399 protein-coding genes, 7 tRNA genes, 1 other RNA gene and 1 pseudogene (2 of these 408 only partly in view) are annotated in these 456,021 nt (G+C 64.5%); 214 read left to right on the plus strand and 194 right to left on the minus strand.

Annotation, left to right across the window (positions count from 1 at the left end; translation table 11 throughout):
* The 3 genes from AC3EC3_RS01710 to rnpB all read left to right on the plus strand — a co-directional run.
* Nucleotides 1-61 carry the 3' portion of a histidine phosphotransferase family protein gene (locus AC3EC3_RS01710; protein WP_488487976.1) on the plus strand. 581 nt of this gene lie to the left of the window's left edge, so the window shows 61 of its 642 coding nt (coding positions 582-642); the start codon falls outside the window, past its left edge; the stop codon is at nt 59-61.
* 49 nt (nt 62-110) lie between these two features.
* Nucleotides 111-815 (plus strand): N-acetylmuramoyl-L-alanine amidase, encoded by a 705-nt coding sequence (locus AC3EC3_RS01715; RefSeq protein ID WP_488489168.1) that lies wholly within the window; start codon nt 111-113, stop codon nt 813-815.
* A 9-nt stretch (nt 816-824) separates the two neighbouring features.
* Nucleotides 825-1,268: RNase P RNA component class A (rnpB, locus tag AC3EC3_RS01720), an RNA gene on the plus strand.
* Nucleotides 1,269-1,316: 48 nt separating this feature from the next.
* On the opposite strand, the gene AC3EC3_RS01725 is transcribed toward rnpB, so the two are convergent.
* The gene (locus AC3EC3_RS01725) at nt 1,317-2,072 is read right to left on the minus strand and encodes a metallophosphoesterase (RefSeq protein WP_488489169.1); all 756 of its coding nucleotides are present in this window, start codon (nt 2,070-2,072) and stop codon (nt 1,317-1,319) included.
* 287 nt (nt 2,073-2,359) lie between these two features.
* Between AC3EC3_RS01725 and AC3EC3_RS01730 the strand changes: the two genes are divergently transcribed.
* Complete coding sequence (locus tag AC3EC3_RS01730; protein WP_488487977.1) at nt 2,360-3,124, plus strand: TorF family putative porin; 765 nt, start codon at nt 2,360-2,362, stop codon at nt 3,122-3,124.
* A 220-nt stretch (nt 3,125-3,344) separates the two neighbouring features.
* Entirely contained in the window at nt 3,345-3,773 is a 429-nt protein-coding gene (locus tag AC3EC3_RS01735; protein WP_260927489.1) for a VOC family protein, read from the plus strand.
* A gap of 48 nt (nt 3,774-3,821) precedes the next feature.
* Here AC3EC3_RS01735 and nhaA read toward each other — a convergent pair whose 3' ends face one another.
* Nucleotides 3,822-5,054 (minus strand): Na+/H+ antiporter NhaA, encoded by a 1,233-nt coding sequence (gene nhaA, locus AC3EC3_RS01740; protein ID WP_488487978.1) that lies wholly within the window; start codon nt 5,052-5,054, stop codon nt 3,822-3,824.
* A gap of 112 nt (nt 5,055-5,166) precedes the next feature.
* Here nhaA and AC3EC3_RS01745 point away from each other — a divergent pair, with 112 nt between their 5' ends.
* From AC3EC3_RS01745 to AC3EC3_RS01765, 5 genes are all read left to right on the plus strand, one after another.
* A complete protein-coding gene (locus tag AC3EC3_RS01745; RefSeq protein WP_488487979.1) occupies nt 5,167-6,642 on the plus strand; it encodes a glycosyl transferase family protein in 1,476 nt (491 codons plus the stop codon).
* Nucleotides 6,642-7,901, plus strand: coding sequence for a hypothetical protein (locus AC3EC3_RS01750; protein WP_488487980.1), 1,260 nt, complete (start codon nt 6,642-6,644; stop codon nt 7,899-7,901). Before AC3EC3_RS01745 ends, AC3EC3_RS01750 begins: the two co-directional genes overlap by 1 nt.
* Before the next feature lie 137 nt (nt 7,902-8,038).
* On the plus strand, nt 8,039-8,953 hold the full coding sequence (locus AC3EC3_RS01755; protein WP_488487981.1) for a sulfite exporter TauE/SafE family protein: 915 nt from the start codon (nt 8,039-8,041) through the stop codon (nt 8,951-8,953).
* Nucleotides 8,950-9,720 (plus strand): TIGR02186 family protein, encoded by a 771-nt coding sequence (locus AC3EC3_RS01760; protein WP_488487982.1) that lies wholly within the window; start codon nt 8,950-8,952, stop codon nt 9,718-9,720. Before AC3EC3_RS01755 ends, AC3EC3_RS01760 begins: the two co-directional genes overlap by 4 nt.
* A gap of 92 nt (nt 9,721-9,812) precedes the next feature.
* Nucleotides 9,813-11,492 carry an ATP-binding protein gene (locus AC3EC3_RS01765; RefSeq protein WP_488487983.1) on the plus strand — a complete coding sequence of 560 codons (1,680 nt, stop codon included), beginning with the start codon at nt 9,813-9,815 and terminating at the stop codon, nt 11,490-11,492.
* A gap of 157 nt (nt 11,493-11,649) precedes the next feature.
* On the opposite strand, the gene AC3EC3_RS01770 is transcribed toward AC3EC3_RS01765, so the two are convergent.
* From AC3EC3_RS01770 to AC3EC3_RS01780, 3 genes are all read right to left on the minus strand, one after another.
* Nucleotides 11,650-13,137 (minus strand): MATE family efflux transporter, encoded by a 1,488-nt coding sequence (locus tag AC3EC3_RS01770; RefSeq protein ID WP_488487984.1) that lies wholly within the window; start codon nt 13,135-13,137, stop codon nt 11,650-11,652.
* Nucleotides 13,134-13,880 (minus strand): 7-carboxy-7-deazaguanine synthase QueE, encoded by a 747-nt coding sequence (locus AC3EC3_RS01775; RefSeq protein WP_488487985.1) that lies wholly within the window; start codon nt 13,878-13,880, stop codon nt 13,134-13,136. The genes AC3EC3_RS01770 and AC3EC3_RS01775 overlap by 4 nt, the downstream gene beginning before the upstream one ends.
* 166 nt (nt 13,881-14,046) lie before the next feature.
* Nucleotides 14,047-14,715, minus strand: coding sequence for a VC0807 family protein (locus AC3EC3_RS01780; protein ID WP_488487986.1), 669 nt, complete (start codon nt 14,713-14,715; stop codon nt 14,047-14,049).
* A gap of 56 nt (nt 14,716-14,771) precedes the next feature.
* On the opposite strand from AC3EC3_RS01780, the gene AC3EC3_RS01785 reads away from it, so the two are divergent.
* Nucleotides 14,772-15,374, plus strand: a complete 603-nt coding sequence (locus AC3EC3_RS01785; RefSeq protein WP_488487987.1) for a TetR/AcrR family transcriptional regulator — start codon at nt 14,772-14,774, stop codon at nt 15,372-15,374.
* 501 nt (nt 15,375-15,875) lie between these two features.
* Complete coding sequence (locus AC3EC3_RS01790) at nt 15,876-18,353, plus strand: TonB-dependent receptor (protein ID WP_488487988.1); 2,478 nt, start codon at nt 15,876-15,878, stop codon at nt 18,351-18,353.
* A gap of 92 nt (nt 18,354-18,445) precedes the next feature.
* Here AC3EC3_RS01790 and AC3EC3_RS01795 read toward each other — a convergent pair whose 3' ends face one another.
* The 5 genes from AC3EC3_RS01795 to AC3EC3_RS01815 form a co-directional block, all read right to left on the minus strand.
* Nucleotides 18,446-19,993, minus strand: coding sequence for an esterase-like activity of phytase family protein (locus tag AC3EC3_RS01795; RefSeq protein WP_488487989.1), 1,548 nt, complete (start codon nt 19,991-19,993; stop codon nt 18,446-18,448).
* Nucleotides 19,994-20,089: 96 nt separating this feature from the next.
* Entirely contained in the window at nt 20,090-22,702 is a 2,613-nt protein-coding gene (locus AC3EC3_RS01800) for a TonB-dependent receptor (protein WP_488487990.1), read from the minus strand.
* Nucleotides 22,703-23,127: 425 nt separating this feature from the next.
* Nucleotides 23,128-24,105, minus strand: a complete 978-nt coding sequence (locus AC3EC3_RS01805; RefSeq protein WP_488487991.1) for a FecR family protein — start codon at nt 24,103-24,105, stop codon at nt 23,128-23,130.
* Nucleotides 24,077-24,676, minus strand: coding sequence for an RNA polymerase sigma factor (locus AC3EC3_RS01810; RefSeq protein WP_488487992.1), 600 nt, complete (start codon nt 24,674-24,676; stop codon nt 24,077-24,079). Before AC3EC3_RS01810 ends, AC3EC3_RS01805 begins: the two co-directional genes overlap by 29 nt.
* A gap of 45 nt (nt 24,677-24,721) precedes the next feature.
* A complete protein-coding gene (locus tag AC3EC3_RS01815) occupies nt 24,722-25,585 on the minus strand; it encodes a hypothetical protein (protein WP_488487993.1) in 864 nt (287 codons plus the stop codon).
* 626 nt (nt 25,586-26,211) lie between these two features.
* Between AC3EC3_RS01815 and AC3EC3_RS01820 the strand changes: the two genes are divergently transcribed.
* Nucleotides 26,212-28,662, plus strand: a complete 2,451-nt coding sequence (locus tag AC3EC3_RS01820; RefSeq protein WP_488487994.1) for a TonB-dependent siderophore receptor — start codon at nt 26,212-26,214, stop codon at nt 28,660-28,662.
* A 63-nt stretch (nt 28,663-28,725) separates the two neighbouring features.
* Here the strand turns inward: AC3EC3_RS01820 and AC3EC3_RS01825 are convergent, their stop codons facing one another.
* Both AC3EC3_RS01825 and AC3EC3_RS01830 read right to left on the minus strand, forming a co-directional pair.
* On the minus strand, nt 28,726-29,028 hold the full coding sequence (locus AC3EC3_RS01825) for a hypothetical protein (protein ID WP_488487995.1): 303 nt from the start codon (nt 29,026-29,028) through the stop codon (nt 28,726-28,728).
* Nucleotides 29,029-29,150: 122 nt separating this feature from the next.
* On the minus strand, nt 29,151-30,038 hold the full coding sequence (locus tag AC3EC3_RS01830; RefSeq protein ID WP_488487996.1) for an AraC family transcriptional regulator: 888 nt from the start codon (nt 30,036-30,038) through the stop codon (nt 29,151-29,153).
* 152 nt (nt 30,039-30,190) lie between these two features.
* On the opposite strand from AC3EC3_RS01830, the gene AC3EC3_RS01835 reads away from it, so the two are divergent.
* On the plus strand, nt 30,191-31,156 hold the full coding sequence (locus AC3EC3_RS01835; RefSeq protein WP_488487997.1) for an SDR family NAD(P)-dependent oxidoreductase: 966 nt from the start codon (nt 30,191-30,193) through the stop codon (nt 31,154-31,156).
* Between the two features lie 84 nt (nt 31,157-31,240).
* On the opposite strand, the gene AC3EC3_RS01840 is transcribed toward AC3EC3_RS01835, so the two are convergent.
* Entirely contained in the window at nt 31,241-32,260 is a 1,020-nt protein-coding gene (locus AC3EC3_RS01840) for a class 1 fructose-bisphosphatase (RefSeq protein WP_488487998.1), read from the minus strand.
* A gap of 302 nt (nt 32,261-32,562) precedes the next feature.
* On the opposite strand from AC3EC3_RS01840, the gene AC3EC3_RS01845 reads away from it, so the two are divergent.
* Complete coding sequence (locus AC3EC3_RS01845; RefSeq protein WP_488487999.1) at nt 32,563-33,378, plus strand: 2OG-Fe(II) oxygenase; 816 nt, start codon at nt 32,563-32,565, stop codon at nt 33,376-33,378.
* Nucleotides 33,379-33,431: 53 nt separating this feature from the next.
* Here AC3EC3_RS01845 and AC3EC3_RS01850 read toward each other — a convergent pair.
* The 4 genes from AC3EC3_RS01850 to AC3EC3_RS01865 form a co-directional block, all read right to left on the minus strand.
* Nucleotides 33,432-33,507, minus strand: a tRNA-Thr gene (locus AC3EC3_RS01850).
* A gap of 78 nt (nt 33,508-33,585) precedes the next feature.
* Nucleotides 33,586-34,206 (minus strand): flavin reductase family protein, encoded by a 621-nt coding sequence (locus AC3EC3_RS01855; protein WP_488488000.1) that lies wholly within the window; start codon nt 34,204-34,206, stop codon nt 33,586-33,588.
* 58 nt (nt 34,207-34,264) lie between these two features.
* Nucleotides 34,265-35,155, minus strand: a complete 891-nt coding sequence (locus AC3EC3_RS01860; protein ID WP_488489170.1) for a hypothetical protein — start codon at nt 35,153-35,155, stop codon at nt 34,265-34,267.
* Nucleotides 35,156-35,171: 16 nt separating this feature from the next.
* Nucleotides 35,172-36,497, minus strand: a complete 1,326-nt coding sequence (locus AC3EC3_RS01865; protein WP_488488001.1) for a replication-associated recombination protein A — start codon at nt 36,495-36,497, stop codon at nt 35,172-35,174.
* Between the two features lie 126 nt (nt 36,498-36,623).
* On the opposite strand from AC3EC3_RS01865, the gene AC3EC3_RS01870 reads away from it, so the two are divergent.
* On the plus strand, nt 36,624-37,061 hold the full coding sequence (locus AC3EC3_RS01870) for a hypothetical protein (protein WP_488488002.1): 438 nt from the start codon (nt 36,624-36,626) through the stop codon (nt 37,059-37,061).
* Between the two features lie 106 nt (nt 37,062-37,167).
* On the opposite strand, the gene AC3EC3_RS01875 is transcribed toward AC3EC3_RS01870, so the two are convergent.
* The 3 genes from AC3EC3_RS01875 to AC3EC3_RS01885 all read right to left on the minus strand — a co-directional run bounded on the left by AC3EC3_RS01875 (nt 37,168) and on the right by AC3EC3_RS01885 (nt 39,830).
* Entirely contained in the window at nt 37,168-38,325 is a 1,158-nt protein-coding gene (locus AC3EC3_RS01875; RefSeq protein WP_488488003.1) for a glycosyltransferase family 4 protein, read from the minus strand.
* A gap of 263 nt (nt 38,326-38,588) precedes the next feature.
* Nucleotides 38,589-39,104 (minus strand): hypothetical protein, encoded by a 516-nt coding sequence (locus AC3EC3_RS01880; protein WP_488488004.1) that lies wholly within the window; start codon nt 39,102-39,104, stop codon nt 38,589-38,591.
* A gap of 333 nt (nt 39,105-39,437) precedes the next feature.
* Entirely contained in the window at nt 39,438-39,830 is a 393-nt protein-coding gene (locus tag AC3EC3_RS01885) for a hypothetical protein (protein WP_488488005.1), read from the minus strand.
* A 269-nt stretch (nt 39,831-40,099) separates the two neighbouring features.
* Between AC3EC3_RS01885 and budC the strand changes: the two genes are divergently transcribed.
* Nucleotides 40,100-40,891: a meso-2,3-butanediol dehydrogenase gene (budC, locus tag AC3EC3_RS01890; protein WP_488488006.1), complete on the plus strand. Its 792-nt coding sequence runs from the start codon at nt 40,100-40,102 to the stop codon at nt 40,889-40,891.
* 131 nt (nt 40,892-41,022) lie between these two features.
* On the opposite strand, the gene typA is transcribed toward budC, so the two are convergent.
* Nucleotides 41,023-42,852, minus strand: a complete 1,830-nt coding sequence (gene typA, locus AC3EC3_RS01895; protein WP_260927547.1) for a translational GTPase TypA — start codon at nt 42,850-42,852, stop codon at nt 41,023-41,025.
* 279 nt (nt 42,853-43,131) lie between these two features.
* Here typA and AC3EC3_RS01900 point away from each other — a divergent pair, with 279 nt between their 5' ends.
* The 4 genes from AC3EC3_RS01900 to AC3EC3_RS01915 all read left to right on the plus strand — a co-directional run bounded on the left by AC3EC3_RS01900 (nt 43,132) and on the right by AC3EC3_RS01915 (nt 46,068).
* Complete coding sequence (locus tag AC3EC3_RS01900) at nt 43,132-43,644, plus strand: RDD family protein (protein ID WP_488488007.1); 513 nt, start codon at nt 43,132-43,134, stop codon at nt 43,642-43,644.
* A gap of 30 nt (nt 43,645-43,674) precedes the next feature.
* The gene (locus AC3EC3_RS01905; RefSeq protein ID WP_488488008.1) at nt 43,675-44,139 is read left to right on the plus strand and encodes a DUF805 domain-containing protein; all 465 of its coding nucleotides are present in this window, start codon (nt 43,675-43,677) and stop codon (nt 44,137-44,139) included.
* 122 nt (nt 44,140-44,261) lie between these two features.
* Complete coding sequence (locus AC3EC3_RS01910; protein ID WP_488488009.1) at nt 44,262-45,569, plus strand: dicarboxylate/amino acid:cation symporter; 1,308 nt, start codon at nt 44,262-44,264, stop codon at nt 45,567-45,569.
* Between the two features lie 202 nt (nt 45,570-45,771).
* Complete coding sequence (locus AC3EC3_RS01915) at nt 45,772-46,068, plus strand: hypothetical protein (protein ID WP_488488010.1); 297 nt, start codon at nt 45,772-45,774, stop codon at nt 46,066-46,068.
* A gap of 51 nt (nt 46,069-46,119) precedes the next feature.
* Here AC3EC3_RS01915 and AC3EC3_RS01920 read toward each other — a convergent pair whose 3' ends face one another.
* The 6 genes from AC3EC3_RS01920 to AC3EC3_RS01945 all read right to left on the minus strand — a co-directional run bounded on the left by AC3EC3_RS01920 (nt 46,120) and on the right by AC3EC3_RS01945 (nt 53,611).
* Nucleotides 46,120-47,133, minus strand: coding sequence for a copper resistance protein B (locus AC3EC3_RS01920; protein WP_488488011.1), 1,014 nt, complete (start codon nt 47,131-47,133; stop codon nt 46,120-46,122).
* Nucleotides 47,130-48,914 (minus strand): copper resistance system multicopper oxidase, encoded by a 1,785-nt coding sequence (locus tag AC3EC3_RS01925; protein ID WP_488488012.1) that lies wholly within the window; start codon nt 48,912-48,914, stop codon nt 47,130-47,132. Before AC3EC3_RS01925 ends, AC3EC3_RS01920 begins: the two co-directional genes overlap by 4 nt.
* 88 nt (nt 48,915-49,002) lie before the next feature.
* Nucleotides 49,003-49,428, minus strand: a complete 426-nt coding sequence (locus tag AC3EC3_RS01930) for a hypothetical protein (protein WP_488488013.1) — start codon at nt 49,426-49,428, stop codon at nt 49,003-49,005.
* 169 nt (nt 49,429-49,597) lie between these two features.
* Entirely contained in the window at nt 49,598-51,763 is a 2,166-nt protein-coding gene (locus AC3EC3_RS01935; RefSeq protein WP_488488014.1) for a malate synthase G, read from the minus strand.
* Nucleotides 51,764-51,807: 44 nt separating this feature from the next.
* The gene (locus AC3EC3_RS01940) at nt 51,808-51,960 is read right to left on the minus strand and encodes a hypothetical protein (protein WP_260927564.1); all 153 of its coding nucleotides are present in this window, start codon (nt 51,958-51,960) and stop codon (nt 51,808-51,810) included.
* A gap of 55 nt (nt 51,961-52,015) precedes the next feature.
* Nucleotides 52,016-53,611, minus strand: coding sequence for an isocitrate lyase (locus AC3EC3_RS01945; protein ID WP_488488015.1), 1,596 nt, complete (start codon nt 53,609-53,611; stop codon nt 52,016-52,018).
* 147 nt (nt 53,612-53,758) lie between these two features.
* On the opposite strand from AC3EC3_RS01945, the gene AC3EC3_RS01950 reads away from it, so the two are divergent.
* The gene (locus AC3EC3_RS01950; RefSeq protein WP_488488016.1) at nt 53,759-55,159 is read left to right on the plus strand and encodes a helix-turn-helix domain-containing protein; all 1,401 of its coding nucleotides are present in this window, start codon (nt 53,759-53,761) and stop codon (nt 55,157-55,159) included.
* 6 nt (nt 55,160-55,165) lie between these two features.
* Here AC3EC3_RS01950 and AC3EC3_RS01955 read toward each other — a convergent pair whose 3' ends face one another.
* Both AC3EC3_RS01955 and AC3EC3_RS01960 read right to left on the minus strand, forming a co-directional pair.
* Nucleotides 55,166-56,563, minus strand: coding sequence for a sensor histidine kinase (locus AC3EC3_RS01955; RefSeq protein ID WP_488488017.1), 1,398 nt, complete (start codon nt 56,561-56,563; stop codon nt 55,166-55,168).
* Nucleotides 56,560-57,228 (minus strand): response regulator transcription factor, encoded by a 669-nt coding sequence (locus AC3EC3_RS01960; protein ID WP_488488018.1) that lies wholly within the window; start codon nt 57,226-57,228, stop codon nt 56,560-56,562. The genes AC3EC3_RS01955 and AC3EC3_RS01960 overlap by 4 nt, the downstream gene beginning before the upstream one ends.
* A gap of 276 nt (nt 57,229-57,504) precedes the next feature.
* On the opposite strand from AC3EC3_RS01960, the gene AC3EC3_RS01965 reads away from it, so the two are divergent.
* The 4 genes from AC3EC3_RS01965 to AC3EC3_RS01980 all read left to right on the plus strand — a co-directional run bounded on the left by AC3EC3_RS01965 (nt 57,505) and on the right by AC3EC3_RS01980 (nt 61,225).
* Nucleotides 57,505-58,278, plus strand: a complete 774-nt coding sequence (locus AC3EC3_RS01965; protein ID WP_488488019.1) for a nucleoside/nucleotide kinase family protein — start codon at nt 57,505-57,507, stop codon at nt 58,276-58,278.
* A 72-nt stretch (nt 58,279-58,350) separates the two neighbouring features.
* A complete protein-coding gene (locus AC3EC3_RS01970) occupies nt 58,351-59,052 on the plus strand; it encodes a nucleoside/nucleotide kinase family protein (protein WP_488488020.1) in 702 nt (233 codons plus the stop codon).
* Nucleotides 59,049-60,404 (plus strand): lipopolysaccharide biosynthesis protein, encoded by a 1,356-nt coding sequence (locus AC3EC3_RS01975; protein WP_488488021.1) that lies wholly within the window; start codon nt 59,049-59,051, stop codon nt 60,402-60,404. The genes AC3EC3_RS01970 and AC3EC3_RS01975 overlap by 4 nt, the downstream gene beginning before the upstream one ends.
* Complete coding sequence (locus tag AC3EC3_RS01980) at nt 60,401-61,225, plus strand: hypothetical protein (RefSeq protein WP_488488022.1); 825 nt, start codon at nt 60,401-60,403, stop codon at nt 61,223-61,225. The genes AC3EC3_RS01975 and AC3EC3_RS01980 overlap by 4 nt, the downstream gene beginning before the upstream one ends.
* A gap of 12 nt (nt 61,226-61,237) precedes the next feature.
* Here the strand turns inward: AC3EC3_RS01980 and AC3EC3_RS01985 are convergent, their stop codons facing one another.
* Nucleotides 61,238-61,933: a glutamine amidotransferase gene (locus AC3EC3_RS01985; protein WP_488488023.1), complete on the minus strand. Its 696-nt coding sequence runs from the start codon at nt 61,931-61,933 to the stop codon at nt 61,238-61,240.
* 131 nt (nt 61,934-62,064) lie between these two features.
* On the opposite strand from AC3EC3_RS01985, the gene AC3EC3_RS01990 reads away from it, so the two are divergent.
* On the plus strand, nt 62,065-63,306 hold the full coding sequence (locus AC3EC3_RS01990) for a dicarboxylate/amino acid:cation symporter (RefSeq protein ID WP_488488024.1): 1,242 nt from the start codon (nt 62,065-62,067) through the stop codon (nt 63,304-63,306).
* A gap of 132 nt (nt 63,307-63,438) precedes the next feature.
* Nucleotides 63,439-63,723, plus strand: coding sequence for a GIY-YIG nuclease family protein (locus AC3EC3_RS01995; protein ID WP_488488025.1), 285 nt, complete (start codon nt 63,439-63,441; stop codon nt 63,721-63,723).
* A gap of 241 nt (nt 63,724-63,964) precedes the next feature.
* Here AC3EC3_RS01995 and adhP read toward each other — a convergent pair whose 3' ends face one another.
* From adhP to AC3EC3_RS02035, 8 genes are all read right to left on the minus strand, one after another.
* Nucleotides 63,965-64,996, minus strand: coding sequence for an alcohol dehydrogenase AdhP (gene adhP / locus AC3EC3_RS02000; RefSeq protein ID WP_488488026.1), 1,032 nt, complete (start codon nt 64,994-64,996; stop codon nt 63,965-63,967).
* A gap of 162 nt (nt 64,997-65,158) precedes the next feature.
* Nucleotides 65,159-66,487, minus strand: a complete 1,329-nt coding sequence (locus AC3EC3_RS02005; protein WP_488488027.1) for an NAD(P)/FAD-dependent oxidoreductase — start codon at nt 66,485-66,487, stop codon at nt 65,159-65,161.
* Nucleotides 66,488-66,665: 178 nt separating this feature from the next.
* Nucleotides 66,666-67,535: an HpcH/HpaI aldolase/citrate lyase family protein gene (locus AC3EC3_RS02010; RefSeq protein WP_488488028.1), complete on the minus strand. Its 870-nt coding sequence runs from the start codon at nt 67,533-67,535 to the stop codon at nt 66,666-66,668.
* Nucleotides 67,528-68,661, minus strand: coding sequence for a CaiB/BaiF CoA transferase family protein (locus AC3EC3_RS02015; protein ID WP_488488029.1), 1,134 nt, complete (start codon nt 68,659-68,661; stop codon nt 67,528-67,530). The genes AC3EC3_RS02010 and AC3EC3_RS02015 overlap by 8 nt, the downstream gene beginning before the upstream one ends.
* A 120-nt stretch (nt 68,662-68,781) precedes the next feature.
* Nucleotides 68,782-70,236 (minus strand): aldehyde dehydrogenase family protein, encoded by a 1,455-nt coding sequence (locus AC3EC3_RS02020; RefSeq protein ID WP_488488030.1) that lies wholly within the window; start codon nt 70,234-70,236, stop codon nt 68,782-68,784.
* Between the two features lie 37 nt (nt 70,237-70,273).
* Nucleotides 70,274-71,377 (minus strand): NAD(P)-dependent alcohol dehydrogenase, encoded by a 1,104-nt coding sequence (locus AC3EC3_RS02025; protein WP_488488031.1) that lies wholly within the window; start codon nt 71,375-71,377, stop codon nt 70,274-70,276.
* Between the two features lie 61 nt (nt 71,378-71,438).
* Nucleotides 71,439-72,197: a glucose 1-dehydrogenase gene (locus AC3EC3_RS02030; protein ID WP_488488032.1), complete on the minus strand. Its 759-nt coding sequence runs from the start codon at nt 72,195-72,197 to the stop codon at nt 71,439-71,441.
* A gap of 83 nt (nt 72,198-72,280) precedes the next feature.
* Complete coding sequence (locus AC3EC3_RS02035; RefSeq protein WP_488488033.1) at nt 72,281-73,729, minus strand: aldehyde dehydrogenase family protein; 1,449 nt, start codon at nt 73,727-73,729, stop codon at nt 72,281-72,283.
* A gap of 106 nt (nt 73,730-73,835) precedes the next feature.
* Between AC3EC3_RS02035 and AC3EC3_RS02040 the strand changes: the two genes are divergently transcribed.
* On the plus strand, nt 73,836-74,723 hold the full coding sequence (locus AC3EC3_RS02040; protein WP_488488034.1) for a LysR family transcriptional regulator: 888 nt from the start codon (nt 73,836-73,838) through the stop codon (nt 74,721-74,723).
* Between the two features lie 116 nt (nt 74,724-74,839).
* The gene (locus AC3EC3_RS02045) at nt 74,840-75,403 is read left to right on the plus strand and encodes a hypothetical protein (protein WP_488488035.1); all 564 of its coding nucleotides are present in this window, start codon (nt 74,840-74,842) and stop codon (nt 75,401-75,403) included.
* A 284-nt stretch (nt 75,404-75,687) separates the two neighbouring features.
* Here AC3EC3_RS02045 and AC3EC3_RS02050 read toward each other — a convergent pair whose 3' ends face one another.
* The gene (locus AC3EC3_RS02050; RefSeq protein ID WP_488488036.1) at nt 75,688-77,394 is read right to left on the minus strand and encodes a GMC family oxidoreductase; all 1,707 of its coding nucleotides are present in this window, start codon (nt 77,392-77,394) and stop codon (nt 75,688-75,690) included.
* A 177-nt stretch (nt 77,395-77,571) separates the two neighbouring features.
* Nucleotides 77,572-78,540, minus strand: coding sequence for a transporter (locus AC3EC3_RS02055; protein WP_488488037.1), 969 nt, complete (start codon nt 78,538-78,540; stop codon nt 77,572-77,574).
* Between the two features lie 135 nt (nt 78,541-78,675).
* Between AC3EC3_RS02055 and AC3EC3_RS02060 the strand changes: the two genes are divergently transcribed.
* The 8 genes from AC3EC3_RS02060 to AC3EC3_RS02095 all read left to right on the plus strand — a co-directional run bounded on the left by AC3EC3_RS02060 (nt 78,676) and on the right by AC3EC3_RS02095 (nt 88,492).
* Entirely contained in the window at nt 78,676-79,590 is a 915-nt protein-coding gene (locus AC3EC3_RS02060) for a LysR family transcriptional regulator (RefSeq protein ID WP_488488038.1), read from the plus strand.
* Nucleotides 79,591-79,745: 155 nt separating this feature from the next.
* The gene (locus AC3EC3_RS02065; protein ID WP_488488039.1) at nt 79,746-80,591 is read left to right on the plus strand and encodes a sulfite exporter TauE/SafE family protein; all 846 of its coding nucleotides are present in this window, start codon (nt 79,746-79,748) and stop codon (nt 80,589-80,591) included.
* Between the two features lie 76 nt (nt 80,592-80,667).
* On the plus strand, nt 80,668-82,296 hold the full coding sequence (locus AC3EC3_RS02070) for a Na+/H+ antiporter (RefSeq protein WP_488488040.1): 1,629 nt from the start codon (nt 80,668-80,670) through the stop codon (nt 82,294-82,296).
* 15 nt (nt 82,297-82,311) lie between these two features.
* Nucleotides 82,312-82,557, plus strand: coding sequence for a hypothetical protein (locus tag AC3EC3_RS02075; RefSeq protein ID WP_488488041.1), 246 nt, complete (start codon nt 82,312-82,314; stop codon nt 82,555-82,557).
* A 160-nt stretch (nt 82,558-82,717) separates the two neighbouring features.
* The gene (locus tag AC3EC3_RS02080; protein ID WP_488488042.1) at nt 82,718-83,533 is read left to right on the plus strand and encodes an alpha/beta fold hydrolase; all 816 of its coding nucleotides are present in this window, start codon (nt 82,718-82,720) and stop codon (nt 83,531-83,533) included.
* Nucleotides 83,534-83,558: 25 nt separating this feature from the next.
* A complete protein-coding gene (locus AC3EC3_RS02085) occupies nt 83,559-83,783 on the plus strand; it encodes a nuclear transport factor 2 family protein (RefSeq protein ID WP_488488043.1) in 225 nt (74 codons plus the stop codon).
* 844 nt (nt 83,784-84,627) lie between these two features.
* Nucleotides 84,628-87,558 carry a DUF4982 domain-containing protein gene (locus tag AC3EC3_RS02090; RefSeq protein ID WP_488488044.1) on the plus strand — a complete coding sequence of 977 codons (2,931 nt, stop codon included), beginning with the start codon at nt 84,628-84,630 and terminating at the stop codon, nt 87,556-87,558.
* Nucleotides 87,559-87,571: 13 nt separating this feature from the next.
* A complete protein-coding gene (locus tag AC3EC3_RS02095; protein ID WP_488488045.1) occupies nt 87,572-88,492 on the plus strand; it encodes a polysaccharide deacetylase family protein in 921 nt (306 codons plus the stop codon).
* Between the two features lie 212 nt (nt 88,493-88,704).
* Here the strand turns inward: AC3EC3_RS02095 and AC3EC3_RS02100 are convergent, their stop codons facing one another.
* The 7 genes from AC3EC3_RS02100 to AC3EC3_RS02130 all read right to left on the minus strand — a co-directional run bounded on the left by AC3EC3_RS02100 (nt 88,705) and on the right by AC3EC3_RS02130 (nt 99,554).
* Complete coding sequence (locus tag AC3EC3_RS02100) at nt 88,705-90,513, minus strand: diguanylate cyclase (protein WP_488488046.1); 1,809 nt, start codon at nt 90,511-90,513, stop codon at nt 88,705-88,707.
* A gap of 77 nt (nt 90,514-90,590) precedes the next feature.
* Nucleotides 90,591-91,439 carry a TauD/TfdA dioxygenase family protein gene (locus AC3EC3_RS02105; RefSeq protein ID WP_488488047.1) on the minus strand — a complete coding sequence of 283 codons (849 nt, stop codon included), beginning with the start codon at nt 91,437-91,439 and terminating at the stop codon, nt 90,591-90,593.
* A 151-nt stretch (nt 91,440-91,590) separates the two neighbouring features.
* The gene (locus AC3EC3_RS02110; protein ID WP_488488048.1) at nt 91,591-92,553 is read right to left on the minus strand and encodes a TauD/TfdA dioxygenase family protein; all 963 of its coding nucleotides are present in this window, start codon (nt 92,551-92,553) and stop codon (nt 91,591-91,593) included.
* Nucleotides 92,554-93,015: 462 nt separating this feature from the next.
* Nucleotides 93,016-94,413 (minus strand): sulfatase family protein, encoded by a 1,398-nt coding sequence (locus tag AC3EC3_RS02115; protein ID WP_488488049.1) that lies wholly within the window; start codon nt 94,411-94,413, stop codon nt 93,016-93,018.
* A 28-nt stretch (nt 94,414-94,441) separates the two neighbouring features.
* Nucleotides 94,442-95,896 (minus strand): MFS transporter, encoded by a 1,455-nt coding sequence (locus AC3EC3_RS02120; protein ID WP_488488050.1) that lies wholly within the window; start codon nt 95,894-95,896, stop codon nt 94,442-94,444.
* A gap of 28 nt (nt 95,897-95,924) precedes the next feature.
* A complete protein-coding gene (locus AC3EC3_RS02125) occupies nt 95,925-98,351 on the minus strand; it encodes a TonB-dependent receptor (protein ID WP_488488051.1) in 2,427 nt (808 codons plus the stop codon).
* Nucleotides 98,352-99,011: 660 nt separating this feature from the next.
* Nucleotides 99,012-99,554, minus strand: coding sequence for an RcnB family protein (locus AC3EC3_RS02130; RefSeq protein WP_488488052.1), 543 nt, complete (start codon nt 99,552-99,554; stop codon nt 99,012-99,014).
* A gap of 146 nt (nt 99,555-99,700) precedes the next feature.
* On the opposite strand from AC3EC3_RS02130, the gene AC3EC3_RS02135 reads away from it, so the two are divergent.
* The 8 genes from AC3EC3_RS02135 (at nt 99,701) to AC3EC3_RS02170 (ending at nt 107,785) form a co-directional block, all read left to right on the plus strand.
* Nucleotides 99,701-101,440, plus strand: a complete 1,740-nt coding sequence (locus AC3EC3_RS02135) for an SLC13 family permease (RefSeq protein ID WP_488488053.1) — start codon at nt 99,701-99,703, stop codon at nt 101,438-101,440.
* A 55-nt stretch (nt 101,441-101,495) separates the two neighbouring features.
* Entirely contained in the window at nt 101,496-101,972 is a 477-nt protein-coding gene (locus AC3EC3_RS02140; protein ID WP_488488054.1) for an RrF2 family transcriptional regulator, read from the plus strand.
* 68 nt (nt 101,973-102,040) lie between these two features.
* Nucleotides 102,041-103,123: a sulfate ABC transporter substrate-binding protein gene (locus AC3EC3_RS02145; protein WP_488488055.1), complete on the plus strand. Its 1,083-nt coding sequence runs from the start codon at nt 102,041-102,043 to the stop codon at nt 103,121-103,123.
* An 11-nt stretch (nt 103,124-103,134) separates the two neighbouring features.
* Entirely contained in the window at nt 103,135-104,046 is a 912-nt protein-coding gene (gene cysT / locus AC3EC3_RS02150) for a sulfate ABC transporter permease subunit CysT (protein WP_488488056.1), read from the plus strand.
* The gene (gene cysW, locus AC3EC3_RS02155) at nt 104,043-104,882 is read left to right on the plus strand and encodes a sulfate ABC transporter permease subunit CysW (protein ID WP_488488057.1); all 840 of its coding nucleotides are present in this window, start codon (nt 104,043-104,045) and stop codon (nt 104,880-104,882) included. The genes cysT and cysW overlap by 4 nt, the downstream gene beginning before the upstream one ends.
* Nucleotides 104,879-105,943, plus strand: a complete 1,065-nt coding sequence (locus AC3EC3_RS02160) for a sulfate/molybdate ABC transporter ATP-binding protein (protein WP_488488058.1) — start codon at nt 104,879-104,881, stop codon at nt 105,941-105,943. The genes cysW and AC3EC3_RS02160 overlap by 4 nt, the downstream gene beginning before the upstream one ends.
* The gene (locus AC3EC3_RS02165) at nt 105,933-106,112 is read left to right on the plus strand and encodes a YezD family protein (protein WP_260927644.1); all 180 of its coding nucleotides are present in this window, start codon (nt 105,933-105,935) and stop codon (nt 106,110-106,112) included. The genes AC3EC3_RS02160 and AC3EC3_RS02165 overlap by 11 nt, the downstream gene beginning before the upstream one ends.
* A gap of 128 nt (nt 106,113-106,240) precedes the next feature.
* Nucleotides 106,241-107,785, plus strand: a complete 1,545-nt coding sequence (locus AC3EC3_RS02170; protein WP_488488059.1) for an alginate export family protein — start codon at nt 106,241-106,243, stop codon at nt 107,783-107,785.
* Nucleotides 107,786-107,854: 69 nt separating this feature from the next.
* On the opposite strand, the gene AC3EC3_RS02175 is transcribed toward AC3EC3_RS02170, so the two are convergent.
* Nucleotides 107,855-108,751: a LysR family transcriptional regulator gene (locus tag AC3EC3_RS02175; RefSeq protein WP_488488060.1), complete on the minus strand. Its 897-nt coding sequence runs from the start codon at nt 108,749-108,751 to the stop codon at nt 107,855-107,857.
* Between the two features lie 129 nt (nt 108,752-108,880).
* Here AC3EC3_RS02175 and AC3EC3_RS02180 point away from each other — a divergent pair, with 129 nt between their 5' ends.
* Nucleotides 108,881-110,779: a potassium transporter Kup gene (locus AC3EC3_RS02180; RefSeq protein ID WP_488488061.1), complete on the plus strand. Its 1,899-nt coding sequence runs from the start codon at nt 108,881-108,883 to the stop codon at nt 110,777-110,779.
* A gap of 257 nt (nt 110,780-111,036) precedes the next feature.
* Here AC3EC3_RS02180 and AC3EC3_RS02185 read toward each other — a convergent pair whose 3' ends face one another.
* Both AC3EC3_RS02185 and AC3EC3_RS02190 read right to left on the minus strand, forming a co-directional pair.
* Nucleotides 111,037-112,329 carry a sugar isomerase gene (locus AC3EC3_RS02185; RefSeq protein ID WP_488488062.1) on the minus strand — a complete coding sequence of 431 codons (1,293 nt, stop codon included), beginning with the start codon at nt 112,327-112,329 and terminating at the stop codon, nt 111,037-111,039.
* Nucleotides 112,330-112,420: 91 nt separating this feature from the next.
* On the minus strand, nt 112,421-114,562 hold the full coding sequence (locus AC3EC3_RS02190; RefSeq protein WP_488488063.1) for a bifunctional rhamnulose-1-phosphate aldolase/short-chain dehydrogenase: 2,142 nt from the start codon (nt 114,560-114,562) through the stop codon (nt 112,421-112,423).
* Nucleotides 114,563-114,741: 179 nt separating this feature from the next.
* Between AC3EC3_RS02190 and AC3EC3_RS02195 the strand changes: the two genes are divergently transcribed.
* Genes AC3EC3_RS02195 through AC3EC3_RS02210 form a run of 4 tightly spaced genes read left to right on the plus strand, consistent with a single transcriptional unit; the run spans nt 114,742 to nt 119,418 of the window.
* A complete protein-coding gene (locus AC3EC3_RS02195; RefSeq protein ID WP_488488064.1) occupies nt 114,742-116,178 on the plus strand; it encodes an FGGY-family carbohydrate kinase in 1,437 nt (478 codons plus the stop codon).
* On the plus strand, nt 116,175-117,326 hold the full coding sequence (gene lldD, locus AC3EC3_RS02200; protein ID WP_488488065.1) for an FMN-dependent L-lactate dehydrogenase LldD: 1,152 nt from the start codon (nt 116,175-116,177) through the stop codon (nt 117,324-117,326). The genes AC3EC3_RS02195 and lldD overlap by 4 nt, the downstream gene beginning before the upstream one ends.
* Complete coding sequence (locus AC3EC3_RS02205) at nt 117,323-118,627, plus strand: MFS transporter (RefSeq protein WP_488488066.1); 1,305 nt, start codon at nt 117,323-117,325, stop codon at nt 118,625-118,627. The genes lldD and AC3EC3_RS02205 overlap by 4 nt, the downstream gene beginning before the upstream one ends.
* A gap of 8 nt (nt 118,628-118,635) precedes the next feature.
* Nucleotides 118,636-119,418 carry a DeoR/GlpR family DNA-binding transcription regulator gene (locus AC3EC3_RS02210; RefSeq protein ID WP_488489171.1) on the plus strand — a complete coding sequence of 261 codons (783 nt, stop codon included), beginning with the start codon at nt 118,636-118,638 and terminating at the stop codon, nt 119,416-119,418.
* Nucleotides 119,419-119,548: 130 nt separating this feature from the next.
* On the opposite strand, the gene AC3EC3_RS02215 is transcribed toward AC3EC3_RS02210, so the two are convergent.
* Both AC3EC3_RS02215 and AC3EC3_RS02220 read right to left on the minus strand, forming a co-directional pair.
* A complete protein-coding gene (locus AC3EC3_RS02215; RefSeq protein WP_488488067.1) occupies nt 119,549-121,771 on the minus strand; it encodes a glycoside hydrolase family 3 C-terminal domain-containing protein in 2,223 nt (740 codons plus the stop codon).
* A 101-nt stretch (nt 121,772-121,872) separates the two neighbouring features.
* On the minus strand, nt 121,873-123,423 hold the full coding sequence (locus tag AC3EC3_RS02220) for a carboxylesterase/lipase family protein (RefSeq protein ID WP_488488068.1): 1,551 nt from the start codon (nt 123,421-123,423) through the stop codon (nt 121,873-121,875).
* A 224-nt stretch (nt 123,424-123,647) separates the two neighbouring features.
* Between AC3EC3_RS02220 and AC3EC3_RS02225 the strand changes: the two genes are divergently transcribed.
* A complete protein-coding gene (locus AC3EC3_RS02225) occupies nt 123,648-124,493 on the plus strand; it encodes a TauD/TfdA dioxygenase family protein (RefSeq protein WP_260927674.1) in 846 nt (281 codons plus the stop codon).
* Nucleotides 124,494-124,496: 3 nt separating this feature from the next.
* Here the strand turns inward: AC3EC3_RS02225 and AC3EC3_RS02230 are convergent, their stop codons facing one another.
* The 3 genes from AC3EC3_RS02230 to AC3EC3_RS02240 all read right to left on the minus strand — a co-directional run bounded on the left by AC3EC3_RS02230 (nt 124,497) and on the right by AC3EC3_RS02240 (nt 127,741).
* A complete protein-coding gene (locus AC3EC3_RS02230; protein WP_488488069.1) occupies nt 124,497-125,321 on the minus strand; it encodes a prephenate dehydrogenase/arogenate dehydrogenase family protein in 825 nt (274 codons plus the stop codon).
* Between the two features lie 186 nt (nt 125,322-125,507).
* On the minus strand, nt 125,508-126,506 hold the full coding sequence (locus AC3EC3_RS02235) for a helix-turn-helix domain-containing protein (protein WP_488488070.1): 999 nt from the start codon (nt 126,504-126,506) through the stop codon (nt 125,508-125,510).
* Nucleotides 126,503-127,741 carry an aromatic ring-hydroxylating oxygenase subunit alpha gene (locus tag AC3EC3_RS02240; protein WP_488488071.1) on the minus strand — a complete coding sequence of 413 codons (1,239 nt, stop codon included), beginning with the start codon at nt 127,739-127,741 and terminating at the stop codon, nt 126,503-126,505. Before AC3EC3_RS02240 ends, AC3EC3_RS02235 begins: the two co-directional genes overlap by 4 nt.
* A gap of 217 nt (nt 127,742-127,958) precedes the next feature.
* Between AC3EC3_RS02240 and AC3EC3_RS02245 the strand changes: the two genes are divergently transcribed.
* Complete coding sequence (locus AC3EC3_RS02245; protein ID WP_488488072.1) at nt 127,959-128,867, plus strand: ribokinase; 909 nt, start codon at nt 127,959-127,961, stop codon at nt 128,865-128,867.
* A 49-nt stretch (nt 128,868-128,916) separates the two neighbouring features.
* On the opposite strand, the gene AC3EC3_RS02250 is transcribed toward AC3EC3_RS02245, so the two are convergent.
* Nucleotides 128,917-130,233: an MFS transporter gene (locus AC3EC3_RS02250; protein WP_488488073.1), complete on the minus strand. Its 1,317-nt coding sequence runs from the start codon at nt 130,231-130,233 to the stop codon at nt 128,917-128,919.
* Nucleotides 130,234-130,445: 212 nt separating this feature from the next.
* On the opposite strand from AC3EC3_RS02250, the gene AC3EC3_RS02255 reads away from it, so the two are divergent.
* Nucleotides 130,446-131,294 carry a DODA-type extradiol aromatic ring-opening family dioxygenase gene (locus tag AC3EC3_RS02255; RefSeq protein WP_488488074.1) on the plus strand — a complete coding sequence of 283 codons (849 nt, stop codon included), beginning with the start codon at nt 130,446-130,448 and terminating at the stop codon, nt 131,292-131,294.
* Nucleotides 131,295-131,471: 177 nt separating this feature from the next.
* On the opposite strand, the gene AC3EC3_RS02260 is transcribed toward AC3EC3_RS02255, so the two are convergent.
* A complete protein-coding gene (locus AC3EC3_RS02260) occupies nt 131,472-132,302 on the minus strand; it encodes an oxidoreductase (protein ID WP_488488075.1) in 831 nt (276 codons plus the stop codon).
* A 214-nt stretch (nt 132,303-132,516) separates the two neighbouring features.
* On the opposite strand from AC3EC3_RS02260, the gene AC3EC3_RS02265 reads away from it, so the two are divergent.
* The 4 genes from AC3EC3_RS02265 (at nt 132,517) to AC3EC3_RS02280 (ending at nt 138,345) form a co-directional block, all read left to right on the plus strand.
* The gene (locus tag AC3EC3_RS02265; RefSeq protein WP_488488076.1) at nt 132,517-133,641 is read left to right on the plus strand and encodes an LLM class flavin-dependent oxidoreductase; all 1,125 of its coding nucleotides are present in this window, start codon (nt 132,517-132,519) and stop codon (nt 133,639-133,641) included.
* A gap of 11 nt (nt 133,642-133,652) precedes the next feature.
* Nucleotides 133,653-134,318 (plus strand): cysteine hydrolase family protein, encoded by a 666-nt coding sequence (locus AC3EC3_RS02270; protein ID WP_488488077.1) that lies wholly within the window; start codon nt 133,653-133,655, stop codon nt 134,316-134,318.
* 119 nt (nt 134,319-134,437) lie between these two features.
* Nucleotides 134,438-135,832 (plus strand): zinc-binding metallopeptidase family protein, encoded by a 1,395-nt coding sequence (locus AC3EC3_RS02275; RefSeq protein ID WP_488488078.1) that lies wholly within the window; start codon nt 134,438-134,440, stop codon nt 135,830-135,832.
* A gap of 152 nt (nt 135,833-135,984) precedes the next feature.
* Nucleotides 135,985-138,345 (plus strand): acetamidase/formamidase family protein, encoded by a 2,361-nt coding sequence (locus tag AC3EC3_RS02280; protein WP_488488079.1) that lies wholly within the window; start codon nt 135,985-135,987, stop codon nt 138,343-138,345.
* Nucleotides 138,346-138,533: 188 nt separating this feature from the next.
* Here the strand turns inward: AC3EC3_RS02280 and AC3EC3_RS02285 are convergent, their stop codons facing one another.
* The 4 genes from AC3EC3_RS02285 to AC3EC3_RS02300 all read right to left on the minus strand — a co-directional run bounded on the left by AC3EC3_RS02285 (nt 138,534) and on the right by AC3EC3_RS02300 (nt 142,638).
* Entirely contained in the window at nt 138,534-139,346 is an 813-nt protein-coding gene (locus AC3EC3_RS02285; protein WP_260921462.1) for a TauD/TfdA dioxygenase family protein, read from the minus strand.
* A 70-nt stretch (nt 139,347-139,416) separates the two neighbouring features.
* Nucleotides 139,417-140,523, minus strand: a complete 1,107-nt coding sequence (locus AC3EC3_RS02290) for an acetamidase/formamidase family protein (protein ID WP_488488080.1) — start codon at nt 140,521-140,523, stop codon at nt 139,417-139,419.
* A gap of 197 nt (nt 140,524-140,720) precedes the next feature.
* Complete coding sequence (locus tag AC3EC3_RS02295) at nt 140,721-141,206, minus strand: VOC family protein (RefSeq protein WP_488488081.1); 486 nt, start codon at nt 141,204-141,206, stop codon at nt 140,721-140,723.
* A gap of 172 nt (nt 141,207-141,378) precedes the next feature.
* Nucleotides 141,379-142,638 (minus strand): MFS transporter, encoded by a 1,260-nt coding sequence (locus AC3EC3_RS02300; RefSeq protein ID WP_488488082.1) that lies wholly within the window; start codon nt 142,636-142,638, stop codon nt 141,379-141,381.
* Nucleotides 142,639-142,900: 262 nt separating this feature from the next.
* Between AC3EC3_RS02300 and AC3EC3_RS02305 the strand changes: the two genes are divergently transcribed.
* The 5 genes from AC3EC3_RS02305 to pstB all read left to right on the plus strand — a co-directional run bounded on the left by AC3EC3_RS02305 (nt 142,901) and on the right by pstB (nt 148,976).
* Nucleotides 142,901-144,736 (plus strand): aspartyl protease family protein, encoded by a 1,836-nt coding sequence (locus tag AC3EC3_RS02305; RefSeq protein ID WP_488488083.1) that lies wholly within the window; start codon nt 142,901-142,903, stop codon nt 144,734-144,736.
* A gap of 460 nt (nt 144,737-145,196) precedes the next feature.
* The gene (gene pstS, locus AC3EC3_RS02310) at nt 145,197-146,264 is read left to right on the plus strand and encodes a phosphate ABC transporter substrate-binding protein PstS (RefSeq protein WP_488488084.1); all 1,068 of its coding nucleotides are present in this window, start codon (nt 145,197-145,199) and stop codon (nt 146,262-146,264) included.
* Between the two features lie 83 nt (nt 146,265-146,347).
* On the plus strand, nt 146,348-147,289 hold the full coding sequence (gene pstC, locus AC3EC3_RS02315; protein ID WP_488488085.1) for a phosphate ABC transporter permease subunit PstC: 942 nt from the start codon (nt 146,348-146,350) through the stop codon (nt 147,287-147,289).
* Nucleotides 147,286-148,146 carry a phosphate ABC transporter permease PstA gene (gene pstA / locus AC3EC3_RS02320; RefSeq protein WP_488488086.1) on the plus strand — a complete coding sequence of 287 codons (861 nt, stop codon included), beginning with the start codon at nt 147,286-147,288 and terminating at the stop codon, nt 148,144-148,146. Before pstC ends, pstA begins: the two co-directional genes overlap by 4 nt.
* Nucleotides 148,146-148,976: a phosphate ABC transporter ATP-binding protein PstB gene (gene pstB, locus AC3EC3_RS02325; RefSeq protein ID WP_488489172.1), complete on the plus strand. Its 831-nt coding sequence runs from the start codon at nt 148,146-148,148 to the stop codon at nt 148,974-148,976. Before pstA ends, pstB begins: the two co-directional genes overlap by 1 nt.
* Before the next feature lie 34 nt (nt 148,977-149,010).
* Here the strand turns inward: pstB and pncB are convergent, their stop codons facing one another.
* Nucleotides 149,011-150,315 carry a nicotinate phosphoribosyltransferase gene (gene pncB, locus AC3EC3_RS02330; protein WP_488488087.1) on the minus strand — a complete coding sequence of 435 codons (1,305 nt, stop codon included), beginning with the start codon at nt 150,313-150,315 and terminating at the stop codon, nt 149,011-149,013.
* Between the two features lie 104 nt (nt 150,316-150,419).
* Between pncB and AC3EC3_RS02335 the strand changes: the two genes are divergently transcribed.
* Nucleotides 150,420-151,043: an isochorismatase family protein gene (locus AC3EC3_RS02335; protein ID WP_488488088.1), complete on the plus strand. Its 624-nt coding sequence runs from the start codon at nt 150,420-150,422 to the stop codon at nt 151,041-151,043.
* A 9-nt stretch (nt 151,044-151,052) separates the two neighbouring features.
* Here the strand turns inward: AC3EC3_RS02335 and AC3EC3_RS02340 are convergent, their stop codons facing one another.
* The 9 genes from AC3EC3_RS02340 to AC3EC3_RS02380 form a co-directional block, all read right to left on the minus strand.
* Complete coding sequence (locus tag AC3EC3_RS02340) at nt 151,053-151,355, minus strand: alkylphosphonate utilization protein (RefSeq protein WP_488488089.1); 303 nt, start codon at nt 151,353-151,355, stop codon at nt 151,053-151,055.
* 136 nt (nt 151,356-151,491) lie between these two features.
* Nucleotides 151,492-152,439 carry an acetyl-CoA carboxylase carboxyltransferase subunit alpha gene (locus AC3EC3_RS02345; protein ID WP_488488090.1) on the minus strand — a complete coding sequence of 316 codons (948 nt, stop codon included), beginning with the start codon at nt 152,437-152,439 and terminating at the stop codon, nt 151,492-151,494.
* Nucleotides 152,440-152,481: 42 nt separating this feature from the next.
* On the minus strand, nt 152,482-153,831 hold the full coding sequence (gene accC, locus AC3EC3_RS02350; protein ID WP_488488091.1) for an acetyl-CoA carboxylase biotin carboxylase subunit: 1,350 nt from the start codon (nt 153,829-153,831) through the stop codon (nt 152,482-152,484).
* 13 nt (nt 153,832-153,844) lie between these two features.
* The gene (accB, locus tag AC3EC3_RS02355) at nt 153,845-154,294 is read right to left on the minus strand and encodes an acetyl-CoA carboxylase biotin carboxyl carrier protein (RefSeq protein ID WP_488488092.1); all 450 of its coding nucleotides are present in this window, start codon (nt 154,292-154,294) and stop codon (nt 153,845-153,847) included.
* Nucleotides 154,291-155,139 (minus strand): acetyl-CoA carboxylase, carboxyltransferase subunit beta, encoded by an 849-nt coding sequence (gene accD, locus AC3EC3_RS02360; protein ID WP_260921490.1) that lies wholly within the window; start codon nt 155,137-155,139, stop codon nt 154,291-154,293. Before accD ends, accB begins: the two co-directional genes overlap by 4 nt.
* 382 nt (nt 155,140-155,521) lie before the next feature.
* On the minus strand, nt 155,522-156,574 hold the full coding sequence (locus tag AC3EC3_RS02365) for a Glu/Leu/Phe/Val family dehydrogenase (RefSeq protein ID WP_488488093.1): 1,053 nt from the start codon (nt 156,572-156,574) through the stop codon (nt 155,522-155,524).
* A 216-nt stretch (nt 156,575-156,790) separates the two neighbouring features.
* On the minus strand, nt 156,791-158,269 hold the full coding sequence (locus AC3EC3_RS02370; RefSeq protein WP_488488094.1) for an efflux transporter outer membrane subunit: 1,479 nt from the start codon (nt 158,267-158,269) through the stop codon (nt 156,791-156,793).
* Complete coding sequence (locus AC3EC3_RS02375; protein ID WP_488488095.1) at nt 158,269-161,523, minus strand: efflux RND transporter permease subunit; 3,255 nt, start codon at nt 161,521-161,523, stop codon at nt 158,269-158,271. Before AC3EC3_RS02375 ends, AC3EC3_RS02370 begins: the two co-directional genes overlap by 1 nt.
* A gap of 4 nt (nt 161,524-161,527) precedes the next feature.
* Nucleotides 161,528-162,667 (minus strand): efflux RND transporter periplasmic adaptor subunit, encoded by a 1,140-nt coding sequence (locus AC3EC3_RS02380; RefSeq protein WP_488488096.1) that lies wholly within the window; start codon nt 162,665-162,667, stop codon nt 161,528-161,530.
* A 184-nt stretch (nt 162,668-162,851) separates the two neighbouring features.
* On the opposite strand from AC3EC3_RS02380, the gene AC3EC3_RS02385 reads away from it, so the two are divergent.
* The gene (locus AC3EC3_RS02385; RefSeq protein WP_488488097.1) at nt 162,852-163,580 is read left to right on the plus strand and encodes a response regulator transcription factor; all 729 of its coding nucleotides are present in this window, start codon (nt 162,852-162,854) and stop codon (nt 163,578-163,580) included.
* 11 nt (nt 163,581-163,591) lie between these two features.
* On the plus strand, nt 163,592-164,995 hold the full coding sequence (locus AC3EC3_RS02390) for an ATP-binding protein (RefSeq protein ID WP_488488098.1): 1,404 nt from the start codon (nt 163,592-163,594) through the stop codon (nt 164,993-164,995).
* Nucleotides 164,996-165,053: 58 nt separating this feature from the next.
* Here the strand turns inward: AC3EC3_RS02390 and AC3EC3_RS02395 are convergent, their stop codons facing one another.
* Nucleotides 165,054-165,683 carry a ferritin-like domain-containing protein gene (locus AC3EC3_RS02395; protein WP_488488099.1) on the minus strand — a complete coding sequence of 210 codons (630 nt, stop codon included), beginning with the start codon at nt 165,681-165,683 and terminating at the stop codon, nt 165,054-165,056.
* A 134-nt stretch (nt 165,684-165,817) separates the two neighbouring features.
* Here AC3EC3_RS02395 and AC3EC3_RS02400 point away from each other — a divergent pair, with 134 nt between their 5' ends.
* Both AC3EC3_RS02400 and AC3EC3_RS02405 read left to right on the plus strand, forming a co-directional pair.
* Nucleotides 165,818-166,426 carry a TetR/AcrR family transcriptional regulator gene (locus AC3EC3_RS02400; protein WP_488488100.1) on the plus strand — a complete coding sequence of 203 codons (609 nt, stop codon included), beginning with the start codon at nt 165,818-165,820 and terminating at the stop codon, nt 166,424-166,426.
* A gap of 486 nt (nt 166,427-166,912) precedes the next feature.
* A complete protein-coding gene (locus tag AC3EC3_RS02405; RefSeq protein ID WP_488488101.1) occupies nt 166,913-167,809 on the plus strand; it encodes a pirin family protein in 897 nt (298 codons plus the stop codon).
* Between the two features lie 82 nt (nt 167,810-167,891).
* Here the strand turns inward: AC3EC3_RS02405 and AC3EC3_RS02410 are convergent, their stop codons facing one another.
* Genes AC3EC3_RS02410 through AC3EC3_RS02420 form a run of 3 tightly spaced genes read right to left on the minus strand, consistent with a single transcriptional unit; the run spans nt 167,892 to nt 173,746 of the window.
* Nucleotides 167,892-169,346: an efflux transporter outer membrane subunit gene (locus tag AC3EC3_RS02410; protein ID WP_488488102.1), complete on the minus strand. Its 1,455-nt coding sequence runs from the start codon at nt 169,344-169,346 to the stop codon at nt 167,892-167,894.
* A 4-nt stretch (nt 169,347-169,350) separates the two neighbouring features.
* Nucleotides 169,351-170,553: an efflux RND transporter periplasmic adaptor subunit gene (locus AC3EC3_RS02415; RefSeq protein WP_488488103.1), complete on the minus strand. Its 1,203-nt coding sequence runs from the start codon at nt 170,551-170,553 to the stop codon at nt 169,351-169,353.
* Nucleotides 170,546-173,746, minus strand: coding sequence for an efflux RND transporter permease subunit (locus AC3EC3_RS02420; RefSeq protein WP_488488104.1), 3,201 nt, complete (start codon nt 173,744-173,746; stop codon nt 170,546-170,548). Before AC3EC3_RS02420 ends, AC3EC3_RS02415 begins: the two co-directional genes overlap by 8 nt.
* Nucleotides 173,747-174,060: 314 nt before the next feature.
* On the opposite strand from AC3EC3_RS02420, the gene AC3EC3_RS02425 reads away from it, so the two are divergent.
* From AC3EC3_RS02425 to AC3EC3_RS02445, 5 genes are all read left to right on the plus strand, one after another.
* Complete coding sequence (locus AC3EC3_RS02425) at nt 174,061-174,939, plus strand: LysR substrate-binding domain-containing protein (RefSeq protein ID WP_488488105.1); 879 nt, start codon at nt 174,061-174,063, stop codon at nt 174,937-174,939.
* A gap of 79 nt (nt 174,940-175,018) precedes the next feature.
* Nucleotides 175,019-175,729 carry a GDSL-type esterase/lipase family protein gene (locus AC3EC3_RS02430; RefSeq protein WP_488488106.1) on the plus strand — a complete coding sequence of 237 codons (711 nt, stop codon included), beginning with the start codon at nt 175,019-175,021 and terminating at the stop codon, nt 175,727-175,729.
* Nucleotides 175,730-175,737: 8 nt separating this feature from the next.
* Nucleotides 175,738-176,538, plus strand: coding sequence for a formate dehydrogenase accessory sulfurtransferase FdhD (gene fdhD, locus AC3EC3_RS02435; RefSeq protein ID WP_488488107.1), 801 nt, complete (start codon nt 175,738-175,740; stop codon nt 176,536-176,538).
* Nucleotides 176,539-176,692: 154 nt separating this feature from the next.
* Nucleotides 176,693-177,088, plus strand: a complete 396-nt coding sequence (locus AC3EC3_RS02440) for a protocatechuate 4,5-dioxygenase subunit alpha (protein ID WP_488488108.1) — start codon at nt 176,693-176,695, stop codon at nt 177,086-177,088.
* 4 nt (nt 177,089-177,092) lie between these two features.
* Nucleotides 177,093-177,932 (plus strand): class III extradiol dioxygenase family protein, encoded by an 840-nt coding sequence (locus AC3EC3_RS02445; RefSeq protein WP_488488109.1) that lies wholly within the window; start codon nt 177,093-177,095, stop codon nt 177,930-177,932.
* Between the two features lie 60 nt (nt 177,933-177,992).
* Here AC3EC3_RS02445 and AC3EC3_RS02450 read toward each other — a convergent pair whose 3' ends face one another.
* From AC3EC3_RS02450 to ligK, 3 genes are all read right to left on the minus strand, one after another.
* A complete protein-coding gene (locus AC3EC3_RS02450; protein WP_488488110.1) occupies nt 177,993-178,868 on the minus strand; it encodes an amidohydrolase family protein in 876 nt (291 codons plus the stop codon).
* The gene (locus AC3EC3_RS02455; protein WP_488488111.1) at nt 178,861-179,895 is read right to left on the minus strand and encodes a 4-oxalomesaconate tautomerase; all 1,035 of its coding nucleotides are present in this window, start codon (nt 179,893-179,895) and stop codon (nt 178,861-178,863) included. Before AC3EC3_RS02455 ends, AC3EC3_RS02450 begins: the two co-directional genes overlap by 8 nt.
* Before the next feature lie 73 nt (nt 179,896-179,968).
* On the minus strand, nt 179,969-180,643 hold the full coding sequence (gene ligK / locus AC3EC3_RS02460; RefSeq protein ID WP_260921545.1) for a 4-carboxy-4-hydroxy-2-oxoadipate aldolase/oxaloacetate decarboxylase: 675 nt from the start codon (nt 180,641-180,643) through the stop codon (nt 179,969-179,971).
* 100 nt (nt 180,644-180,743) lie between these two features.
* Here ligK and AC3EC3_RS02465 point away from each other — a divergent pair, with 100 nt between their 5' ends.
* From AC3EC3_RS02465 to AC3EC3_RS02495, 7 genes are all read left to right on the plus strand, one after another.
* The gene (locus AC3EC3_RS02465) at nt 180,744-181,895 is read left to right on the plus strand and encodes a LysR substrate-binding domain-containing protein (RefSeq protein WP_488488112.1); all 1,152 of its coding nucleotides are present in this window, start codon (nt 180,744-180,746) and stop codon (nt 181,893-181,895) included.
* Nucleotides 181,896-181,994: 99 nt separating this feature from the next.
* Nucleotides 181,995-182,876 (plus strand): NAD(P)-dependent oxidoreductase, encoded by an 882-nt coding sequence (locus AC3EC3_RS02470; protein WP_488488113.1) that lies wholly within the window; start codon nt 181,995-181,997, stop codon nt 182,874-182,876.
* The gene (locus AC3EC3_RS02475) at nt 182,873-183,913 is read left to right on the plus strand and encodes an amidohydrolase family protein (RefSeq protein ID WP_488488114.1); all 1,041 of its coding nucleotides are present in this window, start codon (nt 182,873-182,875) and stop codon (nt 183,911-183,913) included. The genes AC3EC3_RS02470 and AC3EC3_RS02475 overlap by 4 nt, the downstream gene beginning before the upstream one ends.
* The gene (gene ligA / locus AC3EC3_RS02480) at nt 183,910-184,374 is read left to right on the plus strand and encodes a protocatechuate 4,5-dioxygenase subunit alpha (protein WP_488488115.1); all 465 of its coding nucleotides are present in this window, start codon (nt 183,910-183,912) and stop codon (nt 184,372-184,374) included. Before AC3EC3_RS02475 ends, ligA begins: the two co-directional genes overlap by 4 nt.
* 1 nt (nt 184,375) lies before the next feature.
* On the plus strand, nt 184,376-185,287 hold the full coding sequence (locus tag AC3EC3_RS02485) for a class III extradiol dioxygenase subunit beta (protein ID WP_488488116.1): 912 nt from the start codon (nt 184,376-184,378) through the stop codon (nt 185,285-185,287).
* Between the two features lie 84 nt (nt 185,288-185,371).
* A complete protein-coding gene (locus AC3EC3_RS02490) occupies nt 185,372-186,331 on the plus strand; it encodes a Gfo/Idh/MocA family oxidoreductase (RefSeq protein WP_488488117.1) in 960 nt (319 codons plus the stop codon).
* Entirely contained in the window at nt 186,331-187,323 is a 993-nt protein-coding gene (locus AC3EC3_RS02495; RefSeq protein WP_488488118.1) for an aldo/keto reductase, read from the plus strand. Before AC3EC3_RS02490 ends, AC3EC3_RS02495 begins: the two co-directional genes overlap by 1 nt.
* A gap of 212 nt (nt 187,324-187,535) precedes the next feature.
* Here the strand turns inward: AC3EC3_RS02495 and radC are convergent, their stop codons facing one another.
* On the minus strand, nt 187,536-188,327 hold the full coding sequence (gene radC / locus AC3EC3_RS02500; protein ID WP_488488119.1) for a RadC family protein: 792 nt from the start codon (nt 188,325-188,327) through the stop codon (nt 187,536-187,538).
* 51 nt (nt 188,328-188,378) lie between these two features.
* On the opposite strand from radC, the gene AC3EC3_RS02505 reads away from it, so the two are divergent.
* The 8 genes from AC3EC3_RS02505 to AC3EC3_RS02540 all read left to right on the plus strand — a co-directional run bounded on the left by AC3EC3_RS02505 (nt 188,379) and on the right by AC3EC3_RS02540 (nt 195,270).
* A complete protein-coding gene (locus AC3EC3_RS02505) occupies nt 188,379-191,627 on the plus strand; it encodes an intermembrane phospholipid transport YdbH family protein (protein ID WP_488488120.1) in 3,249 nt (1,082 codons plus the stop codon).
* A 56-nt stretch (nt 191,628-191,683) separates the two neighbouring features.
* Entirely contained in the window at nt 191,684-191,917 is a 234-nt protein-coding gene (locus AC3EC3_RS02510; RefSeq protein WP_488488121.1) for a YnbE family lipoprotein, read from the plus strand.
* Nucleotides 191,917-192,318, plus strand: a complete 402-nt coding sequence (locus AC3EC3_RS02515) for a YdbL family probable chaperone protein (protein WP_488488122.1) — start codon at nt 191,917-191,919, stop codon at nt 192,316-192,318. The genes AC3EC3_RS02510 and AC3EC3_RS02515 overlap by 1 nt, the downstream gene beginning before the upstream one ends.
* A gap of 374 nt (nt 192,319-192,692) precedes the next feature.
* Complete coding sequence (locus AC3EC3_RS02520) at nt 192,693-193,013, plus strand: AtpZ/AtpI family protein (RefSeq protein WP_488488123.1); 321 nt, start codon at nt 192,693-192,695, stop codon at nt 193,011-193,013.
* An 84-nt stretch (nt 193,014-193,097) separates the two neighbouring features.
* Complete coding sequence (locus AC3EC3_RS02525) at nt 193,098-193,856, plus strand: F0F1 ATP synthase subunit A (protein ID WP_488489173.1); 759 nt, start codon at nt 193,098-193,100, stop codon at nt 193,854-193,856.
* Nucleotides 193,857-193,896: 40 nt separating this feature from the next.
* A complete protein-coding gene (locus AC3EC3_RS02530; protein WP_260921574.1) occupies nt 193,897-194,121 on the plus strand; it encodes a F0F1 ATP synthase subunit C in 225 nt (74 codons plus the stop codon).
* Nucleotides 194,122-194,228: 107 nt separating this feature from the next.
* Nucleotides 194,229-194,723 (plus strand): F0F1 ATP synthase subunit B, encoded by a 495-nt coding sequence (locus tag AC3EC3_RS02535; protein ID WP_260921575.1) that lies wholly within the window; start codon nt 194,229-194,231, stop codon nt 194,721-194,723.
* Nucleotides 194,716-195,270 carry a F0F1 ATP synthase subunit B family protein gene (locus AC3EC3_RS02540; protein WP_488488124.1) on the plus strand — a complete coding sequence of 185 codons (555 nt, stop codon included), beginning with the start codon at nt 194,716-194,718 and terminating at the stop codon, nt 195,268-195,270. The genes AC3EC3_RS02535 and AC3EC3_RS02540 overlap by 8 nt, the downstream gene beginning before the upstream one ends.
* Nucleotides 195,271-195,350: 80 nt before the next feature.
* On the opposite strand, the gene AC3EC3_RS02545 is transcribed toward AC3EC3_RS02540, so the two are convergent.
* From AC3EC3_RS02545 to aroA, 6 genes are all read right to left on the minus strand, one after another.
* Entirely contained in the window at nt 195,351-195,896 is a 546-nt protein-coding gene (locus tag AC3EC3_RS02545) for a nucleoside 2-deoxyribosyltransferase domain-containing protein (RefSeq protein WP_488488125.1), read from the minus strand.
* Between the two features lie 5 nt (nt 195,897-195,901).
* A complete protein-coding gene (gene gloB, locus AC3EC3_RS02550; protein WP_488488126.1) occupies nt 195,902-196,681 on the minus strand; it encodes a hydroxyacylglutathione hydrolase in 780 nt (259 codons plus the stop codon).
* A gap of 32 nt (nt 196,682-196,713) precedes the next feature.
* The gene (locus AC3EC3_RS02555) at nt 196,714-197,136 is read right to left on the minus strand and encodes a hypothetical protein (RefSeq protein ID WP_488488127.1); all 423 of its coding nucleotides are present in this window, start codon (nt 197,134-197,136) and stop codon (nt 196,714-196,716) included.
* Between the two features lie 97 nt (nt 197,137-197,233).
* Nucleotides 197,234-198,940, minus strand: coding sequence for a 30S ribosomal protein S1 (gene rpsA / locus AC3EC3_RS02560; RefSeq protein ID WP_488488128.1), 1,707 nt, complete (start codon nt 198,938-198,940; stop codon nt 197,234-197,236).
* A gap of 253 nt (nt 198,941-199,193) precedes the next feature.
* The gene (locus tag AC3EC3_RS02565) at nt 199,194-199,826 is read right to left on the minus strand and encodes a (d)CMP kinase (RefSeq protein WP_488489174.1); all 633 of its coding nucleotides are present in this window, start codon (nt 199,824-199,826) and stop codon (nt 199,194-199,196) included.
* A 5-nt stretch (nt 199,827-199,831) separates the two neighbouring features.
* Entirely contained in the window at nt 199,832-201,163 is a 1,332-nt protein-coding gene (gene aroA, locus AC3EC3_RS02570; RefSeq protein ID WP_488489175.1) for a 3-phosphoshikimate 1-carboxyvinyltransferase, read from the minus strand.
* A gap of 237 nt (nt 201,164-201,400) precedes the next feature.
* On the opposite strand from aroA, the gene AC3EC3_RS02575 reads away from it, so the two are divergent.
* The 8 genes from AC3EC3_RS02575 to AC3EC3_RS02610 all read left to right on the plus strand — a co-directional run bounded on the left by AC3EC3_RS02575 (nt 201,401) and on the right by AC3EC3_RS02610 (nt 206,492).
* Entirely contained in the window at nt 201,401-201,721 is a 321-nt protein-coding gene (locus AC3EC3_RS02575) for an FYDLN acid domain-containing protein (protein WP_260921591.1), read from the plus strand.
* A gap of 244 nt (nt 201,722-201,965) precedes the next feature.
* Nucleotides 201,966-202,041, plus strand: a tRNA-Ala gene (locus tag AC3EC3_RS02580).
* 193 nt (nt 202,042-202,234) lie between these two features.
* Nucleotides 202,235-203,707 carry a signal recognition particle protein gene (gene ffh, locus AC3EC3_RS02585; protein WP_488488129.1) on the plus strand — a complete coding sequence of 491 codons (1,473 nt, stop codon included), beginning with the start codon at nt 202,235-202,237 and terminating at the stop codon, nt 203,705-203,707.
* 38 nt (nt 203,708-203,745) lie between these two features.
* Nucleotides 203,746-204,171, plus strand: a complete 426-nt coding sequence (rpsP, locus tag AC3EC3_RS02590) for a 30S ribosomal protein S16 (RefSeq protein WP_260921601.1) — start codon at nt 203,746-203,748, stop codon at nt 204,169-204,171.
* Nucleotides 204,172-204,174: 3 nt separating this feature from the next.
* Entirely contained in the window at nt 204,175-204,690 is a 516-nt protein-coding gene (gene rimM, locus AC3EC3_RS02595) for a ribosome maturation factor RimM (protein WP_488488130.1), read from the plus strand.
* Nucleotides 204,691-204,703: 13 nt separating this feature from the next.
* Nucleotides 204,704-205,447 carry a tRNA (guanosine(37)-N1)-methyltransferase TrmD gene (gene trmD / locus AC3EC3_RS02600; protein WP_488488131.1) on the plus strand — a complete coding sequence of 248 codons (744 nt, stop codon included), beginning with the start codon at nt 204,704-204,706 and terminating at the stop codon, nt 205,445-205,447.
* Entirely contained in the window at nt 205,447-205,815 is a 369-nt protein-coding gene (gene rplS, locus AC3EC3_RS02605) for a 50S ribosomal protein L19 (RefSeq protein ID WP_260921607.1), read from the plus strand. Before trmD ends, rplS begins: the two co-directional genes overlap by 1 nt.
* 404 nt (nt 205,816-206,219) lie before the next feature.
* On the plus strand, nt 206,220-206,492 hold the full coding sequence (locus AC3EC3_RS02610; RefSeq protein WP_260921609.1) for an HU family DNA-binding protein: 273 nt from the start codon (nt 206,220-206,222) through the stop codon (nt 206,490-206,492).
* Between the two features lie 154 nt (nt 206,493-206,646).
* On the opposite strand, the gene AC3EC3_RS02615 is transcribed toward AC3EC3_RS02610, so the two are convergent.
* Nucleotides 206,647-207,411 carry a TrmH family RNA methyltransferase gene (locus tag AC3EC3_RS02615; protein ID WP_488489176.1) on the minus strand — a complete coding sequence of 255 codons (765 nt, stop codon included), beginning with the start codon at nt 207,409-207,411 and terminating at the stop codon, nt 206,647-206,649.
* A gap of 291 nt (nt 207,412-207,702) precedes the next feature.
* Here AC3EC3_RS02615 and AC3EC3_RS02620 point away from each other — a divergent pair.
* From AC3EC3_RS02620 to AC3EC3_RS02630, 3 genes are all read left to right on the plus strand, one after another.
* A tRNA-Tyr gene (locus AC3EC3_RS02620) sits at nt 207,703-207,788 on the plus strand.
* A gap of 164 nt (nt 207,789-207,952) precedes the next feature.
* Nucleotides 207,953-208,702: a phosphatidylserine decarboxylase gene (locus tag AC3EC3_RS02625; protein ID WP_488488132.1), complete on the plus strand. Its 750-nt coding sequence runs from the start codon at nt 207,953-207,955 to the stop codon at nt 208,700-208,702.
* A gap of 68 nt (nt 208,703-208,770) precedes the next feature.
* Entirely contained in the window at nt 208,771-209,598 is an 828-nt protein-coding gene (locus AC3EC3_RS02630) for a CDP-alcohol phosphatidyltransferase family protein (RefSeq protein WP_488489177.1), read from the plus strand.
* Here the strand turns inward: AC3EC3_RS02630 and AC3EC3_RS02635 are convergent.
* Both AC3EC3_RS02635 and AC3EC3_RS02640 read right to left on the minus strand, forming a co-directional pair.
* A complete protein-coding gene (locus AC3EC3_RS02635) occupies nt 209,522-209,803 on the minus strand; it encodes a hypothetical protein (RefSeq protein ID WP_488488133.1) in 282 nt (93 codons plus the stop codon). The two genes, AC3EC3_RS02630 and AC3EC3_RS02635, sit on opposite strands and share 77 nt — an antisense overlap.
* Nucleotides 209,804-210,002: 199 nt before the next feature.
* Nucleotides 210,003-210,329, minus strand: coding sequence for a hypothetical protein (locus AC3EC3_RS02640; RefSeq protein ID WP_488488134.1), 327 nt, complete (start codon nt 210,327-210,329; stop codon nt 210,003-210,005).
* A gap of 413 nt (nt 210,330-210,742) precedes the next feature.
* Here AC3EC3_RS02640 and rpsB point away from each other — a divergent pair, with 413 nt between their 5' ends.
* Both rpsB and tsf read left to right on the plus strand, forming a co-directional pair.
* On the plus strand, nt 210,743-211,495 hold the full coding sequence (gene rpsB, locus AC3EC3_RS02645) for a 30S ribosomal protein S2 (protein WP_488488135.1): 753 nt from the start codon (nt 210,743-210,745) through the stop codon (nt 211,493-211,495).
* 158 nt (nt 211,496-211,653) lie between these two features.
* Nucleotides 211,654-212,577 carry a translation elongation factor Ts gene (gene tsf / locus AC3EC3_RS02650; RefSeq protein WP_488488136.1) on the plus strand — a complete coding sequence of 308 codons (924 nt, stop codon included), beginning with the start codon at nt 211,654-211,656 and terminating at the stop codon, nt 212,575-212,577.
* Between the two features lie 401 nt (nt 212,578-212,978).
* On the opposite strand, the gene AC3EC3_RS02655 is transcribed toward tsf, so the two are convergent.
* The gene (locus AC3EC3_RS02655; RefSeq protein ID WP_488488137.1) at nt 212,979-213,587 is read right to left on the minus strand and encodes an NAD(P)-dependent oxidoreductase; all 609 of its coding nucleotides are present in this window, start codon (nt 213,585-213,587) and stop codon (nt 212,979-212,981) included.
* A gap of 55 nt (nt 213,588-213,642) precedes the next feature.
* On the opposite strand from AC3EC3_RS02655, the gene AC3EC3_RS02660 reads away from it, so the two are divergent.
* The 11 genes from AC3EC3_RS02660 to rpmE all read left to right on the plus strand — a co-directional run bounded on the left by AC3EC3_RS02660 (nt 213,643) and on the right by rpmE (nt 223,793).
* Entirely contained in the window at nt 213,643-214,083 is a 441-nt protein-coding gene (locus AC3EC3_RS02660) for a winged helix-turn-helix transcriptional regulator (RefSeq protein ID WP_488488138.1), read from the plus strand.
* A 112-nt stretch (nt 214,084-214,195) separates the two neighbouring features.
* Nucleotides 214,196-214,918, plus strand: coding sequence for a UMP kinase (pyrH, locus tag AC3EC3_RS02665; protein WP_260921622.1), 723 nt, complete (start codon nt 214,196-214,198; stop codon nt 214,916-214,918).
* Nucleotides 214,919-214,921: 3 nt separating this feature from the next.
* Entirely contained in the window at nt 214,922-215,479 is a 558-nt protein-coding gene (gene frr / locus AC3EC3_RS02670; RefSeq protein WP_260921623.1) for a ribosome recycling factor, read from the plus strand.
* A gap of 31 nt (nt 215,480-215,510) precedes the next feature.
* A complete protein-coding gene (gene uppS / locus AC3EC3_RS02675) occupies nt 215,511-216,200 on the plus strand; it encodes a polyprenyl diphosphate synthase (RefSeq protein ID WP_488488139.1) in 690 nt (229 codons plus the stop codon).
* Nucleotides 216,187-216,906, plus strand: a complete 720-nt coding sequence (locus AC3EC3_RS02680; protein ID WP_488488140.1) for a phosphatidate cytidylyltransferase — start codon at nt 216,187-216,189, stop codon at nt 216,904-216,906. Before uppS ends, AC3EC3_RS02680 begins: the two co-directional genes overlap by 14 nt.
* Nucleotides 216,903-218,060, plus strand: coding sequence for a 1-deoxy-D-xylulose-5-phosphate reductoisomerase (locus AC3EC3_RS02685; protein WP_488488141.1), 1,158 nt, complete (start codon nt 216,903-216,905; stop codon nt 218,058-218,060). Before AC3EC3_RS02680 ends, AC3EC3_RS02685 begins: the two co-directional genes overlap by 4 nt.
* 1 nt (nt 218,061) lies before the next feature.
* Nucleotides 218,062-219,447: an RIP metalloprotease RseP gene (rseP, locus tag AC3EC3_RS02690; protein WP_488488142.1), complete on the plus strand. Its 1,386-nt coding sequence runs from the start codon at nt 218,062-218,064 to the stop codon at nt 219,445-219,447.
* A 174-nt stretch (nt 219,448-219,621) separates the two neighbouring features.
* The gene (gene bamA / locus AC3EC3_RS02695; protein ID WP_488488143.1) at nt 219,622-222,246 is read left to right on the plus strand and encodes an outer membrane protein assembly factor BamA; all 2,625 of its coding nucleotides are present in this window, start codon (nt 219,622-219,624) and stop codon (nt 222,244-222,246) included.
* Complete coding sequence (locus AC3EC3_RS02700) at nt 222,246-222,974, plus strand: OmpH family outer membrane protein (protein ID WP_488488144.1); 729 nt, start codon at nt 222,246-222,248, stop codon at nt 222,972-222,974. Before bamA ends, AC3EC3_RS02700 begins: the two co-directional genes overlap by 1 nt.
* 19 nt (nt 222,975-222,993) lie before the next feature.
* The gene (gene fabZ, locus AC3EC3_RS02705) at nt 222,994-223,446 is read left to right on the plus strand and encodes a 3-hydroxyacyl-ACP dehydratase FabZ (RefSeq protein WP_260921642.1); all 453 of its coding nucleotides are present in this window, start codon (nt 222,994-222,996) and stop codon (nt 223,444-223,446) included.
* A gap of 119 nt (nt 223,447-223,565) precedes the next feature.
* Nucleotides 223,566-223,793 carry a 50S ribosomal protein L31 gene (gene rpmE, locus AC3EC3_RS02710; protein WP_103730111.1) on the plus strand — a complete coding sequence of 76 codons (228 nt, stop codon included), beginning with the start codon at nt 223,566-223,568 and terminating at the stop codon, nt 223,791-223,793.
* A 134-nt stretch (nt 223,794-223,927) separates the two neighbouring features.
* Here rpmE and AC3EC3_RS02715 read toward each other — a convergent pair whose 3' ends face one another.
* Entirely contained in the window at nt 223,928-224,560 is a 633-nt protein-coding gene (locus AC3EC3_RS02715) for a prolyl hydroxylase family protein (protein WP_488488145.1), read from the minus strand.
* A gap of 146 nt (nt 224,561-224,706) precedes the next feature.
* Here AC3EC3_RS02715 and AC3EC3_RS02720 point away from each other — a divergent pair.
* Both AC3EC3_RS02720 and AC3EC3_RS02725 read left to right on the plus strand, forming a co-directional pair.
* Nucleotides 224,707-224,783, plus strand: a tRNA-His gene (locus AC3EC3_RS02720).
* A gap of 254 nt (nt 224,784-225,037) precedes the next feature.
* Nucleotides 225,038-226,999 carry a potassium transporter Kup gene (locus AC3EC3_RS02725; protein ID WP_488488146.1) on the plus strand — a complete coding sequence of 654 codons (1,962 nt, stop codon included), beginning with the start codon at nt 225,038-225,040 and terminating at the stop codon, nt 226,997-226,999.
* A 261-nt stretch (nt 227,000-227,260) separates the two neighbouring features.
* On the opposite strand, the gene AC3EC3_RS02730 is transcribed toward AC3EC3_RS02725, so the two are convergent.
* The 7 genes from AC3EC3_RS02730 to AC3EC3_RS02760 all read right to left on the minus strand — a co-directional run bounded on the left by AC3EC3_RS02730 (nt 227,261) and on the right by AC3EC3_RS02760 (nt 234,582).
* Nucleotides 227,261-227,965 (minus strand): alpha/beta family hydrolase, encoded by a 705-nt coding sequence (locus tag AC3EC3_RS02730; RefSeq protein ID WP_488488147.1) that lies wholly within the window; start codon nt 227,963-227,965, stop codon nt 227,261-227,263.
* Between the two features lie 84 nt (nt 227,966-228,049).
* The gene (locus AC3EC3_RS02735) at nt 228,050-228,706 is read right to left on the minus strand and encodes an inner membrane-spanning protein YciB (RefSeq protein WP_488488148.1); all 657 of its coding nucleotides are present in this window, start codon (nt 228,704-228,706) and stop codon (nt 228,050-228,052) included.
* A gap of 8 nt (nt 228,707-228,714) precedes the next feature.
* Nucleotides 228,715-229,677 carry a signal recognition particle-docking protein FtsY gene (ftsY, locus tag AC3EC3_RS02740; protein ID WP_488488149.1) on the minus strand — a complete coding sequence of 321 codons (963 nt, stop codon included), beginning with the start codon at nt 229,675-229,677 and terminating at the stop codon, nt 228,715-228,717.
* Nucleotides 229,674-230,855, minus strand: a complete 1,182-nt coding sequence (locus AC3EC3_RS02745) for a MiaB/RimO family radical SAM methylthiotransferase (protein ID WP_488488150.1) — start codon at nt 230,853-230,855, stop codon at nt 229,674-229,676. Before AC3EC3_RS02745 ends, ftsY begins: the two co-directional genes overlap by 4 nt.
* Complete coding sequence (gene dapF / locus AC3EC3_RS02750) at nt 230,852-231,676, minus strand: diaminopimelate epimerase (RefSeq protein ID WP_488488151.1); 825 nt, start codon at nt 231,674-231,676, stop codon at nt 230,852-230,854. The genes AC3EC3_RS02745 and dapF overlap by 4 nt, the downstream gene beginning before the upstream one ends.
* Before the next feature lie 51 nt (nt 231,677-231,727).
* On the minus strand, nt 231,728-233,437 hold the full coding sequence (locus AC3EC3_RS02755) for a putative bifunctional diguanylate cyclase/phosphodiesterase (protein WP_488488152.1): 1,710 nt from the start codon (nt 233,435-233,437) through the stop codon (nt 231,728-231,730).
* 206 nt (nt 233,438-233,643) lie between these two features.
* On the minus strand, nt 233,644-234,582 hold the full coding sequence (locus tag AC3EC3_RS02760) for an isopenicillin N synthase family dioxygenase (RefSeq protein ID WP_488488153.1): 939 nt from the start codon (nt 234,580-234,582) through the stop codon (nt 233,644-233,646).
* A 216-nt stretch (nt 234,583-234,798) separates the two neighbouring features.
* Here AC3EC3_RS02760 and AC3EC3_RS02765 point away from each other — a divergent pair, with 216 nt between their 5' ends.
* The 3 genes from AC3EC3_RS02765 to AC3EC3_RS02775 all read left to right on the plus strand — a co-directional run bounded on the left by AC3EC3_RS02765 (nt 234,799) and on the right by AC3EC3_RS02775 (nt 235,937).
* Nucleotides 234,799-235,206 carry an EVE domain-containing protein gene (locus AC3EC3_RS02765; protein WP_488488154.1) on the plus strand — a complete coding sequence of 136 codons (408 nt, stop codon included), beginning with the start codon at nt 234,799-234,801 and terminating at the stop codon, nt 235,204-235,206.
* A 98-nt stretch (nt 235,207-235,304) separates the two neighbouring features.
* The gene (locus tag AC3EC3_RS02770) at nt 235,305-235,487 is read left to right on the plus strand and encodes a CsbD family protein (protein WP_488488155.1); all 183 of its coding nucleotides are present in this window, start codon (nt 235,305-235,307) and stop codon (nt 235,485-235,487) included.
* A 213-nt stretch (nt 235,488-235,700) separates the two neighbouring features.
* Nucleotides 235,701-235,937: a hypothetical protein gene (locus tag AC3EC3_RS02775; RefSeq protein ID WP_488488156.1), complete on the plus strand. Its 237-nt coding sequence runs from the start codon at nt 235,701-235,703 to the stop codon at nt 235,935-235,937.
* A gap of 48 nt (nt 235,938-235,985) precedes the next feature.
* On the opposite strand, the gene AC3EC3_RS02780 is transcribed toward AC3EC3_RS02775, so the two are convergent.
* Nucleotides 235,986-237,299 carry an MFS transporter gene (locus AC3EC3_RS02780; protein ID WP_488488157.1) on the minus strand — a complete coding sequence of 438 codons (1,314 nt, stop codon included), beginning with the start codon at nt 237,297-237,299 and terminating at the stop codon, nt 235,986-235,988.
* Between the two features lie 206 nt (nt 237,300-237,505).
* Here AC3EC3_RS02780 and pgsA point away from each other — a divergent pair, with 206 nt between their 5' ends.
* Nucleotides 237,506-238,096, plus strand: a complete 591-nt coding sequence (gene pgsA / locus AC3EC3_RS02785; protein WP_488488158.1) for a CDP-diacylglycerol--glycerol-3-phosphate 3-phosphatidyltransferase — start codon at nt 237,506-237,508, stop codon at nt 238,094-238,096.
* A 163-nt stretch (nt 238,097-238,259) separates the two neighbouring features.
* On the plus strand, nt 238,260-239,429 hold the full coding sequence (locus AC3EC3_RS02790; protein WP_488488159.1) for an MFS transporter: 1,170 nt from the start codon (nt 238,260-238,262) through the stop codon (nt 239,427-239,429).
* Here AC3EC3_RS02790 and AC3EC3_RS02795 read toward each other — a convergent pair whose 3' ends face one another.
* From AC3EC3_RS02795 to AC3EC3_RS02805, 3 genes are all read right to left on the minus strand, one after another.
* Entirely contained in the window at nt 239,430-240,326 is an 897-nt protein-coding gene (locus tag AC3EC3_RS02795; protein WP_488488160.1) for a hydrogen peroxide-inducible genes activator, read from the minus strand.
* Nucleotides 240,327-240,346: 20 nt separating this feature from the next.
* The gene (gene rnd, locus AC3EC3_RS02800; RefSeq protein ID WP_488488161.1) at nt 240,347-241,591 is read right to left on the minus strand and encodes a ribonuclease D; all 1,245 of its coding nucleotides are present in this window, start codon (nt 241,589-241,591) and stop codon (nt 240,347-240,349) included.
* A gap of 64 nt (nt 241,592-241,655) precedes the next feature.
* Nucleotides 241,656-241,898, minus strand: coding sequence for a hypothetical protein (locus AC3EC3_RS02805; protein ID WP_488488162.1), 243 nt, complete (start codon nt 241,896-241,898; stop codon nt 241,656-241,658).
* A gap of 242 nt (nt 241,899-242,140) precedes the next feature.
* On the opposite strand from AC3EC3_RS02805, the gene aspS reads away from it, so the two are divergent.
* The 8 genes from aspS to AC3EC3_RS02845 all read left to right on the plus strand — a co-directional run bounded on the left by aspS (nt 242,141) and on the right by AC3EC3_RS02845 (nt 248,789).
* Entirely contained in the window at nt 242,141-243,961 is a 1,821-nt protein-coding gene (aspS, locus tag AC3EC3_RS02810) for an aspartate--tRNA ligase (protein WP_488488163.1), read from the plus strand.
* A gap of 142 nt (nt 243,962-244,103) precedes the next feature.
* Nucleotides 244,104-244,520: a VOC family protein gene (locus tag AC3EC3_RS02815; RefSeq protein WP_488488164.1), complete on the plus strand. Its 417-nt coding sequence runs from the start codon at nt 244,104-244,106 to the stop codon at nt 244,518-244,520.
* A gap of 141 nt (nt 244,521-244,661) precedes the next feature.
* Nucleotides 244,662-244,898 (plus strand): acyl carrier protein, encoded by a 237-nt coding sequence (locus AC3EC3_RS02820; protein ID WP_028657713.1) that lies wholly within the window; start codon nt 244,662-244,664, stop codon nt 244,896-244,898.
* Nucleotides 244,899-245,128: 230 nt separating this feature from the next.
* Nucleotides 245,129-246,388 carry a beta-ketoacyl-ACP synthase II gene (gene fabF / locus AC3EC3_RS02825; RefSeq protein ID WP_488488165.1) on the plus strand — a complete coding sequence of 420 codons (1,260 nt, stop codon included), beginning with the start codon at nt 245,129-245,131 and terminating at the stop codon, nt 246,386-246,388.
* Nucleotides 246,388-247,362, plus strand: a complete 975-nt coding sequence (gene mltG / locus AC3EC3_RS02830; protein ID WP_488488166.1) for an endolytic transglycosylase MltG — start codon at nt 246,388-246,390, stop codon at nt 247,360-247,362. Before fabF ends, mltG begins: the two co-directional genes overlap by 1 nt.
* A gap of 122 nt (nt 247,363-247,484) precedes the next feature.
* Nucleotides 247,485-247,916: a hypothetical protein gene (locus AC3EC3_RS02835; protein ID WP_488488167.1), complete on the plus strand. Its 432-nt coding sequence runs from the start codon at nt 247,485-247,487 to the stop codon at nt 247,914-247,916.
* A 130-nt stretch (nt 247,917-248,046) separates the two neighbouring features.
* Nucleotides 248,047-248,604, plus strand: a complete 558-nt coding sequence (locus AC3EC3_RS02840) for a 2'-5' RNA ligase family protein (RefSeq protein WP_488488168.1) — start codon at nt 248,047-248,049, stop codon at nt 248,602-248,604.
* 108 nt (nt 248,605-248,712) lie between these two features.
* A tRNA-Met gene (locus AC3EC3_RS02845) sits at nt 248,713-248,789 on the plus strand.
* A gap of 416 nt (nt 248,790-249,205) precedes the next feature.
* On the opposite strand, the gene AC3EC3_RS02850 is transcribed toward AC3EC3_RS02845, so the two are convergent.
* The 8 genes from AC3EC3_RS02850 to AC3EC3_RS02885 form a co-directional block, all read right to left on the minus strand.
* Complete coding sequence (locus tag AC3EC3_RS02850) at nt 249,206-250,633, minus strand: efflux transporter outer membrane subunit (RefSeq protein ID WP_488488169.1); 1,428 nt, start codon at nt 250,631-250,633, stop codon at nt 249,206-249,208.
* Complete coding sequence (locus tag AC3EC3_RS02855) at nt 250,626-251,789, minus strand: efflux RND transporter periplasmic adaptor subunit (protein WP_488488170.1); 1,164 nt, start codon at nt 251,787-251,789, stop codon at nt 250,626-250,628. The genes AC3EC3_RS02850 and AC3EC3_RS02855 overlap by 8 nt, the downstream gene beginning before the upstream one ends.
* Nucleotides 251,782-255,027, minus strand: a complete 3,246-nt coding sequence (locus AC3EC3_RS02860; protein WP_488489178.1) for an efflux RND transporter permease subunit — start codon at nt 255,025-255,027, stop codon at nt 251,782-251,784. The genes AC3EC3_RS02855 and AC3EC3_RS02860 overlap by 8 nt, the downstream gene beginning before the upstream one ends.
* Nucleotides 255,028-255,137: 110 nt before the next feature.
* A complete protein-coding gene (locus AC3EC3_RS02865) occupies nt 255,138-256,529 on the minus strand; it encodes a sensor histidine kinase (protein ID WP_488488171.1) in 1,392 nt (463 codons plus the stop codon).
* Nucleotides 256,530-256,605: 76 nt separating this feature from the next.
* Nucleotides 256,606-257,289, minus strand: a complete 684-nt coding sequence (locus AC3EC3_RS02870; protein ID WP_488488172.1) for a response regulator transcription factor — start codon at nt 257,287-257,289, stop codon at nt 256,606-256,608.
* Nucleotides 257,290-257,408: 119 nt separating this feature from the next.
* The gene (gene ribH, locus AC3EC3_RS02875; protein ID WP_488488173.1) at nt 257,409-257,831 is read right to left on the minus strand and encodes a 6,7-dimethyl-8-ribityllumazine synthase; all 423 of its coding nucleotides are present in this window, start codon (nt 257,829-257,831) and stop codon (nt 257,409-257,411) included.
* A gap of 5 nt (nt 257,832-257,836) precedes the next feature.
* Nucleotides 257,837-259,144 (minus strand): 3,4-dihydroxy-2-butanone-4-phosphate synthase, encoded by a 1,308-nt coding sequence (ribB, locus tag AC3EC3_RS02880; RefSeq protein WP_488488174.1) that lies wholly within the window; start codon nt 259,142-259,144, stop codon nt 257,837-257,839.
* A 70-nt stretch (nt 259,145-259,214) separates the two neighbouring features.
* Nucleotides 259,215-260,264, minus strand: a complete 1,050-nt coding sequence (locus AC3EC3_RS02885) for a YihY/virulence factor BrkB family protein (RefSeq protein ID WP_488489179.1) — start codon at nt 260,262-260,264, stop codon at nt 259,215-259,217.
* A 126-nt stretch (nt 260,265-260,390) separates the two neighbouring features.
* On the opposite strand from AC3EC3_RS02885, the gene AC3EC3_RS02890 reads away from it, so the two are divergent.
* The 4 genes from AC3EC3_RS02890 to AC3EC3_RS02905 all read left to right on the plus strand — a co-directional run bounded on the left by AC3EC3_RS02890 (nt 260,391) and on the right by AC3EC3_RS02905 (nt 267,740).
* Nucleotides 260,391-262,799 carry a BamA/TamA family outer membrane protein gene (locus AC3EC3_RS02890; protein ID WP_488488175.1) on the plus strand — a complete coding sequence of 803 codons (2,409 nt, stop codon included), beginning with the start codon at nt 260,391-260,393 and terminating at the stop codon, nt 262,797-262,799.
* Nucleotides 262,799-267,130 carry a translocation/assembly module TamB domain-containing protein gene (locus AC3EC3_RS02895; RefSeq protein ID WP_488488176.1) on the plus strand — a complete coding sequence of 1,444 codons (4,332 nt, stop codon included), beginning with the start codon at nt 262,799-262,801 and terminating at the stop codon, nt 267,128-267,130. Before AC3EC3_RS02890 ends, AC3EC3_RS02895 begins: the two co-directional genes overlap by 1 nt.
* Complete coding sequence (locus AC3EC3_RS02900; RefSeq protein WP_488488177.1) at nt 267,130-267,351, plus strand: hypothetical protein; 222 nt, start codon at nt 267,130-267,132, stop codon at nt 267,349-267,351. The genes AC3EC3_RS02895 and AC3EC3_RS02900 overlap by 1 nt, the downstream gene beginning before the upstream one ends.
* A 71-nt stretch (nt 267,352-267,422) precedes the next feature.
* A complete protein-coding gene (locus AC3EC3_RS02905; protein ID WP_488488178.1) occupies nt 267,423-267,740 on the plus strand; it encodes a PilZ domain-containing protein in 318 nt (105 codons plus the stop codon).
* 67 nt (nt 267,741-267,807) lie between these two features.
* On the opposite strand, the gene AC3EC3_RS02910 is transcribed toward AC3EC3_RS02905, so the two are convergent.
* The 7 genes from AC3EC3_RS02910 to AC3EC3_RS02940 form a co-directional block, all read right to left on the minus strand.
* Nucleotides 267,808-267,883: transfer RNA gene (locus AC3EC3_RS02910), tRNA-Lys, on the minus strand.
* A gap of 47 nt (nt 267,884-267,930) precedes the next feature.
* A tRNA-Lys gene (locus AC3EC3_RS02915) sits at nt 267,931-268,006 on the minus strand.
* Nucleotides 268,007-268,132: 126 nt separating this feature from the next.
* Entirely contained in the window at nt 268,133-269,245 is a 1,113-nt protein-coding gene (rodA, locus tag AC3EC3_RS02920) for a rod shape-determining protein RodA (RefSeq protein WP_488489180.1), read from the minus strand.
* Nucleotides 269,245-271,341 (minus strand): penicillin-binding protein 2, encoded by a 2,097-nt coding sequence (gene mrdA, locus AC3EC3_RS02925; RefSeq protein ID WP_488488179.1) that lies wholly within the window; start codon nt 271,339-271,341, stop codon nt 269,245-269,247. The genes rodA and mrdA overlap by 1 nt, the downstream gene beginning before the upstream one ends.
* Nucleotides 271,338-271,892 (minus strand): rod shape-determining protein MreD, encoded by a 555-nt coding sequence (locus tag AC3EC3_RS02930; protein WP_488488180.1) that lies wholly within the window; start codon nt 271,890-271,892, stop codon nt 271,338-271,340. The genes mrdA and AC3EC3_RS02930 overlap by 4 nt, the downstream gene beginning before the upstream one ends.
* Nucleotides 271,892-272,851: a rod shape-determining protein MreC gene (locus tag AC3EC3_RS02935; RefSeq protein WP_488488181.1), complete on the minus strand. Its 960-nt coding sequence runs from the start codon at nt 272,849-272,851 to the stop codon at nt 271,892-271,894. Before AC3EC3_RS02935 ends, AC3EC3_RS02930 begins: the two co-directional genes overlap by 1 nt.
* A gap of 135 nt (nt 272,852-272,986) precedes the next feature.
* A complete protein-coding gene (locus tag AC3EC3_RS02940; RefSeq protein ID WP_260921734.1) occupies nt 272,987-274,033 on the minus strand; it encodes a rod shape-determining protein in 1,047 nt (348 codons plus the stop codon).
* Between the two features lie 307 nt (nt 274,034-274,340).
* On the opposite strand from AC3EC3_RS02940, the gene mutL reads away from it, so the two are divergent.
* Both mutL and AC3EC3_RS02950 read left to right on the plus strand, forming a co-directional pair.
* A complete protein-coding gene (mutL, locus tag AC3EC3_RS02945; protein ID WP_488488182.1) occupies nt 274,341-276,197 on the plus strand; it encodes a DNA mismatch repair endonuclease MutL in 1,857 nt (618 codons plus the stop codon).
* Nucleotides 276,194-276,703: a hypothetical protein gene (locus AC3EC3_RS02950; RefSeq protein ID WP_488488183.1), complete on the plus strand. Its 510-nt coding sequence runs from the start codon at nt 276,194-276,196 to the stop codon at nt 276,701-276,703. The genes mutL and AC3EC3_RS02950 overlap by 4 nt, the downstream gene beginning before the upstream one ends.
* Nucleotides 276,704-276,717: 14 nt before the next feature.
* Here the strand turns inward: AC3EC3_RS02950 and AC3EC3_RS02955 are convergent, their stop codons facing one another.
* Nucleotides 276,718-277,983, minus strand: a complete 1,266-nt coding sequence (locus AC3EC3_RS02955; protein ID WP_488488184.1) for an alkaline phosphatase family protein — start codon at nt 277,981-277,983, stop codon at nt 276,718-276,720.
* 131 nt (nt 277,984-278,114) lie between these two features.
* The gene (gene ychF, locus AC3EC3_RS02960; protein ID WP_488489181.1) at nt 278,115-279,215 is read right to left on the minus strand and encodes a redox-regulated ATPase YchF; all 1,101 of its coding nucleotides are present in this window, start codon (nt 279,213-279,215) and stop codon (nt 278,115-278,117) included.
* A gap of 219 nt (nt 279,216-279,434) precedes the next feature.
* Between ychF and AC3EC3_RS02965 the strand changes: the two genes are divergently transcribed.
* Nucleotides 279,435-280,976, plus strand: a complete 1,542-nt coding sequence (locus tag AC3EC3_RS02965) for a tetratricopeptide repeat protein (protein ID WP_488488185.1) — start codon at nt 279,435-279,437, stop codon at nt 280,974-280,976.
* Between the two features lie 66 nt (nt 280,977-281,042).
* Here AC3EC3_RS02965 and AC3EC3_RS02970 read toward each other — a convergent pair whose 3' ends face one another.
* From AC3EC3_RS02970 to AC3EC3_RS02990, 5 genes are all read right to left on the minus strand, one after another.
* On the minus strand, nt 281,043-281,537 hold the full coding sequence (locus AC3EC3_RS02970) for a PEP-CTERM sorting domain-containing protein (RefSeq protein WP_488488186.1): 495 nt from the start codon (nt 281,535-281,537) through the stop codon (nt 281,043-281,045).
* A gap of 206 nt (nt 281,538-281,743) precedes the next feature.
* Entirely contained in the window at nt 281,744-282,313 is a 570-nt protein-coding gene (gene pth / locus AC3EC3_RS02975; RefSeq protein ID WP_488489182.1) for an aminoacyl-tRNA hydrolase, read from the minus strand.
* A 170-nt stretch (nt 282,314-282,483) separates the two neighbouring features.
* Nucleotides 282,484-283,092 carry a 50S ribosomal protein L25/general stress protein Ctc gene (locus AC3EC3_RS02980; protein WP_488488187.1) on the minus strand — a complete coding sequence of 203 codons (609 nt, stop codon included), beginning with the start codon at nt 283,090-283,092 and terminating at the stop codon, nt 282,484-282,486.
* A gap of 153 nt (nt 283,093-283,245) precedes the next feature.
* Nucleotides 283,246-284,115 (minus strand): TraB/GumN family protein, encoded by an 870-nt coding sequence (locus AC3EC3_RS02985; RefSeq protein WP_488488188.1) that lies wholly within the window; start codon nt 284,113-284,115, stop codon nt 283,246-283,248.
* A gap of 17 nt (nt 284,116-284,132) precedes the next feature.
* Entirely contained in the window at nt 284,133-285,149 is a 1,017-nt protein-coding gene (locus AC3EC3_RS02990; RefSeq protein ID WP_488488189.1) for a TraB/GumN family protein, read from the minus strand.
* 146 nt (nt 285,150-285,295) lie between these two features.
* Between AC3EC3_RS02990 and AC3EC3_RS02995 the strand changes: the two genes are divergently transcribed.
* From AC3EC3_RS02995 to ppdK, 3 genes are all read left to right on the plus strand, one after another.
* Nucleotides 285,296-286,216: a glycine--tRNA ligase subunit alpha gene (locus AC3EC3_RS02995; protein ID WP_488488190.1), complete on the plus strand. Its 921-nt coding sequence runs from the start codon at nt 285,296-285,298 to the stop codon at nt 286,214-286,216.
* 93 nt (nt 286,217-286,309) lie between these two features.
* Nucleotides 286,310-288,706 carry a glycine--tRNA ligase subunit beta gene (glyS, locus tag AC3EC3_RS03000; protein ID WP_488488191.1) on the plus strand — a complete coding sequence of 799 codons (2,397 nt, stop codon included), beginning with the start codon at nt 286,310-286,312 and terminating at the stop codon, nt 288,704-288,706.
* A gap of 57 nt (nt 288,707-288,763) precedes the next feature.
* Nucleotides 288,764-291,430 (plus strand): pyruvate, phosphate dikinase, encoded by a 2,667-nt coding sequence (gene ppdK, locus AC3EC3_RS03005; protein WP_488488192.1) that lies wholly within the window; start codon nt 288,764-288,766, stop codon nt 291,428-291,430.
* Nucleotides 291,431-291,492: 62 nt separating this feature from the next.
* On the opposite strand, the gene AC3EC3_RS03010 is transcribed toward ppdK, so the two are convergent.
* Nucleotides 291,493-292,266 (minus strand): methyltransferase domain-containing protein, encoded by a 774-nt coding sequence (locus AC3EC3_RS03010; RefSeq protein ID WP_488488193.1) that lies wholly within the window; start codon nt 292,264-292,266, stop codon nt 291,493-291,495.
* Nucleotides 292,267-292,410: 144 nt separating this feature from the next.
* Between AC3EC3_RS03010 and AC3EC3_RS03015 the strand changes: the two genes are divergently transcribed.
* Nucleotides 292,411-293,220: a ComF family protein gene (locus tag AC3EC3_RS03015; RefSeq protein ID WP_488488194.1), complete on the plus strand. Its 810-nt coding sequence runs from the start codon at nt 292,411-292,413 to the stop codon at nt 293,218-293,220.
* 30 nt (nt 293,221-293,250) lie between these two features.
* On the opposite strand, the gene AC3EC3_RS03020 is transcribed toward AC3EC3_RS03015, so the two are convergent.
* Entirely contained in the window at nt 293,251-293,844 is a 594-nt protein-coding gene (locus AC3EC3_RS03020; RefSeq protein WP_488488195.1) for a TetR/AcrR family transcriptional regulator, read from the minus strand.
* 51 nt (nt 293,845-293,895) lie between these two features.
* Here AC3EC3_RS03020 and AC3EC3_RS03025 point away from each other — a divergent pair, with 51 nt between their 5' ends.
* Nucleotides 293,896-294,738 carry an oxidoreductase gene (locus AC3EC3_RS03025; RefSeq protein WP_488488196.1) on the plus strand — a complete coding sequence of 281 codons (843 nt, stop codon included), beginning with the start codon at nt 293,896-293,898 and terminating at the stop codon, nt 294,736-294,738.
* 7 nt (nt 294,739-294,745) lie between these two features.
* Here the strand turns inward: AC3EC3_RS03025 and AC3EC3_RS03030 are convergent, their stop codons facing one another.
* Nucleotides 294,746-295,189 carry a hypothetical protein gene (locus tag AC3EC3_RS03030; protein WP_488488197.1) on the minus strand — a complete coding sequence of 148 codons (444 nt, stop codon included), beginning with the start codon at nt 295,187-295,189 and terminating at the stop codon, nt 294,746-294,748.
* A gap of 355 nt (nt 295,190-295,544) precedes the next feature.
* Between AC3EC3_RS03030 and hisI the strand changes: the two genes are divergently transcribed.
* Nucleotides 295,545-295,922: a phosphoribosyl-AMP cyclohydrolase gene (gene hisI / locus AC3EC3_RS03035; RefSeq protein ID WP_488488198.1), complete on the plus strand. Its 378-nt coding sequence runs from the start codon at nt 295,545-295,547 to the stop codon at nt 295,920-295,922.
* Between the two features lie 108 nt (nt 295,923-296,030).
* Here hisI and AC3EC3_RS03040 read toward each other — a convergent pair whose 3' ends face one another.
* The 5 genes from AC3EC3_RS03040 to tyrS all read right to left on the minus strand — a co-directional run bounded on the left by AC3EC3_RS03040 (nt 296,031) and on the right by tyrS (nt 300,925).
* Nucleotides 296,031-296,732 (minus strand): dienelactone hydrolase family protein, encoded by a 702-nt coding sequence (locus AC3EC3_RS03040; protein WP_488488199.1) that lies wholly within the window; start codon nt 296,730-296,732, stop codon nt 296,031-296,033.
* Between the two features lie 90 nt (nt 296,733-296,822).
* On the minus strand, nt 296,823-297,740 hold the full coding sequence (gene cysK, locus AC3EC3_RS03045) for a cysteine synthase A (protein WP_488488200.1): 918 nt from the start codon (nt 297,738-297,740) through the stop codon (nt 296,823-296,825).
* A gap of 18 nt (nt 297,741-297,758) precedes the next feature.
* The gene (locus AC3EC3_RS03050) at nt 297,759-299,066 is read right to left on the minus strand and encodes an MFS transporter (protein ID WP_488488201.1); all 1,308 of its coding nucleotides are present in this window, start codon (nt 299,064-299,066) and stop codon (nt 297,759-297,761) included.
* Nucleotides 299,067-299,231: 165 nt separating this feature from the next.
* Entirely contained in the window at nt 299,232-299,570 is a 339-nt protein-coding gene (locus AC3EC3_RS03055) for a PilZ domain-containing protein (RefSeq protein WP_488488202.1), read from the minus strand.
* 122 nt (nt 299,571-299,692) lie between these two features.
* Complete coding sequence (tyrS, locus tag AC3EC3_RS03060; RefSeq protein ID WP_488488203.1) at nt 299,693-300,925, minus strand: tyrosine--tRNA ligase; 1,233 nt, start codon at nt 300,923-300,925, stop codon at nt 299,693-299,695.
* A 128-nt stretch (nt 300,926-301,053) separates the two neighbouring features.
* On the opposite strand from tyrS, the gene AC3EC3_RS03065 reads away from it, so the two are divergent.
* Complete coding sequence (locus AC3EC3_RS03065; protein WP_488488204.1) at nt 301,054-301,602, plus strand: DOMON-like domain-containing protein; 549 nt, start codon at nt 301,054-301,056, stop codon at nt 301,600-301,602.
* A complete protein-coding gene (locus AC3EC3_RS03070) occupies nt 301,599-302,801 on the plus strand; it encodes an exo-beta-N-acetylmuramidase NamZ family protein (RefSeq protein WP_488488205.1) in 1,203 nt (400 codons plus the stop codon). The genes AC3EC3_RS03065 and AC3EC3_RS03070 overlap by 4 nt, the downstream gene beginning before the upstream one ends.
* Here AC3EC3_RS03070 and AC3EC3_RS03075 read toward each other — a convergent pair.
* Both AC3EC3_RS03075 and AC3EC3_RS03080 read right to left on the minus strand, forming a co-directional pair.
* Nucleotides 302,798-303,667, minus strand: a complete 870-nt coding sequence (locus AC3EC3_RS03075; protein WP_488489183.1) for a DUF817 domain-containing protein — start codon at nt 303,665-303,667, stop codon at nt 302,798-302,800. The two genes, AC3EC3_RS03070 and AC3EC3_RS03075, sit on opposite strands and share 4 nt — an antisense overlap.
* A complete protein-coding gene (locus AC3EC3_RS03080; protein ID WP_488488206.1) occupies nt 303,667-304,086 on the minus strand; it encodes a GFA family protein in 420 nt (139 codons plus the stop codon). The genes AC3EC3_RS03075 and AC3EC3_RS03080 overlap by 1 nt, the downstream gene beginning before the upstream one ends.
* A gap of 245 nt (nt 304,087-304,331) precedes the next feature.
* Here AC3EC3_RS03080 and AC3EC3_RS03085 point away from each other — a divergent pair, with 245 nt between their 5' ends.
* Nucleotides 304,332-304,961: a hypothetical protein gene (locus tag AC3EC3_RS03085; protein WP_488488207.1), complete on the plus strand. Its 630-nt coding sequence runs from the start codon at nt 304,332-304,334 to the stop codon at nt 304,959-304,961.
* A 7-nt stretch (nt 304,962-304,968) separates the two neighbouring features.
* Here the strand turns inward: AC3EC3_RS03085 and AC3EC3_RS03090 are convergent, their stop codons facing one another.
* The 3 genes from AC3EC3_RS03090 to AC3EC3_RS03100 all read right to left on the minus strand — a co-directional run bounded on the left by AC3EC3_RS03090 (nt 304,969) and on the right by AC3EC3_RS03100 (nt 309,641).
* A complete protein-coding gene (locus tag AC3EC3_RS03090) occupies nt 304,969-306,294 on the minus strand; it encodes a serine hydrolase (RefSeq protein WP_488488208.1) in 1,326 nt (441 codons plus the stop codon).
* Between the two features lie 46 nt (nt 306,295-306,340).
* Nucleotides 306,341-308,350 (minus strand): DNA topoisomerase IV subunit B, encoded by a 2,010-nt coding sequence (parE, locus tag AC3EC3_RS03095; protein ID WP_488488209.1) that lies wholly within the window; start codon nt 308,348-308,350, stop codon nt 306,341-306,343.
* A gap of 61 nt (nt 308,351-308,411) precedes the next feature.
* On the minus strand, nt 308,412-309,641 hold the full coding sequence (locus AC3EC3_RS03100) for a penicillin-binding protein activator (RefSeq protein WP_488488210.1): 1,230 nt from the start codon (nt 309,639-309,641) through the stop codon (nt 308,412-308,414).
* Between AC3EC3_RS03100 and rsmI the strand changes: the two genes are divergently transcribed.
* On the plus strand, nt 309,633-310,460 hold the full coding sequence (gene rsmI, locus AC3EC3_RS03105) for a 16S rRNA (cytidine(1402)-2'-O)-methyltransferase (RefSeq protein ID WP_488488211.1): 828 nt from the start codon (nt 309,633-309,635) through the stop codon (nt 310,458-310,460). The genes AC3EC3_RS03100 and rsmI overlap by 9 nt on opposite strands.
* Nucleotides 310,457-310,819 (plus strand): YraN family protein, encoded by a 363-nt coding sequence (locus AC3EC3_RS03110; RefSeq protein ID WP_488488212.1) that lies wholly within the window; start codon nt 310,457-310,459, stop codon nt 310,817-310,819. Before rsmI ends, AC3EC3_RS03110 begins: the two co-directional genes overlap by 4 nt.
* Nucleotides 310,820-310,951: 132 nt before the next feature.
* On the opposite strand, the gene AC3EC3_RS03115 is transcribed toward AC3EC3_RS03110, so the two are convergent.
* Nucleotides 310,952-311,365: a hypothetical protein gene (locus tag AC3EC3_RS03115; protein ID WP_488488213.1), complete on the minus strand. Its 414-nt coding sequence runs from the start codon at nt 311,363-311,365 to the stop codon at nt 310,952-310,954.
* 309 nt (nt 311,366-311,674) lie between these two features.
* Between AC3EC3_RS03115 and gshB the strand changes: the two genes are divergently transcribed.
* A complete protein-coding gene (gshB, locus tag AC3EC3_RS03120) occupies nt 311,675-312,661 on the plus strand; it encodes a glutathione synthase (RefSeq protein ID WP_488488214.1) in 987 nt (328 codons plus the stop codon).
* Between the two features lie 28 nt (nt 312,662-312,689).
* On the plus strand, nt 312,690-313,313 hold the full coding sequence (locus AC3EC3_RS03125; RefSeq protein WP_488488215.1) for a DedA family protein: 624 nt from the start codon (nt 312,690-312,692) through the stop codon (nt 313,311-313,313).
* Nucleotides 313,314-313,317: 4 nt separating this feature from the next.
* On the opposite strand, the gene AC3EC3_RS03130 is transcribed toward AC3EC3_RS03125, so the two are convergent.
* Together AC3EC3_RS03130 and hemW are read right to left on the minus strand one after the other, a co-directional pair.
* The gene (locus AC3EC3_RS03130) at nt 313,318-314,214 is read right to left on the minus strand and encodes a tyrosine recombinase XerC (RefSeq protein ID WP_488488216.1); all 897 of its coding nucleotides are present in this window, start codon (nt 314,212-314,214) and stop codon (nt 313,318-313,320) included.
* Nucleotides 314,215-314,228: 14 nt separating this feature from the next.
* Complete coding sequence (gene hemW / locus AC3EC3_RS03135) at nt 314,229-315,410, minus strand: radical SAM family heme chaperone HemW (protein WP_488488217.1); 1,182 nt, start codon at nt 315,408-315,410, stop codon at nt 314,229-314,231.
* Between the two features lie 86 nt (nt 315,411-315,496).
* Here hemW and AC3EC3_RS03140 point away from each other — a divergent pair, with 86 nt between their 5' ends.
* Nucleotides 315,497-316,048, plus strand: coding sequence for a CAP domain-containing protein (locus tag AC3EC3_RS03140; RefSeq protein WP_488488218.1), 552 nt, complete (start codon nt 315,497-315,499; stop codon nt 316,046-316,048).
* A 53-nt stretch (nt 316,049-316,101) separates the two neighbouring features.
* Here AC3EC3_RS03140 and rdgB read toward each other — a convergent pair whose 3' ends face one another.
* A complete protein-coding gene (gene rdgB, locus AC3EC3_RS03145; protein WP_488488219.1) occupies nt 316,102-316,737 on the minus strand; it encodes an RdgB/HAM1 family non-canonical purine NTP pyrophosphatase in 636 nt (211 codons plus the stop codon).
* Nucleotides 316,734-317,450, minus strand: coding sequence for a ribonuclease PH (gene rph / locus AC3EC3_RS03150; RefSeq protein WP_260921802.1), 717 nt, complete (start codon nt 317,448-317,450; stop codon nt 316,734-316,736). Before rph ends, rdgB begins: the two co-directional genes overlap by 4 nt.
* Nucleotides 317,451-317,567: 117 nt before the next feature.
* Between rph and hrcA the strand changes: the two genes are divergently transcribed.
* The 3 genes from hrcA to AC3EC3_RS03165 all read left to right on the plus strand — a co-directional run bounded on the left by hrcA (nt 317,568) and on the right by AC3EC3_RS03165 (nt 319,643).
* A complete protein-coding gene (hrcA, locus tag AC3EC3_RS03155) occupies nt 317,568-318,611 on the plus strand; it encodes a heat-inducible transcriptional repressor HrcA (RefSeq protein WP_488488220.1) in 1,044 nt (347 codons plus the stop codon).
* Nucleotides 318,612-318,629: 18 nt separating this feature from the next.
* A complete protein-coding gene (gene grpE, locus AC3EC3_RS03160) occupies nt 318,630-319,208 on the plus strand; it encodes a nucleotide exchange factor GrpE (RefSeq protein ID WP_488488221.1) in 579 nt (192 codons plus the stop codon).
* Between the two features lie 159 nt (nt 319,209-319,367).
* Complete coding sequence (locus AC3EC3_RS03165; RefSeq protein WP_488488222.1) at nt 319,368-319,643, plus strand: YMGG-like glycine zipper-containing protein; 276 nt, start codon at nt 319,368-319,370, stop codon at nt 319,641-319,643.
* 294 nt (nt 319,644-319,937) lie between these two features.
* Here the strand turns inward: AC3EC3_RS03165 and AC3EC3_RS03170 are convergent, their stop codons facing one another.
* Both AC3EC3_RS03170 and AC3EC3_RS03175 read right to left on the minus strand, forming a co-directional pair.
* A complete protein-coding gene (locus tag AC3EC3_RS03170) occupies nt 319,938-320,222 on the minus strand; it encodes a GIY-YIG nuclease family protein (protein ID WP_488488223.1) in 285 nt (94 codons plus the stop codon).
* Nucleotides 320,223-320,335: 113 nt separating this feature from the next.
* A complete protein-coding gene (locus AC3EC3_RS03175; RefSeq protein ID WP_488488224.1) occupies nt 320,336-320,824 on the minus strand; it encodes a vgr related protein in 489 nt (162 codons plus the stop codon).
* Nucleotides 320,825-321,118: 294 nt separating this feature from the next.
* On the opposite strand from AC3EC3_RS03175, the gene AC3EC3_RS03180 reads away from it, so the two are divergent.
* The gene (locus AC3EC3_RS03180; protein ID WP_488488225.1) at nt 321,119-322,243 is read left to right on the plus strand and encodes a histidine-type phosphatase; all 1,125 of its coding nucleotides are present in this window, start codon (nt 321,119-321,121) and stop codon (nt 322,241-322,243) included.
* An 80-nt stretch (nt 322,244-322,323) separates the two neighbouring features.
* Here AC3EC3_RS03180 and AC3EC3_RS03185 read toward each other — a convergent pair whose 3' ends face one another.
* A complete protein-coding gene (locus AC3EC3_RS03185) occupies nt 322,324-322,938 on the minus strand; it encodes a copper chaperone PCu(A)C (protein ID WP_488488226.1) in 615 nt (204 codons plus the stop codon).
* A 193-nt stretch (nt 322,939-323,131) separates the two neighbouring features.
* Here AC3EC3_RS03185 and dnaK point away from each other — a divergent pair, with 193 nt between their 5' ends.
* Complete coding sequence (gene dnaK / locus AC3EC3_RS03190; protein ID WP_488488227.1) at nt 323,132-325,042, plus strand: molecular chaperone DnaK; 1,911 nt, start codon at nt 323,132-323,134, stop codon at nt 325,040-325,042.
* A gap of 84 nt (nt 325,043-325,126) precedes the next feature.
* Nucleotides 325,127-326,272, plus strand: a complete 1,146-nt coding sequence (dnaJ, locus tag AC3EC3_RS03195) for a molecular chaperone DnaJ (RefSeq protein WP_488488228.1) — start codon at nt 325,127-325,129, stop codon at nt 326,270-326,272.
* Between the two features lie 3 nt (nt 326,273-326,275).
* On the opposite strand, the gene AC3EC3_RS03200 is transcribed toward dnaJ, so the two are convergent.
* Nucleotides 326,276-328,603: a patatin-like protein gene (locus tag AC3EC3_RS03200; RefSeq protein WP_488488229.1), complete on the minus strand. Its 2,328-nt coding sequence runs from the start codon at nt 328,601-328,603 to the stop codon at nt 326,276-326,278.
* A 70-nt stretch (nt 328,604-328,673) separates the two neighbouring features.
* On the opposite strand from AC3EC3_RS03200, the gene radA reads away from it, so the two are divergent.
* The 7 genes from radA (at nt 328,674) to AC3EC3_RS03235 (ending at nt 336,474) form a co-directional block, all read left to right on the plus strand.
* Nucleotides 328,674-330,059, plus strand: coding sequence for a DNA repair protein RadA (gene radA / locus AC3EC3_RS03205; protein WP_488488230.1), 1,386 nt, complete (start codon nt 328,674-328,676; stop codon nt 330,057-330,059).
* A gap of 12 nt (nt 330,060-330,071) precedes the next feature.
* Nucleotides 330,072-330,617 (plus strand): CvpA family protein, encoded by a 546-nt coding sequence (locus AC3EC3_RS03210; RefSeq protein ID WP_488488231.1) that lies wholly within the window; start codon nt 330,072-330,074, stop codon nt 330,615-330,617.
* 1 nt (nt 330,618) lies between these two features.
* The gene (locus tag AC3EC3_RS03215) at nt 330,619-331,029 is read left to right on the plus strand and encodes an iron-sulfur cluster assembly scaffold protein (RefSeq protein WP_488488232.1); all 411 of its coding nucleotides are present in this window, start codon (nt 330,619-330,621) and stop codon (nt 331,027-331,029) included.
* A gap of 153 nt (nt 331,030-331,182) precedes the next feature.
* Nucleotides 331,183-331,746 (plus strand): polyhydroxyalkanoate synthesis repressor PhaR, encoded by a 564-nt coding sequence (gene phaR / locus AC3EC3_RS03220; RefSeq protein WP_488488233.1) that lies wholly within the window; start codon nt 331,183-331,185, stop codon nt 331,744-331,746.
* Nucleotides 331,747-331,836: 90 nt separating this feature from the next.
* On the plus strand, nt 331,837-333,375 hold the full coding sequence (proS, locus tag AC3EC3_RS03225) for a proline--tRNA ligase (protein WP_488488234.1): 1,539 nt from the start codon (nt 331,837-331,839) through the stop codon (nt 333,373-333,375).
* 43 nt (nt 333,376-333,418) lie between these two features.
* Complete coding sequence (locus tag AC3EC3_RS03230) at nt 333,419-334,015, plus strand: DUF805 domain-containing protein (RefSeq protein WP_488488235.1); 597 nt, start codon at nt 333,419-333,421, stop codon at nt 334,013-334,015.
* 185 nt (nt 334,016-334,200) lie between these two features.
* Nucleotides 334,201-336,474, plus strand: coding sequence for a ribonuclease R family protein (locus tag AC3EC3_RS03235; RefSeq protein WP_488489184.1), 2,274 nt, complete (start codon nt 334,201-334,203; stop codon nt 336,472-336,474).
* A 45-nt stretch (nt 336,475-336,519) separates the two neighbouring features.
* Here AC3EC3_RS03235 and AC3EC3_RS03240 read toward each other — a convergent pair whose 3' ends face one another.
* Entirely contained in the window at nt 336,520-336,975 is a 456-nt protein-coding gene (locus AC3EC3_RS03240; protein WP_488488236.1) for a universal stress protein, read from the minus strand.
* Nucleotides 336,976-337,132: 157 nt separating this feature from the next.
* On the opposite strand from AC3EC3_RS03240, the gene AC3EC3_RS03245 reads away from it, so the two are divergent.
* From AC3EC3_RS03245 to lpdA, 3 genes are read left to right on the plus strand one after another with little or no spacing between them, the layout of a single operon-like run.
* Entirely contained in the window at nt 337,133-338,437 is a 1,305-nt protein-coding gene (locus AC3EC3_RS03245) for a pyruvate dehydrogenase complex dihydrolipoamide acetyltransferase (protein ID WP_488488237.1), read from the plus strand.
* On the plus strand, nt 338,438-338,836 hold the full coding sequence (locus tag AC3EC3_RS03250; RefSeq protein WP_260921869.1) for an acyl-CoA thioesterase: 399 nt from the start codon (nt 338,438-338,440) through the stop codon (nt 338,834-338,836).
* A gap of 4 nt (nt 338,837-338,840) precedes the next feature.
* Nucleotides 338,841-340,253: a dihydrolipoyl dehydrogenase gene (lpdA, locus tag AC3EC3_RS03255; RefSeq protein ID WP_488488238.1), complete on the plus strand. Its 1,413-nt coding sequence runs from the start codon at nt 338,841-338,843 to the stop codon at nt 340,251-340,253.
* Between the two features lie 82 nt (nt 340,254-340,335).
* Here the strand turns inward: lpdA and AC3EC3_RS03260 are convergent, their stop codons facing one another.
* The 3 genes from AC3EC3_RS03260 to AC3EC3_RS03270 all read right to left on the minus strand — a co-directional run bounded on the left by AC3EC3_RS03260 (nt 340,336) and on the right by AC3EC3_RS03270 (nt 342,130).
* Complete coding sequence (locus AC3EC3_RS03260) at nt 340,336-341,094, minus strand: SIMPL domain-containing protein (protein WP_488488239.1); 759 nt, start codon at nt 341,092-341,094, stop codon at nt 340,336-340,338.
* An 81-nt stretch (nt 341,095-341,175) separates the two neighbouring features.
* A complete protein-coding gene (locus AC3EC3_RS03265) occupies nt 341,176-341,496 on the minus strand; it encodes a PilZ domain-containing protein (protein ID WP_488488240.1) in 321 nt (106 codons plus the stop codon).
* Nucleotides 341,497-341,596: 100 nt separating this feature from the next.
* Nucleotides 341,597-342,130, minus strand: a complete 534-nt coding sequence (locus AC3EC3_RS03270; RefSeq protein WP_488488241.1) for a GNAT family N-acetyltransferase — start codon at nt 342,128-342,130, stop codon at nt 341,597-341,599.
* Between the two features lie 238 nt (nt 342,131-342,368).
* Between AC3EC3_RS03270 and acs the strand changes: the two genes are divergently transcribed.
* Nucleotides 342,369-344,318: an acetate--CoA ligase gene (gene acs / locus AC3EC3_RS03275; protein ID WP_488488242.1), complete on the plus strand. Its 1,950-nt coding sequence runs from the start codon at nt 342,369-342,371 to the stop codon at nt 344,316-344,318.
* 18 nt (nt 344,319-344,336) lie between these two features.
* On the opposite strand, the gene AC3EC3_RS03280 is transcribed toward acs, so the two are convergent.
* The 3 genes from AC3EC3_RS03280 to AC3EC3_RS03290 form a co-directional block, all read right to left on the minus strand.
* Complete coding sequence (locus AC3EC3_RS03280) at nt 344,337-345,482, minus strand: pyridoxal phosphate-dependent aminotransferase (RefSeq protein WP_488488243.1); 1,146 nt, start codon at nt 345,480-345,482, stop codon at nt 344,337-344,339.
* Nucleotides 345,483-345,495: 13 nt separating this feature from the next.
* On the minus strand, nt 345,496-346,539 hold the full coding sequence (locus AC3EC3_RS03285; protein ID WP_488488244.1) for a LacI family DNA-binding transcriptional regulator: 1,044 nt from the start codon (nt 346,537-346,539) through the stop codon (nt 345,496-345,498).
* A gap of 115 nt (nt 346,540-346,654) precedes the next feature.
* Entirely contained in the window at nt 346,655-347,707 is a 1,053-nt protein-coding gene (locus AC3EC3_RS03290; protein ID WP_488488245.1) for an NAD(P)-dependent alcohol dehydrogenase, read from the minus strand.
* A 155-nt stretch (nt 347,708-347,862) separates the two neighbouring features.
* Here AC3EC3_RS03290 and AC3EC3_RS03295 point away from each other — a divergent pair, with 155 nt between their 5' ends.
* Nucleotides 347,863-348,762 carry a LysR family transcriptional regulator gene (locus AC3EC3_RS03295; RefSeq protein WP_488488246.1) on the plus strand — a complete coding sequence of 300 codons (900 nt, stop codon included), beginning with the start codon at nt 347,863-347,865 and terminating at the stop codon, nt 348,760-348,762.
* A gap of 28 nt (nt 348,763-348,790) precedes the next feature.
* Here AC3EC3_RS03295 and AC3EC3_RS03300 read toward each other — a convergent pair whose 3' ends face one another.
* From AC3EC3_RS03300 to AC3EC3_RS03340, 9 genes are all read right to left on the minus strand, one after another.
* Nucleotides 348,791-349,942, minus strand: a complete 1,152-nt coding sequence (locus tag AC3EC3_RS03300; RefSeq protein WP_488488247.1) for a glycosyltransferase — start codon at nt 349,940-349,942, stop codon at nt 348,791-348,793.
* A 13-nt stretch (nt 349,943-349,955) separates the two neighbouring features.
* On the minus strand, nt 349,956-350,486 hold the full coding sequence (locus tag AC3EC3_RS03305) for a DUF2141 domain-containing protein (protein ID WP_488488248.1): 531 nt from the start codon (nt 350,484-350,486) through the stop codon (nt 349,956-349,958).
* The gene (locus tag AC3EC3_RS03310) at nt 350,483-351,433 is read right to left on the minus strand and encodes a hypothetical protein (RefSeq protein ID WP_488488249.1); all 951 of its coding nucleotides are present in this window, start codon (nt 351,431-351,433) and stop codon (nt 350,483-350,485) included. The genes AC3EC3_RS03305 and AC3EC3_RS03310 overlap by 4 nt, the downstream gene beginning before the upstream one ends.
* A gap of 20 nt (nt 351,434-351,453) precedes the next feature.
* Nucleotides 351,454-352,698, minus strand: coding sequence for a glycosyltransferase (locus AC3EC3_RS03315; protein ID WP_488488250.1), 1,245 nt, complete (start codon nt 352,696-352,698; stop codon nt 351,454-351,456).
* Between the two features lie 170 nt (nt 352,699-352,868).
* Entirely contained in the window at nt 352,869-353,627 is a 759-nt protein-coding gene (locus AC3EC3_RS03320) for a DUF2334 domain-containing protein (RefSeq protein WP_488488251.1), read from the minus strand.
* A 132-nt stretch (nt 353,628-353,759) separates the two neighbouring features.
* Nucleotides 353,760-355,595, minus strand: a complete 1,836-nt coding sequence (gene mdoH, locus AC3EC3_RS03325) for a glucans biosynthesis glucosyltransferase MdoH (RefSeq protein WP_488488252.1) — start codon at nt 355,593-355,595, stop codon at nt 353,760-353,762.
* 2 nt (nt 355,596-355,597) lie between these two features.
* Nucleotides 355,598-357,067, minus strand: coding sequence for an OpgD/OpgG family glucan biosynthesis protein (locus tag AC3EC3_RS03330; protein WP_488488253.1), 1,470 nt, complete (start codon nt 357,065-357,067; stop codon nt 355,598-355,600).
* Nucleotides 357,068-357,225: 158 nt separating this feature from the next.
* The gene (locus tag AC3EC3_RS03335) at nt 357,226-358,473 is read right to left on the minus strand and encodes an efflux RND transporter periplasmic adaptor subunit (RefSeq protein WP_488488254.1); all 1,248 of its coding nucleotides are present in this window, start codon (nt 358,471-358,473) and stop codon (nt 357,226-357,228) included.
* Nucleotides 358,466-359,656 carry a TolC family protein gene (locus AC3EC3_RS03340; protein WP_488488255.1) on the minus strand — a complete coding sequence of 397 codons (1,191 nt, stop codon included), beginning with the start codon at nt 359,654-359,656 and terminating at the stop codon, nt 358,466-358,468. Before AC3EC3_RS03340 ends, AC3EC3_RS03335 begins: the two co-directional genes overlap by 8 nt.
* A gap of 300 nt (nt 359,657-359,956) precedes the next feature.
* Between AC3EC3_RS03340 and AC3EC3_RS03345 the strand changes: the two genes are divergently transcribed.
* Nucleotides 359,957-361,759, plus strand: a complete 1,803-nt coding sequence (locus AC3EC3_RS03345) for a DEAD/DEAH box helicase (RefSeq protein ID WP_488488256.1) — start codon at nt 359,957-359,959, stop codon at nt 361,757-361,759.
* Nucleotides 361,760-361,877: 118 nt separating this feature from the next.
* On the opposite strand, the gene AC3EC3_RS03350 is transcribed toward AC3EC3_RS03345, so the two are convergent.
* Entirely contained in the window at nt 361,878-364,688 is a 2,811-nt protein-coding gene (locus AC3EC3_RS03350; protein ID WP_488488257.1) for a TonB-dependent receptor domain-containing protein, read from the minus strand.
* Between the two features lie 556 nt (nt 364,689-365,244).
* Nucleotides 365,245-367,152: an ABC-F family ATP-binding cassette domain-containing protein gene (locus AC3EC3_RS03355; protein ID WP_488488258.1), complete on the minus strand. Its 1,908-nt coding sequence runs from the start codon at nt 367,150-367,152 to the stop codon at nt 365,245-365,247.
* Between the two features lie 288 nt (nt 367,153-367,440).
* Here AC3EC3_RS03355 and AC3EC3_RS03360 point away from each other — a divergent pair, with 288 nt between their 5' ends.
* The 7 genes from AC3EC3_RS03360 to AC3EC3_RS03390 all read left to right on the plus strand — a co-directional run bounded on the left by AC3EC3_RS03360 (nt 367,441) and on the right by AC3EC3_RS03390 (nt 374,385).
* Nucleotides 367,441-367,713, plus strand: a complete 273-nt coding sequence (locus AC3EC3_RS03360) for a hypothetical protein (RefSeq protein ID WP_488488259.1) — start codon at nt 367,441-367,443, stop codon at nt 367,711-367,713.
* 408 nt (nt 367,714-368,121) lie between these two features.
* The gene (locus tag AC3EC3_RS03365; protein ID WP_488488260.1) at nt 368,122-368,436 is read left to right on the plus strand and encodes an FtsB family cell division protein; all 315 of its coding nucleotides are present in this window, start codon (nt 368,122-368,124) and stop codon (nt 368,434-368,436) included.
* Between the two features lie 283 nt (nt 368,437-368,719).
* Nucleotides 368,720-369,805, plus strand: a complete 1,086-nt coding sequence (gene pdhA, locus AC3EC3_RS03370) for a pyruvate dehydrogenase (acetyl-transferring) E1 component subunit alpha (RefSeq protein WP_488488261.1) — start codon at nt 368,720-368,722, stop codon at nt 369,803-369,805.
* A 1-nt stretch (nt 369,806) separates the two neighbouring features.
* On the plus strand, nt 369,807-371,186 hold the full coding sequence (locus tag AC3EC3_RS03375) for a pyruvate dehydrogenase complex E1 component subunit beta (protein WP_488488262.1): 1,380 nt from the start codon (nt 369,807-369,809) through the stop codon (nt 371,184-371,186).
* A gap of 226 nt (nt 371,187-371,412) precedes the next feature.
* Complete coding sequence (locus AC3EC3_RS03380) at nt 371,413-372,111, plus strand: hypothetical protein (RefSeq protein WP_488488263.1); 699 nt, start codon at nt 371,413-371,415, stop codon at nt 372,109-372,111.
* A gap of 113 nt (nt 372,112-372,224) precedes the next feature.
* Nucleotides 372,225-372,701 carry an EF-hand domain-containing protein gene (locus AC3EC3_RS03385; RefSeq protein WP_488488264.1) on the plus strand — a complete coding sequence of 159 codons (477 nt, stop codon included), beginning with the start codon at nt 372,225-372,227 and terminating at the stop codon, nt 372,699-372,701.
* 103 nt (nt 372,702-372,804) lie between these two features.
* Entirely contained in the window at nt 372,805-374,385 is a 1,581-nt protein-coding gene (locus AC3EC3_RS03390; protein ID WP_488488265.1) for an EAL domain-containing protein, read from the plus strand.
* Between the two features lie 56 nt (nt 374,386-374,441).
* Here the strand turns inward: AC3EC3_RS03390 and trmFO are convergent, their stop codons facing one another.
* The 3 genes from trmFO to gyrA all read right to left on the minus strand — a co-directional run bounded on the left by trmFO (nt 374,442) and on the right by gyrA (nt 379,057).
* Nucleotides 374,442-375,833 (minus strand): methylenetetrahydrofolate--tRNA-(uracil(54)-C(5))-methyltransferase (FADH(2)-oxidizing) TrmFO, encoded by a 1,392-nt coding sequence (trmFO, locus tag AC3EC3_RS03395; protein ID WP_488488266.1) that lies wholly within the window; start codon nt 375,831-375,833, stop codon nt 374,442-374,444.
* 132 nt (nt 375,834-375,965) lie between these two features.
* Nucleotides 375,966-376,313 (minus strand): DUF952 domain-containing protein, encoded by a 348-nt coding sequence (locus tag AC3EC3_RS03400; RefSeq protein WP_488488267.1) that lies wholly within the window; start codon nt 376,311-376,313, stop codon nt 375,966-375,968.
* The gene (gene gyrA, locus AC3EC3_RS03405) at nt 376,310-379,057 is read right to left on the minus strand and encodes a DNA gyrase subunit A (protein ID WP_488488268.1); all 2,748 of its coding nucleotides are present in this window, start codon (nt 379,055-379,057) and stop codon (nt 376,310-376,312) included. The genes AC3EC3_RS03400 and gyrA overlap by 4 nt, the downstream gene beginning before the upstream one ends.
* A 333-nt stretch (nt 379,058-379,390) precedes the next feature.
* Between gyrA and AC3EC3_RS03410 the strand changes: the two genes are divergently transcribed.
* Nucleotides 379,391-380,740, plus strand: coding sequence for a hypothetical protein (locus AC3EC3_RS03410; protein WP_488488269.1), 1,350 nt, complete (start codon nt 379,391-379,393; stop codon nt 380,738-380,740).
* 103 nt (nt 380,741-380,843) lie between these two features.
* Here AC3EC3_RS03410 and AC3EC3_RS03415 read toward each other — a convergent pair whose 3' ends face one another.
* Nucleotides 380,844-381,512 (minus strand): carbonic anhydrase, encoded by a 669-nt coding sequence (locus AC3EC3_RS03415; protein ID WP_488488270.1) that lies wholly within the window; start codon nt 381,510-381,512, stop codon nt 380,844-380,846.
* An 84-nt stretch (nt 381,513-381,596) separates the two neighbouring features.
* Here AC3EC3_RS03415 and lipA point away from each other — a divergent pair, with 84 nt between their 5' ends.
* Nucleotides 381,597-382,568 (plus strand): lipoyl synthase, encoded by a 972-nt coding sequence (lipA, locus tag AC3EC3_RS03420; RefSeq protein WP_488488271.1) that lies wholly within the window; start codon nt 381,597-381,599, stop codon nt 382,566-382,568.
* Nucleotides 382,568-383,014, plus strand: coding sequence for a type II toxin-antitoxin system RatA family toxin (locus tag AC3EC3_RS03425; RefSeq protein WP_488488272.1), 447 nt, complete (start codon nt 382,568-382,570; stop codon nt 383,012-383,014). The genes lipA and AC3EC3_RS03425 overlap by 1 nt, the downstream gene beginning before the upstream one ends.
* A 48-nt stretch (nt 383,015-383,062) precedes the next feature.
* Here the strand turns inward: AC3EC3_RS03425 and AC3EC3_RS03430 are convergent, their stop codons facing one another.
* The 3 genes from AC3EC3_RS03430 to AC3EC3_RS03440 are packed head-to-tail and all read right to left on the minus strand — an operon-like array spanning nt 383,063 to nt 385,393.
* The gene (locus AC3EC3_RS03430) at nt 383,063-383,587 is read right to left on the minus strand and encodes a CinA family protein (protein WP_488488273.1); all 525 of its coding nucleotides are present in this window, start codon (nt 383,585-383,587) and stop codon (nt 383,063-383,065) included.
* Nucleotides 383,588-383,627: 40 nt separating this feature from the next.
* Nucleotides 383,628-384,155, minus strand: coding sequence for a hypothetical protein (locus AC3EC3_RS03435; RefSeq protein WP_488488274.1), 528 nt, complete (start codon nt 384,153-384,155; stop codon nt 383,628-383,630).
* A gap of 41 nt (nt 384,156-384,196) precedes the next feature.
* A complete protein-coding gene (locus AC3EC3_RS03440) occupies nt 384,197-385,393 on the minus strand; it encodes a bifunctional 2-C-methyl-D-erythritol 4-phosphate cytidylyltransferase/2-C-methyl-D-erythritol 2,4-cyclodiphosphate synthase (protein WP_488488275.1) in 1,197 nt (398 codons plus the stop codon).
* Between the two features lie 79 nt (nt 385,394-385,472).
* Here AC3EC3_RS03440 and dusB point away from each other — a divergent pair, with 79 nt between their 5' ends.
* The 7 genes from dusB (at nt 385,473) to hflX (ending at nt 394,907) form a co-directional block, all read left to right on the plus strand.
* A complete protein-coding gene (gene dusB / locus AC3EC3_RS03445) occupies nt 385,473-386,519 on the plus strand; it encodes a tRNA dihydrouridine synthase DusB (RefSeq protein ID WP_488488276.1) in 1,047 nt (348 codons plus the stop codon).
* Nucleotides 386,516-387,661 (plus strand): two-component system sensor histidine kinase NtrB, encoded by a 1,146-nt coding sequence (locus AC3EC3_RS03450; protein ID WP_488488277.1) that lies wholly within the window; start codon nt 386,516-386,518, stop codon nt 387,659-387,661. The genes dusB and AC3EC3_RS03450 overlap by 4 nt, the downstream gene beginning before the upstream one ends.
* A complete protein-coding gene (locus AC3EC3_RS03455) occupies nt 387,658-389,073 on the plus strand; it encodes a sigma-54-dependent transcriptional regulator (protein ID WP_488488278.1) in 1,416 nt (471 codons plus the stop codon). Before AC3EC3_RS03450 ends, AC3EC3_RS03455 begins: the two co-directional genes overlap by 4 nt.
* A gap of 111 nt (nt 389,074-389,184) precedes the next feature.
* Nucleotides 389,185-391,362 carry a sensor histidine kinase gene (locus AC3EC3_RS03460; RefSeq protein ID WP_488489185.1) on the plus strand — a complete coding sequence of 726 codons (2,178 nt, stop codon included), beginning with the start codon at nt 389,185-389,187 and terminating at the stop codon, nt 391,360-391,362.
* A 48-nt stretch (nt 391,363-391,410) separates the two neighbouring features.
* Nucleotides 391,411-392,820, plus strand: a complete 1,410-nt coding sequence (ntrX, locus tag AC3EC3_RS03465; RefSeq protein ID WP_488488279.1) for a nitrogen assimilation response regulator NtrX — start codon at nt 391,411-391,413, stop codon at nt 392,818-392,820.
* 134 nt (nt 392,821-392,954) lie between these two features.
* Nucleotides 392,955-393,539: an RNA chaperone Hfq gene (gene hfq / locus AC3EC3_RS03470; protein WP_488488280.1), complete on the plus strand. Its 585-nt coding sequence runs from the start codon at nt 392,955-392,957 to the stop codon at nt 393,537-393,539.
* A 30-nt stretch (nt 393,540-393,569) separates the two neighbouring features.
* Complete coding sequence (hflX, locus tag AC3EC3_RS03475; protein WP_488488281.1) at nt 393,570-394,907, plus strand: GTPase HflX; 1,338 nt, start codon at nt 393,570-393,572, stop codon at nt 394,905-394,907.
* On the opposite strand, the gene mazG is transcribed toward hflX, so the two are convergent.
* A complete protein-coding gene (gene mazG / locus AC3EC3_RS03480) occupies nt 394,884-395,690 on the minus strand; it encodes a nucleoside triphosphate pyrophosphohydrolase (RefSeq protein WP_488488282.1) in 807 nt (268 codons plus the stop codon). The two genes, hflX and mazG, sit on opposite strands and share 24 nt — an antisense overlap.
* A 184-nt stretch (nt 395,691-395,874) precedes the next feature.
* Here mazG and AC3EC3_RS03485 point away from each other — a divergent pair, with 184 nt between their 5' ends.
* Complete coding sequence (locus tag AC3EC3_RS03485) at nt 395,875-396,651, plus strand: IclR family transcriptional regulator (protein WP_488488283.1); 777 nt, start codon at nt 395,875-395,877, stop codon at nt 396,649-396,651.
* 11 nt (nt 396,652-396,662) lie between these two features.
* Here AC3EC3_RS03485 and AC3EC3_RS03490 read toward each other — a convergent pair whose 3' ends face one another.
* The 12 genes from AC3EC3_RS03490 to AC3EC3_RS03545 all read right to left on the minus strand — a co-directional run bounded on the left by AC3EC3_RS03490 (nt 396,663) and on the right by AC3EC3_RS03545 (nt 415,110).
* Nucleotides 396,663-397,673, minus strand: coding sequence for a sugar kinase (locus AC3EC3_RS03490; RefSeq protein ID WP_488488284.1), 1,011 nt, complete (start codon nt 397,671-397,673; stop codon nt 396,663-396,665).
* A 37-nt stretch (nt 397,674-397,710) separates the two neighbouring features.
* Complete coding sequence (gene kduD / locus AC3EC3_RS03495) at nt 397,711-398,466, minus strand: 2-dehydro-3-deoxy-D-gluconate 5-dehydrogenase KduD (protein ID WP_488488285.1); 756 nt, start codon at nt 398,464-398,466, stop codon at nt 397,711-397,713.
* Between the two features lie 23 nt (nt 398,467-398,489).
* Complete coding sequence (gene kduI / locus AC3EC3_RS03500; protein ID WP_488488286.1) at nt 398,490-399,323, minus strand: 5-dehydro-4-deoxy-D-glucuronate isomerase; 834 nt, start codon at nt 399,321-399,323, stop codon at nt 398,490-398,492.
* A gap of 64 nt (nt 399,324-399,387) precedes the next feature.
* Entirely contained in the window at nt 399,388-400,962 is a 1,575-nt protein-coding gene (locus AC3EC3_RS03505) for an MFS transporter (RefSeq protein WP_488488287.1), read from the minus strand.
* Between the two features lie 121 nt (nt 400,963-401,083).
* The gene (gene bglB, locus AC3EC3_RS03510; RefSeq protein WP_488488288.1) at nt 401,084-402,199 is read right to left on the minus strand and encodes a beta-galactosidase BglB; all 1,116 of its coding nucleotides are present in this window, start codon (nt 402,197-402,199) and stop codon (nt 401,084-401,086) included.
* A 65-nt stretch (nt 402,200-402,264) separates the two neighbouring features.
* A complete protein-coding gene (locus AC3EC3_RS03515) occupies nt 402,265-405,297 on the minus strand; it encodes a glycoside hydrolase family 35 protein (RefSeq protein ID WP_488489186.1) in 3,033 nt (1,010 codons plus the stop codon).
* A gap of 7 nt (nt 405,298-405,304) precedes the next feature.
* Entirely contained in the window at nt 405,305-405,619 is a 315-nt protein-coding gene (gene rhaM / locus AC3EC3_RS03520) for an L-rhamnose mutarotase (protein WP_488488289.1), read from the minus strand.
* Nucleotides 405,620-405,717: 98 nt separating this feature from the next.
* The gene (locus AC3EC3_RS03525; protein ID WP_488488290.1) at nt 405,718-407,010 is read right to left on the minus strand and encodes a rhamnogalacturonan acetylesterase; all 1,293 of its coding nucleotides are present in this window, start codon (nt 407,008-407,010) and stop codon (nt 405,718-405,720) included.
* Nucleotides 407,011-407,665: 655 nt separating this feature from the next.
* Nucleotides 407,666-408,658 (minus strand): glycoside hydrolase family 43 protein, encoded by a 993-nt coding sequence (locus AC3EC3_RS03530; RefSeq protein ID WP_488488291.1) that lies wholly within the window; start codon nt 408,656-408,658, stop codon nt 407,666-407,668.
* Nucleotides 408,655-410,277 carry a DUF6250 domain-containing protein gene (locus tag AC3EC3_RS03535; protein WP_488488292.1) on the minus strand — a complete coding sequence of 541 codons (1,623 nt, stop codon included), beginning with the start codon at nt 410,275-410,277 and terminating at the stop codon, nt 408,655-408,657. The genes AC3EC3_RS03530 and AC3EC3_RS03535 overlap by 4 nt, the downstream gene beginning before the upstream one ends.
* Nucleotides 410,274-413,093, minus strand: a complete 2,820-nt coding sequence (locus AC3EC3_RS03540) for an exo-rhamnogalacturonan lyase family protein (RefSeq protein WP_488488293.1) — start codon at nt 413,091-413,093, stop codon at nt 410,274-410,276. Before AC3EC3_RS03540 ends, AC3EC3_RS03535 begins: the two co-directional genes overlap by 4 nt.
* Before the next feature lie 244 nt (nt 413,094-413,337).
* Complete coding sequence (locus AC3EC3_RS03545; RefSeq protein ID WP_488489187.1) at nt 413,338-415,110, minus strand: rhamnogalacturonan lyase; 1,773 nt, start codon at nt 415,108-415,110, stop codon at nt 413,338-413,340.
* A 312-nt stretch (nt 415,111-415,422) separates the two neighbouring features.
* Here AC3EC3_RS03545 and AC3EC3_RS03550 point away from each other — a divergent pair, with 312 nt between their 5' ends.
* Both AC3EC3_RS03550 and cysS read left to right on the plus strand, forming a co-directional pair.
* On the plus strand, nt 415,423-418,614 hold the full coding sequence (locus AC3EC3_RS03550; protein ID WP_488488294.1) for a TonB-dependent receptor: 3,192 nt from the start codon (nt 415,423-415,425) through the stop codon (nt 418,612-418,614).
* A gap of 104 nt (nt 418,615-418,718) precedes the next feature.
* On the plus strand, nt 418,719-420,185 hold the full coding sequence (gene cysS, locus AC3EC3_RS03555; protein ID WP_488488295.1) for a cysteine--tRNA ligase: 1,467 nt from the start codon (nt 418,719-418,721) through the stop codon (nt 420,183-420,185).
* A gap of 322 nt (nt 420,186-420,507) precedes the next feature.
* On the opposite strand, the gene AC3EC3_RS03560 is transcribed toward cysS, so the two are convergent.
* Both AC3EC3_RS03560 and AC3EC3_RS03565 read right to left on the minus strand, forming a co-directional pair.
* Entirely contained in the window at nt 420,508-420,696 is a 189-nt protein-coding gene (locus AC3EC3_RS03560) for a hypothetical protein (protein ID WP_488488296.1), read from the minus strand.
* A 210-nt stretch (nt 420,697-420,906) separates the two neighbouring features.
* On the minus strand, nt 420,907-421,095 hold the full coding sequence (locus AC3EC3_RS03565; protein WP_488488297.1) for a hypothetical protein: 189 nt from the start codon (nt 421,093-421,095) through the stop codon (nt 420,907-420,909).
* A gap of 95 nt (nt 421,096-421,190) precedes the next feature.
* On the opposite strand from AC3EC3_RS03565, the gene AC3EC3_RS03570 reads away from it, so the two are divergent.
* Nucleotides 421,191-421,823, plus strand: a complete 633-nt coding sequence (locus tag AC3EC3_RS03570) for a S24 family peptidase (RefSeq protein WP_488488298.1) — start codon at nt 421,191-421,193, stop codon at nt 421,821-421,823.
* 39 nt (nt 421,824-421,862) lie between these two features.
* The gene (locus tag AC3EC3_RS03575; RefSeq protein ID WP_488488299.1) at nt 421,863-422,528 is read left to right on the plus strand and encodes an MBL fold metallo-hydrolase; all 666 of its coding nucleotides are present in this window, start codon (nt 421,863-421,865) and stop codon (nt 422,526-422,528) included.
* Between the two features lie 186 nt (nt 422,529-422,714).
* On the opposite strand, the gene AC3EC3_RS03580 is transcribed toward AC3EC3_RS03575, so the two are convergent.
* Nucleotides 422,715-423,107: an MAPEG family protein gene (locus AC3EC3_RS03580; RefSeq protein WP_488488300.1), complete on the minus strand. Its 393-nt coding sequence runs from the start codon at nt 423,105-423,107 to the stop codon at nt 422,715-422,717.
* A gap of 214 nt (nt 423,108-423,321) precedes the next feature.
* On the opposite strand from AC3EC3_RS03580, the gene rpmF reads away from it, so the two are divergent.
* The 5 genes and pseudogenes from rpmF to AC3EC3_RS03605 all read left to right on the plus strand — a co-directional run bounded on the left by rpmF (nt 423,322) and on the right by AC3EC3_RS03605 (nt 426,462).
* Nucleotides 423,322-423,501 carry a 50S ribosomal protein L32 gene (gene rpmF / locus AC3EC3_RS03585; protein WP_260922200.1) on the plus strand — a complete coding sequence of 60 codons (180 nt, stop codon included), beginning with the start codon at nt 423,322-423,324 and terminating at the stop codon, nt 423,499-423,501.
* Nucleotides 423,502-423,528: 27 nt separating this feature from the next.
* Nucleotides 423,529-424,590: a phosphate acyltransferase PlsX gene (gene plsX / locus AC3EC3_RS03590; RefSeq protein ID WP_260922202.1), complete on the plus strand. Its 1,062-nt coding sequence runs from the start codon at nt 423,529-423,531 to the stop codon at nt 424,588-424,590.
* Complete coding sequence (locus AC3EC3_RS03595) at nt 424,590-425,564, plus strand: beta-ketoacyl-ACP synthase III (protein WP_488488301.1); 975 nt, start codon at nt 424,590-424,592, stop codon at nt 425,562-425,564. Before plsX ends, AC3EC3_RS03595 begins: the two co-directional genes overlap by 1 nt.
* 112 nt (nt 425,565-425,676) lie before the next feature.
* Nucleotides 425,677-425,982, plus strand: a pseudogene (locus tag AC3EC3_RS03600) (integration host factor subunit alpha); the annotation flags it as partial.
* 75 nt (nt 425,983-426,057) lie between these two features.
* Nucleotides 426,058-426,462, plus strand: coding sequence for a MerR family transcriptional regulator (locus AC3EC3_RS03605; protein ID WP_488488302.1), 405 nt, complete (start codon nt 426,058-426,060; stop codon nt 426,460-426,462).
* A 49-nt stretch (nt 426,463-426,511) separates the two neighbouring features.
* Here the strand turns inward: AC3EC3_RS03605 and AC3EC3_RS03610 are convergent, their stop codons facing one another.
* Both AC3EC3_RS03610 and AC3EC3_RS03615 read right to left on the minus strand, forming a co-directional pair.
* Nucleotides 426,512-427,069 carry a SixA phosphatase family protein gene (locus AC3EC3_RS03610; protein ID WP_488488303.1) on the minus strand — a complete coding sequence of 186 codons (558 nt, stop codon included), beginning with the start codon at nt 427,067-427,069 and terminating at the stop codon, nt 426,512-426,514.
* Between the two features lie 36 nt (nt 427,070-427,105).
* Nucleotides 427,106-429,892 carry an ATP-dependent DNA helicase gene (locus AC3EC3_RS03615; protein ID WP_488488304.1) on the minus strand — a complete coding sequence of 929 codons (2,787 nt, stop codon included), beginning with the start codon at nt 429,890-429,892 and terminating at the stop codon, nt 427,106-427,108.
* Nucleotides 429,893-430,017: 125 nt separating this feature from the next.
* Between AC3EC3_RS03615 and AC3EC3_RS03620 the strand changes: the two genes are divergently transcribed.
* The 3 genes from AC3EC3_RS03620 (at nt 430,018) to AC3EC3_RS03630 (ending at nt 433,209) form a co-directional block, all read left to right on the plus strand.
* Nucleotides 430,018-430,899, plus strand: a complete 882-nt coding sequence (locus AC3EC3_RS03620; protein WP_488488305.1) for a PadR family transcriptional regulator — start codon at nt 430,018-430,020, stop codon at nt 430,897-430,899.
* A 107-nt stretch (nt 430,900-431,006) separates the two neighbouring features.
* Nucleotides 431,007-432,662 carry a lysine--tRNA ligase gene (locus AC3EC3_RS03625; protein WP_488488306.1) on the plus strand — a complete coding sequence of 552 codons (1,656 nt, stop codon included), beginning with the start codon at nt 431,007-431,009 and terminating at the stop codon, nt 432,660-432,662.
* Between the two features lie 25 nt (nt 432,663-432,687).
* Nucleotides 432,688-433,209 carry a DUF1003 domain-containing protein gene (locus tag AC3EC3_RS03630; RefSeq protein ID WP_488488307.1) on the plus strand — a complete coding sequence of 174 codons (522 nt, stop codon included), beginning with the start codon at nt 432,688-432,690 and terminating at the stop codon, nt 433,207-433,209.
* 105 nt (nt 433,210-433,314) lie between these two features.
* On the opposite strand, the gene AC3EC3_RS03635 is transcribed toward AC3EC3_RS03630, so the two are convergent.
* The 3 genes from AC3EC3_RS03635 to ettA form a co-directional block, all read right to left on the minus strand.
* Nucleotides 433,315-433,998 carry a prolyl hydroxylase family protein gene (locus AC3EC3_RS03635; protein ID WP_488488308.1) on the minus strand — a complete coding sequence of 228 codons (684 nt, stop codon included), beginning with the start codon at nt 433,996-433,998 and terminating at the stop codon, nt 433,315-433,317.
* 148 nt (nt 433,999-434,146) lie between these two features.
* Nucleotides 434,147-435,028, minus strand: coding sequence for an RcnB family protein (locus tag AC3EC3_RS03640; RefSeq protein WP_488488309.1), 882 nt, complete (start codon nt 435,026-435,028; stop codon nt 434,147-434,149).
* Nucleotides 435,029-435,306: 278 nt separating this feature from the next.
* Entirely contained in the window at nt 435,307-436,980 is a 1,674-nt protein-coding gene (gene ettA / locus AC3EC3_RS03645; protein ID WP_488488310.1) for an energy-dependent translational throttle protein EttA, read from the minus strand.
* A gap of 138 nt (nt 436,981-437,118) precedes the next feature.
* On the opposite strand from ettA, the gene AC3EC3_RS03650 reads away from it, so the two are divergent.
* Nucleotides 437,119-437,604 (plus strand): GNAT family N-acetyltransferase, encoded by a 486-nt coding sequence (locus tag AC3EC3_RS03650; protein ID WP_488488311.1) that lies wholly within the window; start codon nt 437,119-437,121, stop codon nt 437,602-437,604.
* Nucleotides 437,605-437,661: 57 nt separating this feature from the next.
* Nucleotides 437,662-439,041 (plus strand): M20/M25/M40 family metallo-hydrolase, encoded by a 1,380-nt coding sequence (locus AC3EC3_RS03655; protein ID WP_488488312.1) that lies wholly within the window; start codon nt 437,662-437,664, stop codon nt 439,039-439,041.
* A 23-nt stretch (nt 439,042-439,064) separates the two neighbouring features.
* Here the strand turns inward: AC3EC3_RS03655 and AC3EC3_RS03660 are convergent, their stop codons facing one another.
* The gene (locus AC3EC3_RS03660) at nt 439,065-439,937 is read right to left on the minus strand and encodes an HpcH/HpaI aldolase/citrate lyase family protein (protein WP_488488313.1); all 873 of its coding nucleotides are present in this window, start codon (nt 439,935-439,937) and stop codon (nt 439,065-439,067) included.
* A 247-nt stretch (nt 439,938-440,184) separates the two neighbouring features.
* On the opposite strand from AC3EC3_RS03660, the gene prfB reads away from it, so the two are divergent.
* The 3 genes from prfB to AC3EC3_RS03675 all read left to right on the plus strand — a co-directional run bounded on the left by prfB (nt 440,185) and on the right by AC3EC3_RS03675 (nt 443,662).
* A complete protein-coding gene (prfB, locus tag AC3EC3_RS03665) occupies nt 440,185-441,312 on the plus strand; it encodes a peptide chain release factor 2 (protein ID WP_488488314.1) in 1,128 nt (375 codons plus the stop codon).
* A gap of 151 nt (nt 441,313-441,463) precedes the next feature.
* Entirely contained in the window at nt 441,464-442,225 is a 762-nt protein-coding gene (locus AC3EC3_RS03670) for a class I SAM-dependent methyltransferase (RefSeq protein ID WP_488488315.1), read from the plus strand.
* 30 nt (nt 442,226-442,255) lie between these two features.
* A complete protein-coding gene (locus AC3EC3_RS03675; RefSeq protein ID WP_488488316.1) occupies nt 442,256-443,662 on the plus strand; it encodes an NAD(P)H-dependent flavin oxidoreductase in 1,407 nt (468 codons plus the stop codon).
* A 98-nt stretch (nt 443,663-443,760) separates the two neighbouring features.
* Here AC3EC3_RS03675 and AC3EC3_RS03680 read toward each other — a convergent pair whose 3' ends face one another.
* On the minus strand, nt 443,761-445,035 hold the full coding sequence (locus AC3EC3_RS03680) for an ammonium transporter (RefSeq protein ID WP_488488317.1): 1,275 nt from the start codon (nt 445,033-445,035) through the stop codon (nt 443,761-443,763).
* Nucleotides 445,036-445,304: 269 nt separating this feature from the next.
* Between AC3EC3_RS03680 and AC3EC3_RS03685 the strand changes: the two genes are divergently transcribed.
* Nucleotides 445,305-445,787 (plus strand): SH3 domain-containing protein, encoded by a 483-nt coding sequence (locus AC3EC3_RS03685; RefSeq protein WP_488488318.1) that lies wholly within the window; start codon nt 445,305-445,307, stop codon nt 445,785-445,787.
* A 76-nt stretch (nt 445,788-445,863) separates the two neighbouring features.
* Here AC3EC3_RS03685 and AC3EC3_RS03690 read toward each other — a convergent pair whose 3' ends face one another.
* On the minus strand, nt 445,864-447,057 hold the full coding sequence (locus tag AC3EC3_RS03690) for an acetyl-CoA C-acyltransferase (RefSeq protein WP_488488319.1): 1,194 nt from the start codon (nt 447,055-447,057) through the stop codon (nt 445,864-445,866).
* Nucleotides 447,058-447,530: 473 nt separating this feature from the next.
* On the opposite strand from AC3EC3_RS03690, the gene ndhC reads away from it, so the two are divergent.
* The 11 genes in view from ndhC to nuoH are tightly spaced (at most 8 nt apart) and all read left to right on the plus strand, a layout consistent with a single transcriptional unit that may run on beyond the window.
* Entirely contained in the window at nt 447,531-447,905 is a 375-nt protein-coding gene (ndhC, locus tag AC3EC3_RS03695; RefSeq protein ID WP_260922281.1) for an NADH-quinone oxidoreductase subunit A, read from the plus strand.
* Nucleotides 447,902-448,468 (plus strand): NuoB/complex I 20 kDa subunit family protein, encoded by a 567-nt coding sequence (locus tag AC3EC3_RS03700; RefSeq protein WP_488488320.1) that lies wholly within the window; start codon nt 447,902-447,904, stop codon nt 448,466-448,468. The genes ndhC and AC3EC3_RS03700 overlap by 4 nt, the downstream gene beginning before the upstream one ends.
* A gap of 8 nt (nt 448,469-448,476) precedes the next feature.
* The gene (locus AC3EC3_RS03705) at nt 448,477-449,214 is read left to right on the plus strand and encodes an NADH-quinone oxidoreductase subunit C (RefSeq protein ID WP_488488321.1); all 738 of its coding nucleotides are present in this window, start codon (nt 448,477-448,479) and stop codon (nt 449,212-449,214) included.
* Nucleotides 449,211-450,422, plus strand: a complete 1,212-nt coding sequence (locus AC3EC3_RS03710; protein WP_488488322.1) for an NADH-quinone oxidoreductase subunit D — start codon at nt 449,211-449,213, stop codon at nt 450,420-450,422. Before AC3EC3_RS03705 ends, AC3EC3_RS03710 begins: the two co-directional genes overlap by 4 nt.
* Entirely contained in the window at nt 450,419-450,769 is a 351-nt protein-coding gene (locus AC3EC3_RS03715) for a nuclear transport factor 2 family protein (protein ID WP_488488323.1), read from the plus strand. The genes AC3EC3_RS03710 and AC3EC3_RS03715 overlap by 4 nt, the downstream gene beginning before the upstream one ends.
* Complete coding sequence (locus AC3EC3_RS03720) at nt 450,766-450,966, plus strand: hypothetical protein (protein ID WP_260922286.1); 201 nt, start codon at nt 450,766-450,768, stop codon at nt 450,964-450,966. The genes AC3EC3_RS03715 and AC3EC3_RS03720 overlap by 4 nt, the downstream gene beginning before the upstream one ends.
* Nucleotides 450,959-451,627, plus strand: coding sequence for an NADH-quinone oxidoreductase subunit NuoE (nuoE, locus tag AC3EC3_RS03725; RefSeq protein ID WP_488488324.1), 669 nt, complete (start codon nt 450,959-450,961; stop codon nt 451,625-451,627). The genes AC3EC3_RS03720 and nuoE overlap by 8 nt, the downstream gene beginning before the upstream one ends.
* Entirely contained in the window at nt 451,627-452,934 is a 1,308-nt protein-coding gene (gene nuoF, locus AC3EC3_RS03730) for an NADH-quinone oxidoreductase subunit NuoF (protein WP_488488325.1), read from the plus strand. The genes nuoE and nuoF overlap by 1 nt, the downstream gene beginning before the upstream one ends.
* On the plus strand, nt 452,931-453,635 hold the full coding sequence (locus AC3EC3_RS03735; protein ID WP_488488326.1) for a hypothetical protein: 705 nt from the start codon (nt 452,931-452,933) through the stop codon (nt 453,633-453,635). The genes nuoF and AC3EC3_RS03735 overlap by 4 nt, the downstream gene beginning before the upstream one ends.
* A 4-nt stretch (nt 453,636-453,639) precedes the next feature.
* Nucleotides 453,640-455,658 carry an NADH-quinone oxidoreductase subunit NuoG gene (gene nuoG, locus AC3EC3_RS03740; protein WP_488488327.1) on the plus strand — a complete coding sequence of 673 codons (2,019 nt, stop codon included), beginning with the start codon at nt 453,640-453,642 and terminating at the stop codon, nt 455,656-455,658.
* A protein-coding gene (nuoH, locus tag AC3EC3_RS03745) for an NADH-quinone oxidoreductase subunit NuoH (RefSeq protein ID WP_488488328.1) crosses the window boundary here: on the plus strand, nt 455,655-456,021 show its 5' end (the start). The gene runs 680 nt beyond the window's last position; the window shows 367 of its 1,047 coding nt (coding positions 1-367); the start codon lies at nt 455,655-455,657; its stop codon lies beyond the right edge, outside the window. Before nuoG ends, nuoH begins: the two co-directional genes overlap by 4 nt.

A 456,021-nucleotide genomic window follows, 5' to 3' on the forward strand; every position in this document is an offset into this window, starting at 1 on the left:
GGTCCAGTCGATGCTGACGGATGACGCGCTGGTGCTCGGCGCAGTGCTTCCTTCGGTCTGAGGCGGGGGAGGGCGGCAGGATGAACAGCGGCCCGGTCAATCAGTGGCCAATCAATCGCTGGCTGGTCAACCGGATCGTGGCCTCGCCCAACCACAATGTCCGCAAGCGCCCGATCTCGATGGTCGTGCTGCACTATACCGGCATGAAAGGCGCCGACGAGGCGCTGGAGCGGATGTGCGATCCCGAGGCGGAAGTCTCCGCGCACTACATGATCGACGAGGAAGGCATCGTCACTTCGCTGGTGCCCGAGGAGCGCCGGGCGTGGCACGCGGGGCGCTCGTCTTGGCGTGGCGAGACCGATGTGAACTCGGCCAGCATCGGCATTGAGCTGGTCAATCCGGGGCACGAGTGGGGGTATCGCCCGTTCCCCGAGCCGCAGATGGATGCGCTGCTGCCGTTGCTGGCCGACATCATCGATCGCCACGACATTCCGCGCGCCAACGTGGTCGGCCATTCGGATGTGGCCCCGGCGCGCAAGACCGATCCGGGCGAATACTTCGACTGGGCGCGTCTCGGCGAACTCGGCCTCGCGCTGGATATTCCGGCGGCGAAGATGAACCTGTTCTACGATAATCCGGGTGCCTTCTTCCTCGCGCTGGAGCGGTTCGGCTACGATATCTCTGATCAACCGGCTGCCGTCACCGCGTTCCAGCGCCGCTGGAGGCCGGAAATCATTGACGGCGAGGTCGATGGACAGATCGGCGGAATTCTCTTCGAACTGCTGTTGGAGCGCGACACGGGTCGTGCTAGGTGACCGCTCGTGCCGGGGAGCCGGGCAGCCGCGTCATCCTTCGGGATGCCGAGGAAAGTCCGGGCTCCACGAAACAAGGGTGGCGGGTAACGCCCGCCGGGCGAGCAGGGCTTTCAGGCCCTCGCGAAGCTTAGGGAAAGTGCCACAGAGAGCAGACCGCCCAAGGATTTAGGTCCCAGGGTAAGGGTGAAAGGGTGCGGTAAGAGCGCACCGCGTCTCCGGTAACGGAAGGCGGCAAGGCAAACCCCACCCGGAGCAAGACCGAATAGGGGCTGCTGGCCATGCTTGCATGGCGGGTTCGTTTCGTACCCAGGCAGCCCGGGTTGGTCGCTGGAGCGGCGTGGCAACGCGTCGCCAAGAGGAATGGCTGCCATCGGGCGTAAGGTCCCCCGTGCAAGGAAACTTGGGGGGAGACCACGCCCGTTACAGAACCCGGCTTACAGGCTCCCCGGCACTCTGGGCTTTGTTTGGCCCCCTTTTTCCGACATCGGTGCAAGCCGTGAATCAGGCAGGCAGCAGTGCAGCTGCTACGGGCCCCTCGGCTGTCTCGCTCGCCTGGATCAGCCAGCGTTCGGAGCCTTGTAGTCCAAGTGCGGTCAAGCGGCCGTGGACGTAGGATCCGGTGTCTATGCCGATGCGATTGGAGCGAAAATCAGGCTCTTCGAAGATCGTGTGGCCATGGACAACCACGGCCCCGAAATCACCCCGATGGCTGAGAAATGGCTCGCGAATCCAGCGGCAGTCCTGCGCCATCTGGCGTTCCAGCGGCACGCCGGGCCGGATTCCGGCATGCACGAAAAGGTAACCGCCGATAGCGTTCGAGTTTCTGAACCCGTCGATGAACGCGAAATCCTCTTCCGGGATGGCAGTACACATCGCGCGCTGGATGTCTTCGAGATCGCCGCCGTCGAGCAGGGCTTGCGGCACACCGTAGGAGCGCAAGGTCTCGAAACCGCCGAATTTCAGGAACATGCGCAAGGCGTCCAGATCGTCACGCGCGCGGATCATCTGTTCTTCATGATTGCCCTTGATCAGCACCAGCGAACGTTGCGTGGACCATTCGCGGACCCTGCGCAGGACGCCGGCACTGTCGGGACCGCGATCCACCAGATCGCCAAGCATGACGATGCTGACATGCGCAGATGGGCGACTGGCGTCATCGCTTTCTATTGCGGAGATGAGCGTGTCGAGCAAATCCAGGCGACCATGCACGTCGCCGATCGCGTAAACGCGTTCACCGGGCGGGACTGTTGCGGTGATCGACCCTGCACGGGCAGGTTTGAAGCGGTTGAAAAAGCCTAGCATGCGTTCCAGAGACTATAGTCTTCGGTTGGCGACATGACAACATGCAAGCAAATCCTGCGCCTAGTGGCGTAAAATCAACACATTGTTGCACGAATGTAAGGCGAAAGAAGATTTTTCTTGTGCGGTGCACTGGTGCGGTGCAGCATATGACCTGTCGACGGCAGGTGACGCCCAGCAAGAGGTGCAGTCCGGCGGCGCAGGTGGGACGAAGAACCCATAAAGAACATGTGAGGGAATACACAATGCAGACGTCTGTCCGCGGCCTTCTGGCCGCCTGCCTTCTCGCGGGTACTGCACTCGCGGCAACTCCGGCGCTGGCCGATGACGCGGATGCTCCCAAGGCGATCACCATTACCGGCAACGTGGCGCTGACCACCGACTACCGCTTCCGCGGCGTGTCGCTGTCGGGCGGCGATCCGGCGATCCAGGGCGGTATCACGATTACCCATGAAAGCGGCTTCTATGTCAGCACCTGGTCCTCTTCGCTTCAGCAGACAGATGTCTATGGTAGCCAGGAACTCGATCTGATCGGTGGCTGGAGCGGCAACATCGGTGGCGGGCTCAAGCTCGACGCGGGTCTGCTGTACTACGTCTATCCAAGCGGCCATGTCGGTAACGGCAACTATTGGGAGCCGTACGCTTCGGTTTCGGGAACGGTCGGCCCGGCTTCGCTCAAGCTCGGGGTGGCTTATGACTGGAAGCAGAAGGGTGTAACCACCTATGCCGGTAACAAGGCCGACAACCTTTACCTTTACGGCAATGTCGATGTCGCCATTCCCAAGACCCCGCTGACGGTTTCCGGGCATCTCGGTTACACCGATGGTACTCTGGCCCCGGGCTATCTGACGGGCAATGGCGACAAGACCGGCTGGGATTATTCGATCGGTGCTTCGGCAACCGTCTACGGTCCGCTGTCGATCGGCGTGTCCTACATCGGCGTGAGCGGCCCTTCGGTGGACGGCTATACCGACGATACCGTGGTCGGGACGCTTACCGCATCGTTCTGATCTTAGCGATTTCCATGTGCGAAGCCCGTCCGGAGCGATCCGGGCGGGCTTTTGCTTATGGGTGTCATAACGCTGCGGGGGTGGAGTGAAGCGGTGGTTTGGGTTTAGATGGCCTGTCGATGGTGAACGGCACCGTGCCTTTCAGGCAATCCCATGGCCGGTTGCACCGCGTCACTGCCAGACGGGCCAGAACGGCCTGTCGAATCAGGGAAATATCGCTTTGACCAAATATCTGCATAGCATGATCCGGGTGACTGACCCGGACGCTACGATTGCCTTCTTCGACTTGATTGGCGTGAAGGAAACGCGCCGTTTCTCATCAGAGCAGGGGCGCTTCACGCTGATCTATCTGGCCGCGCCGGGGCAGGATGCAGAGGTCGAACTGACCTATAACTGGCCGGCGGAAGGCGGCGCTGGCGAAACCTATACCGGTGGGCGCAATTTCGGTCATCTCGCCTTCGAGGTCGAGGACATCTATGCAACCTGCCAGACGCTGCTGGATGCAGGGGTGACGATCAACCGTCCGCCGCGCGATGGCCATATGGCTTTTGTCCGTACGCCTGACGGCATCTCCATCGAACTGCTTCAGGACGGTCGCCTGCCGCCGCAGGAGCCTTGGGCGAGCATGGAAAACACCGGAACCTGGTAAGCCGAGTGCAGGGCAACGAGGTGCACGGCCTCGTCGCCCTGCGTTCGATCAGGTTGAAGGTGCAATTGGAATCACTGTCGTCGTGATGGCTTGGTTTGCCGTGTGTGATGGCGTCAGTCGCAGGATCACATAACCCAGAAGGGCCGAAAGAACCGAACCGGTCAGTACGCCGAGCTTGGCTTCCTCTACCAGATGAGGGTGATCGGGAAACGCCAGTGCAGCGATGAAAAGGCTCATCGTGAAGCCGATCCCGCATAATACCGACAGGCCCCATAGCTGGGCCCATGTCGTTCCGGCAGGGCGTGGGGCGATCCCCAGCCGGTCCACTACGACGATTGCAGTGAAGATGCCGGCCTGCTTGCCGAGAAACAGGCCTGCTGCCACGCCCAGCGGAACCGGGTCGAGCAGACCAGCCAGCCCGATTCCGGCCAAAGCAACTCCAGCATTGGCAAATCCGAACAGCGGTACGATCACATAGCTGTTCCAGGGCACCAGGGCATGTTCCAGTCTGAGCAGCATCGAATCGCCCTTGAGTGGGCGGAGCGGAATGCAGAAAGCGGCGAGAACTCCGGCGATGGTCGCATGGATTCCGGAATTGAGCACGCACAGCCACAGCCCCAAAGCGAGTGCCAGATAAGGCGGAACGCTGGCCACCCCGCGTCGGTTGAGCAGGATCAGGACGCCCAGGCACAGGATCGCTCCCAAGGCCCAGGCCATGGCGATTTGCGCCGTGTAGAACAGTGCAATGATGAGTACCGCGCCCAGATCATCGACGATGGCGACTGTGAGCAGGAACAGCCGCAGCGAAGGTGGAATACGCTTGCCCAGCATGGCAAGCACGCCGACCGCGAATGCAATGTCGGTTGCTGCGGGTATCGCCCAGCCGCGCGGGATAGGCGCAGCGGATCCCGCGAAGACTAGATAGAGCAGCGCCGGCCCGGCCATCCCGGCCATTGCGGCTATAACCGGCAGACGCCGCCGAGCCGGGTTGGAAAGGTCGCCATCGAGCACCTCGCGCTTGATCTCGAGGCCGACGACAAAGAAGAATATCGCCATAAGGCCGTCGTTGATCCAGGCATGCAGCGTATTCAGCGCGGCAAGTGGCATCCATGCAAATTCGTGATGGAAGATGTCATGGTAAATGCCGGAGGCGGCGCTGTTGGCCATGATCATCGCCAATACCGCAACGGCGATCAGCATCAGTCCTGCTGATGCTTCGCCTCTCATTAACTTTGTGAAACCGCACGCTAGCGTGTTGGCCAAGTGGCGGCGCGCAGTCATACAGTTGTCCTCGGGTAAATACTGAGTTCGAGATTCTGGTTCATTGGCCGCAGCCTACCGTGTGCTTCGGGAAAGGACCAGTATTGCGGGTTCTGAATCGTCGGGGGGCGGCTTGGATACAGCGAACATCATTGGCGCGGCGCTGGCGGCCTTGCAGACGCTTGAGCGCGAACTGCTGCTGTTTTCCGCGTTCTGGGTGCTGGTCGGTGCCTGCGACGATCTGGTGGTGGACGGAATCTGGCTTTGGCTCAAGGTCCGCGGTCGCACCCTTGAGCACACACTGCACGCAGGTGAAGCGCAAGCGGAACTGCAAGGTCATGCTGCGGTGTTGATCGCTGCCTGGCAGGAGGCGCAGGTGATCGGGCACACGATAGCTCATGCGCGTTTGGCCTGGGCCCAATCGAATATGCGCCTTTATATCGGCTGTTATCCCAACGATGCGGACACCATTCTGGCGGCGATGGCCGGTGCGGGGGGCGATGCACGGATACGAATCGTGGTTCACGATCAACCGGGCCCCACCACCAAGGCGGATTGCCTCAACCGTCTTTATGTAGCGCTTTGTGCGGATGAGCGGGCGCAAGGCATGCGATATCGCGCTGTGCTGCTGCATGATTCCGAAGATATGGTACACCCGGCCGAACTGGCGGTGATCGATGCTGCACTTGACCGGCTGGATTTTGTCCAACTCCCGGTCCGCCCCGAGCCGCAGGTCGGTTCGCGCTGGGTGGCCGGGCATTATATCGACGAATTTGCAGAAGCGCACGGTAAGGCCATGGCGGTACGCGATGCCGTTGGTGCGGGAATTCCCGCAGCAGGCGTGGGGTGCGGGTTCTCTCGCCGTATGCTCGCGCGGATTGCCGAGCGGCGGCTACGCGACGGCGAATGCGGGCCGTTTGCTGCGGATTGCCTGACCGAGGATTATGAACTGGGCCTGCTGGTCGGGCGCGAGGGAGGGGCGGCAGGGTTTCTGCGGATTCGGGACGAGACAGGCCAGCTTGTCGCCACCCGGGCCTATTTTCCGGCCTCGCTCGATGCCGCTATCCGTCAGAAGGCGCGCTGGGTTCATGGGATCGCGTTCCAGAGTTGGGAGCGGCTCGGCTGGGATCGCAGTATCGTCGATCGCTGGATGGCGTTGCGCGACCGGAAGGGGCCGATGACAGCTCTCGTCTTCGCCTGCGGTTACATGCTGGTGATTGTGGAAGCGTTGTTGGCCTATCCTCGCTCGCAGGGGCTGGCGGCCATTTCGTCCCGGCCTCTGGTCATCGAGACAATACTCTGGGCCTGCATGATGGCACTGGTCTGGCGCGTGCTGTTTCGTATCTGGTTCACCGCGCGCGAATACGGACTGCGCGAGGGCATGATGGCGATAGCGCGTATTCCGGTGGGCAATGCCATCGCCATTCTCGCGGCGCGCCGTGCGTTGCTGGCTTATGCACGCACGCTTTATGGCGAAGCGGTGCGCTGGGACAAAACCGTCCATGATCGTCATCCCGTGCAGGCGCTTGCAGCGGACAGGAGCCTTCCCAGGTGGCCTGTGCATCCAGGGCAGTCGCATCTGGCGTTCGTGCCGGGCGTCGCTGCGTGATGGGTAGCAAGGGGCAGCCGATCCTGGTGATGGCGGCGCTGCTGTCCGGCTGGGTTGGGGGACGTGCAATGAACTGGGAGAGCATTTCCGCTTCGGCAACGACGGATGGTGGGCTTTCCGGGCTGCATCCGGAAAACGCGGCGCCTGCGAGAGCGGAGCGAGTGGCCTATGCCATGGTCAGCGGCCCGCAATCCTATCAGGCAGGAAGCGACGGTGCGGCTTTCTCGGCAGCTGGCGATGATCTGCTGGTGCAACCCGACCTCATCCCAATTCCGGCGGGTGTTCCGCGTTATTATTATGCGGGCTCTAGTTGCAGGACGTGTAGTGACGGCCCTGCAGGAGCGCCGGTTCGTGTTCTGACACGCGGGTATTCCTCTATGCCTGCGGTAGAAGAATGGGGGCCGAGCGCTGCGATGTTCGCGCCGGCGGGGTATCGCGTAGAACGCCATTCTTTGGCCTCGGTGCGAGAAGTCGAACCTTCCGTAGCGGTCCGGCACGATTATCCTTCGATGCCGTCGCTGCTGGGGCTGGATTCGCAGCCGAACGGCGCGGGGCAGGCAAGCCGCGATGCAGCGGGGGCGACGCCGGAAGCAGCAAAGCCGCGTCGCTGGTCGATGGATGCCTGGGCGTTCATGCGACGCGATGGCGATCTTCAGCTGGCCAATGGCTTGCTTCCGGCGACTTATGGCGCGAACCAGATAGGCAGTGTACTGCGTTTTCGACTGATGCCGCGCAACCGGCTGGCACCGGCGCTCTACCTGCGCACCGATTCAACAACGGGCGCCGGGCGTTATGCTACGGTGGCGGCAGGCGTTTCGTTGCGGCCGCTGAAGCGCCTGCCGGTCACGATTGCGCTCGAAGGGCGTATGCTCGACGATCCGGCGGGACGGCATTATCAGCCTGCCGTGCTCGCAGTCACGCAATTGCCGCGTTTCCGCCTGCCACATGGTCTGGCAGGCGATGTCTATGCGCAGGGCGGTTGGGTCGGTGGGCGCTATGCCACGCCGTTTGCCGACGGACAGGTGCGGATCGACCATGGTTTGCTTACGCTGGGCAAGCTGGAGACGCGCATCGGCGCAGGGAGTTGGGGGGGCGTACAGCGGGGCGCTTCGCGCCTTGACGTGGGGCCAACGATGTCGATCTCCTTCCCGTTGACGCGCCGCGTGTTCGGGCGCGCGGCAATCGACTGGCGGGTGAGGGCACTGGGTAATGCGCAGCCGGGCTCGGGGCCGGCACTGACGCTGTCGGCAGGGTTCTGATCAGACGCTTGCTTCCTCGGCCGAAACATGACGATGCGATAAAAATGACAGCCGTTGCACAAGATCGGCGGCAAACCGATGGAAACCTCTTCAAGCCGCTTTCCTCGCCTCGCGCGCTGCGGTAGCGAAGAGGGTGCATGGACGTCTACCTTCCCATCGCCAATCTTTCCGTCAACGGGCTGATCATCGTCGGTCTGGGCGTAATCACCGGGCTGCTCTCGGGGATGTTCGGCGTGGGTGGGGGGTTCCTGACCACACCGCTGATGATCTTCTACGGCATTCCGCCAACGGTCGCTGCCGCCTCTGCTGCCAGTCAGGTTACGGGGGCTAGTGTTTCAGGCGTCTTCGCCCACTCGCGGCGGGGCAACGTGGACTATCATATGGGCGCGGTGATGGTGGTCGGCGGGATCATCGGCACCGGGATCGGTGCGGTGCTGTTCCGCCTGCTGCAGCAGCTTGGCCAGATCGATACCGTCATCAGCCTTCTTTACGTGGTGATGCTGGGGTCCATCGGTTTTCTGATGGCGCGCGAGAGCATCCAGTCGATCCGGGCCGAGCGTAGCGGCGTGCCGATCGCTGCGAAGAAGCGCCGCCATCACCCGATCGTGGCGACCTTGCCACTACGCTGGCGGTTCTATCGTTCCGGGCTCTACATTTCGCCGCTGGCGCCGCTCCTGCTGGGGATGGGAACGGGTATCCTCACAATGCTGATGGGCATCGGTGGCGGCTTCATCCTGGTGCCGGCGATGCTCTACATTTTGGGTATGAGCGCGAATGTGGTGGTCGGCACCTCGCTGTTCCAGATCCTGTTCGTCACCATTGCCACCACGATGATGCATGCGATGACCACCAAGGCGGTGGACATCGTGCTGGCCTCGCTTTTGCTGTTCGGTTCGGTGACGGGCGCGCAACTGGGCGCGCAGTTCGCGCAGAAGGCAAGCCCGGTGAAGCTGCGCCTGATCCTTGCCGTGATCGTGCTGCTGGTTGCGGCTCGTATGGCCATGGGGCTCGGTTATCGGCCTGACGACATCTACACGGTGGCCCCGCTATGAGGCGCAGCCGCGCCTGCCAGCTTGCCCTTGCCGCGTTTGCCGTAGTCCTTCTGGGAGGCGCGCGGGATCCCATTCTCGTGCCAGAAATCTCACAACACGAAGTCGATCTGCAGCAGGGGTTCACCGGCACGGAACTGCTGCTGTTTGGTGCGATCCTGTCACCCGACGGGCAGCGCGCGGCACAGGACTACGATATCGTCGTCGTGCTGAAAGGGCCGACCAGTTCCATCGTCGTGCGCGAAAAGCAGAAGGTCGCAGGCATCTGGATCAACGCGGCAAGCACCGAACTGCGCTCAGCCCCGTCCTACTATGCGGTCGCCTCCAATCGCCCGATAGACCAGATCGTCGATGACAAGACGGCCGCGATCTACGAGCTGGGTCTGAAATGGCTGCAACTCTCGCCGATCGGCGCGATTGATCCGGAAGAGCAGGTGCGCTTCGCCAAGGGGCTGGTCGAACTCAATCGCAGCAATGGCCTGTATCGTGAGGAGGAAGGCGCGGTGAAGGTCAGCGAAGGCGTGCTCTATCAGGCACGTATCGGATTACCCTCGCGCGTGCCGACGGGTGTCTATACCGCCGAGACCTTCGCCATTGCGCACGGCGTCGTGGTGGCGTCTGCCAGCAGCACTGTAGAAGTTCGCAAGCAGGGAATGGAGCGGGTCATCGCCGATTTCTCGCAGAAGGACGGTTTTCTCTACGGCTTGCTGGCGGTCACGGTTTCGGTGGCGATGGGCTGGATCGCGGGTCGCCTGTTCTCCAGACGATGATGCATTCTGCTCTGTCCAGATGGTGGAATTAGGACGATCTTAACCGTGTGTGCGTAGCCCTTTGTCATAAAGATCAGGGGCGCGGTCACTTCATGAATCAAATGCTTGGCGATGCCATTTCCAAACAGGCGCCTGCAGCGCAGGGCGACCCTGTACGCCGTCCGGTAGCGACTGCGCTCGGGCCGATCGGTATCGTGCTGGGCATCGGCGGTGCAGGCAGCCGGGTCGCGCTGGACCTTGCCGCCATTCACCGCTGCCAGAGCGATCTCGATCCCACGGTCGCGCTGGCCGGACAGGTCGGCAGCCAGATCAAGGTTCGCGTCGGTGGCGGGTGGCTGCTGGCCAGCGTGCGCAACCAGTCGCTCGATGCCAATGACAACGCCATGATCATCGCGGAAGTCGACTTTCTGGGTGAGGGCGAGGAAGAGCGCCTGACCGGACGGATGCATGCTTTCCGTCGCGGTGTAACATGGTATCCCGTGCCCGGCGCCGAGGTCTATCCCGCCACCACCGCCGATCTTCGCCAGATCTACGCCAGCGAGCATCACGCGGCGATCCAGATCGGCAATGTCTATCCCACCCGCGATATTCGCGCTGCGCTGAACGTCGATGCGCTGCTGGGCAAGCACTTTGCGCTGTTGGGATCGACCGGCACCGGCAAGTCGACCAGTGCCGCGCTGATCCTGCACCGCATCTGCGACAGCGCGCCACAGGGCCATGTCATCATGATCGATCCGCACGGCGAATATGCGGCGGCGTTCAGGAACGACGGCCAGATCCTCGACGTATCGAACCTGCAGATGCCCTACTGGCTGATGAACTTCGAGGAACACTGCGAAGTGCTGCTGACCTCTCGCGGGGACCAGCGCCAGATCGATGCCGAGATCCTTGCCAAGTGCCTTCAGGAAGCGCGGGCGAAGAACCGGCTGGCCGAGCAGTTCGGCAAGGTCAGCGTCGATTCGCCGATCCCCTATCTGCTCTCCGACCTTGGGGCGATCCTCAACAACGAGATGGGCAAGCTCGACAAGGGGCACAACAGCGCGCCGTACCTGCGGATCAAGAACCGGTTGGACGAATTGCGCGGAGATCCGCGCTACCAGTTCCTGTTCTCCGGTATGCTGGTGGGCGATACCATGGCCGAGTTCATCTCGCGCGTGTTCCGCCTGCCGTCGATGAGCCGCCCGATCTCGATCATCGACGTGTCCGGGGTGCCGTCCGAAATCACTGCCACCGTTGTCGCGGTGCTGAGCCGTCTGGTATTCGACTATGCGATCTGGGCGCGTGAGGAGCGGACTCAGCCGATCCTGCTGGTTTGCGAAGAAGCCCATCGCTACGTCCCCAACGAGCGCAATGCCGATGGCTCCTCGGTCGGGCGCATCCTCTCGCGCATCGCCAAGGAAGGGCGCAAGTACGGTGTCGCGCTTGGCCTTATCACCCAGCGACCGTCCGACCTTGCCGAGGGCGTGCTTTCGCAGTGCGGCACGATCATCGCCATGCGCCTCAACAACGAGCGCGATCAGGCTTTCGTTCGCGCCGCGATGCCCGAAGGCGCACGCGGGTTTCTCGATGCGATCCCGGCCCTGCGCAACCGCGAATGCATCATCTGCGGCGAGGGTGTCTCGATCCCGATGCGCGTGACGTTCGACGATCTGGAAGCGCATCGTCGCCCGGCTTCCGCCGATCCCTCGTTCGCGGCCTCGTGGCGCGAGAGCGGCGGCGAGGAAGAGGCCGTGCGCCGTACCGTCCAGCGCTGGCGCGCGCAGGGGCGTTAAGTGTTTGTCTGAAAATGCTGGAGCGGCATTTTCAGGATGCGGCACCGGCCCTCTCCCCCACCCTGCCACCCGCAGGATACTACCGTTGGGTGGCAGGGTGGGGGAGAGGGTCGGTGCCGCGAAAAATTCGTATCACGCGAATTTTCAAACAGTCGCGTTAAGCGCCCGGCCTTGCCATCTTCGCGACATCGGCATGGCGGCGCCATGACCCGAAGCGGTAGTAGAGCCATGTCAGCACAACCGAAGTGACCGAGCCCACCGGGAACGCCCACCAGATCGCCTCGCCGCCAAGGTGCGGATAGGCGAGGGCGTAGAAGCCGAGGCGGGCCGGGAACAGCGCAATGGCCATGATCACCATCGGCGCCACTACCGCGCCGTAGGAGCGCATCGTGCCCGAGAGGATCATCGTCACGCTCATGATCACGAACGAGACGGTGCAGATGAACTGGATGTGCCGCCCGATGGCGATGGCCGGGCTGCCATGGCCGAGGAACAGCGCCAGCAGCGGGCGATCGCAGGCGACGATCAGCAGGCCGAGCACAGCCGACATCGCAAGGTTGGCGAGGATACCGACCCGCGTCACCTTGCCGATCCGCTCGTAAACTCCGGCGCCAAGGCACTGCGCGACCATGGCGCTGACCGCCGATCCGACCGCGAAGGCGGGCATCTGGAGATAGTTCCACAATTGCAGCGAGGCGCCGTAAGCGGCGGTCGTGTCCAGCCCCTCGCGATTGACGAGGCGGATCATGATCAGGCCTGCGGAACTGAACAGCAGCATCTGCGCGCCCATTGGAAGCCCCTTGGTGACAAGGAAGCGCAGTTCGGCGGCGCGCGGGATCAGATAGCCCAGTTCGTTGCCCTTGAGGCGCAGCGGCAGGTCGCGGCGATAGACCATGGCGATGGTCCAGATCGCGGCGATCAGGCTGGCGGTGCCGGTGGCGATGGCCGAACCGGCGATACCAAGGCCGGGGATCGGACCTGCGCCCCGGATCAGCAGTGGGTTGAGCACGGCGTCCAGCGCGACGGTGATGATCATCGTGTAGAGTGGCGTCTTCGAATCGCCCACGCCGCGCAGGCCCATCGACAGTACGAGGCTGAGCGTGCTGAACGGCAGGGTGATGAAGATCACGCGCAAGTAGGCCAGCGCATCGGCGCGGCTGGCCTCGGGCGTCGCCAGTGCGGTCAGCAGATCGGCGGAGAACCACGCGCCGATAGCTGAACTGATCACGGCCACGATCACGCAGAAGCCGATGCCGGTGCCGAAGGTCACACGCGCGCCGTCCAGATCGCGGCCGCCGAAGTGCTGGCCGACGCGCACGGTCGTTGCCATGCCGAAGCCGAAGACGGCGGCGAACAGCATGAACATCACCACGTTGGCATTCGCGGTGGCCGCCAGCGCGCCTTCGCCGATCAGCCGTCCGACCCAGATCGAGTTGATCGAGCCGCTCAGCGTCTGGAGCACGTTGCCGATCAGCATCGGGATCGAAAAGGCCAGCAGGGTGGGCAGGATCGGGCCTTGCGTCAGGTCGCCCTTGCGCACCTGCGGCGCATTCGTGGGCGGCACCTGCAACGGCGCGGCGCCCGCCGGCACGTCCGCGCGGCGCTCCACCTGATTGTCATCCACAAGGCCAGAGGTTTCGCTCATGTCCCGCGGGTGTCGCCCCACAGGTGGATGTGCAGCCGGTCGGTGAAACGCAGGGCGTGAGCGACGCAGGCATCGGCCAGCCATTTCGAGCGCTCACGCAGGATCGCGGCGTTGCGTCCTTCGGGCATCACGAAGATCTTCTCGCCCGGAATGGCGTATTTCGCCTGAAGCGCGAGCACCTCGTCGAAGTCGGCAGGCGTTGCCACCACGAACTTGAACAGCGCGCGCGGGTCGGCGGTCCAGGCGGCGAGCCGTTCGGGCAGCAGCGCGAGTTCCGCCGGGTTGCCGCTGTGCGACAGCTTGGGGCTGACGTTGAACTGGTGGACCAGCGGATCGAGCGCGGGGTGCGGCGCGACCGTGCCGTTGGTCTCGATCTCGACATGCATCCCGGCGCGCTTTTCGCCCAGCGCCGTCACCATGCGGGCGAGCGCGGCGCCTTGCAGCAGCGGCTCGCCGCCGGTCAGCACAAGCCGGTCGGGCGGCAGATCGGCGACGGCCTGCGCCACCGCGTCCTCGTCCATCGCGAACTGGTTGGCGCGGCGTTCATAAGTCTCGCCGTCGCGGTGCGGGCGATTGTCGCCCTCGAAGTGCCAGGTATAGGCGGTGTCGCACCATTCGCAGGCGAGGTTGCAGCGCGAGAGGCGAACGAACGTGCTCGGGCGGCCCATCGAGGCGCCTTCGCCCTGCAACGAGGCGAAGATCTCCGGCTCACCGGGATTGGTGGTGGCGAGCGTGAGTGTCACCCTGCCGCTCCCTGAAGTTGACACGGCCGAAGTTGACACGGTTGACACGGTTCAGAAGACACAAACGAAAGGGCCGCCATCGGCGACCCGCTAGGCATCAAGCAAGAGAAAAAGCGCGAAGTCATGTCGTGTCCTGTGACAGACATGGGCGTCGTAGGAAAGCGCTCTATTCCGGGCGCTGTTCTCCGAGCGGGGCCATCACGATGCCCTGACGGCGGCGGCGATAGAGCAGTGTCCACAGCGCCAGCGCGCCGATGCTGCCATAACCCACCAGCGGCCCGACGCCGAGATAGGCGCCCAGCGGCAGTATGCGGTACAGCAGCACCGAAAGCGCGACTTCGCCGACAAGGCCGAGGCCCCAGACCCAGGTCATCGTCATGACCGTGCGGTGCAACTCGTCCGAGCCGCGCATGGCCTCGAACCGGGCGAGCGATTCGGCGGATTCGCGTGCCATCGTCGCCCGCGCGATGGGGTAGAGCAGGGGCTTGCCGATCAGCGCGGAGATCAGGAAGGCAAGGCCGATGGTGCCCGTCACCGCCTTGTCGCGGAGTGCCACGAAGGCGGGCGATCCGCCCAGCATCGTCGCGATCAGGGCGAGAGCTATGCCCGCCAGCGATACGCCGGCGATGGCATCGAGGCGCCGGTTGCGGATCAGGCCGCCGATCCCCCAGACCAGCGGCGGCACCGTCGAGGCGACGAGCGCGCGGGTCATGCCCCAGTGCGGCAGCGCCCAGTGATAGATCACCACCGGCGCGCCGATATTGACGGCAAGGTCCAGCGCGAAGGCGGCGAGCTTGGGCAGGGGCGAGCGATTGGCGGTCATGTCGGCGGGCATCGGGTGACTCCAATGTTTACACCGTTATCATGGCGTGCCATGCTGACAGCGTCAACATGAAAGTGAACGGTGTAAACATGGCGGTCGGCACGGCTGAAGACGCGGGCACGCGGCCCTATCATCACGGCGATCTGCGCGGCGCTTTGCTGGCCGAAGGCATGCGCCTGCTGACGACCCGCGATGCAGATGCCCTGTCGCTGCGCGAAGTCGCGCGCGCTGTGGGGGTGAGCGCGACGTCGGTCTATCGCCACTTCCCCGACAAGCAGGCGCTGATGACCGCGCTGGCCCGTGAAGGCATCGCCCGGCTCGGCGCCGAGCAGCAGGCGGCAGCCATGGCAGCAGGCGGCGGCAGCGCGGGCTTCGCCGCGACGGGACGCGTCTATATCCGTTTTGCGCTGGAGAACCCGGCGCTGTTCCGTCTGATCTTCGCCTCGCCCGTGCTGGGCAAACCCGGTGATCCGAACCGCAAGGACAGCGAGGCCGGATTGCTTCTACAAGCCCATGCCGCCGCGCTGGGCAGGGAGCAGGGGCGCGATGCCCATGTGCAGGCGATCCGCAGCTGGTCGCTGGTTCATGGCCTGGCGATGCTGATGCTCGACGGCCAGATTCCGGCAGACCTGGATTTTGCCGACAGCCTGCTGGGGCAGGCCCCGATTTAGGCCCCTGGTTGGGCTCCGGGGTGCGGACCTGCCGGTTGCTTTCCCGTGTAGACGCTCCGCCAGGGCGGGGGTTCCACCGCATCGATGTATCTTTTCGGACACGATTCTCCGTGACCCCGGATGTCGGTGTCTTTGTCCCGCCTGACCAATGGATACAAAAGAGCAACATATCGTCAATTGATATGACATATGATTTCGCGACACACCTGCGGCTTCAGAGCAACACGCGAGGATATTAGCCGGATTGCGGCGGGTAACGGCTGCAATTTTATGGCAACAAAATGAAAAGTGCGATTGCAACAAAAAACCGAGCAGTTTTCAGTCGTCGAATTGTCACAATCGAACGGGTAAAGCGGGGGCAGCAGAGGGACGTAACCAGCTTGCCGCAACGGGGACACGATACCGGTAACGGGTCGGGCGGGACGGACGATCTGTCAGAAAATGCACAAGGCCAGCGCGCGGGAGACCTTGCGGGCGGCCGGATTTTTTGAGGTTTTTGCAATGCTGAACAAACGTACTCTCGCCGCCGGCGCGGCGGGCGTCGCCATGGCCTGCGCCATGCTTGCGACCCCCGCGTTCGCCCAGTCCACCGGTTCGCTCGACTTCGACAACTCGATCGTCGTCACCGGCAAGACCGACAAGGGTATCGGCGGGATCCAGATCCCGGATTCGCCCAAGGCCAAGCAGGTCCTGACCCAGACCGTGATCGCGCGCGGCACGCCGGGCCAGTCGATCGACGACACCATCAACCTGATTCCGGGCGTCAGCTTCCAGAACTATGACGGCTACGGCTCGTCGGGCGGCAACCTGATGATCCGCGGCTTCGACAGCACGCGCATCTCGCAGACTTTCGACGGCATTCCGCTGAACGACACCGGCAACTATGCGCTCTATTCGGGCGAGCAGCTGGACCCGGAACTGATCGAGCAGGTCAACGTCAACCTCGGCACCACCGACGTCGACAGCCCGACCGCCTCGGCCTCGGGCTCGACGGTGAACTACCGCTCGGTCGATCCCACGCATGAGTTCGGCGTGCGCATGGTCGGCACGATGGGCAGCTACAACAAGCTGCGTCTGTTCGGCATGGTCAACACCGGCGACCTGAACGCCACCGGCACCCGCGCGTGGTTCTCGGCGTCCAAGGACACCTACGATGCCGTCTACGGCGGTATCGGCAAGATGAACAAGGAACAGTTCAACGGCAAGATCTACCAGCCGCTGGGCGACAACGGCGACTTCATCTCGCTCGCCGGCCACCTGGACATCAACCACAACAACTTCACGTCCGACTTCCTGATGTCGAACGCGGCCTCGGCTGGCCTGCCGACCAGCGCCAAGGAAGCCAAGGACTACACCGTTGCGCGCTGCACCGCGGCAGAGGGCGTTGACGGCGTAGCCGACGCCGCGACCTCGTGCGGCACGGCGTGGGAATACCGCTGGAACCCCTCGAAGTCGGCCAACATCCGCATGAACTCGAAGTTCACGCTGAACGACAAGATGGTGCTGACGGTCGACCCGTACTACACCTATACCACGGCCAACGGCGGCGGCACGGTGGCGGCCAAGGAAGGCAGCTACAGCTCGACCGTTTCGAGCGGTTACATCGGTGGCACGCCCTATCTCGGCGGTGTCGACCTGAATGGCGACGGGGACACGCTGGACAGCGTACTGGTCGCAGCGCCCAGCCAGACCGTCACCAACCGCATCGGCGTGATCGCCTCGCTGCGCTATGACATCAGCAACAACCAGCACGTCCGCGTGGCCTACACCTACGACCGTGGCCGCGTTCGCCAGACCGGCGAAATCTGCGCGATGAACTCGAACGGTTTCGCTTCGGACTACTACTGCAACAACTCCGGCGCGATCACCGATGCCAGCGGCAACACGCTGGAGAAGCGTGACCGCACCACCTACTCGATCCTGCACCAGATTTCGGGTGAATACTCGGGCGATTTCGCGGACAACCGCCTGCATGTCGTCGCCGGTGTGCGCGTGCCGTTCTTCCGCCGCAACCTGCAGCAGAACTGCCTGACCACCAACGTCGGCGGTTCGGTGACGTGCTTCTCGTCGGACGCGACCGATGAGGCTGCCTACGAAGCGCAGCTGACCGCTGCCGGCACCGCATATGTCGCGCCGGGCCACAAGGAATACACCTATAGCCGGGTGCTTCCGAACGTCGGCTTCACTTTCGACATCACGCAGGCGCTGCAGCTGAACGCCAACTACTCGAAGGGCATGCAGGTGCCGAGCTCGGACAACCTGTACACCAACGGCTACTGGACGACCAACAACTACAACTCGCCCACGCCCGAGACGACCAACAACTTCGACCTCGGCTTGCGTTACACCACGGGGATCATCCAGGCGTCGGTCGATGGCTGGTACACGATCTTCAACAACCGCCTGTCCTCGGCCTATGACCCGGCGACTGACACCTCGGTCTACACCAACCTGGGCCGCGTAGACCGCTACGGCATCGACGGCACTCTGGCAGTGAAGCCCGACAGCCACATCATGGCCTATGTCTTCGGTTCGTACCTGTGGTCGAAGATCCAGGACGACGTGCAGACCGGTGCCGACACTTACGCCGACACCAAGGGCAAGATGGAAGGCGCCGTGCCGAGCTATACCTTCGGTGGTCGCGTCGAGGGGAACCTTGGCCCGGTCTCGCTGGGCGTGCAGGCCAAGCGCACCGGTTCGCGGTACTACAACGATCTGAACAGTGCTGTGTACAGTGGCAGCACCGAGATCTTCGCTGCCAAGGTGCCGGGCTACACGACGGTCGATCTCGACGCCCGTCTGAACCTGGGCTTCACCGGCATGGGCGACAAGACCTACCTGCAGTTCAACGTCACGAACCTGTTCAACAAGTTCTACTACGGCGCGTACTCGGATGCAGGCGTGTCGAACACGGCGACGAGCTACACCTACCTCGGTGCTCCGCGCACCATCTCGGGCTCGATCAACTTCCAGTTCTGATCGTTATCCGAACCCGATACGAAAAGGGGGGAGGGGCCATCCGGCTCCTCCCCCTTTTTTTGTGCCCGGTTGCCGGAGGCCGGGTGCCGCGCCTAGCGCGCGAGCGGCGGCAGCGTCAGGCGGTAGACCAGCACCACGTTGTCGTTCACGCCGCTGCCGTGATCGCCCTTCAGCGAGGCGTCGAAGGCCATGCCATCGACCATGCCGTTCTTCGCCTCGAAGTCGTTGTCGTTGCCGATCAGCAGGAAGTAGTCGTTGGGCGCGGCGGGATCGAGCACCGGCAGCAACCCCATCGCTTCCTGCTTTTCCGACAGCGTGGTTGGCGTCGAGGGCAGGGTATCGAGGTTCATGCCGAGGCGCTTGAGCTGCGCGGGGTTGAGCAGGTTGACCAGCTCGGCCTGCTGAACCGGCACGAGGCCCGAGACGACATGGCCGCCGTGCGCGATCGCCTTCGTGCCGGTTTCGTACTGTGTGCCGGCAAGGTTGGTGGCGCCTCTGGTGTCGATCACCAGCACGCTCTTGAACACCGGCGTCTTCGAGGAGGAGCCTGTGGCGCCCCGGCCAATGCCGTCGCGGGCAAGGACGAGGAACTGGTGATCGCTGAGCGCCACCATCTCGGACTGCGCGGCGGTATTGTTCGCCGCGCCGCCATCGCCCTCATCGTTGTAGACCGGCAGTTCGACAAGGTAATGCCCGATCGGCTTTTGCGGAGTGGCCGACTTGCCGATATCGTAGACCAGCATGCGGGTGACGTTGCGCGTCTGCTTCTCCTTGGGCGTGCTGTCCTGCACCGTGGCCGATTGCAGCATGGCGACGAGATGTTTGCCATCCGGCGTGATCGTCAGCGCTTCGAGGCCCTGGTTGTTGCGGCGCCCGGTGTCGGGGGCCTTCACGCTGTTGAAGTCGATCCGCCCATCGGTGCGCGGCATCAGCGCGGGGACGGCGGGGATCACCCCGGTCAGCTTTCCTGCGGCGCTGAAGTGATAGATCGCGGCGGCATATTCGTCGGAAATGTAGAAGCTGCCGTCGGGCGCATAGGCGAGGCCCTCGGGATCGAGGCTGACGCGTCCCGCCGCCTCGCCGCTGGCAACGATGGGCATGGGAATGCCGTTCTGCACGACAACATTGTGCGCCGGGTCCATGCCGGTCATCGGCGTGCCGTTGGCATCGCGCAGGAACAGGCCACCTGCCGGGGTGAGCATGATCTGGCTTTGCGAGGCGGTCGCCTGCGGCAGATCGTCGCTCCCGGTATAGGGTGTGAAGCGGATCGTGAAGCGGTTCAGCCTGTCGCGGTAGTTCACCGTGCCCTTGACGTTACCCACGTCGTTCGGTCCGCGATCGGGAAGGGTGGTGATTGCGCCGGTATAGCTGCCATCGGGAAGGCGCTTCCAGCTCGCCCGGTCGACCGCCATCGACGAGAACGAGCCCAGCGTCTCGTCCGCGAAGTCGCGGCTGTCACCGCTGAGCCGTCCGACGCCGACGAGGCCGTGGTTGATGAACTGCACGCCGTCCAGCGTCACCGTCTCCTCGCCTGCATGCGTGTCGAGGTGCGGGCTCTGGTAGCTTGACGAATCCGCCAGCGCGGGAACGGCGGCCAGCAGCGAGAGGCAGGAGACGGCGGCGAGTGTTTTGGAGCGCATGCTTGGGTCCTAACGGCATGAAACGGAAAAAGGCCTCTCTCCCGCCAGAGAAGGTGGGAGAGAGGCCTGACAGGTCAATCGGTCAGTATAAAGACATCAGAACCCGGCGCTGAAGGTGCCGAAGAACTGGCGCGGGGCCGACGAGTGCGCAACGAGCACGGTGCCGGTGGCATCGCTGGGTGCGAACACGCTGTTGTCGAAGTTGGAGACATAGCGCTTGTCGGTCAGGTTGGTGACGTTGAAGCTCAGCTTGGCGTGTTTGACCACGCCGACGTCGCCAAAGTCGTAGCTGACCCCCATGTCCAGCGTGGTGTAGCCGCCGAAGCTCTGGTCGTTGGTATAGGTGTAGTACCGGCGTCCGGTGTACTTGCCCTGCAACGAGGCCGCAAAGCCGCCGCCTTGCAGCGTCAGGACGCTGGAAACCATCGTCTTGGGTGTATCGACCTGCTGCTTGCCCTTGGTGTCATAGATGGTGCAGGTGGTGGTGCACCAGTTGAGATCCTGATCGTAAGTGGTCTTGTTCAGCGAGGCCGAGTTGTACCAGCTCACCCAGCTGCGCGGCTTCCACAGCACGCCCAGCTCCACGCCGCGGCTGGTGACGCTGCCGGCGTTGTGGAACGAGTTGCCGCAGCCCGGATTCTGCTGCTGGTTGGTGGGGCAGGGGTTGTACTGGAGCAGGCGGTTGTCGAACTTCACCCAGTAGCCCGCCAGCGAGACCTGCAGCGAACGGCTGACGTAGCGATAGCCGCCCTCGACGCTCTTGGAGGTTTCGGGCTTCAGCGTGCTGCCCTGCGCATCCCACACGCTCTGCGTGACGGACTGCGGGCCCAGCTTGAAGCCGCCCTGATACATCGCCATGTTCTCGGAATAGCTGGCGTAAAGCTCATGCCCCTGCGCCACCTTCCAGTGGACACCGACCTGCGGCAGGAAATTGTCCTTGGCGATCAGTGTACCGCTGGCGAACTGGGTCGAGGCGGGCGGCGGGGTGGCGGCGATGCCGTCCTCGGCGTGCGCGGAGGAGCGCGAATAGCTGCTCTTGAAGCCGAAATCGATGTTCAGCGCATCGTCGAACAGCGAGACGGTATCCTGCGCATAGAACTGGCGGGTACGCCAGGTCGTGCCCTGTACCCACTGTGCCGAGGAGGGCGTGCCGTCGAGGAACTGGCCGATGTCGAAGGGCCCGGTGACGTTGGCCCAGATGTAGCGCGCGGCGCTGCTCTTGTTGTTCTCCACCCAGAACCCGGCCTCGAAGTGGTTGAAGGCCACGTCCCAGTCGATGTGGCCCAGCACGCCCGAGCGGTTGATGGTGTAGCGCGTGTCGCGGATCTGCACCGGCACGTCGTCCGCCGTGGTGGTTGTACCTTGCGTCGAAAGCCCGGCGATCCAGTTGTTGCCGTCGCCCTTGTCCTCGTGGTGATAGACCTGCAGGTGCGCCGAAAGCGCCTTGGTGAAGGCGTAGTCGCCCGAGACGTAGAACAGTTCGTCGTTACGCAGGATCTGGCCATTGGTATAAGTGACGTCGGCGTTCTTCTGCGGCGAGGGTGCGTTGACGCAGGCGGTCGGCGTGGTCTTCACCGTACAGGCCGCAACGCCAAGGTAGGAATTCCAGTCCGGCGCATAGCCGCCCCAGTCCCAGCCAAGGCGCGAGATCATATCCTTCGAAAGATAGGGATCGTCGGCCTGATTGGTGCGCGAAATATCGCCGAAGGCGGTGATCGAGCCGCCATCGAACTCGTACTTTGCCTTGGCGTTCAACTGCTTTTCGGTCGAAGTGCTCCAGTCTGCCTGATCGACGAACAGGTTCTGGCGGGCATACTGGCCCGAGATATAGGCCGAAAAGCCGCCGTGTTCGCCGGTGTCGAAGCGGATATAGGTGCGCGCAGCCTTCTCGCTGCCCACGGTCTGGCTGAAGTCCAGCCCCAGATCCTTTTTCGGATCGCTGCTGACATAAGTGATCGCGCCGCCCAGGTTGCTGGTCGAGGCGATGCCGAGCCCTGCGATACCGGTGGCAAGGTCGGCGCTGCCAAGGTTCTCGGAAATCAGCGCGCGGCTGATGCTGAGGCCGTTGTAGTTGTTGTACGACCCGTCGCCCAGCGGCATCCCGTCGAGCGTATAGCCAAGGTGCGTGGTGCTGAACCCGCGCACCTGCAGGCTCATTGACTGTTCGTTGAGGCCCAGCGCGTCGATCGACTGCGCCATCACGCCCGGCAGGAAGTTCAGCGACTTCTGGAGGCTGCTGCCCGGCGGCAGAATGGCGAGGTTGGACGGCAGCAGGGTCGACACCGAGCGCGCCTGACCGCTGCCCAGCACGACGATTTCGGCGGGCGCTGCGGGCGTGGAGGCATCCTCTTCGGCAGGCGCATCGGCACTGGATACATGCGCGGGGCGTGCATCCGTGCCCTTGCTGTCGGCGACGACGACATAGGTGCCTGCCCCTGTCAGACGGGCGGACAGGCCGGTGTTCGCCAGCATCCGGCGCAGCGCCTGATCGACGTTCATCGCGCCCGAGATCGCCTGCGTTCGGCGCCCTTGCGCGGCCTGGCCTGAGACCATGATCTGGACGTTCGCCTGCCGTGCGAACACGCGCACGGCGCTGGCCACATCCTGCGAAGGTACATTGAACGTCGCCGCATGGGCGAGGGCGGGCGTTGCCATCGCGATGACGGACATGGCCGAGCCGATGGCGAGCCGACGAAACAGAGCTTGCATGAAATCCCCCGGAACTGATCGAGTTTGCAGTTTCGCTTCCTCGACGCGGGGGGCGGACGTTTCCTTATCGCACCCGCGAAATTTTTTGCGGGTTCATGTCGGGGGGGGGATCCTAAGGCCGCGTGAGCAAATGCGGATGGTCGGTAACGTCCCCGAGCGGACATTAAAATCCTGTCGTCATCCCAGCGAAAGCTGGGATCGCTTCCGGCATTATGTAACGATAGCGGGATGGGAGGCTGGACCTGCATTCTTGCGTCGCGGATGATGCAGCACCGCGCCGGAAGTCGAAAAGCACAATCCCGGATGGTGCGATCTGTTCGACCGTCTCATTTGACCGAGAGCGATCCCAGCTTTCGCTGGGATGACGGCATTATGAGAACGACCGCTCTCCACCCTTCTCCGCCATCCAGCAGACGTGCGCCACCTCACGGCGTGATGACGATCCCATCAGGCCCCTTGTGCGCCTGTGCGCCAAGGCTCATCGCGGCGGCGCTGGCGAAGCCTTCGGCATCGTCCATGCGGAACGAGCCGTAGAGGCTCTGGCGGCCGAGCGCCGGGCGGGCGACGTGGACCTGCAAGCGGCTGTGGCGATTGATGTCGGCGACTGCACTGTCCAGCGTCTCGCCGTCGAGTTCGAGGCGGCCGTCGCGCCAGGCCAGCATCCGGTCGATTTCGGCAGAGGCGACGGGCAAGGGTCTGGGCACCGGGCCATCGCCGGCGACTTTGGCAAAGCGCGCCCGCTGGCCGGTGACGAGCTTCAACTGCCCCATCGGCGAATCCACCCGGACCGAGCCTTGCGTGACGAGCACGTCGACCATGCCGCCTGCGGCATCGTCGCTCACCTCGAACACGGTGCCAAGGTCGGTGACGGTCACATTGCCGACGATCACCCGGAAGGGCCGCGCGGCATTGTGCGTGGCATGGAACAGCGCCTTGCCCGCCAGCAGGCGCACGTCGCGATGCCCGGCATCGAAGGCCACGTCGATCCGGCTCTTGGCATCGATGGATACCGAGGAGCCATCGCTCAGCGCGACCGAGCGCAACTCGCCGATCTGGGTTTCGTACTTTTCGTCCGGCACGTGAAGCGTAACCACCGCGACGGCACAGGCGGCGAGTGCGGCGAGGGTGCCGCCCGCCAGCGCCAGTCGCTTGCGCAGCGAAAAGCGTGCGGGCGCGTCCATCTGCTCTTCGGCAGGTTCTTGTGCCTGCTCCGGCTCGACTGCCGGCTCGAACAGGGTGAGCGTCGCCTGCGCGCGCAGCAGCGCCCCGGCATGGCGGGCATCGCTGGCGCACCATTCCTGCAGACCCGGCGGCGTTTCATCCGGCGCGGCGTCGAGCTTTACGGCCCAGGCTGTCGCCTCGGCTTCCAGTACCTCAACCGATTTTCCGCTTCCGGTCGTCAATCTTCCAGTCTTCCTGCCAGTTTTCGCGGGCGTCCGCTCGGCCATCGTCGGTTTCGCAGGCCCTCAGCGTGCGCTGTATCGCGCGAAGGGCCTTCTGAACATCGTTCTCGACGACATTTTCACTCACGCCAAGCCGTCTGGCGATGTCCTTCTGCGACAGGCCCTCCACCCGTTTCCAGGTGAAGATCGTCCGGCACCGTTCGGGCAGCGTGGCCAGCAGCGCTTCGACCAGCCCAAGCTGTTCGCGCGCGATGACCGCTGCCTCGACACCCGTCGTCCGATCCTCGACGAGCGAGGCGCCGCTTTCCGTAAAATCTTCGAGACGGACCACCCGTGCGCGGCGCAGGCTGTCGCGCCAGGCGTTCTTGACGATCTGCATGAAGTAGGCGCCGGGCCGGTCGATATGCTCGACGCAGCGCAGCGTCGCGAGGCGGCAGTAGGCGTCCTGGATCAGGTCGTCGATGTCGCTTTCGCTGACGCCAAGGCGCCGCAGCGTCGCGCGGACCTTCGGTTCCTGCGGGATCACATGAAGCGATACCCAGCGAACGATATGAGGCGGACAGATGGACAAGGCGCGGGCGTCTCCTGCCCGCGTATCTGGCCCCCGATTGCGAAACTATCGTGACAGGTGGGGGCGTGACAGCAGCGCGGCAGGCACCGGAGGTATCCGGCTGGCGACCATCTGTTCGGTTCCGCGCTCGATCGACCACAGGATACGCTTCTGTGCCGGATCCCAGGCGATGGCCTGTCCGTCGGTGACGGAGGCAATGGTCGTCACATGCTCCAGCGTGTCGCCGGATTTCGGCACGCGCAGCACGTAGATCTCGGGACGGTCGTGTCCGGTTACGTAGAGCAGGCCGTCCTTGCCCCACGCCCCGCCCGAGGCGCTCTTGGGGGCCATGCGGGCCAGCAGGTCGGCGGGGAAGTGCCACTGACCGGTCTCGTGGAACTGGCGGTCGTAGCGGACCAGCAGCGTTGCGGTGTGATCGTGGCCCGGTTCACCGCCGCGCCCGTCATAGTTGGCATAGGCGGCCCACCAGCTGCCCTCATGGGGGAGGAACCACGTCAGCGATCCGTGGCCGTGGCCCAGATCGTGTATGCGTTTTAACGTGAGCGTTCTGGCGTCGAGCCAGAGCACTTGGCTGTGCATGGGCGTCGCCGGATAGTTGGAGAAGGCGCAGACCAGATCGCGACCATCGACCACGCAGCTGTTGAGGTGCGGGAAGCGGGTGGGGTCGCCGTTCCAGATCGCGAGCCGCTTGTGCGTTGCCTTGTCGTAGCGCGCCACGGTGCTGTTCGCGACCGCGTAGATCGAATCGCGGCTGGCGGCGACGCCCTGATGTGCTTCGGGCGCGCCGATGCGTTGCGTTTCGACAGCGGCCAGCGGGGCGCCGATACTCGCCTGTGCATCGGCAAGGGGAACCCGCATGGCGACCAGAGCGACCGTCATCAGGGCGATGCGACGTGAAATCAGGCGCAAGTCTTTGTCCTTTCACGGTCTTGCCGGGCCTTGCGGAATTTGGGCTGCGGTGGCGTTTATCTGGGAGCGTGATTGCGCAGGCGCAAGGCGCCAGCATGACAGCGCGGATGTGACAGATTCGCATGAGGAGGAGGTGGCAGGGATGCGGCGCAACGTGCGTGCAATTTTGACGCAATGTGCAGGGCCCTGCGCGGCATTGCCTAAAAGCCCGGCAGACAGTTCCTCAATGCCCTGAATCCGTCGATGCCGGTCGCTTGCGGGACGTTCTGATCGCAGGCGACGAAATAGTTGTCAGGCACCGGGATGAGCGGCGGACAGCGCGTCGCGATCGGTTGTTTCAGTCAAGTCCCGGCGCAGTCGCATCGCGGGCGAGGTGCAAGCATAGCGGCCTCCGCGCGCATCAAAGTTACAAATGTTCCGGAGTCTGGCGATTTGTGCACAAGACAGCGTGCGTATTGCGGCAAGATGCTTGCTGCAAATTTGACCACCTTTTTGCAAGGCCGGGCACGCATCCGAAAAGAACCCGAAACGCGAGAGCGGGGCGCGATGACGCCTCGCCCGTGAAAGCACGAAGACATGCCGAGGGGAGGCCGCTGGATCAGGGCGCAGCAAAACATGGGGTGGACATGCAAAACCGACTTCTGACCACGACTTTCCTGTCGAGCCTGGGCCTTGCGGCTCTTTCCCTGTCCGCCAGCGCGCACGCGGCGGATGCTCCTGCGGCGGCAGTCGCTCCGACGACGGATACCGATGCCGATGGCGACGGGAAGACACCTTCGGCGCCGATCGTCGTCACCGGTGCGCGCGACATCGCTGGGATCGTCGTCAAGACGGACAGCGCGACGGTGTTCGGCCTCGACACGCCGCTGGTGGATACGCCGCGCTCGATCACCGAGATCTCGGACAAGCTGTTGTCGCGCTACAACATCAAGACCGTGTACGATTTCACCGCGGTGGCGGCAGGCACCTATACCGGCAGCTACTTCGGCGTGCCGGGTGCCATCGCCATTCGTGGCTCGGTGGCCGACAACTACTTCAACGGCTTCCAGGGCATCACCAACTTCGCCAACTTTCCGACGCCGGTGGATGCCAGTTCGAACATCGAGATCGTGCGCGGTCCGCCCTCGCCGATCTACGGTGCAGGGCAGGTCGGCGGTTTCCTGAACTTCGTGCCCAAGAGCGCGCAGGGCGACAAGACCAAGTACGTCGAGCAGCTGACCGGTGACGTCACGGCCACTTACGGCAGCTACCAGCAGCGCGAGGCGACCGCGAATGTCTCTATCCCGGTCAAGCTGGGCGGCAACGATGGCGGTCTGGCACTCTACGGAAAGATCGAGGATTCGCACAGCTTCTACCGGGGCATGCACCCCAGGTCGCAGATCGGGCAGGCGACGTACTCGACCGATCTCGGCAGCAAGCTCTCGCTCTCCGTCACCTACCAGTATCTGCATTCCGACGGCTATCTGAAGAACATCGGCTGGAATCGCGTTACACAGGATCTGATCGACAATCAGGAATACATCTCGGGCAAGCCGATTGCCCAGATCGTTGCACCGGGCGCCGATTTCATCACCAAGGATCAGTTCTACGCCAAGACCGGCGGCAGCACGATCGGCTTCTATGCGCCGTCGATCGGGGTGAACTATACGCCCAACGACTATACCGAGCTTGATCCCGCGACTGTGAAGACGGTCAAGCTATCGCCGCGCGACACGATGCTCGATCCCGAATACGATATCAACGAAGCGCATACGCACACTGCCTATGCCGGGCTGAACTATACCTTCGACGATGACAGCGTTCTGAAGTTCGAGAGTTTCTTCAACACCCTGAACAGTCGCAACTACCAGAGCTACGGCTTTGCCACCGTGTTCGACGCCTGGGTGGCCGAGCAGCGCATGAGCTACAAGTTCAATGTCGATGCCGGGCAGTTCCATCTCCAGACCATCGTTGGCGGCAGCTATCGCCACTCGCACTCGCACGATCTGGGGAGCCTGGACGATTTCGTGATCTCCGAGGATCGCCGCGACATCTCGGCAGGGGCGACGGCGGACGACCGCTTCAACGATCCGTTCCTGACGCCGGGCTATCAGTGGGCCACCTCGATCACCAGCAAGATCGACGATTTCGCCGCCTTCATGGTCAGCAATGCGACATGGGGGCACCTCGGCCTGACGGTGGGCGCGCGCTTCGACAACTACGATGTCCACGCGATCAACACCGGCACCGAGGTCGATGGCGTCTACACGCCCTATCACGCCACCAAGGCGCCGTTCACCTACAACGGCAGCCTCAGCTACTCGCTGCCGTGGTTCACGGTCTATGCGACTTACGCCAAGGCCTATTCGCTGAACCTGTCGCAGGGCGGCGCGGTGAACCCGGATCTGGTGGAGGACAACTCGTTCCTCGGCGGCTCGAAGCTGAAGGAGGCGGGGATCAAGACCTCGCAGTTCGGCGGGCGGCTGTTTGCCTCGCTCGACGTCTACGAGCAGCGCCGCAGCTATCTTTCGACCCCGGCCACGGGCGATCCGACCGTCTCGGAACTGCGCAGCCGCGGTGTGGAAGGCGAATTGCGCTGGCTGGTCACGCCGCGCTTCGGCCTGACCGCGACGGGCGCCTATCAGAAGACCAAGCAGATGCCGACCGATGGCGCCGGCACGTTCATCACGATGCCTTCGTGCCTCACCAATGCGGGCTGCACGGCGGGCTATGGCGGCTATACCTATACGCTGACCAACTATGTCGGGCTGACCAACGGGTACTATCTGCACTCGACGCCCAAATATACCGGCAGCCTGTTCGCGACTTACGATGCGAAGGGCCACTGGGGCCTGACGGCGGGCGTGCAATATGCAGGCAAGACCGGGGGCTTCCTGCCCGATGCCATCGTGCTGCCGTCCTATGCGCTGGTGAAGGTCGGCGCCTATGCGGCGGCGGGGCCGTTCCGGCTCGACCTCAATGTCGATAATCTGACCGACAAACTCTACTTCATCGCCAACAGCGATACCGATGCGAACGCCAACGTGCTGCCGGGGGTCGGCCGTACCGTCCACGCCAAGCTGACGTATTCGTTCTGACGATCTACTTCGGTGTGAACGAGGCGGCGCCGGAATCCTGCGGGGGTTTCGGCGCCGTCGCGCTTATGCTGCGGGCTTGCTCGCGATGCGCATCGCCAGCAGCGAGATCAGCAGGCTGGCGGGCAGGGCCAGCGTGGCATAGGCGCACAGCACCGCAAGGCCGGTGACGCCGGTATAGCCCGCCGCACCGCCGACGGTGGCGAACAGGTAGGACACCGCGATCACCGGCACGGCCAGCGTGCCCAGAACGATTGCCAGCGCGCGCCACTTCGATGCCAGCAGGCGGATCATCGCATAGACGAGCGCGAATGTCGGCAGCACCAGCGCCAGCGCCATCGCGAGCAGGTTCAGAGTGGCGTCGAGCATCGGTAAGGCCTCCTTGGTGCGAGCGGTTCGCAGAAGCGAGGCTCAAGCGGCGCTTCTGGCGAGGCTGGCGCACCAACGCAACGGGTAAATTGCCCCAGCCGGTCCGCGAGCTTTGCCCGCGGCTATCTGGCCCGCACAAAATCGCGTGAAGGCGGGGCGCCGAACTGGCGTGCATATTCGCGGCTGAACTGCGAGGCGCTTTCGTAGCCGACCGCGAATGCGGCGCGCGCGGCATCATGACTGTTCGACAGCAATTGTCGCGCCGCCTGAAGCCGCAGGGTCTTCTGGTATTGCAGCGGGCTGAGGCCGGTTGCCGCCTTGAAGTGGCGGTGGAAGGTCGGCACGCTCATCCCGGCGATCCGGGCCAGCGTCTCGATCCGCAGCGTCTGGTCGAAGCGGTCGCGCACGGTGGCGACGGCGCGGCGCACGCGCGAGAGGCGGCTGTCCTCGCGCCCGATCTGGCGTAGCAGCGGGCCGTGGCCGCTGCACAGCAGGCGATAGAGCACCTCGCGCTCACGCCCCGCGCCCAGTACGCCGATGTCCTCGGGCCGGTCGAGCAGCGCGAGCAGGGCGTCCCAGGCGATCAGCAGTTCCCGCGTCACCGGCGCGACGCCGAACCCGGCGAGCGGCGTGGCGGGGGGCTCCGGCGGCATCTGCGCCAGCACCGAGCCGAGCATGTCGAAGTCGATACGCAGCGCGGTGACGACATAGGGCTCGTCCGGTGTCGCCTCCATGATGCAGCCCATCGCGGGGACTTCCATCGAGGCGAGGAAGCAGCTGGCGCTGTCATAGCGCAGCACGTGGCTGCCGACCGTCACCTGCTTGGCGCCTTGCAGGACGAGGCAGATCATCGGCTGGTAGACGCCCGGCATCTGTTCGCCCGGCGTGCGGGAGGCGGCGATGGATAGGCGGGGAACGGCGGTTTCCAATTGCGTTTCGCTGGCGCCGTCGAGGGTATGGCGCAGCACGCGTTCGCGCATCGGTTCGAGCAGTTCGGCAAGATCGGTCATGAGCCGGAACATCGGCATTCGCACCCGCGCGCGCAAGGCGTTTGAGAGGATTGGGCAAGGGCTTGAGACGATCGGGCACCGGGCTCGCGCTGCCCTCATCCATATCCGGGGCAAGGCTGCCGGCAGGCGGCCGCAATGGAAAGGATATGACGATGAGCACACAGTTCGGCGCAACTTCCACCACCGATGATGTCCTGGCAGGCGTGGACCTCAAGGGTCGCCGCGTGCTGGTGACAGGCGCATCGGCGGGCCTGGGTGTCGAGACCTGCCGGGCGCTGGCCGCCCATGGCGCCGATGTGGTCGGCGCGGTGCGCAATCTGGCCAAGGGCGAGGCGGCAACCGCTGCCGTGCGCGCTGCTGCCGAAGCCTCGGAGGGTAGTTTCGCGCTGATCGAGTTGGATCTCGCCTCGCTGGCCAGCGTGCGCGCGGCGGCCGATGCGCTGGTGGCGGCAGGGACGCCGTTCGATCTGGTGATCGCCAATGCAGGCGTCATGGCCGCGCCGTTCGGGCGCACGGTCGATGGCTTCGAGACGCAGTTCGGCACCAACCATCTCGGGCACTTCGTGTTTGTCAACCGCATCGCCGGGTTGATCCGCGAGGGCGGGCGTCTGGTGAACCTGTCCTCGGCAGGGCACCGCTTCAGCGATGTCGATCTGGTCGATCCGAACTACGAGACGACGCCTTACGATCCGTGGCAGGCTTATGGCCGCTCGAAGACCGCCAACGTGCTGTTCGCGCTGGAGTTCGACCGTCGCCATGCCTCGCGCGGCGTCCGGGCGACGGCGGTGCATCCGGGCGGCATCCTCGAAACCGAACTGGCGCGGCATCTGGGCGAAGGCGAGGTCGAGGCGCTGGTGACGTCGCTGGACGAGCGCAACGCCGCCGCAGGGCTGCCCAAGTTCCAGCTCAAGACGATCCCGCAGGGCGCGGCGACTTCGGTGTGGGCAGGCGTGGTCGCCTCGGCGGACGAAGTCGGCGGCCACTATTGCGAGGATTGCCATGTGGCCGAAGTCCACGAGGGCGAGAGCATGGACGGCGTGCGCGCCTATGCGCTCGATCCAGAGAATGCGAAGGCGCTGTGGGCGCGCAGCGAGGAACTGGTGGGCGAGACGTTCTGATCGCCGCGCTAGCGACAGCGGACAAACGAAAGGCGCGGACCGAAATCCGCGCCTTTCCTGTCTTGCGGTGATCGAGGGTAAGCGTCAGGCCCCGGCGAGCGCGCCTTCGGCTTCGGCCAGCACCTTCACATGCTCGCTGTCGCCCAGCATCAGGCCGACGCGCTGATGCAGGCCGGTGGGCTTCACATCGAGGATGCGGGTGGTGCCGTCGATCGAGGTGCCGCCCGCCTGTTCGATCAGGAAGCTCATCGGGTTGGCTTCGTAGAGCAGGCGCAGACGTGCCTTGCCCGGCGTGCGGTGGTCGGCGGGGTAGAGGAACACGCCGCCGCGCTTCAGGATGCGGTGGACGTCGGCCACCATCGAGCCGGTCCAGCGCATGTTGAACTCGCGACCGCACGGGCCGGTGCCATCGGTCAGGCGCTCGTCGACGTAGCGGGTGACGGCGGGCGACCACTGCGGGCGGCGGGCCATGTTGATGGCGATCTCGCAGTTGCCCGAGGGAATCCTGATCGGCCCGTCGGTCATGATCCAGGCGCCAAGCTCACGGTCGAGCGTGAACTCGAAAACACCGGTGCCGATGGTCAGCACCAGCTGCGTCTGCGGTCCGTAGATCGCATAGCCGGCGGCGACCTGCGATGTGCCGGGCTGGAGGAAATCCTCCTCGCGCACTTCGCGCCCGGCGCATTCCTCGGGCGCGCGCAGCACCGAGAAGATCGTGCCGACCGACAGGTTCACATCGACATTGCTCGACCCGTCGATCGGATCGTAGACCAGCAGGTATTCGCCGCGAGGGAAGCGGTTGGGGATGGGGTGGATGGTGTCCATTTCCTCGGACGCCATGCCGCCCAGATGGCCGCCCCACTCGTTGGCCTCCACCAGCAGTTCGTTGGCCAGCACGTCCAGCTTCTTCTGGACCTCGCCCTGCACGTTCTCGGTGCCCAGGCTCCCCAGCACGCCGCCGAGTGCGCCCTTGCCGATGGCGTGGTTGATCGTCTTGCAGGCGCGCGCGACGGTCTCGATCAGCAGGCGCAGTTCGGGCGGGCAGGTGGAATCGGGGCGGCGCTGCTCTTCCAGCAGGAAGCGGGTGAGAGTGGTCGGTTTCATGAAGACTTCCCTTGCCTTTTGCCGATCATGCGTCGGCCGATGTGCCGTGTTTCAGGACGTCGATCATGCGGCTCAGGCCGATCATGCTGCATCGCATTCACATGCCTATGCAGCGTTTCCATCGGCTGGACGTCGCACGAAAACGGTGTTCAGAGCGTGTGCGGCGGGAACGTGACCGCTGTAAAGCCCAAATCGCCCCGCTGCCATGGAAACGCGTTTTTCCGTGGTTTCCCCTTCGAGCGCATATGTGAAAAAGCCCGTAGTTCAGCGTTTGCCTATTCGATCATGATGTTCCGCACCGAATGGTTGCACGAGTAGACCTGACCAACCTTGGTCGTCATGATGTCGAGGCACTGGCGCAGGCATACAAGTCGGCGCAGCCGTTCCCGAATATGTATATCGACAATTTCTTCGAGACGGAAATCCTGGATCAGATTCTCGACGAATTCGTCACTCATCCCGGTGAAATGGAAGCCAGCACCTACAATACGCTTCTCAAACGGCGCCAGTCCAACCTGAATGTCATGGGGCCGGTGACGCGCGCGCTGATAGAGGACATGCATTCTCCGGCGTTCATCCGGTTTCTGGAGAAAGTTACGGGCATCAAGGGGCTTATCCCCGATCCCTTCCTGTTCGGCGGCGGCACCCATGAGATCGGTACAGGCGGTTTTCTCAAGCTGCATACCGACTTCAACTGGCACAAGCGACTGAACCTGCATCGCCGTGTCAACCTGCTGCTCTATCTGAACAAGGACTGGCAGCCGGAGTGGAATGGCGCGCTGGAACTGTGGGACGCCAAGGTCCAGACAAAGGGCGCGGAGATCAGCCCGATCTTCAATCGTCTCGCCCTGTTCTCGACCACCGACGAATCCTATCATGGCCATCCCGAACCGCTGGCCTGTCCCGAGGGGGAGAGCCGCAAGTCGATCGCGCTGTATTACTATACGGCCGAGCGCCCCAAGAACGATACGCAGTTCGGCAAGTCCACCCAGACCAACTGGCGCGCCAAGCCGGGTGAGCAGTTCGACGTCAATCCCGTGCGCTACGCCGTCGCGCAGACGCTGCTGCGCTTCCCGATCGGGCGCAAGGTCGCGCGCATGCTGGGCAAGAACCTCTAGCCGCGGTCCGCTGACAAGAACACCGGGAGAAGCGGAAGGTCGGGGAGGGGAAATGGTGCCGGCTACAGGATTCGAACCCGTGGCCCCCTGATTACAAATCAGGTGCTCTACCAACTGAGCTAAGCCGGCGCTTGGTTCGCTGCCCTTATCAAGCCTTTCGCCTGTGGGCCAGAGCGATAATGCGGAAAATGGATCGGTGCGAGCCCGTCACGATGGCGGAAGTTCGTGCCGGGCCTGCCAATCGGCGAAACTGGGGCGATCCATGCTGAACAGGTCGGTCTGGCGCGAGTACCAGCCGCCGCCGTGCATGCGGGCGACAAGGTTCAGACCGAGCGTATCGACATAGAGCTTCTCGGCGTCGATCAGGTGGTCCTTGATATGGAAACGCTGCACTTCGCCCAGCGCAATCGTGACCGTGCCCGCCTCGACCGTCCGGAACAGGCGGCACTCCATCGCCACCGGCGCATCGATCAGGCGTGGTGGGGCGACGACGCTGGAAGGCGCGGTGGCAAGGCCCGCCATGTCGATCTCGTCGTATTCGGGCGGCGCGTCGATGCAGGTGAGGTTCATCGCCCCGGCCATCGCCTCGCTGACGAGGTGGACGACGAACTCACCGGTCTCGAGGATGTTGGCGGGGGTGTCCTTGTGGGTGCCGTCGGGGCGGCGCATCATGCCCACCACCAGCAGCGGCGGATTGCCGCCCATCGCGTTGAAGAAGCTGAACGGTGCGCAGTTGCGCCTGCCGTCCGCCGTCTGCGTGGTGATCCACGCGATCGGGCGCGGGGTGACGCTGGAGGCGAGCAGCTTGTAGCGGTCTGGTCCGGCCATCTGCGTGAAGTCGAATTCCAAGGCGCTCTCCTGCAAGGTGTTTCTGAGTTGATGTGGGTCAGGCGGCACCGAAGGTCCAGCCCTCGGTCCGGGCGATTTCGTCGGTCATCCCGCCAGGCTGCCAGAGGCCTGCGTCTTGCGAGGCCTTGCGCAGCCACGCGGCGGTGATCAGCGCGTCGGCGCTGTGATCGTCGATCGGCCCGGTGCTGCCAAGGCCTCGCGAGCCGAGCGCCTCCAGCGCGGCGTCGAGCAGCGCCCGGTCGGTCACTTTCGCGCGCGAGGCGGTGCGCCCTGCGGCGACGGCGGCTAGTGTCGTGTAGATTTCCGTCACCACCGAGCCTTCGCGCGGCAGCGGGTCGATGGGCCAGACCGGCAGCGCGTCGCCCAGCCGGTGCAGCATCCGCATCCCCGAAAGGCTCGACTTGCCGACTTGCGCTGCGCCCACGAGGTTGAAGTTCGAGTAGGGCTTGCACCCGGCGAGGGCCTGCGCCGCTTCGGTCACGCGCAGGCGGCCGCGCCGATGCGCAGCGCCGGGAAGATGGAAACGTTCGCCCTCGCGCCCGCCGTGACGGCGGAAGTAGGCGCTCAGCACGGGGTGATCGACGAAGCTGGAGACCGAGAGGTGAGGATCGCCCGCGCATGTCGCTTCCACCAGCGCCCAGAGCGCGCGGGCATCGGCGGGGCTCTCCTCCCAGCTCGGAAAGAACGCGTCCGCGTCAGCGAAGGGCAGCGAGATGCCGAGGTCGAGCCCGACCAGCGTATCGCGCGGAAGCCGGTGCAATAGCAGGTCGAGCACGCCCTCGCGCGACCAGTACCGGTGATCGGCGGGTGTCAGCAGGCGGGGAGGGGCATTGCTGCCGCTTTCGCAGATCGCAACGGCGATGCCTTTCTGGCGGGCCCCGAGCGCGCCCGACCAGTCGATCGCCATGAAGTGTGAAAACCGCGCCATGCCGGAGTGCGGACGCTTATCCACCGCGCCGTTCGGAGCGCAGCTTGGTCCAGTAGTCGAGGCGCTTCTTCAGGTCGCGTTCGAACCCGCGCTCGTTGGGCTGGTAGAAGTCCTGAGGTGGCACATCGTCGGGCCAGTAGTTGTCGCCGGAGAAGGCATCGGGCTGGTCGTGGTCGTAGTGATAGGCCGCGCCGTAGCCCAGATCCTTCATCATCTTGGTCGGCGCATTGAGGATGTTCATCGGCGGCGGCACCGATCCGGTCTGCCGGGCAAGGTCCATCGCCGCGGCCTTGGCGAGATAGGATGCGTTGGATTTGGGCGCGCTGGCGCAATAGACCACCGCCTGTGCCAGCGGCAGTTCGCCTTCGGGAAGACCCAGGAACTCGAACGACTGCTTGGCCGCCATCACCTGCACCATCGCCTGCGGATCGGCGAGGCCGATGTCTTCGCTGGCAATCGCGGCGAGGCGGCGCAGGATGTAGAGGGGCTCCTCGCCTGCCACCAGCATGCGCGCCATGTAATAAAGCGCGGCCTGCGGATCGGACCCGCGCACCGATTTGTGGAAGGCGGAAATCAGGTTGTAGTGCCCGTCGCGGTCCTTGTCATACACCGCCATGCGGCGTTGCAGGAACTTTCCGAGCGCAGCGGGGGTAAGCGGCTCTTCGATCCCGGCAGCATAGAGCGTCTCGGCCTGGTTGAGCAGGAAGCGCCCGTCGCCGTCCGCCGTCGAGATCAGCGCGTCGCGCGCTTCGGGATCGAGCGGCAGCGGGCCTGCCAGCGCTTCGGCCTTGTCGAGCAGGGTGCCCAGCGCCTCGGGCGTCAGGCGGTGGAGCACCAGCACCTGCGCGCGGCTGAGCAGCGCAGCGTTGAGCGCGAAGCTGGGGTTCTCGGTCGTCGCGCCCACCAGCGTCACCGTGCCGCGCTCGACGAAGGGCAGGAAACCGTCCTGCTGGGCGCGGTTGAAGCGGTGGATCTCGTCCACGAACAGCAAGGTGCGCTGTCCGGCCTTCGCCGCAACGTCGGCCTCGGCAAAGGCTTTCTTGAGATCGGCGACGCCCGAGAATACGGCGGAAACAGCCGCAAAGCGCATGCCCACGGCGGCGGCAAGCAGGCGCGCGGTGCTGGTCTTGCCGGTGCCGGGCGGCCCCCACAGGATCATCGAGGAGAGACGTCCCGCCGCGACCATCCGCCCGATCGCGCCTTCGGGGCCGGTCAGATGCTCCTGCCCGACAACATCATCCAGCGTGCGCGGACGCAGCCGGTCGGCCAGCGGCGCATCCTCGCGCGGGGTGTCGTCGGTGCTGCCGGAAGAGGGCAGGGCATCGGGGAACAGGTCGGACATGACCGCTATCTAGCGATGCTAGGCAAAGATTGCACCGGCTTGCGGGCCGGCGTAATCAGGCAGGCGTCATCAGGGCAGTGGAAAACCGCTGCCGATGGATGCAGGCAACGGGGAAGAGGATAGGCCATGGGGCTGCAGACGCGTGTGCGTGCGGGTTGGGGGTACTGGCTGGTGGCCGTGCTGGCGCTCTTGTGGAACGCCTTCGGCTGCCTGGACTTCTGGATGACGGTGACGCGCGATCCCGCCTATATGGCGCAGATGCCGCCCGACATGATCGACTGGCTCGATGCGGCGCCCGCGTGGATCTATGCCACATGGGCGGCGGGCGTGGGCGGCGGTTTGCTTGGCGCACTGCTGCTGCTGGCCCGCTCGCGCTGGGCGATCGGGGCTTTCGCGATCTCACTGGTGGGGCTGGCGGTCAATCAGGCGTGGCAACTGACCGGCGACATGCCCGCCTCGATGCACAGCCCCGGCAATCTGGCGATGACCGCGACGATCTGGGTCGTCGCGGTGGCATTGCTGTGGTTTTCGGTGCGGATGCGCTCGCGCGGTGTGCTGCGCTGACGATTAGAGGGGTTTCCGATCAGGCTGCGCCAGATCGACCACTCTAGCTTTTTGGTTTGTCGCCTTTTCCGAGTCATCAGGTGATCCCACCTGATTGGAAAATGCTCTAGCGCGGGGCGCGGGCCTTCTGACGCAGCAGGCGGACGTAAGTATCGGCCACGGCCTGATTGATGCGGTCCCAACTGAATTCGAGGCTGCGCGCCTCGCCTGCGGCACCGTGGGCGGCGCGCAGGGCAGGGTCTTCGATATAGGCGCGGATCGCTTCGGCCATCTGGTGGATCGCGCCCGGCGGCAGCAGACGGCCCGAAACGCGATCGTCGACGAGGCTCTGGCTGCCGGTCGCGGCGGCGGCGACCACGGGCAGCCCGCAGGCCATGGCTTCCAGCGTGACGTTGCCGAAGGTTTCCGTCACCGAAGGGTTGAACAGCATGTCCATCGAGGCGACCGCGCGGCCAAGGTCGGCGCCCTGCTGGAAGCCCACGAAAGCGGCGCCGGGAACGCGTTCCTCGAACCAGTCGCGCGCGGGGCCTTCGCCGATCACCAGCACGCGATAGGGAATGCCGCGCTCGCGCAGTTCGTCGAGCGTGTCGGCGAAGACGTCGAGACCCTTTTCCATGACGAGGCGGCCGAGGAAGCCGATGGCGATCTCGTGGTCGGCGATGCCGTGGCTGCGGCGCCATGCCAGATCGCGGCGACCGGAATGGAAGATCTCGCGGTCCACCCCGCGCGACCAGATCGACACGTCATAGTTCATGCGCTGTTCGCGCAGCACTTGCGCCATGGATTCCGATGGGGCGACCAGCGCATCGCAGCGGCGGTAGAAGCGGCGCAGGGCCGCTTCCATCACCGGCTCCAGCCAGGCCATGTTGTAATAGCGAAGGTACGTCTCGAAACGGGTATGGACCGAGGCGAGTACCGGAAGGTCGCGATCACGCGCCCAGGTCAGCGCCTGATGGGCGACCGGATCGGGCGAGGAGACATGAACCACGTTGGGCGCGAAGGCGGCGAGGTCGCGCCGAGCCTTGCCCGAGATCGAGAGCGGAAAGCGATATTCCGAACGGGTCGGGATCGGTACGGCGCGGATGCCGACGAGATCGCCGGTCGGCTCGAATGCGGGCTCGGCGACGGTCGGGGCATAGACACGCACTTGCGCACCCTGACGCAGCAGATAGCCGACAAGGCGGTTGAGCGCCTGATTGGCGCCGTCGCGAACGTAATTGTAGTTGCCCGAGAACAGGGCGATGCGAAGGTCGGCGGTATTCATACGCGCGTCCCATAGCCGTCCCTCGCGCGCTTGGCGAGGCGGCACGGTGTCCACAATGGTATGCAGGGCGACACGATTGTGGATCGTTGCAAATTCGTCACGTACTGGGAGACCGGGCCGGAGTGTCCCGGCATGATCGATATGAATAAGGCCCCCGCATCGCACCGATACGGGGGCCTGAGTATTCTTGAGGTTACGCACTTGGGGATTCGCCGGGTTGATTTCCCGGTCGGTCTGATCCTGTGTGTTCCCGCTACCGGCGCTTAGCGGCGCCAGTGGCCACGGTCGTCATGACCACGATCGTCATGGCCGTGGTTCCAGGCACCGCGGTCGTGACCACGGTCCCAGTCGCGGCGGTCATGGCCGCGATCCCAGCCGGGGCCGCGTCCACGATCCCAGCCCGGACCGCGCTGCCAGCCACGCGGCTCACCATACCAGCGGCCGCTGTAGTAGTGATCGCGATAGTACGGCGCGTAATAGCGGTCGTAGTAGCGATCCTGATAATAGCGGCCGGGGGCACCGTCATAATAGTAGTAATAGCCGGGACGGCCATCGACGCGCACGTAATGGCGGCGCGCATAGTAGTCGCGATCGTAGTAATAGCGATCGCCCCGGTCGGCGATGGCGGCGCCTACGGCAAGGCCGAGGATGCCGGCGCCAATGGCAATGCCGGTGTTATCGCGATGGCGATAGGGTTGCGCCATGGCAGGCGTCACGGCAGTCAGCGCGGTTGCAGCCAGTACCGTCGAAAGACCGATCTTGGTGAGTAGCGTTTTCATAATCTGTGCTCCCTTCCGGTGCCAGTCCGAGTACGGCGCGTCGGCGGGCAAACCTTGTGTAGGTGTGATGTCCAAATGGGGTTCGTCCAGTGAACCCCAACTTAACCTTGCGACAATCTGCGACAAATCGAGGGGCGTGCTGCGCCAGTCTGTTGCCGGCCATCGTTTCGATGGTGCTGTCGTCATCTTGGCGAGGCGCGAAAGCTCATGGTTTCAGCGCCTTCGCGAGGCAGCGCCCGGTTCCCGCAGTAGGGGGAGAACGGGAACCGGGCGCCTCGTGAGCCGGGGGAAGTCGGGTTAACCCCTGTCTTCCTCCCGGCTCCTCAGGAGGGGTCAGTAGCCGCGACGGTAGTTGTCGTAGTTGCGGCCATAGCCGTCGCGGTGGAAGCGGGCGTAGTCGTCGCGCGAGTGACGGCCACCGTCACGGTCCCAGTAGTAACCGTCGCGATAGTACCAGCCGTCGGTATAGACGGGTTCGGCATAGACCGGCTCGGCATAGCCGCTGTCGTAATAGCGATCATCGCGGTAGTGGTCACGGTTCGAGGACGAGGCGGCGATGGCGCCGACCGCGAGGCCAAGAATGCCCGCGCCGATGGCGACGGCGGCAGTGTTGCCGCCACGGCCGTGATATCCGCCGTAAGGGCGTGCCATCGCGGGGGTTGCGGTGGCAACGACAGCGGTGACGGCGAGAGCGGTGGCGAGGGTCGCCTTCCGGAAAATGGTCATGGTCGAAACTCCTTCCTATTGCGAGCCCGGTGATAAGGCCGGGGAGCGGACGGGCCGGTCCGGATGACCGGGGGTTTCGTCCGTTGTCGAAGATGCTTCTAGGCGAGCCTCGCTGAACGGGATTGGAGCAAGTCTGGCAGTTTCCGTTCAGGTTTGTATATCTGTGTATGAACAGAAACGCACATTTGCGCGATGGGATCGCGGGCGGGAGCTATCCCGGCAGGCCTGCGTTGCAAAAGGCAAACCCTTCAGGAACAGGAGAAATCACCATGGAGAGCCTTTCGCGCTTTCAGGGCAGGACCGTCATCGTCACCGGATCGTCCAGCGGGATCGGAGCGGCCAGCGCGCGACGTTTCGCTGACGAGGGCGCGAATGTGGTCGTTAACGGACGCGATGCATCGGCGTGTGAGCAGGTTGCAGGAAGCCTCGATCCCGAACGCACGCTCGTCGTCACCGGAGACGTGTCGGACCCGGCTTTCAGTGCCGAACTCGTGCGCCGGACGGTCGAGCGCTTCGGTGGGCTGGATGTCGTCCATGCCAATGCCGGTGTCGCCGTGGCGGGGCCATTCGCCCAGACGAGCGACGAGGACATCGGCAAGGTGATCGACATCAATGTGAAAGGCGCGCTGTACACGGCCAGAGCGGCCTACCCGGAACTGAAGAAGAGCCGGGGCTCGCTGGTGATGACGTCGAGCGTATCGGGCATCGGCGGCGATTACGAGATGGTGATCTATACTGCCTCCAAGGGCGCGGTGACGCAGATGGTGCGCTCGCTCGCGCTGGAATGGGGCAAGGACGGCATTCGGGTGAATGCCGTGAACCCTTCGATGACGCGCACGCCGATGGGCGAGGATCTCATCAACGACCCGGCCATCCAGAAAGCCTTCCTGCAGCGCGTGGCGATCAAGCGTTTCGGAGAGCCCGAAGACGTTGCCGCCGTGGTCGCGTTTCTCGCCTCGAAGGATGCCGGGTTCGTCACCGGCGTGAACCTGCCGGTCGATGGCGGCATCAGCGCTTCGAACGGCCAGCCGAACTTCGCGACGCTGCAGGCGGGGCAATGACACTGGCGATCCGGCTCACGCGCCCGGTCTGCACGCAAGCCTGCTGAAATGCGAAAGAGGGCGCGAAGCCGAAGCCTCGCGCCCTCTTTTCTGTCATCGCCGCACAAGCGCCGATATCGGAACGGCTGGGATCAGTCGTTCTTCTTGCGGCTCTGCTTCTTGCGCTCGTTCGGATCGAGGATCGCCTTGCGCAGACGGACCGACTGCGGGGTGACTTCGACCATCTCGTCGTCGTCGATGTAGGCGATCGCCTGCTCCAGCGTCATCACGCGCGGCGGGGTGAGGCGGATGGCGTCGTCCTTGCCGGTCGAACGGAAGTTCGTCAGCTGCTTCGACTTCATCGGGTTGACTTCGAGATCGTCGGTCTTGGCGTTCTCGCCGATCAGCATGCCCTCGTAGATCTTCTCCTGGGGCTTGATGAACAGCACGCCGCGATCTTCGAGCGAGTTCAGCGCGTAGCCGACGGCTTCACCGGTGCAGTTCGAGATCAGCACACCGTTCTGGCGGCCTTCGATCGGCCCCTTGTGGCTGTCGTACTTCTCGAACAGGCGGTTCATGATGCCGGTGCCGCGGGTGTCCGAAAGGAACTCGCCGTGGTAGCCGATCAGACCGCGCGAGGGGGCCGAGAAGGTGATGCGGGTCTTGCCCGAGCCCGAAGGACGCATGTCGGTCAGCTCGGCCTTGCGGCGCTGCATCTTCTCGACGACCGTGCCCGAGTGCTCGTCGTCCACGTCGATCACGACGGTTTCGTAAGGCTCGGTGCGGCCACCGTTCTCGTCGGTGCCGAACAGCACGCGGGGACGGCTGATGCCCAGCTCGAAACCTTCGCGGCGCATCGTCTCGATGACGACGCCCAGCTGAAGTTCGCCGCGACCGGCGACTTCGAAGCTGTCCTTGTCGGCCGATTCGGTCACGCGGATGGCGACGTTGGTTTCCGCTTCGCGCATCAGGCGGTCGCGGATCATGCGGCTCGTCACCTTGTCGCCTTCACGGCCCGCGAGCGGCGAGTCGTTGACGGCAAAGCGCATGGCGAGGGTCGGCGGATCGATCGGCTGGGCCTTGATCGGCACAGTGACCTGCGGGTCGGCGATGGTGTTGGCGACGGTCGCCTTCTCAAGGCCGGCCAGCGCGATGATGTCACCGGCGCGGGCTTCGTCCACGGGAACGCGGTCGAGGCCACGGAACGAGAGCACCTTGGTGGCGCGGCCCACTTCGATGACCTTGCCGTCCATGTCGAGGGCACGGATCGGGTCGTTGACCTTCAGCGTGCCCGACTGGACGCGGCCGGTCAGCACGCGGCCCATGAAGTTGTCGCGGTCCAGCAGGGTGGCGAGGAACGAGAACGGCGCATCGACGTCAAGGTCGGGCGCGGGAACGTGCTCGACGATCTTCTCGAACAGCGGCGTCAGGGTGCCTTCGCGCAGGTCCGGATCGTAGCTGGCATAGCCGTTGCGGCCCGAGGCGTAGAGCACCGGGAAGTCGAGCTGCTCGTCGTTGGCGTCGAGGCTGACGAAGAGGTCGAACACTTCGTCGAGCACTTCGGCGTGACGGCCATCGGGACGGTCGATCTTGTTGACGACGACGATCGGCTTGAGGCCGAGGCCCAGCGCCTTGCCGGTCACGAACTTGGTCTGCGGCATCGCGCCTTCCGACGAGTCGACCAGCAGAACGACGCCGTCGACCATCGAGAGGATGCGCTCGACTTCGGCGCCGAAGTCGGCGTGGCCGGGGGTGTCGACGATGTTGATGCGATAGCCGTTCCACTCGATCGAGGTCGGCTTCGCGAGAATGGTGATCCCGCGCTCCTTTTCGAGGTCGTTGGAGTCCATGGCGCGCTCTTCGACGCGCTGGTTGTCGCGGAAGGTGCCGGACTGGCGGAACAGCTGGTCGACGAGCGTGGTCTTGCCATGGTCGACGTGCGCAATAATCGCGATATTGCGCAAGGGAAGCGGGGCGGACATGCGTTTTGCCTTCGGTATGGAGGGGCAGGACGGTGCGTCGCTGCACCGCAAAATCCGCGCGCCCTTAGCGCAAGAGTGCCTGCGCGGCAAGTCCGGGGCGGTGTGGCGCTCCCGACAGAGGTGGGCCCAAAAGGCTGCGGTCGGGCGCAGGCGGCGGCATCGCGGCGCTGTCCTTCGCCCACTCCGCGATGTTGCGCTTGCGTGATACGATTCGGAAATGCTTTGAAATTTCGGGTGCCTTGTGGAACAACTTGGCGCTGAGAAAGGCCATCGCCGAAGATGGCCTGTCGCACAAACGGGGGAAAGATCATGGTGCCTTACGGCGGTTTCTGGTGGCGGGTACTCGCCTATTTCATCGACGCGATCGTGATGCAGGTGGTGATGAGTGTCCTGGGCGCCGTCATGGGCGTTGGAATCGGGCTGGGCTCGGTGATGAGCGGCATGGACCAGACCGGTGCGAACTTCGCCATCATTGCACTGACAACCAGTATCAGTCTGGTACTCAGCTGGCTCTACTTCGCGATCATGGAAAGTTCGCCCACTCAGGGCACGCTGGGCAAGATGGCGGTGGGTCTGGTCGTGACAGACGAGTTCGGCCAGCGCATCGGCTTCGGCAGGGCGACGGGGCGCTATTTCGCCAAGATCCTCTCCAGTCTGATCCTGTGCATCGGCTACATCATGGTCGCCTTCACCGAGCGCAAGCAGGGCCTTCACGACATCGTGGCGCGCACGCTCGTCTACAAGACGCGCGATCCCAAGCTGGTTGTCATGGATGAACGGGTGTTCGCGTAAGGTACGCGTGACGTTTCGGGGCTTTTTCAGATGATCGATTACATGCTGATGCCGTTCCGCCGCTATGCGCAGACGTCGGGGCGTTCGCGGCGCAAAGAATACTGGGCCTACATCCTGCTCAACCTGCTGGTCTATGGTGGGCTGGTAGTGATCGCGATGGCGATGGGCATGTCGGCGGATGCGCTGGACCGGCTTTCTGACATGGGATCGAACGCCGAGCGGTTGGGGCCGGGTTTTGCACTGCTGGCGGGGTTGGGCCTGCTGTTCTTCTTCGCGACGTTCGTGCCGAACATCGCAGTAGCGATCCGGCGCCTGCACGACCGCGACATGAGTGGCTGGTGGTATCTGGGTTTCGTGTTTCTGGGCGCTGTTCCGTTTGTGGGATGGATCGTCAGCATCGCGTTTCTGGTGGTGCTGGCCTTGCCGGGAACGCCGGGGCCGAACCGCTTCGGGGAGGATCCGAAAGATCCCGCAGGCGCAGAGGTGTTTGCCTGATGGAGCGATGAAGCCCCGGAAAAGCGTGCATTTCGCCGCGCTTTGCGGTTGCAAACAATTGCTTTGCTGCATGCGGGCGGCCCTATGCCCTATCTGGAAGGATTGAAGACGGGACGTTCCAGATGACTATCAATTACCGCAGCTTCGGGTTTCAGGTGCTTGTCGGCATGGTTGCAGGGCTTGCGCTCGGCGTGGCCGCGCGGGCGATCGGGCCTGCGGCTGGCGGTGATCTGAACTGGCTGGCGGTGACGTTGAAGACGCTGGGCAGCGTTTTCGTCACGCTGCTGAAGGCTGTGGTGCCGCCGCTGGTGTTCACCGCCATCGTTGCCTCGATCGCCAACTTGCGCGCGCTCGACAATGCCGCGCGGCTGGCGGGACAGACGCTGCTGTGGTTCGCGATCACCGCGCTGATCGCGGTGTCCATCGGCATCGCCATCGGCCTCGTATTCCAGCCGGGCGTGGGCATCGGCCCTGCCGCCACGCCGCCGACACGCCCCGATTCGGTGGGCGGCTGGCTCGACTTCCTGACCGGCCTCGTCCCCGGCAACAGCCTCGCGCTGACCGGCTCCAGCAAGCTGACGGCGGACGGCGGCGTGTCCACCAGCCTCTCGTTCAACGTGCTGCAACTGCTGGTGATCTCCATCGCGGTGGGCCTTGCGACGCTGAAAGTGGGCGAAAAGGCCGAGCCGTTCCTCGTCTTCGTGCGCTCTTTCCTGGCGGTAGTCCGCGCGATCCTGGGCTGGATCATCCGCCTGACGCCGATCGGCTCGGCCGCGCTGATCGGCACGGCGGTCGCGACCTATGGCTGGGAAGCACTGGCGCGTCTGGGCACCTTTACCGCAACGATCTACCTCGGCCTCGCGCTGGTGCTGCTGGTGGTCTATCCGCTGCTTCTGCTGGCCCACGGCCTCAGCCCACGCGCGTTCTTCGCCAAGGCCTGGCCGGCGATCCAGCTGGGCTTCGTCTCGCGCTCGTCGGTCGGGACGATGCCCGTCACCGAGACCGTCACCGAGCGCCTCGGCGTGGAGAAGGGCTATGCCGCCTTCGCGATCCCGCTGGCCTCGACCACCAAGATGGACGGCTGCGCCTCGATCTATCCGGCGCTTTCGGCGATCTTCGTGGCGGGTTTCTATGGCATCCATCTGGCGCCGATCGACTACCTGCTGATCATTTTCGTCTCGGTCGTCGGTTCGGCGGCGACGGCGGGGCTGACCGGCGCGGTGGTGATGCTGACGCTCACGCTCTCGACGCTGGGCCTGCCGCTGGAGGGCGCGGGACTGCTGCTCGCCATCGACCCGATCCTCGACATGGGCCGCACGGCGGTCAATGTCGCAGGGCAGGTGCTGGTCGCCACGCTCGTCGCCAAGCGCGAGGGCATTCTGGACGAGAGTGCCTACAACGCTGCTGCCGGAGAGCTGGCGGCGGCCTAGAGCATTTTCTAGTCAGGTTGAATTACCTGATGACTCGGAAAATGCGGCAAACCGCTTTAACCTTCGGCGCCTGATTATTCAGGACTTTGTGACAGCGCCGGGAACTGAAATTCCGTCTATGCCGTTCCCCCTGCATATGGCGCGCAAGCCTCGCGCGCCGCATCGTCTGCGGGCTTTTTGCTGCAGCGCTGGCGGGAGACGGATGATGTACGAATTCCAGTCGGAAACGGTCGCGAGCGAAGTGACCGTGCGCGTCGATCACGGCGTTTCCCCCGGCGATGCTGCACCTGTCTCCAGCAAGCAGTCGCGCGCGATCCCGGACGCGTTCGTGCAGGACACGCTTCATGCCTCCAGCCTGCTGCAACGCTCGGCGCTGGGCCTGCTCGGCAATGCCGACTGGACGCGCCGCTTTGCCAGCGATGCACAGAACATGGCCGACCTGTTGCGTGCGATGGGCTTCGTCGGTGTGCCGGGTGCGGTGACGCTTCCGCGCGGTTGACGCGCGGCTAATCGTTCGGCCCGCAACTCTCGCCGCGGGCCGAACGCATCTTCAGAACCAGGCGCGGATGCCGATCACGGCGACCGGCCGGTCGGGATCGTCGCCATCGGCCCGCATATATCGGGCCGTCCGCCCGAAGCTCTTCTGCCATTCGACACCCACGTAAGGCGCGAATTCGCGAGCGATCTCGTAGCGAAGCCGCAGGCCCGCTTCGAGCGAGGTGAGCCCCGCACCGGTGCGCAGGCTCGGCATGTCCTGCGCCGAGAAATTCGCCTCGATGCGCGGTTGCAGGATCAGTCGCTGGGTTACGCGCATGTCGTGATCGGCCTCGATGCGTCCGGTCAGTTCGCCGTGGGTGGAGAGGAACGCGCGGGCCTCCACATCGAACATGTAGGGTGCAAGGCCCTCGATCCCGACCGTGCCCTGTGTGCGGTCCGGGCCGGGGGAGATCACTTCGCGCACGCCGGCCTGCGCGTCGAACCACGGGCCGATGGCATGGCTCCAGAGGGCCTGCACCTCGGCGCTGTCGAGCCCGCCGTGGAAGGCCGCCTCGCCTTCGCTCTTGATCCACAGGCGGTCGGTATCGCCGCCGGTGCGGGCATCGGCTTCCCATGCCCAGCCATCTGCCCCTTTGCCTGACTGTGCTTCCAGCCGGTCGAGCAGGACCATGGTGGAGGGCATCGAGCCCATTTCGTGTGCCATCGCCATGCGCGCGGCGGCCATCTCGCCCGCCGGATAGAACGCATCGGCGGCGTGCGTCGGGCCGGAGAACGCACCGGGCGGGGGCGGGCCTTGTTTCGGTTCGGCAGCGGGTGAGGCAGGCATGGCCATGCCCTCCATCCCCGACATGTCATGCGAAGGGGCTGGTTTCGGAGCCGGTGTTGCAGGCGGTGTCGGCGTGGCGTGCCCGGCATGTTTGTGGTCGGCCATATCCATTCCGGACATGTCCATCCCTGCCATGTCGTCCATCGACGATTGATCGGCCGATGTCTGGGCCATCGCGGAGACAGGCATGGATACGGGCAGGGCCCAGCAGGCCCCGGCGAGCAGAAGTGCGCGGATCATGCGGCGCCTCCATCCATCGGGCGGACCGAGACGACGTTGAACATCCCCGCCATCATGTGCAGCAGCAGATGGCAGTGGAACGCCCAGTCGCCCGGCGCATCGGCGGTGAGGTCGAACGTGACATAGCCGCCCGGCAGCACGTTGACGGTGTGCTTGCGCGGGGCCCGGTCGCCCTTGCCGTTGGCGAGGTCGAACAGGAAGCCGTGGAGGTGGATCGGGTGGGTCATCATCGTCACGTTGACCAGCTTGAAGCGCACCCGTTCACCGCGTTCGAGGCGGATTGGTTCGACCATATGCGAGAATTTGCGCCCGTCGAACGACCACATGTATCGCTCCATGTTGCCGGTCAGGTAGACGACGATCTCTCGCGTGGGCAGGGTGATGTCGTCCCGCGCTTCGGGCGCTTCGAGGTCGGTGTAGACCAGCACGCGGTGATCGACCTGTTCGAGGCCGAGGCCCCGGTCGCCCATGCGATTGGCGGGCATCGGCGCGATCATGTCGACACCTGCGTTCAGATCGACACCCGGCGCATTGGCGGGGTCGCGCATTTTCATCGAGCCGTGGTCCATCGCCATGTTCGACATCCCGCTCATGCCCTGCATGTCCCCCATATCGCCCATGCCCATGTCGCGCATGGTGAGGCGGGGGGGCTTGCGCAGCGCAGGGACGGGCGCGACCATGCCGGGGCGCGGCGCGAGTGTGGCGCGGGCCATGCCCGAACGGTCGATGCTTTCCGCCACGAGGGTATAGGCGCGGTCTTGCGGCGTCACGATCACATCGTAGGTCTCGGCGACGCCGATCTGGATCTCGTCGGTCTCGACCGGCTTCACGTCGCTGCCGTCCGCCGCGATCACGGTCAGCGGCAGGTCGGGGATGCGCAGGTTGAAGATCGTCATTGCCGAGGCGTTGATGATGCGCAGCCGCACGCGTTCGCCCGCATGAAAGAGCGCGGTCCAGTTGGCGTGCGGATCGTGCCCGTTGACGAGGTAGGTATAGGGGGCCCCGGTCACGTCGGCGATGTCGGTGGGCGACATGCGCGTGCGGCTCCAGCGCAGCCGCTCGGACAGCGGCATCGGCTTGCCCGAGGGGCTTTGCGTCAGCGTCTGCTGCTGGAAGTTGAAGACATCGGGATCGACCTTGAGCTTGTGCAGCATGGCCATGGGCGACAGCGCGCTCCAGTCCGAGAGGACGAGGATCATTTCGCGATCGCTCGCCACGCGCTCTGGCCCGGCGGGATCGATCACCAGCGGGCCGATCAGCCCGGTGCTTTCCTGTCCGCCCGAATGGCTGTGATACCAGTAGGTGCCCGACTGGCGCACCGGGAAGCGATAGCGGAAGGTCTCGCCGGGGCGGATGCCGGGGAACGAGAGGCCCGGAACGCCGTCCATCCGGAACGGCAACAGCAGTCCGTGCCAGTGGATCGAGCTGTCCTCGTCCAGATGGTTGGTGACGTCGATGGCGGCGTCCTGCCCTTCGCGCAGGCGGATCAGCGGGCCGGGGACGGTGCCGTTGACGCAGGTTGCCTGCATGGTGCGGCGGCCCACCGTGAAGGGCGCGCGGGCGATGGTGAGGGCGATGTGCTCGCCCGAGAGCGTGCCGTCGGCGGTGCTCATAGGCATCTGCCCGTTCGTCGTCGGCCTGCCTGTCATGGGCATCGTGTGGTGGGAATGGTCGGTCTGGGCCATGGCCCAGCGCGGCAGCAGCAGCGAGGCGCCCAGCGCTCCGCCCATGGCTCCGGCGCGGGTCAGCAGCGCGCGCCGGTCGAATGCGGTATCGGTCATCTGTCTGTCCTCTCCGGCCGCACAAGGTGTGCCGGGATGAGCGTATTCGTGTCCGGCGCGCCTCACGGGCGGGCCGGGGTGTCGAGGCTCAGGACAGTCGCGGCGGGGGCGGATCGAGCGCGGCGGCGCGGCGCAGGGCTAGGGCGGGAAGCTCGCGAGGCGCTGGGGCGAGCGGGTCGAGCCATGCCGGGACTGCGCCTGGCAGGTCGGGCACGGTGACGCCCGCCGCCATCAGGCACGAGGCGAGGCAGTGCAGCGTTGCCGCCGCATCGTGGTGCATGTTGCCGGGAGAGGTATCGTCACAGCAGGGGGCGCGGGGCTGTTCGGACGCCATCGCATGATGGCCGTGGGCCGCCATATCCATCTGGCTCATCTGCATCGGAACCACGCCCGCGAAGGCAGGGGCCAGCACCAGCAGGAGCGCACACAACGCCATGACCAGCGCAACCGTCGTCCGGACCTCGGGCAGTCGCGCGGGCGCGCTGCGGATCGGGGAAGGGCGGGCGATGCTCACGCGAGGGACGATCCTGAAACGAAAAACCGGGAGCCCCGACCGAAAGACGAGGGGCGGCAACTGCCCTCGGCCCGATCAGGCGCTCCCAGTGTAGCGCCGGTGTTCCGTTGCTCGCAAGGGGCTTGGCGCAAGCGGTCCGGCATCCCCGGTTTGTTATCGGGGGCCCCGGTTATTGCCCGGTGGTATTGTTCTCCTTCAGATCCCGCCGGAACGCGTGGAGCAGCGGTTCTGTATAGCCGTTGGGCTGGCGGGTGCCCTCGAAGATCAGCGCGTGGGCCGCCCGGAAGGCAAGGCTCGTACATTCGTGCCCCGACATCGCGCGGTAGGCCGGATCGCCTCCATTTTGGCCATCGACCTTGCGCGCCATGCGCCGCAGCGAATCCTCGACCTGACTGGCGGACATCACCCCGTGGAGCAGCCAGTTGGCGATATGCTGCGAGGATATGCGCAGCGTCGCGCGGTCCTCCATCAGACCCACATCGTGGATGTCGGGCACCTTGGAGCAGCCGACGCCCTGATCGATCCAGCGCACGACATAGCCGAGGATGCCCTGGACGTTGTTGTCCAGCTCCTCCCAGATTTCCTCGGCCTGCCAGCAACGGTCCATCGCCAGCGGCGCCTCCAGCAGCGCATCGAGTGGCGCGACCGGCTCGGCGGCGCGGGCCTGCTGGCGCGCGGCCACGTCGCAGCGGTGGTAGTGCGTCGCGTGCAGAGTGGCGGCGGTGGGCGAGGGCACCCAGGCGGTGCTGGCCCCGCTCATCGGGTGGGCCTGCTTCTCGGCCAGCATCGCGTGCATCCGGTCGGGCGCGGCCCACATGCCCTTGCCGATCTGCGCACGGCCCGCAAAGCCGCTGACAAGGCCGATCTGGACGTTGCGATCCTCGTACGCCCTGATCCATTCCGCCTGCCGGATGCCGCTCTTGCGGCGCATCGGCCCTGCCAGCATCGATGTGTGGATCTCGTCGCCGGTGCGGTCGAGAAAGCCGGTGTTGATGAAGAACACCCGGTCCTTCACGGCATGGATGCAGGCGGCAAGGTTGGCGCTGGTGCGCCGTTCCTCGTCCATCACGCCGATGCGGATGGTGTGGCGCGGCAGGCCGAGCATGTCCTCGACCGCATCGAACACCGCATCGGCAAAGGCGCACTCTGCAGGTCCGTGCATCTTGGGCTTGACGATATAGATCGCGCCCTTGCGGCTGTTGCGGATGGACCCGCTGCCGCGGATATCGTGAAGCGCGATCAGGCTGGTGATCGCGGCATCGAGCAGGCCCTCGAACGCTTCGCTCCCGTCCGGCAGGCGGATCGCGGGCGTCGTCATCAGGTGGCCGACGTTGCGTACCAGCAGCAGGCTGCGCCCCGGCAGGACGAACGTCTCGCCCGCCGCCGTCGCATAAGTACGATCCCCGGAAAGCTTGCGCTCGATCAGGGTGTCGCCCTTGACGAAGTGGGCGGTCAGATCGCCGCGCATCAGCCCCAGCCAGCCGCGATAGGCGGCAACCTTGTCCTCGGCATCGACCGCCGCGACCGAGTCCTCCAGATCGACGATGGTGGAAAGCGCGCTTTCGAGCAGCACGTCGGCGATGCCTGCCGGGTCGATCCTGCCGACCGGGTGCGCCGGATCGATCACCAGTTCGATATGCAGGCCGTGGCGGCGCAGCAGCAGGTTGCTGCCGCTGCGCCCGGCCAGTTGCGACGGATCGGCGAGTTGGGGTTCGCCGCCGGTCCAACCGGCCCACGAGCCCTCGCGAAGCGGGGCGGCTTCGTCGAGGAAGGCTTTCGCCCAGGCGATCACCCGCTGGCCGCGCGCCCGGTCGAAGTCGCCGTGCGGTGGTGGCGCGCCATCCAGCGCATCGGTGCCGTAGAGCGCATCGTAGAGGCTTCCCCACCGCGCATTGGCGGCGTTGAGGACGAAGCGCGCGTTGAGCACCGGCACGACCAGCTGCGGCCCGGCCAGCGAGGCGATCTCGGGGTCGAGATCTGCGGTGCCAATCGTGAAAGGCGCAGGCTCCGGCGCCAGATAGCCGATTTCCTCCAGAAAGGCGCGGGGGGCACCGGTTCCCGCGCCGGGATGTGCGCGGTGCCACTGGTCGATCTGGCGCTGAAGGCTGTCGCGCGTTTCCAGCAGGGCGCGGTTTTCCGGCGTGAAGCGCGCGATCAGATCGGCCAGCCCCTGCCAGAACGCCTCCGCTGCGATCCCGGTGCCGGGCAGCGCTTCTTCCTCCACGAAGCGGGCGAGTTCGTCCGCTACGTGAAGCCCCGCGCGCGAGACGAGATGCTCGATCCCGGAAGGGGCATCGGGGCGTGCGCCGGATGCAAGAGTTGCGCTGGTGGCCATGGGTTTCATCCTCTCTTGGTCGGTTTTTGCTCTTTTACAGGGCTTTATCGGACCCGGCCCAGCCGGTGCAGCAGGTGCGCGTACTTCGAGGATTCCGGCAACTCGCCGATCTCGCGCGCATAGTGCGCGACAGCGGTGCGCAGCAGCTGGAAATCCTCGGTCGAGAAGACCGCGCGGGCACGTTGGGGTTCAGTCATGTCTAGTCTCCTTCTTCTTCGGTGGGGTTGTCAATCGGTAGTGGTCTTGGAGGTTTTACGCCGCGAACTGGTTCATCGTGTTGTCGGCACCGCCCGCCTTGAGCGCGGCATCGCCGGCGAAGTATTCCTTGTGGTCGTCGCCGATGTCGGAGCCGGCCATGTTCTGATGCTTCACGCAGGCGATGCCCTGGCGGATCTCCTGGCGCTGCACGCCCTTGACGTAGCCGAGCATGCCCGCCTCGCCGAAGTATTCGCGCGCCAGATTGTCGGTCGAAAGCGCGGCGGTGTGGTACGTCGGCAGGGTGATGAGGTGGTGGAAAATCCCCGCCTCGCGCGCCGCGTCCTTCTGGAAGGTGCGGATGCGCTCGTCGGCTTCCTGTCCCAGTTCGGTGCCGTCGTAGTCCACGCTCATCAGCTTCGCCCGGTCGTAGCCCGACAGGTCGCGGCCTTCCTGCGCCCAGCGGTCATAGACCTGCTGGCGGAAGTTCAGCGTCCAGTTGAAGCTGGGCGAGTTGTTGTAGACCAGCTTGGCATTGGGGATCACCTCGCGGATGCGGCTGACCATCCCGCCGATCTGGCCGATGTGCGGCTTTTCGGTCTCGATCCACAGCAGGTCGGCGCCGTTCTGGAGCGCGGTGATGCAGTCCAGCACGCAGCGGTCCTCGCCGGTTCCGGGGCGGAACTGGAAGAGGTTCGAGGCGAGGCGCTTGGGGCGCATCAACTGCCCGTCGCGGGTGATCAGCACGTCGCCGTTACCGATCTGCGCTGGGTCCACCGTCTCGCAATCGAGGAAGCGGTTGTAGGCATCGCCAAGGTCGCCCGCCTCCCGCGTGAAGGCGATCTGCTTGGTCAGCCCCGCGCCCAGCGAGTCCGTGCGCGCCACGATCACGCCGTCGTCGACGCCGAGTTCGAGAAAGGCATAGCGGACCGCGCGGATCTTCGCGAGGAAGTCCTCGTGCGGGACCGTGACCTTGCCGTCCTGATGGCCGCACTGCTTCTCGTCCGAGACCTGGTTCTCGATCTGGATCGCGCAGGCCCCGGCCTCAATCATGCGGCGGGCGAGCAGATAGGTCGCCTCGGCATTGCCGAAGCCCGCATCGATATCGGCGATGATCGGCACGACATGGGTTTCATGCGTGTCGATCGCGTGTTCGAGACGCTTGGCCTCCATCTCGTCACCCGCCTCGCGCGCCTTGTCGAGATCGCGAAACAGCAGGCCCAGCTCGCGCGCATCGGCTTGACGCAGGAAGGTGTAGAGTTCCTCGATCAGCGCCGGAACGCTCGTCTTCTCGTGCATCGACTGGTCGGGCAGGGGGCCGAACTGGCTGCGCAGCGCCGCGATCATCCACCCCGAAAGATAGAGGTAGCGGCCCTTGGTGGTGCCGAAGTGCTTCTTGATCGCGATCAGCTTCTGCTGACCGATGAAGCCGTGCCAGCAGCCCAGCGACTGGGTGTAGGCCGCCGGGTCCGCATCGTAGGCGGCCATGTCGCGGCGCATGATTGCGGCGGTGTGGCGCGCGATGTCGAGTCCGGTGCGAAAGCGGTTCTGCGCCCGCATGCGGGTGGCCGCCTCCGCGTCGATCGCCTGCCACGGGGCGCCGTTCCCGGCGATCAGCGAGGCAAGGCTGGTGATGTCGGTCTGGTAGGTCATCGGGCACTCTCTTGTTGCGAGAAACTGTGCCTCGGGAGGTGCCACGGGTTTGTGCGACGCGACATGCGTTGCGGTGTTGAGATGTCAAACTTTACAAAACTGGATTGTAATGTTGTAATGTAATGCACAGGAGGGGGCTGCTGACCAATGGCGCGCAAGTCGATCTACATGGGACCGCGACTGAAGCGGGTACGGCGCGATCTGGGGCTGACGCAGGCGGACATGGCCGAAGGGCTGGAGATTTCCGCCTCCTACGTCGCGCTGATGGAGCGCAACCAGCGCCCGGTGACGGCGGAACTGCTGCTGAAGCTGGCGGCGAACTATCGCATCGACATTGCCGATCTGGCCGATGGCGGCACCGACGAAGCCTCGGCGCGGCTGCAGGCGGTGCTCAAGGAGCCGATGTTCGCGGACATCGACCTGCCCGCGCTCGACGTGGAGGACATCGCCACCAGCTATCCGGGCTTCGCCGAGGCGCTGCTGCGGCTGCATACCTCCTATCGCGAGGAGCAGCTGGCGTTGGCTGCCCGGCGCGAAGGCGACGGGGAAGGCGGCGCGGCGCCCGCCAGCGATCCGGTGGCCGAATCGCGCGCCTTCCTCGCCTCGCGCCGCAACTGCTTCCCGGCAATTGACGACCACGCGGCAGAGGTGGCGCAGGCGGCACCGGGTATCGAGGCAATCGTCACGCGGCTGGAGCAGCGCCATCGTCTGACCGTGCGCTTCGTCGATCCCGCCACGATCATGGGCGCGCGGCGCTGGCACGATGCCCATCGCGGGCAGCTGTTCGTCAGCCACCTGCTGGACGTGTCCGCGCGGCGCTTCCAGCTGGCGATCCAGCTGGCGCTGCTGGAAGCGACACCGGTCATCACGGCGGCCTTGCGCGAAGGCGCGTTCTCCAGCGTCAATGCGCGGGTGATGACGCGCCGGGCGCTCGTCAACTACTGGGCCGGGGCTTTCGCGATGCCTTACCGCGCGTTCCTGCGGGCTGCACGGCGCACCCGCTGCGATCTGGAGGCGTTGGGGCGCGAGTTCGGCGCCAGCTTCGAGCAGGTCGCCCATCGTCTGACCACGCTCCAGAAGCCGGGAGAGGAAGGTGTGCCGTTCTTCTTCGTGCGCGTGGATGCGGCGGGCAATGTCACCAAGCGGCTGGACGGCGCGGGCTTCCCGTTCGCGCACCATGGCGGCGGCTGTCCTTTGTGGAATGTTCACGAAAGCTTTGCCGAGCCGGGGCGCGTCCGCGCGCAGCGGATCGAACTGCCTGACGGGCAGCGCTTTGTCTCCATCGCGCGCACGGTTGAGGCGGGCGGCGGCAGTTACGAAGCGCCGCGCCTGCGCCGCGCGGTGGCGCTGGCCTGCGCCGAGGAGCATCTGGAGCGGCTGGTCTATGCAGATGCGCTGACAGGCGCAGCGCCGACGCCGATCGGCGTCGCTTGCCGCCTGTGCCATCGCCCGCACTGCATCGCGCGTTCGGCCCCGCCGATCGGGCGCGAACTGCGTTCCGACAAGTATCGCGAGAGCGGTGTGCCGTTCGCCTTTGCGGCGGACTGAGCCGGGCTATTCGTCCTCGATACCTTCCTCGGAAACGAGTTCGGGAATCGCCAGCACCACCAGCAGGCCCTTGCCCTCGGGCAGGTTCTCCAGCCGGATCGTGCCGTCGCTGAGTGCCATGGCCTTGGCGGCGATGGACAGGCCAAGACCGCTGCCGCTGGTGCTGCCTTCGCCGCGCTCGAACCGGTGCATCAGTCGCTCGCGGTCGGCCTCGGGCACGCCGGGACCGCGATCGGCGATACCAATGGTCAGGCGATCGAGGTTGCGGGTGATGGCAATGTCGATCCGCCCGCCCTCACGCGCATGTTTGGCAGCATTGTCGATCACGGCAGCGACGGCGATCTGGAGCGCTGCCGGATCGCAGCGCCACCGCACGATGCGATCTGGCGCGACGGTGAATTCCATCGCATCGGGCGGCAGTTCGATCAGCTTTTCGGCGACCACTTCGGCGATCAGCTGATGTACGTCCACCGAGCGGCTGGAAACCACCGTCGAATCGAGCCGCGCCAAGGTGAGCAGGCCGTCGATCAGGTGATTTGCGCGGTCGACGGTGGCGATCAGGCGCGTCGTCTCCTCGGTCGTGGCGAGCGGGGCGGTGCGGCGCAGCAGCTGCGCCTGCGCGCGGATCGCGGCGAGCGGCGTGCGCAGTTCGTGGGCCACATCGTCGGTAAAGGCCTGCTCGCGCTCGTAGGCCTTGTCCAGCCGCACGAACAGCTTGTTGAGCGCGACGATCAACGTGCCCAGATCGCGCGACCATTCGCGCGGGCGCAGCGGTTGCAGGTCGGCCAGCGAGCGCGCGCCCAGCGTCGTGGCAAGGCGCTGCACTTCGTAGAGGCTGCGTCGCAGCGTCCACCACAGAACGACCATGCTCAGCGCGATCAGGGCAATCAGCGGTACGGCCAGTTCGCGCAGCATGTGCGAGGGAGAAATCTCGCGGATTTCCTGTCGCTCGGCAACGACCACCAGCAGCCGGGGGTCATGGCCGACAAGACCATAGCTGCGCCAGTGATCCCCCACGGCCTTGAAATCGTGCAAGCCGGGTTTGTGCGGTACTTTCGTGATCGGGGCCCCCCAGCCCGACTGGGCGACCGGCTGATCCTCCCAGAACACCGCGAACATGCACCAGTCGTAGGAGGCATGGAACGCCTGACGCTCGGAGGGTGACAGCAGGGGGTCGCCGCCGCCCTTCAGCCCGTGGCCATTGGCAACGATTTCGCCCGCTACATCGTCCTGCATCAGCATGTAGAGCAGGCGGGAGGCGTTCACGAGTTGCGCATCCGAAGCGCGACCGATTTCGTGGTCGGCGACGACATAGAGGATCGCACCCATGCCAAGGCCCGTCAGCGCCAGCAGGATCAGTACGCGGCGATAGAGCCGGATGGTGAGCGAGGAACGCAGCTTCATGTCTGGCTGCCGCCGACCATGTAGCCAAGCCCGCGCGCGGTGCGGATGAAGTCGCGCCCGAACTTGCGGCGCAGGGCCGAGATTGCGACTTCGACGGTGTTCGATTCGACCCAGTGATCCTGATCGTACAGCTCGCCTTCGAGATCCGCCTTCGAGACGAAGCGGCGCGCGCGGCGCATCAGCAGGGCCAGCACACGGTATTCCTTGGCGGTGATCGCCACCGGCTCGCCCGCAAGCAGCGCCACGTGTCCGGTAAAGTCGAGCGTGACGTCGCCCACGCTCAGACTGTCGGCCTGTCGCCGGTCGGTACGGCGCAGCTGCGAGCGGATGCGCGCGGCCAGCTCCTCCAGATCGACGGGTTTCACCACATAGTCGTCGGCGCCCGCATCGAGCCCGGCGACGCGGTGCTGCGTGCGGTCGAAGGCAGTGATGATGATCACCGGCACGGCATTGCCTTCGCCGCGCAGGGTTTTCAGCACGTCGATCCCGGACAGGCGCGGCAGGCCGATGTCCAGCAGCAGGACATCGTAAGGATTGACGCTGGCGGCCTCCAGCACATCGTCGCCGCGCGTAAAGAGATCCACGACGTACCCGTCCAGCTCCAGCGCGCGTTTCATGGCGCTGCCGAGGTCGGGATCGTCTTCGGCTACGAGCAGGCGGGGCACGGCACGGTCTCCGATGGGAAAGGTCTGCGATTGTCGCGGGTTGTGCCGGGTATGCCAGCTTCGCGGGGGATCGCCAATCCCCGGCCCCAATCACCGGATGACGCGCTGCGCGCAAACGAGAGTCGGCTGGAAAAGTTGCATCTGAAACTGTCTTTTTTCTGTCATCAGCTTCGCATCAGCTTGGCGGCGTAGAGCGCCTCAACGGCCCCGATGAAGGGCCGCGCGCCGATGCCTGCGAAAGTCGCCGGGCCAGCGCCAGTAACGGCATAGAAGAACATGACAGTACAGCAGTCGCCCAGCGAGATCGCCCTTCGCACTCCGCTCGATACCGGCCTCACCTTCACGCCCGCCCGCGCCGAGACGGGCCTTGCCCCATGTGTCGCGCTGATCGGCTGCGATGGTTCGGGCAAGTCCACGCTGGCGCGCGATCTGGTGACGCTGCTCGATCGCCGGGCGCCGACCCGCTCGGTCTACCTCGGTCTGGGGACGGGCGACCTTGGTCGCCGCATCGGCGAGATGCCGGTGATCGGCGCGTTCGCCGAACGCTTCCTGACCGGCAAGGCGAAGAAGGCGCACGATAATCCCGAAAAGCGCCTGCCGGGCCTCGGCACGGCGCTGGCGATGTTCGGTCTCTCGCTGGTGCGCCGCCGCCGCTTCCAGCAGGCTCTCGCCCTGCGCCGCCAGGGCGTGACCGTCATCACCGACCGTTATCCGCAGGCCGAAGTTCCCGGCAGCTTCGACGGGCCGGGCCTGTCGTGGCTGCGTCGCGGCACCCCGGCGGTGGAGCGCCTCGCCCGGCGCGAACGCCAGCTCTATCGCGACATGGCCGCCTATCGCCCGAGCGTGGTGATCCGCCTGAACGTCGATGTCGATACCGCCATCGCCCGCAAGGCCGATCACGAGCGCGCGCTTCTGGAAAAGAAGATCGCGGTGGTGCCCACGCTGCGCTTTGCAGGGGCGCAGATCGTCGATGTCGATGCGACGCGTCCTTATGGCGAAGTGCTGGAATCGGTGCTTGCGGTGCTGCGCCGCCACGGGATCGAGGCCTGAACACACACAACCTGACGACAGGCATGGCATCGGCAGGTGACGACTGCGCCGGTTTGAGATAACGGGCGCAACATGAAGGCAACTCCTCTCCCGCCGCTGATCGCGGTCGTCGGGTGCGATGGCTCCGGCAAGTCCACTGTGACCGAGGTTCTGCGCGACTGGCTGGCCGAGACCCGCCCCGCGCAGATCTGTCACCTTGGCAAGCAGTCCGGCAATATCGGGCGCCAGATCGCGCGCCTGCCGATGTTCGGGCGCAAGCTGGACAAGTCGATCCACTCGCGCGCGCAGAAGGCGCAGACGGACAAGGGACCGGGGCTGGCGACGGCGCTGGTGATCTATGGCTTCTCGATGCGCCGGGTGCGCCGCTTCGCGCGGATGATGCGCCTGCGCCGTGCGGGCAACACGATCATCGCGGACCGGTTTCCGCAGCTCAAGGTGCCTGGGCCGATGGATGGTCTGGGCCTCGCCGGCGCGTCCGACAGCGGTCCGGTCGGCGTGCTCAAGCGCATGGAATACCGCCGTTATGCAGAGATGGTGGCGAACCGGCCCGATCTGGTGATCCGCCTCAACGTTTCGCTGGAGGTGGCTCTGGCGCGCAAGCCCGATCATCGCCCGTCCTCGCTGGCCCGCAAGGTGGCCGACGTGCCGCGCCTGACGTTCGAGGGCGCGCCGATCGTCGACATCAGCGCAGATCAGCCGCTGGAGCAGGTCTTGGCGCAGGCCAAGGCGGCGATCACCGCGAAGCTCATCGAACTCGGGAGCCCGGCTGCGTGAGCAGAAGCCTCAATCCCAAGCACTGGTTTTCCGATGGCGTGTTCCGCGCCATCGTGCGCAATGCCTCCTATCTCGGCTCGGGCAAGCTCATGGGCGCGCTGCTCGGCCTGATTGCGCTGGCCTGCGCCGGACGCGGGCTGACCCCGGCGCTGTTCGGTACGCTGGTGATCGTCCACAGCTATGCCAACGGCGTGGGGGCGCTGGTCAAGTTCCAGACCTGGCAGTTCATCGTGCGCTACGGCACCCCGGCCTTCGGGCGCGGCGCCATCGACGAGTTGAAGGACGTCACCGGTTTCGCCTTCGGGCTGGACCTTGCCAGCGGGTTGATCGGCATGGCGGGCGGCATGATCCTGCTGCCGTTCCTGGGCGAATGGCTGAGCATTCCTGCCGCTGACATGAACCTGGCGCTGTTTTACTGCACCCTGATCCCGACGATGACGGCGGCAACGCCCACCGGCATCCTGCGCGTGCTCGACCGGTTCGACCAGATCGCGCTGCAGCAGCTTGTCACCCCGATCCTGCGCGCAATGGGCGGCCTGATCTCGTATTTCGGGCATCTGGGGTTCCCCGGCTTCGTCCTTACCTGGTATGTCGGCGACCTTGCCGGAGACCTGTGCCTGTGGGCGATGTCGGTGGTCGAACTGCGCCGTCGGGGAATCCGCGGCGCGCTGCGTCCCGGCCTGATGGGGCCGGGCAAGCGCATCGCAGGTGCCTGGGACTTCGTGTGGACCACCAATTTCGCCCATTCGATCTGGGCCGCATGGGGCCCGGTCAGCAACCTGATCGTCGGCGCGCTGCTGGGGCCTGCCAGCGCGGGCCTGTTCAAGATCGCCGCGACCTTCTTCGATTCGGCCAGCAAGCCTGCCGATCTGCTGTCGCGCAGCTTCTATCCCGAGATCATGCGCCTCGATCCCTCCAGCCGTCATCCCTGGCAGCTGGCGATCCGCAGCGCGCTGATGTCCGGCGCGATGGGCTTCGTGATCCTGCTGGTGGTGATTCTGGGCGGTGAGCCGGTGATCGCGGCGGTGTTCGGCAAGCGCTATCTTGCCGCCTACGACCTGCTGCAGCTGATGACCGCCTCGCTGATCGTGACGATGGCGAGCTTCCCGCTCGAATCGCTGCTCTACATGGCCGGGCGCCAGCGTGCGGCGCTGTTCGCGCAAGGCGCGGCGGCGGCGGGCTATGCGGTGCTGCTGTTCGTGCTGATCCACCTGTTCGGCGTCACCGGGGCGGGCCTTGCCTATGTCGGCGGGGTCATGCTCAACGCGCTGTTCATGCTGATCCCGACCTGGGATGCCTACCGCAAGCGGGCGAGCCTCAGCCACGAACCGGTGCAGGAAGCGCCTGCATGACCGCGCGCGCCTATCCGCAGCAGGTCATGGCCGCGATGTTCGAGGCGGTGGAAATGAACGACGTGGTCGATCCCGTCGTCAGCCTTCCCGATCCGCTTCCCATCGCCTGTACCGAGGCGGATATCCGGGGCTGCTTCGCGCTGTGCCGCCAGTTCTGGGAAGAGGGCGCACCGCGCACCGAGATCGCGCAACTGCTCGGCACGCTGATGGCCAGCGGCGATCTGCCGCGCGAATCGCGGGTGCGCTACAAGCATATCCGCGCCAGCTACAAGCAGTTGCGCTTCGCCTCGGTGCTCTATGGCAAGCGGCACAAGGCGCCGCTGCTGTTTCGCTGGACGGTGGCGCTGATGGGGCATTTGCAGGACGCCTTCCGCAATGGGCGGCGCATGACGGTGCTGGGCCATGTCCTGCTGCTGCGCCTGCTGGTGACATGGCCGGTCTGGGCGCTGGTGCGGCGCGAGATCGACCGGATAGAACTGGACGATGCCGCCGGTTTCCTCGCCTTCCGCCGCGCCGAGTTTGCCAAGCTGCGCCGCTGGACCGAGGGTAGGCATCCCACGGGGCACGTCTTCCACATGATGCGCAAGGTGGTGAGCCGGCAGGTCTCGTTCTACGATTCCTGGCGCACCATTGCGCCGGACGAGGATCGCTATCGCATGTCGCGCTTTCTGAGTGCGATCAACGGCTTGATGGGCAGTCTTCATGACGATCTGGTGGAGCAGACCTGCAAGGGACTGCGCAACTATCACCGTGACGACGTGGCCTTGCCCGAGGATATCGACCAGCGCCTGCGCACGCTCGTTAGCGCGCTGCCAGCCTGAAGTAACAGGGGCTTAGAGCGCCTCCAGCCATTCCGCGATCATCGCGCGGCCGGCCTCGACCGCGCCGGGGCCGTGTCTGGCGTAAGCGTTGCGCAGGCAGCAGGCGGTCTGCCCGGTCTTGGCGAAATCGTCGGGCCAGGCATCGACCCAGGTATCGAAGCGCGGGTCGAGGCCCATCTCCGCGTGGAACTGCAGGGCCAGCAGATGGTCGCCGCGCCGGAAAGCCTGATGCGCGTAAAGGTCGCTGCTCGCCAGATGCTCGACGTTCGGGGGCGGGGTGAAGGTATCGCCGTGCCAGTGCAGCACCGGCACGTCCCTGATATGGCGCAGCGGACCGCTCGCCCCGGCATCGGACAGCGCGACGGGGTGAAAGCCCACTTCCTTGGCCGGGCCACGATAGACCTCGGCGCCCAGCGCTGCCGCCACGATCTGCGCGCCGAAGCACACGCCCAGCGTCGCGCGGCCGCTTTCGATGCGGGCGCTGACCTGCCGGATCTGCGGGGCGATCCACGCGTGATGGTCCTGCTCGTAGACGCTCATCGGCGCGCCCATCATGATCAGCAGGTCGGGCGCGGACAGGTCCATCGCCGCGAAGGCCGGGTCGGTCACATCCACGCGATCGAGCACATAGCCCGCCGCCTCGATCGGCGCGCGGTAGCCGGCGATGCCCTCGTGCGGGACATGGCGGACGACCAGCGCAGACTTCATCGGCAAACTCCGGAGGGCAGGGTTCTTAACTCTATCACATGAGTTGAGATATTGCAGGCTTGCCGGTATGTCCACCCTGCTTCTATCGGAGCGGATTGCCTGTAGGCCGGGTGGTTGGGGATTTTCGACGAATGACGCGTGCACAACTGGTCCTTGCCTCGCTGGTGGCGGGCGTGATTGCGGGCGTGGCCCTGCGCTGGAGCGACGTGCCCGCGCTGGTGAGCGTGGCCCGCACGCTGCTGCCGCTGGGGCAGATGTGGGTCCATGCGCTGCAGATGACGCTGATCCCACTGGTCTTCGCGATGATCGTCCACGGCGTTGCCAGCGCGGTGCAGCAGGGGCGCGGCGGGCGACTGATCGGGCTGACGCTGATCGTCTTCCTCGTGGCGATGGCGGTTGCCGCTGCCATCGGCACGGTGATGACCGAGGCCGCGCTGCATATCTGGCCGCTGCCTGCCCATGCGCTCGACAGTCTGCTGGCGGGGCAGAAGCCTGATGCGGTGCCCTCGCTCGCCGATCAGTTGCTGGCCATCGTCCCGATCAATCCGGTGGCCGCCGCTGCCGGAGGGCAGATCTTCCCGCTGGTGGTGTTCGGTCTCGCTTTCGGCGCCGCCATCGCGACGCTCCCGCGTGAGGCGGACGGCGGCGAGCCGGTGGTGATGCGCGTGCTCTCGCAGATCGCGCAGGCGATGATGAAGATCGTCGACTGGGTGCTGATGGCAGCGCCGCTCGGCATTTTCCTGCTGGCGATCGGGCTGGGGCTGGACTCCGGCTTCGGCGTCGCGCGGGTGCTGGGTGTGTTCATCGCGCTGTGCTTTGCGACGACCATCGTGATGACCGCGCTGTGCTATGTCGTGGTGCGCGTGGCGGGGCTGGGCAGCCTGAAGCGCTTTGCCAGCGCCATTGCGCCCGCACAGGCGCTGGCGGCGGGCAGTTCCTCGTCGATGGCGGCAACGCCGGCGATGATCGAGGCGGCGGTCGACCGGCTCGGCATTTCGGAGGACGTCGCGGGGCTGGTGATTCCGCTGGCAGTCTCGATCTTCCGCCTCGGCACCGCCGCGCACGCCGTCGCCGCCGTGCTGGTCGCCGCGCATGCCGTGGGGATCGAGCCGGGGCCACTGCAACTGGTGCTGGCTGGCGTGGCGGTGGTGCTGGGGACGATTTCGGGCGCGGGACTTCCCGGCGCGGCGGTGATCTATGCGATCTACGGCCCCGGCATCCAGTTCCTCGGCGCGCCGATGGCGATCCTGCCGCTCTACGTGGCGGTGATCGCGCTGCCCGACCCGATCATCACCTTGTGCAGCGTGACCGGAGACCTCACCGCCGCTGCGCTGGTGGATCGCCTGATCCGGGGCAGGGCGGCAGAGGTGTGATCCTTCGGGAGCTGTTCTATGCCGCGTGGAAAAATTCGGATCGTCTGCAAGCGCCCCGTAGCCGCCGTTAAAATCCTGTCGTCATCCCAGTGAAAGCTGGGATCGCTTTCGGCATTATGTAACGATAGCGGGATGGGAGGCTGGACCTACATTCTTGCGAACAAGCCGCACGGCGTTCTGTACATCGGAGTGACCAGCAATTTAGCGTTGCGGATGATGCAGCACCGTGCCGGAAGCGGATCGGCATTTTGCCGGAAGTATGGCGTTACACGCTTGGTGTTGGTGGAGGAACACGCCGAGATAATTGCCGCCATTGCCCGAGAGAAGGCAATGAAGGCATGGAAGCGTGAGTGGAAAATCGAACTCATCGAAAAGCACAATCCCGGATGGTGCGATCTGTTCGACCGTCTCATTTGACCGAGAGCGATCCCAGCTTTCGCTGGGATGACGGCATTATGAGAACGGCAACTTCCCACCCATCCCCGACATTCAGCGGGCGGCAAATTTGCCTACGCTACCGTCCAAGCGCCTTTCGGAAGTTTGCGACCCGATAAGGCTGCGTTCTCGGGCAAGGCATCGGCGTCGCTCCATCCGTTCCTGACGACAACCCCGTGAGGGGGGCCAGGATGGAGCAGGCGCCGATGCCCGTTCCCTGAGGTCAGGCGGTGAGGTCCATCACCACGCGGCCTTCGATCTGGCCCTTGTGCATGCGGTCGAAGATCGTGTTGATGTCCTCGATCTTGGCGGTCTCGATGGTCGCCTTGACCTTGCCGTCGGCGGCGAAGTCGAGCGATTCCTGAAGGTCGTTGCGGGTGCCGACGATCGAGCCGCGCACGGTGATGCCGTTCAGCACCATGCCGAAGATGTTGAGCGGGAAGTCGCCCGGTGGCAGGCCGTTCAGCGCCACGGTGCCGCCGCGCGCCACCACGTTCACCGCCTGCGCAAAGGCCTTCTCGCTCACCGCCGTTACCAGCACGCCGTTGACGCCGCCGCCGGTCTCCTTCTTGATGACCGTCTCGGGGTCTTCGTGCAGCGCATTGACGGTGATCGTCGCGCCCAGTTTCTTGGCCAGTTCCAGCTTCTTGTCGTCGATGTCGATGGCCGCGACGTTCAGGCCCATCGCCTTGGCATATTGCACCGCCATGTGGCCAAGCCCGCCGATGCCGCTGATCGCCACATAGTCACCCGGCTTGGTGTCGGTCATCTTCAGGCCCTTGTAGACCGTGACGCCCGCGCAGAGCACCGGGGCGATCTCGTTGAAGCCGATATTGTCAGGCAGGTGGCCGACATAGTTCGGATCGGCGACGACATAGTCGGCAAAGCCGCCGTTCACTGAATAGCCAGTGTTGAGCTGTTCGACGCACAGGGTTTCCCAGCCGCCCATGCAGTGGACGCAGTGGCCGCAGGCGGAATAGAGCCACGGCACGCCCACGCGGTCGCCTTCCTTGACGTGCTTCACGCCCGCGCCGACCTGGCTGACGTAGCCTACGCCTTCGTGGCCGGGAATGAACGGGGGATTGGGCTTGACCGGCCAGTCGCCCTCGGCGGCGTGAAGATCGGTGTGGCACACGCCCGAGGCCTGGATGGCCACCTGGATCTGGCCGGGGCCGACTTCGGGAACGGGAACCTCGTCAATGGTGAGCGGCTTGCCGAACTCGCGGACGACGGCAGCTTTCATTGTCTTGGCCATATCATCTCTCTCCTATTGCGTGCCTCTGGCGGGGGCATCGTGGAGAGGAGGTTAGGCGCTGGCGCGGGAGAGGGAATAGGACCGGGGCGGCGATGCTCCCCAAGCTGTCCCGGTGGTGAGACAGCTTGGGGGCGATGTATTGGGCAGGCCGCGCGCTCTTCCTCAGTGCAGCTTCAGGCGCGGGCGCACGATGCGATTGACGTGGCCCACTGCGATCAGCGCCGAGCCCTTGATCCAGCCGTGGATCGCCAGAAGATGCATGCGATAGAGTGAGGCATAGACAAAGCGGGCGATCCGCCCCTCCACCGCCATCGCGCCGCCAACAAGCGAGCCCATCAGGTTGCCGACCGTCGAATAGCGGCTGAGCGAGACCAGCGAGCCCTTGTCGCGATAGACGAAGTTCACCGGCGTTCGGCTGGACATCAGGCGGGCGAGGTTTTCGAAGACGGTCGCCGCCATCTGGTGCGCGGCCTGCGCGCGCGGGGGCACCGGGCGCTCGCTGCCGGGCAGGATGCACAAGGCGCAGTCGCCCATCGCGAAGACGCGGTCGTCCACCGTGCTTTGCAGCGTGGGGCGCACGACGATCTGGCCGCCGCGTGCGGTTTCCAGCTCGCCCAACTGGCCCGCGATAGGCGCCGCTTTCACGCCCGCCGCCCAGACTTCGAGGTCGGACGCGATCTGTTCGCCATTGGCCAGCACCATGGCATCGCGCGTAACCTCGGTTACGGCGGTGCCGGTGAGGATGCGCACGCCCAGCTTTTCCAGTTCGGCGTGGGCATCGGCGGCGAGGCGTTCGGGCAGCGCGGGCAGGATGCGCGGGCCTGCCTCGATCAGCGTCACCTGCAGGCGGCTGGCATCGAAGACTTCGAGACCGTAATAGGCCAGCGCCTCGGCGGCGTTGAACAGTTCGGCGGACAGTTCCACGCCGGTCGCGCCCGCACCGACAATGGAGATGCGCACGTGCGCGTCGGCACCCGGATTGTCGGTCAGCGCGCGAGAGACGCGCAGGCAATGGTCGAGCAGCTTGTCGCGAAACCGGTCCGCCTGCTTGCGGCTGTCGAGAAAGATGCAGTTCTCCTGCACGCCCGGCGTGCCGAAGTCATTGGTGACGGAGCCATAGGCGAGCACGAGATAATCGTAGCGGATGCGGTGGCGGGCGATGATCTCGCGACCGTCTTCGTCGATCAGCGGGGCGATCACGATTTCGCGCGCGGCGCTGTCCACGCCTTCGAGCGTGCCGTTGAAGAAGCGATAGCCGAAGCGGTGGCAGTGGGCGCGATAGCCCACCTCGTCGATATTGGCATCGAGTGCGCCGGTGGCGACTTCGTGCAGCAGCGGCTTCCAGATATGGGTGCGGTTGCGCTCGACAAGGATGATGTCGTGATGCTTGCGGCCGAAGCGCTTGCCGAGCTTCGCGGCCAGTTCCAGCCCGGCGGCGCCACCGCCGACGATCACGATCTGGGTTTTGCGGGGGGCGGTATCGTCGGCCATCGGCAAGCTCGTCTGCAAGAGGGCATGGGACTAGGGGGCAGTTACCGGCGCCACGAGAACGCCGGACACAAGGGGCTCTAGCTCAATGCTTCGCAGATCGTAACGTTCCGAACGGTCCATCCGTGTGCAAACTGACCCTTTGCAGTTGCAGCATTCGCGAGCGCCGATGTGGGATATTTCAGCATCGTGCCTGTTGCAGCAGACGACGGGCGCGTTCGACCACCGGGCGATCCACCATCGCCCCGTCAAGCGCGACGGCGCTGCCGCCCGAGGCCGTATCGGCCGCGACGATCCGGCGGGCGCGGTCCAGCTCGGCCTCGGATGGTGCGAGGGCCGTCGCGACCGGGGCCAGCTGCGCGGGGTGAATGCACATCTTGGCAGTGAAGCCGAGCGCGCGGGCGGCGCGCATCGCCGCCTCGTTGAGCGCGGCGTTGCGGAAATCGGGTGTCACGCTGTCGACCGGGGCGGCGATCCCGGCGGCGCGGCTGGCGATGGCCAGGCGCAGGCGCAGCGGGTCGAAGGTGCGGTCGGTTGCGTTCGCATCGCCCGAGGGCAGGTCGAGGTCGAGCGCCAAGTCGATGGTGCCGATGGCGAGGCGCACCACGCCGGGCACGCGGGCGAGCGCCTCGGAGTCGGCAGCGCCCGCTGCGCTCTCGACCAGCGCCAGCACCGGCACGCGCGCGGCGAGGTCGAACAACGCCGGATCGTCGGCGCGGGCCTTGGGCATCATCACGCCTGCGAGGTTCGGATGCCCGGCCAGCACGGCATCGGCGGCGAACCATGGCGTGTCCGAGGCATTGAGGCGCACCATCGCGCGGCCGCCCGCGTCGAGCCAGCTGAGCACGGCCTCGCGCGCGGCGTCCTTCTCGGCAGGGGGCACCGCGTCTTCGAGATCGAGGATCGCAAGGTCGGCGCCGCTGTCCACCGCCTTGTCGAAGCGGTCTGCACGGTTGCCCGGCACGAACAGGAAGTGGCGCGCGGCGCTGATCGTCTCGATGACCTGTGCAGTGTCCGACATGCCGGGGTTATGCAGGAGCATATCAGACATCGACAAGCCCGATCTCGGCGAGGATCGCGGCGGTGTGTTCGCCGGGTGCGGGGATCGGGTCCATGCGGGCATCGCACTGGCCTGGGGGGAGCAGGGCAGGAACGGGGCCGGCCTCGGTCATCACCTCGCGCCAGCGGTTGCGCGCCTCCAGCTGGCGGTGCGACCACAGCCCGGCCATGTCGTTGACGTGGGCATTGGCGATCTGCGCCTTGTCGAGCGCGGCCAGAACGTCCTCGGCGGCCATGGCACCCAGCACTTGCCCGATGATCGCGCCCAGCTCCGCGCGGTTGGCCGAGCGGGCCGAGTTGGGGGAAAAGCGCGGATCGGTCGCAAGGTCCGGCTGGCCCAGCACATGCGCGCAGAACGAGGCCCATTCGCGCTCGTTCTGGATGCCGAACATCACTTCGCCATCGGCGGCGGGGAAAGGGCCGTATGGATAGATCGTCGCGTGGTACGCGCCGTTGCGCGGCGGCTGCGCGGCGCCCTCGAAGGCGTAGTACAACGGAAAGCCCATCCATTCGGCCATCGCCTCCAGCATCGAGACGTCGATGTGGCGGCCCTTGCCGGTGCGCCCGCGCTCGATCAGCGCGGCAAGGATGTTGGTATAGGCGTACATGCCCGCCGCGATATCGGCGATCGAGCAGCCTGCCTTCACCACCTCGTCGGGCGTGCCGGTGACGGAGAGGAAGCCCGATTCGGCCTGGATCAGCAGGTCATAGGCCTTGCGATCGCGGTCCGGGCCATCCTGCCCGTAGCCCGAGATGTCGCAGACGATCAGGCCGGGGTGCGCGTCCTTCAGGCTCGCGAAGTCGAAGCCCATGCGGCCCGAGGCGCCGGGTGCAAGGTTCTGCACCAGCACGTCGGCCTTGGCGACCAGGCGCCGCAGCGCTTCGAGGCCGCCTTCCGATTTCAGATCCAGCGCGACGCTTTCCTTCGAGCGGTTGGTCCACACGAAGTGCGAGGCCATGCCGTTGACGCGCTCGTCATAGGCGCGGGCGAAGTCGCCGGCGCCGGGGCGCTCCACCTTGATGACGCGGGCGCCGAGATCGGCCAGCTGGCGCGTCGCGAAAGGCGCGGCGATGGCGTGTTCGAGGCTGACAACAGTGATGCCTTCGAGCGGGCGCATGATCGGGTCGGTCTCCGTGGGATAAGGAACAGGCAGGTCAGGAATACAAAGCGCGCCGCCGTCCCGTGATAGGTGCTGCCGGGAGGAGAGAGGCTGCACACGGGACGGCGGCGTGTTCCATCACTTGTGGAACATGTAGGTCTTGGTGTTGGTGAATTCGGCGAGGCCCTCGGCGCCGTTCTCCACGCCCATGCCGGACTGCTTGTGGCCGCCGAAGGGAATGTCGATGCCGTGGATGTGGATCTCGTTGACCCATACGGTGCCGGTTTCGAGGCGGCGGGCCACGGCGATGGCGGCCTCGCGATCGCGGCCCCAGACCGAGCCTGCCAGGCCGAACGGACTGGCATTGGCCTTGGCGATCACTTCCTCCACATCGTCGAAGACGACGATCGGCAGGATCGGGCCAAACGGCTCTTCCTGCACGATGCGGCTGTCCTCGGGCGGATTGTCGACGATGGTGATCGGCACGAAGTTGCCCGCGAGGCTCTCGTCGATGGTCCCGCCCAGCGGCACCTTGTAGCCCTTGGCCTTCACGTCGGCGAACAGGTCACGCAGCTTGTCGTACTGCATGCGGTTCTGGATGGGGCCGAGGTCGGTGCCCTCGTCCATGCCGTTGCCCACCGTCTTGTCCTTGGCGAAGGCGACGAAGGCCTCCACGAACGCCGCGTGGATCGAGCGGTGGACGTAGATGCGCTTGGAGGCGATGCACCACTGGCCCGAATTGCCGAAGGCGGCCCAGAACAGCGTCGGCACGATGGTTTCCCAGTCGGCATCGGCCAGCACGATGGCGGCATCGTTGCCGCCCAGTTCCAGCGTGATGCGCTTGAGGTTGGTCGAGCCTGAGGCCATCACCTTCTTGCCGGTGGCGGTGGAGCCGGTGAAGCTGATCTTGGCGATGTCCGGGTGCTCGGTCATCTGCTGCCCCAGCGCGTTGCCGCCGGAGACGATGTTGAGCACGCCTGCTGGGAATACCTGTTGCGCGATCTCGCCGAAGCGCAGCGTGCACAGCGGGGTGTAGGGCGAGGGCTTCATCACCATGGTGTTGCCGGTGACGAGGCAGGGTGCGACCTTCCACAGGCCCAGCAGGACGGGGAAGTTCCACGGGGTGATCGCGCCGACGACGCCGAGCGGGGTGTGATCGACCTCTACCACATGGTCGGGCGTGTCTTCGAGGATTTCGCGCTCAAGGCGGCGCTTGGCGACTTCGCGGACCCAGAAGATCGCGGCCTCGACTTCGCCCTTGGCCATCGAGTGGCGCGGCTTGCCCTGTTCGAGCGTCAGCAGCGTGATCAGTTCGTCCTTGTGGGCTTCGAGCGCATCGGCATAGGCCTCGATCATCGCTCCGCGCTCGTTCCAGCTGAGCGCGGCCCAGGCGGGGAAGGCGGCCTTGGCGGCGGCGATGGCCTCTTCCAGCTGCTCGGGCGAGCTTTCGGGCGCCTGCGCGAAGACTTCGTTGGTGGCCGGGTTCAGCACGTCGAACGTGCGGTTCGCCTCGATCAGCTTTCCGGCGATCGAGAGCTTGTAGGGAGCGGCGAAGTCCACGCTGACGGGCGCGATCTTGGTTTCGGCGTTCATGACGGTTTCCTTCAGATCGGGTTTCAGGGGAGGAGGATCAGGGACGAACGATAGGCTTCAGAACTACGCCGCTTTCGCTGTCGGCGATGGCCTGGTTGATCTCTTCGAGCGGGTAGAACTTCACCAGCTTGTCGAAGGGGAACTTGCCCTGGCTCCACAGGTCGATCAGCTGCGGAATGAACACCTGCGGCACGCTGTCGCCCTCGATGATGCCGCGCACGGTGCGGCCGAACAGCAGCGTGTTCATGTCGAGGCTGGCGCATACGCCCATGTCGGCGGCACCGATCAGCCCGCAGGTGCCCGGAATGCTCAGCGCATCGACCGCCTGCTCCAGCACCTTGGACACGCCGGTGCATTCCAGCGTGAAGTTCACGCCTGCCCCATCGGTCAGCGCGCGGATCGCCTCGACGGTGTTCTCGCGCCCGCCGTTGACGACGTGCGTCGCGCCCAGTTCCTTCGCCAGTTCCAGGCGCGAATCGTGCAGGTCGACGACGATGATCCTGGTGCAGCCCACGGCTGCTGCGGCCATCACGGCGGAGAGGCCTACCGAGCCTGCGCCGAACACCGCGATGGACGAGCCCGCGTGGGGCTTCAGCGCATTGAGCACCGCGCCCGCGCCGGTGGAGATGCCGCAGCCCAGCGGGCCCATCAGTTCCAGCGGCACGTCCTGCCGGATCTTCACGGCATTGCGCTCGGTGGCGATGGCATACGTACCGAAGCTGGACTGCGCGAAGAACGCGGTGCCGAGGTCGTGGCCGTGGCAGTCGCAGGTGGACTGGCTGCCGTCCATGCGCGCGCCCTTGAAGTTGCGGTCGTAGAACTCGGCGCAGTAACCGGGAAGGCCCGAGCGGCAGTTGCCGCACACACCGCACGATCCGAACGCCAGCACGACGTGATCGCCTGCTTTCAGCGTGGTGACGCCCGCGCCGACCTTCTCGACGACGCCTGCGCCCTCGTGGCCCAGCACCAGCGGCAGCGGCACCGGATAGCCCTGATCGCGCACGACCATGTCGGTGTGGCACACGCCGGTCCCGACGATGCGCACCAGAACCTCGTCGGCGCGCGGCTCGCCGAAGACCACGTCCTCGACCGAGAGCGGTTGCGCCTTGTCGCGCGCGATGGCGGCCTTACCTTCCAGCATCCTTGTTCACTCCGTTTTATGTTCTTCTCGGCACCGGCCCTCTCCGCCTCAGCGGATGGACTTAAACCGACCTTCCGCCGTCGACGGGAAGTTCGACGCCGGTGATGTAGTCCGCCTGCGCAAGGTAGAGCGCGGCTTCGGCCACGTCGTTCGGCTGGCACAGGCGGCCCAGCGGGATCGAGGCCATGAACTTGTCGCGGTTCTCGGGGGTGTCGGGCACGCCCATGAAGTCGGCCAGCATGCCGGTCACGCCCATCACCGGAGCAATCGCGTTGACGCGGATGTTCAGCGGCGCGAACTCGACGGCGAGGGCCTTGGACAGCACGTTGGTCGCGCCCTTCGAGCCTGCGTACCACGAAAGGCCGGGGCGCGGGCGGATGCCCGAGACCGAACCGACATTCAGGATCACGCCGCCGCCGTTGTCGCGCATCGCCGGGACCACCGACTGCACCATCAGGTAGACGCTCTTGATGTTGACGGCGAGCACGCGGTCGAAGGTCTCTTCGTCCACTTCCAGCGCGGGCTGGTTCTTGTGCGTGTAGCCGGCGTTGTTGATGACGATCTGGGGCACGCCCAGCTTCTCGACCGTGGTGGCGACCACCGCCTCGATATCGGCGCGCTTGCTGACGTCGGCGCGCAGGGCGATCGCGGTGCCTTCTCCTGCCTCAGCGGTAATGGCATCGGCGACGGCCTGTGCCTTCTCCAGATTGAGATCGACGATCGCGACCCTGGTGCCCAGCGCGGCGAAGCGATGCGCCATCGCCTCGCCGAAGCCGCTTGCCGCGCCGGTAATCAGCGCGACCTTGCCTTGCAGTTCCATCCTCTACTCCTTGGGTATGTCTTGAATTCTGATTGTGCCGAGCGGTTCTGCGACCCGTCGGGCGTATTCGTGTGATCAATCAATCAGCCGTGGTTCAGCACCATCGTCTTGGTCTTGCTGAAGTCATGCAGGGCGGCGAAGCCCTTTTCGCGTCCGTGGCCGCTCTTGCCCGCGCCGCCGAAGGGCAGTTCGATGCCTGCGCCCGCGCCGTAGCAGTTCACGAAGACCTGCCCCGCCCGCACGCGCTTGACCATGCGCATCTGCCGCCCGCCGTCGCGCGTCCACACCGCCGCGACAAGGCCGTAGTCGGTGGCGTTGGCAAGGGCCACGGCATCCGCCTCGTCGTCGAAGGGCAGCACGGTCAGCACCGGGCCGAACACTTCCTCGTTGGCGATCACGTTGTCGCGCGGCACCGGGCCGAGCAGGGTGGGGGCGACGTAGAAGCCGTCCTTGGCCGCACCCGCATCCAGCTTGCCCTGCGCCAGCACCGGAATGCCGTCCGCCGCCGCCTGATCGAGGAAGCTCTGGACGCGGGCCTGCTGCTTGGCGGTGATGATCGGTCCGCAGTCGAGGTCCATCTCCGGCGCGCCGACGCGCACCTTCTCGAACTCGGCGGCAAGCCGCGCGACGAACTGGTCGTGGATCGAGCGCTCGACCAGCAGGCGGCTGCCTGCCGAGCAGGTCTGGCCGCTGTTCTGGACGATGGCCTTGACGATCACCGGAATCGCGGCGTCGAAATCGGCATCGGCGAAGACGATCTGCGGGCTCTTGCCGCCCAGCTCCAGCGTGCAGGTGATGTAGTGATCGGCGCAGAGCTTCTGGATGATCTGGCCGACCTGCGGCGATCCGGTGAACGACATGAAGTCCACCCCGTGATGCGCCGCCAGCGCCGCGCCTGCCGTGGCGCCGCGCCCGGTCACGATGTTGAGTGCGCCTTCGGGGAAGCCCGCTTCGGCGGCCAGTTCCACCAGTCGCAGCGCGCTGGCAGAGGCATCCTCGGCAGGCTTGAGCACCGTCGCATTGCCCACCGCCAGCGCAGGAGCCAGCGTGCGGCCGAACATCTGCGCGGGATAGTTCCACGGCAGGATATGCCCGGTGACGCCGTGCGGCTCGTGGATCACGCCGACGTGATAGCCCGAAAGATAGGGGATGGTCTCGCCGTGCAGCTTGTCCGCTGCGCCGCCGTAGAACTCGAAGTAGCGGGCGAGCGCGACGATATCGGCATCGGCCACGCTCTTGGGCTTGCCGGTGTCGCGCGCCTCGATGGCGGAAAGCTCGGCGGCGTTGGACAGGATCAGGTCGCCCAGACGCGTCAGCATCCGGCCGCGCTCGGTGGCGGTGGTGCGGCCCCAGGCGCCCTCGTCGAAAGCCTTGCGCGCGGCGCGCACGGCCAGATCGACATCGGCCTCGGTGCTGTCGGGAATTTCGCCATAGCTCTTGCCGGTGGCAGGCTCGATCACCGGCAGGCTCGCGTCGGTCTGCGGATCGACCCAGGCGCCGCCAATGAAATTGCGGCTGAAATCGGCTTTCATGTTCATCCTCCGGGTGGGCGTCGTCTCGCCTCGTCTGAGGTCGGGATAGCCAGTCCTCGCCATATGGTCTAATAGCGGTTTCAGTAGATTTCGATTAGATCTGGATATGGAACTAAGGCACCTTCGCTATGCCCTCGCCGTGGCCGAGGATCTGCACTTCACCCGCGCCGCGCAGCGCCTGGGCATCGCGCAGCCGCCGCTCAGCCAGCAGATCAAGGCGCTGGAGGGGGAGCTGGGCACCCAGTTGTTCCACCGCCTGACGCGCGGGGTGGAGCTGACCGAGGCGGGCCGCGCCTTCATGCCCTATGCGCAGGCCGCGCTCGCCGCTGCCGATCAGGCGATCCACGCCGCCAGACGCGCCGCGCGGGGCGAGATCGGCGGGCTGTCGATCGGCTTCACCAGCTCGGCCTCGTTCAACCCGATGGTCCCGCGCATCATCGGGCGGTTGCGCGAACGTCACCCGGACCTTGCGATCACGCTGGTCGAGCAGACCACCGTGCGGCTGCTGGAAGCGCTTGAGGACGGCAGCCTCGATGTCGCCTTCCTGCGCCCGACGCTGGGCGAGACCGATGGCCTTGTCACTCGCCGTCTGCCCGACGAGGCGCTGTGGGTGGCGATGCCCGCGCGGCACCGGCTGGCAGGGCGGGCGGAGGTAGACCTCGTTGATCTGGCAGGCGATCCCTTTATCCTCTACCCGCGCAGCAACGGGCGCCTGCTCTACGACAGCATCATCGCCGCCTGCCGCAACGCCGGGTTCTCGCCCCGCATCGCGCAAGAGGCGCCGCAGATGGCCTCGACCGTGAACCTCGTCGCGGCAGGCGTGGGCGTGGCGCTGGTGCCCGAATCGATGTGCCAGCTGCACACGCAGGGCGTGACTTACGCGCGCATCGCCGGAGACGGCCCGCGCGCCCAGATGGTCGTCGCTCACCGCCGCGTCGGCGCGCTCAGCCCCGCCGTGCGTAATTTCATCGCCTGCGTGACGGCAGAGGGGTAGGGCGTATTAAATACTTGAAACAACGGGCTGTCGTCCTCGTATCCGGCATCGGCTTGCTTGACCGGCCCGTTTAGTCCGCACACATTCCCACGACATGTGAAATTTGGGGGGAAGTCATGGGTCTTGTCGTGCGGGTCGGCGTAGCGGTTGCGATTTGTCTGGCATTACCAGAGAGCGCCGAGGCCAAGGGTATCGTTTATGACTGTGATACCGCATCCGATCATTTTTCCGAGCTGGCGCTGCCCGTCGGGCCAACGCCGTTCCGCGTGAGCGGCAATGTGCAGGTCAATCAACTGGCGCCGGCCCTCAAGTATGTGCCGCTTGCGAAAGTGTGGATTTCGAATGCCGCCGTGCCCGGTGCGTCGCCCACTGCCTTCGCCGGATTCAGCCTGTCTGCGCTGGCGACCAATTCGAAAAAGGCGGCATCCGGACAGGCAGCAGTGCAGATGCTGAGTTTCGAATCGTCGGGCGGCAAGGAAGAGACCTTGCCGGGCTCGCTGCTGACACAGGTCGGCACTGTCGAACCGTTCAGCCTGACTTACGATGGCAAGAGTGTTCGCGTCGAACTGGGCAGCGAAAGCAGGACCTTCCCGCTGACCGTCGAGGCGTCTGCGGTGCGGGTCATCTGTTCCACCGGCGAATTCCTCTTCACCGATCTGGAAGTGACACCCGCCGGTTAGGTGCGGGAGGAGCGGGGAGGTAAGCCCATCCTGTCGTGCTCGCCCCAAACCTTCGTCATTCCCGCGCAGGCGGGAATCCAACTGGCGTAAATCGGCAGCGTTCGCTCCTGTCGAGAGCGTGGGGCTGGATCCCCGCCTGTGCGGGGATGACGAAGGTTTGGGGCAATCGTAATCGAGAGAAATCACTCTCTCCCCTTCAGGGGAGAGATACGAAGGCTTGTAAGTGAAGCGACCTGGCCGCAGTTGCGAGGGGGTGGTCCTTACAGCACCATCCTTAGCCCCCATCACCCCGCGATCATCCGCGCGCCGCGCCAACCGATCAGGATCGAGGGCGCATTGGTGTTGCCGGTGGTGATCGTGGGCATCACCGAGGCGTCGGCGACGCGCAGGCCTTCGATGCCGTAGACGCGCAGTTGCGGATCGACGACGGACTCGGCGTCGGTGCCCATCTTTGCGGTGCCGACCGGGTGGAAATAGGTCGAGACAGACTTCTGCAGGAAGTCGCGATAGGCCTCGGGGCTGTCGACGGCGGTGGCGGGCATCAGTTCGGCCTTGCGAATATCCTTGTAGGCATCCGAATTGCCGATCTCGCGCGCGAGGTTGGTCGCCGCCTTCAGCGCGATCAAGTCCTGCCCGGATTGCAGATAGTTCGGATCGATCACCGGGTTGGCGCGCGGGTCGGCCGAAGTGATCGTCACCGCGCCGCGCGACTTGGGGCGCATCACGCCGCACAGGATCGCATAGCCGTGGGTCTGCTGGAGCTTCAGTTCCTTGGTGGCGAAAGGCACGCTGACGTAAAGCGCGTTGATGTCAGGCGCGGGCTGGTCTGGCGTGGATTTCCACCACATGTAGACTTCGGAGTGGTTGTAATTCGTGGGCGGCACCGGGCGCTTGGCCTCGAAGTTGACGCCTGCGCCCAGTACGTGGTCCTGCAGGTTGCGCCCGACGCCGGGTAGATCGACGAGCGGGGTGATACCCAGGCGCTTGAGGTGCGCGGCCTCGCCGATGCCCGACAGCGTCAGCAGCTTGGGCGTGATCACCGCGCCTGCCGAGAGGATTACTTCCTTGTTCGCGCGCACCGTTACCGGGCGTCCGGCATGGAGATACTGCACGCCCACACAGCGTCCGTTCTCGATCACCAGCTTGAGCACCGGGGCCTCGGTCAGCACCGTCAGCTTGCGCCCGGCATCGATGGCGGGGCGCAGGAAGGCGACGGCGGTGTTCTGGCGCTTGCCGGCATAGACGGTGAAGTTGACCCAGGCCGGGCCTTCCAGCGTGCCGTCGTTGAAGTCCTTGGTCTCCGGGTAGCCGAGCGATTTCGCGCCTTCCATGAACGCGCGGGCGCCCTCGTGGCCCCTGGCGGGATTGGGCTGGGTGACGTGGAGCGGGCCGCCTGCACCGCGCAGCGCGCTGGCCCCGCCCTGCCAGTCTTCCAGCGCCTTGTATTCCGGCAGCACCGCGTCCCAGCTCCAGCCGGTGGCGCCGTTGTAGTCCCAGTCGTCATAGTCCTTGGCCGAGCCGCGGCAGTAGATCATGCAGTTGACGCTGGAGCAGCCGCCAAGGCCTTCGCCGCGCGGATAGGGCACGACGCGGTTCTGGGCGTGGACCTGCGGTGCGGTCTCGTAGGTCTTGGTGAACGGCGAGGCGAGCGCGGCGGGCCACTGCGAGGGATCGGTGATCAGCGGATTGAGATCGGACAGGCCGCCTTCCAGCACCAGCACCGAGGCGTCGGTGCGCTTGGCCAGTTCGCCCGCCAGCGTCGCGCCCGACGAGCCCGCGCCGATCACGATATAGTCGGCGGCGGCAATGGGCGAGGTCTCGCGGGTCGATTGCGCGAAGGCCTTGCCGCCCGAAAGCCACAGCGCATCGGCGAGGGCAAACGCTGCACCTGCGGCCATGGCGCGGCCGATGAAGCTGCGGCGATCGATGGCGCCGGCGGCATGGTCCTTGAGCACGCGCGCAAGGCGTACCGTATCGAGTACGTTATCCATTCGATCCTCTTTCCCAATGTTCGCTTCAGTGTTCACGCCAAAGTTCGCGGCACGTTTCGCGAACCGCCTTCGGGCGTTCCGTGTCGTTCTGTGTATGCTCTGGGGGCGTTTCTGCCCCGTCCCTGTCGGTTTCTGCCCGGCGCGGGCTCGGGTCGGGGAGCGGCGCGCCGGAACGGGTCAGAAGACCCTCAGGATGCGCAGCTGGCCGCGGATTCCCTCGCGAAATCCGTTCTCTACCGAAAGGTCGGTGCCGACCTGCGTCATCAGCTGCCACTTGGGCGAGAGTGTGCGGCGCCAGGTGCCGAGGACCGAGGTGGTGCCGGTGCGATTGTCCTGCGCGATGCCGTCAATCTTGGTCTCGCCACCGCCGACGTACATCAGGCGGGCGTTGATTTCGTTCTTGTCGTCAATGAGATAGCGGGCAAATCCCTGCACGCGCCAAGTGGTCTTCTGGGTCAGCGTGGAAGAGGATGCGCCGTAATCGGTGTTCTTGCCGTAGACCATGACGTCACCGGCCACTTCGGCGACGAAATGCTTGCCGAAGCCTTGCGAATAGACCGCCTGGAACGAGCCTTTCCAGCGGTTTTCACCCATGTTCAGGCCTCGCTCGGCCTTGTAGTCGCCGGTCGGGATATAGAGGTAGGGGGTGACGCCGAAGTAGGACTGGCTGTCCTTGTTCTCATAGAGCCACAGGGTGCTGACAAGGATGGTGTCGCCAAAGCCGGTGGTCTTGCCGAGGCTTTTGGTGGAACCGCCGCCTTCCAGATGGCCGAAGGGCTGAAGGACCTGATAATCCAGCGTCATTCCGGCGATCTTGGTGAAGCCGACATAGCGCGCGATGGCAACGGCAGTGTCGAGCTTGGCGTCGTCGTCCACCTTTTTGCCGTCGGCATAGAGAGAGTCCGAGTGGGCATACTGCATGTAGACGAGCGCAAGCTGGGTGCCGGGAGGGGCGGGCACATAGTCGCCCGCGTCGATCGCCTGCGCCATCGCGGGCGCGGCAAAGCTCGCGGCGCCGAAGCTCAGCGCGGTAGAGGCCAGCAAGCGCATGAAAAGCGGGCCGACTGCAAAAGGGCGCGGCATGATCGGGCGTGTCTTCGATATGCGCGTCATAGAGGCGCGCGGGGCGACAGCGCGAAAGGGCATCGTATTCCTCTCCTGTTTTCTCTTTTTCGAAAGGCGCCTGAAAAATCGCCTTGTTGGAAACCTTATTGCGCCCGGAAACCCGCGCGTATATCGCCGATTGGGCAAATATGGTTTCGCGTTTTGCGAAACATGGAGATGGAGGTTGGTGCTCTGATCCGTGATCTTGTAACGCTGCGACTGTTCGTTCGCGCAGCCGAAACCGGTACGCTGAGCGAAGCGGCGGAGCAGTCGAACCTCGCGCTGGCGGCGGCCTCACGGCGTATCGCCACGATGGAGGAGCGCTTCGGCGTTCAGCTGTTTCGCCGGTCTCGCCATGGGCTTAGCGTCACACCGGCAGGAGCGGCCTTGCTTGAGAGTGCGCGAAACCTGCTGGAGCAGGCACGTGTCATCGACAGCGAGATGGCGGACTTCGCAGGCGGCATGCGTGGCACGATCCGTATCCATACGAACCCCTCGGCGATCACCCAGTTTCTGCCCGCCGATCTCGCAGCTTTCGCTGCCCAGCGGCCCGATCTGCGCCTCGATCTGGAGGAAAACCTTAGCTGCGATGTGGTCAGTGCGGTAAGCGAAGGCCGGGCGGACCTTGGCATCGTTATCGGCGGCACGGCGACAGGCTCGCTGGAAACGATCCCCTACCGCTCCGACCACCTGGCATTGCTGGCGCCGCGCGGCATGTTTGAAGGGCGCGACAGTATCGCCTTCGCCGAAGTGCAGGAGCGGGACTTCGTGGGCCTCGTCAACTCCACCGCGCTGACCACGCTGCTGCTGGAGCAGGCCTCGCGTGCGGAGCGGGTCTTGCGCCTGCACATGCAGGTCCGCAGTTTCGATGGTGTGTGCCGCATGGTCGAGGCAGGGTTCGGCCTTGGTGTGCTGCCGCTGATGGCTGCGCGCGGGTTTGCGGCATCCATGGATCTCGATGTGATCGCGCTGACGGATGCCTGGGCGACGCGGCGCATGCTGCTGTGCCTGCCATCGGGTACGGCGCCGGGATCGGCAGGCCATGCGCTTGCCCGCCACTTGGCGGCGTTTGCAGAAAAAGATATGATTTGAAAAGGATAGTTCTATCCAAAAGCCCCACTACCCAGGGCACAAGCAAATCGCCTATTGCGCTGTTCGCCGCTGGACATATCGTGGCTTGCGATGAATGTCCGGGCCCCGACAGGTTGCGGCAGGTCGGCATCTGACAGGGCTACAAGACGAACACCATGCCACATCTCGATCTTCTGCATGCAGCCGCAGGGTTGCTGGTCGGCCTGCTTGTCGGGCTGACGGGCGTTGGTGGTGGCTCGCTGATGACCCCGCTGCTGGTGCTGATGTTCGGGGTTAGCCCCAAGACCGCCATCGGTACGGATCTGCTGTTCGCCGCTGCCACCAAGATCACGGGATCGGCCGTTCACGGCCTGCGCGATTCGGTGGACTGGGACATCGTGCGCCGTCTGGCGATCGGCAGTGTTCCGGCGGCATTGGCGACGCTGGGGCTGCTGGCGTGGTTCGGCGATGTCGGCCCGGCCAGCGAGCGTGGCATCATGATCGCGCTTTCGGTGCTGCTCGCGATCACGGCGGTAACGGTGCTGTTTCGCAACCAGCTGATCGGTTTTGCCCATGGCCTCGACCCGATGGGGCCGCCCAGGCGCGTGACGCTGGGCACTATCGTGCTGGGCGCGGCGATCGGCGCGGCGGTCTCGATCTCCTCGGTTGGCGCCGGGGCAATCGGCATGAGCGTGCTGCTGATGCTGTACCCGCGTCTGCCGATCACGCGCATCGTGGGTTCGGATATCGCCCATGCCGTGCCGCTGGCGCTGATCGCCGGGTTCGGCCACTGGATCATTGGCGACGTCAATCTGGTGCTGCTGCTCAGCCTGCTGCTGGGCTCCGTGCCCGGCGTGATCGTGGGGAGCATGCTGTCGAGCCGGGCTTCGGACACTCTGCTGAGGCCGCTGCTGGCGCTGGTGCTGGCGGTTTCGGCCTATCAGCTTTACGCCAAGGCCTCGGCCCCGGTCGTGCCGGTGGCCCATGCGGAGAGCGTCGGGGCGGCTGCTTCTCATCCCTGATGCCTGAAAAGTCCGGTTCGGGTTGACCCGTCGCGGCCGGTCCGCGACAACGGGTTTCAACCTGCTGGAGACATTCTTGGAAACCGTCACGATAGTCCTGATCCTGCTGCTGGCCGTCATTGTCAGCGGCACCATCTCGCGGATCGTGCCTTTGCCGTTTCCACGCCCGCTGTTTCAGATCGCTCTGGGCGCGGTGATCGGCCTGACGGGCGAATGGCGGGTCATGCTCGACCCCGAACTGTTCTTTCTGCTGTTCCTGCCGCCGCTGCTGTTCATCGATGGCTGGCGCATCCCGCGCGAGGAACTGTTCCGCGATGGCAAGACCGTGCTCGAACTCGCGCTCGGCCTTGTGGTCTTCACGGTTCTGGGCGTTGGTTTCCTGATCCACTGGCTGATCCCGGCGATGCCGCTGGCGGTCTGCTTTGCACTGGCCGCAGTCGTATCGCCGACCGACCCGATCGCGGTGTCCGCCATCGCCCAGCGCGTGCCGATCCCCAAGCGGATGATGCATATCCTCGAAGGGGAATCGCTGCTGAACGACGCCTCCGGCCTTGTCTGCCTGCGCTTTGCGATTGCGGCGGCGCTGACCGGAGCCTTCTCGATCAAGGCCGCGGCCCTGAGCTTCCTGTGGATGTCGCTGGGGGGGCTCGCCTCCGGCGTGCTGGTCGCCTGGGGTATCTCGCGCCTCAAGAGCTGGATCACCAAGCGCTACGGCAATGACGATGGCGCGCAGGTTCTCGTCAGTGTGCTGATCCCCTTCGCCGCCTATCTGCTGGCCGAGCATCTGCACTGTTCGGGCATTCTGGCCGCTGTCGCTGCCGGTCTGACGATGGGCTTCGTCGAGGTGCCGGGCGAGATCGAGGCGAATACGCGCCTGCGTCGCACGGGGCTGTGGGACATGCTCCAGTTCACCCTCAACGGCATCATCTTCGTGCTGCTGGGCGAACAGTTGCCCGTGGTGTTCGAGGGCGCGCGCCAGATCGTGCAGGTGACAGGCCATCTCCACGTGGGCTGGCTGGCGGTCTATGTGCTGGCGATCAATGTGGGGCTGGCACTGTTGCGCTTCGTGTGGGTGTGGGTCTCGCTGCGCCTGACGTTCTTCCGCGCAGGAGAGCGGCATCGTTCGCCCAACTGGCGCATCGTCGCGGCGATGTCCGTCGCAGGCGTGCGCGGTGCGATCACGCTGGCGGGTGTGCTGACGCTGCCGCTGGCCATGCCCGACGGCTCGGCCTTTCCGGCGCGCAGTCTGGCCATCCTGCTGGCGATGGGCGTCATCATCTTCTCGCTGGTGGTGGCGAGCGTGGCGCTGCCGTGGTTGCTGAACGGACTGACCCTGCCGCCCGAGCCTTCGCACGCGGCGGAAGAGGATGCGGCGCGGGTGGCGGCGGCACAGGCGGCGATTGCCGCTGTCGAGCTTGCCGAGCACACGATGGCCCATGGCAAGGACGATGCCGATATGTACGTCACCGTCGCCGCCCGGATCATGGATGCCTACCGCCAGCGTATCGACAGTCGCAGCCTTGAAGGAGAGGAGCGTCTCTCGCTGGGCCTGCGCGAACAGGTCGAGCGTCACTTGCGGTTGGCAGGGCTGCGCGCCGAACGCCGGGCGATTTCGGATCTGGCGCGCCGTCAGGAGATCGGTACCGAGATTACCCGCAAGCTGTTGCGAGAGATCGACCTGATGGAAGCGCGCATTCTTGCTTGAGCGAATACCGGAACCGTGATCGGTGATTTCAGGATCGAGGCCGTGTGCGTGACGGATCGGGCCATTTTCGGTTCCGTATTTCGCGGCATTCCCGATCAGGTTGACGACGAAGCAGTGAAGGCGCCCGGCCTCACGGCGTGCGGTGGCGACCGGTGCCTGTTGTTGCCGTTCGTCGGGGCGGATGGCGGTCAGCGTCCCCGCGATCGTTGTCAGCGATGTGTGCAGATCGTGACTGACCGAGGAGAGCAGGGCATGGCGTAGCCGTTCGCGCCGCAGGCTTGGGAAAGCTGTGCTATCTCTTCCTCCTGCACGATACGTTCGAGCGCGAGTATGGAATTGACCGCAGACATGCCGGAACGGCATAACGCGGACGGTGTATTCAATACGACGTGGCGCGCGGCATGGACGTAAGCGAAAAAGCATGACCGACGAGACAGCCTCCTCTTCCGATCCCCAAACCGTGATCCTGTTGCCGGGCCTGCTGTGCGATGCCGCGATCTGGACTGATCAGGTCGCGGCACTCGCCCCTTGCTACAGGGTGATGGTGCTGGATCCGGGGGAACGGGCGTCGATCACGCAGATGGCAGAGCGCGTTCTGGCCGAAGGGCCGCTGCGTTTCTCGCTGGTGGGGCATTCGATGGGCGCGCGCGTGGCGATGGAAGTCGCTCGCCTTGCGCCGCATCGCATCGCGCGGCTGGCACTGCTCGATACCGGGGCGCATCCGGTCCGGTCGGGCGAAGCAGAGAAGCGCCAGGTCATGCTGGATATTTCCGCGGGTCAGGGCATGCGTGCGCTGGCCGATGCCTGGCTGCCGCCGATGGTGGGAGAAGCGCGGTTCGCCGAAGACGAGGCTTTGCGCGAGACGCTTTACGCCATGGTCGAGCGAATGACACCGGCGATCCACCGGGCGCAGATCGCGGCGCTGCTGGGCCGGCCCGATGCGATGGCGGGCCTTGCCGCCTTGCGTGATATGGGCTCCTGCCCGGCGCTGGTCGGGGTTGGGCGCGACGATCGCTGGAGTCCGCCCGAGCAGCATGAGGCTATCGTTGCGGCATTGCCGGGGGCGCAGTTCGTGATTTTCGAAGGTGCGGGCCATATGGCTCCGCTGGAAGCGCCCGACGCGGTCAGCGCGGCGCTGCTGGCGTGGATGGCGATGCCGGTAAAGAGGGGGCCGATAAAAGAGGTGCCGGTGCCAGCGGCGGCGGTGTCGCAGGCGGACGGAGCAACCGTACGATGACCGAAACGATAGACGCCTGGAGCGTATGCTCACTGAGCATGCCATAGCGCGGCGGATCGTCGCTTTCGCTGTGGCCAATGACGCGCATGACGCACAAGGTGTCGCGGCGATGTTCGTGCTGGAAGGGCGTTTCGCAAGACCGACCGATCCCGACCGTCCGGTCATCGGGCGCGAGGCCATCCTCGCCTTCTTTCGGGATCGTCCGGTGCGTGTCACGCGCCATGTCATGACCATATCCTCGTCGAGATAGGCAGCCCGGACCATGCCCGCGCGCAAAGCGTGGTGACACTCCATACCGGGTAGCGAGGGGAGACAGTGATGGTGGGCGGCTTCGCAGACGAACTGGTGCGGGAGGCCGATGGCGAATGGTATTTTCCGTCGCGATGCGGCTTGCTGGCCTTTATGTGGTGGCATGTATTGAAAAATAGGTAGGCATTTTGAGCGCCTATTCGCTTCTCAGTGACCCGAAGCTATCCGAACATCTTCCGCTTTCAGAAATTTTCTGTCGCCTGAATTGTGCCAGGGGCATTCCCGCTCCTCAGGGGTTCTCGCAAAGGGTTGTAGAACATCTCAATGTCATCGACTTGTTCTGGCGCTTGCCCACGTGTTTTGTGGATATGGCACCGGTGGCGCTGGCGTTTGACCGAGCCGCCTTCAACTCTCGATCCGTTCCCTTCTTGGAGGCCGTGTTTGGCTTTGAGGTAAGCCGCAGTTTCCTGATCAGGCCCCAGGGTCAGGCCCCATTACTCACACCGTCGAGGCGCCCGAATGGCGAACATATCGGGCGCCTCGACGGTGTGAGTAATGGGGCCTGACCCTAGATGCTCCCGATTTTGGGTACTGGCCTTACCTTTATCTTGAATAGGGCTATGCGTGAAAGATGTTTCATATTATGGTCTTGCGTAACATATAATGGGAATTTCGGGCTAATTGCGCGGAATCGTTTGGAGAGGGATGCCATGCTGCGATCATGGGCATTTTTGGCAAGTGCGCTGACGATAGGCATTGGCCTGACCACAAATGCCGTGGCGCAGCGCGCTTCTGTCGCGACTGCATCACCGCGACAGAGCTACAACTTTGATCGCGATTGGCGCATGGTAGTGGGAGACGATGCCGGCTTCGCGACGCCTGCTTTCGACGACAGCGCCTGGAAGCCGGTGAGCCTGCCGCATGCCTTCAACGAGGATCAGGCCTTCGCCATCGACGGGCACGACCACGCCGAAGGGATCATCTGGTATCGCAAGCACTTCACGCTGCCTGCCGATGCACCGAAGGGGGAAGCGCTGCTGGAATTCCAGGGCGTTCGGCAGGCGGCCGAGGTCTGGGTCAACGGGCAAAAGATGGGCTTCAGCGAGAACGGAGTGATGGCCTTCGGGGTCGATATCACGGCTGCGCTGAAGCCCGGCGACAACGTCGTCGCCGTTCGGGTGGACAACCACTGGGACTATCGCGAGCGTGCGACGAACACCAAGTTCCAGTGGGAAGACAAGAACTTCTACGCCAACTTCGGCGGGATCAACAAGTCGGTGCGGTTGCATCTGACCGGCCCGGTCTATCAGACATTGCCGCTGTACAGTTCGCTGGGGACGAGCGGCAGCTATATCTGGGCAGACGGCTATGACGTGCCGCATGGCACCGCGACAGTTCATGCCGAAGCGCAAGTGCGCAATGCCTCGGCCAAGCCGATGGACGTGCGCTATTCGGTGCTGGTGCGCGATCTTCAGGGGCGGCAGGTTGCCCGCTTCGAGGGGGAGCGAGGCACGCTGGCTGCAGGCGCGACGGCGACGCTTCATGCGCAGCAGCGCCTGTCGGGGCTTCACTTCTGGAGCTGGGGCTACGGCTATCTCTACACCGTTACCGGCATCCTCTCCGACGCCAGCGGCAAGGTGATCGACGCGGTCGATACCCGGACCGGCTTTCGGGACACCGGCTTCGATCACGGCGAGGTGCGGTTGAACGGCCGGGTACTCCAGCTCAAGGGCTATGCGCAGCGCTCGACCAGTGAATGGGCAGCGGTCGGCCCCGATGTACCGCCCTGGGTCAGCGATCTGTCCAACGGCATGATCACCGGCAGCAACGGCAATCTGGTGCGCTGGATGCACGTGACGCCTGCCAAGCAGGATATCGAGAGCGCGGACAGGCTTGGCCTGATCGAGGCGATGCCTGCCGGAGATTCCGAAGGCGACCCCATCGGACGGCGCTGGGACCAGCGGGTCGAGGTCATGCGCGACGCGATCATCTACAACCGCAACAACCCTTCGATCCTGTTCTACGAGAGCGGCAATCACGGCATTACCGATGCGCATATGGCGCAAATGCGTGCTTTGAAGGTGCAATGGGATCCCCACGGCGGCCGCGCCATCGGCGCGCGCGAGATGCTGGGCAGCGATCCTGCGAATAACGGCGCCGAGTACGGCGGCGAGATGCTCTATATCAACAAGAGCGCGGGCAAGCCGCTCTGGGCGATGGAATATTCGCGAGACGAGGCCGCACGCGCCTATCAGGACGACTGGACACCGCCGTTCCACAAGGATGCGCCGGACTACAACCGCAATGTCGAGAGCATGGCGGTGGAGGACGTGCGCCGCTGGTGGGACTATTACCAGCAACGCCCCGGCGGCGGCGATCGCGTGAGTGCGGGCGGGGTCAAGATCGGCTTCACCGATTCCAATTCGCATTTCCGGGGCGACAACAACTATCGCCGCTCGGGCGTGGTCGATGCGGTGCGGCTGCCCAAGGACCCGTGGTTCGTCCATCAGGCGATGTGGGACGGCTGGGTCGAATCCGGGGGGCATCACCTTCATATCCTCGGGCACTGGACGTACCCGGAGGGTACAGTGAAGCCGGTCTACGTCGTGGCCAATGCCGAACGGGTGGAACTGTTTCTCAACGGTCAATCACTCGGGCTGGGGCAGCGTGAGAGCGGTTTCCTGTTCACGTTCCCCGATGTGCATTTCAGCCCTGGCTCGCTGAAGGCCGTGGCCACGTTCGCCGATGGCACGACTTCAGAGGAGAACCTGACTACGGCAGGGGCACCGGTCGCCATCCGGCTGACGCCGCGCACCGGCCCGCGCGGCTTCGTGGCCGATGGCGCCGATCTTGCGCTGGTCGATGTCGAGGTGGTGGACGGCAAGGGGCAGCGCGTGCCGACCGCGTTCAATCCGGTCGACTTCACGCTGACCGGCGCCGCCGAATGGCGTGGCGGCATCGCGCAAGGTGACAGTTCGGGCAAGCCCCGCCCGACGCAGGCGGTCATGGCGCCGACTTATGCGGGCACGACCAGTTTCGCCGGCACCGCGCGGGGCGAAGACAACTATATTCTCTCGAAGCATCTGCCGGTCGAACTGGGCGTCAACCGCGTGCTGGTGCGCTCGACCACGCAGGCAGGCTCGGTCCATCTTGAGGCGAGTTCTCCGGGGCTCAAGAGTGCCTCGATCGATCTGAAGACGGTGGCCGCACCGCTGAAGGGCGGCCTCTCGACGCAGTTTGCCGAGGATGCGCAGCCTTCCGATCTTTCGCGCGGGCCTACGCCGCCGGGCGATTCCGTGGTGCCCCGGTTCGTCACTCTGCATCCGGTCGCCATCACCGCCGGATCGAACCAGGCCGACGCGGCAAAGAGCCACGACGACAACGAGGCGACGACCTGGAGCAGCGACGGCCAGCCCGATACGGCGTGGATCGAGTATCGTTTCGCAAAGCCGCAGTCCGTGGCCGAACTCTCGCTGCGCCTCACCGGCTGGCGCATCCGCAGCTATCCGGTCCGGGTCACGCTGGACGGCAAGGTCATCTACGAAGGCGAAACGCCCAAGTCGCTCGGATATGTGAACCTGCCGATGAGCACGGGCGCTGCGGGCACAAGGCTGCGCATCGCGCTGACCGGCCCGACGGCGGATCGGGACGCCTTCGGCAAGATCGTCGAGGTGAAGAACGACAAGGTCGCCGCCAGCGTGGGGGCGGATGCCGTTCCCGCGGGCTGGCATCTCAGCATCGTCGAGGCCGATCTGCTCGGCCCGGTGGCGAAATAGAAAGGTTGTTGGCATGGTTTGGAAATATGGCCTCGCTTTGGTTGCCCTGCTTGCAATCGGCGTAACCCCTGCGAACGCAAAGGACGGCTTCGACATCGCGATCACGGTGGACGATCTTCCGGCACATGGACCATTGCCTGCCGGCGAGACGCGAGAGAAGATCGCACGGGCCTATCTGGAAGCGCTTGAGAAGCACCATGTTCCGGAAGCCTTCGGTTTCGTGAACGCGACGAAACTCTCGGACAACAAGGATGCGCAGGCGGTGCTCGCACTGTGGCGCAAGGCGGGCTATCCGCTCGGCAACCACAGTTTCAGCCATATGAACCTGGGACGAGCCGCATCGTTGCAGGCCTGGGAGGACGATGTCATCGCGGGCGAACCGGCCGTCGCGGCGGCTATGCCGGGGGCGGACTGGCACTGGTTTCGCTATCCCAATCTCTCGGCCGGAAAGGACGCCGCGCAGCACGCAGCGGCGCTGTCGTTCCTGACGGATCGCGGATACCATATCGCCGAAGTCAGCGTTGCCTTCAGCGATTGGGCTTATACCGATGCCTATGTCCGCTGCCGGGCCAGAGGGGATAATGCCGCGATTGCCCGAATGAAGGTGCAATACCTGCAAGGCGTGGATGACGGTATTGCGTGGATGAAAGCGACGTCGCACCGCGTCTACGGGCGCATGGTGCCGCAAGTGCTGCTGACGCACATCGGGGCATGGTCCGCCCTGATGCTGCCGCAGGTTCTGGCGCGTCTGGATGCAGCGGGCGCCCATTACGTGACGCTCGCAGGCGCCGAGCATGATCCGGCCTATGCACAGGCCGCAGCCTATCCGGGCGGTGGCGGGATCATGGAGCGCACCGCGCGGGTCGAGGGAATCGACCTGTCTGGCGTGCCTTCGCCCAAGCCCATCGAAAGTCTGGCAGAGGTGTGCAAATGATCTGTGCGTCTGCCTGAAGGACCAGATGCCGCACCGGCTTCTGCAGCGGGTAGATGCGCCGAATGCGGAAATATGCTGTCCGGGGCAGGGCGTGTGAGACAGGTCTGTGGCGATCGTCGGTCAGACAGCGCACGCGTGTCCTGCCACCGGGCGAACCTGCGAAATAGAATTTGTATATATAACAATATCATACAGATGGCGCGTTTATCGACTTAGGCCACCGAAAGCCCCTTGCGACGTGCCGCTACCGAAACCCGGTCGCGCCCGGCTGCCTTGGCGCGGTAGAGGGCGGCATCGGCGGTTTGCAGCAGGCGGTCGGCGGGGCAGTGCAGCGGCGTGCTCGCGACGCCCGCCGATACCGTGACCGGGCCGATGGCGGTGCCCCCGACTTCGAAGTGCAGCTCGGCGATGCGGGCGCGGATTTCCTCGGCGCGTGCGGCCGCCTGCTCGGCGTCGAGGCCGGGTAGCAGCAGCAGGAATTCCTCGCCGCCATGGCGGAAGGCAAGTCCGTCCTCGCGCGTGGCGTGGGTGAGAACGGCGCCGATCTCGCGCAGCACGCGGTCGCCGGTTTCGTGGCCGTGCGTATCGTTGATGCGCTTGAAATGATCGACGTCCACCATCACGCAGGAGAGCGGCTGCCCGAGCTTTTCCGCCTCGACCGCGCGCACTTCGAGCACTTCGTCTAGGCGGCGGCGGTTGGCGAGGCCGGTCAGCGGATCGGCCATCGCCATGGCGCGCAAGGTATCGCGCAGCCGCAGGTTGCCCAGCGCGAGGCCGATGGTTTCGGCCAGCATGCGAAGGTAGGTTTCCGCCGTGATCGCACCGATCTCGGTGCCGTCGCGGGGCTCGAAATAGAGCAGGCCCAGCACTTCTCGGTGCGCGGTCAGCGGCAGGCAGAGCGTGTCCGGAACCTCGGCGTCACCGATCTGGATATGGCCGCAGGGCACGTCGATCTGCGCACCTGCCGGGCGATGCGGCAGGCCGCGCCGCAAGGCCCAGCAGGCCAGCGGCGCGAATTCGGTGCGCGAGCGCTGCGGCTCCAGCCATGCGCAGCCTTCGGTGACGACCCCGCGCGCCTCGTCGAGAAGGTAGAGGGCTCCTGCGAGGCCGGGGGCGATTTCGGGAACGAAGCGGCGGACCACCTCTTTCAGATCGGGCAGGGTGTCGCAGCCCTGCATGCGCTGCGTCATCCGGGCCAGAAGATCGCGGATGGCGCGGTCGTTTTCGCGTTCAATCTCAAGCTTCTGGCGTTCAAGCCCATTCTCGCGGAAGATGCGGATCGCCTGCGCCATGTCGCCGATCTCGTCGATCTGGCCGAGCGCCGGCGGTTCGACGGCATAATCCTGCGCCGCCAGTCGGTTAACGACATCGGAGAGCTTCACCACCGGGTGCAGCACGCGGCGCTTGAAGACGAAATACAGGACGCAAAGGAACAGCAGTCCGGTCAGCACCAGCACCGCCTCGGAAACGGATTTCCATTTCCGTGCAACGTCTTGCGCGGCGACAACCTGCGTTTCGGTACGCTGGTCCAGACGGGACTGAAACGCTCCCAGAAGGGACTGAACGCGGTCCAGTTCGCGCTCGTACTCCGCACCGAACAGCATCCGGCGGGCATCGACCTGATTGCCCTTGTCGTGCAGCGCGATTGCCTCGGCCTGCTCGTCGTGCAGGGCATCGGCGAAGTGCATCGCGTCCTTGAGCGCGGCGAGTTCGTCGGGGCGGGCCCCGGCATCGCCGATATGGCGGATGCGCACTTCGACCGGGCCGAGCGCGGCCAGTTCGCTGCCATAGAGCACGCGATACGTGGGATCGCCGGAATCGAGATACTGGCGCGCGCGGTCGGTCAGCCCGAACACTTCCTCGTCCAGCTTTTCGGTCGCCTCGTCGAGCGCCTGGCGCTGCTCGACGGCGACGCGTTCGCGCTCCTGTGCGCTGGAAGCCAGCAGCATCGTGGTGCCGGACACGAAGGTGAACAGCACGGTGGCCCCATAGGCCCAGTTGGTGATCGTCGCGAGGCGCATGGCCTGTATCTAGCGGGCAATGGCAAGCGATCCGTTAATATCCGTTCCGGGTAGATCGCGCGAAACGGATATTTATCTCATCGCAGCGCCTCGCCCTCGATGGTGATGCGGTGCATCTCGCGGCGATGCCCGGCATAGTCGTTGTAGGCATAGTGCCAGGTCGCGCGGTTGTCCCAGAAGGCGATCGAGCCGTCGCGCCAGTGGAAGTCCTCGATGAAATCCTCGCTGGTCACATGTTCGTAGACTTCGGCGAGCAGTTCCTTCGAGCGTTCGGCATCGATCCCCTGAATGTGCAACGTGAAACCGGGGTTGACGTAGATCGCCTTCTTGCCGCTGAGCGGGTGCGTCAGGATGACGGGATGGACCACATCGTCGAGCACGTCGGCGGCGGCCGAATTGCCGATCCGTTCGCCGCGCGTGTCCTGCCCGGACTCTGCGGGGTAGGCCTTGCTGCCGAAGACATGCCGCGCCGAATGCACGGCGTTGCGGCCTTCGAGCTGATCGCGCAGGCGTTGCGGCAACCCGTCATAGGCCTTGTACATCGAGGCGAAGGCGGTGGCGCCCCCTGTGGGCGGCAGTTCGCGCGCGACGAGGATCGAGCCGAGCGCGGGCTCTGCGTCATAGGAATGATCGGTGTGCCAGCCACCGCCGATATTGTCGCGGTGGTGCTTCTCCTTCACCACCATGGCGATCTCCGGGTACGCGGCATGGGGTGTGAAAAAGCGGTTGATGTTGATCTGCCCCCAGCGGCGCGCGAAGGCGATGTGATCCTGCTCGGAGATCGACTGGTCGCGGAAGAAGATCACGCCATGCTCGGCAAAGGCGCTGCGGATTTCGGCGAACTGGGTTTCGTCGAGCGGCTTGGCGAGATCGACGCCGAGCACTTCGGCACCGACGCGGCCATGGGGCTGAATGGTCAGGGACATTGGAATGGGCTCCGGTTCGGCAGGGGAAATGGAAAAGAACCGGAGCGCCGGTCCCATAAAAGCATGGGATGGGGGACACCGACGCTCCGGCGAGGTGCCCCCCAGGGTTCAAGGGGCCTCAGGACTCGCAGAAGATGGCTTTGGCTTCAGATCATTCCGCCGCTTCGTAGGCCGCGCGCTCCTTGCGCACGGTACGGCTGCGCTGGCCGTCGATGCCGACCGGAACGTCGCCCTTCACCGTGGCACGGCGCAAGGTGCGGCGCTGGAGGCCGAAGTCCGCGACGGCACGGTGCTGGGTGGCGCGGTTGTCCCAGAAGGCGACGTCGCCGGGGCGCCACTGCCAGCGCACGGTGTTCTCGGGCCGGGTGATGTGATCCTGCAGTACGCCGAACAGTCGTGAGGAATCGGCACCGTTCAGGCCGACGAAGCGCTTGGCGAAATGGCCGAGCAGCAGGCTGCGCTGGCCCGAAACCGGGTGGACGCGGACCACCGGATGCTCGGTTTCATAGATGGTCGAGGCGAAGACCTGTTTCTGGTATTTCTCGCGCTCGGCCAGCGCCGCATTGTCCTTGCCGTCGACACCGGCGGTGAGGAAGGCGGCGTAGTCGTAATCGTTGGTGTGGACCGCCCGCAGCGTGTTCACCAGCTGGCGGAGTGGCTCGGGCAGTTCGTCGTAGGCCGTCTCGCCATTGGCCCACAGGGTATCGCCCCCCGCTTCGGGGATGGTGATACCGCGCAGGATCGACAGCTTGGGGTACGCATCGGTGAAGGTCACGTCTGTGTGCCAGCTCGATGCGGCGTAGCCTTCGCGGCTGTCGAGATCGAGGAGGTATTTCGAGCCTTCGGCGACCGGCACTGTCGGGTGCGCCACCGGATCGCCGAACAGCGCGGCGAGCGCCTCGTGTTCGGCATTGTCGAGGTGCTGCTGATCGCGGAAGAAGATCACCTTGTGGCGCACGAGCGCTTCCTCGATCGCCTGTACGGTGGGGGTATCGAGCGAGCCCGACAGGTCTATCCCGCGAATTTCGGCGCCGATGCGTCCGGCCACCGGGCGGATGTCGAGCGGCGAAGTCGGGTCCTTGGCGTTCGGATAAGTCGCAACGAAATCGGTCATGAAACTCTCCTGGTCTTGTCTCTTCAGGGCGCACGCCGCCGGGCCGCATCGGGCCGTTGGGATGGGCGGGTGCAGGCAGATGTGTTCGAGAGGATTGCCGGGCTTCGGGTGGAAGGTCCGGCGCCGGACGCAAGGTCCGGGTTTCGTGCCCGATCAGGGCGTCAGGGAAAGTTTGCGCATCGCATCACCTCTTGCCGTTCGAGAGGGACCGCGAGGCTTGGCGTCGTCGCCTCAGCATCGCGCGCTTTAGCCGTTGGTATCGCGGAGCAAGCTGCTGTCCGATCAAAAGCCGCGGATCGGGATTGATACTGAAACCGGCCCGATCACTCCGATTTCTGAAACTCAAGTTACTCAGTTGAGTATAATGTGCAAGCCTGCTTTTTTCGCTTCGTCGCAGGAAAAAGCAGGCCTGCCGCTGTCAGGAATGGCGGATTTCCGCCACTCTGTTCCGGTTGAAAAGTATCAGTATCGGTCGGGATACCATTTCTTGACGTCCTCGGAGAAGCTGCCGAGCGGGTAGGGAATCATTTGCGCATTCCATGTGTCCCACAACGCCTTGAGTTCCTTCACCTTGTCCTTGTTCACCTCGAAGAAGTCGGCGCGTTCGCGTTCGTCGTTGACGACGTTGAACAGGTGCTCCTTGTCGCCCAGCTTCAGGTACTTCCAGTCTCCCTGACGCACGGCGGCCTGACCGTTCGCCTTGTAGCGCCAGTAGATCGTACGCGCGACCGGCGGGGCCTTTCCGGTCAATTGCGGCGAGAGGTCGAGCCCGTCGAAGGTGCCGTCCGCCGACTTGCCGGTGGCGAGCGCGAAGAGGGTGGGCAGCCAGTCCATGCCGACGATCGGCTGGTCTATGCTCGCGCCCGGTGTGATCTTCCCCGGCGCGCGGACAAGGCCGGGCACGCGGATACCGCCTTCGAGCAGTTCGCCCTTCTGGCCGACGAAAGGCCAGGTCTCGGAAAAGCGCTCACCGCCGTTGTCGCTGGTGAAGACGACGATGGCATCCTCGCGTCCGGCATGCTTGAGCGCGGCGAGCACCTTGCCGACGTTCTCGTCCATGATCTGGGTCATCTCGGCATATTTGGCGAGATTGCCGCCCGAAGTGTCGCGACTGTCCTTCAGCGTCTTGGCGATGGCCTCGTCCTCGCGCCCTTCCCAGGGCCAGTGCGGCGCGTTGAAATGCAGGCTGAGGAACAGCGGCTTGTCGCCTGCCGCCTCGATTTCCTTCACGGCCTGTGCGCCGAACAGATCGGTGAGATAGCCGGTTGCCTCCAGCGGCTTGTCGCCCTGTGCAAGGCCGATGCCCACGGGCTTCCCGTCATGCACGGTGTGATGGATGAAGTAATCCGCCGCGCCTTCGACGATCCCGTAGAAGCTGTCGTAGCCGTGTTCCAGCGGGCCGTTGAGTGGCGGCGTGCCGAGGTGCCACTTGCCAACCAGCGCGGTGCGGTAGCCTGCCTTGCGGAACAGGCCGGGCAGGGTGGGGCGGTCGGCGGGCAGGCCGAGCCCCGGCGGCAGTTCGGCAAGCGGTTCGTCCAGACCCACCCGGAACCGACCCTGATAGCATCCGGTGATGATCGCGGTGCGGCTGGCCGAGCAGACCGGGCTGCTCGAATAGGACTGGTGCAGCACGGTGCCGCCCGTGCCGATGCTGTCGATCGCTGGCGTGCGGATATGGTGCGATCCGGTGATCGACAGGTCGGCATAGCCCATGTCGTCGGCCATGATGAAGATCACGTCGGGGTAAGGGCGGGTTCCGGTGGCGGCACGCGCGGCACCGCCGGAGGCGGCCATGGCGACGGCACCTGCCGCAGCGCCGGCCAGCAGCGAGCGGCGGTCGAGGGAAGACTTGTCGATCATCGGGGGGATGGACCTCTCTTGTCGGGAATTATGTTGTGGGCGCGGCGCCGGGAGCACCCGATTCGCGCGCGGCGAGGCTATCGCGGATTTCGGCGTGGCGCTTCTCATCGAGCGGGAAACCATGGATGATGCTCGCAGAAATGATATGTCCGATCACCGGGCCGAGCGCGAAGACGTACTTCAGGTGCTCCAGAACCTCGGGCGGATTGACCTCGCGCGGGTCGAACCCCAGCCAGCCGATCAGCGGAAGTGCGATGCCCACGGCGACGGCGAGCGCGGCCTTGTCCGACAGCGAGAACACCGAATAGAACAGCCCGGTCCGCTCGTGCCCGGTCTTGAGGCGGTGCGAATCCGCGACGTCCGCGACGATCGCGCGCAGCATCAGGTTGCCCGACCCTTGCGCAAGGCCCTGCGATACGGTGAGCAGCAGTAGCAGCGGCCAGGCGCCCGGCGTCACCAGCAGGAGCGCGAAGTTGATCGCCACCTGCGTCAGTTCCCCGGCCACGGCCGCGCGGCCTTTGCCGATGCGGCGGCCGATGGCGAGCCAGATCGGGCAGGCGATGATGCCGAAGACGTATTGCAGCAGGAATAGCGCCGGCGCCCAGGCCGGGCTGCCCATGTAGTGCGCGACGAAGAACACGAACAGCGCGGTGCGCGTTCCCTGTGCCAGCCGGATGCCGAAGTTCGAGGCGAGCACGCGGATCAGCAGCTTCTCGCCCAGCACCAGCGAGGTCGTGCGCCAGAACCCGGTGCGCTCGCCACGCGGCGGTGCGGTGCTGGCAGGTTCGGGCAGCGCGCGCAGCGAGAAGGGCAGCGCGACCGCCAGCAGCACGAAGACCATGGTTCCCATCGAGGCGAGCTGATAGCGCGGCTCATGCGCGAAGCGCTGCGCCAGCAGGCTGGGCACCACCAGCGCCAGCAGCAGCGCGACCGACATCAGCCCCTGCCCATAGCTCGCGACGCGGGTGCGCTCGTGATAGGCGGCGGACAGTTCGCCGCTCCACGCCGAATAGGGCGTCGCCATCATCGAGTAGCCGAGATAGAGCGTGAACAGCGCGGCGCTGAACTCCAGCGGGCCGAACCATGCAGGCGGCAGGAACACGCCCACCGCGCCGAAGGCGAAGATCCCCGCGCCTGCGAAGATCCACGGGCGTCGCCTGCCGAAGCGGCTGCGGGTGCGGTCGGACAGGATGCCGATGCCGGGATCGATCACGGCATCCCATAGCCGCGCGAACAGGAAGATCAGACCGACCGTCCCCAGCGAGAGCCCGAAGGCGCCCGCGTAGAGCGGCGGCACATATGTGCTCAGCGGCACTTCCACCGCCGCCAGCGGCATCCACAGCGTGGAGAAGGCCAGCAGCCGGCGGGTCGGCAGAGGTTGCGCGGACGGGTCGGGCTTGGTCTGCCTGGTCTGCAGGCCGTCCTGCACCAGATCGTCGTTGGCTGGTGCAGCGGCATCGAAGGATGCGGTGATCGAGTTCATCGTCGGTCTCCTGCGAGGGGGCGGCGGGTCAGAAGCGGTGGCTGAAGGTCACGCCGTAAGTGCGCGGATTGCCGAGCACTTCGGTGACGGGCGCGGCGGCGCTGGCCGAGGCGTAGGACACCGCGTAATGCGTGTTGGTGAGGTTGCGGGCCCAGCCTTGCAGGCTCCACGAACCGTCGGGCGCCTTCACGCCGATCCCGGCGTCGAGCACGGCGTAATTGTCCTGCCAGCCGTAGATCGAGCGCGGATTGATCATCGCCGTGCGGCTGCGCCAGCTGGTGTTGGCGTAGGCCGTCAGCGAGAGATGGTCGCTCAGCGGCTGGTCGAGATCGAGCCCGCCCTGAACCGTCCACTTCGGGGCGCCGATCACCTGATAGCCGGTGAGGCTGAGCGTCGCGCTCGATCCGCCAAGCGCGGCCTGATACTCCAGCGGCGCCGGGGCATCGTCGTACGAGAGGTACTTGGCATCGTTGTACGAGGTGTTGACGTTGATCGAGAGCACCGGGATCGGCCGCGCGCTTGCCTCGAACTCGAAGCCGCGCATCCGCACCTTGCCGACGTTCGCAAGGTAAGTGCCGAACGAGGGGTTCGAAGTGTCGATGCGGTTGCCCTGATAATCGGTGATGGTGTCGTTGTAGAAATTGAGGTTCGCGGTGACGCGCCCGTTGGCCCAGGTGGTCTTGATGCCGCCTTCGAAGTCGGTCGACTTTTCGGGCTTGGTCAGGATCACGTTGGCCTGCGCATAGGTGGCAGAGGTGTTCGCTGCGCCGGACTTTTCGCCATGGCTGGCCGAGGCATAGAGCAGCACGTTCTCGTTCACCTGCCAGGCCGGGTTCACCAGCCACGAGAACGAGCCGCGATCGCTTTCTGCCGAAAGGTCGTAGGCGCCTGCCTGCGCGGCCGTGGTTCCGCCCAGCGAGGCGAGGAAGGCGTTGCGGCTGGTCAGGCTCGCGCCTGTCACATCGGCCCCGGCGGCCTGATAGCCTGCCACGTTCACGCTCTTCTTCTCGTAGCTGTAGCGCAAGCCACCGGTCAGCGAGAGTTTCGAGGTGACGTGCCACGTCAGCTGGCCGAATCCGGCAATGGAATCGATGTGCAGATGCCCGTCGCGGTCGTATTCCACGTCGTTCAGGATCGCACTGTCGGTGCCGGAGCCCAGGAAGAACGTGCTGGCATCCGAGCCGTAGATCGTGCGCAGGTTGCTGCGCAGATCCTCGTGCAGATAGTAGGTGCCCACCTGCCAGTCGATCGCGTGGGTGCCGTTCGAGGCGAGCCGGAATTCCTGCGAATACTGGTTCACATCGACGTCGTAGCCGCCGCGATAGATGTCGTAGGGGCTGTTGTCGCTGTCGTTGTAGGGGCGGAAATAGAGCCGCCGCCAGGCACTGACCGAGGTCAGCTTCACGCCGCCCAGATCCCAGTTCACCTCGTTGGACAGGCCATCGACCTTGGAGACGAGCCGCCCCTGATTGTCGAGGTTGGCGTTGTTGGGCGCATCGAAGCTGGGGGTATAGCCGAAGCGGCTCTCCAGCTTGTTGGTCCAGCTGGCCGTGCGCTGCGAGAGGACCGAACCGTCGAGATTGAGGTTCTGGTTCACATCGGCGGTGACGGGGTAGTAGTTGTTGTACTCCCGGCTCTCGTAATGCTCGGCGATCAGGCGTGAGGAGAGGTTCGGCGTCGGCGTGAACAGCAGTTGCCCGCGCAGCGACCAGCGGTTGTTGTCGAGGTACTTGTTGCCGTCGTACGCATTGCGGATCCAGCCGCCGCCCTGGCTGGTCGCGAAAGTGAGGCGATAGGCCAGCTTGTCGTCGATGATCGGGCCGGTGGCGTTCACGCGAAGCTGTTTCGCGCCATAGTTGCCATACGTGCCGGTGAGCGTCAGCGAGGGATCGAAGCTGGGCTTCTGCGTCTGGACGATCACCGCGCCGATGGTGGTGTTCTTGCCCAGCAGCGTGCCCTGCGGACCACGCACCACCTGAATGCTTTCCAGATCCACGAAGTCCAGCCAGCTGAAGCCCACATGGGTGAAGAACACGCCATCGACGATCAGGCCGACGCCGCCCTCGGCGCCGTCGTTGCTGGCGTTGCCGCCAAGACCGCGGATCGAGAGCGCGGAGACGCGGGTGTTCTGTTGCAGCGCGTTGAAGTTGGGAATGCGGATCGCATAGTCGGACACGCGATCGAGGCGCTTGGCGGCGAGTTCGGCACCGCTGACGGCGGAAATCGCCAGCGGCACGCTTTGCAGGCTTTCGTCGCGATGGCGCGCGGTGACGACGATGGCGGGACCGGAGGCACCGTCCGCGCCCTCTGCGCTGTCGGTTGCCGGTGCCGCCGCTGCAGCGGCTTCCTTGTCATCGGCATTGCCATCGGCAGCGAAAGCCGGGGCGGTAAGCGCGGTGGAAAGCAAAAGGGCACAGAGGGCGCTGGCCCTGCGGCGCGTCGAGGCAGTAAGCATGGATTTTCCTGAACCTTATGAAGGAGCCGGAGGCGCTGTGTTGCTGGTTTGAAGGCGCATCGCGGCAGGTCCGGGCAGGCGTGAGCCGGGCGCGCAACGATAGGCGCGGCAGATCACAGGCAGGCCGGACGGAGGATTTTATGGGGCGCGCAGGGCACGCTCGCACGGCATCGATGCCTGCATGGCAGGCAGCAGAAAGCCGACGAGGAGCGCGCGTCATCGCGCCGGATGTTTGGCGGGCGTTGCGGCCCTTAAATGTGCGTGGTCTGGTCGTGCATCGTCGTATCACCCCGTTGAGAGGGAACACGACGCCTGGCGTGGTCGCCCTGGCATCGCGCGCTTTAGCCGTTGGTATCGCGGAGCAAGCTGCTTCCCGGTCAAAAGCCGCGGGCCGGGTCTGAATATCCCGACAAGAGGTGTCGGGGCGCGAGGGAGGGACCGGCCACCCGCTCGCTTCAATCTCTACCTACGTGGTCGAGTTTTGGTGTCAATTGGAATTTCGACGCACCGTTCGTCGCAGATGACGCATCGCGGGGATGGGCGAAGCGGTCCGATGCTGCAAAAACCCCGCATATCTGCGCGGCGGCGGACCGGCGCAGCTATGCGGGGCATGGGCGAAACGCGCTCGCCAAAGGAAATGTTGGGCGTGTGAAAGCGGCGTTACCAGCCGCCCGCCACCACCCGCACGATCGTTCCGTGGGCGGTCGAGGCCATGACGAAGCTGCTGCCTGCGAAATACCAGCCGTAGCCCATCGGTGCGGGCGCAAGGCCGTAGGCGGCCGGCTCGACCACCACGTAGCTGCGCATCGGCATGGGCAGAACCACGCCGACGGCAAAGGCGCGCCCTGCGTAACCGACCGGCACGGGGTAATAGCCGTAGCCCGGCGCGTAGTAGAATCCGGGGCGCGGGCCGTAGAAGGCGGCAAAGGCCGGGTTGCCGCGCCACCAGCCGGGATGGCCGCGATCGATCACCACGACGCCGCGAGGCCCTATGCCATGTGGGTAGCCGCCGTGTGGGTAGCCTCCATGGGGCTGGCCATGGCCAGCGCCCGGTGGTGTGCCGTGGCCCTGATCATAGCCGCCTCCATGGCCGTCGTCATGGTGGTGCGGATCGGACTGGGCGAGAGCAGGGGGCGTCAGCAGGGCGATGGCCAGCGCGGCGCAGGCGGCCCTGGTGAAGCGGGAGGAAGGAAAACGAGGCATGGGGAAACTCCTTGAGGGCACCCCTTGTGCCGTGCCGTTGCAACCGGTGTTCCGGCCCGATGTGTCGAATTGTAAATGCGAAAACCTCCGGGTGCCGTGCGACGCGGCGTTTGCATCGGGCCGATCTCGGGCTATCGCAAAGGCCCATGACATTCGACCAGATCGCCATCGTGCTGCTGCTCTCGGCCATGTTCATCGCCTTCGCGCTGGACAGGTTCCCGGTCGAGCACGTTGCCGTCGCCGGATTGACCGGCGCGCTCGTGCTGGGGCTCGTGCCGTTTCACGATGCCTTTGCAGGCTTTGCCAATCCTGCGGTCATCACGGTGGTCGAGGTGTTGCTGTTCGTTTCGGTGCTCGCCCGCAGCCATGCGGTGGAGCGACTGGCGGAATGGACGGTCTCCCGCTTCGGAACCGAGCGCGGTGTCCTTGCGGTGATCTGCGGACTGGGCGCTTTCGTGTCGATCTTCATGAACAACATCGGCGCGCTGGCGCTGGTGTTCCCGGTGGCGCTTTCCGTTTGCGCGCGGATGCAGATCCCGGTGGCGCGCATGCTCATGCCGCTGTCCTTCGCGACGCTGCTGGGGGGGATGGGATCGCTGACGGGGACGCCCGCGAACCTTATCGTCAATGATTGGGTGATCCGCGAGACCGGTGGTGGCATGGGTTATTTCACCATCGGCTATGTCGGCATTCCGGTGACGATCATCGGTGTCGCCTGGCTGGTGCTGATCGGGCCACACTCTTTCCGCCGTCTGCGCCGTGTGCCCAGCACGGTGATGCCGACCCCGGCTCGTTTCCTGTTCGAGATGCGTGTGCGCCCCGGCGCTCTGGAGGGCCTGTCCCTGCCCGAGGCAGAGCGGCGCCATGACCTGACGATCTACGATGTGCTGCGCGAGGGGGCGCATGTCTTTGCGCGGCGCGAGGCGATTACCGTCGCTGCGGGTGACATGCTGCTGGTCGAAGGCGCGATGGAGACGGTCGAGGTGCTGCAGGATCGTGGGCTGGTTGAAGCCGGGCTGGGCACGGGCAAGCCGGGGGGCGAGGACCGGCTGGAGGCGGTGGTCATGCCCGATTCGATGCTGATGGGCTCGCGGCTCGGCGCGCTCGATCTGCTGAGCGACCACGACGTGTCGGTCGTGGCGCTGGCCAGTCGCCGTCATCGGGTGGAGGGAAGCTTCGGCGATCTCCAGATCGGCCTGGGTGACGTCATCGTGCTGACCGGTGAGCGGACCTCGCTCGAAGAGGCTGCTGCAGAGGCGGGACTGCTGCCGCTTTCGGCGCGCCCCGCCAAGCGGATGCAGCCCGATGCCTATCGCAGCGCGGTGATCTTCGCGATCGGTGTCGCCACGACCGCGCTGGGCTGGCTGCCGCCCGAGATCGCCTTTGGCGGCGTGGTGGTGGCAATGGCGCTGCTGGGCTCGTTGCGATTGCGCCACGCCATGCAGGACGTGAACTGGACAATCGTGATCCTGCTCGCCTGCATGATCCCGCTGGGGCAGGCCGTGCAGGATACAGGCGCCGCGCATGTGATCGCCAATGCCCTTATCGATGCCATGCCGGTGGGCGGTCCGCTGACGGTAACGGCAGTGATCCTGCTGATGGCGGCGGCGTTGACGACATTCGTTGACAATGTATCGACGGCAGCGGTGCTCAGTCCGGTCGCATCGGGGCTGGCGACACGGGCCGGTTTGCCGGTCGAACCGCTGTTGATCGCTGTGGGCATCGGCACCTCGCTCGATTTCCTGACGCCGTTCGGGCACCATAACAACACCGTGGTGATGGGCGCAGCGGGCTATCGCTTCCGCGACTTTCCCAAGCTGGGACTGCCGCTGATTTTCCTGTGCCTGCTGACTGCGCTGCTGGTCGAACGGGTGCTGTTCTTCTGACGGATTGGCTTTTTATGCCAATTCGTATATCCTACCCGCATAATAGGGAAATGGCATGATTTCGAACAAGGCCCGTTACGCCTTTCGCGCTCTTCTGGCGCTGGCCTGCGCACCCGAGGGTGAGGCGACGGCGAGTGCGGACATCGCCGCGCGATATGCGATCCCGCACAAGTTCCTCGAACAGATCCTGATCGACCTCAAGAAGGCCGGTGTCCTCGACAGCAAGCGCGGGAAATACGGCGGCTATGTCATGCTGCGCCCTGCGGACACCGTGACTTTTGGCGAGATTCTCCGCCTTTTCGAAGGGCCGCTGGCGCCGCTGTCGTGCCTGTCGCGCCAGTCCTATCGCCGGTGCGACGATTGTCCGAGCGAGGCGCAGTGTGCGCTGCGGCGGGAATTCGGCGCCGCTTACGATGCCTATCGCAGTGTGCTCGATTCGCGCACGCTGGCGGATGCGCTGCGGGGTGGCACGATCGAGGACGATTTCGCAAACGGCGAAGAAAGTGACGGATTCGTGCGTAGAATGGCCTGAAACAAGGCCCTTGCTATTCCCTATCAACTCGATAGAGTTTATCGAGTTTAAAGATAGGGGAGTATGCCATGTCGAAGTCCGCCAAGGCGCAGGGTAAGTCCCGTGCCGGTTTTCGCTTTGCTCGCGCTGTGGCGCTGGCTGGGCTGCTTGCGGGCACATCGCTGTTGAGTGCATGCGGTTCCGGCCACGATGCCAAGGGTGGCGGATCGGCCTCGATCGAACTGCTGAACGTCTCCTACGATCCGACGCGCGAGCTGTACCGCGATCTCAACGATGCCTTCGCCGATCAGTGGAAGGCGCAGCACGGCGGGCAGAGCCTGAAGATCAACATGAGCCATGGCGGCTCGGGCAAGCAGTCACGCGCGGTGATCGACGGGCTGGGGGCCGATGTCGTCACGCTGGCGCTGGCCTACGATATCGACGCGATTGCCCAGAAGACCAAGCTGCTGGACCCCAAGTGGGAAAGCAAGCTGCCCGACAACAGTGCGCCGTACACCTCGACCATCGTGTTCCTCGTGCGCAAGGGCAATCCCAAGAACATCCATGACTGGGCGGACCTGACGAAGCCCGGCGTCGAGGTGATCACCCCCAATCCCAAGACCAGCGGCGGCGCGCGTTGGAACTTCCTTGCCGCCTGGGCCTATGGTCGCAAGGCAGGGGGCTCCGATGCCGCGGCGCAGGCCTATGTGACCGATCTGTTCCGCCATGTGCCGGTGCTCGATTCCGGCGCGCGCGGGGCGACGACGACGTTTGTTGAGCGTGGTATGGGCGATGTCCTGCTGGCCTGGGAGAACGAGGCGTTCCTCTCGCAGAAGGAACTGGGTGCGGGCAAGTTCGACATCGTCGTGCCCTCGATCTCGATCCTCGCCGAACCGCCGGTCGCGGTGGTGGACGGCAATGCGAAGAAGCACGGCACGACGGCCGTCGCCGACGCCTATCTCAAATTCCTGTACACGCCCGCTGCGCAGGAGATCATCGCGCGCCATTATTACCGTCCGCGCGACCCGCAGGTGGCGGCGAAATACGCCTCGACCTTCCCCAAGCTCGATCTGGTGACGATTAAGGACTTCGGCGGCTGGCAGGCTGCACAGACCAGGTTCTTTGCCGACGGCGGCGTGTTCGACAAGATCTTCGCGCAGGCCAAGCAATAAGGCTTTCTTCCATGGATATTGCATTGAGCAGGCAACTGCAGATGCCGGATGAGACCGTTTCGCAGCCGCCGCCAACTTCTCCTCCCAGAGTGAAGCGGCGATGGCTGCGGCAGTCCGCGATCCCCGGCTTCGCTCCGACGCTGGGTTTCACGCTGGCCTGGCTGACGATCATCGTGCTGATCCCGCTGGCCGTGCTGTTCCTGCGCGCGGCGGGGATGACATGGCACGATTTCGTGGCGGTAGGCCTCTCCGAACGCGCGCTCGATGCCTACAAGCTCAGCTTCGGGGCATCGCTGGCGGCGGCCGGGATCAATACCGTGTTCGGCCTTGCCATCGCCTGGGTGCTGGTGCGCTACGAGTTTCCGGGGCGCCAGCTGATGGGCGCGCTGGTCGATCTGCCGTTCGCGCTGCCCACGGCTGTCGCCGGTATCGCGCTGACCTCGCTGTGGGCGACCAACGGCTGGCTGGGCGCGCTGGTGGCGCCGCTGGGGATCAAGGTGGCCTTCACGCCGATCGGGGTGATCGTGGCGCTGATCTTCATCGGGTTGCCGTTCGTGGTGCGCTCGGTCGAACCGATGCTGGCCGATCTGGGCGTGGATGTGGAGGAAGCCGCGATGACGCTGGGGGCCTCGCCGTTCCAGACCTTCCGCAGGGTGATCCTGCCCGCGCTCGGGCCTTCGTTGCTGACCGGCTTTGCGATGGCCTTCGCGCGCGGGGTGGGAGAATACGGCTCGGTGATCTTCATCGCCGGCAACATGCCCTACAAGTCGGAGATCGCGCCCTTGCTGATCGTCACGCAACTTGAGCAGTTCGACTATGCGGGGGCGACCGCGATCGCCAGCGTGATGCTGGTAGCCTCGTTCATCCTGCTGCTGCTGGTCAACCTGCTGCAGTACTGGACCCGCAGGCGAGGTGCGGCATGAGCCGGGCTTCGTCCTCCGCCGGCACCCGGTTTGGCCGTGGGGCGCTGATCGCCCTCGCCATGGGCTTCCTGCTGCTGTTCCTGCTGGCGCCGCTGATGGTGGTGTTCGTCGAGGCGCTGTCCAAGGGCCTTGGCGCCTATTTCGAGGCGCTGGTCGATCCCGACGCGGTTTCGGCGATCCAGTTGACGCTGCTGGTTGCAGTGATCAGCGTGCCGCTCAACGTGGTGTTCGGCCTTGCCGCCAGCTGGGCGATCACCCGCTTCGACTTTCGCGGCAAAAGCATCCTGATTACCCTGATCGACCTGCCGATCTCGGTATCGCCGGTGGTCTCGGGCCTGATCTTCGTGCTGCTGTTCGGCGCGCAGGGACTGCTTGGCCCATGGCTGGCCGATCAGGGCGTGCAGATCATCTTCGCAGTGCCTGGCATCGTGCTGGCGACGGTGTTCATCACGTTCCCCTATGTGGCGCGCGAACTGATCCCGCTGATGAGCGAGCAGGGCCGTGACGACGAACTGGCCGCGCTCTCGCTCGGCGCCAGCGGCTGGCAGACCTTCCGCCAGGTGACACTGCCCAATGTGCGCTGGGGGCTGCTCTATGGCGTGCTGCTGTGCAACGCGCGTGCCATGGGCGAGTTCGGCGCGGTCTCGGTGGTCTCCGGCCATATCCGGGGCGAGACCAACACGATGCCGCTGCATGTCGAGATCCTCTACAACGAATACAACTTCGTGGCCGCCTTCGCCGTCGCCTCGCTGCTGGCGATGCTGGCGCTCGTGACGCTGGCTCTCAAGAGCCTGCTGGAGTGGCGCTTCGATATCCATGAAAGGGCCAGACATTGATCCGCCTGGAAAACATCTCGAAAAGCTTCGGCACCTTCGCGGCGCTGAACGACGTCAGCCTGACCGTCAACGACGGCGAGTTCCTGGCCCTGCTGGGACCGTCCGGTTCGGGGAAGACGACCTTGCTGCGCATCATCGCAGGGCTTGAATTCGCCGAAAGCGGCCGCGTGCTGTTCGAGGACGAGGACGTCACCCATCGCAAGGTGGCGGACCGCAAGGTCGGCTTCGTGTTCCAGAACTACGCGCTGTTCCAGCACATGTCGGTGCGCGACAACGTGGGTTTTGGGCTGTCCGTGCGCAAGCGCAGCGAACGGCCCAAGGCGCGGGCGATCCGCGAGCGGGCGCAGGAACTGCTCGAACTGGTGCAGCTTGGCCATCTGGGAGACCGCGTGCCCGCGCAGCTCTCCGGCGGCCAGCGCCAGCGTGTGGCACTGGCCCGCGCGCTGGCGGTCGAGCCGCGCCTGCTGCTGCTGGACGAGCCGTTCGGCGCGCTGGATGCCAAGGTCCGCAAGGACCTGCGCCGTTGGTTGCGGACCTTGCACGAGCAGATGGGGCTGACCTCGATCTTCGTGACGCACGATCAGGAGGAGGCGCTCGAGCTGGCCGATCGCATCGTGGTCATGGACCATGGCGTGATCGAGCAGGTGGGCGCGCCCGAAGACATCTACACCGCACCCGGCAGTGCCTTCGTGTCCGACTTCGTGGGCGAGACCAACCGCATCGGTGTGAGTGTTCGGGGCGGGCAGGCCTTCTTCGCGGGACAGGCGATCAGGGTGCCGCTCGATGGCCTCGCCGAAGGCCCGGCCGATCTGCATTTCCGGCCGCACGATGCCCGGCTTTGCGAAACGGGTTCTCCCGGTTCCCTGCCGCTGCTCGTTCACCAGACCTACCGCAAGGGTGGGCACTGGCGGGTCGAGGGGCGCATCGAGGGGCTGGACCGCCCGATCGAGGTCGATGTTCCCGCAGATGCTCCGGCGCCGGCCGCCGGACTTCGCATTGGCGTGCAACTCGCGCGCGCCATGGTATTTCCCAGCAAGGAAGGATCCGCTCATGCAGGATGATCCCGCTGCCACCGGTTCGGGGCAGAAATCGCAACACGTCGAGGAAAGCCTCGCCACGATCCGCGAGGCGCTGCTGTCGCTGCGCTACGGCACGATCTCGCTGACCGTGCATGAAGACCGTGTGGTGCAGATCGATGTGACCGAGAAGCGTCGCCTGCGCAGCGGCTGAGCCCGCGTCCGGACGACCCTAGATCTATCTGCCCCGCGACCGCCGCAGAAGACGGCAGCCGGGGTGTCGGACGCGGACCGGACCACCGGATGCGGCTGAACCCAATATCGTTGTGAGGAGCGATTCGCATGTTCAGGCGTCTACCTTTTGTGATGGGCGGCTTTCTGGCCACCGCCGCTGCCGTTCAGGCCTTGCCTGCTTTTGCGCAGGATGGGAGCGCCCGGAGTGCCGATGGACCGGTTCCCGCGTCCGCAGCGGTCAACTCCGATAAGAGCGTCGATCAGGACGCTGACCAGGATTCTGCTTCGTCCATGGCCGATACGACGATGTCGCTGGCATCGAACACGCCTGCCCAGGCTGCCGCCCCGCAACCGCCAACGCTTCAGCAGGCGATCGGCAACCCGGACGATTTCACGCTTTCGGCCAGCATACGTGCACGCATGGAATCGCTGGGCAACGACTTTCGCAGCACCGCCAATCCGAGCGACACCATCCTTTCGCTGCGAACGACGCTGGCGGCGGAATACCACCCCGGCATCTTTCGCATCGGCGGCGAACTGATGGATTCGCGAATCTACTTCGACAACACGAAGACGCCGGTTACCGTCAACGATGTCAACGCGATGGAGTTGATCCAGGCATACGTTGGACTGGATCTAGGCCATGTGCTGGGCAAGGGGTCTGACACCAGTGTGCAGGCGGGACGCTTTACCATGGAGTTCGGCGCACGCCGCCTGATCGCGCGCAACAATTTCCGCAACGACACCAATGCCTATACCGGCATTCGCTTCGATGTGACGACGGCGGACAAGACGAAGATCACCGCTTTCTACACGTTGCCGCTGACCCGGTTGCCCAGCACGATCGACCAGCTTGTCGACAATTCGGTTCATTGGGATCGCGAGAGCTTCGACCTGCAGTTCTGGGGGGCCTATCTCGCCAAGCCGCAGCTTGCCGGACGCACCAATCTGGATCTGTATTTTCTGGGATTGAACGAACGGGATTCGCCCAGCCTCGCGACGAAGAACCGGCAGCTTTACACACCGGGCCTGCGTCTGTTCATGAACCCGGAAGCGGGCAAACCCGATTTCGAGGTTGAGGCGGACTATCAGTTCGGCTCTGTGCGGGCGAGCACGGTAGCCAATGCGGCGCTGCTCGATGTGTCGGCATACTATGTTCACGCCGAGGTCGGTTATCAGTTCGCAGGGCCATGGAAGCCTCATGTGAAGCTCGTCTACGACCGTGCCAGCGGCGACAACGGCAAGGGATCGTACAATCGCTTCGACAGCCTGTTCGGTGCGCGCAATCCGGACTGGGGGCCGACCAGCATTTATGGCGCGCTGTCGCGCAGCAACATCTCCTCGCCCGGTGTCCGGCTGGACTTCGCACACGGCAAGCGGACGGATGGGAACCTCACCTATCGTGCCATGTGGCTGGACAGTGCCACCGACAGTTTCGCCAATACCGGTGTGAAGGACGCCACCGGCAAGGCGGGCACGTTCGCCGGGCAGCAGGTGGAGTGGCGCGTGCGCTACTGGATCGTCCCTCAATTCCTGCGACTGGAGACAGGGGCGGCCTGGCTGATCAACGGCAGGTTCCTGAAGGATGCACCCAATGCCAGCGGGCGCGGCAACCCGATCTACGGCTTCTTCGGGGTTACGGCGACGTTCTGACGAAGTGCCGTGTCTGCTCCCTCATCACCGGGGCCTCATGATCAAGGCCGAGTAATCAAGGCCGAGTAATCAAGGTAGGGCGGTGGGGGCAACGCCGCCGCGCAAGCCTTCGCGCAGGCGTTCGATCACGACCTGTACCTTGGGCAGCAGGTGACGGCGCTCGGGATAGACGGCCCAGATCGGCTCGTCTTCTGCCTGCGCGTCGTCGAGCAGGCGCACCAGCCTGCCGCTGCGCAGGGCATCGTCGACATAGAACTCTGGCAGGTGGCAGATGCCGAGCCCGGCAATCGCGGCGTCCGCCACGACCTGTCCGTTGTCGCACCGTACTCGTCCTCGGGGGCGGAAACTGCGCATCTCGCTCCCTACCCGCAGATGCCAGGCGCGGGTGCTGCCGGTCAGGCAATCGTGGCGGGAGAGGTCTTTGACATCCACCGGCGTTCCGCGACGGGCGAGATAGGCAGGGGCCGCACAAGTCAGGAACCGGCGTGAGCCGACGGGTATGCGGATCAGACGGCTGTCGCTGAGCGTACCGGTACGGATCGCCAGATCGAAGCCTTCGCCGACGATGTCGATAACCCGGTTGGACAGATCGAGATCGACCTGAAGGCGTGGGAACTCGACCGCACAGGCCGTGAGTACGGGGGCGACGAAATGCACCCCCAGCGCAGTCGAACAGGTGACGCGGATCAGCCCCTGCGGCTCGCTCTGGCGTTCGAGCACGGCATAGGCATCGTTGCGATCCTCGATCAGGCGGCGGAACCGCTCGACCATCGAGCGCCCGGTATCGGTGAGCGCGACCGCGCGCGTGGTGCGGCTGAACAACTGCACGCCAAGGCGCTGCTCAAGCGCTGCCAGAGCCCGGCTGACGCGCGAGGTGGACGTGCCGAGGCGCTCTGCCGCGCGAACGAAGCTGCCGCAATCGGCAATTGCCACGGCCTCCTCGATGCCTTCCCAGCGGTCCGTCATTGTTGCTCCTGATGCAAGGGATGCTCTCTTCATCGGTCTTTTGTTGCCTTGGCGCAACAGCCATCACGCCGACACAAAGTTTTGGCAAAGGCAATGGCGCAACGCATTGCAGAGCGGTATTTCAGGGCCATGCACGATACAGCCGGGGCGCAGCCTGCCGAACATGGAACCCATCGCGAAAGCCTCGCGGCCCTGGCCCTTGGCGCGATCGGTGTCGTTTTCGGCGATATCGGCACCTCGCCGCTCTATGCGCTGAAAGAGAGCTTCATCGGGCACCACCCGATGGCGACGGATGTGCAGCACCTGTTCGGCGTGATCTCGCTGATGTTCTGGACGATGACGCTGATCGTCACGATCAAGTATGTGCTGATCGTCCTGCGCGCCGATAATCAGGGGGAGGGCGGCAGTCTGGCGCTGCTCGCCCTGATCCAGCGCAGTCTGGGCCGCACGAAATGGATGCCCGTGGTGATCATGCTGGGCGTCGCGGCAACCGCGCTGTTCTATGGCGATGCGATCATTACCCCGGCGATTTCGGTGCTCTCGGCGGTTGAGGGGCTGACGATCGTCAGCCCGGCGTTCGGGGCATGGGTGATCCCCATCGCCATCGTTATCCTGATTGCACTGTTCTCGATCCAGTCGCACGGTACGGCAGCGGTGGGGCGTCTGTTCGGTCCGGTGATCCTTGTCTACTTCGCCATTCTGGCGGTGATGGGCGCGGTTTCCATCGCCCAGACGCCGCAAGTGCTGGCGGCGCTGAGCCCGACCCATGCCGTGACGTTCTTCCTCGCCGATCCGGTACTGGCATTCCTGGCGCTCGGCTCGGTCATCCTTGCCGTGACCGGCGCCGAGGCGCTCTATGCCGACATGGGACATTTCGGGCGCCGGGCCATCATGGTCTCATGGCTCTATGTCGCGTTTCCGTGCCTGATCCTCAATTACCTCGGGCAGGCGGCGCTGGTGATGCGCGAGCCGCAGGCGATCTCGAATCCGTTCTTCCTGCTGGCGCCCGACTGGGCGCGTCTGCCGCTGGTAGTGCTGGCGACGGCGGCGACGGTCATCGCCAGTCAGGCGACGATCTCGGGCGCCTATTCGGTTTCGCAGCAGGCGGTGCAACTGGGTTATCTGCCGCGCCTCAAGATCCTGCACACCAGCGCGAAAGCCGCCGGGCAGATCTACGTGCCGCTGCTCAACTGGGGCATGCTGGCGATGGTGATCCTGCTCGTCATGGGCTTCCACAGTTCGACCAACCTTGCGGCGGCCTATGGCATCGCGGTGACGGGCACGATGGTCATCACCGCCTGCATGCTGGGCGTGCTGATGTTCGGTGTATGGAAGTGGCACCCCGCGATTGCAGGCGCGATCACCGGCCTGTTCGTGCTGGTCGACGGCGCCTACTTCGCCTCGAACGTCACGAAGATTCCCGATGGCGGCTGGTTCCCGATCCTCATTGCCGCCATCGTCTTCACGCTGCTCACCACCTGGGCGACCGGACGGCGGATCGTGCGCGCCCGCCTTGCCGAGGATAGCCTGCCGATCGGGGTGTTCCTCGCCTCCACACGCGGCAAGGTGCCGCGTATTCCGGGCACCTCGGTATTCCTCGCCTCGACCGTGGAGGGCATTCCGCCCGCGCTGCTGCACAACCTCAAGCACAATCACATCCTGCATGAGCGGGTGGTGATCCTGACCGTGGTGATCGAAGGTGTGCCGCATGTCCCGCAGGCCGGGTGCAGCGAGGTGGAGGACATGGGCGATGGCTTCTACCGCATGGTGCTGCACTACGGCTTCATGGACGAGGCCGACATTCCCGCAGCGCTCGCCAGCGAGAATCGCGCAGGGGCGCCGTTCCGTCCGGCACAGACCAGCTATTTCCTCTCGCGCCAGACCCTGATCGCCTCCAGCCGTCCCGGCATGGCGATCTGGCGCGAGAAGCTGTTCTCGTGGATGGTCCGCAATGCCCAGACCGCGATGGAGTTCTTCAAGCTGCCCACCAATCGCGTGATCGAACTGGGCAGTCAGCTGGAGATCTGAGGGTACCTTTTTGATAAATGCCCGGCCGGGCATTTATGAGGCGGCACCGGCCCACGCCCCCACCCTGCCACCCGACGATAGTACCCTATGGGTGGCAGGGTGGGGGCGTGGGCCGGTGCCGCTAAAAATTCGCGATTCACGCGAATTTTCAAACAGACTTTGAACGCTTGCCCTCAAAAAACATGACCCCGGCACCGCGAGTCAGCGGGGCCGGGGCCATGCCATGGGAAGACCGGTGATCGCGGACCTTGCAGTCCTCAGACGATGCCCGCGCCAAGGCCGACCGCACGGCGTTCCTGCGCCTTGCGTTCGCGCCAGCGGCTCTCGCGGTAGGTGCCCAGCACGTCGATGGCGCCGCCCGCTTCCAGACGCGCCTTGGCGAGGATCGGCGAGACATCGACGTTGTAGGCCCGGCGCAGCGCCTGGAAGGCCATCATCGTGTCATTGGCCTCCTGCGAGAGATGCAGCGCCTCGCGGTCGACCAGCAGGGCCTTGGCAAAGCACTGGCCGATCGCTTCGGCGGAAGACAGCATGGACTCGATCGGGTCGGTGACGTTGTGCGACTGGTCGATCATGTAGGCGGGCTTGAAGCCGTCACGCGGGTTCAGTTCGGCCTCGACCAGTTCGTTGAACACCAGGAACAGCTGGTGCGGGTTGATTGAGCCGGAATCGAGATCGTCGTCGCCATACTTGCTGTCGTTGAAGTGGAAGCCGCCCAGCTTGCCGAAGCGGTGGAGGCGCGCCACGATCTGTTCGATGTTCACGTTCGGCGCATGGTGGCCCAGATCGACGAGACACTTGGCCTTGGGGCCAAGCTCCTGCGCGGCGAGGATCGAGGAGCCCCAGTCGTTGATGACGGTGGAGTAGAATGCGGGCTCGAACATCTTGTGCTCCAGCAGCATCCGCCAGTCATCGGGAAGCGCGGCATAGACTTGCGACGCAGCTTCCAGATAGCGGTCGAGGCTGCGGCCAAGGTCCTGCTGGCCGGGGAAGTTGGTGCCGTCGCCCACCCACACGGTGAGATCGGTTGAACCGAGCTGCTGGCCGATTTCGATGCATTCGATATTGTGTTCCACCGCCTGCTGGCGCGTTGCCTCGATGGTCGAGGACAGCGAGCCGGTGGCGTACGTCTGCGCCTGATCCTGCTGGTCCTGGAAGGTGTTCGAGTTCACCGCATCGAAGCCGAGGCCGAGGCTGGCAGCCTCTTCGCGCAGGCCCTTGTAGTCGCTCACCTTGTCCCACGGGAAGTGCGGTGAGACTCGCGGGGTCAGGCGGCCCAGCTGGTTGATGACCGCACAGTCCTCCAGCTTCTCGTGGATATTGGTCGGCTCGCCCGCCATCGGGAACTTGGCAAAGCGGGTGCCGCCGCGCCCGGCACCCCAAGAGGGGACCGCGACGGAGAAGTTGGCGACGCGGGTCTTGATCGCGTCGATGCCGATACCGGCGCGCTCCAGCTTGCGGCCAAGCGCGGCGTATTCGTCCTCCAGCGCGTCGATCTGGCGCGCGTTCGCCTCGTCGATCAGCTCGCGCGAGATGGGCAGGTTGGTCATGGGTCTATCCTCTTCCGTATTCTTTTGTGCCGTGGAGCGGGGCGGCCTTGCGGCCATGCCCCGCCCGTCAGGTATCAGCGCGTAAGCGTCCTCAGCGGGTGAAAGCCTGAGCGTTGCCCGCATCGACGTTGATCATGTTGCCGGTGGACTTTGCCGACATGTCGCTCGCAAGGAAATAGACGGCTTCGGCGATATCCTCGGGCAGCACGTCGCGCTTGAGCATCGAGCGCTGGCGATAGTGCTCTTCCAGTTCCTTGCCGGAATCGATGCCGTGGGCACCCGCGCGCTCCTTGCGCCAGTCGCCATCCCAGATGCGGCTGCCACGGATGACGGCATCGGGATTGACCACGTTGACGCGGATACCGGCAGGCGCGCCTTCCAGCGCGAGGCAGCGGGCGAGGTGGTTCGCCGCCGCCTTGGCCGAGGCATAGGCGCTGGCGTTGGTGGCCGCCGCCACGCCGTTCTTCGAGCCGATGAACACGACGGACGAACCGCCCTGTTCCTTCATGCCCTTCAGCAGCGGCCATGCCGCGCGGCTGGTGAGGAAATAGCCCTCGGCCAGCACGTTGTAATTGCGGTTCCACAGCTCGATGGTGGTCTCTTCCAGCGGTGCGGAAGAGGCGATCCCGGCATTGGCGACAAGGATGTCGAGCCCGCCGAACTCGCGCGCGGCAGCGGCGAAGGCATTGGCCACCTGCGCCTCGTCGGTCACGTCGCAGGTGACGGCGCGCACGACATCGCGGCCATACTGCTTGGCGAACCCGGCACGCACTTCCTCGACCGCGTTGGCGTCGCGGTCGGCCAGCATCACGCAGGCACCGTCGGTAAGCAGGCGGGCCGCAGTCGCTGCGCCGATCCCGCCCGCACCGCCGGTGACGAGGGCAATGCGCCCGACCAGCGGCTTGGGCTTGGGCATGCGCTGGAGCTTGGCTTCTTCGAGCAGCCAGTATTCGATATCGAAGGCTTCCTGCTCGTCGAGCGCGATGTAGTCACCGATGGCCTCGGCGCCGCGCATCACGTTGATGGCATTGCCGTAGAACTCCCCCGCAAGGCGCGCAGTGGTCTTGTCGGTGGCGAACGTCATGCGGCCGATGCCGGGAACGAGCACGACGATCGGGTTGGGATCGCGCATCGCGGGCGAATTGGCACGCTTGCAGCGCTCGTAATAGGCCGCGTACATCGCGCGGTAGTCGGCTACCTTCTGCGCCAGATAGGCATCGTCCTGAAGCCGCTCGGGATCGAGGGTGAGCGGCGCGATCTTGGTGCGCAGGAAGTGATCGGGGCACGATGTGCCAAGGTCCGCCAGCTTCAGGAACTCGGCTGAATTGACGAACTCCAGCGCCTCGGCATCGTCCGAAAAATGGCCGACCTTACGCCGCGCGCCGGTCATCTGGGACCGGAGGCGCGGCATAAGGTCGGCAGCAAGGGCTGCGCGATCCGGAGAGGTCTGGTGGATCGCACCGCCGAATGCGGGTGCGGTTTCGAGACGGGCATTGAGGTACTTCGCGGCATCCGCGATCAGCTCGACGGTGTGCTCGTAGCAGGCCTTGGCGCTGTCGGCCCAGCAGATGATGCCGTGCCCTGCCAGCATCACGCCTTCGAGATGCGGGTTGGCGGCGACGTAATCGCGCAGCATCACGCCCAGCGTGTAGCCGGGGCGCTTCCACGGCAGCCAGCCGATCTTGCCGCCCCAGATTGCCTGCGTCGCCGCTTCGCCGCCGGAACTCGCCGCCAGCGCGATGATCGCGTCGGGGTGAACGTGGTCGACATGGGCGAAGGGCAGCAGCGAGTGCAGCGGGGTGTCGATGGAGGCGGCGCGGCCGTTCAGGTTGAACGTGCAGTGCGGGAGGAAGCCGACCATCTTGTCGTCATCGTCCGGCCCGGAATAGTGCGCTTCGAGGCCGAGCAGCTTGTCCTGATAGAGCGTGGCGAAACCATCGAGCTTCATCGAGCCGATATCGCCGCCCGAACCCTTCACCCACAGCACTTCAACCGGGCCGCCGGTGAGCGGATCGATCTCGCTCAGCTTGGCCGACGTATTGCCGCCGCCGAAGTTGGTGACGGTGAGATCCGAGCCCAGCAGGTTCGAACGGTAGAGCAGCAGCGCTTCGGGCGAGAGCGTTGCCGCAACCGATTCGTCCCAGCGGCTGGTCGGCACGGCAAAGGGAATCGCGGCCGCTGGATTTCCGGGGTTTCCGGCCGGACTTGGGCGGGTTTCGGTGATGGTGTTCATGGGCTCCTCTCTAACATTTGTGCTTTGCTTGAGCAATCGTATCCGATAGAAAGCAATCAATAGCAATCACGAATTGCAATCATAAGTCATCATGTGCAGGTTGGCCCGCACAAGACATAAGTCAGCCCGTCAGGCCGAAATGCGGCCGATGGATCATACGGAGAGGTTTGCGAATCGCCATGAGCAGGTCAGGCACCACCATCGTCGTCGACATCGGCAAGACGCTCAGCAAGGTCACGTGCTGGACGCGCGAAGGGCACATGACCGAGCGCATGGTGCGGCCCAACGAAGTGCGCGAGGAGGGCGGCATCCGCCGCCTCGACATCGACGGGATCGGCGCGTGGCTGCGCGAATGTCTGGCGGCGCTGCGCGGCAATCCGATCGAGGCGATCGTGCCGGTGGCGCATGGCGCAGGCGTAGTGGCGCTGGGAACCGATGCTTCCGGCATGCAGGGTGCGCTGTTTGCGCCGTTCGATTACGAACAGCCGATCCCGCCCGAAGTGATGTCCGCCTATCGCGAGGAGCGAGACGCCTTCGCCGTGACCGGCTCGCCTGCCTTGCCGGACGGGCTCAATCTTGGCGCGCAGGTCTACTGGATGGATCGGACCTATCCCGAAGCGATGGCCGAGGCGACGCTGGTGCCCTGGGCGCAATACTGGGCCTGGTTCCTGTCGGGCACGGCGGTCAGCGAAGTGACCAGTCTTGGCTGTCACACCGATCTGTGGTCCCCCGGCGAGGCGCGCTTTTCGCCGATGGCGCAGCGGCTTGGCTATGCACGCCGGTTCGCGCCGGTGGTCAAGGCCAGCGAGGTCGTGGGCACGCTGCGTCCCGAACTCGCGCTGATGACCGGGCTGGGTGGCGAGGTCAGCGTGCTGGCGGGCCTGCACGATTCCAACGCAGCGCTGCTGGCAGCGCGCGGTTTCCAGCATATCGCCCGCAAGGAGGCGACGATCCTGTCCACCGGCACCTGGTTCATCGGCATGCGCCTGCCGAACGAGAATTTCTCGATGGCCTCGCTGCCCGCCGGGCGCGACACGCTGGTCAATGTCGATGCCTATGGCTGGCCGGTGCCCTCGGCGCGCTTCATGGGCGGGCGCGAGATCGAATCGGTGATCCAGATCGATACCCGCCGGGTCGACATCAAGCCCGACCAGCCGCTGCTGATGGAGGCGGTCCCCGGCCTGCTGGCACGCGGCACGATGATGCTGCCCACGCTCGCTCCCGGTTTCGGACCGTTTCCGAACGGCAAGGGCACATGGCTTGACCGTCCGGCGGAGTGGGCCGGAACATGGTATGCCCGCCGCGCCGCGATCTGCCTCTACGCCGCGCTGGTGGCCGATACGATGCTCGACCTCATCGGCTCGAAGGAGCGCCTGCTGGTGGAGGGGCGCTTTGCCGAGGCGCAGGTCTTCGTGCGGGCGCTGGCGGCGCTGCGGCCCAGCACCGACGTCTATGTCGCCAACGCCCATAACGACGTCTCGTTCGGCGCGCTGCGGCTGATCAATCCGCTGCTCAAACCCAGCGGCGGATTGACGCTGGTCGAGCCGCTGGAAGGCGATCTGGAAGGCTACCGCCGGAAGTGGCGCACGCATGTGGCGCAGGAGGCGGCCGCGTGATCACCGCCTCGATTGCCGATTTTCGTGAGGCCGCGCGTCGTCGCCTGCCGCGCTTCCTGTTCGAATATATCGATGGCGGTTCCTACGCCGAGGAGACGCTGCGCCGGAACGTCTCGGACCTTGCCGGGCTCGCGCTGCGCCAGCGGGTGCTGCGCGACGTGTCGAACATCGACCTGTCGACCAACCTGTTCGGGCAGGACTGGCGCCTGCCGCTGGCGCTGGCCCCCATCGGGTTGGCGGGTCTCAACGCCCGGCGCGGCGAGAAGCAGGCCGTGCGCGCGGCGGACAAGGCTGGCGTGCCGTTCACGCTGTCCACCGTGGGCGCCTGCGACATCGGCGAAGTGGCCGAAGCCGCCAGTCGCCCGTTCTGGTTCCAGCTCTACATGATCCGCGATCGCGTGTTCATGAAGGAGCTGATGGCCAAAGCGGTCGAGGCGGGATGTTCGACGCTGGTGTTCACCGTCGACATGCCGGTGCCGGGCAGCCGCTATCGCGATTATCACACCGGGCTTGCCGGATCGGGTGGCCTCAAGGGCGCGGCGTGGCGCGTGGCGCAGGCCATGGCCCGGCCGGGCTGGGCGTGGGACGTCGGCATTCACGGGCGACCGCACACGCTGGGCAACGTCGCTCCGGTCCTGAAGGGCAACACCGGAATCGAGGACTTCTTCAAGTGGATGCGCGAGAATTTCGACCCCTCGATCAACTGGCGCGATCTCGATTTCATCCGTTCCGAATGGAAAGGCCCGCTGGTCATCAAGGGCATTCTCGACCCTGAGGATGCGAAGGAAGCCGCAGAGCTTGGCGCGGACGGCATCGTCGTCTCGAACCATGGCGGGCGCCAGCTGGACGGCGTGCTGTCGAGCGCACGGGCGCTGCCGCCCATTGCGGATGCGGTGGGAGACCGGCTGACAGTGCTGGCCGACGGCGGCATCCGCTCCGGCCTCGACGTGGTGCGGATGCTGGCGCTGGGCGCGAAGGGCGTACTGCTGGGCCGCGCGTGGGTCTATGCACTGGGCGCAGGGGGCGAGGCGGGCGTGACCAAGGCGCTCTCGATCATCGAGGCCGAAATGCGCGTCGCCATGGCGCTGACCGGCTGCACGCGCATCGAAGATATAAACAGAACGATACTTGCGGGAGAGAACCAATGAGTTCGGGAGAGCACAACAGCTGGCGGGACACGATCCTGGCCGGGCTGGCCAACTATATCGACGCCGGGTCCATTGTCTCGGGTTCGGTCGCGCTGGCGCTGTGGAAGGAACAGTACCACCTGACCGACAGCTTCATCGGCCTGATCGGCGCCTTCTCCGCCAATGCCATCTCGGCGGGCGTCGGCGCGCTGATCGGTGGGCGGTTGTGCGATCTGTTCGGCCGCAAGAAGATCTACCAGTACGATATGCTGTTCTATGCGTTCGGCATGCTGTTCCTGGTCTTCGCCTCGGCGGCATGGATGATCATCGTCGGCTTCCTGCTGGTCGGGCTGGCGGTGGGCGCGGACATTCCCGCCAGCTGGTCGCTGATCGCCGAGCGCGCTCCCGATGACAGACGCGGGGCGCATTCGGGTGTCGCGCAGATCTTGTGGTATCTGGGCCCCGTTGCGGTCCTGCTGGCGGCCTATTTCCTCAAGCCCTTCGGCATCGACGGCGTGCGCTGGCTGTTCATCCATCTGCTGGTGCTGGCGGTGGCGCTTACCTTCCTGCGCTCGCAGATGAAGGAATCCGAGCGCTGGACCGAGCAGGCGAGCAGCGCCGCGCAGACCGGCGCGAAGATGCCGGGCTGGAGCGCGGTGCTGACGCCCAAGCACCTGTCCGCCGTGATGTACCTCGTCGTGATGTACGGCATGTGGAACCTGTGGGCGGGCTACAACGGCTTTTTCACGCCCTACCTGATCGAGCAGAATCACCTGCCGGCGTGGGCCGCGACGGTGCTGCCCGCCAGCTACTTCTTCATCGGCATGCTCTCGATCCTGTTCGTGTTCATGCCGCTGGCCGACAAGGTGGACCAGCGCAAGCTGTTCGGCATTTCGGCGGTGATGCATGTGATCGGCATGGCGCTGCTGGCGGTGTTCGGCTTCAAGCTGGAAGTCGTGATCGCGCATATCGTCATCATGGGCATCGCCGGAGGCTTCGGCGCGCAGAGCTTCTTCCAGTTGTGGAGCGCCGAGCTGTTCCCCACTGCCATCCGCTCGACCGCGCAAGGGCTGTCCTTCGCGATCGTGCGCATCGGCCTTGGCCTGTGGAGCCTTGCGGTTCCTGCGCTGGCGGCAAACGACTTTACCGAGCTGGCGTGGATCCTTACGGGCTTCCTTGCGGTCAGCGGGATCGTCGGCATGTTGTGGGCGCCGCGCAACGAGGGCAAGTCGCTCGAACAGCTGGAGGCCGAGCGTGCTGCCAGCGGTGAAGGCGCCGCCACGGTGCATCGTCCCGCCGTCTACGGAACCGGAGTGGAGTGAGCTACGCAATGCATGCCGAGGAACGCGAGAGGCTGATCCTGGAGGCCATGGCCGCCACCGGCTTCGTCAGCTATCGCGACCTCGAAGCGCGGCTGGCAGCCTCTCCGGCGACGATCCGGCGCGATCTTTCGCGGTTGGAGAGCGATGGCCGCATCCTGCGCGTCCACGGCGGGGCCAAGCTGCCCGAAGACGAGCAGGGCGAGGGGAAGGGCGATGCCCTGCGCGGTACGCCTTTCATCCAGTCGATCACCCAGCACCTGCCCGCCAAGCAGGCGATTGGCCGCGCGGCGGCAGCGCTGTGCTCGCCTGGCGAGGGGGTAATGATCGACGGCGGCACCACCACGCTGCAGATGTGCCCGCATCTGGCAGGGCTTGGCCTTCAGGTGCTGACCAACTCGCTGCATATCGTCGATGCGCTGCTGCCGCAGATCGATACGCGGGTGCTGCTGCCGTCGGGCACGGTGTTTCGCGAGCAGAACATCGTGCTGGCGCCTGCGGGTGAGGATTTGATGCCGCGCTTCCATGCCCCGCGCCTGTTTATGGGCGCGGCGGCGGTCGGCCCGCAGGGCGTGATGCAGCACGACGTGATCCTCGTGGCCGCCGAACGCCGCTTCATGGACCGCGCCGAGGAAGTGATCCTGCTGGTCGACAGCTCGAAATTCCGCAATTCCTCGGGCGCGATCGTGTGCGGACTGGACGAGGTGGATCTGGTCATCACCGACGCCGGGATCGAACCGGAAACGCTGGCGCGCCTGCGCGGGGACGGCGTGCGGGTGATCGTCGCGCCGTAAGGGGAAAGGGGAAGCGCACGGCGCGCTCCCCCCAAATCCTCAGAGTCCGTTTGAAAATTCGCGAAAGGCAAATTTTGCGGCGCTGGTGCCGAACCAAAAATGCCCATCAGGGCATTTTCCAAACGGGGCCTCAGTCCTTCCAGCTGCGGGCCGAGAGGTGCACCTTTACCGGCTGGCCAAGATGCTGGGCGTCCGAACCCAGCGCGAAAGTGTAGTCTCCCGCTGCGATCGACCAGCCGCCGTCCTTCCATTCGGCCAGCAGGCGCGGGTCGATGGTCACGCTGACCTTCTGCGAGGCGCCGGGCGCAAGGTCCACCCGCTGGAACCCGACGAGGCGCTGGCGCGGCGTGCCTGCCTGCGAGATCATGTAGAGCTGGCCCACGGTCGCGCCCTGAACCTTGCCGGTGTTGGACAGCGTGAAGCTGGCCGTCTTGCCGTCCGTCTTCAGACCCGCCGAGGCAAAGGTGGTGTAGGACAGGCCGAAGCCGAACGGGAACAGCGGGGCTTCGCCCTTGCGCGCGAACCAGCGATAGCCGACGTCCGAGCCTTCGATGTTGTAATCCGCTGTGATCTTGGCGTCGGGAGTCGGCGGATCGCCCGCGAAGTTGGGCTCGAACTCGTTGTAGCCGTCCAGCACCGGGCGGGGCAGCTGATCGACGTTCCTGGGGAAAGTGATCGGCAGGTGGCCCGAAGGATTGACCTTGCCGAACAGCACATCGGCAATCGCCTCGCCGCCGCGCGCGCCGGGGAACCAGGCTTCCATCACCGCAGCAGTCCTGTCGAGCCAGGGCATCGCCACCGGGTTGCCGGTTTCGAGCACGACGATGGTGTGCGGGTTGGCCGCGGTGACGGCAGCGATCAGTTCGTCCTGACCGTAAGGCAGCGAAAGGTCGGCCTGATCGAAGCCCTCCGACGAAGGCTTTACGGCGAAGACGATCGCCACGTCGGCCTTCTTCGCCTGCTCCACCGCATCGGCGATCACGTCACCGCTGCGGTAGGTGATGGTGGCGTCGGGCGCGAGCGCCTTGATCGCCTTCATCGGCGAGGAGGGCTGCCAGGTCGGCGCAATCAAGGCGTCGAAGCCGGTATGCTCGCCGCTCTGGATCGTGACGACTGGGCCGTCCTTGCCGTGGACCTGGCTGGAACCGCCGCCGGTCAGCACCCCGGCATTGGCATAGCCGCCGATCACCGCGATGCGCTTGGCCGAGGCCGCCAGCGGCAGCGCACCGCCTTCGTTGCGCAGCAGGACGATACCCTGCCGGGCGATGTCGCCCGAGATCTGCGCATCGGCATCGAAGTCGATGGTGCCGCCGGGCTTGGCCGGATTGGCGTCGAGCCCTGCCGCATAGATCGAGGTGAGCACGCGGCGGTTCATGTCATCGAGGCGCGCGGCCCATGCGGGGTCTTTTGCGGCGGCAGCGGCCAGCGGCTTGTCCAGCCACACCTGCTTGTCGAGCTGCTCGCCCGATTGCTGGTCGAGCCCGTGGATGGCGGTTTCCAGCGAGGGCACTGCACCCCAGTCCGACATGACGAAGCCCTTGAAGCCCCAGTCCTTCTTCAGCACGGTGTTCAGCAGATAGTCGTTATCGCACGCGCTGGCGCCGTTCACCTTGTTATAGGCGCACATGACGGCAAGCGGCTGGCCCTTCTCAATCCCGATCTGGAAGGCCAGCAGGTCGCTTTCGCGCGCGGCGGGATCGCTGATGTCGGAACTGACGAACTTGCGGCCCGTCTCCTGCCCGTTGAGCGCGAAGTGCTTGATCGTCGAGATGATGTGGTTCGACTGGATACCGGTGATCGCCGCGCCGACGAGATCGCCGGTCAGCAGCGGATCTTCCGAGAAATATTCGAAAGTACGGCCCGCGCGCGGATCGCGCATCAGGTTGGCGCCGCCTGCCAGCAGCACGTTGAAGCCTTTGGCGCGGGCCTCCGAACCGATCATCGCGCCGCCCTTGCGCAGCGCTTCGGGGTTCCAGCTCGATGCCATCGACAGGCTCGATGGCAGGCCGGTGGCGCCGTCCTTGCGCATGCCCATGACGTAGGCGACGCCGAGGCTGGCGTCGGTCTCGGTCAGCGCAGGCACGCCCAGGCGGGGAATGCCGTGAATGAAGCCTGCGCCCCAGATTGCGCCTTCGGGCAGCGTCGGCAGAGTGGGGCCGAGCGGAAGCGCCATGATGCCGTGGGTCAGCACCGTCTTTTCGGCAGGCGTCATCTGCGCGAGCGTCTTGTCGGCCTCTGCCTCAGCGGCGGCAAGCGGGGCATCGCTGCCTTTGGCCTGAGCAGCGGAAGCGGTTAGGACAAGCGCGATGGCGCCCAGCGAAACGGACAACGTAGATGCAAGACGGCGGTGCATGACGAACCTCTCAATCGATTGTTGTAGCGCGCCTTTATGGGCACGCGGTTGTTGCACCGCGATGCATAACGGACTCTGCGCGAAAGGGAATTGCCGGTCGGCTATTTTTGCGTTGCGTAGGGATCACCGCTGGCGGCGTGCGCTTCGAGGAAATCGAGGCGCTGCTTCTCAAAGTCCTTGAGAATGTTCGGACCGGCATTGGTGAACGCGATCTGTGCAGAATCGGAAACAGTGTAGCGCGGCCATTGCGGTGCCCCGGTGTGGTTGGGATTGCCGTTGCGCGCGAAAGCGACCCAATAAGCCGAGGTGAGCTTGGCCGTGGCCTCGTCCCCGGTGGTCCAGCCGGGTTTCGAGACGTCGGTCGGCGTATCGAACACGAACTCGATCTCGTCGCTGTGACCGACGCCGGGGCGGACGCTGCGCTGCGCTTGTGGCACATAGGCGAAGCGGTAGAGGTAGGTGGGATTGCCTGCCGCGACGGAAAGGCGAGCAGTGGCGCGGGCGGGCTCGACCATCGCGGCATCGCCCCACATCCGCGTTATGGCCTTGTCCTGGCCGACAGTCGCCACATTGTAGAGCGCCAGCGCCTTGTCGGCATCGGACCCAAGGCTCTTGAGCTTGGCTTCGGCAACGCCGGGCATCCAGCGCAGAAGGCTTTCCTCCCAGTCATTGGCGCCGATCAGCAGGGGCACTTTCGCGGAACGACCCTGTGCGAAGGCGACGGCTGGCGCCTCGGTGATGAGCTTGCCGTCGATCATCGGTTCGCGGACTTGCGTGACCGGTGCATCGAGCACCGTTTCGGCGGGAAGCGCGCGCAAGGCGGCAGGATTGTCGGAGGTCACGCCCTTGCTCTTGGCCCAGGCAAGATCCTGCTTTTCTGCCACCGCTAGCGGGGGCAGCCAGCGCCGGGGCGAGCCGGACTCGGCGATCGCGCGCTGGAACAGGCCGTGTGCAGGCGGCACCGCCATCAGCGTGGAGACGGCGACGGCGCCAGCGGACTCGCCGAAGATCGTGACCTTGCCGGGATCGCCGCCGAAGGCTGCGATATTATTCTTCACCCATTTGAGCGCGGCGATCTGGTCCATCAGCCAGTAGTTGCCGCAGGCCTCGCCCGGATGTTGCGCGCAGAGCGCTGGCGTTGCGAACACGCCGAAGCGGGCGAGGCGATAGTTCAGCGTCACCACGATCACGCCCTGCCGCGCCAATGCCGAGCCGTCGTAGACCGGCATCGAGCCTGATCCCATGATAAAGGCGCCGCCGTAGATCCACACCATCACCGGCAGCGGTTTTGCGCTCTTGCGGGCGCCGTCTGGCCGCCAGACGTTGAGGTAGAGGCAGTCTTCGCTGGCCTTGTAGTCATGGCCTGCGGGCAGGTGGTTGTGGGCCAGATCCTGCATGCAGTCGTTGCCGAAATGCGTGGCGTCGCGCACACCGCTCCAGCCCGCAGCTGGCTGCGGTGCGCGCCAGCGCAGGTCGCCCACTGGCGGCGCGGCATAGGGAATGCCGCGAAAGCTCTCGACACCCTTGCCGGAAAGTCCGGTGAGCGTGCCCTGCGCAATCTTCACCTCCGGCGCGCCTGGCGCAGCATGGCACGGAAGCGCGGAGAAGCCGAGCGCGGCGAACAGGGCAAGGCGAAGCGGGCGGAAGGGCAAGGCGGCACCTTTCGGGAAGGGATTGTGACGGGGTAACAATGGCGGTGCGCCGTCGCGTTCGTCTTGATCGCTCGCGCCGCCAGTCTTGCATTGCGTGTCATGGAGCGGGGCATGGGGCAGGATCGGGACGCGAACGGTCAAGACCTCGGGCCGATGGAAACAAGACGGGCAGGGGTGCTCTGGCTTAGACCAAGGGGCATAGATGCTGTAAGGAATGGACCGCCATGACCGATACCCTCCCGCGCCTTCGCACAACGCCTTTCCGTGACGATATCAATTTCGGCGCGGTGATCCATGACGTCGATCTCGCCAGCGCCGACGAGGATACGCTGAAAGCCGTGGTCGACGAGTTCCATCATTCGGGCGCGATCCTGCTGCGCGGCCAGTCGATGGAACCAGGCGATCTGGTGCGCTTCGTCTCGATGTTCGGTGAGGCCGAGGATCACACGAACAAGGCTTTCGTGATGGACGGGTTCGAGAAGATCTACATTCTGTCCAACCGCATCGGCAGCCACCGCGACGGCGTGGGCTGGCACACCGACTATTCCTACAAGGAAGAGCCGGTGATGTGCACCATGCTCTACAGCGTGGAAGTGCCCGAGGAAGGCGGCCAGACGATGCTGGCGGACATGGTCGCGGCCTATGACGCGCTTCCGGCGGAGCGTCAGGAAGAACTCCAGAAGCTGACCCTGCATCACAGCTGGGAGCACTTCATGGTGCATCGCCTCGAAGCCAAGATGGAGCTGACGCCCGAACTGCTGGCCGAGAACCCCGATGTGATCCACCCGCTGATCCGCACGCATCCGGCCGATGGCCGCAAGGCACTGTGGGTCTCGACCGGCACCGTCAAGAAGATCATCGGTCAGGACGATCCCGAAGATCTGGCCCTGCTCGACGAACTGGTCGAGTTCGGCACGCAGGACAAGTTCGTCTACACGCACGACTGGCAGGTCGGCGACGTGCTGATGTGGGACAACCGCTGCACGCTGCACACCGGCACCGGCTTCGACGACACCAAGTATTACCGCACCATGCACCGCCTGTGGGTGAAGGGTGACAAGCCCTACTGAGCCTTACGGACTGAGGACGAGAAGCCCTTCGGGATCGCCTGAAAACGAAGGCCGGGCGACGATAGTCGGCCCGGTCTTCGTATGTCTGGGGTCGGCGAGATCGTCGGCATGTTCGACAAGCGCGGCCATAAAGGCTGCGCGGGCGCTTTCGGCGAAGGGATTGTCGCAGGCGATGGCGCGAGCGACGTCGGGTGCATCGCCGGAGACCATCGCGCTCGCTTGCGCCAGCAGGTCGAAGCTGCGGGTCGAGAAGCGTCCCGGCGCCAGATCGAGCCGCGCGAAAGCGCCTGCGATCAGGTGGACGAGACCTTGCGTCAGCGCCATCTCGCGGTCGTGTGCCTCCGGTGTCGAGAACAGCGTGCGCAGCCCCAGCACCCGGCGCAGGAACGCGGCGATGCGCACATGTCGGCGGCCTCGCAGCGGGCACAGCACGAGGCGATGACCGGCAAGGCCGTCGCGCGCGCTCTGTGGGCCGAACAGGGGATGCGTGGCGAGCACGTCGATATCCTGCGGCAGTTCGCGCAGCATCGCCTCGGCGGGAAGCACTTTCACCGAGCCGACATCGATCACCAGCGTACCGGGGCGCAAGTGCGGTGCAATCGTGCGGCATACTTCCCCGATGGCAGGGACCGGCACGGCGAGCACCACGATGTCGCTGGCAGCAGCCTCTTGCGGAGAGGCTTGCGGATGGACCGGATCGACGATCCGCAGATCGCAGTGATCGCGCAGGTGGGCGGCGATCAGGCGACCGAAGGCACCATAGCCGAACAGCCCCAGCGTGATCCGGGAATGGGGGCGGGCGCGTGAGGGAGAAGGCGAACTCGGCATGATGCTATGACCTCTGGAAAAGAGCGTCGCGCGGGCCGGAAGATCGTCTTGGTAAAGGTCAACCGCCGGTCACGCAGCGGTTGAAGGATGACAAGGAACCCACCGCCGATCAGCGGCGGTAATAGGACTTCACGAAGGGAAGGGTGCTTGCCATGCCGTGGTGGGTAATCTGCCGCGCAGGCGCTGTCAATCCGCGCTCCGTCCACCGCCGCGCCGGTGCTCGCGCGGGCTCAGACCATAGCGGGAGCGGAACGCGCGCGAGAAGTGTGCGGCATCGTTGAAGCCCCAGCGAAAGGCGATCTCGGAGACCGAGAGCTGGGCGTGCAGCGGGCTGATAAGATCGGCATGGCAGCGCGCCAGTCGCCGTTCGCGCAGCACTTGCGCAAAGTTCAGATCCTGCGCGGAGAGCAACCTCCGCAGATAGCGCGGCGAGATCCCGGCGTCCTGCGCCAGCGTGCTCATCGTCAGGTCGCTCTGGCCGAGCAGCGTTTCGAGGCGTTGCAGGATGCGCTGGAGCAGCGCCGCGCGGGCACCGTCCGCGCCGCCGCGCGCCTGCTGCCCGCCCTGTGCGGCCAGGGTGGCGACAAGGAACTCGATTGCGGCAAGCTCGATCGGGCGCAGCGCCTCGGTGTCGAGATCGTCGAGTCGCTCGCCCACGGCGGCCAGCATCGCGCGGAACACCGCCGCGCTGCCGAGCCTCGCATCGATCCCCAGCAGCGGCGCACCGGGCGCGGCGAGCAGGCGCGGGGCCACGGCAATGGCGGGAAACTGCACGAGGAGCAGGCGGTAACGGTCTGAAAACGAAAGGCTGGAGGCCACGCGGTTGACGCCGAGCACCAGTTGCGTGCAACCGATCTCCAGCGCGATACCCGGACCGGAGAGTTGCGCCTCGCCTTCCAGCACGACCGCCAGCCACAGCCCCTCGGCCTGCTGCTCGGACCGCCCCTCGATGGTCAGGGCGCCGGATTCCAGCCGGGCGAAATGCAGGCCGATGGGGGACTGGAGCACGGTGACCGTCCCCGCCATCGGCGCATCGTGCAGCGGGCGCACCAGCGGCAGGCGCAACCGTGCCATCGCATCGACCCATGCGGCGGTGCGTTCGCGTTCAGGCAGTTGCGTCGTGTCCAGCCGCCAAGCCGGGCTTTCGCCCGTCACCCGGCGGCTGTCGTCTCCGGACCGGCTCAACCTGCGAGCACGCCGACCTTTGGTTCGACGGGCAGTGGGGCGGGCACTGCCGGGCCGCCGTCCCGCGCTTCGAGGTAGCGCTTGACCAGCCACTTGTTGAACTGGACCTGTGCGCCTTCCTGCCAGGAATAGCGGCCGCGCGGGGCGAAGCGCGAACGCAGGCCGACCTGCACCAGTTCGTCGACGTGGAAATCCTGCGCGATGATATGCGAGGTGGCGCGCATGTTCATGTCGAGCTTGTGCTCGAAGGTCGGGTCTTCCATCGCGCCGGGGGCGAACAGCAGGCCGGTATCCATCTCCAGCGATTCCGGGCCGTTGGGGCGCAGGATCAGGTAGATCACCATGTCGCTGGTCATCACCAGGCTGAGCGAGGGCGGCACGTTGGCGAAGGTGAAGCGGTTGCGCGCTTCTTCCGACAGGCCGGGGAACACGGGCAGCACCGCACGCTGGGTGGCGTTGAAGCTGGCATCCTTATGGAGCGTGCCGTTGTACCGCAGGAAGCCGGCATCGGCGGGATCGCTTTCGGGGAACTCGGCCTTGCCCGAGGGCACGAAGTCATGCAGCGGCCCGGCGTGCAGGCGGCTGGCGTGATAGCCGTCGTTGTTGTTCTCGAACATCACCTTCCAGTTCCACGGATGGACATCCGCAGGACCGGGGCGCGGGCCTTCGGCATTGGCAAGGTCGTAACCGGCGATGGCCTTTTCCACCTCGGCAAGGCGCGGGGCGAGCGGTGCGGCGTTCTGGTCGAAGTTGATGAAGATGAAGCCCAGCCACAGCTCCACCTTGAAGCGCGGCAGGCTGTTGGCGGTCTTGTCGAAATTGCAGGTCTTGCTCATCGCGGGCGCCGCGACGAGGCGCCCGTCGAGCGCGTAGCTCCAGTGGTGGTAAGGGCACAGGAAGCCGCGTGCATTGCCGCTGCCTTCCGCCACCAGCATCGCGCGGTGCTGGCACACGGCGGACATGGCCGCGATCTCTCCGGCCTGCGTGCGCGAGACGATTACCGGCTCGCCCACCATGGTGGTGGTGAAGAAGTCGCCCGGATTGGGGATGAACGATTCGCGGCCCACGCACAGCCATTCGCGCATGTAGAGCGCGTCTTTCTCGAACTCGTAGAAATCGGCGCCCGTGTAGCATTCCGGGGGCAGGGTGCAGGCAGTATCGATCTCCTGCGCCGAAGCGGCGAGCGAATCGAAGAAACTGTCTGGCATGCGGCCGCCGTTGGTTGCTCTGGTCATGGCGAAAGTCCCTTGTGGTGCCGTTGCGGCTTGATCGTATGACCCGGATGCTATCGTGAAGCAGACCTGCGGTCTTGATCGGCTGGACCCCCAAACTTGCCCGCGTGCGCCTCCCGCCCCGGCGAGCGGTGCCAAGCAAAACGGCACTGGAGATCAAGCCTTGCAGGGCGCGCCGATGGCAGGGATGAACCATCGTTTCCAATGGGAGAGTGCCTGCATGAGTGTCGTCGTCTTCGGATCGCTCAACCACGATACGGCACTGCGCCTGCCTGCGCGGATGGCCTGGGGCCAGACGCTGCTGACGACCGGGGTCGACATGGCGGTAGGCGGCAAAGGGCTTAACCAGGCCGTTGCCGCCGCGCGCTTCGGGGCCGGGACGCGCATGGCAGGAGCCATCGGTAACGATGCCGAAGGCGCGATGCTGCGCGGCGCGCTGATGGACGAAGGTGTCGATGTCTCCGCGCTCGATGTGCTTGCCGACGTGCCGAGCGGGCGGGCAACGATCCTGATCGAACCGGCGGGCGAGAACATGATCGCGGTCGTGCCCGGCGCCAATCTGCGCGCTCGTCCTGAAGCGGCATGGCAGGCGATCGACACCGAAACGCGTGTGCTGCTGGTCCAGAACGAAGTGGACATCGCCGAGATCGAGCGGCTGTTCGCCAGCGAGCGGGCGGCGGGCCTCACGCGGATTCTCAATGCCGCGCCTGCGGTGCCCGAGGCGGTGCGACTGTTCCCGCTGGTCGATGTGCTGATCGTCAACCAGAGCGAGTGCGCGGACTTCCTCGGCCTCGACAGCGAGCCGCAGGGTGTCGAGGATCTGGGTGTGGTGCGGCAGCTGCTCACTCGCGCCGATCAGTCGGTGGTGGTGACGCTGGGGGCAGGCGGCAGCGCTCTGGTGACGTCCGAGGATATCGTGTTCGCACCGGCCTTCGCGGCGCCCGAAGTGGTCGATACCAGCGGCGCGGGAGACTGCTTCTGCGGCGTACTGGCCGCGTGCATCGATCTGGGGATCGGGATGGAAGCGGGGCTGCGTTATGCCAACGCGGCGGCATCGCTTTCAGTAGGTCGCAAGGGCGCGGCGCCCTCGATGCCGATGCGGGCAGAAGTGGACGCGCTGGTGGGATGAGGTGAGCCCTTGCGCGGGGAGCTATCCTCTCGCGCAAGGGGTGTTCTTTTCAGGCGCTGGCGGCGAGCGCGAGGCCGGAGCCCATTTCGGGTTCATGCGAAATCGCCGTACCTTCCCCGGCTTCCGCCTTGCCAAGGCTCGGGAGGAAGAACAGCAACAGCATCGCCCCGCCCAGCACGCCGCAGATGGCGATGGCCGAATGGGCGTAGGAGCCGCTGGCATCGAAGCTCATGTCCATCAGCGCGGGGGTGGCACCCTGTGCGATGATGACGGCGGAATACATCGCGCCGATGATGCTGCCGTAGCTGCGCAGTCCGAAGTAACGCGAGGCGAAGTAGGGCAGGGCGGCATATTCGGCACCCATGCCGATGCCCAGCATCACGCCCGCGGCGCTGGTTTCCATCATGCCCTTGCCGAATTCGAGCAGCAGCAGTCCGGCGATGGCCGAGGCGAACATCGGTACGATCAGCAGCGGGCTGCGTACCTTGTCGAGCATGGCACCGGTGACGATCTGCCAACTGGCGGTGACAAGCGCGAAGATCGCGATCACGCCGGTCGCTTCGGTAAGGCCAAAGCCGCGATCGGTCATCATCGGCACGACGTGGGTGAACACGGCGGTCATGCCGCCTGCACCTGCCGCCACTGCGATCAGCATGATCCAGAAGCGGGCCGTGCCAGCGGCCTCTCGCAAGGACATGCCGGTGGTCGGAGCCGCGGGGCTTTCGCTGTCGATGCTGCATTCGGGGGCATCGCGCAGGAAGGCGATCAGGACGGGTGCGCCCAGCGCCAGCACGATCAGGCCGAGCACCGCATAAGTATCGCGCCAGCCGATCATAGGCAGCAGGATACCCGCGACGATCGGCAGCAGCGTAGCGCCGAGGCCATTGCCAAGGCCTGCGGTGAGGCCGAGCATCAGGCCGCGGCGGCCATCGAACCAGTTGGACACGACCTTGGAGATCATCGGCGTCGCACAGGTCGCACCGGCCAGACCCATCAGCGCGAACTGGAGATAGAACAGCGTGGTGTTCGCCGGTACGCGCGAGAGCAGCAGGATCAGCACGCCCAGCGCAAGGTTGCCGCCGATCAGCAGGGGCCTCGCGCCGATGCGGTCGATCGCCCGGCCGATCAGCGGATAGGCGACGGCGGAGACCAGCGCGATCAGGCCAAGCGTGCCCGACACTTGCGCGCGCGGCCAGCCGAAGTCCTGCGCGATGGGCACGAGGAACGTGCCGAAGGTCGCGCTGATGGCGGCGGTCAGGCATACGGTATTGCCGACAGTGGCAGCGATCGCGACCTTGGTGGCGCTGGCCAAAGTGGGGGCCGAAGCGGAGGCTGAAGAGGCGCGGCTGATGGGGCGTGATGTCATGGCAGGTCTCCTGCGTGTCCTTGACCATGATTAAATGTCGGGAAGGGCCGTTATCCCAAGCGATTCCTCGGTTTTCCAAGTTTTCGAGCGCGCACGATCAAGTCATGGGACTTGCGCCGGAGCGCCTGTTTGCCGAAAATCCGCAGGTCAACAGAACGGGTCGGCGCGACATGTCTCGCGCCTTTCAATCCAAGCGACAGGACGACATTGCCATGACCGTCGATACGGTGAGCCAGACCAGTGAAGCCCGGACGGGCACCCGGATGCCCAGCTTCTTCATCCCGCACGGTGGCGGCCCCTGCTTCTTCATGGACTGGTCGGTCATGGGCGGTCCCGCCGACACCTGGGACAAGACGGCCGCGTGGCTGCGCGGTTTGCTCGACACGCTTCCGGAGCGACCCAAGGCGTTCCTGATCATCTCGGGGCACTGGGAAGAGCAGGCGTTCACCGTCTCTACCGCCGAGACGCCGGGGATGATCTACGATTACTACGGCTTTCCGCCGCATACCTATGAGTTGAAGTATCCGGCACCGGGCGCCCCGGCGCTGGCGAACCGTGTTGCCGGGCTGCTGGCGGACGCCGGGCTGCCGGTGAAGATCGACCCGGCGCGCGGCTATGACCACGGCGTCTTCGTGCCGTTCCTGCTGATCGAGCCGGACGCCTCAATCCCGGTCGTGACCCTCTCGCTCAAGTCCGACCTCGATCCGGCAGAGCATATCGCGGCAGGCAAGGCGCTGGCCGCCCTGCGCGAAGAAGGCGTGATGATCGTCGGCTCGGGCATGAGCTTCCACAACATGCGCGCGTTCCGCACCCCTGCGGCCAAGCAGCCCTCGGCGATCTTCGATGCCTGGCTGACGGACACGCTGACCTCTTCGCCCGAGCAGCGCGAGGCCATGCTGGCGCGCTGGGCCGAGGCACCTGCCGGTCGCGCCTCGCACCCGCGCGAGGAACACCTGCTGCCGCTGATGGTGGCGGTGGGCGCCGGTGCCGGAGAGGCGGGCGCGCGCGTCTTCACCGATAACGTCATGATGGCGGACGTGTCCGCCTATCGCTTCGGCTGAACCGCCGGTCACGTGCGCTTCGCAGGTGGAAGCGCGCGTGACCGGCACGCTGAAAGGCCCGCCGCCGTCCGGTACTCCTCCCGGTCGGCGGCGGGCCTTCTTTTTGGGATTATATCCTGACAGTCGTCATCCCCGCCTTTGCGGGAATGACGACATGGGGAGGCAAGGGAAGAGCGTTCAGGCGTCCTCGAACGCGATCGAGAGCGACACGTCCTTCCAGTCGGCCATCTGCTGGCCCACGAAGGCGTGCTGATCCTCGGCGTAGTGCAGCGCGTCTGCACCCAGGAACAGGTGCAGCGGTGGCTCGGGCGCATCGAGGGCTTTGAGGATCGCGGCGGCAGCGCGGGCCGGATCGCCCTTTTCCTGACCGGCACCTGCCGTGAGCATCCGGCGCGCGACATGGGCGGTTGCGTCGTAATCGGGGATCACCGTTTCTGACAGGGCAAGCCCGCCTGCCGCGAAGTCGGTACGCAGGCCGCCGGGCGCGACGTTCATCACCTTGATGCCGAGCGGGCCGACCTCTTGCGCCAAAGTCTGGCCGATGCATTCGAAGGCGTACTTGCTGGCGCCGTAGATGCCGGTGCCCGCCCAGGGCGCATGGCCGCTGACCGAGGTGACATTGATGATATGTCCCGCCTTGCGGGCACGCATCGCGGGAAGTGCCGCGCGGATCACTCGCAGGGGCGCGAAGACGTTGACGTCGAACAGCGCCTGCGCCTCGTCCAGCGAGACTTCCTCGATCGCGCCGAGCATGCCGTAGCCTGCGTTGTTGACCAGCACGTCGATGCCGCCGGTCAGCGCTTCGGCCTCGGCGAGGGCAGCGGTGACGGCGGCCTCTTCCTTGAGATCCAGCGCGATCAGGTGCGCGCGGCCGGGGGCGAGGGCGAGGAATTCGGCATCCTCGCTGCGGCGGCTGGTGCCGACGACGGTATCGCCGCGCGCGAGCGCTGCCTTGGCGAGTTCGCGGCCGAGGCCGTTGCCGATGCCGGTGATGAGCCAGGTGGTCATGAAACGTGTCTCCCGTGACGAGCTTGTCGTGCAAAAGGCTAGGCGAGCGAACCGGTGCGATCTTGCCTCATCCGCCTGCATTTGTTGTAGACGGGCGCATGGTGCAACAAGGCCTTGCGCAACAGAACGGGCGTTTCGAGTCAAGAAGCGTGCCTGTGAAGGCTTATGCTGCCAGATCAGAGAGCCGGATGCCGTTTTTCCGAGGGAGACCAAAATGACCCAGTTTGAACAGACCCCCTTCGGAATGCCGTCCGACCATGGCGGCAAGGATCTTGGCATCTTCCTGCCGGTCGCCAACGGGGGCTGGATTCTCTCGAAGAACAAGCCCGAACTGGACGGCTCCTATGCCTACAACCGCCAGTGCGCGGTGCTCGCCGAAGAAGCGGGGCTGGACTTCGTGATGTCGATGTCGAAGTTTCGCGGCTACGGCGGCGAAACCCAGCACTGGGAGCATTCGCTGGACCCGGTGGTGCTGATGGCGGCGCTGGCCGAAGTGACCAGCAAGGTGAAGGTGTGGACCACGATCCATACCATCCTTCAGAACCCTGCCGTCGTCGCCAAGATGATGGCGACGCTCGATCAGGTGTCGAAAGGGCGCGCGGGCCTCAATGTCGTGACGGGTTCGTACAAGGGCGAATTCTCGCAGATGGGCGCCTGGCCCGATGATGTCGACCACGATGGCCGCTATGATCTGGCGCAGGAATGGATCAGCGCGATCAAGCGGTTGTGGACCGAGGATTCGGTGACGATGAACGGCAAGTACTTCCAGCTGGAAGACTGCCATTCCTGGCCCAAGCCCGAAAAGCGTCCGTTCCTCGTGTGCGCCGGCTCCTCGAAGAAGGGCATGCGCTTCACGTCAAAGGAAATGGACGCGATCTTCCTGTCCGGCGCCGATGCCAAGTCGCTGGGCGAGGCAAGCCGGGCCGCCAAGGCCGATGCCGCCGAACTGGGCCGTGCGGTCCGTACTTATTCGATGATGACCGTGGTCTTCGGCGAAACCGACGAAGCCGCGCAGGCACAGGCCGCGCACTTCCGCGAGGGGCTCGACGAAGAGGCGCTGCACGGCATGATGCGCGCCTACGGCTTCCTCGATGCCGAAATCGGCAAGGAGAACGACTTCACCCGCAAGGCGCGCTCCACCTTCATGACCTCTGCCGCGCTCGGTACGCCCGAGAGCGTGATCGAGCAACTGACCGAACTGTTCGAGCAGGCCGAGACCGATGGGCTGATGCTGATCTTCCCCGACTATCACACCGGGATCCCGATCTTCGGTGAAAAGGTGCTCCCGGTGCTGCGTGAGCGGTTCCCCGGACGCATCAACGTGCCGAGCCACGGTTGAGGTCCGGCGCCATGACCGACCTTACCATCGCCTCGGTCGAGAGCCTGCCGCATGTCGCGGGCGTGGACCTGCCACCGATGCTCGATCCGGCGCGCACCGCGCTCGTCATTGTCGACATTCAGGTGGACTTTGCCGCGCCCGAAGGCCTGATCGGCTCGTTCGGCGTCGATCTGGCGCCTGCGCATGCCGCCATCGAGCGGATCGAGCCGATGATCGCGGCGGCGCGCAAGGCCGGGGCGAGCATCGCCTTCCTGCGGGTCGTCACCCGTCCGGACAGTGACAGTCGGGCGCTCAAGCTGCTGATGGAACGGCGCGGTGAGGCGGGCGGCGAGGCGATCTGTCGCGCAGGTTCCGGCGGTGAGGACTACTGGCGCCTGTTCCCCGAGCCCGGCGACATCGAGATCGAAAAGCTGCTGTTCGATGCCTTCTCCGGCACCGATTTCGATGCACAGCTGAAAGCGCGCGGGATCGACACCGTGGTGATGACCGGCATCACGACAGAGTGCTGTGTCGACTGCACGGCGCGCACCGCGTTCCACCTCGGTTACAACGTGTTCCTCGCCAGCGATGCCTGCGCCGCCTACGAACCGGCACTGCATGCAGGTACGCTCGATGTGCTGCGCAAGAACATCGGGCTGCTGACCACCAGCGCCGATGTGATCGCGGCGTGGCGTTAGTTTGAGATGCGGCACCGGCCCGCGCCCCTACCCACCACCCGACGTCAGTAGTCTAAAGGTGGTGGGTGGGGGCGCGGGCCGGTGCCGCCTATCCGCGAGAGCGGATCAAAGGAGTAATCATGACCCAGCCTTTCGCCGATCCCACTCTTGCGCCCTACACGGTCAGCGAGGAGGAGCGCGCCGCCATCGCGGCGGCTATCGATACCGACGAACTGGTCGAACTGGCATTGACGCTGGGCAACATCCCCAGCCGCTCGCGCGAGGAACTGGCCGCGGCGATGCATGTGCATGACTGGATGAAGGCGGAAGGCTTCCGACCGCGACTGGTCGGCGCGACACCTGAGCGGCCCAATGTGATCGGAGAATACGGCGGGCAGGGCATTCCGGTACACGGCGGCGGCGCGAACCTGCTGTTCACCGCGCATCTCGATACCGAAAGCCCCAGCGGCATGGCTGAGCATGACAGGTTCCGCTACCGCGAGAGCACGCTGGCGGACCCGGAATGGTCGAAGTGCTGGCTCGACGAGGAAGGGCGTTTGCGCGGCTACCCGGTCAGCAACGATCGCGGGCCGATGTCGTGCTTCCTGATCGCCACCAAGGCGCTGAAGAAGGCCGGAATCGCGCTCGCGGGCAAGACCTGGATCACCGCCTGTCCCGGCGAGATCGGTCCCGAGCCGATCGAGGAATTCTCCGGTATCGCCTACAATGGCAAGGATATCGGTGCGCATTACCTGTTCCACCATGGCGGTGTCGCGCCCGACTATGCGATCGCGGCGGAAGGCACCGACTTCGGCCTGACCTGGCAGGGTTGCGGCTATGCGCTCTTCAAGGTTTCGATTTTCGGGCAGGGCATGTTCACCCCTATCCTCGAAGCGCCCGAGTTCGCCGCCGAGCATCCCAACCCGATCTATCGTCTGGGTGCGGTGATCGACGCGCTCCACGCCTGGGGCCAGGACTGGGAACGCGAGAGCGTGATGGAGACGGCCAGCGGCGCGATCCATCCCAAGGTCCAGATCGCCTCGGTGCGCGGCGGCATGCCGATCGACTTCGGCGCGGGCACCGAGGTCTGCGCGCTCTATATCGAGGTCTCGCTCAGCCCCCGTCGCAAGGCAGCCGAGGCGATGCACGGGATCACCGATGCCATGCGCGGGCTCGACCTTGCGGGCTTCGAGGTGGAGCCGGTGGTCGTGCGCCACGGCTTCGAGGCGAACCCTGCCGAAGTCGCGCCGCTGGTCGGTGCGGTCGCCGCCGCAACGCAGCTGGCGCGGGGCGAGGAACTGCAGCCCGCGCACCCGGTCTATTCCAGCATGTGGCGCGATCACAACGTGTTCAACATGCACCGGATTCCCGCCGTCACCACCGGCATGCCGCGCTGGCGCCCGACCGGTGCCGACCTTGCTTCCAGCGCGCTCGTCTATGCGCTGACGATGCTGGCGATCTGCGGCCGTGCCGAGGGCGGTCCGGTCGGCAATGGGCCGACCAGCGTCTATGGCGACAACGAGTCCCCGTTCTGAATCGGGGGGCTTCGGTTTTACGAACCGGGCGGTACCGAAAGAGGTCTTGTCGGCGTCATGAGCGCTCGATAGACCCTGCGCCAAGGCCGCCGCGTCGATCCGAGCGGCCATATCGGGTGCAGGGTGCGCAGACATACCGGGATGATAAGCGCTTGCGCATAACGACGAACGTCTACCCCAAGGAGCAGCGCCGCGATGCCTGGCGTTTCGCGCTCAAACGCCTGTCGATCACGCTCGACGAGGTGGACGAGACGACGCTCTATGGCGAGCTGATCCAGTTCCGTTCGGGCACCGACATCGCCTTTACCCGCGTGACCGGCACCGCGCAGAGCTGGTCGGTCGATTTCCGCGACCAGCCCGCCACCTACTGGCTGGTCATGGTGCTCGATGGACAGGCCAGCGTGCGCGATGGCACACAGGCCCTGACGATGGGCGATGGCGACATCATCTGCGGAAAGGGGGACACGCCGGTTCATTTCGCCTTCTCGGGAGATAACCGCAGTCTTGTCGTGCAGGTGCCGCACAGCGAGATCAGCCAGCGCCTGAAAGGGCCGATCGGCAGTGCCCCGCGCAAGATCGCGACCGATGGCGGCGCAGCGCGCGTGTTCGGCGGCATGCTGCGCTCTCTGACCGACGCGATCAGCGATATCACGCCCGATCAGGCCCGCCCGGTCGAACTGGCGTTCCCCGAATTCCTCGTCACGGCACTGTTGGACAATGCCCCGCCCAAGGCGATGGGCGGCGCGGCAGGCATGCGCGCGGCGCTGCTGGAGCGCATTTTCCAGACCATCGAGATCCGCCTGTCCGACCCCAATCTCAACTACCAGATGGTCGCCGCCGAGCATGGCATCTCGCCGCGTTATCTCCAGAAGCTGTTCGAATCGATCAACGACAGCTTCGGACACTACGTGAAGGTGCGCCGCCTTGAACGCTGCCGTCTGGACCTGCGCAGCCCACTCCACGTCCAGAAGTCGATTTCGGACATCCTGTTCGAATGGGGCTTCAACGACAGCGCCTCGTTCAGCCGCGCCTTTCGCGAGCAGTACGGCATTTCCCCGCGCGAATACCGCAAGGCGCCTGCCGAAGCGCTTGAAGAGACCAAGACCCTGCGCCGTGGAAGGCCCGCCCGCCGCGCCAGCGCTGCGCGGGAGGACGATGGTCTGCCGGCCGACGATGGCCTCCTTGATGCAGTGGAGGATATCGCCGACGAAGCGACGGTTCCGGCGCCCGATGCCGTGCCTACGCGCCTGCCGGTCCATCCGGCGGCCAGCCGCCACCATGTGCTGCCCGCGACGCCCGAGAACGTCCACTGGGGCTACTTCAGCCGCAACCTGAAGCCAGCGCTGACCGTGTGCTCGGGCGATTTCGTCACTATCGAGACGCTGACCCACCACGCCAACGACGATCCCGAGCGCATGGTCGAGGGCGATCCCGGCGTCGAGAGCGTCTATCACTGGGACGAGCACGGCAAGACCATCGAGCGGCGCGGCGCGGGGCCGATGGACGCTTCCGCTTTCGGACGCGGCGCGGGCGAGGGCTTCGGCGTGCATATCTGCACCGGGCCCATCGCCATTGACGGCGCAATGCCGGGCGATCTCGTCGAAGTGCGCGTGCTCGATCTGAAACCCCGGCCCAGCGGCAACTCGCGCTATGCGGGCAAGTCGTTCGGCTCGAACGCGGCAACCTACTGGGGCTTCCATTTTCAGGATCTGCTCACCGAGCCGCGTATGCGCGAGGTTGTGACGATCTACGAGGTCGAGGCCGCAGGCGGGCGCATCCCTACCGCCCACGCCGTCTATTCCTATCGCTGGACGCCGCAGACCGATCCCTCGGGCGTGGTCCACGAACGCTACGATTACCCCGGCGTGCCGGTCGATCCCGACACCATCGAGCGCAACTACGACATCCTGCGCGATGTCGAGATCCCGATCCGCCCGCACTTCGGCGTGATCGCGGTGGCGCCCGCGCATAGCGGCCTTGTCGACTCGGTGCCGCCTGCCTCGTTCGGCGGCAATCTCGACAACTGGCGCACCGGCCCCGGCTCACGCATCTTCCTGCCGGTGCAGGTGGCAGGCGCGCTGTTGTCGCTCGGCGATCCCCATGCCTCGCAAGGGGATAGCGAGTTGTGCGGCACGGCCATCGAGTGTTCGATGACCGGGCTGATCCAGATCGTCCATCACCGCGCGGCGGACCTGACCGGGCCGTTGCGCGATGTCGATTATCCTCTGATCGAGACCGACACCGAATGGGTGGTGATGGGCTTCAGCCATCCCGATTACCTCAAGGAACTGGGCGAGGACGCGCAGAGCGAGGTCTACAAGCAAAGTTCGCTGGACGCCGCGATGCGGGACGCCTTCCGCAAGGCCCGCCGCTTCCTGATGACCACCAAGCAACTGACCGAGGACGAGGCGATCTCGCTCCTCTCGGTCGGCGTGGACTTCGGGGTAAGCCAGGTGGTGAACGGCAACTACGGCGTCCACGCGGTGATCCGCAAGGCGCTGTTCACGGGGTGATGGAGGCGGCTGGCGGAGAGGCTCGCGCATCTGGATTCCCGCCTTCGCGGGAATGACGAAACGCGGAGGTATGATCTGGCGTCGTCTTTCCCAGCCACTACCTCGTCATTCCCGCGAAGGCGGGAATCCGGTCAACGCAACTTCCAGAAGCCCCGCGATGCGACCCGAAGGGCTTTGTCTCTAACGCGTCAGAACGGACGGTCTCCCGCCACCGTTACGCGGTAGCCTGAACGGACGTCGGGGAAATAGTCCCAGGTGGCGAAGTGCTGGGTGCAGCGGTTGTCCCAGAAGGCGATGGAGTGCTTCTGCCAGCGGAAGCGGACCTGAAAGTTCGGGTTCTTCACATGCTGGAACAGATATTCGAGCACGGCCTTGCTCTCGCCCGGCTCCAGCTCGGCGATCTTCGTGGTGTACGAGGAATTGACGAAGAGCAGCTTGCGCCCGGTCTCGGGATGGGTGCGGATCACCGGGTGAGTGTTGCACGGATAGGTGCGCGGATCGTCGGGAAACAGCGCCTTGTAGACCGGATTGGCGTCATGCACTGCCGTCAGCGGATCGAGGAAGGCCTTCATCGCCGGGGACAGCGCTTCATAAGCATCGTACATGCTGGCGAACAGCGTATCGCCGCCATCGGACGGCAGGGTGTGCATGTAGAGGATCGATCCGAGCGGCGGTTCCTCGTTGCATGACAGGTCCGAGTGCCAGTCCTCGCCCGCCACGAACTTGCTGTTTTCGTCGGCATGGATGGCGACGATTTCCGGGTAGCCGTCGATGCCTTTTACTGCCGAGTGGATCGCCAGCGGGCCGAAGGCGGCGCCGAAGGCCTTGTGCGCGTCGTGGTCGATCTGCTGATCGCGGAAGAAGATCACCTGATGACGCAGCAGCGCCTCGCGCACTTCGGCGTAGGTCTGGTTGCCGAGCGGGCGGGTCAGGTCGACGCCGAAGATTTCCGCGCCGATGCGGCGGGTCATGGGGCGGACTTCGATGGTCTCGTATTCCACGCTTTCCTCGTCCTCTTCAGAGGTTTTCCCGCGACGGGGGCTGGGGGCCCGTCGCGGGAAATCTTGTAGCTTATGCAGGATCCTTGAACACGCCCTTCTCGGGGAAGATGCGGCGTTCGATCTTGCAGTGAATGCCCTGTGTGCCATCGACGACCTGCGTCACGCCGAAGTCGGCGGCGACGCTCATCAGCGAATAGCCGTCATGGCGCGAAAGACCCTGATGCTCGGTCAGCAGGTGGAGCATGTCCACCGAGGCGCACTTCATCGCCTGATCCAGATCCTCGCCGAAGCCGTGGACGATCCAGTAGTCGGGCGTTTCCAGCAGTGGCGAGGGGAACTGGAAGTCCTTGCGCACGATGATCTGGAACAGCACGTCGAGCGAGGCCTCGATGGCGGTGCCGCTGATCTCGCCGTCACCCTGGCTGATGTGCGGATCGCCGATCGAGAACAGGCCGCCCTTGACCTGCACCGGGTAGAACATCGTCGCACCCGCGCCGATGCGCCAGTTGTCGATGTTGCCGCCGTGCAGGCCGGGGGGAATCGTGCTGACCGGCTCGTTGACGGCAGGCGCCACGCCTGCGGTGCCAAGGTGCGGCCGTGCGGGCACGGTGATGCCGGGAAGCGCGGGCGAACGGTCGCAGGTCGGGCACTGGGTGATGCGGCCCGGTGTGCCGTATTTGCCTTCGATATCGTAGGCATAGAGCGCGCTGGCGGTATTGGCGACAGGATCGAGCTTGTAGATTGTGACGCGCTCGGTCTCGCCGAATTCCTTGTACAGATGCCCCCATTCGGCCTGCAGGTTCGAGCCATAGTTGAAGCGCGGCGTCATCTGGAAATAGCGCACTTCCAGCATGTCGCCGGGTTCCGCACCCTCGACATAGATCGGCCCGGTCATGATGTGGCAGCCCGGTGCGCGGGTGGCGGGATCGACCTCGGTGAAGATGCGGCGGATGTCGTCGTCGAACATCAGGTCCGGATCGTCGCCTGCATGGTGGGTGACGGCCTGCGCCATCACCAGGTCGCCGCTCTTGACCTTGAGCGCGGGCGGAACTTCCGGCGAGAAGTAGCCCCAGTGGATGGTCTCGGGCGTGGCCCGCAGGTGATGCAGCGCGCTCGGCTTGACGGCTTCGCGAAGCGGAGCGCCGGTGGGGGCGGGGGAAAGGCTGGACGTGGCCATCTGAACTCCTGTGGGCGGACACCGGGGCGGCCTGTGCAGGATCTGCAGGCCGCTCTACCCCCGTTAGGTGCCGTTCTGTGTCGCGTGTGCTTGTGGCGGTTTCAGGCTATGCGAAGCGCGTTTCCGGTCTTGCGGGGGCGCGCACAACAAGTTGTCGTGCGTGCTCCATCGGGCGGGTTTCGCGCCGGCTTGACACCTTATTCGCGCGTGAAATCGGCGGGGATCTGCGGGTTCTCGCCAGCCTTGATCCACAGCAGGATCTCGTTGCCCCACGGATCTGCGAAGGCGGCGTTGTAGCCGTTGAACTCGGCCCAGTAATGGTTGCGCCACAGGACCTTGCCGCCCAGCTTCTCGGCGGTGGACAGGATGCGCTCGGGATCGTCGTCGTCGCTCACCAGCACCCAGATGCGCGCCTTGCGGCCATCGGTGGAGAGCGTGCGCGGTTCTACGCCTTCGGGATTGGGGTGGGGCCTTGCATTCTTCGCGTCGAACACGCCGAAGTGCAGGTTGCCGATCTGGCTGTCGGTGCCGTCCTTGTGCTGGAAGAAACCGCCGGGGACCATGCGGTGATAGATGCCGTGCGGGCGTGCGTCGTTCTCCCAGCCGAAGACTTCGGCATAGAATTCCCCTGCGGCGGCGGGATCGTCGGTGGCGAAATCGACGAAGATCAGGGTGTTGGTCATCGCGAGCGGTGTCCCTTTGCTGGCGTTGCGGTGCTGCTTCGGCCTAGCTCAGCCGGGCGGAGCGCTCGCGCCCGGTCGCGCATGAACTGTTGATCGCCAGCGCGTGGGGGATGCAAAAAAGCCCGGCACAAGCGGCCGGGCTGTCGGGGATTCGCTGCAGGTTCTTGGAAGGTTATTCGGCCGCGATCATCGTTGAGGACAGCGCTTCGCCAAGGCTTTCGCCGTCCGCCGGAACATCGGCGTTTACCCGCTTTGGCGCGCGCAGAAACAGCAGCGCAGCGATCATGGTGATGCCGAGCAGGATGGCGAAGACCAGCAGCGCCGGAGCATAGCTGCCGGTCACGTCGGCAACGCGCCCTGCACCCACCGGGCCGAGCACGGCGACAGTGGTCGCGGTGGTGGCCATGGCAACCATGTCACCTGCGATGCGTGGTCCGAAGTAACGCAGGATCAGGATGTGCGCCGAGAGCCATGCCAGGCCCCAGCCAAGGCCGAAAACCATGGCCGCGCCCGTCGCCACAAGGTCTGACCCGGTGGCCCAGAGCGCCAGCATCGCGCAGGTCTGCACGCCAAGTCCGGTCACCAGGATGGCCTTGGGATCGACCTTCTCGCAGATCGAGCCGGTAACGCCCTTGGCACCGGCACCGGCCAGCGCGATCAGGCTCATCGCCAGTGCGCCGCGGCTGCCGCTGCCGTCAAGGTGTGCGATGTGCGTCACCAGCAGCGAATGCAGCGAGGTTACGGCCATCTGCACGACCGTGATGATCGCTGCGATCAGCAGGAATGCCGGGCTGCGCAGCGCCATGCGGACCGTCCAGGCCGAGGTCTTGTGGACAGGAGCGTCAGAGGCGGCAGCGGTTTCGTCTTCAGCGCGGCGGTCGCGCACGCACAGCAGGCAGACAAGCGCCAGCAGCAGAGAGCCGACGCCCATGATCGACCAGTTCAGGCGCCAGTCCCCGGTTGCGGTGAAGATCGCATTGACGATCTGCGGACCGGCGATACCGCCGGCAGCGCCGAACATGAAGTAGAAGCCGATCATCCGGTCGGATTTGCTGCCGTACCAGTTTGCCAGCAGATCGACCGCAGGGGCGGGTGCCACCAGAGAGAAACCCACGCCCATCAGGGTCGTTGCGACATAGAACAGCGCAAGGCTGTGGACCGAGGCGGCGATGAAGAAGCCCGCTGACAGGACGAGACTTCCCGCCACCATTGTCAGGCGCGAACCGATCGTCTTCATCAGTACCGGCACAAGCGGACTGCCAAGGCCGCAGGCAAGGCCCAGCAGCGAGAAGCTGAAGCCGGCCGCCGCCTGCGACCAGCCCAGCTGCGGTGCCATGGTGTACAGCTCATACCCCAGCGAGGTGAAGGTTGTCGCGGTCACGAAGAAGAAGCCCAGTGAGGCCGCGAACATCACGAGTGTCGAACGGGGCATGGAAACTCCTGAAAGGGCCGCTGGCGGGGCATGGGTATTACGTGGCGTGAATCGCCTCATGTTGCAATTGCACAATCTCATGCAAGGCGCGCGTGCTCTTGATGGCGCGCGCCGCAAGACTTGACGGCCCGCGCGACAGGGGGCGGCAAAGAAACTGCTACACAACTGATAGAATACCAAATTTTCACTAGCATGCGGGAAGTTGTAAGCGCATGTAAATGACGCGCCGTATCAGAACGCTGGCGGCGGGTGGGGGTGTTTCATGACGTTGAAGAAGTACCGCATGCTGGGCGCAGTTTCGGCAGGATCGCTGGCGTTGCTGACAGGAATGACAGCACTGCTTCCGGCGCAGGCTCAGGCAGCGGAACCGGGCCAGCCGAAAGCCTGCCAGATTGGCATTATCGCCGACCTTCCCGTGACGATGGAGGGCTTGCGTGCTTCGGTGCCGGTCAAGATCAACGGCAGCGATTATCGCTTCTGGCTGGATAGCGGTGCCTTCTTCAGCTTCATGCCTCTGGCCAAGGCGAAGGAACTCAGTTTACCGCTGTCCGATCTTCCGGACTGGTTCCGGATGGTCGGTGTGGGAGGATCGACGAGTGCGCAAGTGGCCACGGCGAAATCCTTCACGATCGCCGCGAACGATGTGAAGAACGTACAGTTCATCGTCGGTGGCAGCGATACCGGCAACGCCCTGCTGGGACGCAACCTTCTGGCGATTGCCGATACCGAATTCGATCTGGCGCATGGATCGGTCAAGCTCATCTATCCCAAGGGCTGCGATCACACGCTCATGACCTACTGGGAGAAGAGCGGCTCCTATTTCGCGGTGTCGCTCCTGCCGGGGGACGATCCGCACGACCACGAGTTCGGTCTGCCGGTCACGATCAACGGCGCCAAGCTGAAGGCGGAATACGATTCCGGCTCGCCGACCTCGATCATCAGCAAGGATGCCGCGATCAAGGCAGGAATCGACCTGAACGGTCCCAACGTGCGCCCGGTGAGGGACATCGGCGGTATCGGCCGGCATCTGAACGGCGGGTGGATGGTGACGGTCGACAACGTCTCGGTCGGTAACGAGCAGATCCTGCGATCGCGCATCATGGTGATTGACGGTCCGATCGTGGCGGGAGGCGATGGTCCGGACATGTTGCTGGGGGCGGATTACATGCTGGCCCATCACATCTACGTCGCTCGGCGACAGAAGCAGATATACTTCACCTATACCGGCGGGAAGCCGTTTCAGGGAGACGGTGTCGCAGCGAGCGACAAGCCGCTGGCGCTGCCGACCGGCACACACCGGGTCGATGCGCTCGACAATGCTACCGCGCCGACCACGGCGGACGGTTTTGCGCGGCGCGGGGCGGCGAGACTTTCCCAGCGCGATCTGGACGGCGGGATCGCCGATCTCTCCGATGCGATCCGTCTCGCGCCTGCGAATGCGACCTACTACAAAGCGCGCGCCGATGCCTATTCCGATCAGGACAAGAGCGATCTCGCCGAAAAGGATTATGCCAAGGCGCTGGAGCTTGACCCGTCCGATGCCGATCTTCTGGTGCGCAGGGGCTTCTCGCGGATGGCCGAGGGCGATCATGCCGGTGCGCTCGCGGATGCGGAGGCGGCCGCGAAAGTAACACATTCGGCTTCGCTGGATGCGGCCACGCTTGCCACGCTGTTTCAGGAACTGGGGCAGCCGCTTCGGGCAATCACCATGTTGAACGATGTGATCCAGTACCATCGCAACGACTCGCGCCTGCAGGGACTGCTCAACAATCGCTGCTGGGCGCGGGCTCTGGCCAATGTCGAACTCGACAAGGCGCTGGACGATTGCAACACGGCGGTGAAACGGAGCGGGGGCGCGCCTTCGATTCTGGATAGTCGCGCGCTGGTCTATTTCCGCATGGGGCAATACGCCAAGGCCGAGGCCGATTATGACGCAGTGCTGGACAAGCAGCCCAAGGAGGCCTGGTCGCTTTACATGCGCGGGCTGACGCGTGAGCGGGAGGGCCGCAAGGCGGAGGGCGAGGCAGACGTGAAGGCGGCGATCGCGCTCGAACCCAAGGTGGCCAATCGTGCGAAGAAGTTTGCGATCACAGGCTGATGCGTGTTGATAATCGCTGATGGAAAAAAGAGGGGCATGACGGCAACAGTCGTCATGCCCCTCAGACACCGTCAAGAACGGTGAGGGTTCTTCAAGGGGTGTCTCGCTGACCGCTCCGGGCGCCGGGACGATGCCGGGGCCGATCATCTGTTCGAGGCTCAGCGCATTCCGGTGGCGCTGTGATTCTTCAGATGCGTACTTTGCCGCGAAAATGCGTTTTAGGTCTTGCTGTCCAGCGAATAAGTCCTTGAGTTCGCCTGCGCCGCAGCCGTTGCTCGGGAAAGTCCGCAAGGCGCGGCAATGGCGTTAATTCGTGACGTTGGCATGGCGCACTTCAGTTTGATGACGGCCTGTCACAAATCAGTCGTAAAACACGTGTAACCGCTCGGAGGACTCGCCGGGAAGGGGGCCGCAAGGGCCGCAGAATCGCGATCGGCAGGGTGTATTTCATGAAGGACGCATGATGAACCGTCGTATGATTCTCGCGCTTGGCGCCGTGGCAATGGTCAGCGGTCTGTCCGGCTGTGGCGGCAAGTCCGGCGCTGCGAATGCGCTCAACGGCGCGGGCGCTACTTTCCCGGCTCCGGTCTATGCCAAGTGGGCCGAGACCTATCGATCGGCCAAGAGTGTCGCTGTGAACTATCAGGCGATCGGTTCGGGCGGCGGCATCAAGCAGATCGAGGCCAAGACGGTCGACTTCGGTGCTTCCGACAAGCCGCTCAAGCCCGAAGAGCTTGAGAAGAACGGGCTCTACCAGTTCCCGACCGTGATCGGCGGGGTGGTGCCGGTGATCAACCTGCCGGGCATCAAGCCGGGGCAGGTCAGGCTGACCGGGCAGGCGCTGGCGGATATCTTCCAGGGCAAGGTCAAGACCTGGAACGATCCCGAGATCGCCTCGCTCAATGCCGGTGTCGCGCTGCCCAAGCTGCCGATCACCGTCGTCCACCGCTCGGACGGTTCGGGCACCTCGTTCATGTTCACCTCCTACCTCGCTTCGCAGAGCGCGGGCTGGAAGTCGGCGGTGGGCGCGAGCGACACCGTGAACTGGCCGACCGGCCTTGGCGGCAAGGGTAACGACGGCGTTTCGGCCTTCGTGCAGCAGACCGTGGGCGCCATCGGCTATGTCGAATATGCCTATGCCAAGCAGAACGGCGCGACCTATGCGCTGCTGCGCAACCAGGCGGGCAACTATCCGGCGCCGACCGCCGATGCCTTCGCTGCCGCTGCCGCAGGTGCGGACTGGAGCAAGGCACCCGGCAACTACATCATGCTGATCGACCAGCCGGGGCAGGACACCTGGCCGATCAGTGGCGCAACCTTCATCCTGATGCACAAGCAGCCCAGGGATGCCGCGCGCGCCAAGGCCGTGCTGGCCTTCTTCGACTGGGCTTATACCTCGGGTGACGATACCGCGAAGAAGCTGGACTACGTGCCGCTGCCGGATTCGGTGAAGGCCATGGTGCGTCAGCAGTGGCAGACCAGCATTGTCGCCAATGGCAAGCCGGTCTACACCCCGGCGGCCAAGTAAGCCTTGAAGGAAGATCCCGGTCATCGCACCGGGCTTTTCCTTTCCCGACAAGTTCCCAGACGTTGCCGAACAGGGCCATCGCGATGACTGCCACGACACAAGCCCGGGTGGCCCCCGGCAATCTTGCCGAGACGGTATTCCGTATCGCCTGCGCCAGCGCGGCAACGCTGCTGCTGGCCGCGCTGGCGGGCGTGATCGTCAGCCTTGCCATCGGTGGTTGGCCGGTGCTCTCCACCTTCGGCTTCGGATTCCTCACCTCCAGCGAATGGAATCCCGTTACCGACGTCTATGGCGCGGCGGGGCCGATCGTCGGTACGCTGATCACGGCGTTTCTGGCGCTGATCCTTGCGCTGCCGCTGGCACTGGGTGTCTCGCTCTTCCTCGTCGAATTCTGCCCGCCCGCACTGGCACGGCCGGTGGCGGTGGCGGTGGAGCTGCTCGCAGGCATTCCCTCGATCGTTTACGGCATGTGGGGCCTGTTCGTCTTCGCGCCGTGGTTTGCCGCGCATGTGCAGGTGCCGCTGCTGCTGGCGGCGGGCGATGACACATGGTGGGGCAAGCTGGTGCAGGGCGTGCCCAATGGCGCGAACATCTTCACCGCCAGCGTGATCCTGGCGATCATGATCCTGCCTTACATGTCCTCGGTCTTCCGTGAGCTGTTCCTGACCGTCCCGGCAACCCTGCGCGAGGCGGCCTACGGCCTTGGCTGCACCCCGTTCGAGACTGCTCGCTCGGTGCTGATCCCCTACGTGCGCCGCTCGATGATCGGTGTCGTCATGCTGGGGCTGGGCCGCGCGCTGGGCGAGACGATGGCGGTGACGTTCATCATCGGCAACGCGCACGGTTTCCCGCATTCGATGTTCGACAGCGGCTCGACGCTCGCCTCCACCATCGCCAACGAATTCGCCGAGGCTACCGGCGCGCTGCATGGTGCCGCGCTGATGGCGCTGGGTCTCGTGCTGTTCTGCATCACGTTCGGCGTCCTCGCGATTGCCCGCCTGCTGATCGGGGAGAAGGCGGCGTGAGCAAGACTTTAGCCCAATCGCCCCGTGCGCGCCGCCGCCGTATCGTCAGCGGGGTCTTCGCAGGCGCCTGCGTGCTGGCAACGCTCGTCGCGCTGGCCGCACTGGCGCTGATCCTGTGGGAACTGGTGGCCAGAGGCGTCCCGGCGCTCTCTCTCGACCTGTTCACGGTGGACCAGCCTGCACCCGGCTCGCTCGGCGGCCTGCGCAATGCCATCGTCGGTTCGATCGAGATGTGCGCGCTGGGCATGGTCATCGCGCTGGTTGTCGGCGTACTGGCGGGCACCTGGCTGGCCGAGTATGGTCGTAAGGGCCGCCTCGCCACGGTGGTTCGCTTCTTCAACGACGTGCTGCTTGCGGCGCCCTCGATCCTTGTCGGCCTGTTCGTCTACGAGATCATGGTCGCGCCGTTCGGCGGTTTCTCGGGCTATGCGGGCGCCGTTGCCCTTGCATTCCTGGCGACGCCCATCGTCGTGCGCACGACCGAGGATATGCTCTCGCTCCAGCCCGATGCGCTGCGTGAGGCCGGCATGGCGCTGGGCGCCGGGCGGGGCTTCGTGATCCGCACCGTGATCTGGCGCGCCGCCGGGCCCGGCATCCTCACCGGCGGCCTGCTGGCGCTGGCCCGTATCTCGGGCGAGACCGCGCCGCTGCTGTTCACCTCGCTGGGCAACCAGTTCCTCGCCGCCAACCCGTCCGATCCGATGGCGAGCCTGCCCACCACCATCTTCCAGTTTGCCCTGTCGGCCTTTCCCGACTGGCAGCAACTTGCCTGGGCAGGCGCCCTGCTGATCGCGCTCGCCGTGCTGCTCGCCAATATTGCGGGCCGCCTGATCGGCAGCCGGAGACACAGACCATGATGATCCCCACCGTGACCCAGTCGCCCATTCCCGGCCTTGAGGAGGACGAAGGCGTCTCGATCGTCCCGCCGTCCGCAGAGCAATTGCATCTCGAAGTGCGCGACCTCGATTTCTACTACGGCCAGGCCAAGGCGCTGCACGGCGTCGGCCTGCCGGTCGCGCGCAACAGGATCACCGCGCTGATCGGGCCTTCGGGCTGCGGCAAGTCCACACTGCTGCGCACGATCAACCGCATGCACGAACTGTATCCCGGCCAGCGCGCCGAAGGGCAGATCCTGCTGGAAGGCGAGGACCTGCTGCACGACATGCGCGCCGCCGATGTGCGTGCCCGCGTCGGCATGGTGTTCCAGAAGCCGACGCCGTTCCCGATGTCGATCTACGACAACATCGCTTTCGGTGTGCGCCTCTACCGCAAGGTGGGCCGGGCCGAGATGGACGAGGTGGTCGAGCGTGCCTTGACCCGTGCAGCGCTGTGGAACGAGGTGAAGGACAAGCTGCACAGCTCCGGCCTTGGCCTGTCCGGCGGCCAGCAGCAGCGCCTGTGCGTGGCGCGTGCCATTGCGGTGGAGCCCGAAGTCCTGCTGCTCGACGAGCCCGCCTCGGCGCTGGATCCTGTTTCTACCGCGCGTCTCGAAGAGACGCTGGAGGAACTGTCCGCCAGCCTGACCGTGGTGATCGTCACCCACAACCTGCAGCAGGCCGCGCGCCTCTCGCATCACACCGGGTTCATGTACCTTGGCCGGATGATCGAGTTCGCGCCCACCGAGACGCTGTTCGCCAAGCCCAAGCTCAAGCGGACCAGCAACTATATCACCGGCCGCTTCGGCTGACGGGGATGGGGAGCGCGACGGCTCCCCGCCTCACTCAGACCTCGACGGCGCGGCGCTGGTGGCCCGCTTCGCCAAAGACCCGCAGATAGCGCGCGATCTCCGCGGGCTTGCCGGTTGCTTTCGCCGGGTTGTCCGACAGCTTGACGGCGGGGCGCCCGTTGGCGCTCGTCACCTTGCAGACCAGCGAGATCGGCTCCAGATCGTGCGCGCCGTCCGGGTCGCAATCGCGGAAGTCGTTGGTGAGGTTGGTGCCCCAGCCAAAGCTCATGCGCACCCGGCCGTGAAAGTGGCGATAGACCTGCTCGATCGAGCCTACATCCATCCCGTCCGAGAAGATCAGCAGCTTGTTCGCCGGATCGCGGCCCTGTGACTGCCACCAGCGGATGATCTGCTCGCCCGCCTCGATCGGCGGGGCGCTGTCGGGCCGGAAGCCGGTCCAGTCCGCGACCCATTCGGGCGCATCGCGCAGGAATGCGGCGCTACCGAAGGCATCGGGCAGGGCGATCAGCAGGTTGCCACCGTAATGCTGCTGCCACTCGCGCAACACCTTGTAGGGCGCAGCGGCCAGTTCCTCGTCGGTTTCGGCAAGCGCGGCGGCCACCATCGGCAGTTCGTGGGCATTGGTGCCGATGGCTTCCAGATCGGCATCCATGGCGAGCAGCACGTTCGAGGTGCCGATGAAGCGGTCGCCCAGGCCCTCCTTCAGCGCCTCCACGCACCAGCGTTGCCACAGGAAGCCGTGGCGACGGCGGGTGCCGAAGTCGGAGAGGCGCAGGTCCGGCAGTTCGCGCAGACGCTCCACCTTCTCCCACAGTTTGGCCTTGGCGCGGGCATAGAGGACGTCGAGCGCGAAGCGTCCCTTGTCGCGCATCGCCGCGCGTGAACGCAGTTCGTTGATGATGGCAAGCGCCGGGATTTCCCACATCGAGGTGTGGGTCCAGGGGCCGTCGAAGTGCAGTTCGAACTGGCCATCGACCTTGCGCAATTCGTAGTCGGGCAGGCGGAAGTCGGCGAGCCACTCGATGAAATCGGGCGCGAACATCTGCTTCTTGCCGTAGAAGCTGTTGCCCGCCAGCCAGATCAGCTCCTTCTTGGTAAACCGCAGCGAACGCGCGAAATCGAGCTGGGCGCGCAGTTCGCTCTCGTCGATCACGTCGGCAAGGCGCACCTCGGTCGAGCGGTTGATGACCGAGAATGTCGCTTGCGTATCGGGGTGCAGATGGCGGATCATCTGCAACATCAGCAGCTTGTAGAAGTCGGTATCGAGCAGGCTGCGGACGATGGGATCGAGGCGGAAATTGTGATTGTGCGTGCGCGTCGCGATATCGGTGACTGCCATGATCGGCCCGGCCTGCTCCCTTTTGAACCTGAACGGTTTACTTGTGAGGCGCGCGTGGCCATGTCAATTCACCGTCAGGCACGCGCACTTGCAGGAGATGCCACTTGGCTACCGCGACCCCAGAGCCCCGCTTCCCAGAGCCCCGCTTCATTATCGTCATCGACACGCAGCACGATTTCATGGACGCCGATGGCGCGCTGAGCGTCGCGGGGGCGGACGAACTGGCGGGGCCGATGCGCGATTGGCTGGCAGGGCTCGATCCCGAGGCGACGGCAGGCGTGCTGTTCACCTTCGATACCCATGTGCCCGAGGTCTATGCCGGATCGCCCGAGGCCGAGGCGTTCCCGATCCACTGCGTGAAGTATACGCATGGTTGGGAGAACGTCGTGCCGGTCAGCGCCGTGCCTGCCGCAATCCCGGTCTGGCGGCTGGAGAAGGGCGTGTTCGACATGTGGGAGGAGGACGTCGTGACGCTCCACGATGCCCATACGTCGGAGGGAACGGGCATCGAGCGCGAGAATTTCTTTGCCGCACTGGCGGAAGAGGGCGTGCAGGAGGTGACCGTGATCGGTGTCGCTGCCGATTATTGCGTGAAGTGGGCCATCGACGGGCTGCTGGCACGAGGTTTCCGCGTCACCGTCCCGGCTGGCCTGACGAAAGGCATCGTCCGGTCTATCGAGACGGTGGCGGAGGAAGACTTCACAGGCGCAGCGCTGGAGATCGCTTGAGGATCGCCCTTAACGCTTGCGGACGAACTCGGCGCGCAGAACGAGGCCCTTGATGCCATCGAAACGGCAGTCGATTTCCTGCGTGTCGCCGGTCAGTCGGATCGACTTGATGAGCATGCCGCGCTTCAGCGTCTGGCCTGCGCCCTTGACGTCGAGATCCTTGATCAGCGTGACCTGATCTCCGTCAGCCAGCAGGTTGCCCACCGCATCGCGCACTTCAACCTGCGAGGCGGCGTGCTGCTTGGCGGCGAAGTCCGAGGCGGACATCCACTCGCCGCTTTCCTCGTCGTACACATATTCTTCGTCGGACATGGTGCCCCTTTCAAAAGAGTGGCCGCTAGAGTGTGGCGGGGCCAGCGCATTGATCTAAAACAAAATGGGGATCTGAATCAAAACGGGCGCCCGGTGAAAACCGCGCGCCCGCTTGTAATTGGTCTGAACCGCTGGCTCAGAGCCGACCGATGGCCAGGAAGCGCTGTTCGCGCGCTTCCATGCGGGCCTCGCCGCTGCTCTTGGCGAGCACGGCCAGCTCGGCTTCGATGGCTTCTGCCAGCGCCCTGGCGGTCGCTTCCGGATCGCGGTGCGCGCCGCCCATCGGTTCGGGCACGATACGCTCGATGACGTTCAGCGCCTGGAGATCTTGCGCGGTCACCTTCATCGCCTCGGCCGCGTCCGCAGCCTTTTCGGGCGTGCGCCACAGGATCGAGGAGGCACCCTCGGGCGAGATCACCGAGTAGATCGAGTGCTCCAGCATCAGCACGCGGTCCGATGCCGCCAGCGCGACCGCACCGCCCGAGCCACCTTCGCCGACGATCGCGGCGACCATCGGCACCTTGAGCGCAAGGCAAGCCTCGATCGAGCGGGCGATGGCTTCGGCCTGACCGCGCTCTTCGGCCTCGATGCCGGGGAAGGCGCCCATGGTATCGACGAGCGAGACCACCGGCAGGCCGAACTTGTCGGCCAGTTCCATCAGGCGGATCGCCTTGCGATAGCCTTCGGGCTTGGCCATGCCGAAGTTGTGCTTGATGCGGGTCGCGGTGTCGTGGCCCTTTTCGTGGCCGATCACCACGACGCGACGCTCACCCAGCTTGGCGAAGCCGCCGATGATCGCAGCATCCTCGCCAAAGTTGCGGTCGCCGCCCAGCGGGATGAAATCGGTGAAGATCATCCGCAGGTAATCGACGAAGTGCGGGCGCTGCGGGTGGCGGGCGACCTGCGTCTTCTGCCACGGCGTCAGCTTGGCATAGGTCGTCTCGAGCAGAGCGGCGCTCTTCTTCTCGAGACGGCCGATTTCGCTGGTGATGTCGATATCGCCGTTCTCTGCGGTGGCGCGCAGCTCGGCGATGCGCGCTTCCAGTTCGGCGATCGGCTTTTCGAATTCAAGGAACGAGATCATCGGTCTTTATCCGTGTCGTGACTGTCTGTCCGCTCGCAACGCTTACGCGTCGCGCTCGGCCAGCCAGGTCTCCAGCCACTTGATGGTGTAATCGCCGCTGTTGAATTCGGGATCTTCCATCAGCGCCTGATGCAGCGGGATCGAGGTCTTCACACCGTCGATCACCATTTCCTCGAGCGCGCGCTTGAGGCGCATGATGCAGCCCTCGCGCGTGCGTCCCGAGACGATCAGCTTGCCGATCATCGAATCGTAGTACGGCGGGATGCGGTAGCCCGAATAGAGCCCCGAATCGACGCGCACGTTCATGCCGCCTGCCGCGTGGTAGTTCGTCACCTGACCCGGCGAGGGGGTGAAGTTCCACGGGTCTTCCGCGTTGATGCGGCATTCGATGGCGTGGCCCTTGAACTCGACCGCATCCTGCGTGACCGACAGCGGCTTGCCCTCGGCAACGCGGATCTGCTCGCGCACGAGGTCGAGGCCGGTGATGGCCTCCGTCACCGGGTGCTCGACCTGCAGGCGGGTGTTCATCTCGATGAAGTAGAACTCACCGTTTTCCCACAGGAACTCGATGGTGCCGGCGCCGCGATAGCCCATGTCGGCCATCGCCTTGGAAACGACACCGCCCATGCGATCGCGTTCTTCGGGCGTGATCACGGGCGAGGGGGCTTCCTCCAGCACCTTCTGGTGGCGGCGCTGCAGCGAGCAGTCGCGCTCGCCCAGATGGATCGCCTGGCCCTTGCCGTCGCCGAACACCTGGAACTCGATGTGGCGCGGGTTGCCGAGGTACTTTTCCATGTAGACGGTGTCGTCACCGAAGGCGGCCTTCGCCTCGGAACGCGCCTGCGACATCTGGCTTTCCAGCTCGTCGGCGTTCTGCACCACCTTCATGCCGCGACCGCCGCCGCCCGAAGCCGCCTTCATCAGCACCGGATAACCGATTTCCTCGGCCAGCGCCTTGGCTTCGGCCACGTCCTCGATCGCGCCGGGCGAGCCGGGGACCAGCGGCAGGCCAAGGGCGCCTGCGGTGCGCTTGGCTTCCACCTTGTCGCCCATCGTGCGGATGTGCTCGGGCTTGGGACCGACCCAGATCAGCCCGTGGGCTTCGACGATCTCGGCGAAGTTGGCGTTCTCGGACAGGAAGCCGTAGCCGGGGTGGATCGCGTCCGCCTCGGTGATCTCGGCAGCCGAGATGATCGCGGCGACGTTCAGGTACGAATCGCGCGCGGCGGGCGGGCCGATGCACACCGCGTGGTCTGCCAGACGCACATGCATGGCGTCGGCATCGGCGGTGGAGTGAACGGCGACGGTTTCGATGCCCATCTCGCGCGCGGCGCGGTGGATGCGCAGCGCGATTTCGCCGCGGTTGGCAATCAGGAGGCGCTTGATGGCCATGGAGCTACCGCCCTCAGCCGATCACGACGAGCGGCTGGTCGAACTCGACCGGCTGCTGGTTGTCGACGAGGATCGACGTGATGGTGCCCGACTTGGGCGCGGTGATCTGGTTCATGACCTTCATCGCCTCGACGATCAGCAGAACGTCGCCCGCCTTGACCTGCTGGCCAACGCTGATGAAGTTCGCAGCCGAAGGCTCGGGCGCGAGGTAGACGGTGCCGACCATGGGCGACTTGACGGCATCGACCGGCGCTGCGGCAGCGGCAGGTGCGACGTCGAGCGCGGCAGGCGCTGCGGCGACGGCAGCGGCCATCGGCAGGGCAGGGGCGGCTGCGACCACGGTCTGTGCCAGCTGGCGCACGACCTTGATCTTGCGTTCGCCGTCCTCGACCTCGATTTCGGTCAGTCCGGTTTCGGCCAGCAGTTCGGCCAGCTCGCGTACAAGCGCGCTATCGATGTTCACGCAACGTCCTTTCGTTCAAGATAACCGAGCAGCCCGGCGAGAGTGGTCTTCATGTCCTTGCGCGGCACGACCATGTCGACCATGCCGTGGTCATAGAGATACTCCGCGCGCTGGAAGCCGTCGGGCAGTTTCTCGCGGATGGTGTCCTGGATGACGCGCTGTCCGGCAAAGCCGATGAGCGCGCCGGGTTCTGCCAGGTGAATGTCGCCCAGCATGGCGTAGCTTGCCGTGACGCCGCCGGTGGTCGGATCGGTCAGCACGACGATATAGGGAAGCCCCGCGCGCGACAGGCGGCGCAGTGCCACGGTGGTCTTGGGCATCTGCATGAGCGAGAGGATACCCTCCTGCATGCGGGCGCCACCGGCGGCCGTGACCATCACGAAGCCGCACTTGTCGGCGATCGCGCGCTCGACGGCGGTGACGAAGCCTTCGCCCACGGCCATGCCCATCGAGCCGCCCATGAACTTGAAGTCCTGCACGGCGAGCACGGCGCGGTGGCCGTCGATGCTGCCCGCAGCGGCGGTCAGCGCATCGGGGAACGGATTGCTGGCGCGGGCGGCCTTGAGGCGGTCGGAATACTTCTTGCTGTCGCGGAAGTTCAGCGGGTTCTCGGGAACCTTGACGGCGGGGAGCAGGTCGTAGCCTGCGTCCATCAGCTGGTCGATGCGCGCCTGCGCGCCGATGCGGCCGTGATGATCGCAGCGCGGGCAGACCGAGAGGTTCTCCTCGTATTCGCGCGCGAAGAGCATCTCGCCGCAACCGGGACACTTGATCCACAGGTTATCGGGCGTGTCCCGCTTCTTCAGTCCCTCAAGGGATGTGCGTACCTTGTTAAACCAGCTCATATGCGACCTTCATGCAGACGCGCCAGGACCGGACGGAATGCCCGGGGCGGCGTGCCGACCGACGCAATCCGGGAGCTGTCATGCTTCGATCCCGCTTTGGCTGCAACCCGAAAGGCATGCAAATCAAAGCGAGGCCGAAGCGCGCCGCCCGGCGCCGGCCTATTACGTGCTTCTACCCTAGTTATGCGACCGTCCCGCCTCTCCGGGTGTTCCTGAGAAGCGGTACGGTCCGTATTCGAACGGCCCCCATAGACGCGTGAAACGGCGCTGTCGATGTTAGAGGTGCGACGAAGCGTGTTTCCCACGGGCCGGATGGCCCGTGGGATGTGGAAAATCGCGCGTTTCGCCGCGCGCGAAGCGTTTCTTTGGCGGCGAGGCGCCTTTACGCGGGGATCAGGCGAGCCTTGTCGATCACGTCCTGCGCCATGCGGTCGGCGACCACGTTCACCGCTTCGCCGGTTTCCTGCGCGCGGCGAACCACCGAAACCACGCGCGGCGCGATCAGGCCGACACGCTCGGCAACCTGCGCGGGCGTCTCGCCCAGGAACTCGGCCGAGACGTTGATGATCCCGCCCGCGTTGACGATGTAGTCGGGCGCGAACAGGATGCCCCGGGCCTTGAGCGCCTCGCCATCCTGGGCAGTGGCAAGCTGGTTGTTGGCGCCGCCGCAGACCAGGCGGGCCTGAAGCTTCGGGATCGAGGTCTCGTCGAGGATCGCGCCGAGCGCGCAGGGCGCCAGCACGTCGGCATCGGCGAAGAGGATTTCGTCGGGCGCGCAGGTGATCGCGCCGATCTCGGCGGCGAGCCGTGCGGCGCGCGCCTCGTCGATGTCGGTGACGATCACTTCGGCGCCTGCCTCGCGCAGCATCCGGCACAGATAGCCGCCGACATTGCCGGTGCCCTGCACGGCAACGCGCGCGTTGGAAAGGTCGAGCGAGAGGAAGGTCTGCGAAAGGTCGCGCAGCGATTCGAACACGCCGCGCGCCGTGAACGGCGAAGGATCGCCGCCTGCACTGCCCGGCTCCGCGTGAAGTCCTGCGACATTGCGGGTGCGCTCGCGGATGGCGACCATGTCGGGGATCGTGGTGCCCACGTCCTCGGCGGTGACATAGCGGCCATCGAGCGCCTCGACGGCTTCACCGAAGGCGTGAAATACGGCGGTGCGGTCGAAATCGCCCGACGGACGCGCCAGCACGGCCTTGCCGCCGCCGAAGGGCAGCCCCGCCATGGCGTTCTTGAAGCTCATGCCACGCGCCAGACGCATCGCATCCTCGACCATCGCTTCATGCGAGGCGTAGGTCCAGAAGCGGCAGCCGCCCGCAGCAGGCCCAAGCGAGGTGCTGTGAAGCGCAATCACGCCCTTGAGCCCGAGTTCCGGGCGATCAATCAGATGCAGTTCCTCGGGGACCTGGGTGGGGCGTGACGTCAGTACCATCGGCAATCTCCTTGCAGGAGACGATAACAAAAGTGCGCCGGGATGAAATTTCGAACTTGGCCTGCGATGCGTCACTTAGTGCGCGCGGGCAGGGTGCCAGCGATGGTTTCCTTGCTTTGGGGCACCCGGATGCCCTTGCCGTAAACGGAAAGGCCCCGCCGCTCAGGTGGAGCAGCGGGGCCTTCGTGATTCGCGCAAGGCGGCTGAAGCAGTGCGTCAGGGCGCCGTCTTGCCGTCGCCTGCCTCGTAAGTGAGATCGGGCAGCTTGCCGAGGCTGTCGTCCGAACCGATCGCGCTGTAGACGGTGATCCGGTTCGTCAGGTCTGCCAGCACCGTGGAAATCCGCGTCTGCTGGGCCGAATAGAGCGTGCGCTGGGCGCTGAGCGCGTCGATCAGCGTGCCGGTGCCGGCGCGGTACTGATCGTACAAGGCCTTGTACGAGCGGTTCGAAGCATCGACCAGACGATCCTGCGCCTGACGCTGATCGGTGATCGTGCCGCGCCGGGCGAGGGCATCGGCCACGTCCTTGAACGCGGACTGCACGGCATAGCGGTACTGCGAGAGATAATATTCACGCTGTGCCTTGGCGTATTCCAGATTGCCCTTGTTGGTGCCGCCCCAGATCGTCTGGCTGACGCTGCTGGAGGCGGACCAGATCAGGTTGCCCTTGTCGAACAGGCTGCTGAGCGCGGTGCTGGCGGCACCGAGCGCACCGGTCAGCGAGATTGTCGGGAAGAACGCCGCACGGGCGGCGCCGATCTGGGCGTAGGTGGCCTTGAGCGAATGCTCGGCCTCCACCACGTCCGGGCGACGGAGGAGGATATCGGAAGAGAGGCCCGCAGGCACCTGTCCGATGGTGGTGTCGAGTTCGGACAGTGAGGCGGGGAGCAGGTCGTCGCTGACATGTTCACCGACGAGCAGGTCCAGCGCGTTGCGGTCCTGTGCAACCAGCGTCGCCTGCGAAGCGACATCGGACTTGGCCTGTTCCAGCACCGTTTGCGCCGTGGCGACATCCGATCCGGCGGTAAGGCCGGACTTGAACAGCGTCTGGTTGAGATCGACCGTGCGCTGTGCGCTGGTCGCCGTGTCCTGCGCCAGCCTGAGCAGATCGCGATCGCTGGCGAGCGTGGCGTATGCCGTGGCCACGTTGGCAACCAGCGTCAGCCGGGCCGAGCGATAGCCCGACTCGCTCGACAGGTAGGTTTCGAACTGCTCGCGGCTCTGGTTCTTCAGGCGGCCGAACAGGTCCAGCTCGAACGAACTGAAGCCCACGCTGCCGCTGAAGGTCTGATAGCCGCCGCCGACAGTCGAACTGCCGGCCTGCGTGCCCGAACCGGCGTTCCCGCCATGGTCGATCTGGCGCTGGATGCTGCCCGAGCCCGACGCGGCGAGCGTCGGTAGCTGGTACGAACGCTCGACATGGTATTCCGCACGGGCCGAAGCCACGTTGGCCAGCGTCGCGCGCAGATCCTGGTTCTTTTCCAGCGCTGTCGCGATGATCTGCTGCAGGTGCGGATCGGCGAACAGCTGCTTCCAGGGCATCCCGGCCTCGCCCGCCTGCGCCGGAGCATAGGCCGCGCCTTGCGGCCATTCGGGCGGGGTGGGATTGGCCGGAGCCTTGTAGTGCGGCGCCAGATTACAGCCGGCAAGGGCGGTGGTCAGCGCGAGCAGCGGAAGAAATGCGGCGCGGCGCATCAGGCGTTGTCCTCGTAAGATGGGGTCGGGTTGCCCTCGGTGGCGGGGGATGTGGCAACCCGGTTGTCGTCCTGACTGTCCGCCTTGCGGTGGAACAGGCGAGCGACGACGATGAAGAACATGGGAACGTAGAAGATCGCCAGCACGGTGGCCGTGATCATGCCGCCCAGAACCGCCGTGCCGATGGCGATACGGCTCTGCGCACCGGCGCCGGAGGCGACCGCAAGCGGGAACACGCCGGCGATGAAGGCGATCGAGGTCATCAGGATCGGGCGCAGGCGAACCCGCGCTGCCTCGATGGCGGCATCGAGGAAGTCCTTGCCTTCACGGCGAGCTGCTTCGGCGAACTCGACGATCAGGATCGCGTTCTTGGCAGCAAGACCGATGGTGGTGAGCAGGCCGACCTGGAAGTAGATGTTGTTTTCCAGACCGCGCGCCCAAACCGCCAGCACCGCGCCGATCACGCCCAGCGGGATCACCAGCATGACGGCGAGCGGCACCGACCAGCTCTCGTAAAGAGCGGCAAGGCACAGGAACACCACGAAGACGGAGAGGGCGTAGAGCTTGCCCTGCTGGCCGGTAGACTGGTTTTCCTGATAGGACAGCTCGCTCCAGGCGTAGCTCGTGCCCGGTGCATACTGCTGCTGCAGCTTCACCATTTCGGCCATGGCCGCGCCCGAGCTGTAGCCGCTCGAAGCCTGACCGTTGAGTTCGTAGGACTCAAAACCGTTGAAGCGGCTCACGCTGCTGGCACCAACGTCCCAGTTCGCCGTGGCGAACGAGGAGAAGGGAACCATTGTCGAGGTGCCGTCGGTGTTGGTGGCGCTGGTGGAGCGTACGTACCACTTGTCGAGATCGCTGGGCAGCATGCGCGATTCCGCATCGCCCTGGATGTAGACGCGCTTCACGCGGCCACGGTCGACGAAGTCGTTGACGTAAGTACCGCCCCAGGCCGAGCTGAGCGTCGCGGTGACATTGGCTTCCGAAAGGCCCAGCACGGCAAGCTTTGCATCGTCGAAGTTGATGCGCAGCTGCGGCGTATCGGGCAGCGCGTTCATGCGCACCTGTGCCAGCATCGGATCCTTGGCGGCGGCAGCGATGAGCTTGTCGCGCACGGCCTTGAAGTCATCCGAGGACATGTGTGTGGTGTTGAGCAGTTCGAACGTGAAACCGTTCGACTGGCCCAGACCGTTGATCGCGGGCGGAGTCAGCGCGAAGACCTGCGCATCGCGGATCTTGGCGAACTGGCCCATGGCCCGCATGGATACGGCGGTGGCCGAATCCTTGAAGGCGGTGCGCTGGTCGAAGTCCTTCAGGATGCCGAAGCCCATGCCTGCGTTCTGGCCGGAGCCCGAGAAGCTGAAGCCGGCGATCGTGAACAGGCCCGAGACGTCTTCCTTCTCGTTCTGGAGGAAGACCTTTTCCACCTCGTCGCGCACCTTTTCGGTACGCTCGTTGGTGGCACCGGCAGGCAGCTGGTACATCACCATCACGGCGCCCTGATCCTCGGTGGGCAGGAAGCCGGAGGGCAGGCGCATGAACAGCAGGACCATCACGCCGACAATGGCCGCGTAGACGATCAGGTGCAGGCCCCGGCGATGGATGACCGAACGCGTCGCCGAAATGTAGCGTTCCGACATGCGGTCGAACCGGCGGTTGAAGCCGCCGAAGAAGCGACCGCGCCAATAGCCGAGCTTGCCCCGGATGCCGGGCTGAACCGGCTCATGGGCATCGTCGCCGGCCTTGTGCGTGTGGCGAAGGACAGTGGCGCAAAGAGCAGGCGAGAGCACCAGCGCAGTGATAACCGACAGCGCCATGGCCGAGACGATGGTGACGGAGAACTGGCGGTAGATGACGCCCACGGAGCCTGAAAAGAACGCCATCGGCAGCAGCACCGCCGAAAGCACCATGGCGATGCCCACCAGCGCCGAGCCGATCTCGCTCATCGACTTGATCGTCGCCTCGCGCGGGGAGAGGCCTTCCTCTTCCATGATGCGCTCGACGTTCTCGACCACGACGATGGCATCGTCGACCAGCAGGCCGATGGCGAGCACCATGGCGAACATCGTCAGCGTGTTGATGGAATATCCGAACAGCGCAAGGATGCCGAACGTGCCCAGCAGCACGATAGGCACGGCGATCGCCGGAACGAGCGTGGCGCGCCAGCTCTGCAGGAAGATGTACATCACCAGCACGACCAGGATGATCGCGATGATGAGCGTTTCGACCACCTCGTGGATCGACAGTTTCACGAAGGTGCTGGTGTCGCGCGGGAAGGCGATCTTGTAGCCGGTCGGCAGGTTCTTGGCGAGCGAGGCCACTTCCGCCTTGACGGCAGCGGTGGTCTTCAGCGCGTCGGCACCCGAAGCCAGCGAAATGGCGATACCCGATGCGGGATGGCCGTTGAACTTGGCGACCGAGGTATAGCTTTCCTGCCCGAGTTCGACGGTCGCGACATCGCTCAGCTTGACCACCGAGCCTTCGGTCGTCGACTTGATGACGATATTGCGGAACTGGTCAGGCGTCTGCAGGCGCGACTTGGCGCGCACGACCGCGTTGAGCATCTGGCCTTTGACAGCGGGCATGTCGCCAAGCTGACCGGCCGCCAGATCCACGTTCTGCGATTCCAGTGCGGTCTCGACATCGGACGGCATCAGCTGGGCAGCAGCCATCTTGGCCGGGTCCATCCAGATGCGCATCGCATATTCGGAACCGAACACCTGAACGGTGCCGACGCCGCTGACGCGCGCGATCGAATCCTGGAAGTTCGAGACGAGATAGTCGGCCACGTCGCTCGACGTGGTCCGGTTCGTCTCGTCATAAAGGCCGACCACCAGCAGGATGTCGGAGTTCGACTTGGTGACGGTGAGGCCGGTCTGCTGGACGGTGGTGGGCAGGCGCGAGTTGGCCTGCTGCACCTTGTTCTGGACCTGAACCTGCGCGACGTCAGGATCGGTGCCCTTGGCGAAGGTCACGGTGATCCGCGCCGAGCCCGAACTGTCGGAGGTCGACGAGAAGTACAGCATGTTGTCGATGCCGGTGAGCTGCTGCTCGATGACCTGCGTGACGCTGGTCTCCAGAGTCTGGGCCGAAGCACCGGTATAGGTGGCGCTGATCGAGACTGACGGCGGGGCGACATCGGGATACTGGGCGATGGGCAGGCTCATGATCGCGCCGACGCCTGCCATCATCACGACGATGGCAAGGACGTAGGCGAAGATCGGCCTGTCTACGAAGAAGCGGCTGAATCCCATGGTGTCAGTTGTCCAGCTTGGTTTCGACCGGCTTTACCGAAGCGCCGGGCTGGACCTTGCTGGTCCCCTCGACGATGAGCTTGTCGCCAGCCTTCAGGCCAGCCGTGACGAGCCACTTGCTGCCGATCGCCTGACCCAGCGTGACCTGACGCTGGACGACCTTGTTGTTGGCGTCGACCACCAGGGCGGTCGCATCGCCCTTGGCGTCACGGCTGATGCCCTGTTGCGGGGCAAGGATCGCATTGGGCACGACGCCCTGCGGTGTTTCCACACGCGCGAACATGCCCGGCAGCAGTGTGCCATCCGGATTGGGGAAGCGGGCACGGATCGTCACGGTCCCGGCATCGGGATCGACATCGACCTCGCTGAATTCGACCTTACCCTTGATCGGGTAATCGGTGCCGTCGTCCAGCTTCAGCGTCACCGCAGCGTCTGCGGGGAGTATGCTGCCCTTGGCCAGCGCCTTGCGCAGCTTGAGCAGATCGACCGAGGACTGGGTGATGTCGACGTAGATCGGATCGAGCTGGGTGATCGTGGCCAGCGCGTCGGTCTGGCTCGCCGTCACCAGTGCGCCCTTGGTATAGGCGGAGCGACCGATCCGGCCGGTGATCGGGGCGTAGACCTTGGTGTAGCCCAGGCTCACCTTGGCGCTGTTCACCGAGGCCTCGTACTGATGCACGCTGGCTTGTGCCTCGCGCGCGGCGGCGACGGTATCGTCGATGTCCTGCGCGCTGACCGCCTGATTGTCGCTCAACGACTTGTAGCGGCGGGCCTTGGCCTGCGCGGTGTAGAGCGTGGCGCGAGCATTTTCGAGCTGGGCCTGCGAGGTCTGCAGGGTGGCCGTATAGAGACGCGGGTCGATCTGGTAGAGCGCCTGACCCTGCTTGACGACCGAGCCTTCCGTGAAGAGCCGCTGCAGGATCACGCCATCGACCTGCGGGCGTACTTCCGCCGTTGCCGTGGCCGAAACGCGTCCGGTCATTTCCTGCGAGATCGTGACCGGCTGGGCCTGAAGCGTGACGACACCGACTTCGGTGGGGCCTTGCTGGGGCATCTGGTGGCCGCTCTGCGAACAGGCGGAAACGGTCAGCGTGGCGGCGCCGAGCGCGGCGGCGAGAGCGATGTGGCTGATAGGGCTACGCACCCGGAAAACTCCCTGGCTCATGCGGAGAAGAAGATGGCTCATGAAATGATTTGGGCCCTATTGTGCGATGCGGCAGTTCGAGGCAATCACCGGCTGGTATCGTCAAGTTGCCTGCCGTAGCGCATTGTTTCATTGTGTATCAGGTAAGGAGACGCGTGCGAATGAGGCGTTTATGCCGGTTTTCATGACCCCGCAGACAGACATTGGCGGCGGACGTATCCTCGTGGTCGAGGACGATCCGGATATCCGCGAACTGATTACGGCCCAGCTTGCCAGAGAACCGCAGGCAGTGGAAGCCGTAGGCAGTATCGCGGATCTGCGCGTGGCTCTGGCAGGCGAGGCTGCGGACGTGCTGATCCTTGACCTCAACCTGCCCGATGGCGACGGTATCGACGTTTGCCGCCAGTTGCGTTCGGAAGGGTATCAGGGCGCGATCATGATGGTGACGGCGCGCGATGCGCCGATCGACCGCGTGCTGGGTCTCGAACTCGGCGCCGACGATTACCTCACCAAGCCGTTCGAGCCGCGTGAATTGCTGGCACGCGTCCGCAATCTTTTGCGCCGTTCGCGCGTGATCGATGAGGCCCGCCCGCGCGCCGCGCGGCTGGCACGTTTCGGGCCGTGGCGGCTCGATCTCAACCAGCGGCGGCTGATCGGCGCGAAGGATCGGCTGGTGATGCTGTCCTCGGCGGAATACCGCCTGCTCAGCCGCTTCATCGAAGCGCCCAACCGGGTGCTGAGCCGCGAGGAACTGCTGCCCGAACGCAGCGCGACCGTGGCGTTCGACCGCTCGATCGATATCCAGATCAGCCGCCTGCGCACCAAGCTGGCGAGCGAGGCGGGCGGCAGCGATCTGATCCTGACGGTACGCAGCGAAGGGTACGTGCTGCCGGGGCCGGTCCACTTCGAGTAAGGCAAGCCAGCATGACCCCCTCCACACTGTCGTCTCCGGTCGCGCGCTGGCGGATTTTCTCCCATGTCTCCGCATTCTTCGCCTCGCTGGCCGGACGGCTGGCGATGGTGCTGGCGATCGGCATGGCGGCCTCGGCGATGGCGGCGATGTTCGTCTCGATCAAGCTGCGCGAGCATCACTTTCACGAATACCAGATCGAGCAGTCGCTGTTGAGCGCTGCCGATATCGCCCAGCGCTGGGAGCGGGATCCGGTGCTCACCCGCAAGGCGCTCGATGCCGGGTATGTGCTGGGCGCCGGTGCCGCCAGCACGCGCTGGCACATGACGCGCCCCAATGCGGATTATTCGAAGCGTTTGCAGGATCGCCTCGGGGCCGGATCGCAGGCAAAGGTCATGGTCATCGCCGGGCCGGTCTGTTTCGGCCGCTTCAACCAGCAGGTGCGCGCCGCAGGCATGCGCTACGTGCAGATGCCTGATTGCTGGTTCGTGACTTTTCGGGACACCAAGGGGCAGGTGCGCGCCTTTACGGTCGTACAACCGCCCGCGCGGGACGATCATCAGCCCGTACTCGGCTTTCCCTATCTGGAACTGATGGTGATCGCGAGCGTGTCGCTTGGGGTGCTGGCGGCCCGCTTCGCCACGGCGCCCCTGCGCCGCATGACACGCGCGGCCAAGGCGTTCTCGCTGATCGAGGATGCCGAGCCGATCCCGGAAAAGGGGCCAAGCGAGGTGCTCACGGCCTTGCGCACGTTCAATCTCATGCAGGAGCGCGTGCGGGAAGGGTTGCGGGAACGCACCCAGATTCTCGCCTCGGTGACGCACGATCTCCAGACTCCGCTCACCCGCCTGCGGTTGCGGCTGGAGCAGGTCGAGGACGAGGCATTGCGCGCACGCCTGATCGCCGATCTTGCGGCCACGCGCGAACTGGTGCGTGACGGTCTCGACCTTGCGCGCAGCAGCGAGGCGCGCGAGCCGTGGTCGACCGTCGATCTCGATTCCTTCCTGTCCAGCCTGTCCGAAGATGCGGCGGAGTTCGGGCACGATGTGAAGTTCACCGCAGGGTGCGGCGCCAATGTCCGGGTCAAGCCCAATGCGCTGCAACGCTGTGTCGACAATCTGGTCGAGAATGCCGTGAAGTACGGCGGCGGGGCGCAAGTCGAATGTGCGCTCGAAGGGCGCGATGTGCTGATCCGGGTGCTCGATCGCGGGCCGGGGTTGCCGGAGGAGGAACTGGCCAGGGCTTTCGATCCGTTCTGGCGGCTGGGCGGCGCGTCCAGCCTCAATACCAACGGCACCGGCATCGGTCTGACCATCGCGCAGGCGCAGGCGGGAACTTTCGGCGCGATCGTGACGCTGGAGAACCGTACCGGCGGCGGCATGGCTGCTACTGTGCGATTGCCTGCCGCACGAGGCTGACCAAGGGTTGAAACCGGCGCCGTGGACCGGTGAGGGCAGCGGCGCCGGTTTCCGAACGTCAGTCCTTGAGGAACGGCTTGCCCTGATGTGCGACGAGCAGATCGTGCAGGTCGGCGGCGTGCTCTTCCTCATCGGCCAGCAGGTGCTCCAGCATGATCCGGGTGGTCGGGTCCTTGTCGCCGAAATAGCGGATCAGCTCGCGGTAGTGGTCGATCACGACACGCTCGGCGATGAGGTCTTCCTTCATCATCTCGACCAGATTGCCTGCCTTGCCGTATTCGGTGGCGGAGCGGCTGGCGAGGCCTTCGGGATCGAAGTTCGGAACGCCGCCCAGTTGATCGATGCGTTCGGCCAGCAGCCGGGCGTGCTCGGCTTCCGAACGGGCATGTTCCTCGAATTCGCTCGCGACGGTCTTGGAATCGATGCCTGAGGCGGAAATGGCGTGCATCTGGTAGCGCAGAACGCAGACGATCTCGGTCGCCAGAGCGCCCTGCAGCAGGTCGATCGCCTGTTCCACGCCGCCTTCGTACGTGGGTGTGACCGGGCCTTCGCCCAGCGACTTGCGCGCGCGTTCGCGCAGGGTGGTGACGTCGGTGAAGAACGCGGTATCGGCTTCGGCCATGGTGATGTCTCCGGTTGTCCTGTGGGTGCTCTCTTGTGGAGCCTGAATGTCCGCGGGTCTGGTCATGGGCGGATCGCTTCTGCCCTGGACAACCCGGCGCGGGGGCGGATGGTTCCGGATGAGCCGAGGGGCGGGGCCGAGGAGCAGGAAGGGGGAGTCCACTGGACGATGCCCTGCCGTGCGCCTATATACCGGCTGGTATGGAATGCTCCGCAACCACGACACGCGGCCGTCCGCGTGAATTCGATCCCGACACCGCGCTTTCCGCGGCCCTGCGCGTCTTCTGGCAGCGCGGCTACGAAGGCGCGTCGCTGGCGGAGCTGACCGAGGCAATGGGGATCACCAAGCCCAGCCTCTATGCCTGCTTCGGCAACAAGGAAGCGCTGTTTCGCAAGGCTCTCGACCTCTACGAGCAGGAAAAGCTGGCCTACATCGGTCGTGCTCTGGCCGAGCCTACCGCGCGCGGCGTCGCCGAAGTGCTACTGAGCGGTGCGCTCGAAACGCACTGCGGCAAGCGCGATCCGCAAGGGTGCCTTGGCGTCATCAGTTCGGTGGCCTGCGGGGCTGAGGCCGAAGCGATTCGCGAGGAAGTGATCGCCCGGCGCAAGTCGTCCGAGACCGCGCTGATCCGCCGCATGGAGCAGGCGCGCGAGGAGGGTGATCTGCCCGCGCATGTCGAACCTGCCGCCATCGCCGCCTATCTGACCACGGTTCTGCAGGGGCTGTCGGTACGCGCGGGCTCCGGCGCCGAGCCCGAGACGCTCAAGCAGATCGTCGCGACGACGCTGGCCTGCTGGCCCGGCGCGTAAAGGCGCACAAGGAGGCAAGACGTCACCGGACGTTGCGGCGGATTGCAAAATAATTGCATCCGGTGATTTTTGACCTCTTGAATTTTCTCTATCCGTCTTAAATTACCGAGTGGTACAGAAGTTTGCCCCAAACTTCCTGTATCGCTCGAAGTCTCGTGGCTTCGTGCGTGACAAAACGGGCGGCGGGTCTGTCATGCGAGGATACCGTCCGCCTTGTGGAATGCGGCCCTGGTGGTTCGTATTCCGCCGGTGAATGCAGTTTCCCCGAGTGCCGCCCGCACCGGGGAATATAGGCCCGGCGCGCTTCTTCCCATCCCCCGTCCCCGGAAGCGCGGCCGGGCCACTTCTTCTCAGCGGTGTGCTCGAACGTTCGAGAGTTTCGAACATGATCGTCGCTTTTATCCCACTTATTCGGCACCACTGGCGCGGGTAGAGCGTTGGTCAAGCGGACGGCTGCGTCCGCACCGACGACCGGAGATACAAGCCATGACCCTTCGCCCCACCGATATCGATGGCGTCGATGCCATCATCCTGCCGCCCGTCCGCGATCTGGGCGATGGCTTCAAGGTGCGCCGCGCGTTGCCTTCGCACCATCGCCGGATGGTGGGGCCGTTCATCTTCCTCGACCAGATGGGCCCTGCCGCATTCGATGCGGGCACCGGTCTTGACGTGCGTCCGCATCCGCACATCGGCCTTTCGACGCTGAGCTTTCTGGTCGAGGGCGAGATCATGCACCGCGATTCGCTCGGCTCGCTCCAGCGCATCCGGCCCGGAGAGGTGAACTGGATGACGGCAGGGCGCGGCATCGTCCATTCCGAGCGCAGCCCCGACGATGCCCGCGACGGTAGCGCGAAGCTGCTGGGCTTGCAGACCTGGGTGGCGCTGCCGACCCATGCCGAGGAAATCGCGCCGGACTTCTCGCACCACAAGGCCGATGATATTCCTTTCGCCGAGGATGCTGGCCTGCGCCTGACGGTGATCGCCGGAACGCTGGATGGCATGACCTCGCCGGTGAAGACCTACTCCGACCTGATCGAGGCCGAACTGCTGCTGGCACCCGGCGGTCGCTATCGCCTGACTGCCGAGCATGTCGAGCGTGCGATCTATGTCGTATCGGGATCGGTCGCGGTCGAAGGGCAGACCGGGGCCTTCGCAGAGGGCGAACTGGTGGTGTTCAAGCCTGGCGCCGAGATCGTGCTGCGCGGTGAGAGCGCGGCGCGGGTGATGCTGGTGGGCGGCGAGCCGTTTCCCGAACAGCGCCACATCTTCTGGAACTTTGTCTCCTCCTCGCCCGAGCGGCTGGAGCAGGCCAAGGTCGACTGGAAAGCCGACCGCTTCGATCATGTCCCCGGCGAGCACGAATTCATTCCGCTGCCCGAATGACCGGTCTGTAATGTAAAACGAATGAGCCCCCGGCACGCGATGTGCCGGGGGCTCATTCTGTTTCGGTAATCGGCCCGGAGCGTCAGCCGCCGTTTGCGGGTGCAGCCGCTGGCACCGGAACCGGCGCCGCGTCGGGCGAGCCGCCGATGGCCTTCACATAGGCGATGGCCGCCTGCATCTGCTCGGTCTGCACCGCGATGTAGGTGCGCTCGGCATTGAGCGCGTCGGTCTGTGCCGTCACCACATCGAGATAGTCCGAGGCGCCGTCGCGATAGCGGATCATCGCGATGTCGCTGGTCTTCTGCGCGGCCGTGGCGGCGGTGTGCTGCGATGCGCTGGCATCGGCCAGATGGTGCATCGCCGCGATCGCATCCTCGGTCTCCTGGAAGGCCGAGAGCACGGCGCCGCGATAGGTGGCGGTCGCCTCCTCGTATTCGGCGCGCGACATGCGCACCTTGGCCTTGCGCGCCCCGCCGTCGAAGATCGACAGGACCGCGCTGATCGGGCCAAGCCCCCAGAAGCTGGTCGGTGCGCCGAGGAAGTCCGGACCGGTGGTGTCGTAGCCACCGCTGCCACCCAGCGAGATCTGCGGGAAGTAGGCGGCCTTGGCGACGCCGATCTCGGCATTCGCGGCGAACACGCGGCGTTCTGCTGCCGAGATGTCCGGGCGACGCTGGAGCAGCACGGCAGGCGTTGCCACCGGCATGACCGGCGGGGTCAGCGTCTCGACCCGCACCGGAACCGAGAAGGTCGAAGCGACGGCGCCGGTCAGCGCGGCCAGTTCGTGCTCTGTCGCGGCGCGCTGGTTGGCGGTGGTCGAAACCAGCGCCTTGGCATTGGCCAGCACGGTCAGCGAGCGGTTGGTGTCAATGCCCGAGGCGTCACCACCCTGATGGCGCGCTTCGGTCAGTTTGTAGGCCTTGGTATAGGCATCGACCGACCGCACCAGCAGGTCCGCTTGCGCATCCAACCCGCGCAGGCGGAAGTAGGCGTCGGCCACCTGAGCCTGCAGGCTGAGGCGGGCCGAGGCGAGGTCCGCACCGCTGGCGGCGGCTTCGGCGCGTCCGGCCTTCACCGTGTTGCGAACCCGGCCCCACAGGTCGAGTTCGTAATCGAGGCTGCCGCCCAGGATATAGTCGTTCTGGGTCGAGGATGTGCCCGTCGAGCGCACGCGGTACTTCGAGACGCGCGCGCGTTCGGCACTGCCGCTGGCGCCGATCTGCGGATAGAGCGCCGAAGCGTCGATCCGGGCAGAGGCGGTGGCGGCATCGTAGCGGGCCAGCGCGGCTGCCAGCGTCGGGCTGGCGGCGGCGGCCTTGGCTTCGAGATCGTTCAGGACCGGGTCGTTGAACACGGTCCACCAGGCGCCGCGATCGTTGGCGTCGGCAGGGGTCGCCGAGGTCCACCCGGCGACTTCCTTGAACTGGGCAGGGGCGGCGGTCTGGGGTGCGTGGTAGGCCGGTGCCATCGAGCAACCGGCCACCGCGAACAGCACCAGTGGGGACAATACGCCCCGAGACAGAGCTGAGAGCCGCATGGTCTTACTTGCTGCCCGCAGGTGTGCTTCCACCGCTCTTGCCGGCATCCGCAGCGGTCTGCACGCGGACCTTGTCGCCGTTGGCGATCGAGTCCGGCGGCGAATCCACGATCGCATCGCCGGGCTTCACGCCGACCGAGACGAGCACCGACTTGCCCATGTCCTGCGCGATGGTGATCGGGTGCAGCGTAACCTGATCGTTGCTGCCCAGCACAACCACGTTCGGACCGCTGGATGTGTAGAGCACCGCGCTGCCTGGCAGGGTCAGGGCGGAGGTGTCACCCTGCACGTTGAAGTGGACCTGCGCATAGGCGCCGGGCTTCAGCGCGCCATCGGGGTTGGCGGCCTGCAACTGGACGAGCACCGCGCCCGACTGCTGGTCCACCGATCCGGCACTGCGCTTGACGATCGCGGGGAACTCGCGGCCCGGATATTCCGGCAGCGTCAGCGTGGCGGTGTCGCCATCCTTGAGGCGGGCGGAATCGACCTGCGGCACCTTCACGTAGATGCGCATCTGGTGGATGTCGGACACGGTGAACAGCGGCTGCGAGGCGGCATTGCCCGCCACCACCAGCGCGCCGATCTGGGCCGAGCGGCTGGTCACGACACCGGGGAACGGCGCCGAGAGGCGGGTGAAGCCGTAAGTCGCCTGAAGCTCGCGCACCTTGGCAAGCGCGGCATTGGCGAGCGCGGTCTTGGCGGCATAGTCACCGGCCTTCTCGTCGGTTTCCTGCTGCGAGACGGCATCCTGCGCGAGCAGGCTCTTCCAGCGCTTGGCGGTGCTGGCGGCGAGCTTCTGGTTGGCCAGTGCGGTCTGGTAGTCCGCCTTGGCCGAAGCCAGCTGCTGGTCGAGGTCGGGCGCGTCGAGCACCGCGAGGGTCTGGCCTGCGCCCACCTTGTCGCCGATGTCGGCGTTCCACGAGCGGACATAACCGTTGGTGCGCGCGAAGATCGCCGCGCTGTTCCACGCCTGGACATTGCCTGGCAGGACCAGCGAGCCGTCGCCCGTCACCTTGGCCGGATGGACCAGCGCGATCGTGGGGACCGAGGCGTCTGCGGCCACGGTCTTGAGATCACCGGTCGCTCGCAGGCGGCTCATGGTGCCGAAGCCGACCACGGCGACGGCGATCACCGCCACGCCCAGGCCGAGCATCTTCAGGGTGCGGGCGCTGGGGCCCTCGGTTTCGTGAAGGGGAGTTTCAGACATGGCTGGGCTGCATTTCCGTCTGGGGGGTCTTTTCGTCGCGGGTGACGCGGCGATGGACGAAGCTGAACACGGTGGGAACGAAGAAGAGGGTGGCGATGGTGGCGCACATCAGGCCGCCGATCACCGCACGGCCGAGCGGAGCGTTCTGCTCGCCGCCGTCACCCATGCCGAGCGCCATCGGCAGCATGCCGATGATCATGGCCAGCGCGGTCATCAGCACCGGGCGGAAGCGGACCATGCCGGCCTGCATCGCCGCCTCGATGGCATCGCCGGTTTCGGCCAGCTTCTCGCGGGCGAAGGAGACGACGAGGATCGAGTTGGCCGTGGCGACGCCCATGCACATGATCGCGCCGGTCAGCGCCGGGACCGATAGCGTGGTCCCAGTGGTGAACAGCATCCACACGATACCGGCGAGAGCCGCAGGCAGCGCGGTGATGATGACGAACGGGTCGAGCCAGCTCTGGAAGTTCACCACGATCAGCAGGTAGATCAGCACGATGGCGCCGACCAGGCCCCAGCCCAGACCCGAGAACGCGGTGTTCATGGTCTGGTACTGGCCGCGCAGCGTCACCGTCGAACCCTTGGGAACGGCGCTGTCGAGCGACTTGATGGCCTTGTTGATGTCGGTGGCGATCGCGCCGAGGTCACGGCCCGAAGGCGTGGCATAGACGTCGAGCACCGGGGCGATGTTGTAGTGCGAGACCACGGCGGCCGTGCCGGTGCGCTTGATCGTCGCGACGGCGCCGAGCAGCTGCGTGGGCGTACCTGCCGAACCGGAGACCGGCACGTTGTTGAGGTCGCTCATGGTGTTGACCATGTAGTCCGGCGTCTGGGCGACGACGGCGTAGGACACGCCATTGTCGGGGTTCACGTAGTAGACCGGAGCGGTCTGCGAGGAACCGGCAAGCGTATTGCCCAGGCTGGTCGTCACGTCCTTTTCGCTGAGGCCGTACTGCCCGGCGCGGCTGCGATCGACATCGACCGAAAGCTGCGGGCTGGTCTCGGGCTGCTGGAGACGCAGGTCGGCAATGCCGGGGATCGTCTTCAGCTTGGCCATCAGCTTGTGCGCATATTCACGCGAGGCCTCGGGATCCTTACCCGCGATCTGGATGTCGATCGGGGCGGGCGAACCGAAGTTCAGGATCTGGCTGGTGATGTCTGCGGGCAGGAACGAGAAGGTCGTTCCGGGGAAGCGGCGCGGCAGTTCGCGGCGCAGGGTGTTGACCCAGCCGTCGGTCGGCGCGTGGCCTTCCTTCAGGGTGATCATCATGTCGCCGTCCTGCGGACCGATGGTGCCGCTGGCGTTGTAGACGGTGTTGATCGAGCTGACCGGCAGGCCGATGTTGTCGGTGATCGATTCCAGCTGGTCGGCCGGGATCGTTTCGCGAACCTGCTGGGCGATCTTCTCGAAGTCCGACGCCGCAGTCTCGATGCGGGTGCCCACGGGAACGCGGACGTGCATCATGATCTGGCCGGAATCGACGTTGGGGAAGAAGTTGCTGCCCAGCAAGGTGACAAGACCCATGGACAGCACGACGATCGCCAGGAAGCAGATCATGAACGGCTTGCGGGCGCCCAGCGCGCGGCGCAGCAGCGCCACGTAGTTGCCGCGAACGACCTCGAAGCGCTTCTCGAACCCGCGCTGGAAACGCACAAGCGGATTGCGCGAGGTGGGCGAGCCCGAGTTGTGCACGTCCTCGCCATGGGTGGCGTGGGGCTTGAGGAGGTACATCGCCATCGTCGGCACCAGGGTACGCGACAGGATGAACGAGGCGACCATCGCGAAGACCACCGAAAGCGCCATCGGCACGAACAGGTAGCCCGCAACGCCCGGCAGGAAGAACATCGGCACGAACACGATGCAGATACACAGCAGCGAGACGAAGGCCGGGGTCACGATCTGGGCGGCGCCGTCGAGAATGGACTCGATCACGCCCTTGCCCTGTTCGAGGTGCCAGTTGATGTTCTCGATGGTCACGGTCGCGTCATCGACAAGGATGCCTACCGCGAGGGCAAGGCCGCCCAGCGTCATCACGTTCAGCGTCTGGCCGAACACTGCCAGCGCCGCGATCGCCGCCAGAATAGCCAGCGGGATCGAGAGCGCGATGATGACGGTCGAACGCCATGAGCCGAGGAACAGAAGGATCATCAGCGAGGTGAGCGCGGCGGCGATCGCGCCTTCGCGGACCACGCCTTCGACCGCGCCCTTCACGAACATCGACTGGTCGCCCACCGGCAGGATCTTCAGCGTGTCGGGAAGGACCTGCTGGATCACGGGGAGGGCGGCCTTGACGCCGTTGACGACCGCGAGAGTGGACGCCGAACCGTTCTTGAAGACGGTCAGCAGGACCGAGCGGGTGCCTTCGACGTGGACGACGTTCTGCTGCTGCGCGCTGCCGTCGCGAACGTGGGCGACATCGTGCATGTAGATCGTCGCGCCGTTGACCACCTTCACCGGAAGGTCGTTCAGACCGTCGATGGTGTCCGGCGCGTTGTTGAGCTGGACCGAGTACTGCGTCGGGCCGATCTTGATGAAGCCGGCCGGATTGATTTGGTTCTGGTTGGCGATGGCGTTGCCGACGTCCTGCGCCGAGAGGCCCTTCGATTGCAGTGCCTGCGGATCGAGGTCGATCTGGATCTGGCGGGTCTTGCCGCCCGAGGGGTAGGGCATGGCAAGGCCGGGGATCGTGACCAGTCGCGTGCGGATCTGGTTCTGGCCGATATCGAACAGCTGGCCTTCCGACAGGCCCTTGCCCGACAGCGCCAGCTGCAGGATCGGCACCGTTGAGGCGGAGTAGTTGAGGATCAGCGGCGGGGTCGCACCTGCGGGAAGCTGCTTGAGGATCGTCTGCGAGACCGACGTGACCTGCGCCGTTGCCGTGCGGATGTCGACACCGGGCTGGAAGTAGATCTTCACGATGCCCATACCCTGGAGCGACTGGCTCTCGGTATGTTCGATGTCGTTGACGGTGGTGGTCAGCACGCGCTCGAAAGGCGTGACCATGCGGTCCGACATATCCTGAGGGGAAAGGCCCGAGTACTGCCAGGCGACAGCGATCACGGGGATCTTGATATCGGGGAAAATATCGACCGGCGTGCGCAAAGCGGCGATCGTGCCGCCGATGGCGATCAGGATCGCCATGACGATGAACGTCAATGGGCGGTGCAGGGCGGTCTTGACGATTCCAATCATCGACTACTCCAAGAGCCGTCCGGCACAGGTGGAGGGGCCACCGGACGACAGCAAATCCTCAACCCGAAATTTCGATGGACCGGAGTCGCTCGCCCAAAAACGACAGCGCGGCAGGCGAAGCCTGTCGCTGAAGCCCTGACGTTCAGGGGGCGAAGGTTCCGGGCTTTGCCGGGCATTCCCGGTCGCTTCGGCTGAAATTGAGCACGCATGGTTGCGCTTTCACGCTTCGGATGGCCTCTGGTCAGGCATGTGTCCAATATATATTACGGCTGGATCGATAGGCTGGACGAATTGATGCCATGGATCTGAGACACTTGCGATATTTTCTCTGCGTTGCCGAGGAACTGCACTTCGGGCGGGCCGCGGCGCGGCTGGGTATTTCGCAGCCGCCGCTCAGCCAGCAGGTGCGCGCGCTGGAAGAGGAACTGGGTGTGCAACTGTTCGAGCGTACCAGCCGCCGGGTGCAGCTGACCGTCGCCGGGCGCCAGTTCGTGCCCGAAGCGCAGGCGACACTCGATCAGGCCGAGCATGCCATGCTTACCGCCCGCCGGGCGCAGCGCGGCGAGATCGGGCGGCTGTCGCTGTCGTTCTCCACTTCGGTTCCTTTCATGCCGGGCATCGTCAAGGCGCTATCAGGGTTTCGTCAGGAGAACGAACTGGTCCGGCTCGACCTCCACGAACTGGCGCGCGATCTGCAGATCGACGGTGTAGTTCGGGACGAGATCGACATCGCGCTCGTGCGTTCATTGGTCGATCCGCCGCTGCCGCCGGGTCTCGTCTCGCAATGCCTGCTGCGGGAGGGGCTGGTGGTGGCGATGCGCGACGATCACCGGTTCGTCACGCTGGATCGCCGCCCGCGGGTCTCCGACCTGCGTGGGGAGCCGCTGGTGTTCTATGGGGGCAGTCGTGCGGCAGGCTTTGCCGATCACCTTGTTGCGCTGTGCCGTGCGGAAGGATTCGAGGCTGACGTGGTGCTCGAAGCCTCCAGCCTGGCCACGCTGCTCGGCCTGACGGCGGCAGGCTTCGGACTGACCGTGGTGTCGAACTCGCTGGCCCGGATCAGTGTGGAAAGGCTTGTGTTCAGGGATCTCGACGTGCCGTTCACCAGTGATCTCTGGATGGTTCACAAGGAAACGCTGACACCGGCGGCGGCACGCTTCCGGTCTATTCTTCTGGATGAGCCGGTGGATTGATACGACGACAGGTGTGGTTCAGGAAAGCGGCGACAGGAAAGCATGGGGGGCATGCTGGCCGTCGACGACTGGAGAAACGATGCGCAAATGGATAGCCGTGCCGCTGTTCGCTCTGGTACTGGGCGCTTTGCCTGTGGGTATGGCGGCGCGGGCTCAGATGCCGTCAGGCGATTTCGGCAACCTTGCCCGCTACCGGGCCGAGAACGAAGCGCTTGGCGGTCATGACGATCCCGCCCGCGTGGTGTTCATGGGCGATTCGATCACCCAGAACTGGGCGCGCGAGCCCTATCTGCGCGATCGCGCCGACCATATCGGGCGCGGGATTTCCGGGCAGACGGCACCGCAGATGTTGCTGCGCTTCCGCTCCGATGTGATCGCGCTGCATCCGGCTGTCGTCCATATCATGGCGGCCACGAACGATGTGGCGGGCAATACCGGGCCGGAAACGCCGGACGAGATTTACGGCTATATCGTCTCGATGGTCGAACTCGCACGGGCCAACGGCATCCGTGTGGTGCTCGCAGGGATACCGCCGACGCGCTATTTCAACTGGCGGCCCGAGGTCGGCGATCCGGGGGCGGAGATCGTGGCGATCAACGCGCGTCTGGCTGCCTATGCGAAAGCGCACCGGATCGTCTTTGTCGACTACGCGCGCGTGCTGGCCGATCCATCGGGGGCGCTGAAGCCCGAACTCGGGCTCGACAGCGTGCATCCCAATCCCGCAGGCTACGCCGCGATGCAGCCTCTGGCAGAGGCGGCGATCCGGCAGGCGATGGCGCAGAAGCCGTGAGCGGGGCCATGACCGGAAGCGCGATATTCCCGGCCAGCCGCCGTGCCTATGACGGGTCGGCTGGTGATCCGGTCGAAATCGCGCTGCCGGTCGAGGCGCCGGTCGCCATCGAGATCAACGGCATGGCCTATGCCGTGATGATGGCGACGCCCATCGACCTTGAGGATTTCGTCACCGGCTTCCTGCTCGGCGAAGGGCTGGCGGAAGCCTCCGAAATCGGCGAAATCGCGCTGCACGCCGTGGAGGATGCGCTCTGGGGCACGGGGCACGTCGCGCGCGTGACCCTGCCTGCGCATCGCCTCGAACCGGTGATGCGCCGCGCGCGCGGACGGGTGGGCGACAGCGCCTGCGGGATCTGCGGGATCGAGAGCGTCGAGGCTGCGCTGCGCCCGCTGCCGCCTTTGGGGCGGCGCACCGGCGCAACGCCCGAAGCCATCGCCCGCGCGCTCCACGCCCTGCGCGAACGCCAGCCCTTGGGGCGCGAGACCCGCGCCAGCCATGCCGCGGGCTTTGCCGATGAGCAGGGCATGCTGCATCTCGTGCGCGAGGATGTCGGGCGTCACAATGCGCTCGACAAACTGCTGGGGGCGTTGGCGCGCGAAGGGCGCGATCCATCCGAGGGCTTCGTGGTGATGACCTCGCGCTGCTCCTACGAACTGGTCGAGAAGACGGTGCGCGCAGGGGTGCCCTTGCTGGTGGCGATCTCGGCGCCGACCGACCTTGCCGTGCGTCGTGCTCATGCCGCCGGGCTGTCGATCGCGGCGGTGGCGCGCGACGATACGATGCTGTGGATGCCTGCGCCGGAGTGAGGACCGAGCAGAGGCGTTTCTATGCGTGATAATATCTCGCTAATTCTGATCGTTCGGAAGGCTGTGCGAGCCGCAGTTTGATCGAGGTCAAGGATTGCCGTCAGGCGGCGCGGCATCCGGGGCCATCGAGACCGGGAGAAGGAGCCGCGCAACGATGAACCAGAGTACAGCTGTCGAGGCGGAAATTCCGTCGCTCGAAAGGCATGAAATCCACTCACCGGTGCCGGGCACACCGTTCTTCGACGGGGCGGCGGCGGCGAAGGGCTACCAGCTCAACGCCATGTGCTTTTCCTTCAACGATGCCCGTAATCGCGTGGCTTTCCGTAATGACGAGGACGCCTACTGTGCGCAGTTCCACCTGACACCGCAGCAGCGCGAGGCGGTCCGATCGCGCAACGTGCTGGCGATGATCGAGGCTGGCGGCAACATCTACTATCTCGCCAAGCTGGCGGGGATTTTCGGGCTCAACGTGCAGGACATCGGTGCGCAGCAGACGGGCATGAGCGTCGAGGCATTTCGCCAGCATCTCATCGATCAGGGAAAGGCATAAGATCATGGCAAAAGTCGTCGGTGCATACTTCACCAGCCACGTCCCCTCGATCGGCGGGGCGATCTTTGGCGGCAAGCAGCAGGACCCGTACTGGAAACCGTTCTTCGACGGCTATCCCCCGGTCCGCGAATGGCTCGCCGAAACCCGCCCGGATGTTGCCGTGTGCTTCTACAACGACCACGGGCTGAACTTCTTCCTCGACAAGATGCCGACTTTCGCGGTCGGGGCGGCGGCGGAATACTTCAACAAGGACGAGGGCTGGGGGCTGCCTGTTTTCAAACCCTTTTCCGGTCATCCTGCACTCAGCTGGCATGTTATCGAGCAGCTTGTCGGTGATGATTTCGACATCACGACATGCCAGTCGATGCTGGTGGATCACGCGCTGTCGATCCCGTTCGAGCTGGCCTATCCCGATTGCGATGCCTGGCCGGTCAAGCTGGTGCCGATCGCGATCAACACCGTACAGTTCCCGCTGCCCAGCGCTCGCCGCTGCCTCGAACTCGGCCGTAGCGTCGGTCGGGCGCTCTCCAGCTGGAAGGGTGACGAGCGCATCGTGGTGATCGGCACCGGCGGCCTCTCGCACCAGCTGGATGGCGAGCGGGCGGGCTTCCTCAACCCCGAATACGACCGCCTGTGCATGGACCGGCTGGCCAGCGACCCGGACCGGATCGCGGCGGACAGCATCGAGGAGATCATCCGGCTGTCAGGTGCGCAGGGCGTCGAACTGGTCAACTGGATCGCCGCGCGCGGGGCGCTGGGAGCAAGCGCCGTGGAGACGCACCGCAATTACCACGCGCCGATCTCGAACACGGCAGGGGCTACGATGGTGCTTGAACCGGCTTGAGCAACCGTATGCGATAAAAAGAAAAGCCCCGGTGGAGCGATCCGCCGGGGCTTGTGCGTGTCAGAGTTCCTCGGGCCAGTAGAGCCGCATCGGATTGGTCACCAGCAGCTTCTCCTGAAGTTCTGCCGTCGGCGCGATCCGGGGGATCATGTCGACAAGGTGGCCATCGTCGGGGATGTTGTCCTGCATGTTCGGGTGCGGCCAGTCGGTGCCCCAGATCACGCGGTCCTGATAGTCGGCCACCAGCGGCGCAACCGCCTTGGCGAAGTCGTCCCACGGATCGCCCAAGGCATCGAGGCGATCCGGGCAGGTGGCCTTGAACCAGATGTCCTCGCGGCTTTCCAGAAGGCTGCGGAACGCCTTCATGTCGGCGCCATCGGGCCCCTGGCTGACGTCCGGGCGGCCCATGTGGTCGATCACCACCGGCACCGGGATCGCATCGATGAACGGGCGCAGTTCCTCAAGGATATCGGCCTCGAAGTAGATCACCACGTGCCAGCCTTCCGGCAGGCGGCTGGCGACTTCGAGGAACTTGTCCTTGGGCGCATTGTCGACAAGGCGCTTGAGGAAATTGAAGCGGATGCCGCGCATTCCGCCTTCGTGCAGCGCAAGGAGATCGGCTTCCGAAATGTCCGGATCGACCACCGCGACACCGCGTGCTTTCCCGCCGCTCTTGGCGATGGCGTCGAGCGTTGCGGCGTTGTCGGTGCCGTGGCAGCTCGCCTGAACGATCACGTTGCGGGCAAAGCCCAGGTGATCGCGCAAGGCAAAGAGCATATCCGGCCCGGCGTCCTGCGGCAGGTATTTCGCCTTGGCGCTGAACGGGAACTCGGCCATCGGCCCGAAGACGTGGCAGTGCGCGTCGATGGCCCCCGCCGGCGGCGTGAAAGCGGGCTTGCTCGGCGAGCTGTGCCAGGAGAGGATACGATCAGGCATAGACAATTCCATCCATCAGCTTGCGCGCCGTGCGCAGCAGCGCGGCGCTGGTGACATCGCCCGCTTCGTTGACTTCGAGCACGCAGCTCATCTCGCCGGTGGGATGCTCGACCGAGAGGGTCTTGCGCGCGCCATCCGGGATATGCGCCACTTCCGCAGCAGGCGAGCCTTCGAGCAGCGCTGCCGTGGCCACCGTGACTGCAGCGAGCACGCCGACCGTCGCATGGGCGCGGTGCGGAATGAAGCTGCGGGTGTTGATCGCGCCGCCGTTCTTCGGGGGTGAGACGAGGAACATCTTGGGGACCGACTTGTCCTTGACGTCGCCAAGGTTCATCCGCTCGCCCACGGCCAGGCGGATCGCTTCCAGCTTTTCCTTGAGGGCGCTGTCGGCATCGAGCGTCTCGCGGTCCTCATAGCCGGTGACGCCCAGATCCTCGGCTTTCATCACCACGCATGGCATGCCGTTGTCGATCAGCGTGACCTTCACGCCGCAGACCTCGTCCACCACGTTGCCGGTGGGCAGCAGCGCGCCGGTCATCGACCCGGCCGTGTCGCGAAATTCCAGCGGGACCGGGGCATGGCTGCCCGGAACGCCGTCGATCTTCGCATCGCCCTTATAGGTGACTTCACCACCCGGCGTCTGCACGGTGGCGACGGCGACCTGATCGGTGTTGACCATGTAGATCGTTACCTTGGTCTCGTCGCCGGTGGCAGCAACAAGGCCGCGCTCGATGGCGAAGGGGCCGATCCCGGCAAGGATGTTGCCGCAGTTCTGCGCGTCCGAGACGATCGCCTGATCCACGAAGACCTGGAAGAAGTGATACTCGACGTCGATGCCCTCGCGGTCCGACTTCGAAACCACGCCCACCTTGCTGGTCAGCGGATCGGCGCCGCCCATGCCGTCGATCTGGCGCGGATCGGGGGAGCCCATGACGCCGAGCAGGAACGCGTCCCGCTCGGCCGGGTCTGCGGGCAGGTCATCCTTCAGGAAGTACCCGCCCTTGGACGTCCCGCCCCGCATCCACATGCAGGGAGCGCTGGACTCTTTGGCGGCCCTTCCGGGCGCAGAACCGGTTCCCACTTCTGCTGAAGGGGCCGGGTCAGACATACTTCAGGCCTTCCTTTTCAAGACGCTCGCGCATCTTGTACATGTCGAGGCCGAGCACGCCGTTTGCCAGCTTCTCGCGCTTTTCGCCTTCGTTGGCTTCGCGGGCCTGTGCGGCTTTGAGCACTTCTGCGGCCTTTTCGCGCGGCACCACGACCACGCCGTCATCGTCGGCCACGATCACGTCGCCCGGCTGGACGGCGGCATTGGCGCAGACGACCGGCACGTTGACCGAGCCGAGCGTGTTCTTCACCGTGCCCTGCGCATGGATCGCCTTGGACCACACGGGGAATTCCATCTCGGTCAGATCGCGCACGTCGCGCACGCCTGCGTCGATGATCAGGCCACGGCAGCCGCGGGCGATGGCGCTGGTGGCGAGCAGGTCGCCGAAGTAGCCGTCCTCGCAAGGGCTGGTCGGGGCGAGCAGCAGCACGTCACCGGCCTTCAGCTGTTCGATGGCGACGTGCACCATCCAGTTGTCGCCCGGAGGGGCGCTGATCGTCACGGCCGATCCGGCAATGCGTGCGCCGCGATAGATCGGGGTCATGTAGCTGGCGAGCAGGCCGGTGCGGCCCTGCGCTTCATGAACGGTCGCCACGCCGCAGGCGGCGAGGCCGTCGATCACGTCCTGGTCCGCGCGTTCGATGTTCTGGACGACAATACCACTCATCAGGTCACTCCTTCTCTACCTTGCGCTAGATGGGAGCGAACGCGTCAAGGGTGAAAGAGAAACTTTGGCTTGGCGATAGGTTTTGGCTAAGTGATGAGTCATGGAGATCTGGAACCTGAACCTCAGGCACTTGCGTGCCGTGGGGAAAATCGCGGAATTGGGCACAGTGAATGCCGCCGCGATCGCCGTGAATCTGTCCCAACCCGCAATAACACAGGCGTTGGGACGACTCGAGTCGCAGCTCGGCATGCCGCTGTTCGAGCGACGACACGACGGCATGATCCCGACGCAGGCGGGCGAGGCCTTCGCGCCGCGTATCCATGCCGCGCTGGAGCATGTGCAGAGCCCGCATGTCACCATGAGTCGCCTGCGCGCGCTGCTCGCACTGGCGGAGACGGGCAGCTATGCAGGGGCAGGGCAGGCGACGGGGCTGTCGCTTCCTTCGATCCACCGCGCGGTGAACGACCTGTCGCTGGCGCTGCGCCGCCCGTTGGTGGTGCGCCGGGGCAAGGTGGTCATCACCACCGAGGCGGGCACGCAACTGGCGCGCGAGTTCCGGCTGGCGAAAGTGGAGCTGGAAACCGGGCTTTCCGAAATCGACGCACTGCGCGGCCACGAGACCCGGCGCATCACCATCGGTGCCATGCCGCTCTCGCGTGCTCGTGTGCTGCCGCGTGCGGTGGCGCGGTTCATGCGGCGGCGCCCCAAGGTGAAACTCACCATTGTCGAGGGCTCACGCGTGGAACTGGTCGAGCCGCTGCGCAGCGGCACGCTCGACGTGATGGTCGGGGCCTTGCGCGATCCGCTGATCGAGACGGACCTTGCCCAGCATCCGCTGTTCGATGACATGCCGGCATTCTTCGGGCGCGTCGGGCATCCACTGGCAGGCTCGGATGCGGGGCCGGAGCAACTGGCGGCCTATCCCATCGTGCTGCCGCCGCAGGGCGCGCCGCTGCGCGACAGCTGCGAGCGCTTCTTCGCGGCGGCGGGCGTGCCGCTGCCCGAAGTCCCGATCGAATCCGGTTCGGTGATGATGATGCGCCAGATCATGCTGGAGAGCGATATCATCGCGCTGCTCTCGCCCGATCAGGTGACGGTGGAAGTGCAGGCCGGGTGGCTCTGCGAACTGGGGCGCCCGCCCAAGGGCTTCCATCGCACCATCGGGATGACCACGCGCGGCTCGCTGCGCCCGACCGAAGTCCAGCGCGAATTCTTCGAGGATCTGGCGGCTGCGGCGATCGAGGAAGGATAGTTTGCAGGCGGTATCCGAGTGCGGGTGATTAGGCGCAGGTTATACCGCCCGGCCACTTCCGATTGGCGGCTTTCCGCCTCGCAGGGCACATGAGGTGCCATGAGCAAAACCATTGCCCTTATAGGCTTCGGAGAGGCTGGATCGACGTTTGCGCGTGCCGCAGGCTGGGAATCCGAGGCTTGCGCCTTCGATATTGCAGCGGGTCGCCGTGACGAGATGACTTCGCTCGGCGTTATCGCCTGCGACAGTCTGGCCGAGGCGCTCGACGGGGCGAGTGTGGTGCTCTCGCTGGTGACCGCCGATGCGGCCCGCGATGTGGCTGAAGCCGCCGCGCCGCTGCTGGGTGAAGGCGCGCTGTTCTGCGACATGAACTCGATTGCGCCGCAGACCAAGCGGGCGAATGCCGAACTGGTGAATGCCGGGAAGGGGCGTTATGTCGACGTTGCGGTGATGGCGCCGGTCGATCCCGCACGTCTCAATGTGCCGCTGCTGGTCGCCGGTCCCGATGCGGACGAGGCCGTGCAGGTGCTCGGCGCTGCGGGCTTTGCCAAGATTCGCGCGGTCGGTGCCGACGTTGGGCGAGCGTCCGCGATCAAGCTGGTCCGCTCGGTCATGGTCAAGGGCTTGGAAGCGCTCACTGCCGAAATGATGATGGCGGCCGAGGCCGAGGGCGTGGCGGACGAAGTGCTTGCCTCGCTCGATGCCAGCGAGAAGGCTGGCGGGAAAACTGGCAACTGGCAGCAGCGTGCCGACTACAATCTCGACCGCATGATCGTGCACGGCACGCGTCGCTCGGCGGAAATGGCCGAGGCCGCGCTGATGCTGGACGCGCTGGGGATCGCCCCGCGCATGACCGCAGGCACGGTCTCGTGGCAGGGCTCGCTCGGCGGGCTCGGGATCCGGCCGGTGCCGGAAGGTTTCAACGAAAAGCTCGCGGCGATCACCGCGACGAATGGCTGGAAGGAACACAGCGAACAATGACCCGCGTCATCGACTGTCACGGACACTACACCGTCCTCCCCAAGGCGCACGACGCCTGGCGCGAGGCACAGATCGCCGCTTTCAAGGCAGGCGAGGAAGCGCCGCCGTACCCCGAGATCTCGGATGCCGAGATCATCGAGACGATCGAGCAGAACCAGCTCAAGCTCATCAAGGAGCGCGGCGCGGACCTGACGATCTTCTCGCCGCGCGCCAGCGCCATGGCCCACCACATCGGCGATCAGGCGATGAGCGAGGCCTGGGCGGTTCACTGCAACAACCTGATCGCGCGCGTCGTCCACCTCTTCCCCGAGACTTTTGTGGGCGTGTGCATGCTGCCGCAGAGCCCGAAGGCGGACCTTACCGCATCGATCAGGGAACTGCGCCGCTGCGTCGAGGAACTGGGCTTCATCGGCTGCAACCTCAATCCCGATCCGGGCGGCGGCCACTTCGAGCACCCGCCGCTGACCGACGAGTACTGGTTCCCGATCTACGAGGTCATGTCCGAGCTGGACGTGCCCGCGATGATCCACGTCTCGGGTTCGTGCAACCCGGCGATGCACGCGACCGGCGGCTTCTATCTGGCGGCTGACACGGTTGCGTTCATGCAGCTGATGCAGGGCGATCTCTTCGCGAAGTTCCCCAAGCTGCGCTTCATCATCCCGCACGGCGGCGGCGCGGTGCCCTATCACTGGGGCCGTTATCGCGGTCTGGCGGACATGCTCAAGAAGCCTTCGCTCGACGAATACATCATGAAGAACGTGTTCTTCGATACCTGCGTCTATCACCAGCCGGGCATCAACCTGCTGGCCGACGTGATCGAGAACAAGAACATCCTGTTCGGTTCGGAAATGGTCGGCGCGGTCCGCGGGATCGATCCGCAGACCGGGCACTACTTCGACGATACCAAGCGCTATGTCGATGCTCTGGATATCTCGGACCACGAACGCCACATGATCTTCGAGGGCAACGTGCGCACGGTGTTCCCGCGCCTCGATGCCCGGTTGAACGAAAAGGGTCTGAAGGAGGAGCGGCCGTGAGCGGCTACGTCGACATTCACGAGTATCTCGCTGACTTCGAGGATATTCCGGGCACCCGCGTGTTCACCGCAGCACGCGCGCGCCGGGGCTATCACCTCAACCAGTTCGCGATGACGCTGATGAAGCCCGAGGGGCGTGCGGAGTGGCTGGCCGACGAGCCCGCCTATCTCGATCGCTTCCCGATGACCCCGGAGCAGAAGCAGGCGGTGCTTGACCGCGATTACAACCGGCTTCTCGATCTTGGCGGCAACATCTACTTCATGGCCAAGGTCTTTTCGACCGATGGCCAGTCGTTCCTGCAGGCCGTCTCGACGATGACCGGCATGACCGTGCCCGATTATGCCGCGATGATGAACGCCGGTGGCCGCTCGCCCGAGGGGCAGCGCTCGATCCGCGAGAACGAGGCGAAGGCGCACGATGCCGTCCTGACGCCTGATGACAAGACGACGGAGACCCACTGAGATGGCTCGCATTACCGCTGGCGTCGCCTCCAGCCACGTTCCCCTGCTTGGCGTCGCTGCCGATCAGGGCAAGGAGCGCGACGATTACTTCACGCCAATCTTCTCCGGCTACGACTGGACCCGCGATTGGCTGAAGAAGCCCGAGGTCAAGCCCGACGTCGTGATCCTGGTCTACAACGATCACGCCTCGGCGTTCGACATGAAGATCATCCCGACTTTCGCGATCGGCTGCGGCGAGCGCTACAAGCCCGCCGACGAAGGCTGGGGCCCGCGCCCTGTGCCCGACGTCGAAGGTCATCCCGACCTTGCCTGGCACATCGCCCAGAGCCTCGTGCTCGACGAGTTCGACATGACCGTCATCAACGAGATGGATGTGGATCATGGCCTGACCGTGCCGCTCTCGATGATGTTCGGCGAAGTGCCCGAATGGCCGTGCAAGGTCATTCCGCTCGCGGTGAACGTCGTCACCTATCCGCCGCCGTCGGGCAACCGCTGCTGGCTGCTGGGCGAGGCGATCGCGCGTGCGGTGCAGTCGTTCCCCGAAGACCTCAACGTCCAGATCTGGGGCACCGGTGGCATGAGCCACCAGCTTCAGGGCCCCCGCGCCGGCCTGATCAATGCCGAGTGGGACAATGCCTTCATGGACAAGCTGGTCGGCACCACGCAGGAAGCGCGCAAGATCCCGCATATCGAGTATCTGCGCGAGACCGGCTCGGAAGGTATCGAGATGGTCATGTGGCTGATCATGCGCGGCGCCATGGGTCGCGAGACCAGGCTGCTCCACCGCCATTACCACGTGCCGTGCTCGAATACCGCGATCGGGCACCTCGTGCTCGAACCGGTCGATGGCGAAGTGCCGCCCAGCCACACGCTGGAAGCCGCGGCGTCCGCGCACGACGTGACGCTCGGCTGATCCAAACCCTGCCTGCCCGGTTGCTCTTTCCCGAGCAGCCGGGCATTCCCCTTTTCAAGACGCATTCCCACAAAGGAGAAATCCATGCGTATCGCCCTTATCGGCGCCGGTGCCTTCGGCGAAAAGCACCTCGACGGCCTCAAGAATATCGACGGCGTTGAAATCGCCTCGGTCATCTCGCGCTCGGCAGAGCAGGCAGCGGAAGTCGCCGCCAAGTATGGCGCGCCGCACTCGGGCACCGATCTTGCAGAAGCGCTGGCGCTGCCCGACGTCGATGCCGTGATCCTGTGCACGCCTACCCAGATGCATGCCGAGCAGGCCATCGCCTGCATGAACGCGGGCAAGCACGTACAGGTGGAAATCCCCGCCGCCGATACCTGGGCCGATGCCCAGGCGGTTGCCGCCAAGGCCGAGGAAACCGGCCTTGTCTGCATGGTCGGCCACACCCGCCGCTTCAACCCCTCGCACCAGTGGGTGAAGAACAAGATCGACGCCGGTGAATTCAACATCCAGGCGATGGACATCGAAACGTTCTTCTTCCGTCGCAAGAACATGAACGCCAAGGGCGAGGCCCGTTCGTGGACCGACCACCTGCTGTGGCACCACTCGGCCCACTCGATCGACATCTTCCAGTACATGACCGGCTCGAAGGTGATCGCGGCCAACGTGCTGCAGGGGCCCAAGCACCCTGAACTGGGCATCGCCATGGACATGTCGATCCAGCTCAAGACCGAGGCAGGCCAGATCCTGACCCTTGCGCTCTCGTTCAACAACGACGGCCCGCTCGGCACCTTCTTCCGCTACATCGGCGACACCGGCACCTATATCGCGCGCTACGACGATCTCGTCACCGGCCGCGAAGAGCCGATCGACGTTTCGAAGGTGGACATCTCGATGAACGGCATCGAGCTTCAGGACCGCGAATTCATCGCCGCGATCAAGGAAGGGCGCCAGCCCAACAGCTCGATTGCCTCGGTGCTCGATTGCTACCGCGTGATCGGCGAACTGGCCGCCAGCCTCGAAGCGCAGGACGGCTGGGCCTGATGACCCGCACCCGCGTCCTCGCCGGAAAGCAGCTCAACCCGATGGGGCTGGGCTGCATGAACGTGGCCTGGGCCTATGGCACGCCGCCCTCGCGCGAGGATGCCGTGGCCCTGTTCCGCCACGCGCTCGATAACGGCTGCGATCACTTCGACACCGCCAATATCTACGGAATGGGCGTGTCGGAGGAGATCCTGTCCGAAGCGATCATGGATCGCCGCGACGAGTTCTTCCTGGCTACCAAGACCGGGATTATCGTCGACGGCGTGCGTCGCGGGATCGATTGCAGCCCCGATGCGATCACTGCCTCGCTCGATGCCAGCCTGAAGCGGCTGGGCACCGATCATGTCGACCTGTTCTACATGCACCGCTTCGATCCCAAGGTGCCGATCGCGGACTCGGTGGGCGCCATGGTGCGCGCCATCGAGGCCGGGAAGATCGGCGCTTACGGCGTTTCGGAGTGGTCTTCGGCGCATATTCGCGAAGCCCATGCCGTCCATCCGGTGGCAGCGGTGCAGACCGAATATTCACTGTGGACGCGCAATGTCGAACTGGGCGTGCTGGAGACCACCCGTGCGCTGGGCATCGCGCTCGTCGCCTTCTCGTCGGTGGCGCGCGGGGCGCTGGGCGGTGAACTCAAGGATATCGAGACGCTGGTCGAGAAGGATCTGCGTCGTGGTATGCCGCGCTTCCAGGGCACCAACTGGACCCGCAACCGCGAACTGATCGACGCGTTCGATGCGCTCGCGGCAGAAGCCGGGATCACCCCGGCGCAACTGGCGAACGGCTGGGTTCTGGCGCAGGCCGGGCACATCCACGCGATCCCCGGCACCCGCTCGATCGCACACTGGGAACAGAACCACGCGGTCGCCGCGCTGGACATCCCGGCGGCGATCCTGACCCGCGCGGGCGATCTGATCAACCAGCAGACCGTCTCGGGCCACCGCTATCCCGAGGTCATCCGCAAGACGATCGACACCGAAGACTACGTCTGATGTATTGATCACAGGTCATTGCCAAACAAAGAAAAGGCCGGTCCCATCTGGGGCCGGCCTTTCGCTTTTGGGCTAAATGACTGTCGCGCGAGGGGCTGTCTGATCCCCGTCTGGAGCATTTTCCAATCAGGTGGAAACACCTGATGACTCGGAAAATGCGACGAACAAAAGAGCTAGGTCGGTCGATCTGCGCAGCCAGATCGGAAACCGCTCTAGATCAGCCCCTGCGCGCGCAGACTGATGTGGCCTTCGCGACCGATCACCACGTGGTCATGGACGGTGACGCCCAGCAGGCGGCCGGCTTCGGCGATGCGGTTGGTGATCTCGATATCGGCGCGGCTGGGCTGGGGGGAGCCGGAGGGGTGGTTGTGGACGAGGATCACCGCCGTCGCGCCAAGGTCGAGCGCGCGGCGGATCACTTCGCGCGGATGGATCGCGGCCTCGTCGATCGAGCCTTCGCCCACCATGTCGTCGAGGATCAGCATATTGCGCGCATTGAGATAGAGCACGCGTACGCGCTCGACCGTCAGGTGCGCCATGTCGATGGTGAGATAGTCGATCAGCGCCTGCCACGATCCGATCACCGGCGCCTCGCGCACTTTCTGGCGGGCAAGACGCGTGGCGGCGACGGTCACGATCTTGAGCGCGGCGACCGTCGCCTCGCCCATGCCGGGGTGCCCGGCCAGCGTGCGCGCATCGGCCTGCAGCACGGCGGCGAGCGAACCGAAGCGCTGGAGGAGCGTGCGTGCCAGCGGTTTCATGTCGCGCCGGGGCACCGCCTGCATCAGCAGCAGTTCGATCACCTCGTGGTCGGCCAGCGCCTCTGCACCGCCGTCGAGCAGCCTTGCACGCAGGCGCTGGCGGTGGCCGGACGGATCGTGACCCGGTTTTGCAACATGGCTTGGGGAAACCTCGGTCGCAACCTGAGGGCGCGAATCGCGTTGGTCGCGCGGGGCGGGGTGCGCTGCGGGCATGTCGGCGAAGAGAGGTGTATCGTCCGGCATCGGCAGTGAGACATTGCCTTTCGTCGCGGCCCGGCGCAAGTGATGGAACGAATGGCGGATAAGGATAATCCCGGCGACGACTGGACCCGCGTGGCGGATGGCGAGAGCCTGCCTGCGGGAGAGCGCGACGATGCGGTGCATCGCGGCGGGAAAGCGCGCGTCTGGCGCCGGGCCGTGGTCGCCGTGCTGCTGGTCGGCGTGGCGGCGGGCGGCACAGCCTGGGTGCTGCGCAAGCGCATCGCCGACGATCTGATCGCCTCCGAACTGAAGGCCATGGGTCTGCCCGCGCAGTATAAAGTGCGCACGATCAGCCCGTCCGAGCAGGTCATCACCGACCTTGTGATCGGCGATCCGGCAAAGCCTGATCTGACGGTGAAGGAAGTTCATGTCGCCACCCGGTTGTGGTGGGGGCTGCCGGGCATCGGACGGATCACGCTCGTCGCGCCGCGCCTCTATGGCACGGTGCATCACGGCAAGCCCAGCTTCGGCGCGCTCGACAAGGTGCTGTTCACCGGTAGCAAGGAACCGTTCCGCCTGCCCGATCTCGACATCGCGGTGCGCGATGGGCGCGCGCTGGTGGATGCGGATCAGGGGCGGGTGGCGCTCAAGCTTGACGGGCAGGGCGAACTGCGCGGCGGTTTCACCGGCACGCTGGCGGCGTTGACGCCGGGGCTGAAGGTTGACGGTTGCCAGACCGGCAGGTTGACCGCCTATGGCAAGTTGTGGGTCCGGGCGGAGCGCCCCTCGTTCGAGGGACCGATCCGGCTGGCTTCGGCCTCGTGCCCCGCGAAAGGCTTCGTGGCGGCGCAAAGCGCGGTGCAGGCGAAGCTGACGCTCGACCAACATCTCGATGGCGGCGATGCGGTGCTGGGGATTGCAGGCGGGGCTTTCTCGCTGGATCGCCAGCGCGCCGCCAGCCTCATGGGCAGCGTGCGCGCCAGCCTGCGGGGTGGCAACGTGACGGCGCGCTATACTTTGACCGGGGGCGGGATCGTCACCGACTTCGCCCGGCTCTCGACCCTGACGTTCGACGGGCAGGGGCGGGGGAGCGCGAACCTTGCGCACTTCGATGCTGAAGGGACGGTCTCGGGCACGGGTCTTGTGCCGGGCGATGCGCCGGACCGGGCGCTTGCGAAGGTACAGGCGGCGGGCGAGGGCACGCTGCTGGTGCCGCTGCTCCAGAAGATGCGCGGGGCGCTCGTTCGCGAAGGGCGCGGCAGTCGCTTCCAGGCCGAGATGGTCGCCCGGCGCAGTGCCGATGGCGACAGTCTGGTGGTGCCGATGGGCACGCTGACCGGGCGCAGCGGCCAGACGGTGCTCGCGCTCTCAAGGCTGCAACTGCTGACCTCGGGCCACGGCATGCCGCGTATGAGCGGCAACTTCTTCACCGGCGGTGTCGATCTGCCGAAGATCACCGGGCGCATGGAGGCCGGGCGCGACGGGCATCTGGGCCTGCAGGTTTCCATGGAGGAATACCGCGCCGGTAACGCACTGGCCGCGCTGCCGCGCCTCAGTGTCCATCAGGCCCCCGGCGGCGCGCTGACCTTCGGCGGTGCCGCAAGGTTGAGCGGTGCGCTGCCGGGCGGCGAGGCGCGCAATCTGGTGATCCCGCTCGACGGGCATGTCTCGGCAGGCGCCGATCTGGCGCTGTGGGAGCGGTGCACGGACATTTCCTTCGATGGCCTGACGCTGGCCAACCTGACACTCGATGCGCGCAAGCTCTCGGTCTGCCCGACGCCAGGCAAGCCCATTCTCACCCGCCAGGGCGAGGCATGGCATGTCGCGGCGGGTGTCTCCGCGCTCGACCTTACCGGCAAGCTGGGCGCAACGCCGGTGCATATCGCCAGCGGCCCGGTCGGCTTCGCGTGGCCGGGCATGGTCAAGGCGCAGAACCTGCGTATCGCGCTGGGACCGCAGGAGAGCGCCTCGCTGTTCCACGTCGCCGATCTGGAAGCGAAGCTGGGGCGCGATATCGCGGGTACTTTCGGCGGTGCGGACGTCTCGCTTGCCGCCGTGCCGCTCGACCTGCACGATACGGCGGGCAAGTGGGCCTATGCGCAAGGGGCGCTCACGCTCAGCGATGCCGGCTTCCGCCTGCAGGATCGCGAAAAGGTCAGCCGGTTCGAGCCGATGGTGGCCCAAGGCGGCACGCTGCGCCTGTTCGACAACCGCATCACCGCCGAAGCGCGCCTGCTGGAGCCGGGCACGCGACGGCTGGTCACGCAGGTCTCGATCCTGCACGATCTGCGCGATGCCTCGGGCCATGCCGATCTGGCCGTGCCGGGGATCACTTTCGATAAACAGCTGCAGGCCGCGCAGCTTTCCTCGCTGGCGCTGGGCATCGTCTCCGACCTCAAGGGCACGGTCACGGGCTCGGGACGGATCGACTGGAATGCGAAGGGCGTGACCAGCCACGGCCAGTTCGCCTCGAAGGGGCTGGACTTTGCCGCCGCCTTTGGTCCGGTGACGGGGCTTTCGGGTACGATCCACTTCGCCGACCTGCTGGGGTTGGTGACGGCGCCGAACCAGAGCGTCGCGATCAAGGGCATCAACCCCGGCATCGCGGTGTCGGACGGGGTGCTCTCGTACCAGATTAAACCGGGGCACGAATTGCAGGTGAACGGCGCGAAGTGGCCGTTCATGGATGGCACGCTGGAGCTGCTGCCGACCACCATGCGCCTCGGCATTGCCGAGACCCGGCACTATACGTTGAAGGTTACTGGGCTGAACGCAGCGACCTTCGTGCAAAACCTGCAGGTCGGCAATATCAATGCCACCGGCGTGTTCGATGGCGAAGTGCCGCTGGTGTTCGACCAGAACGGTGGCCGGATCGAGGAGGGCGTGCTGCGCTCGCGCGATCCGGGCGGATCGGTGGCCTATCTGGGCGCGCTGACCTACAAGGATCTGGGCACGATGGGCAATTTCGCCTTCCAGGCGCTGCGCTCGGTCAAGTACAAGGCGATGGAGATCGACCTTGGCGGCTCGCTCTCGGGCGATATCCTGACGCGCATCCGCTTCGACGGGCTCAGTCAGGGTGACGGCGCGACACAGAACTTCCTGACCAAGCGCATCGCGAAGCTGCCCATTCGCTTCATCGTCAACATCAAGGCGCCGTTCTTCTCGCTGTTCGGCTCGGTCCGCTCGCTCTATGATCCGACTTTCGTGACCGATCCGCGCACGCTCGGCCTGATCGGGACCGACGGCAAGCCGGTGAAAACGCCGGTACTTGTGGCGCCTCCACCGCCGGTCCCTTCCACCTCCTCCAACATTCAGCCTTCAGACAGCGAGAAAAGACCATGACGTCGTATGTATCGACCGCTTCATCGACAGGTGAGTCTCTCAGGACGCGCACGGCGATGGGGCAGTTCGGAAGGCAGTGGCTCGGAAGGCATCTGGCCTCACGCGGGCTTCGTGCCGGGACGGTGCTGGTGGCGGCCGGCTCGTCTGCCTTGCTGGGCGGGTGCATCAATGTCACCGCGCCGGACAAGCCGATCGTGATCGAGCTGAACGTGAATATCCGCCAGGAAGTGATTTACAAGCTGGCTGCCGATGCGGCCAAGACGATCGACGACAACAAGGATATCTTCTGATGACTATGCTTCGTTCCGGCAGTTTCGCGATGACCGGCCTCGCTGCCGCCGCACTGGTGGTGACGGGCTTCGCCGCCGCACCCGCCATGGCTCAGAGCCGCAGCCCCGCCTACGCCGCCGCGCGCGCGGCCGGGCAGGTGGGAGAGCAGAGCGATGGCTATCTCGGTGTCGTCGGCAACCAGAGCGCCGATGTGAAGGCCATGGTGCGCGACATCAACAACCAGCGCCGCGCCGTCTACACACAGGGCGCCGCTGGCAAGGGCACGATCGAGGAGTTCGCCTTCGTCTCGGCCTGCCGCCTGATCTCGGAGACCAAGCCGGGTGAGAAGTATCAGGCGCCGGACGGCAGCTGGAAGACGCGCGGGGCAGGTGCGCCCGATCGCGATCCGCGCTGCCCCTGATCACATCTCTGACCATACCGGTGCCGATCGGTTGCGCTGAATGCACCTGCGCAGCCGGTCCGGCCCTGTCCCTGATCCGGGACGAATTGTCCTACCCTGTTCATTGCCCCCAGATTTGGTCACGCAGCAGACACGTTCCAGCCAATCCCGCGAAATTCTGCGGGATTTTTCTGTTTTCCGTCAGAAATATGATTGCATCTTGCCGCGTCGGCTGAATTTGCATCGGGCGTCACGGCCCGGATAGCTCGCAAGTGGGCGCAAACGCGCCGGGAGGTGCGGTTGACTCAACTGGGGGGGCACCCTAAGGGGTCGGCGCCTTCGGCAGGCAGCCGTTGGGCGTGTCCAAGCGTTCCCTTTATTGTGAGGAGCCTGACATGAACGACGAGCCGTCTGCCCAGGACCCTGTTGGCGAGGATGCCCGTGTCGAAGCGCTGGATGAGAAGCTCAAGGCTCTCAGGCAGCGGGAAGATGCGCGCAACCGGCCGGTAGGGGGTGCGGAAGCCGACGAGAACTATCGTATCGGCAACCGCGTCCTCGCCGAACTGCTGGGGGGGCTTGCGGGCGGACTGTTTCTTGGCTGGGTGATTGATCGCTTCGCCGGAACGTCGCCCTGGGGTCTGTTGTCGATGATGTTCTTCGGGATATTCGTCGGCTTCAGGAACATTCTTAGGATTACGAGCAAGCGTCCTGAATGACCCTGTGGTAAGGGCCAGGAGGGGCGCTTATGCTCGCAGGCGACGGGATTTTTTCAGGTGGCAGCCGAAGGCAAGGTCGATCCGATGCACCAGTTCACCATCCAGCCGTTGTTCGGCTCGGATGGATGGAACATTGCGGGCTATAATGTCGCCTTCACCAACAGCGCGTTGTGGATGGCGCTGGCGACGGTTGTGCTGGTCATCTTCGTGGCCGGTGGCCTCAAGCGCCAGGTCGTGCCCGGTCGCTGGCAGATGGCGGTGGAGACCTTCACCGGTTTCGTCGCCGGAATGCTGGCCGCCAATGTCGGTCCCAACGGCAAGAAGTATGTGCCTTACATCTTCTCGCTGTTCATGTTCATCCTGTTCGCGAACTTCCTGGGCCTGATGCCGCTCGGCGTGCTCGGCGTGCATCCGTTCACGTTCACCAGCCACTTCACGGTGACCGGCGTTCTGGCGCTGCTGTCGTTCGCGATCGTGCTGGTCGTCGGCTTCGCCAAGCACAAGCTGCACTTCTTCTCGCTGTTCGTGCCGCACGGTACGCCCGTGGCGATGATCGTTCCGATCTTCTTCGTCGAACTGGTCTCGTTCCTGGTGCGTCCGTTCAGCCTCGGCCTTCGTCTTTTCGTGGCCATGATGGCCGGACACGTCCTGCTTGAAGTGCTTTCGAGCTTCGTGATCAGCTCGGGCAACGCCAACATCGGCCTGTTCGCGGTCGCCGGTATTCCCAGCTTCGTGCTGATGGTCGGCATCTGCGCGCTGGAGCTGCTGGTTGCCGGCATCCAGGCCTACGTCTTCGCTCTTCTCACCTGCGTCTATCTCAACGACGCCGAGAACCTTCACTGAGTTTATCTCGCTCGATTTTCTACCAAAGGGAGTTTTTGTAATGGAAGCAGATGCTGCAAAGCTGCTCGGCGCCGGTTTCGCTGCGATCGGTTGCGGCCTCGCCTCGATCGGCGTGGGCAACGTGTTCGCCAAGTTCCTTGAAGGCGCGCTGCGCAACCCCGGTGCTGCCGACGCGCAGCAGGGCCGTCTCTTCATCGGTTTCGCCGGTGCCGAGCTTCTCGGTCTTCTCTCGTTCGTCATCGCCGCGCTGCTGATCTTCGCCTGATCGCACCAGCGACGAACGTTTCGTCCGTCCGCTCCCTCTCGGCCTTTGGCGAGATGCGGGGCGGGCGGACCGGATTTTTCACGGCCACTTCGAGACAGGGCTGACCAATGCCTCAGATCGACCAGCTAGCCGCGACCTATTCCAGCCAGATCTTCTGGTTGCTGATCTTCTTCGGGCTGACCTTTTTCGTGGTCGGCCGGGGCATGGTGCCCAAGGTCATGGATACGGTTGCGCAGCGCGACAAGCAGATTGCCGACGACCTGCGCGCCGCCGAGCAGGCGCGCGACCAGGCCGATGCCGAAGAGGCCGCATGGCGCCAGCGTGAAAACGCGAACCGTGCGCAGGCCCAGGGCCTGATCGCCGAGGCGCGTGCCAAGGCTTCGGCCGCCACCGCCGACCGCCTTGCCGCCGCGCAGGGCACCATCGACGCCCGCATCGCGCAGGCCGAGGCCCGTATCGAGGAAGCCCGCCGTTCGGCGGCTGCCGAGATCGAGGACGTGGCCGCCGATGCCGCTCGCGACATCGTTGCGCGCGTGGCCGGCCTCTCCGTCGAGGACGCCGCTGTCCGCGCCGCCGTCAAGGAGAGCCTCGTCCATGGCTAATACGATGCTGCTGGCGCTTGCCGCCGCCGCTGCCGGCTCGCCCTACGACGCCGTGCACGCCGAACCCCGTCTGCTGGGCATTGCCCCGCCGATGGCCATCGTCAGTGCCTCGATGCTGGTGCTGCTGATCATTCTGGTCTGGAAGGGCGTCCCTGCGATGCTCGGCCGCGGGCTCGACGGCAAGATCGCCGAGATCAAGGCCCAGCTCGAAGAAGCCCGCACCCTGCGCGCAGAGGCCGAGGCGCTTCGTCATGAATATGCCGAGCGTATCGCCAACGCCGAAAAGGAAGCGGCGGCCATGCTCGAACATGCCCGTCACGAAGCAGGCGCCATCGTCGCCAAGGCCGAGGCAGACACGGCAGAGACGATCGCCCGTCGCGAGAAGATGGCCGAAGACAAGATTTCGGCTGCCGAACGCGCCGCCGTGATCGGTCTGCAGAACCAGGCCGCCAAGGCTGCCGCCGAAGCCTCGCGCATCGTCATCGCCGCCAACCATGGCGCCGATGCGGACAAGGGCCTCGTCGATCAGGCGATCGCCGGGATCTGATTTCCCGCAAGGTTCGCGAACGAACACGAAAGCCTCCGCCCTTCGGGTCGGGGGCTTTTTTGTTGGAGCGTTGAGGTGGTCTACTTCCGCCCCTTCTTCCATGCCGCGATCCGCGCTTTCGTAGCTGCGATCAATTCGTCCATCGTGGCCACCTGTTGTACGCCGTAGCGGGCGGCGGTGATATCGACATTGCCCTTGCGCCAGTAGCCTTGCGGGCACAGCACGATCAGCTTGCCGTCGTGGGCATGGAGGCCCAGTTCCATCAGGCTGACCGGGCTCTGCGTTCCGGGTGCGAGATACATTACGATCACGTCGGCGCTGTCGAGCGCGGCGAGTTCCCACTCCACCTGCTGACGAAAGTTCGGGTCCGAGGCTTCGGGCTTCCACGCCGGGTTCCAGTCCGCCCGGCGCGGGTTGAGCACGGTGACGTCCTGATCCTTGAGTGCGGCGATCAGCTCTGCCTGCCAGTCGGTGGCACGGCCCATGTCGATACTGCCGCCCAGGAACACGCGTGGGTGCGCGTGGTCTGCGGGCAGGGCCTGGGGCGAGGTCACGACGACCGGCGCAGCCCACACCGGGGCTGAAACCGCGCCGAGCGAGGCAGCGAGGAGAAGAGGGCGCAGCATCGTCGTCAGAACGTGTTCTTGGCGTCGCGCAGGGCCGCGAAGGTGGCGACGGCATCTCCCGTATGCCCGGCAGGCGCCCAGCGGCTCTGGAGGTCCGGTTCGTCGGCGCGCAGGAAGGGGTTGGTCGCCAGTTCGCGCTCCAGAACGGTCGGCACCGTGGCACGACCTTGCGCGCGGGCCTGCGTCACGTCGTCCGCATAGGCGGCGAGGGCTGCGTTCTCCGGATCGGCATGCAGCGCGAAGCGCGCGTTGCTCTGGGTATATTCGTGCGCGCAGTAGAGCAGCGTTTCCGGCGGCAGCGCCTTGATCCGCTCGATGCTCGCCCAGAACTGCTCCGCGGTCCCCTCGAACATGCGCCCGCAACCCAGCGCAAACACCGAATCGCCGACGAAGGCGATACCCGCCTCAGGCAGATGGTAGGCGACATGGCCGAGTGTGTGGCCGCCCACGTCGATCACGTCTGCCGTATAGGCACCGATGCGCAGCGTGTCGCCCTGCGAAACCGGCCGGTCGACACCTTCGATCTTCCCGGCATCGCCCGCGGGAGCGCTGATCGTGCAGCCGGTCGCAGCCTTGATAGCAAGGTTCCCGCCCGCATGGTCGCGATGCCAGTGGGTGTTCCAGATCTGCGTGATCGTCCAGCCCATGAGTCCGGCCTGTGCGAGGTATTCGTCCGCGTCAGGGGTGTCGATACACACCGTCTCGCCGCTGGCGGGATCGTGAAGCAGGAAGCCGTAGTTGTCGGACAGGCACGGGAACTGATGGACTTGGAGCGCGGTGGTCATGGGGGATCTCCTTGGAGGGGAGATCTAGGGGCTCAGTCCGTAATGGGGAAGGCGTCTTCTTTGTGTGAAGGCTTGGCAGCCTGCTCCATGCCTGCAAAGTCGAGGAGCGTCGTCGATATGAGGAGAAGATACCAGGCGGCATCGGTGACTCCGACGCCGGGGCTCGTCTGCGTCCACCATGCGTAGGCCCATGCGATCCAGCTCAAGAGTGCCAGTACGGTAATGGCGCGTCTGGATTTTGGAATCTTGCGCATAGTCTTGTGCTGCGAGGCAGTGTTTCGGAGTCTGCCTGCCAGAAGCAGCACAAAGGTCAGGACTGCGAAGGGAAGAACGGGAAGATGGATTGCCGCAAACCGACGCAGGCCAACGTCCGCCCATGCGAGAAGCAGGCAAGCACCTGCAATGGCGACCGCATGGCGACTGAGGAATGTCCCAAGAAGATTGCGCAATGCCATGGTGCAAAGCCTATCACATCTGCGCCAAAGCAAAAGCCCGCCCGGATTTCTCCGGACGGGCTTTTGTGTTCACCTGACGGTGAGGCTGGGTCCGATCTTACGAACGGCCCTTCAGAGCCTCGCCCAGGATATCGCCGAGCGAAGCGCCCGAGTCCGACGAACCGTACTGCTCCACGGCTTCCTTCTCTTCGGCCAGCTGGCGGGCCTTGACCGAGAAGTTCGGCTTCTTCGAACGATCGAAGCCGGTGACCATGGCGTCGAGCTTCTGGCCAACCTGGAAGCGGTCGGGGCGCTGCTCGTCGCGGTCGCGACCGAGGTCCGAACGCTTGATGAAGCCGGTGGCGCCATCTTCGCCAGCCTGGACTTCCAGGCCGCCGTCGCGGACTTCGAGGATGGTCACGGTCACGGTCTCGCCACGACGCAGGGTGCCACCAGCAGCGGCGATGCCGGCTGCCGGAGCGCCACGCTCAAGCTGCTTCATGCCGAGCGAGATGCGCTCCTTCTCGACATCGACATCGAGAACCACGGCCGAGACTTCCTCGCCCTTGCGGTGCAGGGCCAGAGCGTCCTCGCCCGAGATGCCCCATGCGATGTCCGACATGTGGACCATGCCGTCCACGTCGCCGTCGAGGCCGATGAACAGACCGAACTCGGTCGCGTTCTTGACTTCGCCTTCGACCTGCGAACCAACGGGGTGCTTCTCGGCGAAGGCTTCCCAGGGGTTCTGCTGAGCCTGCTTGAGGCCAAGCGAGATGCGGCGCTTTTCCGAATCGACCTCGAGCACGACCACTTCGACTTCCTGCGAGGTCGAGACGATCTTGCCGGGGTGGACGTTCTTCTTGGTCCAGGACATTTCCGACACGTGGACGAGGCCCTCGATGCCGGCTTCCAGTTCCACGAAGGCGCCGTATTCGGTAATGTTGGTGACAGTGCCCTGCAGCTTGGCGCCGACCGGGTACTTGACCGATGCACCTTCCCAGGGATCGCTCTCCAGCTGCTTCATGCCGAGGCTGATGCGCTGGGTGTCCTGGTTGATGCGGATGATCTGGACCTTCACGGTGTCGCCGATGGCGATCACTTCGCTCGGGTGGTTGACGCGCTTGTAGCTCATGTCGGTGACATGGAGCAGGCCGTCGATGCCGCCGAGATCAACGAACGCACCGTAGTCGGTGATGTTCTTGACCACGCCCTCGATGACCTGGCCTTCGCTCAGCTTGTCGATCAGCTCGCTGCGCTGCTCGGCGCGGGTCTCTTCGAGAACGGCGCGACGCGACACGACGATGTTGCCGCGGCGACGGTCCATCTTGAGGATCTGGAAGGGCTGCGGCACATCCATGAGCGGGGCGACGTCGCGGACCGGACGGATGTCGACCTGCGAGCCGGGCAGGAACGCGACGGCGCCGTCGAGGTCGACGGTGAAGCCGCCCTTGACGCGGCCGAAGATCACGCCTTCGACGCGCTTGCCTTCGCCGAACTCGTTCTCGAGCTTGTCCCACGCAGCTTCGCGGCGTGCGCGGTCGCGCGACAGCATCGCTTCGCCGTCGGCGTTCTCGACGCGGTCGACGTAAACTTCGACTTCGTCACCGACCTTGAGGCCGTGCTCGTCCTCGCCACGGGCGAATTCGCGAAGCGGCACGCGGCCTTCGCTCTTCAGGCCCACGTCGATGACGGCCTTGTCGTTCTCGATGGCGGTGATGGTGCCCTTGACGACGCGACCCTCGAAGCCGTCGTCGGCAGCGCCGCCGAGCTGCTCGTCGAGCATCGCCGCGAAATCGTCGCGGGTCGGATTGGCAGAAGTAGCCATTGGGTATCAGGTTCCTGTTTCGTACGATTTTACCGGCCAGGCGGTTTTCTCCGCCGGTCTTTCTCCGCAAGCCGCCCCATGCGACGTGCGGGCCAAAAGGGCCGAACTGCCGTGGCGACCGGATGCCGGACACGGCGCCCGTTCAGGCGCGAGGCCCGACCGGACCGGCGGCGCTTACGCCTGAGGCAGGCAAAATGCAAGGGATTTGGGGTGTGTTGGCGCCCCGGAATAGCGCGCGATATGGAAGGCGGGGTCAGTCCCGCGTCGTCGCCCTTGCCGACTCGACGATGGCAATGGCGCGGGCGATCGCTTCGTCGCGGCCAAGCTCGGAGGTGTCGAGCACCACGGCATCGTTTGCGGCGACGAGCGGGGCGTCCTTGCGGTTGCGGTCGCGCTCGTCGCGCGCGGCAAGGTCGGCGGCGATGTCCGCCAGCGCAACCTTGCGGCCCTGTCCCTGCATTTCGAGGAAGCGGCGCTGGGCGCGGGCTTCGACCGAGGCGATGACGAACAGCTTCGCGGCGGCCTCGGGGGCGATTACCGTGCCGATGTCGCGCCCGTCGAGCACGGCACCGCCGGGCTGGGTGGCGAAGCTGCGCTGACGTTCGTAGAGCGCCTGCCGGACTGCAGGATGCACCGACACTCGACTGGCAAGCCCGCCGCTGGCCTCGGAGCGCAGTTCGGGTTCGGCGAGCAGGGCATCGGGGAACGAACAGGCGGCAAGAGCTGCGGCGCTGTCGTCCGGATCGCCGCCGTCGAGAAAGCACTGATAGCCGACCGCACGATAGAGCAGGCCGGTATCGAGATGCGGCAGGCCGAAATGCGCCGAGAGCGCGCGGGCGATGGTGCCCTTGCCTGAGGCGGTCGGCCCGTCGACGGCGACGATCAGGTCGTTCATGCTGCCGCCAGCCCTTCGAGCATCGATTCGAATACCGGAAAGCTGGTGGCGATAGGGCGCACGTCGTCCACTTCCACGCCCTCGCGGCTGACGAGACCGGCGACGGCCATCGACATGGCGATGCGATGGTCGAGATGCGTGGCGATCTCGTGCCCCGAACCGCTGGCTGTGCCGGGCAGGCGCTCGCCACCGGTGCCGGTGATGACCATGCCGTCCTCGGTCTCGCGCACGGTGGCGCCTGCGGCTGTCAGGGCCGCCGCCATCACCGCGATGCGGTCCGATTCCTTGACGCGCAGTTCCTCAAGACCGGTGGTGGTGGTCACGCCGTCTGCCATCGCGGCGGCGACGAACAGCACCGGGAACTCGTCGACCATGGCGGGCACGATCGCGGGATCGACCGCGATGCCCTTGAGTGCCGAGTGCTTCACCAGCAGGTCGGCCACCGGCTCGCCGCCGACTTCGCGCTGGTTCACTTCCTCGATATGGCCGCCCATCTGGCGCAGCACCTCGATGATCCCGGCGCGCGTCGGGTTGAGGCCGACGTTCTCGATCAGAATTTCGCTGCCCGGCACGATCAGTGCCGCGACGATAAAGAAGGCTGCCGACGAAGGGTCGCCCGGAACCTCGATGGTCTGGGGCTTCAATTCCGCCTCGCCCCGGATCGAGATGACGCGCGCGCCGTCGCTGTCGGTCTCGACCGTAAGCTCGGCGCCGAAGCCGCGCAGCATTCGCTCGGAGTGGTCGCGGGTGGGGACGGGTTCAACGACAGTGGTGATCCCCGGCGTGTTGAGGCCCGCCAGCAGGATCGCGCTCTTCACCTGCGCCGAGGCCATCGGCAGGCGGTAGCGGATCGGCACGGCGGGCGAGGCGCCCTTGAGGATAAGGGGAAGGCGGCCGCCCTCTGTCGCCTCGAAGCTGGCGCCCATCGTTGAGAGTGGATCGATCACCCGGCCCATCGGGCGCTTGGAAAGCGAGGCGTCTCCCACGAAGGTCGCGGTGATCGGGTGGGTGGCGACAAGGCCCATCAGCAGGCGCGTCGAAGTGCCCGAATTGCCCATGTCGAGCGGGGCCTGCGGCTGCAGCAGCGAGCCTACGCCTACGCCATGGACCGACCAGGCGCCTTCGCCCGTGCGTTCCACCTGTGCGCCCATGGCGCGCATCGCAGCGGCAGTGGAGAGGACGTCCTCGCCTTCGAGCAGGCCCGTGACTTTCGTCTCGCCCACGGCCAGCGCGCCCAGCATGATCGAGCGGTGGCTGATCGATTTGTCGCCCGGAACCCGGATTCGGCCCTTCAGCGGACCGGAGGGCAGGAAGCGGCGAGGGCGCATCTGGGCGGGATCGGCGTGACTCACGAGGGCAGGTCTTTCCTAAGGGCGAATGTTAAGAGGCGAACGATGCCGCAAAACGGCGAAAATCGGGGCGGCTTTTGACAGCGGGGGCCGCCTATGGCAAGGCGCGCGCCCTGATGTGAGCGGAACGCTTGATTTTGCGCGCCGCTCTTTCCATCAAGTACAAAGATTTTCACGCCCGGGCCTGCATGCCCGCGCCATCTTCGAGGACTATTCATGGCAAAGCCTGAGTGGGGCGCCAAGCACGGCTGCCCGAAATGCGGCACCCGCTTCTACGATCTGGGCAAGGACGATCCGGTAACCTGCATCGAATGCGGCAATACCTGGAACCCCGAGCCGGTGCTCAAGTCCAAGCAGCCGATTCCTTTCGAGGAAATCCAGAAGAAGGAATCGGTCGAGCAGGAAGACACCGATCTGGCCGATGACGATCTGGACATCGACGAGGACGGCGATTCGCCCGACAACGATGTCGATCTCGGCGGCGACGACGATCTGGGCATCGGCGGCGGTGACGACGACGAGGATCACGACAACTGATCGGTTGATCCCCTGATCCAGCAAAAAGGGCGGTGCCGGTTCGGTGCCGCCCTTTTTTGTTTTGGAGGAGGTTGGTGGCGCCGTTCGCGGCTCTGGCGAAAAAAATTGCACCTTCGAATTTTTTCTCTTGCCAACTTTTTCCAGCCCGCTTAGAGGGCGGCCTCCCAAGCGGCGGTGCTTCTCCGGAACGCTCCAAAACGAGGGAAACAGGTTGCTCCCCCAGGGGTAACTGGTTGAAATGATTGGGGCCTTAGCTCAGCTGGGAGAGCGCCTGCATGGCATGCAGGAGGTCAGCGGTTCGATCCCGCTAGGCTCCACCATTTCAAATACATTGCAGTTTCGCATGATGCGATACGCTGGTTGACGAGGTTTCGTCCACCGGCGTTTTTCGCTATAACGCTCATGCATCAGCCGGTCAGCGAGGTTTCGCCCACCGGCTTTTTTGGCGTATTCACGCCGCTGGAAAGGTCCGGGCAAGTGACTCGGGCCGAACGAAGTTGAGGAACGGGTTTCATGTTCGACTCTCTTTCGGATCGTCTCGGCGGCGTCTTCGACAAGCTGCGCGGTCGCGGCGCGCTCAAGGAGCAGGACGTCCGTGACGCCATGCGCGAAGTGCGCATCGCGCTGCTGGAAGCCGATGTCGCGCTGCCGGTGGTCCGTCGCTTCGTCGATCAGGTGACGGAACAGGCCATCGGCCAGTCGGTGCTGCGTTCGGTCACGCCGGGCCAGCAGGTCGTCAAGATCGTCAACGATGCGCTGGTCGAGATGCTGGGCGGCGACAAGCCTGCCGATCTCGATCTGGAAGCCGTGCCGCCGGTCGTCATCATGATGGTCGGCCTTCAGGGTTCGGGCAAGACCACCAGCACCGCCAAGATCGCGCGTCTTCTCCGCGAGAAGCACGGCAAGAAGGTGATGATGGCCTCGCTGGACGTGAACCGTCCGGCGGCGCAGGAGCAGCTTCGCGTGCTGGGCGAGCAGGTCTCGGTCGCCACGCTGCCGATCATCGCCGGACAGCAGCCCACCGAGATCGCCACGCGCGCCATGCAGGCCGCACGCCTTCAGGCGGTGGACGTGCTGCTGCTCGACACCGCCGGCCGTCTCCACGTCGACACGCAGTTGATGGACGAGATGAAGGCGGTCGCGGCGATTGCCACCCCGCGCGAGACCCTGCTGGTCGTCGATTCGCTGACAGGTCAGGACGCGGTGAACGTCGCGCAGTCGTTCTCGGGCGAGGTCGATCTGACCGGCGTCGTGCTGACCCGTATGGACGGCGATGCACGCGGCGGTGCGGCACTGTCGATGCGCGCCGTCACCGGCAAGCCGATCAAGTTCGCCGGCACCGGCGAGAAGATGGACGCGCTCGAAGTGTTCCATCCGGGCCGCGTCGCGAGCCGCATCCTGGGCATGGGCGATGTCGTCAGCCTGGTCGAGAAGGCGGCCGAAGCAGTCAAGGTCGAGGAAGCCGAAGCCCTTGCCAAGCGCATGGAGCAGGGCAAGTTCGACATGAACGACCTGCGCACGCAGCTCAATCAGATGCAGAAGATGGGTGGCCTCGGCGCGCTGGCAGGCATGATGCCGGGCCTCAAGAAGGCCAAGGCGGCGATGCAGCAGTCGGGTATGGACGACAAGGTCCTGCTGCGCATGGATGCGATCATCGGTTCGATGACGCCCAAGGAGCGCGCGAACCCGGCACTGCTCAACGCCAAGCGCAAGATCCGCGTCGCCAACGGCTCGGGTACGCAGGTGCAGGACGTCAACAAGCTGCTCAAGATGCATCTCGAAATGGCCAAGGCCATGAAGCAGATCAAGAAGATGGGCGGCCTCAAGGGGCTCGCGGCGATGTTCGGCAAGGGTGGCCTTGGCGGTGCGATGCCGGGGCTCGATGGTCTCGCCGGAGGTGCAGGCGGGCTTGCTGGCGGTCTCGGCGGAATGCCGGGGCTCGGCGGTGGCGGCGCTCCCGATCTCAGCAAGTTTCTGAAGAAATAATCACACGTTTTCGAAAATTCACAGGAAGGTAGAATCACATGTCCGTTTCCATTCGTCTTTCGCGCGGCGGTGCCAAGAAGCGTCCGTACTACAAGATCGTCGTTGCCAACTCGACCGCGCCGCGTGACGGCAAGTACCTGGAGCAGGTCGGCACCTACAACCCGCTGCTCGCCAAGGACGACGAGAACCGCGTGCGTCTGGTCGAAGACCGCGTTCGCCACTGGCTGAGCGTTGGCGGCCAGCCGACCGACCGCGTTGCCCGCCTGCTCGACAAGGCCGGCATCAAGGAGCGCAAGGCTACCGTGAACCCGAAGCAGGCTGAGCCGGGCAAGAAGGCCAAGGAGCGTGCAGAAGAGCGCGCCGAGAAGATCCGTGAGGCCGAAGAGGCCGCTGCTGCTGCAGCTGCCGCTCCCGCCGAGGAAGCTCCGGCTGCCGAGGGCGCTGAGGAATCGACCGAGGCGTAAGTCTTGGCTTCCAGCTCGAAGGATCGCCCTGTCACGCTTGCCGCCGTCTCCGGCGCGCACGGCGTGACAGGCGAAGTTCGCCTCAAGCTGTTCGGTGAAGGCGTGGTGACGCTCAAGCGCTACCGCGCCTTCAACGATTCACAGCTCACGCTTTCCAAGCTGCGCGACGACGGCAAGGGCGGCGCCATTGCCCGCTTCGACGAGGTGAAGGATCGCACCGCTGCGGAGAAACTGCGCGGCACCGTGCTGACCGTTCCGCGTTCGGCCATGCCGGATCTTGCAGATGGCGAGTATTATCACGCCGATCTGCTGGGGCTTCCAGCGGTCTCGGACGAGGGACAGGCGCTCGGCGTGGTGATCGCGGTCGAGAACTTCGGTGCCGGCGACGTGCTCGAAATCGAGCGCGCCGAACCGGACGAGAAGGGGCGTCGCCAGCGCTTCATGGTGCCGATGATTGCTGCCGCCGTTCCCGAATGGAACGACGAGAAGCTGGTGATCGTCGCGGCCTTCGCCGAATAATGCGAGCTTCCCGATGACCTTCAGCGCCATTGTCCTCACGCTCTATCCCGAGATGTTCCCCGGTCCGCTGGGCGTCAGCCTTGCCGGGCGTGCGCTGGAGCGCGGGGACTGGGCGATGAACGCGGTGCAGATCCGCGACTTCGCGACGGACAAGCATCGTACTGTCGACGATACGCCTGCGGGCGGTGGCGCAGGGATGGTGCTCAAGGTCGACGTGCTCGCCTCGGTGATCGACCATGCGCGCACGATCAGCCCCGAGGCGCCGGTGCTGGCGATGACGCCGCGCGGGAAGCCGATCACGCAGGCGCGGGTCCGCGAACTCGCGGCAGGGCCGGGCGTGACCATCCTGTGCGGTCGGTTCGAAGGCTTCGACGAGCGCATCTTCGAAGGCCGTGAGGTCGAGGAGGTCTGCATGGGCGACATCGTCCTGTCAGGCGGAGAATGCGGCGCGCTGCTGCTGCTCGACGCTTGCATTCGCCTGCTTCCCGGCGTAATGGGCGCGGCTTCCAGCGGGACCGAGGAATCGTTCGAGGACGGTCTTCTTGAATACCCGCACTATACCCGACCCGTCGAATGGGAAGGGCGCACGATCCCTGAAGTGCTGCGATCGGGGGATCATGCGAAGATTGCTTCGTGGAGGAAACTCCAGGCGGAGCAGGATACTCGGTCACGCAGGCCGGACCTTTGGGAACGTCGTGGTGACGTTCGGGGCCGATCTGCCTCTGGCGCGCGGCAAAAGCATGAGGATACCAGGTGATGAACCTGATTCAGCAGATCGAAGCCGAAGAAATCGCCAAGGCCGGCAAGACCATTCCCGAATTCCGCCCGGGCGACACCGTCCGCGTCGGCGTGAAGGTCGTTGAAGGCACCCGTACCCGCGTTCAGGCTTTCGAAGGCGTGTGCATCGCGCGTTCGAACCGTGGCATGGGTTCGAACTTCACCGTGCGCAAGATGAGCTTCGGTGAAGGCGTTGAGCGCGTATTCCCGCTCTACTCGCCGAACATCGATTCGATCGAAGTCGTTCGTCGCGGTGTCGTGCGTCGTGCCAAGCTGTACTACCTGCGTGGTCGTACCGGCAAGCGCGCCCGTATCGCCGAGCGTCGCGACACCCGCGCGGAAGGCTGATCGTTCGGTCACGAACGACGCAGCCCTGCAAAGGCTCGTTTCAGGAAGGGGTGATCCGGTTTGCCGGGTCACCCCTTTCTTCTTGTGGTTTATCCGCAGTAAACCACGCATTTTACAGGCTTCGGGGCTGTGGATAACCGCGCAGGTGGTCAATTCGACCGCTTGAAGTTGGCGCTTGCTGTTTCCTAATGGGCAGGCGAGTCGGAGCGACGGGCGGGTCGCTCGTCCCTTTTGTCCTCCATTCGATGCTGCGAACGACGGAGAAACACGATAAACTGCGAGTTTCGGCCAGTTTAGGCTTTGACACCGTCGTCAAAATTGGCTCAATTCCGTGCCGTTCGAGAGGCAGCTGAAGTTTTTTCCCACCAACCATAGTTCCACTGAAAGGCTAGGGGGTTCCCATAATGAACAAGAACGATCTGATCAGCGCGGTCGCTGAAACCAGTGGTCTGACCCGCAGCGACGCCACCAAGGCTGTCGAAGGCGTGTTTGACGCGATCACCGGCGCACTGAAGGCTGGCGATGAAGTTCGTCTGGTCGGTTTCGGCACGTTCTCGGTCGCCAAGCGCAAGGCTTCGACTGGTCGTAACCCGCGCACCGGCGAGCCGATGGAAATCAAGGCTTCGGCACAGCCGAAGTTCAAGGCCGGCAAGGGCCTGAAGGACGCGGTCAACTAAGACCGATTGTTCCGGCGACCCGGCACTGCCTCCCGGGTCGCAAAAAAAAACGCCGCGCGAACTTCGGTTCACGCGGCGTTTTTTGTTGTTCGGGATATTCACCCTTCCAGGCTGGAGGGGAGGCGCCGTTACAGCGCCTCCGGGCGATTATCTCCTATTCGCCCTCGCTGGCGTCGATAACACGCGTGGCGACCGCGTAGAGCGAGATCGCGGCGGCATTGCTGACATTGAGGCTTTCCATCGCCTCGCTGATCGGCAGCTTGGCGATCGCGTCGCAGTGCTGGACGATGTTATGGCGCATGCCATCGCCTTCAGCGCCGAGCACGAGAGCTACCGGCCCGGCGGGCAGGGCGCCTTGCAGGGTCGATTTGGCCGCCCCGTCCAGACCGATGCGCCAGTAACCGGCCTCGGCGATGTCCTCCAGCGCACGGGCAAGGTTTACCACCCGCACCCAGGGCACCACTTCAAGCGCGCCCGAAGCCGATTTGGCCAACGTGCCTGATTCGGGCGGGGCATGGCGATCCTGCGTCACGATCGCGCAGGCGTTGAACGCCGCAGCCGAGCGCAGGATGGCGCCGACGTTGTGAGGGTCGGTCACCTGATCCAGCACCAGCACCGGGCGCGAGGCATCGCCATCGAGAACGTCTTCAAGGAAGATGTCTTCCAGCGGGTCGCAGTCGAGCACGAGGCCCTGATGCGGCGCATCGCGGGCAACGAGTCGTGCCAGATCGGCAGGCTGCGCCCATTCGACGGGGAAGTCGTCAGGCAGTTCGCCATCCAGTGACGCGACGCCTTCGCGTGTCGCCCAGAGCTTGCGGTGCTTGCGCTCCGGGTTTTTCAGCGCCGCTTCCACGGCGTGACGGCCCCAAAGGCGCACCGATCCGCTGCTTCCGCGACCGCTGCCGCGGCCGCCCTGCATGCGTCCGGCGCGGCCCCGCAGCGCGCCGCGCTTGCGCGTGCCGCCTTCGCCGGTGCCATTGTCGCGGGTGTCATCGCCGGATCCTCCATAGGTCCCGGCGCGACCACGGCCACGATTGCTCATCAGAACGTCCTTTCAGCAAAAAAATCGTAATTTCTCGCCCGCTCTGCCAGCGAGGGCATTGACAGGCAAGAGAAGCTTCGGCAAAGGCGCGTCTCCTCGGCACGGGGCGCTCTTCGGAACGCTCCAAATCGCGGATCCGAAAGGATTTGCAAGCCAGCAAGCTGGTGTGGACAGATGGCCGAGTGGTTAAAGGCAGCAGACTGTAAATCTGCCCGCGCAAGCGTACGTTGGTTCGAATCCAGCTCTGTCCACCACCAGCTTTTCTCGCTCTGAGAGCCGCCCCGCAAGGGGAAGCCCAGAGCGACAGCCTTTTTCCCAGAGCGCTTTTTTCCGGTTTGTACCCGGTCTCGTCGGCTCACATCTGCTCTTCGTGCCCGCGCCCATTGCGGTCCTTTCGCGGAGCCCGTAGATGCACACGATGTCCAACGATATTCTCGATAATCAGGGGCGCGGCGAAGCGTCCTGGCGCTGGCCGACGGTTCACCCCGAAGGCCGCAAGTTCGGTGCGATCGCCGGTGCGGTAGCGCTGGTGGTATGGATTCTGTGGGGGCCGTGGTTCGGCTGGCCGCTGGCCGTGCTCACTTACTGTGTTCTGGCGTTCTTCCGAGATCCGGTGCGTGTTACGCCGCAGGATGATTCGGCAATTGTTGCGCCTGCCGATGGCCTCGTTACGCTGATTCAGAAGGTTGCGCCGCCGCGCGAGATGACCATGGACGATGGCAGCGGCACGCGTCCGCTCGATGCCACGCCGGTCACGCGCGTCTCGATCTTCATGAGCGTGTTCGATGTTCACATCAACCGCACGCCGATCGGCGGCACCGTGCGCCGCGTCGTCTACATTCCCGGCAAGTTCGTGAATGCCGACCTCGACAAGGCGAGCGAGGAGAACGAGCGTCAGCATATCCTCGTCGAGCGCAGCGATGGCGTGCGGATCTGCTTTACGCAGATTGCAGGTCTGGTCGCGCGCCGCATCGTGCCGTTCGTCAAGCCGGGCGATATTGTCGCTGCCGGTCAGCGCGTAGGTCTGATCCGCTTCGGCAGCCGCGTCGATGTCTATCTGCCGGCAGGCACCGAGCCGCTGGTGCTGATGGGGCAGAAGATCGTTGCGGGCGAAACCGTGCTGGGCCGTATCGGCACGGACAATGTGATTGAAGGCATCGCGCAGTGATCGATCGCGGGGAGAGCGGTCAGGCGGCGGATGGCTTCGAGGACGATATGCTCGACGATGCCGCTGACATGTACGATGCCCGAGGTCGCTGGCCGCGTCGGCGTCTTGCTGCGGGACTGTCGGTTCGGGCCATCGTACCCAACGCGATCACGGCAGCGGCGCTCTGCTCCGGCTTGACCGGTATCCGCTTTGCGATTGCCGGAGATTTCGAAAAGTCGGTGCAGGCGGTGATCGTTGCGGCGCTACTCGACGGGATCGACGGGCGCGCCGCGCGCCTGCTCAAGGCCGAGACCCGCTTCGGTGCGGAACTTGACAGCCTTGCCGATGCGATCTCGTTCGGTGTGGCGCCGGCGCTGATCGTTTACCTGTGGACGCTCAATGCTCTGCCGGGGCTGGGCTGGATTGCGGCGCTCGCTTTTGCCATTTGCTGTGTTCTGCGTCTGGCGCGCTTCAATGCGCGGCTCGACATGCTGGACCAGCCGCACAAGTCGGCGGGGTTCTTGACCGGCGTTCCGGCACCGCTGGGCGCTGGCCTGGCGTTCCTGCCGATGTACCTGTGGATCGGCACCAGCCGTCCCGAGTTCGCCAACCCTGTGGTGGTGAGCCTGTGGATGCTGATCAACGCTTTCCTGATGATTTCGAACCTGCCGACGCTCAGCTGGTCGCGTCTCAGTCCGCCGCGCGGTGTGCGTATCGGACTGATCGCGCTGGTCGGCCTGACCGTCTCGGCGCTGCTGATCGAGCCCTGGCTGACGCTGGTCGGCCTGACGGTTTTCTACCTCGCGCTGCTGCCCTTGGGCCTGATCACCTATCTGCGCGTCAAGCGGCAAGGTTTTCCGGCGAAAGCCACTCCAGCCGAGGCGAGCGTACCGTTGCCGGGCGACGGCGCCCACTGATCCCGCGCGGGCGTGGGGCCTGTGCCGAGGTCGGCAGGGCCACGCGCTCGACGCGCTTCCAGGTGACGACCAGCTCTTCGGAGCAATGCGCGATGCGGCTGCCGAGGCCGAGCGCCCTGCGGCCATGGGTCAACCATGCCAGAGCGATGACGAGCCCCGAGAAGAGGGCTGCGAGCGTGAAGAGGCTGGCGGCGAACGCAGTCATGACCTGATCCTTTGCCTTCGGGCTCCATCGCATTGTCCAATGCGGTCTGCCACTGGGTGATTGGTACTTGGTTCTCTGAATGTTCCGATGTGCCGTTGTTCGGTTTTTGTTCCATCCTTGTCAAGCAAAATGCGGAACAAGGGTGGAACAAGCTTTATGTCTCAAGAAAGAACAACGCGATTTTAGGGCGTTATCCGGTTTACGCGGCATCGTCCTGACGGTGGCGGGTCTGATGCAGGCGATGCGTGACGGGCTTGGGAATCGCCTTGTGATGGCGCCCCGAGGGGTTCGTGCCAGCCGGTTTGTCTGCTTGCCCGGATGCACGGACCCTCTGACGTCGCGTATTGGCCTGACGGCCACGCGCGGTATCGAGCCAGTGCGCTTCGAGGTGCAGCGGTTCCTGCCGCCTGAGCCATTCGCGGTAGAGGGTGTGGATGGCCGACCCGTTGGCAAGCACTGTCCGGCGGACCAAGACGATGCAGATCACGGCAGCGGTGGCGAACAGGATCAGGGCGAGGGCGGTCATCGAGGTTCCTTTCCTGCAATCGCAGTCATGATGCCCCCGAATGGCCACCTCGGGCGACCATTCCCCCTTTCCATCTCGTCCGACCCGGAGGGCGGACTGTCTTTGCGATCCGTTAACTATTGCGTGTTTTCCACAGGTGAAAGCCGCAGCAATGGCCGCGTTCCCGGCTTGTCGCGATTTACCGGGCATCTCGCGGCGGCAGGTGTGGTGGCTGCGGTGAATTGGTGCTGGCGTTGGCGGGCATTTGCGCGTAAGGGGCCCGCGTTCGATCCCTTGGCGCCGAATTGTCGGTACGCGAATCGGGTCGGCACTCCACATGGGATGCACACATACCGGTGCCGCAGCGGATCAGGGCCTTCGGGCTACCGCACGGTTCCAGCATCCCAGAGGTTGAACCGGAAAAGGAAGTATTTATGGCGGCTCCCGTCGTTACCATGTCGCAGCTGATCGAAGCTGGCGCACACTTTGGTCACCAGACCCACCGTTGGAACCCGCGCATGAAGCCGTACATCTTCGGCGCGCGCAACGGCATCCACATCATCGACCTGTCGCAGACCGTGCCCCTAATGGCCCGCGCGCTCGACTTCGTTTCGGCCACCGTGCAGGCTGGCGGCAAGGTTCTGTTCGTCGGCACCAAGCGCCAGGCGCAGGAGCCGATCGCTCAGGCTGCCAAGGCTTGCGGCCAGCACTACGTCAACCACCGCTGGCTGGGCGGCATGCTCACCAACTGGAAGACGATCTCGCAGTCGATCAAGCGCTTCAAGGCGCTGGAAGAGCAGCTTTCGGGTGACACCGCCGGTCTCACCAAGAAGGAAGTCCTTCAGCTGACGCGCGAGCGCGACAAGCTCGAGCTGTCGCTCGGCGGCATCCGCGACATGGGCGGCATCCCGGACGTGATGTTCGTGATCGACGCCAACAAGGAAGACCTGGCGATCAAGGAAGCCAACACCCTGGGTATCCCGGTTGTGGCGATCCTCGACTCGAACGTCTCGCCCGAGGGCATCGCGTTCCCGGTTCCGGGCAACGACGACGCCAGCCGCGCCGTTCGCCTCTACTGCGAGGCCATTGCGCAGGCTGCGACCAAGGGCCACCGTGACGGCGTGATCGACAGCGGTATCGACCTCGGCGCCATGGACGCCCCGGTCGAGGAAACCGCCGAAGCCTGATAGGCTCCCGGCGACGACAACTTCGTCGTGGAATTGTCGCGCGCCGGGTCCACGAGGGCCCGGCGCGCAACCCATATTCAGGGTCCCGTACTTTTACGGGAATGAACCTAACGGGCCTCCTTTGTGCGGGGCCTGACCAGACAAGAGGATTTTGAGCGATGGCTTACACCGCAGCAGACGTGAAGAACCTGCGTGAGCGCACCGGCGCCGGCATGATGGACTGCAAGAAGGCCCTCGACGAAACCGGTGGCGATCTCGAAGCCGCCGTGGACGCGCTGCGCGCCCGCGGTCTGGCCGCTGCCGCCAAGAAGTCGAGCCGCACCGCCGCTGAAGGCCTGGTCGGCGTGGCCGTCACCGGCACCCGCGGCGTTGCCGTCGAGGTGAACTCGGAGACGGACTTCGTTGCCAAGAACGACCAGTTCCAGGACTTCGTGCGCAAGACCACCGAAGTCGCGCTGGGTGTGGACGGCGATGACGTCGAAGTGCTCAAGGCTGCTGCCTATCCGACCGGCGGCACCGTCAGCGACGCGCTGACCAACAACGTCGCGACCATCGGCGAGAACCAGCAGGTTCGCCGCATGAAGACGGTTTCGGTCTCGGAAGGCCTGATCGTTCCCTACATGCACAACGCCGCCGCACCGAACCTCGGCAAGATCGGCGTGCTCGTCGCGCTCGAATCGTCGGCGCCCGCCGACGTGCTCGACACGCTGGGCAAGCAGATCGCCATGCACATCGCTGCAGCTTTCCCGCTCGCACTGAACGCTGACGACCTCGACGCCGATCTGATCGCTCGCGAGCGCAAGATCGCCGAAGAGAAGGCTGCCGAATCGGGCAAGCCGGAAGCCGTGCAGGCCAAGATGGTCGACGGTGCGATCGCCAAGTACGCCAAGGAAAACGCACTGCTCTCGCAGCTGTTCGTGATGGACAACAAGACCCCGATCGACCAGGTCGTGGCGGCTGCCGGCAAGGAAGCCGGTGCCAAGATCGTCCTCAAGGACTTCGTGCGCTTCCAGCTCGGCGAAGGCATCGAGAAGGAAGTCACGGACTTCGCCGCCGAGGTCGCCGCTGCTGTTGCAGGCTGATCGTCGGGGCTGATCCTTCGGGATCACCGAAATCGAAAAGGGCCGGGGAGCGATGGCTTCCCGGCCCTTTTTCTGTGCCCTCGGGCCTCGTGGTCTACGCCGCGTCCGTTTTCCTACAGGGCATCGTTCGCGGTAGGATGCCGGGCGATGGACCTTGCCGCCCGCCTCTTGCCGAACGATGCCGACTTTCACCCTGCGGGGGCAGGTGTGCTTGTGCGCAACGCTGCGTGCGAAGTGTCACCTTGCGGGGATGGCAAGGCGACACTTCCGGCGGGCAAGGTGACAGCTAAAGGGCTGAAATCCGCCGGTTCAGGCCAAGGTGACATTTCGGCCCTGAACCGTGTCAACTGTGTCAACCAGAGTGTCACCTTGCGATGTGGCCTGCTGTAGCGGCGGGGGCTTCAGTAGGCGGCGGTGAAGCGTGCCCGGCCGTGCTTGTGGGCCTCCAGTTCGTCGACCATGGCGATGGCGTAGTCGGCGAAGCTGATGCGGCTCTCGCCCTGCGCATCGGTGACGAGGTGATCGGTATCGGTGCGATAGTGGCCGGTGCGTTCGCCCTCGAAGATCAGCGCGGCGGGCGAGAAGAAGGTCCAGTCGATGTCGGTCGTCGTTTTGAGGACATCGAGAAAGGCGATGCCGCCCATCGCCATGGGCTTCCACTCTGCCGGGAACTCCGGCGAATCGATCAGGCGCTGGCCATCGGGGCCGAGCAGGCTGGCCGCGCCGCCCGTCACCAGCAGGCGGGGAACCCCGGCGCTGCGGATGGCGGAGAGCAGTGTTTCGGCGGTCACGTCGAAATGCAGCGCGCTGATAACGGCATCGCACCTGGCGATCAACGGGGCGAGGGCTTCGGGATCGCTGGCATCGGCCGCAAGCGGTGTGATTCCCGAGGCAGTCGGGATCTTCTCCGGGTGACGGGCGAGGGCGAGCACCTCGTGACCGCGCACTGCGGCTTCGAGGGCGATCTGCGATCCGGCGCGGCCACTGGCGCCGAGGACGGCAATCTTCATGAAGTGTCTCCTTGGTGGTTACTGATAGTGACCAGGTGTGATAGAGAGTGCGCCCATGCAAGAAGGCACTTTGCTCGCACCGGGTCACCCGGAAGTAACCACGCTGGACCGCGTGGCCCCTTTGCGGGCGCCCGATGTCTACGCTGCCGACTGCCCGACGCGGCAGTTGCTCGACCGGGTGGCCGATAAATGGAGCGTGCTGATCCTGACCACGCTGGGCGGAGGGGAGATGCGCTTCAACGCACTGCGGCGGCGGATAGAGGGGATTTCGCAGAAGATGCTCAGCCAGACATTGCGCTCGCTGGAGCGGGACGGGCTGGTGCTGCGTCAGGTGGTGCCCACGGTGCCGGTTTCGGTCAGCTACGCCATCGCGCCGCTGGGTGCCGAACTGCTCGATTCGCTGCGCGCGATGATCGACTGGGCCGAGCGGCGGATGGGGCAGGTGGCGCTGGCGAGGGTGGCCTACGATGTCGAGATGGAGCGTCTGAACGGCTGAGCGGAGAGGCCTCCATGGTCCAGAGGAGCGCCTTCCACAGGGCAACCCCTTGGCAAGGGCGCCGCACGCTCCTACAGCCGGGGCCGTCTGTCCCCCAGGAGAACCTGAAACCATGAGTGCCCCCCGCTACAAACGCGTCCTGCTGAAGCTGTCGGGTGAGGTTCTGATGGGCAGCCAGCCCTTTGGTATCGACCCGGACTTCGTGTCCGAGATGGCCAAGGAAGTGAAGGCGGCCAAGGAGACCGGTCTCGAGGTCTGCCTCGTCATCGGCGGCGGCAATATCTTCCGGGGTATGGCCGGTGCTGCCAAGGGCATGGACCGCGCGCAGGCCGATTACATGGGCATGCTGGCGACGGTAATGAATGCGCTGGCGATGCAGAATGCGCTGGAGCAGCTCGGCGTGGAAACGCGCGTGCAGTCTGCGGTGCAGATGGATCAGGTCTGCGAGCCGGTGATCCGCCGCCGTGCCGAGCGTCACCTCGAAAAGGGGCGAGTGGTGATTTTCGCGGCAGGCGTCGGCGCACCGTACTTCACCACCGATTCGGGCGCGGCCCTGCGCGCCGCCGAGATGAAGTGCGACGCGTTGCTCAAGGGCACCAGCGTCGATGGCGTCTATGACTGTGATCCCAAGACGAACCCGGCTGCGACCCGTTACGATACAGTCGATTATGACCGTGTCCTCGCCGACAATCTGAAGGTGATGGATGCCTCCGCCGTGGCCCTGTGCCGCGACAACGATATTCCGATCGTCGTGTTCTCGATCCGCGAGAAGGGCAATCTGGCCCGCGTTCTCGCCGGTGAAGGCACCCAGACGCTCGTCCAAAAAGGAGCCTGAACCATGGCAAAGTACGACAAGGCCGATCTCGAGCGTCGCATGAGCGGCGCGATCGAAGCGCTCAAGCATGACCTCTCGGGTCTGCGCACGGGCCGCGCGAACACCGCGCTGCTCGAACCGATCATGGTGACGGTCTATGGCAGCGCCATGCCGATCACGTCGGTCGCCACACTCTCGGCCCCTGAGCCGCGCATGCTTTCGGTGCAGGTGTGGGACAAGTCGAACATCGGCCCGGTCGAAAAGGCGATCCGCTCGGCAGGGCTGGGGCTCAACCCGATCAACGACGGCAACACGTTGCGCCTGCCGATCCCCGACCTGACCGAGGAGCGCCGCAAGGAGCTGGCCAAGCTCGCCAGCTCCTATGCCGAGAAGGCCCGCGTTGCCGTGCGCAACGTTCGCCGCGACGGTATCGAGAACCTCAAGGCGGACGAGAAGAAGAAGGAAATCTCGGAAGACGAGCGCAAGCGCGGCGAAACCGAGGTCCAGAAGCTGACCGACGACATCATCAAGTCGCTGGACGAAGTCTTCGGCGCGAAGGAAAAGGAAATCCTCGGCAAGTGATGTCGGGTTTCTGCGGGGTGAGGGAGGCCTGATGGCCAAGAAGGACGTCGTGGGCGCCCGGCATGTCGCCATTATCATGGACGGCAACGGGCGCTGGGCGAAGAAGCGCCATCTTCCGCGCGCGCTGGGCCACCAACGCGGCGTGGAGGCGGTGCGCCGGATCGTGCGCGGCGCCCGCGAACTGGGGCTGGAAGCGCTGACGCTCTATGCCTTCTCCACCGAGAACTGGCGTCGTCCTGAGGACGAGGTTTCGGACCTGATGGGCCTGATGAAGCGCTTCATCATGTCCGACCTCGACGAGTTCGCAGCCGCCGGCGTGCGTCTCAAGATCATCGGCGATTACCGTGCTTTCCGCCCCGATCTGGTCGAACTGATCGACGGTGCGGTGGCCAAGACCGCCGCGAATACCGGTACGACGCTGGCCGTCGCGCTGAACTATGGCGCGCAGGACGAAATCGCCCGTGCTGCGACCAAGGCGGCTGCACTCGGGCCGATCACGCCGGAAAGCATCTCCGCGCAACTCGATACGGCGGATATGCCGCCGCTTGACTTGCTGATCCGCACTTCGGGTGAAGTGCGCCTGTCGAACTTCCTGTTGTGGCAGGCTGCCTATGCCGAAATGATGTTCACCGAAGTGCTATGGCCGGACTTTACGGTCGAGCATCTGCGTGAGGCGCTCGACGATTTCCGAAATCGGGAGCGCCGTTATGGCGGACGCTGAGCGAATTTCGGCCAAGGTCGAAGGGCGCAAGTCCGACCTCAAGGTTCGCACCCTTTCCGCGATCGTGATGCTGGCGGTCGCCGGTAGCGCCCTATGGCTGGGCGGTTTGTTCTGGCGTGGTTTCGTGATCGCGGTAGCAGCGGGTGTGTTCTGGGAATGGGTGCGGCTCGTTCACGCGATTACGCCAAGTCCGGTGAAGCGCGGCCTGTGGAACGCAGCGGGCGTCGTCTACGTGGTCGTCGCTGCGGCAGCGTTGGCGTTGCTGCGTGATGCGCCGATGGGGGGCATGGCGGTGCTCGTGCTACTCGGGCTCGTCATTGCGACCGATGTCGGCGCCTATTTCAGCGGGCGCACCTTTGGTGGACCCAAGATCGCGCCGCGTATCAGTCCGTCCAAGACCTGGGCGGGGCTGATCGGAGGAATGATTCTGGCAGGCGCGGTCATGGTCGCCAGCTTCTGGTGGGCTGGGTATCCTTTGACCACTGCCATAGTCGGCGCAGCAGTGCTGGAGGGCGCGCTGGCCGCCGTGGTCGCGCAGACCGGCGATTTCTTCGAAAGCTGGATGAAGCGCCGCGCCGGCGTAAAGGATTCCAGCGGCCTGATACCGGGGCATGGTGGCCTGTTTGATCGTGTCGACGGTCTGCTGGCGCTGTGCTTTGTGCTCGGGCTCTATTTCGCGGCGCTGCGTGCAGGTGGATATCTATGAGCCTCCGGTCCATCACCGTGCTTGGCGCGACCGGGTCGATCGGTGCCTCGACGCTTGATCTGATTCGCCGTGATCGCCCGAACTGGCGGGTTGTCGCGTTGACTGCCAATGGCAATGCTGTTGAACTGGCAAAGCTGGCGCGGGAGTTCGCTGCGGAATTGGCGGTTGTCGCAGATGAATCCTGCCTGCCTGCTCTGCGCGAAGCCCTGTCCGGCAGTCGCATCGAAGCGGCTGGCGGTCCTGCCGCTCTGGTCGAGGCTGCCGCGCGTGATGCCGAGGTGACGGTGGCGGCCATCGTCGGCTGCGCGGGGCTTGAGCCCACCATGGCGGCGATCGAGCGCGGCAGGGTGATCGCACTGGCCAACAAGGAGGCACTTGTCTCTGCGGGCGAAGTCATGACGGCGGCGGTGGCGCGGCACGGGGCAACACTGCTGCCGGTCGATTCCGAACACAACGCGATTTTCCAGTGTCTGCAGGGCAACGATCTTGAGGATGTGCGCTGGATCACGCTGACAGCCAGCGGCGGCCCGTTCCGGGACTGGACGGCCGAGCAACTGGCAAGGGCGGCGCCGGCAGAAGCGGTCCGCCATCCCAACTGGTCGATGGGCGCCAAGATCAGCGTCGATTCGGCGACGATGTTCAACAAGGGGCTCGAACTGATCGAGGCGCATCATCTGTTCCCCGTCGGCCTCGACAAGCTTCGGATCATCGTTCACCCGCAGTCGGTCGTGCATTCGATGGTCGAGTACCGCGATGGATCGACGCTGGCACAACTGGGGCCGTCCGACATGCGGGTGCCGATCGCCTCATCCCTGGCTTACCCCGCGCGTATGGAAACCCCGTGCGCGCCCCTGGATCTTGCGGCGATTGGTGAGCTTACCTTTCGGGCGCCAGATGAAGTGCGCTTTCCGGCGACGCGTCTGGCGCGTGAGGCAGCTTTGGCCGGTGGGGCGATTCCAGCCGTTTTGAACGCTGCAAACGAGATTGCGGTGGCCGCGTTCCTCGATGGTCACATTTCATTCACGCGTATTGCGGCACAAGTGGAGGATGTCCTCTCCCGCTATGCGCCGCCTCCGCCGCAGTCCCTTGCCGACGTACTCGCTGTGGATGCCGAGGCGCGTTTCCGTTCGCGCGAATTGACCGAGGCGACCTGATATGACGAGCGCACCCGGATTGCTGACCACCGTCTTTGCCTTTGCTCTGGTGCTCGGCCCGTTGGTGCTGTTCCACGAACTGGGGCACTATCTGGTCGGTCGCCTGTTCGGAGTGAAGGCTGATGCCTTCTCCATCGGATTCGGTCGCGAGATCGTTGGATGGACTGACCGGCGCGGGACGCGGTGGAAACTGTCGATGCTGCCGCTGGGCGGCTATGTTCAGTTCGCAGGCGACATGAATCCGTCGAGTGCTCCCTCGCCACGCGAGGATGGGCTGACCCCTGCCGAGCGGGCACGGACATTTCATGCCAAGCCACTGTGGCAGCGCTCGCTGATCGTGCTCGCGGGACCGTTGACGAATCTGATGCTGGCCATCGCGGTCTTTGCGGCCTTCAATTATGGCTATGGCAGAGTTGAGGCGGACCCGGTGGTATTGGGTTTCGCGCAGCATTCGGACGCCCGCGACGCAGGGCTGCGTGTCGGGGATCGCGTTCTTGCGGTGGACGGGCAGAAGGTCGCCAGTTTTACCGACATTGCGCCTCTGGTGGCGCCGTACCCTGGCCGAACACTGCCGCTGGCGATTGAGCGGGATGGGCGTGACTTTGTGCTGCCGGTACATTTGTCTGCGCAGGAAGTTTCCGACCAATTCGGTAATGTCGCGCGTGTTGCTGACCTTGGCGTGGATTACATGCCTGCGGTGATTGGTCGTTTCTCGAAGGATTCGCCAGCCGAGTATGCCGGCATGCAGATCGGAGATCGGATCGTGGCAGTCGATGGCAGTCCGGTGCGAAGTTTCATGGATCTGATCGCCGCGGTGTCTCCCAATCCGGGGCGTACGGTCAATGTCGTGATTGACCGAAGTGGGCAGTCGATGTCGATGGAGGTGCATCTCGAAACTGCATCTGCTCTTGATGAGCAAGGGCGCAAGATCGCCATCGGACGACTGGGGATTGCCAACAGTCCCGGACGGATAGTGCCTGTCGGAGCGTTCGAAGCGGTTGGGCTCGCCTCGTCGCAGAGCGTGTCGCTGATGCGCACGATGCTGGATGGAATTGGTCAGATCGTTACCGGCGAGCGTTCGGTCAAGGAATTGGGCGGCCCGATCAAGATCGCGAAATATTCTGGTGAGCAGTTCAGTCTAGGCTGGCCGGAGTTCGTCAACTTCGTGGCGCTGATTTCGATTAATTTGGCATTCATCAACCTGCTGCCAATCCCAGGGCTGGACGGCGGACATCTGGCTTTCTACGTGGCCGAATTCGTTCGTCGCAGGCCGCTGGGGGCTCGCAGTCAGGAATGGGCTATCCGTACCGGTGTGATGCTGGTACTCGCGCTCATGCTGTTCGTGACCGTCAATGATCTGGCTTCGCTGCCGATATTCGGTGGATAGCCTGGAGAAATTTCACCAGCGACATACTCTTGCCGACTTTGCTTGCTTGATTGCCTTCGCGCCATCAGGCAGATGGCTTCGATTGCTTGCCGGGCGGGCAGGCAGCCTGTCAGGGCGGTGATGGGTCCTCGCGTTAGTGCTTACGGGATTTTGCGTAGAATGATGGGATGGGAAATGGGTCGCAGTACTGAAGCCCGACGCTCGCCGCATCTTGCGGCCGTGCTGCTCGGCACCACGATCCTTGCCGGCACGCCAGTTGCCGCCATGGCCCAGGACGCTGCGCCGGTCCCGGCCGCCGCGCCTGCTGCCGCAACGACGCCTGCCGCCGCGCCCGAACCGGCGGTGACGATCAAGTCGCTGCAGGTCACGGGGGCTGAACGCCTCGAGCCGCAGACGGTGCTCAGCTACATCAAGCTGCGCGTTGGCCAGCAATACACCAAATCGGCAGCTGACCAGGCGCTGAAGGACCTTTACGAGACCGAACTCTTTGCTGACGTACAGGTCAGCAATGACGATGGTAACGTCACGGTTCAGGTAAAGGAAAATCCGGTGATCAACCGGATCATTCTGGAGGGCAACAAGCGCATCAAGGACGACAAGATTCGTCCGGAGATCAAGCTCGCGCCGCGCCAGATCTTCACCCGCTCCAAGGTTCGTGCCGACGTCGCCCGCATTATCGAGCTGTACAAGCGCCAGGGACGCTACGCAGCAACGGTCGAGCCGAAGATGGTCACGCTTGACCAGAATCGCGTGGATATCGTTTTCGAGATCACCGAGGGCGATAAGTCCAAGGTGCGGCAGATCAATATCATCGGCAATGATCACTTCTCGGACGCGGAACTGCGTGCGCAGATGATGACCAAGCAGTCGCGCTTCTTCCGCGTATTCAGCTCCGGCACCACGTACGATCCCGATCGTATGGCCTTCGACCAGCAGAAGCTTCGCCAGTTCTATCTGACGCAGGGCTATGCCGACTTCCGCGTGGTCTCGGCTGTTGCCGAGCTGACGCCGGACAAGAAGGACTTCATCATGACCTACGTGGTGGAGGAAGGTAAGCGCTACAAGTTCGGCGATGTGAAGGTCGATAGCCAGATCCGTGACTTCGACGGTGAACGTCTCGCCAAGACGCTGCCCATGCACAAGGGCGATTGGTACAACGCCAAGGAAGTCGAAGACACGATCGACAACCTGAATGAGACCGCAGGCGCATTCGGCTATGCCTTCGCCGATGTGCAGCCGCAGTACCATCGCGACAAGGACAACCTGACGATGGGGATTACCTTCCTCATCCAGGAAGCGCCGCGCGTGTATATCGAGAAGATCGATATCAACGGTAACACGCTGACGCAGGACAAGGTCATCCGTCGCGAGTTTCGTCTGTCGGAAGGCGATGCCTTCAACTCGCTGCAGGTCAAGCGCTCGACCAACCGCATCAAATCGCTCGGCTACTTCCAGGAGAAGTTCGAGGTCGAGCAGAAGCCCGGAAGTGCTCCTGATCGCGCTATTCTCGAAGCCAACGTGGAAGAGAAGCCGACCGGTCAGCTCCAGCTGTCGGCAGGCTTCTCGAGCATCGAGAGCTTCATCTTCCAGGCCTCGATCCAGCAGCGTAACTTCCGTGGTCGCGGCCAGACGGTCGGCCTGTCGGGCAGCTATTCGTACTATTCTAAGTCGGTGCAGGCGAGCTTCGTCGAGCCGTACCTGTTCGACAAGAACATCTCGCTGGGCGTCGATATCTATCGCCGCGACTACAACAGCTGGAACACGCTCGATTCGGACCGTAATACGACCTACGAGCAATCAACCACTGGTTTCCAGGTTCGCGCAGGCGTGCCGCTGACAGAATTCCTGACGGCGATTGCTCGTTATACCCTGAACTACGATGACGTTTCCCTGGATAAGAGCACGTACTATTCGTATCGTCTCGATCCCAGCCAGCTGACGTGTGACCCGCTTTATGCAGGTCAGTATCTTTGCGACGCAGTGGGCAAGCGCCTCAGCTCGATTGTCGGTGGCTCGCTGATCTATGATACCCTCGATAACCGCATGCGGCCTACGAAGGGTATTTCGGCGTCGATCAACCTCGACGTTTCGGGGCTCGGTGGCGACGTTCATTACGTTAAGGCACGCGCGCAGGCCGCGAAGTACTGGAACGTGGGTAGCGGCTTTATCTTCTCGATGTCTGCCGAGGGCGGTGCGATCGTTGGATACGATGGTGATGACGTTCGTCTGACGGATCGCTTTTTCCTCGGCTCGCCGCAGATGAGCGGCTTCGACATTCGCGGTGTCGGTCCGCGAGTGTTGCGCAAGCCGATCACCGATGGCGTTGAATCGACCAAGCGCAGTGACTGGACGGATGACGCGCTGGGCGGCAAATATTACTACCTTGCTCGTGCCGAAATGGAGATCCCGCTCGGCGCCGGTGCGCGCGACATGGGGCTGCGTCCATCTGTCTTCGTGAATGCAGGTGCAGTCTGGGGTGTGAAGGCGCCCAAGACGTCGAACTGTACAACGGGTTGTATTGCAACTTACACGCAGACGAATACCGACGGTACGACTTCGACCGTTACGAGTGCGACCAACTCCGAGACGGGCGGTGCGAACGTACCAACTGGTGAATATCTGTACAATTTCAACGAGTATTATGTCGGTGATAGCTGGAGGCCGCGTCTTGCGGTCGGCATCGGCGTGAACTGGAATTCGCCTTTCGGACCGCTGCGCATCGACCTTGCCAAGGCGCTGCTCAAGGAAGACGGCGACGATACCAAGACCATCACTTTCAACGTGGGAACCCAATTCTGATGAAGACCATCTCGAAGGCAACCCTGCTGGTTGCAACTGTCGCTCTGGGCGCCGTCTCGGCTCAGCCCGCGTTTGCCGCGAAGAAGGCCGCTGCTGCGCCGGCAGCAGCGACTGCTGCTCCGGCTGCCGGCGGCACGATTGTGCAGGGTCTGGGTATCGCCAATTTCGATGCCATCGTCGCTAACTCGACCGCCTATCAGACGGCCGAGACGCAGCGCCAGACCACGTACAAGACTCAGTTCGACCAGGCGAAGACCCGCAGCGATGCGATCAATGCCCAGCTCAAGCCGCTGATCGACAAGTTCAATGCCGATCGTTCGGGCGGCAAGGCAACCGATGCCCAGTTGCAACAGGAAGCGCAGCAGATTCAGGGTATCCAGGAAAACGGCAAGCGCGAACTGCAGCAGATTCTGGCACCTGTTGGTCTTTCGCAGCAGTATGTGCAGGAGCAGATCGAGGACAAGCTCAACGATGCCGTGAAGTCGGCGATGAGCAAGAAGGGCGTCTCGATCCTGCTGTCGCCGGACGCGATTCTTGCCCTGAATGGCGGTGCGTACAACCTGAACCAAGACATCCTGAACGACCTGAACGCTGCTATTCCTTCGGCTCAGCTGGTTCCGCCGGCTGGCTGGGAGCCGCGTCAGGTTCGTGAACAGCGCGCACAGCAGCAGGCTGCAGCACAGCAGGCTCCTGCCGCTTCGGGCGCCGCAGCGCCGACCGGCCGCTGATCGCAGGAACGTATCCGGCATGAGCGACGGTAACGAGACGGTGTACGATACCGCGAAGATCCTGGCGGCGCTTCCGCACCGCTATCCGATGCTGCTGGTCGACCGTGTGGTCTCCTTCGATGAGGAGGAGATCCATGCGGTGAAAGCAGTTAGCTTCAATGAGGATTTCTTCCAGGGGCACTTTCCGGGCCGGCCGATCATGCCGGGTGTTTTGCAGATCGAGGCGCTGGCGCAGGCGGCTGGTATCCTTGCTATCGAAAGCCTCGGGCTCGCCGGAACCGGTAAGCTCGTGTATTTCATGGCAATCGAAGAGGCCAAATTCCGCAATCCGGTAACGCCCGGCAACTTGTTGGACTTGCGTGCTGGCTTCGTCCAGAAGCGTTCGCGGGTTTGCAAGTTCTGGGGAAAAGCTTCGATCGGTGACAAGGTGACTTGCGAGGTCAACTTCACGGCGATGATCGCCGACGCCTGATCCCGCTATATTCCGGTGCTCTTACAGAGCTGCTCTTGCCTTTTTTGAGCGGGCAATGTAAGGGCGCCGCTTTCCAAGCCAGGCCGGTCGGAACCGGCCAGATGCGAAAGAGACACGACATGAAGGCCGATACTCACCCCGACTACCACATGATCACGGTGCAGATGACCGACGGCACCACCTTCCAGACCCGCTCGACGTGGGGTAGCGAAGGCGACACGCTGGTGCTCGACATCGACCCGACGTCGCACCCGGCATGGACCGGTGGCACCAAGCAGTTGCAGGAAGGCGGCCGTGTTGCGCAGTTCAACAAGCGCTTCGGTGGTCTCTCGCTCAAGAAGAACTGAGTTCGAGACGTCCTTTGTGGGCATGAAGAAGGCGGTCCTTGCGGGCCGCCTTTTTTGTGCATCAATGCAGCAGGGCTGGCAGTGCGGTTCGCTTCGCTTCGCCTTATCGCGACGCCTCGGCGCGGATATGGGGATCACACCCAGGGCTTTTCACGATACCAGCGGGTAATCACATATTTGTTGCCTTTGCGAACCTTCATCGCGTGATGGAGTGTGGCAGCATTGAGTGAGCCGTCGGGCCGCCGGTTGTTCCAGGCGACAAGCTTCCCCGCTTCAGGCTGGATGACTTTGTCGATCGTCTTGAAGCGGGTTGCCCCACCGGCCTCGACATTGTTTAAATAGACCATGAACGTCCAGGTGCGCTGGCCAGCGATGGCGCAATAGCGCTGAAAGTCCGGATTGGCGGGCTCGAAATAGTCTGTGTGGGCCTTGAACTCTTGCCCTGGCTCATAACGTTGCCCCTGAAGTGGCTCCCCAAAAGTCGGATCGATGCCGGAAAGTTCAGTCAGTTTGTTGGCCAAGCGTGCAACGGCGGGCTCGCTTGAAGCCAGATCGCAAGTCGAGCTCGTACGAAATTTGCAATCACCATTATGATCGGCGAGCGTGGAGGGGCGGTGTTGTTCTTCAATCAGCGTAATAAGATCGCGACAGTGATCGGCGTCCAGGAAACCGCGCTGGAGGAACATCTCGATCCTGGGGGAGGGCACGCGCTGGAGAGCTCGTGCGGCAAGGCCTTCCCCAATTGTCGATTCGCGAGGCATTTTCATCACTTGCTTGGTATAGCGGTGGCCTGCTCAAGAAAATCGACCTTTGTTTGTCTCGGGTGCGTTTTTCGCTTGGCAAGCAGGCCGCTCTGGTGCAAAGGCGCCGCTCCCGCGAAGCTCACCGCAACGGTGACTTTCGCAGAAGTGTGGCGATCGTAGCTCAGTTGGTTAGAGCGCCGGTTTGTGGTACCGGAGGTCGTGGGTTCGAACCCCATCGATCGCCCCATTTCTTCCTTTTCCGTTCCGCCGAAGAGAGACCTGCGACCGCAGGGAGCACAAGCAAGTGCATATGGCTTTGCACCTGCGCACCGGTCGGCTGTGATGGATTTGCATGCATCATATCCGTTTTGCTCTGTCCCGCTCGCAACCTCCAAGCTGACAATCGGTTAAGTGACGTTGCTTGGCCCGTCGCATGCTGCTAACGGCCACCCCTTGCCCGGGGCGCGAAGGCGCTTCCGGATCCCATGACGGGGCGCATGAATGAGTGATGCTACTTCGCAGGGAGCCGATACTCCGCTGGCCGTGACCACCGTCACGTCGGCACCGGCTGCCGCTACTGGCCACGGACACGGTTCGGGCAACCTCACGAAGCTGGCCTTCGGAGCTATCGGTGTCGTCTTCGGCGACATCGGCACAAGCCCGATCTACGCTTTCCGCGAGACGTTTGTTGGTCCGCACCCGTTGGCGATTGACGAACTGCACATCCTCGGCGTCGTCAGCCTGATCTTCTGGTCGATGACACTGGTGGTGGCGCTGCAGTACGTTACCGTGCTGATGCGGGCTGACAACAAGGGGCAGGGCGGCAGCCTTGCTCTTGTCGCGCTGATTTCCGGACACATCCGCAAGTCGCGCTATTCCGGTCTCGTCGTGCTGCTGGGCGTTTTCGCGACTTCGCTGTTTTACGGCGATTCGATGATTACCCCCGCGGTTTCGGTGCTTTCGGCGGTCGAAGGTCTGACCGTAGTCCAGACCAGCCTTGCGCCGTTTGTAATGCCGATCGCGCTGGTACTGCTGGTCTGCCTGTTCGTTATCCAGAAGAGCGGCACCGCAAAGGTCGGCGCATTCTTCGCGCCGGTGATGGTGCTCTATTTCTCGGTCCTCGCGATTCTCGGGATCTATCATCTGGTGCAGCTTCCGCATGTGCTGGTGGCACTCAATCCGTGGTATGCGATCCAGTTCTTTTTGACTGACAAGGTTCTGGGCTTTCTGGCGCTCGGCTCGGTCGTGCTGGCCGTGACTGGCGCCGAGGCGCTCTATGCCGACATGGGCCATTTCGGCCGCAGTCCATTGCGCATTTCGTGGTTCGCCTTCGTGATGCCCTGCCTGCTCATCAACTATTTCGGACAGGCCGCGATGATTCTCGGTCTCGATGACGACATGGCCGCGCAAGCGATGCGCAACCCGTTCTTCAACCTCGCGCCCGACCATTTGCGCTTGCCGCTGGTGATCCTTGCGACCTGCGCGACCTTCATCGCCAGCCAGGCGGTGATCTCCGGTGCTTTCTCGATCACCCATCAGGCGATGCAACTGGGTTTCATCCCGCGCCTATCGACCCGGCACACCAGCGAGCACGAAGTGGGGCAGATCTACATCCCGTTCGTCAACTGGGCGTTGATGATCGGCGTGATCGTACTGGTTCTGGTGTTCCAGAACTCTTCGAATCTTGCGTCTGCCTACGGTATCGCGGTGACAGGGGCGATGCTGATCGACACCTGTTTGATGAGTGTGCTGGTGCTGGTGCTGTGGCGCTGGAAGTGGTGGCTGGCAGCGCCCGTCATTCTGACCTTTTTTGTGGTGGACGGCGGCTATTTCGCGGCCAACGCCACCAAGATTCCGGACGGTGGCTGGTTCCCGCTGATGATTGGCGGCATCGCTTTCACGTTGCTGACGACCTGGAACAAGGGCCGTCGGCTGATGCGCCAGCGCATGACCGAGGCGGCGCTGCCGCTCAACGTCTTCGCCAAGAGTGCGCACGGTTCGGCGACTCGCGTTCCCGGCACGGCGATCTTCATGGCGTCCAGTTCTGCGGGTGTACCCTCGGCGCTGCTCCACAACATCAAGCACAACAAGGTTCTGCATGAGCGTGTGGTGGTGCTGACCGTGGAGGTTCAGGATGTGCCCTATGTAGAGCCGACCGAGCGCTATGAGGTGCAGGAACTGGGGCAGGGCTTCTTCCGCATGTCGCTGCGCTATGGCTTCATGGAAGAGACCGACGTGCCGGCGGCACTCGCACACAACCAGTTGTGTGGTGGCCCGTTCGAGATGATGAAGACCAGCTTCTTCCTCTCCCGCCAGACCCTGGTCCCTTCGGACAAGCCCGGTATGGCGATCTGGCGCGAAAAGCTGTTTGCGTGGATGATGCGCAATGCCGCCAGCGCAATGGTGTTCTTCCGTCTGCCCACCAACCGCGTGGTCGAACTGGGTAGCCAACTCGAGATTTGAACGGTCTTTTGTGCTGTCCTGATCTGCCGCGCAAAATGGCTGTTTGGGCTTTGCCCGTAAGGTGACACCCAGGTTGACACGGTTTACACTGTCCTGAGACTCTGTCGCCCTCTGCCATCAACGCTACATCTGCGGCGTTCGCAGTCGTGCATGAACGCTGCGTTATCGCCTTAACCGACAATGCCAAAGATCGGATGCCATGTAGTCTCCCTAAAGGTGTCTTCATGGCACGATCGCAGGCTGTAGGAAAACTGGGTAGGCTCAGGCTTGCGCAGGGTTGTCCAGAAACTGCGACAGAACATGCAGCGCGCGGGCGAACTCGGGGGCGGGAAGCGCATCGCAGTCATGGTCGCAGGCAAGTGTTACGATCTGGGCATGGGCGGGCAGATGGCATCCGAACTCGGCAGGATTGGCGCCATAGGGATCGTGCTCACCCTGGAGGATGAGTAGCGGTGTCGTCACGCTGGCGAGGTGCCGTATGCGGTAAGGCTCCTGAACGCGTTCGGGATGCCGGAACGGGTAGCCGAAACAGGCGACCCGTCCGAGTTTGCGATGCCCCGCAAGCATGGTGACGGATACGCCGCCTGACGAATGGGTGACGAAATCGGCTGGGCCTTCTGGCAGCTGGGCCAGTATGCCCCTGAGCTGTCGGGCATCATTGGCCGCGACGCCGAAAACCCGTGTGTAGAGATGGTCGTAGCGCCGGTAGTCGGAGAGGATGCAGATCAGTCGCAGCAAACGGCGTTGCCAGCGCTTTACGTAGGAAAAAGAGTGTTCGCCAGATGCTGTGACCAGCGAGGGAGCCAGCCGCCCAAGTCTGATCGCGATTTCCGCCTCGGACCTGAAGTAGGCTGAATCGAACCAGATCAGTGGACGGCCACAGGCTTCCAGCGTCGCGAGCATTTGCCGGATGGAGTCGGATTCGCGGGCCTTGTTCGTACGGCCGACGACAATGATGGGGCGCATGGACGTGAAACCCGGGAAAGGGAGGCGAACGAGCGGGGGGTCGTAGTATTGGCGCCTAGTGGCAGGGTCAGTCGCGCGGCAGGGTCAGTCGTGCGGCGGGTTCTCGATGACCTGGTCCTTCGCGTCCTCACCCATACCGTGCCTCATCACTAGCGGGATCTGCGAGAACGTGAAGAGGAACGAGACGGTCGTGAAGCCCCAGACCTTTGCCTTCAGCCAGACGTCGAAGCTGACGGTGTAGACCAGCACTGTATTGGCGATGGCCAGAACCAGGAAGAACCATGCCCAGTTGCGCGAGAGCTTCAGCCAGCCTTCCTCGGTCAGCCCTTCGAAGGCCGCTTCCAGCAGGTAGCGCAGCATCGGCTTGCCCCGGAAAAGCCCTGCGAACAGCACGATGGAGAACATCAGGTACACAGCGGTAGGCTTGATCTCGATCCAGATCGGGTCACGCAGCAGGATGGTGAGCGTACCGAAGCCCATAATCAGCACCGTCGTGAGCCATAGCATCGGCGAAATTCGCCCGAGCCGCCACTTCGAGACGATCAGCGCGACCACTGCCGCAATCATGAAGCCGATGGTGCTGCGGGTGATCGCCAGCATCGTGCCCACAGCATCAGTGTCCTGCTTGGGCGCATAGTGGCGATAGACCAGGAAGAAGGCGAGCAGCGGCCCGTAATCGACGACAAGGTTGAGCCAGGAGCTTTTCGGCTTGGTGTTTTCGGCAGGCGTTTGAGTAGTCATGGAATGGGTCACGCAATTCCGGCGATCACCCGCGCAAGCAGGTCGGGATTGAAGGGGCGCAAGTCGTCGATCTTTTCGCCGACGCCGATGGCATGGATAGGCAGGCCGTATTGTTCCGCCGCTGCGACCAGCACGCCGCCGCGCGCGGTGCCGTCCAGCTTGGTCATGATGAGGCCGGAAACGCCTGCCACTTCCTTGAAGATCTCGATCTGCGAAAGCGCGTTCTGGCCGTTGGTGGCATCGAGCACAAGGACCACGTCGTGCGGCGCCTCGGGATTGAGGCGGCCGAGCACGCGGCGGATCTTGGCCAGCTCGTCCATCAGCTCGCGCTTGTTCTGCAGGCGTCCTGCGGTGTCGACGATCAGCGCGTCGATGCCGGTGTCGGTGGCGGCCTTGACGGCATCGAAGACCACCGAGGCGGGATCGCCGCCCTCAGGGCCGGTGACGATCGGAATCGACAGGCGATCTGCCCAGACTTTCAGCTGGCCGATGGCCGCCGCGCGGAAGGTGTCGCCCGCCGCCAGCATCACCGAGTAGTCCTGTTCCTGGAACAGGTGCGCCAGCTTGGCGATGGTGGTGGTCTTGCCCGAGCCGTTGACGCCGATGACGAGGATCACCTGCGGGCGCGGGAAGGCGATGATGTCCAGCGGCTTGGCGACCGGACGCAGGATCTCGGCGATTTCGCGGGCGACCACTTCCATGATCGCGCGCTCGTCGGCATCGCGTTCGAAGCGCTCTTCGGCAAGCCGCGCGCGGATGCGGGCTGCGGCGCGGGGGCCGAGATCGGACATGATGAGCGCGTCTTCCAGATCGTCGAGCTGCCTGTCGTCGAGGCGGGTCTTGCCGACGATTCCGGCCAGGTTGCCGGAAAGGCGCTCGGACGTGCGGCGGAAACCGCCCAGCAGGCGACCGGACCAGTCATCCTGCACGGCGCCCGAGGCGGGATCTGCCGGAGGGGTCTCGCTGCTCATTCCAGTATTCCTTCAAAAACTCTTTTCGGCGCCAGCTGGAGCAAGGTGCCGGGCGGTCCTTCGGTTCCGGGTGACAGGCGCACGGGGGCGAAGTTCTCCGCATGGCCGGTGCCGCCGCGTTCGGCCAGCACGGTTAGCGTCTTGCCCACTTGGCTGGCAAGCCAGCTTTCGCGGATTTGCGCGACTCTCTGCCGCAATTCGGCGGCCCGTTCGCGTACTGTGGCCGGGTGGATCTGAGGCATACGCGCAGCGGGGGTGCCGGGGCGCGGGGAGAACGGGAAGACGTGGCCGTGGACGATCTCCAGCGCCGAGACGATCGAGAGGTTGTCGGCATGGGCGGCCTCGTCCTCGGTCGGGAAGCCGGCGATAAGGTCGGCGCCGATGGCGATTTCGGGGCGTCGGGCCTTCAGCCCCTCGACCAGCGAGAGCGCCTGAGTGCGAGAATGGCGCCGCTTCATGCGCTTGAGGATCAGGTTGTTGCCATGCTGGAGCGAGAGGTGCAGGTGCGGCATCAGCCTTGCCTCGCTCGCCAGCAGTTCGAACAGAGTAGGATCGACTTCGGCACCGTCAACAGAAGAGAGACGCAGGCGTGCAAGCAAGGGGAAGCGGATGAGGATCGCCTCGCACAACATGCCGAGTGCCGGAGACCCCGGCAGGTCGGCCCCCCATGAGGTGAGGTCGACTCCGGTCAGCACCACTTCGTGAACGCCCGCTTCGACATGGACCGACACGTCGGCCAGCACGTCGGCCACCGGGCGCGAGCGGCTGGGGCCGCGGCCTTGTGGAATTACGCAGAACGTGCAGGCGTGGTCACAGCCGTTCTGCACCTGCACGAAACCGCGCGTGTAGCCGCGCCTGGGTTGCGCCGCAGGAGCAGGCGCTGCGTTCCAGACACGCGGATCGAGCTTGGCGGTATTGGCAACAAGGCCATCGACCTCGGGCATGGCCGCCAGCATCTCGCGTTCGACCTCGGCGGCACAGCCGGTGACGATCAGGCGGGCGTCGGGACGGGCACGGCGGGCGCGGCGGATCGCCTGCCGGGTCTGGCGCACGGCTTCGGCGGTGACGGCGCAGGAGTTGACCACGACGAGGTTGTCTTCCGCCGCCAGCAGCGCACGCATCTCTTCGCTTTCGGCAAGGTTTAGCCGACAGCCTAGTGAATGGACTTCAAGGCTCAAATGCGCAGTCCGAATGCGGCGGGATCGAAGCTGCCGCGATAGGCTTCGACCGCAGGCCCTGTCATCACGATCTCGTCATCCTCACGCCACTCGATCACAAGTGGGCCACCCGGCAAAGTCACGCTCACCTGCCGGTCGACCAACCCGCGCCGCATGGCGCCGATGGCGGTTGCGCAGGCGCCGGTCCCGCAGGCGAGGGTGAGGCCAGCGCCGCGCTCCCATACGCGCAGGGTGATCGCATCGCGCGCGGTGACGGCAGCGACGTTCACATTGATGCGCTCGGGAAACAGCGGGTCGGTCTCGACCAGTGGGCCGAGCCGGGCCATGTCGATGGCGTAGGGATCGGCGACGAAGAAGATGACGTGCGGATTGCCGACATTGACGGCGATCGGGTTGACCAGTTCCTCCCAGGCGACCGGCATCGCGTGGGTGTCCATCGGATAGCCAAGCGGGATCGCGTCCCAGTCGAACCGGGGCTTGCCCATCTCGACCGAGATGCCCGCGACATCGGGGCGGGTGCTGACCACGCCGCCACGCGTCTCTATGCGCGCAGGTTCACCATGAAGTAGGCCAACTGCACGGGTGGCATTGCCGCAGGCTTCCACCTCGCTGCCATCGGCATTGAAGATGCGCATCGTGAAGTCGCAGGTCTCGGACGGCTGGAGCACGATCAGCTGGTCGCAACCGATGCCGGTGTGGCGATGGGCGATGGCGGCCGCGAATGCCGCGTCGATCGGCGGGAGAGGGGCACGGCCTTCGCGCGCGTCCAGCACGACGAAATCGTTGCCCAGCCCGTGCATCTTGGTGAAGTCGATCCGCATGGGCGCGATGTATGCGCTCGGGCGCCTCAGGTCCAGTGGCGCCAAGCCGGTCTATCGGTTTCCGATCTGGCGCTTTCCTGTCTGGGTCGGCTTGTCCGGTTCGGGTTTCTCGACCAGGGTCAGTTGCGGACGGATGGCGGCGACTGTGGCGGCAGGCAGGCTTGAGCCGTGCTTGACCAGCCATTCCTGCAAGTCCTTGGCCGGGCGGGGGCGACCATAAAGGTATCCCTGGCCCTTGATGGCGCGATATTGACGCAGACGTTCGAGGATGGCGCCGGTTTCGATGCCCTCTACTGTAACCGGCAGGTTGAGCCCCTCGCCGAGCAGCGCGATTGCGTGGACAATCGCGGCGTTGTCCTCGTTCTCGGTAAGGTTGGTGACGAAGCTGCGGTCGATCTTGATGCGGTCGAACGGCAGGTTGCGCAGCTGCGCCAGCGAGCTGTAGCCGGTGCCGAAATCGTCGAGACTAACGCGCACGCCCTGATTCTTGAGGCTGGCGATCAGGGTGCGAACCTGCGCGATGTTCTCGTGCAGACATGATTCGGTGATTTCGATTTCAAGCCGCTGCGGCGGGAAGTTCGCCTCCGCCAGCATCTTCATCAGCTTCTGCGCGAACCAGGGATCTCGCAACTGGAGCGGGGAGATGTTTACCGAAAGCGAAAGCGAGGCGTCCCAGCCCATCGCATCTTCCAGGGCCTGCTGGATCACGCTTTCCGAAAGGCTGCCGATAGCACCGATCTCTTCGGCAATAGGAATGAACAAGTCGGGCGAGACCAGGCCGAAGCTGGGCGAATCCCAGCGTGCGAGCATTTCGAAGCCGGTCAGCGTGCCGGTTTCAAGATCGATCTGCTGTTCGTAGAACGGCACGAATTCGCCGCGCGCGATTCCATCGCGGATGCCCGCTTCCAGCTGTCCGCGCATGCGCATCTCGTCGGCCATCGAGGCCTCGAACCAGTAGTGGCCGTTTCGACCGTTACGTTTGGCATGGTACATGGCAATGTCGGCCATATCGAGCATCGAGCGCGGATCGATAGGCTCGCTCGGGTTGTTGCGGCGAGCCCGGCTGGCAACATCGCTACGGGCAATGCCGACCGAGGCGCTGACGCCCAGACTGAGCTTGCGGATCATCGTGCCCGAACCGACCGCACGCACGATCTGGTCTGCAACATGATCGGCGGTTTCCAGACGACTTTCCGGCAGGGACATGGAGAGCGCGAACTCATCTCCGCCGACTCGCGCAACAACGGCGCCCGCCGGAACGATCGAGGCTATGCGGGCGGCGATTTCCTGCAGAAGGAGGTCGCCGGTCTGATGGCCGTGGTAGTCGTTAACCTGCTTGAAGTTGTCCAGATCGATCATCATGACAACCACGATACGCTCGTCGCGTCCTGCGTTCTCGAGCAGAGAAGCTGTCACTTCCGCGAAAGTCCGCCGGTTCAGAAAACCGGTAAGGGCATCGGTCCGCGCGATCTGGCGTGCATCGTTTTCCGCAGCCCGGTGCGTTTCGACTTCCTTGAGCAGATCGCGATAGCGGCTCCATCCGAACAGCAGAATCGCGATGTTGAGGAGGAAGGCGTCGACCATGAAGTTTTGCGGGCCCTCGCCCCGGCCAGCAAGGGCATCGATCACGTGAGGGCCAACGGAAACGCCCGTGGCGATGAACAGCATGATCGAGGCCGAAACGATCCCCAGCGCCACGACATCGACTTTTGCAGCCTCGGTCCCGATACCGGCCGTGTTACCGACGAGGTGTTTCTTCAAGAACGAAAAGACGGCCACTGCGATCCCCTGATTTCCAGCGCATAGGGATAGGCCGATTGATCTGAAATTTCGGTTAAATCATCATAATGCGTGAATATGCGTAATACGCTGGAGATTTCGCGCGCTGGAAACGCGTCCGGAAGAGGGAGGGCATGAGAAGCAGCCGTGCTCCCCATGCCCTGAACATGTTGCTCCCCGAGGGGTAATCAGGCCTTTATCAGGCCGATTTCGCGCAGGCGCTCCTGTAGATAGTCGTCCGCAGTGATCGAGACCGGATAGCGGTCGGGGTTTTCGGCGGAGACGCAGCCGGGCAGCGTGTGGAACGGGAAATCGCTGCGTAGATGCAGGAAGTACGGCATGGAATAGCGGCTATGCGAAGCGCGTTCGCCATCCGGATTACGCACGCGGTGCGTGGTGGAGGGCAGAACATGGTTGGTGAGGCGCTGCAGCATGTCGCCGATATTGATGACCATCGCGCCTTCGGGCGGCGCGACCGAGAGCCAGCGCCCGTCCTTGCTCAACAGTTCCAGGCCAGCCTCCTGTGCGCCCAGCAGCAGGGTGATGAGGTTGATATCCTCGTGCGCTCCGGCCCTGATCGCGCCGCCTGCGCCTTCGCCGACTGGCGGGTAGTGCAGCAGGCGCAGCACCGAATTGCCGTCCTCGATGGCTGGATCGAACCAGTCGGCCCCGATGCCGAGGTCGATAGCGATGGCGGAAAGGATGCGGGCTCCGGCCTTGTCGAACTGCGCGTAAAGCTTGGTGAAGGTGTCCTCGAAACCGTCGATCTCAGCGGGCCAGATGTTCGGCGCCATGGTGGCAGCGAGCGGCGAACCTTCGGGCAGATCGCGGCCGACGTGCCAGAATTCCTTGAGATCCTTTTCCTTCGCGCCCTTGGCCACTTCGGTGCGGAACGGGGTATAGCCGCGCGCGCCGCCCTGGCCGGTCTTGAAGTACTGCATCTTGGTCTCGACCGGAAGGGCGAAGAACTGCGCGGTGAGATCCCAGGCACGCTCGATCAGCGCCTGGTCGATGCCGTGATCGCGCACCATGGCAAAGCCGAAGGTGCGAAAGCTCTCGCCGATGCGGGCGGGAAATTCGGCGGTATCGTTCTCAAGGCTGAGAACGGGAATCTGTGCAAGGTCCATCTGTCAGTCCGTGTCCAGTGTCGCGTCCGCCGCGAGGATATGGGCTTGGTCCGTGACCGGGACGAAAGCGCCAGGTGCGGCGGGAGTTGTCATGTGCGACGCATATCGCATTTGGGTGAGCGGTTGAATCGCGTTGTCTCGCGCGAGTGAATCGCTATGCGTCTTCCATAAGGCATCGCGCCGCAGGGCGAAACGGAAAGGCGAGGGCTTTACGCAATGCGCTACTGGCTGATGAAATCGGAACCCGACGCCTATGGCTGGCGCGATCTCGTGCGCGAGGGGGAGGGAACCTGGGACGGCGTGCGCAACCATCGTGCGGCGAATAACCTGCGCGCGATGGAAGTGGGGGACCGGGCGTTCTTCTACCACTCCAATATCGGCAAGGAGATCGTCGGGATAGCCGAGATCAGTGCGGCTGGCCTGATCGACCCGACCGACGAGACCGGCAAATGGGCGGCGGTGAAAGTGAAGCCGCTCGAAAAGCTGCCGCGCGCGGTGACGCTGGCCGAGATCAAGGCCGACCCGAATCTGGCCGAGATGGAACTGGTGCGTCTCTCGCGTCTCTCGGTTGCGCAAGTCACGGCCTCGGAGTGGGATTACATTCTGGGGCTGGCGAAGAAGTAGATTCTCGCCGGAACAATCCGTCCGCTTGCATGTTTTCCTTGTGACAGCGGCCGATGGCTCGGTCGCGCTGGAAACAACCAACCACAAGGAGCAGCACCATGGGTGAACTCAAGGACAAGGCCAAGGGTATCGGCAACGAAATCGCCGGCAACGTCAAGCAGATGGTCGGCAATGCCAAGGACGATCCGGCGCTGAAGGCCGAAGGCAAGGCGCAGGAAACCAAGGGTGAGGCGCAGAACCTCGTCGGTAAGGTCAAGGGCGCGTTCGGCGACAAGATCTGACGAATCGGATGACGGTCGGGCGCCAATAATTCGCTATTTGCGAAGTTTGGTCGACAGCCTCCCGGAAGGGCCGCCCTAGAGGCGGCCCTTTTGCCATGCGCAAAAGGTTCCTCGTTCAACGACTTGTCCAGATACGCGTCCCGTTTCGGGAAAGGTGCATTTGCGCGCTTGGCATAAAGGTAAACAAATCCTTAACTGCGCGTCATGCAGACGATGAAAAGACGCGCACTTGTTCTGACCGACGATGCGGCACGGCACTGGTTCCGTCGCTCGTTGCCCCCGCATGTGCGCAGGCGCTCGGTCGAGGCCGAAGGCTGGGCGGCTCCGGATGGTGTCGCGGCTGAAAATGCACAGGCGAAGCTGCGCTGGAGCGGGGCGGGGCGGGACTGGCACCGATTCGCGCAGGCCTACTGCGCATGCTTCGTGGCGATGACGATTTATCTGACCTGAGGGCTATGCCCTGAATACTGGCGGGCCGGGAGCGACGATGCCGCTTGCTCAGTCTTCGTGCGCGGCGCGTTCGGCGCGGTACAGAAGGAGGCCGAGCCATGCTGCGGCAAGGCAACTGGCAGCGACCACCAGGAACTGGTCGATCACCCTGAGACCGATCAGGGTCATCACCCCGGTCATCGCCGCCCCGAGGACCATTGCCCCCGAATTGACGACATTGTTCGCAGCAACCGTGCGTGCGGTCTGCGACTTGTCGACGAAGGTGGTGAGGAAGGCATAGAGCGGCACCACGAACATGCCGCCGCTGACGGCAATGCCCAGCAGCGTGCCGAGCAGCGGGATTGCCAGCGGCTGGACGAGGAAAGTGGAGACATCCATCAGGTGCCCCTTGGGGGCATGCGGCACCCAGGCGTTGCACACGACCTCGAAGCCGACGAGGAACACTCCCATCGCGACCACCGAAACGGGAGACCAGCGCGCTGAAACCTTGCCCTTGAGCAGGGCGTTGATGATGACCGAGCCGATGGCGACGCCGACCGAGAAGATCACCAGGAACAGGCTGGCCACTTCCTTGCTGGCCTGAAGGATGTTTTTGGTCAGTGGCGGAAAATGGACGAACAGCACGGTGCCGATCGCCCAGAAGAAGCTGATCGCGCAGATCGCCAGAAACACCCGGCGATCGTGCATGGTCGTGCGCACCAGCCGGATCGATGCGCGGATGAAGTGATAGTCCAGCGGCTCGCATTCGCCCATCGGCGGGGCGGGGGGAACTCGCCAGCTCACAAGATAGCCGATCACCGCCGTTATCATGACCATGATCGCTGCGGTATCGACGCTGATCCAGCCTGCGACGATGGTGCCTGCCAACACAGCCAGATACGTGCCCGCCTCGACCAGTCCGGTGCCGGCGAGCACTTCGTTTGCATGCAGGTGCTGGGGTAGGATCGCGTATTTGATCGGACCGAAAAAGGTCGAATGAACCCCCATCGCGAACAGTGCGAGCAGCATCAGCGGGATCGCGACCGTCTCCAGCGCGATATGCTGCCAAGCGAGTGCGAGGCCCGTCCCGCCGGCGGCCATGATGAAGATCTCGCACAGCTTGATGAGGCGGATGATCCTCGCCTTGTCGCGCATGTCGGCAAGCTGCCCGGCGATGGCCGAGAGCACGAAGAAGGGAATGATGAAGATCGCCGCGGCAATGGCGCTGAAGCGCGCCTCCTGCGCTTCGGAGTGGTATACGCTGTATACCACGAACAGCACCATGGCGTTCTTGAACAGGTTGTCGTTGAACGCGTTGAGAAGCTGCGTGAGGAACAGGGGCAGGAACCGGCGCGCGCGGATCAGTTGGGTCGTGGTGGTCATAACGACTTTTGCTTGAACGCGCCTTTTTCAACTCGCCGCTGTGGCTTGCCCGGGACACTTAATGGCCTGAGGCGAGGGCACAAGCCCTGATCGCCACTTTATTGCCACACTGTCGCGGTGCCTGGTGTCCTTTTTCAGGATCTCGCCCTTTTTCGGGAAGCGGGGCCTTTTTTGGGGGGGAGTCCGGCGCTATGGCCTTTCATAGAATGCTGACCGTCCCGAATCTCCTGACGCTTTCGCGCATCTTCGCTGTTCCGCTTCTGGCCTTCTGGCTGTGGTGGCCGACCTGGCATCTGGGCTATGGCCTGGCCTTCGCGCTGTATTGCCTGATGGGGCTGACGGACTATTTCGACGGCTATCTGGCGCGCGCCAGCGGCGCGGTATCGCGGCTCGGCATCTTTCTCGATCCGATCGCCGACAAGATTATGGTAGCAGCAGTGATTCTGGTGCTGACGGCGCAGGGTATCCTGACCGGCCCCTATGTCAGCGACATGCATGTGATCGCGGGCCTGATCATCCTTATTCGCGAGATTGCGGTCTCGGGCCTGCGCGAATTTCTGGGTGGCCTGCAGGTCTCTGTGCCGGTCAGTCGGCTGGCCAAGTGGAAGACCACCTTCCAGCTGGTCTCGCTGGGCGCGTTGATTCTGGGCGGTGCGATGCCGTGGTGGAATGTGACCATCGGCATCGAGATGAACATCCCCCACACGATTGGTCTTGTGACGCTGTGGGCTGCTGCCGCACTCACGTTGATCACTGGCTGGGACTATCTGCGCGTCGGTCTCAAGCACATGGACTGACAGCATTGGTTGCGTTAATTGCAATTCAGGTTGTCCCGCTTGCGCTTGGCATGATGCTGCCCGCTCCTCAGGTGGAGCCTGACCGGGGGAGGTCAGCAACAGGAGCCATGACATCGCCACGACCCCCTCTCGCCGCCCCGATGCGCATCGCGCTGCTGCAGGCATGAAGATCCCCCCTGTCCTGACCGGCGCGGTCGTCTATGCGCTCGCCGTTGCGGCGGGGCTGACGGTGGCCAACATCTACTACAACCAGCCGATGATCGGGCAGATCGAGCGAGAGATCGGTGGCAGTCTGGTGACGTATGTCCCCACGGCAACCCAGCTTGGTTATGCTTTCGGTCTTTTCGTGCTGGTGCCGCTGGGCGATCTGGTCGAGCGCAAGCGTTTGATCGTTGCACAGTGTCTGGCCTTGACGCTGGCGCTTGCGTTGACAGCATGGGCGCCGACGAGCGGTATCCTGCTGGTAGGCTCGCTGGCTGTGGGTGTGGTCGCCTCGGTCGCACAGCAGATCATTCCCTTCGCGGCCAATCATGCCCCGCCGGAAAAGCGCGGTGCGGTGGTCGGCGTGACCATGGCAGGGCTGCTTTGCGGTATCCTGCTCAGCCGCACTCTTGCAGGTGTCGTTGCCCAGCATTGGGGCTGGCGCGAGATGTTCTGGCTGGCGGTGCCGCTGGCGCTGGGTGCTGCAGGGCTGATGGCGGCGATGTTGCCGCGCTCACAGCCGAACCGGGCGGGGATGAGTTACGGCGGGCTCATGGCCTCGATGTGGCATCTGTGGCGTGAACTTCCCGCGCTGCGATTGGCGACATATACTCAGTGTACGCAGTTTGGCGTGTTCAGCGTGTTCTGGACCATTCTGGCGTTGCACCTTCAGGAGCCACGCTTCGCGATGGGGCCGCAGGCGGCAGGCCTATTCGGCATTCTAGGCGCAGCAGGTGTGCTGGCGGCCCCGCTGGCCGGTCGCTTTGCCGACAGGCGCGGCCCGGATGGTGTGGTCGTGACGGCAACGGTGCTGACGTTCGCCTCATGGCTGGTGTTCGCGTTCTGGCAGTCGATCGCCGGGCTTATCGTTGGCGTGGTGCTGCTCGATTTCGCGATCCAGTCCTGCCAGGTGTCGAACCAGAGCATTATCTATGCCCTGCGTCCCGAGGCGCGGTCACGGATCAACACCGTCTATATGGGCAGCATGTTCCTGTCAGGCGCGGCGGCTTCTGGCGCGGCGACGACGGTGTGGCATACGTATGGCTGGACCGGCGTTTCGGCGCTGGGGCTGGGTATTGCGGCTATCGGCGTGGCCTTGCAGGTGCTCCGCCGCAAGGCCAGGTCCACGTAATTACCCGGCGCGAAGCTCGTCGGCGAGCAGGCGGAATTCGTCAGCACGGGGCGAGTTCTTGCGCCACACCAGCGCGATCTCGCGATTGGCGTTGGGCGAGATCAGCGGGCGAGCGACCACGTCCGTTCCGTTGAGAATGCCCGCATCGATTGCCATTTCGGGGAGCATCGTCAACCCGAGGCCGTTATCGACCATCTGCACCAGCGTATGCAGCGAGGTGCCGATCATCGTCGCCGAGGCGCGCAGTTCAGGGCGGTTGCAGGCTGCCAGCGCGTGATCCTTCAGGCAATGCCCATCTTCGAGCAGGAGCAGGCGATTCTCGTCGATGATCTCGGGGCGGACTTCCGCCGGGGGATCGCGCGGATCGTCGGCGGGGAAGGCGACGAAGAAGGCATCGAGTTCGATCGTCTCCTTCTCCACCTCGCCCGTTGCGAAGGGCAGGGCGAGTAGCACGCAGTCGGCGCGGCCGTGGTGGAGCGATTCGATGGCCTGCTGGCTGGGCTCTTCGCGCAGGAACAGCTTGAGGCTTGGCCGCTCGCGGCGCAGGCGGGGCAGCATGCGGGGCAGCAGGAACGGGGCGATCGTGGGGATCACGCTCATACGCACTTCGCCTGAGAGCGGCTTGCCGCTGGACTGTACGAGTTCGGAGAGTTCCTCGGTCTCGCGCAGGATACGGTGGGCCTTCTCGACCACGGCATTGCCCAGCGGGGTGAAGCGGACGGCGCGCTTGGTGCGCTCGACCAGCACGACACCCAGCAGCGCTTCCAGATCGCGCAGGCCGGCCGAAAGCGTGGACTGCGAAACGAAGCAGGCTTCGGCAGCGCGGCCGAAATGGCCATGCTCATGCAGCGCAACCAGATATTGCAGCTGCTTGAGCGTGGGCTGGTAGACCGTCATGCGTTCCGAGCCTTCCCGGCTCAGTCGCTTGTCGTCGGGGAGGCGTCGGTCGTCGGCGCGGCGTCCTTTGCCGGGGCAGGGGGCGCGGCATCAACAACATCGTCGACGTGAGTCATCTTGAGACGACCGTTCTCAACCGCAAAGGCGAGCTTGCCCTCGACCAGATCGACCGCATCGTGGCCGAATACCTCGTAGCGCCAGCCGGTGAGCACCGGCAGGTTCTTGCGCACGCCCGAGGCCAGCATTTCCAGCTCGTCGCTGCGGGCAAGCAGGCGGGCAGCGACGTCGATCTCGCGCGCGCGGATCTTGAGAAGCAGCTTGAGCAGGTCCGCGACCAGCACGCCTTCCTTGCCGAGCGGCGCGCCGCGCGGGGTGCGCGGGGGCATGTCGTCCTCGGTCATCGGCTGGGCCTTGGCGATGGCATTCATCAGCCGCTTGCCGATTTCGTTGTCCTTCCACCCCTGCGAAAGACCACGCACCTTGGCGAGGTCGGCCTGGGTCTTGGGCGGGTGGCTGGCGAGGTCGGCCAGCGTCTCGTCGCGGGCGATGCGGCCGCGCGGCAGGTTCTTGCCCTGCGCCTCGATCTCGCGCCATTCGGCAATGGCTCTCAGGCGGCCGAGCACTTGCGGATTGCGGCCCGGTGCCTTGATGCGCTTCCAGGCTTGTGCAGGATCGCTGCGATAGTGCTCGGGATCGGCGAGCTTTTCCATTTCCTCGTCCAGCCACTGGCCACGCCCGGTCTTGATCAGGCGCTTGAGCATCTTGGGAAAAATCTTGGAGAGGTGCGTCACGTCGCCGATGGCATATTCGATCTGCCGTTCGGTCAGCGGGCGGCGCGACCAGTCGGTGAACCGCGCGCCCTTGTCGATGGTGAGGCCCTGCCACGATTCGACGAGATTGGAGTAACCGATCTGCTCGGACTGGCTGATCGCCATCATGGCGATCTGCGTGTCGAAGATCGGGTGCGGGGTACGGCCGGTGGCGTTGAAGATGATCTCCACGTCCTGACCGCCGGCATGGAAAACCTTGAGGACATCCTCGTTGCGCGTCAGCAGATCGTAGAGCGGGGTCATGTCGAGACCTTCCGCCATCGGGTCGATGGCGGCCGCTTCCTCGGTATTGGCGATCTGCACGAGGCAGAGTTCGGGCCAATAGGTGTTTTCGCGCATGAATTCGGTATCGACCGTCACGAATTCGGATTTCGCGAGGCGTTCACACAGTTCGGCGAGCGTGTCGGAGGTCGTGATGAGCGGATGTATCTTCATGTGTCGGTGGCGTTACGACGAAGATGAACGGCGATCAACCGGCGCTGGAGGGCACTGTCACGATTCAGCGCTGTCTGCGACCGAAAATCCTCTGCAACAGTCCGATCAGGCCCTTGGGGCGGTCCGGTTCGAGCGCTTCGGCGATCTGCTCGGGGGTGATCAGGCGGCGACGCAACTGGCTGCCGGTCACGTGCGAGCCGGGCAGGGGCAAATGCCACGCGAAATCGTCGGAGCTTTCGGTGCCGGTGTATTCATCGCCCGTCGTATCGTCCTGACGGAGGCGGTTTTCGGCGGATTCGCCGGTCATTTCGGATATATCTCCGGTCTTCTTCGTTGGTGGCGCCCGTAAAGAGGCTGTAACCTTATGTGGTTTCAAGCATATTGCAGATCAAGGTTTCCGCGGATGCAAGGATGATGAGGCGAGCTGTCGCGCATTGCGTTCGCAGCCACTTTACATGCGAAAACACGCGGCATCTGGAAATCGCGGCGGCTCTGGACTAGAGGGCGCGGCTTGCAACACGCTTCACCCGACAACCACGCGGACACGCCATGACCCATCCCTATCGTTCCCACACCTGCGGCGCCCTGACCTCTGCCGAGGTCGGCCAGACCGTCCGCCTCTCGGGCTGGGTCCATCGCAAGCGCGATCACGGCGGCGTCCTGTTCGTCGATCTGCGCGATCACTACGGCATGACCCAGGTCGTGACGGACAGCGACAGCCCGGCGCTGGCCGTGCTCGATTCGCTGCGCGCGGAATCGGTCGTGACGATTGAGGGCGTAGTGAAGGCACGCAGCGAAGGCACGGTGAACCCGAACCTCGCAACCGGCCAGATCGAGGTCTATGCCCGCGCCGCCACGGTGCTGGGCAAGGCCGAGGAACTGCCGATGCCGGTGGCGGGTGAGCAGGAATATCCGGAAGACATCCGCCTGCGCTATCGCTTCCTCGACCTGCGCCGCGAGACGCTGCACGCCAATATCGTCAAGCGCACGAAGATCATCTCGGACATGCGTCGCAAGATGGAAGGCATCGGCTTCACCGAATACGCGACGCCGATCCTCACCGCCTCGTCGCCCGAGGGCGCGCGCGACTTCCTGGTGCCCAGCCGCATTCACGCAGGCAAGTTCTATGCATTGCCGCAGGCGCCGCAGCAGTACAAGCAGCTGCTGATGGTGGCGGGATTCGACCGCTACTTCCAGATCGCTCCCTGCTTCCGCGACGAAGACCCGCGCGCCGACCGCCTGCCGGGTGAGTTCTACCAGCTCGACCTCGAAATGAGCTTCGTCACGCAGGAAGAAATCTGGGAGACCATGGAGCCGGTGCTCCAGAGTGTGTTCGCCGATTTCGCCGAAGGCAAGCCGGTGACGCCTGCAGGCAGCTTCCGCCGCATTCCGCATGCCCAGTCGATGCTGGACTACGGTTCCGACAAGCCGGACCTGCGCAACCCGCTGATCATCAAGGATGTGACCGAACATTTCGTCGATTCGGGCTTCGGCATCTTCGCCGGGATCGTCGCCAATGGCGGCAAGATCCGCGCGATCCCGGCACCGGGTGCAGGCGCGGGCAGCCGCAAGTTCTTCGACGAGATGAACGTGTGGGCGCGCGGCGAAGGCTATTCGGGCCTTGGCTATATCAACATCAAGGACGGCGTCCCCGGCGGCCCGATCGCCAAGAACCACGGCGAGGAAAAGACCGCCGCGCTCATCGAGGCGCTTGGTCTCGGCCCCAACGACGGCGTGTTCTTCGCGGCAGGCAAGGAAGAGCAGGCGGCGAAGCTGGCAGGGCTCGCCCGTATCCGCACCGGCGAGCAACTGGACCTGATCGACAAGGACCGCTTCGAGCTGTGCTGGATCGTCGACTTCCCGTTCTACGAATGGGACGAGGACAACAAGAAGGTCGATTTCGCGCACAACCCGTTCTCGATGCCGCAGGGCGGGATGGACGCGCTGGAGAATCAGGATCCGCTGACGATCAAGGCCTACCAGTACGATCTGGTCTGCAACGGCTTCGAGATCGCCTCGGGCTCGATCCGTAACCAGAGCCCCGAACTGATGGTCAAGGCCTTCGAGATGGTGGGCCTGACCAAAGTCGACGTCGAGGAGCGCTTTGGCGGACTCTACCGCGCGTTCCAGTACGGCGCCCCGCCGCACGGCGGTATGGCCGCTGGCGTCGACCGCATCGTGATGCTGCTGTGCGGCGCGCAGAACCTGCGCGAAGTGGCGCTGTTCCCGATGAACCAGCGCGCCGAAGACCTGCTGATGGGCGCGCCGACTCCGGCAGAGCCCCGTCAGCTTCGCGAACTGCACATGCGCGTGGTCGAACCGCAGAAGCCTGCGGTGGCTGGCAACGTGGTGACGCCCAGCGCGGGCTGATCTGTACTCTCATGATCCGGGCTGGGTGAATGCCCGGTTGTCGATAGCAGCGCCCGTGCTACTCCCTTGCCTTGTAAGGAGAGCGGCACGGGCGCCTGTCGTTTCGGGCCGTCATTTGCAATGTCGGGAAAGGGAGGCAGGTATGATCGGCATATCGTTCGTGACACTGGGCTGTGACGACGTGGCGCGGGCCAAGGCGTTCTATCGCGAAGGGTTCGGCTGGGAGCCGGATTTCCAGATGGACGATCTGGCGTTCTACAAGATGGGTTCGCTTACTTTCGCGCTGTGGGAAAAGGCGCAGCTGGAAGGTGACATGAAGCGTCCTTGCGCGCCTGCTGGCAGCTTTTCACTGGCGCATAACGTCGAAAGTCAGGCGGCGGTCGAGGCGCTGATGGCGCGGCTGGTCGCGGCGGGCGGCACGTTGCTGCGCGCGGCGGATGCACCGGAATATGGTGGATGGCGCGGCTATGTCGCTGATCCCGAAGGCAATGCATGGGAAATCGCGTGGAACGAGCAATGGTCCGTTGACGCGAGTGGCACGGTGACATTCGACGTTTGAGCGAGTTTGCGGCAACGCTCGTCGATCAGGTGCGTTTGCGCCGGGGAACACCTGTGTCGGCCCCTCTTGCCAGCGCGCCGGGTTCTGACTAGGGCGAACTCTGAATTTATTGATCCTCCGGATGTGTGAAGGGATTTTAGAATGAGCGATACTGCGGATCGGGTTAAGAAGATCGTCGTCGAGCACCTGGGCGTCGAAGCCGACAAGGTCACCGAAGATGCAAGCTTCATCGACGATCTGGGCGCAGACTCGCTCGACATCGTCGAGCTGGTCATGGCCTTCGAGGAAGAGTTCGGCGTCGAGATCCCCGATGATGCTGCTGAGAAGATCAGCACCGTCTCGGATGCGATCAAGTACATCGACGAGAACAAGGGTTAATCCCTGGGGCTGATCTTTCAGCCTTTGCTCCGGGTGGGGTCGTCTTGCAAAAGGCGGTCTTTTGCCGGAACCCGGATTGAAATCGACAGGCTCGCCCTCTAAGGGGGCGGGCCTGTTGCCGTCTCGGCTGGTGATGGCTACATCGTGCCTTCGCCGAGTGAAGCCGCTTCGGCCCTGTGTTGTTTTTTGGCCTGCCGCCACAATTGGAGGCCGCCAATTGGAGAGCGTGAATGCGTCGCGTCGTCGTAACCGGACTTGGTCTTGTCACCCCGCTGGGAGCTGACGTCGAGACCACCTGGGCCAACATCCTTGCCAGCAAGTCTGGCGCAGGCACGATCACCAAGTTCGATACGACCGGGCAGAAGTGCACGATCGCCTGCGAAGTGAAGCCTGCCGATCACGAGTACGGCTTTGACGCGAACAAGCGCGTCGATCACAAGATCCAGCGTCAGGTCGATCCGTTCATCGTCTTCGGCATCGATGCCGCGGGCCAGGCGCTTGAAGACGCCGGTCTCACCGACATGAGCGAGGAAGACAAGCTCATGGCCGGTTGCTCGATCGGGTCGGGCATCGGCGGTCTGCCGGGTATCGAGAGCGAATCGCTCGTGCTCGACCAGAAGGGCCCCGGCCGCGTCTCGCCGCACTTCGTGCACGGGCGCCTCATCAACCTGATCTCGGGTCAGGTCTCGATCAAGTACGGCCTCAAGGGTCCGAACCACGCGGTCGTCACCGCGTGCTCGACCGGCGCGCACTCGATCGGTGATGCGGCCCGCATGATCAAGGACGGCGATGCCGACATCATGCTGGCAGGCGGCGCCGAATCGACCGTGTGCCCGATCGGCATTGCCGGTTTCGCACAGGCCCGCGCGCTCAACACCAGCTTCAACGACCGCCCTGAAGCGGCGAGCCGCCCCTACGACAAGGACCGCGACGGCTTTGTCATGGGTGAGGGCGCTGGTGTTCTGGTGCTGGAAGAATACGAGCACGCCAAGGCGCGCGGCGCGAAGATCTACTGCGAAGTGATCGGCTATGGCCTCTCGGGCGATGCCTACCACGTCACTGCCCCGCATCCCGATGGCGACGGCGCGTTCCGCTCGATGGCGATGGCGCTGAAGAAGGCCGGCATGACGCCTGCCGACATCGACTACATCAACGCGCATGGCACTTCGACCATGGCCGACACCATCGAACTGGGCGCGGTGCGCCGTCTGTTCGGCGATGATATCGGCAAGGTTTCGATGAGTTCGACCAAGTCGGCCATCGGCCACCTGTTGGGCGGCGCCGGCGCCGTCGAATCGATCTTCTGCATTCTGGCGCTGCGCGACCAGATCGTGCCGCCCACGCTCAACCTCGACACGCCTGACGAGGGCTGCGAGGGCGTCGATCTGGTGCCGCACGTTGCCAAGAAGCGCGAAGTGCGCGCCGTGCTCAACAACAGCTTCGGGTTTGGCGGGACCAACGCCAGCCTGGTGATGCGCAAGATCGACTGATGCTGTCGCGTCGCGGCTGCGTCGGAACTGCGGCGCTCGCCGTTGGCGTTCTGGCAGGAATAGTCTGGCTGCTGGGTGGCTGGTACGGCTCGGGTCCTTTGAAGAAGGATGCGACCTTCCTGGTGCCCAGCGGCGCAACGCTGCCAACTGTCGCTGCACGGTTGCAGGAGAAGGGCCTGATCGGCTCGGCGACCGGCTTTACCCTGCGTGCCCGCGTGTTCGGCGGTGGTGGGGCGATCAAGGCGGGCGAGTTTGCGATCCCCGCCCACGCCAGCGCCGCACGGGTGCTGGCGATTATCACCAGCGACGACATGGTTCAGCGCTTCGTGACCATCCCCGAGGGTATGCCCTCGATCATGGTCTACGACCGGCTGGAAGCGAACAAGCAGCTGAACGGCGATCTTGCCGTGCCCGAAGAGGGCTCGGTGCTTCCCGATACCTATCTGATCGACAAGGGTGAAACTCGCGAATCGGTGCTGCGCCGCATGCAGGCGGGCATGGCTCGTACGGTCGAGGAACTCTGGGCCAAGCGCGCGCCTAACCTCGTCGTCAAGACACCCGAACAGGCCGTGATCCTGGCTTCCATCGTCGAGAAGGAAACCGGCAAGCCGTCCGAGCGAGCGATGGTTGCCGGGCTCTATTCCAACCGCCTGCGCACCGGCATGCTGCTTCAGGCGGACCCGACGATCATCTACCCGATCACCAAGGGCAAGCCTCTCGGGCGCCGGATCAAGCAGTCGGAAATTCAGGCGGTCAACGACTACAACACTTATACACGTGTCGGCCTGCCACTGCATCCGATCACCAATCCGGGGCGCGCCTCGATCGAGGCCGTGTTGCATCCGGCGGATACCAAGGCGCTCTATATGGTGGCAGACGGCACCGGCGGGCACGTCTTCGCCGATACGCTGGCCGAGCATAACCGCAACGTCGCCAAGTGGTTCGCCATTCGCCGCGCTCGGGGCGATATGTAAGCGGCAGGGCGCGAGCGCGTTGCGCCGGGCGTGAGCAGGGGAGTCATCCACCGTTCAGCCCGGCGTTCCTAGTCGCTTGCTTGGCCCATGAGGGCGGCACGGACAGTCTTTCTGGAGAGGTCATGCGATACGTTCTGGCGCCGGTTCTGGCTCCACTGATGGTTCTGACGACGCTCGCTGCGGCGTCGGCGGAAACGCCGCAGCAGGCGCAGCAATTGCCGCAGCAAGCTGCGCCCTCCTCGTCGCTCGGCACCCCCATGCCCGATGCCGACGTGACGCCGGATCACAGCTTCAAGGCGGAATGCGGCTATCGTTATCGCTTCACCACGCGTGGCTCGGTGGATTCCATTGTCGATTTCTATGCGCGGCAGGCGCGGGAAAACAGGCTTGTGCTTGCGAAGGATACGCGTGACCAGTTCCCCTATACCCGAATGCTCGGTTTCGATGAAAAGGGCGGTGTCAGGCTGCTGTTCGTGCAGATCGAGCGCAAGGTCGGCGTCAACACGGCCACGGTGACGTTTCGAACGCGCAAGGCAGCTGCCAGCTGCAATTGATCGAGAGGCGTCGGTAGCTGATCGGCAGCACCGCGGGAAAGCTTGCCTTGTGGCAACGGCGGTTGCAATGCGCGTGCGCCTCATGGCACGATCCGCTGCATGATCCTTGTGCGTGTGTCCGGTGCCTTCGATGCGTAATCCCAATCTTCCACACCCGGACGAAGGGCTTGCCTCTTCGCGTAGGCGCGGGGCGCCGCTGCTGGTTACTGCCGAACTGCCGCCTGATGTCCAGGGCTGGGCAGACCAGTTGCGTCAGCAGCATTATCCGCCCGAGCGAAACCGGTTGCGCGCCCATGTGACGCTCTTCCACGCGCTGCCGCCCTCGGTCGAGGCGGAAGTGGTGCAGGTGCTGGCAGACATCGCTGCAAGGCCGGCACCATCCGCTGAGATATGCGGGTTGATGAAGCTCGACAACGGCACGGCCCTTGCTGTCGATTCGCCGGAGATGGTGGATATTCACGCTGAGATTGCCGAGCGGATGCATGGCCTGCTTTCGCGTCAGGACGCTCAACCTCTCCGGTTGCATATTACCATCCAGAACAAGGTCGAATCTCGTCTTGCGCGCGCCTTGCAGGGCGAACTCGCTGCGAATTTCCGGCCACGTATGTTCCGCTTTCAGGGCTTTGGGCTCTATGCCTGGGAGGAGGGATTGTGGCGTCCGTTGCGTACGATTGTTTTTCGTCGCTGAAGGTCATTTTCCCTGTTGACCAATTTGCGACCCACCCCTAGAGGACGCGGCCTGCACCGCAGCAACGGTGTACCAGATCGCATCTTCATTGACTGAAGATCACGATGTGGCGGAGTAGCTCAGCTGGTTAGAGCAGCGGAATCATAATCCGCGTGTCGGGGGTTCGAGTCCCTCCTCCGCTACCACTGTTTCATCGATTTCATGAAATTTGCGGGCAAGCGTTTGGCGTATTTTGGCGCTCAGTTGGGAAGAGTTTTTCTCTTCCAGCTTGCGGGTTTCTGCCTTGTCGAAAGTGCATCACTCTGCCCGCATGCAGTGCAAAGCGACTGGTAGTGGTAGCCTACGGAGGCGATCTGCCGGGATCGGCTCTCGCGTCTTATGCTGGGCATACCTTACCTCCTCTCCACGACAGCTACTGCCCAGCACCAATGCACGAAGACGCCCAGCGACTGGTGAATAGTGGCTGGGCGGTAGCGTTGGAAATGCGGGGAAACTGATCTGCATTCTCTTCGAGATGCTGGGGAACGGTTGCGGACATCCAACGATGCTACCGCCAGCAGCCAGCCTCTCCGGCCAGTTGGGCGACAGTGGCAGGGGTGTTTCAGGCGGCCGGTTTCCAGCCGCCGCCGAGTGCGCGGATAAGGTCGATGCTGGCCTCGACACGGCGCGTGTCGAGCGCGATCACTGCGCGCCGGACCCGCAATGCGGTCGTTTGCGTGGTGACGACGGTAAGGTAGTCCTCGGCACCTTTGCGATAGCGATTGAGACTGAGCTGTTCTGTCTGTCCGGCCTGCTGCTGTGCCGCAGCTTCGGCCCTGGTCTCATCGCCCAGATGATGCAGGCGCGAGAGACTGTCCTCCACCTGCTGAAAGGCACCGAGAACGCAAGCACGATAGTCTGCCGTTGCTTCTGTCCACTGCGCGCGTGCCTGTTCGACCTTGGCGTGACGCTTGCCGCCATCGAAGACTGAAAGCACGGCGCGTGGTCCCAGCGACCAGAAGATGTTGGATGCGCTCAGCAGTCCGGCGATGCCGGTGTTCTCCAGCCCACCTTCGCCGCCGAGCATCAGTTGGGGGAAGAATGCGGCCTTGGCGACGCCGATACGCCGGTTGGCTGCGAACATGCGCCGCTCGGCCGCGGCAACGTCGGGGCGACGCTCCAGGAGCGTGGACGGCACCCCAACGGGCGTGTCCGGTATGGTGGGCATCTGGGGTGACGCGGCCAGCGAGAACGAACTCGCAGGCGTACCGATCAGGCTGGCTATAGCATGCTCCAGCAGGGCGCGGGAATTGTTGAGGTCTGCAAGCTGTGCCCGGGCCTCTTCCAGCTGGGTGCCGGATTGACCGGTCTCGATGCCGCTGGCGATGCCATCTGCGAAACGGCGGCGGGTCATGGCATCGGCACGGCTGTAATCATCGACCGTTTCGCGCAGCAGTCCGATCTGCCGGTCATCGCCACGCAGGGCTACATAAGTGCGCGCCAGTTCGGCCTCTAGACTGAGGTGGATTGCCGCAAGGTCGTCCGCACTGGCCTGAGCGTCGGCGCGCCCGGCAGTCACGGAATTGCGTACACGGCCCCACAGATCGACCTCGTAGCTTACCGTGCCGCCCAAGGCATCGTCAGAGTAGGTGTCCGGCTGGGTGCTGCCTCTCAGAGGGCGATTGTCGGACTGGCGATTGTACGTGGGATCGGCGCCCAGTCCGAGATGCGGCAACGCAGCCGAGTGTGCTTCGGCGAGATCGGCACGCGCTTCCTGATAGCGCCCCAGGGCGGCCTGTAACGTGGGATTGCCACTGTCGATCTTCGTCTCCAGCGCATCCAGTGTCGGGTCACCGTAGACTGTCCACCATGCGCCGGAGATAGCTGGCGAGGCGGGGGAGGCAGGCTGCCATGGGCCTGCCTCCTTGTAGGCGACCGGCGCTGTGATTGTTGGCGGGCGATAGGCGGGAGCTTGCGAACAGGCTGCCAGCGCAGTGGAGGTCAGGACTGTCAGCGTGAGAGCACGCCATCCCGCAAAACGGTCAGCCATGGGTGTTCTCCACCTGAACCTGCTGGCCCTGCGCGATTGAATCTGCCGGGTTATCGACAATCTCCATGCCCTGCGAAACGCCGGAAATGACTTCCACGGTGCTGCCCATGTCGCGGCCAAGCGTGATATTGTGCAGGGCAATGCGATGATCGGGCGTAACCGTTGCCACTTGTGTTCCGGCAGAGCGGAAGACCAGTGCGCTTGAGGGGATGGTCACGGTGTGGGCGTCACCGGGCAGGTCGAAATTGACTTCGGCATAGCCGCCGGGCTTCAGTTTGCCATCGGGGTTATCGACCAGAAGCTGGACGTTGAGCGTGCCGTTGCCAGTATTGATCACGCCAGCCGAGCCCACGACATGTGCGGCGAACGTCCGACCGGGATAGCTCGGCGTTGTCAGTGTCGCGCTGAGGCCGTCATGGATAGCGGCAGAGAAGTCCTGAGGAACGCCGACGTAAAGGCGGATCTTGTGCAGGTCTGCCACTTCGAACATCGGTTGCGGGTTGCTGGCTCCGGGGCCGACCAGATCGCCGATGTCCGCGTTGCGGGCCGAGACCACGCCTGGGAACGGCGCGCGCACGACGGTATAGCTCTTGAGCGCGAGCAGGCGGTCGAGGTCGGCTTTGGCTGCGGCAACCCCGGCGCTTTTTGCCGCTGAATCACTGTTCTTCTCGTCAGCTTCCTGACGTGAGACCGAGTTGGAAGACAGCAGGTCGTTCCAGCGCGCTGCGGTCGTTTTGGCCAGACCTGCATCGGCATTGGCCTGTGCCAGCTGGGCGCGGGCCTGGGCGATCTGCTGATCCAGTTCAGGTGTGTCGATCGTGCCCAGTGCGGTTCCGGTAGCGACGTTCGCGCCGATGTCCTTCGACCAGCTGCCGACATAGCCGTTTACGCGGGCATACAGCTTGGCCTCGTTCCAGGCTGCCATCGTGCCCGGCAGAGACAGCGAATGGGTTTTGGTGTTGGCGCCGACCGGTACGAGGTGGACGCTTTGTACTGTGCGGGCATCGGCCCAGTGCTGGGCGGCATGGTGCTGGTCCATGCGGCTGACGGCACCGGTTGCGACGACGCCGGTGGCGATGAGAACGGCGACGATGCCGGCGGTCTTGAGGCCGCGCGGCGCGCGCGTGGTGTCCTGCCGGGGGGTGGTTTCATGCATGGGCGATGTCTCCCTGGGGAAGATCGGAGGAGGGGGAATGGTCAGGTGCAGTGTCGGGCGAGGGCGCCGGGCGGTACTTGCGATGGACGATCGAGAACACCACCGGCACGAAGACGAGTGTTGCCATCGTCGCGCAGATCAGGCCGCCGATTACGGCACGTCCAAGGGGCGCGTTCTGTTCGCCGCCATCGCCAAGGCCGAGCGCCATGGGGCCCATGCCGATGATCATGGCAAGCGCGGTCATCAGCACCGGGCGGAAGCGGGTGCCGCCGGCCGCGAGTGCAGCCTTGGTGGCGTCGCCCAGCTCGACCAGCTTTTCACGAGCGAAGCTGACCACCAGTACGGCGTTGGCCGTAGCCACGCCCATGCACATGATCGCGCCGGTGAGGGCAGGCACCGAAAGCGGGGTGTGCGTCGCGAAGAGCATCCACACGATCCCGGCAAGCGCGGCGGGGAGCGCAGAGACGATCACCGCAGGGTCTACCCAGCTTTGGAAGTTCACGACGATCAGCAGGTAAATCAGCACGATTGCGCCAGCCAGGCCAAGCAGCAGGCCCGAAAAGGCCGTGTTCATGGTCTCGACCTGGCCGCGCAGATGAACGCTGGAGCCTGCCGGAAGGTCGGCACGGGTATTCTTAAGGACAGTGTCGATGTCTGCCGCCACAGCGCCCAGATCGCGGCCTTGCGGTGCAGCATAGACGTCGAACGCGGGCTGCACGGCATAGTGCGAAACCACTGCCGGCGAAGGTTCGCGCACGATGTTGCCGATCCCACCCAGTGTCTGGAAGGCGCCTTGGCTGCCCGTGACAGGGATCGTTTCCATGTCGGACATTGTATCTGTGCGATATTGCGGCATTTGCACGACGATGGGGTAAGATACGCCGTTCTTGGGGTTGAGCCAGAACGTCGGGGCGACCTGGAACGACCCGGCGAGATCGACCGAAAGGCTCTTGGTTACGTCAGCTTCGGTGATGCCTATGCGATCGGCTTCCGCGCGGTTCACGTTCACCTTGAGTTCGGGGTAGTTCTCGGCCTGTTGCAGGCGGACGTCGGCGATGCCGGCGATATGGCTCATCTTGCCGAGGAGCTCCTGCGCATAGGCTTCGTTGGCTTTGTTGTTCGGCCCGGTGACCATGACGTCGATCGGAGCAGGCGAGCCGAAATTCAGGATCTGGCTGATGATGTCGGCAGGCAGGAACGAGAAGGTTGATCCGGGGAACGCATCCGGCAGAACCTTGCGCAGTTCCTTGACGTAGTCAGCGGTCGGGCCGTGATCCTTTGCCAGCGTTATCAGGATGTCGCCGTCCTGCGGGCCAACGCCGCCGTCGTTGGAGTAGGCAAGGTTGATGCCCGAGACCGGCAGCCCGATATTGTCTACGATTGATGATATCTGGCCCGGCGGCAACGTGTTGCGGATGCGGGCCTCTACGTGATCGAACAGCGCTGAGGTTTCTTCAAGGCGGGTGCCGACCGGGGCGCGGACGTGCAGGTTGATCTGGCCTGCATCAATCGAGGGAAAAAAGTCGCGTCCCAGCATCGGAATGAGGGCGAAGGAGACAAGCACCACCGCGAGGAACCCCGGGACAAAGATCCGGCGACAGCCGAGTGCGAACGTGAGAAGCTCGATATACCAGCTGCGCACGGCTTCGAAGCGCTTCTCGAACCCCTGCTGGAAGCGGCGCAGCGGATTGTGGCTTTTGGGACGCCCGGCCATCGCGCTGTGGCTGGCCATTTCCTCCACCGTATGCGGGCCGGCATGCGCACGCAGGAGGAAGTTGCCCATCGTCGGCACCAATGTGCGGGACAGCACGAAGGATGCGATCATCGCGAAGACCACCGCCTTGGCCATGGGCGCAAACAGATAGCCGGCAATCCCGGGAAGGAAGAACATGGGCACGAACGCGATGCAGATGCACAGCAGCGACACGAAGGCTGGCCCGACGATCTGGCGTGCGCCGTCAAGGATCGACTCCTGTACGCCCTTGCCCTGTTCCAGATGCCAGTTGATATTCTCGATCGTCACGGTCGCGTCGTCGACAAGAATGCCGACCGCGAGTGCAAGACCGCCCAGCGTCATTACATTGAGGGTTTCACCGGAGATCGACAGGCCGGCGACCGCCGCGAGGATCGCAAGCGGGATTGAGGCCGCGATAATGACGGTGGAGCGCCACGATCCAAGAAACAGCAGGATCATCAGGCTGGTCAGCGCCGCGGCGATCACACCTTCGCGCACCACGCCAGACACTGCCGCTTTCACGAAAAGCGATTGGTCGGAGAGGGTGACGATGTCGAGATCCTTGGGCAGCGTTTCACGAATCTTGGGCAGCAGATCCTGCACGCCCCCGACGATCGCCAGGGTTGAGGCGGAACCCGCTTTCAGCACCGTCATCAGAACCGAGCGATGACCATCGACCCGGACTTCGTTCTGCTGGGGCGGAGAGCCGTCGCGTACGTGGGCGACATCGCTCATGAGCACGGTCACGCCGTCTACGGTTTTAATCGGCAGCGAGTTGAGCGTGTCGACCGCCGAAGGGCTGTTGTTCAGGCTGACATCGTATTCATAACGGCCGATTTTGGCCGTACCTGCTGGGGTGATCTGGTTTTGCGCAGCCAGGGCCGTGCCAACGTCCGTCGCCGAGAGGTGATGGGCGGCGAGCAGTTGCGGGTCGAGATCGATCTGGATCTGGCGTGTCCGTCCGCCATACGGTGATGGGATCGCAGCCCCCTGAACCGTGGCAAGGTTGGGGCGAATGAAGTTCTGTCCGCTGTCGAAAAGCTGCTTTTCCGAAAGATGTTTGGAAGAGAGGGCCAGTTGCAGGATCGGCACGGTGGAGGCGCTGTAGTTCAGGATCAGCGGCGGGGTGATGCCTTGCGGCATCTGCTTGAGCACCGTCTGGCTTATCGAGGTGACCTGAGCCGTCGCTGTGCGGATGTCGACGCCGGGTCGGAAGAAGATCTTCACGACGCCGATGCCGTCCAGCGACTGACTTTCGATGTGGTCGATATCGTTGACCGTCGAGGATAGCGTGCGCTCGTAATAATAGACGACGCGACCGGACATGTCCTGCGGGGGCAGGCCGTTATAGGTCCAAACCGCCGCGATGACCGGGATCTTGATGTCGGGGAAGATATCCGTCGGAGTCTTCATCCAGGCTACCGTCCCACCGATCAGGATCAGAATAGCTAGGACGACGAACGTCAGCGGTTTGCTGAGCGCGATTTTGACGATTTGGAGCATGGCCATCTCGGATCAAAGCAGAACAGGTAGAGTGCGGTGCGCCATGTTGTGCCGCACTGCACCATCGAACTGTCGCGAGATCGGCCTCTGTGCGAGTTTGCGCTAGTGAATTAAAATTCACCTGGAAGCGGGGCGATTACGGCATCCGGTGGTGTCACCAGTGCGATCGCAAGGCCGGGTTCGTTATCACGAAGCTCCAGCTCGAACTGGTGCAAGTGAGCAATCGCAGCAACTATGCTGAGGCCCAGCCCGTATCCCGAGATGCCGCTGCCGACGATGCCTCGCTCGAAGCGATGGAGGGCTGTTGCCCGCTCTCCGGGCGCGATGCCGGGCCCGTCGTCGGCCACCGTGATGCGCACGGCGCCGCGAATGTCCCGCGAGGCCGAGATCGCGATATGCCCGGATGTCGGCGCATACTTGATCGCATTGTCGAGCAGGTTGCTGAGCGCCTCGAACAGCAGGCTGCCATCGGCAAACAGACATAGGGCGTTGGCAGAATGGCAGGTAAGGTTCTGGGCACGCTCTTCGGCTAACGGACGATAAAGGTCGATCAGCGTCGCCAGCAAGTCGCCCACATCTACGGGGGCGAAGCCCGCTCGTCGGGTACGGGCCTCGATTTCGGAGATGCGCAGCAGGCCTGCGAAGCGCCCAAGGGCGTGATCCAGATCGCCGATCGCCGCATCAAGCGCGCTGATGAGCGTGGGGTTCCCTTCGTTTTTTGTGCGGATCTGTGAAAGACGTCCGCGTACGCGTGTAAAGGGGGTGCGCAGGTCATGGGCGATCGCGTCAGTCACTGATTTGGTCTGGTTGACCACCTGTGCCACTTCCTCGACCATGGCGTTCACAGTGCGGGCGAACTGGTCGAACTCATCGTCTCGGCCGGTCAGCGGCATGCGCTCGTCAAAGCGGCCGGCGGCGATCCGGCGGGCGACGTTCTGCAAGTGACTCACCCGTCGAAGCGGCGCCAGGCTGAGTGCGGTTCCCAGTGTCAGCATCAGCAACAGGATCACGAGGCCGCTCGCCACGAAAATAACGGTCATACGCTGGCGCAGATCGACCACGAGCGTGATATCCCTTCCGATCAGAAGCATGTCCCCTTTGCCGACAGGCACGGCAAGCAGCCTTATCGCGGTGCGGATTCCGGGCTGGGCTGCCAGGTCGTGCGGATGACGGTTCAGGGCGCTGACCCGCGCGGTCAGGTTTCCGGCAATTCGGTGCCCGGATGAATCCAGCAAGGCGTAATAGTTCAGTCCGCTGATATCGCGGGCGAGTGAGGAGTCGATTTCGTGTGGCACGTCTTCGGACGGGATGGACTGCATGCGTGCCGCCTCGCGCTTGAGGATGCGGTCGGTGCGCGCGTTTATCTGGTCGGCGCTGAACAGGTAGATGACGAGAATCAGCAGCGCCACGCCGGCTATCGCGACGGCGCCCAGTACCACGGTCAGGCGAAAGGTGCTGGTGTTGCGGATATCGGCGAAGCGCAGACGCCAGGGGCGTGCCATGTCGCTCAGTCCAAAGCCGGGCGTTCGGGTTTCGGCGGTGTGCGGGCCGATATCCGAGGGCATATCCGGAATGCCGCTATCCGGCATCGAAACGGTATCCTTCGCCTTTCACCGTCACGATCGGGGAGGGGGTGCCGGGTTGGTCCAGCTTGCGGCGCAGGCGAGCGATATGGACATTGATGAGGTTTGCGCCGGGATCGAAGAAATACCCCCAGACCTTTTCGAAGATGATGCGGCGGCTGACGACCTCTCCGGCATTGCGCATAAGGAATTCGAGAAGGCGCAATTCCATGTGCAGCAGCTTTACCGGTTCACCGTTGATGGCAACGCTGCGGCGTACCAGATCGAAGACGATCCCACCGCCCTGCAGCATTACAGGCTCGTCGACACCGCCGGCGCCTGCGCGCCGTAGCAGGACTTCCACCCGGACGGCCATTTCGCCCGGTGCAAAGGGCTTGACCAGATAATCGTCGCCACCGGCGCGCAGACCGGCGATCCGGTCGTCGACATCGCTGAGCGCACTGATCATCAACACGGGGGCGGTAACACCAAGGCGGCGCAATTCGCCCAGAACCTCAAGCCCGTCCATGTCGGGCAGCATGCGGTCGAGGGTCAGGCAATCGAACGAAGCCTCCCGGGCGCAGGCGATAGCCTCGGCGCCGGTCGCGCGGTGTTCGGCTTCCTGGCCGTGGGATTGCAATTCCTCGACGATGACACGGGCCGTAACCTCGTCATCCTCGATCACCAGTATCCTTGCCATGTCGCTGCCCTAGCAAGCCGGGGGCGACTGTCCAAGCGATTGCGTTCCTGTGCATATCCAGGGGGAAGAAGCCGGGTGCGTTCTGGCTCTTCCCCTGTTTTCCTGTGGTCGTCAGGCCATCAGGCTCCGAATTTCTCGCGCAGGTCGTAGAGTGCGATCGCGGCCTTGGCGGCCTCTCCGCCCTTGTCCTTCTGGGCAGGGTCGGCGCGGACAATGGCCTGCGCTTCGTTCTCGACGGTCAGGATGCCGTTGCCGATGGCAAGACCATCCATGGTCATTGCCATGATGCCGCGCGCGGATTCTCCGGCGACGATCTCGAAATGGTAAGTCTCGCCACGGATGACGACGCCGATCGCGACGTAGCCGTCATAGTCGCCGGTCGCATCCGCCAGCGAGATCGCGGCGGGAATTTCCAGCGCGCCCGGTACGGTGATGACGTCTGCCTTGTGACCGGCAGCCTTGAGTGCGGCGCGGGCACCGTTCACCAGCATGTCGTTGAGGGCGGCGTAGAAGCGGGCTTCGACGATGAGGAAGCGGGCCATGAATCTTATGCTCCGTAAGCGACGTCGGCGAGCGACGCGGTAGGGGTGGGGTTCAGCGGAATGGGGCGTTCACCGGCGATGGTAAGGCCGTAGCCCTCCAGTGCGATCAGCGAATGGCGCGAATTGCTGAGCAGGATCATGTCGTGGATTCCCAGTTCGGCCAGGATCTGGGCGCCGATCCCGTAGTCGCGCAGTTCATCGGCTTCGGGCGCAGGCGCCGCCGTCGATGCGGTCTGCCCCATCCGGTTGATGAGGACGATCACCCCTTGGCCTTCCTCGGCGATGATGTCCATCGCGCGATGCAGCAGGCCGGTGCGGTTGGGGGTATTTTCGCCCAGAACGTCGGCATACATGGAAAGCGCATGCATGCGTACCAGCGTGGGCTTGTTGGGATCGAGGCGCCCCTTGATGAGGGTCAGCGTTTCATCGCCCGTTGCACGGTTGTGATAGGTGCGCGCCACCCATTCGCCGCCATGACGGCTGCGGAACGTGCGCTCGCCCCGCGCTTCGACCAGTCGGTCGTGGCGACGGCGATAGGCGATGAGATCGCGGATCGTGCCGATCTTGAGATCGTGCAGGCGAGCGAAGGCCATCAGGTCGTCCATGCGCGCCATCGTGCCGTCGTCCTTCATGATCTCGCAGATCACGCCGGACGGATTGAGTCCGGCGAGGCGCGAGATATCGACGGCGGCCTCGGTATGGCCGGTACGCACCAGCACGCCGCCCTCGCGGGCGCGCAGCGGGAAGACGTGGCCCGGCGTCACGATATCCTCGCGCGACTTGGTGCCGTCGATGGCGACCGAGACGGTGCGGGCGCGGTCGGCGGCAGAGATTCCGGTGGTCACGCCTTCGCGCGCCTCGATGGAGACGGTGAAGGCGGTTTCATGACGGGTGCCGTTGTTGCGGCTCATCAGGTCGAGGCCGAGTTCGTCGATCCGGCGGCCGGTGAGGGCAAGGCAGATCAGGCCGCGACCGTGCGTGGCCATGAAGTTGATCGCAGCGGGCGTCGCCATCTGCGCGGGGATGATGAGATCGCCCTCGTTCTCGCGGTCTTCGTCGTCGACGAGGATGAACATGCGGCCATTGCGTGCCTCGTCGATGATCTCCTCGATGGGGACGAGCACCGGGCGGTCGTCGTTCGAGGTGAGGAAGCGCTCAAGCTTGCCGAGCGTATCGGCGGTGGGATTCCAGCTTTCCTCGGCGCAATCGCGCAAGGTGTTGGCGTGAAGACCTGCGGCGCGCGCAAGGCCCGCCTTGCTCATACCGCCTTCGCTGACGAGGCGACGGACCTGATCGATGATGTTGCCGGACATTGAAATCTCATTCGCACATTGTGATGTGATTCTCATGTGGCGAATGTCACATCATGATGCAAGGGGATTGTCAGAGGCCGTCATCCGCCTCGTGGCGAATCTCGTCCGCGCGGCGGCGTTTGCGGGCCTGAAGATCGCGCAGGCGCGGGATGCGGTCGTCGATCACATCGGCCAGTACGGCACCGCGCTGCCCGGCGGGGCGGTCGGGGCCGGCGGTCGAATCGCAGAAGGTCTGGCGCTCGATCTCGGCATTGAGCAGGGCGCCGAGCAGGACGCCGTAAGCACTGAGGAACAGCCACATGAGGAACACGACGATGGCCGAAAGCGAGCCGTACGTGGCGTTGTAATTGCTGATATAGGCGACGTAGAGCGAGAACCCGAACGAGACGAGGATCCACAGCAAGGTCGCCAGCAGCGAGCCGGGGGCGAGCCAGCGCCACTTGGCGGGGCGTCGATCCGGTCCGTAGCGCATGATCAGGGCGAAGCCGCAGGAGCCCAGCGTCACCGCCAGCGCCCAGGTGAGCCATTTGAAGAACAGCGCGGTGGAATCGCCGAGGTAATAGGTCGCCTGCGTTTGCAGCCACGCAAAGACGCCGCCCGAAAGAACGCCCGTCAGCGCAAGGCCGATGGCGGCGACCGTCAGCGAGGCTGCGCGCATCCACAGGGCGATGAAGCTGCGGGTCTCGCGCTCTTCGTTAATGATGTTGAGCGCGCTGATCATCCCGTTGGCGGCGCGCATGCCGCCATAGATTGCGAAGAGCAGCGCGATGATCAGGGCGAAGCCGGTCACGCCGTGGCTGGTGCTGACGATCTGCATGAGCTGCGCCTCGATCAGGCGGGCGACGTCGCCGGGCACGACCTTGACGATCGCCTCCATCTGTCCGCGCACCGTCTGCACATCGCCGATGAGGCCATAGGTCATGACCGTCGCGGCGATCAGCGGGGTGATGGCGAGGAAAGTATAAAAGGCCAGGCCTGCCGAAAGCAGCGCCAGTTCGTGAAAGCCGATCATCACCCATACGCGCTTGAGTACGCGGCGCCAGGCCGAGAGCGGCATCTGCCAGGGCGCCTGCGCAAAGGCACCGGGGGGATGTTGTTGTGGATCGGTTGCCGGATTCATCACGCGCGGGCTGGCCTTTCGGGAACTTTCGGTGTTGCAATGCGATAGGCGTATTCAGGAAGATTCGGACTATCCGTTATGGACAGGTGGCCGGTCTTATGAGGGGGATGACTCGTCACATATCGCATGTCTTGGCTAATGGACCATCAGGCGGCTGGTTCCCGGCGTAGTGTGCGCAAGGTTTTCGCGCAGGCCCGCAGTGTGCAGGCGGGATCGTTGACACTCGTCGCGGTTCTGGCGCTGGCGAGCGCCCCTGCCTTTGCACAGGATACGGCAAAGGACGATGCGGCGAAGGCCGATGCCGCGCAGCAGCCTTCGGCACCGAGCGCCGCGCCTGACGCTGTGCCGAGCGGGGCACAGACGCAGGATGCCGATGCCTCGCTGGAGGCGGGCAAGGTTCCGGTTCCGGCCGCACCCGCCGACGTGCCGCTGCCCAAGGTCGATCCCGTCATCACCGATCAGGAGTTTAACGGAGCCGTTCCCGCGCTTTCGCCGCAAGATGATCCGGAGATGGACAAGCCTCTGGAATCGATCGGCGATTTCGAGTCCCGCATGGCGCGGGAGCAGGCGGCTCCGGCGACGGATGGACAGGCGGGCAAGGGGCAGTCCGCTGCCGCAACTTCTCCTGCGACCGCAGCGGCGGATGCTTCCGCATCGCAGAGCGCCTCTGCGGATGTTGCTGCCAATCCCTCCAGCGATCCCGAACTGTCGCAGCCGCTCCCGGCCCTGAACAGCTTCGAGGTGACGCCGGTGCAGTTCACGGCAAAGGACGAGAGCGCCAAGCAGCCGGAAGTGCGTTATGTCACAGTGCTCAAAGGCCTCGAAAATGCCGATGAGGAGACCGACACGAACATGGCCAGCCAGTTCAAGTCGCTCTCGGCGCTCGACAAGGGGCATGGCAAGGCGGCGAACCTCGCGATGCTGTCAGCGCGGCTGACCGAGGACAGCAAGCTGATGGAGACCATCCTTGCCTCGCAGGGATGGTATTCGCCGGTGGTGCGGACCCGCATCGCCCCGGCGGATGAGGCGGGCGGGCCGCTGAAGGCGAGCGTCACGGTGACGCCTGGTACGCGATACACCTTTGCCTCGATCGACGTTCAGGCCGGTACGACGATCCCTGCCGATCTCGTTTCGAAGAACGTCGCGCTCAAGGTCGGGCAACCGATCGTGGCGGACCGGGTGCAGGGCGCCGAGGCGCAGATCGCCGTGGTGCTGCCCGAGAACGGCTATCCTTTCGCCAAGATCGGCCAGCGCGACATTCTGCTCGATGAGGATACCGGCAAGGGCGATTACACGCTGCCGGTCGATGTCGGCGCGCGGGGCAGCTTCGGCGGCTTCACCACCGAGGGTGATCTGGCCTTCGATGCCAAGCACGTCGCGGTGCTTTCGCGCTTCAAGCGCGGCGAACTGTACGACAGCCGCAAGGTGGACGACTTGCGCAAGGCACTCGTGGCGACCAGCCTGTTCTCGACCGTCACCGTCGAACCCAAGGACAGCGGCGAGAAGGCGCCCGATGGCACCGAGTTGGTGACACTGGACGTGAAGCAGGATGCTGGCCCGTCGCATACCATCGCCGCGCAGCTTGGCTATGCGACGGGTGAGGGCGCGACGGCGGAGGCAACCTGGACCCATCGCAACATGTTTCCGCCCGAAGGCGCACTGATCGCGCATGTGCTGGCCGGTACGTTGCAGCAGGGGGCAGGGCTGACCTTCCGCCGCTCGAACGCAGGCAAGCGGGATCGCACCTTCGAATTGGTCGCGGAAGCCTTCCACAACGATTACGACGCCTACAGCGCCTATACCGGGCGCATCGCCGCCAAGATCAGCCGGGATTCGACCAATATCTGGCAGAAGAAGATCACCTATGCCTATGGCGTGGAGGTTCTGGGCACGGCGGAAACCGATTACGAGCCCTCGACGCAGACGCGTGACCGGCACACCTTCTATGTCGCTGGGGTCAGCGGCCAGATCGGCTATGACACCAGCGACAACCTGATGAACCCGACCAAGGGTTATCGCGTCACCCTGTTCGCGGAGCCCGAGACGACGCTGCGCTCCGGCTTCAATCCCTATGTGCGCAGCCAGCTCGACGTATCGGGATACCAGCCTTTCGGTGACAGCTTCGTGCTGGCGGGACGCCTGCGACTGGCGACGATTCAGGGCTCCGGGCTCTATGATATCGCGCCTTCGCGCAGGCTTTATGCGGGCGGTGGTGGCTCTGTGCGCGGCTATGCCTACCAATCGCTGGGCGAGCAGGCACCGGACGGCAAGCCGGTCGGCGGGCGCAGCCTCAACGAGGCCTCGGTCGAGGCGCGTTATCGCTTCGGCAATTACGGCGTGGTCGCCTTTGTCGATGCCGGACAGGCCTATGCCCAGACGATGCCGCAGTTCAACGATTTGCGCTACGGCGTGGGTATCGGCGGGCGTTTCTATACCAATTTCGGTCCGTTCCGCCTCGATGTGGCGACGCCGATTGATCGGCGTCCGGGTGAGGGACGACTCAACATCTATGTCTCGATCGGGCAGGCATTCTGATGGCGGGCACGGACGATACGAACGACACGGGATCGATGAACGGGGACAACACGCGTGAGACCGGGGATCACGGGCCTGAAGATCAGGTCGCTGCGCCCGGATCTGAAACGATGGGTGAAGACGAACTGACATCGCCCCGCCGCACCGTGTGGCAGCGCGTTCGCATGCGCCTGCTCAAGACGGTGATCGCGGCGATCCTGGGCGTGATCGCGCTGGCGGCGCTGATCGTCTTCGGGATCAATACCGGGCCGGGGCGGCGCTTTGTCGCGGACCAGATTGGCGCGCTGAAGTTCGCCAACGGCATGCGGATCACCGTGGGTCGGATCGACGGCTCGCTCTATTCGAAGATGACGCTGCGCGATCTGTCGGTGCGCGATCCGCAGGGTGAGTTCCTGTTCGCGCCCGAGATTAATATCGACTGGCGCCCGTTCGAGTACCTCGACAATCATGTGAACGTGCGCAGCGCCACGGCCCAACGCGTTGTTCTGCGCCGCACGCCGCATTTCAAGCAGACGCCGACCGATCCCAACGCGCCGTTGCTGCCCGATCTCGATATCGACGTGGGACGCCTGAAAGTGGACCGCTTCGTCGCCGAGGCGCCAGTCGCCGGCAAGCTGCGCATCGTCACGGTGGATGGCCGCGCGCATATCTCGGATGGCCGGGCGCAGGTCTATGCCAACGGAGGCACGATTGCCGTCGACGGCAAGGAGGGGGGCGATCGCTTCCGCCTGAACCTCGATGCCGTGCCGGACAAGAACCGCCTCGCCATCGGCCTTGACGTCGAGGCGCCCACGGGCGGCCTGATCGCGACGATGGGCGGGCTCAAGCAGCCGATGACGCTGCGGGTCGACGGCAAGGGTGACTGGGCCACCTGGAACGGTCATCTGATCGGGCAGCTGGGCGGCGGCAAGCTGGCCGACCTCGCGCTCGAAGCGCGTAACGGCACCTTCCACATCAAGGGACCGACGCAGATCGCAAAGCTCGTCACGGGGCCAAGTGCGGCGCTGCTGGGGCCGACTACCGACGTCGACCTCACCGCCGCCTTCGAGAAGCGCCGCGCGACGGTCTCCGGCCTGATTTCCAGCGATGCCTTTTCGCTGACGCCCAATGGCGTCGTCGATCTGGGGCAGAACACCTTCGGAGACCTCAAGCTGGCCTTCGTGCTGCGCAAGGCGACAGCCATCGCCCCGAACCTGAGTGGTGCGGGCATGCGCGCGAACCTGACGCTGGACGGCGCGTTCGCCACCCCCAAGGTGGCCTATGTGATCGATGCGCAGCGGCTGGTGATGAACGACATGGGGCTGGAAGGGCTCCATGCCTCCGGCGCCGCAACGGTCGATGCTGATCGCATCCTGATCCCGGTTTCGGCCAGTGTTCGCCGGATTACCGGGCTTGACAGCGTGGCGGGCGGATCGCTCGCCAACGTGCGGCTGAACGGCGATCTGGCGGTCAAGGGCGGCCGGGTTCTGTCCGACAACCTGCGCCTTAAATCCGACCGGATCGATGCCAAGGTGATCGTCGTCGCCGATACCGCGAAGGGGCTCTATACCGGCGCCATCGACGGGCGGATCGACAATTACCGGCTCGACAGTGTCGGCATTTTCAACATCACCACCGACATGAAGCTCAAGAGCGAGGGCAGCGCCTTCGCCTTGCAGGGGACTGTGCGGGCGCGCTCGACCAAGCTGCTGAACGATAGTCTGCAGACCTATCTCGGCGGTAATTTCGCGGCCTCGTCCAATGTGAAGTATGGCACCGACGGCGTCGCTCATTTCTCGGACCTGCGCCTTGCCGCGCCGGATCTGGCAGTGCGCGGCGGCTATGGCAGCTGGTCGCCGAGCGGACGCATCGCGCTCGTCGCCAGTGGCACGTCGGACCGCTACGGCGCCATCGGCGTCAACGTGAAAGGCACTATCCAGAACCCCGATGCCCATGTCACGGCGGAGCATCCCGGCTTCGGCGTAGGCCTTGCCAATGTCGATGCGCGGGTCACGGGCGTTCGCGAGGGGTATCGACTGGCGATGACCAGCGACACCGATTACGGCCCGCTCAAGGCCGATGTGACGCTGGGCATGGGGAAAGCGCTGGCCGTACAGATCAACAGCGCGAACCTGTCGGGCGTCGATTTTGCAGGCCGTATCCAGCAGGTGCCGAGCGGGCCGTTCGCAGGCCAGTTGACCGCGGAAGGCAACGGCATTGGTGGCGCCTTGAAACTTTCGGCCGAGGGCAAGTATCAGGCGGTGGACTTCAACCTGCGCGCCAAGGATGCGGTGTTCAAGGGACCGGCGCAGCTGACTATCGGCTCGGCGATCATCGACGGGCGCGCGGTGCTGACCGATCAGCCGCAGGTCGTGGCCGACGCACAGGTTTCGGGCACGACGCTGGGCGCGGTCGAACTCGCTGCCGCGCGCGTGATCGTCGACTATCGCAATGGAACGGGCCGCGCGAAGGCACTGGTCGAGGGCGTCAGCGGCGTGCCGTTCCGGCTGGCCGCCAATGCCGAGCTGCAACCCAAGCTGTGGCGGGTCGCACTCGACGGGCGCGTGCGTGGGGTGGATGTGAAGACGGCATCGCCTGCCCGCATCGTCCCGACTGAGGCGGGATATGAACTCCAGCCCACCACGCTGACATTCGGCAATCAGGGCACGGCGCGCCTTAGCGGTTCCTACGGCCCCGGCATCAAGATGCAGGCGCGGCTCGAAAAGGTCGACATGGCGCTGGCCAACGGCTTCGTGGCCGACATGGGCATCGGCGGCACGGCCAGCGGCAGTGTCGACTACGAGCAGGCGACCACCGGCGCGATGCCGCAGGTGGATGCGCAGCTCTCGATCAACAATTTCACCCGTACGACTTCGGCAACGATCAGCACGCCGGTCGACATGAACTTCGTCGGCAAGCTGTCCACCGCAGGTGCGGACGTGCGCGCGGTGATCCGCCAGCGCGGTGCGGTGATCGGACGGCTGGTGACGACGCTGAGCGCCATCCCAGGCGGCAGTGACTGGGTGGCCGAGATGAAGCAGGCGCAGCTTGGCGGCGGCATCCGCTACAACGGACCCGGCGACACTCTGTTCTCGTTCGCGGGGGCTACCGGCCAGCGCTTCACGGGGCCGGTTGGCCTTGCAGCAGACTTCTCGTGCAAGCTGGCGGCGCCTTGCGTCAACGGCGTAGTGAAGGCGCGCGGCGTCAACTACGAGAACCAGACCTACGGCACCCGTCTGAGCAATATCTCGATGGACGGCCATTTCGACGGCAGCCAGTTCGTGCTCGACACCCTGACCGGCAAGGCGGGCGATGGCAGCGTCAGCGCCAGCGGTCGTGTGGGCCTCTCGGCTGAAGATGGCTATCCGATGGATGTCTCCGTCGATCTGAAGAACGCACAGCTGGCCAAGAGCGAGAACATCTCGGCGGCGGCCAACGGTACGCTGCACCTGACCAAGCAGGTTGGCCAGCCCGCGCTGCTCTCGGGCACGATCACGCTGCCTGAAACGCGCTATACCATCGTTCGGGAAGGCGCCGCGCAGGTTCCGGCGTTGACGGGTGTCCGTTTCAAGCCGCACAACATGCCCAAGCGCATCACCGGCGATGAGCCTGCACCATCGGGCACCAGTGCCTTCTCGCTGATCCGCCTCGACCTGAAGCTGCGCGCCCCCGAAAAGCTCTATGTCTCGGGCATGGGCCTCGAATCGGAATGGAGCGCGAAGCTGGCGATCCAGGGCACCAGCGCCGATCCGCGCCTATCGGGAGAGATCAACCTGATCCGTGGCACGCTCGGCTTTGCCAGCCGCTCGTTCGAGCTTTCCGAAGGGCGTGTCTCGTTCACTGGCGAGACGCCGATCAACCCGAGCGTGGCGATCACCGCGACCGATTCGATCGACGATGTGGACGTGACGGTCAGCGTTTCGGGCCGTGCCTACGACCCGCAGATCACCTTCTCGTCCTCGCCCAGCCTGCCCAATGACGAGATCGTCTCGCGCATCCTGTTCGGCAGTTCGGTGTCCAACCTCTCGGCCCTGCAGGCGGTGCAGTTGGCCGCCTCGCTCAATTCGCTGAGCGGCTCGGGCGGCGGGCTCAACCCGCTGGGCAAGCTGCGTTCGGCGACCGGGATCGACCGCCTGCGTATCCTCGGCCCTGACGAGACCACCGGGCGTGGCACGGCGCTGGCGGCAGGGCAGTACATCACCGATGACATCTACGTCGAACTGATTACCGACGCGCGCGGCTTTACCGCGACGCAGCTGGAAATCAGCCTGACGAAGTGGCTCTCGGTCATCAGTCAGGCGGGTGGCTCGAACACCACCAGCTTCAGCGTGAAGATCAAGAAGGACTACTGATGCGTCGGCTGAGGCGGGAGAGGATCGCTTTGCTTGCAGTGGTCGCCGGGGCAGCTTGCCTCGGCGGCTGCCACCGCGAGCCGACATTCGATGAGCGCTATTCGGAGGCGCAGCAGTCGATCGGCAAGACCGCGAAGGAGATCGATACGCAGATCGATGCCGGAATGCGGGCGGTGCCGACAGATGGCCCGTCATCTGCGCCCTCCGAAGAGGCGCTCTGAACGTGTTGTCCTAAACCTTTGTTTTACCCGCCGATGGCAAAGAGATTGGCGATATCAGGTGGGGCAAGTGAATGACGGGTAACGACGACAACAGGCGTGCCAAGCGACACGAAGTGCTGTTGTCGGGTCGCTTTCGCCAGTCTTCGTGGCATGTCGCCAGCGTCGAGATCGGCAACCTGTCCAGCGGTGGCTGTTGCATCGTCAGCGGTGCGCGCGCGCCGACCGAAGGGCAGGCGGTGTCTCTGCGAATCGCCGATCTCAAGGCCGTTTCCGCAAAGGTGTGCTGGGTGGCGGACGACCGCTGCGGGCTGATCTTCGACACGCCGCTGACGCCGGAAGTGCTGTCACGCTTGACGTCGCACTACGGGATCGAGATTTCATCCGCATGAGCCACGCGCTCACCATGAACGGATTACGCCGCCTGCGTGGCGTTTCAGATATGTAGGAAGAAGGGGGTGGTGGACGCACTTGGGCTCGAACCAAGGACCCGCTGATTAAGAGTCAGCTGCTCTACCAACTGAGCTATGCGTCCCCACGGATATCCGCAGGCCTACGGAAGAACCGCAGGATGGTAAGGTTTGGTGGACGCACTTGGGCTCGAACCAAGGACCCGCTGATTAAGAGTCAGCTGCTCTACCAACTGAGCTATGCGTCCACGCTACCTTGCCGTTTGAGGTAAAAACCCTTTTGGTGGAAGGGTTTCTGTCCTCGCCGATTCGGCGGCGGAGAGGCTCCTATAGCGATTGTTCCGAGTATGAAAAGCGGAAAAATGCCCTCGGCCTCAATTTAATGTCTTCGGCCCCCGGTTCCACGTGTTCACGGCCATGACGGTGCCAAGACAGATCATGTTGGTCATCATCGAAGTGCCGCCATGGCTCATGAAGGGGAGCGGAATTCCGACCACCGGAGCAAGGCCCATGACCATCATCAGGTTGATTGCGACGTAGAAGAATACCGTCGCCGTCATGCCCATCGCCAGCAAGGACGAGAAACGGTCCTGCGAGCGGCGGGCGACGCCAAGGCCCCACGAGATGATGATGCTGAACACGCCGATCACGAAGAGGCCGCCCAGCATGCCCCATTCCTCGGCCATGGTGGCGAAGACGAAGTCGGTGTGGGCCTCGGGCAGGTATTGCAGGTGGCTCTGCGTGCCGTTGCCGAAGCCCTTGCCGAACAGGCCGCCAGAGCCGATGGCGATCTTCGACTGGGTGATGTGGTAGCCGGTGCCGAGCGGATCGCTTTCCGGGTTGAGGAAGATCAGCACGCGGTTGCGCTGATAATCGTGCAGCGCGAAGAAGAAGGCAAGGGGCGCTGCGATCATCCCGGCGAGCCCTGCGCTGACGAACCACCACATCGGCAGGCCCGCGAGGAACATGACGACTGCGCCGCCAAAGCAGATGGCAAGGGCAGTGCCGAGATCGGGCTGGAGCATCACGAAGGCGGCCGGAATGCCGATCAGCACGCCTGCGGGTACAAGACCGCGCCAACTGGCGGTCATTGGCGGAGGCAAGGTCTCGTAGAACTTGGCCAGCACCAGCACGATGGCGGGTTTCATCAGCTCCGAGGGCTGAAGCGTCATGAAGCCCAGGTTCAGCCAGCGCCGACTGCCACCGCCGACCGCGCCGAACACTTCCACCATCACCAGCAGCACGACGATGGCGCCGTAGATCGGGTAGGCCCAATTGCGGAAGAAATCGCGGTTGAAGCGCGAGATTACCATCGCCATGCCCAGGAACACGACGAAGCGCATCAGGTGGTTGATGGCATAGGGCTCCCAGTGCCCACCGGCCGCGGAATAGAGCACCGCGCCGCCCAGCGAGACGAGGCCCATCAGCGGCAGGATCATGCGCCAGGGCTGGCGCGCGATCATGTCGGGAACGATCGAGCGGCTGATCACTGTCCGCCTCCGTTGGTCGGCCGCGCCGGCGGAGCCTGAATGACAGGCGCAGCCGGTTTGGGCGCATTGGGCGTCACGTTCACCGGTTCGGGCGCGGGTGACTGCGCATCGTTGACGATCGGCTGCGGGGCGTTCTGGGTATTGTCCACCTGCTGGACTTCCTCCGCCTCTTCTGCGTTCGAGACCTTGGGGGCGCCTGTGCCATATTCGGCAACATACTGGCGGAAGCGTGCATCGAGACGCTGCTTGGGCGTGCCGCCCCAGCCCGCCTCGAGCTTCTCCAGCGTCTGCATGCCAAGGTCCTTGTCGAACAGGTACGTCATGACATCCCGCGCGATGGGGTAGGCGGAGCCGGAACCGCCCCCGTGCTCGATGGCGACCGCCATGGAGTAGCGTGGATTTTCGGCAGGCGCGAAGCAGATGAAGTGGCCGTGGTCACGGTTCTTCCACAGCCCACCCTTGCCGTTACCGTGCTGCAGGCCGACGACCTGCGCAGTCCCGGTCTTGCCCGCCATCTGGATGTCGATCGGTAGTTTTGCATGGGGTGCGCTACCGTCAGGGCCATTCACCACGCGGCGCATGCCTTCGCGGACCAGAGCGAGATGCTCCTCGGGAATACCGAGTGAAGGTGCATCGGCATCGTGCGCGCCGTGGAACATGCGTGGCATCATCTTCTTGCCGGTGGCAATGCGGTTGGCGACGACCGACTGCTGCAACGGATTGACGAGGAAGTAGCCCTGACCGATCGTCGCGTTGACGGTATCGTAGGTCTGCCATTCCTTGCCGTACTTGCGCAGCTTCCACGCCGGATCGGGTACGGTGCCGTACGACTGGCCGAGCACCGGCAGATCGAAGCTCTGGCCAAGGCCCATGCGGCGGGCCATGTTCGAGATGACGTCCATCCCCATCTTCTGGGCGAAGTAGTAGAAATAGACGTCGCAGCTCTGGCGGATGGCGTGGGCCATGTTGACCGAGCCGTGGCCGCGGTGGTTCCAGCAGTGGAACACGCGGTTGCCGACGCGCAGGCCGCCGTTGCAGACCACGCTTTCTTCGGGATCGAGCCCGGCTTCGAGAAAGCCGAGCGCAGCCGACGGCTTGATCGTCGAGCCGGGGGGATAGAGCCCGCGCAGGACCTTGTTGCGCAGCGGAACATGGTCGTCATCCGACAGCATCTTCCATTCCAGACGGCCGATGCCGTCGGAAAAGCTGTTGGGATCGAAGCTGGGCATCGAGACCATCGCCAGCATGTCGCCGGTCGCGCAGTCGGTGACGACGACCGAGCCCGATTCAAGGCCGATGCGGCGCGCCGCGTAGTCCTGAAGATCGGCGTCGATGCTGAGGCGAAGGGTCTTGCCGGGAATATCCTCGCGCGTCTGGAGATCGCGCACGATGCGCCCCGAGGCGGTCACTTCGACGCGGCGGGCGCCGGGCGTGCCGCGCAAGTCCTTCTCGTAGACCTTTTCCAGCGCATCCTTGCCCACCTTGTAGCCGGGCGTGATGAGCAGCGGATCGTGATCCTTCTCGTACTCTTCGGCAGAGGCGGGGCCGACGTAGCCGACGAGATGGCCGACGGCAGGACCGGAGGGATAGAAGCGCGAGTAGCCGCGCTGGGTGATGACGCCGGGCAGATCGGGCAGGCGCACCGAGACGGCGGCGAACTTGTCCCAGTCGAGCCCGGTGGCGACTTCGACGGGCGTGAAGCGGTGCGACTTGTCGAGCTTGTCCTGCAAGTCCTGCAAGTCAACCGGCGTCAGGTCGAGCAGCTTGCCCAGCGTCTCGAGGGTATGTGCGGGATCGGTCAGGCGTTCGGGGATCAGGTCGACGCGGAAGTCGGCGCGGTTCGAGGCGAGCGGGATGCCCTTGCGGTCGAGAATCCAGCCCCGGCGCGGCGGGATCAGCGTCAGGTTGACGCGATTGCTCTCGGCCTGAAGCTCGTACTTGGCGTTCTCGGCAATGGCGAGGTAACCGAGGCGGGTCGCCAGCAGCACCCCGACACCGCCCTGAATGCCGCCGACCAGCAGGCTGCGGCGGTCAAAGCTGTTGCGCAGGATTGCCGGGCTGACGTGACGCTGGAAACGGAACCGGAACTTCATCGTGCGGATCTGATAGGCCTGAGACGGAAACGGTCGGCAGCGGCAATGACGCGGCCGACGAGGGGGTAGAACAGCAGCGAGATCACCAGTTGCGGCACGATCACCTGCACCATGGCATGGGCGCCGTCGATATCGGCAACGCCAAGGCCCAGCAGAATATAGGTGATCACCAGCGAGACCGCCACCAGCCATTCGGTGATGAAATTGCGCCACGGCAGGCGGGTTTCGACGAGATCGAGCGCGATGGCCGCAAGCGACCAGCTAAGCACCGCAAAGCCGATGGGCTGTCCGCTGAACAGGTCATCCACGAAGCCGAGCGGAAGGCCCGCCCAGATCGGCAGCAGGCCGGGGCGCAATTGCCGCCAGGCCAGATAGGTCAGGAAACCGAAGGGCGGCAGTACGGGGGCCGAAGCGATCAGCAGCCAGCCCGGCACCATCGAGCACAGTACGATGGTAAGCCACGGAACGATGTGGGCCAGAAGCGGCGAAGGCACCCGGTTGATCCGCGGCCGCCCGCCAAGCCGGTCGCGGGCGGAAGGGAGCAGGCTCATCAGTCTGCGGCCTGATCGTGGGTCTGCGCGGCGGCGTCGCTGGCGGCAGCTGCGCTCGATTCGTCGGCAGTCTCGACCGTGCCGGTCGCCTCGGTATCCTGATGTGCGGGCGGTGTCGGTGGTGCCCAGGTTTTCTGGACCAGCACGAATTCGCTATCGGACGGGTTGGTCAGCACTTGCGCAATACCGCCGTCGCGCAGCAGCTTGGTGATGACCACCATCGGCGTGCCGGGGCGATAGAGGCCACCCGAGCCCGACGTGACCATGACATCACCGACCTTGAGCGGATTGAGACCCAGATTGATCAGGCGGATGCGGATCGTGCCATCGCCGTTGCCCTGCGCGAAGGCGGGGACACCATCGGTCACGCGGCGGACCGGCACGACGCTTTCGGTATCGGTGATGAGCAGCACGCGCGAGCTGCGCGCGCCGACTTCCAGCACGCGGCCGATGAGGCCAAGGCGCGAGCGCACCGGCATGCCCTTGACCACGCCCTTGTCGGCCCCGGCGCCGAGCGTGGCATAACGGCGCACGCTGGAGGAGGTCGAGCTGGTCAGGCGGCCATAGGCGACAACGGTATCGTCGTCCTGTCCAAGCTGGAGCAGGGCCTTGAGGCGATGGTTCTCGTTAACCGTCGCCTGCGCCTCGACCAGACGGACCTTGGCGACAGCCAGTTCACGGCGCAGGCGCGCGTTCTCGCCGCCGGTCTGGAAGAAACCGGAAACGGTACGGATCCAGTCGAGGCCACCGGCACGCGTGTTCGCGATGGTCCTCGCGGCAGGCTCCCCGGCGTCGGCGGCAAGGGTGCGGAGCGGGGCGAAGCTTTCGGGGCTGGTCAGCGAGACCACCAGCAGGATGACGCCCACCGCCACACCCACGAACCACGCGATGTAGCTGGCAAAGGTCGAGTACTGCGCCCTGCGCGAAAAGCCGGTGCGCCGGTTGGCTGGCGGCGCCATGCGCTCTCAACTCCCTCGATCGAAGCCGGGCGGCCACATGCGACCCGGCATTAAGCATGATGCGGTTACGGGGCGCCGGCATCAAGCGCCTGCACCCCGTAACCCGCGATTTCTCAAACGGTTCGTCGTGTCGGCTCAGGCCGACATGAGCACGCCGCGATAGACCGGGTCTTCCATCGCACGGCCGGTGCCGAGCGCAACGCACGACAGCGGATCTTCGGCGACGCTGACCGGCAGGCCGGTTTCTTCGCGCAGATAATCGTCCAGACCCTGGATCAGCGCGCCGCCGCCGGTGAGCACGATGCCCTGATCGACGATATCGGCGGCGAGTTCCGGCGCGGTGTTCTCCAGCGCGATGCGCACGCCTTCGACGATGGCACCGATGGGCTCGGCCAGCGCTTCGGCGACGTTCGCCTGGGTGATGGTGATTTCCTTGGGCACGCCGTTGACGAGATCGCGGCCCTTGATGTGGATCGTCGCGCCCACGCCGTCGGCGGGGATCGTGGCGATGCCGTAGTCCTTCTTGATGCGCTCTGCCGTGGCATCACCGATCAGCAGGTTGTGGTGACGGCGAACGTGCGAGACGATCGCCTCGTCCATCTTGTCACCGCCGACGCGGACCGAGGTGGTGTAGGCAAGACCGCGCAGCGAGAGCACGGCGACTTCCGTGGTGCCGCCGCCGATGTCGACCACCATCGAGCCGACCGGCTCGGTCACGGGCATGTCGGCGCCGATCGCGGCAGCCATCGGCTCTAGGATCAGGTAGACCTGGCTGGCACCGGCGTTGCTGGCCGCATCGCGGATCGCACGGCGCTCGACCGAGGTCGAGCCCGAGGGAACGCAGATCACGATCTCGGGGTAGCGGAACAGGTTCTTCTTGCCATGCACCTTGCGGATGAAGTGCTTGATCATCTCTTCGGCGATCTCGATGTCGGCGATCACGCCGTCGCGCATCGGGCGGATCGCCTCGATGTTGTCGGGCGTCTTGCCCATCATCATCTTGGCATCGTCACCGACGGCCTTGACCTTCTTGATGCCGTTGAGCGTCTCGATCGCGACCACGGAAGGTTCGTTCAGGACGATGCCGCGATCCTGGACGTAGACCAGCGTGTTGGCAGTACCCAGGTCGATCGCCATGTTCTGGGAACCGAGTTTGAAAAATCGCGACATGAGCGAGGACATCAACAAATCCGTTTCTTGCCCCGATCCGATCCCGAACCATCGGGAATCCGCCAAGGGCAGGTTGGCATGGAAGGTGCCTCCCTTAGACGATGGCGGGATCAAACGCCAAAATTTTGTGACAAAAAGCAGGGGGAATCTGTGCCCGTCCGTCTCGAATTGGCGCCAGTTCGCCGATAGTGTGCCCCAACGGCGCATTTGCCGGTGAAGCCTGTGGCGTAATGGTGCGAATCGGCTCTGCCGGACGTTCGTTTTCGCCTTTGTTTCAGCCTGCGAATCACTTCCGAACCAAGGACCGATTCTTTTCATCATGCCCACGATCCGTCGCCTGATCCGCCGTCTGCCCGAACATCTCGTCAACCGCATCGCGGCGGGCGAAGTGGTGGAGCGCCCCGCCGCCGCGCTCAAGGAACTGGTCGAGAACGCGATCGATGCCGGGAGCACCGAGATCGCCGTGCGTCTGGTCTCGGGCGGGCTCGACCTGATCGAAGTCACCGACGATGGCTGCGGCATGGAGCCTGACCAGATCGCGCTGGCGCTGGAACGGCATGCGACGTCCAAGTTGCCCGACGAGGCGATCGAACTGGTCGCCACGCTGGGCTTTCGCGGCGAGGCGCTGCCCTCGATCGGGTCGGTGGCGAAGCTGACTATCGAAAGCCGCCCGCATGACGCCGATGAGGGCTGGCGCCGCGTGGTCGATCACGGGCAGGTGACGGTGGACGAACCCGCTGCGCTGCCGCCGGGCACGCGCATCCGGGTGGAAGATCTGTTCGGCAAGGTGCCCGCACGGCGCAAGTTCCTGCGCTCTGCGCGCTCGGAATATGCGGCCTGTCAGGACGTGGTGCGGCGTTTGGCGATGGCGCGGCCCGATGTCGGCTTCACGCTGGAGCACGACGGGCGCCGGGTGATTGCGGTGCAGCCGCGCGAGGAACTGGCGGCCCGCGTCGCCCGCCTGATCGCGCGCGAACTGGCCGAGGACGGCGTGCTGATCGATGCCGAACGCGGCCCTTGCAGGCTGACCGGCGTCGCAGGCCTGCCGACCTACAATCGCGGCGTCGCCGATCACCAGTACCTGTTCGTCAATGGACGCCCGGTGAAGGATCGCCTTCTGGTGGGAGCGGTGCGCGGTGCCTATTCGGACATGCTGGCGCGCGATCGCCATGCGGTGCTGGCGCTGTTCCTTGAACTTCCGCCCGAGGAAGTGGACGTCAACGTCCATCCGGCCAAGACGGAGGTACGCTTTCGCGACCCTGCTTTCATCCGTGGTTTTCTGGTTGGTGCGCTGCGTCATGCGCTGGAAGGCGCAGGCCAGCGTAGCGCGCAGCCGCCTTCGGCAGGGGCGATGGGCAACTGGCAGGTCGAGCCGGTGGCGCCGCGTGCCGAACCTGCACCGAGCCTCGGATCGCTTTTTGCCCGTGAATATGCCCCGACTTCGGGACGCTTTTCGGAAACGCGTTACGAGCCCTCGCGCGTTTCCGAGGCCGGAGAGGTCTGGCGCAGCTATGAGCAGTCGGTCATGGCCGAGCCTTCGGGCCGTGCCGAAATACTGCCCGAAGAGGCCGCCGGGGAGGAGGAAGCCTTGCGCTACCCGCTGGGCGTGGCGCGCGGGCAGGTGTCCGACACCTATATCATCGCCGAGGCGGAGGATGGGCTTGTCATCGTCGACCAGCATGCCGCGCACGAGCGTCTGACGCTCGAACGCCTGAAAGCGGCAGGTGCCGAAGATGCGATGAAGCGCACGCAGGCACTGTTGCTGCCCGAAGTCGTCGAACTGGAGGAAGTCGCCTGCGATGCGCTGGAGGACAAGCTGGAGGATCTGGCGCGCTTCGGGCTGGTGCTGGAGCGCTTCGGGCCCGCCGCGATGCTGGTGCGCGGCGTGCCGTCGGTGCTGGGCAAGGCGAATATTGAATCGCTGGTGCGCGACGTGTCGGACGACCTTGCGAAGAACGGCGACGCGCTGCTTCTGGGCGAGAAGCTCGACCTCGTGCTGGCGACGATGGCCTGCCATGGATCGGTGCGGGCAGGGCGCTCTTTATCGGTGGCCGAAATGAACGCGCTGCTGCGCGAAATGGAGCGAACGCCGCGCTCGGGCCAGTGCAACCATGGACGCCCTACGTGGGTTAAACTTGCACACAACGACATCGAAAAGCTGTTTGGACGAAAATGACAAGAAAAGGTCTTCTCGGTTTTTGTACCCCCATTGCACTGGCAGCCTCGCTGACAGCCTGCCACCACCAGCCCACCCCTGAAGATCGCGCTTCCGATGCCAGGGATATCGCGATGGTGGAGCGGATGAACGAGACGCCGCTGCGGCCGATCCAGCCCAAGGCGCTGGACGGCGCTGCGATCGCGCGTTTCGGCCTCGATCGACCGGGCTGCATGTTCACCAAGCATGGGCAGGCGGCGATGATCTTCTTCGCAGGGGCCCAGGACGGCTACATGCTGGTCGATGGCGATCTCCAGCGTTTCGCCGCGCAGGAGGATACCGCCCAGATCACCGACAATGCGCGAACCGGCTATGTGGGCCTGCGCTATACCGTCGATTTCCTGCGCCAGCCCTCCGACATGGACTCAGGTGACGGGATGGACGGCCTTGCCACGCGCATGATCGTCCATGACCCGCATCATCGCGTGGTCTTCACCGCCGACGGGGCGATGGCCTGCCATAATTGAGGGCAAACCAGCGCTTATTTGCGCAAGGCGGCCTTGAACGGAACGTCGTTTCCATCGGCCTCGGGTTTGGGCGCGAGCCCGAGGAGGTCGCGCACCAGCGGTTCCACGTCCACGTTGTCGAATGAGGCAAGCGCGCCTTTACGCTCGATGTCGGGCCCTGCGGCGATGAACAGCGCGGCCATTTCGGGCGCGGCATTGTCCCAGCCATGGCTGCCGCCGGTCTTTTCCTCGGTGGGCGCCGTCGCAGCGATCTGCCAGCCGGTATCGGCAAGGCAGAAGTAGGGCGCGATACGCGGATTGGTGCCGTAGTGCAGCCGCGCTGGAATCTCGCCCTTGCGCCAGCACTGCATGTGGTCGTGCGGCACGAGCAGGGCGGCTTCCAGTTTCCCGGTGTTGCCTTCGGTCGGCTGAAGCGCCGCGAAAGGCCCGGAATCGACGATCCGATAGAGTGCAGGATCGGCCACCTTGTCGAGCGCGACCACCCGCTGACTGGAAATGGCTGCCATGCCATGATCGGCGACGACGATTACGTCGGCCTTGATGCCTTGCGCCTTGAGCCCCGCGACCAGATCGCCGATGTGCCTGTCGACTTCATGGATCGCATCGTTGGTGCGGGCATCGTCGGGGCCGTACATGTGGCCTGCGGTATCCACCGTGTCGAAATAGAGTGTGACGAGGCGCGGACGGATGGCTGCAGGGCGCCGCATCCAGTCGAGCACGGCATTCACGCGCTGGGTGGCATCGACGGCGCCGTTGTATTGCTGCCAGTCCTCGGGCCGCGTGCCGCCCGTGACCACAGGATAACCGTGCTGTGCCATGGCGCCGCCCCAGCCGATGTTCGATCCGGGCCAGAACATCGTCGCGGTGCGGATGCCGGCCTTTTCGGCGGCGACCCAGATCGGCTCGCCCTCATCCCACCAGAACGGATCATCGCTTTTCATCGTGAACGTCTCGCCGGGGCGACGAGGATCTTCAAACGTGTTGCCGACGATGCCGTTATGGTCCGGGTATTCGCCGGTCACGAGGGCCCAGTGATTGGGGAAGGTCTTGGACGGGAACGAAGGGCGCATCGCTGCCGAGATGCCTTTGCCCGCCAGTGCCGAGAGATTGGGTGTGATACCCCGCTGGAGGTAGTCCGCCCGGAACCCGTCGATGGAGACCAGAATGACTGCGGGCCGCTTGCTCGAAGACGCCTCTTCCTGAGCAGTTCCCTGATGGGCGAGAGCGGGAACGGGCGAGAGCGCCAGCAGGGCGCCGAGCAGGGGAGCGAATCGTGACATGGGCCAATGCTTAGCCGCTCGATCATGACAGTTCAGCATCCGGATCGCGTGAACATGCAAGAAATCGCGGTGCATGCGAAAAAGGCGCCGCAACCGCGACGCCTCTTCGTGTTCCCGAATGGGAAGGCGGATCAGACGTTGAACTTGAAGTGCATCACGTCGCCGTCGGCCACGAGATACTCCTTGCCTTCCTGACGCAGCTTGCCCGCTTCCTTGGCCGCGCTCTCGCCGCCCAGCGTCACGAAGTCCTCGTAGGCGATGGTTTCGGCGCGGATGAAGCCACGCTGCATGTCGGAGTGGATGGTGCCCGCGGCCTCAGGCGCCTTGGCGCCCTTGTGGACGGTCCAGGCGCGGGCTTCCTTGGGGCCGACGGTGAAGAAGGTGAGCAGTTCGAGCAGCTCGTACCCGGCGCGGATAATGCGGGTGAGGCCGGTTTCGTGCAGGCCCATTTCCTCCAGGAAGACGAGGCGCTCTTCCATGTCCATGCCGACCAGATCGGCCTCGATCGCGGCGGAGACGATCACGGCAGTGGCGTTCTCGGCCTTGGCCTTCTCGAACACGCGCCTGGAAAAGTCGTTGCCCTCGGCAGCGCAGTCTTCCTCGACGTTGCAGACGTAGAGCACCGGCTTGGCGGTGAGCAGCTGCGCCTGTGCGAAGACGCGGGCTTCGTCCTCGTCCTTGGGCTGGGTCAGGCGCGCGGGCTTGCCGTCGCGCAGCAGGTCCAGCGCCTGCCCGAGCACGGATGCGGTGATCTTGGCTTCCTTGTCGCCCTGCGTCGCCTTCTTCTGGGCGGCGGGGACGCGCTTTTCGAGGCTTTCGAGGTCGGAGAGCAGCAGCTCGGTTTCGACCGTCTCGGCATCGGCGATGGGATCCACCTTGTTGTCGACGTGCTGGATATCGTCGTTCTCGAAGCAGCGCAGCACGTGGACGACGGCATCGACCTCGCGGATGTTGCCGAGGAACTGGTTACCCAGGCCTTCACCCTTCGAGGCGCCGCGCACGAGGCCGGCGATGTCGACGAACGAAAGCTGCGTCGGGATGATCTTGGCCGAACCGGCAATCGCGGCCAGCTTGTCCAGCCGCACGTCGGGCACGCCGACCTGGCCGACGTTCGGCTCGATCGTGCAGAACGGATAGTTCGCCGCCTGTGCGGCCTGCGTCTCGGTCAGCGCATTGAACAAGGTCGACTTGCCGACATTCGGCAGGCCCACGATCCCGCAACGGAAACCCATCTCGTCATTCTCCTCTGGCGCGGCTGCGAAGGTACGCGAAGGCTCCGGCTGGGCGGTGTGGCCAGTGATGGCGACCATCCGCGCCGGGCGCGCGCCCGCAGCCTGTCGCGCGAACATGCGCCGCCCATAGCGCCGGTATCGCGGCTTGACCAGTTGTCAGCGTGCGACCAAGCCTTGTCCTTCACGGAAATTTCAGGGCTGGGGCCCTAGCAGGATGCCATGAGGACTCTTGTTCGCCTTCTCGCACCGCTTCCTGCGCTGGCTCTGCTGGCGGGATGCGGAGACAGTCCCGAAACGCTCTATGCCAAGGCGCAGGCCGATTTCGCCTCGGAGAACTACGTGGCGGCGCGCGTCCTGCTCTCGAAGGCACTCGACAAGAGGCCCGGTAATGTTGCGATGTTGGTGTTGCTGATGCGCGCGCAATTGCGGCTGGACGATCCCGATGGCGCGGAGACGACGCTGCGGCGATTGCAGAAGGCAGGAGCAGGCGAGGCGCAGCTTCGCACCTTGCGTGCCGAACTGGCCTTGCTGGAGGGCGATCCCAAGGCGGCGCTGTCGCTGATCGGGGCCGACGCCACGCTCGAAGGCTGGAAAGTGCGGGCGCAGGCGCAACTGGCGTTGGGGGACGAAAGAGGCGCGGTGTTCGCATTCGAAAAGGGGCTCGCGCTCGGCGACGATATCGAACTGGAAACCGCCTATGCCCGCTACTGCCTGCAATCGGGCGATGTGGATGGCGCGGCGCGCATTTATGACCGGATGAAGGCGAGCGCTCCCAAGGCTTACGAGACGCTGGTGCTGGCGGGAGATATCGCCGCCGCGCGCGGGCAGGGCGAGGCGGCCATCGCGGCCTATCGCGCCGCCACTGCGGCGTTCCCGCAAGAGATCGCGCCGGTCATTGCGCTGGCCAACCAGTACGACGCGAAAGGCGCGTTTGACGACGAGGCGCAGGCCGTGGCGCAGGCGGGCAAGCTCGCGCCCGACAATCCCGATGTGCAGGTACTCCAGATCCGCGAACTCTACCGGCAGGGCGCATGGGAGAAGATTCGCCTGACCCTGCAGGATCAGGACAGCGATCTCGATCCGGCCTCTCCCACCGGGCTCTCCTATGCCGAGGCGCTGCTGCATACCGGCCATTCCGAGCAGGCGCGGGTGATGCTTAACCGGGCGACATTGCGAGTGCCGGACAATCCCTATTCGCAGATGCTGCTGGGCATCGCGCAGTTGCAGTCGGGCGATCCGCAAAGCGCGTGGAACACGCTGTTCCCGCTGACGAAATCCGCGCTGGTGAATCCCGAGGCGCTGCGTACTGCGGAGAAGGCGGGGCGGATGATCCATGCGCCGGAGGCTGCGTTGCTGGCAGTGAGGCTCCAGCCCGACCGGCTCAAGGTGCACACGGCGCTGGTCGATCAGGGCGCGGCAGCGATGGCCGCGCACGATTGGAGCCGGGCGATGGCGGTCTATGGCAAGCTGTCGGCGGAAGGTCCGCCCGATCCCGAAGTGTTCAAGCGGCTGGCGCTGGCCAGCGACGGACTGGGCCAGCATGCCGCGGCGATCGGCTATGCCGACAAGTCGCTGGCGCTCGCGCCGGACGATACCGATGTGCTCTATGTCGGCGGGCTGGTTCGCTCGAATGCAGGGATCGATCTGGCGGCAGCGGAGAGGATGCTGTCCCAGGCATCGAGCGCTGCGCCGCAGAACAGGGTGCTGGCAACCGCTTTGGCCAAAGTGAAGCGGATGCGCGGGTCGGCGGCAACGAGCTGAAACGGAAAAGGCCCGCCCTACCGTACAGGTAGAGCGGGCCTTTCGGTAGGCTTCCGTCTGGAGCGCTTACTTCTTGGTAGCAGTGCGACGGCGGCGGGCAACGGCCAGACCGACGAGGCCAAGGCCCATCATGCCGAGCATGCCCGGCTCGGGAACGGCCGTGCTGCCGCCCGACGAGCCGCCCGAGGTCGAACCGCCCGAGGTCGAGGTCGTGCCACCCGAGGTGGTGGTGCCGCCCGAGGTCGAGGTCGTACCACCCGAAGTGGTGGTGCCGCCGGAGGTCGAAGTCGTACCGCCCGAAGTGGTGGTGCCACCCGAAGTCGACGTGGTGCCGCCCGAGGTCGACGAGCTCCAGCCGCCCGAGCTGGACGACGAGGACGAGCTGCTCGAACCACCCGAGCTGCTGCCGCCCGACGACGAGCCGCCCGATGAGCTGGGGGTGCAGAAGATCAGCAGGAAGCAGCCGCCCGAAGAGCCGCCGCCATGGGCCAGCGCCGGAGTGGCGGCAGTGATCGAAGAACCAGCGACGAGCGCGGCGGCGAGGAGCGTCTTGCGGATCATATCGAGTGTTCCCTGTTTGCGAAATGGATTGCCAATATCCTTCGCAAACCCCGTGCCAAATACGGAAAAGCGTGCAGTATAAAGGTTAACACGTTTCGGCCGGTTGGTAACTTGTAAGCGGTTCCGACACTTTAGGGGGCTGAATTACCGTGTTTCTGAAAGGTTAACGGATATCGCGGCGCAGCTGCCGATCCTTGCAGTTGCGCTCAATCCCGCATCCGCAGGGCAACGTCATTCATGAAGCGGGTATCTTCGCCATCCACCAGCCGGTCTGCCTCGGCGGCCACAGCACCCAGCATGTCGGCCAGCGGGTCCATCTCGGCCTTGGTGTAGTTGCCCAGCACATAGCCGGTCACGCGATCCTTGTGGCCGGGGTGGCCGATGCCGAGGCGGATGCGGCGATAGTCCGGGCCGATATGCTGGGCGATCGAGCGCAGGCCGTTGTGCCCGGCATGGCCGCCGCCCACCTTCACCTTGACGCGGAAGGGCTCGATATCGAGTTCGTCGTGGAACACGGTGAGGGCATCGGGCTCCAGCTTGTAGAAGCGCATCGCCTCGCTCACCGCGCGGCCGCTTTCGTTCATGAAAGTGGCGGGCTTGAGCAGCAGCACCTTGTCGCGACCGATGCGGCCTTCCTGCAACCAGCCCTGAAACTTCTTCTGCACCGGACCGAAGTTGTGGATCTCGGCCAGCGCATCGATCGCCATGAAGCCCACGTTGTGACGGTTGAGCGCATATTGCGCGCCCGGATTGCCGAGGCCGACCCACAGCTGCATGGCGATATTCCCGATAGTCAGATGGTTGAGCGGCGCGGATAGCGCGCGAGGGGCATTCCGCATAGGCCGGGAGGGTGTAAACTGTCCCGCATACGAGAAAGGCCCCGCCTGCATGCCGGATCGAACCGGGGCAGGCGGGGCCTTTCGAAAGCGGCAAAAGCGCGGCGCGATTACTCGGCTGCGGCTTCTTCCTGACCTTCTTCGCTCTTCAGCGCCGACGGAGCAGCGATGGTGGCGATCGTGAAGTCACGGTCGGTGATGGCGCTCTCGGCGCCAGCCGGCAGCTTCACGTGGCTGAAGTGGATCGATTCGCCCACGTCGAAGCCGGTCACGTCGACGACGATCTCATGCGGGATCTTGTCGGCATCGCAGACCAGTTCGAGGTCGTGACGAACGATGTTCAGCACGCCGCCGCGCTTCAGGCCCGGCGAGGCTTCTTCGTTCTGGAACACCACCGGCACGTTGACGTGCACGGTCGCGCCCTTGACGAGACGCAGGAAGTCGGCGTGGAGCGGACGCTCGTTGACGGGGTGGAAGGCAACGTCCTTGGGCTGCGTACGCACGGTCTTGCCGTCCACTTCGATCTCGATGATCGAGTTGAAGAAGTGACCGGTGCCCAGCTGGCGGGCCAGTTCCTTGGCTTCGACGTGGATCGAGAGAGGTGCTTCGTTACCACCATAGATCACGGCGGGGACGCGGCCTTCGAGGCGCAGAGCACGGGAGGCTCCCTTGCCTGCCCGTTCGCGCGTCTCGGCCGGCAGGTTAAGCGTATCGCTCATAGGACTTGCCTTTCAAAACTGGATAAGTTCACGGCGCCGCAGCGACCATCGCTGTGCACCGTCCCGCCACGCCTCCAGGGATGACCATGACGGGAAGCGCGCGCCGTTACGCGAAAATCGGGCGATTTGCAAGCTGGCCCGTGTTTTCGGACCTCACTCGACGCGGGTGACGGTGTACCCGCGTGCGGCCAGCATGGCGGGCAGGCCTTCCGGTCCTGCCATATGGGCAGCGCCCACCGCCACGAACGGGCGTTTGCCGGTCGCGATGGCCGCGGCGATCCGGCCTGACCAGTCGCGATTGCGCCCGGTGAACAGCACGGCGCGAAGGTCCGGCACGGCGAGCAGGCCGCGACGGGTTTCGGCGGTGAGGGCGGTCATGTCGCCCTTCGCCCAGTCCTGTGAAATGTCGGTGTCGGGCGTATTCGCCTCGCGGACGACTTCGCTGAGGAACTGTCGCTGGTCCGCTTCGGGCAGCGAATCGAAAAGGCTCAGCTGTTTTTCCGCGCCTTCGAGTTCGACGACAGGGCGTGGCGGGGCTGCGGCGATCACCGCGCGGTCCACGCCGTTCTTCCCGTCGTCCGCGCCTTGGCCGATCCGCGCGAGCATCAGCGCCGCCGCCCAGGTGTCGGTCGCGGCGAAATCGCCGTCGTGATAGCCCCCCTTGGCAAGTAGCGCGGCCAGTGCCTTGCGATCGGCAGCAGGCACGCGCTGCGATAGCGGCGGTTCGCCTGCGCCGTGGGCAAGGCGTGCGAAGGTCGCGGCCACGGCCTTCTCGTCGGCAAGATTGGCGACTTCGACCATCACCGTGTCCGAAGCGTCGAGCGCCTTGCCGACCGCCGGTGTACGCCAGTCGAGCGGCTGCGGGGCGGTGTGAATGGTGCCGAAGAGATAGCCGGCCTTGCCGTCCGCGCTTTCGACCTTCCACAGCGCCGGGTTCGCGGGCTGCGGCGCTTTCGTGCAGGCGGCCAGCGCCAGCGGCAGGGCAAGCAGCAGCGCGACGCGGCGGAACGTTAGCAAAGCCAATTTCACTGGCCCCAACTTCACTGAACCCGAACCGCTGTCACACCGTCCTTCGCCAGCATCGCCTGCACGCTGTCGGTGCCTGCGAGGTGTCCGGCGCCCACCGCGATGAACACCGTGCCGGGCTTTTTCAGACGTTGTTCGATCCACTGGCTCCAGTTGCGGTTGCGGTTGGTGAGGAGGACTTGCCCGATCACCGGGTCGGTCATGTCGTCGTTCATCATCTTCGCCAGCGCATCGGCATCGCCCGCTTCCCAGGCCTTGACCATCTTGCCCAGCTCCGTGCCCACTTCGGGCAGCTTGTCGAGCGTGTCGTCGAGGTAGCGGAGCTGGACGTCGGCAGGCAGGGCGTCGAACAGGCCGAGCTGGTATTCCGCCGTTTCCAGCGCACTGTGCGGCACATGGCGGACATCGGCCTTGGCGCCCAGCTGGTTGTCGACGCCGCTTTCGGTGGAGTAGCCATCCCTGACCAGCGGCAGCACGGTCAGCGTGACGGCGGCGAACCAGGTATCGACGTTGTCGAACGCGCCCGCCGGAATGCCCAGACCCGCCAGAGCGGTCTCGTACTTCGCCTTTTCTTCCGGCGAGAGCGTGGCGCGCAGGGTCTTGCCGTCATTGCGGCGGGCGGCAGCCAGCGTGATCTTCTGCATCGTCGGCGCATCGGGCTGGACGATCTCGGTGACGAGTTCCTGCGAGCCGTCGAAGGCCTTGGCGACCGGCCCCTCGAGCCAGTCGACATTGGGCGGCAGCAGGTGGATCGTGCCGAACAGGTATATCGTAGTGTCTCCGTCCGACACCTTCCACAGCGCCGGATGCGCCTCGATCTGCGGGGCGGCCAGCGCCGCTGCGGGCGGGATCGCGGCAGGGGTGTCCTGCTCTGCCGCCGCAACGACAGGAGCAAGCGCGAGGCCAAGCGCATAGAGAATCGCCATCGGGCGGCGGGTAAGGTCGATCATGTCCGCTCCCATGCGACGGCGCAGCGCCGCTGTCGAACCGGAAATGCTGCCGCACAGGCCGGAAATCTCTTCGCGCAGCATTTCAACCTGCCCGAGCGAAGTGACGTTTTACGCCGCGCTGTGCTAACCGGTGGACATATGGTTGCGTCATGGTGGCGCAGCGCAGTTGATTTGGTCGCGCCGATCCGCCAAAGGCCGCCCAATCACACAAGACCGACGGGATTTCGATGTCGACCGCCGAAACTCAGCCGCTCAGCTTCCAGGACATGATCCTGACGCTCCACAATTTCTGGAGCGCGCAAGGCTGCCTTATTCTCCAGCCCTATGACATGCGCATGGGTGCGGGCACGTTCCATACCGCCACCACGCTGCGCGCCCTTGGCCCCGAGCCTTGGAATGCGGCCTTCGTGCAGCCCTGCCGCCGCCCGACCGATGGGCGCTATGGCGAGAATCCGAACCGGCTTCAGCACTATTACCAGTATCAGGTGATCCTGAAGCCGAGCCCGGAAAACCTTCAGGAGCTGTATCTCCAGAGCCTTGCCGCGATCGGCATCGATCCGCTCAAGCACGATATCCGCTTCGTCGAGGACGATTGGGAGAGCCCCACGCTGGGTGCCTGGGGACTGGGCTGGGAAGTGTGGTGCGACGGCATGGAAGTGACGCAGTTCACCTACTTCCAGCAGATGGGCGGCTTCGACTGCAAGCCGGTCGCGGGCGAGCTGACATACGGCCTCGAACGCCTTGCTCTGTATATTCAGGGCAAGGATTCGATCTACGATCTGGCGTTCAACACCCCCAAGGATGGCCAGCCGGCCTTCACCTATGGCGATGTGTTCCACGATAACGAGGTGGAGATGTCCACCTGGAACTTCGAGGTCGCCGATACCGATACGCTGTTCGACAGCTTCCGCAAGGCTGCGGCCGAATGCGAGAACTGTCTCAACGCCGGGCTTCCCATTCCGGCCTACGAGCAGGCGATCGAGGCCAGCCACCTGTTCAATCTGTTGCAGGCGCGCGGCGTGATCTCGGTGCAGGAGCGCGCCAGCTACATGGGCCGCGTTCGCGATCTGGCAAAGGGATCGTGTCAGGCATGGATCGACAAGAACAAGGCCGAATGGGAAGCGAAATTCCCGGGGTGGACGGTATGATCAACGTTTCCGATTTCGTCGTCCCAGCGAAGGCTGGGACCGCTGTGAGCGGGGCGAACGGCCCCCGCTTTCGCGAGGGCTGCGGAGGAAATCATGACTGATTTCCTCCTTGAACTGCGCTCGCAGGAAATTCCGGCGCGCATGCAGGCCGGCGCGCGCGCCGATCTGGAAAAGCTGTTCCGCAAGGAAATGGAAGCGGGCGGCGTCGCTGTCGGTTCCATCACCGTGTGGTCTACGCCCCGCCGCCTTGCGCTGATCGCAACCGGGTTGCCGCTGGAAACGGTGGCGGTGAGCGAGGAGACCAAGGGGCCTGCCATATCGGCGCCCGAGCAGGCGCTCGAAGGCTTCCTGCGCAAGACGGGTCTGACCAGGGACCAGCTCGAAGTTCGTGATCTCAAGGGCAAGCCGACCTACTTCGCGGTGGTCGAGAAGCCGGGCCGTGCCGTCAAGGATGTGCTGGCCGAGGTGATCCCCGCCATCGTGCGCGCGTTCCCCTGGCCCAAGTCGCAGCGCTGGGGCGCCGCTTCGATCAGCACCGAAAGCCTGCGCTGGGTGCGTCCGCTTTCGGGCATCGTCGCCATTCTGGGCGAAGACCTTGTCGAGTGCGAAGTCGGCGGTATCCGCTCGGGCTACGTCACGCTCGGCCATCGCTTCCACGCGCCGGGCGAGATCACCATCGGCGGCGCGCATGACTATGCCCGCAAGCTGTCGGCCTGCCATGTCATCGTCGATCATGTCGAGCGTCAGGACCTGATCCGCGACGAGGCGCGCAACGCCGCCGCCGCTGCCGGTCTCACGCTCGTCGAGGACGAGGGGCTGGTGATCGAGAACGCCGGGCTCACCGAATGGCCGGTGCCGCTGCTCGGCCGCTTCGACGAGGACTTCCTCGAAGTTCCGCCCGAGACGATCCAGCTCACCGCGCGCGTGAACCAGAAGTATTTCGTCTGCGAAAAGGACGGCAAGCTCGCTGACGCCTTCGTCTGCACCGCCAATATCGAGGCGGCGGACCGTGGCGAGGCGATTGTTGCGGGCAACCGCAAGGTGCTCGCCGCGCGCCTGTCCGACGCGCGCTTCTTCTGGGAGCAGGACCGCAAGACCCCGCTCTCCGAACACGCGAAGAAGCTGGAGCGCATCACCTTCCACGAGAAGCTGGGCACCGTTGCCGACAAGGTCGAGCGCGTGGCGAAGCTGGCACGCTGGCTGGTGGAAGAAGGCATCGTGGGTTCGAGTCCCTCCAGCGCTACCAGCCCCACTGCGATCAACCTTCGTCATCCCCGCGAAGGCGGGGATCCAGGTTCTCCTGCTACGCTTGTAACGAAGGAAGAACTGGCCGATCAGGCAGAACTTGCCGCGTGGCTCTGCAAGGCTGATCTCGTCACCGAGATGGTCGGCGAATTCCCCGAACTTCAGGGACTTATGGGCGGCTATTACGCCCGCGCCGAAGGTCTGCCCGATGCCGTGGCGGATGCTATCCGCGACCACTACAAGCCGGTCGGTCAGGGCGATGACGTCCCCACCGCGCCGGTCAGCGTGGCGGTGTCGCTGGCGGATAAGTTGGATACTATCGCTGTATTCTTTATAGCTGACATACTTCCGACTGGTTCAAAAGATCCATTTGCTCTCAGGCGTGCGGCGATCTCTATCATTGAATTGATCACGCAGAACAACATCAGGATCGAGCTAATTGAGCCTGCGCAGCTGTCTATGGCACGTGTTGGCGGTAGGGTCCGAGGGGTTGAGGGCAGCGAGCACCTTGAAGCTTTGAGGGTGGCTCGGATCGCAGCGGATGATCCTATGTCTGAGCAGGAGTATGCTGAGACCAAGCAACGTTTAATCGAACGGGCTACTTCCGTAGAGGCTTTAGAAGCGTTTGGGCATAGAGCTAGCCAAGCTGCTGCGAGGTTGATCGACTTCTTCGCTGACCGCCTCAAGGTCCAGCAGAAGGAAGCGGGCGTCCGTCATGACCTGATCGACGCGGTGTTCGCGCTCGGTGGCGAGGACGATCTCGTTCGCCTGCTCGCGCGCGTTCATGCTTTGCAGGACTTCGTCGGCACCGAGGATGGCGTGAACCTGCTCGCAGGCTACAAGCGCGCGGCCAATATCCTCAAGAAGGAAGACTGGACGGGTTCGAATGCGGCGCAGCATAATGCGTTGCAGCATACCGGTGACGAGGATCCGCTCGAAAACGTCGAGGATGCCGACATGCGCCATGTGTACGCTTCGGCCGCCTACGAACCCGAACCGGCGGAGCGTTCCTTGCGCGACGCGCTCGACAAGGCGGAACCTCTGGCCTTGCAGGCCGTTGAAACCGAAGACTTTGCCAGTGCCATGAGCGCGCTGGCAACGTTGCGCGGACCTATCGACGCCTTCTTCCAAGATGTGATCGTCAATGATTCAGATCCGTTGAAACGCAATGCAAGACTGGACCTGCTCGATAGGTTCCGTATTGCGGTGCACAACGTCGCTGATTTCTCGAAGATCGAGGGTTAGCGATTTTTCGTTCGCGCCCGAACGCGAACAATTACTAAAAGGGAAGTCCGGGGATTCATGGTCAGTCAGGTCTATACGTTCGGTGGCGGCGTCCAACACGACGATCCGCGTGCGAAGGACAAGGTGATTGTCGGCGGGAAGGGCGGCAATCTGGCAGAAATGGCGGGGATCGGCCTGCCGGTTCCTCCGGGCTTCACCATCACCACCGAAGAGTGCGTGAAGTACCTTGCCGAGGGCAGTGACTTCTCGGACCAGCTTCGCGCCGATGCGGCCGCTGCGCTGGCCCACATCGAGAAGAGCGTGGGCAAGTCGTTCGGCGATGCTGCCGATCCGCTGCTGGTGTCGGTCCGCTCGGGGGCGCGGGTGTCGATGCCGGGCATGATGGACACGGTGCTGAACCTCGGTCTCAACGACGAGACCGTGGAAGGCCTCGCCAAGACCTCGGGCGACGATCGCTTCGCCTGGGACAGCTATCGCCGTTTCGTGCAGATGTATTCGGACGTCGTTCTCGGCCTTGAGCACCACCTCTTCGAGGAAGCGCTCGAAGTCGCCAAGGAAGACAACGGCTACATGAACGACGTCGAGATGACGGCGGACGACTGGCGCAAGATTGTCAGCGAATACAAGGCAATCGTCGTCAAGGCGCAGGACGGCAAGCCGTTCCCGCAGGACGTTCACGAACAGCTCTGGGGCGCGATTGCCGCCGTGTTCGATTCGTGGGATTCCGACCGCGCCAAGGTCTATCGCCGCCTGAACGACATTCCTGCCGGCTGGGGCACCGCCGTCAACGTGCAGGCGATGGTCTTCGGCAACATGGGCGATACCTCGGCCACGGGCGTTGCGTTCACGCGTGATCCTGCCACCGGCACCAAGGCCTATTACGGCGAGTGGCTGGTCAATGCGCAGGGTGAGGACGTCGTCGCCGGTATCCGCACCCCGCAGTACCTGACCAGGGCCGCGCGCGAGGAAGCGGGCGCCAAGCCGCTGTCGATGGAAGAGGCGATGCCTGCCGCCTACGGCGAACTCGCTGCCGTGTTCGAACTGCTCGAAAAGCACTACAAGGACATGCAGGACATCGAGTTCACCGTCGAGCGCGGCAAGCTGTGGATGCTGCAGACCCGCTCGGGCAAGCGCACCGCGAAGGCCGCGCTCAAGATGGCGGTCGACATGGTGGGCGAAGGCCTGATCGACGAGAAGACTGCGATCCTGCGCGTCGATCCGATGGCGCTCGATCAGCTGCTGCACCCCACGCTCGATCCCGATGCCCCGCGCGATGTGCTGGGCAAGGGGCTTCCGGCCTCGCCGGGCGCGGCTTCGGGCAAGATCGTGCTCGATGCCGACACCGCCGAAAAGCTCGCCGAGCGTGGCGAAGCCGTCGTGCTGGTGCGCGTGGAAACCTCGCCCGAGGACATTCACGGCATGCACGCGGCCAAGGGCATCCTGACGGCGCGCGGCGGCATGACCAGCCACGCGGCGGTCGTCGCCCGCGGCATGGGCCGTCCGTGCGTCTCGGGTGCTTCGGGCCTGTCGATCAGCATGAAGGATCGCACCCTTCGCATCGGCTCGCGAGAGCTGAAGGAAGGCGACATCATCACGCTGGACGGCGCCAACGGCGAGATCATGGCCGGCGAAGTGCCGACCATCGAGCCCGAGCTGGCCGGTGACTTCGGCACGCTGATGGTCTGGGCCGACAAGATCCGCCGCATGAAGGTGCGCACCAATGCCGAAACCCCGGCGGACTGCCGCATGGCGCGCCAGTTCGGGGCCGAGGGCATCGGCCTTTGCCGTACCGAGCACATGTTCTTCGATGCAGGCCGCATCTCGGCGGTGCGCCAGATGATCCTGGCCGAGGACGAGGCTGGTCGCCGTGCCGCGCTCGAAAAGCTGCTGCCCGAACAGCGTGCGGACTTCCGCGCGATCTTCGAGGTGATGGCGGGCCTCCCCGTCACCATCCGTCTGCTCGATCCGCCGCTCCATGAGTTCCTGCCGCACGGCGATGCCGAATTCGCCGAGCTTTCGGAGACCATCGGCATCGGTATCGACACGCTCAAGCGTCGGGCCGACGAACTCCACGAGTTCAACCCGATGCTGGGCCATCGCGGCTGCCGTCTGGGCATCACCTTCCCGGAAATCTACGAAATGCAGGCCCGCGCGATTTTCGAGGCGGCGTGCGACGTCGCTGCGGCATCGGGTGAAGCCATCGTGCCGGAAGTGATGATCCCGCTGGTCGCCACCAAGCGCGAGCTGGCGATCCTCAAGAAGGTGGTGGACGAGACCGCCGCCAAGGTCTTCGCCGAAAAGGGCAAGACGCTCGAATACATGGTCGGCACCATGATCGAGCTGCCGCGTGCGGCGCTGATGGCGGGCGAGATCGCCGAGGAGGCCAAGTTCTTCTCGTTCGGCACCAATGACCTCACGCAGACCACGCTGGGCGTCTCGCGCGACGATGCCGCGCGCTTCCTCAGCCCCTATGTCGAGAAGGGCATCTACCCGCGCGATCCGTTCGTCAGCCTCGATATCGAGGGCGTGGGTCAGCTCGTCCAGCTTGGTGCCGAGCGCGGTCGTGCGACCTATCCCGCTTTGAAGCTTGGCATTTGTGGTGAGCATGGCGGCGATCCGGCGTCGATCGCATTCTGCGAGAAGGTCGGCCTCGATTACGTCAGCGCTTCGCCCTACCGCGTGCCGATCGCACGTCTGGCCGCCGCGCAGGCCGCGCTCAAGTAAGCGGACACAAGGTACAGAATGACAGGGAGGCGGCCGGAGCGATCCGGCCGCCTCTTTTCGTATCAGAATTCCGGGATTTTCGGCTTCCAGCCCGAAAGCGTCAGGATTTCGAAGGTCTCTGTCGTGCGCCCGTCCGCACCAGCGGCTGCGAAGACCTCGGCGGCGCGGGCATAGGGCGCCTTGCCGAGCACCGGTCCGCGATCGGCGAGCACGCTGGTTGCACCCAGCGCGCGCAGGTCCTGCACCAGCCGTGGCAGCGAGCGGTACGAAACGTTGATCGCGCGGTGATCTACCACCGGATCGGCATAGAGCGTGCGCTGGAGCAGTTGCCCGCCCGAGCGCACGTCCACGGTCGGGTGGAGCCGTGCGGCGGGACGCTCGCCATCGGCAGCGAGCATTGCCTCGCGCAGCACCGGCACGCTGCCTGCCGAAAGGAAGCTCGCCATCATCAGGCCGCCCGGTGCCAGCGCGCGGCGCATGTGGACGAGCGCGCCGGGTAGGTCGTTCAGCGTATCGAGCGTGCCGAGGCTGGCGATCAGGTCGAAGCCTTCGAACGGGTAGGGCTGTTCCTCGTCGAAGCCTTGCGTTGGCTCGGCCTCGATCACCTCGGCGCCGCGTGCGCGCAACTGGTGGGCGAGATCGCCGGTGAAATCGCCGATCACCAGCACCCGCTTCGGTTCCAGCCGCAGGAAGGCGAGACGGTCGAGCACATCCTCGATCATGTCCTCGATCAGGAAACGCGGCGCGTCGGGCGCCTGCTGAAGCCGCAGCGCGCGGGTGCGCAGGGCGAGGCGGCGCGTGGGCGAGAAGATGCGGGGGGGAGCTTTGCTGGCCATGGGTCTCGCCCTGCCGCGTTGCGGCGCCGCGCGCAACCGTGTCGCGTCGATCGCGGGATGCACGATTGGCGTGGGTGGATGACATTTATGTAAGGATGCCTGGTCCCGCTTGGGCGCATTCACCGGGTACGATAGGCTTCGGGCATGGAGACTTCCGCTCCCTTGCTGTCGTCCACACTGTCGCAGCGTCGACCCTCCCGCGCTGCGCGGGCGGGGGCTGTGTTGTGGCAGTCGATTGCGCCGGTGGTCGATCTGGTGTTTCCGCCGCGCTGCCCGATCTGCGGCGATGCCATCGCCGTGCAGAACGGCCTGTGTCCCGCATGCTGGAGCGGGATGGTGGTGCCCGGAGAGCCTGCCTGTGCGCTGTGCCGTCGGCCTTTCGCCAGCGATATCGAGCACGGCGCGATCTGTGCTCCGTGTCTCGCTGAGCCGCCACGCCACGACGGGATTTTCGCCGCGACGTTGTACAACGATCCCTCGCGAAAGCTGGTGCTGGCATTGAAGCACGGCGGCAAGATCGTGATGGCGGGCATGCTGGCGGGACAGATGGCCGCGCGCCTGCCGCATGTCGGGCCCGGCTGGCTGGTGGTGCCGGTGCCGCTGCATCGCTGGCGACTGTGGCAGCGCGGCTATAACCAGGCAGTGGAACTGGGGCGCTGCGTGGCGCGCGAGCGCGATGCGCGGCTGATCGTCGATGCGCTGGAGCGCCACAAGCGCACGCCATCGCTGGGCGGTCTGGGGCGAAAGGCGCGCGAGCGGGCGCTGTCCGGCGCGATCACCGTGAATCCGCGCCGCAAGGATCTGTTGCGCGGCGCGCAGGTGCTGCTGGTTGACGATGTGCTGACCAGCGGCGCGACCAGCAACGCCTGCGTCTCGGCGCTCAAGCGCGCAGGGGCTAAGACGGTTGCGATCTCGTGTTACGCCCGCGTGCTGGATGAAGGCCTGCCGGGTTAGGAGGCCGGGTTAGGAGGCCGCGTCAGGTAATCATCGAAGTGAAGCGCCTGCCATGATGGCGCGTGCGACATCCTGTGCATGCTCGACCAGCGCATCGTCGGCAAGTTCCCCTGCCGTCCAGAACGAGAGCACGCCGCGGAACCCGAACGCGAGCAGTCCGGGCAGGTTGTCTTCGCTCGCCGAGGCAGGCTGTTCGCCAGTCTCCCGCGCTATCGCAAGGCGCCAGAGTTCGGACGAGCGTTCGAGGACATTGCCGGGAGACGGCGCGGCGGTGCCGATCCATTCCATCACCGCGCGATTGACCTGCGGCTCCTCCAGCATGACCTGCGCCGCCGTGGCGGTGGCGAGCAGCACGCGATCCAGTGCTTCGGGGAGGCGTTTCGCCTGACCGAACCGCTCGGCCATCGCGTCGATCCGCCGGGCTGACAGGGCATGCATGATCGCCGCCTTGTTGCCGAACTGGTTGAACGGTGTCGCGAAGCTCACGCCCGCTTCGGCGGCGAGATCGCGCATCGAGAAATCCGCCTTGCCGCTGCGCAGGAGGGCTTCGGCGGCATCGAGCACGCGCTGGCGCAGTGGTTCTCCTCGGGGAGAAGGGGCGGGGTTGTCCTTGAAATGGGGCATAGGCTTTATTATATCATGATATAGTTATCGTGTTCATGACGGAGTTGTACCATGGCAGCAGCCTCTCCCAAGACTTTCCTTATTACCGGCGTCAGTTCGGGGCTGGGCAAGGCCTTCGCCACGGCGGCGCTTGAGGCCGGGCACCGGGTGGCAGGCACCGTGCGCCGCGCCGGAGATGCCCAAGCCTTCGAGGCACTGGCACCGCAGCGCGCCCATGCGCTGGTGCTGGATGTCACCGATTTCGAGGCGATCGCGGGCGCGGTGGCAGAGGCCGAACGGCGCGCAGGACCGATCGATGTGCTGGTGAACAATGCCGGATATGGCCACGAAGGGGTGATGGAGGAATCCTCGATGGAGGAACTCCAGGGCCAGTTCGCCGCCAATGTGTTTGGACCGGTGGCGATGATGAAGGCCGTGCTTCCCGGCATGCGCGCGCGGCGCTGTGGCGATATCGTGAATGTCACCTCGATGGGCGGGTTCATCACGATGCCGGGGATCAGTTATTACTGCGGCAGCAAGTTCGCGCTGGAAGGCATTTCCGAATCGCTGGGTAAGGAAGTCGCTGGGCTCGGCATTCGCGTCACCGCGCTGGCACCGGGGCAGTTTCGGACCGAGTGGGCGGGCCGCTCGATGCAGCGCACGGCGCGCAGCATTGCGGATTACGATGCGGTGATGGACCCCATCCGCGAAGCCCGTCAGGCCAAGAGCGGAAACCAGCCGGGCGATCCGGCCAAGGCGGCGCAGGCCTTGCTGACGCTGGTTGAGTCGGAAAATCCGCCGCAGCGCCTGTTTCTGGGCGAGGACGCCCTCGGACTCGTCGAACAGAAGCTCTCGGCGATGGCCGAAGAGATGCAGGCATGGGATGCTCTGTCGCGCTCGACAGCCTTCGTGTGAGCGCGCTTCAGAAGGCGTGCTTCACCGTTTCGGGGTCGTAGGCGTGGCACAGGCCATTGAAAGAGCCGTCCCGGCCTTCGATGGCGACGCTGCCCGTGATCCGGTTGATATGCAGGCGCGGGGCGTTGGTGAAATTGATCGGGACCTTGCCGTCGATGGCATCCGGCGTGACGTTGAGGTCCTTCACGTCGAACCATCCGTCCTTGCCGCCATGGATCGGGGGTATGATAGACCTTGGAAGGCGCACGCTGGCGGTGTTGTCGGTCAGGGTGATCTCGATTTCATCGTCGAAGGCATTGGCCTTGCGCTGATAGACGTTTGCCGTGGCGGTGGTTCCGTTGCTGGCAAAAGCCTGCCCGCTGGTGACGCCGACCTTGGTGTCCAGACCTTGTCCGGGGCAAAGAAGATGCAATGTCAGCGCCTGGGCTGCGAGCAAGATGGTAAGAGCCATTGGCAACACCCCACAAAGTAAACGCCCGGGGTGATTAGCCCCGGGCGTCCACGTGACGAAACTGCTGGACCCCGCATTTCTGCGATTAGACGACCCCCTGCGCGTCGTCTGGTCCGATCCCTCAATCCTTGCGGCCGGTCCGACCCCCCTGGGTCGATCACGGCCATCCCTGAACCATTGGCGCTTGTGTGTCAGCGGCCTTTCCGTCAGTGCAGCCCCCCGACTGCCTCTCCTGTTTCTTCCGAATCTCAGGGCTTGGAAAGGAGAATCGCGAGGGGCTGTGGATATTGGCGAATGCCTGTGGTTATCGTGCAACATTACAAAACCATGGCAGTCTATCGGGATAATATACGAAATGAGCGACGTGACGAAAGCAGAGCGCGAACTGGGCCGTGATTTCCTGCCGCGCTTCGATGCGCAGGGGCTGCTGATCGCCATCGCCCAGCACGCCGAGACCCGCGAGATCCTGATGGTCGCCTACATGGATGCCGAAGCCCTGGCCAAGACGCGTGCGAGCGGCCTTGCGCACTTCCATTCGCGTTCGCGCGGGAAGCTGTGGCTGAAGGGCGAGACTTCGGGGCATTTCCTGCGTGTGCAGTCGATCATGGTCGATTGCGATCAGGATGCGCTGGTGATGCTGGTCCTGCCCGAAGGTCCGGCGTGCCACACGGGTGCGCCTTCGTGCTTCTACCGCGTGCTCGACGGCGATGTGCTGGAGCGGGTAGCGGAATAAAAAATTAGAGCGGGTAGCGGAATAAAAAAATCGGAGCGGATCGCGGCTTAAATCGGGAAATCCCGTCGCCACCGCTCAGGCGGCGACGGGGTATTCATCGAGCTGCGATCAGCCCAGTGTCTCGTCGAAGAACGCGACCATCGAGGCCCAGCTCTGGCGGTCGGCGCTCTGGCTGTAGGCGAGGAAGTCCTTGCCCATGGTGTCGCTCTTGGTTGCGGTGAAGCCGTGCTTGACCTTGCCGTACGAGTGGAAGTGCCAGTCGGCATCGGCAGCGTTCATCTCGTCCCAGAAGGCGATGACCTGATCGTGCGGGACCAGCGGGTCGGCATCGCCGTGGCACACCAGAATGCGCGGCTTGATGCCGCCGGGGGCTGCGGGCGCCTCGGTGCTCAGCGTGGCGTGGAAGGTGGCGAGGGCGAGAATGTCCTCACCGTCGCGCGCGGCTTCCAGAATCGCGCCGCCGCCCATGCAGTAGCCGGTGGCGAGCATCGGCAGGCCCGGTGCGATCTCGCACAGCTTGGCAAAGGCGGCGCGGATGCGTGCGCGGTAGAAGGCGTTGTCTTCGCGAAGCGCACCGGCCATCGGGAACGAGGCTTCGAAGCTCTCCACCGGATCGCCGTAGAAATCCGCGATCATCGCGATGTAGCCGAGGTCGGCGAGCATTTGCGCGCGGCGCTCGATATGCGGATCGACGTTGGCGATGGTCGGGAAGACGACCACGGCGGCGCGCGGCGTGCTTGCGGGGCGCGCGAGATAGCCGGTCAGGTCCTTGCCGGCGTGCGAATAGGCAACGGTTTCAAGAGTGCTCATGATGATCCCGGTTCGTTTGGGGGGAGGGGGAACGGTGAAAGCAGTTGAGGCCCGGAGTCTGTCCGGGCCTCAGGAGGTATCTGCAAGATTTTATTCCGGAAGGAAATCCGGCACCGAGAGATAGCGCTCGCCAGTGTCGTAGTTGAAGCCGAGCACGCGCGATCCGGCGGGCAGTTCTTCCAGCTTCTTGGCGATGGCAGCCAGCGTCGCGCCCGAACTGATGCCCACCAGCATGCCCTCGGTCGTGGCGCAGCGTCGCGCCCAGTCCTTGGCATCGGCAGCCTCGACCTGGATCGCGCCGTCGATGGCCTGGGTATGCAGGTTGCCGGGAATGAAGCCTGCGCCGATGCCCTGGATCGGGTGCGGGCCGGGCTGGCCGCCCGAGATCACCGGCGAGAGCGTGGGCTCCACCGCATAGGCCTTCAGCGAGGGCCAGCTTTTCTTGAGCGTTTCGGCGCAGCCGGTCAGGTGCCCGCCGGTGCCGACGCCCGAGATCAGCACGTCGATCGGCTCCTGCGCGAAGTCGGCGAGGATTTCCTGCGCGGTGGTCTTTACATGGACGGCAACGTTGGCGGGGTTGTCGAACTGCTGTGGCATCCACGCGCCGGGGGTCTGCTCGACGAGTTCCTTGGCACGCTCGATGGCGCCCTTCATGCCCTTTTCGCGCGGGGTGAGGTCGAAGCTCGCGCCATAGGCGAGCATCAGGCGGCGGCGCTCGATCGACATCGATTCGGGCATCACGAGCACCAGTTTGTAGCCCTTTACCGCCGCGACCATGGCAAGGCCGATGCCGGTATTGCCCGAGGTCGGCTCGACGATGGTGCCGCCGGGCTTGAGGCTGCCGTCGGCCTCTGCCGCCTCGATCATGGCGAGGCCGATGCGGTCCTTCACCGAACCGCCGGGGTTGGCGCGCTCGGCCTTGATCCAGACCTCATGGTCCGGGAACAGGCGCGAGAGGCGGATATGCGGGGTATTGCCGATGGTGGCGAGAATGCTGTCGGCCTTCATGGCGGAAAAATCCCTCTCTTAGGCTTCGTACGTCTGGGAAAACGACCGGGCCCGGCGAAGTTCCGGGAAGCCCCAGGCCCAGATGCCTGTGACCACTATCGCACCCACGCCCCCGAACACAACAGCCCCGACAGGGCCGAGCAGCGAGGCGGCAAGGCCGGACTGCATTTCGCCCAGTTCGTTCGAGGCAGAAATGGCGACGCCCGAAATCGCCGAAACGCGGCCACGCATCTCGTCGGGCGTCTTCAACTGGGTCAGCGTGGTGCGGATGAACACCGAATACATGTCCGCTGCGCCCACGCCCGCAAGGCACACCAGCGAGAGCCAGTAGTTCCACGATAGACCGAAGGCGACCGTCGCGGCGCCGTAGACCGCGACCGCGACCAGCATCTTGACACCGACGTTATGGGCCAGCGGGCGAACCGAGAACAGGATCGCCACGACCGCCGCGCCGATTGCCGGGGCCGAGCGCATGGGCCCGAGACCCTCGGCGCCAACGTGCAGGATATCGCGCGCATAGATCGGCAGCAGCGCGGTCGCGCCGCCCAGCAGCACCGCGAACAGGTCCAGCGTGATGCAGCCGAGCAGGAAACGCTCCTTCCACACGAACACGAACCCGTCGACGATCTGGCGCACCGGGTGCGTGCGGCGTGCTTCTTCGGGCGGCGGCGGCATCTGGCGGATCGCCATCGTCGCCACCGAACCGCCGACAAGGATCGCCACCGTCGCCCAGTAGGGCAGCGAGGGGTGCGTCGCGAACAGGAAGCCGTAGGTCGCTGGCCCGATCATCGTGCCGATCTGCATTGCCATCGATCCCATCGCGATGGCGCGCGGCATGACCTTCACGGGCACGACATTGGGCGCAATCGCTGCCATTGCCGGTCGCACGAAGACGCGCGCGGCGCCGTGCAGCGCGGCAAAGGCGTAGATCGCGCCAAGGTTGTGGATCTGGAACGTGGTGATCAGCGCCATACCCAGAGCCACGACCATGTCGATCATCATCGCCATCGTGGCGACTCGGCGACGGTCGAACCGGTCGGCGACGACGCCGGCCACTGGCGTCAGCACGAAGAGCGGGAGGAACTGCACGAGGCCCAGCACGCCCAGCGCGAAGGCGGCCCGCGAGATGCTCATCCCGTATTCGCCGCGCGCCACATCATAAAGCTGGTAGCCGATCACCACGACCATGCCGTTGGTGGAGATCACCGAGGCGAAGCGGGCCAGCCAGTAGAGCCGGAAATCGCGGAAGATCAGCGGAGATGTGCGTTCGTCGTACTGATCGCCGAACGGCTCTGGAGGGGCGGGCGGGGTGCTGGTCGTACTCACGTCATCCCGCATGGCAGCGCCCGATCAGGTTGCCAAGCCGCTGCGTGCGCCTGCATCAAATATTAATCGCCTGCGGAATGGAGCGAATAGCCGTTTGATCGGCGTAGTGCGGGCGGGCCTGTACCGGTGCCGGGGTGCGCCGTCAGGCGCATTCTCTAGGGGTCTTCAGCGCTTCGGGCGCAGCCTTGGGTTGGGCTGCATCGTGTCGACCATCTTCTGGAAATCGTCGATCCGCACGATACGCTCGAACTGGAAACCGGCGCGGCCTTCGTGGGCCCAGATCATGTGCGCCTCGATCCGGCCGATCACCGGCAGGCGCATGACGAGGCGCTCGCCGCGCTCAAGGCCGAGATCGCCCGCGATCATGAATCCCTGCGGCGAGACGTTAACGATGTTGAGGGGAACCTCACCCAATGACCGGTGCTCTGCCGTCACCGCGTGCTCGACCGGATGGCGCGCCGCGCGACGCATGTCCGTGACGGTGAGCTGCGCTCCTGCGCTCATTTTGCCGTTGTCCTCGCATGTCCGTTTGGGGAGCGGGTACTATGCCGGCAAAAGGCAAAGATTTTGTAAATTGCACACTGGATCGTCGCTGAAAAACGACGATCCGGCGCATGTCTATTAAGTTAGATACCCTTGATAATCCCGTGCTTCTTTTTTCCGAGGCTAAGCTTGGAAGTATTGCCCGGTGTAATCGTTATCAGGAAATTAGGATCGCTCATCACGTCGTCGTCGAGCTTGACCGCACCTTCGCCGATCTTGCGCTTGGCCTCGCCGTTGGAAGCGGTGAAGCCCAGTTCGGTGCAGGCTGCGCCAAGGCGGATCCCGTCGGGGCCGACCTCGATGGTCGGCAGGTCTTCGCCAAGGCCGCCGCCTGCGAAGGTGTCGCGCGCGGTCTGGGCTGCGGCGATGGCGGCGTCCTCGCCACGGCACAGCCTGGTCGCCTCGTTGGCGAGCACTTCCTTGGCGTGGTTGATTTCGGCGCCTTCCAGCGCTTCGAGGCGGGCGATCTCATCCATCGGCAGATCGGTGAACAGGCGCAGGAACTTGCCGACATCGCGGTCGTCGCAGTTGCGCCAGAACTGCCAGTAGTCGTAGCTCGGCAGCGAGGCCTCGTTCAGCCACACCGCGCCCGAGACCGACTTGCCCATCTTGGTGCCGTCGGCCTTGGTGATGAGCGGGGTGGTCAGGCCGTAGACCTCGGTGCCGTCCATCCGGCGGGCGAGTTCCACGCCGTTGACGATATTGCCCCACTGGTCCGACCCGCCCATCTGCAACCGCACGCCGTGCGCGCCGCTGAGGTGCCGGAAGTCGTAACCCTGCAGGATCATGTAGTTGAATTCGAGGAAGGTCATCGGCTGTTCGCGCTCAAGCCGCAGCTTCACCGAATCGAAAGAGAGCATGCGGTTGACCGTGAAGTGCGTACCCACGCGCTGCAGCATCTCGATGTAGCCGATCTGGCCGAGCCAGTCGTGGTTGTTGACCATCACCGCGTCGGTCGGCCCGTCGCCGAAAGTCAGGAAGCGTTCGAAGGCGGTGCGGATCGAGGCGATGTTGCCCTCGATCGCATCGTCGGTCAGCATCTTGCGGACCTCGTCCTTGCCGGTCGGATCGCCGATGCGCGTGGTGCCGCCGCCCATCAGCACGACCGGCTTGTGTCCTGCCTGCTGGAGGCGGCGCAGCAGCATGATCGAGACCAGATTGCCGACATGCAGCGAGGGCGCGGTGGCATCGAAGCCCACGTAACCCGGCACGACCTGCTTGGCCGCAAGCGCGTCGAGACCCTCGGCGTCGGTGGTCTGGTGGATGTAGCCACGCTCTTCGAGCAGGCGGAGCAGATCGGACTGATACTGTGTCATGATGCGCGCGCGTTTAGCACAGGAAGGGCGGGGCGGGGCAAGAGCGATTCGCAAAACAGGGTTGCTCTCGACGCGATACGGCGCGTGCGTTAGCCAGCGGGCTATCCTCGTTTCGGAAAGCACCCACTTTGAACCTGACTGCCCATCCTGCCCGCCCGCCGCTGAATGTCAGCGCCATCACCGTTGGCGCCGGGATCGAGGGCAACTGGCTGCTGCTGCGCTGGCGAGTCGAGGGTGCGGGCGCGCTGGTGGTGCCGCCCTTCGCCGGGCGCGGGCGGGCGGACAACCTGTGGCAGGCGACCTGCTTCGAGGCGTTTCTCCAGTCCGAGGATGGCAGCGATAGTTATGTCGAGCTGAACCTCGCGCCCTCCGAGCAATGGGCGGCCTACAGCTTCACCGGTCGGCGCGAGGGCATGGCCGAGCTTCCCATGCCGCGCGATGCCGACTGCGCCCTGCGCGGCAGCGGCAACCTGATGATCTTCGATGCCGCCGTGCCGCTCTCCACGCTGCCGCCGCGTCCGTGGCGCCTTGGCATGACCGCGGTGATTGAGGAGCGTGCCGGAGATATGTCCGAAGCCGTGAAGAGCTATTGGGCGCTGGCCCATGGCGGCGCGGCGCCGGACTTCCACGACCCGGCTTGCTTCGTCGCACGCCTTGGGGCAGGCGAGGGCGCATGAAATTCGGCATCGACCGCCTGCTGGCGGACCCTTCGCTCCGCGCGCCGCTTGACGGCAAGCGCGTCTCGCTCGTCGCGCATCCGGCCTCGGTGACGCAAGAGCTGGTCCATTCGCTCGACGCGCTGATCGCGGCGGGCGTCAACGTGACCAGCGCCTTCGGCCCGCAGCACGGACTCAAGGGCGACAAGCAGGACAACATGGTCGAAACGGCGGACGAGACCGATCCGCAGTACGGCATCCCGATCTTCAGCCTTTACGGCGAAGTGCGCCGCCCCAGTGCGGCGATGATGGCAACGGCGGACGTGTTCCTGTTCGACCTGCAGGATCTGGGCTGCCGTATCTACACGTTCGTCACCACGCTGCTCTACATGCTGGAAGCGGCGGCGGAGAGCGGCAAGAGCGTGTGGGTGCTCGATCGTCCAAACCCTGCCGGGCGCCCTGTGGAAGGCACGACGCTGCTGGCCGGGCAGGAGAGCTTCGTCGGCGCCGGGCCGATGCCGATGCGCCATGGCCTGACGCTGGGCGAGATGGGCCACTGGTTCGTGCGCCACTACAATCTCGATGTCGATTACCGGGTAATCGCCATGGAGGGCTGGGAGCCCGAGGCGGCGCCGGGATACGGCTGGCCGCAGGATCGCCTCTGGATCAACCCGAGCCCGAACGCGGCGAACCTCAACATGGCGCGCGCCTATGCGGGCACGGTGATGATCGAGGGCGCAACGCTGTCCGAAGGGCGCGGCACAACGCGCCCGCTCGAAGTGCTGTTCGGCGCGCCCGACGTGGATGCCGGGGCCGTACTCGCCGAGATGCGCCGTTTCGCGCCCGAGTGGCTGGCAGGCTGCGCGATCCGCGAATGCTGGTTCGAGCCGACCTTCCACAAGCACCACGGCCAGCTGTGCAACGCCCTGATGATCCACGCGGAGAGCGCGTTCTACGACCACGCCGCATTCCGTCCGTGGCGCTTGCAGGCGCTGGCCTTCAAGGCGATCCGCACCCTCTATCCCGACTATCCGCTCTGGCGCGATTTTCCCTACGAATACGAGTTCGAGCGGCTGGCGATCGACGTCATCAACGGTGGGCCTGCCTTGCGCGAATGGGTGGACAATCCCGCCTCCACGCCTGCCGATCTCGATGCCATCGCGGCGCGTGACGAGGCCGCGTGGCGTGCCGAAATCGCGGATCTGCTGCTGTACCGTTAAGCTGGAACACCTGTCGCCGTCGCCTCCCGCTCACGCGGGCGGTGAACGGCGGCGACCAGCACGAACGAGACGTACATCAAGAGATACCACGCGCCTATCTTGGTGGGCTGCACCATCGTCCAGCCATGGCTCTGGCTGGGATAGATCCATGCGTTGGAGAACGTCGCGAGGTTCTCGGCAAACCAGATGAACAGCGCGACGAGGAACCAGCCGAGCAGCAGCGGCATCCAGCGGTCCTCGCGCCAGACCCGGAACCAGATGCGCGTGCGCGCGAACAGCAGCGCCATGCCTGCGAACAGGCCGAGCCGCACGTCCGGCAACCAGTAGTGCGCGAAGAAATTGACGTAGACCGCCACGGCCAGCAGCCCGCTCGCCCACAGTGGCGGATAGCGCGTGAAGCGGAAGTCGAAGATGCGCCACACCCGCGCGATATAGCTGCCGACGGCGGCATACATGAAGCCCGAGAACAGCGGCACGCCGCCGATATGCAGCACCGATCCTTCGGGATAAGTCCACGAGCCGTGCGCGGTCTTGAACAGTTCCATCACCGTGCCGACCACGTGGAAGGCGAGGATTACCTTCGCCTCGTCCCAGGTCTCCAGCCGCAGCGCCAGCATGCCGATCTGGATGGCGAGCGCGCACAGCGTCAGGAAATCGTACCGCGCTAGCGCGGCATGCTCGGGATAGAACAGGTGCGTGCCCAGCAGCAGCGCCAGCATCAGCGCGCCGAACAGGCAGGCCCAGCCCTGCTTGAAGCCGAACAGTATGAACTCATAGAGCCACGAGGCTGGCCCCGGCGGCGGTGCGAATTGCTCCAGCCGCGCACGGATCGCGGCGAAGCGGGTATGGCGGGCAGGGGCGTGCATCACGGCTGGCGCGGGAAGCCTTCCATGCCTTCGGGCACGCGCACCCATTCGGGCGCCTCTTCCAGCCAGATCGCCGAATCCGGCACCAGCGCGTCGCTCTGGTCGAGAAAACCCACGCGCATCGTGCGCGCCTGAAGCCGCCCGGAGTTGCGGCTCATCACCTGCGTTCCGCACTTCGCGCAGAACCCGTGCTCGACCACATTGCCGCTCGCCGCCGTGTTGGGAGACCACGAAAGTTCGCCTTCAAGATGGATATGCTCGACCGGGAACGAGGCGTTCACCGTGGCATTCCCGCAGGCGATCCGCTGACACTGCGCACACCAGCACTGGCGCACCCACAGCGGCGCCGCGTCGATCGTGGCGGAAACAGCGCCGCAGTTGCAGTGTCCTGTGAAGAGGTGAGGCGTGAGATCGGTCATGGGGGCAACTCCAAAAATTCGCGGCAACCTTGGCCGCAGTACGCTCCAGCAACAAGGCTATCCGTGAGCGTGTGAGACATGTTTTGGCTCCAGCGGCTGGCCTCTGCCAATGTGTAATGCCGCGCTGTCGTTGAATGCAGGTCCGTCGAGGTTCGATGTGAACATAATTTAACCATCACCCCCTTTGACTGGAATGGGAGCAGAAGACATCAGGTAATTAGGGGAATTAACCGGGGGAATCTTACGTGAACTGGAAACTGCTTACAGGCATTAGCCTGGCATTGCTCGTGCCCGCCGTCAGCGCACATGCTTCGGATGCAGCGTCCTTGGCGCCGCCGCCCGTCACGGCAGCCATTGCACCAGCTGTATCGGACAATATCTTGCGTGCCGGGGCAGAAGTTCCTCTTATTTTGCGAGAGGAACTGACAACCAAAAAGAAGAAATTGCGGGTTGGACAACGTTTTCAGTTGGAAGTGGCGGCCAATGTCGAACAGAACGGTGTGGTCGTGATTCCAGCCGGAACGCCAGCCGTTGGCGAAGTAACCGAAGTTCGAAACAAAGGCATGTGGGGCAAGTCCGGCTATATCGGCGCACGTGTGATTTCACTGCGTGTAGGCGACAGGACTATCCGGTTGTCCGGGACTTTCGATGACAAGGGTGTTACCGGCACGGGCGGCGTAGTCGCGGCGGTCGCCTTTGTTCCTATCGCAGGCTTTCTGACGACGGGCACAAGTGCTTTCATTGCCTCGGGGTCTCCCGTAAAGGCATTTCTGGACGAGGACGTTGCGTTTACAGTGCCGAAGTCGGCAGGAACCAGTGCTCCGCTTCAGGCGAATACCAGCGCTCCGGTCATGGCATCGGCGTCGGTGCATTGAACGGAGGCTAACCCGCACCTGCCAGCTTCACCGCGCGCAGCATCAGTGACTGGAAGCGGCCCTCATCCACGCTCGCTTTCGGGTCATTCCACGATCCGGTGACGATGCGCCATTCGCCGGAGGGTGCGCGCAGTAGCCAGGTCATGCTGATCACGCCGTCTTCCGAGCCGCCCTTGTAGCCGACATAGGCCCAGTTCCGGCGTGTCGGGGCATCGAGCGCGGGGTTGATCGTGAGGATCGCGCTGGCCTCGGGGCTGTCCAGATCGCGCAGGTCTTCCATCACCCGGGCGAGGTCGGTGGGCGAGGCGAACCACTCCACCTCGTCGATGGCGACCGGGCCGCGTCCGAAGACCGCGCCGGGATCGGCATCTGCGATCCCGCTCATGTCGAGCGCGGACAACTGCGCGGCGCGTTCGGCGGGCGATCCTTTGGCGTAGCGCGCGGTGGCGTCCGTCCCCGCACGCTTGAGCGCGAAGAACTGCGCGGTCGTCAGGAACGGGCGCAGCGCGTCGGGATGGGCGTGGTGGGCGAGCGCGACTTCACGGGCCAGGGCGTCCTGCCCGACAAGGCGCACCAGCATGTCGGTGGCACTGTTGTCGCTGATCGAGATCATCAGGCTGGCAAGCGTGTGCAGCGTCACCGGCGCGCCATCGGGAAAGCCGTGCAGCGTGCCGCCGGGGAAGGATTTGCCCGAGACCGGTACAACGTCGCTCCAGCGGCGCTGGCTCTCCTTAACCTGCCGGGCGAGGGCGGCGAGCACATAGAGCTTGAAGGTCGAGCCGATGGCGAAGGGCTGGCGCGGATCCAGACCGTGGACCAGCTTCGGCGCGCTGTCGGCAGCGGCGTCGAGCGCGAAGACGCCGTAGCCGCTCTTGCCGGGAAGCGCGGCGAAATCGGTGTCGAGTCTGGCGAAACTGTCGTCGTTCAGGGTGAGCGCGAAGATGCGGTATCCGGCGACGAGATGCGCAGGGCCGCCACCGACCACCAGATGCGCAGGCGCCGAGCCTTTGGCGAAATGCAGCATGACACTGGCGGCAAAGGGGCCTTCTACCTTGAACTGGTCGTAGCTTTCGAGCGGACCTGCCCGCTCGCTCAGTTGCGCGGTGAGCGCTTTTAACTGATCGGGCGATACGGCAGCGAGAAACGTCGCGTCGAACACCTCGGCGGCGGGCTTGTGGCCTTCCAGCACCGCTAGCACATCGTCGCTGCGCTGGCGCAGCAGCGCTTCGTCGACCGACTGCGCATAGACCGGCGCACTCACCGCGAGTGCGACCATGGCGGCGAGAGCGGTGACCCAGAGGCTTGCGAACTTGCGAAACCGTCCATGCGCCATTCCATCCTCCAGTTTCCCTCGGGGCGGGAGCGTGGCGCGAACGGCGTCAGGCGTCAATCAGGTCGCGATCAAGGTCACCGGCGCGGTTCTGGATGAAGTGGAAACGGTGTTCGGGGTTGCGGCCCATCAGCCGGTCGACCAGATCCTTCACCGCCGCGCGGTTCTCGTATTCGGGCGGCAGGGTAATGCGGATCAGCGAGCGGCTGGCGGGTGCCATCGTCGTTTCGCGCAACTGTCCGGGGTTCATCTCGCCAAGGCCCTTGAAGCGGCCCACTTCCACCTTCTTGCCCTTGAACACCGTCGCTTCCAGCTCGGCGCGGTGGGCATCGTCGCGCGCATAGGCGGACTTCGAGCCATGCGTGAGGCGATAGAGCGGTGGCTGGGCCAGATAGAGATGCCCGCGCCGCACGATATCCGGCATCTCCTGGAAGAAGAACGTCATCAAGAGCGTTGCGATATGTGCGCCGTCGACGTCAGCGTCGGTCATGATGACGATGCGATCATAGCGCAGGTTGTCGGCGTTGCAGTCCTTGCGGGTGCCGCAACCGAGCGCGAGGCCGAGGTCGGCGATTTCCGCATTGGCGCGGATCTTGTCTGCCGTGGCCGAGGCGACGTTCAGGATCTTGCCGCGGATCGGCAGGATCGCCTGCGTCTTGCGGTCGCGCGCCTGCTTGGCCGAACCGCCTGCCGAATCGCCCTCGACGATGAACAGTTCGGTCTCGCCATCGCCTTCGCCCGAACAGTCGGTTAGCTTGCCGGGCAGGCGGACCTTCTTGGCGTTGGTGGCGGTCTTGCGCTTGATGTCGCGCTCCGCCTTGCGGCGCAGGCGTTCGTCCATGCGCTCCATCACCGCGCCGAGCAGCGCCTTGCCGCGCTCCAGATTGTCGGTGAGGAAGTGGTCGAAGTGATCGCGCACGGCAGCCTCGACCATGCGCGCGGCCTCGGGCGAGGTCAGACGGTCCTTGGTCTGGCTCTGGAACTGGGGATCGCGGATGAACACCGAGAGCATCACTTCGCTGCCGGTGATCATGTCGTCCGGGGTGATGTCCTTGGCTTTCTTGCCCTGACCCACAAGGTCGGCGAAGGCGCGGATGCCCTTGGTCAGTGCGCCGCGCAGGCCCTGTTCATGGGTGCCGCCGTCGGGCGTGGGGATGGTGTTGCAGTACCACGAGAACGAGCCGTCGGAGTAGAGCGGCCAGGCGATCGCCCATTCGACGCGGCCCTGCTCGGAACCGTCCTCGCCCTTGGGGAAGTCCTGACGGCCCGAGAAGAACTGCGTGGTCACGCATTCGCGCTTGCCGATCTGTTCGGCAAGGTGATCGGCCAGACCGCCGGGGAACTGGAACGTCGCTTCGGTGGGCACGTCCTCGGAAGCGAGCGAGGGCGCGCATTTCCAGCGGATCTCGACACCTGCGAACAGGTAGGCCTTGGAACGCACCAGCTTGAACAGGCGTGAGGGCTTGAATTTCTGGTCGCCGAAGATCTCGGTGTCGGGCGTGAAGGTGACGGCGGTGCCGCGCCGGTTGGGGGCCGCGCCGACCTTCTGGATCGGGCCGAGCGTGACCCCGCGCGAGAACTCCTGCGCGTAGAGTTCCTTGTTGCGCGCCACTTCCACGCGGGTCTTCACCGACAGGGCATTGACCACCGAGATGCCGACGCCGTGCAGGCCGCCCGACGTGGCGTAAGCCTTGCCGGAAAACTTGCCGCCCGAGTGCAGCGTGGAAAGGATCACTTCCAGCGCCGACTTGCCGGGATACTTGGGGTGCTCATCGACCGGGATGCCGCGCCCGTTGTCGGTGATGGTCACGCGGCCCGCCGTGCCCGGTTCTTCCTCCAGCGTCACCTCGATGCGGTTGGCGTGACCGGCGACGGCCTCGTCCATCGCGTTGTCGAGCACTTCGGCGACGAGGTGGTGCAACGCACGCTCGTCGGTGCCACCGATATACATGCCGGGGCGGCGGCGGACGGGCTCAAGCCCCTCCAGCACCTCGATCGCGGAACCGTCATAGGTTTCGCCGGCTGCGGTCGGAAGCTGCTCGAAGAGGTCGTCGGACATGGCCACGACTATAAGCAGTGCGTGAAACCGCGATCAAGCGCGGCTTCACGCTTATCCTACCTTACTTCGCGAAGCTGGTCGGTGCCGGGCTGATCACCGTGGCGCCGCCGGGGCGGATTTCGCGCACTTCGAGCGCTCGCTCGATCACGCCGTCGCGTCCGAAGCGGAACGCGCCGTCGAGGCCGAGGAAGCCGTCCGGGTTGATCAGGCTGGAGACCGGGAAGGGGCGCCCGGCCTGCCAGTCCCGCGCGGCGCGCAGGGTCAGCAGTACGCCGTCGTAGCCCAGCGTCGCGATGCGATAGGGCGTCTTGCCGTAGCGCGTGCGATAGCTGGCGGCGAAGCGCGGGAAGCGCGCGTCGGACACGCTGGCGAACCACGCGCCGCCGAGCGCAGGATTGGCGGTGATCGCCTTGTCGCCGCTCCACAGCTCGGTGCCTAGCAGACGCGGCGATCCGGCGGGCATGCCCTTGCTCTTGAGCGCAGTCGCCGCGCTGGACGACAGCGAACCGCCGTCCGCGATCAGCACCGCCTGATAACCACCCTGCGCGCGCAGACGCTGCGCTGCCGCCGTGATCGACGCGGCAGAGCGGTCATAGGTTTGCATGTTCAGCACCTTGCTGCCCTTGGCGCGCGCGGTCTGGAGCAGTGCGGCGGAGGCACGGTCGCCATATTCGCCGCGCGGAACGAGCGCGGAGAACACGTTTACGCCCTGGCTCTGGGCATAGGCGATCGTGCGCGCCATCGAGGCGCCGGGCAGGTTGCCCATCACGAAGACGTCCTTGGCGGCGACCGTCTCGTCGTTCGAGAACGTCACCAGCGGGACATGCGCAGGCCGCGCCACGGCGATCACGGCGGATACGTCGTCCGACAGCAGCGGGCCGAGGATCAGGCCGTTGCCATCGGCCAGCGCGTGCTGCGCGGCGGCGGTGGCGCCGGTCGCGGTGTCATAGGTGGTGACACGCAGATCCTTGGCGCCGGTATCGAGCAGCGCCATCGTCGCGGCATTGGCGATGGACTGCCCGGCAGAACCATTCGGCCCGGTGGTCGGCACCAGCAGCGCGACGCGGTGCTGCCCGCCGTCCATCGGCAGGGTGCTCGAACTGGGCGCCTTGGTGGGCGGCGGTGGCGGGGGCGTGTAGCGCGGCCCCTTGGGAATGACCGAACAGGCGGCCAGAGTCATCAGTGCGCCGGCGGCCAGAAGGGTCCGTCGGTTGAGGGCGCCGTTCAATCGGCTGTGGAACATCGCTTGCCGCTCCCGCGTGGCCTCGCCATGAATGGCGACATGGAACATTCTCTTTTGCCGGGCCTCTATATCGTGGCCACTCCGATTGGCAACCTGGGCGACATCACCCTGCGCGCGGTGGAGGTGCTGCGAGGCGTCTCTGCGGTGGCCTGCGAGGATACGCGCGTTACCGGTAAGTTATTGCACCACCTGGAAATCAAGCAGAAACTGATTCGCTATGACGACCATGCGGGCGAGGGCGACCGCGAACGCCTGCTGGCGCTGATGCAGAGCGAACCCGTCGCGCTGGTGAGCGATGCGGGAACGCCGCTGATCTCCGATCCCGGCTATCGGCTGGTGCGCGATGCCAAGGCGCGCGGCATTGCCGTCACCAGCCTGCCGGGCGCCAATGCGGCGGTGATGGCGATGACGCTCTCGGGACTGCCGAACGACCGTTTCCTGTTCGCAGGCTTCCTGCCCAACAAGGCCAAGGCGCGCGAGGACGTGCTGCGCGAACTGGCCAAGGTGCCCGCAACGCTGGTGTTCTACGAAACCTCGCCGCGTCTGGAGGCTGCGCTCACCGCGATTGCAGAAGTCCTGCCGGGCCGGGAGGTGGCGGTGGCGCGCGAACTCACCAAGAAGTTCGAGGAATGCCGCACCGCGCAGCCCGCAGAGCTGATCGCGCACTATGCGCAGCATCCGCCCAAGGGTGAGATCGCGCTGGTGATCGCGCCGCCCGGTGACGAGCCGGTGGGCGAGATCGACGTCGATGCGCTGCTGCTGACCGAGCTGCAATTCGCCAAGGCCTCGCAGGCCGCTGCCGCCGTCGCCAAGGCGACCGGGCTCGACCGCAAGACGCTCTATGCGCGGGCCTTGGAACTGAAATGACCGAAAGGCGCATCCGGGCAGAGCGGCAGGGCCGTCGTGGCGAGAGTATCGCGGCGTGGTATCTGCGGCTCACCGGATGGCGCGTGCTCGCGCGTCGGGTGAAGACCCCGCGCGGCGAGATCGATCTGGTGGTGCGGCGCGGCACGGTGGTCGTGGCGGTCGAGGTGAAGTGGCGTGCCCGCGCCGAATCGCTGGACACCGCGATCGATGCCTGGCGCCTGCGCCGGGTGGCCGCCGCCGCCGAAGCGATGCTGCCGCGTTATGTGCGTCCCGGCGACAGCCAGCGCATCGACGTGGTGCTGGTCGCCCCCGGCACATGGCCGCGCCGGATCGTCAATGTGTGGCAGCCGGGGATTTAGGTGGGTGAGGTGTGTTTTGGAGCGGACGGGCGCTGTTTCATGGGAGCTTTTTGAAACCAGTCTTCGGGTCGCGCTCCAAAGCGGAATAAATGGAGACGCTGACATTAAAGACGAGGATGGTCAGAGCGATGATTAGATTTTTGCCTTGCTATGCCAACCAGTGATTCGATCTACAGTTATCATTCCAATAGGAAGAGCTATTGCCAACGAGCAAACTGTCAAAGGAATGGGCCAGCCAAATCGAAAGGCGGCCAAAGCTGCAAGGGTGAGAACAGCGATATAACACCACCTGCGCATGTCCCGTCTCAGGTTCATGTAATCGTCCGACCGCATAGCTTTTGCCTTATCAAAACCGAGAGCCTCAAAGCGTTGTCGGACTTCCTTACCTGCAACAGAAATAGGTGTGATGCACAGGCAGAACACTAAGCCTTCCCAAGGATCAATCAGGCCAGAGCTGGCTGTCAAAACCAGATGTGATTGGGCCGCGAGGAGAAGCAGCATTGAGAGTGCGGCAACAATAATTTGCGTCTTGGACAAACCACTCATTCCAAAAACATAAAGTAGTAATGATCCGATTGCTATCCATAACGGACGTTGCAGTTGGACCGCCCCGTCCGGCTTGGGAACCTGATTGCAGCGGGGTGGGCCGGTGCTACCGGAACTAACTTCCCAAATCCGGCACAATCGCCATCTTCCGTTATCCAGCGCCCAGCCGCCACGACTTGCGTTTTTGGATACCGTGGATCGAACGATTGCGCGTCTCGGCGTGTCGAATAGTGGTCGCAACCGTACACAATTCCGACTAAGCCGCACGAGAATCTGCAAAGCTAATCCCTGCCCGGAACGGACTTTTTCATGACCCTTCGCATCGCCGTCCAGATGGACCCGCTCGAGACCGTGAACATTGCCGGGGATTCGTCCTTCGCGCTGATGCTCTCGGCGCAGGCGCGCGGGCATCAGCTGTTCCACTATGACGTCAAGACGCTGGCCTACGACGCCTCGTTCGGCGCCAACGGGCGGCTGACCTGCTGGGGCGCGCCGGTGACGGTGCAGCGCGTGGCGGGCGCGCACTTCACGCGCGGCGACTATCGCCTGATCGATCTGGTCGCCGATATCGACGTGGTGCTGATGCGGCAGGATCCGCCGTTCGACCTTGGCTACATCACCGCTACGCACCTGCTGGAGCGCCTCGAAGGCCGCACGCTGGTGGTCAACGACCCCGCCTCGGTGCGCAATGCGCCCGAGAAGGTGATGGTGCTCGACTATGCGCGCTTCATGCCGCCGACCTTCGTCGCGCGCCGGATCGAGGATGTGCGCGAATTCCAGCAGCGCAATGTCGATGCGGGCTTCGGCGGCGATCTGGTGATCAAGCCGCTGCACGGCAACGGCGGCAAGGCGGTGTTCCGCGTGCCCGCCGACGGCAGCAATCTGGGCGCGCTGATCGAGATGTTCCAGAACGCCTGGATCGAGCCGTTCATGGTCCAGCCCTTCCTTCCGGGCGTGGCCGAGGGCGACAAGCGCATCGTGCTGGTCGACGGTGAGTTCGCAGGCGCGATCAACCGGAAGCCGGGCGAGGGCGAGTTCCGCTCGAACCTTGCCGTCGGCGGCTCGGCGGAAGCGGCGACACTCACTTCGACCGAAGAAGAGATCTGCGCGGCGATGGGGCCGGAACTCAAGGCGCGGGGGCTGGTTTTCGTGGGTATCGACGTGATCGGCGGAAAATGGCTCACCGAAATCAACGTGACATCGCCTACGGGCATCGTGGCTATCGACCGGTTCAACGGAACGGACACGGCTGCGCGCATCTGGGATGCTATCGAGGTCCGGCACGCAGCGATGTAAGGGCTGCGTGCCCGCAGGAGGGTGTTGAGTGAACGACTGGGTGGTGCATTTCGTTCAGGCCGGAGGGTACTGGGGCATCGCCTTTCTGATGATGCTGGAGAACCTGTTCCCGCCGATCCCCTCCGAGCTGATCATGGGCATCGGCGGGCTGGCACTGGCGCGCGGGACGATGAGCTTCACGCCGCTGCTGTTCGCAGGCACCGTGGGCGCCACGATCGGCAACTACATCCTGTTCCTGATCGCCGACCGCCTCGGCTTCGAGCGCCTGAAACCGCTGATCGTGCGCTGGGAGCGCTGGGTCACGCTGGAGTGGGAGGACATCGAGAAGGCCGGCCACTTCATGCGCGCGCATGGTCAGTGGGTGGTCTTCATCATGCGCTTCATGCCGATGTTCCGCACCACGATCTCGCTTCCGGCGGGGCTGGCGCACATGAGCCACTGGAAGTTCATCGTCTATACCTTCGTCGGCGCGGGCATCTGGAACACGCTGCTGATCCTGGGCGGGCAGTGGCTGGGGCACAGCTTCGCGCAGGCCGACAAGTGGATCACCTGGGGCGCGATCGCGGGCGGCGTTGCGGGCGTGGTGTGGTATCTGTGGCGCGTGCTGCGCTGGCGTCCGCGTCGGGCCCGCGTGGCGCGCGAGCCGGGATAAGATCTCAGGTATTGCCTTCGCGCGGATGCGCGTTGCGGTAGACGTCGAGCAACGTGGCGGCGTCCACTTTCGTATAGATCTGGGTCGAGCCGAGGCTCGCATGGCCCAGCAGTTCCTGCAACGAGCGCAAGTCTGCGCCTGCACCCAGCAGATGCGTGGCGAAGCTGTGGCGCAGCGCATGCGGTGTCGCACTGGCGGGCAGGCCAAGGACGACCCGTGCCCGCGCCACCGCGCGCTGCACCATTCCCTGCGCCAGAGCGCCGCCGCGCGCCCCGCGAAACAGCGGGGCGTCGCGGTCCAGCGGCCAGGGGCATCTGGCGCGATAGTCCTCGACCCCGGCGCGCGCGATGGGCAGGATCGGGACCATGCGCTGCTTGCCGCCCTTACCGGTGACGACAAGCGTCTCGCCCAGCGGCGCATCGCCGCCTTTGAGGGAAAGCGCCTCGGCGATACGCAGACCCGCGCCGTAGAGTAGCAGCAGAACGGCGCGGTCGCGTGCGCCGATCCACGGGGCGCTCGCGTCCTCGTCCACCGTGGCGGCAAGGTTCACCGCCTCGTCGGGCGTGACCGGGCGAGGCAGGCCCTTCTTGACGCGCGGCGCACGCAGGCGCGGCGGGGCGGCGTGCGATGCCCCCGCCTGTTCGCGCGCGAAACCGAGGAAAGCCTTGAGTGCCGAAAGCTCGCGCGCGGCGGAAACGTTGCCGATCCCGGCCTGTCGCCGTGCGGCCAGTTGCTCGCGCAGCGCGCCGCTTTCGAGCGTTGCAAGACGCGCCCAGTCGGTCTCGCCCAGATGATCGAGCAGCCGCGCGGCCGTGGCGAGATAGGCGCGCACAGTATGCGGACTGCGCCGCCGGGCATGGGTGAGATGGCTGTGCCACGCCTCCAGCATGTCGGTACGCATGGGAGAGGGGGCGTTCAGGGCAGTCTGCTTTCGACCGGATCGGCGCTTTCAACGAGGTCGGCTGGCACGATCTCGCCCAGCAGCCCATCGAGCAGAGCCATGCCCGCCTCGGTGACGCCGAGCACATCACCCTGTCGCCAGAGCAATCCTTGCGCCTCGTAGAACGCCACCTTGCGCGGATCGTGCAGCGCTTCGCGCGGCAGGCCGAAGCGGGTGGAGAGCGCCGCGAGGTTCACGCCCTCGGCCAGCCGCAGGCCCATCAGGATCGCCTCGCTCGCCTGTTCACGAAGGCCGAGGTCGCGCGTCTCGTTGATACCGTCGCCGCGCGCGGCCACAGCGTCCAGCCAGTTCTCGGGCTTGCGATGGCGGGTGGTCGCCACGCCGCCGCGACGGCCATGCGCACCGGGGCCGATCCCGCAATAGTCCTGATAGCGCCAGTAGGTCAGGTTGTGGCGGCTTTCCTCACCGGGGCGGGCGTGGTTGCTGATCTCGTAGGCGGGAAGCCTCGCGTTCGTCGTCATCTCGCGGGTGAGGGCGAACATGTCGGCACAGGCGTCCTCGTCGAGCGGGGCGAACTGGCCTTTGCGCACCATCGTCTCGAAACGGGTGCCGGGCTCGATCGTCAGCTGGTAGAGCGAGAGGTGGCCGGTGCCATAGGCCAGCGCCTGCTCCAGTTCGGCGCGCCAGCCGTCGAGCGTCTGGCCGGGACGGGCGTAGATGAGGTCGAAGCTGACACGCGAGAACAGGCCCTGCGCCACTTCCAGCGCGTTCAGCGCCTCGCGGGCGTTGTGCAGGCGGCCGAGGAAACGCAGCGTCTCGTCGTCGAGTGCCTGCACGCCCAGCGACACGCGGTTGATCCCGGCGCTGGCGAGCGCTGTGTAGTTCGCCGCCTCGATCGAAGAGGGATTGCCCTCCAGCGTGATCTCGATATCGGGCGCGAAGCCCCACAGGTCCTGCGCGGTGTCGATCAGGTGCGAGACCAGCGCGGGCGGCATCAGCGAAGGCGTGCCGCCGCCGAAGAAGATCGAAGACAGCGTGCCGTCATGCCCCGAGATTTCGCGCTCGCGCCGCATCTCGGAAACCAAAGCGGTTTTCCAGTGTTCATGCTCCACCTTGTCCCGCACATGACTGTTGAAGTCGCAGTACGGGCACTTGGCGAGACAGAAGGGCCAATGGATATAGAGCGCGCGCGCCATGGCATCCCAAGGCCTGCAATGCCGCTTGAAGTCAAGAGCTGTTGCCCAGGGTCGCACCGGCAAGAGCACACGTAGAAGAAGAAAAGATGCGTACCAAGCACCGAGTAGCCGCGCTGATTTCCCTCCTCGCCGCCGCCTGCGCGGGGCCGGGCGCGCGGCGCGAGATCGAGCCCTGGTACGGCGCGCCTACCGACAACCGCACCGATTTTGCCGCAAGGCTGCTGCGCGCGCACAATACCGAACGCGCGCGACAGGGCCTTGCGCCGTTGGTGTGGAACCCGGTGCTGGCCGATCACGCACAGCGCTATGCGCTGCAGTTGGCAGGCACGAACCGCTTCGAGCATTCCTCGAACGCCGCGCGTCCGGGCGAAGGCGAGAACCTGTGGAAGGGCACGGCGGGCGCCTATACGCTGGAAGAGATGATGGGCCACTTCATCGACGAGAAGCGCGATTTCCGCCCCGGCGTGTTCCCCCGCGTCGCGCGGGACGGACAGTGGGAAGAGGTCGCGCATTACACGCAGATGATCTGGCCGGATACCACCGAGGTCGGCTGCGCGCTGGTCAGCCGCGGCGGAACCGACTGGCTGGTGTGCCGCTATGCCCCGCTCGGGAATATTGTGGGCGAGCGGGTCGGGTAAAGAAAACGGGCCGCTCCCCGACAAGGAAAGCGGCCCGCTGTCGTAAATTCAGATCAGCCGGGGAACTGTTCGGCCACCAGCTTGCGGAAAGCGTCGGCGCGGTGGCTGATCGCCTGCTTTTCCGACAGCTCCAGTTCGGCAAAGGTGCGGTCGTAGCCTGCGGGAATGAAGGCCGGATCGTAGCCGAAGCCCATCTTTCCGCGCGGCGGCCAGGTGAACGATCCCATCGCACGGCCTTCGTAGACCGCTTCCGAACCGTCCGGCCAGGCGATGGCGAGCACGCTGGTGAACCAGCACGAACGGTCGACATCGGCGCCCTGTTCGCACAGCAGCCCTTCGACCTTGCCCATCGCCATGTACCAGTCGCGACCCTTGTCACCTTCGAACCACTGCCGTTCGGCCCAGTCGGCGGTGTAGACGCCGGGCCGTCCGCCCAGCGCCACGACCGATAGGCCGCTGTCATCGGCGAGCGCGGGCAGGTTTGCGGCCTTGGCGGCGGCGTGGGCTTTCAGCAGCGCGTTCTCGATGAACGTGGTGCCGGTCTCCTCGGGTTCGGGCAGGCCGAGGTCGCCTGCGGAAACGCAGTCCACGCCGTGCGGGGCCAGCAGCGCCGACATCTCGCGCAGCTTGCCCGCATTGTGCGTGGCGATGACGAGGCGTTCGGTGCCGAGGCGGGGAACCGTGCTCAACGCCCGACAGCCTTTGCCTGCGCGGCGAAGATGCCGTCGCAGCCCATGCGCGCCAGACGCAGCAGGCGCAGCAGGCCTTCCTCGTCATAGGTCGCGCCCTCGGCGGTGGCCTGAACCTCGGCGATCTGGCCGCCCTCGATCAGCACAAAGTTCGCGTCGGCATCGGCGGCGCTGTCCTCGATGTAGTCGAGGTCGAGAACCGGCGTACCCTTGCAGATGCCGCAGGAGACGGCAGCGACGCGGCCCAGGATCGGGTCTTCCTTGATCTTGCCCTCGGCCATCAGCTTGTCGACCGCGAGGCGCAGCGCGACCCACGCGCCCGAGATCGAGGCGGTGCGGGTGCCGCCGTCGGCCTGGATTACGTCGCAGTCGAGCACGATCTGGCGCTCGCCCAGCTTCTTCATGTCGACCACGGCGCGAAGCGAGCGGCCGATCAGGCGCTGGATTTCCTGCGTGCGGCCAGACTGCTTGCCCTTGGCGGCTTCGCGGCTGCCACGGGTATGCGTGGCGCGCGGCAGCATCGAGTATTCGGCCGTTACCCAGCCTTCGCCCTTGCCGCGCAGGAACGGGGGCACCTTCTCTTCGACCGAGGCGGTCACGAGCACGCGCGTGTCGCCGAAGGAGATCAGGACCGAGCCTTCCGCATGCTTGGTAAAGCCGGTCTGGATCTCGATGGTACGCATTTCGTCGGGCGAACGGCCGGAAGGACGCATGGGAATTCCTCGATTAGATGTCGTTGCACAGGAATGTGTCACGCTGGACAGGATTCGACAGCGCCCTTCGCGCATCGGGCTTGGCTATGCAAGGCGCTTGGCGCCATAGTGGCGCACATGGCCACACCGACGATCACCGAACTGACCGACCGCGCGCGCGAGATTTTCCGTCTCGTCGTGGAAGGCTACATAGATACCGGCGCACCGGTGGGCTCCAAGGCGCTGTCGGGGGCCAGTGGCGTCAACCTGTCCTCGGCCTCGATCCGCTCGGTCCTGGCGGAACTCGAATCGGTGGGCTTGCTGGCCGCGCCGCACACCAGCGCGGGGCGCCTGCCGACCGAGGCGGGCCTCAGGCTGTTCGTCGACGGCATCATGCAGGTGGCCGAGCCTACGCCGGAGGAACGCGCCGCGATCGAGCGGCGGCTGTCCTCGCCGGGGCCGATCGAGCAGGCGCTGGAAGCGGCAAGCTCGATGCTGTCGAACCTTTCTTCGGGGGCAGGCGTGGTCATGGTGCCGCGCCGCGAGCCACGCCTGCGCCAGTTGCAGTTGGTGCCGCTGGCACCCGACCGCGCGCTGGCGGTGCTGGTGGGCGAGGACGGCTCGGTCGAAAACCGGCTGGTCGATCTGCCGGAAAGCCTGTCGCCGGGAGCGCTGACCGAGGTCTCGAACTTCGTCACCGCGCGGCTGGCCGGGCGCACGCTCGCCGAAGCGGGCCGGGCGATGCTTGCGGAGATCGCGGCGGGGCGCTCCGAACTCGATGCTGCCAGCCGCGATCTGGTCGAACGGGGTCTCGCCGTGTGGAGTCAGGACACGCTCGAACGCCCGGTGCTGATCGTGCGCGGGCAGGCGAACCTGCTCGACGAAAGCGCGCTGCACGATCTGGAGCGTGTGCGCTCCCTGCTGGACGATCTGGAGAACAAGCAGTCGGTCGCCGATCTGCTGGCGGTGGCGCGCGAGGCGCGTTCGACGCGTATTTTCATCGGCTCGGAGAACCGGCTTTTCGCGCTTTCCGGCTCTTCGGTGATCGCCTCGCCCTATCGCGACCGCGAGGGCAGGGTGGTCGGCGTTGTGGGGGTAATCGGCCCGACTCGGTTGAATTACGCGCGCGTCGTCCCCATGGTGGATTTCACTGCCCAGAGCCTGGGCAAGCTCATCGGATAGCTTGGAACAAGAGAACACATGACCGACGATAAGACCCCGTCGCCCGAAGATACTGCCGTGGCCGAAGAGCTGAAGGGCGTGCCCGAGGATATGATCGACAAAGCCTCACTCTCGGCCTCGCTTTCGGAAGGCGAACTGACCGCGCTGCGCGAACAGCTCGATGCCGCCAAGCAGGACGTGCTTTATGCCCGCGCGGAAACGCAGAACGTGCGCCGCCGTCTGGAAAAGGACATCGCCGATGCCCGCGCTTATGCCGCGACCGGCTTTGCCCGCGATATCCTTTCGGTGTCGGACAACCTTTCGCGCGCGCTGAGCGCGATCCCCGCCGACAAGCGTGACGACGAATCGCTCAAGGTCATCGTTTCGGGTATCGAGGCGACCTCGCGCGAGATCGACAAGGTCTTCGCCTCGCACGGCATCACCCGCATCGCCGCGATGGGCATGCCGCTCGATCCCAACCAGCATCAGGCGATGATCGAGATGCCCAGCGCCGATGCCGAGCCGGGCACGATCATTCAGGAACTGCAGGCCGGCTACATGATCAAGGATCGCCTGCTGCGCCCAGCCATGGTCGCGGTGGCCAAGAAGCCGGACTGACGCACTTTATCGGTTCGCCGAATTTCGATGCCGGGCGTCTGGCGGGAAGCTCCCGTCCGACGTCCGGCATTTTGCGTTTCGGGAACTGCATCGTCTTCGTGGCCGTTGATTCGGCATCGAGCCCTGGCACGACGACCGGGGCATATGCGGAGAGCGACAATGAAAAAGACGATCCTTTTGCCGTTGCTGGCGGCAGGTGCGCTGTGCGTTTCGGGCGGCCTGACGGGCTGCGCGCATAACTATGCAGGCGAGGGTGCGGTGGCAGGCGGCGCGGTCGGAGCCGGTGTCGGCGCGCTGACCGGCGGTAATGTCGGCACGGGCGCGGCGATCGGCGCGGCGGCGGGCGCCTTGGCGGGCTCGACCAAGCAGAAGGACGATCACGGCTGCTACCGCTACGATAACGACGGGCGCCGCTACTGGGACCGCAACTGCTGATCCGGCAAGCTCACAAGTGACGTGAAGAAGGTTTGTTAAGATCCTTTTTTGAAAGGATAGAATGCTCACACCTTCGTCATTCCCGCGAAGGCGGGAATCCAGTCAGCGCAGCGCTTCGAACCGGAGATCGTTGCTGAGGGCGCGCCGCTGCGGGAAAATTAGGCGACAGCCGCAAAAGTGTCCTTCATTGCGAGGTTGCGACTGGATTCCCGCCTTCGCGGGAATGACGAGAAGGGTGGTCAGCGGTCGTTCTCATAATACCGTCATCCCAGCGAAAGCTGGGATCGCTCTCGGTCAAACGAGACGGTCGAACAGATCGCACCATCCGGGATTGTGCTTTTCGATGAGTTCGATTTTCCACTCACGCTTCCATGCCTTCATTGCCTTCTCTCGGGCAATGGCGGCAATTATCTCGGCGTGTTCCTCCACCAACACCAAGCGTGTAACGCCATACTTCCGGCAAAATGCTGATCCGCTTCCGGCACGGTGCTGCATCATCCGCAACGCTAGATTGCTGGTCACTCCGATGTACAGAACGCCGTGCGGCTTGTTTGCAAGAATGTAGGTCCAGCCTCCCATCCCGCTATCGTTACATAATGCCGAAAGCGATCCCAGCTTTCGCTGGGATGACGACAGGATTTTAACGGCGGCTACGGGGCGCTTGCAGATCACCCGCCTCCGCCCACGTAGCCCTAGAATGGCAGGATGCTTTCCAACGTCTCCAGTGATGGCGCGCCGGGAATGCGGCCGCCGTGGCGCAGGGTGAAGACGTGCTCGACGATCATCGCCTGCTGCTCGATGCCGTAGCGCTCCAGTGTCCAGCCGGGCTTGATCGCATAGTCGTAGCGGCTCCACGGCATGCGGCGCAGCAGGAGGTTGACGCCCTGCTGGTGTTGCCAGACGTGGACCAGTTCGTGGATCAGCAAGGCCTGCAGCGATAGTCGCTGCGAGGCGAAGCAGTCGCACGTGAAGGGCGCGTTCGGGGCGATGTGGATGCAGCCGCGCGGGGTCATCACCACGTTGCGCGGCTGGAGCGGCCACCAGCGCCTGCGCACGATCCGCGCCGCGTCGAGGTCCAGTGCGCCGCGAAACACCGGCGCGGCGAGGGCGCGCTCGGCCTCGGTCAGCGAGCGGGGTGTGGAGGCGGGATCGGGGGATGACATGCCTAGGATCGCTACCATGCCGATCGGCAAAGGGCCTGTTAAAATTGTAACCATCCTCGCTATCGGCAGCGAGTATCACAAAACTGTCATGATACGTTGCCACGGGAACCTGTCGCTCCCTTGCGGGCCGCGTGACAGCGCAATGGTCCTGTGCTTGCTGTCACCTGGTCCGAATAGAAAAGGCCCCGTCGTTTGAAACCTCGCCTGAAACGATTTCCGCTTCGCTCGCTTCCGCTGCTCGCTCTCGGGCTGCTGGGAACGGTTTCGTCGCCTTCGACAGCTGCGCCTGCAAAGGTGAATGCGGCGCCTGCGTTGACCGTCGATCATGTCGTGCTGGTCCAGCGCCACGGCGTGCGCCCGCCGACGAAGAACCCGGCGCTGCCCGAAGGCATGGCTGCGCAGGACTGGCCCTCGTGGCCGGTCGCGTTCGGCTGGCTGACGCCTCACGGCACCGATGCCATCGCGCGGCTGGGCGCCAGCGACGGCAAGGCGTTCCGTGCTGTCGGTCTGCTGCCTGCCTCGGGCTGCCCGAAGGCGGGCACCGTCCGCACGGTGGCCGACAGCGACCAGCGCACCATCGCCACGGCGGCGGCGTGGCTGGGAGCCGTGGCGCCGGGCTGCAAGCTGCCGAGCGATCACAAGCCGCAGGACGTCACCGATCCGCGCTTCTCGCCCATCGGCAATGGCGCGACTTTCGACGTGGCGCGCAGCGACGCGGCGCTGAAGGCGGCTCTGGGCTCCGGCGGCGTGGCGGCTCTGGAGGCGCGCTATGCTCCGCTGCTGGCGCGCGTCGACGCGATCCTGTGCGGACCCGATGGCGGTGACGCTTGTGGGGTGCGCCAGAAGCCGACCGGCGTGAAGTGGACCACGCCCGCCTCCAAGCCCAAGCTGACCGGCGCGCTCGACTATGCCTCGACCATGGGGCAGGCGCTGCTGCTGGAATATGCGGATGGCAAGCCGATGGCCGATGTGGGCTGGGGGCGCGCGACGGCGCAGGACGTGACCGACCTCTCGGCGTTCCATGCGCTGGAATATTCGCTGATGGCGCGGCTGCGGCCGGTCGCTCTGGCCGGTTTCTCGGGGCTCGCGCCGATCGTGATGGAAGGGCTCACCGGCCCTGCGAAGATCACGTTCATTTCCGGTCACGATGGCAACGTGGGCAATCTCGGCGGGCTGCTGGATGTGCACTGGAAAGTGCCGGGCGTCGCCACCGACGATCCGGTTCCGGGCGGGGCGATCGTGATCGAGAGCCTGCACGATGCCAGCGGGGCCCAGTTCATCCGTCTGTCCTACCGCGCGCAGTCGCTGGAGCAGATCCGCAACCCGCGCGCGCCGGGGCGGCTTTATCACCCCGCGCTAGTGCCTGCCCCGTGCAAGGTGCCCGGCCATCCGGGGCTGTGTACGCCCGAACAGTTCGCGGCGCTGCTGAAAAGCTGACGACTGGGGGCCTGACCCCAAGGAACGAGAAAGGCCGGAAGCGTTGTGCTTCCGGCCTTTCGCTTGCCAGTGATTGCTTTTCAGTGATGCATTCCGTTCATGTCGCCGGGGCCGCCCATGCCGGTTGCCTCGGCCATGCCTGCATCCATGCCGGACCCCATCGCCTGAATGCGCAGCGGCATCGAGAGCTTGTCGCCGTCCGAGAAGGTTAGCGTCATCTCGACGCTGGTGCCCGCCTTGGTGTCTTTCGGCAGGCCGAAGACCATGACGTGCATCTTGCCCGGCGCAAAGCTGACTTCGGCGCCGGGATCGAGCTTCACCTCGTTTAGCATCTTCATCGAGCCGCCGTCGGTCGTGTGCATCATCGCCTGGCTGGCGCCATCGATGTGGACGCTCACCAGTTCCGCCGTCTTCGTCCCGCCGTTGCGCACGGTGAAGTAGGCAGCGGCCGGATTGCCTGCGACCGGTGCCAGCACCAGCCTGCCGTTGCGGGCGGAAATGCCGGGCTTGGCGTCCGGGCCCGGCACGGCGACCGGCCCCGGCACAGCGACCGGATTGCCCGAGGCGCTGTCATGCGCGGCTGCGCTGTCTTCCACCGTGGGTGTATTGGCCTTTTCGCAGCCCGAGAGCGCGAGGCAGGCGAACGCGGTGCCCGCAACCAGCGCGGCAGCGCGAATGTGATGGCGCATGTTCATGGGTTTGGGCTCCTCCCGCCAGGGTGTTTCAAATAGAGCGCGGTAATGCCAGCGCATCGGGCTTGTTCCAACAAAAACCGCACCTATATGCCGGTTCGACGACTTGAACGTCACCGAGCCGCGCAACGCGTCTTGCCGCTTTTGCGGGAGGCGATCCGGGCGGTGTCACCCACTGACGTGAGGAATGGGGATAATGGCAAAAGTAATTGGTATCGACCTTGGCACCACCAACAGCTGCATCGCCGTCATGGACGGCGGCAAGCCCAAGGTTATCGAAAATGCAGAAGGCGCCCGCACGACGCCCTCGATCGTCGCTTTCACCAAGGATGGTGAGCGCCTGATCGGGCAGCCGGCAAAGCGCCAGGCCGTGACCAACGGCGACAACACGATTTTCGCGGTGAAGCGCCTGATCGGCCGCCGCTTCGACGACCCGGTGACCAAGAAGGACACCGAGCTGGTTCCCTACACCATCACCCGTGGCAAGAACGGCGATGCGTGGGTGCAGGCCGGCGGCGAAGACTACAGCCCGTCGCAGGTTTCGGCCTTCATCCTTCAGAAGATGAAGGAAACCGCCGAATCGTACCTCGGTGAAACGGTCACGCAGGCGGTCATCACCGTTCCGGCGTACTTCAACGACGCCCAGCGTCAGGCGACCAAGGACGCTGGCCAGATCGCAGGCCTCGAAGTCCTGCGCATCATCAACGAGCCGACCGCGGCTGCGCTGGCCTATGGCCTCGACAAGCAGGACGGCAAGACCATCGCGGTCTACGACCTTGGCGGCGGCACCTTCGACGTCTCGATCCTCGAGATCGGCGACGGCGTGTTCGAGGTGAAGTCGACCAACGGCGACACGTTCCTGGGCGGTGAAGACTTCGACACCAAGCTGGTCGAGTGGCTGGCCGACAAGTTCAAGGCCAAGGAAGGTCTGGACCTGAAGACCGACAAGCTCGCGCTGCAGCGTCTGAAGGAAGCCGCCGAGAAGGCCAAGATCGAGCTGTCGAGCACCGCCTCGACCGAGATCAACCTGCCCTTCATCACCGCACGCATGGAAGGCGGCGCTACTACCCCGCTGCACCTCGTCGAGACGGTGACGCGTTCGGACCTCGAAAAGATGGTTGCGGACCTCATCAAGCGCACCATCGATCCGTGCAAGAAGGCGCTGGCCGATGCCGGTATCTCGGCTTCGGAGATCGACGAAGTCGTGCTCGTGGGCGGCATGACCCGCATGCCCAAGGTGCGCGAAGTCGTGAAGGAGTTCTTCGGCAAGGAACCGCACACCGGCGTGAACCCGGACGAAGTCGTCGCCATGGGCGCGGCGATCCAGGCCGGCGTGCTGCAGGGTGACGTCAAGGACGTGCTGCTGCTCGACGTGACCCCGCTGTCGCTGGGCATCGAGACCCTCGGTGGCATCATGACCAAGATGATCGACCGCAACACGACGATCCCGACCAAGAAGAGCCAGGTCTACTCGACCGCCGAGGACAACCAGCAGGCGGTGACGATCCGCGTGTTCCAGGGCGAGCGCGAGATGGCGCAGGATAACAAGCTGCTCGGCCAGTTCGACCTCGTCGGCATTCCGTCGGCCCGTCGCGGCGTGCCGCAGATCGAAGTGACCTTCGACATCGACGCCAACGGCCTCGTGAACGTGTCCGCCAAGGACAAAGGCACCGGCAAGGAACAGCAGATCCGCATCCAGGCCTCGGGCGGTCTTTCGGACTCCGACATCGACCAGATGGTCAAGGATGCCGAGAAGTTCGCCGAAGAGGACAAGAAGCGTCGCGAATCGGCAGAAGCCCGCAACCAGGCCGACAGCCTCGTCCACGCGACCGAGCAGCAGCTGGCCGAGAACGGCGACAAGGTCGACGCCTCGCTCAAGGGTGAAGTCGAGGCCGCGATCGCCGCGACCAAGACCGCGCTCGAAGGCGACGATGCTGCCGAGATCAATGCCAAGGCTCAGGCGCTCACCGAAGTCGCCATGAAGATGGGGCAGGCGATCTACGAGAAGGAGCAGGCTTCGGCTGCGGCTCCGGGTGCCGACGCGCCCAAGGCCGACGACGACGTGGTCGATGCCGAGTTCTCGGAAGTCGACGAAACCAAGGGCTGATCCAGAGTCCTGATGAAAACCACGGGCGCTGCCGATGCATTTGGCGTCGGCAGCGCTTAGGTTATTCCCCAGGGGATAAACGACGTGTCAGCAACCGAAATAGATTATTACGAACTGCTCGAGGTGGAGCGGACCGCCGACGACAAGATCATCAAGTCGTCGTACCGCAAGCTCGCCATGCGCTGGCACCCGGACAAGAATCCGGGCGATGCCGCTGCCGAGGCGAAGTTCAAGCAGATTTCCGAGGCTTACGATTGCCTCAAGGACCCGCAGAAGCGCGCGGCTTATGATCGTTACGGCCATGCCGCGTTCCAGCAGGGCATGGGTGGCGGTGGTCCCGGCGGCATGGGCGGCGGCGACTTCGGCGATATCGGCGATATCTTCGAATCGATCTTCGGCAGCGCCTTTGGCGGCGGTGGCGGAGGCGGACGCCAGCAGGCGCGTCGCGGTGCGGATCTGCGCTACGATATGGAAGTCAGCCTGGAAGAAGCCTTCCACGGCAAGGACACCCAGATCGAGATCGAGGTCTCGCAATCGTGCGAGCCCTGCCACGGTTCGGGCGCCGAGCCCGGCACCGGCAAGCGCACCTGCAACATGTGCGGCGGCCACGGCAAGGTCCGTGCGCAGCAGGGCTTCTTCGTGGTGGAGCGGGCCTGCCCGACCTGCCATGGCCGGGGCGAGGTGATCGAGAAGCCGTGCCGTGCCTGCGGTGGCGAAGGCCGGGTCGATCGTCCGCAGAAGCTGGACGTGACGATCCCGCCGGGTGTCGATTCGGGCACCCGCATCCGCCTTTCGGGCAAGGGTGAGGCCGGACCGTTCGGCGCGCCTCCGGGCGATCTCTATATCTTCCTGCATGTGAAGCGCCACAAGGTGTTCGAGCGCGAGAGCACCACGCTGTCGACGCGCGTGCCGATCACCTTCACCACGGCGGCTTTGGGCGGTTCGATCGAGATTCCCGGCATCGATGGCGAGCGTATCACGCTCGACATTCCGGCGGGCATCCAGTCGGGCAAGCAGCTGCGCAAGCGCGGTGCGGGTATGCCCGTGCTGCAGGGCCGTGGCCGCGGCGACATGGTGATCGAGATCGCGGTGGAAACCCCCACGCGTCTTTCTGCGCGCCAGAAGGAACTGATCCGCGAACTCCAGTCGACCGAAACCGGCGACGAATGCCCCCAGTCCAAGGGCTTCTTCGACCGGATCAAGGACGCCTGGAACGACCTGACCGAGTAACGGTCAGGGCTTACTGTCGGACAGGCGTGCGCGGATGCCCTCGATCAGCGAGGGGTCCGCGCACAGCCGTCCATCTTCCTCCTCCAGAATCGCCGCGAAGGCCTCGCGCTTGAACTTTGCCAGATCGGCGGGGGGCAGGGCGCTGTCGTCCTCCAGTGTCGAGGCGATCAGGTCGATGGTGCGTTCGGCGCCGTGGAGGCGGCCCCAGAGGTAATCGTTCTCGCGGTAGGCGCGGCTGAAGAAGGCGCCGAAGCGATAGAACTCCGCGCCGCGCAGCGGGCTTTCCCCGCCTTCGGAAATCAGGCTGCGGCAGTCTTCGGGCGAGATGCGATCGACCTTGATCGGATCGAACTCGGTCAGCCCTTCGCCGCGCAGCAGCGGCAGCGTCACCGTGTCGTAGAACGGGAAGCCGAGGTAGGTGAGCAGCAGCTTGCGGCGCAGCGGTTGCGGCATGTCGGCCATCGCTTCGGCCAGCATCGTATCGACGCGCTCGTCGGTGGCGATCAGTTCGCGGGCGGCGGCGATGGCATCGAGCACCGCGCCGGGTTCCGCGAAAACGTGGCCAGCCGTCTCGCACAGGTCTTCACCCAGAACCGAGAGGCGCTCCTTCTCCTGATAGATCGCCAGTGCCCGATAGATCAGCGTGCGCGCGGCTTCGCGCTCGGCGTCGCTCACCGTCTCGTCGAAGTCCCAGTCCTGCGCCAGTCGCCGGGCGAGCAGACGCAGGCGGCGGATGCGATAGGGCAGGTCATGCGCCCGCAAGAAGGCGGCCATTTCCGGCGTCCCCTTGCCGCGCAGCGCTTCGCTGTGATCGAGACCGCTGGCTTTCAGATGCACCATCAGATGATCGGCGATCACGGTCGCGCCGGGGTTGTTCTCGCGCGGGAGCAGTCGTTCGATCAACTGGCCCAGCTGCGCGACGACCGAGGCGAACTTGAGCTGGGCATAGCCGTGCCAGGCATAGCCCGCCTGCTCCATCGCCCGGCCGTGCGCCTTCTCGCGCCAGGCGGCGATGCGGCGCGGCGTTGGCCTGTCGAGGAACAGCGTGCTGCCGAACAGCCGCGCGACAGTGTCCTCCACTTCGGGGCGCAATGCCTGGACGATGCGCTGCAACTGCGCCTGCTCGCGCGAGGTGCGCTCGATGGCATCAAGGTTGTCGCGGATCGGCTGTTCGCGCGGGATTGAGGAGAGCGCGCCGAAGATTACCTGAAAGAAGCCGGGCAGTTCGTCGCTATCCTCGATCAGCGCGCTGTGCCGTTCGGGCAGGGGATCGATATAGACGACGCGGCGGTCCACCTCGCGCGCGGCGGGTCGGTTGCGCAACGCCTTCAGCGCCTCGGCAAAGGGGGCGTTGACCAGCACCGAGCCGTCGATCAGCGCCACCCGGTCGAGATCGCCCGCGCGCGCATGTTCGGGCAGGATGCGCCGCAGAAAGGCCTCGCGCTCGGGCCAGTCAAGCTCGTGCTCTTTCGCAAAGCCGTCCATCTCGGCCAGCGAAAGCGGGGGGAAGGCCCCGGGAAACGCCGATGTGGCGCGCGCGGCAAAGACCAGTTCGACGATCGGGGCGAGGCTTGCCGTCTCGCCTGCCGCCGCGCCGCGCCTGCCGACATGGAACTCGATGCCGACGCGGTGCTCGCTCTCGCGCACGAGGCGCGGCGAGTTGAGGCGCAGCGTTTCGAGATGGCCGTTGAAATCGGTGGCGGTCACGAACAGGTCGAGCGGATGGCGCTCGGGCAGCAGCGGCGGGCCGACCGGCCCTTCGGCCATGCCCCGCAGTGCGCGCAGCATGAGGCCGGAAAAGCGCGTCCCCCCGAAAGGCGGCTCGAACCAGCGCGAGCGCACGAGGCGGGAAAGCTTCTGGCGCACTTCGGTGCGGGTTTCGGGGGCGACCGTCTCGCTCACCGCATTGCCGGGGCGGCGCAGAAGATATTCGATCAACGGGCGCGCCCAGAACTTGGCAAGGTCCGAGCCCGGCTTGGCCGCAGGGTCCAGCAGTTCGTCGACGTCGGCCCCTTCCAGCCACAGCGCGGTCAGCGGGTCGAGCGACTGGCCGGTGTGGATCGCCTGCGCCAGCAGCACCGAGTTGACCCCGCCCGCGCTGGCGCCGGTCACGATATCGGCCATCACCTTGAGGCGCAGGCCACGCTCGCTCACGGCAGCCAGCAGGCGGTGGTAGACCCCGGCGACACCGGCCTCCGGTTCCTCGCCCGACCAGTGCGTCTGGCTGGCGCGCAGGGCGTGCCACAGTTCCTTGGTGACGCCGTGCATGTAGACGGCCAGGCTGACGCCGCCGTAGCAAACCAGAGCTATTCGCAGTTCTTTCTGCCGCATAATCCAAGCATGGGGATCATGCGGGGAAAAGGCAATTGCGTTCCGCATCTGTTCCGGTTACGCCCGCCGCATGGCCAAACCCAAGCGTCGATATGTCTGCACCGCCTGCGGCGGCGTCTCCACCCGCTGGCAGGGGCAGTGCCCGGACTGTGGCGAGTGGAACACGCTGGCCGAAGAGGCACCGCAGACGGTGTTCTCCTCCAAGCACGATCTGTCTTCGGGCGGGCGGCCGATCCTGTTCACCCCGCTCGACCAGCCGGGCGAGATGCCGGTGCGTCGCGCCAGTGGCCTTGCCGAATTCGACCGGGCGCTGGGCGGTGGCCTCGTTCCCGGCTCGGCGATCCTGATGGGCGGCGATCCGGGCATCGGCAAGTCCACGCTGCTGTTGCAGGTGTCCGCGCACATGGCGCGCGAAGGCGCGGCGAAGGGCAGCCCGCGACAGGCGGTGTACGTCAGCGGCGAGGAAGCCTCCGGGCAGGTGCGCCTGCGTGCGGCACGGCTTGGATTGTCCGACGCGCCGATCCAGATGGCGGCGGCGACCTCCGTGCGCGATATCCTGACGACGCTGGGAATGATGGAGCCGCCCTCGATCCTCGTGATCGATTCGATCCAGACGATGCATTCGGACCAGATCGAGGGTGCCCCCGGCACGGTCAGTCAGGTGCGCGGCTGCGCCTTTGAACTGATCCGCTATGCCAAGGAGAACGGGGTCACGCTGCTGCTGGTCGGCCACGTCACCAAGGACGGCAATATCGCCGGGCCGCGCGTGCTGGAGCACATGGTTGACGTGGTGATGAGCTTCGAGGGCGAGCGCAGCCACCAGTACCGCATCCTGCGTTCGCTCAAGAACCGCTTCGGTCCGGTGGACGAGATCGGCGTCTTCGCGATGGAAGGCGATGGGCTTGCCGAAGTGGGTAATCCCTCGCTGCTGTTCCTGTCCGGGCGGGACGAGCCGCTGGCGGGCAGTGCGGTGTTCCCGGCGATGGAAGGCACGCGGCCCGTGCTGGTCGAGATCCAGGCGCTGATCGTGCGGTTGCAGAGCGGCGCGACGCCGCGCCGTGCGGTCGTCGGCTGGGACTCAGGCCGTATGGCGATGCTGCTGGCGGTGCTGGAGGCGCGCTGCGGGCTGAATTTCTCTAGCGCGGAAGTCTATCTCAACGTCTCGGGCGGCTATCGACTGGCCGATCCGGCGGCGGACCTTGCGGTGGCCGCTGCGCTGATCTCGGCGCTGTCCGAAAGGCCGCTGCCGCGCGATGCAGTGTGGTTCGGCGAAGTCTCGCTGGCGGGCGAGGTGCGCCCGGTCGCGCATTCCTCCATTCGCCAGCGCGAATCGGCGAAACTCGGTTTCGGGCGGGCGGTCGGTCCGGCAGGCGGGCCGGAGCCGGATGGCAAGCTCACCTACCGCGCTGTGACGATGCTGCCCAATCTCGTTGACCGGATCATCGGCGAGGCCTAGTTTCGCCTGCAAATGACTGGCTTTGATATTGTCGTCCTGCTTGTCGTCGGGATCGGCGCAATAATCGGATTCCTGCGCGGTTTCGTGCAGGAAATACTTGCTCTTGCAGCCTGGATCTTTGCGATTCTGGCGATCAGGGGGCTCCACACGCCGCTGACGCGGATGCTCGAATCGCATGTTTCGAGTTCCTCGGCGGCAGCGGTGCTGGCTTTCGCGATCCTGCTGCTGGTGCCCTACCTGATCGTCCGCCTCGTTGCGCGCTGGGCGGGCAAGCGAAGCCGCGCCTCCGTGCTCGGCCCCATCGACCGTGTGCTCGGCTTCGGCTTCGGCGCGCTCAAGGGCATGATCGTGGTCGTGCTCGGCTTCTCGGTCGTGGTGTTGGGCTACGACACGATATGGGGCGTGAAGGGCCGTCCGGACTGGATGGTCGATGCGCGGACCTATTCCTTCGTCGATGCCAGCAGCCGTGCGGTGGTGAAGATGATCTCGGACCGCCACCAGGCGATGACCTCGGGCGAGGACAGCGACACCGAAGCGGGTACGGCCAGCGCCGACTGACATGGCGACGGTGCTCTACACCCCCGAAGTGCTCGGCCTGGCGATGGTGCTGTTCCAGCATCCGCTCGATGATGCCGTGCCGCTGCGCGCCAGCGCCCGCTCGAAGAGTTGCGGCAGCGTGCTGGAACTGGGGATGGCGCTGGACGATGAAGGGCGGATCGCGCGGGTGGGCCTGCGCTGTCAGGCCTGCGCGATCGGGCAGGCGTCTGCCGCGATCTTCGCGCAGCATGCGGTGGGTATGGATGCTGAAATGATCCGGCAGACAGCGCAGGCGATGCGGTCTTGGCTGGCGGGAGAGGGCACGCTTCCCGGGTGGCCCGGGCTCGATGCGATTGCGGCGGCCCGTGATTATCCCGCGCGCCACGGGGCCGTCATGCTGGTGTGGGACGCAGCGCTCGACATTCTCGCCTAGGTCGATTTCTGTCCGTCTCTATCCTGGTTGTGTCCGTTTCAGTCGCTCTCACCGAAACGGTGCGGTTTCGTGGTGTTGCTGCGCAGCAAAAGCGGTTGCGCCGCGATAACGTGGAATGATAGCGTGCGATCTCTAGAGGATAGAGGATCAGCCATGACCAAGGCGGACAAAAGCGAAGACGGTACGGTCATCATCAAGAAGTACGCCAACAGGCGGCTCTACAATACCCGGACATCCAGCTACATCACGCTGGAACACCTCGCGAAAATGACGCGCGAGGGGATCGACTACAAGGTGCTCGATGCCAAGTCCGGCGTGGACATCACCCACACGATCCTGACCCAGATCATCATGGAGGAAGAGGCCCATGGCGAGCAGATGCTCCCGGTCAACTTCCTGCGCGAACTCATTGCAATGTATGGAAATTCCATGCAATCTCTGGTGCCGCACTACCTTGAGGCGTCGATGGACAACTTCCGCGCCAACCAGGCCAAGCTGAGCAAGGCCTTCGGCGACAGCATGGGCAACAACCCGCTGGCCAAGCTGGCCGAACAGAACATGGCGATGTTCAAGGCAGCGGCCTCGGCCTTCATGCCCGGTGCTGAAACACCGGAAGCGAAACCGGCTCCGGCGGCTGAGGAATCGCCTTCCGACCTTTCCGCACTGCGAGATCAGATGGCTGAAATCCAGAAGAGGCTTGACGCGCTGGGTAAATAAGGGCCAGCGCAGGCGTTCCCGCATGTTCGCGCATCGCGGGATGAAGCGCGTCGGACGGTCCGGCGCGCGCCCAAGCAGGAAGAGCCGCAAGTGCCCGCCATCCGACACGCCCTCACGATCAAGCGCGAGGACGATTTCGCCCAGTGGTTCCAGGAAGTCATCTCCGAGGCCGAAATGGCCGAGGAATCGGGCGTTCGCGGTTGCATGGTCATCAAGCCGTGGGGCTACGGCATCTGGGAGCGCATGCAGCGCCTGATGGATGACCGGATCAAGGCCGCCGGTGTCGATAACTGCTACTTCCCGCTGTTCATCCCGCTGTCCTATTTCGCCAAGGAAGCCGAGCACGTCGACGGTTTTGCCAAGGAAATGGCGGTCGTCACGCATCACCGCCTGATCGGCGATGGCAAGGGCGGGCTGGTGCCCGATCCCGAAGCGAAGCTGGAAGAGCCGCTGATCGTGCGTCCCACCTCGGAGACGGTGATCGGTCAGGCGATGGCGCGCTGGGTGCAGTCGTGGCGCGACCTGCCGCTGATGGTGAACCAGTGGGCCAACGTGGTGCGCTGGGAAATGCGCACGCGCATGTTCCTGCGCACCAGCGAGTTCCTCTGGCAGGAAGGTCACACCGCCCATGTCGACCGCGAGGATGCGTTGAAAGAAACCCTGCGCGCGCTTGAAATGTACCGTGAATTTGCCGAGAACGTACTGGCGATGCCGGTCACGACGGGTGAGAAGCCCGAGAACGAGCGTTTCCCCGGCGCCGTCGCGACCTACTCTATCGAGGCGATGATGCAGGACGGCAAGGCGCTGCAGGCCGGCACCTCGCACTATCTCGGCACCGGTTTCGCCAAGGCGGCGGGCATCCAGTATCAGGACAAGGAAGGCCAGCAGCAGTTCGCGCATACGACGAGCTGGGGCACCTCCACCCGCATGGTCGGCGGCGTCATCATGGTTCATGGCGACGACGACGGGCTGCGCGTGCCGCCCGCGATTGCGCCGCAGCAGATCATCATCCTGCCGATGCTGCGCGACAATGATGAGGACGCCGCGCTGCTCGATTACTGCGAGGATCTGCGCAAGTCGCTGGTGTCGCAGTTCGCGCTGGGCGAGCCGGTGCGCGTGCTGCTCGACAAGCGTCCGGGCAAGGCCACGCAGAAGCGCTGGGCCTGGGTGAAGAAGGGCGTGCCGCTGATTCTGGAGATCGGCGGTCGCGATGCCGCAGGCGGTCAGGTCTCGATGCTGCGCCGCGACAGGCTGTGGAACGAGGCCGCGAAGGCCAATTTCGAGGCGCTGGCCAAGGACGATTTCGTGGCGCGTGCCGCTGCGGAGCTGGAAGACATTCAGGCCTCGCTCCATGCCGAGGCGCTGGCGCGCCGCGATGCGAACATCACCAGGGTTTCGACCTTCGACGAGCTGGCCGCGTTCTTCTCCGAAGACAAGCGCTACCCCGGCTGGGCCGAAGTGGTCTGGGCGCGCCCGACCGGTGCGGATCTGGAAGGCGTGGTCAAGCGCCTGAAGGAGCTGAAACTGACCATCCGTAACACCCCGCTGGTGGGCGAACCCGTTGCCGGTGAATGCATTTTCACGGGACGCGAGGCGGTCGAGCGGATATATGTTGCACGGTCCTATTAAGGTCTGTGCTTATTGGGGACTGACAGCTTGAGGGGGAGCGCGCGTGTTCGAGGCTATTCGCTATAATCTGACCAACCTGACCCGGTTTTCGGGGCGGGATTCGCGCTCCACCTTCTGGTTCTACATCCTGTTTCTGGTGATCGTTCAGGTCGTCATTTCTATGGCCCTGTCGATGGTGGCTGGCGGCATGATGGCGGTCGATGCCTTCCATGCCGCCAGCAAGGGCACCGATCAGGTGGCTATTCAGCACGCGATGTTCGGCCGGATGGCGGGCATGATGCGCGTCTCCATGTGGGGCTCTGCCGTGCTGTCGCTGGTGATGATGTTCCTCGTCTCGGCGTCGTTCACGCGGCGGCTTCACGATTCGGGCAAGCCGGGCTGGATCACCGCGATTGTCGTGCTGCTGCAGATCGCAACCGCAATCCTGACCATCGGCATGATCGGCGAGATGGTCAGCTACATGTCGCACCTGACGCCGGAAGATCCGGTGGCGATGCAGGCGTCGATGAAAGCGCATCAGGCCAAGTTCGCGGTGCAGGGCGCGCTGGGCTGGCTGCCGCTGCTGATCGTCGTGGTGTTCGGAGTCTGGCCGTCGAGCGATGGCGATAACCGCTATGGGCCGGAGCCCGATCATCTCTGACCGGCCCGATCATCCCTGACTGGGGCGGTGTGCCGTCCGGGGGCTGAATTTGCGGGCCCATTGTAATTGCGCGGTGCAGGGGGCATGGCAGGATCATGGCTCCCAAAAACCGTCCCGGCTCCGATCGTCTCTCGCTCAACCGTCCTGCATCCAAGCGCACGTCGCCCGCGCGTCCTGCGCCGGGCATGCCATCGCGCGAGCAGATCCTGGAGTTCATCCAGAACTCGGCGGAACCGGCGGGCAAGCGCGAGATTTCAAAGCATTTCGGGCTTCAGGGGGCGGAGAAGATCCAGCTCAAGGCGCTGCTCAAGGACATGGCCGAGGAAGGCCTGATCGACGGCAGGCGTACCGCCTATCACCGCATGGGCGGGGTGCCGCGCGTCACTGTGCTGCGTGTCGTCGATATCGACGAGGGCGAGGCCATCGCCATTCCCGATACCTGGACGCCCGAGGACGCGACACCGCCGCCGCGCATCCGTCTCGTCGAGAAGGGGCCGAAGAGCGGCCCGCGCGGCTCGGCGCTGCGCAAGGGCGACCGGGTGCTGTCGCGCACCGAGGAGAGTGAAACCGGCTGGCGCGCCTGGCCGATGAAGAAGCTGGAACTGCGCGCCGAGCAGATGCTGGGCGTCATTGAGATCGACAGTCAGGGCAAGGCGTGGCTGGCCCCGGTCGACAAGCGCATCCGCAATTCCTCGCTGATCTCCGACATGGGCGGGGCCGAGGCGGGCGAACTGGTGCTGGCCGAGCCGGTCGGGCGTTCGGTGCGTGCCTCGGTGAAAGTCACCGAGCGTCTGGGCGAGCCGCTGGCGGCCAAGGCGTTCAGCCTGATCGCGATCCACAAGCACGGCATTCCCAACCACTTCTCCGAAGAGACGCTGGCCGAGGCCGAGCGCGCGGCAAAGCTGCCTCTCAGCCACGAGAAGCGCGAAGACCTGCGTCACCTGCCGATCGTCGCCATCGACCCTTCGGATGCGCGCGATCACGACGATGCGATCTGGGCCAGGCCCGATGGCCATGGCGGTTTCGAGGCGCTGGTCGCCATTGCCGACGTGTCGTTCTTCGTGCGTCCCGGCGGCGAGGTGGACGGCGAGGCGCGGCGGCGCGGCAACTCGGTCTACTTCCCGGATCGCGTGGTGCCGATGCTACCCGAAGTGCTCAGCGCCGATGTCTGCTCGTTGCGCAGCGGCGAGGATCGCGCGGCGATGGCCTGCCACATGAAGGTCGATACACAGGGCCGGGTTACCGAGTGGCGCTTCACCCGCGCCATCGTGCGGATCGACGAGGTTATCGCCTACGAAGAAGCCCAGCGCCGCATCGATGCGGGCGAGGCGCCTGCGCACCTCAACGACCTTTGGGCCTGCTGGAAGCTGCTGGCCAAGGCTCGCGAGGCGCGTGATCCGCTGGAGTTGGAACTGCCCGAACGCCGGGTGAAGCTGGACGAGCAGGGCCGCATCACCGAGATCGCGCTGCGCGAGCGGCTCGATGCGCATCGCGTGGTCGAGGATTTCATGATCGCGGCCAACGTGGCGGCAGCCAAGGCGTTGGAGGCCAAGGTCGCGCCGGTGGTCTACCGCATCCATGAGACGCCGAGCCGCGAAAAGCTGATGGCGCTGAAGGATTATCTCGCCACCTTCGACAAGAAGCTGGCGATGGGGCAGGTCATCACGCCGGGTCTGTTCAACCGCATGTTGAAGGACATCGCCGACGAAACCGAGAAGGCGCTGATCATGGAAGCGGTGCTGCGCAGCCAGACGCAGGCCTATTACGGTCCGCGCAACGAAGGGCACTTCGGTCTGGCGCTGGGCTCCTATGCGCACTTCACTTCGCCGATCCGCCGCTATGCCGACCTTCTGGTCCACCGCGCGCTGGTCGATGCCTATGGGCTGGAGCAGCCTGCGCCCAAAAGCGATCTGCCTGCGCTGTCAGGCCTTGCCGAGCGGGACCGGACCGATCTTACGCGGATCACCGATGCGATCAGCCAGGCCGAGCGCCGGGCGATGATGGCCGAGCGCGAGACGATCGACCGCTATGTCGCGGCATGGCTGGCAGGCCGCGTGGGCGAGGTGTTCGACACGCGCATCACCGGCGTCCAGAAATTCGGCTTCTTCGCGACCATCGTCGGCCTTGGCGGCGACGGCCTCGTGCCGGTCTCGACGCTGGGCGACGAGCGCTTTTCCTATGACGAGAAGGCGCAGGTGCTGGAAGGCGAGCAGACCGGCACGACCTATGCCGTCGGTCAGATCCTGCGGCTGCGACTGGCTGAGGCCAATCCGCTGACCGGCTCGCTCAAGTATGAGTTGGAGGAAGGCGGCGGCCGGATCGAGCCGCGCGGTCGTCCACAGGCCGGCAAGCCGATCAAGCACAAGGGCACCTTCAGAAAGCAGGGCGGCGGTCATACCGTCGGCCAGCGCGGTCGTCCGGCGAACATCCGCCATCAGGGGCGCAAGAAGAAGAAATAAAGCTCGGTTCTGCGTCCGCGCAGAAGCGGGCGCCGCCGGTCTGGTTTAACTAAGGCTCTCGATCTGCTCCGGCGTCAGGCCGCCGGGCACGACGAATACCGGGCAGGTCATATGCGCCATACCCGAGCCGGTGAAGTGCGAGACCAGCGGGCCGGGGGAGCCTTCGCTGGCGGCGCCGAGCACCAGTGCGGAAACCTCGGGGTGCTCTTCGAGGTACTTGCGCACGACTTTCACGTCCTCGCCCATCTTCACCGAGATTACCGGCATCTTGCCGCCTTGCGAAAGCAGGTTGCCTGCTGCTGCCGTCACCAGCGTTTCGGCGCGGGCGCGGGCCTCTTCCTCGATGGTCGCCTGTACGCCGGCGAAGGCGTTGAAGGGCTGGGGTGGGACGAGCGCGAGGAGATGCAGCACGCCTTCGGTGCTCGCAGCACGGCGCGCGGCATACTGCAGCGCGACCAGCGCTTCGTCGGATTCGTCGATGATGACCAGATAGACGCGCATGAAGTTCCTCTCGGGCGCCGCTTATCCGGCCATTGGGCTTTGCGTGCAAGCCATCAGGAATGCGTAATAGGGATGCAAAGCCGCTTGTGTGGAGGCGACAGATTGTCCAAGGAGGGTGCAACCCCAGCCAACCCAAGCAAGGGACATAAAAGAATCCATGCCCATCGAGATCAAGATGCCCGCGCTTTCGCCCACCATGGAGGAAGGCAAGCTGGCCAAATGGCTCGTCAAGGAGGGTGATACCGTCTCCTCCGGCGACATCATGGCGGAGATCGAGACGGACAAGGCGACCATGGAGTTCGAAGCCGTTGACGAAGGCGTCATCGGCAAGATCCTGGTGGCCGAGGGGACCGAAGGCGTAAAGGTCGGAGCCGTGATCGCGGTGCTGGCCGGCGAAGGTGAGGATGTGTCTTCGATCGAAGCCGCTCCCGCCGCAGCACCCGCACCGGCCCCCGCCGTTTCCGAAGCCGCTCCCGCTCCTGCCGCCGCCAAGGCTGCTCCGGCGCCTGCCGCCAGCGCGCCTGCTGCCAAGACCGAAGGCCGTTCGATCGCCTCGCCGCTTGCGCGCCGGATCGCTGCCGACAAGGGGATCGACCTGTCGACCCTGACCGGCACCGGCCCCAACGGTCGCATCGTCAAGGCTGACGTCGAGAACGCCAAGCCCGGTGCCGCTGCACCCAAGGCTGCGCCCGCTGCCGCTGCGGCCCCTGCCGCCGCGACGTCGAGCGTCGAAATGGCCGACAGCACCCGCGCGCTGCTCGATGCCCGTGTCCCGCACACGGTCGAGAAGCTTTCGGGCATGCGCAAGACCATCGCCAAGCGTCTGACCCAGTCGAAGCAGGAAGCACCGCACATCTATCTGACGGTGGACGTGGTGCTCGACAAGCTGATGGCGCTGCGTTCGCAGGTCAACGCCCAGCTCGAAAAGCGCGGCATCAAGGTGTCGGTCAACGACATGCTGGTCAAGGCGCTCGGCATGGCTCTGGCCGAAGTGCCCGAGTGCAACGTGACCTTCGCCGGTGACGAGATCATCAAGTACGAACGCGCCGACGTGTCGGTCGCGGTGTCGATCCCCAATGGTCTGATCACTCCGATCGTGCCGGATGCGGGCGGCAAGTCGTTCTCGCAGATCGCGACGATGACCAAGGATCTCGGCAAGCGCGCCAAGGAAGGCAAGCTCAAGCCCGAAGAGTATCAGGGCGGCACTGCCTCGATCTCGAACATGGGCATGATGGGCATCACGCAGTTCTCTGCCGTGATCAACCCGCCGCAGTCGGTGATCCTGGCGATCGGCGCGGGCGTGAAGCGCCCCTGGGTGATGGAAGACGGCTCGATCGGCGTCGCCACCATCCTGACCGCGACCGGCAGCTTCGACCACCGCGGTGTGGACGGGGCCGACGGCGCGCGCCTGATGGCCGCGTTCAAGGACTTCGTCGAGAACCCGCTCGGGATGATCGCGTAAATGGACGCGCCCGCGCGTGCCGTGAACAATGGCCGCGATCCGGTGATCCGGGTCACGGCCATGCCCGCCGATGCCAACGCCTATGGCGATATCTTCGGCGGCTGGTTGATGAGCCTTATGGACTCGGGCGCAGGGCTGATCGCCGCGCGTCATTCGCACGGTCGCGCCGTTACGGTGGCGATGGACGGGATGCAGTTCCACTCGCCCGTCCGCATCGGTGACGAGGTTTCGGTCTACGGCACGCTGGAGCGTGTCGGCCGGACCTCGATGACGATCTCGATCGAGGCCTGGCGCCGGCATCGCCACGAGGAAGAAGAAGTGAAAGTGACCCAGGCGGTGTTCACTTTCGTCGCGGTGGACGAGAACAAGCGTCCCCGCGTGATCGATCAGGAGATTTGAAGCAGTGGCTGATTCCTACGACGTCATCGTCCTCGGTTCGGGCCCCGGCGGCTATGTTGCGGCGATCCGTTCCGCACAGCTCGGCCTCAAGACCGCAATCGTCGAGCGCGAACTGCTCGGCGGCATCTGCCTCAACTGGGGCTGCATTCCGACCAAGGCGCTGCTGCGCTCTTCGGAAGTGTTCCACCAGATGAAGCACGCCAAGAACTACGGTCTGGCGGCGGACAACATCCGCGCCGATCTGGATGCCATCGTCAAGCGTTCGCGCGGCGTGGCCAAGCAGCTCAATCAGGGCGTCACGCACCTGATGAAGAAGAACAAGATCACCGTTCACATGGGCACCGGCAACCTTCTGGGTGGCGGCAAGATCGAAGTGAAGGGCGACAAGGGCGCCGAGACGATCTCGGGCAAGCACATCATCGTCGCCACCGGCGCGCGGGCGCGCGAACTGCCGTTCGCTCCCGTCGATGGCAAGCGCGTGTGGACCTACCGCCACGCGATGACCCCCACCGAAATGCCGACCAAGCTGCTGGTCATGGGTTCGGGTGCCATCGGCGTGGAGTTCGCCAGCTTCTACAACGACATGGGCGTCGAGGTCACGATCGTCGAGATGCTCGACCGGATCATGCCGGTGGAGGACAAGGACGTGTCCTCGTTCATGGAGAAGGCGCTCACCAAGCAGGGCATGAAGATCCTCACCGAAGCAGCGGTGCAGGAAGTCAAGGCCGGCGCGGCGGACGTGAAGGTCAAGATCAAGGCCAAGGACGGCAAGATCACCGAGGAAACCTACAGCCATGTGATCTCGGCGGTCGGCATCGTGCCGAACACCGAGAACGTCGGGCTGGAGAAGGTCGGCGCCAAGCTGGACCGTGGCTTCATCCAGATCGACGACTATGGCCGCACCGGCGTACCGGGCCTGTGGGCCATCGGTGACTGCACCCCCGGACCATGGCTTGCCCACAAGGCCAGCCACGAGGGCGTGACGACCGCCGAGTCCATCGCCAAGGAACTGGGCAACAAGGACGTGCACCCGCACGGTCTTGACCGGAACAACATTCCGGGCTGCACCTACTGCCACCCGCAGGTGGCGTCGGTCGGCATGACCGAGGCCAAGGCCAAGGAAGCGGGCTATACCGTCAAGGCGGGCACGTTCCCGTTCATCGGCAATGGCAAGGCCATCGCGCTGGGTGAGCCGGAAGGCTTCGTGAAGACGGTGTTTGATGCCAAGACCGGCGAACTGCTGGGCGCGCACATGGTCGGCGCGGAAGTGACCGAGATGATCCAGGGCTACGTCGTCGGCAAGACGCTGGAAACCACGGAACTCGAACTGATGCAGACCGTGTTCCCGCACCCGACCATTTCGGAAGCGATGCACGAATCGGTGCTCGCTGCCTATGGTCGCGCCATTCACATCTGATGGTGCAGATCTGATCGGCTGATAGAGGTCGAAACGCGAAAGGGCGGGGGCTTGATGCTCCCGCCCTTTTCGTTTGGCGCGCTTACTGTAGGGCGTAGGAAACCATGACCCGCGCACTGGTTTCGATCGGCGCGGGCTTCATGCCAACCTTGATGGGTGCCGGCGGAGCAGGCGGCGGAGGTGGCGGAGGAACCCGGTGGGAGGTTGCCATCACTTCCGGTGCGAGATTTCGGCTGTCTCCATCCTGCACGCGCAGCAGCGGCCCAAGCTTGCGGCCCGAGCTGTCCGCGATCATCTGGGCCTGCTTGTGCGCATCGGAGAGGGCTTGAGTCAGGGCCTTGCCTCGTGCCTCGTCGTCGTCGCGTAACCAGAATCGTTGGATTCCGACCTGCGTGCCACCCAGACGGCTGACAAGGCCGGTCAGCGTTCCCGCATCTTCCACGTCGCCTGTCTCGACCTGCACCGGCATCGTCGCGACATAGCCGATGACGGCGCAAGGGCCTTCGGACAGGCGCTGCGTGCCGTAAGTGTTGGCATCGCATTCCTTGGGGCGGATCTCTGCCACGTTGAGGTCGGACGTATGCAGGTCCGCATCTTTCGCAAGGCTGCGAACCCCGCCTTCGATCCTCAGCGCCGAGTCGCGCAGTTTCGTGATGGCCGTATCGGACGTGGTTCCTTCGCCGCGCACGGTATAACCGATCGTTACCCGGTCGGGTGCGGTGCGCGCGACGCCGGTGGCGGAGACGAGAATCTGCGGTTGCGGCGGTTCGCTCTGGGCCTGCGCGGTTGCTGCTGTGGCAAAAGCAGGCAATGTCATCAGTAAGGCGATAGTCGACTTCACGTGTTTTCCCCTCGAAACGATGTCGATGGGGAAGAGGCTAACCGCTTGCGAAGTCTTCGCAAAGACAATCAGCAGGCATGATCAGCCAGCAGTGCGCACCAGATGCTCGAACACGGCCGGATAGAGCGGCTCCTCGAACGCGCAGCCGAGCGCATTGTCGCGCTGCCACACGATCTTTGCTGTCAGCATCTGCATGCCGGGGATACGGATGCGCAAGGGCGTGTCGGCGCGGACATCGGGCATCCATGCTACGCGAAAGCCGCCGGGTGAGAGGTCTTCCAGCCGCACCTTGCGCCAGGGGCGGGTGCCTTGCCGCGCCTCGCAGACGATCGAAACCTCGGCCCGCGCGTCGCGTTGGGGCTGCAGATCGTCTTCGTCGTCGAGGTAAGGGAACTGAGCCAAGGGCGGGGCACTCCAGTGGATGCCCGCCGAATGTACCACCGCCCCTTACCAAGCCGTTACCAGACGGATGATGGTGCAACCAATCCGGTGGAAAACCGGTTCAGCGCAGCTCCCGGCTGAGCACGAGGAGGCTTGGGTCATCGTCGCAGACCTCCGAGACGAAACCCTTCTCCTGCTCCAGTTCGATGGCGGCGCGGTTATCGCGCGATTCGATGGAGAACACCCGGCGGCAGCCCCGGTGCGCGGCCTGTTCGGCAAGGAAGTCCAGCATCGCCCAGCCGATGCCGAGGCCGCGATGGCTGCCGCAGATCGACACGGCGACTTCCGCGTTCTCCAGCGGCCCGTCGCAGGCCAGCACGCCCGAGGCGACCAGCCGCTTGTTGGCGTGATCGAAGGCCAGCCACGATTCGGTGCGGAAATGGTCGGTGTGGATGATCGGCTGCAACTGCACCGGGCCGATATGCCGCACGCCGCTGAGGAAGCGGAAGCGGCGGTCATCTTCCGAAACGCGGTCGAAGAAGTCCACCAGCATGATGATGTCCGAAGCGCGCGCCGGGCGGATGTCGAGCGCGAGACCGGCGCGGGTGGTGAGGACGGCGTTGGCGAGGACAGTGGCGGCGGCAGGATCGGTCATGACACATAGGCTCCCATCACGAGACGCCGGGCTTATGCGGCCATTCGCGGCGCGCCGCCTTGATCCAGCGCAAATGCCAGGCATGGAGGATGTCATCGTATCCGGGCCGGGACACCTTGCCCGCGCTTTCGCACCTGCAACGATTCCCCCCCTGTTCGCGTTGGCATCCATGTGCAAGACTGTGCGCAAAGGCACTCTGCGAGGTGCCGCACAGAAATTTGCGAGAGGAGACAACGCCATGGCCGAAGCCCTGTATCCGGTTCCCGAGGACTGGGCGCGCGATGCGCTGATCGATGCCGAGCGTTACGAGACGATGTATCGCCAGTCGATCGAGGATCCGGACGCTTTCTGGCGCGACGAAGCGCAGCGGCTCGACTGGATCAAACCGTTCTCGGTGGTGAAGGACACCAGCTTTGACGAGGCGGACTTCAACATCTCGTGGTTCACCGACGGTACGCTGAATCTCTCGGCCAACTGTCTCGACCGCCATCTGGCGGAGCATGGCGATACCGTGGCGATCATCTGGGAGCCGGACGATCCGACGCATGATGTGCGCCGGATCACCTATCGCGAGCTTCATGAGCAGGTCTGCCGTTTCGCCAACCTGCTGAAAGCGCGCGGCGTCAAGCGCGGCGAGCGGGTGACGATCTACCTGCCGATGGTGCCCGAGGCCGCCGTGGCCATGCTGGCCTGCGCGCGCATCGGGGCGATCCACTCGATCGTCTTCGCCGGGTTCTCCGCCGATGCGCTGGCGGGCCGTATCCAGGACTGTGATAGCCGCATCGTGCTGACCGCCGATCAGGGCCTGCGCGGCGGCAAGGCTATCGCGCTCAAGGCCTGCGTGGACGAGGCGGTGGAGCGCTGCCCCGGCGTCGATACGGTGATCGTGCTGGCGCATACCGGGGCCGAGGTTCCGATGAAGGATGGCCGCGATATCGACTGGGCCTCGGGTGTCGCCGACCAGAGCGCCGAATGCGCGCCCGAGGAAATGCGCGCGGAAGATCCGCTGTTCATCCTCTATACCTCCGGCTCGACGGGCAAGCCCAAGGGCGTGTTGCACACCACCGGCGGCTATGCCGTGTGGGCGGCGATGACGCATGAATACGTGTTCGATTACCGACCCGGCCAGATCTACTGGTGCGCCGCCGATATCGGCTGGGTCACGGGGCATTCCTATGTCGTCTACGGCCCGCTGGCAAACGGCGCGACGACGGTGATGTTCGAGGGTGTGCCGAGTTGGCCCGATCCCTCGCGCTTCTGGCAGATCGTCGACAAGTTCAAGGTCGAGGCGTTCTACGGCGCGCCGACCGCCCTGCGCGCGCTGATGCGCGAGGGCGACGAGTGGGTGAAGAAGACCTCGCGCCAGTCGCTGCGGGTACTGGGTTCGGTGGGCGAACCGATCAATCCTGAAGCGTGGTCGTGGTATCACGAGGTGGTGGGCGAGGGGCGCTGCCCGATCGTCGATACCTGGTGGCAGACCGAGACCGGTGGGCATATGATTACCCCGCTGCCCGGCGCCACGGCGCTCAAGCCCGGTTCCGCCAGCAAGCCGATGTTCGGGGTCAAGCCGATGCTGCTCGACAACGATGGCACGGTGATCGAGGGCGCGGGCGAGGGCTGCCTTGTCATCGCCGAATCCTGGCCCGGCCAGATGCGTACCGTCTGGGGCGATCACGAACGCTTCTTCCAGACCTATTTCAGCACCTTCAAGGGCTATTACTTCACCGGCGACGGCTGCCGCCGTGACGAGGATGGCTATTACTGGATCACCGGGCGTATCGATGACGTAATTAACGTCTCGGGCCACCGCATGGGCACGGCGGAGATCGAATCGGCACTGGTCGCCCATGCCAAGGTGGCCGAAGCGGCGGTCGTCGGCATGCCGCATCCGATCAAGGGGCAGGGCATCTATGCCTTCGTCACCTGCAATTCCGAGGTCGAGCCCGATGACGCGCTGCGCAAGGAGCTGATCCAGTGGGTCCGCCACGAGATCGGTCCGATCGCGACGCCCGACGTGATCCAGTTCGCGCCGGGCCTGCCCAAGACCCGCTCGGGCAAGATCATGCGGCGTATCCTGCGCAAGATCGGCGAGAACGACGTGTCGAACCTTGGTGATACCTCGACGCTGGCCGATCCTTCGGTGGTCGATCACCTGCTGGCGAACCGCCCGCAACCGGCGACGGTGTAAGGCAAAAGGCGCGCTTGCTCAGATCCTGAGGGCTTCGAGCAGGCGCTCCATTGCTGTGCGAATTTCGTCGGGATCGCGGGCGAAGCACAGGCGCAGGTGGCCGCGTCCTTCCTCGCCGAAGCCTTCGCCCGGCGCGATACCGACGCCAAGCTCCACAGCCTTGCGCGCGAGGGCCACGCCATCGGTAAGGCCCTCGATGCGCGGGAACAGATAGAACGCGCCGCCGATTTCCGGCAGTTCGATGCGCGGATCGCCGCCCAGTACCTCGACAGCGGCAAGCCGTGCCGCCTCCAGCCGTGCGCGCTGCATGGTGACGAAAGTCTCGCCTTCCTCGCCAAGCGCGGCAAGGCCTCCACGCTGCACGAAATCGGGTGCGCACGAGGTGTTGAACTCGATCAGCCGCTCGAACGCCTGCACCAGTTCGGCGGGCGCGGTGATCCAGCCGAGCCGCCATCCGGTCATCGACCAGGTCTTGGAGTAGCTGTTGACTACGACGATGCGGCGGTGCTCGTCGAAATGTTCGAGGAAGGAGGCCGGCGCCACACCTTCGGGCAGGATGCGGGAATAGACTTCGTCCGCGAGCAGCCAGATGCCGCGCCGGTCCAGTTCCTCGACAAGGCGCGCCATGTCTTCGGGCGGCATGCGCCAGCCAGTGGGGTTCTGCGGACTGTTGATGAGGACCACGCGGGTCCGCTCGGTGCAGGCGGCCAGGATGTCGTCCACCGGCAGGTCGAAGCGGGCGTTCCACAGGCGTAAGGGGACTTCGCGCACCGTGGCGCTCAGCACCTTGGGGATCGCCAGCAGGTTGGGCCACGTCGGCACCGGGACGATCACCTCGTCGCCCGGATCGACCAGCGCCGAGAGCGTGAGCAGCAGGGCGTTGAGGCCGGAACTGGTGACGGCGATATTGTCGAAACCGGCGCTCGTCGCGAACAGGCGGCGCTGATAGCGGTCGAGCCCTTCGCGAAGCTCCGGCAGGCCCAGGTTCGGGCCATAACGCGTCTCGCCGCGCAGCAGGCTTTCGCGCGCCGCCTCGACGATCACCGGGGCGGTCGGCAGGTCGCTTTCGCCGAACCACAGGGGGATCAGGCCGGGACGCCCCATCGCGGCATTGGCGATCGAGCGGATCAGCGAGCCGGGCAGCTCGCGGGCAACATCACGCATGCGGGAACAGCTCTCAGCAGGAAGTGCGACGGTGGAGCGTGGCGCAAACCTCGACCGGGTTCAGTCCCGCTTCCGGGGTGTCGAGCAGTTCGACCGCAACGCGTGCCATCTCGTCCACATCCTGATCGAACGAGGTGAGGTCATAGCCCCGCCAGCGTGCAGCGGAGAGGTTGTCGTAGCCGATGATGCGATAGTCGCGCCCGGCTTCGAGGCCGCGTGTGCGGCGCAGGGCGTCGATCACGCCGAAAGCGGTGACGTCGTTGGCGCAGAACAGCCCTTGCGGGACATCGCCCTTGGCCAGTTCCAGTCCGGCCTGCCAGCCGCCCTCATAGGTATAGTTGCCATCGACAATGTGTGGGGAGTCGAGGCCGAGCGCCTCCACGCCTTCGATGAAGCCGCGCTGGCGGTCCATCTGCGAAAGGCTGTCCGGCGCGCCTGCGACATAGGCGAGGCTGGCTGCCCCGCACTCGTGCAGCAGGTTCGCCGCCTTCACGCCCGCCGCGCGGTTGTCGGACTGGACCACGCGCACCCATTCGCTCGACACGATCGAGTTCAGCGTGACGATCGGCAACTGGTAGCGGTCAAGCTGCTCGGCCACTTCGGGTGAGGACACGGCGAGCGCGCTGACCACGCCATCGACGCGGTAGGTCTCCAGTTCGCCCACGGCATCGTCGAGCGCGAGGTCGCTGTCGACCTGCATCAGCATGACCTGCCGGTCTGCAGCTTTCAGCGCACGGGTGAAGGCGCCGAGCGTGGCGGTGTAGAACGGGTTCTCGAAGCTGCCGACGACCACCGCGATGATCCCGGTCTTGCCGCTCAGCATCATGCCGGGCAGGCGGCTGGGGCGATAGCCGAGTTCGCGCGCGGCGACTTCGATGCGCTCGCGCATGGCGGGCGAGACGCTGCCGCCGGGCGTGAAGCAGCGCGAGACGGCGGACTGCGAGACGCCGGCAAGCCGTGCGACATCGTGCGAGGTGGGTGGACGGCGCGTCACGATGCAAGCGGCCGGGAAAGGTGAATTGCCATGCACGCAATCCTTATCGGTTGTGCGCAGCATGACAACGCAATTTCGTGCAAGGCCGCCGTCAATTCGCGCTGCACCAAAGTAAAAGGGCCGGATCACCCCTATGGCGATCCGGCCCCTTCAGTATCTGTCGGATGACAGCGCCCGATCAGGCGGCGGCTGCGAGGCTCGCCATGTCGATCACGAAGCGATAGTGGACGTCCGAGCGCTCCATGCGGTCCCACGCCTCGTTGATCTGGTCCATGCGGATCATCTCGACTTCGGGCAGGATGTTCTTGCGGCCGCAGAAATCGAGCATTTCCTGCGTTTCGGCGATGCCGCCGATCAGCGAACCGGCGATCGAGCGACGACCCATGATGAGCGGCACCGTGCTGGTCTCGTCGACCGGGCCGACCTGGCCGACGATCACGAGGCTGCCATCGACGTCGAGCAGCGGGGTATACCCGCTGAGGTCATGGCGGACCGGCACGGTGTCGATGATCAGATCGAAGCTGGAAGCAGCTTCCGCCATGGCAGCGGCATCGCTGGAGATCAGCACGGCGTCGGCACCGAGTGCGAAAGCGTCCTTCTCCTTGCCCGGCGTGCGGCTGAACACGGTAACTTGCGCGCCCATCGCGACGGCCAGCTTCACGGCCATGTGGCCAAGGCCGCCAAGGCCGATCACGCCGACGCGGCTGCCGGGACCGACGTTCCAGGTACGCAGCGGCGAATAGGTGGTGATGCCGGCACAGAGCAGCGGCGCCGCTTTCGCGATGTCGAGGCCCTCGGGGATGCTGAGGACGAATTCCTCGCGCACGACGATGTGGCGCGAATACCCCCCTTGCGTGGCGGTGCCATCGACACGGCTGGTGGCCGAGTAGGTGCCGGTGAAGCCTTCGCGGCAGAACTGTTCGTGATCGTGGTGGCACTGGTCGCATTCCTGGCAGGAATCGACCATGCAGCCGACGCCGACCTTGTCGCCGACGGCGAAGTTCACGACATCGGCACCGACCTCGATGACCTTGCCGATGATCTCGTGGCCGGGAACGACCGGGTACATCGTGCCGGGCCAGTCGCTGCGCGCGGTGTGCAGGTCGGAGTGGCAGACGCCGGAATAGAGGATCTCGATGGCGACGTCTTCGGGGCGCAGCGCGCGGCGCTCGAACTCGTAGGGCGCAAGCGGCGTGTCGGCCGACTGGGCGGCGTAACCGATGGTCTTCATGGGGTGATGGTCCTCATTGCAGGGAAACTGGGCGGGGAAACTGGATATGCCGAAAGCGACGCCGTCGGGCGCGGCATCGGCAGTGTGAATGTAAGCTGTCGACCGGTAAAGATTAGCGGCTGTCGGCGCATCGAACTCATGATAGATGTTCATCAATGCAACGCGAACATCTGGCCGATCTCACCGCTCTCATCGCCGTGGCCGACGAGGGCAGTTTTACCCGTGCCGCTGCGCGTCTGGGCACGTCCCAGTCCGCGCTCAGCCATACGCTGCGCCGTCTGGAGGCGCGTCTGGGGGTGCGGCTGCTGTCCCGCACCACGCGCAGCGTCGCGCCGACCGAGGCGGGCGAGCGGTTGCTGGAGACGATCCGTCCCGCGCTGGCCGAGATCGAGCGCGGCATCGGTGAAGTGACCGAACTGCGCGAAACGCCTGCCGGGACGATCCGGCTGACGGCGACGGACCATGCCGTGCGCTCGGTGCTCTGGCCGGTCCTGGCCGAGTTTCTGTCGAGCTATCCCGATATTCATGTCGAGATCAGCGTCGACGCGGGATTGACCGATATTGTTGCCGAGCGGTTCGATGCAGGGATTCGGATCGGCGAGTCCGTCGCAAAGGATATGATTGCGATACCCATCGGCCCACCGATGCGGTTGGTGACATATGCGGCGCCTTCCTACATCGAGAAGTACGGCGCGCCTGCAACACCGCATGATCTTGCCGCGCATCGCTGCATCAACCTGCGCATGCGAACCCGCGGCAATCTCTATGCATGGGAATTCGAGCGCGATGGGCGAGCGCTCAACGTGCGGGTGGAAGGGCAGTTCACCTGCGATAGTATCGAAATGATCGAGCAGGCTACCCTCGATGGTTTCGGCATCGGCTTTGTGATGGAGGCCAGCGTCGCACACCACGTCGAGGCGGGAAGACTTGTCCCGCTTCTCGACGAATGGTGCGCGCCGTTTGCAGGCTATCACCTTTACTACGCCAGTCGCCGCCAGCCTTCCGCAGCGTTTCGCCTGCTGGTGGATGCGTTGCGACGCAACACACGCCGCTAGGGTCATGACCCTAGCGCGGCGCATGGGATCATGCTGCTCGGCGACGGCCCGTTGCAATCATCTCGTAGGAGGCGAAAAGATCCTCGAAATGCTCGCCGATGGTGCGTGCGACGGCACGCGGGCGAGGGCGTTCTTTCGCGATCTTGAGAATGGCCTGCGCGGCTGACGCGGCGTCTCCTGCGGTGTAGGTCAATCCGGCGCCGCCTGCGGCATGGTCTGCCGCACCACCGGCATCGGGGACGATGACGGGCACGCCGCTGGCGCGCGCCTCGGCGGCGGTCATGCAGTAGGTTTCGGCTTCGCAGCCATGAACGAGGCCATCGGCACTGGCGATGATCCGGGCAAATGCCTCGCGGTCGCGTTCGGGGGCGAAGAGGCGGACGTGCGGGTTGCCCGCGATATGCTTGAGGATCGTGCGCTGCTCGCGCCCTTCGCCGAGCATGACAAGGCCGATCTGCGTATGGCGATTGGCCGCATTTACCGCGTCGATCACCAGTGGCCAGCGCTTTTCAGGCGCAAGGCGGCCGAGCGCGACCATCAGCGCGGCATCCGGTCCCAGATCGCAGGCGGCGAGCATGCGCGCGCGCAGGGCCTCGTCGCGGTGCGCGGGCGAGAAGCGTCCGGCCTCGATGCCCATCGGGATGGTGGCCGTCGCGTGGACGCCGCCTTCGCGCAGGCGGCGTTCGAGATCGGCATTGGCGCAAACGACCGCATCGTACCGGCGCGAATTGCGGCGCAGGTGCTCCCAGAAGATCGAGAACTGGCGGTCGATGGTCTGGCGCGAGAAGATCGGCCCGAGAATGCGGTAGGCATAGGCCGAAAGCGGATCGGCGTGCATCACCAGACTGCGCGGGGCATCGCCATGCCAGTCGGCGACGAGCGAGGCGGTGCGCCAGGGCGAGGTCGCTTCGACGAAATCCGGTCGCAGTTGATCCAGCGCGTCATGAACCTGTGCGCTCTCGGCGAAGTACCAGTACTTGCGATCGAGCGGGAAGCGCGGCGATTTCAGCGTGATGATCCGCGCGTTCGGGCCGCGCTCGATCACTTCGTCCCGGTCGCCGGGGGCAAGGATCACGATCTCATGGCCCAGCTTGGGGCCGACCGCGAGCTTCTGTTCCACGTAAGTCCGCACGCCGCCGCCGTGGGGGGTGTAGAAAGCACAGACATCGACGATGCGCATCGATCTGCTCCTGTTACTTCGTCGGCAGCGGGCTCATACCGAACCCGCGTTGATAGTTCATGACAATGGTGATCGGCGTCAGGCCCGGCCCGGCGGCGGCACTGGCGGCGGCGGACCTGGGCTTGCTCCAGCCCAGTTTCGGATTGCCGCCGAAGCCGATGCCGTCATGACGCCATTCGAACTTGCGGTCGGAATCGCGGTCATGCAGCAGGCTGACCGAGTAGCGCCCCGGTCCCGGCAGGCGCACGCACATGGTGACCGGGCCGGATGCGGGAACCGGCATGACCACGCGGCGGAAGGTCTTGCCCGCGCTGACCAGAATGTTGTCGTCGGCGAGAAAGTCTGTGTCGTTGTCTGGGTAGACTTCGAGCTTCAGCATCCCCGCGCGGTCCTTGAGCCCGGCCACGTTGACCAGAAAGGCAGGGCCGCGCTCGTCGGGGCGGCAGCGCCCTTCGGCCTGTCCCAGATCGGGGCTCGAGCGCAGCCGGGGCGGCGGTGCTGAGGCAGCGGCGGCCAGCAGCGGCAGGGCGAGCAGGGCGCTCATGCCGGCTGCTCCGGCTGGGCGAGATCGCGAACGGCGAGCAGGGTGCCGAGCAACAGGTGGGCGACGAGGATCAGGCCCGCCATCAGTGCCATCAGTTCGCCAATATCCTTCTCGTGCCCCAGCATCACCACGGCGACCCCGGCGAACAGCAGATCCTTGTTCGGCACCAGCGGCAGGCGCGAGACGAGCAGGCGCAGGGTCGCAAGATAGAGCCACCAGGAAAGCGGCACGTCGGGCAGAACCATGCGCCACAGCAGTGCGTTGAGGAACGTCGTGCCGAAGATGCGGAACAGGTGAACGCGGGTGATCATCCACAGCTCAGGGCGAGAGAGCGTGAACACCCGCTTGCGAAACGCCATGGCGGCGATCGAGATGACCACGATCACGCCCAGCGACAGCGTCAGCATCCGGGTATCGAGCCCAAGGCTGGTGGTGCCAACGATCGGTAGCATGATCGCCAGCAGTGCAACGGTGACGCCGTTGCCGGCCATGGCCGAAAGGATCGCCACGTCCTTCACACCGCCGAAGGGTGCGTCGGTAAGTGCCCCGCGCCGCCGGGCCCAGGTATAGAAATAGGCCTCGCCCAGATAGCCGAGCAGAAGCTCGTTGTAGACCTTCTTGCGCAGCAGCGCGAAGAAACCGGCGCCGGGCAGGCGCCACAGGCGATTGAAGATCGTCCAGTCGCAGGCGGGTGTGAGCAGATAGAAGGCGGCGAAAGTCAGCCAGAAGTCCGGCCGCGTGGGCACCATGCGGATCAGGTGATGGACGTCCAGGCCGCCCAGTTCGTGGATGACCGCCGCGATCACCGCCAGCGACAGCACGATCGAGACCAGCGCGTTGCGCCCCCGGTTCGAGGTGCGGTCCTGCGGGATCAGGTTAAGCGACGGTGCCGGACTGGCTACGGTTCCGGGCAGTGCCAGGGCCATGGCGGGAGAAGTGTCGGACAAGCTAGGGAACTCCCAGAGAGTCAGAGCGCACGGTGGCGCCGGCCTTCACCACGGGCCATGCTGGGGGGCATGGTCCGGGGCGCAGGCGATGCGGTGGCGGAGGCGGCCCGTGTCCCCTTCAGGTCCGCCATGAGATCGAGATATTCCACAGCTGCTGCCTCGATCTCGTAACGGGCTGCAGTTGTGCGCGCCTCGGCGCTGGAAAAGGTGCGGCTGCGCAGTTCGTTCATCGCCTCTGCAAGGGCTTCGACATTACGCGGCGCGACCAGCAGGCCGGTGCGATCGTGATCGAGCAGGCAGGACATGCTGGCGCAGCAGTTCGTTGCGGCGACCGGCAGTCCGGCGCCCAGGGCTTCGACGACGACGCCGGGAAGGCCTTCGTAATCGGAACTGAGCACGAAGGCGTCGGCCTTGGCCAGAAGAGTGTCGATCGAGCCAAGATGCCCCGGCAGATTGACCGATGCGGCGATCCCGAGTTCGGCTGCGAGCCGTTCGAGCTTGGCGCGCTCGGGGCCTTCTCCGGCGATCGTCAGGCTATCGCCAGCCTGCCAGATCGCGGCGAAGGCGCGCAGCAGCAGCGGATAGTTCTTTTGCGTGACCAGTCGACCCGCGCTGACGAAGTGCATCGCGGTGTCACGGCGCACAGGTCTTGCGATATGGGCGAGCGCATCGATGCGATGGCGTGAAAGCACCGGATTGGCGATGGTGCGGACTTGTTCGGCGCTGGCTCCGGTCACCCGCAGCACTTCCTCGCGCATGGCATCGGACAAGGCGATCATGCGTTCGAACAGGCGAGCGTGGAGGCGCAGCCAGACGCCATAGCCCCGGCGCAGCGGCCTGGGCATATCGGCGCGCTCCAGCGCGTTGCTGATTTTGAGCACCATCGGGGGCACTTGCTGCCCGAGAGCGAGCGGCGCCAGAAGTCGTACGACAGCGCCGACGATGGCGTAGGTGTTGCCCGGAAGGAAGACCACGTCGGTCTCGTTGCGGCGCAGATAGCGCAGCAGCGTGAAGATCATCCACGGCGTTTCCCACGAGACCGAGGCATAGCGGTTGGGAATGCGCCAGTAGTTGATCGAAGGCGCGCTCGACAGATGACGGCTGGCGATGCGGCCCAGAACCACTGTCACATCATGTCCAGCCTCATGCCACCGGGCGGCCAGATTGACGCCCACGCGTTCCACGCCGCCGGGATCGAGGCTGTGGATCGGCACGGCGATCCTGAGGCGCACCGTTTGCGCGGCAGCTTGGTTCGGTTCGGTCATTGCGACGCTCCTGCCTGCGGCGACTGGATTGCCCGCGAATTTCGCGCGTGTGCCAGCGGCTGCCTCGCTGCCCGCTGGTACGGATATGTCATGTCGGTCCTGTGACGACGCTCTGCCCTGCACGAAACTTGCGAGCCAACTTGAGACAGAAGCGCGACGGACATCGGGTGTCAGGCCAGCAGTTCGGCGTAGCGGGCGGGGCGGTGCGTGCGTACGAAACGCGCGAGCGTCGCGTCGATGCTGCGGATCAGCGAAGCCTTGGTGACATCGCCGGGATGCACGGCAAGACGCACGGTGTTGAGCCGGGGGAGGGCGAGCCGGGCAAGCGAGGCGAAGGCGAGCGAGGAGGCCGTGCGCATCGTCGAGCGGCTGGCCCAGGTGATCACCGGGCCCTTGGCCAGTTCACGGCCGTCGCGCGGATCCCACACCCGCATATGATCCTCGGCAAGCGGGAAGCCGACATCGCGCAGCGCAGCGCGGGCGCCGTCGCCATAAAGCCAGGCAGGGGCGATGAAGCCGGCGGTCGGGCGTCCGATGATGTCCTCGATCAGCGCCTTGCCATCGCGCATGCGCTGAAACGCCGTCGCATGGTCGAGACCCAGGAATTCGCCTTCGCCGGCGGTCATATGACGCGCCTTGAACCGGGCCATCCCATCCGCATGCTGCTGCGTGTCTTTGTGAAACCATCCGTGCACGAACATCTCGACGCCGCGCTCTGCCCAGACCCGCAGCTGGGTCTGAAAATTTTTGTCCGCCGCAAGCGGATGCTGTCCCCAGTGATCGGGAACGACCAGCATCGCGAAGCGCGCGGTGCCGAGATGCTTTTCGAACAGATCGACGAGGCGCGCGACGCGCTCGGCAGCGCCGGGCCCTACGTCGTGGATCGAGGCGAGAAGTCGTTTGTCGGGACCAGTCGCAGGCAGGGACATGTAACAGCGCTCCGCCGCAGAATGCGGCTGGGACGCGCTATTATGCCGATCTCATGACGGCGCCATGAACAATGTGACAAGGCGGCGGTTCACCTTTGTACCAAAGGGTCGCAGCCTTGTGAAAGGGGCGTGTCAGGTGCCTGAATTCAGGCTTTCTTCCGGCGGAGAGGAGGGGGGAGCGGTCAGCAGATGGCCGTTCTCGTGATCGGAAATCTGCGGTGGAGGGACGCGCAGCCAGCCCTTTTCGTGCAGTTTCGTGCCGAGCCGTTCGCTGGAGGTCAGGCTTATGAGCCAGGGCGAGAGGAGCAGGCCGATGGTGAGCGGCAGGAGCCAGATCGCCGTCACCTTGTCGATGAAGAACGTCCCCAGAAATACGAGGCCCAGCAGCAGGTGCTCGCGCAGATCGGGCACGATTTCGCGCACCTGGATGCGCCGCGCGCCGCGCTGCTGGGTGGTCCAGCCTGCGGAAATGCCGGTGAGCAGGCCGAGCAGTGCCTTGGTCTGCGTGACCATGGTGACAGGCGCGAGCAGGATGGCCAGCGGGACTTCGAGCAGCACCGATTTCAGGATGCCGAGCGTACCGCCGAAAGCGGCGCGGCGGCCCTTGTCGGCCAGCATCCAGATCGTGCCCATCAGCTTGGGGCCGAACAGCAGCACCACCGTCAGCCACAGCACTTCGGGCGGGGTGACGGCGGCGAAGCGTTCGTCGCTGCCCAGCGTCGCGGTCTGGGCGATGGCGGTGATCAGCAGCAGCAGCCAGCCGGGCGAGGTGAGATAGGCCGTCGCGCCGATCAGAAGGTGCAGGCGGCTGACCCAGTGCAGGCCGGAAGAGCCAAGGAGCTGCAGGTGCTGCAGGTTGCCCTGCATCCAGCGCCGGTCGCGGATCGCCATATCGACGATCGAGGGCGGGAATTCCTCGTAGCTGCCGCCGATCATCACCATGTGAACGGCCCAGCCGCGACGGCGCAGCAACGCGGATTCGAGCATGTCGTGGCTCAGGATATGGCCACCGAACGGCGCCTTGCCGGGCAGTTCGGGAAGGCCGCAGCTTTCGGCGAAGGCGCGGGTGCGCACGATCGCATTGTGCCCCCAGAAGTTCGCCTCCGCGCCCGACCACCACAGGAGCCCCGCCGAGGCGATGGGGCCGTAGGCCTCGCTCGCGAACTGCATCCAGCGCTGGAACAGCGTGGTCGGGTTGATGATCATCGGCACCGTCTGGAGCAGGCCGATCGAGGGGCGTTCCTCCATGATCGAGGCCATGCCGACGATGGCGCTGCCGCTCATCATCGAATCCGCGTCGAGCACCAGCATGTTCTCGTAAGCCGAGCCGAAACGCTGCACCCATTCGGCAATGTTGCCGGGCTTGCGTGCGATGTTCTTCTCGCGGCGGCGGTAATAGACCGGGATCGGCGATTCCGCGGCGACTTCACGCGCGACCACTTCCTCTCGCTTGCCGTGGAAGGGGTTGGAATCGCTCAGGATAAAGAAGTCGATCCACTCACTGCCACCAGCGCGCGCGATCGAGGTGGTCATCGCGCGGACGCGGGCGAAAACCTCGTCCACGTCCTCGTTGTAGACCGGCATCAGCACGGCGGTGCGGTGGCGCAGGGTAGAGGCGGGACTGGGGATCGCGGTGAAGCCGGGATGCTCCCCGCTGATCAGCTTCAGAAACCCGATGGTCGAGGTGACGAAGCCGAACGAGATCCAGAAGAACAGCGGCACGAAGAAGATCAGCAGCGCGATCTCGAAGGCATCGAGCCCGTCGCGCGCGAAGGCCATACGCACCGAACTGGAGGCGGCAAGCCCGATCAGCGCGGTGAGCGCGATCAGCAGCAGGCGCTTCACCAGCATCCCGTGTGGACGGGTGAGCACTTCGTGCGAGGCCGGCGGATTGCCGTCGAGCCGCTGAACCGGCATCTCCATCGGCGCTTCGGCCGGGAGCATGGGGAGAGCGGCAGGTTCGGTCATGGTCAAAGTTCGATAGCCTGTATCACGGTTTCGGTCAGGGCGGTTCCCTCGTGCTGGAGGAACAGCCGGAAGTCCGGGGCAGGAAGGCCCGCAGGCTTCAGATCGATCATGGCCCGCCACATATCGTCAGTTCCGACAATGGGATAGGCCTCGGCGGCAATCAGTGCCGCCTGAGGGACGCTCGACACCAGTTTGACCCCGCTCTCGCGGGTCAGCCCCTTCAGCGAGGGGCCGGCGAAATCGTACACGAATTTGAGGCCGTCGGCGATGTATTCGTGTCCGGGGATGCCTGCGGGGCCAAGGAAGCTGTTGATGCAGCGCGCGTTGGTATCGATCGTCGGGTCGTTCGACGTCCATGTCAGGCGATAGCCGAAATCGCGCCGTTCGCCTGCTTTGGCAGGCGCATCGCCGCGCCAGAACACGGCGATGTTGTCGAGCGTTTCCGATTTCGTGGGCATCTCGTAGAGATAGACCGCGCCCGCCCCCCAGTCGCCCTGCGGTTCGACCCAGAGCGAGGGGCGCTTGTCGTAGAATACGCCATCGTCCTCGTAATGGTCGAAATGCTGGTCGCGCTGGAGCAGGCCGAAGCCCTTGGGATGATCGGCGCGAAACGAGAACATCTTCGCAGCCGCCGGGTCCTGTAGGAGCCGCCAGACCCGCTCGCCGTTGCCCGACCAGATGGCGAGGCCATCGGAATCGTGGATTTCCGGGCGCCAGTCCGGGCGCTTGTGAGGATCGGCCTGATCGTACCAGAACATGCTGGAGGCGGCGGCGAGGCCGAGTTGCTCCACGTCCTTGCGCAGGAACAGCGTTGCGCGGATGTCCTGCACCACGCCTGTATTGGTCTTCGCGCAGTCGAAGGCATAGGCCCCGGTCAGGCTCGGCCCGTCCATCAGCGCGTGGACGCGCACGCGGTCGGCGCCGGTTTCCTCGAACCAGAACTTGGTGAAGTTGGGAAATTCCTCGCCATGGTTCGATCCGGTGTCGATGGCGATGCCGCGTGCCGAAAGTCCGTACTGGTCGCGACTGCCCGAGGCGCGGAAGTAGGATGCGCCCATGTAAGCCAGCCAGTCGGACTTGCCATCGGGCGTCATCACCCGGAAACCCGCCGCGTCGGAATGGGCCGTGCCCACGAACAGCCCGGTGGTATCGACCACGCGCCGGGCCTGTCCATCCTTCACCAGCGCGATCTCGACCGGAAACGGCGCGTTGATCTTCGCGGCGGGGAACAGGCGGACATTGCCCGCAAGCGTCTTCGCCGGGCCATAGGTGGCCTTGACGGCGCTGTCATAGTCCGGCGCGGCATTGGGGGTAGGCCTGGGTGCGACATAGGCCGCTGCGGCCAGTTTCTGCGCCATCGCCACCAGCACATCCCACGAGAACGGCTGCGGCACGCCCAGATGCACTTGCGGCGATGTTGCGGCAAGCACCTGTCGAGGCAGGCCAAGCGTCGCGGCGAGCGCTGCCAGCAAGCCACTCGCCTCCCGCCGTGTGACGGTGGGCAGCGTCCAATTAACGTGCCTTGTGGCTGAAAACTCGGTCAGGGCGCGTCGGGCCTTTCTGATGCCGTGTTCCGGACGCACCTGCGCGTCGGACTCCTGCAATCCGAGTGAAAGATTCCTGAAACGCCTTAAGGTTCCCGGCCTGCCGAGGAATCCCGCCAGCCGGTGATGACACGATCACCCGGCTTGAGGTCGGTCGAGAACACTTCGGTATGCGCGCCGTCGTTGCCGCCGACTGTCACGTAAACGCGGCGTGGCTCGCCTCGGTTCAGCACATAAACGCGCGGGCGCCTAGGATCGGCAGAGCCCGCCGGTACGAAATGCAGTGCTGAATTTGGCACCAGCAGGACGTTGCTGCGGACCGGCAGCTGGATCTCGGCATTGACCGGCAGACCTGCGCGCAAGGGCGGTTGCGGCTTGTCGATCACGAACTGCGCGATGCGCTTTTCCGGCTCGCCGGGAGGATTGATCAGGATGCGGTCGAGCCGTGCTTCCTGCACCTTGTCCGGCGCATCGTCGATGCGGACATGGGCAAGCGCGCCTGCCTGCAACGGTCCGGTCGGCGTCTGCGGGAGTTGCAGATCGACGTGGAGCCTGTCGGTGCCGGTGGCGAGCGTGAACAGCGTGTCCTGCGCGGCGATGCGCTGGCCGACGCGCGCGGCGCTCGTCATCAGCACGCCGTCTGTGGGTGCTCGGATTACGGCGCCTGCAAGCCGGTCCTTGTCGGATGCCAGTTGCAGTGTGGCGGCCTTGGCGCGGGCCGAGGCCGATTCACGGGCGTCGAGCGCCTGCGCTGCCTGCGTGCGGGCCGTTTCCAGTTCGTTGAAGGCGGGAACGCGGCCTTGCGACTTGCGCCAGACGCTTTCGAAGCGAGCCAGGCGCGCGCCGGTCTGATCGACGGCGGCCTGCGCCGAAGCCAGATCGCCCTGCGCGGCGGCGAGTTCGGCAGAGGCCATGGCGATATCATTGCGGATCGGCGCGGCATCGAGAATGGCCAGTACGTCGCCCGCTTTGACTTGCGTATGGCCGAGTGCGGGCGTTTCCAGCACATTGCCGTCGAAGGGCGCGCGCACGGTTACTTCGCCGCTGCCTTGCAGCGTGCCGCGTTCGGAGACCAGCGGCGTCAGATCGCCACGCTCCACCGGGCTGGAGAAGTAGGCCGAATCGGTGCCGACCAGGAACTTGAGGAGAAACACACCCGCTGCCACCACGATCAGGATCAGCATCAGAATGCTGAAAACATGCCGTTTGGCGCGGCGCGGCGACGATCCGAGGAAAGCGTCCAGAGGGCTGTGCTCGGCGGCCCCCTCTTCGTAGGCGCCGTTACCCGTTTCGGTCACGCTACCCGTTTCGGTCACAGGGCCGGTCTCAGTCACAGGCCGGTGCTCCTTCGGGCAGGGCATTGTCGAGCAGGTTCAGATCGTTCCGCGACCATGTGGCGCCGCGATCGGTCCACAGCCGCGCCATGGCGGAAAGGCGCGCGGCCTCTGCATCGATCTGCCCTTCGCGCACGGCAAGGGTGGCCGCTTCTGCGACGTAGAGTGCCGAGAAATCGCCCATGCCGTTGCGATAGGCAAGGCGGGCGTCGTCGACGGTGCGCTGCGCCTTGGCAAGCGCGGTCTGGAGCCCGGCTTCGTCGAGTTCGGCCTTGGCGAGCGTGGCGCGTTCGTTCTGGATGGTCGCCCGGGCGGCATCGAGCGCCTGCCGGTAGCGCAGCAGACCTGCGGGGGCATCGGCGGGAAGGGCGGGCGCGGCGGGATCGGAGGTGGCGGCAAAGCTCGCCTCGATATCGCTCTGCACGACCTTGCCGTGAAGCTGGTCGGCGATGCCGGCCGACCGCAGGGCGAGCAGATCGGGCCGGTCGCCTGCGACATTGGCGTTGGCGGCCATCGGATCGGGAGCGGATGCGGCGGTGTCGGGCGCGGTGCCAAGGCGCTTGAGAATCTCTTCCGGCGTCAGACCCGTAAGCGTCGCGAGATCGGCGACGGCGCGATCGAGCCGTCCCTGGTTGAGGCCGAGTTCGGAGCGGTTCACCTCGTCCTGGCTATCGGCCAGCGAGCCGTCGATCGCCGGGACCAGTCCGGCCTCGCGGCGGAAGCGGGCGATCTCGCCGTTGTCCTTGAACTGGTCGGCCAGCGCGCTGCGTAGCGCTTCACGGCGCTGGAGGCGGCGGACCTCGAAATAGGCGAGCGCGATGCGCTCGGCGTAATGGCCGCGCGTATCCAGCCAGCGGTAGGCGCGGGCGGAAAGCAGCAGCGGATCGCCCTGCGTGGGTTTCTCGCCGACCAGCTTTGCCAGCCGGTTGCCGATGTGGGCTTCGCGATCCTGCTGGCTCTTTTCGAACGCCCGCACTGCCTGCGCGCCGCAGCCGAGTTCGCTGGCGTTGTAGAGCCCCTGATCGATCAGCGCGGCCAGAATCGGATCGCCCGCATCCTTCCACCACGGGGTCCGTTCGGGCCTGTGACCGATCACCACGATCCCGTCGGAGAGCTGGTGCGCGCGCGTCTCGGGCGTGCTTGTCGGCTGCACCGTCGTACATCCCGCAGCAGCGATAACCATGACCAGAGAAGCAAATTTTCGCATTTCGCCCGGATTGCGAGAGTGTCGAGTAAGGTTCCCGATAGCATCTGGAACGCGTGTGGCAATCATGCTGCGCCTGCGAATGGGGTGATTGCGGATCGATTCATCGCGCGGAAGCCTCGTCCCATCCCCGGAATCGCCTGTGAATTTTCAGGGGGAGCCAAACGAAACTTTTGCGTGTATGGGGGCCATTCCGCACAAGCGAGCCATGGGTCGAGGGTCGAGCCGGCTTCGGCGCGGATTTCAGGCTCCCCAATGTGGAGCGTCCCAGAGAGATACATGACGTTTTCCCAGATTCCCGCCGTTATCGGCGCATCCCTGCAGGCGCAGGGCTACAACCAGCTTACCCCCGTCCAGTCCGCGGTTATCGAGGACGAGGCCAAGGGTCGTGACCTCCTCGTCTCCGCGCAGACCGGTTCGGGCAAGACCGTTGCCTTCGGTCTTGCGATGGCGGAACAACTGCTGGAGGGCGATGCCGTTCCCACACCCGCGGCGCCGCTGGCGCTGGTGATTGCGCCGACGCGCGAACTCGCGTTGCAGGTAAGTCGCGAACTGACATGGCTTTATGCCCAGACCCGCGCGCGTATCGTGACGTGTGTCGGCGGTATGAACCCCTCCGCCGAACGCCGCGAACTGGAGCGCGGCGCGACTGTCGTCGTCGGCACGCCAGGCCGTTTGCGCGACCATCTGGAGCGCGGTGCGCTGCATCTGTCACGCCTGCGCGTCGCAGTGCTCGACGAAGCGGACGAGATGCTCGACATGGGCTTCCGCGAGGATCTGGAAGAGATTCTCGATGCGACTCCGGCCGAGCGCCGCTCGCTGATGTTCTCAGCGACGATGCCTGCTCCGATCGCGGCGCTGGCCCGCCAATACCAGACCGATTCGCTGCGCATCTCGACGATGAGCGAGAGCCGCGGCCATGGCGATATCGAATACAAGGCGATCACCGTCGCCCCGGCCGATATCGAACATGCCGTGATCAACCTGCTGCGCCTGCATGAGGCACAGACGGCGATCCTGTTCTGCGCCACGCGCGACAACGTGAAGCACCTCCATGCCTCGCTGATGGAGCGCGGGTTCTCCGCCGTTGCGCTGTCGGGCGAGCACTCGCAGAGCGAGCGCAACAATGCGCTGCAGGCCCTTCGCGATCAGCGCGCCCGGGTCTGCGTCGCCACCGACGTTGCCGCGCGCGGCATCGATCTGCCCTCGCTCAGCCTCGTCGTCCATGTCGAGATTCCTCGCGACGCCGAAACGCTCCAGCACCGTTCTGGCCGTACCGGTCGTGCGGGCAAGAAGGGCACCGCCGTTCTGATCGTGCCTTATCCGCGCCGTCGCCGCGTCGAATCGATGCTGCGCGGCGCGCGTATCCAGGCCGAGTGGGGCGAGGCGCCTGGGCCGGAGGAAATTCACGCCGCTGACCGTACTCGTCTGCTGGAAAAGCTGTTGCTCCCGGTCGAGGCCGAGGACGAGGATCGTGAGATCGCGCAGGAACTGCTCGAAAAGGTCTCGGCCGAGGATCTCGCGCTTGCGCTGGTGCGCACGCACCGCGCTGCAATGCCCGCGCCCGAGGAACTGATCGGTAACAGTCCGCAGGCCAAGCAGCAGCGTGAGCGTCCCGGCTTCGAGGACGTGGTGTGGTTCTCGATGGACGTCGGGCGCAACCAGCGCGCCGATCCGCGCTGGCTTCTGCCGCTGCTGTGCCGCCGCGGCCACATCACCCGCAATGCGGTGGGGGCGATCCGGATCTCGGCGAAGCAGACGCATTTCCAGATCCCGCGCGATCAGGCTGAGCAGTTCGAGCGTGCAGTCGCCAGGACCGCCAGCGGAAACGACGAGTTCGAGAGCACGATCGTGATCGAGCGCGCTGCCGAAACGCCGCGCGAGGCCGCGCGTGAGAACCGTCGCGAAGGTCGCCGCGAGGGCGGCTACGAGCGTGGTGGCGATCGGGATGGTGGGCGTGAAGGCGGCAAGCCGCACTACAAGGCGCGCCCTTCGCAGGGCGGTCCGCGCGGGCCCCGTAACGGCGGCGGCGAGCGTGCTGCCGGTGGCGGGTTCAAGGGGCGTCCGAAGAAGGGGCGCTGATCGCCCGATCCGCTGAAAGGGCAATGAAAAAGGGCCGCCGGACAGATCGTCCGGCGGCCCTTTTTCGTTTCCATATCGATGTATCGGGAGCCGCCGGATGACGGCTCCCGCATGTATCTTACTGGAAGTCCACCTTGATGCCGGTGAAGAACGTACGACCCATGACGTCGTAGGTCGTCGGATAGGTGTTCGACTGCTCCTGGTTGTCGCCCAGGATCGGCGGCTTCTTGTTGAACATGTTGTTCATGCCGATGGTCCAGGTGAACATGTGGTTCACGTCGATCTGGGCCGTACCGTCGAAGTAGTCGTAGGCCTTGATGTGCTCGACGCTGTAGCCGGTGGCATCGCCGTCGACCGGCGAGAGGTGGCGCCAGTTGAGCGACAGGGTCAGGCCCTCGGTCGACCAGGTCGCGCGGGTGTTCCAGCGCCACTTGGCATAGACGTTGCCGCAGGTCACGCCGAACTTGCCGGCGCAGCTGTAGGCATCGTCCGACTCGCCGTCGGGCGACAGGGTCCAGCTGATCAGGCGGGTGCCGGCAAAGTCGATGTCGAGGTTGCTCGAGTGGTCAGTGCCGAAGTTCAGCGGGATCGAGTACTTCGCTTCGAAGTCAATGCCGCTGGTCTTCACCATGCCCGCGTTGGTCAGATCGTCGATGGCGCCATCGATGTTGTAGCTGTTGCTGTTACGCGGCAGCAGCGAGCAGGCATCGGTGTTGGTCGGCGTGTAACCGTTCTCGGACGTGCCGTAGCACTGGTTGATCAGCGTCTGGGTGCCCAGCGTGGTGATGTAGTTGCTGATCTTGATGTGGTAGTAGTCCACCGTCATCGAGAAGCGCGGCAGGAAGCTCGGTTGCAGCGCGACGCCCAGCGTATAGGTGTAGGCCGATTCCGCCTTCAGGCTGGTGCTGCCACCGTTGTAGCTCTCGATCTGAGAGTCGGTCTGGTAGCCCGAACCGATGGCCGAGGCCGGAACGCCCGAGGCAAGGCAGCTCGAATTGAGGTTCGAGTTGGTGAGGGCGACGGCTTCCGAGCACGGATCGACGGCTTCTTCGTAGTTCTGTGCAGCGCTTGAATAGAGGTCGTTCACCGTAGGTGCCCGCACCGCACGCGAGAACTGGCCGCGGAACGAGATGTCCTTGATCGGGGCATAGACGAGGCCAACCGAGTAGGTGCCAACACTGCCGACCGAAGTCGAGTAGTCCGAATAGCGCGCCGCACCGTTGAACGCGAGGTTATGCACGAAGGGCATGTCCGCCAGCAGCGGCACGTCCATTTCGGCGAACAGCTCCTTGACGTTGTAACCGCCCGAGATCGGCTCATTCGCGTTGAAGCCGATTACGTCACCCGATGCCAGTTCTTCGTCCGGATCGTAGTTGCCGTGTTCGCTGCGGTATTCCGCACCGAAGGCAAGCCCGGCCGGACCGGCGCCGAGATCGAACAGGTTGTTGTTGGTGATCGAGGCGTTGGCGACCTTTTCGACGATCGTCGAGCGGTTGACGGTGTTGACCGAGATGAAGTCTGCCGCAGCCTGGCTGATGTTGCCTTCGCCGAACACGTTGATCGGCACGCAGCCATTGCTCTGGTCGGTGCAGACCAGATTGCCATCGGCATCCGTGGTGGTCAGCAGCGCCTGCTGCAGCTTGCTGTACGATACGTTACCATACTGCTTCTGGACCAGATGGGTACGGGCATAGCTGCCGTAGACGTCATAGTTCCAGTTGCCGGTGATGTTGCCCTTGGCGCCGAGCAGGGCGCGATAGGCCTTGCTGTCCTGCACCTGGATGCGATCGCCGATCTCGTTCATGCGGCGCTTCAGTTCGACAGTGGTCAGGCCGTCGCCGTCCGTATCGCCGCTGGCCAGCCAGGACTGCGCGGCCGAGCTGAGATAAGGTGAGTTGTCGGAGATCTCGAAGTCGTCGTCGACCGGAGTTGCGGCGAGCTGCGTCGTCACCTTGTTGTCGACGTACTGGGCTTCTCCGTAGAGCTTCAGATGGTCGCTCACGTCATAGTGCCACTGCGCAAACAGCATTTTGCGCGTCTGCGGGATCTGCAGGTAGTTCTCGCTGGCATAATTGTACGCATCGCCCGAGCTGTAGGGCGAGATGCTGCCGTCCGTGCCGAAGATGTTGGTCGTGCCGTTGAGCACGGCGGAGCCCTGCGGGGTGATGCTCGAGCCGCCGTTCATCAGGCCGCCGTTGCCGTCATCGGTCTGGGCGTTCGCGGTGTAGCTGCGCGCAGACTGCAGGATGCCGTTGCGGTGCATGTAGTCACCGTAAAGGGTGATATTGCCGCGACCGTCGTCGAAATTCTTGCCGACCATCAGGTAGCCGTCGTACTGGCCGCCGTCGCCATACGTCGTCAGGCGGTAGTTGCCGCCAGCTTCGACGCCCTGGTAGTCCTGCTTCGTCACGAAGTTGATGACGCCGCTGACGGCATCCGAACCGTAGACGGCCGACTTGCCGCCGGTCACGACATCGACGCGCTCGAGCAGCGGAGCCGGGATCGTGTTGAGGTCGACGATCTGGTTGGTGTCGTACGAAACGTAGCGATGGCCGTTGACCAGGACCAGCGTGCGCTGGGCGCCAAGGCCGCGCAGGTCTGCGGTGGCAACGCCGTCGCCGGGATTGTTCGAGCTGGCACCTTCGCCCGGAACGATCTGGGGCATCTGGGCGAGGATGTTCTCGACGTTCTGCTGGCCGGTCAGGGCGATCGTCTTGGACGACATCGTCATGATCGGAGCGGCCTGCTCCAAGTTCGGGTTGCTGAGGCGCGAACCGGTCACGACGATCGCATTGGCGTCGGAGGCGGTATCGTTGGAGGCGCCGGTATCCGGGCTGCTGGTAGCGGCCTCGGTCTGTGCCTGCGCGACGGCGGGCAGGCCCGCGATGCAGGCCGAAGCCAGCAGCAGGCACTTCATTTTCGATGTCATCAAGAACTCCCTGATTGAAACACCGCCGGGCCTGTCGCGACCCAAGGGCTGGCGGTGCGTGGGGTTCTTTTGCGCTCGCCCAAACGGTTTCGCCAAGCGGCGAACAGATTGTGACATCGTTAAATGAAAATGCCGTGACTGTCGGGCAACATCTGTTGCAATGCCTTGCAATGTCGCGTCATTTATCTGAAAATATGAAGGAATACTATAGCAAAAATCATAGATTATAGAGATTATCGGAGTAAATCTATTAATTTAATTATTATTAATATTTTTTCAAAGTTAATTGCGCGCTTGGTGATGAATCTGTCCGAATCGGGACTGTAATGCGCGTCAAACGGACACAGTGCTGCACTGTCGGGTAATGTTTGAACTATTCCGGGCGCCTTGCCTCACATTGCCCTGATTATGCGTTGCAACGTGATGCAAGGCAGGCGCTTTGGCCGCGCGCAACTGCACGGGCCATCGCGCGACAATCTTCAGTCGTTATGGTTTCGGTCGTGATGGCACGGGTGCGGCGCTCTTGGTTTGAGACCGTCCGTTTGCTCGGCGTGGTTCAGCCTTGCGGGCCCATCACCTCTTCCAGTGCCTCGCTCGCTTCGAGCCAGGCGATTTCGGCCTCGCCGAGTTCCTCTTCCAGCGCGTTGCGGCGGGTGCCGAGCGCACCTGTGGTCAGACCCTTGAGATCGCCCTTGGCCGAAGCAGGATCGACCAGCGCCACGTCCACCGCCTCGATCTGCGTCTGAAGACGCGCGAGGCGGGTTTCGGTCTCGGTGGCCCGCTTGCGCAGCGCTTTGAGTTCCTCGCGCGAGAGCGAGACGGTTTTCCTGGCAGGAGCGGGGGCGGGCGCTGCGGCGGCATTGGCGGCGGCGCGCTGGCTGGCGGCGTCGCCCTTGGGCTGGTTGCGGCCCAGCACGAAGTCGACATAGTCGTCCATCGAGCCGTCGTAAGGCGTCGCCGTGCCGCCATCGACCAGCACGAGCCGGTCGGCGACCAGCTCCACCATGTGGCGATCGTGGCTGACGAGGATCACCGCGCCGGCAAAATCGTTGAGCGCCTGCACCAGCGCCTCGCGCGCATCGACGTCGAGGTGGTTGGTCGGCTCGTCGAGGATCAGCATATGCGGCGCATCGCGCGTCACGAGGGCCAGCGCGAGGCGTGCGCGCTCACCGCCCGAAAGCGTGCCGGTCTCTGCCGTCGCGCGGTTGCCCGAGAAGCCGAAGCGGCCGAGCTGCCCGCGAACCGCCGTCGTCGGCTTGCCGTCCATCGCGCGCGACATGAGTTCGAGCGGGGTGGAATCGCCGGGCAGCTCCTCCACCTGATACTGCGTGAAGTAGCCGATGCGGATCTTGGGCGAGTACGCCATCTCGCCGTCCATCGGCTCCAGCTGGCGGGCGAGCAGGCGCGCCAGCGTGGTCTTGCCGTTGCCGTTGCGGCCCAGCAGCGCGATGCGGTCTTCCGGGTCGATGCGCAGGTTCAGGCGCTTGAGGATTGGCAGATCGGCCTGATAGCCCACCGATGCCAGATCCATGGTGATCAGCGGCGGGCGCAGTTCGTCCGGGCTCGGGAAATCGAAGCTGAGCGAGCTGTCCTCGGCCATCGCCGCGATCGGCTGCATCTTGGCGAGCATCTTGGCGCGCGACTGCGCCTGCTTCGCGGTCGAGGCGCGCGCCGAGTTACGCGCAACATAGTCCGCCAGCTTCTTGCGCTGGGCATCCTGGCTGGCGCGCGCGGCGGCAACCTGAGCGGCGCGTTCGGCGCGCAGGCGCTCGAAGCTGTCGTAGTCGCCCGGATAGAGCGAGAGCTTGCCCGCCTGCAGGTGCAGGATGTGATCGACCACGGTGTTGAGCAGATCGCGTTCGTGGCTGATGACCAGCAGCGTCTTGGGGTAGCTCTTGAGGAAGTTCTCCAGCCACAGCGTCGCCTCGAGATCGAGGTGGTTCGAAGGCTCGTCGAGCAGCATCACGTCGGGCTCGGAGAACAGCAGTGCGGCCAGCGCCACGCGCATCTTCCAGCCGCCCGAAAAGCTGCTGAGCGGGCGCGCCTGCATCTCCTCGTCGAAGCCGAGGCCGACAAGGATGCGCGCGGCGCGGGCAGGGGCAGTATAGGCATCGATCGCGATCAGCCGCTCGTAGACGTCGCCGAGGCGGTCCATGTCGGTGCAGTTCTCGGATTCGGCAAGCAGCTGCGTGCGCTCGACATCGGCTTCCAGCACGGCCTCGAACGGGGTGCGGGTGCCGTCGGGGGCTTCCTGTGCGATATAGCCAAGGCGCGCGCGCTTGGGCATGTCGATGCTGCCGCCGTCCGGCTCCAGTTCACCGATGATCGTCTTGACCAGCGTGGACTTGCCCGCGCCGTTGCGGCCAATGAGGCCGATCTTGCCGCCCTGCGGCAAAGTGGCGCTCGCGCCGTCAAGGATGACGCGCCCGCCAAGGCGCACGGTAATGTCGCGGATCGTCAGCATGGCTGCGCGCCTAGCAGGCAATCGCCAAGGCCGCAAAGGGCAGGTGCGAAGAAGGTGTGCGAGTGCGAAGGAGAGGGGCAGTTAGCAGGTCGAGCCTTCACCAACATCGTCATCCCGGCGAAAGCTGGGATCGCTCTCGATATGGCGCCTCGATGGCGGCGGTCTGAGCGGTGCGCTGGTGCGAATGTTGGGCTTGTGACCGCAAGCGCCCCTTAGCGGACGTTTACCGCGCTTGTAGCGGAGCCTGACAACAGACGTTATGCTCGACAGGCCACTGAGGGTGACAGCATGTACCGGATCATTTTAGAATGCGATGGCGTTCCCGTGCTCGCCGGAGAGGAAGCGGCAAATGACATCACAGAAGCCTTCAAAGCGAATTACCCGCACGAGCACAATGTCGTTTGTTCATGGGATGGAAAGTCGCTGCGGCTTGTAGCCGAAAATGATCACGACCCGGATGGGCTCAACTTGATGGATGAGTTCTCGGACAACATCTCCGCTTACATCATCGACGGGTTTGACGGCGATATAAGGCTCATCGAAATCGAGATCATCGCTTAAGCGAGCAACTGCGAACGCTAGCTTGCTCGCCAAAAAGCTGCCTGCCGGGAATCCACCATTCTTCGTCATTCCCGCGAAGGCGGGAATCCAGTGGTAACCTTGCCATGGGGGATGCCTTCCGATCTGCTCTCTCCGTTCTCGCCTTGGCGGGAAAAGTTACATTCTGCTCCAGGGTGGCGCCAACTGGATTCCCGCCTTCGCGGGAATGACGACGATTTGGGGTGTTCCCATCGCAGTTGTCCAGCGCCCGTCCAGCCCACTTATCAACAGCTATGCACAACCTTTGCGGCAGGGCGTAGCGCCCGGCTGTGGTCGCGACTCGCCGCATTCCGTATGAAAAGGCTTGCAACACGGAATCGGGTGTGATTCACAGTGTTTCGCGGTGATACAGACTTGCGATTGAGGACGATGCGACACGAACCCCGGATGGCACGCGAGAGGATGATTCAGGGCATGGCCCTGATGAGCCTGCTTGTCATGCTCGGCTTCGTCATCGCCGGGCCCAGCGGTCTGATCGCGTGGAACGAGAACGCGCACCTGTTGCAGGCGCGACAGGTAACGCTGGCCGGTTTGCGTGGCCAGCGCGATCACCTCCAGAACCGCGTCAATCTGCTTGAACCCGATCACATGGACCCGGATCTGGCAGGGGAGCTCGTCCGCCGCGACCTCAACGTCGCGCACCCGGACGAGATGATCATGATGCTGCCGCATCAGGGCTCCTGATCTTCCGATAACTTTACTGCCTAATTCTTTGCTGCCCAGTTTCTTGCTGCATTGCACCTGATTCTGCCGCGCCGCAGCATGATCGGTGAGGGTGTCTTCGTGCGCTGTACTGAATGGTTCAGACGCATTTCATAAGCGTGTTTTGCATCGCGACGCATCAATCTTGCGCGGAGCCATAATTTCTCCGGCAAAGCGGCCAATTTTTGGTGTTGCCGCTTCCGCTCTCGCCATACCGCTCCTATACCGCCCCAACCTGACGACACAAAACGATGGGGAGCCCCCGTTGCCTAAAGCAAAAAACGATGTCCAGCCGGAGGTGGAAGCCGCAGGTGCAACTGCACCGGACGACAACTTCGCCATGAATGCCCTCCAGGAAGCCTACGATGCTGACCGCCGGTATCAGCCGGAGCAGGAGGAGCTTCTCAACTTCTATGAGCAGATGCTGCTCATCCGCCGTTTCGAGGAAAAGGCCGGCCAGCTCTATGGTCTGGGTTTCATCGGCGGCTTCTGCCACCTCTACATCGGCCAGGAAGCCGTTGCGGTCGGTCTGCAGTCGGCCCTGACCTCGGGCGTCGACTCGGTCATCACCGGCTATCGCGACCACGGCCACATGCTGGCCTACGGCATCGACCCGAAGGTCATCATGGCCGAGCTTACCGGCCGTGAAGCCGGTATCTCGAAGGGCAAGGGCGGCTCGATGCACATGTTCTCCGTCGAACATAAGTTCTACGGCGGCCACGGCATCGTCGGCGCGCAGGTGCCGCTGGGCGCAGGGCTGGCCTTCGCGCACAAGTACAACGAGGACGGCGGCGTCACGCTTGCCTACTTCGGTGACGGCGCTGCGAACCAGGGCCAGGTCTACGAAGCGTTCAACATGGCCGCCTTGTGGAACCTGCCGATCATCTTCGTGATCGAGAACAACGGCTATGCCATGGGCACTGCCGTAAAGCGCGGTTCGGCCGAAACGCACTTCCACCGTCGCGGCAATGCTTTCCGCATCCCCGGCATGCAGGTTGACGGCATGGACGTGCTGCAGGTCCGCAAGGCCGCCGAAGTGGCGCTGGCGCACGTGCGCGGCGGTAACGGTCCGGTGCTGATGGAACTCAACACCTACCGCTATCGCGGTCACTCGATGTCGGACCCTGCGAAGTATCGCAGCCGCGAGGAAGTGCAGGACGTTCGCGACAACCGCGACCCGATCGAGCACGCCAAGGCTGAGCTGATCAAGATGGGCGTCACCGAAGAGAGCCTCAAGGATCTCGACAAGCGCGTTCGCGCCGTCGTCGCCGAAGCGGCGGACTTCGCCGAGAAGTCGCCCGAGCCGGAACTCTCCGAACTTTATACCGACATCCTGGTGGAGCAGTACTGAGATGGCGATCGAACTGAAAATGCCCGCTCTCTCGCCCACCATGGAAGAGGGCAAGCTGGCCAAGTGGCTGGTCAAGGAAGGCGATACCGTCTCTTCGGGCGACATCATGGCCGAGATCGAGACCGACAAGGCAACGATGGAATTCGAAGCCGTCGATGAAGGCGTGGTCGGCAAGATCCTCGTGGCCGAAGGCACCGAGGGCGTGAAGGTCGGCACCGTGATCGCGGTTCTGGCCGGCGAAGGCGAAGACGCATCGAGCGTTTCGGCCTCGGCGGCTCCTGCTGCTGCGCCTGCCGCTGCGGCCGAGGAAGCCCCCAAGGCTGCCGCCAGCGGCACCGAGCAGCTTGCCAGCTCGGCCAGGCCCAAGGTTTCGGACCCGGTGATCCCGCACGGCACCAACATGAAGACCTCGACCGTCCGCGACGCTCTGCGCGACGCCATGGCCGAGGAAATGCGCCGTGACGAGCGCGTCTTCGTGATGGGCGAGGAAGTCGCCGAGTACCAGGGCGCCTACAAGGTGACGCAGGGCCTTCTTCAGGAGTTCGGCCCCAAGCGCGTCATCGACACCCCGATCACCGAGTACGGCTTTGCCGGTATCGGCGCGGGTGCGGCGATGGGGGGCTTGCGCCCGGTCGTCGAGTTCATGACGTTCAACTTCGCCATGCAGGCGATCGACCACATCATCAACTCGGCTGCCAAGACCAACTACATGTCCGGCGGCCAGATGCGCTGCCCGATCGTGTTCCGTGGCCCCAACGGTGCGGCTGCCCGCGTGGGTGCGCAGCACTCGCAGAACTACGGTCCGTGGTACGCCTCGGTTCCGGGTCTGGTGGTGATCGCGCCTTACGACGCCTCGGACGCCAAGGGCCTGCTCAAGGCGGCGATCCGTTCGGAAGATCCGGTCGTGTTCCTCGAGAACGAGCTGGTTTACGGCCGTCACTTCGAGCTGCCCGAGCTTGATGACCACGTCCTGCCGATCGGCAAGGCGCGCATCATGAAGGAAGGCAAGGACGTGACGATCGTGTCGTACTCGATCGGCGTCGGCCTGGCTCTGGAAGCTGCTGAAAAGCTGGCCGAAGAGGGCATCGATGCCGAAGTCGTCGATCTGCGCACGCTGCGCCCGCTCGACAAGGACACGGTACTCGAAAGCCTCGCCAAGACCAACCGTCTGATCGTGGCCGAAGAAGGCTTCCCGGTCTGCTCGATCGCCTCGGAAATCGCGACGATCTGCATGGAGGAAGGCTTCGACAACCTCGACGCACCGGTTCTGCGCGTGACCAACGAGGACGTGCCGATGCCGTATGCGGCGAACCTCGAAAAGGCGACGCTGATCAACACCGACAGCATCGTCGCTGCCGCCAAGAAGGTCTGCTACCGCTAAGCGGTTCGCAAACCTTCCGGTGACACGGACCTGAAAGGGCCGGGGAGGGCGACTTCCCCGGCCCTTTTGCGTGGGTGGCGTCAGGAGCGGGCGTCCAGAGTTGGCGCCCGGAGTTGGTGTCCTGAGCGAGCGCTGCGCGCCTGAGCGCGTGATTTTCGCCGCGTCGCGCCTTGAAGGCGGTCCTTGCGCTTGCCTCCGGCCTCCCGACGCGCCTAGGGCTGGCTGCGTGCCCGACAATGCTTCCCTGCCCGCCGCCCGCGCCACTCTGGATACGCTGACCGAGGCGCTGCCCGATCTTTCGCGGCTCGCGCTGGTCTATGCGCCGCGCCGGGTGCGCGAACAGACGGCGGTGCTGCTGGCGCTCGATACGCGCATGGCCGGACTGCTGCGCCACTCCAAGGAGCCGATGCTGGCGCGCATTCGCCTGGCATGGTGGCGCGAATCGCTGCAGGCCGATCCTGCGGGATGGCCCGAAGGCGAACCGCTCCTGGCCTCGCTGCGGCAGTGGAACGGCGAGCATCTGGGCCTCACCGCGCTGGTCGACGGCTGGGAGGAACTGACCGGCGCCGAGCCGCTGGCCGCAGACGGCATGCAGACCATGGCCGAGGGGCGCGGCGCGGCCTTTGCGGCCTTTGCCCGTGCCATCGGTCGCGACAGGGAGGCGGACAAGGCGCATGACCTCGGCCGCCGCTGGGGGCTGACCGATCTGGCGATGCGGTTGGGCAAGCCGGGAGAGCGCGAGACGGCACGTACTCTCGCCGAAGCCGCGATCGCTTCGCGCCGCCCTTATGTGTCGCGCGATCTGCGACCGCTGCTGGTGCTCGAAGCGCTTTCCGCGCGGCGTTTCCGCGCCGGTCACGATGACGGCGCCCGTTCGCCTGCCGCTCTGCTTCAGGCGCTTCGCCTCGGCGCCTTCGGACGCTGACGTTTTGCGGCTGATAGGCCCGCTTGCCATTATGTAATTTCCCGTAGTTCCTGCCCGATTCTACCCTGCCGCCGGGTATGTGCCGATAGGCACCGGCAGCAGGGGGGATGGCCATGAACCGGGTGATTCTGGGTGCGCTCGGCGCGCTGGCGCTGGTGTCGCTGGGATTGTTCTGGTGGCAGAGCAAGGCGTCGGTCGAGCGTCTGGCGCCGCCGGCCTTGCCCAGTGCTCCGCCGCCCGATCCGATGGATCTGCCCAGCGCCGACGACGATGCGCTGGCCAATATCGAAGGTCCGGACCTGCCGGTTGCCAGCGAACTGTCGCGCGAGCAGAAGCGCTTTGCCCGCTACGATCGCGATCGCGACGGCCGCGTTTCACGCGCCGAACTGCTCTCCACCCGCACGGCAGCGTTCCGCAAGCTGGACAAGGACGGCAACAACCTGCTGACCTTCGAGGAGTGGGCCGTCACCACGGTCGACAAGTTCCAGGGGGCCGATACCAACCATGACCTTTACCTGACGCCCGTGGAATTTCGCAGCACGGCCCCCCCCAAGCCCAAGCCCAAACTGCAGTGCGCTTGCGGCAAATAGGTGCAAAAGCACGACCTGTGATCACGGGTTAACATTTCATCCACTTCTTGCTCCGAGACTATCCAACACACTCCACCGCCAGAACGAACCGGAACCCGGCCAAATGGAACGCCGCAGGATTGTTTTCATCGCAGCGCTGCTGGCTGTGCTGGCGGCAATCCTCCCTCTGGTGGGTATTGCGGTCTATTCGCGGCATCGGGCCATGGAGGGGGAGCGCGAGCACTTGCGCGAATATGCGGGGTGGACGCTCGATCGCACCACGCGCAATCTCGATATGGCCAAGGCCGCGCTGTCCTCGCTCGAACGGGATCATTGGTCTGGGTGCACGCCTGCCCAGATCGACCGGATGCGCCGGGTTTCCGTGGATACGGCATCGGTGGAAGAGGTCGGCTATTTCGAGAACGGTCGGCTCGCCTGCACCGTGTGGGGCAAGGTCGACAAGACCATCCTTGTGGAACCGCCGCAAGTGCAACTGGGCGGTGGCTATGCCTTCGATCTTGCGATCAGGCCGCGGGTCACGGGTGGCAAGCCGATGAACGTGCTGCGCTATGGCCGGTACAACGCGCTGATGAATCCGGCGATGCTGGTCGATGTCCTGACCGATACGAAGATGACACTGGGCGTGGTTGCGCCCGATGGACATCTGCTGGCGTTGTCGGGGCCGATCTCGTCCGGGTTGCTGGGCCGGCTGGAGCACAAGGCGGGTTTCGGGCGCGACGGCGATCAGCTCTATGCCTCGGTCGAAAGGGGAGGTCTGCGGGCTTTCGCCGTCACCAGCTATGCGGTGGTGGAGAAGCGGACCAGTGGCGAGATGTGGACACTGGTGCCGCTCGGCGTCGCGGTGTCGATCGTGCTGGTCGGCCTGATCCTGTGGGCATCGCGCCTGCGTCTTTCACCGCAGACCGAACTGGCGATCGCGATACGCAGGCGTGAATTCACGGTCTGCTATCAGCCGATGATCGACCTGCACTCCGGGGTCTGTGTCGGCGGCGAGGCTCTGGTACGCTGGCGCCGCCTCGACGGTTCGCTGACCTCACCGGACTATTTCATCGCGCTGGCGGAGGAGACCGGACTGATCGACCCGCTGACCGATCTGGTGATCGGGCAGGTGGTTGCCGATCTCGGAGACCTGCTGTGCAAGGATCGCCGGGCTCACGTTGCCATCAACATTTCGGCGGCGGATATGCAAAGCGGGCGCTTCCTGCCGGTGCTGTCGCGCGCGCTTGGGGCTGCCGGAATCGCACCTTCGCAAGTGTGGCTGGAGGCGACCGAGCGCGGCTTCATGAACGCAGAGGCCGCGCGCGCGACGATCGAGCGGGCCCGCGCAGCGGGCCACAAGGTGGCGATTGACGATTTCGGAACCGGCTTTTCCAGTCTCTCGCTGTTGGAGACCCTGCCGCTCGATGCGCTCAAGATCGACAAGTCGTTCATCGATGCGATCGGCACCGAAGCGGCGACCAGCGTGGTGGTGCCGCATGTGATCGAAATGGCGCGCGAACTGGCCTTCGATGTCGTTGCCGAAGGCGTCGAGACCCGGATTCAGGAAGACTATCTGCGCGCGGCGGGCGTCACCTATGTTCAGGGATGGCGTTATGCCAAGGCCCTGAATGCATACGATTTCAAAGTGTTTTTCGAGACCATGAACGGCCGCAGCAAGCCCGCCCCCCTGAACGCCGTGGCCTGACGCTCGCAGGGGTCAGGCCGTGCGAACTTCAGGCTGCTTGTTCAGGCCGCTCCTGCTCAGGCAGGCCCGACCAGCCCCGAAAGCCAGCCACCGATCTCGCGCTTGGCGCGCTCGGTATAGGCTTCCTTGCGGGCCTTCTTCTTCACATCGTGAAGCGGCGGGAACAGGCCGAAGTTGACGTTCATCGGCTGATAGGTCTCGGCATCGGCATCGCCGGTGATGTGCGAGAGCAGGGCGCCCAGCGCGGTTTCGCGCGGCGGTGCCTGCCACGTTTGCCCTGCCAGTTCGCTTGCCGTCATCAGGCCTGCCAGCAGGCCGACCGAGGCGCTTTCGACATAGCCTTCGCAGCCGGTGATCTGGCCGGCAAAGCGGATATGCGGCGCGCTCTTGAGGCGGAGCTGGCGGTCAAGCAGTTCGGGGGAATTCAGGAACGTGTTGCGGTGCAGGCCGCCCAGCCGCGCGAACTCGGCATTCTCGAGGCCCGGGATGGTGCGGAACAGCTTCACCTGCTCGGCATGCTTCAGCTTGGTCTGGAAGCCGACCATGTTCCACAAGGTGCCCAGCGCATTGTCCTGGCGCAGCTGGATCACCGCATAGGGCCAGCGGCCGTTGGGATGCTCGGGCGTGGCCCAGTGCGGATTGTCGAGGCCGACCGGCTTCATCGGCCCGAAGCGCAGGGTTTCCACCCCGCGCTCTGCCATGACCTCGATCGGCATGCAGCCGTCGAAATAGGGGGTGTTGGCTTCCCACTCCTTGAACGAGGTCTTCTCGCCCGCGATCAGCGCGGCGTGGAAGGCCAGGTACTGCTCCTTGTCGAGCGGGCAGTTGATGTAGTCCTTCGCCTCGCCGGTCAGCTTGGAAGGCTTGTCCCAGCGCGAGGCCATCCAGCACACGTCCATGTCGATCGAGTCGCGATAGACGATGGGGGCGATGGCATCGAAGAACGCCAGACTGTCGGCTCCGGTCGCGCTGCCGATGCTGGAGGAAAGGCTGGCGGCGGTGAGCGGTCCGGTGGCAACGATGGTGATCCCGGCGTCGGGCAGCGTGTCGACGCGCTCGCGCACCAGATCGACATTGGGCAGCGCGGTCAGGCGCGCCTCGACGGCGGCGGAGAACACCTCGCGGTCGACGGCGAGCGCGGAGCCTGCGGGCACCTGCGCTTCGGCAGCGGCGCTCATGATGATCGAATCGCAGCGGCGCATCTCGTGATGCAGCAGGCCGACCGCGTTCTTTTCGTCGTCGTCAGAACGGAACGAGTTCGAGCACACCAGTTCGGCAAGTCCATCGCCCTGATGGGCGGGGCTACGCTCGCCGCCCTTGTCGGCAGGGGCGCCGCGCATCTCGGACAGGCGCACGCGGAAACCGCGCTTGCCAAGCTGCCAGGCCGCTTCGCTTCCGGCGAGGCCGCCGCCGATGATGTGGACGTCGTAAGAGGTGTTCTGGGTCATGGAGCGCGCGCCTACCCGTTTTGGCGCGCGCAGGGAAGGGCAGGACAGGGGGAGACTGGCTTATGGTAGCGCTAGACCCCGTCTAGCCCCCCTCTATCCCCCTTTTAGGGTCTGTTTCAGTCCGCCTCTGTCTCAGGCCGGCAGAACGACGTTTCCGGCCTCATCCAGCGTCGCCGCTCCATGCGCGAAGACCGCAGAAAACGGCAGATTTCCATAGATATGCGGGAACAGGGCACCGCCGCGCGAGACTTCCCACTTCACCGGATCGGGCACTTTGGCAAGATCGACGGCGGCGATCACCAGATCGCTCTGCCCGGCGAAATGCTTGTCCAGAGTGCCCTGAACCTGCCCCTCTGCAGAAAGGTGGATATAGCCATCGGCCAGATCCACCGGAGCACCCGCGAAAGTCCCTGCCGCAGAGAGTTCGGAGAACTGCTCTGCGGTCAGGATCTTGTAGGCGACAGCGGGGTGATCGCTCACTCGCCGGTGCCTGCTTCAGGAGCCTCCGGCGAAATTTCAGGCGCGATTTCAGCACCTTCGATCTCTTCCGGCTCTTGTTCCTCGTCAAGGCGAACGGCGCTGACGACGTGCTCGCCCTTCGAGACGTTGAACAGGCGCACGCCCGCTGAGCCGCGCCCGATCACCCGCAACGAGTGCAGCGGCAGACGGATCAGCTTGGCCTGATCGGTGACGAGCATCAGCTGTTCGGCCTGGAACGCCGGGAAGCTGGCTACAACCGGGCCGTTACGCTCGATATTGTCGATATTGGTGATGCCCTGACCACCGCGCCCGGTGCGGCGGTATTCGTAGGCGGACGACATCTTGCCATAGCCGTTGGCGCAGACGGTCAGGATGAACTGTTCGCGTTCCGCCAGTTCGGCCATGCGCTCTGCCGAAAGCGTTGGTTCGCCGTCCTTTTCGCCCTTCCATGCGGCAAAGCGCAGGTAGGCATCGCGCTCGTCCTGATCCTTCACGCCGACGCGGTGGAGGATCGACAGTGAGATGACTTCGTCGCCATCCTTCAGCGTCATGCCGCGAACGCCGGTCGAAGTGCGGCTGGCGAATTCGCGCACGTCGTCACCGGCGAAGCGGATCGCACGGCCCTGACGGGTGGCGAGCAGCACATCGTCAGTCGCTTCGAGCAGGGCGACGCCGATCAGGCGATCATCCGAATCGTCCTCGAAACGCATCGCGAACTTGCCGTTGGTCGGAATGTTCGCGAAGGAATCCATGGCGTTACGGCGTACATTGCCCTTGGCCGTGGCGAACACGACCGAGAGCTTGCCCCATTCCGCCTCGTCTTCCGGCAGCGCCAGAACGGTCTGGATCGTCTCGTCCTTGTCGAGTGCAGGCAGCAGGTTGACGATGGGGCGACCGCGCGTGGTCGGGGCGCCTTCAGGCAGCTTGTAGACCTTGAGGCGGTAGACCTTACCGGCGGTCGAGAAGAACAGCACCGGGTTGTGCGTGGAGGTGACGAACATCGTCGTCACGGCATCCTCGTCCTTGGTCGCCATGCCCGAGCGGCCCTTGCCGCCGCGTGCCTGTGCCCGGAAGGTCGAGAGCGGAGTGCGCTTGATGTACCCGTCCATGGTGACGGTGACGACCATGTCCTCGCGCTCGATCAGATCCTCGTCGTCGATACCGTCGAAAGCGGCGGTGAACTCGGAACGGCGCGGGTTGGCGTAGAGATCGCGAACGGCCTGCAACTCTTCGCGCATGACGGCGTAGAGCTTCACACGGTCGGCCAGGATCGAGAGATATTCCTCGATCGCGATCGCCAGTTCCTTAAGCTCGTCGCCGATCTCGTCGCGGCCGAGCGCGGTCAGGCGATGCAGGCGCAAGTCGAGGATCGCTTTCACCTGCACTTCGGACAGGCGATAGGAACCGCCCGATTCCTCGGCATTCGGCTCGATCGCCTCGACCAGACGGATGTAGGGCGCGATATCGCCGATCGGCCATTCCTTGGCGAGCAGCTTGCCGCGTGCCTCTGCCGGATTTGGCGAGCCACGGATGATCCGCACCACTTCATCAAGATTCGAAACCGCGACGACGAGGCCAAGCAGGATATGGGCCCGGTCGCGCGCCTTGTTCAGTTCGAACTTGGTGCGGCGGGTGATGACCTGCTCGCGGAACTGGATGAAGGTCTGGAGAATGTCGCGCAGCGACAGCACTTCGGGGCGACCGCCCCGGATCGCCAGCATGTTCGCGGCGAAGTTCGACTGCGCGGGCGTGTTGCGCCACAGCTGGTTGAGCACGACCTCGGGTGAGGCATCGCGCTTGAGGTCGATGACCACGCGCACGCCTTCGCGGTTCGATTCGTCTCGGATGTCCGAGATGCCCTCGATCCGCTTGTCCTTGGCAGCCTCGGCGATCTTCTCGACGAGGTTGGACTTGCCGACCTGATAGGGGATCGAGGTGAGCACGATCGAGCGGCGGTCGCCCCGGCCTTCCTCGATCTTGTGACGGCAGCGCATGATGATCGAGCCGCGACCCGTAATCGCGGCATTGCGCGATCCGCCCTGGCCCAGGATCAGCGGTGCAGTCGGGAAATCGGGGCCGGGAATGATCTGGAGAAGCTCTTCCGAGGTAATCCCCGGATTCTCCATCATCGCAAAGCAGCCGTCGATCACTTCGCCAAGGTTGTGCGGCGGAATGTTGGTCGCCATGCCGACCGCGATACCGCCCGCGCCGTTGACCAGCAGGTTCGGGAAGCGTGCGGGCAGAACCGTCGGCTCGCGGCGCGAACCGTCGTAGTTGTCGGCGAAATCGACAGTGTCCTTGTCGAGATCTTCAAGCAGCGAATTGGCGACGCGACCAAGACGCGCCTCGGTGTAGCGCATCGAGGCTGGCGGATCGGGGTCCATCGATCCGAAGTTGCCCTGACCGTCGATCAGCGGCAGTCGCATTGACCATGGCTGCGTCAGGCGCGCGAGAGCGTCATAGATCGCGGCGTCGCCATGCGGGTGATAGTTGCCCATAACGTCGCCGACGATCTTGGCCGACTTGCGGAACGGACGTCCGGCGACGAAGCCGCCTTCCTGGCTCGCGAAAAGGATGCGGCGATGGACGGGCTTCAGGCCGTCGCGCACGTCTGGAAGCGCGCGGCTGACGATCACGCTCATCGCGTAATCGAGGTAGCTCGTCTTCATCTCGTCGACGATGTCGACGCGGGGGTACTCGCCCTCGGGGCCGGTGCTTTCGAGAATGTCGGTGTCGTCGCTCACGCGGGCTCGTCGTTTCGTTGCTAAGCAGGGAAGGGCGGATGTTCTGCACTAGGACAGCTTGAGTGCGAATGCCACCGTAACCGCATGCGAGGCGGCTTTGGCGGTGAGCTTTTCCACACCTTGCGCGCCATTTTCGACGAATCGCCAATGCTGAGCGGTGAGTGGGCAGATCACTCTGCGACAAACTGCATTCAATCGGCGTTAAGTCGCATGAAACTAATCCGGCAAGCTGGTTGCCAAGGCCGTATTTCGACGCCATCACCAGCGGCAAACCCCCGTCGAGCCCGCCCAAGGGGTGCGCTCGGTCCATTCTGAAAGAGGAGTTGGCCTGTAATGGCTCGCAAGTTCCTGCTGTCCCGTCTTGCTCTCGCGGTCGCCCTGTCGGGCGGCATGACCGCCGCCGTTCTGCCCTCGGCGGCGATGGCGGCCAAGAAGAAGGACGAACCTGCCAAGTCGGCTTTCTCGCCCGAATATGCAAAGGCCGCCCAGGAGATCGATAAGACGATCACCGATGGCAAGACCAATGCCACGGTTCAGGCTGACGTGGCGGCGGTGAAGGCCGCAACCGACGACGCGGCCAAGACGGCGGCACGGGCCAAGGTCGATGCGGATATGGGCGGTATCACTGCCAAGCTGCAGGCTGCCGGTGCCGTCGCCAGCACGCCGACAGACAAACTCAAGCAGGGCGATATGGAGCGCATGCTGGGCGTTTATCTGGACGATCCCAAGGTCCAGAATCAGGGCCTCGTCCATATGCTGGACAGCGGTGCGCTTGACGCAGCCAACGTCCCGCAGGTCCAGTATCTGACCGGCGTTACCGCCTATCAGTCGGCTGACTATGTAAATGCAGCCAAGTATCTGAAAATGGCCAGCGATTCGGGTTACAAGGACGATCAGAACCTGATTCCTGCACTGCTTGCTGACAGCTACAAGCGTTCGGGTAATGCGGGCGCTGCACTTGGCATGGCGACACAGTCGATTGACCAGGCCATCGCTGCCGGTCAGAAGCCTGACCAGAATGCGGTGCGCACGGCGCTGCAATCTGCCTACGATGCCAAGCAGCTGGACCAGTCGGTGAAGTATGCCGGGATGCTTGCGCAGTATTACCCCAGCCCGGACACCTGGAACGTCTCGCTGGCGGTCGTGCGTCAGCTTGCACGTCTGCCCAACGACCAGAACGTTGACCTGATGCGCCTGATGTTCGCGACCGGTGCTCTCAAGAACGGCAATGACTATCTCGAGTACCTCGCCGACGTCGATCCGCGTGCTTATCCGGGGGAGGCGATCAAGATCATCGACGCGGGGGTCGCGGCCGGCAAGCTGAATGCTTCCACCGTGGCGCAGGACAAGGGTGTTGCGGCTGCGGCTGTGGGGGGCGACAAGGCTTCGCTGCCGTCGCAGGAGCGCGATGCGATGAAGCCGGGTGCCAAGCTGGCGACCGTTGTGGCCGCTGGCGATGCTTTCCTGAGCTATGACCAGCCGGCTCAGGCTGAGGCTGCATATACCAAGGCTCTGGGTATGCCGGGTGTCGATGCTGCCAAGGTCGCGCTGCGCCTCGGCATGGCGCAGGTCCAGCAGGGCAAGTATGCCGACGCCAAGACCAGCTTCGAGAAGGTGACGGGGCCGCGGGCCTCGGTCGCCAAGATGTGGGAAGCTTATGCTGCGAGCAAGGCGGGTGCCTGATTGTAAGGCAGGCTTCTTTCACTGAATTGTAAAGGGCGCCGGTCACGAGACCGGCGCCCTTTTTCATGCTCGTGACAGTCTTGTTTGCACGTGTCCGCGGGGATCAGGCGACGGCGTGGAATTCGCGGGTTTCATCGTCCATCAGGTGCAGAACGCCATCGGAGATCGCGAAGAAGGCGCCGCGAATGTGCAACTCGCCGCTGGCAGTTTTGCGCTGGACACAGGGGAAGGTCATAAGGTTGTCCAGGCTGACGCGCACGGCAGCCTGCTCCATCTCGCGCTCGGCAGGGCGGCCGGTGGTGCCGTGCTTGGCTGCGACCGGTTCGCGCGCTTCGTCCAGCATGGCGATCCAGTTGGCGACGAAGCCGCCTTCACCCGGCTGGGTGCCATGCAGTTCCCGCGTTAGTGCCGCCTTGCAGCCGCCACACATGCCGTGGCCCATGACGACCACTTCCTTGACCTTGAGCACCTGCACCGCGAATTCGAGTGCGGCCGACACGCCGTGAAGGCCGGGCGTGGTCTCGAACGGCGGGACCAGTGCGGCAACGTTTCGCACCACAAAGATTTCGCCGGGATCGACATCGAAGATCTGCGACGGATCGACTCGGCTGTCCGAGCAGGCGATGATCATGACCTCGGGTTGCTGGCCTTCGCTCAGTTGAGCCCAGCGTTCGCGGTTCTGCGACCAACCGGTGCTGCGGAAGCGGCGATAGCCGGCGATCAGCGTGTCGAGCACGCGGTTCTCTTCGGGGTTTGCGTTTTCAGCGGTCATGGTGGGGCTCCTTCAAACTCTGCTCTCGCCTTAGCCCGGATATTCCCACTGGCAAGGGCGCGTGCATGAGACTATCTGGAGCCCATGAACGACCTCTCCAGCACGCCGCCTTCCGAAAATTCGCCGCAGCGCCAGCGCAAGCCGGACTGGATTCGCGTCAAGGCGCCGACCAGCAAGGGCTATGGCGAGACTCGCAAGCTCATGCGCGACCTCAGTCTGAACACCGTGTGCGAAGAGGCCGCCTGCCCGAATATTGGCGAGTGCTGGACGAAGAAGCACGCGACCGTGATGATCCTCGGCGACACCTGCACGCGTGCCTGTGCGTTCTGCAATGTGAAGACCGGCATGCCGGGGCGCGTCGATCCTGCCGAGCCTGAACACGTCGCCGAACTGGCGCTCAAGACCGGGCTCGAGCACATCGTTATCACTTCGGTTGACCGCGATGACCTGCCCGATGGTGGTGCGCACCAGTTCGTGAAGGTCATCCAGGCGCTGCGTGCCGCGACACCGCAGACCACCATCGAAATTCTGACGCCGGATTTCCGCGGCAAGATGCGCCCCGCCATCGAGGCGATCGTGGCTGCGCGCCCTGACGTCTACAACCATAACCTTGAGACGGTGCCCCGCCTCTATCCGACGATCCGCCCCGGTGCGCGCTATTACGCATCGCTGCGGTTGCTGGAAGAGGTGAAGGCACACGATCCCTCGATCTTTACCAAGTCCGGCGTGATGCTTGGCCTCGGCGAGGAGCGCCTGGAAGTCCATCAGGTGATGGACGACATGCGCAGCGCCGACATCGACTTCCTGACCATGGGCCAATACCTGCGCCCGACCCCGAAGCATGCGGAAGTCAAGGAGTTCGTCACGCCCAAGGCATTCGATGCTTATGGTGCTATCGCTCGCGCCAAGGGCTTCTTGCAGGTCGCCTCTTCGCCGTTGACCCGCTCAAGCTATCACGCGGGCAAGGATTTCGCCGAGATGCGTGCCGCGCGTGAAGCGAAGCTGGCGAAGGCAGCAGCGGCCAAGTCGGGCGTGAAGGCGGCAGGTTCGCGCTGATGCCCGGTATTCACGAGACCTATCGACTGCCTTACAGTGCAGAGCAGATGTTCGATCTCGTCGCTGACGTGGGGCACTATCAGGAGTTCCTGCCGTGGGTCGTGGCGACCCGCGTGAAGTCGGACAGTGAAACCGAGATGGTCGCTGATATGCTGGTCGGGTTCAAGGCGCTGCGAGAGAAGTTTACTTCACGCGTAGAGAAGGCGCGTCCTCAGCAACTCAAGGTACACTACGTCGATGGCCCGATGCGAGACCTTGAAAACAGCTGGACGTTTCATGCTGTCGATGAGCATGCCTGCGATGTCGAGTTCGACGTTCGCTTCACATTCCGCAACGCCCTTTTCGAAAAGCTGGCGGGGCAGTACTTCGACAAGGCCTTCCGCAAGATGGTTGCGGCGTTTGAGGAACGCGCTGCGCAGCTTTACGGAAAGCCACAAAGCGTCTGAATAGAGCCTGCGGGTGGAGTGTCAGATCACACCTCGCAGGACATTCGGTCAGTTGGCAGTAGCGGTGTCGTTCTCGGGCAGCAGCAGTGTCAGGGCGACAATTGCGGCCTGAAGGCGGATTTCGCTCCGATCTTTGCCGTTCATAAGCTGTTGTTCGGCGTTATGCTCTTCGTCCCCGCGGTGCGCGCGCGCGAAGACGACTGTTCCGACAGGCTTCATTTCCGAGCCACCATCGGGGCCAGCGATGCCGCTGATCGCCACTGCAACGTCAGCATTGCTGTGTGCGATCGCGCCTTGGGCCATGGCCCAGGCGACGGCAGGCGATACGGCGCCTACTGCGTCGAGCAGATCAGACGATACGCCCAGAAGATCGGTCTTTGCTTCGTTCGAATACGTCACGAACCCGCGATCCAGGACGGCAGATGATCCGGCGATCTCGGTCAAGGCTGCGCAGGCGAGGCCGCCTGTGCAACTTTCCGCCAGCGCGACGCGACGGCCTGCGGCCTTGTTCTCGTCGATCACCCGCTGCGCAAGTTCGATCAGTTCGGAAGGAAGAAGTGTTGCCTGAGCCATGGGGATACCCGGTGGTTGTCTTTGGAAAGGTCGAGAAAGGTTAGTTCCGGCAGAGTGTCAGGCCGCCGAACGGTGTGGAAGTTGCCCGCCGGTTGTTGGCGGCCATGTCAATGAATATCGTGAGCAGGCCAGTGGTGCTCTCAGGGGGCAACTGGGCCATCAACCCTATCACAGTGTCGATGCTGTTGCATTGATCGAGAGCTATGCCCTGAGCGACAAGACCTTGGATGGTTATGCTCACCAGTTGCTGCTGGCTCGATTGGGGTAGCGCGGAGAACAGGCCCGTACCTTGATCAAGGTCACCGGATTTTGCGAATTTCGCGAAAGCCGCACGAGCAGCAGGCCAGGCAGCATCACGTTGGCGGGCGTAGCGCTGCGCCAGGGTATTGCCATTGGTCGGCAAGAAGGCTTGCGAAGGGAGGGCTTGTCGACAGCGTTCTGTGGTCCCGGTGATGATGTCAGGCAGGGCATACATCATCAGGGATGCAGCTTCGGTACGAGTGAGGCAGCCGACATCAGACGCCTGAGCTACGCCGGTCACGGCCGTTGCCGCCAGAGCGAGACTCATCGTTGCCCACCTGAAAACGAAACGTTGCATGGCGGCGATGGTCAGTTTCGAATCATGCAGACCGCCGCCTGTGCGGCGATGCCTTCACGGCGACCGGTAAAGCCGAGCCGCTCGGTTGTCGTAGCCTTGACGCTGATGAGTGTGAGATCGACGTTGAGAATTTCGGCCAGTCGTCGGCGCATCGCTTCGCGATGCGGGCCAATCTTTGGTGCCTCACAGATAATCGTGAGATCTGCATTTCCCAGGCGATAACCGGCTTCTGCGGTCAGCTTCGCGGCATGGGCGAGGAACTGATCGGAAGCTGCACCGCGCCATTGCGGGTCGGAAGGAGGAAAATGCTGGCCGATATCGCCTGCGCCGACGGCGCCGAGAATGGCATCGACAAGCGCATGGATGGCGACATCGGCGTCGCTGTGCCCGGAAAGGCCGTGCGTGTGTTCGATGCGGACCCCCGCGAGCCAGAGTTCCTCCCCTTCGACAAGGGCGTGCACGTCGTAGCCTGTCCCGACACGCATCAAGGGGGCTTCAATAGCGAAATCGGCTGCATAAGTCAGCTTGTGCAGGGCTTCGTCTCCTTCGATCAGCGCTACGGTGAGGCCATCGGCCTGTGCGACTTGCGCATCATCGCTCGCGGTCAGTGGACCATCCCATGCGCGATGCGCCGACAGGATTTCAGCGAAACGAAAGGCTTGCGGTGTCTGTACGCGGCGTAAATCTTCACGGCGGGCCGGAGCGCCCATGACCGGCATGTCGGCGTCGATCTCGATATGGATGAGACTGTCCGGTACAGGCAATACGGGAATTGCGCCTGGCTGCCTGGCAAGAGCTTCGAGCAGACGTTCCAGCACCGGCATTGGCAGAATAGGTCGGGCGGCATCATGAATCAGCACCTGGGAAGGCGCGTGCGAGGCCAGTGCCTCCAGTCCGCGTCGCACGGAATCCTGTCGGCTGTCGCCGCCATTGGTAAAGTGAACGCCTTCGAGACCGGCAAGCGCGGATGTAGCGACCCGTTCTGTCCCTTCTGGGATGACCACCAGAACCGGCGTAATACCTGCGCGAACGAGCGTTTCGACTGAATGGCGTATCACCGGCTTGCCGCGCCAGAGGGCGAACTGTTTAGGAAGTGGCTGACCGGCGCGCAGGCCCTGGCCTGCGGCAACGACGATAGCGCCAACGCCGCCAACCTTTCCGGGTAATTGGGCTGCATCCTGGGCAGATGTGGCAGATGTAGGCGACATCGTCGTTGCCGGTAGTCTCTTGCCGTGAGAAGGGCAATGGATTATGCGCTGCCTGTTTTTTAGGCACGCTGGTCACAAAATGTCCAATTATCCGATTTCGCCCGCATTGAATCCGATCATGGTCGGTCCCGTCCAGATCGACTGTCCGGTCGTGCTGGCGCCGATGACGGGCGTTTCGGACTTGCCGTTTCGCCGGATGGTGCGTGCGTTCGGTTCTGGCCTGAATGTCACCGAGATGATCGCGAGCCCCGCGGCAATTCGCGAGACGCGTGTGTCGTTGCAAAAGGCGATGTGGGACAAGGTCGAAGATCCGGTCTCGATGCAGTTGGTTGGCTGCGATCCTGAGCAGATGGCCGAGGCCGCGAAACTGGTCGAGGATCGTGGGGCAGCGATTATCGACATCAATATGGGGTGCCCGGTCCGTAAGGTCGTCAACGGTGATGCCGGTTCCGCGCTTATGCGTCAGGTTCCGCTCGCGACCAGACTGATCGAAGCAACCGTGAAGGCGGTAAAGGTGCCGGTGACAGTCAAGATGCGTATGGGTTGGTGTCATGACAGTCTGAACGCACCGGAACTCGCCCGTATTGCCGAGGATCTGGGCGCCAAGATGATTACCGTCCATGGGCGCACGCGTAACCAGATGTACAAAGGAAGCGCCGATTGGGCTTTCGTGCGCCGAGTGAAGGATGCGGTCTCGATCCCGGTGGTTGTCAATGGTGACATCTGCACGATCACGGATGCTGCGCAGGCGCTGGAGCAGTCTGGCGCAGACGGTCTTATGATCGGGCGTGGTGCCTACGGTCGTCCGTGGTTCCTTGCTCAGGTTATGCAGTGGTGGCGTGGCCAGTTGGTTGCCGCGGATCCGACTGTGGCAGAACAGTACGAAATCATCCGCCGTCACTATCAGGACATGCTCGACCACTATGGCGAAGATACCGGCGTCAAGATGGCGCGCAAGCATCTGGGTTGGTACATCAAGGGTGTTCGAGGCTCGGCGGAATTCCGTAACAAGGTGAATTTCATTCAGGACGCGGATGCCGTTCTGCGTGAGCTTGAAGCCTTCTACGCCCCATATTGTGAGGGCAATGAGGTGGGCGAACTTCCGGATGATTTGCGGGCTGCATGACGCCGCTGGTCCGCACGCCCTCGTTGCCCGAGGCGAGCCGGATGCTCGCCAGTCTGCCGCAGGCGGTAGTCCTGCTGGAGCCAGGCTTGCGGATCGCTTCGGTCAATCCTGCGGCAGAGCAATTCTTCGGCCAGTCGCAGCGCCGCCTTTCCGGGCAATCGCTCGATGCGGTGATGGAACTGACGGATCCGCGCCTTGCAGAGCGCTTGCTTGATTATGAAACGCCTCTGAGTGCGCGCGAGATCGCCGTCAATCTCAGGGGGCGAGGGCAGCGCCGGATAGACATAAATCTCGCGCCATTGGCGGACACCCCCGGCTGGCAAGTGCTGGCGCTGCACGACAACAGTCCGGCTGAAGCTTTGGGAGAGGATTCGGGTACTGCTGACAATGCCGTGCTGCGCGGTCCGGAAATTATCGCGCACGAGATCAAGAACCCTCTCGCAGGCATTCGCGGCGCCGCGCAACTGTTGGCCCGAAAGCTTGATGATCGCGACCGGGCGCTCACCGATCTGATCACCGGGGAAGTCGATCGGATTGCCACGTTGATCGAGCAGATGCAGAAATTGAGCCGACGCACGGTTGCGCCGGTGGAATCCTGCAATTTGCATATTTCCGCACGGCGTGCCGTCGATGTGATCGAAGCTGCCTGCGTCGGACGCGGTGAACCGCTGAAAATCGTTGAGGAATTCGACCCGTCCTTGCCATCGGTTCTCGGCAGCCCGGACGGTTTGGTGCAGGTCATCATCAATCTTCTGTCGAATGCGGTGGAGGCCTGCCGCGATGTATCCGGGGCTAGAGTGGCCATCAGGTCCCGTTTTGCAAGCGGTTTGCAGCTTCATACGACCGATGCGGGAGTTCCGCTGCGCCTGCCGATTGAATTGCGGGTGACGGATAATGGCCCCGGTGTCGACGGCGCCATGCGCGAACATATTTTCGAGCCGTTCGTAACGACAAAGAAGAGCGGGCAGGGATTGGGGCTTCCGCTTGTACGTAAGCTGATAAGGGACATGAACGGGCGTATCAGTCATGAACGCGACGAAGATCGCGGTCTTACCCATTTTCGGGTTCATCTGCCGCTGGCCCTGGATTTTTCATGCGAGCACCTGAATCACGGAACGCCCGGAAAGAAAGACCGATCATGAGTGTTCTGCTTGTCGAGGACGATATGTCCATCGCAATGGTCATAACTGCGGCACTTGAGGCCGAAGGATTGACAGTCACGCATTGTGCGACCCTTGCCGAGCGTGATCGCTTGCTGGTGTCGGATTGCTTCTCGGCGTTGGTGACAGATGTCATGCTGCCTGACGGTGACGGCATCGAGAGTTTGGGGCGTGTGCGAGAAGTGGTTCCTTCGCTTCCTGTTATCGTGCTTTCGGCGCAGAATACTCTTGATACGGCTGTCCGTGCCACTGACACGGGGGCTTTTGAGTATTTTCCCAAGCCTTTTGATATCGACGAACTCGCAAGAACGGTGCGACAAGCTGCTGAAACATCCGTCGGCGGTATGCTGGGCGAGGACGAGCCGCTGGCCGAGGGGTTGCCGCTGGTCGGACGCAGTCCGGCAATGCAGACCGTGTTTCGCATGATAACGCGCGTTCTTCGTAATGATCTGACGGTGCTGATCCTTGGTGAATCAGGTACGGGCAAGGAACTGGTTGCCGAAGCTATCCATCAGTTGGGCCATCGCCGGGAGGGGCCTTTCGTTGCGGTCAACACTGCTGCGATCCCTGCGGATTTGATCGAGAGCGAGTTGTTCGGGCACGAAAAAGGGGCTTTTACCGGGGCGGTTTCGCGTCATGTCGGCAAGTTCGAACAGGCGGCGGGCGGCACGCTTTTTCTCGATGAGATTGGCGATATGCCGATGCAGGCACAGACGCGGCTGCTCAGAGCATTGCAGTCCGGCTCGATTCGCCGGGTCGGCGGTCGCGAGGAAGTGATGCTCGACGTGCGCATCATCGCTGCGACGAACAAGGATCTGGAGCCCGAAATTGCGGCTGGCCGCTTCAGAGAGGATCTCTATTATCGTCTGAATGTCGTGCCGATCGTGACGCCACCATTACGTGAGCGGCGGGATGATATTGATGTATTGGCGCGCCATTTCCTGCAATTGGCAGCTGGAGAAGGGCTGCCGCGCAGGCAGTTGACGGCGCAGGCAATAGAACTGCTGCGCCAGCAGCCTTGGCGGGGTAACGTCCGTGAACTGAAGAACTTTATTTATCGTCTTGCGCTGTTGGCGCGCGAAGACCTGGTGGACGTGGATGGACTTGCGCCGTTGTTGACGCAAGAAGCAACGCAATCCGCGAACGGAGATTCTGGCACGGTTGGCATCGACGATGCTGTATATCTGTGGTTGACTCAGGAACAGCCGACAGCGGGGACAATTTATGTCCGTGCCATGGCAGCCTTCGAACGGCCCCTATTCGCACAAGTGTTACGTGAGACCGGCGGCAATCAACTGCGTGCGGCAAGCGCGCTCGGTATAAATCGCAATACATTGCGCAAGCGCCTCGGCGAACTGGCTCTGGATCCGGAGGAGTTTGTCCGTCGTCCCTGATGCGCGGGTTACGGATTTTCTCTTGCCGTTAAGCAACAGCAGTGTTGTATGATGGCAACGATGGATGAGCTTACCGTTCATAAACGCGCCTGGCCGCGCTGGTGGCGACGAATGCAAGTCGTAGCCCGACGCGCAAACCTGTTCGCCGTGATTGCCGTGATCGCAATTGTCGCCTTCCTGGTGATGACGGCGACCACTTGGTACGCGCTCACGTCCAATGCTGATAACGGCAAGTTGCTGCCTTCCGATCTTACGGCGAGCCTGCTGGTCGGGACGCTCGTTCCGGCATTGACGATTCTGGTGCTGTTCGGGCGCCGCATGGCGCTTCGGCGTGCGCAGGAGAGTATCGGCGGCACCGGCTTGATGCACGTTCGGCTGGTCTTCTTGTTTTCGTTGATATCTGCCATTCCAACGCTGCTCGTGGTGGTGTTCGCGTCATGGCTGTTCCAGTCCGGCGTGGAATTCTGGTTCTCTGACAGTTCACGCGGCCTGTTGGAGAATGCCAACAAACTGGCCTTGGGATATTATGACCAGGCACGCCGCGACGTTGGATATCAAACAGTTGCGATGGCGCAGGACACGCGCATCATGCTGAACGAGAACGCGGTTGCCAGTCCCACTTTTCAGGCGTTTCTGGCTGATGCGGTGCTGCGCCGCAATCTGTCGATGGCTGCCATTGTTCAGGTTGATGCCGACGGCAAACAGCGAACGCCGATTATCGTCGACCCTGACAGGAAAGGGCAGGAGCAGCGGATCACCAAGGACGAGCTTGCCCAGCTTGACAGGGGCGAGCCTATGGCGACGGCATCTAACGCAAACCGGATTGTTGCGGTTGCCCCGATCGAGCGTGAGCGTGGCATCTATCTGTATACCGCCCGCACATCTGATCTTCTGGCGCTCAGTCAGGGGCAGCGCGCCGAGAACATCGTGCAGGCTTACGAAGTTCTGACTAATCGCGCCCGAGTGCTGCAGTTGCGCTTCAATGTCGCGCTATTCATTGCCTCGCTGGTTTTGGTCGGGCTTTCAATATGGTTTGCGCTGCGATTTGCCGACCGGCAGGTCAAGCCACTCTACGAACTGGTCGATGCTGCACGACGGGTTGGTGCAGGTAACTATGCCTTGCGGCTTGAAGGACGCACGGGGGCAGACGAGATCGGGCTGCTTAACCGGGCATTCAATCGCATGACCGCGCAGATCGACAAGCAGACGCAGGATCTCCTGAGCGCGAACCGTGAGTTACACGAGCGTAGCGTGTTTATCGAAGCGGTGCTTGAATCGGTGACATCGGGCATTGTTTCGCTCGATGCGGCAGGTGAAGTTCTGTTGATGAACTCGATGGCGCAGAAGTTGCTGAGCCAACCGGGGGCTGACGTCGAATTCGTGGGTCGGCGCCTTGCTGAAGTGGCTCCGCAGATCGCGGCTGTTGTGGAACAGGGGAACGCCGGGGGGCTGGTTCAATACAGCCGGGGCGGGGATCTGCTGACGCTGGCGGTGAAGACCAGTCGCGATGTGACCGGCCATGTCATTACCTTTGAAGACATCACGCGGCAATTGCTGGATCAGCGCACGGCAGCCTGGTCGGATGTCGCGAGGCGAATCGCGCATGAAATCAAGAATCCGCTGACCCCCATACAGTTGGCGACAGAGCGCTTGAGCCGCCGCTATCGTAAGCAGATCACGGATAATCCGGAGTTATTCGAGGATTTGACCCGAACGATCATTCGTCAGGTCGGCGATTTACGGAAAATGGTTGACGAGTTCTCCTCTTTCGCGCGCTTGCCGAAACCCGTTTTCCGCGCCGAAGACCCGGTCGCGCTGACCAGGCAAGCCCTGTTCCTCCAGGAAATTGCGCGCCCCGATATCGAGTTCGAGTTCGCCAGCGATCCAGAACTTGGCTCGATAGATTGTGATCGGCATCAATTCGGGCAGGCCATGACCAATGTTCTGAAGAATGCGGTCGAGGCTATCGAGGCAAAAGCGGCGCAAGTTGGCGAAGGGTATCGCGGCCTGATTGCAGTTGCTGTCGATGGTCTTCCAGGCTCTGCCCGTGTCCGTATTCGTGACAACGGCATTGGCCTCTCGCAGGATCGCGAGCGGATCATCGAGCCATATGTCACCACGCGGGAAAAGGGCACCGGACTTGGCCTCGCGATCGTCAACAAGATTATCGAGGAGCACGGTGGGGAGATGACCTTCCTGCCTGCTGTAGGCGGTGGGACCGAAGTGGTGATGCGCTTCGCGACCGACCCGCTTCTCGCCACTCGCAAGTCGGAGGCCATCGACGTATGATCTCCCTCGCTCATGCCTTTCCCCCCAAGCACATCGAGAAATTCCCCCATGGCTCTTGATATCCTGATCGTCGACGACGAGCGCGACATCCGCGAGCTGGTCGCTGGCGTCCTGAGTGACGAAGGTTACGAATGCCGTACCGCAGGCGACAGCGTCGCGGCATTGGCGGCCGTCGATGCACGCCGCCCGTCATTGGTTCTGCTCGACGTATGGCTTCACGGCAGCCCAATGGATGGGCTCGAAATCCTTGATGCGATCAAGGCGCGAGAGCCTGAGCTGCCGGTCATCATTTTCTCCGGACATGGCAACATCGACACTGCAGTTGCCGCGATCAGTCGTGGTGCGATGGACTTCATCGAAAAACCGTTCGAGGCTGAGCGCCTTTTGCACCTTGTCGGGCGGGCGACTGAGACCGAGCGCCTAAGGCGCGAGAACCAGCAATTGCGGCAAGATTATTCCGGTAATGAGGAGTTTACGGGTTCCAGCAGTGCGATCAATCAGGTGCGAGCGACGCTGAAGCGGGTAGCGAACACCGGAAGCCGCCTGCTGATCACTGGGCCTGCCGGCTCCGGCAAGGAAGTGGCTGCACGCATTCTCCATGCGTGGTCACCGCGAGCCAACAATGCCTTTGTCAGCGTCAATTCCGCGCGGATCACGCCCGAGCGTTTCGAGCAGGAATTGTTTGGAGAGGAGGCCGATGGCGCGCTTATTCGGCCTGGTCTCCTTGAAATGGCCGATGGAGGAACACTTTATTTCGACGAAGTGGCCGATATGCCGCTCTCCACTCAGGCGCGAATCCTGAGGGTGCTGACGGATCAGGCGTTTGTGCGCGTGGGCGGAACGAGGCAAATACGCGTCGATGTTCGTGTAGTCTCCTCAACCTCGCGCGATCTGGAGAAAGAGATAGCCGAGCGGCGGTTCCGCGAAGATCTATTCTATCGTCTGAACGTCGTGCCAATCGCTATCCCTGCCTTGCGTGAGCGGCGCGAAGATGTTCCGGCTCTCATCGATCACTTTTTTGCGCGCTATGCCAGCGAGCAGGGGGTCATCCCGCCGCTTGTAAGCGCCGAGGCGATGACGGCGCTTCAGGCGTATGAGTGGCCCGGCAACGTTCGGCAGCTGCGCAATGTCGTTGAGCGGACGGTCATTATGGCGCCGCGGGAAAAGCTGGAGGAAATCTCCGCTGACATGTTGCCGCCGGAGATTTTCAGTACACGCAGTCAAGGCGATTCAGGCATGTCAGTCATGATGAGCGCTCCCTTGCGCGAGGCTCGAGAAAGCTTTGAGCGCGAGTATCTCAAGGTGCAAATCCGCCGATTTTCCGGGAATATCTCGCGCACGGCGTCTTTTATCGGCATGGAGCGCTCAGCCTTGCATCGAAAGCTCAAGCTGTTGGGTATGTCCGAACGGCGGGAGGGCGAACTGGAAGGCGATGAAGACGGTTCGGTCGAGACGTAACCGCCTGGGACAATTTTACCCGTTTACTGCATTGCAGCAAGGAGGTAGCTTTCCGCCTCCAACGGTCCAAGTGGGTAGCACGGACCAGATTGCGGACCGCATAGGCGGCTGCCAAAAAGAAGGAGAATGACGAGATGGCTGGTCGTACGCTGACAGCACGTCCAAAATCCGAGCCTGCAGCGCAGGAAGCGACTGCTGCCACGCCGGCCGCAGCAAGCCCGGTAAGCGCCGGATCGTCGGCCGGTAAAGGGCAAAACCTTCAGGATCAGTTCCTGAACCTGCTGCGCAAGAACAAGACACCTGTCACGATGTTCCTTGTCAAGGGCGTGAAGCTCCAGGGTATCGTGACCTGGTTCGACAATTTCTCGATCCTGCTTCGCCGTGATGGTCAGTCGCAACTTGTTTATAAGCATGCGATTTCGACGATCATGCCTTCGACCCCGGTCGATGTGAACCAGTTCGGTGGTCCGGAAGGCTCCAAGAAGACTCGCGTTCTTCAGGATGTGTTCCTGTCTAGCATTCGCAGTGCGAGCGTGCAGGTGACCATGTTCCTCATCAACGGCGTCATGCTTCAGGGGCGCGTTGCCGCGTATGACCTGTTTTGCATGCTGCTGGAGCGTGAGGGCTACGTTCAGCTGGCATACAAGCATGCTGTGTCGACTATCCAGCCGGTTACACCGGTCGATCTGCAGGCGCACGAAGAAGCGCAGGACGACTGAACTGGCATTTCAGAAAAAAGCTGACCGGCATTGACAGATGAATTGAAGGGCGAGGTCACGCGCGGTGCGCGTGTCCTCGTGGCCTATCCGCAAATGCGAGGGCCACGTGGCCCTATAAGCGATCTCGATACCGAAGCGCGCCTTGAAGAAGCGCGTGGCCTTGCGCTGGCGATCGGCCTGGAAGTCGTCGAAGCGATGGCAATCCCGATCCGGGAACCTCGTGCGGGCACGCTCTTTGGCGAAGGGCAGATCCAGAATATCGCTGTAGCCTGTGAATTGAATGAGGCTGAGCTGATTATCGTTGATGGCGCGTTGTCGGCCATTCAGCAGCGCAACCTTGAGGAGAAGCTCAAACGCAAGGTCATCGATCGTACCGGGCTTATTCTGGAGATTTTCGGTGAGCGCGCGGCGACAGCGGAAGGCCGCCTTCAGGTAGAACTCGCGCATCTCGATTATCAGGCGGGGCGCCTCGTACGAAGTTGGACGCACCTTGAGCGCCAGCGCGGTGGTTTCGGGTTCCTCGGTGGTCCCGGTGAAACCCAGATCGAGGCGGATCGTCGAATGATTCGCGACCGCATGGCGAAGATCCGCCGCGAACTGGAGCAAGTGCGCCGTACGCGAGGATTGCATAGGGATCGTCGTGAGAAGGCGCCCTGGCCCATCGTTGCGCTCGTCGGTTACACCAATGCCGGCAAGTCCACGCTATTCAATTACCTGACCGGCGCAGAAGTGATGGCGCAGGATTTGCTCTTCGCAACGCTTGACCCGACGATGCGGGCGGTTCGCTTGCCTGCGGTAGAAAAGGCGATACTCTCGGATACCGTGGGCTTCATTTCCGATCTCCCGACCCAGCTGGTTGCCGCCTTCCGTGCAACGCTGGAGGAAGTGACTGCCGCCGACGTCATTCTGCATGTGCGCGATATCGCCAATCCCGATACCGATGCGCAGAAACGGCAGGTGCTGGATGTGCTGGCCGATCTTGGCGTGCTGCCTGACGAGGATGGTAACATCGACGGCGCGATCCCGATTATCGAGGTCTGGAATAAGTGGGATTTGCTGAGCGCCGAACGCGTCGCTGAACTGGAAGAGGCGGTTGAACATCGTCCCGATGAAACCATCGTTCCATTATCGGCGCTGACTGGAGAGGGCTGTGACAGGCTGCTCGATGTGGTTGGCCACAGGCTTACAGTGGATGCGAAAGTCTATACATTCCTGATTTCGGCAGGTGACGGACAGCGCCTCGCTTATTTGCATGCGCGTGGGCAAGTCCTTAGCGAGACCGATGGAGGCGAAGGGCCCGAAGGCCCCATGCTCCGTATCGAAGTACGTCTGACCGAGCGCGAGTTAGGCCGTTACCGTTCGCTCTGATCGTTTGACGGCCTGCCAATACTGCTCTTGTTCGTCCAGAGTGAGTGCAGCGAAATCATGCCCGTCCTCGCTGGCGAACTGTTCCATCGAGCGAAAGCGCCGTTCGAACTTGGCATTCGCCGCACGCAAGGCGTCTTCCGGGGCAATACCGTTGAGCCGCACGAGATTGACGGCAGCAAACAGCAGGTCGCCGGCCTCTTCCAGCTTTTCTTCAGGAGAGGCCTCGGCTAGTTCGGCGACTTCCTCAGCAACTTTGGCTGCCGCGCTGTGGGGTTCGGGCCAGTCAAAGCCCACGCGTGCTGCACGCTTCTGCAGCTTTTCTGCACGCATCAGGGCAGGGAGCGTCACGGCGACGCCATCAATCGCGCTGGTTTCGCCCTTTGCTTCTCTTTCGGATGCTTTGATCTCTTCCCAGCGCCGATGTACGCCTTCAACATCGGGCTGGTCGTTCACGTCACCGAAAATATGTGGATGGCGGCGTTCCATCTTGTGTGAAATCGCGGCGGCTACGTCAGCGAAAGCGAATGCGCCGCGTTCTTCCGCCATGCGTGCATGGAACACGACCTGAAATAACAGGTCTCCCAGTTCGTCGCGCAGTGAAACGAGGTCGTCATGAGCGATGGCTTCGGCGACTTCGTACGCTTCTTCTATTGTGTAAGGCGCAATCGTCGCGAATGTCTGTTTGCGGTCCCACTCGCATCCGGTCTCGGGGTGGCGCAGGCGGGCCATGATGGCCAGCAGCCGAGCGAGTTCCTGATCCGGTGTACGGTTCGTCGCGGCCATCGGGAAACTCCGGTTGAGATGGGAACAGGAAGCCAGGTTACGCGTCCGGATGCGTATGAGCAACGTGTGCGATACCGTTGCGCACAGGAAGCGGTTGACGGCGCGTGGCGATGCTCTAGATCAAGTGGAATTATGGGTCATCGTCCCGCAAAGTGGGATGGTATAAGATAATGGCACCACGCATATGGCAACTGCTACCGAAGACAAGCCCGAAATCGAAGTGAAGGGCACGCAGACGCTGATGCGTGCGCTCGATATTCTCGATGAAGTGATCGATGGTCCGATCCGCGCCGTTGATCTGGCACGCAAGCTGGGAATGAGCAAGACGACGGCGCATCGCCTCGTTCATGCTCTGAAGTCCCGCGGCTATCTTTCGGTAACGCGCGAGGGTTTCGGGCTGGGTCCGAAACTGCTTGAACTTGGCGTGATGGCAACCGAACAGATTGACTACGTACAGGTTGCGCGCCCGTTCATGGAACGTTTGTCCGAGGAGACGGGATTTTGTGTTTTCGTGGGCAAGCGTGAAGGCGATTGGTCACGACATCTCGATCGCGTGACTGGCCGTCAGCGCCTTCGCGTTGCCACGGCGCCGGGGGATCGCCGTCCGATTGCCGAGACGGGACTTGGCAAGGCGCTGCTGTTTGACGAGGATGAGGCGACTTGGGAGTCGCTCTATCGACAGGCGAACGATGGCAAGATCTCATCCGCGCGCCTGAAGGCGTGGATGGAGACTATGCGCAGGCACCACGCCCGTGGGTATGTCTTTCACGATAGCGAACTGGGCGACGGCGTGCGATCGATCGCAGTGCCGGTGCGCGATGCCAAGAAAGAGGTGGCTATCGCGATCTCCATTGCCAGTGCCGCGCATTATCTTACCGATGATATCGCTGATGCGCTGATTGCCAAGGTGGTGAAGACGGCTGCCGAAATCAGCGAGGCGGTGGGTTTCCGGGTTCGCTGATAGTGGCGCTACTAGCGCCGGACGTCGAGACTGCCTTCCACAAAGGCCATGAGATCCTTGATCCCGAACAGGCTCGCGTCTCCGGGAAGGCTGTGCTTGAGCGCGGCGATAGCAAGACCCGTACGTGCAGCATGCTCGATGTCGTCGGGCGCTGAAAGCAGACCGTGCAGGACGCCGGCCGCGAAGGCATCACCTCCCCCGATGCGATCGATGATCCCGGTTATCGAGAGTTCGTTCGTCTGGATATGCCGGGAAGGGGTATCGATCCGGGCGGCGAGCCGATGATGATCGGCATCGACGAGATGTCTTGCCGTGGACGCAATCAGCGAGAGGTTGGGGAAGGCGGCAAATGCTGCGAGTGCGGCATCCCGGCGTCGTTCCGGCCCGTCGCCTGAGAACGTCTGGCCTAGCAGTAGCGAGATATCGCGGTGATTGCCGAACATTATGTCTGCCTGGCTGACCAGTTCGGTCAGGGTCGCGCGGGGATCGCTGTCCCATGCCTCCCACAACCGCGCGCGATAGTTGCCGTCGAAGATCACTTTCATGCCTTTGGCCCTGGCGGCCTTCGCGGCAGTGACGGCCGCCAGGGCAGGGCCGGGGCCCAGGGCTGGGGTGATGCCTGACAGGTGCAACCAGTCCATGCCATCCAGCAGGGAAGCCCAATCCCAGCTTTCAGGAGCGGCAAGTGCAAAGACGCTGTTTGCCCGGTCATAGACGATTTCGGATGACCGGAGGCTGGCACCGGGGGTCAGGAAATAGAGGCCCATACGCCCCGGCTCTCTCCGCAATCCGCCACAGTCAACGCCGGCACCGCGCAAGGCAACGAGCGCGGTGTCGCCGAGGCCGTCCTCCGGAATAAGGCCGATCATGCTGGTGGAATGCCCCAGGCTGGCAAGGCCGATCGCGACGTTGGCCTCTGCCCCACCAACATGCAGATCAAGGCTGGTTGCCGTGCGCAGCAGCGTCCGCCCCGGAGGCGAAAAGCGACAGAGAAGTTCGCCGAAGCAGGCGATGCGAGTCATCGTAACGATATCCGGTCAGACAATGTGGACAGACCTCTTAGCGCGCAAGCCAACCGCCGTCGACTGCCAGTACTTGTCCTGTGACATAATCGGAGGCCTGAGAGGCGAGAAACACGGCCGCGCCGGCAATGTCTTCCGGTCGTCCCCAGCGGCCTGTGGGAATGCGCTCCAGAATCTGGCGACTGCGCGTTTCATCGGCCTGCAGGGCGGCGGTGTTATTGGTCGCGATATAGCCCGGTGCGATGGCATTGACCTGCACGCCCTGAGGCGCCAGTTCGTTTGCCATCGCCTTGGTCACACCGCCGACACCGGACTTGGCCGCAGCATAGCTTGGCACGCGGATACCACCCTGGAAGGTCAGCAGGGAAGCGATGTTGATGATCTTGCCGGCACCCCGCGCAACCATGTCTCTGGCAGCGGCCTGGCTGAGGAAGAACAGCGTCTTGAGATTGGTATCAATGACCGCGTCCCAGTCCTCTTCCGAGAACTGGAGCAGGTCGTCGCGACGGATGATCCCGGCGTTGTTGACGAGAATGTCGATGCGCCCCAGCTCTGCGAGGGCCTCATCGACGACGCGGTGGACCGGAGCGATCGTGGAGAGATCGGCCCTAATGTTGACGGCCTTGCGGCCGGTCGAGGCAATTTTCTCCAGCGTTTCGGAAGGTTCCGAGCGGCCCGCGACGGCAACGTCGGCACCGGCCTCGGCAAGGGCGACCGCGATCGCTTGTCCGATGCCCGTATTGGCACCGGTGACGAGCGCCGTCTTGCCGGTCAGATCGAAGGATATGGCCATGTCCTGCCCTCTTGCCTGGAAGCTTACTTAAGCTGGCAGATGTCGAGGACGTTCATGTCCGTATAATCGAGATTCTCGCCCCCCATTGCCCAGATGAAGGCGTAGGACTTGGTGCCCGAACCCATGTGGACGGACCACGGAGGCGAGATCACGGCTTCTTCGTTCTCGATGACGATGTGGCGCATTGCTTCGGGCTCGCCCATGTAGTGGAACACGCGGTCGCCGCCCTGAAGGTCGAAGTAGAGGTAGATCTCGCTGCGACGGTCGTGGAGGTGGGGTGGCATGGTGTTCCATACGCTGCCGGTTTCCAGTACGGTCAGCCCGAGGAGGAGCTGCGCGCTTTCGCATACGCCAGGGATGACCAGCTGATAGATCGTGCGGTGGTTGGAGTTGGCCAGATCGCCGCGCTCCAGCGGGTTCGCCTCGGCCAGCGTGATCTTCTTGATCGGGCACACCTTGTGGGCCGGAAGCGAGGCGATGTAATAGCGCGCTTCGGCGCCTTCGAAGATGACCTCGTTCGTGCCCATCGGCACGTAGAGGCATTCCTTGTTGCCCATTTCGTACCGCGTGCCGTCAACGACAATGGCACCGGGGCCGCCGATGTTGACGATGCCGGCCTCGCGCCGTTCGAGAAAGGGGTGGCCCTTGGCCGAAGCGGGTTCGCTCTGTTCCGGCAGCTTGATCGAGCCGCCGGCCGGAACAGCACCACCGATCACGAAACGCTCGTTATGAGAGTAGTTCAGGCAGACCTTGCCGGGCTCGAACATGCCGCCAACCAGATAGCGATCGCGCAGGTCCTCATTGTCGACGCACTGCATCATGTCGGGGTGCGTGGCGTGGTAGGTCTTTTCAAACATGGGACTCTCCGAAAATTCGTGTTCTTGTCGCCGGTTATAGCGCGCTCGCCGGCGAGTGAAAGAATTAATCCCGCGATATGGAATTAAGGTTCACATTGCGATGCGGGCGAAGCTCGGATGGCGCATCATCGCTTAGCGGATTGCGGCCCCAGAGTTGATCGTATCGCCAGCCGGACAGATCTTCGACCACGCGGCCCGCTTCAGGGCTCGATGGTATTCGATGTCCAGCGCGCAGGTGCTCGATTTCAGTCATGAGGATGGCATGGGTTTTGGGCGAAAGCCGAAAGCGTGTGGAGACCAGAATGCCGAAAATCAGCATGGCGACGGTGCCGAAGCCCAGCAGCGCAGCAATCGTGACGACGGCATCGTCGGACTGAACCTGCGCCCCTGAAACGAAGCCGCCCGCTTCCATGACGATGCCGACGCCGGCGACGGCAGCAGCCTGGGTCGCCTTGCGCACGAAAGTCATGACACCTGCAAAGGCACCTTCACGGCGACGCCCGGTCACGATCTCGTCGACATCGGCCATGTAGTTGTACGTGGCCCAGGGAATGTAGTTGAGCGCGCCGCGACCAAGGCCGGCAAGCACGATCGGTGCCCAGATGATCGGGCCGCTCGCAGAAATGCCCATGGCCCACAGGAACACCAGCATCAGTGCCCCCGCCGCGAACGACGCCGCCGCGATCTGGTAGGCCATGGAGGGGGATGCCCTCAGCGCCATATTGATCGCCACGATTACCGCAACGAACTGGACGATGTACATTGTCCCCAGAAGGCCCGAGGCCATAGCAGTCGATCCTGCCAGCGCGAAGATCACGAAGAAAGTGAAGGCGGCGTTGAAAATGTCCTGGCTGATATAGCCGCCGAGATACATGCCCAGATGCAGCCGGAATGCCCGGATGCGCATCGTCGAGAACAGATTGCGATAAAGGGCCTTGATCGCGTCGAGAGGACTGGCAGCCTGTGGCTTGTGTGCCTGAGCCAGATCAGCGGCGGCAGGGATATGCCGCTCCCAACTGACCACCCACAGACAGGCGGCGGTCGCCATGAACAGCACGGCGAAGATGCAGCCCATGTAGAAGAACGTCGCGGCGCTGTCGCGGCCCAGCGCGGTGATGAGCCAGAGCGGAAGAAATCCGGCAAGGATCGCGGCGGCCTGGCCGAACAGGATGCGTGATCCGGCGAACTTGGCTTTCGTGCGGTAATCGCTCGACATTTCGGCCGCGAGTGTCTCGAACGGGATGATCTCCATCGCGTAGACCAGTTCGAACAGGACGTAGCTGACCAGATAGTACCAGAAATGCATGCCGGGCAGCCACATCAGTGCAAAGCTGGGCAAGAGGGGAATGGCGGCGAGAATGAAGAATCGACGGCGGCCAAATCGCCGTCCGAGTGCGGTCGCGCCGAAGTGGTCGGAAATATAGCCGATCATCGGCGATGCGAAGGCATCGAGCACGCGAGCCACGGCGAAAATCAATCCGGCTTCAGCAGCGGAAAGTCCACAGAACTGGGTGTAGAAGATCAGTACCCAGCCGGAAATCACCGCCATCGAGCCCGCGCCCAGCACGTCGTTCGAGCCGTAGCCCAGATAAGTCGTCAGGCGCACCTGTCGCGTGGGGCTGCCGTCTTGTTCTGGCATCGCGGGCATCCTCTACCATGGTTTGCCGGTTGTCCGGCTCTGGCGGGACGGTCTCTTGAAGGACCGCTGCCGCCATTTCTTGTCGGAGTTAATGTGCCGCGCCGGAGCGCGACGTTTCAAGTTAAATATAGCTGCGCAGGAATTCGCCGAGCGCGCATATCGCCAGGCTCTGGCCATATGGCATCGAGGTGAGGGCGATGTCCTTGTAGAACTGCATCGTGTCGCCCATCGCGGTGCCGAAGCTCACCTGCTGCAGTTCGCCGGTCTCGTCGATATTGGCGAGCACGCCTTTTATTGCTGCGATGCCCACAGCCTCGTAATGGCGGGGCAGATAGCCCTTGCGCACGGCCTTCAGGATTCCATAGGCGAACCCGGCGGTGGCCGAGGCTTCCAGATAGCTGGTCGGATCGACGATGAGCGTGTGCCACAGGCCAGTCTCCGCATCCTGCGTCTCTGCCAGCGTCTTTACCTGCGCGGCGAGCGTGTCGATCAGGAAAGTGCGGAAAGCATCCCCTTCAGGCAGGTTCAGGATTTCGATGATCTCGGGGATGGCGATCGTCACCCAGCAGTTTCCGCGCGCCCACAGCGCTTCGGCGAAGTTGTGGCGATCGGTGAAGTCCCAGCCGTGGAACCACAGCCCGGTCTTGCGATCGAACAGGTACTTGATGTGAACGAGGAATTGGCGCTTGGCTTCCTCGATGTACTGTGGGCGGTTCAACAGCAGGCCGATCTTGGCGAGGGGCAGCACTGACATCATCAAGGTGTCGTCCCACATCTCGCCCGGATTCTCGTCATTGTAGACGATGTGCTGGAAGCCGCCCTCCTCTGTCTTGGGCAGGCCATCCGGAGCCATCAGCCATTCGGCCCATGTATCCAGATAAGGGATGTAGCGCGGGTCAGGCTCGTACTCGTAGAGATAGGCGAGCGTAATGAACGGAGCCATCGTGTTGATGTTCTTGGTCGGCGTGCCTTCGGCAAAGCGATCCTCGAACCACTGCTTGATGATGCCCAGTGCCTTGGCATCGCCGGTCTGCTCGAAATAACGCCACATGCCGAAGAGGCCGACGCCGTGGGTCCATTCCCATCCGGCCCAGCCCTTGGTGTCGATCACGCGGCCGTCTTCGAGGTGCAGGAGGAATTCGCCGGTCTCGTCCTTGATGTTGACGAGGTTGTCCATCAGCAGATCGATGGAGCGGACGATGTCCTCGCGCGGAATGTCGTGCGTAAGGGCGGCCAAGTGGGGTCTCCTGAAAGTCCCGGCGGCTTGTGTCTCGCGCGGGAGAGAAATGGGATTGAGAATGTTCATTTGAGCTGTTCCGGTGTCCGGGGGGCATCGACCATGTGAACCGGCAGGCCGCCGCGCGAATTGCGCAGCGTGACGAGGCGAACGGCCTCCAGTGCATCACCGGAGGCACCGTCGGATGTCACAGCCAGGGCAAGCGTGTTGGTGCCGTGGTGGTTAAGGATGCCTTCCGGCACCGGGAATGTCCGTTGGGGGCCGACATGGGCGATAAATTGACCCATGTTCCAGCCGTTGACGAACACCAGTACCCGGTAGCGGCCGGGAGAGCGGGGCAGCTCGGTGGTGCCGATCGACACACCGATCGTGGCATCCTGTCCCTTGGGAACTGCAAGATCGAAGCGGGTGCGATACCAGGTCGTGCCGGGCTTTGCCGTGGCCGCAGGAAGGCTGGCGCTTTGCCACTTCGTGTCGTCGAAGTCGGGCAGATACCAGCCGATGCGCTCGCCATAAAGGCCGCCGTTGTTGGCAGGGCCTCGTGCGGGATCGGGAAGATCCTCGCCGCCACGAGCCCCTTGGATTTTCCACGCGACGGGGACGGTGAAGCTGCGCCCACCAGGGCTGGCGAGAGAGGCCGAGTTCAACCCGCGCGCTTCCTTGTGGAAGTCATCGGAATCGAGATCCCAGTTGTGTCCGTCGCTGCGCGTCATGACCGAGATGACGTGCGCGCCGGGACTGCGGGCGCTGTCTGGCAGCGCGAAGGTCTTCATGCCGGTCGTGATCGGCCGGGGCAGGCCGCCGGGCGTTTCTGCCTCGCCGATGAACTGGCCGTCGATCCACACCTGCAGGAGACCGGTGCCACCCAGCCCGTAGGCCAGCGTCAATTCGCGAGCGGCATCGGCGCCTTCGTATCGACCGCGATACCATACGTCCCCATCGTGGAAGCCATAGGCGTCCATGGTCATGTCGGGCTGGCCATCGGGGCGTGCCGTGATGCTGGCGCCGCGTTTGCTGCCAACCAGTTGCCATGAGCTATCGTCGAAACCGGGGGCAGCTTCGGGTGAACCTTGCGCCATGCGCCAACGGTCGAGGCTGGGCAGCGTGATCGGAGCGGGGCCAGCCAAAGGTCGGTTCGATGCGAGGCTGCCCGATGCAGTAGGTTTCACCGGAATGGCTTCGCTATCCCAGCGGACTGAACGTACGGTGTCGGGAGCCCAGACCTCCAAAGGTGTGCTGGCATTGGTATCGCCGGTCAAAGCGAGGGCGGCTCCCTTGATCGCTGCGCTGCGCACCAGTTCGGGGCCGCGTGCCAACACAACGCCGCCACTGGTCGCAATGCGGGTGTAAAGTTGCGCTTCCGTCTCGTCGGTGAGCAGCAGCGTGAGGGGAGGGCGTCCACCGCCCGAAACGCGCACCACGGTCCGGCCCTGATGCGTGTAAGTGAGTTTTAGGTCGCCCTTGGCTGCGTTGAAGCTACTCTCTGCCTTGCCTTCGACTACGTCGATCTTGGGCGACGATGCATAGCGCAGCACGGTCTCGCCGGGCTCCCCTTTGCGACCGTAAAGGAGCAGAAGGTCAGCACTTCCGGCTTTGGAGGCGGATTGCAGCTCCGAGGTCGAATATACCAGTCGCTGGCCGCCGAGATTGACGCCCGCGATTAGCCATTTCGCATCGAAACCATTGAGTTGCAGCGGAAGGGTGTAACGCCCGTCCGGAAGGTTTGCTGTAACGGTGAAACGGTCATTGCCGTCGCTGTTCGAGGGCTTTTGCGTGACCATCAGGAACCGCGCGTCGGTTTCCGGGCTCCTGTTGTGGTAGGCTTGAACCGATGGCGAGGAAATCTCGACTGGCCCTGCCGGGACCATGCCTGCAAGGTCCGGCACTGAGGCTATGAACTCGCCCAGCTGCTTCATCTCCAGCGCCTTGGGCCGGATGTTGCGCGGCTCGGAAATCGCGGCGCCGTAGTCGTAGCTGGAGAACACCACGGGCGCAGGCAGCCAGCCCCAGCTGGTGCCGCCATACGTCATGTAGAAGCTCTGGATGTCGATGCCGTTGGCAAGGTTGGTGCCGTAGAACACCCGCTGGTAGCGATTGCCGCGCTGGATCGCGTTGCACTCGTAATTGCCGTTGGAGCCCCAGTAGTCGAACCAGCCGCCGCCGAACTCCGCCAGAAAACCGGGCGTTCTGGGGGATGCAGATGCACCGCCCTTCGCGCCGCCGGGGCCGTAGAAGCCCCAGTCCGGTGCGGCTGATCCCCGGGTCGGCTTGCCGGCCACGGTGCAGGTGCCACCGGGATAGCCGTCGAAGGCGTAGAGGTCGTTCGGGCCCTCTACGGTTTTTTCGACGCCGGAGCTTTTCGGTACCCAGTAGCCATTGCGGCCCTGATCGTTATGGAAGATCGGCACCGTGATGCCGTCCGCCCGCGCTTTGGCGTAGAGATGGTCCATGTAGCGACGTTGCGCAGGCGTGGTCAGCGCCAGTTCGTTCTCGATCTGGTGGAGGATCACCGTTCCCGAGTGGCCATGACCGTCTCCGTTGATCTGGTGCCGCGCGATGATCGCATTGACGTGATCCAGCCACTCGTCGGCGGCGGCCATGTATTCGGGATCGTCGGTCCGGGCGCGGGCCTTCTGGTTGACCAGCCAGCCGGGAAAACCGCCGCGTGAAAGTTCGGCATTCACGTAAGGTCCGGCGCGGGTGATGACGTAGAGGCCTTCCTCCTGCGCCATGTCCAGCAGCCGGTCGAGATCACGTATGCCGGAGAAATCGTAGACGCCCTGTTTGGGCGAGTGATAGCCCCAGTCGAAATAGAGCGCGACGGTGTTGAAGCCGCTTGCCTTCATCTTCTGCAGCACGTCGCGCCATAGGTCGGGACTGGGCAAGCGAAACGGGTGGAACTCGCCCGACCAGATGATCTGCCGCTTGCCGTCGATCATGAGCGAGCGGGCATCGTAGGACACGCGCCCGAATTTTTGCATAGGTGCTGCGGGATCGGGCAGCGCGTGCGCCTCTTGCGCCATCGCGACCGGGGCGCCGACAACCGGCGCGATCAATGCGCTGGACAGCATCAAGAGGGCGGAAAAGGCGCGCGGCATCATGGGGTCAATCCATGTGGAACATGAGCGGCAGAGCGCGTTCTTGCGGCCGGTTGTCGGGTTCGACCTCCATCAGCGGCGCCATGTATTCCCACCAGCGCTGCATCACCGGATGATCGGGCAAGGTCTCGCAGCTGTTGTTCTCTTCGAGACGCAGGACTGCAAACAGCGCGAGCGTCTCTTCGTCGAGGAAGATCGAGTAATCGCGAATGCCGGCCTGGTGCAGCAGTTCGGCAAGTTCGGGCCAGATTTCATCGTGGCGACGGCGGTACTCATCGAGGTTGCCGGGCTTCAGTCGCATTCTGAAAGCGTGGAGCTGCACGATCCCTGTCCTCTTTCCCGTTCGATTTATGGTTTCATTATTTGGTTATAAGTTCCGCATGATGGTAATCATCATTTGGGCATGCGTCAATCGCCGGGTCAGTTGCCTTTTGGCTTTTCCGTGGTGTGGCTGAGGCTTTCGAGTGTTTTCAGCGCGTCGGGCAGCGGAGGATAGGCCGGATCGAACGGCGGTGCGGTGATGTGCGCGGCGAGGGCGGGAATCGACTCGCGCACGCGTTCGGCGACGGCGCTGGCTAGCAGCAGCGCGCCGTAGTTGTCGTTGTGGGTCCGGTCCGCCCCCTCCATGGCAAAGGCGCGGGGCGACAGGGCAGGGCCCAGCGCTTCGTAGATCGCGCGGCTGTCGGCGTTGAGGTCGATCAGCGGGACATGCTCCTGCGCCGCGACTTGCCTTGCGGCCTGAACATAGGCGCCGAGCGTATCGGTGATGTGACCGGCGGCATCGAAGTTGCGGCGTTCCGGCGATGTCACCAGCACAGGGTTTGCACCGTGCGCGCGGGCCTCGGCGATGTAAGCGCGCAGATAGGCGGGGTAGGTGGTTTTAGGGTCGAGGTAGGTCAGCGGCCAGTTCTGTTTCTGGTCGTTGTGGCCGAACTGGATGAACAGCCAGTCGCCGGGCTGGATTCGCGACAGCACTTTGGTCAGCCGCAACTGACCGAGCAGCGATTTCATCGTGCCGCCGGACTTGGCATGGTTCGATACCGCCACGCCATTGTCGAACAGCGCCGGGAGCGCCTGGCCCCAACTGGCATAGGGCTCTGCGTACTGGTCCGCGACCGTCGAATCGCCGACAAGGTAGATCACCGGCGCGTGTGCAGGCTCGATACGGATCGAGGACACGGCTGGCGTGCCGAGGAATTCGAGGCTCAGCCGGTCGTCCCAGTCGCGGCTGGCGATGTCGTCGGCGTCCAGCAGGACGTGATCGGGAAGGCTTGGCGCGCCGTGCGGATCGGTGGGGAGATCGGGGCGGCGCACATCGATGAGGAAACTGCGTGCCACGCTTTGCCCGGCGCGGGTGGCTGCGTCGCGCAGCATCAGGCGGCGGCTTTCCGCCTTGACGGTGGTGTGTGCCGCGCGATGGGAATCGCCAAGCGTCACAGTAACGCGATAGAGCCCCTCTGGCACGGCGACGGACCAGATGAAGCCTTGCGCGGGATCAATCGCCTCGATCCCACTTCCGCCCGGCATGTAGGCTGCCAGCTGTGTCGGATCGCCGATCGGATAGGTCCGTGCTGCAGGTGCCGCGACCGACGCAGCAGGGGCCTTCGCTTGGGCCATGGGAACTCCGGCAAGGTCGATACCGATAAGGGCGATGCCGACAAGACCGGCAAACAGGGGAACGGGGAGCGCCGCGCGCATCGGCAGGAAGGGCATGTCCGCAGGTCTCTCCGCATTCGGGGCATCGTCGGTCTGGTGCAGGGCAACGGACGGGTTGACAGCGGAACCGGGATGCGATCTTATTATGTGCAACAAGGTTCCATAAAATGGAACTTTAAGCAAGTCCGATTCCTGTTCTTGGCGGGCAGAGAATCGGAAGAATGCAGCATCGGGAGAGGGTGTCCGGTCCGTGTGTGGGCCGGGCATCTGGCGGGGTGGTAATCCCGGACCAGACCTCGCCACGTTCCCGATCCTGCAAGGGGTTCCGATGAGACCTTCCCAAGTCGGAGCCCTGGCCGGATGCTGGACCTCTTTTGCGCTTCGGGGCGCGAAAGGGTCCGGCATCTACGGCTTTCCGCCCCTTCCGCGCTGCGCCCTCCATCCTCGTAAGGTGACACTCTGGTTGACACAGTTGACACGGTTCAGAGCGCAACTGTCACCTTGCCCCTGACTGGCGGATTTCCGGGCCGAAAGCGCCACTTTTCGGGCACGGAGCAGCACTGCCAGGGTGACAGGTGTCACCGTGGCGCAAGGCAGATGGATTACGCTTTCGCGAGCGTGACAGGGGGCGGCGAAGACGGGGGCGCATTCCCGAAGGATACCCCGAACGTCACCCTGTAGGAAAACGCGGGGGCAATCCGTCCCCCAATGCTCAGGCCAAAGCCAGCAGCCTCGCCCCTTCGGCAGCATTCACCCGCACGACCGAGCCATGGCGCGCGCCCTGCGGCATCTGCAGCAGCGCCGAGGCATCGCGCCAGTGGACCATATCGCGGGTGACGGCCGCGCCCCAGCGACCTTCGCGATAGACGTCGTACCAGCACAGCAGTTCGTCGCCCACGCGCAGGGTCATCGGCCCTTCGACCCAGCTGTCGGTAAACGGTTCGCCCAGTTTGCCGAACGGACCGAGCGGGCCCTTTGCGGGCGCGGCACGCAGCCACTTGCGCGGCGGCTTGACGGTTTCGTCCTTGACCACCAGCCACAACGAGCCGTCCGGTGCATGGGCAAAGGTGCCGTCGATCACGCTAAAGCCGGGATCGTAGAGCACCTGCGCGGGCGTGAACGTCTGGAAATCGCGCGTTGTGGTGTACCACAGACGGTGGTTGTAGCCGCCTTCCGACGTGCCCGCCGTTTCCGGGAATCGGCCTTCGACCGTGCTCGACCAGAACAGCACCCAGCGCCGGTTCGCGGCGTCGTAAATTGCCTCTGGCGCCCAGCAGTTGCGCGTGCCCGTGATGCCCGCCATCACCGGCAGGGCCTGCTGGTCGGTCCAGGTCACGAGATCGCGGCTGACCGCATGGCCGATGGTCTGGCCGTCCCATGCCGTGGTCCACACGCAGTGCCAGAGCGGCTCGGCCTCCGTCCCGCGAAACAGGAACGGATCGCGCAGCAGTTTCTTTTCGCCGACCTGCGGGACCAGCACCGGACGTCCGTCCAGCAGCGAGCGGAAGCTGTAACCATCCTCGCTGATCGCCAGCTTCATGCCGTCTGCCTCGCCCTTGCCGGTGCTGAAATAGGCGAAGACAATCGGGCTGCTATCTGACGGTGTGGCTGCGAGCGCGCGCACGCCGGTCAACGAAAGGCCCATACCAAGCCCCAGACCTGCACCCAGCCCGGCGCAGGCCGTGCGACGGTCAAACCGGATCATCGACGGCCCGCCGGGGGGACGAGATCGACATGGGCCGGGGCATTGCGATCGACACTGAGCACGCCATCACTCTCCTTCAGTTCCGCGATCTGCAGGACCGTGTGACGCCAGTAATCGGGCTGTGTCTTCGTCCGGTCCTCGCCGCTCTGATGGACGAAATAGACGATCCACGCGCGTGCGCCAGAGACAATCACGTCCGGGTGCTGTCCCTTGGCGCGGTCGGTAGGCGCGGCTCCGGCATCGGCGAGGATGAAGCCGGGCTGGGTGCTCCAGTGCTCGCCATCGGTGGAGGACATGACGAGCAGGCCTTTCCACGCATCGGAGACCAGCCACCAGCGGTTCTTCCAGAAGAACGCCTTGGGGCCTTCGCCGGGGGTTTGCGTCAGGCGGTCCTTCACCGTCCAGTGGACCAGATCGGCGCTGTCGGCAGTGCGGATCGCCTTGCCCATGCGCTCGTCGTTGAAGAACAGGCGATAGCCGCCGCCGGGAAGGGCAACGACGCTGGGATCGATCACCCGGTCGGCGCCAAGGTCCAGCTGCTCGCCGCAGGTCCAGTGCGCCAGGTCGCGGCTGGTCAGGTGGACGATGAAGCGCGGTGCCTTCCAGTCGCGGAACACGCCGGGCACCACCGTTACCCACATGTGATAGAGGCCGCCGAAGCGCTCCACGTCCGGCGCCCACAGCGTCTCGCCGGTGCAGCTTGCAGGGATCGCGGCGGTCCCGCCATAGCGCCAGTGGACACCATCCTTCGAGCGGGCGGTGCCGATGGCCGTGCCGTGGACCCAGCGCACGTCGTCCTTGTCGTCCATCGGCAGGTCGGCGCGGCGGTTGGTGTAGAACATCACCCACTCGCGCTTGCCGGCGTCATAGATCGTCGAGGGATCGGCAGCGCCATCGTGGACCGGATCGCGGAACAGGGGCTTTGGCGCCACATCGTCCGTCCGCAGCGGGGCAATGTGAAAATTGCGGATCTTCAGGTGGCTCTTGGTGGTGCGCAGGGCGAACCAGCCCGAGCGGTAGGGATCGGCATCGTCGAGTCCGAATAGGGGCTTGCCGTCGTATTCGACAGTGACGTGTCCGCCCTCGGCAGTCAGGCGCACATGGGTCCAGCGGTTGGGCTGGAGCAGCGAGGCGGGATCGGCGCGGTCGTTGCCGGGCAGCAGCGGTCGGTCGCCCGGCTTGCCCACATAGCGGCGCAGGCGTGTGGTGGTGTTCCGGTTGCCGCCGATGCCCACGTAATAGGTCTTGAGGGTATCGTAATCCGCGAATGCGCCGCTGCGTGGATGGGCGAGGGGGGAGCCGTTCGGTGCCGCCGGATCGCTCGCCATCCAGAACGCGTTGACGTCGCTGACCGCGTCATTCGGACCGCCTGCGGACACGGCCATGACATCGTAGTCGATGGCGACCGGCCCGGTCAGCTTGCGCTTCCACCACACCGAAATGCCTTGCGGCGTGTCGATGTCCATGATGCCGCCGGACACCGTGACATGGCCTCTCGCGCCTGCCTCGGATTCGACAGTCCACCCGGCAAGGCCATGGCGGAAATCGTCTGTTGATGCAGGAGGCGCCGCGCCGGTCAGGGCGAAGGCGGCGAGTAGCGCGGCAGCGGCCTGTTTCATGTCAGCAGGTCTCCGATCAAGGTCAGGTTCACGCCTGCCGCGATGCCCCACTGTGCGGCATCGTTGGTGGAGATGTAGTCGATCTCGTCCACAGGCTTCAGCACGTCGCTGCCTTTGACCTTGTGACCTGCACTGGCCTGATCGCGCCTCGCCTGATCGCCCGCGCCGAAGAACTCGCTCCACGCACGTTTGGCGAGCGCGGGATCGTTGCGCTGCACGGCGGCATAGGCGGTGAAGCGCGAGTGCGCCTGATTGAGCGCGCGGCCCTTGCCGGCAGAGCCAGTGGCGGCGCGGAACTCGGCCTCGGGCGCATTGTAGAGCGCGCAATAGTCGAGCCAGGCCTTGCGGTATTCGGGCTCGTCGACCAGTTCGAGCAGTTCCGCCGTCGTCTCGAACACGCCGAACACGCCGTTCAGGTGGCTCATGCTGACCTCGGTGCCGGGGCCGAGGAAGCGCCCGGTGGCAAGGTCGTAGTTGGCGCCGCCCGCGAACCAGCCCTTGGGCAGTGCCGCGATAGAACGCATGCCGGTGGTGATCCGGTCGCGCCAGCGCTTGTCGCCGGTGCGTTCCCACTCGGCCAGCCAGGCCGCGATCAGCGAGCCCCAGCTGGTGCCGAACTGGAGGAACACCTGCCCCTTGGGCAAGGGCTCGGTATTGACGACCGCGCCGGTGCCGCCGGGCGGGTTGTTGTCGCCCTCGCGGTGCATGACCTTGCGCCCGATATCGACATGCTGGAGCGTGTAGTCGCCATCGAGGCACTCGCGCATCAGGTCGCCGCAGCGCTCGTCGGTGGTGAGGAAGTAGTAGAACCGGCGATAGGCCGCGTTCGAGATACGTGGCTGCTTGGAACTGTCGCCCCAGTGCTGCACGCCGTGGCGGGTGCCGAGGCCCTTGAAGCGGCCCATGTGATAGACGTCGACCTCGCCGGTGTGGCGCGTCATCGCCTCGGCCATGCGGAACACGTCGGCCCGGCCCGAGCGCAGGAAGGCGAACCACAGCCACAGGTCGCTCGACAACTCGCTGTTGTCCCACGCGAAGCCGCCGATATCGTAGCGCCAGACGTGGCGGTCGTTATCGTAGGTGTGCATGATATCGCCGTAGTTCCAGAAGCCGTACCAGCGGCGCTGGTCGATCTGGCCGAGGTAGAAATCGACCTCGCGCTTCGCCCGCGTCTCGATCTGGGCGTGGCGACCGGCGCCATCCGTGATCGGACTCCAGGGCCCGAAGATCCGCGCCGAATGCACGCGCGCGACATTGGCGATCAGGCGCGGCGGCCTGGCGAGGGTATCGGCCATCTGCACCAGTCGCTCGCGCGCAGGCGTGGCGGGCAGCGCCCAGAGCCGGAACTCCATGGTGCGCGCGACGCCGGTGGCATCGCCCCAGCCGGGCTCGTAATCCTCATAGGTTACATCGAGGCCGAGGTTCTGCTTCTCGTAGGTCTCCATGCCCATGACGTCGTGATAGAAGCGCAGGTCCATCGCCGGGGCATCGGGCGCGTGATACCACACCGCAAAGCGTGCGGTGTCGCCGGCGGCTTCGGTAATGTCGAGGCCGACCGGACAGCGCTGCCAGAAGTCGTGCATCCCGAACGCCACGCCGCCCGACGCGCCACCGATATAACCAAGTCCCGGCGCACGACCGGCGCTGTCGACATCGATCCAGCCGCACCCCGGCTTGGTGCGCTTGATGATCGAGAACCCGTCGGCATTGGGCTGGCGCAGGCGGAAGTCACCCCAGGTCGGGATATATTGCAGCTTCTCGCGCACGGGCGCGGCCATCTGGTCGAGCGGGGGCACCTTCTCGCCCGCGACCTGCGCCGTGCGGAACGCCTTGCCGGGATCGCGACGCAAGCCGGTCAGCGGCATCACCGCCTCGCCCAGCAGGCCGCCATCCTCACCCGCAATCCGCACATGGCGGTCATAGGGGGCATCGTGCATCGGCACTGCGCCTTCGAGGCCGAGGCCGCGGATGAAGCGCTTGGCCGGATCGCCGTCGAACACCATCGAATGGACGATACGCACCGAAGCCGAGCCCGCATGGAAATAGAGCCGCGCGGTGAACGGCAGCCACTCGCCTTGGCTGCCCGCATGCTTGCCGCTGACCCGGACGACCGCGCGCAAGGGGCCGCTCTGTTCGATTTCCGCCTTGTCGATGGCGCTCGTCCAGCGCGAGACCACGGGCGAGCCGTCTCCTTCATCGTCGGCCCGGTCCTGCGCCGAGGCGACCAGCCGCACCGTCTGCAGCACCTCGCGCCCGCCTGCGTTGGCCGAGCGGATCAGTGCTTTGCCTGAACGACCGACGGTCCACACGGTATCGCCGACCGTCACGGTCACAGCGTCGCCGCTTTCGCGCACGGAAAGGCTGGCAGCGAGCTTGCCTTTACCGGGGACGACAGTCAGGCCTTTCGAAAGCCCGCCGTTCGCAGCGGTGGCATGGCCGGTCCACTTGATCGAGCCATCGGGCCAATAGGCGAGCGGCCAGGTCTGCACGGCTTCCGCGGTGCCGTCGGCCCCTTGCAGGACATAGCCCGTTTTCGACAGCCGGGTGCCGCGCGGCCAGGGCTGGCCCCAGCTCATGCCCTCATGCGCAGGCGGTGGCGTGCCGTCGATCCATACCGTGTCGTCGCCCGGGGCGATCTGCGAGCCGAGCGGTTCGGTCGCGGGAAGGGGGGGCGGAGTCGGGATCGCCGCACCTGCACCCTCGGCAAACAGCGCCATACTGCCGGCGACAGCCGACGATGCCAGAATCTGGCGGCGGCTCAGAACGAGCTTGTCCATTGTCTCTCCCATGAAGTGCGGCGCCGAGGATTCGATCATGTGGTGCCTTATGTGGGACGATATTTCATCATGTGGATTGCATCGTCAACGGGCTGCAGACAGGAATTTGCAGTCGCAACGATTGCAGGCGGAATGCACGGCAAGCTGCGACACGGATAAATCTCAATCAATGCTATAGAATATAATGTGTTGGATAGTTTTAGTTTGGTCATGACGGCCCGGCCGCGACGCCCTGGCCGCGACGAAAGAATGGGCTCTCCCGTCGCGGCATGCAGCATCAGATTTACCGCGAACCGTCCTTGCGCGCGCCGAGGTAGAAGCCGGGGTGCGGCGGCTGGTTGTAGGCGGTGTTCTGCCACGCGATCGAGAGGCGGTAGGTCGGGTCCTGCATCAGCGTGACCATGCGGTGCGTGGTGGGATAGGGCGTGGAATAGATCCGCAGCTCGCGATTGTCGGCGCTGCGCCAGACCACTTCCTCGCGCCAGTCGCCCAGAATATCGGCGGAAAGGGCGGGGGTCGCCTTGGTCGAGTTGTTGGAGGCAAGGCCGGTGGGGGAGAGCAGCGGCACCGATACGCCGTCCTGCCAGTCCCACTTGTAGATGGTCGTGCCGTCGAGCAGTTCGCGCAGCAGATCGCCGTCCCACCAGATCGCAAAGTTGGTCTGCTTGGGGTGCGGGCCGATGGGCTTTCCCGCAGTGTCGAACAGGTCGGGCGAGTTGGAGCCCCAGAACTCCGCGCCCCAGTGGCGCGGGTCGATATCGGCGGCGAGCCCGCGCCCGGTGTCGGTCTCGGCGGGCTTCGACCACAGGACTTCGCCGGTGCGCGCGTCGAGCAGGGCCGATCCGATGTGGCCGTTGCTGCGCACTTCCTCGAAGACGCCGAATTTTTCGAGGCCGGGGCGGGCGGGATCGAGATCGCTGACGTGCATGGCATCGCCGTGGAACAGCGGGTCGGTCCACAGGCCCTTGCCATTGTCGTCGATGGCCATCGATCCGTAGATCACTTCGTCGCGCCCGTCGTTGTCAACGTCGGCCACGGCGAGCTGGTGATTGCCGCGATTGCCGTAGTCCTGATTGCCGGGAGCGGCAGAATCGAACAGCCAGCGTTCTGTCAGCTTGCCGTCGCGCCAGTCCCACGCGGCGAGCGCGGTGCGGGCATAGTACCCACGCCCGAACACCATGCTGGGCAGATGGCCGTCGAGATAGGCGACCCCGGCGAGAAAGCGGTCCGAGCGGTTGGCATAGCCATCGCCCCAGCTGGCTGCGAGCTGTTCGGGCGTGGGATTGCCGCCGGGATAGCGTGGCGGATCGTAAGGCGCGGTGGCCAGCGCCTTGCCGGTCAGCCCTTCGAACACGGTGAGATATTCGGGGCCGCGCACGATCCGCCCCTTCATCTGGGCGACCATGGTGCCATCCGCCAGCACCTTGGCGCCGGTGCGATCTCTTTGCTCGACCTCGCCATCGTGACTGCGCCAGTCGGCCCTGGCATCGCCGATCGCCTTGCCGGTGCCGTCTATCGTGCCGTCCGCCGTCTTCATCGCCACTTCGGCGCGCCCGTCGCCGTCGAAATCGTAGACGAGGAACTGGGTATAGTGGGCGCCGGCGCGGATATTGGGGCCAAGGTCGATCCGCCACAGTCGCTTCCCGTCCAGTCGGTAGGCGTCAAGGAAGACATCGCCGGTATAGCCGCTCTGGCTGTTGTCGTGGCTATTGGTGGGATCCCATTTCAGGATAATCTCATAGCGCCCATCGCCATCGAGATCGCCCACGCTCGCATCGTTGGCGGTGTAGGAATAGGCTTGTCCGTCCGGCGTGGTGCCGGATGGCGGCGGGGTGAGCGGGATCGATAGATAGCCGTTAGGGAACATGATGGCCGGGGTGGGCGTCGTGCGCTCTCCCAGTCTCTGCACGGCATAGGTATCCTTTTCCCGACCTTGCGGGTCATGCCAGGCCGTGGCTTCGAGCGGCGTGGTGGTATGCGCGAGCTTGCCGTTTCGAAAGACCTGGAAGCGGGCATTTTCGGGATCCTGCTTCAACAGGCGCCAGTCCACCAGCATACCGCCGTCCTGTGCGGGAACGGCTACCACGCCACGGTCGAGATGCTCCGGTTCCACTCTGTGGGACTCAGTTTGCGCGTATGCCGTTACGGGAACGGATGTCAGCGCGGTCGAAACGAGCAGTGAAACTGCCGGAAATGAGCGGATTCTTGCGTTCATGGCTTTGCCCTCTCCCTACTAATTCTATTTTGGTCCAAAATATAAAATTGCATCCCACATAAAGGGAGAATAAGTCTGGGTCCAGAAACTGATTCGAGCAACGGACCAAAAGCGTCCGATGGCGGCTCGAACAGAAAAAGAGGGGGAGAAGATATGCTCAAGCATGTCACTGAAAGTGCGTCCAAAATCCGCACGAAATCCAAGTCGCGTTCCATGGCGGTGGGCGCTTCCGGATTGGCGATCACGATCGCGATGACGGTATCCTCACCGCTCTATGCTCAGACAAGTTCCGGTTCAGACAGTAATCCACCACAGGAAATCGGTGGGCGCGACAAGAGACCGGCCGAGGAACTGGACCGTCGCACCGCAGAGGACATCATCGGCAAGGCGAGCGACATCGTCGTCGTCGGAACGCGTGCTTCATTGCAATCGGCGATCAACCGCAAGAAGAATGCGAATACTGTCGTCGATTCCATCGTGGCCGACGACATCGCGAGCTTCCCCGACAAGAATATCGGCGATTCACTGGCCCGTATTACCGGCGTTCAGCTCAGCCGTGACTTTGGCGAAGGTGTTCAGGTCTCGATCCGCGGTGTCGAGCCGGATCTCAACCGCGTCGAGATCAACGGCGTCAGCCAGGTCAGCGCCACCGGTGAGCGAGCAGGCGATTTCCGCGAATTCGCGACTGAACTGGTCAAGTCGATCGACGTCTACAAGGGCTATTCGGTCAACCTGACCGAAGGCGGTATCGGCGGTACGGTCAGCATCGAGACGCGCAAGCCGCTGGATCTCAAGGGGCCGCTGGCGACCGGGGTGATCTCCGGGCAGCACCTCGACACGACCGAGAACTGGAAGCCGCGCGTGACGTTCGTGGCGGGTACGCCCAAGCTGTTCATCGATGGCCTCGGCGCCATGGTCAACATGACCTACAGCGACGTCAGCACGCGTCAGGACTATATCTCGAACACCAACTGGTCGAGGTTGGCGGATTTCGATCATTCCGATCAGAAGACCGTCGCTGATCCCAAGTACGCAAACTACAACACGTATGCGAGTTGCGCCGGTGTCGGTGGAGCGACCACGGCGGCTGCGACGGCCAACCGTCTGGCTTGCGAAACCCAGTTCTTCGACTGGGCGCCTACGGTTCCGCGCTATCGCAACCTGGTGCGTGAGGACAAGCGCTTCTCCGGCGATTTCGTGCTCCAGTATCAGGCCGCGCCCAATTTCAAGGCCTATGTCGAAGCGCAAATCAACAACCGCACGCAGAATCTGCAGGACACCAACTATTCCGTGGACCTGACGCGGATCGAGCGCTTCAATCTCGATCCGCAACTGGCGGCGGGTGCGAATGGCGGAACGTCTCGTCCGCAGGTCCAGCTCGGCACGTCTACCGTCAACGAGAACCACGTCGTTACCAGCCTGACGACTGCGTTGAATGCCGTGAATATCGGGACGGCGGCGGCGCCCAACTATAACGGTGCGGCGAACATCGTCGGCGTGCAGCGTCGCGATTTCAGCTATGACCAGAACTCGAAGTACTATTCGGGCGGATTTACCTGGGAACTCAGCCGCCTGAAATTCGACGGCATGGCCTCTTACGCCAAGGCACACACCGATTCCGAGACGAACCTGATCGCCGTGGGTACCAGCGTTTCGGGCATCAGCATTGATCGCAACAATGCGCAGGGCATCCCCGTTTTCAGCTTCCCGTCGAACTTCGATCCGGCTGATCCGAACGTTTACGGTGACCTGACGCGGACCGGTGCCAACGGGCAGGTCCTGCCGATCTACGGTCCTTCGCTGCAATACCGTCCGGCGGAATACAACAATACCGAAATGCAGTTCAAACTCGATGGCGACTGGGAGATCGACCACCCGATCGTCAACAAGATCGAGTTCGGTGTGCAGGGGCGCGAACAGAAGTTCCTGAACTATCTGGGCGGTGGATCGCGCCTGATCGATCCTGCAACGCTGACATACCAGACGAGTGCGAACGTCTCGTACACGACCGTCATTCAGGACAACCCGACTGTCGCACGTAACGGCAATACTTTCTACATCACGCCTGCGCAGTACCAGAACCTGATCTCGCAGCTTGGTGGCGTTACCGGGGGGGCACCGCTCTATTCGGGATTGCAGAATGCGCCTTCCGGTATTCCCAGTCGCCTGGCCTATCTGAACTTCGATCCCGACGTGCTGTCGCAGTACTATGATCTTTCCACCTTCAATCACGATCTCGTGAAGGAAGCGAATGGTCTGCCGCAGATCCCGAGTGCCAAGATCACCGAAAAGATCTATTCCGGCTATATCATGGCGGACATCGACACGCCGGTGTTCGGGATGCGGCTGACGGGCAACGCCGGTATCCGCTGGACCCACACCGAGGATACCGGACTGGGCACCAACGTCAGTCGCGTCACGCGTCTCAATGCAACGGGTGGCACGGAAACGGTGGTTCTGGCCGCACAGGAAGCGACGATCGCGAACTCGTATACGGACTGGCTGCCGGCCTTCAACGCCAACCTGGCGATCACGCCAACGCTGTCACTGCGAGCCAACTATGCCAAGAACCTGGCCCGTCCCCGGCCAACCGACCTGGTGCCGAACATCAACTGTCTTGACGACACGACCATCGCGGCGGCTGACGACGTCTGCACGGCGGGTAACCCGGACCTGAAGCCCTATCGTGCGGACCAGTGGGAACTGAACCTTGCCTGGTATCCCAATCCGGACACGATGATCAGCCTGGGGTATTACAAGAAGTACGAGAGCACCTTCGTCATCCCGAACGTGGTGCGTACCGGCGTGGACCTGTTCCACGACGGAACCACCTATACCGTCCGCCAGCCGATCAACGGTTACGGCTCGCTGCTCGACGGTATCGAGGTCAGCGCCCAGACGGTCTTCTCGTTCCTGCCTAAGCCTTTCGACGGGTTCGGTATCACGGGGAACATGACTTATGCCCGCGCGATCCGCACCAACCTGACCAACAGCGCGACGAACGAACCGCTGAAGGAATATCCGGGCCTTTCGACGTACACTTACAATGCGAGCATTTTCTACGACAAGGGCATCCTGAATGCTCGCCTGAACTACAACTATCGTTCCAAGTGGCTGGTGACGGTGCTGGATGCCAACAACGGTAACAACCCGATCTACCGCAAGGGCGAAGGCTATCTCGACGGCAAGATCACGCTGCGCTTCCCCGAGCAGCACTTCAGCGTGTTCTTCGAGATGCAGAACATCCTCAAGGAATATTCCAAGAGCTACATCAACAAGGATATGCCGGTAGAGCTTTACTATCCGGGGCAGCGCATGTTCATCGGCGTTCAGGCCAAGCTCTGATCGTTTGCCCGGCGCGGTTCCGTCTTGCGGAATCGCGCCGGGCTTTGCCGTCTCTTCGCGATCGGTACTTGACGGATGCGGCCAGAATTGACCATCGCCCGCCTATGACCGAAGAAAGCCAGACCGCACCCCGCGCCCTTGCGCTGTTCAACAGCCTGACCCGCCAGATCGAGCCGTTCCGGCCGGTCCATGCCGGGGAAGCGCGGGTCTACAGCTGCGGTCCGACGGTCTACAACTATCCCCACATCGGCAACATGCGCGCCTATGTCTTTGCAGACATTCTCGGGCGCACGCTCAGCCACAAGGGATACAAGCTCACCCACGTCATCAACATCACCGATGTCGGCCATCTGACCGACGATGCCGATGCCGGCGAGGACAAGATGGAGAAGATGGCCAAGGCGCAGAGCCAGTCCATCTGGGATATCGCCGCGCATTACACGCAGGCTTACTGGGCCGATATCGCCGCGCTTAACATCCGCCAGCCCGCAAAGTGGTCGATCGCGACGGACTATGTGCCGCAGATGATCGCCTTTGCTGAAAAGATCGCGCCTGCGCATTGCTACGAACTGGAGGGCGGCCTCTACTTCGATGTCGCCAGCGTTGCGGATTACGGGCGTCTGGCCCGTGCCGTTACCGACGAAGGAGAAGGGCGGATCGAGGCGGTCGAGGGCAAGCGCAATGCGGCCGACTTCGCGATCTGGCGCAAGACCCCGGCAGGCGAGACGCGGCAGATGGAATGGGATTCGCCGTGGGGCAAGGGGGCGCCCGGCTGGCATCTCGAATGCTCGGTGATGAGCGGCGACCTGCTGGGCTTCCCGTTCGATATTCATACCGGCGGCATTGACCATCGCGAGATTCACCACCCCAACGAGATCGCGCAGAATCAGGCGTTCTGCTGCGCCGGAAGCCTCGACAGCGCCGCAAATTCCGGCGCCAACATGTGGCTGCACAACAATTTTCTCGTCGAGCGATCCGGCAAGATGAGCAAGTCCTCGGGCGAGTTCCTGCGTCTGAAATTGCTGATCGACCGCGGCTATCACCCACTGGCCTATCGCCTGATGTGCCTTCAGGCGCATTACCGAAGCGAACTGGAGTTCTCGTGGGAAGGGCTGGGCGCTGCGCTGACGCGGCTCAAGCGTATGATCCTGGCGGCGGAACGGCTGAAGGATGTGGCGGCAGGCGATCCGCGCCACCCCAAGCTGGCGCCGATGCTCGATGCCTTCGAGGCGGCGATCGGCGACGATCTCAACACCGCCATTGCGCTGACGGCGCTGGAAGATGTGCTGTCTGCCAAGAAGGTCGATGCTTCGGCCAAGCGTGCGGCGGTGGAAGTGATCGATGCGGTGCTTGGTCTCGGGCTGTTCGCGGTAGAACGCCCTGATCTGCGTCTGCGTCCCCGTCATGCAACGATCGCCGAGGGGGAGATCGAGGCTGTTCTCGAACAGCGCAGGCAGGCCCGCGCGAACAAGGATTTCGCGGCGTCCGATGCCTTGCGCGATCAACTTGTCGCCAGCGGAGTAGAAGTGATGGACGGTGATGCGCTGGGCTGGGATTGGGTTCCCGAATGACATCGGGGGAATGGATGGAAAGATGTGCGGGGCGCTAGGGTCAGACCCCTTACTCACACCGTCGCGGCACCCGAATGGCAAACATATCGGGCCAAATTGTCCGCAGGATCGGCTTCTGTCGCGCGGTGCCAACCGCTTCCTCCAGAACTGCGAGCGCTTCCTGGCGGGTGAAGCGCTCGCGCATCGTATCGACCTTTCAAGAGGGTACTGAAGCGGGCTCACACCAAAGCTCGACGAGCTTGACTCATCGTGCTTTGGTCAAGCCCTTGTGGCATTTGCGCATTTCAGGGGTGTGATATGTCAGCCTCTCAGTGCCTTGGTCTCAGTCGCTCTCGATCAGCAGGAATTCGGTCTCGACGACCATGCGCGGGACGGGCAGCGTTTCGTGATGAATGCCCGTGACGCTGGCGTCTGCCACGACTTGCCTGGCGATGTGGAATTCGTGTTCGATGAGTTGCTCAATGAAATCCTCGCCCTGCAGGATGGCGGGAACGTGCTCGAACGCCAGCACGACGTGGTGCCGCGAGCCGCCGAAGAGGCTGGATGTCCACGGGCGCTCGGAATGGCTGACGAACTGTGCCTGATCCCCTGCCAGCGCGAGAACCTGCGAGACCAGTCGCAGCCAGGGGCCACGCTGAAGGTGGCGATCAGGTGCGGGGCGGGCAGAGGGGTGAGCAGGGGACGAGGCTGCGTGAACAGGGCTCAGTGAGAGGGGGCGCAGTCACAGGACATCGGTGAACTCCGGGTAAGCGTTCATGAAAGAGTGGACGCGCCGGCACATCGCATCGCGCGGAGTGCGGCCATTACGCAGATCGGCGACAAGTCTGGGATCGTTCACCGCCAGGCGCCCGAACTTCGTCCAGGGCATGTCGGTGCGGCGCAGGAAGCGTTCGATGTCTCGCAAAAGCATGGCGGTCCTTGCTGGCGGATGTGAATATGTTCACTAAATGTTCCTTCCGAAATCCAACTTGTCTAGGAAAAATCCTACGTATAGGATGTTACATTATGGACATCGATCCCGCCCGCACGCGATTGCTCGAGCTGGCCGAGCAGAACGGCGCCAGTTTGGCGGCTTTGTCGCAGATGATCGGGCGAAACAGCAGCTATCTTCAGCAATTCGTGCGCAAGGGATCGCCGCGAAAGCTGGAGGAGCACGATCGGGCCCGCCTCGCGAGATTCTTTGGGGTGGACGAGGCGGAATTGCGCTCTGACCGGGAAATTTCCTATGATCCGCCCGGTTGGGCGGATGTCAGACGATTGGATGTCGGCGTGTCGGCAGGGGCGGGTGCGCTTTCTGGCGGCGAAGGTTTCGTTGGGGTGCTGCGGTTTTCCGATCGATGGCTGCGGGAGATGGGGCTGCGTGTAGGAAAGCTTTCCGCTGTGACTGTGCAGGGCGATTCGATGGAGCCGACCTTGCGGCATGGCGATGAATTGTTGGTCGATACCTCTTCTGCCGTCGCTGGTGAGGGAATCTGGGTCGTGCGTCTCGGTGATTCGGTGCTGGTCAAGCGTCTTGAAACCGCGCGGAGCGGTGTGATCACCCTGCTGAGCGACAATCAAGTTTATCGGCCGGTGGAATGCCGTTCCGAAGAGGTTTCGGTGATTGGGAGGGTGGTCTGGAAGGGGGGGCGGGTCTAAGGCGTTGCAATCGGGCGCGGGGCGCGTCATGGCTGAGCTATGAGCCAGAATGACGTCCCCATGCGCGTCGCGATCGTCCCGGTCACGCCGCTCCAGCAGAACTGTTCCCTTGTCTGGTGTACGCGCACGATGCGCGGCGCGCTGGTGGATCCTGGCGGCGATCTTGACAAGCTGAAGCAGGCGCTGGCGAAAGCAGGCGTTACGCTGGAGAAGATCCTCGTGACACACGGGCATGTCGATCATTGCGGGATGGCGGGTGTGCTGGCCAAAGAGCTCGGCGTGCCGATCGAAGGGCCGCACGAAGAGGATATGTTCTGGATCGCCCAACTCGACGAGGCGGGGCAGCGCTGGAATATCGAGGCGCACGTCTTCTCTCCAGACCGCTGGCTGGAAAACGGTGACAAGGTGACTGTCGGTGAGCTGGAACTCGACGTCTATCACTGTCCGGGGCACACGCCCGGCCATGTCGTGTTCCACCATGCGCCCAGTCGCTTTGCGATTGTCGGCGATGTGCTGTTCAAGGGCTCGATCGGGCGGACGGACTTTCCGCGCGGCAATTTCGATGATCTGGTCGAATCGATTGCCGGTCGGCTCTGGCCGCTCGGGGATGATGTGACTTTTGTGCCCGGTCACGGTCCGGTGAGCACGTTCGGTGATGAGCGTCGGACCAACCCCTACGTCGGGGATGCAGCGCTGGTGCGGTAAATACCAGCGCTACAGCATTTCTGACCGTCTTAGAGACCGTTTGAAAAATGCCTGCGGGCGGCATTTTGAGGCGGCACCGGCCCGCTCCCCCACCCTAGCACCCGCAGGATACTACCGTTGGGTGGTAGGGTGGGGGAGCGGGCCGGTGCCGCAAAATTCGCATTCCGCGAATTTTTAAACGGGCTCTTAGAGAACGCCGACTGCGATCAGCACCGCAGCGACGGCGAGCCCTGCGAGGCTGAGCAGGGTCAGGAACATGCCTCCGGCGCGCAGCGGGTTGGGGGCGGGGCGGTCCATGCCGAAGGCGTGAAGCACGCGCGCGATCATGAATATCGCGCCGACAGGTGCCAGCCATACGCCGCCCTTGCCGCTGAGGTCGATCAGCGCGCAGAGGATCAGTGCGAAAGGCGCATTCTCGACGAAGTTGGCCTGTGCGCGCATGCGCTGGGCGAGGCGCGCGTCACCGCCATCTCCGTTCAACGCCTTGAGGGCAAAGCGCATCTGGATAGTGCGGGCAATCAGCCACAGGTTGATGACGGCGGCTGCGGCCGCGAGGCAAAGGGTTGTCTGCAGGATCATATGCGTGCAGATAGCGCCGCGTGATCAGAGTTGCCAGCGTGCGGATGCAGGCATGCAGCTCTCGTCTTCCGATTTCGTGCTGTCATCGAGATGCCACGAGCGCTTGCAACTTCGCAGAAATCGGTTATAGGCGCGCCTTCGCAAGCCGCCGTGTTCCTTGAACGGTCTACGGCGGCGTTTTTGACACTAACGAATTCCAGGAACAGGTGCCGAAATGGCTGTCCCTAAAAGAAAAACGACCCCGTCCCGCCGGGGCATGCGCCGTAGCCACGATGCGCTGACGGTTGCAGCATTCCATGAATGCCCGAACTGCGGTGAACTCAAGCGTCCGCACAACCTGTGCGATGCCTGCGGTCACTACAACGGTCGCGAAATCGTCGCGGTCGAAGTCTAAGAGCGCAAGCGCAGTCGGAGATTGCCCATGAGTCTGCCGCGTATCGCCGTTGATGCGATGGGCGGCGACGAGGGTGTGCGCGTCATGGTTGAAGGCGCGGCGCTCGCCCGTCGACGCCATGACAAGTTCAAGTTCCTGCTGGTCGGGGACGAGGTGCGGATCAAGGCCGCACTTGAGAATCACCCGAATCTCAGGGCATCCTCCGAAATCCTCCATACCGATGGAGTGATCTCCGGAGAGGACAAACCCAGCCAGGCCTTGCGCCGGGCCAAGGGAACCTCGATGGGGCGTGCGATCGAAGCGGTGAAGGCGGGTGACGCCGGAGCCGCTGTCAGTGCCGGTAATACCGGTGCGCTGATGGCGATCGCCAAGCTGACTCTTCGCACGATGCCCGGCATTGATCGACCGGCCCTGGCGGCTTTGCTGCCAACGCTGGGCGACAATGACGTCATCATGCTCGATCTCGGTGCCAATACCGAGTGCGACAGCCGCAATCTCGTGCAGTTTGCCGTGATGGGTGCCGCCTATGCGCGCATCGCCACGGGGCGCGAGGTGCCGCGCGTGCGTCTGCTCAATATCGGCACGGAAGAGATCAAGGGCACCGACCTGCTGCGCGATGCAGCAGCCACGCTCAAGCGGGCGGCCGGTGATCTTTCGATCAGCTTCGACGGCTTTACCGAGGCGGACAAGATCTGTCGCGGCAACGTCGATGTCGTGGTGACGGATGGTTTTTCGGGCAATATCGCCCTGAAGGCGGTCGAAGGCACCGCGCGTTTCGTCGCAGACCTGCTGCGGCGAGGCTTTTCCAGTTCGCTGCGATCGAAGATCGGGTTCCTGATCTCGCGCCCAGCCACCGAACTGCTCAAGCACCATCTCGACCCCAACAATCATAACGGCGCAGTATTCTTGGGCCTCAACGGCATTGTCGTGAAAAGCCACGGTGGCGCCAGCGCTGCCGGTGTCGCGAATGCCGTGGCGGTGACCGCGAAGCTTCTGGAGGAAAACGTGACCGAGCGCATTTCGGCGGACCTGGCCCGCGTCGGGGAAGATTCCCTGCGTCGCAGCCCTCTGGCCGAAGAGCGCGCGTGATGCGTCGTTCCGTACTGCTGGGCACCGGCTCTGCGCTGCCGCGCACGGTTGTTACCAATGCCGATCTGGCTGAGCGTGTCGATACCAGCGACGAGTGGATCGTCGAGCGTACCGGTATTCGCCAGCGCTACATTGCCGAGGCGGACGAAACGACTTCGTCGCTTGCCACGGCAGCTGCGCGTGCAGCCCTTGATGCTGCTGGAATCGCAGCAGAAACCATCGATCTGATCGTGCTGGCAACAGCAACGCCCGACCAGACCTTCCCGGCCACGGCAACCCGTGTGCAGGCCGATCTCGGTTGCCGTGGCGGCATGGCATTCGATGTCGCTGCCGTGTGCTCGGGCTTCCTGTATGCACTGGGTACGGCGGATTCGATGTTGCGCTCCGGCATGGCCAAGCGGGCGCTGGTGATCGGGGCGGAGACTTTCAGCCGTATCCTCGACTGGGAAGATCGCGCGACTTGCGTGCTCTTCGGCGACGGCGCCGGTGCGATCGTTCTCGAAGCACAGGAGCAGCCGGAAGATGAGGCTTTGCCGCGCGGTATCCTGGCCACACGCCTGCATGCCGACGGCGAGCATAACGCGTTGCTCTATGTCGATGGCGGTCCTTCGACGACCGGGACGGTCGGCAAGCTGCGTATGAAGGGGCGCGAGGTTTTTCGCCATGCGGTGGTGAACCTGGCCGAGGTTCTTCAGGAAGTACTTGAAGAGACCGGCCTGACCAGCGACGACATTGACTGGCTGGTGCCGCATCAGGCGAATGCCCGCATTCTCGATGCCACCGCGCGCAAGCTGAACATGCCGGTCGAGAAGGTCGTCGTAACCGTTTCCGAACATGCGAATACGTCGGCGGCGTCGGTGCCATTGGCGCTGGACCGGGCGGTTCGCGACGGGCGAATCGTCCCCGGAAACCTCGTTATGCTCGAAGCGATGGGCGGCGGCTTCACCTGGGGCGCCAGTCTGATCCGTATCTGATCGGGACAATCGCGCCCAAAAGTGCTTCCTGCACGCCCGGTATTTCCACCAGCGTTGATTTCGTTGCAAGAATTCTTATGATCTGTAGCGGGGGTCAGCGCAGCAGAGGGGATACAGGGCGATGCGCGCGACGGAAACTTTGACGAGAGCCGAAATAGCCGAAGCCATTCACCGGAAACTGGGCCTGTCCCGGGCGGAATCTCTGACCATGGTGGAGTCCATTCTCCAGCATATGTCGGAAGCTCTGGCCGAGGGAGAGAACGTCAAGATTTCCGGGTTCGGGACTTTCCTCCTGCGCGACAAGGGCGAGCGGGTGGGGCGCAATCCCAAGACCGGGGTCGAGGTTCCGATCACGCCGCGGCGTGTGATGACCTTCCGGGCGAGCCAGATGCTGAAGGACCGGATTGTCGGTTCCTGACGTTGCGGCGTGCTTCATGGCGATCGGCCGATGAGGAGGGCGGACTGAGGTCCGCCTTATAAAGCATTGGAAGATTTGCAGTTTAACGACGAAAAAGAGCCTGGCGCGCTGCGTACGATCGGTGAGGTCGCGCAGGCGCTGGGGCTGAAGCCGCATGTTCTGCGCTATTGGGAAGAGCAGTTCCCCAGCCTGCAGCCGGTCAAGCGCAGCGGTGGGCGACGCTATTATCGCCCTGAAGACATGGTGCTTATCCTGCGGATCAGCGACCTGGTACATCGCAAGGGCTATACCCTGCGCGGTGCGAGGATCGAGATCGAGAGCGGGCCAGAGACGGGTCCAGAGGGGGGGGGGACGGGTCTAAAAGGGGGCGAGACGCCTGATGACCTGTCTACGCCGTCAGCGCGCGATGACGTTCGCCTCCAACTGGCGGCGATCCATACGCGTCTGAAGCAGGCCCTCGAAGACGATCTTTCTGCCTGACGCCGAAGCCTGATTCGCGAATCGATTCGCGGGGGCCACTGCTCGCGAATCAGAACTCGGCCTGCGGTCCAAGGGCGGGGTCGAGATCGCGGGGGCGGATCAGATGGATCAGCCGTCCGCAATTGTCGTCGATATCGGACCATGTTTCGATATCGAGTTCGATCACCGCGAAGGCGGCGGTCGGAAATTTCTCCTCGACCATATCGCGCAAGGGGCTGGAACCGTCGTCGGGGACCAGATCGAAGATCAGGTCTTCGAGGCCGGGGTTGTGCCCGATCATCAGCGCAGAGGCGGCATGCTCGTCCTGCTCGCGCAGCACTTCCATCAGCGTTGGGGAGCTGGCGAGGTAGATGCGCCGGTCCCACTTCACCGGCGGGGTGAAGCCCGCAGCCTCGGCAGCGATGTCGATGGTTTGCGTGACCCGCACCGCCGGGCTCGCGAGCACGCGGTTCCACTTGATGCCGGTGTCGAGTCCGTGCTGGCGGATATGCCGCCCCATGATCTCCGCGCCGATCCGCCCGCGCTTGTTCAGCGGCCGGTCGAAATCGCGCAGACGCGCATCGTGCCAGTCCGATTTCGCGTGGCGGAACAGGCCGAGGGTCTTCATGAAGCGCGCGCGTCCTTGCTGGCTGGCCATCGCGGCCTAGAAAAAACGGTCCTGGATCGAGGGCGGCGTAGCGGCGGCTGCCACGTCGCCGGTTCCCTCGTTCACATCCGGTCCCGCCGCTGAAGCACGACCGCCGATGCGCTGTAAAGCCTGATCGAGCGTGACGCGGTGAACCGGGGTGCCTTCGGGAAAGGCCGAGAGCAGGCGTGAGGGGAAGGCGGAGGAGAGCACCACGAAGCGGCCCTTGTCGCCTTTAGAGCGGATCAGGCGCCCGAAGGCCTGTGCCAGCCGCGCCCGGATCAGGCTGTCTTCGTAAGCCGAACCGCCGCCGGGCTGGTCCTGCGCAGCCAGCTTGCGCGCGCGGTGCAGGATCGTCGGGCGCGACCACGGCACCTGCTCCATCACCACCAGCCGCAGCGATTCGCCCGGTACGTCCACCCCGTCTCGCAGCGCGTCGGTGCCGAGCAGCGAGGCGGCGGGATCGTCGCGGAAGATGTCGACCAGCGTGCCGGTGTCGATCGGATCGACATGCTGGGCATAGAGCGGCAGGCCCCCGCGCGCGAGCCGGTCCGCGACGCGGGCATAGACCGCGCGCAGGCGGCGGATTGCGGTGAACAGGCCGAGCACGCCGCCGCCCGATGCCTCGATCAGCTTGCCGTAGGCGCCCGCGAGGGCTGCAATGTCGCCGCGCGGCACGTCCGTCACGATCAGCACTTCGGCCTGCGATGCATAGTCGAACGGGCTGGGATGCTCGCCGAAGCGCGGGGCGAGGTCGATATGCGGCGCGCCCGACCGCGCGACCGCACGGGTCCAGTCCTCGCCGTCCTTGAGCGTGGCCGAGGTCATCAGCACGCCGTGCACGGGTTCGAGCACGACATGCGCGAAAGGCTTCATCGGGTCGAGCCAGTGGCGGTGCAGACCGACATCGTATTCGCGCGCTTCCGAGCGGGACAGCGCAAGCCAATCGACATAGTCGGGATCGGCAACGCCGCCGAGACGTGCGAGCAGTGCTTCCCAGGCAGCGATCAGATCAATTCGCCAGCCCAGCGAGAAGCGCGCGCCCTCGATCCGCGCGCGGCCCTGTCCATCGAGCCAGTCCGGCCCGTCCTCCAGCAGCGCTTCGAGGCGCGAGGACAGGCGCATCAGCGGCGTGCGCAGTTCGGCGAGTGCAAGACCGGCCTCGGCGGCGCGCTCGATCAGGTCGCCGTCGAGTCCCGCCGCTTCGGTTTCGAGGCCATAGCCTGCTTCCTGTCCGCCGCTCTCGTCACGCGCATAAACAGTGGCACGCACGGCGGCGAGCAACTGTTCCAGCGGCCCGGAGGGCTCACCCTCGACGATGCGCTGCATGAAGCCGTCGGCAGGCAGCGCCTCGGCGGCTGTGACGGCGGCGGCGATGGCCTTGCCGCCCGCCTCGTCATAGCTCGCCACATCGGCGAGACGGGCGGAGAGGCCGCGACGGCGACCGCGTGCGTTCTTTTCCGGGCCGATCACCCAGCGGCGCAGTTCGATGGCCTCGGCCCCGGTCAGTTCGGCGGCGAAGGTCGAATCGGCGGCATCGAAAACGTGGTGGCCTTCGTCGAACACCACGCGGGTCGGGCGCGCGGCGGCATCGCGTCCGCGCGCGGCGTTGACCATGACGAGCGCGTGGTTGGCGATGACAAGATCGGCCTGCGCGCTTTCCCGCGTCGCGCGCTCGATGAAGCATTTGCGGTAGTGCGGGCACCCGGCATAGACGCATTCGCCGCGCCGGTCGGTGAGGGCGGTGATGCCGCGCTGGCGGAACAGCGTGCCCAGCCAGCCGGGCAGATCGCCGCCGATCATGTCGCCATCGCGGCTATAGGCCGCCCAGCGCGCCACCAGTTGCGCAAGGATTGCGGCGCGGCCTGCGAAGCCGCCTTGCAGCGCGTCCTCCAGATTGAGCAGGCACAGGTAATTCTCGCGCCCCTTGCGCACGACGACCGGGCGCGATCCGTCCGGGCGCCGCTCGGGCCAGGCGCGGCGGCTCTCGCTCTGCAACTGGCGTTGCAGCGCCTTGGTGAATGTCGAGACCCAGACCGTGCCGCCCGACAGCGCGCTCCACAGCGAGGCGGGCGCGAGATAGCCCAGCGTCTTGCCGACGCCTGTGCCCGCCTGTGCCAGCATCATGCGGGGCAACCCGCGCTGGGTGCGGGGGGCGAAAGCCTCGGCAGCCTCGCGCGCATAAGCCTGCTGGCCGGGGCGCTGTTCGGCGCCGCTGCCGGTCAGCCGGGTGAGGTGCTGCGTCACCTCTTCGGGATCGAGCGTGACCTGCCGGGGTTGGGGCACGTCCTGTGCCTCTTCCCATTCGGGCAGCTTGGCGAACAGCCAGCGCTCGGCGCGTTGCGGACGGGCAATACGCCCGGTCAGCACCGAGGCCCAGGGCCAGCGCAGGCGCACCAGCGATTGCAGCGCCGTCCAGGCGCCTTCGCGCTCGGGCCACTCAGGCGTGTCGGGCGGGCTCTCGCACGTGGCGATCAGTTTTGCGGCGGCCTGCTGGAGCAGCGCCGGGACTTCGGCATCGTTGGCGGGCGGCGTCAGGTCGAGCGCGGTGGCAAGGCCATGCGCGGTCGGCACCACGAAGCGCGCGGGGTGGACGAAGGCGTAAAGCTCCAGCAGGTCCAGCCCGGTCAGGTCGGGATAACCGAGCCGCGTCGCCAGCAGCGGCGCGTTGAGCATCAGGTGCGGGGTGTCGGCCACTGCCGAAACCGCCTGTCCCTTCGAGACGCTGCGCGCGATCCCGCCCCGGTCGCACAGCCACGATCCGGCGTGGCTGGCATGAAGGGCAGGCACGAGCAGGGGGTCCATATCACCCTAATAGGGAGGCCATGCGCGGCTGAAAACCGCCACGCGCGGCAGGGCTGCGGAAAAGCTCTTGCGCTTTTCGCTTTAAGATATATCTTAGAGCCATCATGAGAGATCAAGGAACGCATATGCGTAATACATTTTTTGGTGGCCGCGGGGAAGATCGCGGCTTTGACGAGGCTGGCTTCGGCGGCGATTTCGGTCGAGGTCGTCGCGGTGGCCGTCCTGGGCGCCGGGGCGGTCGCGGTTCGCGCGATAGCTTTGGCATCGATGGCGACGATCTGCGCGGCGCGATGCGGGCGCGGATGATGGCCGCTATGGCTGGCGGTCGTGGCTTTGATGGTCGGGACTTCGGCGGGCGCGGTTTCGAGGCGATGGGGCGTGAGTTCCTGCGCCGCGCGTCCGGTCGCGGCTTCGGCGGTGGTTTCGGAGGCATGGGCGGCGGCTTTGGCGGCGGCGGTTTTCCGGGCGGCTTCGGTGGTTTCGGCGATGACGGCCGCGATGGTCGGGGCGGTGGTCGCGGTGCCGGTCGCGGCGGGCGCCGTCGGCGTTTGTTCGATCAGGCAGAGCTGCAATCGCTGCTGCTCTCGCTGATCGCGCAGGGGCCGCGCCACGGCTATGAACTGATCCGCGAGATCGAGGCGCTTTCGGGCGGCGAATATGCGCCGTCGCCGGGCGTGGTCTATCCGGCGCTCACCTATATGGAAGAGTCCGGGCTGATCGCACAGGTGCAGGGCGAGGGCGCGCGCAAGGCGTTCGACGTTACCGACGAAGGCCGCGCGCAGGTCATGACCGACGAGAAGAAGGCCGCAGAACTGCGCGCCCGTCTTGAAAGCATGGCGAGCGTGCGCGCGCAGGTCGATCCCGCGCCGGTGCGCCGCGCCATCCATGGCCTGCGCAGCGCGGTGATCGAGCGCCTTTCCAAGGGCGAGCCCGATCGCGAGACCATCCTCCAGATCGCCGAGGCGATCGACGAGGTGACGCGTCGGATCGAACGTCTCGACGTCTGATCCGAAAACGCGGCAACCGGAGACGAGCGGGTCTCCGGTTGCCCATCGTTTCGGGGCATCACCTTCACACTTGCCTAAAGCGCCCCTTATCCGGCAATAGCGCGCGCATGAGCCAGATTGACGCCCTTTCCGCCGCAACCGATGACGCAACTCTTTGCGAGGCCGCCCGTGTCTCGAAGGCATGGCCGTTCCAGGAAGCGCAGAAACTGCTCAAACGGTATCCGCAGGGCAAGACCGCGCCGGACGGGACGCCTGTCCCGGTGCTGTTCGAGACCGGCTATGGCCCCTCGGGCCTGCCGCATATCGGCACCTTCCAGGAAGTGCTGCGCACCACGCTGGTCCGCCGCGCCTACGAGGCGCTGACCGGCGGCGCACCCACCCGCCTCGTCGCCTTCTCGGACGACATGGACGGCCTGCGCAAGGTGCCGGACAACATCCCGAACGCGCAAGTGCTGGCCGCCAATCTCGGCAAGCCGCTCAGCCGCATTCCCGATCCGTTCGGGACTCACGAGAGCTTTGCCCATCACAACAACGCGATGCTGCGCGAATTCCTCGACCGCTTCGGTTTCGACTACGAGTTCGTCTCGGCGAGCGACCGCTACAACTCGGGTGAATTCGACGCCGCGCTGACGCGTGTGCTCGAATGCAACCAGGGCATCCTCGACATCATGCTGCCGACGCTGCGCGAGGAGCGCCGCCGCACTTATTCGCCGATCCTGCCGGTCTCGCCGAGCACCGGCGTCGTGCTGCAGGTGCCGGTCGAAGTGCTCGACCCGGCCACCGGCATGGTGCGCTTCACCGACGAGGACGGCAGTGTCGTCGAGCAGTCGGTATTCGGCGGCAAGGCCAAGCTGCAGTGGAAGGTCGACTGGGCGATGCGCTGGTATGCGCTGGGCGTCGACTACGAGATGTGCGGCAAGGATCTGACCGATTCGGTAACCCAGTCGGGCAAGATCGTGCAGGTGCTGGGCGGTCGCAAGCCGGAGGGGCTGATCTACGAGCTGTTCCTCGACGAGAACGGCGAGAAGATCTCCAAGTCCAAGGGCAATGGCCTGACCATCGACCAGTGGCTGACCTACGGCACCGAGGAAAGCCTCGGCTTCTACCTGTTCCGCGAGCCCAAGAGCGCCAAGCAGCTGCATGTTGGTGTCATCCCCAAGGCAGTGGACGAGTACTGGCAGTTCCGCGGCAATCTGGCCGGGCAGGCGCTCGACAAGCAACTGGGCAACCCGGTGTGGCACCTGCTGCGCGCTAACGGCGGTAGCGAAGGTGCGGGCGTGGTTGGTGCGGGCGATACCGTGCCGGTGACTTTCGCGTTGCTGCTGAACCTTGTGGGCGTGCTCGGCGCCGAGGCGACGGCGGAGCAGGTGTGGTCGTACCTCGGCAACTATGTGTCCGATGCCACGCCCGAGGCGCATCCGGCGCTCGGCGAAATGGTCCGTGCCGCGCTCGCCACCAACCGCGATTACATCGCCCCCACGCTCCAGCGCCGCGCGCCGAGCGAGAGCGAAGCCGCCGCGCTGCGCACGCTCGATGCCAGGCTGGAAGAGGCGGGGGCGGATGCGTCCGCCGAAGACCTCCAGAACGTGGTCTACGAGATCGGCAAGGACGAGGCTTATGGCTTCGAGACCCTGCGCGACTGGTTCAAGGCGCTGTATGAAACGCTGCTTGGTTCCTCGCAGGGGCCGCGCATGGGCAGCTTCATTGCGCTGTATGGCGTGCCGGAAACGCGCAAGCTGATCGCCGAAGCGCTGGCAGCCTGAGGGTGATCCGCCTGAGTCCGATCGCATGAGCCCCGAAGCCCTGCGCCGTCCCACGGCGGAGCAGCTCTGCGAGGATCTGCTCGGACGCCGGCTGGATCAGGTCGACCCGGAGGAGCAGCGCGTGCTCCGTCGGATCGCGGCAGGCGTCATCATGGGGCCGGATGCGGACGAGGAAGCCTCGATCCATGCCAAATTCGGGGACCGTCTGGCCGATCGCGTCGCGGCGGTGGGTGGCAGCTGGGGCTTCATCATCACCTTCGGCGTGGTGCTGCTGGGCTGGATGGCGATCAATAGCCGCATCCTCGAAGACTTCGGGCTGCATCCCTTCGATGCCTATCCCTATATCTTTCTCAACCTCATGCTCTCGATGCTGGCCGCGATCCAGGCGCCGGTTATCATGATGAGCCAGAACCGCCAGTCCGCCCGAGACCGCATCACCGCGCGGCACGACTACGAGGTGAACCTGCGCACCCAGCTCGAAATCCTGCGCCTCCATCGCCGCCTCGACGCGATGGCGCGCCATATGGGCGTGCCGGACGAGGAATAGGGCGAGGATCTGTACCGTCATCCCAGCGTAAGCTGGGATCGTTTCGCCCCAGGCGCGACATTGAGAGCGATCCCAGCCTACGCTGGGATGACGCGATTGTATCTTTCACATCGCCCAGGCGCGTGCCCGGAACCACTTCGTCAGGATATATTTCGTGCCCTGTTCCACCGCGAGGGCGGCGTGGCGGGTCGCGGGATTCGGGGTGCCGTCGGGGCGGGCGTTGTTCCACACCAGAAGCGTGCCGGTGCGCGGGCGCACGCGCAGGCCCAGCGCGGGAAAATGCGTTTCGCCGCCGCCATTCACGTCGTTGAGATAGATCATTGCGGTCCAGCTGCGCTGGCCGCCGCAGCGGCGCTCGTGCTGCCAGTAAGGCGCGGCGGTGTCGAACCAGTCGCAATGGGTGTGATAGTATTCGCCCGGCGCATAGCGCTGGCCCTGCAGGTTTTCGCCGCAGCAGGCATCGATGCCGGTGAGGTCGGAAAGGCGCTGCTCCAGCACGCGCACGTCGCGGTCGGCGGGTGGGATGTCTGCCGAGCAACTGGTGCGATAGCCTGCCCAGCCATCTTCCTGTGCCAGCAGCGAGGGTGCGGCGGCGGTATCGATCAGGGCGATAAGGCGGGCGCAGGCATGCGGCTCGACATAGGCTTCGGCGTGCCACAGTTCGATATCGGGGGAGTCCAGACGGGCCAGGGTGCCCTGTTTGGCCAGACGTTTGCGCACGCAGCAGCCGATGCGGCCCAGCGCGCGGGTATCGGGATGCTCGCGATGGCTTATGCCCTCTCTTCCCATGCCGTCTCCTCTCACGCCGCCCCTCTCGGGCATGCCTTGAGAGGGGGCATCCTGCGTGGAGAGCGCCGAGCGCGCAAGCGGGAATGCGAAAAGGCCCCTCGGCGCAGGGGCGAGAGGCCTTTCGATGCTTCTGCGTGATCCCGCAGTATTAATCGAAGAAGTCGTAGATCACGTCGACCACGTCGCCGGTGTAGACGTTCACCAGCAGCACGTCATCATAGTAGCGGACCCAGCGATAGGGCTCATAGGCGGGCGGCAGGCGGTAGTACCACGGATCGTTGATCCAGTAGCGCTCGCCATAGAACAGCGCGCCGAGCGAGAAGCCGATGCCGACGCGGCGATACGAGTATCCGCGATAGGGCGCGAAGTAGCCGCCGGGGCGATAGATCGACCCATGGCTGCTGCGATAGCTGCGCCAGTCGTAGCGGTTGTCGCGGCGCCAGTCGTTGCGGTTCCAGGCGCCGTTCCCGCCGGGACGACCATTGTTCCAGCTGCCGCCGGGGCGACCGTCATTACCGGGACGACCGTTGTTCCAGCTACCGCCAGGGCGTCCGTCGTTGCCGGGGCGCCCGTTGTTCCAGCTGCCACCGGGGCGAGCATCATTGCCGGGGCGGCCGTTGTCGTCGCCGCGACCGGGGCGATTGTCACTGCCGTCGGGACGGCCGTTGTTGCCCGCATTCCAGGCACCGGGGCGCGAGGTGTCGGGGCGAGCGTTGCCGCCGTCCGGGCGATTGTTGCCACCGGCATTCCACGCGCCGCGATTGCCGTTATCGCGGCCCCCGTTATCACGGTTCGCATTGTCGAGGCGTTCGCTGCGGTTCCATTGCGCATTGCCGCCACGATTTATCTGGGGGGCATTCATCTGCGGGCGGGCCTGCTGCTGCGGTGCAGCCTGCGGGCGCGGAGCCTGCTGGCGTTGCTGACCGCCCCCATTGTTGCCACTGCGATTGCCGCCGCCGTTGCCGCGCTCACCATGTTCGCGGTGGCCGTCCTGCGCCAGTGCCGTGCCGGGAATGGCTGTCGCTGCCATTGTTAACGCAAGGGCGCCGAGTGCGCCTGCCTGCAACCATCGGCCTGCTGTGTTCGTGTACCTGTCCGCCATCGATCTTCTCCAGCGTCGGCGAGATTCTCTGCCTGCCGACGTCCTTTCGTGTCGCTACAATTACAGAGTGTGCGCTGTCGGTTTCGTGAATGGTGCCAGGAGCGGGCGTTCAGAAACGTATCGGGCCTGATAAACCCACGAAAAAGGCCGCCCGGCTCGTAGGGAGCGGGGCGGCCCGTTTCTGTTTTGGCTCTAAGCCCGAAGCCTTAGCGCGTCAGTTTCTTGTAGCTGAGTGCGGTCGGGCGGTCGGCCGCATCGCCAAGGCGACGGCGCTTGTCTTCCTCGTAAGATTCGAAGTTGCCTTCGAACCATTCGACGTGGCTGTTGCCCTCGAAGGCGAGGATGTGGGTGGCGAGACGGTCGAGGAAGAAGCGGTCGTGGCTGATGACCACGGCGCAGCCCGCGAAGTTCTCGATGGCTTCTTCCAGCGCGCCCAGCGTTTCCACGTCGAGGTCGTTGGTCGGCTCGTCGAGCAGGAGGACGTTGCCACCCTCCTTGAGCATCTTGGCCATGTGGACGCGGTTGCGTTCACCGCCCGACAGCTTGCCGACGTTCTTCTGCTGGTCGGCGCCCTTGAAGTTGAACGCGCCGACATAGGCACGCGTCGACATGTCGTGGCCGTTGACCTTCATGTAGTCGAGCCCGTCGGACACTTCTTCCCAGACATTCTTCTTGGGATCGAGGTGATCGCGGCTCTGGTCCACGAAGCCCAGATGCACGGTCGAGCCGATGTCGATCGTGCCGCTGTCGGGCTGTTCCTTACCGGTGAGCATCTTGAACAGCGTGGACTTGCCAGCGCCGTTGGGACCGATGACGCCGACGATGCCGCCCGGCGGCAGGATGAACGAGAGATCCTCGAACAGCAGCTTGTCGCCGAACGCCTTCGAGATGTTCTTGACCTCGATGACCTTGCCGCCCAGGCGCTCGGGCACCTGGATGACGATCTGCGCCTTGCCGGGCTTGCGGCCGGACTGCGCTTCCTGAAGCTGCTCGAACTTGCGGATACGCGCCTTCGACTTGGTCTGGCGGGCGGCGGGCGTCTGGCGCATCCATTCCAGCTCGTCCTTGAGCGCCTTGGCACGACCGGATTCCTCGCGGTCCTCCTGCTCCATGCGCTTGGCCTTTTTCTCGAGGTAGGTCGAGTAGTTGCCTTCGTAGGGGAAGTATTTCCCGCGATCGAGTTCGAGGATCCAGTCCACCACGTGGTCGAGGAAGTAGCGATCGTGGGTGATCATCAGCACCGCGCCCGCGTATTCCTTGAGGTGATGCTCCAGCCATTCGACGGATTCGGCGTCGAGGTGGTTGGTCGGTTCGTCGAGCAGCAGGATCGAGGGCTTCTGGATCAGCAGGCGGGTGAGCGCGACGCGGCGCTTTTCACCGCCCGAAAGCTTGTCCACGGGCCAGTCTCCCGGCGGGCAGCGCAGTGCTTCCATCGCGATTTCGAGCTGGTTGTCGAGTGTCCAGCCATCGACCGCGTCGATCTTGTCCTGGAGCTCGCTCATCTCGGCGCCCAGGGCGTCGAAATCGGCGTCTTCCTCGGCCATTTCCATGCCGATCTGGTTGAAGCGTTCCACCATGTCAGCGGTTTCGCGCGCGCCGTCCTTGACGTTCTCCAGAACGGTCTTGGTCGGGTCGAGTTCGGGCTCCTGCTCAAGATAGCCCACGGTGATGTTCTCACCCGGCCAGGCTTCACCGGTGAAGTCGGTGTCGATGCCGGCCATGATCTTGATGAGCGTGGACTTACCGGCACCGTTCGGGCCGACGATGCCGATCTTGGCACCCTGATAGAACTGCAGGTTGATGTTGCTCAGCACCGGCTTCTGGGCACCGGGGAAGGTCTTGGTCATGTCCTTCATGACGAAGGCGTATTGCGCGGCCATCGGATTCCTCTGGAAATAGGATCTGGATCGGGAATAGTTGGCGCCCGCTCTACAGGGGCGGTGGCGTGTTGCCAAGGGCACCCCCCGGCAGGGGCGTGCCGCGCGGGGACGGCAGGGTTTGGCGTTCGGGGAGATCAGATGAATACGGTGACGATCAGCATCCGGCAGGACGATCCGCAGGCGCCGCATGTTGCGGGGTTGCTGGCCTATCATGTGGCGCAGGTGCGCGCAGTGATGGAAGAATATGCCTTCGCGCTCGATGCCTCGGAACTGGCGGACCCGGACATCACGTTCTGGTCTGCGTGGATCGAGGGAGAGCTGGCGGGCATCTGCGCGCTCAAGATGCTCGATCCCGCGCACGCCGAAGTCAAGTCGATGCGGGCGGCGCCCTCTGCGACGGGCAAGGGCGTGGGCCGGGCGATGATGGATCACCTGATCGCCGAGGCGCGGCGGCGTGGGGCTGCACGGCTGAGCCTGGAAACCGGCGTGGCACCGATGCATATGCCCGCCGTTGGCCTTTATCGCAGCGCGGGTTTCGTCTCGTGCGGACCTTTCGCCGACTACGAGGAAAGCCGGCACAACCAGTTCTTCACGATGGACCTGTCCGTACTACAGACAGTGTGACGTTCCTTGCGCCGAGACGGTTGGCAGGTGCGACTGCGCGCGTTACGCCTGTGTTCCATGCGACACACACTTTCCCGCGCGGCCCTGCTCGCCGCTGCCTCCGCCGTCCTCCCGTCTCCGTCGGTCTCGGCCCGCCCGGTCGAAGGCACCGGAACGGCCTGGACCATCGTCGAGGGGCTGACGACCGAAATCGGCCCGCGTCCGACCGGCTCTGTGGCCGAGGCGAAGGCGCGCGACTGGGGCAAGGCGAAGCTGGAAGTGCTGGGCTTTCGCAACGTGCGGATCGAGCCTTTCCGCACGCTTGCCTGGCAACGCGGGCCCGAACATGCGCGGCTTACCGCGCCCTATGACCAGCCGCTGGCGATCACGGCGCTGGGCTATTCGGTGCCGACGCCGGGCACCGGCCTGAAGGCGCCGCTGGTTTATTTTCCGACGCTGGCCGCGCTCGAAGCGGCACCGGCAGGGTCGCTCAAGGGTAAGGTCGCCTTTATCGATCATGCCATGCTCGCCGCGCAGGATGGCTCGGGATATGGTCCGTACGGGGACGTTCGCCGCAAGGGGCCGGGTCTTGCCTCGCAGAAGGGGGCGGCAGGTGTCGTCATCCGCTCGGCCGGAACCGACGAGCATCGCAATCCGCATACCGGCATCACGATCTTCCCGCAGGGCGTCGCGCCGATTCCCTCGGGCGCGGTATCGAACCCGGATGCGGATCTGATCGCGCGCATCGCCGGAAGGGGTAAGCCGATGAGCATCGACATGACCCTGCTGGGCAAGCCCTATCCCGATGCGCCTTCGGGCAACGTGATCGCCGACCTGCCGGGGCGTGATCCCTCGCTGCCGATGATCCTGCTCGCCTGCCATCTCGATTCGTGGGATCTGGGCACCGGCGCTATCGACGACGGCGCAGGGTGTGCCATCATCACGGCCGCCGCGCTGGCCGCGCAAAAGGACGGGCCGCCGCTGCGCACGATCCGCGTGCTGTGGTCGGGCAACGAAGAGATGGGGCTGACCGGCGGTGGCGGCGATGCCTACCTCAAGACCCACGGCGCAGAGCCCCATGCAGTGGCGATGGAGAGCGATTTCGGCGCCGATCACGTATGGGCGCTCAAGACCACGTTCGCGCCGCAGAACGCCCCGCTGGTGAAGAAGATCGAGGCCGCGCTGTGGCCGATGGGCATCGTGCCCCATCCGGGGCGCGCGGGCGGTGGTGAGGACGTGGGACCGATCATCGCGGCGAACCGGCTGGCGGTGGTCGATCTGGCGCAGGACGGCACCCGCTATTTCGACATCCACCACACGCCCGACGACACGCTCGACAAGATCGACCCCGCCCAGTTGCAGCAGAACGTCGATGCCTGGGCCGACGTGCTCAAGGTCATCGCGAATGAACCGGGACCGATCGCGACGGTTGCGCCTGATCCCGAAGGCGGGGACTGACAGCGCCCGGCGGATCGCCGCGATCAGTCGGTCGCAGCGATCCGCTCGGCCATCGCCAGCAGCGCCTGCGCTTCTTCGAGATGCAGGCGCTCCACCATCTGCCCGGCGATGTTGACCGCGCCTTTGCCTGCATTCTCGGGCAGGGCGAAGGCGGCAAGGATGGCCTGCGCTTGAGCGATGCGTTCGGGCGAGGGGCCGAAGACGGCGTTTGCAGGGGCGATCTGCGCGGGATGGATCAGGCTCTTGCCGTCGAAGCCGAACATCCGCCCCTGTCGGGCTTCGGCCTCGAAGGCGTCGAGGTTGCGGAAGTCGTTGCAGACGGCATCCAGCACCGCGAGGCCATGGGCGCGGGCCGCCGCGACCGTCAGCGAGAGAAACGGCAGGAACGGCGTGCGGCAGGGCGTACGCTCGGCCCGCATTTCCTTGGCGAGATCGTTGGTGCCGACCACGAAGGCGCCAAGGCGCGACGTGGCGGCGCTGGCCGCGATCTCCCGCAGCGAGAGCATTGCGGTGCAGGTCTCGATCATCGCCCACAGCGCAAGGCCCTGATGCGCGTCGGCAAGATGCGCACTGTAGCGGTCGACATCCCCGGCGCTGTCCACCTTGGGGGCGAGCACGGCATCGACGTCGGTCTGTGAAAGTGCCGCCAGATCGTCCGCGCCCCATGCCGTGTCGAGGGCATTGACCCGCACGACCAGTTCCCGCGTGCCGAAACCACCTTGGTTGACCGCCTCGACCGCCGCCGCGCGTGCAGTGGCCTTGGCGTCGGGCGCCACGGCATCCTCCAGGTCGAGGATCACCACGTCGCAGGGCAGGCTGCGGGCTTTCTCGATGGCGCGCGGGTTCGAGGCAGGCATGAACAGGGCGCTTCGACGGGGACGGTTCGGGGTGGTCATGGCAAGCCTTGTGGAACGAGCCTGTCGGCGCGGTCAACCGCTCTGGCTGACAGGGAGCGCCCGCTGCCGCGCAGGCCTGAGGCTCCGCTGCGGCAGGGCTTGCTAAGTCCCCCTACTCGCGCGTAAGAGCGCGCCTTTCCGGACGACGCGTTTCGCGCGTCCTGTCGCCGTGTGCCTCTGGCACGGGAGAGGCAGGAGGCGCGAGGGCGCATCGCCGATCGACCGCTGGTTTCAGGAGAAGTCCGTCATGCGTGCCGAAGGGCAGGCCCATATCGACCGCATCGAGAAGGCATTGGCCCTCGTTCGCAAGTTCCTCGACTGGGACCGCGCGCTGCGCCGGTTCGACGAGCTGAACGCGCGCGTCGAGGACCCGACTCTCTGGGACAAGCCCAAGGAGGCCGAGGCGGTCATGAAGGAGCGCCGCCGTCTGGAAGCGTCCATCGGCGCCGTGAAATCGATCAGCGCCGAGATGAACGACGCGGTCGAGTTTGTCGAACTGGGCGAGATGGAAGGCGACGAGGACACGATCCTCGAAGGTCTCGCCGCGCTCAAGGCACTGGCAGAACGTGCCGATCAGGACAAGGTGACGGCACTGCTTTCGGGCGAGGCCGATGGCAACGATACCTATCTCGAAGTCCACGCAGGCGCCGGTGGCACCGAAAGCCAGGACTGGGCCGAGATGCTCCAGCGCATGTACACGCGCTGGGCCGAGCGTCATGGCTACAAGGTCGAACTGGTCGATTATCACGCCGGTGAAGCCGCAGGCATCAAGAGCTGCACGCTGCTGATCAAGGGCGAGAACGCCTATGGCTATGCCAAGACCGAGAGCGGCGTCCACCGTCTGGTCCGCATCAGCCCCTATGACAGCTCGGCGCGTCGCCACACCAGCTTCTCGTCGGTCTGGGTCTACCCGGTGATCGACGACAGCTTCGAGATCGAGATTAACCCGGCAGACCTGAAGATCGATACCTATCGCGCTTCGGGTGCGGGCGGTCAGCACGTCAACACCACCGATTCGGCGGTGCGTATCACCCACCAGCCCTCGGGCATCGTGGTGGCCAGCCAGATCGACCGTTCGCAGCACAAGAACCGCGAAATCGCCATGGGCATGCTCAAGGCGCGCATGTTCGAGGCCGAGATGCAGAAGCGTGAAGAAGCAGCCAGCGCCGAGCACGCCAGCAAGAGCGACATCGGCTGGGGCCACCAGATCCGCTCTTACGTGCTTCAGCCGTACCAGCAGGTTAAGGACCTGCGTACGGGTGTCGTCTCCACCGCGCCGGGCGATGTACTCGACGGGGCTCTCGATCCCTTCATGGCGGCCGCGCTCTCGCAGCGCGTGACCGGCGAGAAGGTCGAGGTCGAAGACGTCGACTGATCGCCGGGGCTGAACGCTTGCGCACGTCGCTTTCCCTGAAGGCCGCAACGGCTGGCATGCTGGCGCCTACCCTGCGTCGCCGCGAAGCCGTGCGCAGGGTTGCAATGGCGCGCGCGTTCGCCATCTCGGGTCCGTGGAACTGAGATCGACCATGAATGCGTCGCCTCTCTGGCGCCAGGCTGCGACGATCGCGCTGGGTCTGTCTGCGGGCGCGGTCCTTGGTGGCTGCCAGCCGCAGAGCGAGGACAAGCGGCGCCCCGCCGATGTGCGCGATTTTCCGGTTGCGGATCGTCCGGTCTCTTCCGTCAGCGACGATTTCTCCAGCGAGGTCAAGCGCGACAGCTTCCATGAAGCGACCACGGTGATGGATCTTGCGAAGATCGAGCCGGGAATGACCGTGGCCGACATCGGTGCGGGCGCCGGATATTACACCGTGCGCCTTTCGCCGCGCGTCGGGCGCAAGGGGCGGGTGCTGGCCGAGGACATCGAGCCTGACGTGATCCGCGATCTGGGTCTGCGCATCGAGCGCGAGCGGTTGGAGAATGTCTCCATCCGCCTCGGCGCGTCAGAAGACCCGAAGCTGCCCGATAACAGCTTCGACCGCATTTTTCTTGTCCACATGTATCACGAAGTGGCCGAGCCTTATGCCTTTGCATGGCATCTGCGCCCGGCGCTGCGCCCCGGCGGGCGCGTGATCGTGGTCGAAACCGACCGTGCCACCGACCGGCACGGCATTCCACCGGCCCTGCTTTTCTGCGAAATGGGCTCGGTGGGCTTTCGTTTGACCGAATTTGTCCGTAAGCCGGAACTGCAGGGTTACTATGCGCAGTTCGAGGCCGCAGGACCGTGGCCGGAACCGTCGCAGATCAAGCCATGCCGATTATCTGGCACGGCGCAGGCGGTAACGAGCTGAGCGCACAGCCAGGGGAAGACAGAGATTACTATGGGTTTCAAGGGTCTCAAGCCGATCGTCTATGGTGGACGCGAGGTCTGGCCGCTCGTCGAGGGCGGTAAGGGCGTTGCCGCGACCAACCACATGAGCTCGGGCGCATGGGCCGCAGCCGGTGGCATCGGCACAGTCAGTGCGGTCAATGCCGACAGCTACGATGCCGAAGGCAAGATCGTCCCGCAGGTCTACAAGGAACTGACCCGCAAGGCGCGGCATGAAGAGCTGATTCGCTACGGCATCGACGGTGCGGTCGAGCAGGTCCGCCGGGCCTACGAGATTTCCAACGGTCAGGGCGCGATCAACATCAACGTCCTGTGGGAAATGGGCGGCGCGCAGCCGATCCTCGAAGGCGTGCTGGAGCAGACGCAGGGCATGGTCACAGGCGTGACCTGCGGTGCGGGCATGCCCTATCGCCTGTCCGAGATCGCGGCGCGCTTCAACGTGCATTACCTGCCGATCGTCAGCTCGGCCCGCGCTTTCCGTGCGCTGTGGAAGCGCGCCTACAGCAAGGTGCCGCACCTGCTGGGCGCGGTGGTCTACGAAGACCCGTGGCTGGCTGGTGGTCACAACGGCCTGTCGAACGCCGAAGATCCGCTCAAGCCCGAGAATCCCTATCCGCGCGTCAAGGCGCTGCGCGATACGATGCGGGCCGAGGGCATCTCGGACGATGTGCCGATCGTGATGGCTGGCGGCGTGTGGTTCCTGCGCGACTGGGACGACTGGATCGAGAATCCCGAGCTTGGCTCGATCGCCTTCCAGTACGGCACGCGCCCGCTGTTGACGCACGAGAGCCCGATCCCGCAGCCGTGGAAGGACCATCTGCGCACGCTGGAGCCGGGCGACGTCCTGCTGCACCGCTTCTCACCGACCGGGTTCTACTCCTCGGCGGTGCGCAATCCGTTCCTGCGCAGCCTCGAAGCGCGCTCGGATCGCCAGATTCCCTATTCCAAGGTCGAGGCGGGCGATCACACCGTGCGTCTGGACGTGGGTGTGAAGGGCAAGAACTTCTGGGTGACGCCGGGCGATCTCGAGCGCGCGCGCTCGTGGTCGGCGCAGGGCTTCACCGATGGCCTGCGCACGCCCGACGACACGATCATCTTCGTCGGCCCCGAAGAGCGCAACATGATCCGTCAGGATCAGGCCGACTGCATGGGCTGTCTGTCGCACTGCGGGTTCTCGTCGTGGAAGGACCATGACGATTACACCACCGGGCGCCTCGCCGATCCGCGAAGCTTCTGCATCCAGAAGACGCTGCAGGACATCGCCCACGGCGGCCCGATCGACGACAACCTGATGTTCGCCGGGCACGCGGCCTACATGTTCAAGAAGGACCCGTTCTATTCCAACGGCTTCACGCCGACAGTTAAGGAACTGGTCGACCGTATCCTGACCGGCGACTGAGCGCGCTGCCGTCAGGGCGGAACACACAAAAGAGGGGGTCCGGTAGCGGGCCGCCTCTTTTCGTTTCGGAAGTTGCTGCTTGGAAAGGTGCGCGTGGGTCAGCGAATTGTGTGGTTCGCCGGATCGAGACCCTGCAGTTCCACGTCCTCGCTGACGCGCATCGGGAAGATGACGGATACCATCAGGGCCAGGATGACGCTCATTACCAGTGACCAGACCGTGACGACCACCACGCCGATACCTTGCGCGGCAACTTGCGCGATCAGGCTCATCCCGGCACGATAGCCGGTGCCGCCGAGCGCCGGTGCCATGAACGGCGCCAGCAGGAGGGCGCCGCTCGCGCCGGCGACAGCATTACCAGCAAAGACGCCGAGACGATCGTCCAGCGGCGAGCGGACGATGATCCTGTCCGCCAGCCGGGCCAGAAGCGTCGCGATCACGCCGATGACAATGGCTCCACCTGGCGATACGTAGCCTGCCGGAGCCGACAGCGCGGCACTGGCGGCGATCACGGCGCGTGTGAAATCCTGTGCGGTCAGTGGCTCGCGGCGGATGCGCCCGACCAGCAGCCATGCCAGCACGCCTGCCGCGACACCGGCATAGGCGGCGATGATCGCCGAGGATGCATCGTCGTTCGCCCCCAGGGCCCAGCCCGCGCAGATGCCCAGCAGGCCCAGCGCTCCGAGCATCGCGCCGAGCGGCGCCAGCAGGGCATAGGGGGATGCGGGGGAGGAGTGGACGGCAGAGATTTGTGCGCGATCCCGTCCCCGGCCCAGCATAGCCGCGCAGACGAGGGCAGAAACGCCTGCACTTGTGCGTAGCGTAAGGCCGCCAGCCCAGTCGAGTGTGCCGACCGATGTAAACAGCCAGCCGCCGCCCCACAGCCAGTGCTCCAGCGGTGCCAGCACGGCGAGGCTCCACAGCGTTGCGAAAGCCAGCACCCAGCCCAGGCGTGCCCGTCCGGCCCAGGCGCCGGTCAGCAGGGCAGGTGCGATAACGGCGACGGCGATCTGGAGCAGGGCAAAGCTGCTCTCCGGTACGGTTGTATTCTCGCGGACATTGCCAAGGCGCAGCAGCATCCAGGCGTTCCCGGAGCCGATCCAGCCTGAGGTGACGTTGCCGAATGCCAGTGTGTATCCTGCCACGACCCAGGCAAGACTGGCCGTGAGGGCGATCAGCAGCGGTTGCACCGTGGTCGAGATCACATTGGCGGCGCGAACCTGCCCGGCGTAGGCGAGGGCGATGCCTGGAATGCCCAGCAACGCCACCAGCGCGCAGCAGATCACGAACGCGGTATCGCCGCTGTCCGTCACGATCGCCGTGCCCGGCGCGAAAGTCGATTGGGCCAGGGCGGGTGTAGAAGCTGTGATCAAGGTTGTAGCAGCGAAAAGCATGCCCAACGGCAGGGCAGGACTGGGCTTGCGCCTGTGTCGGAGGACTGATCGCATCATCATCTGCTACCCTGCGCTGTTATGGCGAGACCGGGCTCGCCCGGTCCTTGCCTGTCGTTGCGAATATCGGCGATTTTGCGATACTCGTGAAATCCTTAGTCGCAAACAGGTGAGGAAAGGGTGAAACCCCTTTCATCGGCACGCGAACGGTGGTCTTGATACCTCTTGGAGGCGGGGACTAAGAGGCGGCGATGATTCGATCTTTTTTCCCAAAAACCGTTCTGGCCGCATTAGCGTTAACCGCCAGCACCGGCTCGGCCCATGCCGCCGATGACGGCAAGGTGCCCTACTGGGCGACCATCTCGGCAGACAAGGCCTTCCTGCGGGTGGGGCCGGGCAATACGTTCCGGATCAGCTGGGTCTATCGCCGCGTCGGCCTGCCGGTGAAAGTGATCCGCCGTGAAGGTCCCTGGCGTCTGGTCGAGGACCCTTCGGGCACGCAGGGGTGGATGCGCGACCTGCTGCTTTCGCGCAAGCGCGGGGCGATCGTCATCGGTGACGGGCTGGCGGAGATGCGGACCGGCGAAGGCGGCGCAGGCGGCCTCGCCTGGAAGGTGGAGCCGGGCGTCACCGGGATGCTCGGTGACTGCAAGCAGGGCTGGTGCGCGTTTGATGCTGGCGGCCACAAGGGTTTCGCGCCCGAAGATCGCCTGTGGGGCACTGTCGCCCCCTGATGGGGCAGGCACTATCGGCCACATGAAAAAGCCCCGCCAGATTGACGGGGCTTTTTATTAGCTTGATCAAGAAAGCTCAGGGCAGTTCGATGGCTACTGCAGTAGCCTCACCGCCACCGATGCATAGGCTGGCGATGCCGCGCTTGAGGCCCTTTTCCTTGAGCGCGCCAATCAGCGTGACGAGGATGCGCGATCCCGAGGCGCCGATCGGATGGCCGAGCGCCGTGGCGCCGCCATGGATGTTCACCTTGTCGCGCGGGATGCCGAGATCCTGCATGGCGAACATCGCCACGCAGGCGAAAGCCTCGTTGACCTCGAACAGATCGACATCGCCAACTTCCCAGCCGACCTTCTTGAGCAGCTTGGTGATTGCACCGACCGGTGCCGTCGTGAACTTCTGCGGCTCGTGCGAGTGCGCTTCGACACCGATCACGGTGGCGACGGGGGTGTAGCCTTTGTCCGAGGCCACGCTGGCGCGAGTGAGAACGAGTGCGGCAGCGCCGTCCGAGATCGAACTGGAGGTCGCTGCCGTGATCGTGCCGTCCTTGGCAAAGGCGGGGCGCAGGGTCGGGATCTTGTCCGGATTGCCCTTGCCGGGCTGTTCGTCGGTGTCGACCACGACTTCGCCCTTGCGGGTCTTCACGGTGACCGGAACGATTTCAGCAGCGAAGGCGCCCGAGGCGATGGCATTCTGCGCGCGCTTGAGCGATTCGATCGAATAGCCGTCCTGATCTTCGCGGGTCAGTTGGTACTCGTCGGCGGTGGCCTGTGCGAACGCGCCCATAGAGGCGCTTTCGTAGGCGTCTTCAAGGCCATCGAGGAACATATGATCATAGAGCGTGTCGTGCCCCATGCGCGCGCCCGAGCGGTGCTTCTTGGTGAGGTACGGCGCGTTGGTCATGGATTCCATACCGCCCGCGACGATCAGGTCCGCCGATCCGCAGGCAAGGGCTTCGGACGCCATGATGACGGTCTGCATGCCCGAGCCGCAGACCTTGTTGACCGTGGTGGCCTGAACCGACTTGGGCAGACCCGCCTTGATCACGGCCTGACGGGCGGGGGCCTGTCCCAGCCCTGCGGAGAGCACGCAACCCATATAGGCGCGGTCGATATCCTCGGCAGAGACGCCGGAGCGCTCCACGGCGGCCTTGATTGCGGTGGCGCCCAGTTCGGTGGTGGTGACTTCGGATAGGCTGCCCTGAAGCCCTCCCATTGGCGTGCGGGCGTAAGAGAGAATGACAATCGGATCGTTCACGGAGATTTGCGGCATTTGCTGCCTTTCGCTCGGGGTGGAAACGGGATTTTCTCTTCGCGAAGAGATAGGCAGCGGCTGTTTCAAAAGCAACGTGCGACCATTGCCGTCATAAAGAAGGCGCAGGGCGGGCGATCTTCGGTCTTTCGCGGGAAGAGTCGCAGCGCAAAGAATGTACTGATTGGTTACTTCGTGATTTAAAATTTTTCGAAATTTATCTTATCCGCCCATTTGCGCATGGCGCGTGCAGTTTCATGCAACCCCTAGGACACTTTGTCACACCTAACCCCGCAGTCTAGGCCGATTGTGGCCCGGATCCGAGGCTGTCTCAATGCAGGTACAATTGGCTAGAGTCCCTCAAATCCCGGCGCAAATTCGCACTTGCCGGGGTTGCGGACGGGGGTGGGCTGGCCTAAGGACGCGACCAACGGCAGGGCTTTCCATGACAATTGAGTCCGAACAGCGCCGCAGCGGTATGAGGCCAGAAAACCTTGACTGATCTGACACAATATCTCCCGATCCTGATCTTTATGGTCATCGCCGTCGGGCTCTCCTCGATCATCGTTTTTCTTCCGATGGCCGTGTCCCGACTGACGGGTACAAGTAAGCCGAATGCCGAAAAGCTGAGCGAGTACGAGTGCGGTTTTCCCGCGTTCGAGGATCCGCGCAGCCAGTTCGATGTGCGCTTCTACCTGGTCGCCATCCTGTTCATCATTTTCGATATCGAGGCCGCCTTCCTGTTTCCCTGGGCCGTGTCGCTCAAGTTCACGGGCTGGGCCGGCTGGATCACCATGATGGTGTTTCTGGGTGAATTGGCGATCGGTCTCGTCTATGCACTCAAGAAGGGGGCTCTGGACTGGGAATGAGCACGCTCGTCAACTCTGCGGGGCAGCCGCTTCCCGTGAACGCCGCAGGCGGAGCCGTTGTCGCTCCCGATCAGGCGTTCTTCAAGGATCTCAACCAGGAAGTGTCCGACAAGGGGTTCCTGGTCACGACGACCGAGGAATTGTTCCAGTGGGCCCGTACCGGTTCGCTGTGGTGGATGAGCTTCGGTCTGGCCTGTTGCGCGGTGGAGATGATCCACGCCAGCATGCCGCGTTACGACATGGAGCGCTTCGGTGCCGCGCCGCGCGCATCTCCGCGACAGTCTGACGTGATGATCGTGGCAGGCACGCTGTGCAACAAGATGGCGCCCGCGCTGCGCAAGGTCTACGACCAGATGTCGGAGCCCAAGTACGTCATTTCGATGGGCTCTTGCGCCAATGGCGGTGGGTATTACCACTATAGCTATTCGGTCGTGCGCGGCTGTGACCGCATCGTCCCGGTCGATATCTACGTGCCGGGTTGCCCGCCAACCGCCGAAGCGCTGCTCTACGGCGTGATGCAGTTGCAGCGCAAGATCCGCCGCGTCGGCACGCTCGAAAGGTAATCGCCAGGATGCCCGTTCTGCATTCCGCCCCCAAGTTCGCATCGAACGAGGGTGTGCTCGACACGCTTTCCGCCGCGCTCGGGACCATGCTCGTTTCCGCGACGGAGGAGCATGGCGAAATCCTGCTCACCGTTGCTCGTGACGAGATCGAGAGCGCATTGCGCCTGCTGCGCGATGGCCACGAATACCAGCAGCTGATGGAAATGGCCGGTGCCGACTATCCGTCGCGCCCCGAGCGTTTCGAAGTCGTCTACATGCTGCTTTCGCTGACGAAGAACCATCGCATCATGGTCAAGGTCTCCGCTTCCGAGAGGACGCAGGTGCCGACCGTCACGACGCTGTGGCCGAACGCCGGCTGGCTCGAACGCGAAATCTTCGATCTGTATGGCGTTATCTTCGCCGGAAATCAGGACCTGCGCCGTATCCTCACCGATTACGGCTTCGAAGGGCATCCGTTCCGCAAGGATTTCCCGCTGACCGGATATGTCGAGCTGCGTTATTCCGACGAGGAGCAGCGCGTTGTCTACGAGCCGGTCCAGCTGCCGCAGGACCTTCGCCAGTTCGACTTCATGAGCCCCTGGGAAGGGGCCGACTATATCCTGCCGGGTGACGAGAAAGCGGCGCAGCAGCCCGCGCCTCCACCGGTTGCCGAGCCCAAGACGACCGAGAAAAAGGGCGAGAGTGGCGCGGGCGAACCCGCTGACTCCAAGGCCGCCGCGCCTTCCAAGAAGGAGGATGACAAGTGAGCATGCAGCTCGAACAGTCGCCGACCACCGGCGATGAGGTCATCACCAACTATACGATCAACTTCGGGCCGCAGCACCCTGCGGCGCATGGCGTGCTGCGCATGGTCATGGAGCTTGACGGCGAGATCGTCGAGCGTATCGACCCGCACGTCGGCCTGCTGCATCGCGGCACCGAAAAGCTGATCGAGCACAAGACCTACACGCAGGCGCTGCCGTACTTCGATCGCCTGGACTATTCCTCGCCGCTGGCCATGGAGTATTCCTACGTTCTGGCGGTCGAGAAGCTGCTGAACGTCGAAGTGCCGCTTCGCGCGCAGTATCTGCGCGTGATGTTCGCGGAACTGACCCGCATTTCCAACCACATGATGAACATCGGTTCGCATGTGATGGACGTCGGCGCGATGACGCCGATGCTGTGGTACTTCGAAATCCGCGAGGATCTGCTCAACTTCTTCGAGCGCGCTTCGGGTGCTCGCATGCACTCGGCCTGGTTCCGTCCCGGCGGCGTGCATCAGGACGTGCCGCTCAAGCTGCTGGTCGATATCGGCGAGTGGCTGGATACGCGCTTTCCCAAGCTGTTCGAGGAAGGCTGCAAGCTGTGGATGGACAACCGCATCTTCAAGCAGCGCAATGCCGACATCGGCAAGATCTCGCGCGAGGATGCGGTTGCCTGGGGCTTCTCGGGGCCGATGATCCGCGCGACCGGGCTCGCCTGGGATATCCGCAAGAGCCAGCCTTACGACGTCTATGACCGGATGGACTTCGAGATTCCGGTCGGCAGCCATTCGGACTGCTACGATCGCATCATGGTGCGCGTCGAGGAAGTTCGCCAGTCCGCGCGCATCGTGCGCCAGTGCCTGAACGAACTGCCCGAAGGCCCGACGATGACCTCCGACCGCAAGGTCGGACCGCCCAAGCGCGGCGAGATGAAGAGCTCGATGGAATCGCTGATCCATCACTTCAAGCTCTACACCGAAGGCTACCACGTCCCGGCGGGTGAAGTGTACGTCGCCACCGAAAGCCCCAAGGGTGAGTTCGGCGTCTATCTGGTCTCGGACGGCACCAACAAGCCGTACCGCTGCAAGATCCGCCCGACCGCGTTCTCGCACCTGCAGGCCATGGATTTCCTGAGCAGGGGCCACATGCTGCCTGACGCGACCGCGATCCTGGGCGCGATGGACATCGTGTTCGGCGAGTGTGACCGATGAGCCATCTCGATACCGCAAAGGCGATGATCGCGGCCTACAATGCGCAGGACGTCGATACTTACGTCTCGTACATGACTGACGCGGCCTGCGAGGCGAACTATCGCGGCGATGTGGTTCGCGAAGGCAAGGAAGGCACGCGTTCGGGCCTCGCTGCAGCTTTCGCGCGCTGGCCGCAGAACCGGGCTGAAATCGTCGAGGCGCAGGCCATCGGGGCTTACGTCCTGATGCGCGAACATGTGACGCGCGGCCCCGCCACCGATGGTTCGGCACTGGTCGAACCGTTCGACGTTGTGGCCGTCTACAGCTTCGAGGGCGACAAGTGCTCGCGCGTGGAGTTCATCCGATGAAGATGAACACCCTCGATCTCGCCCGCGTATGGGCGGCGATCACCGGGCTGCTGCTCGCCGTCACGTATTTCGGGATGCTCTACGTCCGGGCAAATCCCTCGCCGGTGCTGGCCATGCTGGTCACGGCCATCGGTGGTTTTGAATTGTTTCTGTTCGGCCAGGACGAATGGCTGAAGCGCAGGGGTAAGCATGGCTGACCGCTACATCGAACCCGAAACGCCCGAACTGCGGGCGCGCTGGGGTAATTTTGCCTGGACTGCCGAGAATGCCGAGAAGGCGAAGCAGATCGTCGCGCGCTATCCCGAGGGGCGTCAGCGCTCGGCGGTGATGCCGCTGCTCGATCTTGCCCAGCGTCAGGTCGGCGCGGAAGAGAACACGCAAGGCTGGCTGCCGATCCCGGTGATGGAATATATCGCCGGTTATCTGGGGATGCCGATCATTCGCGTGGTCGAGGTCGCCTCGTTCTACACGATGTATAACATCGCGCCGATCGGCCGTTTCCACGTGCAGGTCTGCGGCACCACGCCGTGCATGCTGCGCGGCTCGGACGATCTGATCTCGGCCTGCAAGAAGCGTGGCATGAAGGCCGGGCACATCACCGAGGACGGCTTGTGGTCGTTTACCGAGGTCGAGTGCATGGGCAACTGCGCCTCGGCGCCGATGGTGCAGATCAACGACGACAACTACGAGGACCTGACGGTCGAGCGTCTGGACACCGTGCTTGACGCACTGGCGCGTGGCGAGAGCCCGAAGGCCGGGACGCAGGAGCCGGGCCGTCACACGGTCGAGCCTTCGGGTGGTCCGACCACGCTCGTCGCCATGACCTCGGGCAACCATGACTACCGGAGTGAGTGGTAATGGCTCTCCTCGATAAGGATCGCATCTTCACGAATCTCTACGGGTTCCAGCCGTGGAACCTGAAGGAAGCGCAGGCGCGCGGCGCGTGGGACGGCACCAAGGACATCATCGCGCGCGGACGCGATGCCATCATCGACGAGATGAAGGCATCGGGACTGCGCGGGCGTGGCGGTGCGGGCTTCCCCACCGGCATGAAGTGGTCGTTCATGCCCAAGCAGGCGCCGGTCGACCAGAACGGCAATCCCAAGCCCAGCTTCCTCGTCATCAACGCGGACGAATCCGAACCCGGTTCGTGCAAGGATCGCGAGATCCTTCGTCACGACCCGCACCTGCTGCTCGAAGGCGCGCTCGTCGCGGGCTTCGCAATGGGCGCGCGGGCGGCCTACATCTACATTCGCGGCGAATATATCCGTGAGGCAGAGACGCTGTTCGCGGCGCGGGACGAAGCCTATGCGGCGGGCCTGCTGGGCAAGAACGCCTGCGGGTCGGGCTACGACTTCGACGTGTTCGTCCATCGCGGTGCGGGCGCCTACATCTGCGGCGAAGAGACCGCGATGCTCGAAAGCCTCGAAGGCAAGAAGGGGCAACCCCGTCTCAAGCCGCCGTTCCCGGCAGGCGCAGGCCTCTATGGCTGCCCGACCACGGTGAACAACGTGGAATCGATCGCGGTTTCCCCGACGATCCTTCGGCGCGGTGCAGCGTGGTTCTCCAGCTTCGGGCGCGAGAACAACAAGGGCACCAAGCTCTTCCAGATCAGCGGGCACGTGAACCGTCCCTGCGTGGTCGAGGAAGAGATGTCGATCCCGTTCAGCGAACTGATCGAAAAGCACTGCGGCGGCATTCGCGGCGGCAAGGACAACCTGCTGGCGGTGATCCCCGGCGGTTCGTCGGTGCCGCTGGTGCCTGCCGAGCAGATCTGGGACGCACCGATGGATTACGACGGCCTCAAGGCTGTCGGCTCCGGCCTCGGCACGGCAGCGGTCATCGTGATGGACAAGTCCACCGATATCGTCCGTGCGATCAGCCGTATTTCGGCTTTCTACAAGCACGAGAGCTGCGGCCAGTGCACGCCGTGCCGCGAAGGCACGGGCTGGATGTGGCGCATGATGGAGCGCCTGCGCACCGGCGATGCGCATATCGATGAGATCGACATGCTGCAGCAGGTGACCAAGCAGGTGGAGGGCCACACCATCTGCGCGCTGGGCGATGCTGCGGCATGGCCGATCCAGGGCCTGATCCGTCACTTCCGCCCCGAGCTGGAGCGTCGCATCGGCGAACGTCACGGTCTGGCCGAGGCGGCAGAATGAAGACGCTGCGCGCGACAGGGGGGCTTTTCGGAGCCCTGGCGCTGGCAATCGTTGGCGCGGGAGTATCTGCGCCGGTCGCCGCCGATCCGGGCGCGGAGAACACCCTCGCACTGGAAGCTCTGCACAATTACGCGCTGTGCGCGGTGCAGCGTACGCCGGACGGCGCGGTCAAGCTGCTGGCCATGGACCACACCTCGGCGGAGTATAACGCCGCCCTCAGGCGCTTCGGCAGGGGCCACGATTACTGCACGCGTCCGGGAACGGAGCTGAAGTTCACCGGACTGCCGTTCGCCGGTGATCTTGCCGAGGCCGTTCTGGCTACCCGCTACGAAGGGCGTTCGCTTGCGAATGCCGCCGCCGCGCTGGATGCCGAGCGCAAAAAGGCGGCAGGACAGGACGCGGACGGCAAGCCGGTCGATGCCCCGACGCTCCGTGCCTTTGCCGCATCGCACGCGGATACCGTCTCGGAGGCTGTCGGCCTTTGCGTGGTGTTGCAAAAGCCCGAGGCGGTCGCGGCGCTGCTCAAGACCTCGCCCAATTCCGCTGAGGAACTGGCAGCGCTCCAGCCTACCGGCTCCGACCTTCCCGGCTGCGTGCCCGAAGGCGTGACCATGAAGCTCAACCGTCCGGCGGTCCGCGCGATGTACGCGCTTGGTGCCTACCGCCTGCTGGCCGGTCCCCAAGTCCACCCGGAAGGCTGAAACGATGCCAAAAGTCAAAGTTGACGGCGTAGAGCTCGAAGTTCCGGCAGGCGCCACCGTGCTGCAGGCCTGCGAGCTTGCCGGCAAGGAAATCCCGCGTTTCTGCTATCATGAGCGGCTGTCCATCGCGGGCAACTGCCGCATGTGCCTCGTCGAGGTGAAGCCCGGACCGCCCAAGCCGCAGGCTTCCTGCGCGCTTCCCGCCGCCGAAGGCCAGGAGATCCGCACGGATTCCGAGATGGTGAAGAAGGCACGCGAAGGGGTGATGGAGTTCCTGCTCATCAACCACCCGCTCGATTGCCCGATCTGCGATCAGGGCGGCGAGTGCGACCTTCAGGACCAGTCGATGGCCTATGGCCGCGGCGCTTCGCGGTATCACGAGCACAAGCGCGCCGTGACTGAGAAGTACATGGGGCCGCTGATCCGCACGCAGATGACCCGCTGCATTCACTGCACCCGTTGCGTCCGCTTCTCGGAGCAGATCGCGGGCGTCAGCGAGATCGGCGCGCTCTATCGCGGCGAGAACATGCAGATCACGACCTATCTCGAACAGGCTGCAAAGCACGAGATGTCGGCCAATGTGATCGATCTGTGCCCGGTCGGCGCGCTCACTTCGCGTCCTTACGCGTTCGAGGCACGGCCGTGGGAGCTTAAGAAGACGCTCGGCATCGACGTGTCCGACGCGTGCGGTGCGAATATCCGCATCGACGCGCGCGGCCGCGAAGTCCTGCGCATTCTTCCGCGCATCAACGATGACGTGAATGAGGAATGGATCAGCGACAAGGCGCGGTATCAGGTCGATGGCCTGATGAAGCGCCGTCTCGACCGGCCCTATCTGCGCCGCGACGGCAAGCTTGTTCCGGCAACGTGGAGCGAAGCGTTTTCCGCCATCGCCACGCTGAATCCGGGAGCGTCGATTGCGGCTGTCGCAGGCGACATGCTCGATTGCGAAACGATGTTCGCCGCCAAGGCGCTCGTCGGCGCGCTGGGCTCGGACCTGCTCGAAGGCCGCCAGACCGGCATGGACTACGATACGTCCAGCCTCGCGTCGGTGAACTTCAACACGACGTTTTCGGGTATCGAAACCGCCGATGCGATCCTGATCGTCGGCTCGATGGTCCGCTGGGAAGCGCCGCTGGTCAACGTTCGCCTGCGCAAGGCGGTACGTCGCGGCGCCAAGGTGTTCCTGATCGGCCCCGAGTGGGAGACCACGTTCGGCGGCGAGTTCCTGGGCGATGACCTGCCGGTGCTCGGTAACCTGCCGCAGCATGTTGCGGAGGCGCTGTCGAACGCATCGCGTCCGGCCATGATCCTGGGCGGTGCGGCCCTGGGCAGGGGCGGTCTCGAAGCCGGACTTGCCGCAGCTGCGCAGTTCAACCTCGTGCGCACGCTGGAGGATGGTTCGAGCTGGAACGGCTTCAATGTCCTGCACATGGCAGCGGCCCGCATGGGCGGCCTGATGCTCGGCTTCGCGCAGAAGGGCGGTCTTGCGGATCTCGTGGCGGCAAAGCCCAAGGTCCTGATCTCGCTCGGCGCGGACGAAGTGGACTATGCCAAGTTCGCGGATTCGATGATCGTCTATATCGGCCATCACGGCGACAAGGCTGCCCACGCGGCTGACGTTATTCTGCCGGGGGCCGCCTTCACCGAGAAGGCAGGCACTTACGTCAACACCGAAGGCCGCGTGCAGCTTTCCGACAAAGCGGTGTTCGCACCGGGCGATGCGCGCGAGGACTGGACGATCCTTCGTGCGATGGCCGATGCCTTTGGCGTGAATGTCGGGTTCGACAGCTTCGATGAACTGCGAAATGCAATGATTTCAGCGGTTCCTGCACTTGGCATCGAAGATCTCGCAGATTACGGCACGGCTCTCAACGCCGGTGGCGGTTCAGCATCCGGTGCGATCGCCTATCCGATCAAGGACTTCTACATGACCAACCCCATCGCCCGCGCCAGCGCGACGATGCAGCAATGCTCGGCCGAGCTGTTGCATGGCGAAGAGATCGCGGAGGCCGCGGAATGACCGCTTTCTTCCAATCTTTGGGAATGAGCCACGATTGGGCTTGGTTCATTTCCACGATCTGCGGGATTTTGCTGATCGCGCTGCCGCTACTGCTGGCCGTTGCCATGATCATCTATCTCGATCGCAAGATCTGGGCGGCCATGGCGCTGCGTCGCGGCCCCAACGTGGTCGGCCCGTTCGGCCTGCTGCAGTCCTTCGCGGATGGTCTGAAGGTGTTCCTCCAGGAAACCATCGTTCCTTCGGCGTCGAACAAGGGTCTGTTCCTGATCGCGCCGATCGTGACCTTCACGGTCGCGCTGATGGCCTGGGCGGTGATCCCGTTCAACTCGGGTGCTGTGCTGGCCAACATCAACGTCGGCCTGC

The organism is Novosphingobium sp. BAM6, assembly GCF_057784955.1.

Bases quoted from the DNA above. Each gene is read 5' to 3' on its own strand.
- AC3EC3_RS02935 (WP_488488181.1), bottom strand. From the start codon at position 272,851: ATGGCGCCGCCAGCCAACCGGCGCACCGGCTTTTCGCGCAGGGCGCAG.
- AC3EC3_RS02615 (WP_488489176.1), bottom strand. From the start codon at position 207,411: ATGCAGGGCGGCCGCGGCAGCGGTCGCGGAAGCAGCGGATCGGTGCGC.
- AC3EC3_RS03640 (WP_488488309.1), bottom strand. From the start codon at position 435,028: ATGGCAGCGACAGCCATTCCCGGCACGGCACTGGCGCAGGACGGCCAC.
- dusB (WP_488488276.1), top strand. From the start codon at position 385,473: ATGTCCAATTATCCGATTTCGCCCGCATTGAATCCGATCATGGTCGGT.
- AC3EC3_RS02340 (WP_488488089.1), bottom strand. From the start codon at position 151,355: ATGTCCGACGAAGAATATGTGTACGACGAGGAAAGCGGCGAGTGGATG.
- AC3EC3_RS02815 (WP_488488164.1), top strand. From the start codon at position 244,104: ATGATCGGCATATCGTTCGTGACACTGGGCTGTGACGACGTGGCGCGG.
- AC3EC3_RS02475 (WP_488488114.1), top strand. From the start codon at position 182,873: ATGACCCGCGTCATCGACTGTCACGGACACTACACCGTCCTCCCCAAG.
- AC3EC3_RS02805 (WP_488488162.1), bottom strand. From the start codon at position 241,898: ATGACCGGCGAATCCGCCGAAAACCGCCTCCGTCAGGACGATACGACG.
- AC3EC3_RS02430 (WP_488488106.1), top strand. From the start codon at position 175,019: ATGCGCAAATGGATAGCCGTGCCGCTGTTCGCTCTGGTACTGGGCGCT.
- AC3EC3_RS03720 (WP_260922286.1), top strand. From the start codon at position 450,766: ATGAAGATGAACACCCTCGATCTCGCCCGCGTATGGGCGGCGATCACC.
- AC3EC3_RS01790 (WP_488487988.1), top strand. From the start codon at position 15,876: ATGCTGAACAAACGTACTCTCGCCGCCGGCGCGGCGGGCGTCGCCATG.
- AC3EC3_RS02505 (WP_488488120.1), top strand. From the start codon at position 188,379: ATGGCGGATAAGGATAATCCCGGCGACGACTGGACCCGCGTGGCGGAT.
- AC3EC3_RS02065 (WP_488488039.1), top strand. From the start codon at position 79,746: ATGCCACATCTCGATCTTCTGCATGCAGCCGCAGGGTTGCTGGTCGGC.
- AC3EC3_RS02105 (WP_488488047.1), bottom strand. From the start codon at position 91,439: ATGTCCCTGACCATTCAGCCCCATGGCCGCGTCGGTGCCGAAGTGCTC.
- ychF (WP_488489181.1), bottom strand. From the start codon at position 279,215: ATGGGTTTCCGTTGCGGGATCGTGGGCCTGCCGAATGTCGGCAAGTCG.
- AC3EC3_RS01915 (WP_488488010.1), top strand. From the start codon at position 45,772: ATGATGTACGAATTCCAGTCGGAAACGGTCGCGAGCGAAGTGACCGTG.
- AC3EC3_RS01835 (WP_488487997.1), top strand. From the start codon at position 30,191: ATGAGCACACAGTTCGGCGCAACTTCCACCACCGATGATGTCCTGGCA.
- AC3EC3_RS02490 (WP_488488117.1), top strand. From the start codon at position 185,372: ATGCGTATCGCCCTTATCGGCGCCGGTGCCTTCGGCGAAAAGCACCTC.
- AC3EC3_RS02020 (WP_488488030.1), bottom strand. From the start codon at position 70,236: ATGAACGCCGAAACCAAGATCGCGCCCGTCAGCGTGGACTTCGCCGCT.
- AC3EC3_RS01925 (WP_488488012.1), bottom strand. From the start codon at position 48,914: ATGACCGATACCGCATTCGACCGGCGCGCGCTGCTGACCCGCGCCGGA.
- AC3EC3_RS02395 (WP_488488099.1), bottom strand. From the start codon at position 165,683: ATGACCAGACCCGCGGACATTCAGGCTCCACAAGAGAGCACCCACAGG.
- AC3EC3_RS03170 (WP_488488223.1), bottom strand. From the start codon at position 320,222: ATGGGAGGCTGGACCTACATTCTTGCAAACAAGCCGCACGGCGTTCTG.
- AC3EC3_RS03565 (WP_488488297.1), bottom strand. From the start codon at position 421,095: ATGCTTTTGCGAGACATCGAACGCTTCCTGCGCCGCACCGACATGCCC.
- AC3EC3_RS02085 (WP_488488043.1), top strand. From the start codon at position 83,559: ATGCTCACTGAGCATGCCATAGCGCGGCGGATCGTCGCTTTCGCTGTG.
- phaR (WP_488488233.1), top strand. From the start codon at position 331,183: ATGACCAAGGCGGACAAAAGCGAAGACGGTACGGTCATCATCAAGAAG.
- AC3EC3_RS02495 (WP_488488118.1), top strand. From the start codon at position 186,331: ATGACCCGCACCCGCGTCCTCGCCGGAAAGCAGCTCAACCCGATGGGG.
- AC3EC3_RS01905 (WP_488488008.1), top strand. From the start codon at position 43,675: ATGATCGATTACATGCTGATGCCGTTCCGCCGCTATGCGCAGACGTCG.
- AC3EC3_RS02045 (WP_488488035.1), top strand. From the start codon at position 74,840: ATGGGTCTTGTCGTGCGGGTCGGCGTAGCGGTTGCGATTTGTCTGGCA.
- AC3EC3_RS03505 (WP_488488287.1), bottom strand. From the start codon at position 400,962: ATGCCAGAACAAGACGGCAGCCCCACGCGACAGGTGCGCCTGACGACT.
- AC3EC3_RS03130 (WP_488488216.1), bottom strand. From the start codon at position 314,214: ATGCGTACCGACATGCTGGAGGCGTGGCACAGCCATCTCACCCATGCC.
- AC3EC3_RS02015 (WP_488488029.1), bottom strand. From the start codon at position 68,661: ATGCGCCCGCTCGAAGGCATCACTGTTGTCAGCCTCGAACACGCCATC.
- AC3EC3_RS02345 (WP_488488090.1), bottom strand. From the start codon at position 152,439: ATGATCTCGTTCCTTGAATTCGAAAAGCCGATCGCCGAACTGGAAGCG.
- trmD (WP_488488131.1), top strand. From the start codon at position 204,704: ATGACCTTCAGCGCCATTGTCCTCACGCTCTATCCCGAGATGTTCCCC.
- grpE (WP_488488221.1), top strand. From the start codon at position 318,630: ATGACCGACGATAAGACCCCGTCGCCCGAAGATACTGCCGTGGCCGAA.
- AC3EC3_RS02890 (WP_488488175.1), top strand. From the start codon at position 260,391: ATGTCTTGGCTAATGGACCATCAGGCGGCTGGTTCCCGGCGTAGTGTG.
- ribB (WP_488488174.1), bottom strand. From the start codon at position 259,144: ATGTCCGGCAACATCATCGATCAGGTCCGTCGCCTCGTCAGCGAAGGC.
- aroA (WP_488489175.1), bottom strand. From the start codon at position 201,163: ATGCGCCCTCGCCGCTTCCTGCCCTCCGGTCCGCTGAAGGGCCGAATC.
- mazG (WP_488488282.1), bottom strand. From the start codon at position 395,690: ATGGCCGCGACGAACCGTACACCGGATCAGGAACTCGCTCGGCTGCTG.
- AC3EC3_RS01970 (WP_488488020.1), top strand. From the start codon at position 58,351: ATGAAGGCAACTCCTCTCCCGCCGCTGATCGCGGTCGTCGGGTGCGAT.
- AC3EC3_RS02190 (WP_488488063.1), bottom strand. From the start codon at position 114,562: ATGAACACCATCACCGAAACCCGCCCAAGTCCGGCCGGAAACCCCGGA.
- AC3EC3_RS02575 (WP_260921591.1), top strand. From the start codon at position 201,401: ATGGCAAAGCCTGAGTGGGGCGCCAAGCACGGCTGCCCGAAATGCGGC.
- AC3EC3_RS02080 (WP_488488042.1), top strand. From the start codon at position 82,718: ATGACCGACGAGACAGCCTCCTCTTCCGATCCCCAAACCGTGATCCTG.
- AC3EC3_RS02055 (WP_488488037.1), bottom strand. From the start codon at position 78,540: ATGCCCTTTCGCGCTGTCGCCCCGCGCGCCTCTATGACGCGCATATCG.
- AC3EC3_RS03415 (WP_488488270.1), bottom strand. From the start codon at position 381,512: ATGACCGCTGAAAACGCAAACCCCGAAGAGAACCGCGTGCTCGACACG.
- AC3EC3_RS02230 (WP_488488069.1), bottom strand. From the start codon at position 125,321: ATGCCGAGTTCGCCTTCTCCCTCACGCGCCCGCCCCCATTCCCGGATC.
- gloB (WP_488488126.1), bottom strand. From the start codon at position 196,681: ATGACCACCGCGCTCCAAGTCCATCAGTTCCCGTGCCTGTCCGACAAC.
- AC3EC3_RS03010 (WP_488488193.1), bottom strand. From the start codon at position 292,266: ATGGCCAGCAAAGCTCCCCCCCGCATCTTCTCGCCCACGCGCCGCCTC.
- AC3EC3_RS02625 (WP_488488132.1), top strand. From the start codon at position 207,953: ATGTCCAACGATATTCTCGATAATCAGGGGCGCGGCGAAGCGTCCTGG.
- AC3EC3_RS03115 (WP_488488213.1), bottom strand. From the start codon at position 311,365: ATGAGTGGTTTGTCCAAGACGCAAATTATTGTTGCCGCACTCTCAATG.
- AC3EC3_RS03295 (WP_488488246.1), top strand. From the start codon at position 347,863: ATGCAACGCGAACATCTGGCCGATCTCACCGCTCTCATCGCCGTGGCC.
- AC3EC3_RS03735 (WP_488488326.1), top strand. From the start codon at position 452,931: ATGAAGACGCTGCGCGCGACAGGGGGGCTTTTCGGAGCCCTGGCGCTG.
- AC3EC3_RS02170 (WP_488488059.1), top strand. From the start codon at position 106,241: ATGTTCAGGCGTCTACCTTTTGTGATGGGCGGCTTTCTGGCCACCGCC.
- tyrS (WP_488488203.1), bottom strand. From the start codon at position 300,925: ATGACACAGTATCAGTCCGATCTGCTCCGCCTGCTCGAAGAGCGTGGC.
- dnaK (WP_488488227.1), top strand. From the start codon at position 323,132: ATGGCAAAAGTAATTGGTATCGACCTTGGCACCACCAACAGCTGCATC.
- AC3EC3_RS03545 (WP_488489187.1), bottom strand. From the start codon at position 415,110: ATGCTGGTGGACTGGCGCCTGTTGAAGCAGGATCCCGAAAATGCCCGC.
- AC3EC3_RS02405 (WP_488488101.1), top strand. From the start codon at position 166,913: ATGACCCTTCGCCCCACCGATATCGATGGCGTCGATGCCATCATCCTG.
- AC3EC3_RS02685 (WP_488488141.1), top strand. From the start codon at position 216,903: ATGAGCCTCCGGTCCATCACCGTGCTTGGCGCGACCGGGTCGATCGGT.
- AC3EC3_RS03625 (WP_488488306.1), top strand. From the start codon at position 431,007: ATGAGCCAGATTGACGCCCTTTCCGCCGCAACCGATGACGCAACTCTT.
- ftsY (WP_488488149.1), bottom strand. From the start codon at position 229,677: ATGAGCAGCGAGACCCCTCCGGCAGATCCCGCCTCGGGCGCCGTGCAG.
- budC (WP_488488006.1), top strand. From the start codon at position 40,100: ATGGAGAGCCTTTCGCGCTTTCAGGGCAGGACCGTCATCGTCACCGGA.
- AC3EC3_RS02050 (WP_488488036.1), bottom strand. From the start codon at position 77,394: ATGGATAACGTACTCGATACGGTACGCCTTGCGCGCGTGCTCAAGGAC.
- AC3EC3_RS01950 (WP_488488016.1), top strand. From the start codon at position 53,759: ATGGCGCGCAAGTCGATCTACATGGGACCGCGACTGAAGCGGGTACGG.
- AC3EC3_RS03440 (WP_488488275.1), bottom strand. From the start codon at position 385,393: ATGTCGCCTACATCTGCCACATCTGCCCAGGATGCAGCCCAATTACCC.
- AC3EC3_RS02955 (WP_488488184.1), bottom strand. From the start codon at position 277,983: ATGTCACGATTCGCTCCCCTGCTCGGCGCCCTGCTGGCGCTCTCGCCC.
- AC3EC3_RS03360 (WP_488488259.1), top strand. From the start codon at position 367,441: ATGTACCGGATCATTTTAGAATGCGATGGCGTTCCCGTGCTCGCCGGA.
- AC3EC3_RS03185 (WP_488488226.1), bottom strand. From the start codon at position 322,938: ATGAACATGCGCCATCACATTCGCGCTGCCGCGCTGGTTGCGGGCACC.
- mutL (WP_488488182.1), top strand. From the start codon at position 274,341: ATGCCCACGATCCGTCGCCTGATCCGCCGTCTGCCCGAACATCTCGTC.
- AC3EC3_RS02305 (WP_488488083.1), top strand. From the start codon at position 142,901: ATGACGTTGAAGAAGTACCGCATGCTGGGCGCAGTTTCGGCAGGATCG.
- AC3EC3_RS02835 (WP_488488167.1), top strand. From the start codon at position 247,485: ATGCGATACGTTCTGGCGCCGGTTCTGGCTCCACTGATGGTTCTGACG.
- AC3EC3_RS01955 (WP_488488017.1), bottom strand. From the start codon at position 56,563: ATGAAGCTGCGTTCCTCGCTCACCATCCGGCTCTATCGCCGCGTACTG.
- AC3EC3_RS01935 (WP_488488014.1), bottom strand. From the start codon at position 51,763: ATGGCCACCAGCGCAACTCTTGCATCCGGCGCACGCCCCGATGCCCCT.
- gshB (WP_488488214.1), top strand. From the start codon at position 311,675: ATGACCCTTCGCATCGCCGTCCAGATGGACCCGCTCGAGACCGTGAAC.
- rseP (WP_488488142.1), top strand. From the start codon at position 218,062: ATGACGAGCGCACCCGGATTGCTGACCACCGTCTTTGCCTTTGCTCTG.
- AC3EC3_RS03540 (WP_488488293.1), bottom strand. From the start codon at position 413,093: ATGATCGAATCCTCGGCGCCGCACTTCATGGGAGAGACAATGGACAAG.
- AC3EC3_RS02025 (WP_488488031.1), bottom strand. From the start codon at position 71,377: ATGCTGGAAGGTAAGGCCGCCATCGCGCGCGACAAGGCGCAACCGCTC.
- kduI (WP_488488286.1), bottom strand. From the start codon at position 399,323: ATGTTTGAAAAGACCTACCACGCCACGCACCCCGACATGATGCAGTGC.
- AC3EC3_RS02295 (WP_488488081.1), bottom strand. From the start codon at position 141,206: ATGACCAACACCCTGATCTTCGTCGATTTCGCCACCGACGATCCCGCC.
- AC3EC3_RS02100 (WP_488488046.1), bottom strand. From the start codon at position 90,513: ATGCGCCTCGCGACGATCACCAACTGGGCCTATGGGGCCACCGTGCTG.
- pncB (WP_488488087.1), bottom strand. From the start codon at position 150,315: ATGGCAGTCACCGATATCGCGACGCGCACGCACAATCACAATTTCCGC.
- AC3EC3_RS03425 (WP_488488272.1), top strand. From the start codon at position 382,568: ATGCCCGGTATTCACGAGACCTATCGACTGCCTTACAGTGCAGAGCAG.
- AC3EC3_RS02140 (WP_488488054.1), top strand. From the start codon at position 101,496: ATGATTTCGAACAAGGCCCGTTACGCCTTTCGCGCTCTTCTGGCGCTG.
- AC3EC3_RS02855 (WP_488488170.1), bottom strand. From the start codon at position 251,789: ATGCATGAAACCACCCCCCGGCAGGACACCACGCGCGCGCCGCGCGGC.
- AC3EC3_RS01840 (WP_488487998.1), bottom strand. From the start codon at position 32,260: ATGAAACCGACCACTCTCACCCGCTTCCTGCTGGAAGAGCAGCGCCGC.
- AC3EC3_RS03535 (WP_488488292.1), bottom strand. From the start codon at position 410,277: ATGAAACAGGCCGCTGCCGCGCTACTCGCCGCCTTCGCCCTGACCGGC.
- AC3EC3_RS02820 (WP_028657713.1), top strand. From the start codon at position 244,662: ATGAGCGATACTGCGGATCGGGTTAAGAAGATCGTCGTCGAGCACCTG.
- AC3EC3_RS02125 (WP_488488051.1), bottom strand. From the start codon at position 98,351: ATGCTTACTGCCTCGACGCGCCGCAGGGCCAGCGCCCTCTGTGCCCTT.
- rsmI (WP_488488211.1), top strand. From the start codon at position 309,633: ATGGAACATTCTCTTTTGCCGGGCCTCTATATCGTGGCCACTCCGATT.
- AC3EC3_RS03020 (WP_488488195.1), bottom strand. From the start codon at position 293,844: ATGCCCCATTTCAAGGACAACCCCGCCCCTTCTCCCCGAGGAGAACCA.
- AC3EC3_RS02175 (WP_488488060.1), bottom strand. From the start codon at position 108,751: ATGACGGACCGCTGGGAAGGCATCGAGGAGGCCGTGGCAATTGCCGAT.
- AC3EC3_RS03575 (WP_488488299.1), top strand. From the start codon at position 421,863: ATGAGCCAGAATGACGTCCCCATGCGCGTCGCGATCGTCCCGGTCACG.
- AC3EC3_RS02270 (WP_488488077.1), top strand. From the start codon at position 133,653: ATGACCGACCTTACCATCGCCTCGGTCGAGAGCCTGCCGCATGTCGCG.
- AC3EC3_RS01980 (WP_488488022.1), top strand. From the start codon at position 60,401: ATGACCGCGCGCGCCTATCCGCAGCAGGTCATGGCCGCGATGTTCGAG.
- AC3EC3_RS02040 (WP_488488034.1), top strand. From the start codon at position 73,836: ATGGAACTAAGGCACCTTCGCTATGCCCTCGCCGTGGCCGAGGATCTG.
- AC3EC3_RS03460 (WP_488489185.1), top strand. From the start codon at position 389,185: ATGCAAGTCGTAGCCCGACGCGCAAACCTGTTCGCCGTGATTGCCGTG.
- AC3EC3_RS01910 (WP_488488009.1), top strand. From the start codon at position 44,262: ATGACTATCAATTACCGCAGCTTCGGGTTTCAGGTGCTTGTCGGCATG.
- AC3EC3_RS02640 (WP_488488134.1), bottom strand. From the start codon at position 210,329: ATGACCGCCCTCGCCCTGATCCTGTTCGCCACCGCTGCCGTGATCTGC.
- AC3EC3_RS02965 (WP_488488185.1), top strand. From the start codon at position 279,435: ATGAGGACTCTTGTTCGCCTTCTCGCACCGCTTCCTGCGCTGGCTCTG.
- AC3EC3_RS03305 (WP_488488248.1), bottom strand. From the start codon at position 350,486: ATGAGCGCCCTGCTCGCCCTGCCGCTGCTGGCCGCCGCTGCCTCAGCA.
- fdhD (WP_488488107.1), top strand. From the start codon at position 175,738: ATGACCGGAAGCGCGATATTCCCGGCCAGCCGCCGTGCCTATGACGGG.
- AC3EC3_RS03235 (WP_488489184.1), top strand. From the start codon at position 334,201: ATGCCATCGCGCGAGCAGATCCTGGAGTTCATCCAGAACTCGGCGGAA.
- cysW (WP_488488057.1), top strand. From the start codon at position 104,043: ATGAGCCGGGCTTCGTCCTCCGCCGGCACCCGGTTTGGCCGTGGGGCG.
- mdoH (WP_488488252.1), bottom strand. From the start codon at position 355,595: ATGACCGAACCTGCCGCTCTCCCCATGCTCCCGGCCGAAGCGCCGATG.
- AC3EC3_RS03165 (WP_488488222.1), top strand. From the start codon at position 319,368: ATGAAAAAGACGATCCTTTTGCCGTTGCTGGCGGCAGGTGCGCTGTGC.
- AC3EC3_RS02485 (WP_488488116.1), top strand. From the start codon at position 184,376: ATGGCTCGCATTACCGCTGGCGTCGCCTCCAGCCACGTTCCCCTGCTT.
- AC3EC3_RS02245 (WP_488488072.1), top strand. From the start codon at position 127,959: ATGAGTGTCGTCGTCTTCGGATCGCTCAACCACGATACGGCACTGCGC.
- accD (WP_260921490.1), bottom strand. From the start codon at position 155,139: ATGAGCTGGTTTAACAAGGTACGCACATCCCTTGAGGGACTGAAGAAG.
- AC3EC3_RS03055 (WP_488488202.1), bottom strand. From the start codon at position 299,570: ATGAGCGCAGGAGCGCAGCTCACCGTCACGGACATGCGTCGCGCGGCG.
- AC3EC3_RS02035 (WP_488488033.1), bottom strand. From the start codon at position 73,729: ATGAAAGCCGATTTCAGCCGCAATTTCATTGGCGGCGCCTGGGTCGAT.
- AC3EC3_RS02145 (WP_488488055.1), top strand. From the start codon at position 102,041: ATGTCGAAGTCCGCCAAGGCGCAGGGTAAGTCCCGTGCCGGTTTTCGC.
- AC3EC3_RS01995 (WP_488488025.1), top strand. From the start codon at position 63,439: ATGGGAGGCTGGACCTACATTCTTGCGAACAAGCCGCACGGCGTTCTG.
- AC3EC3_RS03290 (WP_488488245.1), bottom strand. From the start codon at position 347,707: ATGAAGACCATCGGTTACGCCGCCCAGTCGGCCGACACGCCGCTTGCG.
- hisI (WP_488488198.1), top strand. From the start codon at position 295,545: ATGAGCGACGTGACGAAAGCAGAGCGCGAACTGGGCCGTGATTTCCTG.
- AC3EC3_RS02765 (WP_488488154.1), top strand. From the start codon at position 234,799: ATGCGCTACTGGCTGATGAAATCGGAACCCGACGCCTATGGCTGGCGC.
- pth (WP_488489182.1), bottom strand. From the start codon at position 282,313: ATGCAGCTGTGGGTCGGCCTCGGCAATCCGGGCGCGCAATATGCGCTC.
- AC3EC3_RS02390 (WP_488488098.1), top strand. From the start codon at position 163,592: ATGACCCCCTCCACACTGTCGTCTCCGGTCGCGCGCTGGCGGATTTTC.
- AC3EC3_RS01765 (WP_488487983.1), top strand. From the start codon at position 9,813: ATGAATCAAATGCTTGGCGATGCCATTTCCAAACAGGCGCCTGCAGCG.
- AC3EC3_RS01795 (WP_488487989.1), bottom strand. From the start codon at position 19,993: ATGCGCTCCAAAACACTCGCCGCCGTCTCCTGCCTCTCGCTGCTGGCC.
- AC3EC3_RS03550 (WP_488488294.1), top strand. From the start codon at position 415,423: ATGCTCAAGCATGTCACTGAAAGTGCGTCCAAAATCCGCACGAAATCC.
- AC3EC3_RS02005 (WP_488488027.1), bottom strand. From the start codon at position 66,487: ATGGCCGACGATACCGCCCCCCGCAAAACCCAGATCGTGATCGTCGGC.
- AC3EC3_RS01820 (WP_488487994.1), top strand. From the start codon at position 26,212: ATGCAAAACCGACTTCTGACCACGACTTTCCTGTCGAGCCTGGGCCTT.
- AC3EC3_RS02555 (WP_488488127.1), bottom strand. From the start codon at position 197,136: ATGGCATTGCGCAATCTTCTTGGGACATTCCTCAGTCGCCATGCGGTC.
- AC3EC3_RS02735 (WP_488488148.1), bottom strand. From the start codon at position 228,706: ATGACTACTCAAACGCCTGCCGAAAACACCAAGCCGAAAAGCTCCTGG.
- AC3EC3_RS03015 (WP_488488194.1), top strand. From the start codon at position 292,411: ATGGAGACTTCCGCTCCCTTGCTGTCGTCCACACTGTCGCAGCGTCGA.
- AC3EC3_RS02905 (WP_488488178.1), top strand. From the start codon at position 267,423: ATGACGGGTAACGACGACAACAGGCGTGCCAAGCGACACGAAGTGCTG.
- AC3EC3_RS02095 (WP_488488045.1), top strand. From the start codon at position 87,572: ATGGTTTGGAAATATGGCCTCGCTTTGGTTGCCCTGCTTGCAATCGGC.
- AC3EC3_RS03025 (WP_488488196.1), top strand. From the start codon at position 293,896: ATGGCAGCAGCCTCTCCCAAGACTTTCCTTATTACCGGCGTCAGTTCG.
- plsX (WP_260922202.1), top strand. From the start codon at position 423,529: ATGAGTCTGCCGCGTATCGCCGTTGATGCGATGGGCGGCGACGAGGGT.
- AC3EC3_RS01855 (WP_488488000.1), bottom strand. From the start codon at position 34,206: ATGGCCGGACCAGACCGCTACAAGCTGCTCGCCTCCAGCGTCACCCCG.
- AC3EC3_RS03530 (WP_488488291.1), bottom strand. From the start codon at position 408,658: ATGATCCGGTTTGACCGTCGCACGGCCTGCGCCGGGCTGGGTGCAGGT.
- AC3EC3_RS03215 (WP_488488232.1), top strand. From the start codon at position 330,619: ATGGCGACGGTGCTCTACACCCCCGAAGTGCTCGGCCTGGCGATGGTG.
- bamA (WP_488488143.1), top strand. From the start codon at position 219,622: ATGGGTCGCAGTACTGAAGCCCGACGCTCGCCGCATCTTGCGGCCGTG.
- AC3EC3_RS03450 (WP_488488277.1), top strand. From the start codon at position 386,516: ATGACGCCGCTGGTCCGCACGCCCTCGTTGCCCGAGGCGAGCCGGATG.
- kduD (WP_488488285.1), bottom strand. From the start codon at position 398,466: ATGGCCATATCCTTCGATCTGACCGGCAAGACGGCGCTCGTCACCGGT.
- nuoF (WP_488488325.1), top strand. From the start codon at position 451,627: ATGGCTCTCCTCGATAAGGATCGCATCTTCACGAATCTCTACGGGTTC.
- AC3EC3_RS03210 (WP_488488231.1), top strand. From the start codon at position 330,072: ATGACTGGCTTTGATATTGTCGTCCTGCTTGTCGTCGGGATCGGCGCA.
- AC3EC3_RS01875 (WP_488488003.1), bottom strand. From the start codon at position 38,325: ATGAATACCGCCGACCTTCGCATCGCCCTGTTCTCGGGCAACTACAAT.
- AC3EC3_RS03300 (WP_488488247.1), bottom strand. From the start codon at position 349,942: ATGCGCATCGTCGATGTCTGTGCTTTCTACACCCCCCACGGCGGCGGC.
- acs (WP_488488242.1), top strand. From the start codon at position 342,369: ATGGCCGAAGCCCTGTATCCGGTTCCCGAGGACTGGGCGCGCGATGCG.
- AC3EC3_RS02760 (WP_488488153.1), bottom strand. From the start codon at position 234,582: ATGGACCTTGCACAGATTCCCGTTCTCAGCCTTGAGAACGATACCGCC.
- nuoG (WP_488488327.1), top strand. From the start codon at position 453,640: ATGCCAAAAGTCAAAGTTGACGGCGTAGAGCTCGAAGTTCCGGCAGGC.
- AC3EC3_RS02860 (WP_488489178.1), bottom strand. From the start codon at position 255,027: ATGCTCCAAATCGTCAAAATCGCGCTCAGCAAACCGCTGACGTTCGTC.
- AC3EC3_RS02275 (WP_488488078.1), top strand. From the start codon at position 134,438: ATGACCCAGCCTTTCGCCGATCCCACTCTTGCGCCCTACACGGTCAGC.
- glyS (WP_488488191.1), top strand. From the start codon at position 286,310: ATGACTGATTTCCTCCTTGAACTGCGCTCGCAGGAAATTCCGGCGCGC.
- AC3EC3_RS01920 (WP_488488011.1), bottom strand. From the start codon at position 47,133: ATGATCCGCGCACTTCTGCTCGCCGGGGCCTGCTGGGCCCTGCCCGTA.
- AC3EC3_RS02255 (WP_488488074.1), top strand. From the start codon at position 130,446: ATGACCGTCGATACGGTGAGCCAGACCAGTGAAGCCCGGACGGGCACC.
- AC3EC3_RS03610 (WP_488488303.1), bottom strand. From the start codon at position 427,069: ATGAAGACCCTCGGCCTGTTCCGCCACGCGAAATCGGACTGGCACGAT.
- AC3EC3_RS02440 (WP_488488108.1), top strand. From the start codon at position 176,693: ATGAACCAGAGTACAGCTGTCGAGGCGGAAATTCCGTCGCTCGAAAGG.
- AC3EC3_RS03245 (WP_488488237.1), top strand. From the start codon at position 337,133: ATGCCCATCGAGATCAAGATGCCCGCGCTTTCGCCCACCATGGAGGAA.
- AC3EC3_RS01900 (WP_488488007.1), top strand. From the start codon at position 43,132: ATGGCCTGTCGCACAAACGGGGGAAAGATCATGGTGCCTTACGGCGGT.
- radA (WP_488488230.1), top strand. From the start codon at position 328,674: ATGGCCAAACCCAAGCGTCGATATGTCTGCACCGCCTGCGGCGGCGTC.
- AC3EC3_RS03430 (WP_488488273.1), bottom strand. From the start codon at position 383,587: ATGGCTCAGGCAACACTTCTTCCTTCCGAACTGATCGAACTTGCGCAG.
- AC3EC3_RS02130 (WP_488488052.1), bottom strand. From the start codon at position 99,554: ATGCCTCGTTTTCCTTCCTCCCGCTTCACCAGGGCCGCCTGCGCCGCG.
- AC3EC3_RS01865 (WP_488488001.1), bottom strand. From the start codon at position 36,497: ATGTCCGACCTGTTCCCCGATGCCCTGCCCTCTTCCGGCAGCACCGAC.
- AC3EC3_RS03365 (WP_488488260.1), top strand. From the start codon at position 368,122: ATGCGACACGAACCCCGGATGGCACGCGAGAGGATGATTCAGGGCATG.
- AC3EC3_RS03030 (WP_488488197.1), bottom strand. From the start codon at position 295,189: ATGGCTCTTACCATCTTGCTCGCAGCCCAGGCGCTGACATTGCATCTT.
- AC3EC3_RS01755 (WP_488487981.1), top strand. From the start codon at position 8,039: ATGGACGTCTACCTTCCCATCGCCAATCTTTCCGTCAACGGGCTGATC.
- mltG (WP_488488166.1), top strand. From the start codon at position 246,388: ATGCTGTCGCGTCGCGGCTGCGTCGGAACTGCGGCGCTCGCCGTTGGC.
- AC3EC3_RS02840 (WP_488488168.1), top strand. From the start codon at position 248,047: ATGCGTAATCCCAATCTTCCACACCCGGACGAAGGGCTTGCCTCTTCG.
- AC3EC3_RS02210 (WP_488489171.1), top strand. From the start codon at position 118,636: ATGCATGCCGAGGAACGCGAGAGGCTGATCCTGGAGGCCATGGCCGCC.
- adhP (WP_488488026.1), bottom strand. From the start codon at position 64,996: ATGGCCAAGACAATGAAAGCTGCCGTCGTCCGCGAGTTCGGCAAGCCG.
- AC3EC3_RS03110 (WP_488488212.1), top strand. From the start codon at position 310,457: ATGACCGAAAGGCGCATCCGGGCAGAGCGGCAGGGCCGTCGTGGCGAG.
- AC3EC3_RS02990 (WP_488488189.1), bottom strand. From the start codon at position 285,149: ATGCTGCGCGAAGAGATTTCCGGCCTGTGCGGCAGCATTTCCGGTTCG.
- rplS (WP_260921607.1), top strand. From the start codon at position 205,447: ATGAACCTGATTCAGCAGATCGAAGCCGAAGAAATCGCCAAGGCCGGC.
- AC3EC3_RS03490 (WP_488488284.1), bottom strand. From the start codon at position 397,673: ATGACTCGCATCGCCTGCTTCGGCGAACTTCTCTGTCGCTTTTCGCCT.
- ligK (WP_260921545.1), bottom strand. From the start codon at position 180,643: ATGAGTGGTATTGTCGTCCAGAACATCGAACGCGCGGACCAGGACGTG.
- AC3EC3_RS02205 (WP_488488066.1), top strand. From the start codon at position 117,323: ATGAGTTCGGGAGAGCACAACAGCTGGCGGGACACGATCCTGGCCGGG.
- cysT (WP_488488056.1), top strand. From the start codon at position 103,135: ATGGATATTGCATTGAGCAGGCAACTGCAGATGCCGGATGAGACCGTT.
- AC3EC3_RS02090 (WP_488488044.1), top strand. From the start codon at position 84,628: ATGGTAGTGGGAGACGATGCCGGCTTCGCGACGCCTGCTTTCGACGAC.
- AC3EC3_RS03700 (WP_488488320.1), top strand. From the start codon at position 447,902: ATGAGCACGCTCGTCAACTCTGCGGGGCAGCCGCTTCCCGTGAACGCC.
- AC3EC3_RS02265 (WP_488488076.1), top strand. From the start codon at position 132,517: ATGACCCAGTTTGAACAGACCCCCTTCGGAATGCCGTCCGACCATGGC.
- AC3EC3_RS02060 (WP_488488038.1), top strand. From the start codon at position 78,676: ATGGAGGTTGGTGCTCTGATCCGTGATCTTGTAACGCTGCGACTGTTC.
- fabZ (WP_260921642.1), top strand. From the start codon at position 222,994: ATGAGCGACGGTAACGAGACGGTGTACGATACCGCGAAGATCCTGGCG.
- AC3EC3_RS03650 (WP_488488311.1), top strand. From the start codon at position 437,119: ATGAATACGGTGACGATCAGCATCCGGCAGGACGATCCGCAGGCGCCG.
- AC3EC3_RS02775 (WP_488488156.1), top strand. From the start codon at position 235,701: ATGAAAAGACGCGCACTTGTTCTGACCGACGATGCGGCACGGCACTGG.
- AC3EC3_RS03340 (WP_488488255.1), bottom strand. From the start codon at position 359,656: ATGGTTATCGCTGCTGCGGGATGTACGACGGTGCAGCCGACAAGCACG.
- AC3EC3_RS03320 (WP_488488251.1), bottom strand. From the start codon at position 353,627: ATGTCCCTGCCTGCGACTGGTCCCGACAAACGACTTCTCGCCTCGATC.
- AC3EC3_RS02995 (WP_488488190.1), top strand. From the start codon at position 285,296: ATGTCGACCGCCGAAACTCAGCCGCTCAGCTTCCAGGACATGATCCTG.
- ntrX (WP_488488279.1), top strand. From the start codon at position 391,411: ATGGCTCTTGATATCCTGATCGTCGACGACGAGCGCGACATCCGCGAG.
- hrcA (WP_488488220.1), top strand. From the start codon at position 317,568: ATGGCCACACCGACGATCACCGAACTGACCGACCGCGCGCGCGAGATT.
- AC3EC3_RS02195 (WP_488488064.1), top strand. From the start codon at position 114,742: ATGAGCAGGTCAGGCACCACCATCGTCGTCGACATCGGCAAGACGCTC.
- AC3EC3_RS03570 (WP_488488298.1), top strand. From the start codon at position 421,191: ATGGACATCGATCCCGCCCGCACGCGATTGCTCGAGCTGGCCGAGCAG.
- AC3EC3_RS01750 (WP_488487980.1), top strand. From the start codon at position 6,642: ATGGGTAGCAAGGGGCAGCCGATCCTGGTGATGGCGGCGCTGCTGTCC.
- AC3EC3_RS02240 (WP_488488071.1), bottom strand. From the start codon at position 127,741: ATGACCAGAGCAACCAACGGCGGCCGCATGCCAGACAGTTTCTTCGAT.
- AC3EC3_RS02635 (WP_488488133.1), bottom strand. From the start codon at position 209,803: ATGACTGCGTTCGCCGCCAGCCTCTTCACGCTCGCAGCCCTCTTCTCG.
- pstB (WP_488489172.1), top strand. From the start codon at position 148,146: ATGATCCCCACCGTGACCCAGTCGCCCATTCCCGGCCTTGAGGAGGAC.
- AC3EC3_RS02300 (WP_488488082.1), bottom strand. From the start codon at position 142,638: ATGCCCCGTTCGACACTCGTGATGTTCGCGGCCTCACTGGGCTTCTTC.
- AC3EC3_RS02375 (WP_488488095.1), bottom strand. From the start codon at position 161,523: ATGGGATTCAGCCGCTTCTTCGTAGACAGGCCGATCTTCGCCTACGTC.
- AC3EC3_RS02950 (WP_488488183.1), top strand. From the start codon at position 276,194: ATGACAAGAAAAGGTCTTCTCGGTTTTTGTACCCCCATTGCACTGGCA.
- AC3EC3_RS03270 (WP_488488241.1), bottom strand. From the start codon at position 342,130: ATGACCGATCCTGCCGCCGCCACTGTCCTCGCCAACGCCGTCCTCACC.
- AC3EC3_RS02010 (WP_488488028.1), bottom strand. From the start codon at position 67,535: ATGTCTGATATGCTCCTGCATAACCCCGGCATGTCGGACACTGCACAG.
- AC3EC3_RS02930 (WP_488488180.1), bottom strand. From the start codon at position 271,892: ATGAGCCTGCTCCCTTCCGCCCGCGACCGGCTTGGCGGGCGGCCGCGG.
- AC3EC3_RS02780 (WP_488488157.1), bottom strand. From the start codon at position 237,299: ATGACCACCACGACCCAACTGATCCGCGCGCGCCGGTTCCTGCCCCTG.
- AC3EC3_RS03315 (WP_488488250.1), bottom strand. From the start codon at position 352,698: ATGACCGAACCGAACCAAGCTGCCGCGCAAACGGTGCGCCTCAGGATC.
- AC3EC3_RS02515 (WP_488488122.1), top strand. From the start codon at position 191,917: ATGACTATGCTTCGTTCCGGCAGTTTCGCGATGACCGGCCTCGCTGCC.
- AC3EC3_RS03685 (WP_488488318.1), top strand. From the start codon at position 445,305: ATGATTCGATCTTTTTTCCCAAAAACCGTTCTGGCCGCATTAGCGTTA.
- AC3EC3_RS02410 (WP_488488102.1), bottom strand. From the start codon at position 169,346: ATGCGGCTCTCAGCTCTGTCTCGGGGCGTATTGTCCCCACTGGTGCTG.
- AC3EC3_RS01760 (WP_488487982.1), top strand. From the start codon at position 8,950: ATGAGGCGCAGCCGCGCCTGCCAGCTTGCCCTTGCCGCGTTTGCCGTA.
- AC3EC3_RS03280 (WP_488488243.1), bottom strand. From the start codon at position 345,482: ATGCGTGATGTTGCCCGCGAGCTGCCCGGCTCGCTGATCCGCTCGATC.
- AC3EC3_RS03350 (WP_488488257.1), bottom strand. From the start codon at position 364,688: ATGACATCGAAAATGAAGTGCCTGCTGCTGGCTTCGGCCTGCATCGCG.
- AC3EC3_RS01780 (WP_488487986.1), bottom strand. From the start codon at position 14,715: ATGCCCGCCGACATGACCGCCAATCGCTCGCCCCTGCCCAAGCTCGCC.
- AC3EC3_RS02940 (WP_260921734.1), bottom strand. From the start codon at position 274,033: ATGTCCTCGCTCATGTCGCGATTTTTCAAACTCGGTTCCCAGAACATG.
- AC3EC3_RS03355 (WP_488488258.1), bottom strand. From the start codon at position 367,152: ATGCTGACGATCCGCGACATTACCGTGCGCCTTGGCGGGCGCGTCATC.
- AC3EC3_RS02165 (WP_260927644.1), top strand. From the start codon at position 105,933: ATGCAGGATGATCCCGCTGCCACCGGTTCGGGGCAGAAATCGCAACAC.
- AC3EC3_RS03525 (WP_488488290.1), bottom strand. From the start codon at position 407,010: ATGCCCTTCCTGCCGATGCGCGCGGCGCTCCCCGTTCCCCTGTTTGCC.
- AC3EC3_RS02540 (WP_488488124.1), top strand. From the start codon at position 194,716: ATGGCTAATACGATGCTGCTGGCGCTTGCCGCCGCCGCTGCCGGCTCG.
- ffh (WP_488488129.1), top strand. From the start codon at position 202,235: ATGTTCGACTCTCTTTCGGATCGTCTCGGCGGCGTCTTCGACAAGCTG.
- cysK (WP_488488200.1), bottom strand. From the start codon at position 297,740: ATGAAGGCCGACAGCATTCTCGCCACCATCGGCAATACCCCGCATATC.
- rpmF (WP_260922200.1), top strand. From the start codon at position 423,322: ATGGCTGTCCCTAAAAGAAAAACGACCCCGTCCCGCCGGGGCATGCGC.
- AC3EC3_RS02970 (WP_488488186.1), bottom strand. From the start codon at position 281,537: ATGATCCGCAAGACGCTCCTCGCCGCCGCGCTCGTCGCTGGTTCTTCG.
- AC3EC3_RS02365 (WP_488488093.1), bottom strand. From the start codon at position 156,574: ATGGTACTGACGTCACGCCCCACCCAGGTCCCCGAGGAACTGCATCTG.
- AC3EC3_RS02530 (WP_260921574.1), top strand. From the start codon at position 193,897: ATGGAAGCAGATGCTGCAAAGCTGCTCGGCGCCGGTTTCGCTGCGATC.
- parE (WP_488488209.1), bottom strand. From the start codon at position 308,350: ATGTCCGACGACCTCTTCGAGCAGCTTCCGACCGCAGCCGGCGAAACC.
- rpmE (WP_103730111.1), top strand. From the start codon at position 223,566: ATGAAGGCCGATACTCACCCCGACTACCACATGATCACGGTGCAGATG.
- AC3EC3_RS02895 (WP_488488176.1), top strand. From the start codon at position 262,799: ATGGCGGGCACGGACGATACGAACGACACGGGATCGATGAACGGGGAC.
- rpsB (WP_488488135.1), top strand. From the start codon at position 210,743: ATGGCGGCTCCCGTCGTTACCATGTCGCAGCTGATCGAAGCTGGCGCA.
- AC3EC3_RS03705 (WP_488488321.1), top strand. From the start codon at position 448,477: ATGCCCGTTCTGCATTCCGCCCCCAAGTTCGCATCGAACGAGGGTGTG.
- frr (WP_260921623.1), top strand. From the start codon at position 214,922: ATGGCAAAGTACGACAAGGCCGATCTCGAGCGTCGCATGAGCGGCGCG.
- AC3EC3_RS02455 (WP_488488111.1), bottom strand. From the start codon at position 179,895: ATGTGGATGCGGGGCGGGACGTCCAAGGGCGGGTACTTCCTGAAGGAT.
- AC3EC3_RS01945 (WP_488488015.1), bottom strand. From the start codon at position 53,611: ATGACCTACCAGACCGACATCACCAGCCTTGCCTCGCTGATCGCCGGG.
- rpsA (WP_488488128.1), bottom strand. From the start codon at position 198,940: ATGGCTACTTCTGCCAATCCGACCCGCGACGATTTCGCGGCGATGCTC.
- AC3EC3_RS02700 (WP_488488144.1), top strand. From the start codon at position 222,246: ATGAAGACCATCTCGAAGGCAACCCTGCTGGTTGCAACTGTCGCTCTG.
- AC3EC3_RS02790 (WP_488488159.1), top strand. From the start codon at position 238,260: ATGAAGATCCCCCCTGTCCTGACCGGCGCGGTCGTCTATGCGCTCGCC.
- AC3EC3_RS02715 (WP_488488145.1), bottom strand. From the start codon at position 224,560: ATGAAAATGCCTCGCGAATCGACAATTGGGGAAGGCCTTGCCGCACGA.
- mrdA (WP_488488179.1), bottom strand. From the start codon at position 271,341: ATGAAGTTCCGGTTCCGTTTCCAGCGTCACGTCAGCCCGGCAATCCTG.
- typA (WP_260927547.1), bottom strand. From the start codon at position 42,852: ATGTCCGCCCCGCTTCCCTTGCGCAATATCGCGATTATTGCGCACGTC.
- AC3EC3_RS01870 (WP_488488002.1), top strand. From the start codon at position 36,624: ATGGGGCTGCAGACGCGTGTGCGTGCGGGTTGGGGGTACTGGCTGGTG.
- AC3EC3_RS03070 (WP_488488205.1), top strand. From the start codon at position 301,599: ATGAAATTCGGCATCGACCGCCTGCTGGCGGACCCTTCGCTCCGCGCG.
- AC3EC3_RS03250 (WP_260921869.1), top strand. From the start codon at position 338,438: ATGGACGCGCCCGCGCGTGCCGTGAACAATGGCCGCGATCCGGTGATC.
- pstS (WP_488488084.1), top strand. From the start codon at position 145,197: ATGATGAACCGTCGTATGATTCTCGCGCTTGGCGCCGTGGCAATGGTC.
- AC3EC3_RS01985 (WP_488488023.1), bottom strand. From the start codon at position 61,933: ATGAAGTCTGCGCTGGTCGTCCGCCATGTCCCGCACGAGGGCATCGCC.
- AC3EC3_RS03630 (WP_488488307.1), top strand. From the start codon at position 432,688: ATGAGCCCCGAAGCCCTGCGCCGTCCCACGGCGGAGCAGCTCTGCGAG.
- AC3EC3_RS02415 (WP_488488103.1), bottom strand. From the start codon at position 170,553: ATGTCTGAAACTCCCCTTCACGAAACCGAGGGCCCCAGCGCCCGCACC.
- accC (WP_488488091.1), bottom strand. From the start codon at position 153,831: ATGGCCATCAAGCGCCTCCTGATTGCCAACCGCGGCGAAATCGCGCTG.
- AC3EC3_RS03435 (WP_488488274.1), bottom strand. From the start codon at position 384,155: ATGAGTCTCGCTCTGGCGGCAACGGCCGTGACCGGCGTAGCTCAGGCG.
- ppdK (WP_488488192.1), top strand. From the start codon at position 288,764: ATGGTCAGTCAGGTCTATACGTTCGGTGGCGGCGTCCAACACGACGAT.
- AC3EC3_RS01785 (WP_488487987.1), top strand. From the start codon at position 14,772: ATGAAAGTGAACGGTGTAAACATGGCGGTCGGCACGGCTGAAGACGCG.
- AC3EC3_RS02510 (WP_488488121.1), top strand. From the start codon at position 191,684: ATGGGGCAGTTCGGAAGGCAGTGGCTCGGAAGGCATCTGGCCTCACGC.
- AC3EC3_RS03690 (WP_488488319.1), bottom strand. From the start codon at position 447,057: ATGCCGCAAATCTCCGTGAACGATCCGATTGTCATTCTCTCTTACGCC.
- AC3EC3_RS02660 (WP_488488138.1), top strand. From the start codon at position 213,643: ATGCAAGAAGGCACTTTGCTCGCACCGGGTCACCCGGAAGTAACCACG.
- uppS (WP_488488139.1), top strand. From the start codon at position 215,511: ATGGCCAAGAAGGACGTCGTGGGCGCCCGGCATGTCGCCATTATCATG.
- AC3EC3_RS02030 (WP_488488032.1), bottom strand. From the start codon at position 72,197: ATGGAACTGCAAGGCAAGGTCGCGCTGATTACCGGCGCGGCAAGCGGC.
- fabF (WP_488488165.1), top strand. From the start codon at position 245,129: ATGCGTCGCGTCGTCGTAACCGGACTTGGTCTTGTCACCCCGCTGGGA.
- AC3EC3_RS02215 (WP_488488067.1), bottom strand. From the start codon at position 121,771: ATGCACCGCCGTCTTGCATCTACGTTGTCCGTTTCGCTGGGCGCCATC.
- AC3EC3_RS02770 (WP_488488155.1), top strand. From the start codon at position 235,305: ATGGGTGAACTCAAGGACAAGGCCAAGGGTATCGGCAACGAAATCGCC.
- AC3EC3_RS02420 (WP_488488104.1), bottom strand. From the start codon at position 173,746: ATGATTGGAATCGTCAAGACCGCCCTGCACCGCCCATTGACGTTCATC.
- nhaA (WP_488487978.1), bottom strand. From the start codon at position 5,054: ATGACTGCGCGCCGCCACTTGGCCAACACGCTAGCGTGCGGTTTCACA.
- AC3EC3_RS02680 (WP_488488140.1), top strand. From the start codon at position 216,187: ATGGCGGACGCTGAGCGAATTTCGGCCAAGGTCGAAGGGCGCAAGTCC.
- pgsA (WP_488488158.1), top strand. From the start codon at position 237,506: ATGCTGACCGTCCCGAATCTCCTGACGCTTTCGCGCATCTTCGCTGTT.
- AC3EC3_RS02870 (WP_488488172.1), bottom strand. From the start codon at position 257,289: ATGGCAAGGATACTGGTGATCGAGGATGACGAGGTTACGGCCCGTGTC.
- AC3EC3_RS02260 (WP_488488075.1), bottom strand. From the start codon at position 132,302: ATGACCACCTGGCTCATCACCGGCATCGGCAACGGCCTCGGCCGCGAA.
- AC3EC3_RS03200 (WP_488488229.1), bottom strand. From the start codon at position 328,603: ATGCGGCAGAAAGAACTGCGAATAGCTCTGGTTTGCTACGGCGGCGTC.
- lipA (WP_488488271.1), top strand. From the start codon at position 381,597: ATGAACGACCTCTCCAGCACGCCGCCTTCCGAAAATTCGCCGCAGCGC.
- AC3EC3_RS02725 (WP_488488146.1), top strand. From the start codon at position 225,038: ATGAGTGATGCTACTTCGCAGGGAGCCGATACTCCGCTGGCCGTGACC.
- pstC (WP_488488085.1), top strand. From the start codon at position 146,348: ATGACTGCCACGACACAAGCCCGGGTGGCCCCCGGCAATCTTGCCGAG.
- AC3EC3_RS03595 (WP_488488301.1), top strand. From the start codon at position 424,590: ATGCGTCGTTCCGTACTGCTGGGCACCGGCTCTGCGCTGCCGCGCACG.
- AC3EC3_RS02655 (WP_488488137.1), bottom strand. From the start codon at position 213,587: ATGAAGATTGCCGTCCTCGGCGCCAGTGGCCGCGCCGGATCGCAGATC.
- pyrH (WP_260921622.1), top strand. From the start codon at position 214,196: ATGAGTGCCCCCCGCTACAAACGCGTCCTGCTGAAGCTGTCGGGTGAG.
- rnd (WP_488488161.1), bottom strand. From the start codon at position 241,591: ATGAAGATACATCCGCTCATCACGACCTCCGACACGCTCGCCGAACTG.
- AC3EC3_RS02520 (WP_488488123.1), top strand. From the start codon at position 192,693: ATGAACGACGAGCCGTCTGCCCAGGACCCTGTTGGCGAGGATGCCCGT.
- rph (WP_260921802.1), bottom strand. From the start codon at position 317,450: ATGCGTCCTTCCGGCCGTTCGCCCGACGAAATGCGTACCATCGAGATC.
- AC3EC3_RS03175 (WP_488488224.1), bottom strand. From the start codon at position 320,824: ATGGTAGCGATCCTAGGCATGTCATCCCCCGATCCCGCCTCCACACCC.
- AC3EC3_RS01800 (WP_488487990.1), bottom strand. From the start codon at position 22,702: ATGCAAGCTCTGTTTCGTCGGCTCGCCATCGGCTCGGCCATGTCCGTC.
- AC3EC3_RS03485 (WP_488488283.1), top strand. From the start codon at position 395,875: ATGGCAACTGCTACCGAAGACAAGCCCGAAATCGAAGTGAAGGGCACG.
- aspS (WP_488488163.1), top strand. From the start codon at position 242,141: ATGACCCATCCCTATCGTTCCCACACCTGCGGCGCCCTGACCTCTGCC.
- hemW (WP_488488217.1), bottom strand. From the start codon at position 315,410: ATGGCGCGCGCGCTCTATATCCATTGGCCCTTCTGTCTCGCCAAGTGC.
- AC3EC3_RS02225 (WP_260927674.1), top strand. From the start codon at position 123,648: ATGACCGATACCCTCCCGCGCCTTCGCACAACGCCTTTCCGTGACGAT.
- AC3EC3_RS02385 (WP_488488097.1), top strand. From the start codon at position 162,852: ATGACCCCGCAGACAGACATTGGCGGCGGACGTATCCTCGTGGTCGAG.
- prfB (WP_488488314.1), top strand. From the start codon at position 440,185: ATGCGTGCCGAAGGGCAGGCCCATATCGACCGCATCGAGAAGGCATTG.
- AC3EC3_RS02630 (WP_488489177.1), top strand. From the start codon at position 208,771: ATGTACGATGCCCGAGGTCGCTGGCCGCGTCGGCGTCTTGCTGCGGGA.
- AC3EC3_RS02445 (WP_488488109.1), top strand. From the start codon at position 177,093: ATGGCAAAAGTCGTCGGTGCATACTTCACCAGCCACGTCCCCTCGATC.
- AC3EC3_RS03075 (WP_488489183.1), bottom strand. From the start codon at position 303,667: ATGCACGCCCCTGCCCGCCATACCCGCTTCGCCGCGATCCGTGCGCGG.
- AC3EC3_RS03285 (WP_488488244.1), bottom strand. From the start codon at position 346,539: ATGCTGCGCACAACCGATAAGGATTGCGTGCATGGCAATTCACCTTTC.
- AC3EC3_RS02180 (WP_488488061.1), top strand. From the start codon at position 108,881: ATGCACGATACAGCCGGGGCGCAGCCTGCCGAACATGGAACCCATCGC.
- AC3EC3_RS01860 (WP_488489170.1), bottom strand. From the start codon at position 35,155: ATGGCGCGGTTTTCACACTTCATGGCGATCGACTGGTCGGGCGCGCTC.
- dapF (WP_488488151.1), bottom strand. From the start codon at position 231,676: ATGCGGATCGACTTCACCAAGATGCACGGGCTGGGCAACGATTTCGTC.
- AC3EC3_RS02850 (WP_488488169.1), bottom strand. From the start codon at position 250,633: ATGGCTGACCGTTTTGCGGGATGGCGTGCTCTCACGCTGACAGTCCTG.
- AC3EC3_RS03410 (WP_488488269.1), top strand. From the start codon at position 379,391: ATGGCTCGCAAGTTCCTGCTGTCCCGTCTTGCTCTCGCGGTCGCCCTG.
- AC3EC3_RS01880 (WP_488488004.1), bottom strand. From the start codon at position 39,104: ATGAAAACGCTACTCACCAAGATCGGTCTTTCGACGGTACTGGCTGCA.
- AC3EC3_RS02400 (WP_488488100.1), top strand. From the start codon at position 165,818: ATGGAATGCTCCGCAACCACGACACGCGGCCGTCCGCGTGAATTCGAT.
- AC3EC3_RS03675 (WP_488488316.1), top strand. From the start codon at position 442,256: ATGGGTTTCAAGGGTCTCAAGCCGATCGTCTATGGTGGACGCGAGGTC.
- cysS (WP_488488295.1), top strand. From the start codon at position 418,719: ATGACCGAAGAAAGCCAGACCGCACCCCGCGCCCTTGCGCTGTTCAAC.
- AC3EC3_RS03515 (WP_488489186.1), bottom strand. From the start codon at position 405,297: ATGCCGCGCGCCTTTTCCGCCCTCTTGATGCTGTCCAGCGCATTGATC.
- nuoE (WP_488488324.1), top strand. From the start codon at position 450,959: ATGGCTGACCGCTACATCGAACCCGAAACGCCCGAACTGCGGGCGCGC.
- AC3EC3_RS02465 (WP_488488112.1), top strand. From the start codon at position 180,744: ATGGAGATCTGGAACCTGAACCTCAGGCACTTGCGTGCCGTGGGGAAA.
- AC3EC3_RS02545 (WP_488488125.1), bottom strand. From the start codon at position 195,896: ATGCTGCGCCCTCTTCTCCTCGCTGCCTCGCTCGGCGCGGTTTCAGCC.
- tsf (WP_488488136.1), top strand. From the start codon at position 211,654: ATGGCTTACACCGCAGCAGACGTGAAGAACCTGCGTGAGCGCACCGGC.
- AC3EC3_RS03240 (WP_488488236.1), bottom strand. From the start codon at position 336,975: ATGCGCGTCTATCTGGTCATCATCGACGAATCCGACGAAGCGCTGGTC.
- AC3EC3_RS03715 (WP_488488323.1), top strand. From the start codon at position 450,419: ATGAGCCATCTCGATACCGCAAAGGCGATGATCGCGGCCTACAATGCG.
- AC3EC3_RS03660 (WP_488488313.1), bottom strand. From the start codon at position 439,937: ATGACCACCCCGAACCGTCCCCGTCGAAGCGCCCTGTTCATGCCTGCC.
- AC3EC3_RS02885 (WP_488489179.1), bottom strand. From the start codon at position 260,264: ATGAATCCGGCAACCGATCCACAACAACATCCCCCCGGTGCCTTTGCG.
- AC3EC3_RS03620 (WP_488488305.1), top strand. From the start codon at position 430,018: ATGCGTAATACATTTTTTGGTGGCCGCGGGGAAGATCGCGGCTTTGAC.
- AC3EC3_RS03455 (WP_488488278.1), top strand. From the start codon at position 387,658: ATGAGTGTTCTGCTTGTCGAGGACGATATGTCCATCGCAATGGTCATA.
- AC3EC3_RS02795 (WP_488488160.1), bottom strand. From the start codon at position 240,326: ATGACGGTCTACCAGCCCACGCTCAAGCAGCTGCAATATCTGGTTGCG.
- AC3EC3_RS01885 (WP_488488005.1), bottom strand. From the start codon at position 39,830: ATGACCATTTTCCGGAAGGCGACCCTCGCCACCGCTCTCGCCGTCACC.
- AC3EC3_RS02980 (WP_488488187.1), bottom strand. From the start codon at position 283,092: ATGAGCGATACGCTTAACCTGCCGGCCGAGACGCGCGAACGGGCAGGC.
- AC3EC3_RS02290 (WP_488488080.1), bottom strand. From the start codon at position 140,523: ATGGCCACGTCCAGCCTTTCCCCCGCCCCCACCGGCGCTCCGCTTCGC.
- AC3EC3_RS01940 (WP_260927564.1), bottom strand. From the start codon at position 51,960: ATGACTGAACCCCAACGTGCCCGCGCGGTCTTCTCGACCGAGGATTTC.
- hfq (WP_488488280.1), top strand. From the start codon at position 392,955: ATGGCTGGTCGTACGCTGACAGCACGTCCAAAATCCGAGCCTGCAGCG.
- ettA (WP_488488310.1), bottom strand. From the start codon at position 436,980: ATGGCCGCGCAATACGCCTTCGTCATGAAGGACATGACCAAGACCTTC.
- AC3EC3_RS03390 (WP_488488265.1), top strand. From the start codon at position 372,805: ATGGAACGCCGCAGGATTGTTTTCATCGCAGCGCTGCTGGCTGTGCTG.
- AC3EC3_RS02730 (WP_488488147.1), bottom strand. From the start codon at position 227,965: ATGCGCCCCATCATTGTCGTCGGCCGTACGAACAAGGCCCGCGAATCC.
- AC3EC3_RS02250 (WP_488488073.1), bottom strand. From the start codon at position 130,233: ATGACATCACGCCCCATCAGCCGCGCCTCTTCAGCCTCCGCTTCGGCC.
- AC3EC3_RS03580 (WP_488488300.1), bottom strand. From the start codon at position 423,107: ATGATCCTGCAGACAACCCTTTGCCTCGCGGCCGCAGCCGCCGTCATC.
- AC3EC3_RS01990 (WP_488488024.1), top strand. From the start codon at position 62,065: ATGACGCGTGCACAACTGGTCCTTGCCTCGCTGGTGGCGGGCGTGATT.
- AC3EC3_RS03100 (WP_488488210.1), bottom strand. From the start codon at position 309,641: ATGTTCCATGTCGCCATTCATGGCGAGGCCACGCGGGAGCGGCAAGCG.
- AC3EC3_RS03385 (WP_488488264.1), top strand. From the start codon at position 372,225: ATGAACCGGGTGATTCTGGGTGCGCTCGGCGCGCTGGCGCTGGTGTCG.
- radC (WP_488488119.1), bottom strand. From the start codon at position 188,327: ATGCCGGACGATACACCTCTCTTCGCCGACATGCCCGCAGCGCACCCC.
- AC3EC3_RS03375 (WP_488488262.1), top strand. From the start codon at position 369,807: ATGGCGATCGAACTGAAAATGCCCGCTCTCTCGCCCACCATGGAAGAG.
- AC3EC3_RS03140 (WP_488488218.1), top strand. From the start codon at position 315,497: ATGCGTACCAAGCACCGAGTAGCCGCGCTGATTTCCCTCCTCGCCGCC.
- AC3EC3_RS02185 (WP_488488062.1), bottom strand. From the start codon at position 112,329: ATGACCAACCTGCCCATCTCGCGCGAGCTGATCGACGAGGCGAACGCG.
- trmFO (WP_488488266.1), bottom strand. From the start codon at position 375,833: ATGACCCAGAACACCTCTTACGACGTCCACATCATCGGCGGCGGCCTC.
- AC3EC3_RS01825 (WP_488487995.1), bottom strand. From the start codon at position 29,028: ATGCTCGACGCCACTCTGAACCTGCTCGCGATGGCGCTGGCGCTGGTG.
- AC3EC3_RS02470 (WP_488488113.1), top strand. From the start codon at position 181,995: ATGAGCAAAACCATTGCCCTTATAGGCTTCGGAGAGGCTGGATCGACG.
- AC3EC3_RS03080 (WP_488488206.1), bottom strand. From the start codon at position 304,086: ATGACCGATCTCACGCCTCACCTCTTCACAGGACACTGCAACTGCGGC.
- AC3EC3_RS03040 (WP_488488199.1), bottom strand. From the start codon at position 296,732: ATGAGCACTCTTGAAACCGTTGCCTATTCGCACGCCGGCAAGGACCTG.
- AC3EC3_RS02865 (WP_488488171.1), bottom strand. From the start codon at position 256,529: ATGGCACGCCCCTGGCGTCTGCGCTTCGCCGATATCCGCAACACCAGC.
- ribH (WP_488488173.1), bottom strand. From the start codon at position 257,831: ATGGCCCGCTTCCTCATCGTCGAAGCCCGCTTCTACGCCGCCCTCAAC.
- AC3EC3_RS01965 (WP_488488019.1), top strand. From the start codon at position 57,505: ATGACAGTACAGCAGTCGCCCAGCGAGATCGCCCTTCGCACTCCGCTC.
- AC3EC3_RS03655 (WP_488488312.1), top strand. From the start codon at position 437,662: ATGCGACACACACTTTCCCGCGCGGCCCTGCTCGCCGCTGCCTCCGCC.
- AC3EC3_RS02900 (WP_488488177.1), top strand. From the start codon at position 267,130: ATGCGTCGGCTGAGGCGGGAGAGGATCGCTTTGCTTGCAGTGGTCGCC.
- AC3EC3_RS02525 (WP_488489173.1), top strand. From the start codon at position 193,098: ATGCACCAGTTCACCATCCAGCCGTTGTTCGGCTCGGATGGATGGAAC.
- AC3EC3_RS03615 (WP_488488304.1), bottom strand. From the start codon at position 429,892: ATGGACCCCCTGCTCGTGCCTGCCCTTCATGCCAGCCACGCCGGATCG.
- rpsP (WP_260921601.1), top strand. From the start codon at position 203,746: ATGTCCGTTTCCATTCGTCTTTCGCGCGGCGGTGCCAAGAAGCGTCCG.
- AC3EC3_RS03670 (WP_488488315.1), top strand. From the start codon at position 441,464: ATGAATGCGTCGCCTCTCTGGCGCCAGGCTGCGACGATCGCGCTGGGT.
- AC3EC3_RS03345 (WP_488488256.1), top strand. From the start codon at position 359,957: ATGACGTTTTCCCAGATTCCCGCCGTTATCGGCGCATCCCTGCAGGCG.
- AC3EC3_RS02450 (WP_488488110.1), bottom strand. From the start codon at position 178,868: ATGCCTGATCGTATCCTCTCCTGGCACAGCTCGCCGAGCAAGCCCGCT.
- AC3EC3_RS02120 (WP_488488050.1), bottom strand. From the start codon at position 95,896: ATGAACTCGATCACCGCATCCTTCGATGCCGCTGCACCAGCCAACGAC.
- AC3EC3_RS02110 (WP_488488048.1), bottom strand. From the start codon at position 92,553: ATGACCGATTTCGTTGCGACTTATCCGAACGCCAAGGACCCGACTTCG.
- AC3EC3_RS03090 (WP_488488208.1), bottom strand. From the start codon at position 306,294: ATGGCGCATGGACGGTTTCGCAAGTTCGCAAGCCTCTGGGTCACCGCT.
- AC3EC3_RS01830 (WP_488487996.1), bottom strand. From the start codon at position 30,038: ATGACCGATCTTGCCGAACTGCTCGAACCGATGCGCGAACGCGTGCTG.
- AC3EC3_RS02115 (WP_488488049.1), bottom strand. From the start codon at position 94,413: ATGATCGACAAGTCTTCCCTCGACCGCCGCTCGCTGCTGGCCGGCGCT.
- AC3EC3_RS01730 (WP_488487977.1), top strand. From the start codon at position 2,360: ATGCAGACGTCTGTCCGCGGCCTTCTGGCCGCCTGCCTTCTCGCGGGT.
- AC3EC3_RS02535 (WP_260921575.1), top strand. From the start codon at position 194,229: ATGCCTCAGATCGACCAGCTAGCCGCGACCTATTCCAGCCAGATCTTC.
- AC3EC3_RS01770 (WP_488487984.1), bottom strand. From the start codon at position 13,137: ATGAGCGAAACCTCTGGCCTTGTGGATGACAATCAGGTGGAGCGCCGC.
- AC3EC3_RS02135 (WP_488488053.1), top strand. From the start codon at position 99,701: ATGACATTCGACCAGATCGCCATCGTGCTGCTGCTCTCGGCCATGTTC.
- AC3EC3_RS02370 (WP_488488094.1), bottom strand. From the start codon at position 158,269: ATGCGCCGCGCCGCATTTCTTCCGCTGCTCGCGCTGACCACCGCCCTT.
- AC3EC3_RS02610 (WP_260921609.1), top strand. From the start codon at position 206,220: ATGAACAAGAACGATCTGATCAGCGCGGTCGCTGAAACCAGTGGTCTG.
- AC3EC3_RS03635 (WP_488488308.1), bottom strand. From the start codon at position 433,998: ATGGGAAGAGAGGGCATAAGCCATCGCGAGCATCCCGATACCCGCGCG.
- AC3EC3_RS01845 (WP_488487999.1), top strand. From the start codon at position 32,563: ATGGTTGCACGAGTAGACCTGACCAACCTTGGTCGTCATGATGTCGAG.